421 protein-coding genes, 8 tRNA genes and 2 pseudogenes (2 of these 431 running past the window's edge) are annotated in these 456,298 nt (G+C 65.3%); 176 read left to right on the top strand and 255 right to left on the bottom strand.

The window, feature by feature from the left end; translation table 11 throughout:
- On the top strand, positions 1-375 hold the final stretch of the coding sequence (locus BW970_RS01050; protein WP_076529114.1) for a DUF6456 domain-containing protein. Its footprint begins 735 nt before the window's first position; the window shows 375 of its 1,110 coding nt (coding positions 736-1,110); the start codon falls outside the window, past its left edge; it ends in the stop codon at positions 373-375.
- Positions 376-430: 55 nt separating this feature from the next.
- Positions 431-1,054, top strand: a complete 624-nt coding sequence (locus BW970_RS01055) for an FMN-binding negative transcriptional regulator (protein ID WP_076527850.1) — start codon at positions 431-433, stop codon at positions 1,052-1,054.
- On the opposite strand, the gene BW970_RS01060 is transcribed toward BW970_RS01055, so the two are convergent.
- The gene (locus BW970_RS01060) at positions 1,036-1,290 is read right to left on the bottom strand and encodes a hypothetical protein (RefSeq protein ID WP_076527853.1); all 255 of its coding nucleotides are present in this window, start codon (positions 1,288-1,290) and stop codon (positions 1,036-1,038) included. The genes BW970_RS01055 and BW970_RS01060 overlap by 19 nt on opposite strands.
- A gap of 106 nt (positions 1,291-1,396) precedes the next feature.
- On the opposite strand from BW970_RS01060, the gene BW970_RS01065 reads away from it, so the two are divergent.
- Complete coding sequence (locus BW970_RS01065) at positions 1,397-1,984, top strand: TetR/AcrR family transcriptional regulator (protein ID WP_076527855.1); 588 nt, start codon at positions 1,397-1,399, stop codon at positions 1,982-1,984.
- A 71-nt stretch (positions 1,985-2,055) separates the two neighbouring features.
- Here BW970_RS01065 and BW970_RS01070 read toward each other — a convergent pair whose 3' ends face one another.
- Positions 2,056-4,269, bottom strand: coding sequence for a primosomal protein N' (locus BW970_RS01070; RefSeq protein WP_229740420.1), 2,214 nt, complete (start codon positions 4,267-4,269; stop codon positions 2,056-2,058).
- Positions 4,270-4,391: 122 nt separating this feature from the next.
- On the opposite strand from BW970_RS01070, the gene BW970_RS01075 reads away from it, so the two are divergent.
- Positions 4,392-4,853, top strand: coding sequence for a MarR family winged helix-turn-helix transcriptional regulator (locus BW970_RS01075; RefSeq protein WP_076527857.1), 462 nt, complete (start codon positions 4,392-4,394; stop codon positions 4,851-4,853).
- A 64-nt stretch (positions 4,854-4,917) separates the two neighbouring features.
- On the opposite strand, the gene BW970_RS01080 is transcribed toward BW970_RS01075, so the two are convergent.
- Positions 4,918-7,227 (bottom strand): glycosyltransferase family 2 protein, encoded by a 2,310-nt coding sequence (locus BW970_RS01080; RefSeq protein WP_076527859.1) that lies wholly within the window; start codon positions 7,225-7,227, stop codon positions 4,918-4,920.
- 167 nt (positions 7,228-7,394) lie between these two features.
- On the opposite strand from BW970_RS01080, the gene BW970_RS01085 reads away from it, so the two are divergent.
- The gene (locus tag BW970_RS01085) at positions 7,395-8,267 is read left to right on the top strand and encodes a hypothetical protein (RefSeq protein ID WP_076527861.1); all 873 of its coding nucleotides are present in this window, start codon (positions 7,395-7,397) and stop codon (positions 8,265-8,267) included.
- The gene (locus BW970_RS01090; protein ID WP_076527863.1) at positions 8,268-9,629 is read left to right on the top strand and encodes a response regulator; all 1,362 of its coding nucleotides are present in this window, start codon (positions 8,268-8,270) and stop codon (positions 9,627-9,629) included.
- A gap of 19 nt (positions 9,630-9,648) precedes the next feature.
- On the opposite strand, the gene BW970_RS01095 is transcribed toward BW970_RS01090, so the two are convergent.
- From BW970_RS01095 to BW970_RS01105, 3 genes are all read right to left on the bottom strand, one after another.
- Positions 9,649-10,731: a quaternary amine ABC transporter ATP-binding protein gene (locus BW970_RS01095; protein WP_076527864.1), complete on the bottom strand. Its 1,083-nt coding sequence runs from the start codon at positions 10,729-10,731 to the stop codon at positions 9,649-9,651.
- A complete protein-coding gene (locus BW970_RS01100; RefSeq protein WP_076527866.1) occupies positions 10,724-11,635 on the bottom strand; it encodes an ABC transporter permease in 912 nt (303 codons plus the stop codon). Before BW970_RS01100 ends, BW970_RS01095 begins: the two co-directional genes overlap by 8 nt.
- Positions 11,636-11,714: 79 nt before the next feature.
- Complete coding sequence (locus tag BW970_RS01105) at positions 11,715-12,722, bottom strand: ABC transporter substrate-binding protein (RefSeq protein ID WP_076527867.1); 1,008 nt, start codon at positions 12,720-12,722, stop codon at positions 11,715-11,717.
- A gap of 487 nt (positions 12,723-13,209) precedes the next feature.
- On the opposite strand from BW970_RS01105, the gene BW970_RS01110 reads away from it, so the two are divergent.
- A complete protein-coding gene (locus BW970_RS01110) occupies positions 13,210-13,497 on the top strand; it encodes a hypothetical protein (RefSeq protein WP_076527869.1) in 288 nt (95 codons plus the stop codon).
- Positions 13,498-13,552: 55 nt separating this feature from the next.
- Here the strand turns inward: BW970_RS01110 and rimO are convergent, their stop codons facing one another.
- From rimO to BW970_RS01125, 3 genes are read right to left on the bottom strand one after another with little or no spacing between them, the layout of a single operon-like run.
- Positions 13,553-14,935 (bottom strand): 30S ribosomal protein S12 methylthiotransferase RimO, encoded by a 1,383-nt coding sequence (gene rimO / locus BW970_RS01115; protein WP_076529118.1) that lies wholly within the window; start codon positions 14,933-14,935, stop codon positions 13,553-13,555.
- A 39-nt stretch (positions 14,936-14,974) separates the two neighbouring features.
- A complete protein-coding gene (locus tag BW970_RS01120) occupies positions 14,975-15,607 on the bottom strand; it encodes a MarC family protein (protein WP_083701085.1) in 633 nt (210 codons plus the stop codon).
- Positions 15,608-15,665: 58 nt separating this feature from the next.
- A complete protein-coding gene (locus BW970_RS01125) occupies positions 15,666-17,513 on the bottom strand; it encodes an ABC-F family ATP-binding cassette domain-containing protein (protein ID WP_076527870.1) in 1,848 nt (615 codons plus the stop codon).
- A gap of 181 nt (positions 17,514-17,694) precedes the next feature.
- On the opposite strand from BW970_RS01125, the gene ndk reads away from it, so the two are divergent.
- On the top strand, positions 17,695-18,117 hold the full coding sequence (ndk, locus tag BW970_RS01130) for a nucleoside-diphosphate kinase (protein WP_076529123.1): 423 nt from the start codon (positions 17,695-17,697) through the stop codon (positions 18,115-18,117).
- Between the two features lie 224 nt (positions 18,118-18,341).
- Here ndk and BW970_RS01135 read toward each other — a convergent pair whose 3' ends face one another.
- The gene (locus tag BW970_RS01135; RefSeq protein WP_076527872.1) at positions 18,342-18,548 is read right to left on the bottom strand and encodes a cold-shock protein; all 207 of its coding nucleotides are present in this window, start codon (positions 18,546-18,548) and stop codon (positions 18,342-18,344) included.
- 201 nt (positions 18,549-18,749) lie between these two features.
- Between BW970_RS01135 and BW970_RS01140 the strand changes: the two genes are divergently transcribed.
- Positions 18,750-20,576, top strand: a complete 1,827-nt coding sequence (locus tag BW970_RS01140; protein ID WP_076529125.1) for an ABC-F family ATP-binding cassette domain-containing protein — start codon at positions 18,750-18,752, stop codon at positions 20,574-20,576.
- 3 nt (positions 20,577-20,579) lie between these two features.
- On the opposite strand, the gene BW970_RS01145 is transcribed toward BW970_RS01140, so the two are convergent.
- Positions 20,580-21,044 (bottom strand): Lrp/AsnC family transcriptional regulator, encoded by a 465-nt coding sequence (locus tag BW970_RS01145; protein ID WP_076527874.1) that lies wholly within the window; start codon positions 21,042-21,044, stop codon positions 20,580-20,582.
- Between the two features lie 104 nt (positions 21,045-21,148).
- Between BW970_RS01145 and putA the strand changes: the two genes are divergently transcribed.
- Entirely contained in the window at positions 21,149-24,646 is a 3,498-nt protein-coding gene (gene putA / locus BW970_RS01150; RefSeq protein WP_076527876.1) for a bifunctional proline dehydrogenase/L-glutamate gamma-semialdehyde dehydrogenase PutA, read from the top strand.
- A 79-nt stretch (positions 24,647-24,725) separates the two neighbouring features.
- Positions 24,726-25,472, top strand: coding sequence for a rhomboid family intramembrane serine protease (locus BW970_RS01155; protein WP_076527878.1), 747 nt, complete (start codon positions 24,726-24,728; stop codon positions 25,470-25,472).
- A 3-nt stretch (positions 25,473-25,475) separates the two neighbouring features.
- Here the strand turns inward: BW970_RS01155 and metF are convergent, their stop codons facing one another.
- Positions 25,476-26,342, bottom strand: coding sequence for a methylenetetrahydrofolate reductase [NAD(P)H] (gene metF / locus BW970_RS01160; protein ID WP_076527879.1), 867 nt, complete (start codon positions 26,340-26,342; stop codon positions 25,476-25,478).
- Positions 26,343-26,432: 90 nt separating this feature from the next.
- Here metF and BW970_RS01165 point away from each other — a divergent pair, with 90 nt between their 5' ends.
- Positions 26,433-27,374, top strand: a complete 942-nt coding sequence (locus tag BW970_RS01165; RefSeq protein WP_076527881.1) for a LysR family transcriptional regulator — start codon at positions 26,433-26,435, stop codon at positions 27,372-27,374.
- Here the strand turns inward: BW970_RS01165 and BW970_RS01170 are convergent.
- Together BW970_RS01170 and BW970_RS01175 are read right to left on the bottom strand one after the other, a co-directional pair.
- Entirely contained in the window at positions 27,277-28,665 is a 1,389-nt protein-coding gene (locus BW970_RS01170; RefSeq protein WP_159441410.1) for a right-handed parallel beta-helix repeat-containing protein, read from the bottom strand. The two genes, BW970_RS01165 and BW970_RS01170, sit on opposite strands and share 98 nt — an antisense overlap.
- A gap of 216 nt (positions 28,666-28,881) precedes the next feature.
- The gene (locus BW970_RS01175; RefSeq protein WP_076527884.1) at positions 28,882-30,480 is read right to left on the bottom strand and encodes a bifunctional metallophosphatase/5'-nucleotidase; all 1,599 of its coding nucleotides are present in this window, start codon (positions 30,478-30,480) and stop codon (positions 28,882-28,884) included.
- A 198-nt stretch (positions 30,481-30,678) separates the two neighbouring features.
- Between BW970_RS01175 and BW970_RS01180 the strand changes: the two genes are divergently transcribed.
- A complete protein-coding gene (locus tag BW970_RS01180; protein WP_076527886.1) occupies positions 30,679-31,965 on the top strand; it encodes a homoserine dehydrogenase in 1,287 nt (428 codons plus the stop codon).
- A gap of 368 nt (positions 31,966-32,333) precedes the next feature.
- Here the strand turns inward: BW970_RS01180 and galE are convergent, their stop codons facing one another.
- From galE to BW970_RS01195, 3 genes are all read right to left on the bottom strand, one after another.
- Positions 32,334-33,320 carry a UDP-glucose 4-epimerase GalE gene (galE, locus tag BW970_RS01185; RefSeq protein ID WP_076527888.1) on the bottom strand — a complete coding sequence of 329 codons (987 nt, stop codon included), beginning with the start codon at positions 33,318-33,320 and terminating at the stop codon, positions 32,334-32,336.
- Between the two features lie 119 nt (positions 33,321-33,439).
- Positions 33,440-34,576 (bottom strand): polysaccharide biosynthesis/export family protein, encoded by a 1,137-nt coding sequence (locus BW970_RS01190; protein ID WP_456071322.1) that lies wholly within the window; start codon positions 34,574-34,576, stop codon positions 33,440-33,442.
- A gap of 89 nt (positions 34,577-34,665) precedes the next feature.
- Positions 34,666-35,967, bottom strand: coding sequence for a capsule biosynthesis protein (locus BW970_RS01195; RefSeq protein ID WP_076527892.1), 1,302 nt, complete (start codon positions 35,965-35,967; stop codon positions 34,666-34,668).
- 226 nt (positions 35,968-36,193) lie between these two features.
- On the opposite strand from BW970_RS01195, the gene BW970_RS01200 reads away from it, so the two are divergent.
- The 4 genes from BW970_RS01200 to BW970_RS01215 all read left to right on the top strand — a co-directional run bounded on the left by BW970_RS01200 (position 36,194) and on the right by BW970_RS01215 (position 39,674).
- Positions 36,194-36,805, top strand: a complete 612-nt coding sequence (locus tag BW970_RS01200) for a riboflavin synthase (protein ID WP_076527894.1) — start codon at positions 36,194-36,196, stop codon at positions 36,803-36,805.
- Positions 36,805-37,860 carry a peptide chain release factor 1 gene (gene prfA / locus BW970_RS01205; RefSeq protein WP_076527897.1) on the top strand — a complete coding sequence of 352 codons (1,056 nt, stop codon included), beginning with the start codon at positions 36,805-36,807 and terminating at the stop codon, positions 37,858-37,860. Before BW970_RS01200 ends, prfA begins: the two co-directional genes overlap by 1 nt.
- Positions 37,857-38,687, top strand: a complete 831-nt coding sequence (gene prmC / locus BW970_RS01210) for a peptide chain release factor N(5)-glutamine methyltransferase (protein WP_159441411.1) — start codon at positions 37,857-37,859, stop codon at positions 38,685-38,687. Before prfA ends, prmC begins: the two co-directional genes overlap by 4 nt.
- A 228-nt stretch (positions 38,688-38,915) precedes the next feature.
- On the top strand, positions 38,916-39,674 hold the full coding sequence (locus BW970_RS01215; RefSeq protein ID WP_076527899.1) for a DUF4167 domain-containing protein: 759 nt from the start codon (positions 38,916-38,918) through the stop codon (positions 39,672-39,674).
- A gap of 54 nt (positions 39,675-39,728) precedes the next feature.
- On the opposite strand, the gene rsmA is transcribed toward BW970_RS01215, so the two are convergent.
- The 6 genes from rsmA to lptF form a co-directional block, all read right to left on the bottom strand.
- Positions 39,729-40,565: a 16S rRNA (adenine(1518)-N(6)/adenine(1519)-N(6))-dimethyltransferase RsmA gene (gene rsmA / locus BW970_RS01220; protein ID WP_076527902.1), complete on the bottom strand. Its 837-nt coding sequence runs from the start codon at positions 40,563-40,565 to the stop codon at positions 39,729-39,731.
- A 75-nt stretch (positions 40,566-40,640) separates the two neighbouring features.
- Positions 40,641-41,621 carry a 4-hydroxythreonine-4-phosphate dehydrogenase PdxA gene (gene pdxA, locus BW970_RS01225; protein WP_144038840.1) on the bottom strand — a complete coding sequence of 327 codons (981 nt, stop codon included), beginning with the start codon at positions 41,619-41,621 and terminating at the stop codon, positions 40,641-40,643.
- 4 nt (positions 41,622-41,625) lie between these two features.
- Positions 41,626-42,819 (bottom strand): peptidylprolyl isomerase, encoded by a 1,194-nt coding sequence (locus BW970_RS01230; protein WP_076527904.1) that lies wholly within the window; start codon positions 42,817-42,819, stop codon positions 41,626-41,628.
- Between the two features lie 65 nt (positions 42,820-42,884).
- The gene (locus BW970_RS01235) at positions 42,885-45,014 is read right to left on the bottom strand and encodes an LPS-assembly protein LptD (RefSeq protein WP_076527906.1); all 2,130 of its coding nucleotides are present in this window, start codon (positions 45,012-45,014) and stop codon (positions 42,885-42,887) included.
- The gene (gene lptG, locus BW970_RS01240) at positions 45,014-46,114 is read right to left on the bottom strand and encodes an LPS export ABC transporter permease LptG (protein WP_076527908.1); all 1,101 of its coding nucleotides are present in this window, start codon (positions 46,112-46,114) and stop codon (positions 45,014-45,016) included. Before lptG ends, BW970_RS01235 begins: the two co-directional genes overlap by 1 nt.
- Positions 46,111-47,235 carry an LPS export ABC transporter permease LptF gene (lptF, locus tag BW970_RS01245; protein ID WP_076529131.1) on the bottom strand — a complete coding sequence of 375 codons (1,125 nt, stop codon included), beginning with the start codon at positions 47,233-47,235 and terminating at the stop codon, positions 46,111-46,113. The genes lptG and lptF overlap by 4 nt, the downstream gene beginning before the upstream one ends.
- Before the next feature lie 140 nt (positions 47,236-47,375).
- Here lptF and BW970_RS01250 point away from each other — a divergent pair, with 140 nt between their 5' ends.
- Positions 47,376-48,839: a leucyl aminopeptidase gene (locus BW970_RS01250; protein ID WP_076527910.1), complete on the top strand. Its 1,464-nt coding sequence runs from the start codon at positions 47,376-47,378 to the stop codon at positions 48,837-48,839.
- Positions 48,839-49,306, top strand: coding sequence for a DNA polymerase III subunit chi (locus BW970_RS01255; protein WP_076527912.1), 468 nt, complete (start codon positions 48,839-48,841; stop codon positions 49,304-49,306). The genes BW970_RS01250 and BW970_RS01255 overlap by 1 nt, the downstream gene beginning before the upstream one ends.
- A 118-nt stretch (positions 49,307-49,424) precedes the next feature.
- Here BW970_RS01255 and rpoD read toward each other — a convergent pair whose 3' ends face one another.
- From rpoD to BW970_RS01275, 4 genes are all read right to left on the bottom strand, one after another.
- On the bottom strand, positions 49,425-51,431 hold the full coding sequence (rpoD, locus tag BW970_RS01260) for an RNA polymerase sigma factor RpoD (protein WP_076527914.1): 2,007 nt from the start codon (positions 51,429-51,431) through the stop codon (positions 49,425-49,427).
- 95 nt (positions 51,432-51,526) lie between these two features.
- On the bottom strand, positions 51,527-53,458 hold the full coding sequence (dnaG, locus tag BW970_RS01265) for a DNA primase (protein WP_076527916.1): 1,932 nt from the start codon (positions 53,456-53,458) through the stop codon (positions 51,527-51,529).
- A 142-nt stretch (positions 53,459-53,600) separates the two neighbouring features.
- Complete coding sequence (locus BW970_RS01270) at positions 53,601-54,764, bottom strand: alpha-hydroxy acid oxidase (protein WP_076527918.1); 1,164 nt, start codon at positions 54,762-54,764, stop codon at positions 53,601-53,603.
- Positions 54,765-54,869: 105 nt separating this feature from the next.
- Entirely contained in the window at positions 54,870-55,355 is a 486-nt protein-coding gene (locus BW970_RS01275; protein WP_076527920.1) for a peroxiredoxin, read from the bottom strand.
- Positions 55,356-55,432: 77 nt separating this feature from the next.
- On the opposite strand from BW970_RS01275, the gene BW970_RS01280 reads away from it, so the two are divergent.
- The 4 genes from BW970_RS01280 to BW970_RS01295 all read left to right on the top strand — a co-directional run bounded on the left by BW970_RS01280 (position 55,433) and on the right by BW970_RS01295 (position 58,033).
- Complete coding sequence (locus BW970_RS01280) at positions 55,433-56,632, top strand: NAD(P)/FAD-dependent oxidoreductase (RefSeq protein WP_076527922.1); 1,200 nt, start codon at positions 55,433-55,435, stop codon at positions 56,630-56,632.
- A 4-nt stretch (positions 56,633-56,636) separates the two neighbouring features.
- On the top strand, positions 56,637-57,215 hold the full coding sequence (gene rsmD / locus BW970_RS01285; RefSeq protein WP_076527924.1) for a 16S rRNA (guanine(966)-N(2))-methyltransferase RsmD: 579 nt from the start codon (positions 56,637-56,639) through the stop codon (positions 57,213-57,215).
- 87 nt (positions 57,216-57,302) lie between these two features.
- Positions 57,303-57,671, top strand: coding sequence for a YbaN family protein (locus tag BW970_RS01290; RefSeq protein WP_076527925.1), 369 nt, complete (start codon positions 57,303-57,305; stop codon positions 57,669-57,671).
- Positions 57,672-57,715: 44 nt separating this feature from the next.
- Positions 57,716-58,033, top strand: coding sequence for an antibiotic biosynthesis monooxygenase family protein (locus BW970_RS01295; protein ID WP_076529133.1), 318 nt, complete (start codon positions 57,716-57,718; stop codon positions 58,031-58,033).
- Between the two features lie 8 nt (positions 58,034-58,041).
- Here BW970_RS01295 and BW970_RS01300 read toward each other — a convergent pair whose 3' ends face one another.
- The 4 genes from BW970_RS01300 to BW970_RS20690 all read right to left on the bottom strand — a co-directional run bounded on the left by BW970_RS01300 (position 58,042) and on the right by BW970_RS20690 (position 61,473).
- Positions 58,042-58,338 carry a hypothetical protein gene (locus tag BW970_RS01300; RefSeq protein WP_076527927.1) on the bottom strand — a complete coding sequence of 99 codons (297 nt, stop codon included), beginning with the start codon at positions 58,336-58,338 and terminating at the stop codon, positions 58,042-58,044.
- A gap of 103 nt (positions 58,339-58,441) precedes the next feature.
- A complete protein-coding gene (locus BW970_RS01305; protein ID WP_076527929.1) occupies positions 58,442-58,846 on the bottom strand; it encodes a hypothetical protein in 405 nt (134 codons plus the stop codon).
- A gap of 90 nt (positions 58,847-58,936) precedes the next feature.
- A complete protein-coding gene (gene lepA / locus BW970_RS01310; RefSeq protein WP_076527931.1) occupies positions 58,937-60,736 on the bottom strand; it encodes a translation elongation factor 4 in 1,800 nt (599 codons plus the stop codon).
- Positions 60,737-60,882: 146 nt separating this feature from the next.
- The gene (locus BW970_RS20690) at positions 60,883-61,473 is read right to left on the bottom strand and encodes a hypothetical protein (RefSeq protein WP_076527933.1); all 591 of its coding nucleotides are present in this window, start codon (positions 61,471-61,473) and stop codon (positions 60,883-60,885) included.
- Positions 61,474-61,705: 232 nt separating this feature from the next.
- Between BW970_RS20690 and infC the strand changes: the two genes are divergently transcribed.
- Entirely contained in the window at positions 61,706-62,194 is a 489-nt protein-coding gene (infC, locus tag BW970_RS01320; protein WP_229740421.1) for a translation initiation factor IF-3, read from the top strand.
- Between the two features lie 66 nt (positions 62,195-62,260).
- Here the strand turns inward: infC and BW970_RS01325 are convergent, their stop codons facing one another.
- From BW970_RS01325 to BW970_RS01365, 9 genes are all read right to left on the bottom strand, one after another.
- Entirely contained in the window at positions 62,261-62,560 is a 300-nt protein-coding gene (locus BW970_RS01325; RefSeq protein ID WP_229740441.1) for an ArsR/SmtB family transcription factor, read from the bottom strand.
- Between the two features lie 176 nt (positions 62,561-62,736).
- Positions 62,737-63,660 carry a pseudouridine-5'-phosphate glycosidase gene (locus BW970_RS01330; RefSeq protein WP_076527939.1) on the bottom strand — a complete coding sequence of 308 codons (924 nt, stop codon included), beginning with the start codon at positions 63,658-63,660 and terminating at the stop codon, positions 62,737-62,739.
- Positions 63,657-64,547, bottom strand: coding sequence for a PfkB family carbohydrate kinase (locus BW970_RS01335; protein ID WP_188475507.1), 891 nt, complete (start codon positions 64,545-64,547; stop codon positions 63,657-63,659). Before BW970_RS01335 ends, BW970_RS01330 begins: the two co-directional genes overlap by 4 nt.
- A gap of 93 nt (positions 64,548-64,640) precedes the next feature.
- On the bottom strand, positions 64,641-65,945 hold the full coding sequence (locus tag BW970_RS01340) for a branched-chain amino acid ABC transporter permease (RefSeq protein WP_144038841.1): 1,305 nt from the start codon (positions 65,943-65,945) through the stop codon (positions 64,641-64,643).
- Complete coding sequence (locus BW970_RS01345; protein ID WP_076529135.1) at positions 65,942-66,952, bottom strand: branched-chain amino acid ABC transporter permease; 1,011 nt, start codon at positions 66,950-66,952, stop codon at positions 65,942-65,944. The genes BW970_RS01340 and BW970_RS01345 overlap by 4 nt, the downstream gene beginning before the upstream one ends.
- Positions 66,952-67,323: a hypothetical protein gene (locus tag BW970_RS01350; protein WP_076527943.1), complete on the bottom strand. Its 372-nt coding sequence runs from the start codon at positions 67,321-67,323 to the stop codon at positions 66,952-66,954. Before BW970_RS01350 ends, BW970_RS01345 begins: the two co-directional genes overlap by 1 nt.
- A gap of 4 nt (positions 67,324-67,327) precedes the next feature.
- Positions 67,328-68,038, bottom strand: a complete 711-nt coding sequence (locus BW970_RS01355; protein ID WP_076527945.1) for an ABC transporter ATP-binding protein — start codon at positions 68,036-68,038, stop codon at positions 67,328-67,330.
- Complete coding sequence (locus BW970_RS01360) at positions 68,031-68,819, bottom strand: ABC transporter ATP-binding protein (protein ID WP_076527947.1); 789 nt, start codon at positions 68,817-68,819, stop codon at positions 68,031-68,033. The genes BW970_RS01355 and BW970_RS01360 overlap by 8 nt, the downstream gene beginning before the upstream one ends.
- Before the next feature lie 94 nt (positions 68,820-68,913).
- Positions 68,914-70,098 carry an ABC transporter substrate-binding protein gene (locus tag BW970_RS01365; protein WP_076527950.1) on the bottom strand — a complete coding sequence of 395 codons (1,185 nt, stop codon included), beginning with the start codon at positions 70,096-70,098 and terminating at the stop codon, positions 68,914-68,916.
- A gap of 385 nt (positions 70,099-70,483) precedes the next feature.
- On the opposite strand from BW970_RS01365, the gene BW970_RS01370 reads away from it, so the two are divergent.
- Positions 70,484-71,587 (top strand): PQQ-dependent sugar dehydrogenase, encoded by a 1,104-nt coding sequence (locus BW970_RS01370; protein WP_076527952.1) that lies wholly within the window; start codon positions 70,484-70,486, stop codon positions 71,585-71,587.
- Here the strand turns inward: BW970_RS01370 and rarD are convergent.
- Together rarD and BW970_RS01380 are read right to left on the bottom strand one after the other, a co-directional pair.
- Positions 71,584-72,489: an EamA family transporter RarD gene (gene rarD, locus BW970_RS01375; protein ID WP_076527955.1), complete on the bottom strand. Its 906-nt coding sequence runs from the start codon at positions 72,487-72,489 to the stop codon at positions 71,584-71,586. The genes BW970_RS01370 and rarD overlap by 4 nt on opposite strands.
- Before the next feature lie 91 nt (positions 72,490-72,580).
- Complete coding sequence (locus tag BW970_RS01380) at positions 72,581-72,775, bottom strand: heavy-metal-associated domain-containing protein (protein WP_076527958.1); 195 nt, start codon at positions 72,773-72,775, stop codon at positions 72,581-72,583.
- A gap of 240 nt (positions 72,776-73,015) precedes the next feature.
- On the opposite strand from BW970_RS01380, the gene BW970_RS01385 reads away from it, so the two are divergent.
- Positions 73,016-73,720, top strand: a complete 705-nt coding sequence (locus BW970_RS01385) for a PAS domain-containing protein (protein WP_076527960.1) — start codon at positions 73,016-73,018, stop codon at positions 73,718-73,720.
- A gap of 7 nt (positions 73,721-73,727) precedes the next feature.
- On the opposite strand, the gene BW970_RS01390 is transcribed toward BW970_RS01385, so the two are convergent.
- Both BW970_RS01390 and BW970_RS01395 read right to left on the bottom strand, forming a co-directional pair.
- On the bottom strand, positions 73,728-75,098 hold the full coding sequence (locus BW970_RS01390; protein WP_076527962.1) for a class II 3-deoxy-7-phosphoheptulonate synthase: 1,371 nt from the start codon (positions 75,096-75,098) through the stop codon (positions 73,728-73,730).
- Between the two features lie 170 nt (positions 75,099-75,268).
- A complete protein-coding gene (locus tag BW970_RS01395) occupies positions 75,269-76,363 on the bottom strand; it encodes an anhydro-N-acetylmuramic acid kinase (RefSeq protein WP_076527964.1) in 1,095 nt (364 codons plus the stop codon).
- Positions 76,364-76,427: 64 nt separating this feature from the next.
- Here BW970_RS01395 and tyrS point away from each other — a divergent pair, with 64 nt between their 5' ends.
- Positions 76,428-77,678, top strand: coding sequence for a tyrosine--tRNA ligase (gene tyrS, locus BW970_RS01400; protein WP_076529139.1), 1,251 nt, complete (start codon positions 76,428-76,430; stop codon positions 77,676-77,678).
- 126 nt (positions 77,679-77,804) lie between these two features.
- On the opposite strand, the gene BW970_RS01405 is transcribed toward tyrS, so the two are convergent.
- Positions 77,805-78,845, bottom strand: coding sequence for a Hint domain-containing protein (locus BW970_RS01405; protein WP_076527966.1), 1,041 nt, complete (start codon positions 78,843-78,845; stop codon positions 77,805-77,807).
- 120 nt (positions 78,846-78,965) lie between these two features.
- Between BW970_RS01405 and BW970_RS01410 the strand changes: the two genes are divergently transcribed.
- Positions 78,966-79,745: an SDR family oxidoreductase gene (locus BW970_RS01410; RefSeq protein WP_076527968.1), complete on the top strand. Its 780-nt coding sequence runs from the start codon at positions 78,966-78,968 to the stop codon at positions 79,743-79,745.
- 143 nt (positions 79,746-79,888) lie between these two features.
- On the opposite strand, the gene BW970_RS01415 is transcribed toward BW970_RS01410, so the two are convergent.
- From BW970_RS01415 to BW970_RS01450, 8 genes are read right to left on the bottom strand one after another with little or no spacing between them, the layout of a single operon-like run.
- Complete coding sequence (locus BW970_RS01415) at positions 79,889-80,599, bottom strand: TetR/AcrR family transcriptional regulator (RefSeq protein ID WP_076527970.1); 711 nt, start codon at positions 80,597-80,599, stop codon at positions 79,889-79,891.
- A 30-nt stretch (positions 80,600-80,629) separates the two neighbouring features.
- On the bottom strand, positions 80,630-81,415 hold the full coding sequence (locus BW970_RS01420) for a DUF169 domain-containing protein (protein ID WP_083701087.1): 786 nt from the start codon (positions 81,413-81,415) through the stop codon (positions 80,630-80,632).
- 10 nt (positions 81,416-81,425) lie between these two features.
- Positions 81,426-82,220, bottom strand: a complete 795-nt coding sequence (locus BW970_RS01425; protein WP_083701088.1) for an ABC transporter ATP-binding protein — start codon at positions 82,218-82,220, stop codon at positions 81,426-81,428.
- Positions 82,221-82,279: 59 nt separating this feature from the next.
- The gene (locus BW970_RS01430; protein WP_076527972.1) at positions 82,280-83,545 is read right to left on the bottom strand and encodes an ABC transporter substrate-binding protein; all 1,266 of its coding nucleotides are present in this window, start codon (positions 83,543-83,545) and stop codon (positions 82,280-82,282) included.
- A 27-nt stretch (positions 83,546-83,572) separates the two neighbouring features.
- On the bottom strand, positions 83,573-84,643 hold the full coding sequence (locus tag BW970_RS01435) for a branched-chain amino acid ABC transporter permease (RefSeq protein WP_076527973.1): 1,071 nt from the start codon (positions 84,641-84,643) through the stop codon (positions 83,573-83,575).
- Between the two features lies 1 nt (position 84,644).
- The gene (locus tag BW970_RS01440; protein ID WP_076527975.1) at positions 84,645-85,532 is read right to left on the bottom strand and encodes a branched-chain amino acid ABC transporter permease; all 888 of its coding nucleotides are present in this window, start codon (positions 85,530-85,532) and stop codon (positions 84,645-84,647) included.
- 3 nt (positions 85,533-85,535) lie between these two features.
- The gene (locus tag BW970_RS01445) at positions 85,536-87,473 is read right to left on the bottom strand and encodes an AMP-binding protein (RefSeq protein ID WP_076527977.1); all 1,938 of its coding nucleotides are present in this window, start codon (positions 87,471-87,473) and stop codon (positions 85,536-85,538) included.
- A complete protein-coding gene (locus BW970_RS01450) occupies positions 87,470-88,282 on the bottom strand; it encodes an ABC transporter ATP-binding protein (RefSeq protein ID WP_076527979.1) in 813 nt (270 codons plus the stop codon). The genes BW970_RS01445 and BW970_RS01450 overlap by 4 nt, the downstream gene beginning before the upstream one ends.
- A 281-nt stretch (positions 88,283-88,563) precedes the next feature.
- Between BW970_RS01450 and BW970_RS01455 the strand changes: the two genes are divergently transcribed.
- Positions 88,564-89,739 (top strand): phenylacetate--CoA ligase family protein, encoded by a 1,176-nt coding sequence (locus BW970_RS01455; RefSeq protein ID WP_076527982.1) that lies wholly within the window; start codon positions 88,564-88,566, stop codon positions 89,737-89,739.
- Between the two features lie 65 nt (positions 89,740-89,804).
- Positions 89,805-91,007 carry an aminotransferase-like domain-containing protein gene (locus tag BW970_RS01460; protein WP_076527984.1) on the top strand — a complete coding sequence of 401 codons (1,203 nt, stop codon included), beginning with the start codon at positions 89,805-89,807 and terminating at the stop codon, positions 91,005-91,007.
- A gap of 62 nt (positions 91,008-91,069) precedes the next feature.
- Here the strand turns inward: BW970_RS01460 and BW970_RS20695 are convergent, their stop codons facing one another.
- Together BW970_RS20695 and BW970_RS01465 are read right to left on the bottom strand one after the other, a co-directional pair.
- A complete protein-coding gene (locus tag BW970_RS20695; protein WP_159441412.1) occupies positions 91,070-91,219 on the bottom strand; it encodes a hypothetical protein in 150 nt (49 codons plus the stop codon).
- 51 nt (positions 91,220-91,270) lie between these two features.
- On the bottom strand, positions 91,271-92,230 hold the full coding sequence (locus BW970_RS01465; RefSeq protein ID WP_076527987.1) for a phosphoribosylaminoimidazolesuccinocarboxamide synthase: 960 nt from the start codon (positions 92,228-92,230) through the stop codon (positions 91,271-91,273).
- Positions 92,231-92,354: 124 nt separating this feature from the next.
- On the opposite strand from BW970_RS01465, the gene BW970_RS01470 reads away from it, so the two are divergent.
- Complete coding sequence (locus BW970_RS01470) at positions 92,355-93,578, top strand: glycosyltransferase (RefSeq protein ID WP_076527990.1); 1,224 nt, start codon at positions 92,355-92,357, stop codon at positions 93,576-93,578.
- A 109-nt stretch (positions 93,579-93,687) separates the two neighbouring features.
- Here the strand turns inward: BW970_RS01470 and BW970_RS01475 are convergent, their stop codons facing one another.
- The 3 genes from BW970_RS01475 to BW970_RS01485 are packed head-to-tail and all read right to left on the bottom strand — an operon-like array spanning position 93,688 to position 95,298.
- A complete protein-coding gene (locus BW970_RS01475) occupies positions 93,688-94,353 on the bottom strand; it encodes an SDR family oxidoreductase (RefSeq protein WP_076527993.1) in 666 nt (221 codons plus the stop codon).
- Between the two features lie 2 nt (positions 94,354-94,355).
- On the bottom strand, positions 94,356-94,772 hold the full coding sequence (locus tag BW970_RS01480) for a DUF1178 family protein (protein ID WP_076527995.1): 417 nt from the start codon (positions 94,770-94,772) through the stop codon (positions 94,356-94,358).
- On the bottom strand, positions 94,759-95,298 hold the full coding sequence (locus BW970_RS01485) for an NUDIX hydrolase (RefSeq protein WP_076527997.1): 540 nt from the start codon (positions 95,296-95,298) through the stop codon (positions 94,759-94,761). Before BW970_RS01485 ends, BW970_RS01480 begins: the two co-directional genes overlap by 14 nt.
- Positions 95,299-95,468: 170 nt before the next feature.
- Here BW970_RS01485 and BW970_RS01490 point away from each other — a divergent pair, with 170 nt between their 5' ends.
- Genes BW970_RS01490 through ygfZ form a run of 4 tightly spaced genes read left to right on the top strand, consistent with a single transcriptional unit; the run spans position 95,469 to position 99,237 of the window.
- Positions 95,469-96,716: a mechanosensitive ion channel family protein gene (locus BW970_RS01490; protein ID WP_076528000.1), complete on the top strand. Its 1,248-nt coding sequence runs from the start codon at positions 95,469-95,471 to the stop codon at positions 96,714-96,716.
- Positions 96,717-96,750: 34 nt separating this feature from the next.
- The gene (locus tag BW970_RS01495; RefSeq protein WP_076528002.1) at positions 96,751-97,857 is read left to right on the top strand and encodes an acetoin utilization protein AcuC; all 1,107 of its coding nucleotides are present in this window, start codon (positions 96,751-96,753) and stop codon (positions 97,855-97,857) included.
- Entirely contained in the window at positions 97,854-98,396 is a 543-nt protein-coding gene (thpR, locus tag BW970_RS01500) for an RNA 2',3'-cyclic phosphodiesterase (RefSeq protein ID WP_076528004.1), read from the top strand. Before BW970_RS01495 ends, thpR begins: the two co-directional genes overlap by 4 nt.
- Before the next feature lie 37 nt (positions 98,397-98,433).
- On the top strand, positions 98,434-99,237 hold the full coding sequence (gene ygfZ, locus BW970_RS01505) for a CAF17-like 4Fe-4S cluster assembly/insertion protein YgfZ (RefSeq protein ID WP_076528006.1): 804 nt from the start codon (positions 98,434-98,436) through the stop codon (positions 99,235-99,237).
- Here ygfZ and BW970_RS01510 read toward each other — a convergent pair.
- From BW970_RS01510 to mobA, 4 genes are read right to left on the bottom strand one after another with little or no spacing between them, the layout of a single operon-like run.
- Positions 99,202-100,326: an N-acetylglucosamine-6-phosphate deacetylase gene (locus BW970_RS01510; RefSeq protein WP_076528008.1), complete on the bottom strand. Its 1,125-nt coding sequence runs from the start codon at positions 100,324-100,326 to the stop codon at positions 99,202-99,204. The two genes, ygfZ and BW970_RS01510, sit on opposite strands and share 36 nt — an antisense overlap.
- Positions 100,323-101,174 carry a glucosamine kinase nucleotide-binding domain-containing protein gene (locus BW970_RS01515; protein ID WP_229740422.1) on the bottom strand — a complete coding sequence of 284 codons (852 nt, stop codon included), beginning with the start codon at positions 101,172-101,174 and terminating at the stop codon, positions 100,323-100,325. Before BW970_RS01515 ends, BW970_RS01510 begins: the two co-directional genes overlap by 4 nt.
- 19 nt (positions 101,175-101,193) lie before the next feature.
- Positions 101,194-102,084, bottom strand: a complete 891-nt coding sequence (locus BW970_RS01520; RefSeq protein ID WP_076528010.1) for a hypothetical protein — start codon at positions 102,082-102,084, stop codon at positions 101,194-101,196.
- Positions 102,081-102,683, bottom strand: coding sequence for a molybdenum cofactor guanylyltransferase MobA (gene mobA / locus BW970_RS01525; RefSeq protein WP_076528012.1), 603 nt, complete (start codon positions 102,681-102,683; stop codon positions 102,081-102,083). The genes BW970_RS01520 and mobA overlap by 4 nt, the downstream gene beginning before the upstream one ends.
- Positions 102,684-102,752: 69 nt before the next feature.
- On the opposite strand from mobA, the gene BW970_RS01530 reads away from it, so the two are divergent.
- Together BW970_RS01530 and BW970_RS01535 are read left to right on the top strand one after the other, a co-directional pair.
- On the top strand, positions 102,753-103,295 hold the full coding sequence (locus BW970_RS01530; RefSeq protein ID WP_076528014.1) for a DUF2478 domain-containing protein: 543 nt from the start codon (positions 102,753-102,755) through the stop codon (positions 103,293-103,295).
- Between the two features lie 62 nt (positions 103,296-103,357).
- Complete coding sequence (locus BW970_RS01535) at positions 103,358-105,904, top strand: ABC transporter permease (protein WP_076528016.1); 2,547 nt, start codon at positions 103,358-103,360, stop codon at positions 105,902-105,904.
- A 120-nt stretch (positions 105,905-106,024) separates the two neighbouring features.
- On the opposite strand, the gene BW970_RS01540 is transcribed toward BW970_RS01535, so the two are convergent.
- The 7 genes from BW970_RS01540 to ssb all read right to left on the bottom strand — a co-directional run bounded on the left by BW970_RS01540 (position 106,025) and on the right by ssb (position 111,679).
- Positions 106,025-106,258 carry a DUF6324 family protein gene (locus tag BW970_RS01540; protein ID WP_076528019.1) on the bottom strand — a complete coding sequence of 78 codons (234 nt, stop codon included), beginning with the start codon at positions 106,256-106,258 and terminating at the stop codon, positions 106,025-106,027.
- A 59-nt stretch (positions 106,259-106,317) separates the two neighbouring features.
- Positions 106,318-106,394: transfer RNA gene (locus BW970_RS01545), tRNA-His, on the bottom strand.
- 52 nt (positions 106,395-106,446) lie between these two features.
- Complete coding sequence (locus tag BW970_RS01550) at positions 106,447-106,644, bottom strand: DUF2783 domain-containing protein (protein WP_076528021.1); 198 nt, start codon at positions 106,642-106,644, stop codon at positions 106,447-106,449.
- Positions 106,645-106,647: 3 nt separating this feature from the next.
- Positions 106,648-108,264 carry an FAD-dependent oxidoreductase gene (locus BW970_RS01555; protein WP_076528023.1) on the bottom strand — a complete coding sequence of 539 codons (1,617 nt, stop codon included), beginning with the start codon at positions 108,262-108,264 and terminating at the stop codon, positions 106,648-106,650.
- Between the two features lie 56 nt (positions 108,265-108,320).
- On the bottom strand, positions 108,321-109,271 hold the full coding sequence (locus BW970_RS01560; RefSeq protein ID WP_076528025.1) for an MBL fold metallo-hydrolase: 951 nt from the start codon (positions 109,269-109,271) through the stop codon (positions 108,321-108,323).
- A gap of 139 nt (positions 109,272-109,410) precedes the next feature.
- Positions 109,411-110,766, bottom strand: a complete 1,356-nt coding sequence (hmgA, locus tag BW970_RS01565) for a homogentisate 1,2-dioxygenase (protein WP_076528027.1) — start codon at positions 110,764-110,766, stop codon at positions 109,411-109,413.
- 373 nt (positions 110,767-111,139) lie between these two features.
- Positions 111,140-111,679 carry a single-stranded DNA-binding protein gene (gene ssb / locus BW970_RS01570; RefSeq protein WP_076528029.1) on the bottom strand — a complete coding sequence of 180 codons (540 nt, stop codon included), beginning with the start codon at positions 111,677-111,679 and terminating at the stop codon, positions 111,140-111,142.
- Between the two features lie 168 nt (positions 111,680-111,847).
- On the opposite strand from ssb, the gene BW970_RS01575 reads away from it, so the two are divergent.
- Together BW970_RS01575 and BW970_RS01580 are read left to right on the top strand one after the other, a co-directional pair.
- Positions 111,848-112,459: a lytic transglycosylase domain-containing protein gene (locus BW970_RS01575; protein ID WP_076528032.1), complete on the top strand. Its 612-nt coding sequence runs from the start codon at positions 111,848-111,850 to the stop codon at positions 112,457-112,459.
- A 3-nt stretch (positions 112,460-112,462) separates the two neighbouring features.
- The gene (locus BW970_RS01580; protein ID WP_229740423.1) at positions 112,463-112,798 is read left to right on the top strand and encodes an ArsC/Spx/MgsR family protein; all 336 of its coding nucleotides are present in this window, start codon (positions 112,463-112,465) and stop codon (positions 112,796-112,798) included.
- Positions 112,799-112,910: 112 nt separating this feature from the next.
- Here the strand turns inward: BW970_RS01580 and aroQ are convergent, their stop codons facing one another.
- From aroQ to BW970_RS01595, 3 genes are read right to left on the bottom strand one after another with little or no spacing between them, the layout of a single operon-like run.
- Positions 112,911-113,345 (bottom strand): type II 3-dehydroquinate dehydratase, encoded by a 435-nt coding sequence (aroQ, locus tag BW970_RS01585; protein WP_076528034.1) that lies wholly within the window; start codon positions 113,343-113,345, stop codon positions 112,911-112,913.
- 15 nt (positions 113,346-113,360) lie between these two features.
- Positions 113,361-113,783: a cupin domain-containing protein gene (locus BW970_RS01590; RefSeq protein WP_076528037.1), complete on the bottom strand. Its 423-nt coding sequence runs from the start codon at positions 113,781-113,783 to the stop codon at positions 113,361-113,363.
- A complete protein-coding gene (locus BW970_RS01595) occupies positions 113,780-114,973 on the bottom strand; it encodes a phosphoglycerate kinase (RefSeq protein WP_076528039.1) in 1,194 nt (397 codons plus the stop codon). The genes BW970_RS01590 and BW970_RS01595 overlap by 4 nt, the downstream gene beginning before the upstream one ends.
- Before the next feature lie 120 nt (positions 114,974-115,093).
- On the opposite strand from BW970_RS01595, the gene BW970_RS01600 reads away from it, so the two are divergent.
- Positions 115,094-115,603, top strand: a complete 510-nt coding sequence (locus tag BW970_RS01600; RefSeq protein WP_076528041.1) for a peptidylprolyl isomerase — start codon at positions 115,094-115,096, stop codon at positions 115,601-115,603.
- On the top strand, positions 115,596-116,150 hold the full coding sequence (locus BW970_RS01605; protein WP_076528042.1) for a peptidylprolyl isomerase: 555 nt from the start codon (positions 115,596-115,598) through the stop codon (positions 116,148-116,150). Before BW970_RS01600 ends, BW970_RS01605 begins: the two co-directional genes overlap by 8 nt.
- Before the next feature lie 101 nt (positions 116,151-116,251).
- Here the strand turns inward: BW970_RS01605 and BW970_RS01610 are convergent, their stop codons facing one another.
- From BW970_RS01610 to BW970_RS01620, 3 genes are read right to left on the bottom strand one after another with little or no spacing between them, the layout of a single operon-like run.
- The gene (locus BW970_RS01610) at positions 116,252-117,469 is read right to left on the bottom strand and encodes a DegT/DnrJ/EryC1/StrS family aminotransferase (protein ID WP_076528044.1); all 1,218 of its coding nucleotides are present in this window, start codon (positions 117,467-117,469) and stop codon (positions 116,252-116,254) included.
- Positions 117,462-118,715 carry a TCR/Tet family MFS transporter gene (locus BW970_RS01615; protein ID WP_083701091.1) on the bottom strand — a complete coding sequence of 418 codons (1,254 nt, stop codon included), beginning with the start codon at positions 118,713-118,715 and terminating at the stop codon, positions 117,462-117,464. Before BW970_RS01615 ends, BW970_RS01610 begins: the two co-directional genes overlap by 8 nt.
- Before the next feature lie 3 nt (positions 118,716-118,718).
- On the bottom strand, positions 118,719-119,387 hold the full coding sequence (locus BW970_RS01620) for an HAD-IA family hydrolase (RefSeq protein ID WP_076528046.1): 669 nt from the start codon (positions 119,385-119,387) through the stop codon (positions 118,719-118,721).
- A gap of 106 nt (positions 119,388-119,493) precedes the next feature.
- On the opposite strand from BW970_RS01620, the gene glmU reads away from it, so the two are divergent.
- The 3 genes from glmU (at position 119,494) to BW970_RS01635 (ending at position 123,455) form a co-directional block, all read left to right on the top strand.
- Complete coding sequence (gene glmU, locus BW970_RS01625) at positions 119,494-120,831, top strand: bifunctional UDP-N-acetylglucosamine diphosphorylase/glucosamine-1-phosphate N-acetyltransferase GlmU (protein ID WP_076528048.1); 1,338 nt, start codon at positions 119,494-119,496, stop codon at positions 120,829-120,831.
- A gap of 92 nt (positions 120,832-120,923) precedes the next feature.
- Positions 120,924-122,744, top strand: coding sequence for a glutamine--fructose-6-phosphate transaminase (isomerizing) (gene glmS / locus BW970_RS01630; protein ID WP_076528050.1), 1,821 nt, complete (start codon positions 120,924-120,926; stop codon positions 122,742-122,744).
- A 33-nt stretch (positions 122,745-122,777) separates the two neighbouring features.
- Positions 122,778-123,455: a DNA alkylation repair protein gene (locus BW970_RS01635; RefSeq protein WP_076528052.1), complete on the top strand. Its 678-nt coding sequence runs from the start codon at positions 122,778-122,780 to the stop codon at positions 123,453-123,455.
- 1 nt (position 123,456) lies between these two features.
- Here the strand turns inward: BW970_RS01635 and BW970_RS01640 are convergent, their stop codons facing one another.
- The gene (locus BW970_RS01640; protein WP_076528054.1) at positions 123,457-123,774 is read right to left on the bottom strand and encodes a DUF3775 domain-containing protein; all 318 of its coding nucleotides are present in this window, start codon (positions 123,772-123,774) and stop codon (positions 123,457-123,459) included.
- Between the two features lie 218 nt (positions 123,775-123,992).
- Between BW970_RS01640 and BW970_RS01645 the strand changes: the two genes are divergently transcribed.
- Positions 123,993-124,964 carry a TDT family transporter gene (locus BW970_RS01645; RefSeq protein ID WP_076529150.1) on the top strand — a complete coding sequence of 324 codons (972 nt, stop codon included), beginning with the start codon at positions 123,993-123,995 and terminating at the stop codon, positions 124,962-124,964.
- On the opposite strand, the gene BW970_RS01650 is transcribed toward BW970_RS01645, so the two are convergent.
- Positions 124,961-125,656, bottom strand: a complete 696-nt coding sequence (locus BW970_RS01650) for a type 1 glutamine amidotransferase (protein ID WP_076528056.1) — start codon at positions 125,654-125,656, stop codon at positions 124,961-124,963. The two genes, BW970_RS01645 and BW970_RS01650, sit on opposite strands and share 4 nt — an antisense overlap.
- 154 nt (positions 125,657-125,810) lie before the next feature.
- Here BW970_RS01650 and guaB point away from each other — a divergent pair, with 154 nt between their 5' ends.
- Together guaB and BW970_RS01660 are read left to right on the top strand one after the other, a co-directional pair.
- Positions 125,811-127,259, top strand: coding sequence for an IMP dehydrogenase (gene guaB / locus BW970_RS01655; protein WP_076528058.1), 1,449 nt, complete (start codon positions 125,811-125,813; stop codon positions 127,257-127,259).
- Between the two features lie 274 nt (positions 127,260-127,533).
- On the top strand, positions 127,534-129,546 hold the full coding sequence (locus BW970_RS01660; protein WP_076528060.1) for a polysaccharide biosynthesis protein: 2,013 nt from the start codon (positions 127,534-127,536) through the stop codon (positions 129,544-129,546).
- Between the two features lie 83 nt (positions 129,547-129,629).
- Here the strand turns inward: BW970_RS01660 and BW970_RS01665 are convergent, their stop codons facing one another.
- From BW970_RS01665 to BW970_RS01675, 4 genes are all read right to left on the bottom strand, one after another.
- The gene (locus tag BW970_RS01665) at positions 129,630-131,258 is read right to left on the bottom strand and encodes an alpha-D-glucose phosphate-specific phosphoglucomutase (RefSeq protein WP_076528062.1); all 1,629 of its coding nucleotides are present in this window, start codon (positions 131,256-131,258) and stop codon (positions 129,630-129,632) included.
- A 64-nt stretch (positions 131,259-131,322) separates the two neighbouring features.
- Complete coding sequence (locus BW970_RS01670; protein ID WP_076528064.1) at positions 131,323-131,994, bottom strand: helix-turn-helix transcriptional regulator; 672 nt, start codon at positions 131,992-131,994, stop codon at positions 131,323-131,325.
- 40 nt (positions 131,995-132,034) lie between these two features.
- On the bottom strand, positions 132,035-132,151 hold the full coding sequence (locus BW970_RS20470; RefSeq protein WP_144038842.1) for an entericidin: 117 nt from the start codon (positions 132,149-132,151) through the stop codon (positions 132,035-132,037).
- Between the two features lie 139 nt (positions 132,152-132,290).
- Entirely contained in the window at positions 132,291-134,120 is a 1,830-nt protein-coding gene (locus tag BW970_RS01675) for an extracellular solute-binding protein (RefSeq protein ID WP_076528066.1), read from the bottom strand.
- A gap of 277 nt (positions 134,121-134,397) precedes the next feature.
- Here BW970_RS01675 and BW970_RS01680 point away from each other — a divergent pair, with 277 nt between their 5' ends.
- Positions 134,398-135,171 (top strand): 3-hydroxybutyrate dehydrogenase, encoded by a 774-nt coding sequence (locus BW970_RS01680; RefSeq protein ID WP_076528068.1) that lies wholly within the window; start codon positions 134,398-134,400, stop codon positions 135,169-135,171.
- Between the two features lie 138 nt (positions 135,172-135,309).
- Here BW970_RS01680 and BW970_RS01685 read toward each other — a convergent pair whose 3' ends face one another.
- Positions 135,310-135,675 (bottom strand): rhodanese-like domain-containing protein, encoded by a 366-nt coding sequence (locus tag BW970_RS01685; RefSeq protein ID WP_076528070.1) that lies wholly within the window; start codon positions 135,673-135,675, stop codon positions 135,310-135,312.
- Between the two features lie 212 nt (positions 135,676-135,887).
- Here BW970_RS01685 and uvrA point away from each other — a divergent pair, with 212 nt between their 5' ends.
- Positions 135,888-138,746, top strand: a complete 2,859-nt coding sequence (gene uvrA / locus BW970_RS01690) for an excinuclease ABC subunit UvrA (protein ID WP_076528072.1) — start codon at positions 135,888-135,890, stop codon at positions 138,744-138,746.
- A 76-nt stretch (positions 138,747-138,822) separates the two neighbouring features.
- On the opposite strand, the gene BW970_RS01695 is transcribed toward uvrA, so the two are convergent.
- From BW970_RS01695 to BW970_RS01705, 3 genes are all read right to left on the bottom strand, one after another.
- On the bottom strand, positions 138,823-140,232 hold the full coding sequence (locus BW970_RS01695) for a sigma-54-dependent transcriptional regulator (RefSeq protein ID WP_076528074.1): 1,410 nt from the start codon (positions 140,230-140,232) through the stop codon (positions 138,823-138,825).
- Entirely contained in the window at positions 140,229-140,642 is a 414-nt protein-coding gene (locus BW970_RS01700) for a hypothetical protein (protein ID WP_076528076.1), read from the bottom strand. Before BW970_RS01700 ends, BW970_RS01695 begins: the two co-directional genes overlap by 4 nt.
- A 162-nt stretch (positions 140,643-140,804) precedes the next feature.
- A complete protein-coding gene (locus BW970_RS01705; protein ID WP_076528078.1) occupies positions 140,805-142,697 on the bottom strand; it encodes an AMP-binding protein in 1,893 nt (630 codons plus the stop codon).
- A 103-nt stretch (positions 142,698-142,800) separates the two neighbouring features.
- On the opposite strand from BW970_RS01705, the gene BW970_RS01710 reads away from it, so the two are divergent.
- Complete coding sequence (locus tag BW970_RS01710; RefSeq protein ID WP_076528080.1) at positions 142,801-144,837, top strand: hypothetical protein; 2,037 nt, start codon at positions 142,801-142,803, stop codon at positions 144,835-144,837.
- Positions 144,838-144,868: 31 nt separating this feature from the next.
- Here the strand turns inward: BW970_RS01710 and rocF are convergent, their stop codons facing one another.
- Together rocF and eda are read right to left on the bottom strand one after the other, a co-directional pair.
- The gene (gene rocF, locus BW970_RS01715) at positions 144,869-145,798 is read right to left on the bottom strand and encodes an arginase (RefSeq protein ID WP_076528082.1); all 930 of its coding nucleotides are present in this window, start codon (positions 145,796-145,798) and stop codon (positions 144,869-144,871) included.
- Between the two features lie 66 nt (positions 145,799-145,864).
- Positions 145,865-146,515, bottom strand: a complete 651-nt coding sequence (eda, locus tag BW970_RS01720; RefSeq protein WP_076528084.1) for a bifunctional 4-hydroxy-2-oxoglutarate aldolase/2-dehydro-3-deoxy-phosphogluconate aldolase — start codon at positions 146,513-146,515, stop codon at positions 145,865-145,867.
- A gap of 175 nt (positions 146,516-146,690) precedes the next feature.
- Between eda and BW970_RS01725 the strand changes: the two genes are divergently transcribed.
- On the top strand, positions 146,691-147,836 hold the full coding sequence (locus tag BW970_RS01725; RefSeq protein WP_076528086.1) for a biopolymer transporter ExbB: 1,146 nt from the start codon (positions 146,691-146,693) through the stop codon (positions 147,834-147,836).
- 3 nt (positions 147,837-147,839) lie between these two features.
- A complete protein-coding gene (locus BW970_RS01730; protein WP_076528089.1) occupies positions 147,840-149,618 on the top strand; it encodes a peptidoglycan -binding protein in 1,779 nt (592 codons plus the stop codon).
- A gap of 80 nt (positions 149,619-149,698) precedes the next feature.
- Here BW970_RS01730 and dtd read toward each other — a convergent pair whose 3' ends face one another.
- The 22 genes from dtd to xdhA form a co-directional block, all read right to left on the bottom strand.
- Positions 149,699-150,136: a D-aminoacyl-tRNA deacylase gene (gene dtd / locus BW970_RS01735; protein WP_076528091.1), complete on the bottom strand. Its 438-nt coding sequence runs from the start codon at positions 150,134-150,136 to the stop codon at positions 149,699-149,701.
- Positions 150,136-151,524, bottom strand: coding sequence for a dihydrolipoyl dehydrogenase (lpdA, locus tag BW970_RS01740; RefSeq protein ID WP_076528094.1), 1,389 nt, complete (start codon positions 151,522-151,524; stop codon positions 150,136-150,138). The genes dtd and lpdA overlap by 1 nt, the downstream gene beginning before the upstream one ends.
- An 81-nt stretch (positions 151,525-151,605) precedes the next feature.
- A complete protein-coding gene (locus BW970_RS01745; protein ID WP_076528096.1) occupies positions 151,606-152,001 on the bottom strand; it encodes an MAPEG family protein in 396 nt (131 codons plus the stop codon).
- Complete coding sequence (locus BW970_RS01750; protein WP_083701092.1) at positions 151,998-152,918, bottom strand: glycosyltransferase family 2 protein; 921 nt, start codon at positions 152,916-152,918, stop codon at positions 151,998-152,000. The genes BW970_RS01745 and BW970_RS01750 overlap by 4 nt, the downstream gene beginning before the upstream one ends.
- A 28-nt stretch (positions 152,919-152,946) precedes the next feature.
- Positions 152,947-153,186 carry a hypothetical protein gene (locus BW970_RS01755; protein WP_076528102.1) on the bottom strand — a complete coding sequence of 80 codons (240 nt, stop codon included), beginning with the start codon at positions 153,184-153,186 and terminating at the stop codon, positions 152,947-152,949.
- Positions 153,187-153,255: 69 nt separating this feature from the next.
- Positions 153,256-153,762 (bottom strand): hypothetical protein, encoded by a 507-nt coding sequence (locus BW970_RS20475; protein ID WP_144038843.1) that lies wholly within the window; start codon positions 153,760-153,762, stop codon positions 153,256-153,258.
- A 103-nt stretch (positions 153,763-153,865) separates the two neighbouring features.
- Positions 153,866-155,098, bottom strand: a complete 1,233-nt coding sequence (odhB, locus tag BW970_RS01760) for a 2-oxoglutarate dehydrogenase complex dihydrolipoyllysine-residue succinyltransferase (RefSeq protein WP_076528104.1) — start codon at positions 155,096-155,098, stop codon at positions 153,866-153,868.
- A 1-nt stretch (position 155,099) separates the two neighbouring features.
- A complete protein-coding gene (locus BW970_RS01765; protein WP_076528106.1) occupies positions 155,100-158,066 on the bottom strand; it encodes a 2-oxoglutarate dehydrogenase E1 component in 2,967 nt (988 codons plus the stop codon).
- Between the two features lie 198 nt (positions 158,067-158,264).
- Positions 158,265-159,149, bottom strand: coding sequence for a succinate--CoA ligase subunit alpha (gene sucD / locus BW970_RS01770; RefSeq protein WP_076528108.1), 885 nt, complete (start codon positions 159,147-159,149; stop codon positions 158,265-158,267).
- 78 nt (positions 159,150-159,227) lie between these two features.
- Positions 159,228-159,704: a hypothetical protein gene (locus tag BW970_RS01775; RefSeq protein ID WP_076528110.1), complete on the bottom strand. Its 477-nt coding sequence runs from the start codon at positions 159,702-159,704 to the stop codon at positions 159,228-159,230.
- A gap of 2 nt (positions 159,705-159,706) precedes the next feature.
- On the bottom strand, positions 159,707-160,900 hold the full coding sequence (gene sucC, locus BW970_RS01780) for an ADP-forming succinate--CoA ligase subunit beta (protein ID WP_076528112.1): 1,194 nt from the start codon (positions 160,898-160,900) through the stop codon (positions 159,707-159,709).
- A 176-nt stretch (positions 160,901-161,076) separates the two neighbouring features.
- Positions 161,077-162,045, bottom strand: a complete 969-nt coding sequence (locus BW970_RS01785; RefSeq protein WP_076528114.1) for a hypothetical protein — start codon at positions 162,043-162,045, stop codon at positions 161,077-161,079.
- Between the two features lie 21 nt (positions 162,046-162,066).
- Positions 162,067-162,636 carry a hypothetical protein gene (locus tag BW970_RS01790; protein ID WP_076528116.1) on the bottom strand — a complete coding sequence of 190 codons (570 nt, stop codon included), beginning with the start codon at positions 162,634-162,636 and terminating at the stop codon, positions 162,067-162,069.
- Between the two features lie 79 nt (positions 162,637-162,715).
- On the bottom strand, positions 162,716-163,678 hold the full coding sequence (mdh, locus tag BW970_RS01795) for a malate dehydrogenase (protein ID WP_076528118.1): 963 nt from the start codon (positions 163,676-163,678) through the stop codon (positions 162,716-162,718).
- A 434-nt stretch (positions 163,679-164,112) separates the two neighbouring features.
- Positions 164,113-167,574 carry a pyruvate carboxylase gene (locus BW970_RS01800; RefSeq protein WP_076528120.1) on the bottom strand — a complete coding sequence of 1,154 codons (3,462 nt, stop codon included), beginning with the start codon at positions 167,572-167,574 and terminating at the stop codon, positions 164,113-164,115.
- Positions 167,575-167,848: 274 nt separating this feature from the next.
- Positions 167,849-168,937 (bottom strand): BMP family ABC transporter substrate-binding protein, encoded by a 1,089-nt coding sequence (locus BW970_RS01805; RefSeq protein ID WP_076529152.1) that lies wholly within the window; start codon positions 168,935-168,937, stop codon positions 167,849-167,851.
- A gap of 61 nt (positions 168,938-168,998) precedes the next feature.
- The gene (locus BW970_RS01810; protein WP_076528123.1) at positions 168,999-169,928 is read right to left on the bottom strand and encodes an ABC transporter permease; all 930 of its coding nucleotides are present in this window, start codon (positions 169,926-169,928) and stop codon (positions 168,999-169,001) included.
- Entirely contained in the window at positions 169,928-171,013 is a 1,086-nt protein-coding gene (locus tag BW970_RS01815; RefSeq protein WP_076528125.1) for an ABC transporter permease, read from the bottom strand. Before BW970_RS01815 ends, BW970_RS01810 begins: the two co-directional genes overlap by 1 nt.
- Positions 171,010-172,563, bottom strand: a complete 1,554-nt coding sequence (locus BW970_RS01820) for an ABC transporter ATP-binding protein (protein ID WP_076528128.1) — start codon at positions 172,561-172,563, stop codon at positions 171,010-171,012. Before BW970_RS01820 ends, BW970_RS01815 begins: the two co-directional genes overlap by 4 nt.
- On the bottom strand, positions 172,490-173,494 hold the full coding sequence (gene xdhC / locus BW970_RS01825) for a xanthine dehydrogenase accessory protein XdhC (RefSeq protein WP_083701121.1): 1,005 nt from the start codon (positions 173,492-173,494) through the stop codon (positions 172,490-172,492). The genes BW970_RS01820 and xdhC overlap by 74 nt, the downstream gene beginning before the upstream one ends.
- Positions 173,487-175,847 carry a xanthine dehydrogenase molybdopterin binding subunit gene (gene xdhB, locus BW970_RS01830; protein WP_076528132.1) on the bottom strand — a complete coding sequence of 787 codons (2,361 nt, stop codon included), beginning with the start codon at positions 175,845-175,847 and terminating at the stop codon, positions 173,487-173,489. Before xdhB ends, xdhC begins: the two co-directional genes overlap by 8 nt.
- Positions 175,844-177,259, bottom strand: a complete 1,416-nt coding sequence (gene xdhA, locus BW970_RS01835; protein ID WP_076528134.1) for a xanthine dehydrogenase small subunit — start codon at positions 177,257-177,259, stop codon at positions 175,844-175,846. Before xdhA ends, xdhB begins: the two co-directional genes overlap by 4 nt.
- A 244-nt stretch (positions 177,260-177,503) precedes the next feature.
- Here xdhA and dnaE point away from each other — a divergent pair, with 244 nt between their 5' ends.
- Positions 177,504-181,001 carry a DNA polymerase III subunit alpha gene (dnaE, locus tag BW970_RS01840; RefSeq protein WP_076528136.1) on the top strand — a complete coding sequence of 1,166 codons (3,498 nt, stop codon included), beginning with the start codon at positions 177,504-177,506 and terminating at the stop codon, positions 180,999-181,001.
- An 8-nt stretch (positions 181,002-181,009) separates the two neighbouring features.
- Here dnaE and BW970_RS01845 read toward each other — a convergent pair whose 3' ends face one another.
- Entirely contained in the window at positions 181,010-182,671 is a 1,662-nt protein-coding gene (locus BW970_RS01845; RefSeq protein WP_076528138.1) for an alpha/beta hydrolase, read from the bottom strand.
- Between the two features lie 158 nt (positions 182,672-182,829).
- Here BW970_RS01845 and BW970_RS01850 point away from each other — a divergent pair, with 158 nt between their 5' ends.
- From BW970_RS01850 to metG, 3 genes are all read left to right on the top strand, one after another.
- Positions 182,830-183,171, top strand: a complete 342-nt coding sequence (locus tag BW970_RS01850; protein WP_076528140.1) for a carboxymuconolactone decarboxylase family protein — start codon at positions 182,830-182,832, stop codon at positions 183,169-183,171.
- A 109-nt stretch (positions 183,172-183,280) separates the two neighbouring features.
- A complete protein-coding gene (locus BW970_RS01855; protein WP_076528143.1) occupies positions 183,281-184,102 on the top strand; it encodes a glycoside hydrolase family 25 protein in 822 nt (273 codons plus the stop codon).
- A 91-nt stretch (positions 184,103-184,193) separates the two neighbouring features.
- A complete protein-coding gene (gene metG / locus BW970_RS01860) occupies positions 184,194-185,906 on the top strand; it encodes a methionine--tRNA ligase (protein WP_076528145.1) in 1,713 nt (570 codons plus the stop codon).
- A 90-nt stretch (positions 185,907-185,996) separates the two neighbouring features.
- Here the strand turns inward: metG and BW970_RS01865 are convergent, their stop codons facing one another.
- The 4 genes from BW970_RS01865 to BW970_RS01880 all read right to left on the bottom strand — a co-directional run bounded on the left by BW970_RS01865 (position 185,997) and on the right by BW970_RS01880 (position 188,314).
- Complete coding sequence (locus BW970_RS01865) at positions 185,997-186,440, bottom strand: DoxX family protein (RefSeq protein WP_076528147.1); 444 nt, start codon at positions 186,438-186,440, stop codon at positions 185,997-185,999.
- A complete protein-coding gene (locus BW970_RS01870) occupies positions 186,437-187,153 on the bottom strand; it encodes an HvfC/BufC N-terminal domain-containing protein (protein ID WP_076528149.1) in 717 nt (238 codons plus the stop codon). Before BW970_RS01870 ends, BW970_RS01865 begins: the two co-directional genes overlap by 4 nt.
- Complete coding sequence (gene bufB, locus BW970_RS01875; RefSeq protein ID WP_076528151.1) at positions 187,140-187,979, bottom strand: MNIO family bufferin maturase; 840 nt, start codon at positions 187,977-187,979, stop codon at positions 187,140-187,142. Before bufB ends, BW970_RS01870 begins: the two co-directional genes overlap by 14 nt.
- A gap of 62 nt (positions 187,980-188,041) precedes the next feature.
- Positions 188,042-188,314 (bottom strand): BufA1 family periplasmic bufferin-type metallophore, encoded by a 273-nt coding sequence (locus BW970_RS01880; RefSeq protein WP_076528153.1) that lies wholly within the window; start codon positions 188,312-188,314, stop codon positions 188,042-188,044.
- A 168-nt stretch (positions 188,315-188,482) separates the two neighbouring features.
- Between BW970_RS01880 and BW970_RS01885 the strand changes: the two genes are divergently transcribed.
- From BW970_RS01885 to ilvN, 5 genes are all read left to right on the top strand, one after another.
- A complete protein-coding gene (locus tag BW970_RS01885) occupies positions 188,483-189,028 on the top strand; it encodes a sigma-70 family RNA polymerase sigma factor (RefSeq protein ID WP_076528155.1) in 546 nt (181 codons plus the stop codon).
- Entirely contained in the window at positions 189,025-189,660 is a 636-nt protein-coding gene (locus BW970_RS01890) for an NrsF family protein (RefSeq protein WP_076528157.1), read from the top strand. Before BW970_RS01885 ends, BW970_RS01890 begins: the two co-directional genes overlap by 4 nt.
- Before the next feature lie 222 nt (positions 189,661-189,882).
- A complete protein-coding gene (locus BW970_RS01895; RefSeq protein ID WP_076528159.1) occupies positions 189,883-191,469 on the top strand; it encodes a calcium-binding protein in 1,587 nt (528 codons plus the stop codon).
- A gap of 344 nt (positions 191,470-191,813) precedes the next feature.
- The gene (locus BW970_RS01900) at positions 191,814-193,562 is read left to right on the top strand and encodes an acetolactate synthase 3 large subunit (RefSeq protein WP_076528161.1); all 1,749 of its coding nucleotides are present in this window, start codon (positions 191,814-191,816) and stop codon (positions 193,560-193,562) included.
- A gap of 65 nt (positions 193,563-193,627) precedes the next feature.
- Positions 193,628-194,188: an acetolactate synthase small subunit gene (ilvN, locus tag BW970_RS01905; protein WP_076528164.1), complete on the top strand. Its 561-nt coding sequence runs from the start codon at positions 193,628-193,630 to the stop codon at positions 194,186-194,188.
- Positions 194,189-194,239: 51 nt separating this feature from the next.
- On the opposite strand, the gene BW970_RS01910 is transcribed toward ilvN, so the two are convergent.
- Positions 194,240-194,740, bottom strand: coding sequence for a hypothetical protein (locus BW970_RS01910; protein ID WP_076528166.1), 501 nt, complete (start codon positions 194,738-194,740; stop codon positions 194,240-194,242).
- A gap of 173 nt (positions 194,741-194,913) precedes the next feature.
- Here BW970_RS01910 and BW970_RS01915 point away from each other — a divergent pair, with 173 nt between their 5' ends.
- From BW970_RS01915 to BW970_RS01935, 5 genes are all read left to right on the top strand, one after another.
- Entirely contained in the window at positions 194,914-195,813 is a 900-nt protein-coding gene (locus tag BW970_RS01915) for a DMT family transporter (RefSeq protein ID WP_076528168.1), read from the top strand.
- Complete coding sequence (locus tag BW970_RS01920) at positions 195,791-196,675, top strand: lysophospholipid acyltransferase family protein (protein WP_076529154.1); 885 nt, start codon at positions 195,791-195,793, stop codon at positions 196,673-196,675. The genes BW970_RS01915 and BW970_RS01920 overlap by 23 nt, the downstream gene beginning before the upstream one ends.
- A gap of 69 nt (positions 196,676-196,744) precedes the next feature.
- The gene (locus BW970_RS01925; RefSeq protein WP_076528170.1) at positions 196,745-197,863 is read left to right on the top strand and encodes a pyridoxal phosphate-dependent aminotransferase; all 1,119 of its coding nucleotides are present in this window, start codon (positions 196,745-196,747) and stop codon (positions 197,861-197,863) included.
- A gap of 55 nt (positions 197,864-197,918) precedes the next feature.
- Positions 197,919-198,299, top strand: a complete 381-nt coding sequence (copM, locus tag BW970_RS01930) for a CopM family metallochaperone (protein ID WP_076528172.1) — start codon at positions 197,919-197,921, stop codon at positions 198,297-198,299.
- Between the two features lie 66 nt (positions 198,300-198,365).
- Positions 198,366-199,544 (top strand): MFS transporter, encoded by a 1,179-nt coding sequence (locus tag BW970_RS01935; RefSeq protein WP_076528174.1) that lies wholly within the window; start codon positions 198,366-198,368, stop codon positions 199,542-199,544.
- 6 nt (positions 199,545-199,550) lie between these two features.
- Here BW970_RS01935 and ntrX read toward each other — a convergent pair whose 3' ends face one another.
- The 5 genes from ntrX to dusB form a co-directional block, all read right to left on the bottom strand.
- Positions 199,551-200,933: a nitrogen assimilation response regulator NtrX gene (gene ntrX, locus BW970_RS01940; RefSeq protein WP_076528176.1), complete on the bottom strand. Its 1,383-nt coding sequence runs from the start codon at positions 200,931-200,933 to the stop codon at positions 199,551-199,553.
- A gap of 12 nt (positions 200,934-200,945) precedes the next feature.
- Complete coding sequence (locus BW970_RS01945; protein WP_076528178.1) at positions 200,946-203,216, bottom strand: sensor histidine kinase NtrY-like; 2,271 nt, start codon at positions 203,214-203,216, stop codon at positions 200,946-200,948.
- Between the two features lie 119 nt (positions 203,217-203,335).
- Positions 203,336-204,715, bottom strand: coding sequence for a response regulator (locus BW970_RS01950; protein ID WP_076528180.1), 1,380 nt, complete (start codon positions 204,713-204,715; stop codon positions 203,336-203,338).
- The gene (locus tag BW970_RS01955; protein ID WP_076528182.1) at positions 204,715-205,791 is read right to left on the bottom strand and encodes a two-component system sensor histidine kinase NtrB; all 1,077 of its coding nucleotides are present in this window, start codon (positions 205,789-205,791) and stop codon (positions 204,715-204,717) included. Before BW970_RS01955 ends, BW970_RS01950 begins: the two co-directional genes overlap by 1 nt.
- Positions 205,788-206,798: a tRNA dihydrouridine synthase DusB gene (dusB, locus tag BW970_RS01960; protein ID WP_076528184.1), complete on the bottom strand. Its 1,011-nt coding sequence runs from the start codon at positions 206,796-206,798 to the stop codon at positions 205,788-205,790. Before dusB ends, BW970_RS01955 begins: the two co-directional genes overlap by 4 nt.
- Before the next feature lie 206 nt (positions 206,799-207,004).
- On the opposite strand from dusB, the gene BW970_RS01965 reads away from it, so the two are divergent.
- Genes BW970_RS01965 through BW970_RS01980 form a run of 4 tightly spaced genes read left to right on the top strand, consistent with a single transcriptional unit; the run spans position 207,005 to position 209,626 of the window.
- On the top strand, positions 207,005-208,141 hold the full coding sequence (locus BW970_RS01965) for a bifunctional 2-C-methyl-D-erythritol 4-phosphate cytidylyltransferase/2-C-methyl-D-erythritol 2,4-cyclodiphosphate synthase (RefSeq protein WP_076528186.1): 1,137 nt from the start codon (positions 207,005-207,007) through the stop codon (positions 208,139-208,141).
- Positions 208,138-208,635, top strand: coding sequence for a phosphatidylglycerophosphatase A family protein (locus tag BW970_RS01970; RefSeq protein WP_188475510.1), 498 nt, complete (start codon positions 208,138-208,140; stop codon positions 208,633-208,635). The genes BW970_RS01965 and BW970_RS01970 overlap by 4 nt, the downstream gene beginning before the upstream one ends.
- Positions 208,632-209,102 (top strand): CinA family protein, encoded by a 471-nt coding sequence (locus BW970_RS01975; protein WP_144038845.1) that lies wholly within the window; start codon positions 208,632-208,634, stop codon positions 209,100-209,102. The genes BW970_RS01970 and BW970_RS01975 overlap by 4 nt, the downstream gene beginning before the upstream one ends.
- Positions 209,099-209,626 carry a GNAT family N-acetyltransferase gene (locus BW970_RS01980; protein WP_076528189.1) on the top strand — a complete coding sequence of 176 codons (528 nt, stop codon included), beginning with the start codon at positions 209,099-209,101 and terminating at the stop codon, positions 209,624-209,626. Before BW970_RS01975 ends, BW970_RS01980 begins: the two co-directional genes overlap by 4 nt.
- A gap of 12 nt (positions 209,627-209,638) precedes the next feature.
- On the opposite strand, the gene BW970_RS01985 is transcribed toward BW970_RS01980, so the two are convergent.
- Genes BW970_RS01985 through BW970_RS02000 form a run of 4 tightly spaced genes read right to left on the bottom strand, consistent with a single transcriptional unit; the run spans position 209,639 to position 214,069 of the window.
- Positions 209,639-211,078, bottom strand: a complete 1,440-nt coding sequence (locus tag BW970_RS01985; RefSeq protein ID WP_076528191.1) for a UdgX family uracil-DNA binding protein — start codon at positions 211,076-211,078, stop codon at positions 209,639-209,641.
- Positions 211,075-212,307 (bottom strand): putative DNA modification/repair radical SAM protein, encoded by a 1,233-nt coding sequence (locus tag BW970_RS01990; protein ID WP_076528193.1) that lies wholly within the window; start codon positions 212,305-212,307, stop codon positions 211,075-211,077. The genes BW970_RS01985 and BW970_RS01990 overlap by 4 nt, the downstream gene beginning before the upstream one ends.
- A gap of 38 nt (positions 212,308-212,345) precedes the next feature.
- Positions 212,346-213,908: a cryptochrome/photolyase family protein gene (locus tag BW970_RS01995; RefSeq protein ID WP_076528195.1), complete on the bottom strand. Its 1,563-nt coding sequence runs from the start codon at positions 213,906-213,908 to the stop codon at positions 212,346-212,348.
- Positions 213,905-214,069, bottom strand: a complete 165-nt coding sequence (locus BW970_RS02000; protein ID WP_188475512.1) for a DUF2256 domain-containing protein — start codon at positions 214,067-214,069, stop codon at positions 213,905-213,907. Before BW970_RS02000 ends, BW970_RS01995 begins: the two co-directional genes overlap by 4 nt.
- A gap of 223 nt (positions 214,070-214,292) precedes the next feature.
- Between BW970_RS02000 and BW970_RS02005 the strand changes: the two genes are divergently transcribed.
- The 6 genes and pseudogenes from BW970_RS02005 (at position 214,293) to arsJ (ending at position 219,419) form a co-directional block, all read left to right on the top strand.
- Positions 214,293-214,613, top strand: a complete 321-nt coding sequence (locus BW970_RS02005; RefSeq protein WP_076528197.1) for an ArsR/SmtB family transcription factor — start codon at positions 214,293-214,295, stop codon at positions 214,611-214,613.
- Positions 214,610-215,628: pseudogene (gene arsB, locus BW970_RS02010) on the top strand (ACR3 family arsenite efflux transporter). The gene BW970_RS02005 and the pseudogene arsB overlap by 4 nt, the downstream one beginning before the upstream one ends.
- Positions 215,629-215,708: 80 nt before the next feature.
- Positions 215,709-216,557 (top strand): arsenate reductase/protein-tyrosine-phosphatase family protein, encoded by an 849-nt coding sequence (locus tag BW970_RS02015; RefSeq protein WP_076528199.1) that lies wholly within the window; start codon positions 215,709-215,711, stop codon positions 216,555-216,557.
- A 5-nt stretch (positions 216,558-216,562) separates the two neighbouring features.
- Entirely contained in the window at positions 216,563-217,573 is a 1,011-nt protein-coding gene (locus BW970_RS02020; protein WP_076528201.1) for an ArsJ-associated glyceraldehyde-3-phosphate dehydrogenase, read from the top strand.
- Positions 217,570-218,160, top strand: a complete 591-nt coding sequence (locus tag BW970_RS02025) for a cation efflux transmembrane domain-containing protein (protein WP_076528203.1) — start codon at positions 217,570-217,572, stop codon at positions 218,158-218,160. Before BW970_RS02020 ends, BW970_RS02025 begins: the two co-directional genes overlap by 4 nt.
- Complete coding sequence (gene arsJ, locus BW970_RS02030) at positions 218,157-219,419, top strand: organoarsenical effux MFS transporter ArsJ (RefSeq protein WP_076528205.1); 1,263 nt, start codon at positions 218,157-218,159, stop codon at positions 219,417-219,419. Before BW970_RS02025 ends, arsJ begins: the two co-directional genes overlap by 4 nt.
- On the opposite strand, the gene BW970_RS02035 is transcribed toward arsJ, so the two are convergent.
- The 7 genes from BW970_RS02035 to BW970_RS02065 form a co-directional block, all read right to left on the bottom strand.
- Positions 219,406-220,566 (bottom strand): MFS transporter, encoded by a 1,161-nt coding sequence (locus BW970_RS02035; protein ID WP_083701094.1) that lies wholly within the window; start codon positions 220,564-220,566, stop codon positions 219,406-219,408. The genes arsJ and BW970_RS02035 overlap by 14 nt on opposite strands.
- Entirely contained in the window at positions 220,557-221,954 is a 1,398-nt protein-coding gene (locus BW970_RS02040; RefSeq protein ID WP_076528207.1) for an NAD(P)-binding domain-containing protein, read from the bottom strand. The genes BW970_RS02035 and BW970_RS02040 overlap by 10 nt, the downstream gene beginning before the upstream one ends.
- Positions 221,955-222,008: 54 nt before the next feature.
- Positions 222,009-222,311, bottom strand: coding sequence for an ArsR/SmtB family transcription factor (locus BW970_RS02045; protein WP_076528209.1), 303 nt, complete (start codon positions 222,309-222,311; stop codon positions 222,009-222,011).
- 85 nt (positions 222,312-222,396) lie between these two features.
- Complete coding sequence (locus BW970_RS02050; RefSeq protein WP_076528211.1) at positions 222,397-223,569, bottom strand: NAD(P)/FAD-dependent oxidoreductase; 1,173 nt, start codon at positions 223,567-223,569, stop codon at positions 222,397-222,399.
- Complete coding sequence (locus BW970_RS02055) at positions 223,566-224,960, bottom strand: FAD/NAD(P)-dependent oxidoreductase (protein WP_076528213.1); 1,395 nt, start codon at positions 224,958-224,960, stop codon at positions 223,566-223,568. Before BW970_RS02055 ends, BW970_RS02050 begins: the two co-directional genes overlap by 4 nt.
- On the bottom strand, positions 224,950-225,264 hold the full coding sequence (locus BW970_RS02060) for a (2Fe-2S)-binding protein (protein ID WP_076528216.1): 315 nt from the start codon (positions 225,262-225,264) through the stop codon (positions 224,950-224,952). The genes BW970_RS02055 and BW970_RS02060 overlap by 11 nt, the downstream gene beginning before the upstream one ends.
- A gap of 86 nt (positions 225,265-225,350) precedes the next feature.
- A complete protein-coding gene (locus BW970_RS02065) occupies positions 225,351-226,130 on the bottom strand; it encodes an IclR family transcriptional regulator (RefSeq protein ID WP_076528218.1) in 780 nt (259 codons plus the stop codon).
- Between the two features lie 229 nt (positions 226,131-226,359).
- Between BW970_RS02065 and BW970_RS02070 the strand changes: the two genes are divergently transcribed.
- The 9 genes from BW970_RS02070 (at position 226,360) to BW970_RS02110 (ending at position 239,249) form a co-directional block, all read left to right on the top strand.
- Positions 226,360-227,130 carry an enoyl-CoA hydratase/isomerase family protein gene (locus BW970_RS02070; RefSeq protein WP_144038846.1) on the top strand — a complete coding sequence of 257 codons (771 nt, stop codon included), beginning with the start codon at positions 226,360-226,362 and terminating at the stop codon, positions 227,128-227,130.
- A gap of 91 nt (positions 227,131-227,221) precedes the next feature.
- Positions 227,222-228,280 carry an ABC transporter substrate-binding protein gene (locus BW970_RS02075; protein WP_076528221.1) on the top strand — a complete coding sequence of 353 codons (1,059 nt, stop codon included), beginning with the start codon at positions 227,222-227,224 and terminating at the stop codon, positions 228,278-228,280.
- Between the two features lie 81 nt (positions 228,281-228,361).
- Complete coding sequence (locus BW970_RS02080) at positions 228,362-229,444, top strand: ABC transporter ATP-binding protein (protein WP_076528223.1); 1,083 nt, start codon at positions 228,362-228,364, stop codon at positions 229,442-229,444.
- Positions 229,441-231,186: an ABC transporter permease subunit gene (locus BW970_RS02085; RefSeq protein WP_076528224.1), complete on the top strand. Its 1,746-nt coding sequence runs from the start codon at positions 229,441-229,443 to the stop codon at positions 231,184-231,186. The genes BW970_RS02080 and BW970_RS02085 overlap by 4 nt, the downstream gene beginning before the upstream one ends.
- Positions 231,183-232,772, top strand: a complete 1,590-nt coding sequence (locus BW970_RS02090) for a class I adenylate-forming enzyme family protein (protein ID WP_229740424.1) — start codon at positions 231,183-231,185, stop codon at positions 232,770-232,772. Before BW970_RS02085 ends, BW970_RS02090 begins: the two co-directional genes overlap by 4 nt.
- Complete coding sequence (locus BW970_RS02095) at positions 232,769-233,866, top strand: hypothetical protein (RefSeq protein WP_076528226.1); 1,098 nt, start codon at positions 232,769-232,771, stop codon at positions 233,864-233,866. The genes BW970_RS02090 and BW970_RS02095 overlap by 4 nt, the downstream gene beginning before the upstream one ends.
- 132 nt (positions 233,867-233,998) lie before the next feature.
- Positions 233,999-236,269, top strand: coding sequence for a xanthine dehydrogenase family protein molybdopterin-binding subunit (locus BW970_RS02100; RefSeq protein ID WP_076528228.1), 2,271 nt, complete (start codon positions 233,999-234,001; stop codon positions 236,267-236,269).
- On the top strand, positions 236,266-237,336 hold the full coding sequence (locus BW970_RS02105) for a DUF2235 domain-containing protein (RefSeq protein ID WP_229740425.1): 1,071 nt from the start codon (positions 236,266-236,268) through the stop codon (positions 237,334-237,336). Before BW970_RS02100 ends, BW970_RS02105 begins: the two co-directional genes overlap by 4 nt.
- 170 nt (positions 237,337-237,506) lie before the next feature.
- Complete coding sequence (locus tag BW970_RS02110; protein WP_076528232.1) at positions 237,507-239,249, top strand: ABC transporter ATP-binding protein; 1,743 nt, start codon at positions 237,507-237,509, stop codon at positions 239,247-239,249.
- A gap of 84 nt (positions 239,250-239,333) precedes the next feature.
- Here BW970_RS02110 and BW970_RS02115 read toward each other — a convergent pair whose 3' ends face one another.
- Positions 239,334-239,654, bottom strand: a complete 321-nt coding sequence (locus BW970_RS02115) for a phosphoribosyl-ATP diphosphatase (protein WP_076528234.1) — start codon at positions 239,652-239,654, stop codon at positions 239,334-239,336.
- Entirely contained in the window at positions 239,651-240,412 is a 762-nt protein-coding gene (hisF, locus tag BW970_RS02120; protein ID WP_076529166.1) for an imidazole glycerol phosphate synthase subunit HisF, read from the bottom strand. The genes BW970_RS02115 and hisF overlap by 4 nt, the downstream gene beginning before the upstream one ends.
- Positions 240,413-240,458: 46 nt before the next feature.
- Between hisF and BW970_RS02125 the strand changes: the two genes are divergently transcribed.
- The 3 genes from BW970_RS02125 to rpsI all read left to right on the top strand — a co-directional run bounded on the left by BW970_RS02125 (position 240,459) and on the right by rpsI (position 242,096).
- Entirely contained in the window at positions 240,459-240,851 is a 393-nt protein-coding gene (locus tag BW970_RS02125) for a hypothetical protein (RefSeq protein ID WP_076528236.1), read from the top strand.
- A gap of 292 nt (positions 240,852-241,143) precedes the next feature.
- Positions 241,144-241,608: a 50S ribosomal protein L13 gene (gene rplM / locus BW970_RS02130; protein WP_028030564.1), complete on the top strand. Its 465-nt coding sequence runs from the start codon at positions 241,144-241,146 to the stop codon at positions 241,606-241,608.
- A 2-nt stretch (positions 241,609-241,610) separates the two neighbouring features.
- Positions 241,611-242,096 (top strand): 30S ribosomal protein S9, encoded by a 486-nt coding sequence (gene rpsI, locus BW970_RS02135; protein ID WP_076528238.1) that lies wholly within the window; start codon positions 241,611-241,613, stop codon positions 242,094-242,096.
- A 145-nt stretch (positions 242,097-242,241) separates the two neighbouring features.
- Here rpsI and BW970_RS02140 read toward each other — a convergent pair whose 3' ends face one another.
- The gene (locus BW970_RS02140; protein ID WP_076529168.1) at positions 242,242-242,463 is read right to left on the bottom strand and encodes a DUF1127 domain-containing protein; all 222 of its coding nucleotides are present in this window, start codon (positions 242,461-242,463) and stop codon (positions 242,242-242,244) included.
- 90 nt (positions 242,464-242,553) lie between these two features.
- Between BW970_RS02140 and BW970_RS02145 the strand changes: the two genes are divergently transcribed.
- From BW970_RS02145 to BW970_RS02180, 8 genes are all read left to right on the top strand, one after another.
- The gene (locus BW970_RS02145; protein WP_076528240.1) at positions 242,554-243,939 is read left to right on the top strand and encodes an aminotransferase-like domain-containing protein; all 1,386 of its coding nucleotides are present in this window, start codon (positions 242,554-242,556) and stop codon (positions 243,937-243,939) included.
- Between the two features lie 107 nt (positions 243,940-244,046).
- The gene (locus BW970_RS02150) at positions 244,047-244,304 is read left to right on the top strand and encodes a hypothetical protein (RefSeq protein ID WP_076528242.1); all 258 of its coding nucleotides are present in this window, start codon (positions 244,047-244,049) and stop codon (positions 244,302-244,304) included.
- A gap of 69 nt (positions 244,305-244,373) precedes the next feature.
- Positions 244,374-245,261 carry an ABC transporter permease gene (locus BW970_RS02155; RefSeq protein WP_076528244.1) on the top strand — a complete coding sequence of 296 codons (888 nt, stop codon included), beginning with the start codon at positions 244,374-244,376 and terminating at the stop codon, positions 245,259-245,261.
- Entirely contained in the window at positions 245,258-246,067 is an 810-nt protein-coding gene (locus tag BW970_RS02160; RefSeq protein ID WP_076528246.1) for an ABC transporter permease, read from the top strand. Before BW970_RS02155 ends, BW970_RS02160 begins: the two co-directional genes overlap by 4 nt.
- A gap of 59 nt (positions 246,068-246,126) precedes the next feature.
- Positions 246,127-247,200 (top strand): ABC transporter ATP-binding protein, encoded by a 1,074-nt coding sequence (locus tag BW970_RS02165; protein ID WP_076529170.1) that lies wholly within the window; start codon positions 246,127-246,129, stop codon positions 247,198-247,200.
- A 194-nt stretch (positions 247,201-247,394) separates the two neighbouring features.
- Positions 247,395-247,471: transfer RNA gene (locus BW970_RS02170), tRNA-Asp, on the top strand.
- Positions 247,472-247,711: 240 nt separating this feature from the next.
- Positions 247,712-247,788, top strand: a tRNA-Asp gene (locus BW970_RS02175).
- 333 nt (positions 247,789-248,121) lie between these two features.
- Positions 248,122-248,195, top strand: a tRNA-Gly gene (locus BW970_RS02180).
- 160 nt (positions 248,196-248,355) lie between these two features.
- On the opposite strand, the gene BW970_RS02185 is transcribed toward BW970_RS02180, so the two are convergent.
- From BW970_RS02185 to radA, 4 genes are all read right to left on the bottom strand, one after another.
- Positions 248,356-249,036: an SDR family NAD(P)-dependent oxidoreductase gene (locus BW970_RS02185; RefSeq protein ID WP_076528248.1), complete on the bottom strand. Its 681-nt coding sequence runs from the start codon at positions 249,034-249,036 to the stop codon at positions 248,356-248,358.
- Between the two features lie 117 nt (positions 249,037-249,153).
- Positions 249,154-250,629 (bottom strand): amidophosphoribosyltransferase, encoded by a 1,476-nt coding sequence (gene purF / locus BW970_RS02190; protein ID WP_076528250.1) that lies wholly within the window; start codon positions 250,627-250,629, stop codon positions 249,154-249,156.
- A 101-nt stretch (positions 250,630-250,730) separates the two neighbouring features.
- A complete protein-coding gene (locus BW970_RS02195) occupies positions 250,731-251,327 on the bottom strand; it encodes a CvpA family protein (protein ID WP_076528251.1) in 597 nt (198 codons plus the stop codon).
- Positions 251,328-251,366: 39 nt separating this feature from the next.
- Positions 251,367-252,731 (bottom strand): DNA repair protein RadA, encoded by a 1,365-nt coding sequence (gene radA, locus BW970_RS02200; protein ID WP_076528253.1) that lies wholly within the window; start codon positions 252,729-252,731, stop codon positions 251,367-251,369.
- Between the two features lie 160 nt (positions 252,732-252,891).
- Here radA and chrA point away from each other — a divergent pair, with 160 nt between their 5' ends.
- Positions 252,892-254,115 carry a chromate efflux transporter gene (gene chrA / locus BW970_RS02205; protein ID WP_076528254.1) on the top strand — a complete coding sequence of 408 codons (1,224 nt, stop codon included), beginning with the start codon at positions 252,892-252,894 and terminating at the stop codon, positions 254,113-254,115.
- Positions 254,116-254,226: 111 nt separating this feature from the next.
- On the opposite strand, the gene BW970_RS02210 is transcribed toward chrA, so the two are convergent.
- The gene (locus BW970_RS02210; protein WP_144038847.1) at positions 254,227-255,234 is read right to left on the bottom strand and encodes a Fe(3+) ABC transporter substrate-binding protein; all 1,008 of its coding nucleotides are present in this window, start codon (positions 255,232-255,234) and stop codon (positions 254,227-254,229) included.
- A gap of 83 nt (positions 255,235-255,317) precedes the next feature.
- Complete coding sequence (gene mazG, locus BW970_RS02215; protein WP_076528256.1) at positions 255,318-256,139, bottom strand: nucleoside triphosphate pyrophosphohydrolase; 822 nt, start codon at positions 256,137-256,139, stop codon at positions 255,318-255,320.
- Positions 256,140-256,202: 63 nt separating this feature from the next.
- Between mazG and BW970_RS02220 the strand changes: the two genes are divergently transcribed.
- Together BW970_RS02220 and BW970_RS02225 are read left to right on the top strand one after the other, a co-directional pair.
- Complete coding sequence (locus tag BW970_RS02220; RefSeq protein WP_076528258.1) at positions 256,203-257,372, top strand: M20 aminoacylase family protein; 1,170 nt, start codon at positions 256,203-256,205, stop codon at positions 257,370-257,372.
- A 203-nt stretch (positions 257,373-257,575) separates the two neighbouring features.
- The gene (locus BW970_RS02225; protein WP_076528259.1) at positions 257,576-258,052 is read left to right on the top strand and encodes a PRC-barrel domain-containing protein; all 477 of its coding nucleotides are present in this window, start codon (positions 257,576-257,578) and stop codon (positions 258,050-258,052) included.
- A 64-nt stretch (positions 258,053-258,116) separates the two neighbouring features.
- Here the strand turns inward: BW970_RS02225 and BW970_RS02230 are convergent, their stop codons facing one another.
- From BW970_RS02230 to BW970_RS02245, 4 genes are read right to left on the bottom strand one after another with little or no spacing between them, the layout of a single operon-like run.
- A complete protein-coding gene (locus tag BW970_RS02230) occupies positions 258,117-259,193 on the bottom strand; it encodes a M24 family metallopeptidase (RefSeq protein WP_076528261.1) in 1,077 nt (358 codons plus the stop codon).
- Positions 259,190-259,660, bottom strand: a complete 471-nt coding sequence (locus BW970_RS02235) for a GAF domain-containing protein (protein ID WP_076528263.1) — start codon at positions 259,658-259,660, stop codon at positions 259,190-259,192. The genes BW970_RS02230 and BW970_RS02235 overlap by 4 nt, the downstream gene beginning before the upstream one ends.
- A 58-nt stretch (positions 259,661-259,718) precedes the next feature.
- Positions 259,719-261,320: an ABC transporter substrate-binding protein gene (locus BW970_RS02240; RefSeq protein WP_076528265.1), complete on the bottom strand. Its 1,602-nt coding sequence runs from the start codon at positions 261,318-261,320 to the stop codon at positions 259,719-259,721.
- A gap of 38 nt (positions 261,321-261,358) precedes the next feature.
- Positions 261,359-261,958 carry a helix-turn-helix domain-containing protein gene (locus BW970_RS02245; RefSeq protein WP_076528267.1) on the bottom strand — a complete coding sequence of 200 codons (600 nt, stop codon included), beginning with the start codon at positions 261,956-261,958 and terminating at the stop codon, positions 261,359-261,361.
- Positions 261,959-262,055: 97 nt separating this feature from the next.
- Here BW970_RS02245 and BW970_RS02250 point away from each other — a divergent pair, with 97 nt between their 5' ends.
- From BW970_RS02250 to BW970_RS02265, 4 genes are read left to right on the top strand one after another with little or no spacing between them, the layout of a single operon-like run.
- A complete protein-coding gene (locus BW970_RS02250; protein WP_076528269.1) occupies positions 262,056-263,078 on the top strand; it encodes an ABC transporter permease in 1,023 nt (340 codons plus the stop codon).
- Entirely contained in the window at positions 263,078-263,977 is a 900-nt protein-coding gene (locus BW970_RS02255; RefSeq protein ID WP_371870124.1) for an ABC transporter permease, read from the top strand. Before BW970_RS02250 ends, BW970_RS02255 begins: the two co-directional genes overlap by 1 nt.
- On the top strand, positions 263,974-264,807 hold the full coding sequence (locus BW970_RS02260) for an ABC transporter ATP-binding protein (protein ID WP_076528273.1): 834 nt from the start codon (positions 263,974-263,976) through the stop codon (positions 264,805-264,807). Before BW970_RS02255 ends, BW970_RS02260 begins: the two co-directional genes overlap by 4 nt.
- The gene (locus BW970_RS02265; protein WP_076528275.1) at positions 264,804-265,529 is read left to right on the top strand and encodes an ABC transporter ATP-binding protein; all 726 of its coding nucleotides are present in this window, start codon (positions 264,804-264,806) and stop codon (positions 265,527-265,529) included. Before BW970_RS02260 ends, BW970_RS02265 begins: the two co-directional genes overlap by 4 nt.
- A 7-nt stretch (positions 265,530-265,536) precedes the next feature.
- Here BW970_RS02265 and BW970_RS02270 read toward each other — a convergent pair whose 3' ends face one another.
- On the bottom strand, positions 265,537-266,544 hold the full coding sequence (locus tag BW970_RS02270) for a hypothetical protein (protein WP_076528277.1): 1,008 nt from the start codon (positions 266,542-266,544) through the stop codon (positions 265,537-265,539).
- An 89-nt stretch (positions 266,545-266,633) separates the two neighbouring features.
- Here BW970_RS02270 and BW970_RS02275 point away from each other — a divergent pair, with 89 nt between their 5' ends.
- Positions 266,634-267,047 carry a hypothetical protein gene (locus tag BW970_RS02275; RefSeq protein WP_076528279.1) on the top strand — a complete coding sequence of 138 codons (414 nt, stop codon included), beginning with the start codon at positions 266,634-266,636 and terminating at the stop codon, positions 267,045-267,047.
- 18 nt (positions 267,048-267,065) lie between these two features.
- On the opposite strand, the gene BW970_RS02280 is transcribed toward BW970_RS02275, so the two are convergent.
- Positions 267,066-267,557 (bottom strand): flavin reductase family protein, encoded by a 492-nt coding sequence (locus BW970_RS02280; RefSeq protein WP_076528282.1) that lies wholly within the window; start codon positions 267,555-267,557, stop codon positions 267,066-267,068.
- 254 nt (positions 267,558-267,811) lie between these two features.
- On the opposite strand from BW970_RS02280, the gene BW970_RS02285 reads away from it, so the two are divergent.
- The gene (locus BW970_RS02285) at positions 267,812-268,396 is read left to right on the top strand and encodes a malonic semialdehyde reductase (protein WP_076528284.1); all 585 of its coding nucleotides are present in this window, start codon (positions 267,812-267,814) and stop codon (positions 268,394-268,396) included.
- A gap of 75 nt (positions 268,397-268,471) precedes the next feature.
- Here the strand turns inward: BW970_RS02285 and BW970_RS02290 are convergent, their stop codons facing one another.
- Genes BW970_RS02290 through BW970_RS02305 form a run of 4 tightly spaced genes read right to left on the bottom strand, consistent with a single transcriptional unit; the run spans position 268,472 to position 272,170 of the window.
- Positions 268,472-269,401: an AEC family transporter gene (locus tag BW970_RS02290; RefSeq protein ID WP_076528286.1), complete on the bottom strand. Its 930-nt coding sequence runs from the start codon at positions 269,399-269,401 to the stop codon at positions 268,472-268,474.
- 41 nt (positions 269,402-269,442) lie between these two features.
- On the bottom strand, positions 269,443-270,246 hold the full coding sequence (locus BW970_RS02295; RefSeq protein WP_076528288.1) for an MBL fold metallo-hydrolase: 804 nt from the start codon (positions 270,244-270,246) through the stop codon (positions 269,443-269,445).
- Positions 270,243-271,043: a TatD family hydrolase gene (locus BW970_RS02300; protein ID WP_076528290.1), complete on the bottom strand. Its 801-nt coding sequence runs from the start codon at positions 271,041-271,043 to the stop codon at positions 270,243-270,245. The genes BW970_RS02295 and BW970_RS02300 overlap by 4 nt, the downstream gene beginning before the upstream one ends.
- Positions 271,040-272,170 (bottom strand): DNA polymerase III subunit delta', encoded by a 1,131-nt coding sequence (locus BW970_RS02305; RefSeq protein ID WP_076528292.1) that lies wholly within the window; start codon positions 272,168-272,170, stop codon positions 271,040-271,042. Before BW970_RS02305 ends, BW970_RS02300 begins: the two co-directional genes overlap by 4 nt.
- Before the next feature lie 228 nt (positions 272,171-272,398).
- Between BW970_RS02305 and BW970_RS02310 the strand changes: the two genes are divergently transcribed.
- Positions 272,399-272,710 carry an ETC complex I subunit gene (locus tag BW970_RS02310; RefSeq protein ID WP_076528294.1) on the top strand — a complete coding sequence of 104 codons (312 nt, stop codon included), beginning with the start codon at positions 272,399-272,401 and terminating at the stop codon, positions 272,708-272,710.
- A 141-nt stretch (positions 272,711-272,851) separates the two neighbouring features.
- On the opposite strand, the gene hemC is transcribed toward BW970_RS02310, so the two are convergent.
- On the bottom strand, positions 272,852-273,799 hold the full coding sequence (gene hemC / locus BW970_RS02315) for a hydroxymethylbilane synthase (protein WP_076528296.1): 948 nt from the start codon (positions 273,797-273,799) through the stop codon (positions 272,852-272,854).
- Positions 273,800-273,925: 126 nt separating this feature from the next.
- Here hemC and hemE point away from each other — a divergent pair, with 126 nt between their 5' ends.
- Positions 273,926-274,954, top strand: coding sequence for a uroporphyrinogen decarboxylase (gene hemE, locus BW970_RS02320; protein WP_076528298.1), 1,029 nt, complete (start codon positions 273,926-273,928; stop codon positions 274,952-274,954).
- Between the two features lie 39 nt (positions 274,955-274,993).
- Here the strand turns inward: hemE and BW970_RS02325 are convergent, their stop codons facing one another.
- Complete coding sequence (locus BW970_RS02325) at positions 274,994-276,283, bottom strand: helix-turn-helix transcriptional regulator (RefSeq protein ID WP_076528300.1); 1,290 nt, start codon at positions 276,281-276,283, stop codon at positions 274,994-274,996.
- Positions 276,284-276,398: 115 nt separating this feature from the next.
- On the opposite strand from BW970_RS02325, the gene hisB reads away from it, so the two are divergent.
- The 6 genes from hisB to BW970_RS02355 all read left to right on the top strand — a co-directional run bounded on the left by hisB (position 276,399) and on the right by BW970_RS02355 (position 281,261).
- Positions 276,399-276,986, top strand: coding sequence for an imidazoleglycerol-phosphate dehydratase HisB (hisB, locus tag BW970_RS02330; RefSeq protein ID WP_076528302.1), 588 nt, complete (start codon positions 276,399-276,401; stop codon positions 276,984-276,986).
- An 86-nt stretch (positions 276,987-277,072) separates the two neighbouring features.
- Positions 277,073-277,711 carry an imidazole glycerol phosphate synthase subunit HisH gene (gene hisH / locus BW970_RS02335; RefSeq protein WP_076528304.1) on the top strand — a complete coding sequence of 213 codons (639 nt, stop codon included), beginning with the start codon at positions 277,073-277,075 and terminating at the stop codon, positions 277,709-277,711.
- A 73-nt stretch (positions 277,712-277,784) separates the two neighbouring features.
- Positions 277,785-277,970 (top strand): hypothetical protein, encoded by a 186-nt coding sequence (locus tag BW970_RS02340; RefSeq protein WP_144038848.1) that lies wholly within the window; start codon positions 277,785-277,787, stop codon positions 277,968-277,970.
- Positions 277,971-277,975: 5 nt separating this feature from the next.
- The gene (murA, locus tag BW970_RS02345) at positions 277,976-279,244 is read left to right on the top strand and encodes a UDP-N-acetylglucosamine 1-carboxyvinyltransferase (protein WP_076528308.1); all 1,269 of its coding nucleotides are present in this window, start codon (positions 277,976-277,978) and stop codon (positions 279,242-279,244) included.
- A complete protein-coding gene (locus BW970_RS02350; RefSeq protein ID WP_076528310.1) occupies positions 279,244-279,723 on the top strand; it encodes a DUF2948 family protein in 480 nt (159 codons plus the stop codon). Before murA ends, BW970_RS02350 begins: the two co-directional genes overlap by 1 nt.
- Positions 279,724-279,851: 128 nt before the next feature.
- Entirely contained in the window at positions 279,852-281,261 is a 1,410-nt protein-coding gene (locus tag BW970_RS02355; protein ID WP_076528312.1) for a YcjX family GTP-binding protein, read from the top strand.
- A 1-nt stretch (position 281,262) separates the two neighbouring features.
- Here the strand turns inward: BW970_RS02355 and BW970_RS02360 are convergent, their stop codons facing one another.
- Positions 281,263-282,480, bottom strand: a complete 1,218-nt coding sequence (locus tag BW970_RS02360; protein ID WP_076528314.1) for an MFS transporter — start codon at positions 282,478-282,480, stop codon at positions 281,263-281,265.
- Between the two features lie 132 nt (positions 282,481-282,612).
- Here BW970_RS02360 and speB point away from each other — a divergent pair, with 132 nt between their 5' ends.
- Genes speB through ade form a run of 3 tightly spaced genes read left to right on the top strand, consistent with a single transcriptional unit; the run spans position 282,613 to position 285,717 of the window.
- On the top strand, positions 282,613-283,578 hold the full coding sequence (gene speB, locus BW970_RS02365; RefSeq protein ID WP_076528316.1) for an agmatinase: 966 nt from the start codon (positions 282,613-282,615) through the stop codon (positions 283,576-283,578).
- A complete protein-coding gene (locus tag BW970_RS02370; RefSeq protein WP_083701099.1) occupies positions 283,575-284,018 on the top strand; it encodes a DUF1499 domain-containing protein in 444 nt (147 codons plus the stop codon). Before speB ends, BW970_RS02370 begins: the two co-directional genes overlap by 4 nt.
- A gap of 1 nt (position 284,019) precedes the next feature.
- Positions 284,020-285,717, top strand: coding sequence for an adenine deaminase (gene ade / locus BW970_RS02375; protein ID WP_076528318.1), 1,698 nt, complete (start codon positions 284,020-284,022; stop codon positions 285,715-285,717).
- A 120-nt stretch (positions 285,718-285,837) separates the two neighbouring features.
- On the opposite strand, the gene BW970_RS02380 is transcribed toward ade, so the two are convergent.
- Complete coding sequence (locus BW970_RS02380) at positions 285,838-286,308, bottom strand: YbaK/EbsC family protein (RefSeq protein WP_076528320.1); 471 nt, start codon at positions 286,306-286,308, stop codon at positions 285,838-285,840.
- A gap of 98 nt (positions 286,309-286,406) precedes the next feature.
- On the opposite strand from BW970_RS02380, the gene BW970_RS02385 reads away from it, so the two are divergent.
- Positions 286,407-289,193 carry a bifunctional [glutamine synthetase] adenylyltransferase/[glutamine synthetase]-adenylyl-L-tyrosine phosphorylase gene (locus tag BW970_RS02385; RefSeq protein ID WP_076528323.1) on the top strand — a complete coding sequence of 929 codons (2,787 nt, stop codon included), beginning with the start codon at positions 286,407-286,409 and terminating at the stop codon, positions 289,191-289,193.
- A 181-nt stretch (positions 289,194-289,374) separates the two neighbouring features.
- On the opposite strand, the gene BW970_RS02390 is transcribed toward BW970_RS02385, so the two are convergent.
- Complete coding sequence (locus tag BW970_RS02390; protein WP_076528325.1) at positions 289,375-289,992, bottom strand: glutathione S-transferase family protein; 618 nt, start codon at positions 289,990-289,992, stop codon at positions 289,375-289,377.
- 140 nt (positions 289,993-290,132) lie between these two features.
- On the opposite strand from BW970_RS02390, the gene BW970_RS02395 reads away from it, so the two are divergent.
- From BW970_RS02395 to BW970_RS02405, 3 genes are all read left to right on the top strand, one after another.
- Entirely contained in the window at positions 290,133-291,005 is an 873-nt protein-coding gene (locus BW970_RS02395; protein ID WP_188475528.1) for an AAA family ATPase, read from the top strand.
- Positions 291,006-291,271: 266 nt separating this feature from the next.
- A tRNA-Met gene (locus BW970_RS02400) sits at positions 291,272-291,348 on the top strand.
- A gap of 463 nt (positions 291,349-291,811) precedes the next feature.
- Positions 291,812-294,088: a calcium-binding protein gene (locus BW970_RS02405; protein WP_076528329.1), complete on the top strand. Its 2,277-nt coding sequence runs from the start codon at positions 291,812-291,814 to the stop codon at positions 294,086-294,088.
- A gap of 428 nt (positions 294,089-294,516) precedes the next feature.
- On the opposite strand, the gene BW970_RS02410 is transcribed toward BW970_RS02405, so the two are convergent.
- Positions 294,517-294,591 (bottom strand) — tRNA-Thr (locus BW970_RS02410).
- Positions 294,592-294,640: 49 nt separating this feature from the next.
- Positions 294,641-296,314 carry an ABC transporter permease gene (locus BW970_RS02415; protein ID WP_076528332.1) on the bottom strand — a complete coding sequence of 558 codons (1,674 nt, stop codon included), beginning with the start codon at positions 296,312-296,314 and terminating at the stop codon, positions 294,641-294,643.
- Positions 296,315-296,410: 96 nt separating this feature from the next.
- On the opposite strand from BW970_RS02415, the gene BW970_RS02420 reads away from it, so the two are divergent.
- Together BW970_RS02420 and BW970_RS02425 are read left to right on the top strand one after the other, a co-directional pair.
- Positions 296,411-297,295, top strand: a complete 885-nt coding sequence (locus tag BW970_RS02420; RefSeq protein WP_076528334.1) for a hypothetical protein — start codon at positions 296,411-296,413, stop codon at positions 297,293-297,295.
- Positions 297,296-297,394: 99 nt separating this feature from the next.
- Entirely contained in the window at positions 297,395-297,877 is a 483-nt protein-coding gene (locus BW970_RS02425; RefSeq protein WP_229740426.1) for a DUF2867 domain-containing protein, read from the top strand.
- Positions 297,878-297,966: 89 nt separating this feature from the next.
- Here BW970_RS02425 and BW970_RS02430 read toward each other — a convergent pair whose 3' ends face one another.
- Positions 297,967-299,157, bottom strand: coding sequence for an FAD-dependent monooxygenase (locus BW970_RS02430; protein ID WP_076528336.1), 1,191 nt, complete (start codon positions 299,155-299,157; stop codon positions 297,967-297,969).
- Between the two features lie 76 nt (positions 299,158-299,233).
- Positions 299,234-299,656, bottom strand: coding sequence for an RNA polymerase-binding protein DksA (gene dksA, locus BW970_RS02435; protein ID WP_076528338.1), 423 nt, complete (start codon positions 299,654-299,656; stop codon positions 299,234-299,236).
- Positions 299,657-299,910: 254 nt separating this feature from the next.
- Between dksA and BW970_RS02440 the strand changes: the two genes are divergently transcribed.
- Entirely contained in the window at positions 299,911-300,756 is an 846-nt protein-coding gene (locus tag BW970_RS02440; RefSeq protein WP_076529177.1) for an AAA family ATPase, read from the top strand.
- Positions 300,757-300,801: 45 nt separating this feature from the next.
- Here the strand turns inward: BW970_RS02440 and hflX are convergent, their stop codons facing one another.
- The 5 genes from hflX to BW970_RS02465 form a co-directional block, all read right to left on the bottom strand.
- The gene (hflX, locus tag BW970_RS02445) at positions 300,802-302,085 is read right to left on the bottom strand and encodes a GTPase HflX (protein ID WP_076528340.1); all 1,284 of its coding nucleotides are present in this window, start codon (positions 302,083-302,085) and stop codon (positions 300,802-300,804) included.
- A complete protein-coding gene (gene hfq, locus BW970_RS02450) occupies positions 302,082-302,315 on the bottom strand; it encodes an RNA chaperone Hfq (RefSeq protein ID WP_028028559.1) in 234 nt (77 codons plus the stop codon). Before hfq ends, hflX begins: the two co-directional genes overlap by 4 nt.
- A gap of 157 nt (positions 302,316-302,472) precedes the next feature.
- A complete protein-coding gene (locus BW970_RS02455) occupies positions 302,473-303,990 on the bottom strand; it encodes a TrkH family potassium uptake protein (RefSeq protein WP_076528342.1) in 1,518 nt (505 codons plus the stop codon).
- A complete protein-coding gene (gene trkA / locus BW970_RS02460) occupies positions 303,991-305,367 on the bottom strand; it encodes a Trk system potassium transporter TrkA (RefSeq protein WP_076528345.1) in 1,377 nt (458 codons plus the stop codon).
- 92 nt (positions 305,368-305,459) lie between these two features.
- The gene (locus BW970_RS02465; RefSeq protein WP_076528347.1) at positions 305,460-306,368 is read right to left on the bottom strand and encodes a calcium-binding protein; all 909 of its coding nucleotides are present in this window, start codon (positions 306,366-306,368) and stop codon (positions 305,460-305,462) included.
- A 208-nt stretch (positions 306,369-306,576) separates the two neighbouring features.
- On the opposite strand from BW970_RS02465, the gene BW970_RS02470 reads away from it, so the two are divergent.
- The 6 genes from BW970_RS02470 (at position 306,577) to BW970_RS02495 (ending at position 313,027) form a co-directional block, all read left to right on the top strand.
- The gene (locus tag BW970_RS02470; protein ID WP_076528349.1) at positions 306,577-307,563 is read left to right on the top strand and encodes an XdhC family protein; all 987 of its coding nucleotides are present in this window, start codon (positions 306,577-306,579) and stop codon (positions 307,561-307,563) included.
- Entirely contained in the window at positions 307,563-308,573 is a 1,011-nt protein-coding gene (locus BW970_RS02475; protein ID WP_076528351.1) for a molybdopterin-binding protein, read from the top strand. The genes BW970_RS02470 and BW970_RS02475 overlap by 1 nt, the downstream gene beginning before the upstream one ends.
- Positions 308,574-308,699: 126 nt before the next feature.
- On the top strand, positions 308,700-309,191 hold the full coding sequence (locus tag BW970_RS02480) for a (2Fe-2S)-binding protein (protein ID WP_076528353.1): 492 nt from the start codon (positions 308,700-308,702) through the stop codon (positions 309,189-309,191).
- 72 nt (positions 309,192-309,263) lie between these two features.
- Positions 309,264-311,639, top strand: a complete 2,376-nt coding sequence (locus BW970_RS02485; RefSeq protein WP_076529179.1) for a xanthine dehydrogenase family protein molybdopterin-binding subunit — start codon at positions 309,264-309,266, stop codon at positions 311,637-311,639.
- A 13-nt stretch (positions 311,640-311,652) separates the two neighbouring features.
- Positions 311,653-312,441, top strand: a complete 789-nt coding sequence (locus tag BW970_RS02490; protein WP_076528355.1) for an FAD binding domain-containing protein — start codon at positions 311,653-311,655, stop codon at positions 312,439-312,441.
- 100 nt (positions 312,442-312,541) lie between these two features.
- Positions 312,542-313,027, top strand: a complete 486-nt coding sequence (locus tag BW970_RS02495; protein WP_076528357.1) for a PaaI family thioesterase — start codon at positions 312,542-312,544, stop codon at positions 313,025-313,027.
- Here BW970_RS02495 and BW970_RS02500 read toward each other — a convergent pair.
- The gene (locus BW970_RS02500) at positions 313,024-313,431 is read right to left on the bottom strand and encodes a SufE family protein (protein ID WP_076528360.1); all 408 of its coding nucleotides are present in this window, start codon (positions 313,429-313,431) and stop codon (positions 313,024-313,026) included. The genes BW970_RS02495 and BW970_RS02500 overlap by 4 nt on opposite strands.
- A gap of 126 nt (positions 313,432-313,557) precedes the next feature.
- Between BW970_RS02500 and BW970_RS02505 the strand changes: the two genes are divergently transcribed.
- Positions 313,558-314,013, top strand: coding sequence for a hypothetical protein (locus BW970_RS02505; RefSeq protein WP_076528362.1), 456 nt, complete (start codon positions 313,558-313,560; stop codon positions 314,011-314,013).
- Here the strand turns inward: BW970_RS02505 and BW970_RS02510 are convergent, their stop codons facing one another.
- The 5 genes from BW970_RS02510 to BW970_RS02525 all read right to left on the bottom strand — a co-directional run bounded on the left by BW970_RS02510 (position 314,014) and on the right by BW970_RS02525 (position 319,770).
- Entirely contained in the window at positions 314,014-316,059 is a 2,046-nt protein-coding gene (locus BW970_RS02510) for a capsular polysaccharide biosynthesis protein (protein ID WP_076528364.1), read from the bottom strand.
- Between the two features lie 75 nt (positions 316,060-316,134).
- A complete protein-coding gene (locus BW970_RS02515) occupies positions 316,135-317,181 on the bottom strand; it encodes a flagellar motor switch protein FliG (protein WP_076528365.1) in 1,047 nt (348 codons plus the stop codon).
- 57 nt (positions 317,182-317,238) lie between these two features.
- A complete protein-coding gene (locus BW970_RS20480; RefSeq protein ID WP_144038850.1) occupies positions 317,239-317,397 on the bottom strand; it encodes an adenylosuccinate lyase in 159 nt (52 codons plus the stop codon).
- Positions 317,398-317,499: 102 nt separating this feature from the next.
- On the bottom strand, positions 317,500-318,804 hold the full coding sequence (gene purB, locus BW970_RS02520) for an adenylosuccinate lyase (protein WP_076528367.1): 1,305 nt from the start codon (positions 318,802-318,804) through the stop codon (positions 317,500-317,502).
- A gap of 168 nt (positions 318,805-318,972) precedes the next feature.
- Positions 318,973-319,770 (bottom strand): crotonase/enoyl-CoA hydratase family protein, encoded by a 798-nt coding sequence (locus BW970_RS02525; RefSeq protein ID WP_076528369.1) that lies wholly within the window; start codon positions 319,768-319,770, stop codon positions 318,973-318,975.
- A gap of 130 nt (positions 319,771-319,900) precedes the next feature.
- On the opposite strand from BW970_RS02525, the gene BW970_RS02530 reads away from it, so the two are divergent.
- On the top strand, positions 319,901-321,832 hold the full coding sequence (locus tag BW970_RS02530) for an AsmA family protein (RefSeq protein ID WP_076528370.1): 1,932 nt from the start codon (positions 319,901-319,903) through the stop codon (positions 321,830-321,832).
- A gap of 11 nt (positions 321,833-321,843) precedes the next feature.
- Here the strand turns inward: BW970_RS02530 and hrpB are convergent, their stop codons facing one another.
- Positions 321,844-324,291, bottom strand: coding sequence for an ATP-dependent helicase HrpB (hrpB, locus tag BW970_RS02535; protein ID WP_076529181.1), 2,448 nt, complete (start codon positions 324,289-324,291; stop codon positions 321,844-321,846).
- 538 nt (positions 324,292-324,829) lie between these two features.
- Positions 324,830-325,468, bottom strand: coding sequence for a hypothetical protein (locus tag BW970_RS02540; RefSeq protein ID WP_076528372.1), 639 nt, complete (start codon positions 325,466-325,468; stop codon positions 324,830-324,832).
- A gap of 89 nt (positions 325,469-325,557) precedes the next feature.
- Between BW970_RS02540 and BW970_RS02545 the strand changes: the two genes are divergently transcribed.
- Entirely contained in the window at positions 325,558-326,265 is a 708-nt protein-coding gene (locus tag BW970_RS02545; protein ID WP_076529183.1) for a M48 family metallopeptidase, read from the top strand.
- A 144-nt stretch (positions 326,266-326,409) separates the two neighbouring features.
- Here BW970_RS02545 and BW970_RS02550 read toward each other — a convergent pair whose 3' ends face one another.
- Positions 326,410-327,270 carry an SDR family NAD(P)-dependent oxidoreductase gene (locus tag BW970_RS02550; protein WP_229740427.1) on the bottom strand — a complete coding sequence of 287 codons (861 nt, stop codon included), beginning with the start codon at positions 327,268-327,270 and terminating at the stop codon, positions 326,410-326,412.
- Entirely contained in the window at positions 327,263-328,459 is a 1,197-nt protein-coding gene (locus tag BW970_RS02555; protein ID WP_076528376.1) for an acyl-CoA dehydrogenase family protein, read from the bottom strand. Before BW970_RS02555 ends, BW970_RS02550 begins: the two co-directional genes overlap by 8 nt.
- 240 nt (positions 328,460-328,699) lie before the next feature.
- On the opposite strand from BW970_RS02555, the gene BW970_RS02560 reads away from it, so the two are divergent.
- The 14 genes from BW970_RS02560 (at position 328,700) to BW970_RS02620 (ending at position 344,617) form a co-directional block, all read left to right on the top strand.
- On the top strand, positions 328,700-329,479 hold the full coding sequence (locus BW970_RS02560; RefSeq protein WP_076528378.1) for an enoyl-CoA hydratase-related protein: 780 nt from the start codon (positions 328,700-328,702) through the stop codon (positions 329,477-329,479).
- Positions 329,480-329,481: 2 nt separating this feature from the next.
- Positions 329,482-331,284: an acyclic terpene utilization AtuA family protein gene (locus tag BW970_RS02565; protein ID WP_076528380.1), complete on the top strand. Its 1,803-nt coding sequence runs from the start codon at positions 329,482-329,484 to the stop codon at positions 331,282-331,284.
- On the top strand, positions 331,281-332,762 hold the full coding sequence (locus BW970_RS02570) for an acetyl-CoA carboxylase biotin carboxylase subunit (RefSeq protein WP_076528381.1): 1,482 nt from the start codon (positions 331,281-331,283) through the stop codon (positions 332,760-332,762). The genes BW970_RS02565 and BW970_RS02570 overlap by 4 nt, the downstream gene beginning before the upstream one ends.
- Positions 332,762-333,223: an acyl-CoA carboxylase biotin carboxyl carrier protein subunit gene (locus BW970_RS02575; protein ID WP_076528383.1), complete on the top strand. Its 462-nt coding sequence runs from the start codon at positions 332,762-332,764 to the stop codon at positions 333,221-333,223. Before BW970_RS02570 ends, BW970_RS02575 begins: the two co-directional genes overlap by 1 nt.
- Positions 333,220-334,824 (top strand): acyl-CoA carboxylase subunit beta, encoded by a 1,605-nt coding sequence (locus BW970_RS02580; protein WP_076528384.1) that lies wholly within the window; start codon positions 333,220-333,222, stop codon positions 334,822-334,824. The genes BW970_RS02575 and BW970_RS02580 overlap by 4 nt, the downstream gene beginning before the upstream one ends.
- Positions 334,825-334,837: 13 nt before the next feature.
- Entirely contained in the window at positions 334,838-335,608 is a 771-nt protein-coding gene (locus BW970_RS02585; RefSeq protein ID WP_076528386.1) for an enoyl-CoA hydratase-related protein, read from the top strand.
- Positions 335,605-336,249 (top strand): transglutaminase domain-containing protein, encoded by a 645-nt coding sequence (locus BW970_RS02590; protein ID WP_076528388.1) that lies wholly within the window; start codon positions 335,605-335,607, stop codon positions 336,247-336,249. Before BW970_RS02585 ends, BW970_RS02590 begins: the two co-directional genes overlap by 4 nt.
- 147 nt (positions 336,250-336,396) lie before the next feature.
- Complete coding sequence (locus tag BW970_RS02595) at positions 336,397-338,730, top strand: ATP-dependent helicase (protein WP_229740428.1); 2,334 nt, start codon at positions 336,397-336,399, stop codon at positions 338,728-338,730.
- A gap of 49 nt (positions 338,731-338,779) precedes the next feature.
- Positions 338,780-339,538 (top strand): class D beta-lactamase, encoded by a 759-nt coding sequence (blaOXA, locus tag BW970_RS02600; RefSeq protein ID WP_076528393.1) that lies wholly within the window; start codon positions 338,780-338,782, stop codon positions 339,536-339,538.
- 148 nt (positions 339,539-339,686) lie between these two features.
- The gene (locus BW970_RS02605; RefSeq protein WP_076529185.1) at positions 339,687-340,535 is read left to right on the top strand and encodes an MBL fold metallo-hydrolase; all 849 of its coding nucleotides are present in this window, start codon (positions 339,687-339,689) and stop codon (positions 340,533-340,535) included.
- A 183-nt stretch (positions 340,536-340,718) separates the two neighbouring features.
- Positions 340,719-340,847 (top strand): hypothetical protein, encoded by a 129-nt coding sequence (locus tag BW970_RS21215; protein ID WP_268235064.1) that lies wholly within the window; start codon positions 340,719-340,721, stop codon positions 340,845-340,847.
- A 55-nt stretch (positions 340,848-340,902) separates the two neighbouring features.
- A complete protein-coding gene (locus BW970_RS02610) occupies positions 340,903-341,259 on the top strand; it encodes a TfoX/Sxy family DNA transformation protein (RefSeq protein ID WP_076529187.1) in 357 nt (118 codons plus the stop codon).
- Positions 341,260-341,373: 114 nt separating this feature from the next.
- Positions 341,374-343,164: a SulP family inorganic anion transporter gene (locus BW970_RS02615; RefSeq protein ID WP_076528395.1), complete on the top strand. Its 1,791-nt coding sequence runs from the start codon at positions 341,374-341,376 to the stop codon at positions 343,162-343,164.
- A 34-nt stretch (positions 343,165-343,198) separates the two neighbouring features.
- Positions 343,199-344,617: an amidase gene (locus tag BW970_RS02620; RefSeq protein WP_076528397.1), complete on the top strand. Its 1,419-nt coding sequence runs from the start codon at positions 343,199-343,201 to the stop codon at positions 344,615-344,617.
- An 84-nt stretch (positions 344,618-344,701) separates the two neighbouring features.
- On the opposite strand, the gene BW970_RS02625 is transcribed toward BW970_RS02620, so the two are convergent.
- From BW970_RS02625 to purM, 3 genes are all read right to left on the bottom strand, one after another.
- On the bottom strand, positions 344,702-345,508 hold the full coding sequence (locus BW970_RS02625; RefSeq protein ID WP_076528399.1) for a serine hydrolase: 807 nt from the start codon (positions 345,506-345,508) through the stop codon (positions 344,702-344,704).
- 63 nt (positions 345,509-345,571) lie between these two features.
- Entirely contained in the window at positions 345,572-346,159 is a 588-nt protein-coding gene (gene purN / locus BW970_RS02630; protein ID WP_076528401.1) for a phosphoribosylglycinamide formyltransferase, read from the bottom strand.
- On the bottom strand, positions 346,156-347,214 hold the full coding sequence (purM, locus tag BW970_RS02635; protein ID WP_076529189.1) for a phosphoribosylformylglycinamidine cyclo-ligase: 1,059 nt from the start codon (positions 347,212-347,214) through the stop codon (positions 346,156-346,158). The genes purN and purM overlap by 4 nt, the downstream gene beginning before the upstream one ends.
- Positions 347,215-347,369: 155 nt before the next feature.
- Between purM and BW970_RS02640 the strand changes: the two genes are divergently transcribed.
- From BW970_RS02640 to rnd, 3 genes are all read left to right on the top strand, one after another.
- Positions 347,370-348,515 carry a Ppx/GppA phosphatase family protein gene (locus tag BW970_RS02640; RefSeq protein WP_076528403.1) on the top strand — a complete coding sequence of 382 codons (1,146 nt, stop codon included), beginning with the start codon at positions 347,370-347,372 and terminating at the stop codon, positions 348,513-348,515.
- Entirely contained in the window at positions 348,512-349,255 is a 744-nt protein-coding gene (locus BW970_RS02645; protein ID WP_076528405.1) for an RlmE family RNA methyltransferase, read from the top strand. Before BW970_RS02640 ends, BW970_RS02645 begins: the two co-directional genes overlap by 4 nt.
- A 144-nt stretch (positions 349,256-349,399) precedes the next feature.
- Positions 349,400-350,557, top strand: coding sequence for a ribonuclease D (gene rnd, locus BW970_RS02650; RefSeq protein WP_076528407.1), 1,158 nt, complete (start codon positions 349,400-349,402; stop codon positions 350,555-350,557).
- A gap of 82 nt (positions 350,558-350,639) precedes the next feature.
- On the opposite strand, the gene BW970_RS02655 is transcribed toward rnd, so the two are convergent.
- A complete protein-coding gene (locus tag BW970_RS02655) occupies positions 350,640-351,095 on the bottom strand; it encodes a type II toxin-antitoxin system RatA family toxin (RefSeq protein ID WP_076528409.1) in 456 nt (151 codons plus the stop codon).
- Between the two features lie 74 nt (positions 351,096-351,169).
- Between BW970_RS02655 and hpt the strand changes: the two genes are divergently transcribed.
- The 3 genes from hpt (at position 351,170) to BW970_RS02670 (ending at position 352,909) form a co-directional block, all read left to right on the top strand.
- Positions 351,170-351,712: a hypoxanthine phosphoribosyltransferase gene (gene hpt / locus BW970_RS02660; protein ID WP_076528411.1), complete on the top strand. Its 543-nt coding sequence runs from the start codon at positions 351,170-351,172 to the stop codon at positions 351,710-351,712.
- Between the two features lie 6 nt (positions 351,713-351,718).
- Positions 351,719-351,910, top strand: coding sequence for a hypothetical protein (locus BW970_RS02665; protein WP_076528413.1), 192 nt, complete (start codon positions 351,719-351,721; stop codon positions 351,908-351,910).
- Between the two features lie 102 nt (positions 351,911-352,012).
- Entirely contained in the window at positions 352,013-352,909 is an 897-nt protein-coding gene (locus BW970_RS02670) for a c-type cytochrome (protein WP_076529190.1), read from the top strand.
- Between the two features lie 9 nt (positions 352,910-352,918).
- On the opposite strand, the gene BW970_RS02675 is transcribed toward BW970_RS02670, so the two are convergent.
- Together BW970_RS02675 and BW970_RS02680 are read right to left on the bottom strand one after the other, a co-directional pair.
- Positions 352,919-354,061 (bottom strand): thioesterase family protein, encoded by a 1,143-nt coding sequence (locus BW970_RS02675; RefSeq protein ID WP_076528415.1) that lies wholly within the window; start codon positions 354,059-354,061, stop codon positions 352,919-352,921.
- Between the two features lie 61 nt (positions 354,062-354,122).
- Entirely contained in the window at positions 354,123-354,911 is a 789-nt protein-coding gene (locus BW970_RS02680; protein WP_076528417.1) for an SseB family protein, read from the bottom strand.
- A gap of 213 nt (positions 354,912-355,124) precedes the next feature.
- Between BW970_RS02680 and BW970_RS02685 the strand changes: the two genes are divergently transcribed.
- Together BW970_RS02685 and BW970_RS02690 are read left to right on the top strand one after the other, a co-directional pair.
- Complete coding sequence (locus BW970_RS02685) at positions 355,125-355,778, top strand: ABC transporter ATP-binding protein (protein ID WP_076528419.1); 654 nt, start codon at positions 355,125-355,127, stop codon at positions 355,776-355,778.
- Entirely contained in the window at positions 355,762-357,441 is a 1,680-nt protein-coding gene (locus tag BW970_RS02690; protein WP_076528421.1) for a KpsE/RkpR family capsule polysaccharide export protein, read from the top strand. The genes BW970_RS02685 and BW970_RS02690 overlap by 17 nt, the downstream gene beginning before the upstream one ends.
- 195 nt (positions 357,442-357,636) lie before the next feature.
- On the opposite strand, the gene BW970_RS02695 is transcribed toward BW970_RS02690, so the two are convergent.
- Positions 357,637-357,891, bottom strand: a complete 255-nt coding sequence (locus BW970_RS02695) for a DUF2312 domain-containing protein (protein WP_076528423.1) — start codon at positions 357,889-357,891, stop codon at positions 357,637-357,639.
- 153 nt (positions 357,892-358,044) lie between these two features.
- On the opposite strand from BW970_RS02695, the gene BW970_RS02700 reads away from it, so the two are divergent.
- Entirely contained in the window at positions 358,045-358,275 is a 231-nt protein-coding gene (locus BW970_RS02700; protein ID WP_308469311.1) for a hypothetical protein, read from the top strand.
- Positions 358,276-358,359: 84 nt separating this feature from the next.
- On the opposite strand, the gene BW970_RS02705 is transcribed toward BW970_RS02700, so the two are convergent.
- The 3 genes from BW970_RS02705 to BW970_RS02710 all read right to left on the bottom strand — a co-directional run bounded on the left by BW970_RS02705 (position 358,360) and on the right by BW970_RS02710 (position 361,074).
- On the bottom strand, positions 358,360-360,447 hold the full coding sequence (locus BW970_RS02705) for a 3-hydroxyacyl-CoA dehydrogenase NAD-binding domain-containing protein (protein WP_144038853.1): 2,088 nt from the start codon (positions 360,445-360,447) through the stop codon (positions 358,360-358,362).
- 92 nt (positions 360,448-360,539) lie between these two features.
- Positions 360,540-360,731 carry a hypothetical protein gene (locus BW970_RS20485; RefSeq protein ID WP_144038854.1) on the bottom strand — a complete coding sequence of 64 codons (192 nt, stop codon included), beginning with the start codon at positions 360,729-360,731 and terminating at the stop codon, positions 360,540-360,542.
- 25 nt (positions 360,732-360,756) lie between these two features.
- Complete coding sequence (locus BW970_RS02710) at positions 360,757-361,074, bottom strand: TraR/DksA family transcriptional regulator (protein ID WP_076528429.1); 318 nt, start codon at positions 361,072-361,074, stop codon at positions 360,757-360,759.
- Between the two features lie 150 nt (positions 361,075-361,224).
- On the opposite strand from BW970_RS02710, the gene BW970_RS02715 reads away from it, so the two are divergent.
- From BW970_RS02715 to BW970_RS02730, 4 genes are all read left to right on the top strand, one after another.
- Positions 361,225-362,088, top strand: a complete 864-nt coding sequence (locus tag BW970_RS02715) for an MBL fold metallo-hydrolase (protein WP_076529192.1) — start codon at positions 361,225-361,227, stop codon at positions 362,086-362,088.
- A 92-nt stretch (positions 362,089-362,180) separates the two neighbouring features.
- Positions 362,181-362,615 carry a YeeE/YedE family protein gene (locus tag BW970_RS02720; RefSeq protein ID WP_076528431.1) on the top strand — a complete coding sequence of 145 codons (435 nt, stop codon included), beginning with the start codon at positions 362,181-362,183 and terminating at the stop codon, positions 362,613-362,615.
- Position 362,616: 1 nt separating this feature from the next.
- Positions 362,617-363,051: a DUF6691 family protein gene (locus BW970_RS02725; protein ID WP_076528433.1), complete on the top strand. Its 435-nt coding sequence runs from the start codon at positions 362,617-362,619 to the stop codon at positions 363,049-363,051.
- Positions 363,052-363,062: 11 nt separating this feature from the next.
- The gene (locus BW970_RS02730) at positions 363,063-363,494 is read left to right on the top strand and encodes a protein tyrosine phosphatase family protein (RefSeq protein WP_076528435.1); all 432 of its coding nucleotides are present in this window, start codon (positions 363,063-363,065) and stop codon (positions 363,492-363,494) included.
- A gap of 14 nt (positions 363,495-363,508) precedes the next feature.
- Here BW970_RS02730 and BW970_RS02735 read toward each other — a convergent pair whose 3' ends face one another.
- The 3 genes from BW970_RS02735 to BW970_RS02745 all read right to left on the bottom strand — a co-directional run bounded on the left by BW970_RS02735 (position 363,509) and on the right by BW970_RS02745 (position 365,399).
- Positions 363,509-363,712 (bottom strand): hypothetical protein, encoded by a 204-nt coding sequence (locus BW970_RS02735; protein WP_159441413.1) that lies wholly within the window; start codon positions 363,710-363,712, stop codon positions 363,509-363,511.
- A gap of 83 nt (positions 363,713-363,795) precedes the next feature.
- Positions 363,796-364,266 carry a serine O-acetyltransferase gene (locus tag BW970_RS02740; RefSeq protein ID WP_076528438.1) on the bottom strand — a complete coding sequence of 157 codons (471 nt, stop codon included), beginning with the start codon at positions 364,264-364,266 and terminating at the stop codon, positions 363,796-363,798.
- A gap of 95 nt (positions 364,267-364,361) precedes the next feature.
- Positions 364,362-365,399 carry a cytochrome-c peroxidase gene (locus tag BW970_RS02745; protein WP_076529194.1) on the bottom strand — a complete coding sequence of 346 codons (1,038 nt, stop codon included), beginning with the start codon at positions 365,397-365,399 and terminating at the stop codon, positions 364,362-364,364.
- 328 nt (positions 365,400-365,727) lie between these two features.
- Between BW970_RS02745 and BW970_RS02750 the strand changes: the two genes are divergently transcribed.
- Together BW970_RS02750 and BW970_RS02755 are read left to right on the top strand one after the other, a co-directional pair.
- A tRNA-Pro gene (locus BW970_RS02750) sits at positions 365,728-365,804 on the top strand.
- A gap of 638 nt (positions 365,805-366,442) precedes the next feature.
- Positions 366,443-367,759 carry a tyrosine-type recombinase/integrase gene (locus tag BW970_RS02755; RefSeq protein WP_076528440.1) on the top strand — a complete coding sequence of 439 codons (1,317 nt, stop codon included), beginning with the start codon at positions 366,443-366,445 and terminating at the stop codon, positions 367,757-367,759.
- A 96-nt stretch (positions 367,760-367,855) separates the two neighbouring features.
- Here BW970_RS02755 and BW970_RS02760 read toward each other — a convergent pair whose 3' ends face one another.
- The 9 genes from BW970_RS02760 to BW970_RS02800 all read right to left on the bottom strand — a co-directional run bounded on the left by BW970_RS02760 (position 367,856) and on the right by BW970_RS02800 (position 385,439).
- Entirely contained in the window at positions 367,856-369,673 is a 1,818-nt protein-coding gene (locus tag BW970_RS02760; protein WP_076528442.1) for a UvrD-helicase domain-containing protein, read from the bottom strand.
- Entirely contained in the window at positions 369,664-371,517 is a 1,854-nt protein-coding gene (locus BW970_RS02765; RefSeq protein WP_076528444.1) for an ATP-dependent nuclease, read from the bottom strand. Before BW970_RS02765 ends, BW970_RS02760 begins: the two co-directional genes overlap by 10 nt.
- 138 nt (positions 371,518-371,655) lie before the next feature.
- A complete protein-coding gene (brxL, locus tag BW970_RS02770; RefSeq protein WP_076529196.1) occupies positions 371,656-373,737 on the bottom strand; it encodes a BREX system Lon protease-like protein BrxL in 2,082 nt (693 codons plus the stop codon).
- 7 nt (positions 373,738-373,744) lie between these two features.
- On the bottom strand, positions 373,745-376,252 hold the full coding sequence (pglZ, locus tag BW970_RS02775) for a BREX-1 system phosphatase PglZ type A (protein ID WP_076528446.1): 2,508 nt from the start codon (positions 376,250-376,252) through the stop codon (positions 373,745-373,747).
- Entirely contained in the window at positions 376,245-379,790 is a 3,546-nt protein-coding gene (gene pglX, locus BW970_RS02780) for a BREX-1 system adenine-specific DNA-methyltransferase PglX (RefSeq protein WP_076528448.1), read from the bottom strand. Before pglX ends, pglZ begins: the two co-directional genes overlap by 8 nt.
- Entirely contained in the window at positions 379,790-383,329 is a 3,540-nt protein-coding gene (gene brxC, locus BW970_RS02785; RefSeq protein ID WP_076528450.1) for a BREX system P-loop protein BrxC, read from the bottom strand. Before brxC ends, pglX begins: the two co-directional genes overlap by 1 nt.
- 3 nt (positions 383,330-383,332) lie before the next feature.
- Entirely contained in the window at positions 383,333-383,935 is a 603-nt protein-coding gene (locus tag BW970_RS02790; protein WP_076528452.1) for a DUF1788 domain-containing protein, read from the bottom strand.
- A 2-nt stretch (positions 383,936-383,937) separates the two neighbouring features.
- A complete protein-coding gene (locus tag BW970_RS02795; protein WP_076528454.1) occupies positions 383,938-384,540 on the bottom strand; it encodes a DUF1819 family protein in 603 nt (200 codons plus the stop codon).
- Positions 384,537-385,439: a BrxR family helix-turn-helix transcriptional regulator gene (locus BW970_RS02800; RefSeq protein ID WP_076528456.1), complete on the bottom strand. Its 903-nt coding sequence runs from the start codon at positions 385,437-385,439 to the stop codon at positions 384,537-384,539. Before BW970_RS02800 ends, BW970_RS02795 begins: the two co-directional genes overlap by 4 nt.
- Before the next feature lie 110 nt (positions 385,440-385,549).
- Between BW970_RS02800 and BW970_RS02805 the strand changes: the two genes are divergently transcribed.
- Both BW970_RS02805 and BW970_RS02810 read left to right on the top strand, forming a co-directional pair.
- Complete coding sequence (locus tag BW970_RS02805; protein WP_083701102.1) at positions 385,550-386,770, top strand: exonuclease SbcCD subunit D; 1,221 nt, start codon at positions 385,550-385,552, stop codon at positions 386,768-386,770.
- A gap of 17 nt (positions 386,771-386,787) precedes the next feature.
- Complete coding sequence (locus BW970_RS02810) at positions 386,788-390,498, top strand: AAA family ATPase (RefSeq protein WP_076528458.1); 3,711 nt, start codon at positions 386,788-386,790, stop codon at positions 390,496-390,498.
- Positions 390,499-390,536: 38 nt separating this feature from the next.
- Here the strand turns inward: BW970_RS02810 and BW970_RS02815 are convergent, their stop codons facing one another.
- Positions 390,537-391,514, bottom strand: coding sequence for a LysR family transcriptional regulator (locus BW970_RS02815; RefSeq protein ID WP_076528460.1), 978 nt, complete (start codon positions 391,512-391,514; stop codon positions 390,537-390,539).
- A 207-nt stretch (positions 391,515-391,721) separates the two neighbouring features.
- On the opposite strand from BW970_RS02815, the gene BW970_RS02820 reads away from it, so the two are divergent.
- Positions 391,722-392,351, top strand: coding sequence for a TetR/AcrR family transcriptional regulator (locus BW970_RS02820; RefSeq protein ID WP_076528462.1), 630 nt, complete (start codon positions 391,722-391,724; stop codon positions 392,349-392,351).
- Here BW970_RS02820 and BW970_RS02825 read toward each other — a convergent pair.
- From BW970_RS02825 to BW970_RS02950, 26 genes and pseudogenes are all read right to left on the bottom strand, one after another.
- Complete coding sequence (locus BW970_RS02825) at positions 392,346-392,567, bottom strand: DUF2274 domain-containing protein (protein ID WP_020818575.1); 222 nt, start codon at positions 392,565-392,567, stop codon at positions 392,346-392,348. The genes BW970_RS02820 and BW970_RS02825 overlap by 6 nt on opposite strands.
- Before the next feature lie 2 nt (positions 392,568-392,569).
- A complete protein-coding gene (locus BW970_RS02830; protein WP_076528463.1) occupies positions 392,570-393,703 on the bottom strand; it encodes a TraB/TrbI/VirB10 family type IV secretion system protein in 1,134 nt (377 codons plus the stop codon).
- Entirely contained in the window at positions 393,700-394,713 is a 1,014-nt protein-coding gene (gene trbG / locus BW970_RS02835; RefSeq protein ID WP_076528465.1) for a P-type conjugative transfer protein TrbG, read from the bottom strand. The genes BW970_RS02830 and trbG overlap by 4 nt, the downstream gene beginning before the upstream one ends.
- Positions 394,710-395,399, bottom strand: coding sequence for a conjugal transfer protein TrbF (gene trbF / locus BW970_RS02840; RefSeq protein WP_076528467.1), 690 nt, complete (start codon positions 395,397-395,399; stop codon positions 394,710-394,712). The genes trbG and trbF overlap by 4 nt, the downstream gene beginning before the upstream one ends.
- Positions 395,396-396,760 carry a P-type conjugative transfer protein TrbL gene (gene trbL, locus BW970_RS02845; RefSeq protein WP_076528469.1) on the bottom strand — a complete coding sequence of 455 codons (1,365 nt, stop codon included), beginning with the start codon at positions 396,758-396,760 and terminating at the stop codon, positions 395,396-395,398. Before trbL ends, trbF begins: the two co-directional genes overlap by 4 nt.
- Before the next feature lie 3 nt (positions 396,761-396,763).
- A complete protein-coding gene (gene trbK-alt, locus BW970_RS02850; protein WP_035746321.1) occupies positions 396,764-397,051 on the bottom strand; it encodes a putative entry exclusion protein TrbK-alt in 288 nt (95 codons plus the stop codon).
- 20 nt (positions 397,052-397,071) lie between these two features.
- A complete protein-coding gene (trbJ, locus tag BW970_RS02855) occupies positions 397,072-397,854 on the bottom strand; it encodes a P-type conjugative transfer protein TrbJ (protein ID WP_009450535.1) in 783 nt (260 codons plus the stop codon).
- On the bottom strand, positions 397,851-400,358 hold the full coding sequence (gene trbE / locus BW970_RS02860) for a conjugal transfer protein TrbE (RefSeq protein WP_076528471.1): 2,508 nt from the start codon (positions 400,356-400,358) through the stop codon (positions 397,851-397,853). Before trbE ends, trbJ begins: the two co-directional genes overlap by 4 nt.
- Before the next feature lie 10 nt (positions 400,359-400,368).
- Entirely contained in the window at positions 400,369-400,650 is a 282-nt protein-coding gene (locus BW970_RS02865) for a VirB3 family type IV secretion system protein (protein WP_035746326.1), read from the bottom strand.
- A complete protein-coding gene (locus BW970_RS02870; protein ID WP_076528472.1) occupies positions 400,650-400,982 on the bottom strand; it encodes a TrbC/VirB2 family type IV secretion system protein in 333 nt (110 codons plus the stop codon). Before BW970_RS02870 ends, BW970_RS02865 begins: the two co-directional genes overlap by 1 nt.
- Positions 400,979-401,923 carry a P-type conjugative transfer ATPase TrbB gene (gene trbB / locus BW970_RS02875; protein WP_443093463.1) on the bottom strand — a complete coding sequence of 315 codons (945 nt, stop codon included), beginning with the start codon at positions 401,921-401,923 and terminating at the stop codon, positions 400,979-400,981. Before trbB ends, BW970_RS02870 begins: the two co-directional genes overlap by 4 nt.
- Before the next feature lie 194 nt (positions 401,924-402,117).
- Positions 402,118-402,579 carry a ribbon-helix-helix domain-containing protein gene (locus BW970_RS02880; protein ID WP_076528476.1) on the bottom strand — a complete coding sequence of 154 codons (462 nt, stop codon included), beginning with the start codon at positions 402,577-402,579 and terminating at the stop codon, positions 402,118-402,120.
- Between the two features lie 14 nt (positions 402,580-402,593).
- Positions 402,594-404,582 carry a conjugal transfer protein TraG gene (locus BW970_RS02885; RefSeq protein WP_076528478.1) on the bottom strand — a complete coding sequence of 663 codons (1,989 nt, stop codon included), beginning with the start codon at positions 404,580-404,582 and terminating at the stop codon, positions 402,594-402,596.
- A 175-nt stretch (positions 404,583-404,757) separates the two neighbouring features.
- Complete coding sequence (locus BW970_RS21280; RefSeq protein ID WP_076528480.1) at positions 404,758-406,830, bottom strand: relaxase/mobilization nuclease domain-containing protein; 2,073 nt, start codon at positions 406,828-406,830, stop codon at positions 404,758-404,760.
- A 313-nt stretch (positions 406,831-407,143) separates the two neighbouring features.
- Positions 407,144-407,854, bottom strand: a complete 711-nt coding sequence (locus BW970_RS02895) for a lytic transglycosylase domain-containing protein (protein WP_076528482.1) — start codon at positions 407,852-407,854, stop codon at positions 407,144-407,146.
- Positions 407,855-407,858: 4 nt separating this feature from the next.
- Positions 407,859-408,194 (bottom strand): DUF736 domain-containing protein, encoded by a 336-nt coding sequence (locus BW970_RS02900; RefSeq protein WP_009450545.1) that lies wholly within the window; start codon positions 408,192-408,194, stop codon positions 407,859-407,861.
- A 35-nt stretch (positions 408,195-408,229) separates the two neighbouring features.
- Positions 408,230-408,775 carry a S26 family signal peptidase gene (locus BW970_RS02905; RefSeq protein ID WP_076528484.1) on the bottom strand — a complete coding sequence of 182 codons (546 nt, stop codon included), beginning with the start codon at positions 408,773-408,775 and terminating at the stop codon, positions 408,230-408,232.
- A complete protein-coding gene (locus tag BW970_RS02910; protein ID WP_009450547.1) occupies positions 408,772-409,290 on the bottom strand; it encodes a DUF2840 domain-containing protein in 519 nt (172 codons plus the stop codon). The genes BW970_RS02905 and BW970_RS02910 overlap by 4 nt, the downstream gene beginning before the upstream one ends.
- Positions 409,287-409,541, bottom strand: coding sequence for a hypothetical protein (locus tag BW970_RS02915; RefSeq protein ID WP_009450548.1), 255 nt, complete (start codon positions 409,539-409,541; stop codon positions 409,287-409,289). Before BW970_RS02915 ends, BW970_RS02910 begins: the two co-directional genes overlap by 4 nt.
- Positions 409,538-410,191 (bottom strand): ParA family partition ATPase, encoded by a 654-nt coding sequence (gene parA, locus BW970_RS02920; protein WP_076528486.1) that lies wholly within the window; start codon positions 410,189-410,191, stop codon positions 409,538-409,540. The genes BW970_RS02915 and parA overlap by 4 nt, the downstream gene beginning before the upstream one ends.
- Entirely contained in the window at positions 410,188-411,237 is a 1,050-nt protein-coding gene (locus BW970_RS02925) for a replication initiator protein A (RefSeq protein ID WP_035746362.1), read from the bottom strand. Before BW970_RS02925 ends, parA begins: the two co-directional genes overlap by 4 nt.
- Positions 411,238-411,352: 115 nt before the next feature.
- Positions 411,353-411,634 (bottom strand): helix-turn-helix transcriptional regulator, encoded by a 282-nt coding sequence (locus tag BW970_RS02930; protein ID WP_035746363.1) that lies wholly within the window; start codon positions 411,632-411,634, stop codon positions 411,353-411,355.
- Between the two features lie 136 nt (positions 411,635-411,770).
- Entirely contained in the window at positions 411,771-412,373 is a 603-nt protein-coding gene (locus BW970_RS02935; RefSeq protein WP_229740429.1) for a DUF2285 domain-containing protein, read from the bottom strand.
- A gap of 25 nt (positions 412,374-412,398) precedes the next feature.
- Positions 412,399-412,536, bottom strand: a pseudogene (locus BW970_RS21320) (transcriptional regulator domain-containing protein); the annotation flags it as partial.
- Between the two features lie 128 nt (positions 412,537-412,664).
- Positions 412,665-412,940, bottom strand: a complete 276-nt coding sequence (locus BW970_RS02945) for a DNA -binding domain-containing protein (RefSeq protein ID WP_076529200.1) — start codon at positions 412,938-412,940, stop codon at positions 412,665-412,667.
- A 60-nt stretch (positions 412,941-413,000) separates the two neighbouring features.
- Positions 413,001-413,267: a helix-turn-helix domain-containing protein gene (locus BW970_RS02950; protein WP_035746341.1), complete on the bottom strand. Its 267-nt coding sequence runs from the start codon at positions 413,265-413,267 to the stop codon at positions 413,001-413,003.
- 318 nt (positions 413,268-413,585) lie between these two features.
- On the opposite strand from BW970_RS02950, the gene BW970_RS02955 reads away from it, so the two are divergent.
- A complete protein-coding gene (locus tag BW970_RS02955; RefSeq protein WP_076528492.1) occupies positions 413,586-413,906 on the top strand; it encodes a helix-turn-helix domain-containing protein in 321 nt (106 codons plus the stop codon).
- Positions 413,884-415,125 carry a type II toxin-antitoxin system HipA family toxin gene (locus BW970_RS02960; protein ID WP_076528494.1) on the top strand — a complete coding sequence of 414 codons (1,242 nt, stop codon included), beginning with the start codon at positions 413,884-413,886 and terminating at the stop codon, positions 415,123-415,125. Before BW970_RS02955 ends, BW970_RS02960 begins: the two co-directional genes overlap by 23 nt.
- Before the next feature lie 94 nt (positions 415,126-415,219).
- Here the strand turns inward: BW970_RS02960 and BW970_RS02965 are convergent, their stop codons facing one another.
- The 28 genes from BW970_RS02965 to iscR all read right to left on the bottom strand — a co-directional run bounded on the left by BW970_RS02965 (position 415,220) and on the right by iscR (position 445,638).
- Positions 415,220-415,546, bottom strand: coding sequence for a DUF736 domain-containing protein (locus BW970_RS02965; protein ID WP_010336143.1), 327 nt, complete (start codon positions 415,544-415,546; stop codon positions 415,220-415,222).
- A gap of 658 nt (positions 415,547-416,204) precedes the next feature.
- Positions 416,205-418,820, bottom strand: a complete 2,616-nt coding sequence (locus tag BW970_RS02970; protein WP_076528497.1) for a hypothetical protein — start codon at positions 418,818-418,820, stop codon at positions 416,205-416,207.
- A gap of 8 nt (positions 418,821-418,828) precedes the next feature.
- Positions 418,829-421,099, bottom strand: coding sequence for an McrB family protein (locus BW970_RS20885; RefSeq protein WP_200799266.1), 2,271 nt, complete (start codon positions 421,097-421,099; stop codon positions 418,829-418,831).
- A gap of 172 nt (positions 421,100-421,271) precedes the next feature.
- Positions 421,272-421,712 (bottom strand): hypothetical protein, encoded by a 441-nt coding sequence (locus BW970_RS02990; protein ID WP_076528505.1) that lies wholly within the window; start codon positions 421,710-421,712, stop codon positions 421,272-421,274.
- A gap of 150 nt (positions 421,713-421,862) precedes the next feature.
- Complete coding sequence (locus BW970_RS02995) at positions 421,863-422,789, bottom strand: DUF2493 domain-containing protein (protein ID WP_076528507.1); 927 nt, start codon at positions 422,787-422,789, stop codon at positions 421,863-421,865.
- A gap of 308 nt (positions 422,790-423,097) precedes the next feature.
- On the bottom strand, positions 423,098-424,135 hold the full coding sequence (locus tag BW970_RS03000) for a DUF7146 domain-containing protein (protein WP_076528509.1): 1,038 nt from the start codon (positions 424,133-424,135) through the stop codon (positions 423,098-423,100).
- Positions 424,135-428,457 carry a strawberry notch-like NTP hydrolase domain-containing protein gene (locus tag BW970_RS03005; protein ID WP_076528512.1) on the bottom strand — a complete coding sequence of 1,441 codons (4,323 nt, stop codon included), beginning with the start codon at positions 428,455-428,457 and terminating at the stop codon, positions 424,135-424,137. Before BW970_RS03005 ends, BW970_RS03000 begins: the two co-directional genes overlap by 1 nt.
- A gap of 159 nt (positions 428,458-428,616) precedes the next feature.
- The gene (locus BW970_RS03010) at positions 428,617-429,261 is read right to left on the bottom strand and encodes an antitoxin of toxin-antitoxin stability system (RefSeq protein ID WP_076528514.1); all 645 of its coding nucleotides are present in this window, start codon (positions 429,259-429,261) and stop codon (positions 428,617-428,619) included.
- Positions 429,254-429,670 carry a hypothetical protein gene (locus BW970_RS03015; RefSeq protein WP_066704139.1) on the bottom strand — a complete coding sequence of 139 codons (417 nt, stop codon included), beginning with the start codon at positions 429,668-429,670 and terminating at the stop codon, positions 429,254-429,256. Before BW970_RS03015 ends, BW970_RS03010 begins: the two co-directional genes overlap by 8 nt.
- Before the next feature lie 65 nt (positions 429,671-429,735).
- Positions 429,736-430,284, bottom strand: a complete 549-nt coding sequence (locus BW970_RS03020) for a hypothetical protein (RefSeq protein WP_076528516.1) — start codon at positions 430,282-430,284, stop codon at positions 429,736-429,738.
- Between the two features lie 198 nt (positions 430,285-430,482).
- Positions 430,483-430,647, bottom strand: a complete 165-nt coding sequence (locus BW970_RS20495) for a hypothetical protein (protein WP_188475515.1) — start codon at positions 430,645-430,647, stop codon at positions 430,483-430,485.
- Between the two features lie 422 nt (positions 430,648-431,069).
- The gene (locus BW970_RS03025) at positions 431,070-431,375 is read right to left on the bottom strand and encodes a hypothetical protein (RefSeq protein ID WP_076528518.1); all 306 of its coding nucleotides are present in this window, start codon (positions 431,373-431,375) and stop codon (positions 431,070-431,072) included.
- A 96-nt stretch (positions 431,376-431,471) separates the two neighbouring features.
- Positions 431,472-433,610, bottom strand: coding sequence for a ParB/RepB/Spo0J family partition protein (locus BW970_RS03030; RefSeq protein WP_076528520.1), 2,139 nt, complete (start codon positions 433,608-433,610; stop codon positions 431,472-431,474).
- A 124-nt stretch (positions 433,611-433,734) separates the two neighbouring features.
- Positions 433,735-434,130, bottom strand: coding sequence for a DUF2958 domain-containing protein (locus tag BW970_RS03035; protein ID WP_076528522.1), 396 nt, complete (start codon positions 434,128-434,130; stop codon positions 433,735-433,737).
- Complete coding sequence (locus BW970_RS03040; RefSeq protein ID WP_076528524.1) at positions 434,127-435,116, bottom strand: ArdC family protein; 990 nt, start codon at positions 435,114-435,116, stop codon at positions 434,127-434,129. The genes BW970_RS03035 and BW970_RS03040 overlap by 4 nt, the downstream gene beginning before the upstream one ends.
- A gap of 539 nt (positions 435,117-435,655) precedes the next feature.
- Positions 435,656-435,732: transfer RNA gene (locus BW970_RS03045), tRNA-Arg, on the bottom strand.
- Positions 435,733-436,033: 301 nt separating this feature from the next.
- A complete protein-coding gene (locus tag BW970_RS03050) occupies positions 436,034-437,254 on the bottom strand; it encodes a cysteine desulfurase (RefSeq protein ID WP_076528526.1) in 1,221 nt (406 codons plus the stop codon).
- An 8-nt stretch (positions 437,255-437,262) separates the two neighbouring features.
- Entirely contained in the window at positions 437,263-437,826 is a 564-nt protein-coding gene (locus BW970_RS03055; RefSeq protein ID WP_076528528.1) for a YIP1 family protein, read from the bottom strand.
- Entirely contained in the window at positions 437,823-438,323 is a 501-nt protein-coding gene (locus BW970_RS03060; protein ID WP_076529202.1) for a YIP1 family protein, read from the bottom strand. Before BW970_RS03060 ends, BW970_RS03055 begins: the two co-directional genes overlap by 4 nt.
- Positions 438,324-438,487: 164 nt before the next feature.
- Positions 438,488-439,780, bottom strand: coding sequence for a Fe-S cluster assembly protein SufD (gene sufD, locus BW970_RS03065; protein WP_076528530.1), 1,293 nt, complete (start codon positions 439,778-439,780; stop codon positions 438,488-438,490).
- Positions 439,780-440,535 carry a Fe-S cluster assembly ATPase SufC gene (gene sufC / locus BW970_RS03070; RefSeq protein ID WP_076528533.1) on the bottom strand — a complete coding sequence of 252 codons (756 nt, stop codon included), beginning with the start codon at positions 440,533-440,535 and terminating at the stop codon, positions 439,780-439,782. Before sufC ends, sufD begins: the two co-directional genes overlap by 1 nt.
- Before the next feature lie 131 nt (positions 440,536-440,666).
- On the bottom strand, positions 440,667-441,164 hold the full coding sequence (locus BW970_RS03075) for a hypothetical protein (protein WP_076528535.1): 498 nt from the start codon (positions 441,162-441,164) through the stop codon (positions 440,667-440,669).
- 108 nt (positions 441,165-441,272) lie between these two features.
- Positions 441,273-441,935: a hypothetical protein gene (locus tag BW970_RS03080; protein ID WP_308469312.1), complete on the bottom strand. Its 663-nt coding sequence runs from the start codon at positions 441,933-441,935 to the stop codon at positions 441,273-441,275.
- Complete coding sequence (locus BW970_RS03085; protein WP_076528536.1) at positions 441,928-442,239, bottom strand: heavy metal-binding domain-containing protein; 312 nt, start codon at positions 442,237-442,239, stop codon at positions 441,928-441,930. The genes BW970_RS03080 and BW970_RS03085 overlap by 8 nt, the downstream gene beginning before the upstream one ends.
- A 10-nt stretch (positions 442,240-442,249) precedes the next feature.
- Complete coding sequence (locus tag BW970_RS03090) at positions 442,250-442,465, bottom strand: hypothetical protein (RefSeq protein ID WP_076528538.1); 216 nt, start codon at positions 442,463-442,465, stop codon at positions 442,250-442,252.
- A complete protein-coding gene (gene sufB / locus BW970_RS03095; protein WP_144038875.1) occupies positions 442,465-443,985 on the bottom strand; it encodes a Fe-S cluster assembly protein SufB in 1,521 nt (506 codons plus the stop codon). Before sufB ends, BW970_RS03090 begins: the two co-directional genes overlap by 1 nt.
- 38 nt (positions 443,986-444,023) lie before the next feature.
- Positions 444,024-445,073 (bottom strand): cysteine desulfurase family protein, encoded by a 1,050-nt coding sequence (locus BW970_RS03100; RefSeq protein ID WP_076528540.1) that lies wholly within the window; start codon positions 445,071-445,073, stop codon positions 444,024-444,026.
- Positions 445,074-445,176: 103 nt separating this feature from the next.
- Positions 445,177-445,638 carry a Fe-S cluster assembly transcriptional regulator IscR gene (gene iscR / locus BW970_RS03105; RefSeq protein ID WP_076528542.1) on the bottom strand — a complete coding sequence of 154 codons (462 nt, stop codon included), beginning with the start codon at positions 445,636-445,638 and terminating at the stop codon, positions 445,177-445,179.
- Positions 445,639-445,818: 180 nt separating this feature from the next.
- Between iscR and BW970_RS03110 the strand changes: the two genes are divergently transcribed.
- From BW970_RS03110 to BW970_RS03130, 5 genes are read left to right on the top strand one after another with little or no spacing between them, the layout of a single operon-like run.
- The gene (locus tag BW970_RS03110) at positions 445,819-446,478 is read left to right on the top strand and encodes an alpha/beta hydrolase (protein ID WP_076528544.1); all 660 of its coding nucleotides are present in this window, start codon (positions 445,819-445,821) and stop codon (positions 446,476-446,478) included.
- Between the two features lie 12 nt (positions 446,479-446,490).
- Complete coding sequence (locus BW970_RS03115) at positions 446,491-446,724, top strand: hypothetical protein (RefSeq protein WP_076528546.1); 234 nt, start codon at positions 446,491-446,493, stop codon at positions 446,722-446,724.
- A 19-nt stretch (positions 446,725-446,743) separates the two neighbouring features.
- Complete coding sequence (locus tag BW970_RS03120; protein ID WP_076528548.1) at positions 446,744-447,340, top strand: HD domain-containing protein; 597 nt, start codon at positions 446,744-446,746, stop codon at positions 447,338-447,340.
- Positions 447,341-447,396: 56 nt separating this feature from the next.
- The gene (ppk2, locus tag BW970_RS03125; protein ID WP_076528549.1) at positions 447,397-448,266 is read left to right on the top strand and encodes a polyphosphate kinase 2; all 870 of its coding nucleotides are present in this window, start codon (positions 447,397-447,399) and stop codon (positions 448,264-448,266) included.
- Entirely contained in the window at positions 448,259-448,876 is a 618-nt protein-coding gene (locus BW970_RS03130; protein ID WP_076528551.1) for a TetR/AcrR family transcriptional regulator, read from the top strand. Before ppk2 ends, BW970_RS03130 begins: the two co-directional genes overlap by 8 nt.
- A gap of 86 nt (positions 448,877-448,962) precedes the next feature.
- Here the strand turns inward: BW970_RS03130 and hisA are convergent, their stop codons facing one another.
- Entirely contained in the window at positions 448,963-449,682 is a 720-nt protein-coding gene (gene hisA, locus BW970_RS03135) for a 1-(5-phosphoribosyl)-5-[(5-phosphoribosylamino)methylideneamino]imidazole-4-carboxamide isomerase (RefSeq protein WP_076528553.1), read from the bottom strand.
- Between the two features lie 163 nt (positions 449,683-449,845).
- Here hisA and BW970_RS03140 point away from each other — a divergent pair, with 163 nt between their 5' ends.
- Positions 449,846-450,232, top strand: a complete 387-nt coding sequence (locus BW970_RS03140) for a DUF2147 domain-containing protein (protein WP_076528555.1) — start codon at positions 449,846-449,848, stop codon at positions 450,230-450,232.
- 76 nt (positions 450,233-450,308) lie between these two features.
- Positions 450,309-451,181, top strand: coding sequence for a DMT family transporter (locus BW970_RS03145; RefSeq protein ID WP_076528557.1), 873 nt, complete (start codon positions 450,309-450,311; stop codon positions 451,179-451,181).
- A 132-nt stretch (positions 451,182-451,313) separates the two neighbouring features.
- Here BW970_RS03145 and coaD read toward each other — a convergent pair whose 3' ends face one another.
- From coaD to BW970_RS03160, 3 genes are all read right to left on the bottom strand, one after another.
- Positions 451,314-451,820 carry a pantetheine-phosphate adenylyltransferase gene (gene coaD, locus BW970_RS03150; RefSeq protein ID WP_076528558.1) on the bottom strand — a complete coding sequence of 169 codons (507 nt, stop codon included), beginning with the start codon at positions 451,818-451,820 and terminating at the stop codon, positions 451,314-451,316.
- Between the two features lie 107 nt (positions 451,821-451,927).
- The gene (locus BW970_RS03155) at positions 451,928-452,362 is read right to left on the bottom strand and encodes a CBS domain-containing protein (RefSeq protein WP_076528560.1); all 435 of its coding nucleotides are present in this window, start codon (positions 452,360-452,362) and stop codon (positions 451,928-451,930) included.
- 49 nt (positions 452,363-452,411) lie between these two features.
- Entirely contained in the window at positions 452,412-453,302 is an 891-nt protein-coding gene (locus BW970_RS03160) for a LysR family transcriptional regulator (RefSeq protein ID WP_076528562.1), read from the bottom strand.
- 99 nt (positions 453,303-453,401) lie between these two features.
- Here BW970_RS03160 and BW970_RS03165 point away from each other — a divergent pair, with 99 nt between their 5' ends.
- From BW970_RS03165 to BW970_RS03175, 3 genes are all read left to right on the top strand, one after another.
- Positions 453,402-454,898, top strand: a complete 1,497-nt coding sequence (locus BW970_RS03165; RefSeq protein WP_076528563.1) for a CoA-acylating methylmalonate-semialdehyde dehydrogenase — start codon at positions 453,402-453,404, stop codon at positions 454,896-454,898.
- Between the two features lie 150 nt (positions 454,899-455,048).
- On the top strand, positions 455,049-456,194 hold the full coding sequence (locus BW970_RS03170; protein WP_076528565.1) for an acyl-CoA dehydrogenase family protein: 1,146 nt from the start codon (positions 455,049-455,051) through the stop codon (positions 456,192-456,194).
- Between the two features lies 1 nt (position 456,195).
- Positions 456,196-456,298, top strand: the beginning of a protein-coding gene (locus BW970_RS03175) for an enoyl-CoA hydratase/isomerase family protein (RefSeq protein WP_076528567.1). 944 nt of this gene lie beyond the right edge of the window; the window shows 103 of its 1,047 coding nt (coding positions 1-103); it begins with the start codon at positions 456,196-456,198; the stop codon falls past the right edge of the window.

Here is a 456,298-nt window from a genome sequence, read left to right on the forward strand (position 1 = left end):
CTGTCGGCAGAGCAGGTCGCGGCGGCCGAACGTCTGCGCGAGGATTTCGAACTGGCCCAGATGGGGCCGCGCGTGGCCCAGAACTGGGACCGTTTCCTGACCGCAGGCACGCGCGGCGATTTCGGCCCCGGACGGGGCCCCGCCGAAGGGCCGCGCGGGGCGCGCGAACGGGTCGCCGCCGCACTGCGCGATCTTGGCCCCGGTCTGGGGGACATGGTGTTGCGCTGTTGCTGCTATCTCGAAGGGTTGGAAACGGCGGAAAAGCGGCTGGGCTGGTCGGCGCGTTCGGGCAAGGTGGTGTTGCGGATCGCGCTTGACCGGCTGCGGCGGCACTACCAAGAGACCTATGGCGGTTCTACCCCGCTGATCGGCTAGGGGTTGCGGCGGCGGGCGCCTTGCGGCAGCCTCGCGCCAGCCGCAGGAGCCCGCCATGCACCCCAACCCCGCCTTTCGCCAGACCCCGCAGTCCGAGATGCTGGACTTTGCCCGTGCCAGGGGCTTTGGCATTCTTGTGCTTGGGGCCGCTGACGGGCCGCTGCTGGCGCATGTGCCCTTTGTGCTGTCCGAGGATGGCGCGTTTGCCGAATTCCATCTGGCGCGGTCCAACCCCATCGCCCGCGCCCCGGTGGGGGTTGCGGTTCTGGCCATCAGCGGCCCCGATGCCTATGTCTCGCCGGATTGGTACGGGCTGGAGGATCAGGTGCCGACATGGAATTACGTTGCAGTGCATCTGCGCGGCCGGATCGCCCCGGCAGAGCCGCAGTCCCTTGCCCCGCATCTCGACAGGCTGTCCGCCCGGTTCGAAAGCCGCCTGGCCCCCAAGACCCCCTGGACCTCTGGCAAGATGACCGCAGGCGTCATGGAGCGGATGATGCGCGGCATCCTGCCGTTCCGGCTGCATGTCGAGGATGTCCAGGGCACCTGGAAACTGGGGCAGAACAAACCGCCCGAGGCCCAGGCCGGTGCAGCGGCGGGCATTTCCGCCCATCCGCTTGGCAGCGAGGCGCGCGAGATCGGCGCACTGATGGCCGCCCGTCAGTCGGCGGGCATCTGACGCAGCCCCGCCGCCCGCGCCCGCAGCCGGGCTGCCCGCGCCTCCAACTCGGCTTCGGCTGTCGTGGCACGGCCAGGGGCATCCGCCGCCGCCAGCAGGTCGGGCATCGGCGCCAGGGTTGGGTAGGCTGCGGCCTTGGCCACCGCACTTTCCCGCATCGCCACATCGGGCAGGCTGGCACAGGCTGCCAGCATCAACAGGGCACCAAGGCACAGGGGCAGGGCAGGTCGGGTCATCGCGGGCATCCGGTTGGCTGTGGCGCACCCTAGACCGCGACGGGGATCCGGGGCAAGCCGCCCTGTCCGGGGTTGAACTGAACAACCGTTCAGATACCATGGCGCCATGGCACGCAAGACAGGCTCGCATTCCGAAATCACCGGCCCTCGGGTCCGCGCCGCCGCGCTGCGGCTGTTCGCACAGCACGGGTTTGCCGCCGTCTCGATGCGTCAGATCGCGGCCGAGGTGGGGGTGCAGGCCGGAGCGCTGTATCTTTACACCCCCGACAAGCAAAGCCTGCTGGCCGAACTGATGGCCGATCATATGGATGAACTGCTGTCCAGCCTTGCGGCGGAACCGATGCCGGAAGAGCCGGTGGCACGGCTGGCCGCCTTTGCCCGCTTTCACATCGGCTTTCATCTGGAGCGGCCCGAGGCGGTGTTCATCGCCTATATGGAACTGCGCAACCTGACCCCCGAGAATTTCGCCCGGATCGAGGCGATGCGCCGCCGCTATGAGGATGCGCTCGAAGCCATTCTGTGCGCCGGTTGTGCCAGCGGTGCCTTTCGTGCGCCCGATACCAAGCTTGCCACCCTTGCCCTGATTGCCATGCTGACAGGTGTCACCACATGGTTCCGCGACGGGGGCCGGTTGTCGCGCGCCGATGTGGCTGCGATCTATGCTGATATGGCCTGCAAATCGGTCCGGGCCTGAGATCCTGCGCGGTGGGATTGGCCGGGGCCGCCAAGGGGGGCCGCAGGCGCCCCCTTTGCCTGGCGTGAGTGTCAGAGAAAGCTTTGCGGGTCGATATCGACTGCCAGCCGCACGGCGGCCGGAACGCTGACTTGCGCCAGCCAGGCGGTCAGCGCGGGTTGCAATGCGCAGGACTTTGGTGCCTTGACCAGAAGGCGCACCCGGTGCCGCCCCCGCACGCGGGCGATGGGCGCCGGGGCGGGGCCCCAGACCTCGGCGCCCACGGCGCGCAGCGGGCCATCGCGGCGCACCAGCTCTGCCCCCAGATCAAAGGGGGGCTGCGGATCGGTGGCGGACAGGATGATCCCGGCCAGTCGCCCATAGGGCGGCATCCCGGCCATCTGGCGCGCCTCGGCCTCTGCCTGCCAGAATCCTTCCTCGTCCCCAGACAGGATCGCGCGGATCACCGGATGATCGGGCTGATGCGTCTGCAACAGCGCCAGCCCAGGGCGTTCGGCCCGGCCTGCGCGCCCGGCGACCTGCCGCATCAACTGGAATGTGCGTTCGGCGGCGCGCAGATCCGACCCTTGCAGGCCCAGATCGGCATCCACCACCCCGACCAGCGTCAGCCGGGGAAAGTTGTGCCCCTTGGCAACGATCTGGGTGCCGACGATGATGTCGGCGCCCCCTTCGGCAATCGCGGCGATATCCTCTTTCAGCGCCCGCGCGCTGGAATAGAGGTCAGAGGACAGCACCTTGACCCGCGCGTCGGGCCACAGCGCGCTGGCCTCTTCCGCCATCCGCTCGACACCGGGGCCAAGCGCGGCCAGCCGCCCTTCGACCCCGCAGGACGGGCAGGCGGTCGGGATCGGTTTGCTGGCGCCACATTGGTGGCAGATCAGCCGCTGCTGAAAGCGGTGCTCGACCATCCGGGCATCGCATTGATCGCAGCCGATCTGCTGCCCGCAGGCCCGGCAGATCGTCACCGGCGCAAACCCGCGCCGGTTGAGAAACACCAGCGATTGTTCCCCCAGCGCCAGCCGTGCCGTGATGGCCTGTTGCAAGGCCGGGGCGATCCAGCGGTTCGAGGGCAATCCGGCCGCGCGCAGGTCTACGGCCTGCATGTCGGGCAGTTCGGCAGTGCCGAACCGCGCCCCCAGATCCACCCGGCCATAGCGCCCCGATCGTGCATTGGCCCAGCTTTCCAGGCTGGGCGTGGCCGAGGCCAGCACCACGCGGGCCCCGGCAATGGACCCGCGCAGAACCGCCATGTCGCGGGCATTGTACAGAACGCCCTCTTCCTGTTTGTACGAGGTGTCGTGTTCCTCATCCACCACGATCAGCGCCAGATCGCGGAACGGCAGGAACAGCGCCGAGCGTGCCCCGACGACAAGGCCGACGCCACCTTCGGCCGACATGCGCCACAGGCGGCGGCGTTCGGCAGGGCTGACGCCGGAATGCCATTCGCCCGGCAAGGCGCCAAAGCGCGCCTCGACACGGGCCAGGAAATCCGCCGTCAGCGCGATTTCGGGCAGCAGCACCAGCGCCTGCCGTCCTTGCGCCAGCACATCGGCAACGGCATCCAGATACACCTCGGTCTTGCCCGATCCGGTCACGCCCTTGAGCAGCGTGGTGCCATAGCCGCCCTGCCGCAGCCCTGCGCGCAAGGCGGCGGCGGCGGCAGCCTGTTCGGACGACAGCTCCGGCCCTCGGGTCGCGGGATCCAGCCGGGGATAGGGCAGATCGCGCGGCACCTCGCCTTCGGTCAGCACGCCTTGGGCGATCAGCGTCTTGATCACGGCGGCGCCGACCCCGGCGGCGCGGCACAGATCGGCCTGGGGCACCCCGGCGCCGCCCAGTTCGGCCAGCACCTCCAGCACACGGGCGCGGGCTTCGGTGCTGCGGGCAGGCAGGGTGCCGGTGGCCCGGATCAGGCGGCGCATCTGCGGCGGATCGGCCAGACCCGGCACGCGGCTGGCCAGCCGCAGCATGGCGGGCAGGGGGGTCAGGGTATAATCGGCGGCCCGGCTCAGGAACTGCCGCAGTTCCTCTTGCATCGGGGGGGCGTCAAGGACGGTGTCGATCCGGCGCAGGCGGGCCGGGTCGAACCCGCCCGCGCCCGGCCCCCAGACCACGCCGATCACCTGGCGCCGCCCCAGCGGCACGACAACCCATGCGCCGGTGGCCACGCCGCCTTCGGGCGCCAGATAATCCAGCGCCCGCAGCGGCATGTCCGGCGTCAGCACCGAAACAAGGGCGCCGGGGGGAAAATCGTGGACGGGCATCGGCAGGGGGTCCGGGGGCATGGCTCCACCCTTGCACTGCGCGGCGGCGGGGCACAAGGCCCCCGCCCCCGCGCGGACCAGCGCAGGCGATTGCGGTTGACGCCCGCGCATGTCAGTCTGGGCGCAGACGGGAAGGCAGGGGCATGGCTGGGGACGAGGCGTTCGATCTGGGGGGCTTTCTGCCCTATCTGCTCAATCAGGCGGCCGAGGCAACCTCGCGCGATTTTCAGGCGACCTATCGGGCGGCCTATGGGTTCACCCGCACGCAATGGCGCGTTCTGGCGAATCTTGGCAAGTTCGGCTCCATGACCGCGCGCGACATCTGCCGCATCACCCATATGGACAAGACCAAGGTCAGCCGCGCCGTGGCCGGGCTGGAGACCGAAGGCTATCTGACCCGTGCGCCCAGCCCGCAGGACCGGCGGGCCGAGATCCTGTCGCTGACGGTGGCCGGTCGCGCGGCCTTCGATGATCTGGGCCTGCGGGCCATCAGCTATGACGCGGCATTGCGGGCCGAACTGGGGCCGGATCTGGCCGGGCAACTGGATGCCTTGCTGCGCCGCCTGATCGGGCGCGGCGGGTTGGAGTTGCCCGCCGAGGACTGAGGCCGCCACCATCGCGCCGGGCGCCCTTGCCCCCCCCCGCTGGCGTGCCGGGGCAGGCGGGCGGTTAGTGTTCCGCCTCGCCCGCGTGATGGACGGTGAAGAAGAAATCCGCAGGCAGATCAGCCGCCAGCGCGACATCGTCGGGGATCACCTGCGGCCCGGCGTTGAACACCGCCGATCCGAAATGCGGCGTGCGGCGCGACAGGGTTTCCATGCGCGGGCCGGTCAGTTCGGCATAGAACGCCTCGTAATTCGGGGTGGCGCGCAATTCCGCGATCTTGGCGCGATGGGCCGCCACACAGCCCTGATGGGCGGCGCGGATCTCGGGGTCGGCCAGCAGCCGGTCATATTCGGCGCGCAACAAGGGAAGCCGCGACTGGATCGACGGATCGTGCACCACGTTGTGGTTCATGCGGAACCAGTAGTGCAGGCCCTGATCGCGGTCCACATGGTTGACCCGGCCCCGGTCGCGCTTGACCAGAAAGCTTTCGGCCGATCGCACCGCATAATGGTTCAGTTGCACCCAGTCATAGCCAAAGGTCTCGACCGTCGAACGCCAGCCGTTGCGGAACATGGTCCGGGGCATCCGCTTGCCCGATCCGGTCAGCCAGCGCACCTGATCCCACAGGTCGGGCTTGAGCCCCTTGGGCCGGTGAACCCCCAGTTTCTTGTAGATGTCGATGTTGCGAAACAGCGTCTTGAACCCCCAGGCCTGATGCGGCTTGCGCATCATTTCGGGGGCGGCCAGCGGAAACTGGTCCAGCAGGAACAGGTCGTCATACCCTTGCACATCGGCATTCCCGAACAACCGCCAGGTCAGGCTGATCATGTTCGCACCGGGCAGCGCCTGTTCCATCGCGGCATAGAGCGTCGGCAGCCGCCCGTCGCCCAGCTTGATGTTGATGAATTCGTCCACATCCATGCAGATCGCCCAATCGGCGGCCTGCATCAGCGGCTCTGCCTCGGCGGCCTGAAGTGCGGCGTGTTGCGGCTTGAGCGTGTCGCCGGGGCGGTAGGGGTTGGCGCGGTGCTGGACCAGACCCTTGGCCTGCAACAGATCCAGAAAACTGTCGGTGCCATCGGTGCAATCGTTGGTATAGATCAGGAAATCCTCGACCCCGATCGCGCGGTGATAGGCCAGCCATTCCAGGATGAACGGCCCCTCGTTCTTCATCGTGGTGACAATGGCGGTGCGGTTGCGGCCCGGCACCGGGATCCGGCGCTCTGACGCGGGCGCGCGCACGGGTTTCCAGCCAAAGGTCCGGGTCGCAAGCGTGACCAGCGCCGGATCCTCGATCAACGAGGTCTTGGGCGCCAGTTCCGACGAGGCGCGGCCCGGCACCCGCAGCGCCATGGCGCGCAGGAACGGCACCACCACGCCCGGATCCGGCTTGGCATAGGACACGCGGATCGTGCGCCAGGTGTTGTCGATCCCCGCCTTGCGTGGGGCCACGCCCCAACGGGCAATCCCGCGCCGGGCGTCGAACTGGCGGCAGATGTGATCGCCAAAGCGGGCAGGTTGTCCCGCCCGCACCCGCCAGGGATAGATCCGGTGCCCTGCCATCAGGATCACCCCGTTGCGGGCCTGATCGCAGAGGTCAAAGGCGGTGGGCGCATCCGCAGCGCGGGGGGCCAGGATGTCGCAGCAATCCAGCAGCAGCACGGCCCGCGCATCGCCCAGCCAGCGCCATTTCAACAGCTCCAGCACCAGCCCTTCGCCAAGCTGCGCGCGCCATGGGTCGGGCTCGGGCGGGGTCATGCGGTCCTTGCCGGGGGCATCGGGCGCCAGGAAGGGATGGGTTTCCGGGCCGCGGTCCGGCTTGCCCAGCGGCATGTCGGGTTCCACCAGCACCACAACCGGCGCGATCCCTTCGGCCTCCAGCGCCGCCTGCAACCCATTGGCAAAGGCGGCATGATCGGTCTCGGGCGGGGCGCGGTTGACGATCAGCGCGGCATCGGCGCCATGGTGGCGCATGTGATAGGCCAGCCATTCCGCCACCGCCTGCGGGGGTTCCTCCAGCCGGAAGGCCAGCAGCACATTGCGCCCGGCCAGCGCGGCGCGTTCCTGCGGTTGGGCGGCGATGTCGGCGGTACCTTCGGCCAGCGCCAGCCGCACAGGGCCGTCGGCGCGGGCGTCATAGAGGATGCCGCCCGACACCTCACGAATCTCCAGTGCCTCGGCATGGCCGGGACCGGGCAGCGGGGCAAAGGCCGCGCGGTCGGTCCCGCTGGCGAAAAACGCCCGCAGGCGGCCCGGATCGTCAGGTTCCGCCACAGCCCCCAGCAAGGCCAGATCCCCGCCGACCAGTCGCGCCACCAGCGGGCGCCGCAGCACCTGTGCCGACTTGCCTGTCGTTGCCGTGTCCGAACCCATGCACCTGCCCTCGCCTTGCCGTCTTGCGCGGCCCCGGACGGGCTATAGCATGGCTGGGCCGATAGACAAAACGCTTGTGTGTCAAGCCTATGCCCCAATTCAGTCAGATTGTTTCCGTAGCGCAGTCAGGATAGGCTTCACGGGCGCGTGGCGCGAGGGGATGTGCGATGGTCAAAGAGTATCGGGTCGGGGCGCTGTGGATCGGCGGCAGCCTGAGCTATCTGGAACAATTGTGCCTGAAATCCTTTGTCGATGCCGGCCAGCATATCGTGCTGTACACCTACCAGGGTGTGACCAATGCGCCCGAGGGGGTGGAACTGGCCGATGCGAACACGATCCTGCCGCAGACCGGCTTTCTGCGCCATACCCGCACCGGCAGCCCGGCGCTGCATTCCGATCTGTTCCGCTATCACATGCTGGCCCAGCATGACGATCTGATCTGGGCCGATACCGATGCCTATTGCGTCCGGCCCTTTGCCACCACGACCGGCCATTTCTACGCGTGGGAATCGAAGCATGGGTTGAATGGCGGCGTTCTGGGCCTGCCACGCGACAGTGCCACGCTGGCGGCATTGTTGGAATTGACCAGCGACGAATTTGCCATTCCCGAATGGTTTGATGATGCGGAAAAGGCCCGGATGCAGGCGTTGAAGGACGCGGGCACCCCGGTTCATGCGGCGGAAATGCCCTGGGGGGTCTGGGGGCCTGCGGCGCTGACGCATTACCTCAAGAAAACCGGCGAGGTGAAATTCGCCTTGCCGCAGGTGGCGCTGTATCCGTTCCACTACAAGGATCGCCGCCTGATGCTGCGCCCCGGCATAGAGATGTCGGAATATGTGACGGACGAAACCTATTCGATCCATTTCTACGGCCGCCGGATGCGCGCCCGGATCCTTCAGGTCGAGGCGAACGGCATTCCGCGCCCGCGTTCCGTGATCGGCAAGTTGCTAAGGAAACATGGCATCGACCCCACGCTGGCACCGCTGAAACGCCCGGCCCTTCCCGATCCCGAGATGGCCGACGATGACGGAGCCGCCTGAATGAGCCCCGAGGCGCTGCTTGACCGGCTGGATCTGCGCGAGGTTGCGACATTCGCCGATCTGGGGGGCGGATCGCGCGATCTGGCGCTGGCGGCCTATCGGCGCTGGGATTGCGATATCGTGCTGGTCGATCTGGACCGCAAGGGGCAATTCCCCGAGGGGGAAAGCGGCTGGCTGGCCGCGCGCCGCGCCGATCTGATCGGGCAAGGGGTGGATCCTGCGCGTCTGCATGTCGTGCGGTCGGTCAAGGGGCTGAGGCCCTGGGATCTCATCGCCAATCAGGGCGCCTATGGCGACCGATGGAAGATCAAGCATCTGGCCCCGGTGCTGGCGCATTGCCTGCACGCGGACAGCCGGATGGTACTGGACATCCGCAAGGGATCTGGCGGCTTTCCGTTCCTCAAGGCGTTTGGCGCCACCGAGATTCTGGCCGAGGACGAGGGCGGCGACCTGCGCCGCGTGCTGTTCACGCCCAATCCGCCCGCACAGGGGCAGGAACACGACCCGGAATGGACAAAGATTGCCACGCAACTTGCCGGGACCGAAGGGTTTTTCCGCGAAAAGAACGGGCATTCCTTTCTGTTCGTTCCCCGGTCGCCCGATGTGCTGGTCGTCACCTTTGACAACCTCGACATCGCCATGAACAAGCGCGCCGAGCGCCGCCCCTGGGGGTTCGAGTTCATCGAGAAACAGGGCTGGTCCATGCTGGGCGCCATGGCGGGCGGCTGGACCTGGTACCGCGAGCCATCGGTCTGGGCGGAATTCGACCGGCTGCGCGACGAAGGGTTCTTTGCCCGGTTCGGTCGGGTGGTGTTCTATGGGGCCTCGATGGGCGGCTATGCGGCGGCGGCGTTTTCTGCCGCCTGTCCGGGGGCGGATGTGGTGGCGATTTCGCCGCAATCCACCCTGGACCGGGGGCTGGTGCCGTGGGAAACCCGCTACAAGACCGCCTGGGACCGCGATTTTTCCGGCCCCTATGGCGATGCGGCGCAGGTGTCGGGTGCCGCGCGTCGGGTGACGATCCTGTATGATCCCTATGAGCCGCTGGACGCGGGCCATGTGGCGCGGTTCACGCAGCCCAATGTGCTGAAACTGCGCGCGCCCCTGATGGGGCATCGGCTGGGGTCGTCGCTGCATCAGATGGGCATTCTGACCCCGACCATTCTGGGTGCGCTGGATGGCACGCTGACGGGGGAAGAGTTCTACCGCCGCCTGCGCGCGCGGCGCGACTTTCCCCGCTATCAGCGGGAATTGTTCGAGCGGACAGCGCGCAAGCACCCCGAACTTGCCCGCCGTCTGGGCCGCTGGGTGCTGGCGCGTGGCGAAAACCGTGCGATCCGGCAGGGGCTGGCGGCGCTGTAGCCACCAGCCCCTCCAAAGGTCAGGCCGCCTTGGGGCTGGCCAGCATGGAGCGCATGATATCCTCCAACCCGACCACGCCGCGCGGCTGACCCTGACGGGACAGCACCGTGACCAGATCGCCGGGGGCGTCCATCAGCCGCTTGGCAGCGTCTTCCAGCGTGGTGTTGCCGGGCAGGTGAAGCTGTGGCCAGTCCAGGCCATCGGCCTTGCGCCGCAGGATGGAGCGCAGGCGCACGACGCGGCCCCGGTTCACCTCCTTGACGAAGGCGCGGACGTAATCGTTCTGCGGGTTCAGCACGATTTCCTCGCCCGTTCCTTGCTGCGAGATTTCGCCCGCCCGCAGGATGACGATCTTGTCGCCCAGCCGCAGCGCCTCGTCGAGGTCATGGGTGATGAACACGATGGTCTTGCCCAGTTCCTTTTGCAGATCCAGCAACACGGATTGCATATCCATGCGGATCAGCGGATCCAGTGCCGAAAATGCCTCGTCCATCAGCAAGATAGGGGCATCGTTGGTCAGCGCGCGGGCCAGTCCGACCCGCTGTTGCATACCGCCCGACAACTGGCTGGGATAGCGGTTCTCATAGCCTTTCAGGCCCACCCGTTCGATCCAGTGCTGTGCACGCTTGGCGCTGTCGTCGCGCCCGATGCCCTGGATGTCCAGGCCATAGACCGCATTTTCCATCACCGTGCGGTGCGGCAACAGGGCGAATTTCTGGAACACCATCGCCGTCTTGTGGCGCCGGAAGGTGCGCAGTTGGTCCGGGGACATGGCCGCCACGTCCTGTCCGTCGATCAGAACTTCGCCCGCCGTGGGCATGATCAACCCGTTCACATGGCGCAGCAGGGTGGATTTGCCCGACCCCGACAGCCCCATGATGACCGAGATCTTGCCAGCCGGCAGATCGGTGGAAATATCCTTCAGCCCAAGGGTGTGGCCATATTTCCGGTTCATCTCTGTCTTGGTCATGCCCGCGCGGGCAGCTTCGACATGTTTCGCAGCATCAGGGCCGAAGATCTTGTAAAGATTACGGATCTGAATGCCGGGAACGGTATCGTCATCGTCCGCCGGGGGCAGATCGGTCTGGGTCCGGTCACTCATCTGTCGCCTCCGCATGACGTTGCAGCCGCTTGCCATAGGCCTGCGAGGCGCGGTCGAAGGCGATGGCAATCGCCACCAGCGCGAATCCGTTCAGGAAGCCCATGGTAAAGAACTGGTTGTTGATGGCCTGGAGCACGTTCTTGCCCAGCCCTCCTACGCCGACCATCGAGGCCACGACGACCATCGACAGCGACATCATGATGGTCTGGTTCACCCCCGTCATCAGGGTGGGCAGCGACAGCGGCAACTGCACGTTCCACAGTTTCTGCCGTTCGGACGAGCCAAAGGCATCGGCGGCCTCGATCACCTCGCGGTCGACCAGCCGGATGCCAAGGTTGGTCAGCCGGATCATCGGTGGCGTGGCATAGATGACCACAGCGATCATGCCGGGCACCTTGCCGATGCCGAAGATCACCACAACCGGGATAAGGTAGACAAAGCTGGGCAGTGTCTGCATCACGTCCAGAACGGGGGTGATCAGGCGTTGGGCCCGGTCCGACCGGGCCGACAGAATGCCGATGGGCAAGCCGATGATCACCGCGACGAGGGTACAGACCGTCACCATCGCCAGGGTGATCATCGAATCGGCCCACAGGCCGAACCAGCCGATGCCCAGCAGCGCGACGGCGGTGCCGGCGGCAATGCGCCACGACCGGCTTGCGCCATAGGCGGCGGCCACCAGAGCCGCAAAGACCACGATCCACGGGCTGTTGACGAACAGGCTTTCCAGTCCGTTCAGGAATTTTTGCAGCGGCGCCGTTGCCGCGTCGATCCAGGGTGACATGTCCCGCACCAGATCCCGAAAGCCGGTATCAATGCTGCGCCGCATCTGGCGAAGGCTGCTGCCGCTGAGTTCCGGGGCACTGCACAGGAAATCGGGCAGCCCCCAACAGGAAGACGCCATGGCCTCTCCTTTCGATGGTTGGGTCAAAAAAGGAAACCGCCCGGCAAGGCCGGGCAGTCGCCGAATGCTCTGCTATGCCTTACAGGGCGCCCTTGACCTTTTCGGCCGTGGCCTCGTCAAGCCACGCCTGCCAGATCTCCGGGTAGGTTTCAAAGAAGTGCCAGGCGGCATCTTCGTTCGTGCCCTGGTTTTCATCCATCCAGGCCAGAATGGCGTTGACCGTGTCGTTCGACCACGACCGCTTGCCAAGATAGCCCATGACGATGGCGTTGTTCTCGGCCACATTCTTGGTCACGACTGTGAACACTTCGGCCACTGGATATTCGGTCAGCTTGGGATCCTCGCAATCCGGCACGGCGGTGCAGCGGTTGAATTCCTCCATGTCCAGCTCGGTGCCGAACGGCAGCTTCACCATGTCGTATTTGCCAAGGATCGCGGTCGGGGCCCAGTAGTAGCCAAGCCAGCCCTGTTCCCGCTCGTAGGCATTGCCGATCGAGCCATCGAGACCGGCCGCCGATCCGCTGTCCACCAGGTCAAAGCCCTTGTCGCCCGCGCCGACGGCACGATACAGGTTTTCGGTGGTGATCTGGCAGTTCCAGCCGGCCGGGCAATTCATGACGGCGCCGCGCTCGGGGCGTTCGGGGGCGGGGAACAGATCGGGGCGTTCCAGCGCATCGGCCACGGTCTTGATCTCGGGGTGGGCATCCGCGATGTATTTCGGGATCCACCAGCCTTCGACGCCACCATCCGTCAGGATCTGCGCGGCCTCGATCAGGCGGCCTTCGTTGAAGGCAACGGTCAGCGGGTCTTTCACCGCATTGACCCAGAGCTCGGGGGCGATGTCGGGCTCACCCTTTTCGTTCATCGAGGTGAAGGTCGGCATGGTGTCGCCCGTCACCAGATCGACAGTGCATCCATAGCCTTCTTCCAGAATGATCTTGTCGACCCAGGCCGCGACACCGGCAGAGGCCCAGTTCATCTCGGCGATCGAGACGCGGCCACAGCTTCCGGCGTCTTGCGCCATGGCTGTGCCTGCCATCAGGCCCGAGCAAAGCGCAATGGCCGACACATGAAACAGTTTCGTCATACGGACTGTCCTTCGTTTTCGTGCAGCGCAAATAAAAGACCCGCCGTGGCGCTGCCCCACGACGACCCGCTGGATTTTTGTGCTTCCATCGAATGCCGCCAACAGGCAGCAAGAAGCTGGTGCGCAATGCGAGACCGCATCGCAGATGTGCTCCACCATTCCTGCCGGATCGGCATCGGGCGGCACAAAACGCGCAACAGATGGCGCGAACAAATCTACATATAGTCTATTGATCGCGGATTATCAAACCCTTGTGTGCATCTATGTGCAAAAATGTGAGGGTGCGGCCCGGCATGCCCGAGCGCAGCCTGTGTTTTCAGGCGGTTGCCGGCCTGTCGGGATTGCGCGGGATCCGGTCGGACGGCCCGGTCGGGCCGGGCGATAACCCGCCGACAGGCGCCGGATCGGCAGGCGGTCGGGCGCCTATGCCTGCGCCGCTGTGTCGTAGGCGCTTGGCGCGGGGACGGCCCTGCGTCATCAAGGCCATATGACACATGCACCTTTGCCACCGCCCGGCGTTGGATCGCCCTTCCTGACGATTGACGATGCGCTGATCCTGCGCAGGGGGGTGCGTGGCGTTGTCGCGGTCGATGTGCGGCTGATCGGCGCGCATCCGACGGCCGGGGCCGAAGTCGTGGCGTTTCTGGAGGCCGAGGGGCTGGAAACCTCGATGCAGCGTATCGAACATATGCAGCCACCGCCCTTGCGGCGTCTGGTGTTCCGCTATGCCGGAAACCGCGCAGAACTGACGGTGGCGCCCAACGCGGCCGATTGACCGACGGGGCGCGCTGCGCGTCTTTGACGCGGCATCGGGGGTCGGCGCCCCGGAGCTATGCCCCTTGCAGGACGCGGCGCCCCCACAGGTCGTAGTCGCCCGCCTCGTCCACATCGACCGTGACGATATCGCCGGGGGCCAGACCGTCGAAATCCTCGTCGATGAACAGGTTGCCGTCGATTTCCGGCGCATCGCCCTTGGTGCGGCAGGTGGCGCCGTTCTCATCCACCTCGTCCACGATCACCTGGATCGTCTGGCCGACCTTGGCCGCCAGCTTGGCCTCGGAGATGGCCTGGGCCTTTTCCATGAAGCGGGCGAACCGCTCGGCCTTGACCGCCTCTGGCACATGGTCGGGCAGATCGTTCGACCGGGCGCCCGCGACGTTTTCGTATTGAAAGCAGCCGACCCGATCCAGTTGCGCCTCGTCCAGCCAGTCCAGCAGCGTCTGGAATTCGTCCTCGGTCTCGCCCGGATAGCCGACAATGAAGGTGGACCGCAGGGTGATGTCCGGGCAATCGCGGCGCCAGGCGGCGATTTCGTCCAGCGTTCGCGCCGCAGCCGCTGGCCGGGCCATGCGCTTGAGCACGTCGGGGTGGGCGTGCTGGAACGGGATGTCCAGATAGGGCAACACCAGACCTTCGGCCATCAGCGGGATCAGGTTGCGCACATGCGGATAGGGATAGACATAATGCAACCGCACCCAGGCGCCCAGCGACCCCAGATCGCGGGCAAGATCGGTGATATGGGCGCGGTGGCCGCGCGCCTCTTCATGTTTCAGATCAACCCCATAGGCAGAGGTGTCCTGGCTGATCACCAGCAATTCGCGCACACCTGCCGCGACGAGGCGCTCTGCCTCTTTCACCACGGCATAGGCGGGGCGGGACACCAGTCGGCCGCGCATGTCCGGGATGATGCAGAACTTGCACTTATGGTTGCAACCCTCTGAAATCTTTAGGTAACTATAGTGTCGCGGCGTCAGGCTTACCCCGGTTGCGGGCAACAGGTCGACGAATGGGTCCGGTGCGGGCGGCACCGCCTTGTGCACCGCATCCAGCACCTGTTCGTATTGATGCGGGCCGGTCACGGCCAGAACCTTGGGATGCGTGCCGGTGATATAGTCCGGCTCTGCCCCCAGACAGCCCGTCACGATCACCCGGCCGTTTTCGCGGATCGCCTCGCCAATCGCCTCCAGGCTTTCGGCCTTGGCGGAATCCAGGAATCCGCAGGTGTTCACGATCACCGCTTCGGCGCCCTTGTAGTCGGGCGAGATGGCATAGCCCTCGGCCCGCAGACGGGTGAGGATGCGCTCACTGTCCACCAGCGCCTTGGGGCAGCCAAGGCTGACCATACCGATGGTGGGTTGGCCGGGCCGGGCCGGTTCAGAGAACCGGGGGGCAGGCGCGAGATCCGGGCGAAGGCTGGGAGGGTTCTGGCTCATGCGCGGCATATATCCCTGAAAGATGGCGCCGGAAAGGGGTCAGCCGATCAGTCCGGTGCCGCGAATGCCGTCGATGATGAACTGGATCGCCAATGCCGCCAGCAGCATCCCCAACAGCCGCGTCACCAGCAAGGTTCCGGTGCGTCCCAGCGCGCGGGCCATCGGGTCCGCAATCAGAAAGCTGGCCCAGGTGATGGCGATCACCACCAGCATCACCGCCTCGACCACCAGAAACCCGGTCAGCCCGCCGCCGGCCTGACCCACCAGCAGGATCATCGAGGCGATGGCCCCCGGCCCGGCCAAGAGCGGAATGGCCAGCGGCACGACCGACGGATCCTCGACCTGATCGGCCTCGGCATCCTGCGCCTTGTCCTCGCGGCGCCGCGTGCGACGTTCGAACAGCATGTCCAGCGCGGTCAGGAACAACAGCATCCCGCCCGCAATGCGAAAGGCGGGCAGGGTGATGCCGATCAGCGTCAGAAGTTGTTCCCCCACAGCCCCGAACAGGGTCAAGACCCCCGCGGCGACCAGACAGGCCCGCAGGCCGATGCGGCGGCGCTGTGCCGGGGTCATTCCATGGGTCAGGGACACGAACAGCGGCACCAGCGCCAGCGGGTCGATGATGACAAGCAGCGTGGTAAAGGCCGCAAGAAGGAAGGTGATGTCGATCATGGCGGCGCCCCTGCTGAATGCTGCCAGCAGATCAGGCGCGGCCCCGGTCCGTCAAGCCTCAGCCTTCGGCGGCCTCCAGCCGCTCCTGCGCCTCCAGCCACAAGGCCTCGGCCCGGCCGGTCGCCTCTTCGATTTCGGCGAATTTGCGGTTCCAGCCTTCCAGCTCGTGGATGCGGGCGTCGTCGTAAAGCCCCGGATCGGCAAGCTTTTCCGAAACCTTGGCGCGCATCTGTTCCAGCTTGGCCATCCGGTCCTCGCATTTGCGGACCTCGGCGCGCAAGGCCAGGATGCTATCGCGCGAGGGCCGCGGACGGGAGTCGCGCTTTTCGCCCTTGGGGCCGGGAACCTCGCGGTCCAGCAATTCGGCGCGGTAGGCCTCCAGATCCTTGCCATAGGGGGCGACCTGTCCGCCCTTGACCAGCCACAGCCGGTCGGCCACCAGCCCCAGCAGGTGCATGTCGTGGCTGACCAGCACTACGGCGCCGGAATAGGCTGTCAGCGCCTCGACCAGCGCCTCGCGGGATTCGATGTCGAGGTGGTTGGTCGGCTCGTCCAGGATCAGCAGATGCGGCGCGTCGAGCGTGGCAAGAACCAGCGACAACCGCGCCTTTTGCCCGCCCGACAATTTGGCGACGACGGTATCGGCCTGATCGGCCAGCAGGCCGAACCCGGCAAGCCGGGCGCGCAGCTTTGACTGATGTTCGTCCGGGCGCTGGCGCTGAATATGGTTCAGCGGCGTCTCGTCCAGATGCAGTTCGTCCACCTGATGCTGGGCGAAATAGCCGATGCGCAGCTTGGACGACCGGGTGATCTGGCCTGCCATGGTCGGCAGCTTGCCCGCCAGCAACTTGGACAGGGTGGATTTCCCTTCGCCGTTGCGGCCCAGCAGGGCGATGCGGTCGTCCTGATCTATGCGCAGCGACAGCCCTTTCAGCACCGCGCGGCCATCATAGCCGACGGCCACCCCTTCCATGCTGATGATGGGGGGCGACAGTTCCTCGGGCTCGGGAAAGGTGAACACCTGCTTGCGCGCCTCTTCGGGCGGGGTGATCGGTGTCATCTTTTCCAGCATCTTCAGGCGGCTTTGCGCCTGCACGGCCTTGCTGGCCTTGGCGCGAAAGCGGTCGACGAAGCTTTGCAGATGCGCGCGCCGGGCATCCTGCTTGCGCGCCTCGGCGGTCTGGACGGCAATGCGTTCGGCGCGCTGGCGGGCGAACTGGTCATATCCGCCTTGCCAATAGGTCAGCTTGCGGGCGTCCAGATGCAGGATGCCCTGCACCGCGCGGTTCAGCAGGCCGCGGTCATGGCTGATGATGATCACTGTATGCGGATAGCGCGCCAGATAGCTTTCCAGCCACAGCGCGCCTTCCAGATCCAGATAGTTGGTCGGTTCGTCCAGCAACAGCAGATCGGGCTGCGCAAACAGCACCCCGGCCAGCGCCACGCGCATCCGCCAGCCGCCCGAGAAATCCGAACAGGGGCGCAACTGGGCCTCGGCATCAAAGCCCAGACCGCGCAGGATCGCGCTGGCCCGGCCTTCGGCCGACCAGGCGTCGATATCGGCCAGTCGGGTCTGGATATCGGCGATGCGGGCGGGGTCGGTCGCGGTCTCTGCCTCGGCCATCAGGCTGGCGCGTTCGGTATCGGCCTGCAACACCGTTTCCAGCAGCGAGGTCGAGGACGACGGCACCTCTTGCGCCACGCCGCCGATCCGCGCGCGTAGCGGCATGGCGATTTCGCCACCCTCCAGCGCAAGCTCTCCCCGGATCAGCCGGAACAGCGTGGTCTTGCCCGCGCCGTTGCGCCCGACAAGGCCCACCTTGTGGCCTGCGGGAATGGTGGCACTGGCGCCCTCGAACAGGGGGCGGCCTTCGACGGAATAGGTGATGTCATCTATGCGTAGCATGGCAGGGGGTTGCCCTGTGTCGGCGCGGTTGTCAATCGTGGCTGCGGCTGCGCGACCTTGCCTGCGGGGCGCAGTCCGCCGCGCGATGCGGGGTTTTCAAGGTTGCGGCCCCGTGCTAGGGCAGGCGCCGCAACGGGCCGGGCATGGGGCGCGGCCCGAACCCGAATTTCCAGAGGGCATCATGGCCATCGAACGCACCCTGTCGATCATCAAACCCGACGCCACCCGCCGCAACCTGACCGGCAAGATCAATGCCAAGTTCGAGGAAGCCGGCCTGCGCATCGTCGCACAAAAGCGCATCCATCTGTCGCTGGCTCAGGCGCAGAAATTCTACGAAGTGCACGCCGAGCGTCCGTTCTTTGGCGAACTGACCGAATTCATGGCATCCGAGCCGGTGGTCGTGCAGGTGCTGGAAGGCGAAGGCGCCATCCTGAAGAACCGTGACGTGATGGGCGCCACCAACCCGGCCAATGCGGCCGATGGCACCATCCGCAAGGAATTCGCCCTGTCGGTCGGCGAGAACTCTGTCCATGGTTCGGACGCGCCCGAGACCGCTGCGGTCGAAATCGCCTATTTCTTCTCGGGCCTCGAACTGGTCGGCTGATCGGCCCGTCCGGCACAGTGGGGGCCGCCCGGCTGGGCGGCCTTTTTCATGTCCGACGACCTGATCGCGGCTGCCCCAAATCCGCTGTGCCGCATCCGGGCCTGTGCAGACGGTCGGCGGCAAACACTTGGCTGCAAGGTCAAAAACACAACGGCCCCCGCGTGTGGCAGGGGCCGCGCAGATGCCACAGGCATACGCCAGTCATAGGCCGTCAGGCAGTGGCCTCAGGCCAGTGCGAGGTTGGTCGCCGATTCGCGGCCATCACGGCTTTTCTCGATGTCGAAGGTGACCGGCTGGCCATCTTTCAGCGCGCGGATGCCCGCACGTTCCAGCGCGGTGATGTGGACGAACACGTCCTTTGCGCCGCCTTCGGGGGCAATGAAGCCAAAGCCCTTGGTGGTGTTGAACCATTTCACGGTGCCCTTGGCCATCGTGAAAACTCCTGTCGTTTTGCCGTCCGCGGAATTGCGACGGCCCGGCGCAGTCAAGTCAGGTCGATAACTGGCGGCCTTGGGCAGACAGGAGGTCGAATAGAAAGACGTCGCGGCAGAAATAATCACAGGAATCTGCGACAGTGCAAGGAAAATCAGTGGCGCTTGACCTTGGCGCCGCAGGGCCCTAACGGCATGGCCATGGCACGCGCACCCCTTCTGCAACTCTCTGGCATCTCGCTGACCTTTGGCGGCAATCCTGTGTTCGACGGGCTGGATCTGGTGGTCCAGCAAGGGGACAGGGTGGCCCTTGTGGGCCGCAACGGGTCTGGCAAGTCCACCCTGATGAAAATCATGGCCGGCAGTGTCGAGGCCGACGCGGGCAACCGCGTGGTGCCGCCCGGCGTGACGGTCGGGTATATGGAGCAGGATCCCGATCTGTCCGGCTACGACACGCTGGGCGACTATGCGGTCGCGGGCCTGCCCGAGGGCGAAGGCTGGAAGGTCGAGGCGGTCGCCGAAGGCTTGCGGTTCGATCTCTCCACCCCGGTCGCCACCGCATCGGGCGGCGAGCGGCGGCGTGCGGCGCTGGCGCGGCTGATGGCCGAGGCGCCCGAACTGATGCTGCTGGACGAGCCGACCAACCATCTGGACATTTCGGCCATCGAATGGCTGGAGACCGAGTTGCAGGCAACCCGCGCCGCCTATGTGCTGATCAGCCATGACCGGGCCTTTCTGCGCCGCCTGACCAAGGCCACGCTCTGGCTGGACCGGGGCGAGGCGCGGCGGCGCGACTCCGGCTTTGACGGCTTTGAGGAATGGCGCGAACAGACTTGGGCCGAAGAGGACGCCGCCCGCCACAAGCTGGATCGCAAGATCAAGGCCGAGGCGAAATGGGCCGTCGAAGGCATTTCCGCCCGCCGCAAGCGCAATCAGGGCCGCGTGCGCGCGCTGGAGGCGTTGCGGGCCGACCGTGCGGCGCAGATTCGCCGCCAGGGCACTGCGGCGCTGGAGCTGGACGCAGGCCCGCAATCGGGCAAGCGGGTGATCGAGGCGGTGGGGATCGGCAAGGATTTCGGCCATGGCCCGGTGATCCGCGACTTCTCGCTGCGCGTGATGCGGGGCGACCGTGTGGCCTTTGTCGGCCCGAATGGCGCGGGCAAGACAACGCTGCTGAACCTGCTGACCGGAAAGATGCCGCCCGATACCGGCACGATCGCCCTTGGCACCGGGCTGGAGATGGCGGTGTTCGATCAGGCCCGCGCGCAGCTGGACCCCGAGGCAAGCCTGTGGGACAGCCTGACCAACGATCCGCAGATGAGCGTTTCGGGCAGCTCCGATCAGGTCCTGGTGCGCGGGACGCCCAAGCATGTCGTCGGGTATCTCAAGGATTTCCTGTTCGATGAACGGCAGGCGCGCGCGCCGGTGCGGTCGTTGTCGGGCGGGGAAAAGGCGCGGCTGCTGCTGGCCCGGCTGATGGCACGCGAATCGAACCTGCTGATCCTTGACGAGCCGACCAACGATCTGGATGTGGAAACGCTGGATCTGTTGCAGGATATTCTGGGCGAATATCCGGGCACCGTGCTGCTGGTCAGCCACGACCGGGATTTCATCGACCGGGTGGCGACCCAGACGGTGCTGCTGGAAGGGCAGGGCCGTGCCACCGTCTATGCGGGCGGATGGAGCGACATGCAGGCGCAACGTGCCCTGGCGGCGCCTGCGCCGGTTGCCGCTGCGGCGCCTGTCGCCGCGCCTGCCAAGGCCACCGCCGCGCCAAAACCCGCGCCTGCGACGGTCCGGGCCGGGCTGAGCTTTACCGAACGCAAGCGCCTGGACGATCTGCCTGCGGTCATGGCCCGGCTGGAGGCGGAAATCGCCAAGCTGACCGAACTGCTGGCCACGCCCGACCTGTTCATCGCCGAGCCGGTCAAGGCCCGCAAGGCATCCGACATGCTGGCAGACCGCCAGGCCGCGCTTGCCGCCGCCGAGGAAGAGTGGCTGGAACTGGAGGACAGGGCGGGCGGCTGACGTCTAGAAGGCGCCTTCCTTCACCGCCTCCATCGCCACATGGGTCGAGGTCGAGGCCACATGCGGCAGCGCCGAAATCCGTTCGCCCAGCACGCGGCGATAGTCCTGGATGTCGCTGGTGCGCACCTTCAGCAGGTAGTCGAACCGGCTGGCGATCATGTGGCATTCCTCGACCTCGGGCACGGCCAGTATGGCCTTGTTGAACGCCTGCAAGGCGGCTTCGCGCGTGTCTGACAGCTTGACCTCGACAAATGCGACATGGGCCTGGCCCAGACGGATCGGGTCCAGCATGGCCCGGTAGCCGGTGATGATGCCGCCGTCCTCCAGACGTTTCAGACGCGCCTGCGTGGGGCTTTTCGACAGGCCGATGCGCCGGGCCAGTTCGGTAACGGCGATGCGCCCATCGGTTGCAAGAATGCGCAGAATCGCATGGTCGAGTCGGTCCAGTTCTGCCAGGGCGGATTGCATCGTGATTTTCCATATTTTCGGGCCATTCGCCCGTTGCAGGGCCAACTACGGGACAAATGGCCGCCCGATCTGCGCTATCCTGCCACAAACCGGAGCGCCCCGCCATGACCCAGACCTTCGCCGATCTGCCCCCCGCCATCACCCACGAGTCGTTGCGGGACGAAACCGCATTGCTGCACGATCTGATCGCTCAGGCCGCGCTGTCGCCCGCAGACCGCTCGCGCATCGTCGCCGCCGGTGCCGATCTGGTGCGGCGCATCCGCTCCAGCGCCAAGCCGGGGCTGATGGAGGTGTTCCTGGCCGAATATGGCCTGTCCACCGACGAAGGCATCGCCCTGATGTGTCTGGCCGAGGCCCTGTTGCGGGTGCCGGACGCCGAGACGATGGACGCGCTGATCGAAGACAAGATCGCGCCGTCGGACTGGGGCAGGCATCTGGGCAAATCGGCCTCCAGTCTGGTCAATGCCTCGACCTGGGCGCTGATGCTGACCGGCAAGGTGCTGGACGACCGCGAGCCGGGCATTGCCGGGCATCTGCGCGGGGCCATCAAGCGGCTGGGCGAACCTGTGATCCGCCGTGCCGTGGGCCAGGCGATGAAAGAGATGGGCCGCCAGTTCGTGCTGGGGGAAACCATCGAGGCCGCGATGAAGCGCGCGGCAGAGCTGGAGGCCAAGGGCTTTACCTACAGCTACGACATGCTGGGCGAAGCCGCGCGGACCGAGGCGGATGCCCGCCGCTATCACCTGTCCTATTCCAAGGCGATCACCGCGATTGCCACTGCGGCAAAGTCGCGCGACATCCGCACCAATCCCGGCATTTCGGTCAAGCTTTCGGCCCTGCACCCCCGCTATGAGGTGGCCAAGCGCGACCGGGTGATGGAGGAACTCGTGCCCCGCGTCCGCGCGCTGGCAGGTCTGGCCAAGGCCGCGAACCTCGGGTTCAACATCGACGCCGAAGAAGCGGACCGGCTGGCCCTGTCGCTGGAGGTGATCGAGGCGGTCCTGTCCGACCCGGCCCTGCGCGGCTGGGACGGGTTCGGCGTTGTGGTGCAGGCCTATGGCCGGCGCTGTGGCGCGGTGCTGGATTGGCTGCATTCCCTGGCCACCCGGCTGGACCGGCGGATCATGGTGCGGCTGGTCAAGGGCGCCTATTGGGACGCCGAGGTCAAGCGCGCCCAGGTGCTGGGGCTGGAGAGCTTTCCCGTCTTCACCCGCAAGCAGGCGACCGATGCCAGCTATCTGGCCAATGCCCGCAAGCTCTTGCGGATGACCGACCGGATCTATCCGCAATTCGCGGGTCACAATGCCCATACCGTGGCGGCCGTGCTGGACATGGCGCAGACCGAAGGGGTGGACAGGGCGCAGTACGAATTCCAGCGACTGCACGGCATGGGCGAACGGTTGCATGACATCGTCCATGCCGATCAGGGCACCGGCTGCCGGATTTACGCCCCCGTCGGCGCCCATCGCGATCTGCTGGCCTATCTGGTGCGGCGGCTGCTGGAAAACGGTGCCAATTCCAGCTTTGTCAATCAGATCGTCGATGACGAGATCGCGCCCGAACAGGTCGCCGCCTGCCCGTTGAGCGCGTTGGAGGCGATGGGCACCGGCCCCAATCCGGTGCTGCCGGCGGGTCCGGCGATCTTTGGCGCCCGCCGCAATTCGCGCGGGTTCGATCTGACCGATGCGGCCGATCTGGCGCTGATCGAGACGGCGCGGGCGCCGTTCATGGATCATTGCTTCGAAGCGGCGCCGCTGCTGGCAGGCACGGCGCAGCCTGCGGAAACCGTGGTGGTGCCCGATCCGGCCCATGCGCCGGGGGTGGCTGCGCAGGGCGCTGGCGGGGATGCCTGGAACCGGGCGATGGGGGCGGGCCGTGCAAGCTGGGCCAGCCGGGGCGATGTGGCCATCGCCTTTGACGCGGCGCGGATCTGGCAGGCGGGGCCGGGCGAGCGGGCGGCGGTGCTGCGCCGCGCGGCGGATATGTACGAGGCGGAGTTCGGACCCATCTTTGCGCTGCTGGCGCGCGAGGCGGGCAAGACGCTGGCCGATGCGGTTGCCGAACTGCGCGAGGCGGTGGATTTCCTGCGCTATTATGCCGACGGGGCCGAAGGGCTGGCGCGACCGGCGCGCGGGGTATTCGTCTGTATCTCGCCCTGGAACTTTCCGCTGGCGATCTTCACCGGGCAGGTGGCCGCCGCCCTGGCGGCGGGCAATGCGGTGCTGGCCAAACCGGCCGAACAGACGCCCCTGATCGCGGCGCTTGCGGTTGATCTGCTGCACCGTGCCGGGGTGCCGCGCACCGCCTTGCAACTGCTGCCGGGCGATGGAGGCATCGGGGCCGCGCTGACCGCAGATGCGCGGGTGGCGGGCGTGGCCTTTACCGGATCGACCGCCACGGCGCAGATCATCCGCCGCGCGCTGGCCAATGCGGCCCCCGAGGCGGTGCTGATCGCTGAAACGGGCGGGTTGAATGCGATGGTGGTGGACAGCACCGCCCTGCCTGAACAGGCGGTGCGCGATATCGTCGGATCGGCCTTCCAGTCGGCCGGGCAGCGGTGTTCGGCGCTGCGGTGTCTGTATGTGCAGGAGGATATTGCCGACACGGTGCAGGACATGCTGCTGGGGGCCATGGAGGATCTGGCGATTGGCGATCCCTGGCATTTCGCCACCGATGTCGGGCCGGTGATTGACGCCGAGGCCGCAGGGGATATTCGCGCCCATATCGCCGCCGCGCGGGCCGAGGGGCGTGTGGTCAAGGCGATGACCGTGCCGGAGGCAGGCCATTTCATCGGGCCCACGGTGATCCGGGTGGCCGGTATCGCGGATCTGGACCGCGAGATCTTTGGGCCCGTGCTGCATCTGGCAACCTTCCGGGCGCAGGATCTGGATGCGGTGATAGATGCCGTGAATGCCTCTGGCTTTGGATTGACCTTCGGGCTGCACAGCCGGATCGACGACCGGGTCCAGCGCATTGTCGAGCGGATCCGGGTGGGCAATACCTATGTCAACCGCAACCAGATCGGGGCGGTTGTGGGCAGCCAGCCCTTTGGCGGCGAGGGGCTGTCGGGCACGGGGCCAAAGGCGGGCGGGCCTGACTATCTGCATCGCTTCACCAAGGGCGATCTGCCGCAGGCGGGGCAGTGGGACCGCGCGGCCGATCCGGCGCAGGTGCAGCTTGCGCTGGGTCGGGTGCAGGTGCCGCAAGCGGCGCTGACCAGTTGCGATCTGCCTGGGCCAACGGGCGAATCCAACCGGCTGACCACCCATGCGCGCGGCCCGATCCTGTGCCTTGGCCCTGGGGCAGAGGCGGTGGCGGCCCAGGCGGCGGCCGTGCGGGGCGCAGGCGGCGTTGCGATCGAGGTGCAGGGCAGGCTGGAGCCTCGGGCGCTGACGGCGCTGCATGGCTTTGCGGCGGCGGTCTGGTGGGGCGATGGGGCCACGGCACAGGCGTTGCAACAGGCGCTGGCCGCGCGAACCGGGCCGATCCTGCCGCTGATCCGCGAACAGCCAGATGCAAGCTGGGTGCGGCTGGAACGGCATGTCTGCATCGACACCACGGCATCGGGCGGTAATGCCCAGTTGCTGGCGGCATCGGGCTGACCCGGCAAGGGGGGCGGCCAGCGTGCCGCCCGCCGTCTTGACGCTTGACGCCCAGAGCGGCACGGGGCAGCGTGGCCCCATGTTTCCGATCCGCGATCACAACCCGTCTGGCCGCACGCCCTGGATCACCTGGGCGCTTATGGCGATCAACATTGCCGTGTTTCTGGCAACCTGGCCGCTGTTGCCCAGCGAAGAGGCTGCTTTCGTGCTGTTCGACGCCTGGGGAATGGTGCCGGGCCGGATCAGCATGGGCCAGGACTGGCAGACCATCCTGACCTCGATGTTCCTTCATGCCGGGTGGATGCACATTGCGGGCAACATGCTGTTCCTGTGGATCTTTGGCGACAACATGGAAGATGCCTTTGGCCATTTCGGCTTTCTGGCATTCTATCTGGCCGCCGGGCTGGCGGCGGCGCTGATCCAGTTGGGCGCCGATCCCTGGTCGCCCATTCCGATGGTGGGCGCCTCGGGGGCGATTGCCGGGGTGCTGGGGGGCTATCTGTTGATGTTCCCGCGCGCCAGGGTGGATATCCTGGTGATCATCATCATCTTTTTCCGCATCTTTCCGGTGCCGGCCTGGATCATGCTGGGGCTGTGGTTCGCCTTTCAGCTTGTCGGCGGGTTTTCCGCCCCCTCGGACGAGGGGGGCGTGGCCTATTGGGCCCATGCGGGGGGCTTTGTCGCCGGGGTGGTGATGACGGTTCCGCTCTGGCTGCGCCGCGGCGGACCGGCGTTCTGGAGCCGGACCCATGGCCTGCCACCCCACCCGGAGGCGGAATACGAGATCGGACCGTCGCGGATTCCGGTGGTGCGTCGGCGGCGCTGACGCTCAGGCCACCTTGACCAGATCGGGCTGCGCAGGAACGCCAAGCGCAAGGCACACATCGCGCGACAGATAGGGGCGGTTGAGGGTGTAGAAATGCAGATCCTCGACCCCTTCGGCCATCAGCTTGCGGCACAGTTCCACACACAGCTCGACCGACAGCGCATCGGCGCGGCCCTGGGCCTCGGCGGCGGCGAAACGCTCGTCCAGACCGGCAGGCACGGCGGTGCCACAGCGGGCGGCAAAGCGTTTGGTGCCCTCCCAGTTCTCGATCGGCAGGATGCCGGGAATGATGGGGCCGGTGATCCCCTCGGCCACGCAGGCATCGCGGAAGCGCAGGAAGGTGTCCGCCTCGAAAAAGAACTGGGTGATGGCGCTGGACGCCCCGGCCTGGAACTTGCGCTTGAGCCAGCGCACATCGGCGGTGCTGTCGGCGGCATCGGGGTGCGGCTCGGGATAGGCGCCCACGCGCAGGGTGAACTTGCCGGTGGCGGCCAGCGCCTCGATCAGCTCGACGGCATCGGCAAACCCTTCGGGATGCGGGGTGAACCGATCCGCCCCCTTGGGCGCATCGCCGCGCAGCGCCACGATTTCGCGCACCCCCGCCTCGGCATATTGCTGGGCGATTTCCAGGGTTTCGGTGCGGGTCGCATCCACACAGGTCAGGTGCGCGGCAACATTGAGGCCAAAGTTCTTGCCAATGGCCGTCACTGCCTCGTGCGTCAGTTTGCGGGTGGTGCCGCCCGCGCCATAGGTGACAGAGACAAAGCCGGGTTGCAGCGGTGCCAGCATCTGGACCGTTTCCCACAGCTTGAACGAGGCTTCCAGCGAGCGGGGCGGGAAGAATTCGAACGAAATGCGCGGGGCGGTCATGGCGGCTCTCCTGTTGGTGGTCCCTTGTGCCAGAGTTCGGAACCTGCGACAAATTCATAATGTGCAAGATCAACATGAGGCGAGCTCAAGGTGCATATCGAGCTGCGTCACCTGCGCACTGTCCGGGAAATCCACCGGCAAGGTGGATTGGCCAGGGCGGCCGAGGTGCTGAATATAACCCAATCCGCGCTGAGCCACCAGATCAAGGGAATCGAGGATCAGGCCGGGGTCGAATTGTTCGTGCGCCGGGCCAAGCCGATGCGCCTGTCGGCGGCGGGGCTGCGGATGCTGCGGCTGGCCGAGCGCGTGCTGCCCGAAATGGAGGCGCTGGAGGAAGAGTTCCGCGCCCTGCGCGAGGGCAAGTCGGGGCGGCTGCATATTGCCATCGAATGCCATGCCTGTTTCGACTGGCTGTTGCCCACGCTGTCGGCCTTTCGGCGCGCCTGGCCCGAGGTGGATGTGGACATCCGCCCTGGCCTGGCCTTCAACGCCCTGCCGGCACTGGCCCGCGAAGAAGTGGATGCGGTGATCTCGTCCGATCCCGAGGCGCTGGCAGGGGTCACGTTTCATCCGCTGTTCGACTATGAGCCCCGGCTGGTGGTGGCCGCTGCCAACCCGCTGGCCCAAAAGGCCGAAATCGTGCCCGAGGATCTGCGGGACCAGATCCTGATCACCTATCCGGTGGACCGCGCGCGGCTGGATGTGTTCACGCAACTGCTTGCCCCCGCCAAGGTCGAACCGCGCGGGGTGCGGCAGGTGGAACTGACGGCGGTGATCCTGATGCTCGTCGCCTCGGATCGCGGGGTGTCGGTGTTGCCCGACTGGGTGCTGCGTCAGGTCGAGGGCAACCCGGATTATGCCATCCTGCCGCTGGCCGGGCGACCGTCACGGCGCCTGTATGCCGCCGTGCGTGATACCGAGGCGGGATCGCCCTTCATGGCGCATTTCCTGCGCCTGGGCCGAACCGAGCCGGTACGGCTTGGGCTTGTGGCGGCGGCGGCACCGGGCACAGGAAGGGCTGGCCCGAGGTGATCCTGGCCTCGCCGCTCAGGCGGCAATCGCCGCGTTTGTTGGAATGGACGCGGTTGCCCACCAGTCCGACGCGCATCGGCAGGATCTGGCCCTGTTCCTCGGTGTTGGGCGCCCGCTTGGACCCTTGCCAGTCATAGGCGCGCAGGCCGTGCTTGCCGTTGGCGGTGACGGTGTTGCCATCCAGAAACACCTGTTCCGAGGCCCGCAGGCGAATGCCGTCGGCGGCATTGTTGTGAAAGCGGTTGCCGATCACCGCCACGCGCGCGACTTCGTGCAATGTCAGCCCTTCGGTGCCGTTCAGAAAGCTGTCGTTGCCGATGATCAGCACGTCGTGGCACGCCTTGTCGAGAAAGATGCCCGCCTTCTTGTTGCCCGCGCTGACATTGTAACTGACCACGGTGTTGTGGATCCGCCGCGACAGGATGATGCCGTGGCTGTGCCGGGCGCCCAGCACGTAATTGCCATGGATCAGCATGTTGCGCGTATCGTCATGCGGGTCGATGCCATAGACATGGCTTTCGGCGATATGGTTGTCGAGAATGTTGACCCCATCGGCATCGAAGCTGAAAAAGCCGAAATACACATCCAGCAGGCGGTTGCCGATCATATCGACCGAAGGGTGTTCGGTCACGATGCCGCTGCGCCCTTCGGTGCCGAAGGACAGGCCATAGGACATGGCGCCCTGATGGCCCAGATGATGCAGATCGGACCGCCGGATCAGCGTGTGGCTGGCGGCAAAGGCGGCGAGATGGGGCCGAAAGGCTGCCCCCTTGTCATCGGTGGCGGCGGGTGTGTCGCTGGACAGATGCCAGGCCCGCAGCGTCGCATCCGAGATGATCAGTTGCCCCCAGGACAACAGCGCCGCGCCTTCGTCCTGGCCAAGCCGCAGGTCAATGCCGTCGATCACCAGCGTTGTGCCGCGACCGACCACCAGCGGCGCCGACAGGATGCAGCGCGATCCGTCGCAGTCGAGCCAGCCGGGATCGGGCAGGGCAGCGGCCACCGAGGCGAGATCAAAGCTGCCGCCCTCCAGCACGATGGCCTGTCCGCGCCAGCGGGCGGGCGGTTGGGGCAGGCGGCGGTACATGCCCCCCAGGGTGGGCATCCCGGCCACGGGGCGCAACGCGACCTTTCCGGGTGCCGGCGCGGGCGGGGCCGTGTCGTGCAGACGGGCGCGCAACTGGTCGAGTTCGACCGGGCCGGGCATGGTCGGAATCGTTCCGGGGCTGGTCTGGGCAGGGCCAGCCAGCACACTGAGGGTGGTCAGGGCAAGAGCAGCCCGGCGGAGCATGTGCGTGTCCATCGTCGCATGGGTGTCGGCGCCGAGTCTGGGCAGGCAATATGGCTGGGTGATGGCACGGGCGGGGCGGGAAAAGGAGGCGACCGGCCCCCGTTGCGCCTGCACTCAATTCGCCCCCTAGGATAGTTCGATCAAATCGCAAAAGGGGGGCGTCGTGGACCTCCGGGGGCACGGCAGGATGGCCCCGGAGGATTGGCGCGATGCGGACTACTTGCGGGTGATCCGGCCATCCAGCGCCGGGGTATAGGGGCCGGTCTTTGCCATGTACTCTGCCACCACATCGGCCAGATCGGGGCCGAAGTCATAGGCGTTCATCGCTTCGGCGGCAAACATCCGGTACCCGTCGCCGCCACGGCGCATGTAGTCGTTGGTGGCGACGCTGTAGGTGGCTTCGGGGTCGATCGGCACCCAGGCGTCACCCTCCCGCACCATGACGTCCGACACGCGGCTGCCAGCGGGCAGGGCGGGATCGAACGTATAGGTCATGCCCGCGACCTGGGCAAAGCGGCCTGCGCCGTCCTCGACCTGGCCTGCACCGTTTTCCAGGGCCTTGATCAGGGTCGAGCCCTTGGCTTGGAAAGTGGCGAGGGTGTTCTGGAACGGTAGCACCGCCAGCACGCTGCCCATGCTGACCTGGCCCGCCTGGATCGAGGCGCGCAGGCCGCCGCCGTTCTGGATGGCGATGGTCACGCCCTGATCCTTGACCCGGTCGAGCATCGCCTCGGCGACCAGATTGCCCATGGTGCATTCCTGCTGCCGGCAGGTTTCGCGTCCGCCGTCGATGTCGGCGGTGGCCTCGGCGACGATCCGGGTCTTCAGTTCTTCGATGGGGCCAGCCAGTTCCTTGACGCGGGCCTCGATGTCGGCGTTCGGCGCGACCGAGGCGTCCAGCAGGATGGCGTCGCCTTCGGCGAATTTCAGCGCGCCGTCATCGCCAAAGGTCAGCACCAGATGGCCGACATACTTGCCATAGGCATAGGCCGTCACCACCGGGACAGAGCTGTTGCCCTGTTCCACCCAGGTGGGATAGGCGCCCTGGCGTTTGGGATCGCTGGCCGACAGGAAGGTGTGCGAATGCCCGCCGATCACCGCGTCCAGGCCGGGAACGCTGGCGGCGATTTCCTGATCCCGTGTAAAGCCGACATGGGTCAGGGCGATGATCTTGCTCACGCCCTGGCCTTCGAGTTCGGCGACCTGGGCCCGGAGGCTTTCAATCTCGTCCTGAAAGATCACATCAGGGCCCGGCGAGGAGGTATCGACCGTATCGGTCGCCAGGGCCGAGACAAAGCCCACCTTCTGGCCGCCGACATCCAGCACCGCTGTCCGGCCAACCTTGTCTTTCAGCATCGCGGATTGCGACAGGTCGAGGTTGCCCGAGATCACCGGAAACTTGACGCCGTTGACAAGCTTGGCCAGCCCTTCGTTGCCATCGTCGAATTCGTGGTTGCCCACCGCCATCAGGTCAAACCCGATGCGGTTCATCATCTCGATTTCCGCATCGCCCTTGTAGGTGGTGTAGAACAGGCTGCCCTGATACTGGTCGCCGGAATCCACGACGATCACGTTTTCGCCTGCGGCTTTCAGGCTGTCACGCAGTTCGTTGATCTTGGTGAACAGCCGGGCTGCGCCGCCGAAGCATTTGTTTTCTTCGACATCCTTTCCGGCACAGGTGGAATCGAAGCGGTTGATCGCCTCGATCCGGCTATGGAAATCGTTGATGTGCAGCACATGCAGCGTGTAATCCGCCGAGGCCGCGCCTGCCGAGAGGGCGAGGGCCGCAGCCGAGATCAGGAATCGGGCTGTCATGGGAAATCTCCTGTTGTGATCTGCATTCACTTTGCGACCAGCAAGGCCGCCTGTCAAAGGCCCTTGGCGTCAGACAGGTATGGCAGACTGCCGGGCCGCGATGACAGGGCGATGACGCCCGCATTCCTGGCAGAGTGCATTGCACGGGGCTGGCCAAGCGGCTAAAGCCGCTGGGAGCATTGAATGACGGAGCTTCTCATGTCTGCCCCCCTGCGCCTTGGCATTGCCGGACTTGGAACCGTTGGAACAGGTGTCATCCGCCTGATCCAGACCGAGGCGGAGATGATTGCCATCCGGGCGGGCCGGGCCGTTCAGGTCGTGGCAGTGTCCGCCCGCGACCGCAGCAAGCCCCGCGATGTCGATCTGTCGGGATATGCCTGGGAGGACGATCCCGTCCGGCTGGCACAGCGGGCCGATGTGGATGTGTTCGTCGAACTGATGGGGGGCGATTCCGGCCCGGCCAAGGCGGCGACCGAGGCGGCGATCGCGGCTGGCAAGGATGTGGTGACGGCGAACAAGGCGTTGTTGGCCCATCACGGACAGGCGCTGGCCGAGGCCGCCGAGGCCGCAGGGCGGGTGATCCGGTTCGAGGCGGCGGTGGCTGGCGGCATTCCGGTGATCAAGGCATTGACCGAAGGGTTGGCGGCCAACCGGATCACGCGGGTCATGGGTGTGATGAACGGCACCTGCAACTATATCCTGACCCGGATGGAATCCGCAGGCTTGCCCTATGAAACGGTGTTCGAGGAAGCGCGCGCGCTGGGGTATCTGGAGGCGGACCCCAGCCTTGACGTTGACGGGATCGACGCGGGGCACAAGCTGTCGCTGCTGTCGGCGATCGCGTTTGGCACCAGGGTGTTCTTTGATGCGGTGGAGTTGGAAGGTATCGGGCGCATCGACATTGCCGATATTCGCCATGCTGCCGAACTGGGCTACCGGATCAAGCTGCTTGGCGTGGCGCAGATGACCGGGCGCGGGCTGGAACAGCGCATGTCGCCCTGTCTGGTGCCGGTGAACAGTCCGCTGGGCCAGTTGCAGGGCGGCACCAACATGGTGGTGATCGAAGGCGCTGCGGTGGGGCAGATCGTCCTGCGCGGCGCCGGGGCGGGCGAGGGGCCGACGGCCAGCGCGGTGATGGGCGATGTGATCGATCTGGCGCGCGGGATCCGCATTCCGGTCTTTGGCCAGCCCGCCGTTTCGCTGGCCGATCCGGTGGCGGCGGCTGTGGCGGCGCCCGCGCCGTTCTATCTGCGCATGACATTGCAGGACAAACCCGGCGCCCTTGCCAAGGTGGCGACCATTCTGGGCGAGGCGGGCGTGTCCATCGACCGGATGCGCCAGCGCGGCCATGATGAGGAAACCGCCCCCGTGCTGATCGTGACGCATCGCTGCACCCGTGATGCGCTGGATCACGCGCTGGCGCGGCTGCCGGCCACCGGCGTGGTGGTGGGAGAGCCGGTGGCGATGCGGATCGAGGCAGTCTGACACAGGCCCGAGGGGGCAGCCGCCGCGCGTTGCCATTCCCCGCGCTATCGTGGGCGCCAGGGAACGCGCGGTTCGATGACCCTTGTCCAATCCGGGCCGCGAATGGCGCGACACCATGGGGGCCTGGCTGGGCTTGTTGATCCGGGGGCGTGGTCCGATGGCGGTTCATGCGCCGCATGATCAGTCGGTCTGGTGGCCTCTGTCGTCGTGGCGCCTGTCGGGCTCGACCCTCCCGCCCGATGTCCGGCGCGCGTTCGCACTGGCGCCATGGGCCGGGGTCTGGCGGTGGTCTTGTCACCATCCTGATCGCGACGGCGCTGCCGCTGATCCTGCCTGGCCTGATGGGGAGCCAAGGCCGTCTGGCTGGGCTATTCCGCGTAATGGCCAACCTGATGCCAGCGCCAGGCATCGCCGATCATCTGGTCCAGGCGCGACCGCGTCGGTTGCCAGCCCAGATCGCGCAGCGCCCGTTCCGAGCCGGAGACCAGCCGCACCGCATCGCCGGGACGGCGCGGCCCTTCGGTCATCGGCACGGCGCGGTTGGTGACGGCGCGGCTGGCCTCGACCACCTCGCGCACCGAAAACCCCCTGCCGGTGCCAAGGCAGAACACCCGGCTGCCCTTGCCGTCCAGCAGCCATTTCAGCCCCAGCACATGGGCATCGACCAGATCCATCACATGCACATAGTCGCGGATGCAGGTGCCGTCCGGCGTGGGGTAGTCGGTGCCATGCAGCGTCAGGGCGGCGCGTTTGCCGGCAATGGCGTCCAGCATCAGCGGGATCAGATGGGTTTCCGGCTGATGAAACTCGCCCACCTCTGCCTCTGGGTCGGCCCCGGCGACGTTGAAATAGCGAAAGATCACCGACTCCAGCCCCTTGGGGGCGAAATCGCGCAGCATATCCTCGATCGCGCGCTTGGAGCCGCCATAGGCGTTGATCGGGGCTTGCTGGGTCTCCTCGTCCAGCACCACGCCATCCTGATCGCCATAGGTGGCGCAGGTCGAGGAAAAGACAATGCGGCGGATCCCATGGGCCAGCGCGGATTCGATCAGGTTCAAGGCGCCCAGAACGTTTTCACGCCAGTACAGGCCGGGGTCGCGCATGGAATCGCCAACCTGGCTGAGTGCCGCGAAATGCATCACCGCCACCGGGCGCCAGCGGGTCAGCGCCGCGTCGATCCGCGCGCGGTCGGTCAGGTCGCCCTGTTCCAGCGGGCCGAACTTGACCGCCTGGCGCCAGCCGGTGGACAGGTTGTCGAAGACAATCGGCAAAAAGCCCGCCGCCTTCAGAACCTTGCAGGCGTGAGAGCCGATATAGCCCGCGCCCCCCGTAACCAGAACCGGAACATCGCCCACCCTGAACCCCCGTCTTGCTGCAGGTGCAGCTTAGGCGCGCGACGCCGCAGCGGCAAGGCGATCAGCGATGAAAAAGGGCCGGGTTGATCCCGGCCCTGCATGTCGGTGATCGCAGCCGATCAGTTGCCGCTAAGTGAACTGAATGTGTCGGCGGCCGTCGCGGTGCCGGTGATGGCGCCGATGGTCTTTTGCCACTGCACATAGGGCGCCTCGGTCACATAGACCGTATCGCCATCCCGGACGACAAAGTCGCGCGCGTGGAACATGCCCATCGGCTGGGTCAGATCCAGCACATAGACCATGCGCTGATCGCCGGTCAGGTCGTTGCGGCCCAGCACCTTGTTGGCGATGACATCAGGCTCGTTGCGGAACACGAACACGCCGGTCGGATCGGCCAGGTTGGTGTTCAGCCCGCCGACCTGGGCAATCGCCTCCAGCGCCGAAAGCGTCTGGGTGTCGAACGGCACGCGGGTCTGGGTTCCGGTGGCGCCCAGTGCGACATAGGCGCGGCGGTCTTCCTCGACCACGATCTTGTCACCGGGACGCAAGGCAATGTCGGTGCCCGGATTTTCATACAGATCCTGCAACCAGATCTTGCGGGTCGTGCCGCCCCGCGTCACGCGGACCTGCGCAACCGAGGGCTGGATGGCCACACCGCCCGCCGTGGCCAGCATTCCCGACAGGGTCCGGCTGGGCCGTTCAATCGGATAGACCCCTTGCGCGGCCACACCGCCTGAGACCGAAACGGTCGATCCGTCGCCTGCGACACGGGCCACCATGACCTGTGGGTCGGGGGTCTGGGTGTCGAGTTCCTTGGTGATCGTGGCGCGGAGCTGATCGGGCGTGCGGCCCGCGGCCCGCACCCGGCCAGCGTAGGGCACGAAGATGAAGCCCTTGTCGTCCACCTGCACATCGGTCAGCACCGAGACCCGTTCACCGGCCACCGACAGCAGGGGTTCGTCCCGGACGTTTTCGTAGATTTGCAGGTTCAGCACATCGCCGGGGCTGATGATGTCGGCGGTCACGCGCCCGGCCGATGCGAAGGATTGCGGAAAGCTCAGATCCGGCACCACCGATGTGGCGCGTGTCACGCGGTCGTTCACCGTTACGACAAAGGCATCGCCCTGTTGCAGGACACTGCTGGCGAAAATCTCGCGCTTGTTCGGGCCGGATCTTGGCAAGCCACAGGCCGATACGGCTGCGACACAGGACACGAGAACCAGATACCTGGCCCCGCGGGAGGTCATGACGTTCACTGCTCGGGCTCCTTTTCGGAACTGCCTTTTGGTATTTTTACGTCACGCTACAGGAATTTTCCCAGCCGATAAAGCCCTTGGCGAATCGTTCACGTCACCACGCGCAACTGTTGCCGTGGTGCCGCGCATCCGTGCCGCAGTGCGTCATAGGGATCTTCGGGGGCCAGCATCGTATCGACCACCTGCCGCAGCAACGCCCGCCGCCCGCGTGCGGAATAGAACCCCCCGACGATCTGGCTGGTTTCCAGCAGAAAGCGCCGATAGTCGCGGTAGGCCCGCGCATCCGGGCGGCGCGGGTTGGCAAAGAACTCTGGCAGAGGTTGCGATGAAATGAACTCCGGCAGATTGTAGACCGCCTGGCCGAACGCCTTGATCGGCAGCCCGCGCCACAGCGCCTGTTGTGCGGCGGTGGAATTGACGGTGACGGCGGTTCGCGCGTGGTTCAGCAGCCCGGCCAGCTTGCCACCGCTGACATAATGCACGCGCGCCTGCACCCCCTGCTTGCGGGCCTCGTCTGCGATGGTGCGTTCAATGGCGGCGCGTCCATCCTCCAGCGGGTGGGCCTTGAAGACCAGATGGTGGTGCGACGGGGCGCCACGGGCAAATCCGTCGATCACCAGCGCGATGAACTCGGTCATCGAGGCAAAGGACGAATGCATCCGAAAGCTGGAATCATGTTCCAGTTGCAGCAGCACGAGATGATAGGGGAATCCCCCCCGGTGAATGCGGCGCGTGGCCAGCCATCTGGCCATGCGGTTGACCGGCATCAGGATCAGGCGCCTGAAATACAACCGGAATTCCGATACCACGGACAGCGATCTGTGCGGGCGAAAGTTGCGATAGCCGCGGTTCGCCACCATCACGAAGAAATGGTAGAGCGCGCCGTAGAACACATGCTGGCGCAGGTCGCCCCAGACGGCGGGCGCATCGGGCACATCCTCGTCGGCGTGTTCCAGCGCGGCCCGCATGTCGGGCAGGCTCATCTGCATCAGCCGCGAATGCCCGTTGGATCCGCCGCGTTCATACGTGACCCAGTAGGGGCGCAGATACCCTTCCTCGAACACATGCACCGTGATGCCGCGTGCCTTGGCCAGCGCGACGGCATGGGCATGGATGGGCCGGGTATCGCCATACAGCACCAGGTCGGTGATCGCGTGCCGGTCCAGCAGGCTGGCGCATCCGGCGGGCCATTCCTCGGGCGGCGCGGTCCAGGGGATATAGCTGGCCGCATCGGGCCAGAACACCCTGTCGCCCATGTTGAACCCCACCCGCAGCACCTGGGCGCCCGAGGCGCGCAGCATGGCGGCCAGACTGGCAAAGAACGGCCCATGCGGCCCTTGCAGCATCAGGAAACGACGTCCGGCGCCTGGGGTGGTGGTTGACTGGTGCATTGTGTTTGTCCCTTGCCCGTCTGTGCCCGGCGACAAGCCTCTTCGACAAGGGGAAATAATCGGTTGATGTGGCGAAAAGGCAGACGTGGCATGGCAGAACTGCGGCACCGGGCCCGGCAGGCCCCCTCGCCCCATGCGCCCGCGATACGGCGCGTCGGGCTGGCCGATACTTCCATCGCTGGACGAGGTGCGCTAGGGGAGAGCAGGCAACAGCAGGGGGCGGGGCATGTTCACCGGCATCATCACCGATATTGGCGAGGTTCTGGAGGTCGAGCGGCGCGGCGACATCCGGGCGCGGATCGGCACAGGCTATGACGTGGCGGGGATCGACCTTGGCGCCTCGATCGCGTGCAACGGCATCTGCCTGACCGTGATCGCCAAAGGCAGTGACCCGCGCAACTGGTTCGACGTCGAGATTTCGGCTGAGACGGTCAGCAAGACCAATATCGGCGCCAATGGCTGGCCCACCGGCCAACGGCTGAACCTGGAACGGGCGCTGAAGGTCGGCGACGAACTGGGCGGGCATATCGTGTCGGGTCATGTCGATGGCGTGGCCGAGGTGATTGGCCTGCGCCCCGAAGGCGACAGCCTGCGCCTGACCTTTCGCGCCCCGCGCGATCTGGCCGGGTTCATCGCGCCCAAGGGGTCGGTCGCGCTCAATGGCACGTCCTTGACGGTGAACGAGGTGGAGGGGGCCGAATTCGGCGTCAACCTGATCCCGCATACCCGGACCGTGACCACTTGGGGCGAGGTGGCGATGGGGGACCGGATCAATCTCGAAATCGACACGCTGGCCCGCTATGTCGCCCGTCTGCGCGACTGGGCGGCGCACGCCTGATGCTGCCGACCGACAAGCTTGACCAGATCGTCCAGCGTTTCGAATATCTCGAAGCGAAACTGTCGTCGGGCGCCCCTCCCACCGAGATTGCCGCGCTGAGCCGGGAATACTCCGAACTGAAGCCGGTCGTTGCCACCATCGCCGACTGGAAACAGGCCCGCGCCGATATCGCCGAGGCCGAGACGATGCTGGCCGACCCGGACATGCGCGCCCTGGCCGAAGACGAACTGCCGGTCCTGCGCGAACGCCTGCCGCTGATGGAACAGGCCCTGCGCATCGCCCTGTTGCCCAAGGATGCCGCCGATGCCCGCCCCGCCATTCTGGAGATCCGTCCTGGGACGGGGGGCGAGGAGGCGGCATTGTTCGCAGGCGACCTGCTGCGCATGTACCAGCGCCATGCCGAACGGATGGGCTGGGATTTTCAACTGCTGGACTTCACCGCCACCGACCTGGGCGGGGTCAAGGAAGCCACCGCGCGCATCGTCGGCGAAGGCGTCTTTGCCCGGCTGAAATACGAATCCGGCGTCCATCGGGTGCAAAGGGTGCCGGAAACGGAATCGGGCGGGCGCATCCACACCTCGGCTGCGACGGTTGCCGTGCTGCCCGAGGCCGAGGATGTCGACATCGACATTCCCGCCAGTGACATCCGCATCGACACCATGCGCGCCAGCGGGGCAGGGGGACAGCATGTCAACACCACCGATTCGGCGGTGCGGATCACCCACATTCCCACGGGCATCATCGTGACCAGCTCCGAGAAATCGCAGCACCAGAACCGCGCCAATGCCATGGCCGTGCTGCGTGCCCGGCTTTATGACATGGAACGCGAGGCCAAGGACGCCGCCCGTGCCGCCGACCGCAAGGCGCAGGTGGGCAGCGGCGACCGCAGCGAGCGGATCCGCACCTACAACTTTCCCCAGGGCCGCATGACCGACCACCGTATCAACCTGACGCTGTATGCGCTGGCGCAGATCATGGACGGCGATCTGGGCACGGTGATCGACGCGCTGGTGTCCTTTGATCAGGCGGCCAAGCTGGCGGAGCTGGAGGGGTGAGCTGGCGGCCGCATCTGCGCGCCGCGGCAGGCCGGATGGCCGATGCCAGCGTGCCCGACGCCATGCGCGATGCCCGCCTGCTGCTGGCCCATGTGCTGGGGATCGCACCCGACCGGCTGACGCTGCATCTGGACGATCCCGTACGCCCCGATCTGCTTGGCGGTTTCGAACGGCTGGTTGCGGCCCGTACCGCCCGCAGGCCCCTGTCGCATCTGACCGGGCAACGCCTGTTCTGGGGGCGCGCCTTCCATGTGACCCCCGATGTTCTGGATCCGCGACCCGAAACCGAAACGCTGGTGGCGCTGGCACTGGCCGAACCCTTTGCCCGCGTGCTGGATCTGGGGACCGGCAGCGGGGCGATCCTGCTCAGCCTGCTGGCGGACCGGCCGGGGGCAACCGGGGTCGGGGCCGATGTCTCGCCTGCCGCCCTGGCTGTGGCACAGCACAATGCGCAGTCTCTGGGGCTGCTGGATCGCGCCCGGATGGTGTTGTCGGACTGGTGCGCGGATATCACGGGCCAGTTTGACCTGATCGTGTCCAACCCGCCCTATATCGCGCTGTCCGAAATGCCGTCACTGTCGCCCGAAGTGCGCGAGCACGAACCCCATCTGGCGCTGACCGATGGCGGGGATGGGCTGCGCGCCTACCGCGACATCGCGTCGCAGGCCTGCGCGAATCTGCGGCCCGAGGGCCGGTTGCTGGTGGAAATCGGCGCGACACAGGGCGCGGATGTGGTGAAAATTCTTGTGGCTGCGGGCTTTGTCGGCGTCGCAATCCATCCCGATCTGGACGGGCGCGACCGTGTTGTCGCGGCGCGTGCGCCCTGAACCGGCGGTTCTTTGCGGAAAATGCGCGCCGCTGCGGGTTTCGGGACAGAATCTGCTTGCCCTGCCGCGCCGGACATGGTTTGACGTCCTAAGCGAAGGCCGGGGCATTGGTGCCCTGCATCGTCTTACAGCCGCAAAGCCTCTACCAGATCCGCCTGATTCGCAGGGCATATCGCTCCGCATGGCGCAGGTCGGGACAGGCAAGATCAAGGCCGGAATACAGGACACATGAGATCCTCCAAGTCCCGCTCGCGTTCGAAGCAGAACCGCCCGCGCTCCATTGGCAATATCGTGAACCGGGTTTTCGACAGCTCGGGGCCCGAAGGTAAGGTGCGCGGGACTCCGCAGCAGATTATCGAGAAATACCAGGCGCTTGCCCGCGACGCCCAGTTGTCGAACGACAGGGTGGCCGCCGAAAACTTCCTTCAGCACGCCGAACATTACACCCGGATGCTGGGCGAGGCGATGCGCGAACTCGCCGCCGAGCAGGAGGCGCGCCGCCAGCAGCATGGCGGGCAGGGTGCCAACGGCAACGGCAATGGCCACGGCCAGCCACAAGGCGGGCAGGACCGTCCGCAGTACCAGCCCCGACGCGACGAACGCGAGGATGAACAGCCAGAGGTCGGCGCAGGTGCCTTCGCCGTGGTCGTGGCCGACGAAGCCGAAAGCGGTCTGGTCGAAACCCCCGAAGCCCGCGCCGAACGCCGCCCCGCGCAAGAGCCGCGCCGCGACGAACCGCGTCGGGACGAGCCGCAGCGCAACGAACGCAAGCCCGCCGAAAAGAAACCCGAAGGCAACCGCAAGGTCGCGCCCCCCGCCCCGGTGGCAGACCCCGCCGCCGCCCCGGCCCCCGAGGCAAGCCCCACCCCGGAACCGGCTGCCGAAGCCGCAAAGCCGCGTCGCAGCCGCAGCCCGCGCAAACCCCGCAGCACCGAGGGCAGCGATACCGCGCCCGCACAGGGGCCCAGTGACGCGGCAGCCGAATAGGCCGTCTCTCTCATCGGAACCGGCAAGACGGGCGGCCATGGGCCGCCCGTCTTGCTATGTCAGTTCCCGTGCCAGGGCGCAGAACCCTTCCAGGGGAATCTCTTCGGCCCGCCGGGTCGGCTCGATCCCGGCCGCCCGCAACTTTGCCTCTATGTCCGGCGCGACCCCTTTCAAGGCCGAGCGCAGCATCTTGCGCCGCTGGTTGAAGGCAGCGGCCACCACGCGCTCCAGCACCTTGCCATCGGCCGGATAGCGCGGCTGCGGCAGGGCCACCAGATGCACGACCGCTGAATGCACCTTCGGCGCGGGCACAAAGGCGTCGGGCGGCAGCGTCAGCACGATCTTCGCCTCGCAGCGCCATTGCGCCAGCAGGGCGAGTCGCCCATAGGCCGGACTTCCCGGCCTGGCGACGATGCGCTCGGCCACTTCCTTCTGGAACATCAGCGTCAGGCTTTGCCAGAACGGCGGCCAGACCGGAGGCGTCAGCCAGCGTATCAGCAGTTCGGTCCCGACATTGTAGGGAAGATTGGCGACCACCCTGACAGGGGCCTGCAACCGCGCGGCGGCATCCACGTCCAACGCATCGCCGTTCACCACCTCCAGCCGCCCCGGATAGGCTGCGGAAATCTCCTCCAGCGCGGGCAGGCAGCGGGCATCCTTTTCCACCGCAAGCACCCGTCGCGCCCCTTCGGCCAACAAGCCGCGGGTCAGTCCGCCCGGCCCCGGCCCGACCTCCAGCACATCGGATCCGGTCAGATCGCCTGCCGCCCGCGCGATCCGCGCCGTCAGGTTCAGATCCAGCAGAAAATTCTGCCCCAACTGCTTTTTCGCCACCAACCCATGCGCCGCGATCACGTCGCGCAGGGGGGGCAAACCGTCGATCGCCGCCATGCCGATCCGCTCCTGTTCTTCATCTTGCCTGAAATACCCCACGGGGGTCCGGGGGTGTGAAACCCCCGGTCACCGTTACCGTCGGCGCGCCGCTGCCATTCGGGCGGCCATCCGCAAGGCTGCAATCACCGAGGCCGCCCGCGCCACACCCTTGCCTGCAATGTCGAAGGCCGTGCCATGATCCGGCGAGGTGCGGATGAAGGGCAGGCCCAGCGTCACGTTCACCCCGTCGTCAAAGGCGAGCGTCTTGATCGGGATCAGCGCCTGATCGTGATAGGCACAGACCGCAACATCATAGGCGTCGCGCGCACGGGCATGGAACATGGTATCCGCAGGCAGCGGGCCAAAGACCGCCAGGCCTTCGGCGGCCAGCCGGCCGATCAGCGGGGCGATCCAGTCCAGTTCCTCACGCCCCATGTTGCCGCCTTCGCCGGCATGGGGGTTCAGACCGGCAACCGCGATGCGCGGCGCCGCAATGCCGAAATCCCGCACCATGCCCGCATGTGTCACCCGGATGACCCGGTCCAGCACCGCAGGGGTCAGCGCCGCAGGCACCTGCGACAGGGGAATATGGATCGTGGCAGGGACCACCCGCAGCAGGTCCGAGGCCAGGCACATCACCACATCGGCGCCACCGGCCAGATGGGCCAGAAATTCGGTATGGCCGGGAAAGCCGAATCCCGCACCATCCTGCAAGGCCTTCTTGTGGATCGGCAGCGTGCAGACGGCGGCCGCCTGGCCACGCTGGACCAGCCGCACCGCCTGTTCGATGGCCGCGACCACACCGGGCGCATTCGCCGGATCGGGGCAGCCCGGCACAGCCTTTCCCGCAAATGACAGTGGTAGCACCGGCAGCCTGTTGCTGGGCACCGTCAGCGCGTCTTCGGGCCGGGCAATCTCGGCCATTCGGCTGCCTGGTGGCAGATGGGCGGGATCTCCGATCCAGAAGAACGGCACAGCCGCCCCGAGTGCCGCCCGCGCCTTGACTGCCAGTTCGGCACCGATCCCGGCGGGTTCACCGCAGCTGACGGCGATGGGCAACCGATCGGGCAGCACGGCGTCAGGGCCGCCGGATATGCGCGTTGGAGCGCAATTGTTGCAGATACAGCTCTGCCTCGCCCACGACGCGCTGTTCGGCCAGACGGGCCCGTACCGTATCGCGGTCGGGGTCGCTGTCGCTGGCGACGCGGCGGGAACACAGCATCAGCACAATCTGGCTGCCGCCAGCGGCATAAATCTGGATTTCGTTCTCGTCCATCGTGGCGAGCCGCGCGGCAACATCGCCGGGCAGGGCGGATTGCGCAACGGTCTGGCGCGTGACATCGCCCCAAGCATAAAGATCGTTGCAGGCCGCGACGCGGGCCCGCAGATTGGCCAAGGCCGCCTCGGTGGCCGGGGTGCCTGCACCGGCCAGCGCCAGGCGGGCATAATCGACGGCCGTCGCCTGCGCGGTCAATGCCTCGCGCTGTTCGATCTGGCGCAGCAGGTAGACGGCATAGCGCCCGTCCGGCAGTCGTGCCGGCGCCGAGACTTGCCCGGCCTGAAGGCCATGCAGCGACTCGACCACGGCTTGCGGCAGCACGGCCAGATTGCGCCAGTCCGCCCGGCCGCCCTCGGCGGCGGTCGTTCCGATGGAATGCTCACGCGCCGCCGCGGCAAAGGCCGCCTCGCCGCGCAGGGTCGTCGAAAGTTCGTTCGCAAGATTGCGGCGCGAGGCCGGAATGATGATTTCGGACAGCAGGACTCGCGTCGTTCCGCGCTGCGTCAAGGCCGACATGGCGCGGTCAACCTCGGGCTCATAGATCGAGGCCAGCGCGCCGGGGCCGAATTTGGCCTGCACGACATTGCGCCAGGCCAGCCCGGCATGGACAAAATCGCGGAACGTGGCAGCGGCGACGCCGTTCTGTTCCAGAATGGTGATGAATTCCTCGGGCTCCATCTCGAAGCGCCCGGCGAATTCGGCCATGCCTTCTGCGATCTGCCGGGGCGCGATGCGGATTTTCAGCCGCTCGGCCGCGATCATGCGCAGCCGGTCTTCGATCAGGGATTTCTCGGCCTCGACCCGCAGATCGCCGGGGGCGTTCAGCAAGGTCATGAAGCGCAGGCGCTGGTCGTATTCGTAAAAGGTGATGACCTTGCCATCCACCATCACCTTGGGGGCAAAGGCCGAGCTTTGGGCACCGGCTGGGCCCGGCTGCGCCACGGCAAGCATGGCGGCCAGAAGGGCAGTGGCGGCAACGAGGGTCTGGCGCATAGGTCGTCTTCCGTTCCGTCTTGTCGTTCCAACACTTGCGCCAAATGCGCGAAAAAGGCCAGCCCCTAGTAGCGGCAGCTGTTGCTGGCGGCGCGGCTGCCACGCGCGTTTCCGAACCCGAGCAGATCCACCGAGACACCGAAGCTGGTCGAGGGGCGCACCGTGGAGGAGGAGGTGAAGCTGCGCTGGACCGTCATATCCACGCGCATACATTCATTGAGAAACTCCAGCCCGAAGGCGGCAGAGGTGGTGCGCTGCGCGCGGAAATCATGGCGGGTGGCCGCGCGGGCGTTCCAGCCGTCGGTCAGCTTCAGCCGCCCGTCCAGAACCCATTCCGATGTATCGGTCAGGCGGTTTTCCGCGGCATCCGCTTCGGCCCACAACCAGCCTGCCGACAGATCGTAGCGGTCCCGCAGCATGGCCAACCGCATTTCACCCCGCGTCAGGTCGAACCGCGGATCAAACACCGCCCGGCCCTGGAACAATGTGCCGTTCGGGGCCGTCAGGTGCAGGGCCGTCACCCAGTCGGACCGTTTGCCGCCAAGGCCCGAGGCCGCGGTGAACTGGCCCGTTCCGTTCAGGCGAAAGACCCGCCCGGCACTCGCCACCATGGCCCAGCCGCTGGCCGAGGCCCGTGTCCATTGCAGGCCCGCATTGACGCGGGTTCCGCCTTCGCGGCGGTCTGCGCCAGCAAAGCGCGAAAAGCCGAACAGGTTGCCCTCGTCGAACTCGACCAGGGTACTGTCCTCGTTCGGGACATGGTTCGCGGTGGTCCGCCGTGACCAGACCAGTTGCACCACGGGTTCGATCACGTCGGAATTGCCCGCGCCATCCACGCGCGCCCAGGGCCAGCGCAATTCGGCCAATGCGGCCGGGGTCACGGTCGTGACATGGCCGGGCCAGGTGGAATCCTGTGCGATGCGGTGCAGGTCAAAGGTTGCCCCGGTTTCGACCGATGCCAGAATCCCCGCCGGGCCCACCCAGGAGCGCCGCCAGAAGGCCGACAAGGTTGCGCGGGCAACGTCACGGCCGACCATATCCATGTCCGAGGCGCGGCGGTGTGCATGGCTGTCAAAGGCCAGGGTCGCCGTGCCGCCGATGCCGGGCAGGGCGATGCGGCGGGTCCAGCCGATATCGGCCGACAGTTGCGGCAGGGTTGCATTCACCTCGCCCGAGCGGATGGAATGCACATGGACCAGCCGCCCGCCGATATGTTCCCCCGCACGGGTCCGGCTGATCACCAGCGAACTGTCCAGCCGGTCCTTGTCGGACAGCCCGTAGTCCCGGAAATAGGCCGGATCGCTGATGGTCTCTCCGGCAAAGCGCAGTTCGAACCCCTGCGGCAGATCGAACCGCCCTTCGGCGCCCAGCCAGCCGCGACGGCCCGTGACCACGCGGTCGTGGCTCAGCGCGCCGGTCAGGGCGATTTCGCCTGTGCGGAACGCCTGACGATAGCGGAAGCCCAGCGACTGCACATCTTTTGACGCTACAAAGGGCGTCAGCGTCAGATCGCGGCTTTGCCCCAGCTTGATGAAATACGGCAGTTGCACCCCAAGCCCAAGGCGCGAGGTGCTGACAAGGCGGGGCATCAGGAACCCGCTGGCACGGTCCAGCGTCGGGTCGGGCATCCGCAGATGCGGCACCCAGAACACCGGCACCCCCGCAATGCGCAGCTGCGCGCTGTCGAAATAGATCTGGCGTTCCTGCTGGTCGTGGACAATCCGGCGTGCCCGGATTTCCCACAGCGGCGTCGGATGTTTCGCGCAGACCTCGCAGGACGAGGCGACGGCCTTGGACAGCACGGTATGCCGCCCGCCCAGCCGCTGCATTTCCGTTGCGGCGATCTGCATCTGCCGGTCCATCACCAGCCGGGCCGAGGACAGGATCCCGTCGCGCAGGTCATCGGACAATTCCGCCGCATCGGCCAGAACCACCGTGCCCTGATCGTCGGTCAGCACGATGGGGCCGCCGATGCTCAGCGCGCCGGTGGTCCTGTCATAGACGACACGCGAGGCGCGCAGCCGGGTGGTGCGGTACAGAACCTCGACATTGCCCTGGGCTTCGAGCGTGCGGTTCGCGGCGATCTGCACCTTGTCGGCCACCAGCGTGGCCGCATCGGACGGCTGCGCCAGGGCCGCAGGCGCAAAGGCCAGCCCCAGGGCCAGAATCAGCGCGGCAAGCGGGCGGGCGGGCATCAGCCGTCCTCCAGATGCAGCAACAGGCCAAGCGAGGCCAGCAATGCCACGGCCGGGGGCGTCCAGGCTGCAAGCACAACCGGGATTTGGCCGTTTTCACCAAGAACTTGCGCGAAGTTGCGCAGGAAGAACATTGCAAACCCTGCCAGTACCGCCATCAGAACCATCGTCCCCGACCGCCCGAACCGGGCGTGTCGCATGGTGAACCCTGCCGCAAGCAGCACCATGGCCGCAAGGGTCAACGGCAGAGCAAGTTCCCGTTGCAGCCAGACCCGGTGCTTTTGTGCCGAAAAGCCCGCGCGTTCCAGCCCGGCGATGAACGCGGGCAGATCCCAGATGGCGACCGCGTCGGGAGAAGAGAAGCTTTCGCGGATCTTGTCGGCGGTCAGATCGGTGGGCAGCGTTTCGGTCTCGGTCCGGGTGGCCGAGGTTTCGGGGTTGGCAGTGTCCAGCCGCCATTCCTTGACCGTGTTCAGCCTCCAGGCGTTGCGGCTCAGTATGGCCTCTGCCGCCTCGATCCGTGAAATGGGCTGGCCGCTTGCGTCGAAGTTCAGAAAGGTGACGCCGAACAACTGGGTGCCGTCCAGATTGGCGCGCGCCGCCCGGATCACGGTCTGGCCGTCGGGGTTGCCCTGCCGCAGCCACAATCCTTCCTGGCTGACGGACAGCACCGCCTGGCTGCCGCCGCGCGCCAGCGACGCGGCAAGACCATCCACCGCCCGCGATGTCGCCGCCACCATCGGGTTGAGCAGCGCCACGGCCGCCAGCCCCAGCACAAAGGCGGCAACGGCGGGGGCCACCAGCGCGCGGATGGCCGAGCGCCCGGCGGCCCGGATCACCACCAGCTCGGACGAGCGCGCAAGGCCAAGGAACATCGCCACCGATCCCAGCATGACGATCAGCGGCAGGATGCGGTACAGCCCGCCGGGCAGGTTCATCGCCGAGATCTGCAACGCCAGACCCAGACCGACATCGGGATTGGCGGAAAACCGGCGGATCTGCTCAACCATGTCGATCAGCAGCAGGATGCCCGCAAACACCGCCGCCACGATGCCGACCGACAGCAGGAACCGCCGCGCCAGATACAGCCCCAGTTTCATGCTGCGCGCCCCCGGCGACGGAACAGCCCGTGCGGGCGTTGCGACAGCCACAACAGGAACAGCGTCAGCAGCGCGCCAACCACCGGACCCGCCCAGACAAGCGGCCACAGCCGTTCGTCCCGCACGCCCAGGGTTTCCGCGCTGTTGGCCACCATCTGCACCATGACCAGACCCAACGACCCGCCCAGCAGTTGTTTCCACAGCCCGAAGCGGCTGAACGCCCCGACCATCAGCGCGGCAAAGCCGATCAAGGCGGCCACGGTCGCCAGGAACGGTTGGGCCAGCCGGTTGTGCCCCTCGTACAGCAGGATCGCCCGCGACCGGCCTGTCAGTGCCTGTTCCTCGGGGCCCGCACGCAACAGGGCCGCGGTCGACAGCGACGCCTCGTTCTGTATTCCCAGCGCAGAGGGCGACAGGACCGCGCCCAGATCATAGGTGAAATTCTCGAACCGCGTCACGGCAAGGCGCAGATCGTCCAGCGCCACCGTCTGCGCCATGCCGTCGAACAGCACCAGCTTGGGTCCGCTGGGGGCCCGCGCCAGCAAGGCCCGCTTGGCGGTGTAGCTGGTCCGGCTTTCCCCGGACCGGCCGTCTGACAGGAAGATGTCGCGCAGCTCGCCTGTTTCGGTAATCTCGCGGATATAGAATGTGACGCCATCGGCGGGAAACTGGAACTCTCCGGCCCGCAGGAACCTCGCGGTCACGTTCTCGGCAATCGCTGCCTGCCGTGCGTCCAGCGCCACGCGGCTGGCCGGGACCAGCACATGGACCAGCACCGCCATCATCGCTGCCGCAACCAGCCCGAAGACCAGAACCGGCCGCGCCAGCCGATAGGCGGAAAACCCGGTCGCCTGCATCACCACCAGTTCGGATTCCGTGCTCAGACGGTTGGTCACATAGGCCGACGCGGCAAAGGCCGCCACGGGCAGGACCATGCGGATCACATTGGGCAGCGTAAGGGCCGTCAGTTCCAGAAACACCAGCGCGGTCTGGCCATCCCCGATCAGCCGGTCAAACAGCGAGACCGCCCGGTTGACCCAGTAGACCGCCACCAGCACAAGCGAGAAGAAGCCGAACAGCATCAGCAGCTGTGACAGCAGGTATCTGTCGAATCGCGACAGCAAGACCTTCCCCCGATGGTAGCGAACGCCCTGTCCTAGACCGGAACGCCCGGCGCGAAAACCCGGATTCGTCGGTGGCGCCCCTCTGGCCAAGGTGACGCCGCAGGTCTAGGCTGCCGCCAAGTTTCAGGGAGACCACCATGACCAGCCCCGTTGCCATCCAGTTCGTGCCTGCCGATACCGGGCCGCTTGCCACCCATACCGGCCGCATCGCCCTGCTGAGCGGACCCGAGGTGAAAGGCGCCATCCCCCGCGCCTTGTCGCGGCTGACCAAGGGCGCCGTGGACCGCGCCCTTGCCTCGCCGGCCTTTGCCAAGCTCAAGCCGGGCGAGGGGATGGAACTGGCCTGGCCGACCGGCCTGGCCGCCGAGGCGCTGCATCTGGTCAAACTCGCGCCAAAGGCCGAGAGCGCCGCCGCGCGCAAGGCTGGCGCGACCATCGGCGCGAAGCTGGGTGACGGCGATATGCTGGTGCTGGCGCCCGGCATTTCGGGCGCGCATGAGGTGGCCTTTGGCCTTGCCTTGCGCGCCTATCGCTTTGCAGAACGCAAGTCAGAGGCCGCCAAGCCCTATGGGGCCGTTCAGATGATGGTGGCCGAACCCGAGGCGGTCGCCGCCAAGGCAGGTCCGATGGCGGCGGTGGCCGAAGGCGTGTTCTTTACCCGCGATCTGGTGTCCGAGCCCTCCAACATCCTGACCACCCACGATTTTGCCGCCCGTCTGGCCGCGATGCAGGAACTGGGCCTGGATGTCGAGATTCTGGAGGAAGACGACCTTGAAAAGCTGGGGATGCGTACCCTGCTGGCTGTTGGCATGGGGTCGGACTGCCCGTCGAAAGTGGTTGTGATGCGCTGGAACGGCGGGGGCGACGAGGCGCCGCTGGCGCTGGTCGGCAAAGGCGTCTGCTTTGATTCCGGTGGCATTTCGCTGAAACCGGCCGCCGGGATGGAAGACATGACGATGGACATGGGCGGTGCCGCCGTCGTGGCCGGGGTTATGCGCACGCTGGCCTTGCGCAAGTCGAAGTCCAATGTGGTGGGGCTGGTCGGTCTGGTCGAGAACATGCCCTCTGGCCGTGCCCAGCGGCCGGGCGATGTGGTGACGTCGATGAAGGGCGATACGATCCAGGTGACAAACACCGATGCCGAAGGCCGGCTCGTGCTGGCCGATGTGCTGTGGTATGCGCAAGAGCGGTTCAAACCCTCTGGCATCATCGACCTGGCCACGCTGACGGGCGCGGTCATCATTGCGCTGGGGCATGAGAATACCGGCGTCTTTTCGAACCACGATGCCTTTTGCAACGAATTCCTCAAGGCAGCCCGTCACGAAGGCGAAGGCGCCTGGCGTCTGCCATTGGGCGAGGCTTACGATGCCAAGCTGAAATCCGACATCGCCGACATCCGCAATTCAACCGGCGCGCGGGATGCGGGGTCGATCGTGGCGGCCTGTTTCCTGCAACGCTTCGTCAAGCCGGACATGCCGTGGATCCATCTCGATATCGCCGGAACCGCGCTGACCAAGAGCGAAACCGCCTTTGCCCCCAAGGGCGCAACCGGCTGGGGCGTTCGGGCGATCAACCGGCTGATCGCCGCCCGCGAGAGCTGATGGGCCACGCGCTGTTCTTTCACCTGACCCGGTCCTCGGCAGAGGATCTGGTCAGGCTGAACGTGACCCGTGCGCTGGGACTGGGCTGGCGCGTGGTCATCCGGGGCACCAACCGCGCGGGGCTGGAGCGGCTGGACGAACGGCTTTGGCTGCATCCCGAGGACAGCTTTCTGCCCCATGCCATGGCGGGGGGCGCGCAGGATGCCGACCAGCCTGTCCTGCTGACCGACAGCGCGGCAATCCCCAATGCGGCCCAGGCGCTTCTGACGCTTGACGGGGCCGAGGTGACGGCCGAGGAGGTCGCCATGCTGGAGCGCACCTGGATCGTGTTTGACGGTGGAGATCCTGCCGCGATGGAAACCGCCCGCGCCCAATGGCGGGCGCTGACAGCCGCCGGGGCCGAGGCGGAATACTGGTCCGAGGCGTCCGGGCGCTGGCAGATGCAGACGGCAAAACGAAACAGCTAAGGGCCGCACCGGGGCAGGGCGGGGGCATGTCAGCCCCGGTGTCCAGGGCCATGGCGGACATGAAAACGGCGCCCCCAGGGCGCCGTTTCCGTTCTGGCCCAAAGGAGGCCGCCGATGCCTATTGATCGAGAAAGCTGCGCAGCTTGCGCGAGCGGCTGGGGTGCTTCAGCTTGCGCAGCGCCTTGGCCTCGATCTGCCGGATCCGTTCGCGGGTGACGCTGAACTGCTGGCCGACCTCTTCCAGCGTGTGGTCGGTGTTCATGCCGATGCCAAAGCGCATCCGCAAGACCCGTTCCTCACGCGGGGTCAGGCTGGCCAGAACCCTGGTCGTGGTTTCCTTGAGGTTTTCCTGAATCGCGCTGTCCAGCGGCAGCACGGCATTCTTGTCCTCGATGAAATCGCCAAGCTGGCTGTCTTCCTCGTCCCCGATGGGGGTTTCAAGGCTGATCGGCTCCTTGGCGATCTTCATCACCTTGCGCACCTTTTCCAGCGGCATCTGGAGCTTTTCGGCCAGTTCTTCCGGGGTCGGTTCGCGGCCGATCTCGTGCAGCATCTGGCGGCTGGTGCGGACCAGCTTGTTGATCGTCTCGATCATGTGCACCGGAATACGGATGGTGCGCGCCTGATCGGCGATGGAGCGGGTGATCGCCTGACGGATCCACCAGGTCGCATAGGTGCTGAACTTGTAGCCACGGCGGTATTCGAACTTGTCCACCGCCTTCATCAGGCCGATGTTGCCTTCCTGGATCAGGTCAAGGAATTGCAGCCCGCGGTTGGTGTATTTCTTGGCGATGGAGATCACGAGGCGCAGGTTGGCCTCGACCATTTCCTTCTTGGCCTGACGGGCCTCTTTCTCGCCCTTCTGCACCTGGTTCACGATGCGACGGTATTCAGAGATGTCGACGCCGATATACTGGCCGACCTGCGCCATGTCGTTGCGCAGCTCCTGCACCTGCGCGGCAGAGCGTTCGATCAGCGCCTGCCAGCCACGGCCCGGTTTGCGCGCCATCCGCTCCAGCCAGGTCGGGTCAAGCTCGTAGCCCTGGTATTCCTGAATGAACTCCTGCCGGTTGATGCGGGCCTGGTCGGCCAGCTTCACCATGCCCGAGTTGATCGACATGATCCGGCGGTTGATGCCGTAAAGCTGGTCGATCAGCGCCTCGATCCGGTTGTTGTGCAGATGCAGCGCATTGACCAGTGTCACGATTTCCGAGCGCAGCTTCTGATAGGCGGCTTCGTCCGAGGCCGAGAACTTGCTGGTCTCCGACAGGGTCGCGGTCATGCGCTGGCGCTGCATTTCGGCCAGTTTGACGTAATCGCGCGCGATCACGTCCAGCGTGTCGAGCACCTTGGGCTTCAGCGCGGCTTCCATCGCGGCCAGCGACATGTTCGACGCATCGTCATCGTCGTCGTCATCATCGGACCGCATCAGCGGATTACCGTCGGCGTCCAGCTCGGGCTCATTGCCTGCCGGGCGGCGCGGTGTGGTCGTTTCCGTGGCCGAAACCTCGATCCCGTCCAGTTCGGGGCCATCCATCTCGCCTTCGCCATCGACCGAACGACCAAAGGTCGCTTCCAGGTCGATCACATCGCGCAGCAGGATTTCCTCGTTCAGAAGTTCGTCGCGCCAGATCGTGATGGCCTGAAAGGTCAGCGGGCTTTCGCACAGGCCCGCGATCATCGTGTTGCGCCCGGCCTCGATCCGCTTGGCGATGGCGATCTCGCCTTCGCGGCTCAGCAGCTCCACCGATCCCATTTCACGCAGATACATGCGCACAGGGTCGTCGGTGCGGTCCAGCGTTTCGGTCTGAACCCCGGCAATGGCCACCTCGCGCGAGCCGGATCCGGTTTCGACCAGATCGCCGCCCGGCACCGCTTCGCCGTCCTCGACCTCTTCTTCCTCGATGACGTTGATGCCCATTTCCGATAGCATCGACATCACGTCCTCGATCTGCTCGGACGAGACCTGATCGGGGGGCAGAACCGTGTTCAGTTGTTCATAGGTGATGAACCCCCGCTCGCGCGCATCGGCGATCATCTTGCGGACAGCGGCCTGGCTCATGTCCAGGGTATGTTCGGCGTCCTGCTCGGCCGGTTTGACGTCGTCGGTGTCCTTCATCGCCATGGATGCTCCCTGGATAGCCATCGGGGCGAATCGAATCGACGAATCGCCCTCTCCAATCTGTCACTCAATACCGCGAATCACAGCGAGGGAAAGCCTTAGTGGCGTTTCTTGACCCAGACTTGCCCGTCGATGAGGCTTTGAAGATACCCCGACATGGCCGCCCGGTCCTCACCAAGATCGCTCGAGTCCTCATTTTGCGCCCGTCCGGCGCGGTTCACGGCCTCTGCCGCCTGTCCCAGACGCCATGTCAGCCCTTCGTCGCTTGGAGTGCTGCCTTCGCCAACTTCCTCGACACCTTCGGCTATTTCCCGACGGGCGGTGCGGCGGGCCTCCAGCTTGGCGAATTCCTCGGCCAGACACAGCCTGGCCATGACGGCATCCTCGGGGTTGCGAACGGCAGGGACGATCTGCACATGGGGTAGCGCACGCAGGGTTTCAAGTTCTGGCCCCGCCATGGCCGACAAGGTGCCGCGCGGATCTGCCGCCTGTGCCGCGCGCAGCAGCGCGGTGCGCAACTGGCCATGGGCCGGATCGGTGCACTCCATGCGTTCCAGTGCGGTGTCGAACGTCTCGACCAGGTCGGGATGCAATGCGAGCACCGACAAGACCACCGCCTCGCGCAACCGTTCCTCCACCGCTTCGCCCGACCCGGCCAGCATCGAGGCGCGGGTCGAGGGCATGGGCGCCGCCTTGACCTTTTGCTGCCAGTGCCGGGGAACAAAGCCACGCGGTGCCCGCACGCCGGTGCCGAACAGGTCCTCGCGCAGCCGTTTCATCTCGGTGCCGTAATGCGCCCGGATCGACGGATCGGCGATGCGCGCCAGGGCCGCGCGCAACCGCTTGTCCAGCGCGGCGCGGCGTTCGGGGCTGTCGAACACCTGACCTTCGGTCTCGCGCTGCCACAGCAGCCGCACCATGGGCTGCGCGCCCTCCAATACCCGCTGGAACGCGCCCGCACCCTCGGCCTTGATCAGATCGTCGGGATCCATGCCGCCCGGCATCACGGCAAAGCGCAGGCCCTTGCCCGCCTCCAGCATGGGCAACGCCAGGTCGATCACCCGCAAGGCCGCGCGCAGCCCCGCCGCATCGCCGTCCAGCGCGATGACCGGCTCGTCATGGATGCGCCACATCAGACGCAACTGGTCTTCGGTCACGGCGGTGCCCAAGGGCGCCACCGCACCCCGGAACCCTGCCTCGGACAGGGCGATCACATCCATGTAGCCTTCGGCCACCACCAGCGGCAGACCCTTGCCCGCCGCCTCGCGCGCCGGGCCGATGTTGAACAGGTTGCGGCCCTTGTCGAACAGCGCGGTTTCAGGGCCGTTGAGGTATTTCGCCCGCGCATTCGGGTCCAGCGACCGGCCGCCAAGGCTGATCGCGCGCCCGCGCCCGTCGCGGATGGGAAAGATCACCCGTCCGCGAAAACGGTCATAGGGCGCGCCGCCGTCATCAGGCTTGATGGCCAGCCCGGCCTCGACCACCAGCTCCGGCGCAATGCCCTTGGCCCCCAACGCCTGCAACAGCCCGGTGCGGCTGTCCGGCGCCCAGCCGATATGCCAGCGGTCCTGCGCGGCCTCCGGCAGGCGCCGCCGCACCAGATAATCCCGCGCAACCGCGCCCGACCCCGACCGCAACATCAGGCGATAATGCTGGACTGCGGCCTCCATCACCTCGGCCAGCTTGCTGCGCCTGTCGGCCACCTCGGCAGCCCTGGGGTCGCGCGCCGGCATGGGCATCCCGGCCTCGCGCGCCAGAATCTCCACCGCCTCCATGAAACCGACGTTCTCGGTCTCCTTCACAAAGGAAATCGCGTCCCCCTTGGCGTGGCAGCCAAAGCAATAGTAAAATCCCTTGCGGTCATCCACATGAAAAGACGCGCTTTTCTCCTGATGGAACGGGCAGGGCGCCCACATGTCACCCTTGGCCTGATTGGACTTGCGCATATCCCATGTGACCTTGCGCCCGACCACCTGGGTCAGGGAAAGCCGGTTGCGCAGTTCGTCAAGGAATCCGGGAGGCAGGCTCATGGGTCTGATATAGCCCCCATGCCGGGGAATTGCACCGTTTCATCTTGCCTCAAATACCCATGAACGGCGCCGCTTGCGACATCATCGGGCTGGCGCGTCCCCCCATGGGGCCCCCATCCTGCGGCCTGCCCCCTGGGGGCGGTCAGGAATAGCGGGTAAAGAACCCCTCGGGGATCAACAGGTTGTGCCGCCCGAGGTTGTGCGCATCGCGTTCGCCACACAGGGCCATGGACACATCCAACTCCTTGCGGATCACCTCCAGCGCCGCCGTGACCCCGGCCTCGCCCATCGCACCAAGGCCATGGAGGAACGCCCGCCCGATGTAGGTAGAGCGCGCCCCCAGCGCCAGCGCCTTCAGCACGTCCTGGCCCGAGCGGATCCCGCTGTCGAGGTGGATCTCCACCCGGTCGCCCACCGCATCGACGATCTGCGGCAACATGCGGATCGAGGACAGCGCCCCGTCCAGTTGCCGCCCGCCATGGTTCGACACCACTATGGCATCGGCCCCGACCTCGGCCGCCTTGCGGGCATCGTCAGCATCCAGGATGCCTTTCAGGATCAGCTTGCCGCCCCACATCTCCTTCAGCTTGGCGATCTTGCCCCAGTCCAGTTGCGGGTCGAACTGCTCTGCCGTCCAGCTCGACAGCGAACTGGCATCGGCCACCCCCTTGGCATGACCGACGATATTGCCGAAGAACCGCCGTTTCGTCCCCAGCATTCCCAGGCCCCAGCGCCAGCGCGTCGCCAGATCGGCAATCGTCGCGGGCGTCAGCTTTGGCGGCGCCGACAGCCCGTTCTTCAGATCCTTGTGCCGTTGGCCAAGGATTTGCAGATCCAGCGTCAGCACCAGTGCCGAACAGTTCGCGGCCTTGGCGCGCTCGATCAGCCGACGCACGAAATCCTCGTCGCGCATGACGTAGAGCTGGAACCAGAACGGCGCGGGGCTGTGGGCCGCCACATCCTCGATGGAACAGATCGACATGGTGGACAGGGTAAAGGGCACGCCGAACCGTGCCGCTGCGCGGGCGGCCAGGATCTCGCCATCGGCGTGCTGCATCCCGGTCAGGCCCACGGGGGCCAGCGCCACCGGCATGGCAATGTCTTGCCCGATCATCGTGGTGCGGGTCGAGCGGTTCGTCATGTCTACCGCCACCTTCTGGCGCAGACGGATCTGGGCGAAATCGGTGGTATTCTCGCGGAAGGTCTGTTCGGTCCAGCTGCCCGATTCCGCATAATCGTAGAACATCTTCGGTGTGCGCGCCTTGTGCAGGCGCTTGAGGTCGTCGATGCAGGTGATGACGGGCATGGCTGGCTCCTGAACTGGTAATTTTCGCTTACCAATCTGACCATGTTCCCGCAATGAAAAAGGCGCGAGGAGTCCCCTCGCGCCGTCTCGCCGGTCGGGACCGGATCAGATTTCCGCCAGCAGCGCCTCGCCGCCCGAGATTTCGCACTGGCCGGGCGACGCTTCGAGATGCAGCTTCTCGATCTTGCCATCGACAACATACATCGCATAGCGCTTGGACCGCCCTATCAACCCCGCCGGTGGGGCGTCGAAGTTCATTCCCAAGGCTTTGGTCCAGTCGCCGGAATCGGCCAGCATGGTGATGCCCGCACCCGCGGCGCCCGTAGCCTCGCCCCAGGCTTTCATCACGAAGGGGTCATTGACCGAAACGCAGACGATCTCGTCCACGCCCTTTGCCTGGAAACCCTCCTTGGTGCGCATGAAGCTGGGAACATGGGCGGAATGGCAGGTCGGGGTGAAGGCGCCGGGCACGGCAAAGATCACCACCTTGCGGCCCTTGGTCAGCCCAGAGACCGAAGCGCCCTCGGGCCCGTTCGGCCCCAGCTTGATCAGGGTTCCGTCGGGCAGCATGTCACCTGCAGAAATGGTCATGTCGTCTCCTCGCGCGTTGTGTTCGGCTTCACAGCCGATATAGGCTCTTGGCGCGAACGCGACCAGAGGGGGCAGACATGCATATCGCCATCATCGGGGCCGGACAGGCCGGGGCGGCCCTTGCCGCGCGGCTTCGGGCGCTGGGGCACACAGGCCCGGTGACGTTGATCGGCGCCGAGACCACGGCCCCCTATCAACGCCCGCCGCTGTCCAAGGGCTATCTGCTGGGCGAAATGCCGCTGGACCGCCTGTTGCTGCGCGCGCCCGATTTCTGGGCGGCGCAGGATATCCGGCTGCTGACGGGGGCGGAGGTGACGGCGCTGGACACCACGGCACAGACCCTGACCCATGGCGACAAGGTGGTGCACTGGGATCAAGTTGCGCTGACCACCGGCGCGCGGGTGCGCCGCTTGCCTGCCGCGATGGGGGGCGACCTGCCGGGCGTGCACTATGTGCGGAGCCTGAGCGATGTGGATGGCATGGCGCCCGAATTCGTCGCCGGTCGCCGGGTGCTGATCGTGGGGGGCGGCTACATCGGGCTGGAGGCGGCGGCGGTGGCCGCGAAAAAGGGGCTGAAGGTGACGTTGATCGAGGCGGCGCCGCGCATCCTGCAACGGGTGGCCGCCCCGGAAACCGCCGACTGGTTCCGCGCCCTTCACATGAACCATGGCGTCGAACTCCTTGAAGGTACGTCGCTTTCGCGTTTGACAGGCCAAGGGCGGGTGACGGGGGCCGATCTGACGGACGGCGGGCATATCGCCTGTGACTTTGCCATCATCGGGGTTGGCATCCTGCCGGACACCGCGCTGGCCGAAGCCTCGGGGCTGGCGCTGGACAATGGCATTGCCTGTGACGATCAGGGCCGCACCTCTGCCCCCGGCGTCTGGGCGGCGGGCGATTGCGCCAGCTTTCCCCATGGCGGCGGGCGGCTGCGGCTGGAAAGCGTGCCCAATGCCATCGACATGGCCGAACGGGTTGCGGAAAACATGCTGGGCGCAGGCACATCCTATGTGCCAAAGCCGTGGTTCTGGTCGGACCAGTACGACGTGAAGTTGCAGATTGCCGGGCTGAACACCGGCTATGACCGGGTGGTGGTGCGCGATGGCGGTGCCGCACGGTCGCATTGGTATTATGCGGGCGACCGGCTGCTGGCCGTGGATGCCATGAACGATGCGCGTGCCTTCATGATCGGGCGGCGATTGATCGAGGCGGGGCGCAGTGCCGACCCGGCGCTGGTGGCCGACCCCTCGGCCGATCTCAAAAGCCTGATGGGATAGACCGATGCGCATCATCTCTGGCAAGTCGCGCGGGCTGCAACTGGCCGATGTCGGCGCAGGCGATCCGGCGGCACATCTGCGCCCCACCACCGACCGCGTGCGCGAGGCGATCTTCAACCTGATCCTGAATGGCGGCTATGGAAATCCGGTCCAGGATGCCCGTGTGCTGGACCTGTTCGCCGGAACCGGCGCCCTGGGGCTGGAGGCGCTGAGCCGTGGCGCGGCCCGCGTTGCCTTTGTCGACGATGGCACCGCTGCGCGTGCGCTGCTGCGCCGGAACATCGAAAAGATGCGCGCCATGGGCGTGACCGATGTCTGGCGCCGCGATGCCACCCGGCTGGGGCCAAACCGGGGGCCGGGCTATGGGCTGGTCTTTCTGGACCCGCCCTATGGCATGGGCTTGGGCGAGGCGGCCATGGACTCGGCCATCGCGGGCGGTTGGCTGGCCCCCGGCGCGCTGATCGTCTGGGAGGAAAGCCAGCCGCCGGCCCTGCCGTCCGGGATCGAATTGCTGGATCAACGCCGCTATGGCGATACGCTGGTCACACTGGCCAGGGCGTCGGAGGATGGGGGTGGGCGCTGACACGGACGGCGCGCGATCCTGTGACGCGGCCTGCCGGGCTGGTCATGCGTCGCGGTTCGTCCTAAATCCCCGTCAGGGGGGTGGGTGATGCGCATGTTCTGGTTCCTGTCGGGCGGGCTGTCGCTGACACTCGGGGGCGCGGGTATCGTGCTGCCGCTGCTGCCCACGACACCCTTCGTGCTGCTGGCGGCCTATTGCTTTGCCCGCTCTTCGCCGCAGTTGCACGACTGGTTGCTGGCCCATCGCACCTTTGGCCCGATGATCCACAACTGGGCCGAACACGGCGCCATTCCCCCGCGTGCCAAATGGTCGGGGGTGATCGCCATGGCCGCCGCCTTTGGCCTGAGCCTGGCCATGGGGCTGCGGTGGGAGATTCTGGCAGTGCAGGGCGTTGTGTTGCTGGCGGTGTGCACCTTCCTTCTGACCCGCCCTGACGGACCTGCCGGGAAAGGATGATTTTCCCGCGCGTTTCTGGCACCATCGGGCCGGGAGGATGCACCATGCCGCAGATCGACACAGAGTTTAAGGGACAGACCGTCATCACCACCTTCGAGACCAGCCCGGCCCATGCCTTTGACCTGCTGGAGGCATTGGAAGCCGCCTATGCCGAGGTGATCTCGAACCAGCCGGGGTTCGTGGGGGCGGCGCTGCATATCAACGACGCGCGCACCCGCATCTGCAACTATTCCCGCTGGGACCGCCGAGAGGATTACCAGGCCATGCTGCGCACCCCCGAAATGCGCAAGCGCAACGCCCATATCACCACGCTGTGCAAGACCTTCGAGCCGGTGATGTACGAGGTGGCGGGGGCGTATTGAGGGGGGCATCAGCTACAGTTCAGCGAGCCACGCATTTCGCCACTGTCGCCTTGAATTGTGTTGGGTTTTATCCGGCATTTTGTAATGCTCTCGACCACCTCCAACATTGTCTCCCGGATGCGGTCATGGTCGCCACGTGCAACGTAGCCGAGCCTTATAACCTCGAAACGGTTCGCCTTCTTGAAGATGGTGTAGTCGCGGCCATCGCGTGAGGTTTCATATCGCTCTGCCCCAAAGAACTCAGGTGCAGGCTGTGCACCGCAGGCTGCAAGTACAAGGACTATGAGGAAAGAGTATTTGACCATAGAACAGGCTCCTGTTGCCACGACCAGATTGATCAACGTTAGTAAATAAATGATTAAGGCGCACGGTTGTGCGCCTTAATTTTGTCGGATGCTTGGTCGTCACCTAGCTGCAAGTGTTTGGAACACCTTTAGAAACAGTCTCCTGCCAGCTTGCTCCAAGAACTTCGCGCGCTGACAGAGCATTTGATGCCTCGCGCGATCCTTCTGGGATGATCCTTACGACCATACCTTGGTTGAAATTCTGATTGAAACCAGAGAAGAAATCGCCCTGCAAACCGCTGCCGGTGCTATCATTTACGATGACAAATTTGTCACCACCCTTGCGGATGACTTCAATCGCCGCCGCTTTGAATGCCAAGTTTCTAGCGCCAGTGGGGCCGCAAGCGGGAGCAGCGTGGGTTTGAACCTTGAAGGTATCTTTTGACATGGGCTGAACACTTGTCTCAGCACAGCTTGCCAACACGAATAGTGATGCAATTCCTATAAATTTAGAGAGGGTAGTTTTCATAGATATAGTTCCTCCGAATCCCACTTCGAAGGATATCACACGATTTCGTGAGCAAGTGCAACGTATCAGACAACAATATTCTGCGCTGCCTCAGGAATCCATCTTCAGCGCGTTAATAAACGCTTCCTGCGGGATTTCCACCTTGCCGAACTGGCGCATCTTCTTTTTGCCGGCCTTTTGCTTGTCCAGCAGCTTGCGTTTGCGCGTCGCATCGCCGCCATAACATTTGGCCGTCACGTCCTTGCGCATGGCGGACAGGGTTTCGCGGGCGATCACGCGGCCACCGATGGCGGCCTGAATCGGGATCTTGAACATGTGGCGGGGGATCAGCTCCTTGAGCTTTTCCACCATGGCCCGGCCGCGCATTTCGGCGCGGTCGCGGTGCACCATCATCGACAGCGCGTCCACCGGCTCGTCATTGACCAGGATCGACATTTTCACAAGGTAATCCTCGCGGTAGCCGGTGATCTGATAGTCAAAGCTGGCATAGCCCTTGGTGACGGATTTCAGCCGGTCGTAGAAATCGAACACCACCTCGTTCAGCGGCAGATCATATTCCACCATCGCGCGGCTGCCCGCATAGGTCAGGTTCTGCTGGATGCCCCGGCGATCCTGGCACAGTTTCAGGATATCGCCCAGGTATTCGTCCGGCACCATGATGGTGGCCTTGATGCGCGGCTCTTCCAGGTGATCCACATAGGTCAGGTCGGGCATGTCGGCGGGGTTGTGCAATTCCACCATCGACCCGTCACGCATGTAGACATGGTAGACCACCGACGGGGCGGTCGTGATCAAGTCCAGATCATATTCGCGTTCCAGCCGGTCGCGGATCACCTCAAGGTGCAGCAGGCCCAGGAAGCCACAGCGAAAGCCAAAGCCGAGCGCGGCCGAGGTTTCCATCTCATAGCTGAAGCTGGCATCGTTTAGTGCCAGCTTTTCGATGGCGTCGCGCAACGCCTCGAAATCGTTGGCATCGACCGGGAACAACCCGCAGAACACCACTGGCTGCGCAGGTTTGAAACCGGGCAGGGGCTGGTCGCAGGGTTTGCGTTCATGGGTGATCGTGTCGCCGACGCGGGTATCGCGCACCTGCTTGATGCTGGCGGTAAAGACGCCGATCTCGCCGGGCCCCAGTTCGGGCCAGTCCGACATCTTGGGCCGCAGCACGGCCAGACGGTCGATGCCATAGACGGCGCCGGTCTGCATCATCTTGATGCGGTCGCCCTTCTTGATCACGCCGTCCATGACGCGGATCATCACGACAACGCCCAGATAGGGGTCGTACCAGCTATCCACCAGCATCGCCTTCAAGGGCGCGTTTCGGTCGCCCTTGGGCGCGGGCAGTCGGGTGACGATGGCTTCCAGCACATCGGGAATGCCAAGGCCGGTCTTGGCCGAGATCATCACCGAATCCGAGGCATCCAGGCCGATCACATCCTCGATGTTTTCCTTCACCCGGTCGGGGTCGGCGGCCGGCAGGTCGATCTTGTTCAGCACCGGCACGATTTCATGGCCGGCATCCAGCGCCTGATAGACGTTGGCCAGTGTCTGCGCCTCGACCCCCTGGCTGGCATCCACCACCAGAAGCGAACCTTCGACCGCGCGCATCGAGCGGCTGACCTCATAGGCAAAATCGACGTGGCCGGGCGTGTCGATCAGGTTCAGCACATAGGTCTGCCCATCCTTCGCCTTGTAGTCGATGCGGACGGAGTTGGCCTTGATCGTGATGCCGCGTTCCCGTTCGATATCCATCGAATCGAGCAACTGCTCCTTCATGTCACGGTCTGCCACCGTGCCTGTCGACTGGATCAGCCGGTCGGCAAGCGTGGATTTGCCGTGGTCGATATGCGCCACGATGGAGAAGTTGCGGATGAGGTTCAGGTCGGTCATGGCGGCTCGTATAGCCTGCCGTTTCGCAGCCGGGAAGGGGGGATGCGCGGCCTCGGCAGATTGGTTTTCCATGGGGGGGCGGTGCCCATCGAAAGGGGCGCCGCGCATCTCTGCGCGACGCCCCCGGTGGGCCAATGGCGGGCCGTTTATTGCGCCAGCGCATCCTTGATGCGGGCGATGGCGGTTTCGGCAAGTGCGGGGCTTGCCTTGGCGGCCTCGACCAAGGTCTTCAGCGTGGTCTTGGTCGCGTCGTCGATCTCTGCGGCCTCAAGCGTCGCAAGAACCCGGTCGGCGTCGAAATTTGCCGGATCGAGCGATTCGACGAAGCTGCGCAGTCCCTCCCGCGCCGAGTCTGCGGCAGCGGTTGCGGCTTCGGTTGCGGTTTGCGCTGCCGCGCGTGCGGCGGCGGCGGCTTCGGTGGCGGCCTGTTCAGCGGCGGCTTCGGTTGCAGCGGCCTTGGCGGCCTCTTCGGCCGCAGCGGCTTCGGCTTCGGCTTTCTCTGCGGCGGCCTTGGCGGCCTCTTCTGCTTCGGCAGCCGCTTTGGCCGCCTCTTGCGCTGCGGCTTCTTCGGCGGCCTTGGCCGCGTCTTCAGCAGCCTTCTTCTCGGCTGCGGCCCTGGCTACAGCCTCCTGAGCGGCTTGTTCGGCGGCTTGCTGTGCCGGAACGTAGCTGAACTGGTAGTAAGCTCCCGCAGCGGCCAGAACGAGGACGGCGCCAATGATGACGGACTTGTTCATATGGGTCTCCTACCCTGTGACAGTCGATGATTGGGCCAGTGACAGAGCACAGCGGCAAAATAAAGGGGAATTGCCGCGCCGCAGCGTCACATGTGCGGCCACATCCGCAGGAAATCGGGTTGAACAGATGCGTTTGCAAGACTATTTTGCGCGATATTATCCATGACCAAGGAGCAAGGCCATAGCCCGCAGACCACACAATGCCCCGCCGCAACGCGACACGGGGCCGCGCGTGAACGATCGCATCCGCGCACCGGAGATTCGCCTGATCGGGGCGAACGGCGAAAACGTCGGCGTCGTCACTCCCGCACGCGCCATGATGATGGCAGAGGAAGCGGGGCTTGACCTCGTGGAGATCTCGCCCAACGCCGAACCGCCGGTCTGCAAGATCATGGACTTCGGCAAGTTCAAGTACGAACAACAAAAGCGCGAGGCCGAAGCGCGCAAGAAGCAGAAGATCATCGAGATCAAGGAAATCAAGTTCCGTCCCGGCACGGACGATCACGATTACCAGGTCAAGATGCGGTCTGTGCTCAAGTTCCTTGAAGAAGGCGACAAGGTGAAGATTACCCTGCGCTTTCGCGGCAGGGAAATGGCACACCAGCAGCTTGGCATGGATCTGCTGAATCGTGTGGCGGCGGACGTGAACGCCTTGGGCAAGATCGAATCGATGCCCAAGCTCGAAGGCCGCCAGATGGTCATGATGATCGGCCCGCGGTAATCCGCAGCCCGACGCAGAACCGCACGTTCAGGCCCCTTCCGCAAGGATGGGGCCTTTTCGCTGTGCTCAGGCCGGTTCGCAGAACATGTCATAGACCAGCGCGATGGTGCGCTGCACCTTGGGGTCATGCAGCGAATAATAGATCGCCTTGCCCTCGCGCCGACAGGATACCAGCCCCTCCATGCGCAGACGCGCAAGCTGCTGGCTGACTGCGGCCTGACGGCTGTCCAGCAGATTCTCCAGCTCTGTCACCGACTTTTCGCCAGCCGACAGATGGCACAGAATCATCAGCCGGCCCTCATGCGCCAGCGCCTTCAAAAAGGTGGCGGCGGCCTTGGCGTTCGCCTCCATCTCGTTGGCGGGCATCCCCGTGCATCCGGCTTCGTCAGCCTCGACAGTTTGCTCTTGCGGCTTTGTGGACCCCAGGTCCATCGCCCGATCCCTCCGGTAACATCCATGCGTATACGCTTTCACCGCATATAACATGCGGTCGGCTTATTTTACAGGGCCAGGCCAAAAAACCGGGGGCCTGTGGCATCGGTTCACAGGGCGTCCGCCTGATCGGCCAGCGCAATCGCAATCGCGGCTCCAAGACGCGCGTTGTTCAAGACCAGTTCGGTGTTGGAGTGCAACGAGCGGCCCGCGGTCAGTTCCACGATACGGCCAAGCAGGAACGGCGTCACATCCTTGGCGGCAATGCCCTGGGCCTGCGCTTCGGCCAGTGCGGTTTCGATGGCGGGGCCGATGATCGCCATCGGTACCTCGGCCTCGGCCGGGATCGGATTGGCCACAAGCTGCCCTCCCGGAAGCCCCAGCCGCGCCCGCATCCGATGCGCGGCGGCAATGGTTGCGGGATCATCCGCCCGCATCGGCGCCTTGATCCCCGAGGACCGCGACCAGAAGGCGGGGAAATCGTCCTGCCCATAGGCGATGACGGGCACCCCGAAGGTTTCCAGCACCTCAAGGGTCTTGGGCAGGTCCAGAATGGCCTTGGCCCCGGCGGCCACAACGGTGACAGGGGTTGCCCCCAGCTCTGCCAGATCGGCAGAGATGTCAAAGCTGGTTTCGGCGCCCCGATGCACCCCGCCGATACCGCCGGTCGCAAACACGCCGATTCCGGCAAGGTGGGCACAGATCATGGTGGCGGCCACCGTGGTGGCGCCGGTTTCTCCGGTCACAAGGCAATGGGCCAGATCGGCACGGCTCAGCTTGCGGACATGCTGCGCCTGTCCCAGCGTCTCCAGCGTGGCGTCATCCAGCCCCACGCGGATCGCGCCTTGCAGGATGGCGATGGTCGCGGGCACGGCGCCGCCCTTGCGCACCTCGGCCTCGACGGCCCGCGCGGTTTCGACATTGGCGGGATAGGGCATTCCATGCGTGATGATGGTCGATTCCAGCGCAACCACCGCGCGGCCCCCGGCCAGCGCCGCAGCGACCTCGGGCGAAAGGATCAAGGGCAGGGTCATGGTCCGATGTCTCCAGAAACGTAAATCGCGGCGCGTTGCAGCGCCTCGGCCAGTGCCTCGTGGCGGCTGGCGCCACGGGCCTCGGCGGCCATATGGGCCGCCATGAAGGTGTCGCCCGCCCCGGTGACGCGCGTGACCATGACCGGCGGCGGCGCCCCTGTCAGGGTCTGCGCCCCGCGCGTTGCCTCGGCTGCGGTGCGGCCGCCATCCGTGACCACGGCCCGCGCCGCCCCGCGGGCCACCACGCCCTCGGCGGCAGAGGCGGCATCGGGAAAGTCCACCTGGCACAACAGCCCGGCCTCTTCAAGGTTGACATAAAGCGTCACACCGGGATGCCCGATCAGTGGCCGCAGCCGGTCCGCCTTGCCGGGGCTTGCCGGTGCCACACGCAGATCGGCCCCGGCAAACACTGGCGAGTCGGCAATCTCGGACAGCAGCGCCAGCGTCAGATTGCCATCCAGCGCCACCAGCCCCCGGTAGGGACTGGCCAGCCGCCCGTCTTCGAACGGGCGCAGGATACGTGCGCCCGCTGCCTCCAGCGAATGGGCATCGGCGATCGCGGCGATCAGGCCATTGGCCCCCTCTATCGCCATATAGCGGTCCGTCGGCAGATCGTCCGACCGATAGACCAGCCTCGTGTCCAGCCCCAGCGTGCCACAGGCCGCGACCAGTTCGTCGCCCTGCCGGTCCCGACCGATACAGGACAACAGCGCAGGCCGCATCCCGAACCGCGCCAGCATCATTCCGATGTTCAAGGCCACGCCGCCGGGCAATCGGGTGATCCGCCCCGGCACATCCGACCCCACCCGCATCACCGCCGCAGAGCGGCCGATCACGTCCCACAACACGGAACCGATGCACAGCACATCAAGACCCACAGGCTGCAACGCATCGCTCCTTCGCTTTGATCCAGGTATCCCCACGGGGGCAGAGGCGGCCGCGGGGCCGCCTCGGGGGGGGCAGGCGCCCCCCTTAGGCGATCACCGCTCCGGGATCAATCCTCGCGGGCTGAAGCGCAGCACCAACAGCATGATGACGCCCATGGTCAGCAACCGCATATGGGCGGCGGCATCGCGCAGATGGCCTTTCAGCCACGACCCGTCAGGCAGCCATGCCGTCAGCACCGCGAACAGGTTCTGCCCGATCGGTTCCACCATGATCCACAGCCACCAGATCAGCATTCCGCCCAGCACCGACCCCCAGTTGTTGCCAGAGCCGCCGACGATCACCATCACCCAGACCAGAAAGGTGAAGCGCAGCGGCTGATAGCTCGACGGGGTCAACTGGCCGTCCAGCGTGGTCATCATCGCCCCTGCGACACCACAGACCGCCGATCCCAGCACGAAGATTTGCAGATGGCGCCGCGTGACGTCCTTGCCCATCGCCTCGGCCGACACTTCGTTGTCGCGGATCGCGCGCATCATCCGCCCCCAGGGGCTGCGCCAGGCGGTCTCTACCAGCCAGATCAGCACCAGCAGCACGACGATGAACAAGCCCGCATAGCACAGCTTGACGACGATGGACGAAGCCGTGGCCAGATCGAACCCCCACTCCTGCGCCCAGGCGACAAAGCCGGGGGTCTGTTGAAGGTTGATCTCATACGGCACCGGACGGGGCAGGCCGGTCACGTTCTTGACCCCGCGCGACAGCCAGTCCTCGTTCTTCAACACGGCGATGACAATCTCGGAAATGCCCAGCGTGGCAATCGCCAGATAGTCCGAGCGCAGCCCCAGCGCCGTCTTGCCGATCAGCCAGGCCGCACCGGCCGCCAGGACGCCGCCTGCGGGCCAGGCCAGCAGGATGGGCAGGCCAAGCCCGCCCAGATAGCCGGTGGCCGAGGGGTTCGTGCGCTCGACCGCCATGACCGCCGGATCAAAGACCGTCGAATACAGCACGAACCCGACGATCAGCACCGCGACCAGCACCACGCCGCGCAGCCGCCCCGGCGCCATGCGCGACCAGACCAGCACCGCCGCCACCAGCGAGGCCGCGCCAACCGCCAGCCCCAGCAGGATCCGCACCCCGCCTGCGGCCCATGCCTCGGTCACGGGCGGCATCGAGATCAGCACGGCAGCCAGCCCGCCAAGCGCGACGAAACCCATGATCCCGATGTTGAACAGGCCCGCATAGCCCCATTGCATGTTGACCCCCAGCGCCATGATGGCGCTGACCAGTCCCATGTTCAGGATCGCCAGTGTCAGGTTCCAGCCATAGATCCAGGCGGTGGCCCCGTACAGGACGGCAAGCGCACCAAACAGCCCGATATTGCGCCAGTTCACGCTCATATCGCTTTCCCCTTGAAGATGCCGGTGGGCTTGAACAGCAGCACGATGACCAGAATGGCAAAGCTGACGGCGAATTTGTAATCGGTCCCCATCAGTTGCAGCAATCCGTCCGGAGCCAGACTGTCCGGCAGGACATAGGTGGCGACCTTTTTCCAGGCATAGGTCACGGTGACTTCGGAAAAGGCGATGACGAACCCGCCTGCAATGGCGCCCAGCGGGTTGCCCAGGCCGCCCACGACGGCGCTGGCAAAGATCGGCAGCAGCAACTGGAAATAGGTGAACGCCTTGAAGCTCTTGTCCAGCCCGTACAGCACCCCTGCGGTGGTCGCCAGCGCGGCCACGAGGATCCAGGTCACGGCCACCACACGCTCGGGGTTGATCCCGGACAACAGCGCCAGATCCTCGTTGTCGGAAAACGCCCGCATGGATTTGCCCGTGCGGGTACGGTTGAGGAACCAGAACAGCAGCGCCACGGCAATCACCGCGACGACCAGGGTGATCACCTGCGTGGTGCGGATCGCCAGCCCTTCCTGAAGGCCGGTCATGTCGCGGAACTCGCGCGCGGTAATCAGGAACCGCCCGCCATCGGCAAAGTTGATCTCATCCACCCCGATGACAAAGCGCGTGACACCGTTCATCACGAACATCACGCCCATCGACACCATCACCAGCACCACCGGCGCGGCCTTGACCCGGCGGTAGAAGCGATAGATCAGCCGGTCGGTGCCCAGCACCAGTAGTGCCGTGAGTCCGATCCCGAAGGGCAGCGCCAGCAGCGCCGTGGGCAAGGGCCCAAAGGTGATGCCAGCGCCCATCAGCAGCCAGGTCACCAGAATGGTCGCCGCCGTGCCAAAGGCCATGGTATCGCCATGGGCAAAGTTGGAAAACCGCAGGATGCCGTAAACCAGCGTCACCCCCAGCGCCCCCAGCGCCAGTTGCGCGCCATAGGCCGCGCCTGGAATGACCACAAAGTTCAGCAGCGCCACGATGGCATTCAGAACGTCCATCATCCGGCCTCCTTGCAGGTAAATTCGGCCAGTTCCGGGCCATCCTCGGCCAACTGCGCCGACTGCATCCGCCCGGTTGCCGGGACAAGCCGCAACAAGGTCAGAGCCGAATCCGGCGTGTTGCGATAGGACAGCGACAGGCTGGCGGCGTCGCGCCGGTCGATGCTCAGCGGTGCCTCGGCGCCGTTGGCGGCGATCCGGCCCTCGCCCGTTTCGGGGATCGTCAGCATGATCGCCGCAGGGCCGGACAGCTCGACACAGGACATCCGCGCCGTTGCGCCCTTGCACAGCAGCGTCACGCCACAGGCATAGTCGGCGGCCTGCACGGGCAGGGCGGCCAGCAGGATCGGGGTCAGGATCAAGGAACGCATCCCCTTATCCTCCCAGAAAGGTGCGGCGCACCTCGGGATCGGCCATCAGCGCCTTGCCGGTATCGGTAAAGCGGTTGGCGCCCTGCACCAGCACATAGCCCTTGTCGGCAATCTCCAGCGCCTGGCGGGCGTTCTGTTCCACCATCAGGATGGAAATGCCGGTTCGCGCCACCTCGATGATGCGGTCGAACAATTCGTCCATCACGATGGGGCTGACCCCGGCGGTCGGTTCGTCCAGCATCAGAACCGAGGGCCGCGTCATCAGCGCGCGGCCCACGGCCACCTGCTGGCGCTGCCCGCCCGAGAGTTCCCCTGCGGGCTGGTTGCGTTTTTCCTTGAGGATCGGAAACAGGTCATAGACCTGCGCCATCGTATCGCGGAAATCGTCGTGCCGGATGAAGGCGCCCATTTCCAGGTTCTCGGCCACCGTCATCGAGGTAAAGATGTTGTGGGTCTGCGGCACGAACCCCATGCCCTTGTGCACGCGGGCCTGCGGGCTCAGATGCGTGATGTCCTCGCCGTTCAGGCGGACATGGCCCTGACGCAGCTTCAACATCCCGAAGACCGCCTTCATCGCGGTGGACTTGCCCGCCCCGTTCGGGCCGACGATCACCGCGATCTCGCCCCGTTCGACCGCCAGCGTGCAATCGTGCAGGATATCGGCGCCACCATAGCCGCCGGTCATGCCCGACCCGATCAGAAACGGATCAGCCATGGGCCTCCTCCTTGATCTTGTTCTTCAGCCCGGTGCCCAGATACGCCTCGATCACGCGCTCGTCGCTCTTGACCTGATCGACCGTGCCTTGTGCAAGCACCTTGCCCTCGGCCATCACGATCACCGGGTCGCACAGGCGTCCGATGAAATCCATGTCATGCTCGATCACGCAGAACGTATAGCCGCGTTCCTTGTTCAACCGCACGATGGCATCGCCGATGGTGTTGAGCAGCGTGCGGTTCACGCCTGCGCCCACCTCGTCCAGAAAGACGATCTTGGCATCGACCATCATGGTGCGGCCCAGTTCCAGCAGCTTTTTCTGCCCGCCGGAAATCTGGCTCGCCTTCTGGTCGGCCAGATGAGAAATGGTCAGGAATTCAAGAACTTCGTCTGCCTTGTCCCGCAGGCGCCGCTCTTCCTCGGCAATCCGCTTGCGGCCAAACCAGGTGTTCCACAGCGTCTCGCCCGACTGGTGCGCGGGCACCATCATCAGGTTCTCGCGCACGGTCATGCTGCCGAACTCATGCGCAATCTGGAAGGTGCGCAGCAGCCCCTTGTGGAACAGCTCGTGCGGTGGCAGCCCGGTGATGTCCTCGCCATCCATCAGAACCCGGCCGCTTGTGGGCGGCAGGCGTCCGGCGATGACGTTGAACAGGGTGGTCTTTCCGGCGCCGTTCGGCCCGATCAGCCCGGTGATGGATCCGGTGGCGATTTCCAGCGATGCGCCATCGACAGCGCGAAATCCGCCAAAATGCCGGTGGAGGTTCTCCACGACAATCATGCGTTGCTCCCCGTGTGGCGGTGCCGTGCCTTGCGTGCCGGACCGCTCGTCATTGTGGGAGGCGCGGAAAACCGCGCCCCCCGATATCAACCGATCAGCGGTATTTCACCACTTCCAGCTTGCCGTCCTTGAACTCGATCTCGCGGTACGAGCCGGCGCTTTCGCGGCCGTTGACAAAGGTCACCGCCGTCGCGCCTTCGTAGTTCACCGAGCCGCCCGCGTTGATGATTTCCAGCGCCTTGGCCAGTTGGCCCGGCAGGATCACCTCGCCATCGCCATTGGCGATGTTCAGGACTTCGGCCTTGTAGACCGCCGGATCCGAGGATTTGGCCTTGGCCATCGCCAGCAGGATCAGCGCAGCGGCATCATAGCTTTCCGCCGAAAAGGCCGAGGTGCCGTCAAAGCCCGCAGCCGTCGCCATTTCGACATAGCGATCGCGGCCTTCGCCGGCCGATGCGGGGTTCTGCCCGAACGAGCCGTTGATTTCGGCGCCAAAGCGGTCTTCCAGCGCCTGGCTGACCATGCCGTCGGGGAATTCGAACGTGTCGAAGGCGCCGGTGTCCAAAGCAGCGCGGATGATCCCCGAGCCGCCCTGATCGACATAGCCCGCAACAACCAGCAACTCGCCGCCCGCTGCGGCCAGGGCTGCGACTTCGGCCGAATAGTCGGCCTTGCCGTCTTCATGCGGGGCGTTGATCGTCACCTTGCCGCCCGCCGCCTCGAATGCGGCCTGGAAGCTGTCGGCCAGACCCTTGCCATAGTCGTTGTTGGTGTAGGTCACGGCAACCGACTTGATCCCGCGTTCCTGCATGATCTCGGTCATCACCACGCCCTGACGGGCATCCGACGGCGAGGTGCGGAAGAACAGGCCGTTCGCTTCCAGCGAGGTCAGCGCAGGCGAGGTGGCCGAAGGCGAAATCATCACGACGCCATTCGGAATGGCCACGTTGTTCAGCGAGGCGATGGTTTCGCCCGAGCACATGCCGCCGACGATGCCGCGCACCTTGTCCGAAGTCACGATCCGCTCGACCGCGGCGGTCGCGGCGGCGGCGTCGATGCAGGTGGAATCGGCGCGCACGCTCGACACCGTGCTGCCGCCCAGCAGCAGGCCCGAGTCGGTCACTTCCTTGAAGGCGAGTTCCGCACCCGCCGCCATCTGCGGTGCCAGCGATTCCAGCGGCCCGGTGAAGCCGACCGAGATGCCGATCTTGATATCTTCGGCGTGGGCAGCACCTGCCAGCGCAAAGGCGGCCGTCGAGGCCAGAAGCAGCTTCTTCATGCGTATCTCCCTGGTATGGACCATTCGGTCCCTAGTGGTCTTTGCCGGATCCGAGCCTTGCCGATCCCGTGGCGCGGAACAAGGGGGGAATTGGCGTCAACCCCTTGCTACGCCACTCGGGCAGGCCGGTTGCCCGGCAGGCGCATGGCGCCCTGTCACTTTGCTAGCCCATCCCAAACGCTCTGACCAGCCCCCAGCGCGGCGCGGCGTCGTGCCGGGGGGTTGCCCCGCGCGGGGGGCGTATGGCGCGCTGCGATCTGCCTCAGGGTCTGCGCGCCATGTCATGCCCGGCTTGGTGGCCAACGGTCGGTCCTTGTGTTCAACTGGTTGTCAGCCATGGCGTTCCGCTCTGGATCGCGGCGGTTGCGCACCCCATCTGAAAGCGATGAACAATCGCACCACGGCCCTGCTGCCCCCGCTGTTCGCCACCCTGCTGACAGGGTTTTCCGCCCAGGCCGCCTTGGTCGAGACCTCTGCCGGGCCTTTGCGCATTTCGGAAATGGCCGGCGGATTCGACGAGCCCTGGGGCTTTGCGTTCCTGCCTGATGGCGCGGTGCTGGTGACGGAACGCGGCGGGCGGTTGTCGATGATCCGCGACGGCACGGCCCGGCCCATCTCGGGGGGGCCCAAGGTGCGGGTCAGTGGGCAGGGTGGGCTGCTTGACGTGATGGTCCCGCGCGATTTCGCCACCAGCCGCGAGGTCTGGCTCAGCTATTCCGTCGCTGTCCGGGGCGGTGTGGCCACCGCGATGGGGCGTGGCACCCTGTCGGCGGATGGTACATCGCTGGAGGGATTCGAGACGGTATGGACGGGCGATCCGGCGCGCGGCGGACGGCATTTCGGTGCCCGGCTGGCCGAGGCGCCGGATGGAACGATCCGGCTGGCGACCGGCGATCGCGGCACCGGCCCCGGCGGGACAGAAGCGCAGGATCCGGCCAGCAGCATCGGCAAGGTCATCGGCATCACCCGCGACGGGGCGGCACTGCCCGCGCCCGATGGCTGGGCGCCGGGCGTCGTCAGCCTTGGCCACCGTAACATCCAGGGCGCGGCCTTTGGTCCGGACGGACGGTTCTGGGTGGCCGAGCACGGCGCGCGGGGCGGGGACGAGATCAACCTTGTGGAACAGGGCCGCAACTATGGCTGGCCGGTGATTTCCTATGGCGTGAATTACAATGGCGACACGATCGGAACCGGAACAGAGGCGGCTGGCATGGAACAGCCGGCCCACTACTGGGATCCGTCGATAGCCCCATCGGGATTGGCCGTCTGGGACGGCGGGCTGATGCCCGGCTGGACCGGAAGCCTGATGGTGGGCAGCCTGAAGTTCGATCATATCGCGCGCCTTGATCCGGCCAAGGGCTTTGCCGAGGAACGGATCAAGGCGCCAGAGACCGGCCGGGTCCGGGACGTGCGTCAGGGGCCGGACGGGGCGCTGTGGTTCCTGTCAGTCACGCATGGCGCGCTTTTCCGCATGGCGCCCGCCGATTAACGGCGGGACTGCCGGATCAGCGCATAGGTGTACATGGCCAGCGCGGCCCAGATCATCGGAAAGGCGATGGCGCGGGCCTGGCCGAACGGCTCGCCAAAGGCAAAGACCGCCGTCAGGAAGATCAGCGTCGGCGTGATGTATTGCATGATGCCGATGGTCGCCAGTCGCAACAGCTTGGCCCCGTTGGCATAGACCATCAGTGGCACCGCCGTGACAATACCCGCCCCGACCAGCAGCGCCGTGGTCGTGGTATCCCCGTTCAGAAAGATCGCCTGCCCGGAGGCCATTAACCAGACCATCCACGCAAGGGCAAAGGGGGTCAGCAGGATCACCTCCAGCGTGAAGCCCTGATTGGGGCCAAGCGGCAGGGATTTCTTGAAATAGGCATAGAAACCCCAGCTCAGCATCATGCCGATGGCCAGATAGGGCACGCGCCCGGTTTCGACCGTCAGCAGAACGACTGCCGCAGCGGCCAGCAGCACCGACAGCCATTGCAGCCGGTCCAGCCGCTCGCCCAGCAGCACCCGGCCCAGCAGGACGCTGAACAGCGGGTTGATGTAATACCCCAGCGCCGCCTCCATCGCCTGGCCGGATTGCACGGCATAGACATACAACCCCCAGTTCACAGAGATCAGCGCCGCCGTCAGCGCCGCCATCGCCAGCATCTTGGGGCTGCGCAGCGCGGCGCGCAGGTCAGAGGTGCGGCCCAGCCAGACCAGCACGGCCAGCGCCACCGGCACCGACCACAGCACGCGGTGGGCCAGCACCTCCAGCGTGGGCACATTGGCGAGCGCCTTCATGTAGACGGGCAGAAACCCCCACATGAGATAGGCCGCGAGCGCAAAGGCGAACCCCCGCGGGCTGTCGCCACCCTGGGCGGGCATGGAAACGGTAGCGGTCATGCGGATCTCCTTCCGGCATAGGGGTTACGCCGTGGCGCCGGAAAGGTCCAATGCCGAATTGATCCCCCGCAGGATCAACGGATGTGATGGATCAGCCTGCGGTTGCCTCGAATCCGATGGCGGCCAGGGCTGCGATGACCGTCTCTGGCGGGGCCGTGGTTTCGACACGGGCGGTGCGGGCGGTCAGGTCCACCTCGACCTTTGCGCCGGGGTCAAGCGTCGTCAGCGCCTGGGTGACAGACGCGCGGCAGTGGCCGCAGGTCATGTCCGGGATCGACAGGTTCATGGCAAGCTCCTTGCAAGGGGTATCGGGGATCTGGGCCTTCCAGCAAGGGGAAGGTCAAGGGGCTGGATGGGGTGAGATCCGCTTTCGCCATCCCCTTACGGCAGGGCGGGTCTTTCAAGCTTTAACCAGTTCCTCAGAAACCCCATCCGATTCGCGTCGGCCGCGGGTATTAAGGGTTTGGTAACGAGCATTGCGGTAGCCTTAACCATGACACCGCAAGCACCGGACAGGGAGTGCGCGATGCGGCTGGTTTGGGATGGACGGGGAAAAGGTGCAGGACAGATGGGTGTGACGGTGCCGCCGCAGTTCGCGCAGATGGAAGGCTATTGGCAGGCGTTGCGCCCAGACGGTCGCAGCCTGCCGCACCGGGCGGATTTCGATCCGCGCGGCATTGCCGACCTGCTGGATTGCACATTGCTGCTGGAACGCATCGCGCCCGGACAGGTGCGGATCCGGCTGGCAGGCATGGCCGTCTGCGACATGCTGGGCATGGATGTCCGCGGAATGCCCTTGACGGCGCTGATGGTTCCGGCCGCCCGCGCCGCCCTGTCGGCGCATATGGAACGGGTGTTCGCCGGCCCCGCCATCGCGCGGCTGCGGCTGGAGGGAGAGCGCGGCTTCATGCAGGCGCCCTGTGGCGGGCAGTTGCTGGTGTTGCCGATGCTGGGCCGCACGGGCCAGCCCGACCGCGCGCTGGCCTGCCTTGTCACCGACACGCCGCCCGGCCGGACGCCGCGCCGCTTTGCCCTGTCCGAAGGCGCCTGTCGCCCGATCAGCGGTGTGACCGCCGCGCCTGCCATGCCGCAGACAGAGACCCGGCGCAGCGATGCCTCGCCGCAGATACAGGCAGGCGCGCGCCCGATGGTTCCGGGGCTGGCCGAAAGCCCGGCCATCTTTGTTCCTGCGGTCAAGCGCCAGCCCCATCTGCGGCTGATCAAGGGCTGAGGCCGGGCTACAGCGCCTGGCTGCGGCTCGCCCGGCGCTGCGCCGAAAGCTCTTCGGCCACCAGAAAGGCCAGTTCCAGCGACTGGCTTGCGTTCAGGCGCGGATCACAGGCGGTGTGATAGCGGCTGGACAGATCCTCGTCGGAAACCGCGTGCAGGCCGCCGGTGCATTCGGTGACGTCCTTGCCGGTCATTTCGAAATGCACACCGCCGGGAACCGTGCCTTCGGCCTTGTGAACGGCAAAGAACTCGCGCACCTCGCGCAGCACGCTGTCGAAGGGGCGGGTCTTGTAGCCACTGGCCGCCTTGATCGTGTTGCCATGCATCGGATCGCAGGACCAGACCACGCTCGCCCCCTCTTCCTGCACCGCGCGGATCAGGCGGGGCAGGTGGTCCCCGGCCTTTCCGGCGCCGAAACGGGCGATCAGGGTCAGGCGCCCGGCCTCATTCTCGGGGTTCAGGGTCGCCATCAGGCGTTTCAGGTCATCGGTGGTCATCGAGGGCCCGCATTTCAGCCCGATCGGGTTCTGCACGCCGCGGCAGAAGTCCACATGCGCGCCATCGGGTTGGCGCGTGCGGTCGCCGATCCAGATCATGTGGCCGGACCCTGCCACCGGCAGGCCGGTGGTCGAATCGATCCGGCACAGGGCCTCTTCATATTCCAGCAGCAGGGCCTCGTGGCTGGTGTAGAATTCCACGGTGGACAGTTGCGTGACGCTCGATCCATCGACCCCGGCGGCCGACATGAAATCCAGCGCATCCGAGATTCGGTTGGAAATCTCGCGGTAGCGTTCGGCCTTGTCATGTTCGGCAAAGCCCAGCGTCCAGGAATGCACGCGGTGGATATCGGCATAGCCGCCGGTCGAAAAGGCGCGCAACAGGTTCAGGCTGGCGGCGGCCTGGGTATAGGCCTGCAACATGCGTGCCGGGTCGGGCAACCGGGCATCCGGGGTGAAGTCGAAGCCGTTGATGATGTCGCCGCGATAGCTGGGCAGTTCGGTGCCCGCGATCACCTCGGTCGGCGCGCTGCGCGGCTTGGCGAATTGTCCGGCCATGCGGCCCACCTTGACCACCGGCACCTTGGCGCCAAAGGTCAGCACCACGGCCATCTGCAAGAGCACCTTGAACGTGTCGCGGATGTTGTCGGCGCTGAATTCGGCAAAACTTTCGGCGCAGTCGCCGCCTTGCAGCAGGAACGCCTTGCCCGAGGAGACGTCGGCAAGCTGTTTCTTGAGCCGCCGCGCCTCGCCCGCGAAGACAAGGGGGGGATATTTCGCCAGTTGCGCCTCGACCGCGCGGAGCGCAGCCTGATCGGGATAGTCCGGCATCTGGATGCGCGGCTTGGCGCGCCAGTCCGATTTGCTCCATCCCTTGGCCATGATATCCTCCGGTTCCTGCCCAGTCGGAACCGATATAGGGGCAGGCCCGGTGTGACGCCACCGCAAAATGCCCGTGCCGGCTGCGCGGTGGCAACCGCCGGGGCGCTGCCCCGGACCCCGGGGTATTTGCAGCAAGATGAAAATGCGCCGGACAAGAGCTGTGGCCGGGCTCAGGCGGGGGTGGTGATCTGCCCGCCGCCGACCGCCGCCGCGACGCCGGTGGTGCCGGGGCAGGAGGTGGGCAGCCCGCGGGCGACGCGGACGGCGAGATGGGCGAATGCCTGGGCCTCGAGCATGTCGCCGTCGAACCCCGCCTCTTCGACGGGTGCGACCCGGCAGGGCAGGCGGGTGGACAGGGCCTGCATCAGGCTGCGGTTGTGGCGGCCGCCGCCTGTGGCCAGCACAAGGGACGGGACGGCCGGCAGATGCGGCAGGCCCGCGGTGACGGCGGCGGCGGCGGCGGCGGTCAGGGTCGCGGCGGCATCCGAGTCGGACAGCGGTTCGACCGCCTGGGCCAAGGCGGAAAAGGCGTCGCGGTCCAGCGATTTGGGCGCCATGCGGAAGAAATAGGGATGGCGCAGAAAATCTGCGACCACGGCCTCGTCCGGGGTGCCCAGGGCCGCAAGCGCGCCGTTCTGGTCATGTGGCAGGCCAAGGCGGCGCTGCATCAGATCGTTGATCGGGGCATTGGCGGGGCCGGTGTCAAAGGCAAAGAGCGCCCCGGCCAGTTGTGGCTCGGCCAGGGCCGGGTTGGCCCAGGTCAGATTTCCGACGCCGCCAAGGTTGAGGAAGACCACCGGATCGGCGCCAAGACGGCGGGCCAGGGCAAAATGATAGAACGGCGCCAGCGGCGCCCCTTGCCCGCCCAGCCGCACATCGTCGGAGCGGAAGTCCCAGACCACCGGCAGGCCAAGCACTTCGGCCAGGATGGCGCCGTTGCCGGCCTGATGCGTGCCCCGCCCGCCCGGATCATGCGCAAGGGTCTGGCCGTGAAATCCCACCAGATCGACATTGTCGAAGCGGGACAGCAGTTCGGCATGGGCGTTCTCGACCACTTCGGCCGCGGCATCGGCGCGCGGGTCATCCGGCCATGTGCCAAGCGCCGCACGCAGCGTGGCCTGTTCGGCCGGGCTGTAAGGTCGGAAGGCCGACGGTCCGAACTCATGTATCCGTGTCCCGTCGGTCAACAGCATGGCGGCATCCACCCCGTCGAGCGAGGTGCCCGACATCGCGCCAAGTGCCCAGACCGGCCCTGCCTTCAACATGCGCTTCCCCTTGGCTCTGCGCGCAGCTATACCGGCGCGCACCCGAACTATGGATGATGATGCCATGACCTACCATGCCAAATCCGATTTCCTTCGCGTGATGCTCGAGCGGGGCTATGTGGCCGATTGCACCGATTATCAGGCGCTGGACGAAGCCTTGGTCAAGGGGGTTGTGCCAGCCTATATCGGCTATGATGCCACGGCGGCGTCATTGCATGTCGGGCATCTGCTGAACATCATGATGCTGCGCTGGTTGCAAAAGACCGGGCACAAGCCGATCACCCTGATGGGCGGCGGCACCACCAAGGTGGGCGATCCGTCGTTCCGGGCCGACGAACGCCCGCTTCTGACTCCCGAAAAGATCGACGAGAACATCGCGGGGATGCAAAAGGTCTTTGCGCGCTACCTGTCCTACGGGCCGGGGGGCGGCGATGCCATCATGCTCAACAATGCCGAATGGCTGGACGGGTTGAACTATCTGGAGTTTCTGCGCGACATCGGGCGGCACTTCAGCGTGAACCGGATGCTGTCTTTCGAGTCCGTCAAATCGCGGCTAGACCGGGAACAATCGCTGTCGTTCCTGGAGTTCAACTACATGATCCTCCAGGCCTATGACTTCCTGGAGCTGAACCGCCGCTATGGCTGTCTGCTCCAGATGGGCGGGTCGGATCAATGGGGCAATATCGTCAACGGCATCGACCTGACGCGCCGGGTGATCGACGCGCAGATCTTTGGCCTGACCTCTCCGCTCCTGACCACTTCCGACGGGCGCAAGATGGGCAAGTCGGCAGGCGGTGCCGTCTGGCTGAACGGCGAGATGCTGAGCCCCTACGAGTTCTGGCAGTTCTGGCGCAATACCACCGATGCCGATGTGGGCCGGTTCCTCAAGCTTTATACCGAGCTTCCGGTCGAGGACTGCGACCGGCTGGGCGCGCTTGGCGGCGCAGAGATCAACGGTGCCAAGGTGATCCTCGCCAACGAGGTGACAACGCTGTTGCATGGCGCCGAGGCGGCGGCGGCGGCCGAAGCCACTGCGCGCGAGGTGTTCGAGAAAGGGGGCATCGGGGGCGAGCTGCCAACCGTTGCCCTGAGCGCCCAGGAAGCCGCCGATGGCATCAGCCTGTCACAGCTCTTCGTGCGCGCAGGGCTGGCGAAATCCGGCAAGGAGGCCAAACGTCTGATCGCCGAAGGCGGCGCGCGGGTGAATGACGCCGATGCGACCGACGCGGGCCGCATCATCCGCGCCGAGGATCTTGCCGAACCGCTGAAACTGACCGCAGGGCGCAAACGCCATGCTCTGGTGACGCTGGGCTGAAACCAAAGCGGGGCGCCCCAGATCCGGCGCCCCTTTCATCTTGCTCCAAATACCCCGGGGGGAGGGCTGCGTCATGCAGCCCAGGGGGGCAGCGCCCCCCGCCCGCAGCCGCCACAGGCCCGAGGTCTAATGAGGGCGCGCCCGTCCCCGCCGGATCGCGCGCGGGCGCAGCGCCCCCAGATGTTCGGCATCCGGTTCGACGCCGAAATGCTGGTGCTGACTGAGGCCCGGCAACTGGCTGCGCACCGCTTCGGCCAGTTCGGGGGGCAGGGCGGCGACCGTCGCCTCATTCACCATCAGGCTTTCGACGGGGATGCCTTCGGCATAGATGATCTCATGCCGGTCGAAGACCAGGCTGAAATATTCGGCAAATCCGCTTTCGCGCCTGAAGATGGTGTCGTCATCGACCAGATGCTGCGCCTGGACCAGCAGTTCCGCGGTGGGCAGCCCCGGCAGCCGGTCGCGCTGATACAGGAACAGGCGATGATGCGGGCCGACGATCAGGTCTCCGTCGTTGCCCATCGTGCCGCTGGTGATGACCACCGGCGCAAAGGAACCGCGCGCGCGCAGCGTCGTGCGACCGATCCAGCGGATGGGTTGGGGGCCATGGTCGCGGGTCAGCACCCGGCTGCCCGCGGTCAGTTGTTCGATCGGTAGCTGGGCCCCCGAGGCCAGCGTGATCCGTGTGCCGCGATGGAACGACAGGCAGATCAGGTCCGACAGCCGCAGCTCGTCCGGCGGATCTTCGGCGGCCAGCAGGGTATAGTCGGTGCGCGGCGCGATCGGGGTCAGCGGCAGGGCATAAAGGGTGGTCTGGCTGGCCCGGCCTGCCGCCCGGTGCCGCAGCAGCAGCAGTTCGACCTTTTGCCCGTCTGGCGCCATCAGGGTCAGCCGGGCCGACAGCGCGACGGGATCCCCTGGGTCGCCGACCTCGGAGCCTGGCGCCACCACCTGCTGGCGGGCCGGCGGGCCGCCATCGCGCGGGCGGGCCAGCGCCAGCCGCAAGGGCTGCGCCATGGCGTCGAGTTCGTAGACATCGCCGGCACACAGATCCTCGATTTCGGCCAGCCCGTCCCCAAGATTGGCGCCAGAGGTCACGAACAGGTCGGCGGCGGCAAAGACATGCGCCACATGGGCGGCACTGCGGGTTTCGGGCGAGCTGGTCATGTGGCCTCCGTCAGCAGGCAAGGCGGTTGGCCTTGGCGTCGGGCAAGTGTAGGACTGGGCGGGGCCCTTTCCATGTCACGATCATGGCAGGACCGGGGCGCAGGACAGAAAGGGCAGGAAATGGATCTGGGGATCAAGGGGAAAACCGCGATTGTTTGCGCAAGCTCCAAGGGGCTGGGGCGCGGATGTGCCGAGGCGTTGGCCGGGGCCGGGGTGGATCTGGTGCTGAACGCACGCGGAGCAGAGGCGCTGGAGGCCACGGCACAGGCGATCCGGGCCGCGCATGGGGTCAAGGTTACGGCCATCGCCGCCGATATCACCACCGAAGACGGCCGCGCCCGCGTGCTGGAGGCGGCGGGGCAGGTTGATATTCTTGTCACCAATGCCGGTGGCCCGCCGCCCGGACTGTGGTCGGACTGGAGCCGCGAGGATTTCATCAAGGCGCTGGATGCCAACATGCTGACACCCATCGCGTTGATGCAGGCGGTGTTGCCGGGCATGATGGAGCGTGGCTGGGGCCGGGTCGTCAACATCACCAGCCAGTCGGTGAAATCGCCCATCGGCGTGCTGGGCCTGTCGAATTCGGCGCGCGCGGGGCTGACCGGCTTTGTCGCGGGGACCGCGCGTCAGGTGGCCCCCAAAGGCGTGGTGATCAACAACCTGTTGCCGGGCCTTCATGCGACCGATCGCGCGGCGTCGCTGGACGGCGGCGCGGCCAAGGCGCAGGGCATCAGCGTCGAAGAGGCCAAGGCGCGACGCATCGCGGCGATTCCCGCAGGCCGGTATGGCACGGCCGACGAATTCGGGGCGACCTGCGCGTTCCTGTGTTCGCAGCACGCCGGGTTCATTGTCGGGCAGAACATCCTGCTGGACGGCGGGGCGTTCAACAGCACGCTCTGATCCCGTGGCACGCGGGGCGGGGGGCCTGCCCCCCGTCTGGCCGGCGGGGGCCTGCCGCTGTCCCTGACGGTTCGATCTGGCGACATGGCCCCGGTGGCCATGCGGGGCAGGGCATATGCGGTCTGGACCGGCCGGGGGCGGGATCAGGCGATGGGGGGGGCAAGGCGTTCGGCGGCGCGTTCCAGCCGCCCGGCCACCTTGTCCAGCCGCGCGAGCACGGTATCGCGCGCCAGTTCTGTATGCGGCAGAAGGCCGGCATAGATCATGTCGGCAAGCGCCTGGGCAGAGCCTTCGGGATCGAAATCGCCTTCGCTGCGCAGGAAGGACCAGGTCCGGTGTTCGACCGCACCGAACACCATGTCGCGCACCAGCGAGGGTGAGGCATCGGCCCGGAACACGCCGTTGGCCATGCCCTCGCGCACCACGTCGGCGATGCGGCGGGTATAGTCGCGGTTCAGGGTGAACAGCCGGGTTTCGCGGTAGAGCGGATCGGGACGCAGTTCCAGAAACACCAGCCGCGACAGGCCGGGGTCGCGTTTGATCGACAGCAGGTGGTGATAGATGAGATAGTGCAGCCGGTTCCATTCGCCCTTGACCGCCTCGAACCCGGCCGCATCCTTGGAGATCATCTCGACATACCATTCTTCGGCCACGCGCAGCAGCAGGTCGCGCTTGTTGGTGAAGAAACGGTAGATCGTGCCCTCGACCACCCCCGCCCGTTCGGCGATGTCCGAGATCAGCGACTCGGAATAGCCCTTTTCGGTAAAGACCTCGCGGGCGGCGGCCATGATGTCGGAGATGCGCCGTTCGGGGGGAAGGCGGTTGACGGTGCGTTTCGTCTTGCGCTGAGTCATGGTGGCCCCTGGAATGCGACGCCTGCCGTTCTAGCGATCCCCGTAGCTGAATCCCAGCCCCGCGCGTGCATCCTGCTGGATGCCATATTGCGGGAAGGGATAGCGAAAGCCGTTGCGGGCCAGCGCCTCCATGCCCTCGATGGCCTTGGCCATGTCGGCCAGCGGCGCGGCCATCAGCATTTCGTCGTCCAGAACCCCGCCATAGCGGCGTTCGGCAAAGCACGGGATTGACAGCGAGGGTTCGCGCCGGACCAGCGCGCGGCCCCAACTGTCTGCGCAGGCGCTTTCGCCGACGACCGACCAGTCGAACCGCTTGTAGCCCTGCCATTGCAGGCCGTTGATGAAATAGATCATCGCGCCGGGCGTGGCGTAGAACAGCGCGATGTCGGGCGGGTCGAGCCGCCCCGAGGCCAGCGGCGACACCACCAGCGCATCATACTGGCCCTCGGGCACGCAATGCATGGCGGCCTGATGCGCGGCGGCGCCGGGCTGGTCCTGGAACCAGACGCCGGTCATATGTTCGCCCGATTGCCATTTCGCGGTCTGCGCCCGGCCAAGGCCGACGACGGCGCGGCACTGGTCGCCCACCAGATCCTCGGCCGTGACCCCGACGGTCCAGCCCAGCCGCGCCGCCTGGGCGACGATCTGGTCCAGCGTATGGACATCCTTCGGGCGGCGGATGCGGGGGATGGCCTGCATCTCGGCCCGGTCGGTGAACATCTTCATGCCAAAGGGCAGGCTGCGCAGTTTCAGCAACCGCTCCAGCGCGGCGGCGATCATGCGGCTGTCGATCTGTGGTGTGGGTGCGGTATCCATGACGGTGTTCCTAGGCCAGCCAGCGTTTGCGGCGGCGATAATGTTTGACGCCGTGGTAATCCACATGGGTGGTGCCGCCGCCCAGATATGCCTCCTTGATGTCGGGGTTCTCGCGCAGCACTTCGGCGGGGCCGTGCATCACGATACGGCCCTGTTCGATCAGATAGGCATGGCTGACGACGTCCAGCGCCGCAACCGCATTCTGTTCGACCAGCAGCACCGCCACGCCTTCTTCGCGGTTGATGCGGGTGATGATGTCGAAGATCTCGTCCACCAGCAACGGGGCAAGGCCCAGGCTGGGCTCATCCATCATCAGCAGTTTGGGCCGGGTCATCAGCGCGCGGGCGATGGCAAGCATCTGTTGTTCGCCCCCCGACAGATAGCCCGCCTTGGCCCGCGCGCGATCCTTGAGCCGGGGAAACAGCTCGAACATATGCGCGACCATGTCGGTGATCATCGCGCGGTCGCTGTGCATGGTGGTGGCGGCGATCAGGTTTTCCTCGGGCGTCAGATGTTCAAAGACCTTGCGCCCCTCAAGCACATGCACGATGCCGCGCCGCACGCGGGCCGGCGGGTCCAGTGCCAGGATGTCCTGCCCCTGGAAGGTGATCGACCCGCGCGTCACCGCGCCCCGTTCAGGGGCCAGAAGGCCGCTGATGGATTTCAGGATCGTGCTCTTGCCGGCGCCATTCGCGCCCAGCAGCGCGACAAGCCCGGCCTCTGGCACCTCAAGCGAGGCGCCTTTCACCGCAAGCGACACCTGGTCATAGACCACTTCGACACTGTTGACCGAAAGCAGGGCCATGGTTCATCCCGTCGTCAAGGGCCCCGCCCGCCAGACTGGCGGACGGGCGGGGCAGGGTATCAGTTGCCGGTCTTCTTGAACTCTTCCGAGTATTTGCGGACCTCTTCCCAGACCACATCCTGGTTGGCGCTGAACCAGTCTGTCACCGGCTCGAACCGCTCGCCCGTCCAGCGGGCGATGCGGGCCATGCCGCCGCCCTGGTGATCCTCGGGGGTGATCGTGGTCGAGGGGATCAGCCCTTCGGCGGTGTAGTCGGTGATCGAGTTCAGCCCGGCATTCAGCCATTCGCCGCTGACAGGGCCGTCAGGGGCAATCTCGACCGCGCGGCGCACACCTTCCAGCATCAGGGCGGTGATCATCACGCCATAGTTGTAATAGGCGGTGCCCACCTTGTCCTCGGGTCCGGCGCCCTTGCCGGTGCCGACGACCTCGGACAGGATGTCCTGGATGATCTTGGGATCACGCCCCGATGCGCAGGGTTCGACCTTGAGCACGCCGACGGTCTGGTCGCGGCCCACGACATCCATGTCAGATTCCGACACCCAGACGCTGCCCGACACCCGGCTCATGTCCAGCCCGTTGCGCGCCGCTTCGGTCAGGGCCACGGTCTGGCCTACCCCGGCGCCCCAGAACATCACCCAGTCGGGCCGGGCCCGGCGCACCTGCGGCCAGATCGCCGACTGGTCGTTGCCGGGCGGGGTATAGGGGAAGGCGACAAGCTTGTAGCCCTCTTTCTCGGCCAGCTTTTCCAGGATCGGCAGCGGTTCCTTGCCAAAGGGTGTATCGATATGGACAAAGGCGATGGTCTTGCCTTGCAGCGATCCGCCGTCCTGCTGCTTGAAAAAGTCGATCAGCAGGCCCGATTGGGTCCAGTAGTTGGGCGACAGCGGAAAGACATAGGGAAAGGCCGTGCCATCGGCCGCATCGGACCGGCCCGAGAACGCCGTGACCATGTTGATCTTGTCGGCCAGCACACGGGGCACCAGCGCGCGGGCCACCGGGGTGGACAGCGGGTCGATCAGCACCGCCCCTTGCGACTTGCCACGCTCGTAGGCTTCGATCGCGCGGGGCTGGTCGTTCGCGTGGTCGCTGACATCGGGCACGATGGTATAGCCGCCGATGCCGCCCCGGCCGTTGATCAGGCTGATATAGTCGCGCTGGCCCTGGCTGTATTCCGAGGTGACGAAGGTATAGACCCGCGTGAAGTCCATCGGCAGGGAAAAGCGGATTGTCTTGTCCTGCGCAAAGGCCACGCGGACGGGCAGTTGACTGGCCAGGGCCGCGACGGCGGCACCTGTCAGGATATTGCGACGTGTCAGGCTCATGTCAGTTCCTCCCATTGTCGTTCATCACTACCGGGCGTGGCGGAAGGGCCAGACCAGGAAGTAATTCCGTATGTTGTTGTAGATTTTCGCCAGCCCCAGCGGTTCGACCAGCAAGAAGCCCATGATCAGCGCGCCATACAGCATCAATGGCAGATGGGCGCGCAGATCCATGGGGATCGCCAGGCCGAACTGGTCGGCGCCCCAACTGATCAACTGGTTCAGGATGATCGGCGCGAACAGGATCAGCCCGACGCCAAGGAACACGCCCAGCACGCTGCCCAGGCCGCCCACGATGACCATGGCGACGAGCTGGATCGACAGGTCCAGATGGAACTGGTCGGGCGAGATGGTGCGATAATAGCAGACCGCCAGCACGGCGCCCATCATGCCGCCGATGAAGGACGACACCCAGAAGGCCAACAGCTTGTAGCGGAACGGATCCACCCCGATGATCGAGGCGGCATAGTCCTTTTCCCGCACTGCGGCCAGGGCACGCCCGAACGAGGTGCGCCGAACGTTCAGCATGAACACCGTCAGCACGGTACAGATCGCCAGCGCGACGTAATAGGGCGCGCGGTCCCCCTGCACGGGGATGCCGAAGAAGGTGACATTCGGCACGGACAACGCTGCCTGGCTGCCGCCTGAAATGGCGGGAAACTGCACGATGACGAAATCGACGATATATTGCATCGCCAGCGTTGCCATGGCCAGATACAGCCCCTTCACCCGCAATGCTGCCGCGCCGAAGATGATGCCGACCGCCGCTGCCGCCACGCCGCCAATGATCAAGGCCAGCTCGAACGGCACGCCCGCCCGCATGGAATGGACCGAGGCATAGGCGCCAATTCCGATCACCGCCCCATAGCCAAGGTGAATTTGCCCGGCGCCCCCCATCAGCAGGTTCAGCCCCATCGCGGCCATCGACCAGATGATCAGCGGCAGAAGGTAGCTGATCACATACAGCCGGTCGATCAGGAACGGCGCTGCCAGCAGCAGCAGAAAGATCACGGCAATGGTCCAGCGATCGGCAGGCAGGCGCCAAAGCTGGCGTTCGTCCTGATAGCGGGTGAAGCTGATCCCGGCCTTGCGGAAAAACATGTCACACCCTCTCGATATGTTCGCGGCCGAACAGGCCATGTGGACGAAACAGCAGCGTCAGCAGGATGATGGCCGAGGCGACGACATCGCGCGTTCCGCCGCCGACGATTGGGTCCAGAATGCCCGTGGCCAGGCTTTCGGCCAGCCCCACGATGATTCCGGCAACCAGCACGCCGACGATGCTGTCCAGCCCGCCCAGAATGGCAATGGCCAGCGCCTTGATCAGCAGCAACGACAGCGACCAGTCCACACCCTGCGTTGCCCCCCACAGCACGCCCGAGGTGGTGGCCATGGTCGCCGACAGTCCCCAGGCCACGGCAATCGCGCGTTCGACCTTGATCCCCACCGACCAGCTTGCGGTCTGGTTGTCGCTGACCGCCCGCATGATGATGCCGAAGCGCGAATTGAAGAACAGGATCGACAGCAGGATCAGCGCCAGCGACACCCCGCCGCCGATCAGGATCGCGCGGTTCAGGAACAATTCGCCCAGAAAGATCGGCGTGTTGGGGATCCCGAGGTTCAGCCGCTTGACCGCTGCGCCGAAAAAGCCGGGCAGCACCCCGCGCAACAGGATCTCCAGCCCGATGGTCAGCATGATGACCATGATCACCGGCTGTCCGATCATCCGGCGCAGCGCCACCCGTTCGATGGCGGCGCCAAAGGCGAACATCAGCGCGATGGCCAGCGGAATGGCCACCCAGATCGGCATTCCCAGCCCCGAGGCCAGGATGACGACCACATAGGCCCCCGTCATGGCCAGCGCGCCCTGCGCCATGTTGGCAATGCCCGATGTCTTGTAGATCAGCACGATCCCGGCAGCGATCAGGGCATACATCAGCCCGACGAACACGCCGTTCACCGCCAGTTCCGCAAGCAGGATCATGTCCATGTCTCAGACCTCCCGGATGCTCAGGTTGCGGCTCAGCGTGCCCTGCCGGCCATCTTCATAAGTGATCTTGGCGTCGAACGTGACCTCGCGCGCGCCGCCGTACAGCGCGTCGATCAGCCGGGCATAGGTCTGTTCGATCACCTTGCGCCGCAGTTTGCGGGTGCGGGTGATTTCGCCATCATCGGCGTCGAAGTCCTTGTGCAGGTTGACAAAACGGCGAATGCGCAAGGCATCGGGCTGCAACTCGTTGACGCGGGCGATTTCGGTGGTGATCAGCTCGATCACCTCTGGCTTTTGCGACAGTTCCGCATAGCTGGAATAGGACAGCGACCGCTGTTCGGCCCAGTGCCCGGTTGCCTCGTAGTCGATGCAGACAATCGCGGTCAGGTCGTCGCGCCCGGCGCCCAGCACCGCGATATTGCGGATATAGGGCGAGAATTTCAGCCGGTTCTCGATGAAGGTGGGAATGAAGCGTTCGCCCTGTGCGGTCTCGACCAGTTCGCTTACACGCCCCAACACCACCAGATCGCCACCCGGCTGCACCCGCCCGGCATCGCCGGTGCGCAGATAGCCATCGGGGGTCAGCGCCTCGGCCGTGGCTTCGGGGTTGTCGGCATAGCCATAAAAGACCGAGGCAGAGCGGATCAGGATTTCGCCATTGTCGTCGATCCGCACATCCACACCAGGCATGGCGCGGCCCACGGTGTCGATGCGCACGCTGCCTTCGACCTGCGCGGCGGTGAGGGCGCAGGTTTCGGTCTGGCCGTAGAACTGCTTGAGCTGGATCCCCAGGGCGCGGAAGAACAAGAAGGTCTCTTCGCCCATCGCCTCGCCGCCGGTAAAGGCGCGTTCGGCGCGCGACAGGCCCAGCCAGTCCTTGAGCGGGGCATAGACCAGCAGGTTGCCCAGCCATTCGCGGACCACTTCGGTGGCGGTGGGCTTGTGGCCCTTGAGGCGCTTGCGCTCCAGTTCGATCGCGCGGGGGATGAACCAGTCGAACAGGCGGCGTTTCAGCGGTGTGCTGTCGGCCATGCCCACCTGGATGCGGGTCAACATCGCGTCCCAAGCCCTTGGTGCCGCAAGGTAAAACGTAGGTGCAACCTCGCGCAGGTCATGCAGCGCGGTTTCGGCGCGTTCGGGGATGTTGATCACCGCCTGCAACAAGACGCCCGCCGCCAGGCTGAACACGAAGTCCCCGACCCAAGCCGTTGGAAGATATGCAAAAAGCCGTTCTCCCTTGCGGAAATATCCGCCGGCCTCAGCATTGGCGATCCCGCCGGTGATATTGGAATGGCGCAGCGGAATGCCCTTGGCCAGACCTGTGGTGCCAGAGGAATACAGCAGCACCGCAGTGTCATCCGCCCCCGCACGGGAGACCAGATCGGCAGCCAGCCCCGGCGCCTCTGCCAGCCGCCTGCGGCCGCGTTCGGCCACCTCGGACAGGGCGATCAGCCCCGGTTCGGCGTAATGGGCCAGCCCGCGCGGATCGTCATAGACGATGGTGGTGGGGCGCCCGATCTGCGCGCGCAGATCCAGCAGCTTGTCCACCTGTTCCTGATCTTCGGCCAGGGCGATGTCAGGGTCGCCAAAGCGGACGAAGTTCTTGAACTCCTCGACCGGCACATCGGGATAGACCGGCGAGGGAAAGGCCCGCAGCGCATTGGCCGCCAGCATGGCGAAATAGATCGTCGCGCGGTTGTCGCCCACCACGGTCAGCGCATGGCCGGGTTTCAGGCCCAGCGTCTCGAACCCGGCGGCCAGCGCCAGCACCTCGTCCAGCACCTGGACCCAGGTCCATTCGCGCCAGATGCCATATTCGCGTTCGCGGAAACCCGGCTGCCTGCCCGCCTGCGCCGCATTGGCCGCCAGCGCCGCCACCAGCGTGGCCGGGCGGCCCGCATCATTCACCGGCCAGCCGGTGATCCTGCCCTGCACGCTCATGCCGCACCCCCCGCATGACGGGCCGCCGCCCGCGCACCCAGATAGGCGGTGATCACGGCCGGATCGGCGATGGTGGCCCGCGGCTCGCCTTGCGCGATCACCTCGCCATAGGACAGCACCGTCACCCGGTCGCAAAGCGCGGTGACGACATCCATGTGATGTTCGATCAGCAGGATGGTCACATCCCGCTCGTCGCGCGCATCCAGGATGAAGCGGGCGATATATTCCTTTTCTTCCTGGTTCATGCCGGCCATCGGCTCGTCCAGGATCAGGAATCGCGGCTCGGCCACCAGCGCGCGCGCCAGTTCCACCCGCTTTTGCAGCCCCATCGGGATGACATCCACGGGTTCGTCGCGGATGTCCTGCAACTGCATGAAATCAATGATTTCCTCGACGACGCGGCGATGCGCCAGTTCCTCGCGCTGTGCCCAGATCCAGTAGAACAGGGTGGCCAGCGACGACGGGCGCATGTGGGTGTGGCGCCCGACCAGGATGTTGTCCAGCACGCTCATCCCCTTGAACAGGGCAAGGTTCTGAAAGGTGCGCGCCACGCCCCTTTTGGCAACCTTGTGCGGCGCCAGTCCGGTGATGCGTTCGCCGTACAGTTCCACCTGGCCCGCATTCGGCGGGTAAAAGCCGGTCATCACGTTGACCATCGTGGTCTTGCCCGATCCGTTGGGGCCGACAAGGCCAAAGATCTCGCCCTTGTGCACCTCGACATCGACGCCTTTCAGCGCCCGAAGCCCGCCGAAAGAGCGTTCGATCCCCGTGCAGCGCAGGATCGGCTGGTCCGTCTTGCGCTCAGTCATGCTGGGCAGTGGCGCGCAGGGCGCCGTTCTGTGGCTGTGTGGTCTGGACCACGCTCTCCTCCCTGAAATCGTGGTGTCGCAGGCGGTCTCTCGCCGTCTTGGCGCTATTTGAACCCGTTTCATTTATTTCTGTCAAGCATCTTGTTTCTGGGTAATGCAGGCGCAGAAACCAAGATTTTCACTTGCAGAATTGAAGTATTTCGTTCGATGTGGAAAAGAATATTGATGAATATGCTTCAGGAAGGCGGGGCTTCCGCCAGTTCGACAGGGAGGAACGCCGGATGACGACCGATGAGCGCACGCAGCGTGGCATGGTGGCCGTGGCAGAGACGATTCGGGCGGCACGGGCAGAGGTGCCATGGTGGGCCGCGCGCCTGCCCGATCCGGGGGCAGGTCCGATGACCGCCGAATCGCTGGCGGCCCTGCCGGTGCTGCGCAAGGCCGACCTGCCGGGCTTGCAAGCGGCCGATCTGCCGTTCGGCGGGCTGGCCGCGCGGCCAGCGTCGGGGTTTGCGCGGCTGTTCCTGTCGCCCGGTCCGATCTGCGAGCCGGGCGACGGCGCCGATGCAGGGGCCGCGCGGGCGCTGCGCGCAGCGGGTTTCGGGGCGGGGGACGTTCTGCTCAATACCTTCGGGTATCACCTCACGCCCGCCGGGCTGATGTTCGATGATGCGGCACGCGCTGCCGGGGCTGCGGTGATCCCTGCGGGCGGCGGCAATACCGAACAGATCGTTGCGGCGATGCGCGCCTATCGTCCGACCGCCTATGCCGGGACGGCGGATTATCTTCATATCCTGATCAAGGGGGCCGATGCCGCAGGGGTTCCGCTTGCGATCACCCGTGCCTTCCTGTCGGGCGCGGCGGTCACGCCGACGCTGCGCGCTGCCTTCACCGGGCGCGGGGTCGAGGTGTTCGAGCTGTACGGGACGGCCGAACTCGGGATCCTCGCCTATGAAACCCCCAGCCATGACGGGATGGTCCTGAACGACGGGATCTGGCCCGAGATCGTCGCCCCCGGCACCGGCGCGCCGCTGGCGCCGGGCGAGGTGGGTGAACTGGTTGTCACCCTTTTCCGCACCTCGTATCCGCTGATCCGGTTCGCCACCGGGGATCTGACCGCGATTGTCGCCTCTGCCGATGGGGCAGGGCCGCCGCGCCTGCGGGGCTGGATGGGCCGCGCGGATGATGCTGTCAAGGTCAAGGGCATGTTCCTGCGCCCCGGAATGCTGGCCGAGGTTCTGGCGGCTGTCGGGGCCCCGGCAAGGCCCGCGCGCTTTGTGGTGGACCGGATCGACGAACGGGACCGGCTGACGCTGGAGATCGAAGGGCCCGACGATCCGGCCTTGGCCGAGGCGCTGCACAAGTCGGTGCGCAGCGTGACCCGGCTGGGCTGCGAGCTGCGCTGGTGCGCATCGGGGGCGCTGCCGCAGGGGGCCACGCTCGCCGATCTGCGCTAGACCTCTGGCCCCCGGCGGCTGCCGCGCCTAGGCTGTGCCAAAGCCGCAACCGTGCCGGGGAAACCATGACTGTACCTGCCTTTGCCGACTGGATGTCGCAGACCAACGATGTGACAGAGGTCTTTCTTGCCGCAGGTCAGATCCCCGATCTGATCAACATGGCAGGGGGGCTGCCCGAGCCGACGCTCTGGCCGGTTGCAGAGATCGCGGATCTGGCGGCCCGTGTGGTGCACGACGATCCGGCGCAGGCGCTTGGCTACAGTCCCATCGCAGGGCTGCCTGCGCTGCGCGATGCCATCGCGGCCCGGTTTTCGACGCCCGATCTGCCGCTGGGCCGCGATAACGTGCTGATCACCACAGGCGGGATGCAGGCGCTGGATCTGCTGGGCAAGGTGCTGCTGGAACCGTGCGGGCAGATCGCCGCCCAGAGCCCCACCTATCTGGGTGCGCTCGATGCCTGGCGGCCGCGCGCCCCAGCCTATCGGCCCATGGTTCTGGGCGCCAACGGGTTCGATCCGGTGGCGGCACTGCGCGGCGCGGCCTTTGCCTATACGGTGCCCAATTTTTCCAACCCCACCGGGCGGCTGGTCGGCACCGCCGAACGCGCGGCCCTGCTGGAGGCGGCGCGCCAGACCGGCACCTGGCTGGTGGAGGACGATCCCTATGGCACGCTTTGCTACGACGACGCGCCCTTGCCGCGCATTCTGTCGCTGGCGGGAACTGGCGGCGCCTATGACGGTCCGGTGATCTATCTGGGAACCCTGTCCAAGGAACTCGCGCCCGGTCTGCGCATCGGCTGGGTGATCGCGGCGCCGCGGATGATTGCGGCGCTGACCACGGCCAAACAGGGATCCGACATGTGCACCAGCGGGCTATGCCAGATGATCGCGCTGCGGGCGTTCGAGCATGGCCTTGTTGACCGCATCCAGCCCCAGGTGCGGGATCTGTACCGCAGCCGCCGCGATGCGCTTTGTGCCGCCATGGACAGGCATCTGTCCGGCGTGCTCGACTGGCAGGTGCCACGGGGTGGCATGTTCGTCTGGGCCACGGCCCGCGATCCGCGGCTGGATACCGACGGCCTGTTGCGCGTTGCGCTGGAGCACGGGGTCTGCATCGCGCCTGGCAGCGTGTTCGACCCGCTGGGCGTGGACCGGCGGTCGCTGCGCATCAACTTCACCCTCAACCCGCCCGACCGTCTGGTCGAGGGGACCAGACGCCTGGCCGGCGCGATTTCCGCCTGCCTTGCGGCCTGTGGCCCGTCGCTCTGACCGCGCAATCCCAAGGGCGAATGGCCGGGACGGATGACAGGGGCAGACGGCCCTGTTTCCCGTCACCTGCGGCGCAGCAGCAGGGCGGCGAGCACAGCGGCGACAGAGGCCAGTGCCATTCCCCAGGGCGGCAGCAGGGACAGCAGCAGAACACTGCCCCCCGCAGCCGCAAGGACGATCAGGATCAGGATCAGAAACCGGCTTGCAGGCATGTGCAGTCCCCCTGCGTCCGAAATGGGGGCCATGGCGCGGCCTGCCAAGGGTCAGCGGGTGAACCACGGCTCCAGATTGCCCCGGACGCGGTCCAGCACGCTGGCGCCGCTTTCATCGGGGCCAAAGGGCAGGCCGGTGATCGCCTCGAACGCATCCATGTAGGTGGCCGAGGTCTGGGCGATCATGTCCGCTGGAATCTCGGGGATCGCATCGGCATAGGGGTCGCAGCGTGCCGCGACCCAGGCGCGGATGACATCCTTGTCAAAGCTCGCCGGGCGCGCGCCGGTCTCGAAGGCTTGTGCATAGCTGTCGGCCTTCCAGTAGCGGCTGGAATCCGGGGTGTGGATTTCATCGGCGATCCGCAGCGTGCCTTCGGCATCCAGCCCGAATTCGTATTTCGTGTCCACAAGGATCAACCCGCGTTCGGCGGCCTCGGCCTGGCCGCGTGCGAACAGGGCCAGCGCAACCTCGCTGACCCGGTTCCACAGGGCCGGGCTCAACAGCCCCTGATCGACGATCTCTGCTGCGGTCAGCGGCGCATCATGGCCGCCGTCAAACGCCTTGGAGGTGGGCGTGATGATCGGCGCGGGCAGGGCCGCGTTGTCGCGCAGCCCGTCGGGCAGGGTATGGCCATACATCTGGCGCACGCCTTGCTTGTACATGGTCAGCACCGAGGTGCCGGTCGTCCCGGCCAGATAGCCGCGCACCACCACCTCGACGGGCAGGATGTCCAGCTTGCGGCCGATCACCACATTGGGATCGGGATAGGCCAGCACATGATTGGGGCAGATATCGCCGGTGCGGTCGAACCAGTGCCGGGCGATCTGGGTCAGTACCTGACCTTTCCAGGGAATACAGGCCAGGATGCGGTCAAAGGCCGACAGCCGGTCCGAGGCAATCAGGATCCGCCGCTCGCCTTCGCCGGTGTCGGGCAGATCATAGCAATCGCGCACCTTGCCGCGATAATAGTTCGGCAGTTCGGGGATGACGGCTTCGGGCAGGGTGCGCATGGGGCCTCCGGGGGGCTGCGGGCGTGGCGGGGCTATCGCGCCAAGGCGCGGGCCTGTCAAGGCGGCTTGCCCTGCATGGCCCCGCCATGGCACCACCGGGCCACGAAAATGCGGCGGTGATGCGATGAAACCTGTGATCCTGTTTGCCTCGGCGGTCTGTCCGGGACAGTTCAGCCTGTTGTGCCAGCATCTCAATGACACCGGCCAGGCCGAAGCCTGGTATCTGACCATGCCGGGCAACAAGGCGCGCAACGATGCACGCTACACCAACCTTCTGGCCTTTGACCCGGACGGCGACATCAATACGCCCGGCTATTACTATGCCGCGCGGACCGAACGCTCGGCCCGGCTGTCGCGCGGGTTGCTCAAGGCCGTGCAGGCGTTCATCGCGCAGAAGGGCCGGCCGGATCTGATCGTGTGCCATTCCAACTGGGCGCCGCCGCAGTTCCTGTTCGATGAAATCGACGTGCCGGTGGTCAGCTATATCGAGTTTCCCAGCTATCATGCCCATGGCTGGGATCCGGCCTATCCGCCCGATCCGGGCCAGCGCCTGACCGACAGGAATGCCGAGATGGTGGCCTTTCATCAGGTGCTGCGTTCGGCGCTGACCATCGTGCCAAGCGCCTATGCGCGCAGCCTGTTCCCGCCAGAATTGCAACCGCGCATCGCCGTGCAGTTCGAAGGGTTCGACGTGCGCCCCGACCCCGCCGCGGCCGCTGCTGCGGAGGGGCCGTTCACCCTTGGCTTTGCCGCCCGCGATCTGTCCAGCGCCAAGGGGCTGGAGGTGTTTGTCCGGCTGGTGGATCAGTTGCGACAGGCCGGTGACGACATGCACTTTGTCGCCATCGGCGATCCGGCGGCGCCGACCTATGGCTATGAACAGCAGTTCGTGCATCGGCACTACAAGGACACGACCAAGACCTTCCGCGATTACCTGCTGGACCGCCATCCGGCGGCGCAGGCGATCGAGTTTCCCGGCAAGCTGCCCTATGATCAGTATGCGGCGCTGGTGAACCGGATTGATCTGTTCCTGTATCCGCTGCGCCATGGCGTGGCCAACTGGGGGCTGATGGAGATCATGGCGCGCGGCCGGCCGGTGATCGCCTCGGCGCGCAACTTCATTCCCGAGCTGGTGCGGCATGGCGAGAACGGGCTGGTGTTGCCCGATGACGACGGATTGTGGCTGCGCGAGATCCGGCGCTTGCGGGATGACCCTGCCGAGCGGGCGCGTCTGGGCGCCGCGGCGGCGCAGACCGGAACGGAGTATCACATCGGGCGGGTTGCGCCAAAGTTCATGGCGCTGTTTCGCCGGGCGATGGCGACGGGCAATCCTGCGCGGGGCGGCTGAGGGGAGGCGGTGGCGGTTCACACCGCCATTGCCCCCCGAGGGTATTTGGGGAAGGTGAAGGGACACGCGGTCCTTGCCGAGTGATCGGCGCGGGAGGGGGCGGTCCGGATCAGAACGGAACGGGCTGGCCGTCGTAGCTGCGGGAACAGCCGCTGTCGGCGAGATCGAGCGCGTCGAAGCGGCGGATCAACCCGGTGACGGCGGTGGCCACGTCGATGTCGGCCTCTGGGCCGCCCATGGCGGTCTGTACCCAGCCGGGGTGATAGATGCCCAGCGAGATGCCTTGTGCGCGCAGGTCGGTCGCCAGGTTGCGGCCGAGGTTCAGCACCGCTGCCTTGGACGCGCGATAGATATAGCTGCCGCCCGGTGCGCGGGCGTCGGAGCCCATGGCGGAGCCAAGCAGGGCGATGCGTGGCCGTGTGCCGGACCGCAGGGCCGGCAGCAGCGCCTGTACCGTCAGGAAGGTGCCGGTGACATTGGTTGCAAAGGCTGCCGCCCACATCGCGGGCGGGTATCCTGTCGCCAGGGGCTGGTCCTTGTCGGGCAGGATCCCGGCATTGCACACCAGCAGATCGAGCGGGGCCGCGCCGCGCGCGGCGGCCATCGCCTGGATCGAGGCCGGGTCCGTGACATCGAGGGGGTGCCAGGTCACGCCAGGGAGATGGTCCGGCAGGGCGCTGCGGCGCGTTGCCTCGACCTGATCGCCGCGGGCGGCAAGCCGGGCCGCGAGGCCATGGCCTATGCCGCGATTGGCGCCGGTGATCAGGACGCGCATCGTCAGTTCGTCTTGCGTGTCGGCAGGAAGGGCAGCGGCAGGACCGGCACGCCATCCTCGATCAGCTTGCGGGCCTCGTCGGGTTTGGCCTCGCCGTGGATCGCGCGTTCGGGGATCTGGCCTTCGTGCATGGCGCGGGCTTCGGCGGCGAAGGAGAGGCCGACGTAATCCGAGGTCTCCTCGACCTTGCGCCGCAGTTCGGCCAGTGCCGCCTCTTTCGGGTCGCGGGGGGTGGCAAGAGCGCGGTCGTTGCTGCGCTGGGTGACGGCTGGGGTCATCAGCGCCTTGGTCACGCTGGCCGAGCCGCAATCCGGGCAGGCGACATGGCCGGCGGCTGCCAGCCTGTCATAGGCGGCGGCGCTGGCGAACCAGCTGTCAAAGGCATGGCCCTTGTCGCATTTCAGATCATAGCGGATCATGCGCCGACTCCGTCCCAGGCGAGATCCGAAAGTGCCCTTCGGGCGGCGCGGTTTCAAGGGGCGTCGCGCGTTCGAGCGGTGATGCAAAGGGGTCGAAACGGTCGAGCAGGGCGGCCAGACCCTCATTGGCCACCTTGCGGGCGGCCTTGCGGGGGGTGAACCACTTGCGCCGCCGCTGGTGCTGTTCGGGAAAGGTCTTGGCCAGGCGGCTGACGGCGAGGGGATAGACCTGCACCTGGCACAGCCGCAGCGATTCCGGCGCCCGCCCCTTGGCATAGGAATAGACCCCGATGCAGTCCGAGCCAGCAGTGCCGCAGACCCCGGCCTCTTCCCAAGCCTCGATCCGGGCGGTCTCTGGCGGGCTGTGGCCTGCCATGGGCCAGCCGCGCGGGATCAGCCAGCGGCCGGTCTCGCGGCTGGTGATCAGCAGCACCTCGACCCGGCCCGCCTTCAGCCGCCAGCACAGCGCCGCATATTGCAGATGCGCGCCGGGGCGGGGGCGGATGGCGGGATCGGGCTGTGGCACGGCGACTCCTTTGCCGGCAACCTAGCGGGTGTTGCGCCGCCATGCCACATCCCGTGGGGGTGGGCACCCTGAAATCCACCGCATCTGGGGAAGGTTGTCCCGCATGGTGGCCATTTGCGGCAAATGATGCGAAAAACGACCCTTTGCACACAACAGATGGAGCAGACCGCGTGGCAGAGCTTGGCGAGATCGTCGCACGTTATCCCTGGATCGAGACAGTGTTCTGGCTGTCGGTATTGCTGGTCGCGGCGGGGGTGGTCAACCTGGTGGTCCGGCTGGCGCTGGTGCGCGGGTTGAACCGGCTGATCGCGGGCATCGCCTTGTTGAACGGGCCCGATGTGGTCCGCGCGGGAATTCTGTCGCGGCTTGCCAACGCAGCCCCCGCCCTGGTGATTGCGGGCTGGATCATGGCCGTGCCGGGCCTGCCGCCAGTTCTGGGGCAGGTGGTGCGCAATGTGGCGCATGCCTTCATCATCCTTGTCGTCGCAATGGCCATCGTGGCGGCGGTGAACCTGGGGGAACGGATCTGGCACCGGCGCAACGGTGCGAGCGGGCGCACGATCCGCGGCTATGTGCAGGTCGCCAATATCCTGATTTATGGGCTTGCCACCATTCTGATGATCGCGGCGATCATCGACCGCTCGCCCTTGATCCTGTTGTCGGGGTTGGGGGCGCTGACCGCCGTTCTGATGCTGGTGTTCCAGGATACCATCTTGTCACTGGTGGCATCGGTGCAGATCTCCTCGACCGGCATCGTGCGGGTTGGCGACTGGATCGAGATGCCATCGATGAACGCCGATGGCGATGTCGTCGATCTGTCGCTGTATTCTGTGACGGTGAAGAACTGGGATTCCACCTACACCACCTTTCCGGTGCGCAAGCTGGTGTCGGAGCCGTTCAAGAACTGGCGCGGCATGACCGAATCCGGTGGGCGGCGGATCAAGCGGGCCTTGCCCATCGACCAGAACTCGGTGCGGTTCCTGCACGATGACGAGCGTGACAGATTGGCCCGGCTGCGCCCGCTGGCAGAATATATGCCGCGCAAGGCGCAGGAAATGGCGCAGTGGAATGCCGCACTGGGTGATGCGGCCCAGACCCCTGCGAACACCCGGCGCATGACCAATATCGGCAGCTTCCGCGCCTATGTGGATGCCTATCTGCGTGCCCGTCCGGACATTCGTCAGGACATGACCTTGCTGGTGCGGCAGTTGCCGCCTGGCGCCGATGGTCTGCCGCTGGAGGTCTATTGCTTCACCGCAACCACGGCCTGGGGCGCGTATGAAGGGATTCAGGCCGATATGTTCGATCATCTGATCGCCATTCTGCCGGAGTTCGGTCTACGTCTGTTCCAGTCGCCGACGGGTCACGATTTCGGTCGGCTGGCGGTGGCCCCCCTTGCGGACCGCGCGGCTGCATGATCGGGTGGCGCGACAGGGCAGGGGTGAGGGTGCCATGGGGCCGGTGCTGATCGGGCACGAGATTTACCGCATGTCGAGCTATGGCCAGCGGCATCCCTTGCGCGTGCCGCGCGTGTCCACGGTGATGGATCTGTCGCGCGCCTTGGGCTGGTTGCCCGACCACGCCTTTCGCCGCAGCCCCCGCGCCCGGCCCGAGGCGCTGACCCATTGGCACCACCCGGCCTATATCGCCGCCTTGCAGGAGGCAGAGGCGACCGGGCCGGCTGATCACTTGCGCGCCTTTGGCCTTGGCACCCATGCCAATCCGGTGTTTCCCGAGGTCTGGCGGCGGCCTGCCACATCGGCGGGCGGGGTCATGCTGGCGGCAGAGATGCTGCGCGAGGGCGGCGTGGTCTATGTGCCTGCCGGTGGCACGCATCATGGCCTGCCGGACCGTGCCAACGGCTTTTGCTATCTGAACGATCCGGTGCTGGCCATGCTGGCGATGCGCCGTCTGGGGCTGCGCCGGATTGCCTATGTCGATATCGACGCCCACCATTGCGACGGCGTGGATGTCGCCTTTCGGGACGATCCCGACACGCTGCTGATCTCGGTGCATGAGGAACGCCGCTGGCCCTTTACCGGGCTGTTGGAGGACGAAGGTGCCGGCAATGTGTTCAACCTGCCGGTTCCTGCGGGGTTCAACGATTCCGAGATGCGGGCGGCTTTGCACGAGTTGATCCTGCCGCGGCTGGAGGGGTTTCGCCCCGATGCCGTGGTCCTGCAATGCGGGGCGGATGCGGTGGAGGAGGATCCGCTGTCGCGGCTGTCGCTGTCGAACAATGCCCATTGGTCGGTGGTGGCGGCACTGCGCCCCGTTGCGCCGCGCTATCTTGTGCTGGGGGGCGGGGGCTACAATCCCTGGTCGGTCGGGCGGTGCTGGACAGGCGTCTGGGCCACCCTCGCAGGGGCAGAGATCCCCGACCGCCTGCCACACGAGGCCGAATCCGTGCTGCGCGCGCTGGTCTGGCACGACGCGCCCAAGCGCAAGCCGGTGCAGCCCCACTGGTTCACCACCCTGCGCGACACGCCGCGCGAAGGGGCGGTGCGCCCCGAGATCCGCGCGCGGCTTGCCGTGCTGGCAGGGCGGCCCGGCCCATGATCCGCGCCTTTGTCGCCTTGCCGCTGCCCGACGAGATCCGCAGCCGTCTGAGCGTGGCGCAATTCCTGCTGCCGTTGCCGCGCAAGGTGCCGCCGGAGAATTTCCATATCACACTGGCCTTTCTGGGAGAGGTCGCCGTTCCGGCCCTGCAAGAGGTGGATCTGGCGCTTGGGGCCTTGCGGTTGCCGCGATTGGCGTTGTCCTTGCAGGGTCTGGGGCTGTTCGGTGGTGCGCGGCCGCGCAGCTTTCACGCAAGCGTCGTGCCAGACCCGGATCTGGCGCGGATGCAGGCGCGCATCGCGCGGGCCTGCGCAATGGCGGGCGCCCCGGCAGAGGCCCGCCGCTTTGTGCCGCATGTCACGCTGGGCCGGTTCCGCGCCGATCTGGCCGATGCGATGCGGCTGGAGCGGTCCGCCGCCGAAGGCGCCGGCTTTGCCGCAGGCCCGTGGACGGCGGATCGCTTTGTGCTTTACCGTTCCGAACGCGGCGGGGATGGCCCGCGCTATGATGAACTTGCAAGCTACCCCCTGACAGCGTGATGCGGCCCGCCTATATCTGCCGCGCAGGAGGCCCGACATGACCCTTGGTGAAACCGACCCCGGCCGCAGCGTGCTGGCCATCTCTGGCGAGGACCGCGAGGTCTTTTTGCAAGGGCTGATCACGAACGACATCAGGGCCATAGCGCAAGGCCCGGTCTATGCGGCGATCCTGTCGCCCCAAGGCAAATATCTGGCCGATTTCCTGCTGGTTCCCGGCCCGCCGGGCACCATCTGGCTGGATGTGGCGACCCCTTTGGCCGACGATCTGCTCCGGCGGCTGACGATGTACCGGCTGCGCGCCAAGGTCACGATCGAGCGTGCGGGGCTGATCGTGCGCCGTGGTCTGGGCGACGCGCCTGCGGGGGCTGTGGCCGACCCGCGCCATGACGCCCTGGGCTGGCGCGCCTATGGCGAGGCCGAGGGCGACAGCCCCGCCATCAATTGGGATGCGATCCGCGTGGCGCATTGCATTCCCGAAACCTGTATCGAGCTTGTCCCGAACGAAACCTATATCCTTGAAGCCGGGTTCGAACGGCTGCATGGCGTCGATTTCCGCAAGGGCTGCTATGTCGGGCAGGAAGTCACCGCCCGCATGAAGCATAAAACCGAGCTGCGCAAAGGGTTTGCAACCGTTTCCCTCTCCGGGGAGGCCGTGCCCGGCACCCAGATCCTTGCGCATGGGCGCGATGTCGGAACCCTGTTCACCCGGTCGGGCGACCGCGCCATCGCATATCTGCGCTTTGACCGGGCCGACGGCGAGATGCTGGCGGGCGAGGCGCGTGTCACCCTGCTGCCTGCGGGCGGATCAGACGATCCGCCTGCCAGCCTGCCAGACCGCTGACAGGCGCAGATCAGCCGTCAGGTGCAGCACATCCGCTCGGTCGCCGGGGCGCAGATGTCCGGCCTCGGACCCGATCAGCGCGGCAGGCGTGGCCGTCGCCATGGCCAGCGCCCGGTCCAGCGGCAAGCCCACCTGACGCACCAGCACCGCGACGGCCTGCGGCAGCGCAAGGTCGGCCCCGGCCAGCGTGCCGCCGTCCAGCACCAGCCGCCCGTCGCGCCGCATGACCTGACGCCCGTTCAGCGTGAACCCCGGCCTGTCAGTGCCTGCCACGGCCATGGCATCCGATACCACGAACAACCCCGCAGGCCGCGCCGCCAGCGCGATGCGCAGCACTTCAAGGGCCACATGATGGCCGTCGGCGATGATCCCCGCCGCCGTGTCGCCGGCCAGCACCGCGCCGACCAGGCCGGGTTCGCGGTGGCCAAGCCCGCTCATGGCGTTGAACAGATGCGTGACGCAGCGTGCACCCGCGGCAAAGGCGGCCTGTGCCTCGGCGCAGGTGGTTTCGGCGTGACCCAGACTGACGATGGCCCCGGCTGCCGCCAGCCGGGCGATCTGGTCGGGGCTGGCGGCACAAGGCGCCAGCGTGACCAACAGCGCGGGCAGGTGCGCGGCGGCGCTGCACAGGGCCTCGCAATCGGCCTCTGTCATCGGGCGGATCAGCGCCGGATCATGGGCGCCTGCGCGGCGCGGATCCAGATGCGGGCCTTCCAGATGCAGGCCCAGAAAGCCCGGCAGCCCGGCAGCGGCGATCCCGGCGGCGATCACCTGCGCTGTCACTGCGGGCCGGTCGGTGATCAGGGTCGGCAGGAGGCCGGTCGCGCCCAGCCGTGCGTGGGCCGCGCAGATCCGCGCCAGTTGCGCGGCATCGGTGGCGGGGCCCACCATCTCGCCCCCGCCGCCGTTGACCTGTAGATCCACCATGCCGGGCGCCAGAATGCCGCCGTCCATCGACAGTTCGGCACAGCCGCGCGGAACATCGGCGCGAAGGCCCTCGATGTGGTCCGCATCCAGCACCAGCACCGCCTCGGGGTGGATCTGTGCCCCGTCAAAGATCGCGGCGCCGGTCAGCGCAAGGCGGCTCATGCCTGCGCCATGGCAAGATGCAGGGCGCCATCCAGCGCCGATCCGTCGGACTGGCGCCGGGGCCAGGCCGCGCCGATCCGCGCCGCCCAGAGCGGCCCCAGCCCCCCCGTCCAGACCACCGGCAGCGGGTCATCCGATTGCAGCCGAGCGATGCTGGCGGAAATTTCGGCGCCCGCCCGGTCCAGCACTTCGGTTGCGGCGGGATCGGCGCTGGTGAACAGCGCCGGGGCGTGGGCGGCAAAGTCGGCGGGCCGCGCGGCGATGGCCCAGGCGACCGTGCCATGCGGGCCGCCATGGCGGGCCAGCACGTCGGCCAGCGCGGGGGTCATCGGGATCAGCCCGTCCTGCGCGCGCAAGGCCAGTTCGACCAGCCGCCGCCCCAGCACCGCGCCGCTACCCTCGTCGCCCAGCAGAAACCCCCAGCCGCCGATCTGATCGTACTGCCCGCCCCGCATCCGGGCAAAGACCGATCCGGTGCCCATGGCCGCCACGATGCCATCCTGCCCGCCGAGCGCGCCCAATGTGCTGGTATAGGCATCCGACACGATCCGGCTGCGGGCAAAGGGCAGGCGGCTGGCCAGCCACTCTTCGGCCCCGGCCGCGACGGTGCCTGCCAGGCCCAGGGCCGCCCAGGTGCCGGCCATCAGGCGGGCCGGGTCATCGGCCGGAAAGGCCGCCGCCATGGCCTGCGCCGCAGCGGACAGGATGTTGCGGCAGGCCCCTTCGGGATCAAGCGCGATATTCGCCGGGCCGCCCACGCCATCGGCCAGAGGCTGGCCATCGGCCCCCGCCAGCCGCACGCGGCAGCCGCTGCCCCCGCCATCCACTCCCAGATACAGCCGCATCATGCCCCCGGTCCTTGCGCGCCTAACCTAGCGGATCGGGCGGGGGCGGCAAGGCGCCATGGCTTGCGGCCTGCAACGCAAGGTGATCCCCGGCGCCAAGGATCCAGCCTTCGTCCATCACCTGCTGCTGCGGCGCGCGCGGGGTCATCAGCGCGGGCAACGCGCCCTGGCCCGACAGCCGCATCATGGCCTGCGCCAGCAAATCCACCTGCGCGGCATCCAGACAGGGATACTGCGGCAGCACCTCGGCAAGCCGCTGGTCCAGAAGCGAGAAATACACTTCGGCCAGAACGGTGCGGGCGGTGTCCACCGGCTCGAACGGCCAGACGGCAACATCGCCGGGCAGGGCGGCGCGCAAACGGTGCAGGATGGGAATGCAGGTCAGCGCCTGCGCCCCGACGGCGCCGATCCCTGCCAACTGGAACATGGATTTCGGGGCGACGCGGCCAAAGCGGGCGGCCCGTTCTATGCCGCGATGCCAGGCCATGCCGGGCGGCAGCTCGGGCCGGGTGCGCGACAGGCCCGGCGTGCCGTTGCGTGTGCCGTCGCCCCAGAACGGGCCGCCCCCGGCAAAGGCGCGGTTCGCCTCGGCCGCGACCTGACGGTGATTGGACCCGTCCGGGCCTTCGCTGACGCGCTGCGCCAGCCAGTCCCAGACCGCCATGGCGGCAGGGCGCCCCGTCAGCCCCGTGGCAAAGCCCGCAGGCCAGGCAAAGCCGATGTCCACGCCGATCAGCAGCCGCCCCGGTTGCTGCGCCAGGTCCCGCAGCGCGGCTTCGGCCATGGCGCGGGTGGGCAGGTTGACCGGCGGCCGTGCCCCCGCGCCTGCCAGGCCCAGCCAGATCGAATCCTTGCCGCGTTTCGGTCCCCTGGCCGAGGACCAGTCCAGCATGGCGATCCGGTCGAACCTCATGTCCGCGCGGCCATGGTTTCGGCCAGCGCCAGATCCGCAGGGGTATTGACGTTGAAGAAGGGATCGAACGGCACGGTGGCAAAGGCCACCGTCACCGCCCCGTGATCCAGCGCCCAACGGGCCACGCGCCGGGAGCCCCCGGCCAGCGCCCGGCGCAACGCCTCGCGCAGATCGACGGGCCACAGGCCGAATGTAGGGTGCAGGCGCTGGACGCCGGTCTGGTCGGGGCTGGCGGCCAGGGCGAACCGCCCGGCCCCTGCCAGCCGTGCCGCCAGATCATGCGGCAGGAACGGGCTGTCGGCGGCGGCGGTCAGCAGTTGGTCCGCGCCATGACCGGCTGCCCAGTCCAGCCCGGCCAGAACACCGGCCAGCGGGCCGGGAAATCCCGGAACCGTATCGGGCAGCACCGGCAGGCCAAGGGGCAGGAACCGGGCCGGATCGCCATTGGCGCTGATGGCCAGCGGCCCGGTCTGCGGCGCCAGCCGCGCGATCACATGGCCGATCATCGGCCGCCCTGCCAGCGGCAGCAGCGCCTTGTCGCCGCCGCCCATGCGGCTGGACAAGCCGCCCGCCAGAATGATGCCGCGCGTTTCCGCCATCCTTTGACCCTTGCCCGGATGCCTGTCGCGGTTATACCCAAAGCTTGCAGCCAGACGAAAGGGGCGCCGATGCTTGGGGTCATCACGGCAGACGGCAGGGGGCAGGGCGACCGGCTTTTCGCCATGCTTGCCCGGACGCTTGCGGGCCAGGGTCTGCGGCTGGCGGGGGCCGTGCAGGAAAATACCGATCATGCCGATGGGCGGGCCTGCGACATGGACCTGCACCTGCTGGGAAGCCCGGATCGGGTGCGGATCAGCCAGAACCTTGGCCCGCTGTCGCAAGGATGCCGCCTGGATCCCGACGGGGTGGAACGGGCGGCCGCCCGCGTGGCCATCAGGCTTGCCGCCGGGGCCGATCTGGTGATCGTCAACAAATTCGGCAAGCAAGAGGCCGACGGCGGCGGGTTTCGCCAGGTCATCGGGCAGGCGCTGGCGGCGGGCATCCCGGTGCTTACGCAGGTCAAGCCGGTGAACCGGGCCGCGTTCGATGCCTTTGCCGGTGGTCTGGCCGATCAATTGCCGCCCGATCCTCGGGCGGTGCTGCGCTGGGTGGCGGCGCAGTGCCCCGGTTTCGCTCACGTTCCCGCTATCGGTGCTGCCCTGCGGCAATAGCGGGTGGAGCCGGGGCGGGGGCTGCGCTAGGCTCGGCAGAATTTTGCAGACAGGGGCAGGACATGGCAGCAGGACAGGGCTTGGGGCTGGCGATCCGTCTGGCGCGGCGCGAGCTTCGGGGCGGCTTGAAGGGCTTTCGCGTATTTCTTGCCTGTCTGGTGCTGGGGGTGGCGGCGATTGCCGCCGTTGGCATCGTGCGGTCGGCCATCCAGCACGGGCTGGCCGATCAGGGCGCGGTGCTGCTGGGCGGCGATGCGCAGATGAAATTCACCTACCGCTTTGCGACCGAGGAGGAACGCGCCTTCATGGATCGTGTCGCGGTCCGGGTTGCCGAGGTTGTGGACTTCCGCTCGATGGTCGTGGTCGGCGATGGCGCTGCGGCGGAACGCGGGCTGACCCAGGTCAAGGCGGTGGATGCAGGCTGGCCGCTGCTGGGCCGGGCCGAGATGGATCCGCCCATGACCGTGGCGCAGGCGCTGGCGGGGGCGGATGGTCTGCCGGGGGCTGTCATGGACGGTGTGTTGATGGACCGTCTGGGGCTGGCGGTGGGCGATACCTTCCGTCTGGGGCTGACCCGGTTCCACCTCAGTGCACGGCTGCTGCGCGAGCCCGACAGCGCAAGCGGCGGCTTTGGCCTTGGCCCCCGCACGCTAGTGCGCTCTGCTGATCTTGCGGAGTCGGGGCTGATCGGGCCGGGCACCCTGTATGAAACCGAATACCGCATGACCTTGCCCGAAACCGCGGATCTGGCAGCGATCAAGGCCGAGGCGCTGGCGCAGTTCCGCGATACCGGAATGCGCTGGCAAGACCGCACCCGTGCCGCGCCGGGGGTGGAACGGTTTGTCACCCAGATGGGGGCGTTTCTGGTGCTGGTCGGGCTGGCGGGGCTGGCGGTGGGCGGAGTCGGCATTTCGGCGGCGGTCCGGGCCTATCTGGATGGCAAGACGGCGACCATCGCCACCTTGCGCACGCTGGGTGCAAGCCAGGGCCTGCTGTTCCGCACCTATCTGGTGCAGATCGGCCTGTTGACCCTGCTGGGCGTCGTGCTTGGGCTGTTGCTGGGCGTCGGGGTGCCACTGATGGCGGCGCCGGTGATCAATGCGGTGTTGCCGGTTCCGGCTGTTTTTGCCCCCTATCCGCTGCCCATGCTCGAAGCGGCATTCTATGGCGTGACCGTATCGCTGCTGTTCACTGTCTGGCCACTGGCGCGGGCCTCCTCGACCCGCGCGGCGGCGCTGTACCGCGCAGCGGGCGGGCGTGTCGCAGGGTGGCCTGCGCCGGTGTGGTGGGGGGTGACGGGCGGGCTTGCGGCCCTGCTGGTCGGCGGGGCGATGGTGTTTTCGGGCGCGGCGCTGATGGCGCTTTGGGCGGCGGTCGGTGTGGCAGGGGCGCTGCTGGTGTTGATGCTGGCGGCGCAGGGCCTGAAGCACTCGGCGCGTTGGTTGGCGCGCAGCCGCCTGATGCGCGGGCGCCCCGCGTTGCGGCTTGCCGTTTCGGCGGTGGGCGGGCCGGGGCACGAGACGGCCTCGGTCGTCCTGTCGCTTGGGCTGGGGCTGACGGTTCTGGCCGCCGTGGGTCAGATCGACGGCAACCTGCGTTCCGCCATCGCGCGGGATCTGCCCGAACGCGCGCCGGCCTATTTCTTTGTCGATATCCAGAACGATCAGATTGCCGGGTTTCTGGACCGGCTGACGGCAGATCCGGCGGTGGACCGGGTGGAAACCGCGCCCATGCTGCGCGGCGTGCTGACCCGCATCAACGGGCGTCCGGCCAGTGAGGTGGCTGGCGATCATTGGGTTGTGCGGGGCGACCGCGGCGTGACCTATGCCGATCAGCCGCCCGAAGGCACCAAGGTGGTGGCCGGGGAATGGTGGCCCCCCGGCTATGACGGGCCGCCGCAAGTTTCGTTTGGTCTGGATGAGGCGCAGGAGATCGGGCTGAAGCTGGGCGACCGGATCACGGTCAACATCCTTGGCCGCGATATCGAGGTGACGATCACCAGCTTCCGTGAGGTGGACTTTTCCACCGGAGGGATCGGCTTTGTCATGTCCTTGTCCCCCAATGCGGTGCAGGGCGCCCCCCATACCCATATTGCAACCGTCTATACAGCGCAGGAACACGAAGCGCGCATCCTGCGCGATCTGGCGCAAGCCTACCCGAACGTGACAGCCATCCGCATCCGCGATGCGGTGGCGCAAGTGACCGATGCGCTGGACGCCATTGCCACCGCGACGGCCTGGGCCGCAGGGGCCACGCTGCTGACCGGCTTCATGGTGCTGATCGGGGCTGCTGCGGCGGGCGAGCGGTCGCGGGTGTTCGAATCCGCCGTTCTCAAGACGCTGGGGGCCACGCGGGGGCGCATTCTGGCATCGTTCGCGCTGCGCTCGGCCCTGATGGGGGCGGCCGCGGGCGCTGTCGCGGTTCTGGCAGGCGGGCTGGCCGGATGGGCCGTGATGCGGCTGGTGATGGAGGTGCCCTATCGGTTCGAGCCGGTGTCGGCGCTGGCCATCGTGGTAGGCGGGATCTTTGCCGTCATGGTGGCGGGGCTGCTCTTTGCGCTGCGACCGCTGGCCGCGCGACCTGCCCGGATTCTGCGCGCGCAGGATTGATCCGGCGGGCACAAGGCGCGGGCCCCGTGGCGGGGGCCAGCGTCTTGGTGGGGAATTGCGGTGCCTGTGCACCCGACCCGCCGGGACCGGCCCCTTGAGCGGGGCCGGCGGACCGAACCGTCAGCCGCGCGGCTTGCCGGGTTTACCCTTGGCCTTGCCAGCCGCGCTGTCGGCGATCCGGCGCGCGGCCTCTGCGGCAGAGCGCAGTTCCTCGGCGATTTCCTCGGCCTCGTCCGGGTCGAAATCCAGCGGCAGATCAACGCCTTCGCCCTCGACATAGATGCGGACCATTCCGTCCGTGGTCGGCCCGATCTGGAGATTGGCCGCGATGTCGCTTTGCTTGTTGATGCCCATGGCGGTGCTCCGGTGCTGGCCGCGTGGCCGCGGGTGAACGTCTCGGCACTGCGGGGGGATGGTACCGCCTCCCCGGCTTGAACGGGGGACCTCTGGATCCACAATCCAGCGCTCTAACCAACTGAGCTAAGGCGGCACTGGCGGCGGTTTACCCCCGTCGCCCGAGGATTGCAAGCGGGGTTTCGCGGCTATTTCACCCCTGTTTCGCGCGCGATGCGCAAGGCCTGGGCAATGACCTGCGCATCGCCGATCTGGTTCATCAGCACCAGAATCAGCCGGGCGTTGAACGCATGGCTCTCCGTCTCGGTCAGCCCGTCATGGGCCGCGATCAGCGCGGCATAGCTGCCATCAGGATCGGAAAGGTTGGGCGTGGTGATCAACGGCATGGTTCACTCCCTTGCCAGACACCGGGCCAGCGCCCCGGCCACGGCATCGGCGTCAAATGCGGTCCAGCGGGCGGCGACATGCTGATCGGGGCGGATCAGATAGATGGCGCCCGACGCCTCGCCCAGATAGCGGCTGCGCAGCGCCGCATTGTCCCTGGCGCTCAGGCAAAGTCCGGGAATCGTCATGCCATGGGCTTCGAAGCGATCAGGCGTTTCCGCGTCGATGCCGAGCAGGACGAATCCCGACAGCCGGCGCAACAGCCAGCCGCCCGGAACCGGCGCATCGGGGCAGGGACTGCCGGGGCGGGTACGGGCGGGCAGCCCTATGGCGTCCGGCCCGTTCAGCGCCGATCCGTCATAGATGCAAGGCACGGACAGGCGGCCGGAATTGACGATGGTGCGGGCAAAGGGCTGGGTTTCGGCCAGCGCCAGAACCGCATTGCGGAACAGCCGCGACACCGGCGATTTCGGCGTGATGAAATCGGTCGCGCGGGTCGAGTTCAGGATATTCTCGTCCGCGCCCTGCACCCGTTCGGCATTGTAGCTGTCCAGCAGCCGGTCGGGCGCGGTGCCGTCCAGCACGGCCGCCAGCTTCCAGCCCAGGTTGTCCACATCCTGAATGCCCGAATTGGCCCCCCGTGCGCCAAAGGGCGAAACCTGATGCGCCGAATCCCCGGCAAAGATCACCCGGCCATGGCGAAACCGCTCCATCCGGCGGCACTGAAAGGTGTAGATCGAGGTCCAGACCAGTTCATAGGGCACATCCGGCCCCAGCATCGCATCCACCCTGGCGCGGATCCGCGATGGCTCCAGTTCAGCCTTGCGGTCGATGTTCCAGCCCAGTTGAAAGTCGATGCGCCAGACCCCGTCCGGCTGCTTGTGCAACAGCGCCGAATCGCCCGACTTGAAATGCGGCTCGAACCAGAACCAGCGTTCGGTGGGAAAATCGGCCTGCATCCGCACATCGGCGATCAGGAAATTGTCCTCGAACACCCGGCCATCAAAGGTCAGCCCCAGCATCGACCGCAACGGGCTGCGCGCGCCATCACAGGCGATCAGCCAGTCGGCCTGCACCTCATAGCTGCCATCCGGCGTTGCCACGCGCAGCGCGACATGATCGTCCCACGCCTCGACCGCATCCACCCGGTTGCGGCCCCGGATCTCGATCGGCGCACCCGCAGCCTGGGCCGCCAGAATGGCATCGTGCAGATATTTCTCGAACCAGGGCTGCTGCAGGTTGATAAAGGCCGGAAAGGCATGGCCATCCTCGGGCAACAGGTCAAAGGCATACAGCAGCCGGTCATCGTGAAACACCTTGCCGGTGTTCCAGACCACGCCCTTGTCCATCATCGGGCCCACGGCCCCAAGCCGGTCACAGATCTCCAGCGTCCGCTTGGCAAAACAGATCGCGCGGCTGCCCGCCCCCACGCCCTCATGGTCGTCCAGCACCAGCACAGGCACCCCGCGCTGCCCCAAATCCAGCGCCATGGCCAATCCGATGGGTCCGCCGCCGACCACCACCACCGGATGGCGGCGCGGCGCGGCCTCCTGATCGGGCGATTTCGCATAAGGATACAACCGGAACGCCAGATCATAGCGCTGTTCCACGTTATCCTTCATTGGCCTGCCTCCCCGCCTGCCGTGATGGGCCGGGCGCGCCGCACCCGGCCGGATGCTCAGCCTTGCAGCGCCGCCCACATCTCCAGATCGCGCGCGGCGGTCCAGATGCGCGGATGCGCGATGCCACGGGCCTCGTCATAGGCGCGGGCGACGTTGAACGGCAGACAATGCTCGTAGATGGCATAGTCCTTGAACTTCGGGTCGCATTCGGCGCGCACGGCCTCCCAGGCCTGTTTCAGGCTGCCACCACGCGCCGCGATCCGCTCTACCGGGCGGAAGGTCGAGGTGACGAAATCGCGCGTGTTCTCGATGGCCGCATCCACCATGTCGCGTCCGACCAGCGCATCGCCACGGCCCGGCGCAATCGCATCGACGCCGTAGGCCTTGATCCGGTCCAGCGTGCCGCCCCAGTCGCGGAAATGGCCATCGCCGCAGTAACAGGCCGAATGATATTCCACGATATCGCCGGTGAACATCACATTGGCATCCGGCACATGAATCACGATGTCGCCCGCCGTATGCGCCCGGCCCAATTGCAGCAGATCGACCCGCCGCTGGCCCAGCCAGACCGACATCCGCCCGTTGAACACCGTGGTGGGCCAGGTCAGGCCGGGAATGCTCTCATGCCCCTGAAACAGCCGGGGAAATCGCTGGAACTCGCTGTCCCAATCTTCCTGCCCGCGCTCGACCACCATGTTGCGCGCCGCTTCCGACATCAGGATCTGGCCTGCCCCAAAGGCGCTGGCCCCCAGCACGCGCACGGCATGATAATGGGTCAGCACCACATGGCTGATCGGCTTGTCGGTCACCGTGCGGATACAGTCGATCACCTTCTGCGCCAGGCGCGGGGTGGCCTGCGCCTCGACCACCATCACGCTGTCATCCCCGATGATGACGCCGCTGTTGGGATCGCCCTCGGCGGTAAAGGCATACAGCCCCTCGCCCACCTCGGTGAAGCTGATCGTCTTGTCGCTCATGTCGCCTTGCGAGGCAAACGCCTTGGTCATCGGATGTTCCTGTCCTGTTCAGCCGATGCGCTGGCCCGACCCATGGCCTGGCTCTACGGCGCATCCTTTCATCTTGCCACAAATACCCTGGGGGGAGCCTGCCGGACCCGGCAGGCCGGGGGGCAAGGCCCCCCGTCCCTCACTTGATGCCGGGGGTGCCGTCGAACTTCTTGTCCAGACTGTCCCAGCAGTCGATGTAATCGTCCTGCATCGGCGCCGTGCGTGCCGCCCATTCGGTCAGATGCTGGGGAAAGCGGGTCTCGAACATGAAGCTCATGGTCTCGTCCAGCTTTTCGGCCTTCAACTCGGCATTCGACGCCCCTTCAAAGGCATTGCGGTCCGGCCCATGGGGCAACATGCAGTTGTGCAGCGACATGCCGCCGGGGACAAATCCCTTGGGCTTGGCGTCATAGATGCCATAGATATTGCCCATCAGCTCGGACATCACGTTCTTGTGGTACCATGGCGGGCGGAAGCTGTGTTCGGCCACCATCCAGCGTTCGCGGAACAGCACGAAGTCGATGTTCGCCGTCCCCTCCAGCCCCGAGGGCGCGGTCAGCACGGTAAAGATGCTGGGGTCGGGGTGGTCGAACAGGATGGCGCCCACCGGGGAATAGCTGCGCAGGTCGTATTTCCACGGCGCGTAATTGCCATGCCAGGCCACCACATCCAGCGGGCTATGGCCGATGCGGGTGCGGTGGAACTGGCCACACCATTTCAGCACCACCGAGGATGGCACCTCGCGGTCCTCGAAGGCGGCCACGGGTGTCTTGAAATCGCGCGGATTGGCCAGGCAGTTGGCGCCGATCGGTCCGCGATGCGGCAGCATGAACGGCACGCCATAATTCTCGCACACAAACCCGCGCGCCGGGCCTTCCAGCACCTCGACCCGGTAGACCAGCCCGCGCGGCAGGATGGCAATTTCCTTGGGTTCCAGGTCGATCACGCCCAGTTCGGTGCAAAACCGCAGGCGGCCTTCTTGCGGCACCACCAGCACTTCGCCATCGGCCGAATAGAAATATTCGTCCTGCATGGATTCGGTGACAAGATAGATATGCGCGGCCATGCCCGTCTGGGTGTTCACGTCGCCGGCCGTGGTGGCCGTGCGCATCCCGGTGATCCAGGTCAGCTTTTCCTCGGAATGTGGCACCGGATCCCAGCGGTATTGCCCCAGGCTGATCACGTCGGGCAGCACATGCGGCGCCGATTTCCACAGCGGCACGTCGATTTTCTCGAACCGCGTGGTGTGTTTGACCGAAGGGCGGATACGATAGCACCAGGTGCGTTCGGGATGCGGCTTGGTAAAGGCAGAGCCGGACAGTTGTTCGGCATACAGCCCGTAGTTGCATTTCTGGGGCGAGTTCTGTCCCTGCGGCAAGGCGCCGGGCAGTGCCTCGGTTTCGAAATCATTGCCAAAGCCCGGCATGTAACCTTCATGCGTGCCGAGGGTCGTTGCCGCCCGGATCATTCCGGCGGGAAGTGCGTGACGTGTCATGGACTCCTCCATCGCAGGTAGCACTGCTTGCGCCGCATAATGGTTTCACTTGCAACAATGTCAAGCAAAGATGACTTTGCGGCAGGCGATTGCGGCGGCCCGGTCGGTTGGCAATGCGGGCGAGCGGGCACCTGATCGCCAGCCAGCGCCAGACGCAGGGCAGGGCGGATGGGCCGGTGTTGGGGGATCTGTGTGGCCTTGCGGTGTGGCCGCAGCCGATGCCGCGCATGGCCGAGGGGGGCCATGACATGCCTTGGCGACAGGGGGGGGCGGCGCAGGTCGTCTTGCGACTGCGGGGCGGGGGCCGCTGTTCATGCAAACGGCCCTGCGGGATGTCCCGCAGGGCCGTGTCGTGGTGTTGGAACGGCTTGGATCAGAACGGGATTTCGTCGTCGAAATCGGCGCCGCGCCCGCCACCGCCACCGCCACCGCCAAAGCCACCTGGATCGCGGGCCTGGCCGCCTGCACCGCCGCCATAACCGCCCTGTTCGCGGCCACCGCCACCGCCGCCGGAATAGCCGCCCTCGTAGCTGCCGCCACCACCGCCACCGCCGCCTTCGCCACGGCCGTCAAGCAGGGTCAGTTCCCCGCGATAGGGCCGCAGGACGATTTCGGTGCTGTAGCGGTCCTGGCCGGACTGGTCCTGCCATTTGCGGGTTTCCAGCGCGCCTTCGATATAAACCTTGGAGCCTTTGCGCAGGTATTGCTCGGCGATCTTGGCCAGCGGTTCGGAAAAGATGGCGACGGAATGCCATTCGGTGCGTTCCTTGCGTTCGCCCGAGGTGCGGTCGCGCCAGCTTTCCGACGTGGCGATCCGCAGGTTCACCACCTTGCCGCCGTTCTGAAAACTGCGCACTTCGGGATCGCGGCCCAGATTGCCGATGATGATGACCTTGTTGACCGAGCCCGCCATATGCGCTTCCCCTTCCGCTGTGGCCGGGTCAGCCCGGCGTGTTGGCGACGGTATATCCCGGTCGCCCTGTGTCCGCAATCGGCGGTGTCCCGCCTGCGGGTGTCAGGGGTGGCGAAGCGCGTGAAATCGGCTATAGTCCGCGCCGGGACGATTGCGGGTGACGGAACAATGCGGGTTATCTTGCTGGTTGCGGCCATTGCTGGCGTGGGCTTTGGGTCGGGTGCCGCGATGGCACAGGGGTTGAAGCCCGGAACGGCGGCCAAAGGGCGCGAGGCACAGTTTGCCCAGCAGAAAAAGCTGCTCGATACGCGGTTGTCCAAGCAATATGCGAATTCCGTCTCGTTGACGCCGAACGCCAAGAAGAAATCCGTCACCACCTCGACCAGCGGGATGATCCCGCGCTATGCGGGCCGCTACAAGGGCGAGTTCCTGACGACGGCACGCGCGGCCGCACAGCGCCATGGCATCCCCGAGGATCTTTTCCTGCGGCTTGTGCAGCAGGAATCGGGGTTCAACCCGACGGCGGTATCGCCCAAGGGGGCAACGGGGCTGGCACAATTGATGCCGGATACGGCCCGCGGGCTGGGGGTGGATATCAACGATCCGCACCAGAACCTTGATGGTGGTGCGCGCTATCTGAAACAGATGTACGCCCGGTTCGGCAACTGGCGCCATGCGCTGGCGGCCTATAATGCCGGGCCCGAGGCGGTGGCCAAGCACAGCGGCATTCCGCCCTATGCCGAAACACAGGCCTATGTCGTGGCGATCTTGGGGAACTGACGGATGGCGGATCTGACACTCTATGGCATTCCGACCTGCGACACCTGCAAAAAGGCGCAAAAGGCGCTGGCGGCGGCGGGTCACGCGGTGACGTTCCGGGATGTGCGCATGGCGCCGCTGTCCCCGGCAGAGATCGACGAACTGGTGACGGAATTCGGCACCGCGATCATCAACCGGCAATCCACCACTTGGCGGTCGCTGTCGGATTTCCTGCGCGAATCCGAGGCCGATGCCCAGTTGGCGGCGCAGCCGACATTGATGAAGCGCCCGGTGATCCGCGGCCCCGACGGGCTTACGCTTGGCTGGACCCCCGAGATAGCGGCAGGCTACGGCGCCTGAGCGGCGGATCTGGCGGCGTGGCGTCCCGCATCAGGGGCCATCTCCGCGCGCCGCCGCCGCAGGATGGTGCTCAGGCACAGCTCAGGGCATGTGCGCAGCCTAGGGCCGGGTGTCACCCGATCAGTCGGGCCAGCCGTTGCACCGCCAGTTCGTATCCCTGTACGCCGCATCCTGCGATCACCCCTTCGGCCCGCAGGCTGACATAGGAGTGATGGCGGAACGATTCGCGCTTGTGGATATTCGAGACATGCACCTCGATCACCGGCGCCTCGAACGCATTCAGCGCATCCAGCAGCGCGACAGACGTATGGGTGAAGGCGCCGGGATTGATCACGATGCCCGACATCTGCCCGCGCGCCTGATGCACCCGGTCGATCAGTTCGTATTCCCGGTTCGACTGATGCGCGACCAGCGACAGGCCAGCCTCTGCCGCGACCCGTGTACAGGCGGCGACCACATCGGCCAGCGTCTCGTGCCCGTAAATCTCTGGCTGGCGCTGGCCCAGCAGGTTCAGGTTGGGACCGTTCAGCAGCAGGATCTGGCGCATGGCGACCTCCGTGGATCAGGCGCGGGGAATGTCGAAACCGGGCGGCGCGAGGGTAAAGCCGTCAAAGCTGAACCCCGGCGAAACCGTACACGAAACAAGCGTGTAGTCCCCGGTGCTGCGCGCCGCCTGCCAGTGATGCGGCGGCACGATCATCTGCGGCATCTGGTCGGCCAGCACATCCGGCCCCAGTATCCGGTCCTGCGCGGGGCCGGATCCGGTTTGCGCCACCGACAGGATCAGCGGGGCGCCGGCATGATACAGCCAGATCTCGGTGGCATCCACCCGATGCCAGTGGCTGACCTCTCCGGCCTGCAACAGGAACAGGATGGCGGTGCCGATGGGGCGGCCATCGTTCCCGGCCGCCCAGGTCTGGCGATACCATCCGCCTTCGGGATGGGGCGCCAGCCCCAGATGGCGGATGATCGCTTGCGCGGTCACTGGTTCAGCGCCTCAACACCGGGCAGCGGCTTGCCTTCCATCCATTCCAGAAAGGCGCCCCCGGCGGTGGAGATATAGGTGAACCGCTCGGCCACACCGGCCTTGTTCAGCGCGGCCACCGTATCGCCGCCCCCGGCCACAGAGACCAGCCTGCCTGCTGCGGTCAGGTCGGCGGCCTTGGTCGCCGCGGTTCTGGTCGCGCTGTCGAACGGCTCCAGTTCAAAGGCGCCCAGCGGGCCGTTCCAGATCAGCGTGCGGCAGCTTTCGAACACCTGCGCGATATCGGCCACCGCCTGCGGTCCGGCATCCAGGATCATCGCATCGGCGGGACAGGCGGTTGCGGCCACCGTCTCGTGCGGGGCATGGGCGGCAAAGTCGCGTGCCACCACCACATCCCCCGGCAGGTGAATGGTGCAGCCTGCGGCCTTTGCCTTGGCCAGAATCTCGCGCGCCGTATCGGCCATGTCGCGTTCGGCCAGGCTTTTGCCCACTTCGATGCCCTGCGCCACCAGAAAGGTATTGGCCATGCCGCCACCGATCACCAGATGGTTGACCTTGCCGACAAGGTTGCCCAGCAGATCGAGCTTGGTCGATACCTTTGCGCCGCCGACCACCGCGACAACGGGGCGCAGCGGTGTTCCCAGCGCCGCATCCAGCGCCTTGAGTTCGGCCTGCATCTGCCGCCCGGCACAGGCATGGATCAATCGGGCGATCCCGTCGGTCGAGGCATGGGCGCGATGCGCGGCGGAAAACGCGTCATTGACGAACACATCCCCAAGCGCCGCCAGGGCAGCCGCCATCATGGGATCGTTCTTTTCCTCGCCCGGATGGAATCTGGTGTTTTCCAGCAAGACGACATCGCCCGCCTGCATGGCCGAAATCGCCTGTTTTGCCGGGCCGCCGATACAATCCTCGGCAAAGCTCACGCGGTGGCCGGGCAGGGCGGCCTGCAATGCCGGCAGAACCTGGCGCAGGCTCATTCCGGGAACGACCTTGCCCTTGGGGCGGTCGAAATGGGCCAGCAGCACCGGGCGGCCCCCCTTGGCGATCACGTCCTTGATGGTCGGGACGATCTTTTCGATCCGGGTCGCATCGGTCACGCGGCCGTTTTCCACCGGCACGTTGATGTCCACCCGGACAAGCACCGTCTTGTCCTTGAGGTCCATGTCGTCGAGAGTTTTCCAGGCCATCGCATCCTCCGGGTCCGGTCGGCCCCTAATCCCAAGGGATCGCGGCAACGTCAACCGCTTTGGCCTTTTCCTTGGGCGGACTTCCCCCTAGTGTCGCGCGCGAGCATACAGGAGGCACGAATGGCCGAGATCAAGGATCCCGAAAACACCATCATCGTCACGCTGAAGGACGGCGACGTGGTGATCGAACTGCTGACGGCGGTGGCGCCCAAGCATTCCGAACGCATGAAGGAACTGGCGCGCGCCGGTGCCTATGACGGTGTGGTGTTCCACCGCGTGATCGACGGCTTCATGGCCCAGACCGGCGATGTGGAAAACGGCAACGCCGATCAGCCCTCGTTCAACATCCGCCGTGCGGGCACGGGTGGCAGCGACCTGCCCGATCTGCCGGCCGAATTTTCCAAGCTGCCGCATGACCGGGGCACGCTGGGGGCCGCGCGTTCGTCGAACCCGAACAGCGCGAACAGCCAGTTCTTCATCAATTTCAAGGACAACCATTTCCTGAACGGACAATACACCGTCTATGGCCGGGTGCTGTCGGGCATGGAATTCGTGGACAAGATCGTGCGTGGCGAGCCGCCGGCCAGCCCCGACAAGATGATCAAGGTCCGGGTGGCTGCGGATGCGTAAGGTTCTGGGCGCGTTTATCGCGCTGGGGCTGATGTCGGGTGCGGCGCTGGCCGGGCCGAAGCTGGCGATCGAGGTCCAGGGCGATGCCAATGGCACCGTGGTCATCGAATTGCGCGACGATCTGGCCCCCGGCCATGTCGCGCGCATCGTGAGCCTGGCGAAAGACGGCGCCTATGACGGTGTGGCCTTTCACCGCGTGATCGAAGGCTTCATGGCCCAGACCGGCGATGTCGAATTCGGCAAGGGCGCCGATCTGTCGCGCGCGGGTATGGGCGGCTCGAAGCTGCCGGATCTGAAGGCCGAGTTCAGCACCGCGCCGTTCGAGCGCGGCGTGGTCGGCATGGCCCGGTCGTCGAGCCCCAACAGTGCGAACAGCCAGTTCTTCATCATGTTCGCGCCTGCGCCGCATCTGAACGGGCAGTATACCGTTGTCGGGCAGGTGGTGTCGGGCATGGAGGTCGTGGACAGCATCAAGCGCGGCGGCGGCCAGTCCGGTGCGGTGCGTGGCACACCGGATGTCATGGCGAAAGTCACTGTACAGGAGTGACGGAGAGGCGGGGGCCGCCGCCCCCGCACCCCCGCTTCAAGGGGAGCGTTCACGCCCCCCTTGAAAATCCCCCCGAGGGTATTTCGGGCAAGATGAAAGCCTTAGTCCCCCTGTCGCGCCGGTATGGCCGGAGCGGGGGCGTTGCTGACGGCTTCGGCTGCGATGATCCGCGCGATCTGGTCGCAATCGTCAAGGCTGAAGGTCAGCGGCAGGCGCATGTCGATCAATCCGGCCAGCACGGCATCGGTTTTCGGCAGCGCCTGTTCGGGGGCGTAGCGCCAGCTGTGATGGCTGGAGGTGAAGCCGGCCGGAGTGCGGCGGCCGAACCATTTGAGCTCTACCCCACGGGCGAAGCAGCGGGCCAGGAACCCGTCGATCCAGGGTCCATCCCGACCGGGCAGCAGGAACTGGAAGGACGAGCCGACGAACAGCTCCTGCGGCGGGCGCGGGATGGTGTGCAGGCCGGGGATCCCTTGCAGCCCGGCCTCCAGCCTGTCGTGGCGCAGACGCCAGCGGGCGGTGCGGTCGGCCAGAAGCGGGATTTGCGGGCGCAAGATGGCAGCGCGCAGATTGTCCATCCGGGACGAGACATTGGGGATGTCTTCGCGGAGCGTGGCATAGGCGTCGGGCCCAGGGGCCGCGCGGTGGCGGTCATAGAGCATGTAGCTGCCCGACAGGAGCACCATGCGCGCCATCAGATCGGCATCATCCGTGACGATCAGCCCGCCTTCGCCCGAATTCATGTGCTTGTAGGTCTGGGTGGAATAGCAGCCCGCAAGGCCGTGGCGCCCCGAGGGCGTGCCGTTCCAGGCCGCCCCCATGGTATGGGCGCAATCCTCGATTACGCGGAGGCCGGCGCCCTCGGCGATCGGCATCAGGGCCTCCATGTCCACGAGATGGCCGCGCATATGGCTGAGCAGCAGAACCATGCCGGGCCGCGCCTTGGCTGCCAGATCCGCGAGGTCGATGGTCAGCGCAGGCGTGGTCTCGACGAACACCGGCACCGCCCCCAACGCGGCAATCGCGCCGGGGACCGGGGCCAGCGTGAAGGCATTGGTCAGAACCGAACTGCCCGGTCCCACGCCTGCCGCCCGCATCGCCAGCCGCATCGCTGCCCCGCCCGAGGCAACGGCGAGGCAGTAGCGGGCGCCGGTGAAGGTTGCGAATTCCTCCTCCAGCGCGGCGGTTTCGGCGATCTCACCGGCTGCGGTGTTGTAGCGATGCAGGCGGCCATGGCGCATCACCGCCACGGCGGCGGCGATGGCCTCGTCCGGGATCGGTTCCTGCTGGGTGAAGCTGCCGGTGAATATCTCAGCCATGGCGCAGATCCCGGATGGTCCACAGATAGAGCAGCAGCGTCAGCGCGAGGATGCCACCTGCCAGGAAATAGGCGGCATCCGGCGTTTGCCATACCGCATTCGGCGCCATGAAATAGGCAAAGACCTGGGTGAAGGCCACGGTTCCGGCCAGCATCGCCACGTTCATCACCGCCGAAATGCCGCCCTGCAGTTCGCCTTGGGCATTTTCCGGCACCACCTTGGACATCAGCGCCATGAGCATCGGGTGTACGAACCCTTCGGGCCCATGCACCAGCATCAGCAGGACCACCGCGCCCAGCGTGCCGACAAAGCCGTATCCGGTGGCGGCGATCACCGCGCAGACCAAGCCGGCCACGGCCACCCGCACCTCGCCCCAGCGCGCCACGGCAGGGCCGGTGAGCAGCCCCTGGAACCCGGCCATGATCAACCCGAAGACCGCCAGGGTCAGGCCCACGATCGCCTCGGACCAGCCGAATTTCGCCATACCCCAGAACGCCCAGATCGCCGGATAGACCGCCGAGGCGAAGAAGAACAGGAACAGCACGCCGCACATCGGGATCACGCCCGGATAGCTGCGAAACACTGCAAACACCCCGAAGGGATTGGCGCGGTACCATTCGAACCGGCGCCGGTTGGCCGGTGCCAGCGTTTCGGGCAGCACGAACCAGCCATAGACGAAGTTCAGGAATGAAATCCCCGCCGCAGCCCAGAACGGCACACGTGGGCCAAGCTCGCCCAGCAGGCCGCCGATGGCCGGGCCGATCACGAATCCCACGCCAAAGGCCGCGCCCATCAGGCCAAAGGCCTTGGCCCTGCCTTCGGGCGGGGTGACATCGGCGATATAGGCATTGGCAATGACCCAGGACGATCCGCAGACCCCCGCCAGCACCCGACCCACGAACAGCCACATCAGCGAGGGCGCCCAGGCCGACAGCACATAGTCCAGCCCCAGACCGAAGATGGCCAGCAGCAGCAGCGGGCGCCGCCCGAAACTGTCGGACAGGTTGCCGACCAGCGGCGCGCACAGGAACTGGGCCATGGAAAAGGCAAAGAACATCCAGCCTGCGATGGTCGCCGCCTCGGCCAGCCCGACATGCCCCACCTCTTCGATCAACGAGGGCAGGACGGGAATGATGATGCCAAAGCCGACCATGTCCAGCAGCACGGTGATCAGCACAAAGATAAAGGCATGGCGCGTGACCGGCGGTGCGACCGGCGGCAGATCGGGCGGCGAGAGCGTGTGCATGGTTCAGACCCGGTCGACAAAGGGCGCAACGACGCTGCGCAGCGTGGCATAGTCGTGTAACAGCCCCTCGGGCTCCAGCCGCGTAACGCCCGCGCCTTCGGGGCCGAAGGTGACCAGCACAACGGGGACATTCGCGGCACGGCCGGTCCGGCGGTCGGTCTCGGTATCGCCGATCAGCACGGCACGGGACGGGTCGCCCCCGACCCCGGAAATCGCATGGAACAGTGGCGCCGGGTCGGGCTTGCGCACCGCCAGCGTGTTGGCCCCGACCATCACCCCGAACAGGTCGCGCACCCCCAGCCGTTGCAGCAGCTTTTCGGCCAGATGGTCCGGTTTGTTGGTGCAGATGCCGACAGCGATTCCGTCGGAGCGCAGCGCCTGCACGGCATCCAGCGCGCCGGGGTACAGCCGCGTATGCGTGTCGATCGCGCCGTCATAGGCCTCCAGCAAGACCGGATACCGGCGCGAGATCTCCTCCTCGTCCCAGCCCAGCCCCAGCCGCGTCGCCCCCAGCCGCAGCATCGCGCGCCCGCCCAGAAAGGCGGTCAGCGCATCGTCCGCCGCCAGCGGCGCCCCGTGACCGGCCAGATCGAAAGCGGCATTTGCCGCTGCCAGCAGGTCGGCCGAGGTATCGGCCAATGTGCCGTCCAGATCGAAGATCACAGTGCGCATAGGCGACCCCTTTGTCACATTGGGAAAGACGGCGTGAGGCCCCGCCCCCTTGCGGTGCCGCCTCCGACGGGTAGAACGGGGACGAGCAAATGAAAAGGCCCCCCGAATGGCGCTGTCCCTGATTATCCTTGCCGCCGGCCAAGGCACCCGCATGAACTCCGACCTGCCCAAGGTGCTGCACCCTCTGGCCGGCGCCCCGCTGGTGGTCCACGCCATGGCCGCAGGTCGCGCACTCGATCCCGAACGGATCGTCGTCGTCGCGGGTCATGGCGCGGCGCAGGTGACACAGGCCGTGCAGGAATTCGACCCGGAGGCCCAGGTGGTGCTGCAAGACGAACAGCTTGGCACGGCCCATGCCGTGGCCCAGGCGCGCGGCCATCTGGGGCAGGGCGATGCGGTGGTCCTCTATGGCGATACCCCCTTCATCACCCCCGAAACGCTGGAACGCCTTGTCGCGGCGCGCCGGCAGCATGATGTGGTGGTCCTGGGGTTCCGCGCGCTGGATCCGGGCCGGTATGGCCGTCTTGTCACCAGCGGCGAAGATCTGCTGGCCATCGTCGAATGGAAGGACGCAAGCCCCGAGGAACGCGAGATCGAACTGTGCAACTCCGGCGTGCTCGCCGCCGATGCCGGGCTGCTGTTCGATCTGATCGACCAGGTGGGCAATGCCAATGCCGCCGGCGAATACTATCTGACCGATATCGTGGGCCTGGCGCGCGCCCGCGGCCTGTCGGCCGGCGTGGTGCTCTGCGACGAGGCGGAAACGCTGGGCATCAACACCCGGACCGAACTGGCCGCCGCCGAAGCCGCCTTCCAGATCCGCAAGCGCGCGGAACTGCTGGAGACCGGCGTGACGATGCAGGCCGCCGATACCGTGTTCCTGGCCTATGACACGATCATCGGACGGGATGCCGTCATCGGGCCCAATGTTGTGTTCGGCCCGCGTGTCACCGTCGAATCGGGCGCCGAGATCCGCGCCTTCTGCCATCTCGAAGGCTGCCACATCAGCCGCGGCGCCACGGTCGGTCCCTTTGCCCGCCTGCGTCCCGGTGCCGAACTGGCAGAAGATGTCCATGTCGGCAATTTCGTCGAGATCAAGAACGCCATCCTGGACGAGGGGGTAAAGGTCGGCCACCTGACCTACCTTGGCGATGCCACGGTGGGGGAACACACCAACATTGGCGCGGGAACTGTGACGTGCAATTACGACGGGGTGATGAAACACCGCACCACCATCGGCAGACAGGCGTTCATCGGCTCGGATACCATGCTGGTCGCCCCCGTCACCATCGGCGATGGCGCACTGACCGCCAGCGGCTCCGTCATCACGATGGATGTCCCGTCCGGGGCGCTTGCGGTCGGCCGCACCCGCCAGGTGAACAAACCCGGCCTTGCCACACGCCTGTTCGAAAAACTGCGCGCCCTCAAGGCGGCACGGGGATGATCCCCTTTCATCTTGCTTCAAATACCCCGCGGGGGTCCGGGGGCGCGCAGCCCCCGGTCCGCCACCTGCCACAACAGACCGGAGGTCAGTGAATGTGCGGCATCGTCGGAGTGCTTGGCGACCACGAGGTTGCGCCCCTGCTGGTGGAATCGCTCAAGCGGCTGGAATATCGCGGATATGATTCCGCCGGGATCGCCACGGTGGATCAGGGCCGTCTGGACCGCCGCCGCGCGGTGGGCAAGCTGGTGAACCTTTCGGACCTTCTGGTCCACGCGCCGCTGACCGGCAAGGCCGGCATCGGCCATACCCGCTGGGCCACTCATGGTGCGGCCACCGTGGTCAATGCCCATCCGCATCGCGCAGGCCGCGTTGCCATCGTCCACAACGGAATCATCGAGAATTTCAAGGAGTTGCGGGACGAGCTTGCCCTTGATGGCTATCAGCCCGAATCCCAGACCGATACCGAAACCGTCGCGCTTCTGACGCGGCGCTACATGGAACAGGGGGCTTCCCCGCGCGAGGCGGCGGCCAGGACGCTTGCCCGTCTGCACGGCGCCTTTGCCCTGTGCTTCCTGTTCGAAGGCGAGGACGATCTTCTGATCGCCGCGCGCAAGGGCTCGCCGCTGGCCATCGGTCATGGCGATGGCGAAATGTTCGTGGGATCCGACGCGATCGCGCTTGCGCCCCTGACCGACCGCATCACCTATCTCGAAGAGGGCGATCGCGCCGAGGTCACGCGCGCCGGCGCCGTGATCTATGATGCGCAGGGGCGGCTTGCCAACCGCGCGCAGACCCGCATCCAGATCGACTCGGTCCGGGTGGAAAAGGGCGGGTATCGCCATTTCATGATGAAGGAAATCGCCGAACAGCCGGTGGTTCTGGCTGATGCGCTGCGCCATTATCTCTCTGCCGACCGCAGCGGGCTGCGCCTGCCGGACGAGGTGGATTTCACCGGCGTGTCCCGTTTGGTCCTTGTGGCCTGCGGGACGGCGAACATCGCCTGTCAGGTGGCAAAATACTGGTTCGAACAGCTCGCAGGGCTGCCCTGCGATGTCGATATCGCCTCGGAATTCCGCTACCGCGATCCTGTGCTGGATTCGGCATCCTGGGCGGTGTTTGTCAGCCAGTCGGGGGAAACCGCCGACACCCTGGCCGCGTTGCGCCACGCACAGGACAAGGTGGCGCGCACGCTGGCGGTGGTGAATGTGCCCACCTCCTCCATGGCGCGCGAGGCCGGGCTGGCGCTGCCGATCCTGGCCGGAATAGAGGTCGGCGTGGCCTCTACCAAGGCATTCACCAACCAGCTTCTGGTTCTGGCGCTGCTGGCGCTCAAGGCCGGGATGGATCGCGGGCGGCTGGACGCGGCGGCAGTGGCCGAGCATCTGGCCAGCCTGAACAGCCTGCCGGGCCTGATGAACCATGCCGTCGGGCTGGATGACGAGATTCGCGTCCTGGCCAATGATCTGGCCAAGGCGCAGGACGTGCTGTTCATGGGGCGCGGCCCGATGTATCCACTTGCCCTTGAAGGTGCGCTGAAACTCAAGGAAATCAGCTACATCCATGCCGAAGGATATGCCTCGGGCGAACTCAAGCATGGCCCCATCGCCTTGATCGACGCCAATGTTCCGGTCGTCGTTCTGGCCCCCCGCGATGCCTTGTTCGAAAAGACCGTGTCGAACATGCAAGAGGTGATGGCACGCCATGGCAAGGTGGTGTTGCTGTCGGATCGCGCGGGGCTGGCGCAAGCGGGGGATGGCGTCTGGAGCGGCCTGGCAATGCCCGAAGTGCCTGCGCTGCTGGCGCCCATCCTCTATGCTGTGCCCGCGCAACTGCTGGCCTATCATACCGCCGTGGCCAAGGGCACCGATGTGGATCAGCCAAGAAATCTGGCGAAATCCGTGACAGTGGAATAGCTTGTGTCGCTTTCTTCAGAAAATGGTTCACCCGTGACCCCGGCCGAGGCCCGCGCATTGCTCGAGTCGATGGCCGATCCGGTCAAGGCCAGCGAGATGGCCGCCTATCACAAGATCGGGCGGCCCTATCTTGGCATTCCGGTTCCGCAGATCGACATGCTGGCGCGGGGCTGGCGCCAGAGCCTGTCGCTCGACGCCCGTCTTGGGCTGGCGGCGGCGCTGTGGGACATGGGGGTCCATGAAACCATGGTGATGGCGGCCAAGCTGCTGGAACAGGCCCGTATCCGCCCCGACGACTCGGGGGCATGGGCGCTTGTCGCGGGCTGGGCCGAGACGTTCGAGGGCTGGGCAACCGCCGATCACGCCAGCATCGCGGGGCAAAAGCGGCTGGTTGCCGATCCGTCGCGTCTGGGCACCGTGGCGGGCTGGACGACCCATCCCAACATGTGGACCCGTCGCGCCGCGCTTGTGATGACGTTGCCCTGGGCCAAGATGAACAACCCCAAACCGCAGGATCTGGAGATCCGCGAGACGGTGCTGGGCTGGGCCGCCGGATATGCGCCGGACCGCGACTGGTTCATCCAGAAATCCATTGCCTGGTGGGTGCGCGACCTGTCGCGCCACGATCCCGACCGCAGCCGCGCCTTTCTGGCGGCGCATGGCGACGGTCTCAAGCCCTTTGCCCGCAAGGAGGCCGGGCGCCACCTCTAGCCTACAGGAAATCCGCCTCGGCATCCGAGACGTCGATCCCCAGCAAATCCAGACCGGATTCCAGATTCTCTGACAGATGCGGCATCCCGGCCAGATAATGCGCTGTCGGTGTCGTCGCTTCGGCAAAGGCGGTTTCCACCGCTGCGGCATAGTCCTCGGGCTCGAACGCGCCACGGCCGACCCAGGCGATGGCCGTCAGATGCGCCTGTTCATCGGCGTTCAGCGCGTCGATGAAGGCTTTCATCTCGCCCGCCCCGGCCTGCCCCTCGCGGGCCAGGAACAGGACATGTATCACCTTGTCGATGCCGATCTCGATCATGGGGCCCTCCGCGACTGTCCCAGAGTGTCCGCCTGTTCCCCGCCGGATGCAAGAGCATCCGGCCGCCCGCCTGCACCATGCGCACGTTTCGCGCGGCCCCCGATATCCTCGGGGGCAGTGCGCCCCCGCTGCGATCTGTCCTGCGCGGCGGCTTGCCGCAGGGGATTGGCCGCACAGGGCCACGCTGCTATCGGGGGACATCCTCGGTGGAGTTCCAGATGGCCAGTTCCCAACCTCCCGCCTTTCGCAACCAGGCCCGGACCGGGATGTTTCGCCGGACCCCTCCGGCGATCTTTCCGCCGGTCATGGGCCTGTTCGGCCTGGGGCTGGCCTGGCGGCGGGGGGCAGAGGTTGCAGGTCTTCCGGGGGGCATCGCCGAGGCGGTGCTGGGGGCGGTGACGCTGCTCTATCTCTTCATGCTGCTCGCCTATCTGGCCAAGGTGGCCCGGCGCCCCGGTGTCGTTGCCGAGGATTTGCGCATCCTGCCGGGCCGGGCGGGGCTGGCGGCGGCCAACCTGTCGGCGATGCTGCTGGCGGCGGCGCTGGTTCCCTATGCGCCGGGGCTTGCGCGGGCGGTCCTTGCCGTGGCGGCCCTGTCCCATGTCGTCCTGGGGCTGGCCATCCTGCGGCTGTTCCTGACCGGCCCCGACGAGGCGCGGGTCATCACGCCGGTGTGGCATCTGACCTATGTCGGCTATATCTTGGCGCCGCTGGCGTTGGTCCCGCTGGGCCATGACGGGCTGGCACGGGCCATCCTGTATCTGGCCATTCCGGTGGCTCTGGCGATCTGGGCGGTCAGCCTGCGCCAGCTTGTCACCCGCATTCCGCCTGCACCGCTGCGCCCGTTGCTGGCCATTCATCTGGCCCCGGCCAGCCTGTTTGCCACCGTGGCCGCCATGCTGGAGATGCCGATGCTGGCGACCGGGTCTCTGGGTCTTGCCGTGGTGATCCTGTCGGGGCTGCTGCTTTTTGGCCGCTGGGTGACGCAGGCGGGGTTCTCGGCGCTTTGGGGGGCCTTTACCTTTCCGCTGGCCGCCTGCACCTCGGCGCTGCTGGCGAATGGCTGGGCGGTGCCGGGGCTGATCCTGCTGGCGGCGTCCACGGGGATCATCCTGCCGATCGCCTTCAAGGTGGTGCAAGCCTGGGCCAAGGGTGGCCTTGCGATCAAGACCAACGCCGCCCAAGCCTAGATCAGCGCCACCCAGTTGCGTGCAAGCTGCAATCCTGCCGCATCGGCTGCGGCCCCGTGGAGCGTTTCGGTTTCGGGATAGCGGCGGTCCCAATCCGGGTCTGTCGCACGGAACACATGGCTGAAGCCGCGGTTCCAGTCGGCCACCACGGCACGCGAGGCCTCGAAATGGAACTGGGTGCCATAACAGGCGCGACCCATGCGAAAGGCCTGGGCCGGTGCGGCTGCACTGGTCGCCAGATGGATGGCGCCGGGCGGCAGATCGAAGGTATCGGAATGCAGTTGCATGATGCGAAAGCTGCCGTCCAGCCCGGCAAACAGCGGATCGGCCCGGCCTTCCGGGCGCAGGTCAACCCGGCACCAGCCAGCCTCGGGCGCGGCGCCCAGCCGGTTCACCCCGCCAAAGGCCCGTGCCATCAGTTGCGCGCCAAGGCAGATGCCCAGCACCGCCTTGTCCTGCGCCGCGAACTGGCGGATTCGCGCGGCAAGATCGGGCAGGTAGGGATGGCTGTGGTCATCGGTCGCCGCCTGTTCGCCGCCAAAGACGACCAGCGCGTCATAGCTGCCGGGGTCGGGCAGGGCGCCATCAGACCAAGGCGTATACAGCCCGATCCGCGCGGCGGCCTCGTGCAGGGCGACGCCGACCTGGCCATGGTGGGTAAAGGTGGTGTTCTCGACGATGGCGATGCGCATGGGGGTTCCGCTGTGACTGGTGCAGATGAACCATGGCCCGCGCGGACGGGCAAGGGGGTTTGCCGCATGGCGGATCCGGCGTCATTGCCCCTTGCGCTTTCTTGCCGGGCGTGAAAGGGGGAACCGCCAAACGAACAACTCCGAGGAGGCCCCCATGGAGATTCGCGAGGCACTTACCTTTGACGACGTGCTTCTGGTTCCGGCTGCATCCAGCGTGCTGCCCTCTGACGCCGATACGTCGACGCATGTCACCCGCGCGATCCGCCTGAACATTCCGCTGCTGTCCAGCGCGATGGATACCGTGACCGAAGGGCGCATGGCGATTGCCATGGCCCAGGTCGGCGGCATGGGCGTTGTGCACCGCAACCTTGGCATCGAGGAACAGGCGCGCGAGGTCAGCCGGGTCAAGCGGTTCGAATCCGGTGTGGTCTATGCCCCGATCACCCTGCGGGCCGATCAGACGTTGGCGGATGCCAAGGTGCTGATGGATCGCTACAACATCACCGGCTTTCCGGTCGTGGATGACAGGGGCCGCGTCGTGGGCATCGTGACCAACCGCGACATGCGCTTTGCCAGCGACGACAAGACGCCGGTTTCGGTGATGATGACGGCTGACAATCTGGCCATCCTGCGCGAGCCGGTGGACCGGGACGAGGCGATCAGCCTGATGAAGGCGCGGCGCATCGAAAAGCTGCTGGTGACGGACGGGCAGGGCAAGCTGACCGGCCTGCTGACGCTGAAGGATACCGAGAAATCGGTGCTCAATCCGCAGGCCTGCAAGGACGACCTGGGCCGGCTGCGCGTGGCCGCAGCCTCGACCGTGGGGAACGAAGGATTCGAGCGGTCCAAGGCGCTGATCGAGGCCGGGGTGGACATGGTGGTGATCGACACCGCGCATGGCCATTCCGAAGGCGTCGCCATGGCGGTCGAGCGGATCAAGAACTTTTCCAATTCGGTTCAGGTGGTTGCCGGGAACGTGGCCACGGCCGAGGCGACGCGGGCGCTGATCCGCGCTGGTGCGGATGCGGTCAAGGTCGGCATCGGTCCCGGTTCGATCTGCACCACGCGGATTGTGGCGGGTGTGGGCGTGCCGCAGTTGACCGCGATCATGGATGCGGCGGGCGCGGCAGGGGATATTCCGGTGATCGCCGATGGCGGCATCAAATATTCCGGCGATTTTGCCAAGGCGATTGCTGCGGGGGCGTCCTGCGCCATGGTCGGATCGGCCGTGGCGGGCACGGACGAGTCGCCCGGCGAGGTGATCCTGTGGAACGGCCGCAGCTACAAGAGCTATCGCGGCATGGGCAGTCTGGGGGCAATGGCGCGCGGATCGGCTGATCGCTACTTCCAGAAGGATGCCGCCAGCGACAAGCTGGTTCCCGAAGGGATCGAGGGTCAGGTGCCCTACAAGGGGCCGGTGGCAACCGTGGTGCATCAGATGGTCGGCGGTCTGCGTGCGGCCATGGGCTATACCGGCAACCGGACGGTGCCCGAGATGCGGGCCAACTGCTCGTTCGTGCGCATCACCAACGCGGGCCTGAAGGAAAGCCATGTCCATGACGTGCAGATCACCCGCGAAAGCCCGAACTACCGCGCGGGTTGATCCCTCGGTGGCGCCCGCGCCCCGCACCCGGCTGGCGAAGCGCCATTCGCCAGCCTTGGCGCCCCGGTCCGGCCGTCGGAACGGCCGGACACAGGACCGGCCGCCATGCGCAAAAATCTGCCGAACCCTTGGGCTGAGTGCCCGGATTCCATGCACTCTTTTCAAGAACATATGTGACAGCGCGGCGAAAATCATGCTATCAGTGCAGCATCTTATTGGTGTTGATCTATTGGTAGACTCGTCTGCACCCGGATCTGGCAAGGCAGGATGGTAAATGTCACCTAACCCGCTTCGTGCGCTTTTCGACTTGCGGCGCACGCACAAGCGCATTTTACAGGTTCTGGCCGACACGCTGCTATTGTCCGCCAGTTTTGTGCTGGCCATGCTGCTGCGCACCGAAAGCTTTGAATTCATCAGCGACCCGAAGGTCTGGGCCGCGCTGGTCGCGGCGCTGCCGGTCACGCTGATCCTGTTCGTCAAGCTTGGATTCTACCGCGCCGTGATCCGCTACATGGGGTTGCGCGCGCTGATCACCATCCTGAACGGTGTCGCGGCCAGCGCCTTGGCCGTCTCCGCGATGATCGTCTGGCTGGACCTGCCGATTCCCTCGACCGTGCCGGTGATCTATGCGGTGCTGGCCATGTGTACCGTGGGGGGCATCCGGTTTGCGCTGCGGGCGATCTATCAGCGCACCCATTCGCGCGACAAGACCCGTGTGATCATCTATGGCGCCGGACAATCGGGGCGCCAGACCGCGCATTCGATGTGGCAGGGGATGGAACATACCACCGTCGCCTTTGTCGATGACAATCCCGATCTCTGGGGCAGCCAGATCGCCGGATTGCGTGTCTTTGCCCCGTCCGAACTTGAACGTCTGGTGCGCGATTACGGGGCCAAGGTGCTGTTGCTGGCCATGCCATCGGCCAGCCGTGCCGCGCGCGCGGCCATTCTGAAGCGGCTGGAACATCTGCCCATTCGCGTTCAGACCATTCCGGGCATGGCAGAGCTTGTCACCGGCAAGCACAAGGTGAACGAGATCACCGAAGTCTCGGTCGAGGATTTGCTGGGCCGCGATCCGGTTCCGCCGGATCCGGCGCTGATGGCGGCCAACATTCGCGACAAGGCCGTCATGGTGACGGGGGCAGGCGGATCCATCGGGGCGGAGTTGTGCCGCCAGATCCTGCGCCAGCGTCCCAAGGTTCTGGTGCTGTTCGAACAGTCGGAATTCGCCCTGTTCGAGATCGGGCAGGAACTGTCGGCCATCCGCAAGGGCGGCGGGCTGAACACCCGTCTTGTGCAGGTGCTTGGAACAGTGCGCGATCGCGCGCGCATGGAAAATCTGATGCGGCGTCACGGGGTAGAAACCATCTATCACGCGGCAGCCTACAAGCATGTCCCCATGGTGGAGGACAATGCGGTTCAGGGGCTGGCCAACAACCTGTTCGGCACCCTGGCCTGCGCGCAGGCTGCGGTGGCCGCCGGGGTCGAAAGCTTTACCCTGATCTCGACCGACAAGGCCGTGCGGCCGACCAATGTGATGGGCGCGTCGAAACGCCTTGCCGAACTGGTCTGCCAGGCGCTGGCCCATGATGGCGGGCGCACCCGGTTCTCGATGGTGCGGTTCGGCAATGTGCTGGGCTCGTCCGGCTCTGTCATTCCGTTGTTCCGCCGCCAGATCGCCGCAGGCGGGCCGGTCACGGTGACGCACCGCGAGATCATGCGCTATTTCATGACCATCGGAGAGGCGGCGCAACTGGTGATCCAGGCCAGCGCCCTGGCCGAAGGCGGCAAGGGCGGCGATGTGTTCCTGCTGGACATGGGCGAGCCGGTCAAGATCGCAGAGCTTGCCGCCCGCATGATCCGGCTGTCCGGCTTTGCCCCGGTGATTGAAGGCGACAGTGCCGCGCGCAAGGCGGCGGCGGTTGCCGATGTCATCCCCATCGTCTTCACGGCGCCGCGTCGGGGCGAAAAGCTGTTCGAGGAACTGTTCATCGGCACCGTCAGCGAGCCGACCCGGCATTCGCGCATCCTGATGGCAACCGAAACCTCGCTGGATTGGGTTCGGTTATCGGCACTGCTGAACGACCTGCAAGCGGCCTGCGATGCCGATGACGAACAGGAATTGCGCCGCCTGCTGTCAGATGCGCCGATCGGCTTTGCCCCGCGCCGTGCAGGTGCAGCCCCCGTCAGATCCGATGCTGCCGCGACCACCGCCACCCCGGCTGCCGCTGCGGCGCAGCCCGCGCCGGTCAACGCGCTTTTGCAAAGCGGGGCTGCCGGGGGCTGACCCCGGCCCCGCGCTGGGACTGCGCGCCCGCCTGGGCTGGCAGGTGAGGACCAATCCCTGCCAGCCCATGACATGCGCTGATGTCAGGTGATCACATCAGGTTCCGTGCGCCCGGTGTGGCGGGCGATCCCGGCCAGCGCCTCTGCGGCGGCGATCACCGGGGCAAGCATGGTGCGAGTCTCGGTCTCGAACTGGTCAGGATCGTTGCAGGGCCATTCCAGATACAGCCGCAGCGTCGCGCCTTCGGTTCCGGTGCCCGACAGCCGCAGCACGAACCGCGCGCCGCCCTCGAACAGAACCCGCAGCCCCTGACCTGTGGTGACAGAGCCATCGACCGGATCGGCGTAGGCAAAGTCGTCCGCCGCCACGATGCGCAGCCCACCGGCCGATCTGCCGGGCAGGCTGTCCAACTGGCCGCGCAACTCTGCCATCACCGCTTCGGCCTGGGCTACGGGCAACGCCTCGTAATCGTGGCGCGAATAGAAGACGCGCCCGAACCGTCGCCAATGCGCGGCCAACAGCGCGTCCACGCCCTGGCCAGTTGCCGCCAGGATGTTCAGCCACAGCAACACGGCCCAGAGCCCGTCCTTTTCGCGGACATGATCTGACCCGGTGCCAAAGCTCTCTTCGCCGCAGATCGTCGCCCTGCCGGCATCCAGCAGCGTGCCAAAGAACTTCCATCCGGTCGGCGTTTCATGCGCCTCGATCCCCAGCGCCTCGGCCACGCGGTCGGCGGCCGTAGAGGTGGGCATCGACCGGGCAATCCCCTTGATCCCGCCAGAGTAGCCGGGGGCCAGATGGGCATGGGCCGCCAGGACCGCCAGCGAATCCGAGGGGGTCACATAGATGCCACGCCCCAGCACCATGTTGCGATCGCCGTCGCCGTCCGAGGCGGCGCCGAAATCCGGCCCCTCGGGCGACATCATCCGCTCGTAGAGATCCGAGGCCCATGTCGGGTTCGGGTCCGGGTGCATCCCGCCGAAATCGGGTAGGGGAACGGCATTCACCACCGACCCCGGTGCCGCGCCCAGTCGGCGTTCCAGAATTTCCACCGCATAGGGGCCGGTGACGGCGCACATCGCGTCAAATCGCAGGGTAAACCCGCCCGCGATCATCCGCGCGATGGCGGGAAAGTCGAACAGCCGCTCCATCAGTTCGGCATAGTCGAGAACCGGATCGACCACCTGCACGACCATGCCGTCCAGCAGGGTTTCGCCCAGCCGGTCGAGGTCCGGGGCCGGGGCGTCGGAGATACGGTATCCGGTCAGGGTTTCGCTGGCCGCATGAATTGCCGCCGTCACCGCCTCGGGGGCGGGGCCTCCATTGGCGATGTTGTATTTGACACCGAAATCCCCGGTCTCGCCGCCGGGATTGTGGCTGGCCGACAGGATGATCCCGCCATCCGCCCCGTTCAGCCGGATAAGGTGCGAGGCCGCCGGGGTGGACAGCAGCCCGCCCTGGCCAAGGATGACCCGTGCCACACCATTCGCTGCCGCCATCCGCAGGATGACAGCCGCTGCCTCGCGCCCGAAGAACCGGCCATCGCCCCCCAGCACCAGCACCTTGCCCGGCGCGTCGATGGCCTCAAAGATCGCCTGGACAAAGCACTCCAGATAATGCGGCGCGCGGAATTGCGCGGTTTTCTTGCGCAGGCCCGAAGTGCCGGGCTTCTGCCCCGCAAAGGGGCCAGCGGTGACAGTCATGCTGGTCATCGGAAATCTCCCGTCGTGAACCGGCGCGACCATGGCGGGAAGCGGCGCATTGCGCAAGCAGCGCTCAGGCGCCGGGCGCCATCGCCGCGCGATAGTCTGCCAACTCGCATCCTTTTTCCCGCGCAAAGGTCTCGCCCGTGCCGGACAGGGCAACGATCCGGTCGATGCGGAAACTGCGGAACCCGCCGCGCAGGTCGCACCAGGCCGCCAGCGTCCAGACCCGGCCCTCCATCTCCAGCGCCAGGGGGCGGATGTCGCGGTGGCTTTCGCGGCCCTCGGGGTCGATATAGCTGATGGTCAGCCGCTCGCGGCTGGCGATGGCACTGCGGATCGCAGGCATCAGCGCGGCGGCCCTGCCGGTCTCGCGCCCGGTGAAATCGAACAGATCGTCGCCTTCGGGCGGCGCAGGCGTCACCGAGGCAATCTTGGCGGCCAGGCTGCGGGCCGCGCGGGCCAGCGCCGGGTCGCTGCCTTCGGCCACCAGACGCACCCCGGCCCGCAGCGCCTCGATCTCGTCTCCGGTCAGGATCATCGGGGGCAAGGTGATCGGGGCGCGCAGGATATAGCCGACGCCGCGTTCCCCCTCGACCGGCATTCCGCTGGCCATGAGCGTTGCCATGTCGCGCCAGATGGTGCGCACCGAGACGCCCAGCCGCTCTGCCATTTCCGAGGCACGGTGCAGCCGCCCGTCGCGCAGGATCTGGATCAGGTCGAACAGGCGGTCGGTGCGGCGCATGTCAAATCCTTGCGCGCGGCGCCGCCAAGGTCAACCGGCCTCAGAACCAGGCGCCGACCCGCTGGGCCGCGCCGGAAACATCGCGCCCGACGCCATCCACCGTATTGCACCCGGCCAGGGCGAGCGCGACCAGCGCGCCAAGCATCATCCGTGTCATCTCTCTGCCTCATCTGCTTCCGGTACGCCGGAATGCGGTTTCGCTCTGATATGAATATCCCGGTCAAAGTCGGGCTGCCAAGCCGGGCAGGGGGCGGACCCCCCATTTCCGTCTCACAGATGCGCGAGCGGTGGCACTGTCAGTCCTGCCACCACCAGATATCGGGCAAAAAGCCCGCCGCATCGCCATACACCGGCAGCCGGTCCGTGGCATGGTGCAGCCGCCTGTCATGCGCCAGCCGCGAGCGGTCGGCAAACCACATCGGAATGACATGGCGACCGGCCATCAGCGCGCGGTCCAGCGCCCGGACCGCGGCGCGGAACTCTTGCGGCGTGCGCGCTTCCAGCATTGCGGCGATCATCGCCTCGACCGCAGGGCTGTCGACCCCGGCAATGTTGCGCGTGCCCGGCTGGGTCACACCGGCGCGACCCCAGTACAGCAGTTGCTCGATGCCTGGGCTGAGCGAATTGGCGCGCACGATGGGCGTGATGTCGAAATCATAGTCCCGCAAACGGGCGTTCATCTGCGCATCGTCCACTGCGACCAGACGGGCGCTGATGCCCAGCCGGTCCAGCGCGCGGATCCAGATGGTCACCACGGCGCGCATCTCGGCCCCACCGATCGGCACAAGGACGTCAAAGGCCAGCGGCTCGCCGGTGGCAGATGTCCGTTGGCCGTTCCGAACCGTCCAGCCTGCCGCTTGCAACAGTCGGTCGGCCCGACGCACGCCCGCGCGGTTGGCTTCAGAGCCATCCGATACCGGCAGCGCCAGATCCTCCAGCGCATCCGGGGGCAGGCTGTCGGCAAAGGGGGCGAGCAACGCGCGCACCTCCTCCGAGGCGGCGCCGGTGCCCATCGACAGATCCGAGTTCCAGAACCACGATTGTGCACGCGGCTCGCTGCCGCCGTTGATCGTGGCATTGAGGAACTCGAAGTTGAAACTGTCGATCAATGCCTGTCGCACCCGCCAGTCGGCCAGCGCCGGCCGGCGGCTGTTCATTGCAAGCCCGGTCATCATCGCCGGGCGGCCATGGGGGATTTCCGACTTGACCACCGATCCGTCGCGGATGCGGGCAAAGTCGTAGCCGGTCATCCAGCGGCTGGCCTGTCCTTCGCGGAAGACCATGATCTCGCCCGCCTTGAACGCTTCGAACATCACCGATCCATCGGCGAAATATTCGATCTTCACCTCGTCGAAATTGTGCTGGCCGCGCATCAGGGGCAGATCCCTTGCCCACCAGTCCTCGCGTTTGCGAAAAGTGATCGACCGGCCCGGATCCACCGCCGCAACCGCATAGGGCCCCGATCCCAGCGGCGCCCGCATGTCCGAGGCCGTCAGGTCGCGCCCTTGCCAGTCCTTGCGGCTGAGCACGGGGCGCAGGCCAAGGATCAGCGGCAGTTCCCGGTCCGGTTCGGCAAAGTCGAACCTCACGCTGCGCGGACCCGTCGCATAGGCCCGGCTGACCTTGGCATGGGCGGCGGCATAGCGCGGGTGCGCGGTGGCCAGTGCATCGAAGGACCAGAGCACATCGTCGACCGTCACGGGGCTGCCATCTGCGAATCGCCCCCCGTCGCGCAGGGTGAATTCGACAAAGGTTCGTGAGTCGTTCGTGGTGATGCTTTCCGCCAGCCAGCCATAGACGCTAAAGGGCTCGTCCCAGGCGCGGCCCATCAGGGTCTCGACCGTCAGGGGTGAAACCCAGCTTGGTGCCCGGCCCAGCGTCGTGAAAGGATTGAGCGAATCGAACCCGCCAACCTCGCCCATCACGATGCGGCCACCCTTGGGCGCATCGGGATTGACCTGGGGCAGGGCCACAAAATCCGGGGTCAGGGCCGGGGAACCGTGCATTGCGATACCATGGCTTGTAGTGACCGGATCCGAAGAATCGGCCCTGGCCGGTGCAACCGCCGCGAGCGCCGAAACGACGGTCAGACCCATGATCGCCTTGCGGAAAAAATCACCTGTCATTCTGTCAACAATGTCCTTCGCCCTTCTTTCGTTGGCCCCCGTGATACGCGGTCGTGATCGGCCGTGCAAACTTTTGGGTTGGAATCCGGCATGTTGCAGCGTATATGTAAGGCACTGCTCGATAGGTTTCTTGCCTGTATGAAACCTGCCTCAATACTCAACGCCCGCCTTGCGCGGGCGTTTTTTTTGGTGCCGCGCCACCCGGTCTGGTCACCCGCCCTCTGGCATTGCCCGATCCATTGCCTATGCTGCCTACGCACAAATCACGGAGGGTGCCATGGCCTTGAAGGGTAAACGCGCAATCGTGACCGGATCGAATTCCGGGATCGGTCTGGGCGTCGCGGTAGAGTTGGCGAAGGCCGGGGCAGAGGTGGTGATCAATTCCTTCACCGACACGCCCGAGGATCACGCGCTGGCCGCGAAACTGGCGGCGGACCATGGTGTGCCGGTACGCTACATCCGCGCAGACATGTCCAAGGGGGACGACTGCCGCGCCCTGATCGAACAGGCAGGCGGCTGCGATATTCTGGTGAACAACGCGGGGATTCAGTTCGTCGCCCCGATCGACGAATTCCCGGTGGAACGCTGGGATGCGATCATTGCCATCAACCTGTCCTCGGCGTTCCATACCACGGCGGCGGCGCTGCCGGGGATGCGGGCCAAGGGCTGGGGACGGGTGATCAACGTGGCCTCGGCCCATGGCCTGACCGCGTCGCCGTTCAAGTCGGCCTATGTTGCGGCCAAGCATGGGGTCGTGGGGCTTAGCAAGACGACGGCGCTGGAATGTGCCGGGCAGGGGATCACCTGCAATGCGATCTGCCCCGGCTATGTGCTGACGCCCATCGTTGAAAAACAGATCCCCGACCAGATGAAGGTCCACAACATGAGCCGCGAGGACGTGATCAAGAACGTCATGCTGTCGCGCCAGCCTTCGGGGGATTTCGCCACCGTCGAACAGATCGGCGGAACGGCGGTGTTCCTGTGTTCCGACGCCGCCGCCCAGATCACCGGCACCACGATCAGCGTGGATGGCGGCTGGACGGCGATGTAACCGGCAGGTCCGATCCAGTCTTGCCGCAGAACGGGGGCGGGCCGATGGCCCGCCCCCGTTGGTGCAGGGCGCTCGGGGGGTGTTGACGGATACCGCTGGAGGTGGCGTCAGCCGCGGCGCCCCGCGCGCGGGGGCGGCTCAGCGCGCCACCTTGCCGCCACCGGCGCACCAGTCGCCAAAGCCGCCGATGTTGTAGACTTCGGCATATCCCAGCTTGGCCAGTATCTCGCACCCCATTTGCGACCGCCCGCCAGCGGCACAGAACAGCGCCACGGGACGCGCCGGATCCAACTGCGGCAGGTGGTCCGGGTGCCGCGGATCCGCCACCATCGCCAGCCGCATCAGCGGCACATGAATCCCGCCCGAGGCGGTTCCCGAAGCCCGCACTTCCGAAATGTCGCGCACGTCGATGACGGTCAGTTCGCCCTTGCCATGCCGCGCGACGGCCTCCTTGGGCGAGATGCGGCCCACGGCGGGGCGAGAGGAGCGGGAAAAGCCGAACATGGAGGTGCCTTTCGTTGACGGATTGCCGTCCTATCTGTCGCAAGCCAGAGAGGATGCAAGGGGGGGAGCGGGAGAAATATATTCGAAATTCAGAATGTGTTGTGGCCCCGCATCGTCATATTCCGCCTGTTCACTTATCGTTCACGTTTTCCGGTTGGCGCGGAGCCGATTTCGCACTATGTCATGGCAGCAAGGGTGCCCAGGGGTGTCAGATGGCGGAACAGAAGTTCATCGAGGTGCGCGGCGCGCGCGAACATAACCTCAAGGGCATCGACGTGGACATTCCGCGCGATCAGCTTGTGGTGATCACCGGGCTGTCAGGGTCGGGCAAATCCAGCCTGGCATTTGACACGATCTATGCCGAAGGGCAGCGGCGCTATGTGGAATCGCTGTCGGCCTATGCGCGCCAGTTCCTGGACATGATGCAAAAGCCGGATGTGGACCATATCAGCGGTCTCTCCCCGGCAATTTCCATCGAACAAAAGACCACCAGCAAGAACCCGCGATCCACTGTTGGCACGGTGACAGAGATCTACGATTACCTGCGCCTGCTGTTCGCCCGCGTCGGCATTCCCTATTCCCCTGCCACCGGCCTGCCGATCGAGGCGATGCAGGTGCAGGACATGGTGGACAGGGTGATGACCCTGCCCGAAGGCACGCGCGGCTATCTGCTGGCGCCCATCATCCGTGACCGCAAGGGCGAATACCGCAAGGAAATGCTGGAGCTGCGCAAGCAGGGGTTCCAGCGCGTCAAGGTGGATGGCACGTTCTACGAACTGGACGAACCGCCCGAGCTGGACAAGAAGTTCCGCCATGACATCGACGTGGTCGTCGATCGTATCGTGGTGCGCGAAGGGCTGGAAGTGCGGCTGGCCGACAGCTTTCGCACCGCGTTGAACCTTGCTGACGGAATTGCCTTTCTGGAAACCGCTCCGGCAGAGGGCGAGCCCGAGCGCATGGTGTTTTCCGAGAAATTCGCCTGTCCGGTCAGTGGGTTCACCATCCCGGAAATCGAGCCGCGGCTGTTTTCCTTCAACGCGCCCTTTGGCGCCTGTCCGGTCTGCGACGGGCTGGGGGTAGAGCTGTTCTTTGACGAACGCCTTGTGGTGCCGGATCAGGGCCTGACCCTGCTGCAAGGCGCCATCGCCCCATGGGCCAAATCGAAAACCCCCTATTTCGTCCAGACCATCGAGGCACTGGCCAATCACTACAAGTTCGACCGCAAGAAAAAGTGGAAGGATCTGCCCGAGAACGTCCGGCAGATGTTCCTCTATGGCTCCAAGGGCGAGGAGATTCCCTTTCGCTATGACGAGGGCGGGCGGGTGTATCAGGTGACGCGCACCTTCGAAGGTGTGATCCCGAACATGGAACGCCGCTACAAGGAAACCGACAGCGCCTGGTCGCGCGAAGAGATGGAGCGGTATCAGAACAACCGCGCCTGCCACGCCTGCGGCGGCTACCGGCTGAAGCCCGAGGCGCTGGCGGTCAGGATCGCCGGGCATCATGTGGGCCAGGTGGTGCAGAAATCCATCCGCGAGGCGCTGGCCTGGATCGAAGGGGTCATGGAAACCCTGACGCCGCAGCGCCAGGAAATCGCCCGCGCCATCGTCAAGGAAATCCGCGAGCGGCTGGGGTTTCTCAACAATGTCGGGCTGGAATACCTGACCCTGTCGCGCAATGCGGGCACCCTGTCGGGCGGCGAAAGCCAGCGTATCCGGCTGGCCAGCCAGATCGGATCGGGGCTGACCGGGGTGCTTTATGTGCTGGACGAACCCAGCATCGGCCTGCATCAGCGCGACAATGACCGGCTTCTGGCTACGCTCAAGGGGCTGCGCGATCAGGGCAATACTGTTCTGGTGGTCGAACATGACGAGGATGCGATCCGCGAGGCGGATTACGTCTTCGACATCGGCCCCGGCGCTGGCGTGCACGGCGGCCGGGTGATTGCCCATGGCACCCCCGACCAGATCGCCGCCGATCCTGCCAGCCTGACCGGGCAGTATCTGTCGGGCAGCCGGGAAATCGCCGTGCCCGCCACCCGGCGCAAAGGCAATGGCAAGAAACTGACCGTGGTCGGCGCGACCGGCAACAACCTCAAGAACCTGACAGTCGATTTTCCCTTGGGCAAGTTCATCTGCGTGACCGGGGTATCGGGTGGCGGCAAGTCGACCCTGACCATCGAAACGCTGTACAAATCCGCCGCGATCCGGCTGAACGGCGCGCGCGAAACCCCGGCCCCCTGCGAGACGATCAAGGGCTTCGAACAGCTCGACAAGGTGATCGACATCGACCAGCGCCCGATCGGGCGCACCCCGCGCTCGAACCCCGCGACCTATACCGGGGCCTTCGATCCGATCCGCGACTGGTTCTCTGGCCTGCCCGAGGCGAAGGCGCGCGGCTACAAGCCCGGTCGCTTCAGCTTCAACGTCAAGGGCGGGCGGTGCGAGGCCTGTCAGGGCGATGGCGTCATCAAGATCGAGATGCACTTCCTGCCCGATGTTTATGTCGAATGCGAAACCTGCAAGGGGCGGCGCTACAACCGCGAAACGCTGGAGATCAGGTTCAAGGGCAAATCCATCGCCGATGTGCTGGACATGACCTGCGAGGATGCGCGCGATTTCTTTGCCGCCGTCCCCGCCATCCGCGACAAGATGGAGGCGCTGAACCGTGTTGGCCTTGGCTATATCAAGGTCGGCCAACAGGCCACGACCCTGTCGGGCGGCGAGGCACAGCGCGTCAAGCTGTCCAAGGAACTGGCACGCCGGGCCACCGGGCGCACGTTGTATATTCTGGATGAACCCACCACGGGGCTGCATTTCGAGGATGTGCGCAAGCTGATGGACGTGCTGCACGAACTGGTGGAACAGGGCAATACGGTGGTGGTCATCGAACACAATCTGGATGTGGTCAAAACCGCTGACTGGGTCATCGACATCGGCCCCGAAGGCGGCGATGGCGGCGGCGAAGTGGTGGCGACCGGCACACCCGAGGATGTCGCGGCGAACCCGCGCAGCCACACCGGCCGCTATCTGGGTCCGCTGTTGAAACGCAGCCGCGTCGCCGCTGAATGACGACAGGCCGGCCGGTCTGGCTTGGCCCGCGAAACACGCCGGGGGCAAAGGCCGCGCCCCGGCGCAACCCTGGCCGCTAGCTGTCTGAGGCCCAGCCCTCGCGCTTGCGGTACAGGGTCGAGGCGGCAACGCCCAGTTCCCGCGCAGCGCGGGGCAGCGATCCGCTGTGGCGGCTGATGGCGGCTTCGACCGCCAGTCGTTCGATCTGCGCCAGGGTCCGCCCTGCCAGCAGTTCCGCCAACTCGTCGGAGTGTGCCGCCTCGGAAACCGGCGCAGCCGCGGCCATGGGCGGCGGCGGGGCTTGTTGCGGCACCATAAGATCATCCGGCAGCATTTCGGCGGTCACAAGCTCGCCATCATGCAGCACGACGACATTCCGCATCACGTTCAGCACCTGCCGCACATTGCCGGGCCAGGGCAGGCCGAGGAACAGCTTGCGCACCTCGTCGGTCAGGCCGGTGAAGCGGCGCCCCTCCTCGACGGCATAGCTTGCCAGGGCCGCCTCGGCGATGCCGATCACATCGTCGCCTCTGTCGCGCAGGGCCGGCATACGGATGGGAACGACATGCAGGCGATAGTACAGATCCTCGCGCAGGATCCCGCGCCGGACGGCATCGGTCGGGTCGCGGTTGGTGGCGCAGATGATGCGGACATCCACCCGCCGCGGCCGGGCGGCGCCCACCGGCGTGACCGACGAGGTTTGCAGGAACCGCAGGATTTTGGGCTGCAAGGCCAGATCCATCTCGCAGATTTCGTCCAGAAACAGCGTGCCGCCATCGGCGACGACCGCCGCGCCCGCCTTGTCGTTCACTGCACCGGGAAAGGCGCCGCGAATGTGGCCAAAGACCTCGGATTCCATCAGATCGGCGGGGATAGCCCCGCAGTTCAGCACGATGAACGGCCCCCGCGCGCGCGGTGACAGGTCGTGGATTGCCTGCGCGCACAGTTCCTTGCCGGTGCCGCTTTCGCCAGTGATGAACACGCTGGCCATCGAGCGCGCGACAGAGCGCACGCGATCCTCGACCTGGCGGATGGCGGGTGATGAGCCCAAAAGCCCGCGAAACCCGGCCGGGGCCGGTTTCGAGAGTGTGGCAGGTGCCGGCGCCGACGCGGGCTGGTCTGATCGCAGCGCATTGCGCACCGCAGCCAGGAACCGGGCCTCGTCAAAGGGTTTGACCAGAAAATCCTGCGCACCGCCGCGCATCGCCTCGACCGCCTTGTTGATCGAACCGTTTGAGGTGATCACGATGATGCGCGCGTCGGGCTGTTCTTCCAGCATTTCCTGCATCACGGTCAGACCGTCGCGGTCCGGCAACATGATGTCCAGCAGCACCGCCGCAGGACGCAGGCGCCGGAATGCGGTCAAGCCCGACGTGCCGTCCGGTGCGACCTCCACCCGGTAGCCCGCTGCCTCCAGCACGGATCGGTAGACGACCTGAAGCGAGGCGGTATCCTCGACCAGAAGCAGTGTCGGGGCGTCGGTCATGCAGGCAATCCAGCGTGTCGTGCGGCAACCATGCGGTGAAGCGTCTGCACCTGCGTCAGCATGGGTGGCATCAACCGTTCCAGCAGTGCCGCGCCGCTTGTGTCGTTCAGACGGTTCGCCGCCTGGGCCAGATATTGCAGGCGCCGCGCGCCGACCGACCCCGCCATCGCGGCCAGAATGTGGGTCTGCGCGTGCAGGACCGCCCAATCCGGGCCGGCCTGCGATGCCACGAGGTGCTGATGCACGCTGCTCAGGTCGGCCATCAGTCGGGACAGGAGTTCCGCGGAATACTTCGGCCCGGCCAGGCTCATCAGATGTTCGAATTCGTCGTGGTCGAGCTCGGGCGCGAGAAACACATGATCGAGAGTCTCGGCGGAATCCGCGGGCACGGGCATAGGGTCGCGGTCCATCACGCCTCCTGATGACGCCGCGTGCCAAGGTCTGATCGGGGCGCGCTTGTCCGTGAACATGTTCAAACTCTAGGCGAGCGCGGCGCTCTCGGAAAGCCCTAGAGTTGAAAGGTTGGTCAAAAATGCGCTCACGGCCCATGCGCCGGGCCGTGAGCAGGCAGCCTAGCCGCCCGCGTAGCCGATGCCGCGCAGTGCCGCGCGGATTTCATCCAGAATTGCCGGGTCGTCGATGGTGGCAGGCACCTTGAAGGTTTCGCCATCGGCGATCTTGACCATGGTTGCCCGCAGGATTTTGCCCGACCGCGTCTTGGGCAGCCGCTCAACCACCACGGCTTTCTTGAAATCGGCCACCGGGCCGATCTTTTCGCGCACCAGCTTGACCGTCTCGGCGACGATTTCGGGATAGGGGCGGTTGCAGCCCTTGTTCAGGCACAGAAAGCCCACGGGCGACTGACCCTTGAGCGTATCGGCCACGCCGATCACCGCACATTCGGCAACGTCGGGATGGCCGGCCAGCACCTCTTCCATGGCGCCGGTTGACAGGCGGTGGCCTGCGACGTTGATCACGTCATCCGTCCGCGCCATGATGTAGAGATAGCCGTCCTCGTCCATATAGCCCGCGTCGCCGGTTTCGTAATACCCCGGAAAATGCGACAGATAGGCCGCGCGGAACCTGCCTTCCGCGTTCCACAAGGTGGGCAGGGTGCCCGGCGGCAAGGGCAGCTTGACCGCGATTGCGCCCAGCGTGCCGCGCGGGACGGGGTGCCCGCCTTCGTCCAGCACCTGCACATCATACCCCGGCATGGCGACCGATGGGCTGCCCAACTTGACCGGCAACAATTCCAGACCAGCCGGGTTCGCGGCGATGGGCCAGCCGGTTTCGGTCTGCCACCAATGGTCGATCACCGGCACTTTCAGCTTGTCCTGCGCCCAAAGGATCGTATCGGGATCCGCGCGTTCCCCGGCCAGATACAAGGCGCGCAGGGAACTCAGGTCATAGTCGCCTACCAGCTTGCCTTCGGGATCATCGCGCTTGATCGCGCGGAAGGCGGTCGGGGCGGTGAAGAAGCTGGCCACCCGATGATCCTGGATCACGCGCCAGAAGGTGCCTGCATCGGGGGTGCCGACCGGCTTGCCTTCGAACACGATGGTGGTGTTGCCATGGATCAGCGGCGCGTAGCAGATATAGCTGTGACCGACGACCCAGCCGACATCGGACGCGGCCCAGAACACCTCTCCGGGATCCACGCCGAAGATGTTCTTCATCGACCAGTGCAGCGCGACCAGATGGCCGCCGGTATGGCGCACCACGCCCTTGGGCTGGCCCGTCGTGCCGGAGGTATAGAGAATATAGGCCGGGTGGTTGCCCTCGACCGGGACGCAATCGGCGGGGGGAACGCCATACTGGAACCCGTGCCAATCCAGATCGCGGCCATCGACAAGGCGGGCAACCTCTTGTTCACGCTGAAAGATCACGCAAAAGTCAGGCTTGTGGGCGGCAAGGTCGATAGCGCCGTCCAGAAGCGGCTTGTAATGCACCACGCGGTTCGGCTCGATCCCGCAACTGGCGGCGATGATCGCCTTTGGCCTGGCATCCTCGATCCGGGTGGCCAATTCGGCCGCCGCAAATCCGCCGAACACCACGGAATGGATTGCACCGATCCGCGCGCAGGCCAGCATCGCCTCCAATGCCTCGGGGATCATCGGCATATAGATGATGACCCTGTCGCCCTTGGTGATCCCCCTTGCCGCAAGGGCGCCGGCCAGCCGGGCGACGCGGTCCTGCAACTCTGCATAGGTGATCCTGTGGATCGTTCCGGTGACCGGGCTGTCATGGATGATCGCCACCTGCGCGCCACGTCCGGCAGCCACGTGCCGGTCCACCGCGTTCCAGCATGTGTTGACCAAACCGTCCGAGAACCATTCGTAGATCGGTGCCTTGTCCGCGAACAGCGCCCTGGACGGCGGCGTGACCCAGTCGATGGCGCGGGATTGTTCCATCCACCACCCTTCGGGATCTGCGGCCCATGCAGAATAGACGGATGTATAGCTCATGCGGTTCCCCCTTTGGCTGCGCGGCGCGTGACTCGCGGCCCCCGTGACAGGGAAATGTTTCGCAACTATTACAACGATTGCCAATGCGCAGGGGTGCGCCAGCATGGCGCAGGCCGACATATTGTTGCGCTTTGGCGAAAATCCGGCAACCCTGCCGCTACGTAGCGACATTACCCGAGGGAATTTTCCGATGTGTCTTGCCTGTTTCCAGTGGTCCTGTACCGGCGCGACCGGCTGCGACAATGACCCTGCCGGGGGTTTGACCCCACCAACGCAAGAGGCCGGCCCGGTGCTGTCCTTTGCCGAGGTGCGCGACTTTGCCGCGCTGCTTGCCTATACCGCCAGCCCTTCGGCCCGCTACAATGCGCGGGCAGATCTGGGGACGCCGGTCTTTGTCAGCTACAGCTTTCTGGCCACGGCGGAATTGCCGTCGGCGGCGGAATATCGGCCCTATGACAATGACGGATACTGGAGCTTTGATGCCACGCAGCGCGCCAGCACCCGGCTGGCGATGGAGGTGCTGTCCGCCGTCACGGGGGTGATCTTCGTCGAAACCTCGGGCACCGATGCCATGGTGCAGGTCTTTGGAACATCCGGTTCGCCCTGGGGGGGATGGGCCAGCTATCCGGCGGTTTCGGTCAGCGGGTTCTTTGGAACGGGGCGGATGGTGATCGACCAGACGGGGGGCTTTGCGCCGGGCACATCGGCCTTTCATGTCCTGTTGCACGAACTGGGGCACGCGGTCGGCCTGAAACATCCGTTCGATGGCGACCCGCGGCTGGCGGCGGATCTGGACACCACGGCGATGACCGTGATGTCCTACAACTGGTCGGGCGGTACGCGGTCGGATCTGGGGCCGCTGGACATCGCCGCCTTGCAGCACCTTTACGGCACGGCTGCCGCCCGTGACAATCTGGTCTGGCAGATGCGCGATGGCGTGCTGGCGGTGCAGGGCGGCGACGGGGCAGATACCATTCTGGGCATCCGCAGCGCGAACGACCTGAGCGGCGGCAGCGGGCGCGACCTGCTGATCGGCGGCAATTCTTCCGACACGCTGTCAGGCGGGCGCGGCAATGACACGCTGATCGGCGGGATCGGCGGGCAGAACCGCCTGCAAGGCGGTGGCGGGAACGATTCCATCTCGGGTGGAAATGACGACGACCGCATTCAGGGCGGCGATGGAAACGACCGGCTGATCGGCGCGCGGGGGCACGACCGGCTGTGGGGCGGCGCGGGGCAGGACCGGATCTGGGGCGATCTCAAGGACGAAAGCGGCTGGGGAAATGACACGGTATACGGAGGTGCAGGGGGCGACACGCTGTATGGCGGCACTGGCGAGGATCTGCTGCGTGGCGAGAATGGCAACGATCGCGTCTATGGCGGTACGGGCCGCGACCGGCTGTTTGGTGGTGCGGGCAATGATGTGATCTTCGGCGGCCTTGGCAGCGACACGCTGGATGGCGGCGGCGGCGACGACCGGATCTTTGGCGGCGATCAGGGGCATATGCTGATCCGGGGCGGTGCGGGCAACGACACCTTGTTCGGGGCGGACCGCGACGCGGTTTTCTCGGGCTGGGATACCCTCCATGGCGGGCAGGGGGATGATGTCCTTCACGGGCTTGCAGGTTCGGACAGCCTGTTCGGCGGGGCGGGCAACGATACGCTGAATGGTGGCGCGGGGTTCGATACGCTCGATGGCGGGGACGGTGACGATCTGCTGATCGGCGAGGCCAATCCCGACCTGCTGTATGGCGGCCAAGGCGCAGACACGCTGAACGGCGGGGCCGATAATGACCGGCTTTACGGCGGTTCCGGCAATGACGTGCTGCGCGGTGGCGACGGCAATGACCAGCTTTACGCCGGACATGGGCATGATCGCCTGTATGGCGGCGCAGGCGCCGATACATTCCATTTCCTTGCCAGCGAGACGCGGGGCGAGACCCGGATTCACGATTACGTCGCGTCCGAGGACCGCATCATCGTCTGGGGCTTTGACGTCGCCGACCGAGAGGTCGAGGCGCGCTCTTACGCCAAGGGCAAGAGCACGCTGTTGCTGATCGGTCCGGAAGAGGACTTGCGCATCATTCTGCTGGGCGTGCGGTTCGATACGTTCGACCCGCGCGAGGTCTCGTTGTTGTGACAGGCGGGCGTCCCGGTGTGGAACCGGGGCGCTAGCCGAAGCTGCGGGTTGGCCGGTCAAAGACCTTGCGACCCATCAGGCTGCCCACCAGATCGACCATCAGCTTTGCGGTGCGCCCCCGTTCGTCCAGAAAGGGGTTCAGTTCCACCATGTCCAGACTGGTGACCAACCCGCTTTCGTGCAGCAGTTCCATCACCAGATGCGCTTCGCGAAAGGTGGTGCCGCCCGGAACGGTGGTCCCGACTGCCGGTGCGATCGAGGGATCAAGGAAATCGACATCCAGCGACACATGCAGCATCCCGTTCTGGGCTGCGACCTGATCCAGAAAGGCGCGCAGCGGCGCCACGATGCCGTTTTCGTCCAGCACCCGCATGTCGTTCACCGGAATGCCATGTGCCTTGAGCGCGCGATGTTCGGCCGGATCGACGGAGCGGATGCCATAGAGACAGACCCGCTCGGGCGGGACGGGGGCCGGAAAGTCGGGAAACGCCTCAAATCCCGGCAGGCCCGACAGATAGGCGACCGGCGTGCCGTGCAGATTGCCCGATGTGGTGGTCAGCGGCGTGTGAAAATCGGAATGCGCATCCAGCCACAGCACGAACAGCGGCCGCCCCGCCGCCGCCGCATAGGCGGCCACACCGGCAACCGACCCCATGGACAGGGCATGGTCGCCGCCCATGAATATCGGAAACCGCCCCCGATCCATCGCCGCCCGCCCGGCGTCGGCCAGCGTACGGGTCCAGCCGACGCATTCCGCCAGATGATGCACCGCAGGGTTGGGCGCCGCGACCTCGGGCAGGGGGCCGTGGCCGATATCGCCGATATCCTCGACATCATGGCCCAGTTCGCGGATTGCCGCCGCGATGCCCGCGACGCGATAGGCGGCAGGTCCCATCAGGCAACCCGCCCGGCTTTGACCTTCGTCCACGGGGGCGCCGATCAATGTGATCTCATGGGCCATGGCTGTCTCCTTTGTTCCGGCGTGAAACTGGCAGGCGCACTGGCCGGTGTCACGCGGCACTCTGCACTACTTTCCGGCGGGTTGCAGGTCTTTGGCCGCCTGCGCCAGCGATTGGATCGCGCGCCAGTCCTTGCGGTGCACCAAACCCTTGGGCGCTATCCAGCTACCGCCCACGCAGATCACATTGGGCAGCGCCAGATACTCCGCCGCCGTATCGGCCCCGATTCCCCCTGTCGGGCAAAAGGCCATCTGCGGCAGCGGCCCGCCAAGCGCCCGCAGCGCCGGGGCGCCGCCGATCGCATCGGCAGGAAAGAACTTGGCCATGTCATACCCCCGGTCCAGCAAGGTCATCACCTCCGATGCGGTGGCCGCGCCGGGCAAGATCGGCATATCCTCGGCCTCGCAGGCCGCCAGCAAGGCAGGCGTGGCACCCGGAGAGACGGCGAACCGCGCGCCTGCCGCCCTGGCCGCGGCCACATCTCGGGCGCCCAGCACGGTGCCAGCCCCCACCACGGCGCCCGGCACCAAGGCCATCTCGCGGATCGCCTGCAACGCAACTGGCGTCCGCAACGTCACCTCCAGCACGGGCAACCCGCCGGCCACCAACGCCGCGGCAAGCGGGCGCGCATGGGAGATGTCGTCAATCACCAGCACCGGCACGACCGGCGCCAGCGAACACAGTTCGCGCATCCGGCGCGAGGCATCCTGCGGGGTCATGGCGCGGCCTTTCCTTGTATGACTCCCCGACGATAGCCGCGGCGCCACGGTCTGGCCAGTGCGCGGCAACAACATCCCGTGCCGCCGATGCGAATGCCTGTTGGCAGTTGCAGCACCGCAGCCTAGGATGCGGCGCATAATCGGGCAGGGCACAGGGCAGACCAAACCGTTGACTATGCTTTCCGAAAAGTCCGCGCGCGATGTCGCGCTGTTCACCCAGCCAGTTCGCCAGATCGTGGCGATGCTGGTGGTCATCGCGCTTGTCGCCAGCGGGGCGTGGGTCATCCATTCCGCGGTCGAGGGAATATTCCTGACCAATCCCTGGCTGAACGGCTTCATCGCCTTTGTCTTCCTGATCGGGGTGCTGGCCTGTTTCTGGCAAGTCTATCAGCTGATGATCTCTGTCAGTTGGCTGGAGGATTTTGCCGCCCATCGGCCAGGGCTGGATTTCACCGCCCCGCCCCGGTTGCTGGCGCCGCTGGCGGCCCTGCTACGCTCGCGCGGGGCGCGCACGCAGATTTCGGCAACCAGCACACGCTCCATTCTGGATTCGGTCGCCACCCGGATCGACGAGGCCCGCGATATCGCGCGCTACCTGGCCAACCTGCTGATCTTCCTGGGGCTGCTTGGCACGTTTTACGGTCTGGCCACCACAGTGCCCGGCGTGGTCGAGACCATCCGCTCGCTGGCCCCGCAAGAAGGCGAGACGGCGGTCCAGGTTTTTGAAAAGCTGATGACCGGGCTCGAGGCGCAACTGGGCGGCATGGGAACGGCGTTTTCCTCGTCGTTGCTGGGCCTGTCAGGGTCGCTGGTGGTGGGCCTGCTGGAACTGTTCGCCGGGCATGGCCAGAACAGATTTTACCGCGAGCTGGAGGAATGGCTGTCCTCGATCACCCGTATCGGCCTTGCCTCCGGCGACGGAGAGGGCGGCGATACCAGTGGCCTGGCGCAGGTGCTCGACCAGATCGTCACCCGGCTGGAGGCGCAGGAACTGCGCGCCACAGAAGATCGGGCAACCCTGGGCGCCGGGCTGGAGGCGCTGTCCGAAGGGTTCCGCAGGCTGGCCGAACGCGATGCGGATACCGCCCTGCTGGCCCGCATCGCCGAGGCACAGGACCGGCTGGTCGCGGTGGTTGAACAGGATGGCGGCCTTGGCTCTGACGCCGAGGCCCGGATGCGCCTGCGCTCGATCGACGTGCAACTGCTGCGCGTTCTCGAAGAACTCAGCGCCGGACGGCAGGAAAGCATCGCCGATCTGCGTGCCGATCTGTCCTCCCTGACCCAATCCATCCGCCAGTTGTCGCGCATGGGGGGGCGCTAGCCCATGGCGCTCGGGCGGCGTGCCTCGCACAACATGTCGCACAACATCTGGCCCGGCTTTGTCGATGCCATGGGCTCGCTTCTGCTGGTGCTGATCTTTGTGCTGTCGGTCTTCATGATCGTGCAATCGGTGCTGCGCGACACCATCACCACCCAGGATGGCCAACTCGAATCGCTGTCCTCGCAGGTGGCCCAACTGGCCGATGCGCTGGGGCTGGAAACCACCCGCGCGGCGCGCCTGGAACAGGAACTTTCCGCCGCCCAGGCCGAAGGGCAGGCGCAGGCCACGCTCATCGCGTCGCTGACCGGGCAATTGGCGACCCGTCAGGCCGAACTCGAGGCGGCGACCACCCGTATCACCGGCTTTGAACAGCAGGTTCTGGCCCTGATCGCCGAACGCGACAGCGCGCGTGGCGAAGGCGCGCGCCTGCAAGCCTCGCTGGCCGAGGCCGAGGCCGCGCGCACAGCCCTCCTGTCCGAGCAAGAGGCGCTGAACCTGGCGCTTGCCAGCGCAAGATCCGAAATGGATGCCGCCGCCGAAGCCGCCCGCCTGGCCGCTGCCCGCCGCGAGGCGCTCGAGGCGATGGTGGCAGATCTGCGTCGCCAGCAGGCCGAAGGCCAGACCGCCCTGTCCGAGGCCGAGCGCCGCCTGGCCGAACAGGCGCAAACCCTGTCCGAGGCCGAGGCCGCCCGCCTCGCCGAAGCCGCTGCCGCCGAGGCCTTGCGCAACCGCCTGGAAACCGCGGATGCCGAACTGACCGCCATGACGCTTGCCCTCGAAGATCAGCGCCGCCGTGCCGAAGACACCCTGACCCAACTTGCCGCCGCCGATGCAGCCCGCAAGGACATCGACGCCCGCCTCGCGGCCGCCTTGCTGGCACAGCAGACGACACAGGCCGATCTGGAGGCGCTGAAAGCCCAGGGCGCAGACATGGAGGCCGTGCGCCGTGACCTTGCGGCGGCCATCGCGGCACGGCTTGCGGCGGAAACCGCCACCACAGGCGCCCTGTCCGAGGCCGAGCGCCGCGCCGCCCTGCTGGCCACGGCGCAGCGCCAACTCACCCAGGAACAGGCCCGTACCGCCGAACAGGCGCGGCAGGTCGCCGTGCTGAACGAACAGCTCGCCGCCTTGCGGGCACAGTTGGGCAGCCTGCAATCCTTGCTCGAAGCGGCGGAAACCGCCGATTCCGACAAACGCCTGCAACTTGAATCGCTGGGCAGCCAGTTGAACACCGCCCTCGCCCAGGTCGCCGCCGAGCAAAGACGCCGCGCGGAACTGGAAGAGGCCGAGCGCCGGAGGCTCGAAGCCGAGAAACAGAATCTGGAACGGTTCCGCTCGGAATTCTTTGGCGAATTGCGCCAGGTGCTGGCCGGCCGCGATGGCGTCCGCATTGTCGGCGACCGCTTCGTGTTCTCGTCCGAAGTTCTGTTCAACCCCGGGTCCGCCGATCTCGCGCCGGAAGGCCAGGCACAGATTGCACGGGTTGCGGCCACGTTGCTGGACGCGGCGCGCGACATCCCGCAAGGCATCGACTGGATCCTGCGCGTCGACGGACATACCGACGATGTCCCCCTTTCGGGGCAGGGAGAGTTCCGGGACAACTGGGAACTCAGCCAGGCCCGCGCCCTTTCGGTGGTCCGCTTCATGCAAGGCAACCTGGGCTTCCCGCCCGACCGCATGGCCGCGACCGGCTTTGGCGAATACCGCCCCGTCGCCGCAGGGGACAGCGCAGAGGCCCGCGCCCAGAACCGCCGGATCGAATTGAAGCTGACCGAACGCTGACACCGCTGCGTTCTGGCCCCCGGTTTCATCTTGCCCGAAATACCCCGGGGGTCCGGGGGCTGGCCCCCGGTCCCTCCGGCTCAGCTTTCCAGCCAGATGGTCACCGGACCGTCATTCACCAGCCGGACCTTCATGTCCGCACCAAAGATGCCGCATTCGACGGCTAATCCCTCGCGGGCCAGGGCCAGCATGAAATGTGCATAGAGCCGCTTGCCCAGATCCGGCGGGGCTGCGGCGGAAAAGCCGGGGCGGTTGCCGCGCGATGTGTCCGCCGCCAGGGTGAACTGACTGACCACCAGCACCGCGCCGCCGATGTCGCGGACCGAGAGGTTCATCTTGCCCGCCGCATCGGTGAAGATGCGCAGCTTTGCCAGGCGGGTGGCCAGCCTCTCGGCTTCGGCCTCGGTATCGCCCTGCATGGCACAGACCAGCACCATCACGCCGGGGCCGATGGCCCCGGTGATCTGCCCGTCCACAGTGACCGAGGCTTCGGTCACCCGCTGGATCAGCGCCCGCATCAGGCGTGGATGGCGCCGTCGCCGCAGGCCAGCGCCGCCTCGCGTACCGCTTCCGAAAAGGTCGGGTGGGCATGGCAGGTGCGGGCGATGTCTTCGGCAGCAGCGCCGAATTCCATGGCGACACAGATCTCGTGAATCAGATCCCCGGCGCCGGGGCCGATGATATGCACGCCCAGAATGCGGTCGGTCTCCTTGTCGGCCAGCATCTTGACGAAGCCGTCGCCCTGGAACACCGCCTTGGCGCGGGCATTGCCCATGAAGCTGAACTTGCCGACCTTGTAGGCGCGGCCCTGTTCCTTGAGCTGGTCTTCGGTCGCCCCGACGCTGGCGACTTCGGGGGCGGTATAGACCACACCGGGAATGACGCCATAGTTCACATGGCCGTGCTTGCCGGCCACGATCTCGGCCACGGCCATGCCCTCGTCTTCGGCCTTGTGGGCCAGCATCGGGCCGACGATGGCATCGCCGATGGCAAGGATACCGGGAACGCTGGTGCGGAACTGCCCGTCGGTCTTGATCTGGCCGCGCGGCAGAACCTCGACTCCCAGGGCCTCCAGGCCCAGCCCGTCGGTATAGGGTTTGCGGCCGGTGGCGACCAGAACGACATCGGCCGCAATCTCCTGCGCGCTGTCGTCCTTGCGCAGCTTGTAGCTCACCTTTGCACCGCTGTCGGTGACTTCGGCGCCCTGGACGGCGGCGCCCAGCACGAATTTCAGCCCCTGCTTGGTCAGCAGTTTCTGGAAGGCCTTGGCAACCTCGGAATCCATGCCGGGGGTGATGGCGTCAAGATATTCGACGACCGTCACTTCGGCGCCAAGGCGGGCATAGACCGAGCCCATTTCCAGCCCGATCACGCCGGCACCGATCACCACCATGGACTTTGGCACCGATTCCAGTGCCAGCGCGCCGGTCGAGGTGACGATGACCTTTTCATCCACCGGCACGCCCGGCAGGCTGGCCGGTTCCGATCCGGTGGCGATGACGATGGATTTCGCCTCGTGCACCTCGTCGCCGACCTTGACCTGACCGGCGGCGGGAATCGAGGCCCAGCCCTTGAGCCAGGTGACCTTGTTTTTCTTGAAGAGAAACTCGATGCCCTTGGTATTGCCGGCCACGACATCGGACTTGTAGCCCTGCATCTTGGCCCAGTCGACCTTGGGGGTATCGACGCTGAGGCCCATCCTGGCGAAGTTCACCTCGGCCTCGTGCAGGGAATGGGTGGCGTGCAACAGGGCCTTGGATGGGATGCAGCCGACATTCAGGCAGGTGCCGCCCAGCGTGTCGCGCCCTTCGACGCAGGCGACTTTCAGCCCGAGCTGTGCCGCGCGGATCGCGCAGACATAGCCGCCGGGGCCGGCGCCGATGACGATGAGGTCGAATTGGGCCATGGTATTCTCCTGTGGCAATCCCGGAGCCGGGGGTTTTCCACCCCCGGACCCCCGGAGGGTATTTCAAGCAAGATGAAAGGCTCAGAACAGGCTGGCAAGCAGCATGATGGTGGTGGCGGCAAAGCCGACAGCCCAGATGGCCGACCGCCAGGGCGTCCATCCAAAGGCATAGGCCGGGATATAGGCGATGCGGGCGGCGAGATAGATCCAGCCGCAGGCCGCGGTGGTGGCACTGGATTGTCCCGAAAGGGTGACGACCAGTGCCGCGATGGCAAAGAGGATCAGCCCTTCGAAGTGGTTGTTCATCGCGCGTTGCATCCGGGCGGTGCGCGGCGAGAGCGGGCGTTTCGGGGCCGTATCGCGTGGCCCGGAGGTATAGCCGGTGCCAAGTTCGATATTGGCGGGCACGGCGAACAGGCCGAATTGCACGATCTGAAGCAGTGCCGCCAGCGTCAGGGCGGTCAGTTCCGGGGTCATCGCAGGGCCTCCAGTCGGGCGGTGAAATCGGCGAGGGTCGCGGCCTCTGCATCGGCCACGCCGGGGAGGGCGCGCAGGCGGGCCAGTTCGGCCTGTGTGGCGGGCCAATGGCGCAGGATGCTGCGGTCTTCGGCCTCGTTGCGGTTGGCGATGCGGTGCCAGCGCCCGCCGACACGGTATTTTTCGGTGGCATCCTTGCCCTGGCCATCGCCACGCTGCGCGCGCAAGCGGTAGGTGTCGGTCGAGCGGATGGCGTAGTGGTTGATCACCGCGCGGCCAGGCGCAAGGCTGATGTCCAGCGGGCGATAGCGCGAATGGTGGCGATGGGAAAGAAGGGGCGCTGGATCGAGGTCGGCCCCGTTGGCGGCCACGACGCGGGGGGCCGGGAGGCGCGGGCCGAGCGGCATATGGTCGTGGGCATGGGCAAAGGCGGCGGGGCGGAACAGCGATTTGAACTTTGTCGTCTCGGGAGTCGGTCCGGCTTCGCAGCGGGTGAACTGCGGCAGGGTCGCGCCGGGCCAGCGGGTATGCCCGCTGTCGCCGAAGGCACGCCAGGGCAGGGCGATCACATGGGCCTGTGCGCCAAGCGCCAGCAGGTCGGGCAGGGTATAATCCGAATGAATGTTCAGGAACTCGTCGGCGTCGATATGCAACAGCCAGTCCGGCGCGCCGTTCCGCAGATACGCCAGTGCCGCGCGCATCCCGCTGTCCTGTGGGGGGGTGCCACGGGGCGGGACATGGGGCAGGTGGGTCAGCGCGCCCCCCGCCATCAGCGCCTCCAGCAGCACGTCCGAGCCGTCGGTGCAGGTGTTGGTGGCCACCAGAACGCGGTCAAAGCCGATCACCCGGTGATAGGCCACCCATTCCATCAGGAACGGTCCTTCGTTGCGCATACAGGCGAAGACAGCGGCGGACATCGGGTCACTCGGACGGCGGCAGGGCCGCTCAGGCGGTTTGCAGGAATTGCGCGTTCATCCCTGCACCAAAGGCGGCCTGGGTGGCCAGCCAGTCTTTGGCGCGGGCATGGTTGTGGACCTCGAACAGCACCAGAACCGCAGCACCTTCGCCTTGCCAGATTTGCAAGGTCGAGAGGCCCGCGTTGGAAATGCCCTCTGCCTCGGCATCGAAGGCGGATTTCCAGGCGGCGTAGTCGGCTGCGGCGGTTTGGATCAGGAGTTGCTGCATTGGAGCCTCTGGAACAACCTGGTGCATGTAGTCTGGTGAGGATTTGATCGCGTGATGATGGAGACACGTTCAAGTTTGGTCTTCGGAAAAGGCATTGTCGAGAGCCGCAAGCCGTCTAGCCAAACCTTGTAAGGTGGCTTCATTCGGTTTCGCAACCCACAGTGCGATTGCATTCCCAATGTCACTAACAAAGCCAACTCTTCCACGAGTGAACGTATTGTAAAGTTCGGCTGCAAAAGGCAACTCCTCTGGATGTCTAAAGTGGGTCAGAAATGCCAAGGATGTCACTGTTTCGAATTGAGCTTTGACAAGTTGAGAAAGGTAGTTTGACGCAATCATAAGAAAAATTTCCGGCGCAGCAGAATGCAGTGGTTCACCTAACTGAATTTCCAATGTGCGCAGCAAATGACTCGCCCCCTTGGCAGCCAAATGCGTCTTATTGCGAACCTCAGTAGTTTCGAAACCAATACTATCGAGTGCCCGTGACAGTCTAAGAAAATCGTTTGCATCCGGGGCTGGGGCAGGGGGTGTGCTATCAAACTTCTGTTGGCTAGACTTCTTGCCGAACTGCCACATAGTCGCATGCTCCTCTGTGAAGAAGACTCGCGCTATTCCGCGCGGGGAGAAGCCACCACAGTGCCACAGACACATGTCTGTGGCACTGTGGTTGTTCATCTCATTACAGATCCATCAGCAGGCGGCGCGGATCCTCCAGCGCCTCTTTCACGCGCACGAGGAAGGTGACGGCGCCCTTGCCGTCCACGATCCGGTGATCGTAGGACAGGGCAAGATACATCATCGGGCGGATGACGATCTGGCCCTTGACCACCACGGGGCGGTCCTGGATCTTGTGCATTCCCAGGATCCCCGATTGCGGCGGGTTCAGGATCGGCGAGGACATCAGCGAGCCATAGACCCCGCCGTTCGAGATGGTGAAGCTGCCGCCCTGCATTTCGGCCATGGTCAGCTTGCCGTCACGGGCGCGGGCGCCCAGTTCGGCGATCTTCTTCTCGATCCCGGCAAAGCTCATCTGATCAGCATCGCGCACCACCGGCACCACCAGGCCCGACGGCGTGCCCACAGCCACGCCCATATGGACGAAGTTCTTGTAGACCACATCGGTGCCGTCGATTTCGGCGTTGACCTCGGGGACTTCCTTCAGCGCATGGCAGCAGGCCTTCACGAAGAAGGACATAAAGCCCAGCTTGACCTCATGCTTCTTTTCGAACGAGTCCTTGAACTCGTTGCGCAGCTCCATGATGCCCGACATGTCCGCTTCGTTATACGTGGTCAGCATGGCGGCGGTGTTCTGCGCCTCTTTCAGGCGGCGCGCGATGGTCTGGCGCAGCTTGGTCATCTTGACGCGCTCTTCGCGGCTGGCGTCATCGGCGGCCACAGGCGCACGCGGCGCTGCGGGCGCGGAGCTGGGGGCGGGCGCCGATTTCATGGCCGCGACTGCGGTGGCCACATCGTCCTTCATCACGCGGCCATCGCGGCCGGTGCCCGTGACCTGATCACGGGTGAGGCCGGCTTCGGCCATGGCGACCTTGGCCGAGGGCGCATCCTCGACATCCGACCGCGGGACGACCTGTTCGGGGCCTGCGCCGGGCGAGCCGACGGCCTCTGCCTTGTCCGCCTTGTCGTCCTTTTTCGGCGTGGGGGCGGCTGCGGCGCCGCCTTCGCTGATCATGGCCAGCAGGGCGTTGGCGGCCACGGTGGTGCCGTCGGGTGCCAGAATCTCTGCCAGCACACCGGCGGCGGGCGCCGGAACGTCCAGCGACACCTTGTCGGTTTCCAGCTCGCACAGGATTTCGTCCTGCGCCACCGCATCGCCCGGCTTCTTGAACCAGGTGGCGACGGTGGCCTCGGTGACGCTTTCGCCCAGGGAGGGGACGCGAACTTCGATGCTCATCTTACTTTCCTTCGATGGTCAGCGCCTCGTTCACGAGGGCTTCCTGTTCAGCTTTGTGCTTGGAGGCCAGGCCCGTGGCAGGCGAGGCAGAGGCGGTGCGGCCGACATAGGTGGCGCGCGCGTGTTTCGCGCCGATACGGGTCAGCACCCATTCGAGGTTGGGTTCGACAAAGGTCCAGCCGCCCTGGTTCTTGGGCTCTTCCTGGCACCAGACGATCTCTGCGGTCTTGAACCGCTCCAGCTCTTTCATCATCGACATGGCCGGGAAGGGGTAGAACTGTTCCAGACGCAGCAGATACACATCGTCGGCGCCGCGCTTGTCGCGTTCGGCCAGCAGGTCATAGTAAACCTTGCCCGAACAGATCACGACGCGCTTGATTTCGGCGTCGGGCTTCAGTGCCAGATCGCTGTTGCCGTATTGCGCATCGTCCCACAGCACGCGGTGAAAGCTGGAGCCGGTGGTGAACTCTTCGGCCTTTGACACCGCCATCGGGTGGCGCAGCAGCGACTTGGGGGTCATCAGCACCAGCGGCTTGCGGAAGCTGCGGTGAATCTGCCGACGTAGGATGTGGTAATAGTTCGCAGGCGTCGAGCAGTTGGCGACGATCCAGTTGTCCTGGGCCGACAGTTGCAGGAAGCGTTCCAGGCGGGCGCTGGAATGTTCCGGCCCCTGACCTTCGAAGCCATGCGGCAGCAGCATCACCAGCCCCGACATCCGCAGCCATTTCGATTCAGCCGAGTTGATGAACTGGTCGAACATGATCTGCGCGCCGTTGGCAAAGTCGCCGAACTGCGCCTCCCACATCACCAGCGCGTTGGGTTCGGACAGCGAATAGCCATATTCAAAGCCCAGCACCGCATATTCCGAGAGCATCGAGTCGATGACCTCGTAACGCGCCTGCCCCTCGCGGATGTTGTTCAGCGGGTAATAGCGTTCTTCGGTCTTCTGGTCGATGAAGGCCGAATGACGCTGGCTGAATGTGCCGCGGGTACAATCCTGGCCCGAAAGGCGCACCGGATACCCCTCGACCGCCAGCGAGCCGAAGGCCAACGCCTCGGCCGTGGCCCAGTCAAAGCCCTTGCCGGTCTCGAACATGGCTTTCTTGGCTTCCAACTGGCGGGCAACCGTCTTGTGGATGTCGAAAGCCTCTGGCACGCGGGTCAGGGCAGCGCCGACCTCGGCAAAGGTCTCTGGCGAAATCGCGGTGGAACCGGCTTCGTAATCGTCCTTTTCGCGGCCCAGGTGTTTCCAGCGGCCGTCCAGCCAGTCGGCCTTGTTCGGCTTGTAGTCCTTGGCGGCCTCGAAATCCTCGTTCAGGCGGGCCTGGAACGCGGCCTTCATATCCTCGATCTCGCCTTCCGGGATCAGGCCATCGGCGACCAGACGCTCGGTATAGAGTTGCAGCGTGGTCTTGTGCTTTTTGATCCGGGTGTACATCGCCGGGTTGGTGAACATCGGCTCGTCGCCTTCGTTGTGACCGAAGCGGCGGTAGCAGAAGATGTCCAGCACCACGTCCTTGTGGAACTTCTGGCGGAATTCGGTGGCGACGCGGGCCGCATGGACCACGGCCTCCGGGTCGTCCCCGTTGACGTGGAAAATCGGCGCCTCGACCATCAGGGCGATGTCGGTCGGATAGGGCGACGAGCGGCTGAAATGCGGTGCTGTGGTAAACCCGATCTGGTTGTTCACCACGATATGCATCGTTCCGCCGGTGCGATGGCCTTTCAGCCCGGACAGCCCGAAACACTCTGCAACCACGCCCTGGCCAGCAAAGGCCGCATCGCCATGCAGCAGGATCGGCAGCACCGCAATGCGATGTTCGGTGTCGTTCATCTGATCCTGCTTGGCGCGCACCTTGCCCAGGACGACCGGGTTCACGGCCTCCAGGTGGCTGGGGTTGGCGGTCAGCGACAGGTGCACGACATTGCCGTCGAACTCGCGGTCGGAACTGGCGCCGAGGTGGTATTTCACATCGCCAGACCCATCGACATCCTCGGGCTTGAAGCTGCCGCCCTGGAATTCGTTGAAGATGGCCTTGTAGGGTTTGCCCATCACATTGGCCAAGACCGACAACCGGCCACGGTGCGGCATTCCGATCACGATGTCCTTGACCCCCAGCGCGCCACCGCGCTTGATGATCTGTTCCATCGCCGGGATCAGCGCCTCGCCGCCGTCCAGACCAAAGCGTTTCGTGCCCATGAACTTGACATGGCAGAACTTTTCAAAGCCCTCGGCCTCGACCAGCTTGTTCAGGATCGCCTTGCGGCCCTGGCGGGTGAAGGTGATTTCCTTGCCATAGCCCTCGATCCGCTCTTTCAGCCAGGCGGCCTGTTCGGGGTCGGAAATATGCATGTATTGCAGCGCAAAGGTGCCGCAATAGGTGCGCTTCACGATATCCACGATCTGGCGCATCGAGGCATGGGTGAGGCCCAGCACATTGTCGATGAAGATCGGGCGGTCCATGTCGGCTTCGGTGAAGCCATAGGATTTCGGGTCCAGTTCCGGGTGGTTGGTTTCGTCGCGCATCCCCAGCGGATCGAGATCGGCGGCCAGATGGCCCCGGATCCGATAGGCCCGGATCAGCATGATCGCGCGGATCGAATCCAGCACGGCGCGCTGGATCTGCGCCTCGCTGACGGCAGCCCCGGATTCGGCGGCCTTGTCGGCGATCTTCTTGCCAGCGCCACGGGCCTCTTTGGGCACCAGCGGCCATTCGCCGGTCAGCGCGGCGGTCAGGTCATCGGCGGGCGCAGGCGGCCAGTCGGTGCGCGCCCAGCTCGGGCCGGCGGCGGCGCGTTCGGCATCCACCGGGCTTTCGCCGATGGCGCGGAAGAATTCCGCCCACGAGGCGTCGACCGACGCGGGATCACGGGCAAAGTTCGCCGCCATCTGGTCGATGTAATCGGCGTTGGCGCCGTCCATGAAGGACGAGGCATGGAACTGGCTGTTCGAAGAATGTTCGGTCATGGCATACCTCAGACGGGCGGGGCCGTATCGGCAGGGACAGGGGCCAAGGCGCTGGTCGCGGACCTTGACGGGAGACGCGCCCCAAGGGGCGCGACGATGATATCACGGGGCGATGCACAGGTCCGGCAGCGGGCAGGGCGCGGGGCCGGAAAGATCCCGCGATGCTGTCCTGCCGCTGCAAGCCTGTGGTGCATGGTCTTAGCCCTTGATCGCTTTCAGCACGGCTTCGCCAAGGCCCGCCGGGCTGTCGGCCACCACGATTCCGGCCGATTTCATGGCCTCGATCTTCGATTCTGCGTCGCCCTTGCCGCCCGAGACGATGGCACCGGCATGGCCCATGCGGCGGCCTGCGGGGGCGGTCCGGCCTGCGATAAAGCCTGCGGTGGGTTTCCAGCGGCCTTTTTTCTTTTCGTCGGCCAGGAACTGCGCGGCTTCTTCTTCGGCGGAACCGCCGATTTCGCCAATCATGATGATCGAGGTGGTTTCCGGATCGGCCAGGAACATCTCCAGCACGTCGATATGTTCGGTGCCCTTGATCGGGTCGCCGCCGATGCCCACGGCGCTGGACTGGCCAAGGCCGACATCGGTCGTCTGTTTCACGGCCTCATAGGTCAGGGTGCCGGAGCGCGACACGACGCCGACCGACCCGCGCGAGAAGATGTTGCCGGGCATGATGCCGATCTTGCATTCGCCGGGTGTCATCACGCCGGGGCAGTTCGGCCCGATCAGCCGCGACTTGCTGTTCAGCAGCGCGCGCTTGACCTTCATCATGTCCAGAACCGGGATACCTTCGGTGATGCAGACGATCAGCTCGATCTCGGCGTCGATCGCTTCCATGATCGAGTCGGCCGCAAAGGGCGGCGGCACATAGATCACCGAGGCATTCGCGCCGGTTTTCTCGACCGCTTCATGGGCCGAATTGAAGACCGGCAGGCCGAGGTGGCTGGAGCCGCCCTTGCCCGGCGTCACGCCGCCGACCATCTGGGTGCCATAGGCGATGGCCTGTTCGGTGTGAAAGGTGCCCTGGCTGCCGGTGATGCCCTGGCAGATGACTTTGGTGTTCTTGTCGACGAGGACTGCCATCGTGACGTTCCTTATGTTCTGGCGGGGACATGGCCCCGTGATCATGCATATGCGGCAGGGCCGCGCGTTCTGGTGTGCTCAGCCCGGCGACAGGCTGATGGCGACGTTGTTCTCGACATAGCGGGCGGTGCGGATCGTGCTACGCTCCATCCGGATGCGACGGGGGCCGTCGGTCCAGACATTGCGCGTATCGGTCTTGCCAAAGCCCTGGCCCCGCAGTTCGTTTTCCATCGCGCGGGCCACCAGTTTGGCATAGGTCCGCTCGACGTGAATCGTGCAGGGGCTTTGGGGCAGTATGCCAAGCCGCAGTTCCGTATCGGCAGGCGACAGGACGGGCGACAATGGCACGCGCGCCACATAGCCACGGACCTGCAACCCTTGGACGACGGGCGCGGGCGCAAGCCCTTGGTCCAGGCACAGGCGCGCGACGGCAACGGCTTCGGTGGCCAGCGCCGACGAGGTGCCGGTTGCGGAATCCGGCACCGCCGACCCCGCGCAACCCGCAAGGCCCATCGCCCCGCACATACCCACAAGCATCGCGCCGCGCGCCATCATGCTCAGCCCTTGACCGCCGCGACGATCTTTTTCGCCGCATCCGACAGATCGTCCGCCGCGATGACGTTCAGACCCGAGTCGGCGATGATCTTCTTGCCCAGATCGACGTTCGTACCTTCCAGACGCACGACCAGCGGCACTTGCAGGCCAACCTCTTTCACCGCAGCGATGATGCCCTCGGCGATGATGTCGCAGCGCATGATGCCGCCAAAGATGTTGACCAGAATGCCTTTGACGTTCGGATCCGAGGTGATGATCTTGAACGCCTCGGTGACTTTTTCCTTGGTGGCGCCGCCGCCGACATCCAGGAAGTTGGCCGGTTCGGCCCCGAACAGCTTGATGATGTCCATCGTGGCCATGGCCAGACCGGCGCCGTTCACCATGCAGCCGATTTCCCCATCCAGCGCGATGTAGTTCAGATCGAACTTCGAGGCGGCGAGTTCCTTGGGGTCTTCCTCGGTCTCGTCACGCAGCGCCAGGATGTCGGGCTGGCGGTACAGGGCGTTGTTGTCAAAGCCCACTTTCGCATCCAGCGCCTTGAGATCGCCATCGGTGGTCACGATCAGCGGGTTGATCTCGATCATCTCGGCGTCCTTCTCGACGAACGCCTTGTAGATCTTGCCGATCAGGTCAACGCATTGCTTGACCTGCTTGCCTTCCAGACCCAGGGCAAAGGCAACCTTGCGGCCATGATAGGGCTGAATGCCGGTGGCCGGATCGACCGAGAAACTGACGATCTTCTCGGGGGTATGCGCGGCGACTTCCTCGATGTCCATGCCGCCTTCGGTCGAGACGACAAAGGACACGCGGCTGGTCTGGCGATCGACCAGCAGCGCCAGATACAACTCGCGGCTGATGTCGCTGCCATCTTCGATGTAGATGCGGTTGACCTGCTTGCCCGCCGGGCCGGTCTGATGCGTGACCAGCGTGCGGCCCAGCATCTGCTGTGCCATCTCGGCAGCTTCGGTCACGGATTTCGCCAGACGGACGCCACCCTTTTCACCGGCTTCGGCTTCCTTGAACTTGCCCTTGCCGCGGCCGCCGGCATGGATCTGCGCCTTGACGACCCAGAGCGGCCCGGCCATCTCGCTTGCGGCGGCCTTGGCTTCCTCGGCGCGCAGCACTGCGCGGCCATCCGAAACCGGAACCCCGTAGCTGCGCAGCAGCGCCTTGGCCTGATATTCGTGGATGTTCATGACGTCGTCCCGTCCTGGTTGGATTTGGGGGCGTCATCGCACATCCGGGCGCGGCAACAAACCGGAATCGGGTGAATTTGCAGGAGATCCGGCAGAAATCCGCCTGTTGTGATCACACGATTTTTCCTTGTGATCACAACAGGCGGATCGCCGTCACGATGCCGCGCCGCAGCATCTCAGGCGGGCGATGAGGTGGCGCCAAGCTCACTCGCCAGTTCCCGGCGCAGGGCGCGCAGGCGGTGGTTGTCCACCCGTTGCGCGACGCTTTGGGCCGCCGCCAGCGCCAGCCGACCGTGACCGCGCGCCCTGGCCGCAGTCAGCACCGACAGCACATAGGGGATGGCATCGCGCCGCCGCCGCAACATGCGATGCACCACCGGCAGCTCCAGATCCCCGCGCAGACCAAGCAGGGTGAGTTCCTTCAGGATGCCCATCCGCAACAGCATCGGCGGCAGCTTGTGGTCGAAATGGCGCAGCGGAATATGCATCACCTGTGGGCCAGTCAGGCGCGCGGCATGGAGCCTGTCTTCGATAAGGCAGGGGTCATACAGCACATAGGCCCGGTGCGCGCTGCGTATGCTGCGGGCCGCATCGGTGAACTCGCCACTCCAGTCCCCAAGACTGCGGCCATAGCGATACCGGCCTTCGAACGGCACCAGCCTGGGCCGCAAGGTGGATTGGGGGGCAAAGGCCAACACCACTGCCCCCGGTGCCAGACCGGCGAACACCGCCGCACCGAATGCCCCCATCGAGGCGCCATAAAAGCTGACCGCAGGATAGCGCGTATAAAGCCCCGCCCCGGCCACCGCGACCATGGCCTCCTTGAGCATCGGGCACTGGAACCAGTCCTTGCGCTTGGCGATGACACCCAGATTGCCCCAGCCCTGCGCGACGATCAGATCATGGCCAAAGGGCTTGCGGAACGAGGTTTCGCGGTCGGATGACAGGTTGTCAAAGCTGACCACCAGCCGCCCGGTTCCAGGCCGATGGCACAGCACGTGGTGATCGGTCTCCAGCCAGAACCCGCCCTCCGCCTCACAGATCGCGCGGATGCGGTCCAGACCGGGCGGCATCGGGCTGGCCTGCGGACCGGGTCGAAAACGCGCGGAAAGCGGGGAAAGCGGATCGGTCAAGATAAGGGCCATGCTGGTGCGTGTTCTGGAAGGCTAGACGGGCCGGCGCGTGATTGCCAGCCCTGCCTCTACGCCCGGATCGCGCTGATGGATCACGATCAGCTCCGATGGCCGACCCGGCCGGATCACGCGGCGCAGCAGCACAATGCCCTGACCCGCACCCAACGACCACCCCTCGTCCACCGTTGGCCCGGTGCCCGCTGGCGACAGGGCGCGCGCGGCCGGATACTTCTGGGCAACCAACCCGCGAATCCGCTCTGTCTGTCCGGTGCGCGCCTGTGCCGCAACGGCGCAAGCTGTCCCGTCGGCCGCCAGCATCACGGCCGGGCGACTGTCGTCGACCAGAAAGCTGCGGATCGCCCGCGGCACACGACTGGGCACTTCGACATAATCGGCGCTGCGCAACAGCCGCGCGGCGGCCTCTGGCGGGGCCGGGCCGTCCAGGCAGACCCGCTCGAACATGCCGGCCAGACGGGCAGCCGAACTGGCAGGCACGATGTTCCAGGGCCGCATGTTTGCCAGTTCCAGCCGGTCGGATCCGCCGGTCGGGGCCATGCAGGCGGTGATCATCGGTATCAGGGCCAGGGTGAACAGGGAGCGCATTATGCACGGATGCTGGCATGTCATGCAAAAGGGCGCAACCAAAGGTTGCGCCCCATACCGCTGTCACCGATGGCTGGTGTCAGGCCAGCGACGGGTCGATGCCCTTGCAGGCATCCACGAGCCCCTTCACCGCATCGACGGATTTCTGGAACATCACCTGCTCGTCCTTGTTGAGCTTGATGTCCACGATCCGCTCGATGCCATTGGCGCCGATCACGGTCGGAACGCCGACATACATGCCGTCCAGCCCATAGGCGCCCTTGACGAAGGCCGCGCAGGGCAGCAGGCGCTTCTGGTCCTTCAGATAGCTTTCCGCCATCTCGATCGCGCTGGTCGCCGGAGCGTAGAAGGCCGAGCCGGTTTTCAGCAGGCCAACGATTTCCGCGCCGCCGTCACGGGTACGCTGAACGATGGCATCCATCTTTTCCTGCGTGGTCCAGCCCATGGCAACCAGATCGGGCAGCGGAATGCCCGCAACGGTCGAATAACGGACCAGCGGCACCATCGTGTCGCCATGGCCCCCCAGCACAAAGGCGGTGACATCCTTCATCGACACGCCGAATTCCAGCGACAGGAAATGGCGGAACCGCGCCGAATCCAGCACACCGGCCATGCCGACGACCTTGTTGTGCGGCAGGCCGCTGAATTCGCGCAGCGCCCAGACCATCGCATCCAGCGGGTTGGTGATGCAGATGACAAAAGCGTTCGGGGCATATTGCTTGATGCCTTCGCCGACCGACTTCATCACCTTGAGGTTGATCCCCAGCAGATCGTCGCGGCTCATGCCCGGCTTGCGCGGCACACCGGCCGTGACGATGCAGACATCGGCATCCGCGATGTCTTCATAGCTGTTGGCGCCCTTGAGGCCCGCGTCGAACCCTTCGGAAGGACCGGATTGCGCAATGTCGAGCGCCTTGCCTTGGGGGGTGCCTTCGGCGATGTCGAACAGCACGATGTCGCCGAGTTCCTTCAGTGCAGCAAGATGGGCAAGCGTGCCGCCGATCTGGCCCGCGCCGATCAGCGCGATCTTGGGTCTGGCCATGGTGGTCCTCTCCGGTTGAGGGTGACTTACGGGCAAGGGCTTAAGCCCCTCGCGCGCGCGGCGCAAGCCCGGCCGTGACCGGCGCTGCCGCAGGATGTGATCGTTTGCGCGAAAACCGGCCCGCGCGGCACTTTGCACGAAGTCGCGGCACGTCCATGCCCCGCTCCGCCTCCCACAAGGGCAACGCGCCGCCCCATCGCCCCGACACGACAGGCCGCCGCCGCTCCGATTCTGACCCTGGCGGCAGGATGCGCGGCATCTGCACCGGGCTGCCATCGCCAACCGCACGGCGCCCCTCGTCCCCAGGATGACCCTGACACAGGCGATGCGGCGGCGGGATTTCATCTTGCCCGAAATACCCTCGGGTGGTTCTCAGGAGGGCAGACAGCCCTCCTGAGGCGGGGGTGCGGGGGCTGCGGCCCCCGCCGTCCCCCTCACTCCAGCTCGATCAGCAGATCCTTGGCCTCGACCCCGGCACCGGGGGTGACATGCACCGCCTTGACCGTCCCGGCCCGGTCGGCATGAAGGCCGGTTTCCATCTTCATCGCCTCGATGGTCAGCAACAGATCGCCCGCCGCCACCTTCTGTCCGACAGCGACCGCGACAGAGGCGATGGATCCCGGCATCGGTGCGCCGATATGGGCAGCATTGCCATCCGCCGCCTTGGGGCGCCGGGCGGTGGCGGATTTGACCGAACGGTTCGGCACCCGGATCACCCTGGGTTGGCCGTTGAGCTCAAAGAACACCTTGACCTCGCCGTCATCCGTGGTCTCGCCTACGGTTTGCAGCCGCACCTCCAGCGTCTTGCCAGGGTCGATTTCCGCCGTGATCTCCTCGCCCGGTTCCATCCCGTAAAAGAAGGTCCGCGTCGGCAGAACCCGCACCGGCCCATAGATCGCGTGCCGCGCGCGATAGTCCATGAACACCTTGGGATACATCAGATATCCGTTCAGATCCTCGCCGTCGATGGTCTCGGTCTCGGCCTCCTCGCCTGCGGCGGCGCGCACCTTGTCCAGCAGTTCGGCCCGCGTTGCCTCCAGATCCACCGGGGCAGCATGGCGGCCGGGGCGATCGGTAAAGGGGGTCTCGCCCTTGAGCACCTTCTTCTGGATCGCGGCCGGCCAGCCGCCGGGGGGCTGGCCCAGATTGCCCTTCATCATGTCGATGACCGAATCGGGAAAGGCGACCTCGACACCCGGATCCTCGACCTGTGCCCGGCTAAGGCCCTGCGCCACCATCATCAGCGCCATGTCCCCCACCACCTTGGACGAGGGCGTGACCTTGACGATATCGCCGAACATCCGGTTCACATCGGCATAGGTCTTGGCCACCTCGTGCCAGCGGCTTTCCAGCCCCAGGCTGCGCGCCTGCGCCTTGAGGTTGGTGAACTGGCCCCCCGGCATCTCGTGCAGATAGACCTCGGACGACGGCGCCTGCATCCCGGATTCAAACGCCGCATACTGGCCGCGCACCGCCTCCCAGTAATCCGAGATCTCGCGGATCACCTCCATGTCCAGCCCGGTATCGCGCTCGGCGCCCTTCAGCGCCTCGACCACGGTTCCCAGGGTGGCCTGGCTGGTGTTGCCCGACAAGGCATCCATGGCGCAATCCACCGCATCGACCCCGGCATCGGCAGCGGCCAGGATGGTGCCGCTGGCGATGCCTGCCGTGTCATGCGTGTGAAAATGGACGGGCAGGCCCACCTCTTCCTTCAGCGCCCGGATCAGGATCCGCGCGGCGGCGGGCTTCAGCAGGCCGGCCATGTCCTTCAGTCCCAGCACATGGGCGCCCGCGTCGCGCAGTTCCTTGCCCATGCCGACGTAATACTTCAGGTCGTACTTTGCCCGGTCCGGGTCCAGCATGTCGCCGGTATAGCAGACCGTGCCTTCCAGAACCTTGCCGGTTTCCAGCACCGCATCCATGGCGACGCGCATGTTTTCCACCCAGTTCAGGCTGTCGAACACGCGGAACACGTCGATCCCGGTGTCCGCCGCCTGATGGACAAAGCTCTGCACCACATTGTCGGGGTAATTCGTGTAGCCCACGCCATTCGCACCGCGGAGCAGCATCTGCAACATCAGGTTGGGCATCGCCGCACGCAGGTCGCGCAGGCGCTGCCAGGGGCATTCCTGCAAGAACCGATAGGCCACGTCAAAGGTGGCCCCCCCCCAGCACTCCATGCTGAATAGCTGCGGCAGATGGGCCGCATAGGCTGGGGCCACCCGGATCATGTCCAGGCTGCGCATCCGCGTTGCCAACAGCGACTGGTGGCCATCGCGCATGGTGGTGTCGGTGATCAGCACCCGCTTTTGTGTCAGCATCCAGTCGGCCACCGCCTTGGGGCCATGATCGCGCAACAGATCGGCGGTGCCCGGCGCCGGTTCGGCCCGCAAGGCGGGCGGTCTGGGCGTGCGCGCCTCGGCCGGTTTGGCCCGTCCGGCGGTTTCGGGATGCCCGTTCACCGTGATGTCGGCAATATAGGTCAGGATCTTGGTTGCCCGGTCGCGTCGGCGCTTGAAGTTGAACAGATCCTGCGTCGTGTCGATGAACTTGGTCGTATACTGGTTCGACAGGAACACCGGGTGCTTGAGCAGGTTGATGACGAAGTCGATGTTGGTGGCCACGCCCCGGATGCGGAATTCGCGCAAGGCGCGGTCCATCCGGGCAATCGCCATTTCGGGCGTGGGGGCCCAGGCGGTGACCTTTTCCAGCAGGCTGTCATAATAGCGCGTGATCACCGCCCCGGAATAGGCGGTGCCGCCATCCAGCCGGATCCCCATGCCCGTTGCCCCGCGATAGGCGGTGATGCGGCCATAGTCGGGGATGAAGTTGTTCTGCGGATCCTCGGTTGTCACCCGGCATTGGATGGCATGGCCGTTCAGCCGCACCTCGCCTTGTTCGGGGGTGCCTGTCGCCTCGGCCAGGGTCTTGCCCTCTGCCACCAGGATCTGGGCGCGCACGATGTCGATGCCCGTGACCTGTTCGGTGACGGTATGTTCCACCTGCACCCGCGGGTTCACCTCGATGAAATAGAACCGGCCACTGTCCATATCCATCAGGAACTCGACCGTGCCTGCGTTCTGATAGCCGACTGCGCGGCCGATCTTCAGCCCCAGTTCGCAGATCTCGGCCCGCTGCGCCTGTGTCAGATAGGGGGCAGGGGCGCGTTCCACCACCTTCTGGTTGCGCCGCTGGACGGAACAGTCCCGCTCGTACAGGTGATACAGCCCGCCGTGGGTATCGCCCAGCAGTTGCACCTCGACATGCCGGGCGCGCTGGATCATCTTTTCCAGATAGCCCTCGCCATTGCCAAAGGCGGCTTCGGCCTCGCGCCGCCCTTCGCGGACCTTGGCCTCCAACTCGTCCTCGGCCAGGATCGGGCGCATCCCGCGCCCGCCACCGCCCCAGCTTGCCTTCAGCATCAAGGGATAGCCGATCGCCCCGGCCTCGGCCCGGATCGCGGCGAAATCCTCGCCCAGCACTTCGGTCGCCGGAATCACCGGCACGCCCGCCTCGATCGCGACCCGCCGCGCGCTTGCCTTGTCGCCAAGCGCGCGCATCGTTTCGGCCCGCGGCCCGATAAAGGTGATCCCGGCCGCCGCACAGGCCTCGACGAAATCCGGGTTCTCGGACAACAGGCCGTAACCGGGGTGAATGGCATCCGCCCCCGACATCCTGGCCACCCGGATGATCTCGGGGATCGACAGATAGGCACCCACCGGCGACAGCCCTTCGCCGATCCGATAGGCCTCGTCGGCCTTGAAACGGTGCAGGCTCAGCTTGTCTTCTTCGGCAAAGACCGCCACGGTCTTTTTGCCCAGCTCGTTCGCCGCGCGCATCACGCGAATGGCGATCTCCCCCCGGTTGGCGACAAGGATCTTGCGGAACTCGGCCATGGTGCTCCCTCTACCGGTGCTCGGTTCGGGGCGAAGACTAGCGACGCCGCAGTGCAGCGCAAGACGAAACTGTTACAATTGGCAAGATTTTCTGACCGGATCCCGGACATTCACAGACCTTCGCGCCAACAGCTGTGCGCGCCGATCCAGAGACCTCGGGCGGAACCCGCCATCGGGCCACGAGGGGGGGCAGTCCCCCCATTGCGCCGTTTGCGCATGAAAACGGCCCCGCATCCAAGGATACGGGGCCACCTGACCGGACGCGCCGGGTCGCTTATTTGGGAATGTCGCCCTTGATGCCTTCGACATAGAACATCATGCCGGCCAGCGTGCCGTCGTCGGCCACTTCACCCTCCTTCAGCCAGTCCGAACCGTCCTGCTTCTTGATCGGGCCGGTGAACGGGTGATAGCTGCCATCGGTGATCGCGGCGATCATCGCCTCGGCCTCGGCCTTGACATCGGCGGGGACGGCCTCGGTGATCTCGCCGATCACGACTTCGCCTTCGGGCATACCGGCCCAGCTTGCGGTTTGCTCATAGGTGCCATCCAGCAGCGCGCCGATGCGCTTGATGTAATAGGGCCCCCAGTTGTCGATGATCGACGCCACGCGCGGGCTGGGCTTGTAAGCGGCCATGTCGGACGCCTGGCCAAAGCCGACCACATTGCCCGCCTTCTGCGCTTCGGCCAGCGGTGCGGTGGAATCGGTATGCGCCGCGATCACATCGACGCCCTGTTCGATCAGCGCCTTGGCGGCATCGGCCTCCTTGGCCGGATCGAACCAAGTGTAGGCCCAGACCACCGACAGTTCGACATCCGGGTTCACCTTGCGGGCATGCAGGAAATAGCTGTTGATGCCCTGGATCACCTCTGGGATCGGGAAGGATCCGATATAGCCGATCTTGTTCGACTTGGTCATCTTGCCCGCGATATGGCCGATCACCGCACGCCCTTCGTAGAAGCGCGCATCATAGGTCGAGACGTTGGCATGATCGCGCTTGTAGCCGGTGGCGTGTTCGAACTTCACGTTCGGGAATTTCGCCGCCACCGTGTTGGTCGGGTCCATGTAGCCAAACGAGGTGGTGAAGACGATATTGCAGCCCGAAAGGGCCATCTGGGTCAGCACGCGTTCGGCATCGGCGCCTTCGGGAACCGATTCCTGATACATGGTTTCCAGCTTGTCGCCGAATTCCGCCATCGCATCGAGGCGGCCCTGATCATGCTGGAAGGTCCAGCCGCCATCACCGATGGGGCCGACATAGACGAAACAGGCCTTGACCTTGTCCATGCCGGCAGCGGCAGCGGCGCCCCCGAAGGCAAGGCCAAGCCCAAGTGCCGCCGAGGCGAGAAGGGTTCTGCGGAACATCATGTAGTCTCCCTGTTGGTGGGGGTTTTCTCCCCCTGTGTTGACGGAAGGCAACGCCAAGTCAATGGGTTGCGTGGAAGCTGCGCCCAAGTGCCGCCGGGGCGCCCAGGGCGCGGCCGCCCTTGGCCGACATGATGACCAGCACAAGGATGGTGATCACATAGGGCGACATTTGCAGATACTCGACCGGCACCCGCGCACCTGCCACCTGGAGATTGAGCTGCAAGGCCGTGATACCGCCAAAAAGCCAGGCCCCCAGCAACAGCCGCCCCGGACGCCAGGCGGCAAACACCACCAGCGCCAGCGCGATCCAGCCCGCGCCCGAGGTCATGCCCACGGTCCACATCGGCACCCGGATCAGGCTGAGATAGGCCCCGCCCAGGCCCGCCATGGCGCCCCCGAACAGGATGGCCAGCAACCGGATCCGCACCACCTTGTAGCCAAGCGCATGGGCGGCGTCGTGGTTTTCTCCTACCGCGCGCAGGATCAGGCCCAGCCGGGTGCGGTTCAGCACATACCAGATGGCCACCACCGCGATCAGCGCGACATAGACCATCAGGTCATGGCGCAGCAGGATGGTCCCCAGACCCGGAATGTCCGACAGCGGACCAAACGACAGCCGTTCGGTCATCGGCGGCTTGATCCCGACATAGCCCTGTCCGATCAGGGCCGAAAACCCCAACCCGAACAGGGTCAGCGCCAGGCCTGTGGCCACCTGGTTGGCCAGCAGGTATTGCGTCAGAAGCCCGAAGATCAGGCTCAGCGCCGCGCCGCCAACGGCGCCGCCGATGAAACCAAGGGCCGGGCTGCCGGTGCCGACGGCCACGGCAAAGCCGCAGATCGCGCCGACGATCATCATGCCCTCGACGCCCAGGTTCAGCACACCGGCCTTTTCCACCACCAGTTCGCCCAGGCCCGCCAGCAGGATCGGCGTGGCCGCCACGATCAGCGAGGCGAACAGGACGGCAGGGTTGATTGCGGACAGATCCATCACGCCCCCTCGCGTTTTACCAGCCGCGGCCGGTAGTTGGACAACAGGTCAAGCGCCAGCAGGAAGAACAGCAGCATCCCCTGGAACGCCTGGATCGACGCCTTGGGCAGCCCCAGCATGAACTGGGCCAGCTCGCCGCCGATATAGGTCAGCGCCATCAACAGACCCGCCAGCAGGATGCCAATGGGGTTCAGCCGCCCCAGAAAGGCAACGATGATCGCGGTAAAGCCATATCCGCTGGCAAAGTCGATCGAGATCTTGCCAGAGGGGCCGGCCACCTCGAACATGCCTGCAAGCCCGGCCAGCGCGCCCGATGTGCCCATGCAGATCAGCACCAGCGCTACCGGCGAAACACCGGAAAACCGCGCCGCTCTGGGGGCTTGGCCGGTCAGCTTGATGTTGAATCCCAGGATGTGGCGTTGCAGCATGACATAGGCCGCAATCACCGCAATAAACGCAGCTACCACGCCCCAGTGAATCCCGGTTCCGGCAAACAGCTCGGGGTTCGAGGCCGCAGGATATTGCGCCAGATTGCGAGAGCCTGGAAATCCGCCCCCCTCGGGGTTGCGCAACCGCCCCAGCGCCATGGCCGCCAGCAGCGCCTGTGCCACATAGACCAGCAGCAAGGACACAAGGATTTCCGAGGTGTTGAAGAAGGTCCGCAGCATGGCGGGGATCATCGCCCAGAGAAACCCGCCAAGCGCCCCGGCAATCACCATCAGCGGAAAGATGTACCATCCCGCCGCAGGATAGAAGGCAAGCCCGACAGCCGCCCCGCAGATCGCCCCGATGATGTATTGCCCCTCGGCCCCGATGTTCCAGATCCCCGCGCGAAAGCCCAGCGACAGGCCGATGGCGATCAGGATCAGCGGGGCCGCCTTGACCAGAAGCTGCGGCCGCGAATAGGCCGACATGTTGGGGTCGAACAGCGGATCCCAAAAGATGATGCGGATGGCATCGAAGGGGTTCTTGCCAAGGATTGCAAACATGATGCCGCCGGCGATCATGGTCAGCACCACCGCGATCAGCGGCGTGGCGGCCACCCAGAACCGCGAGGGTGTCGGACGTTTTTCCAGACGGATCATGTCCGCGCTCCCTGTGCGTCGTGGTGGCTGTGGGCCACATCCATGCCATGGGCGCCCCCCATCATCAGGCCGATTTCATCGACCGTCAGCCCCTGGGCGGAGCGGGGGGCCGTCAGTCGCCCTTCGTTCAGTGCGGCAAAGCTGTCGGAGATTTCCAGCAACTCATCCAGATCCTGGCTGATCGCCACCACCGCCGCCCCCTTGGCCGCCAGATCCAGCAGCGCCTGCCGGATGGCCGCCGCCGCCGCCGCATCGACGCCCCAGGTCGGCTGGTTGACGATGATCACGGAGGGATCTTGCAGGATCTCGCGCCCGATGACGAACTTTTGCAGGTTGCCGCCCGACAGCGCGCGGGCCGCGACATGGGTGCCGGGCGTGCGCACGTCAAAGGCCGTGACGATGGCCTGGGCAAAACTGTCCACCGCAGCCCAGCCGATGAAGCCGTTCTTCAGGAACCCCTTGCGGACGTAGCCCGACAGCAGGGCATTCTCTGTCAGGCTCATGTCCGGGGCGGCGGCATGGCCCAGCCGTTCCTCGGGCGCGGCCACCAGCCCCAGCGCACGCCGCGCATTCGGCCCCATCCGGCCGACCGGCTTGCCCGCCAGCCTGACGCAGCTTTCGGGCGACAGGATCTCCCCCGACAGGGCCAGCAGCAACTCATCCTGACCATTGCCCGCCACGCCTGCAATTCCCAGAACCTCGCCTTGCCGCAGCGTGAAGGCGATGTTCTTCAAGGCCGTGCCGAACGGGTTGGGCGACGACACCGACAACCCCGTCACCTCCAGCGCAACAGGCCCCGGCGGCTTGCGCGCGCGCGCGGGCGGGGTCAGAACCTGGCCGACCATCAGTTCCGCCATTTCGCGCGCCGTGCGTTCGCGCGGGGTGCAGGTCGCCACCACCTTGCCGCGCCGCAGGATCGTCGCTTCGTCGCACAGGGTCCGGATCTCCTCCAGCTTGTGCGAGATATACAGGATCGCCGTTCCCTCGGCCGACAACTGGCGCAGGGTCTGAAACAGGATATCCACCTCTTGCGGGGTCAGCACCGATGTCGGCTCGTCCATGATCAGCAGCTTGGGATCCTGAAGCAGACAGCGGATGATCTCCACCCGCTGGCGCTCGCCCGCCGACAGATCGCCGACCAGCTTGGCAGGATCCAGCGGCAGCCCGTATTCCTGGCTGACCGCACGGATCCGTTCTGCCAGTTCGCGCATGGATGGCGGGTTCTCCATCCCCAGGGCGACGTTTTCCGCCACGTTCAGCGCTTCGAACAGGCTGAAGTGCTGAAACACCATCGCCACGCCCTTCTGCCGCGCCTCTGACGGTTTCGCAGGCTGATAGGGGGCGCCGCGCAGCAGCATCCGGCCCGAGTCCGGCCGGACCAGACCATAGATCATCTTGACCAGGGTGGATTTGCCCGCCCCGTTTTCCCCCAGCAGGGCATGAACCTCGCCCGGAGATATGGCAAAGGTTACATCGCTATTCGCCACCACGCCGGGATAGGCCTTTGTCAGGCCCTCGATGCGCAGCAGATCCCCGTTCCCTGTTGTCATCCGTGATCTCCGTCTCGGATTTTTCTTTGTAGTTCAATAGTTGTACGGCCACCCCTATGGCAATGGCCTGCGGGTGCTTTCCCAGCCCGGTATCGCCGATCGGGCAGGTGATGCGGGAAATCTGTGCAGCCGTATGCCCCAGTGCCGCCAGGCGCGACCGGAACCGCGCCCATTTGGTGGCCGACCCGATCAGACCCAGAAAGCCGAAGCCCCGGCCCAGCAACCGGTGGCACAGCTCCAGATCCAGCGCATGGGAATAGGTGACGATCAGATGCTCCGCCTCCTTTGGAACATGCGGCACCAGGCCCTGCGGCGCCTCGGCCCAGATCGGCGTTACCCCTGCGGGAATGTCATCGGGAAAACGCTCGCGGGCGGTATCGACCCAGGTCAACGCAAGGCCGGGCAGGGGGGCCAGCACCGCCACCAGCGCCCGGCCCACATGACCCGCCCCCCAGATCCACAGATGGCGTTGCGGGTGGGCGACCGGCTCGACCATCCAGCCCTGGACGAATTGCGCAACCGGCATCCGGCCCGCATTGCGCGCCTGCGCCAGCAGACGCGTGACAGCCAATGGCATGGCCGCCGGCACAACAGGGCGCGCAACGATCTGCGTGCCCTCCAGTGCCGCGACGGATCGCGCATCATGCACCTCGGTCAACAGCGTCACCGCGCCACCACAGCATTGCCCCAGGGCAGGCCCCAGTGGCTCGCGGTCCAGCCGGGCCCCGCCTGCCGCCAGCATGGCCCGCGCCCGCGCCATCGCCTGCCACTCCAGCGCCCCGCCGCCGATGGTGCCCTGCGCGCCCCCGGCCCAGACCAGCATGGCCGCCCCGACCTCGCGCGGCGACGATCCGTCATGCGCGGCAATCACCACGCGGGCCACGCGGCCATGACACGCCACCGCCACCTGCAAGGCGACAAGATCAAACATCGTCGCGGCCTTGCTGGCGCCGGATCGCGGCCAGCATCCGCTCGGCCGTGGCCGGACCATTCAGATCGGGATAGATCCTGCCATCGCCACAGGCCGCAACCGCATCCGACAGCGCCATCAGGGCCGAAATCCCCAGCATGAACGGCGGCTCCCCCACCGCCTTGGACCGATAGATCGTCGGCTCCGGGTTCTCGCGCCCGTAGAGCGCCACGTTGAACAGGCGCGGACGGTCGCCGCAGGCCGGAATCTTGTAAGTACTGGGCGCATGGGTGCGCAGGCGGCCCTTGTCATCCCAGACCAGCTCCTCCGTGGTCAGCCAACCGGCACCCTGCACATAGCCGCCCTCGATCTGCCCGATGTCCAGCGCGGGGTTCAGCGAGGCGCCGGTATCATGCAGGATATCCGCGCGCAGAATGCGGTTCTCACCCGTCAGCGTGTCGACGACCACCTCCGTGACCGCCGCCCCATAGGCGAAATAGAAAAACGGCCGCCCCCGGCCCTTCACCCGGTCCCAGGTGATCTCGGGCGTCTTGTAGAACCCGGTCGCCGACAAAGAGATCCGCGCCGCATAGGCCATGCCCGCCACTTCGGCAAAACTGTACTCGGCACCGGCGACCTGAACCCGCCCCTCGCGGAACACCACCGTCTCGGGCGGCACCTGATGCCGCGCGCCCAGATGCACGGCCATCCGGCCCCGGACCTCGGCACAGGCCGCCTGCACCGCCATCCCGTTCAGATCCGACCCGCTGGAGGCCGCCGTGGCCGATGTGTTCGGCACCTTGGCCGTATCGGTCGCGGTGATGCGCACCGCCGCCATCTCCACCCCGAATTCGCGCGCCGCCACCTGGGCCACCTTCTGGAACAGGCCCTGTCCCATCTCGGTGCCGCCATGGTTCAGATGGATCGACCCGTCCTGATACACATGCACCAGGGCGCCGGCCTGGTTGAGATGGGTCAGCGTGAACGAGATCCCGAATTTCACCGGCGTCAGCGCAATTCCCTTCTTCAGAACGGGATTTGCGGCGTTCCACGCGCGCACCGCCGCCCGCCGCGCGGCATAATCCGATGTGGCTTCAAGCCGCGCCACCAGATCATGCAGCACGAAATCCCGCACCTCCTGGCCATAATGCGTGGTCTGCGCGGGTGCCGCTTTCATCTTGCCCGAAATACCCTCGGGGGGTCCGGGGGGCAGACGGCCCCCCGGCGCCGCCACAGGCGCGGCGTAGAAGTTCCGCCGCCGCACCTCCAGCGGATCGCGGCCCACCGCATGGGCGACATGATCCAGCACCCGTTCGATCCCCACCATGCCCTGCGGGCCGCCGAAGCCGCGATAGGCGGTGGCGCTTTGGGTATTGGTGCGCAGCCTGTGGCTCTCGATCCGGATGGCGGGCAACCAATAGGCATTGTCGGCATGCAACATCGCCCTGTCGGCCACCGGATGCGTCAGATCCAGGGCCCAGCCCGCACGGGTGGCATGGGTGAACTCGACCCCCAGGATGCGGCCATCGTCGTCATGGCCGACGCGATAGTCGATGCGGAAATCGTGCCGCTTGCCGGTGATGACCATGTCGTCATCGCGGTCATAGCGCATCTTGCACGGGCGGCCCGTCGCGCGGGCCACCACGGCGCAGGCCACCGCCAGCGCATTGCCCTGGCTTTCCTTGCCGCCAAAGCCGCCGCCCATCCGCCGGCACTCGACCCGCACGGAATGCATGGGCAGGCCGATCGCCTCGGCGACCTTGTGCTGGATCTCGGTCGGATGCTGGGTCGAGGAGATGACATGCATGTCGCCGTATTCGCCCGGCAGGGCAAAGGCGGCCTGACCTTCGAGATAGAAATGCTCTTGCCCGCCCACCTCCAGACGGCCCTCCAGCACATGGGGGGCCGCGGCGATGGCGGCTGCGGTATCGCCACGCGACCAGATCACCGGGGGGCCAAAGCGGCTGTCGGCGGCCAGCGCCTGATCATGGGTCAGGATCGCAGGCAGCGCCTCATATGCGATCCGGCCCAGCCGTGCCGCCTTGCGCGCCGCCTGATGGCTGGTGGCGGCCACCAGAAACACCGGCTGACCCACGTAGTGCACGACGCCATCCGCCAGCAGCGGTTCATCATGTGCCGAAGGGCTGCAATCATTGGCAAAGGGCAGATCCCCGGCCCGCAGGACGGCCACCACGCCCGGCGCGGACCGCACCGCTGCCAGATCGACCGACAGGATACGGCCATGTGCCTCGGTCGCCAGACCGAAGGCCAGATGCAGCGCATTGGCGGGCAGGGGAATGTCATCGACATAGCGCGCCTGGCCCGTCACATGCAGCGGGCCAGAATCGTGCGGCAGGGGTTTGGCAACGCTCATGGCTGCACCTCCAGGATACGCGGCGCAAGGCCCTGGTCTTCCAGCCAGTAGCGGCGCAGCATTGCGACCGCCGCCTCCATCCGGTAGCCCGCCGAGGCGCGCATGTCCGACAGCGGCGTGAAATCGCGGCGCAGCGCCGCGCATGCGGCCTCGACCGTTGCTTGCGACCAGTCGGATCCCAGCAGCGCCGCTTCGGCGCCGGAGGCGCGCTTTGGTGTTCCCGCCATGCCACCAAAGGCGATGCGCGCAGCGCTTACGCGCCCCTTGTCGAGGGTGATGTTCAGCGCCCCCAGCACGGCCGAGATATCCTGGTCGAACCGTTTCGACAGCTTGTAGCATTTCAGCCGGTCGGGCTGGCGCGGAACGCTGACCGCCTCGACAAATTCGCCGGGCTGGCGGTCCTGTTTGCCATAGTCGAGAAAGAACTGCTCCAGCGGCAGCGCGCGCCGCGCCTGACCCCGGCGCAGATGCAGCGTTGCGCCAAGCGCGATGAGGGCCGGCGGGCCGTCACCGATGGGAGAGCCGTTGGCGATATTGCCGCCCACGGTTGCGGCATTGCGCACCTGGGTCGAGCCGAAGCGGCGCAGCATCTCGGCGAAATCGGGGTGCAGCGGTGCGATTCCGCGGCGCAGATCCTCGATGGTGGTGGCCGCGCCGATATGGATGGCGCTGTCGGTCACACGGATGCCCGACAGATCGGGAATGCCTGCGACAAAGGCCACCGGGCCAAGGTCGCGCATCTGTTTCGTGACCCAGAGCCCGACATCGGTGGCCCCGGCGATCAGGCGCCCCTGGGGATTGGCCAGATACCAGTCGGCCAGGTCGTCGGCGGTGCGCAGATGGGGGGCGTCGAGGGGGGCCTCGGCCCCCCGCGCCTGCGGCGCTCCCCCCGAGGGTATTTGGGGCAAGATGAATGTGGCAGGGTCGTCCCGGATCCAGTCCGGCGCCGGTTCGGCGCTGGCGGCGCTGGCGGCGCGGATGATCGGGGCATAGCCGGTGCAGCGGCACAGATTGCCGGCAAGCACGGTATCATGATCGGTGTCGCCGTGCAGATGCGCCGTCACCATCGAGGTGATGAAGCCGGGGGTGCAGAAGCCACATTGGCTGCCGTGGCAATCGACCATCGCGCGTTGCACCGGATGCAGCGTGCCATCAGGGGCCGCCATGCCTTCGACCGTGCGCACGGCCTTGCCCTGGAGCTGGGGCAGGAACAGGATGCAGGCGTTCAGCGCCCGCGCGCCTTGGGCATCGGTGACCATCACCGTGCAGGCGCCGCAATCGCCTTCGTTGCAGCCCTCCTTGGTGCCGGTCAGCCCGCGATCCTCGCGCAGCCAGTCGAGAAGGGTCCGGGTCGGCGCGATGTCGCGCAGACGGACTGGCGTTCCGTTCAGGAGAAACGCAATCTCGGTCATGTCTCGTTCCGCCGCGGTACGTCCCTGATGGTGGAGTTTCGCGCCCGGCCCGATGCGGCGTAAGGCGGGGCGCACTCCGTTGGGGGTCAGGAAAGCGCGGGGGGGCAGGGTTTGTCCAGCGGCTTGTTCATGGAATGGGCGGAAACACCTTCCGGAATGCCCGAAGAATGGCGTTGTGCCGCTTTTCCGGGCGGGACCGTTTCGGGGCTGGAACTGGGTGGGCGCGCGGGACTAATCTGCGGGCATGAGCAAAGCCCGATTCATCCACCTGCGCACCCATACCGAATATTCGCTGCTGGAAGGGGCCTTTCCCCTGAAAGGGCTGGTCAAGGCGGCGGCTGCCGCCGGGATGCCCGCGATTGCGGTTACAGATACCAACAACCTGTTCGCCGCGCTGGAATTTTCCGTCACGGCGCTGGGGGCGGGGGTTCAGCCGATCATCGGCTGCCAGATCTCGCTGCGCTATGACCTGGCCCAGCCCGGCGAAAAGCCCAAGGCGCCTGCGGCCATCGTGCTGCTGGCGCAGTCCGAAGCGGGCTACATGAACCTGATGAAGCTGAATTCCTGCCTGTATCTGCCGCAGAGCATGGAGGCGGTGCAGGTCACGCTGGAGGAGTTGGCGGCGCATTCCGAGGGGCTGATCTGCCTGACCGGGGCCAGCGACGGGCCGGTGGGGCGGCTGTTGCGGGCCGGACAGGGCGCGCGGGCCGAGGCGTTGGTGCGGCGTCTGGCGGAGATCTATCCCGACCGGCTGTACATGGAGGTGCAGCGCCATCCGGGCGAGGAGGGCAAGCCCACCGAAGCCGAACGCGCGACCGAGCGCGGTTTCATCGAGATGGCCTATGCCATGGGGCTGCCGTTGGTGGCAACGAATGACGTGCATTTCCCCAAGCCCGACATGTACGAGGCCCATGACGCGCTGTTGTGCATTGCCGATGGCGCCTATGTGGACCAGACCGCGCCGCGCCGCCGGCTGACACCGCATCATTGTTTCAAGACTGCCGAGGAGATGGTGGCCCTGTTCGCCGACCTGCCCGAAGCCATCGAGAACACGGTCGAGATTGCCCGCCGCTGTGCCTATGCCGCCAAGAAGCGGGCGCCGATCCTGCCGCGCTTTGCCGAGGATGAGGTCGAGGAATTGCGCCGTCAGGCCTGGGAGGGGCTGGATGCGCGGCTTGCGGTGATCCCGCTGGCGGCCCCGCGCGCCGAGTACGAGGAGCGTCTGCGGTTCGAGTTGGGGATCATCGAGAAGATGGGCTTTCCCGGCTATTTCCTGATCGTGGCGGATTTCATCAAATGGGGCAAGGCGCAGGGCATTCCGGTGGGGCCGGGGCGCGGCTCGGGGGCCGGATCGCTGGTTGCCTATGTGCTGACGATCACCGACCTTGACCCCTTGCGCTATGCGCTGCTGTTCGAGCGGTTCCTGAACCCCGAGCGGGTGTCGATGCCGGACTTCGACATCGACTTCTGCATGGATCGCCGCGAGGAGGTGATCCAGTATGTGCAGCAGAAATATGGCCGCGAGAAGGTGGCGCAGATCATCACCTTTGGTGCGCTGTTGTCCAAGGCGGCGGTGCGCGACGTGGGCCGCGTGTTGCAGATGTCGTATGGGCAGGTCGACAAGCTGTCCAAGATGATCCCGGTCGAAGGGGTGAAACCTGTCAGCATTACCAAGGCCCTGGCCGACGAACCCCGGTTGCGCGAAGCCGCGAAGGAAGAGGTGGTCGGTCGCCTGCTGGGCCATGCCGAAAAGATCGAAGGGCTGTTGCGCAATGCCTCGACCCATGCTGCGGGGGTGGTGATCGGGGACCGGCCGCTGGACGAGCTGGTGCCGCTGTACCGCGATCCACGCTCTGACATGCCTGCGACGCAGTTCAACATGAAATGGGTCGAGGCGGCAGGGCTGGTCAAGTTCGACTTTCTGGGCCTCAAGACGCTGACGGTGATCCAGAACGCGCTGGATCTGATCCGGGGCCAAGGCCGCAATCTGCACGAAGCGGCGGACGGGCGGCAGCTTTATGCCCCACCCGAGGGGGCTGTCAACGAAATCAACGCGATACCGCTGGATGATGAAGCATCCTATCAACTGTACGCGGCGGCGCGGACGGTGGCGGTGTTCCAGGTGGAATCCAGCGGCATGATGGATGCGCTGCGGCGCATGAAGCCCACCTGCATCGAGGATATCGTGGCGCTGGTGGCACTGTACCGCCCCGGCCCGATGGAGAACATCCCGGTCTATTGCGAGGTCAAGCATGGCCTCAAGCCCTTGGAATCGTTGCATCCTACGATTGATCCGATCCTCAGGGAAACCCAAGGCATCATCGTCTATCAGGAACAGGTGATGCAGATCGCGCAGGTCATGGCCGGCTATTCGCTGGGCGGCGCCGACCTGCTGCGCCGGGCGATGGGCAAGAAGATCGCCGAGGAGATGGCCAAGGAGCGGCCCAAATTCGTCGAAGGCGCCAAGGCAACGCATGGAATCGACGCGAAGAAGGCCGGTGAAGTCTTTGACCTTTTGGAGAAATTCGCGAACTACGGCTTCAACAAGTCGCACGCGGCGGCCTATGCGGTGGTCAGCTATCAGACCGCCTGGCTGAAGGCGAACCATCCGGTCGAGTTCATGGCTGCGGTGATGAACTGCGATATCCACCTGACCGACAAGCTGAACGTCTACAAACGCGAGGTGGACCGGATGGGGATCGAGGTGGTACCGCCGTGCGTCAACCGCTCGGATGCCACCTTCACCGTGGACAAGGGCCGCGTTGTCTATGCGCTGGGGGCGTTGAAGAACGTGGGCGTCGAGGCGATGCGGATGATCGTCGCGGCGCGGGGGACGCAGCCCTTTCGCGATCTGGCCGATTTCGCCAGCCGGGTGGATCTGAAAAAGGTCGGCAAGCGGCCGCTGGAAATGCTGGCGCGCGCCGGGGCCTTTGACCTGCTGGACGGCAACCGCGCCAAGGTGTTCGAGGCGCTGGACGGGCTGGTCGCCTATTCGGCGGCGGTGCACGAGGCGCGCGGCTCGGCCCAGGTGTCGCTGTTCGGCGAGGCGGGGGCGGATCTGCCGCCGCCGCGGATCATCGGTCGCAACGATTGGTTGCCGGTGGAACGGCTGCAACAGGAACATATGGCCATCGGTTTCTATCTGTCGGGCCACCCGCTGGATGACTGGATGGGCGCCCTGAAGCGCAAGAACGTGATGACACTGGCCGAGGTGACGCGCCGGGCCGAAGGCGGGCCGGTGGTGGCCAAGCTGGCCGGATCGGTCGGCGCACGGCAGGAACGCAAATCGTCGCGCGGGAACCGCTTTGCCTTTGTCGCCTGTTCGGATCCGACGGGGCTTTATGAGGTGACGGTATTCTCGGATGTGCTGGATCAGGCGCGGCAGTTCCTGGAGCCGGGCATGAACGTGGTGCTGACGGTCGAGGCGACGCTGGAAGGGGACAGCCTGAAGCTGCTGGCGCGCGGGGTGCAGCCCGTCGAGACGCTGGCCGCGGATGCCGGGGCCCAGGCGTTGCGTGTGCATCTGGCCGAGGCCCATGCGGCGGCGGCGGTTGCGGCCTTGCTGGAGCGGGCGCGGGCCGATGCGGGGCGGATGGCCAAGGGGCAGGTCATGGTCTGCGTGGCCGATGGTGGCAGCGGGCAAGAGATCGACATCGCCCTGCCGGGGCAGTGGCCGCTGGGGCCGCAGGTCAAGGGCGCGCTGAAGGCGGTGCAGGGCGTGCTGGCGGTGGAAGAACTCTAGCGCCCGCCCTAGCCCCCCCGGTTCGGATCGCTGAGGCCCAACCCGTCGAGCCGGGCGCGAATGCGGTCCAGCGCGGCGTGCCCCGGCACCGGCCCCAGTACGGCCGCCCAGGTCGTCAGGTAATGCTCGGGAGCGTAGACATGCCCATGCCCTGCGGGCGTACGATTTGCCAACAGCATATCGACCCCCGTTTGCAGCAGCGTGACCACCGGATACCAGCGCACATGTGGCGAGACATCCGGACCGCGTGGGGCCAGCCATTCGGGCGGGCGATACAGGTCGCGCGGATCGAAAAAGGTGATCGCATCGCTGGCATATTGCAGGAAGGCCAGCCGCATCGGCCCCCAGGGCGCAGAGCCGTTTTCGGCAAAGCCTGTCTGGTTGGCAAAGCGCAGGGTCTTGCCCGAGCTGAGCCTTGGCAGCCAGACGGGGCTGTCTGCAAGGCGGCTGCGGGTGGCCTCTTGCCAGATGGTGCTGGCAAAGGGCGGGCCGCTCCAGACCGCGCCATGGATCGGATCGTCGAGCATCTCGATCAGCGCGGCAGAGCGGGCCGAGTTCAACGCGCCAAGGCTGAGCCCGTGCAGATACAACCGTGGGCGGTTGTCGCGGGGCAGCGCGCTCCAATGGCCATGCACCGCGCGAAACAGCGCCTGGGCGGTTTCTGCGCCATAGTCGGGTTCGACCAGCAACGAGAGCGGGCTGGACAGGTAGGAATACTGCACCGCCACGCTGGCGATGTCGCCACCCGCCAGATATTCGGCGGGGGCGATGCCGGCGGGATCCACCCAGCCGGTGCCGGTCGGGGTGACGATCACCAGAACCGAACGCTCAAAGCCGCCGGCGCGGATCAGATCGCGCAGGGCGAGGGCCGCGCGGTCCTCGGGGGTTTCCGCCGCGGGCAGGCCGACATAGATGCGGATCGGGGACAGGGCGGGCTGCTCCAGCGTCGCCGCGATCTCGTCGCGGGTCGGGCCAGAGGCGACGAAGGCCCGCCCTTCGCGCCCCAGATCATCCCAGGCGACCAGCGAGGCGGGGCTTCCGGCTCGGGTCGGGTCGGCGGGCGGTGGCTGGTCGGGCTGGATCAGCGCGTCGATCTGGCGGTACGAGGCATCGAGCGCGCGCAGCACGGTGCGAAACATCAGCGTGTTGGCCAGGGTCCAGACGACGAACAGCGCCAGCACCGCACCCAGCACCGCTGCGGTTCGCGGCGGCAGCACGCGCCCGGCCAGCCGGACCCCGATCCTGATCGCGGCAACGATGGCACGGCCGATCCCGTATCCGACCGCAGCGACGGGCAGGGCGATGGCACAGATCAGCCAGGGCCGCGCGGTCTCGACCGGGGGTAATCCCATGACGGCGTGGATCGAGTTCTGCCAGGGCGTCACCTGCGCGAGGTTCCACACCGACAGCACCGCCGCAGGCACCACAAGCGCAAGGCCGATGCGGCGCGCGGCGCGGTCCGGGGGGGCGGGCAACTGTGCCGCCAGCCATAGCCAGCGCGCCAACTGCCACAGTCCCAGGCCAATCGCGAGGCACGCCCCGGCCAACCCGCCCTGCACCACCGCATCGCGCGGAATCAGGCTGGGCGTCAGCGACGCGGCAAAGGCCGCCAGTCCAAGCGCAAGGCCCGGCAGGATCGAAGCTGGTGGAACGATGTCGCGTGCGGTCATTCTGTGGCCTTGTTGCCCGCACTCTAGCCGCCGTGTCGGCCGAAACTCAATGGCACAGAGCACCCGGATGAAACATATGAAATCAGGAATGTATTGACGTGGATCAAGGACGCCGGCGGCGGGCCGGGCGATCAGCGGGGCAGAACAAGGAGACCATCATGGACTGGACCGCCAAGATCGCCAAGCAACGCGATGACCTGCGCCTGTTGCACAAGGCCATTCCCGAAACTTCCAAGGGCTTTGCACTGCTGTCAAAGGGGGTCAAGGAACATGGCGTGCTGGAGTTCAAGCACAAGGAATACATCGCGCTTGGCATTGCGATTGCCCAATGCTGCGAACCCTGTATCGGCTTTCACGTCGAGGCGCTGATGAAGGCGGGCGCCAGCCGGGAGGAGATGGCCGATGTCGTGGCCATGGCGGTGCAGATGGGCGGCGGTCCGGCGCTGATGTATGGCGCACGGGCGATCGCCTGCTGGGACGAGCTGTCCGCCGAAGGCTGATGCGCAGGGCCGGGGCGGCCTGACGGTTTCGTGAACGCCCTCGCCACCGACAGGGGCGTGACAGGTCGCGGCAGGCAGGGCAGAACGGGCCTGCCTGATCGGAGCCGCCATGCCGTCTGCCCCTGCCGTTCGCCGCGCCCCCCATGGTCCCGCCGTGCTTCTGCTGCTGTTGCTGCTGTTGCTGGCGCTGCTGGCGGCGTGCGGGCGACCGGCCCCGCAGAACCGGCCCATGGCCCCGGTGACGCTGAGCGCGCCGCGATTCGACGACGCCAAGCCGGTGGATTGGCCGGGCCGCACCCCGCGCGCCTATGCGGTGCATGGGATCGACATCTCGCGCTGGAACACCGGCATAGACTGGCCGGTGGCCCAGGCCTCGGGTGTGTCCTTTGCCTATATCAAGGCCACAGAGGGCGGCGATCATACGGATCCGGAATTCCGCCGCCACTGGGCGGATGCCCGGCGCGCAGGCGTGCCGCGCGGGGCCTATCACTTCTGGTATCACTGCCGGGGCGGGGCCGAACAGGCCGCCTGGTTCATCCGCAATGTCCCGCGCGAGGCCGGGGCGCTGCCGCCGGTGCTGGATCTGGAATGGCCACGCTCGCGCAACTGCCCGCACCGGCCCGATGGCGCCCATGTGCGGCGCGAAGCCCGCATTTTCCTTGACAGGCTGGAGGCGCATTACGGCCAGCGCCCGATCATCTACACGACCCCGGATTTCTACCGCGATACCGGCATCGGCGCTGTGCGCGCGGAATTCTGGCTGCGCGCCGTGGCCGACCATCCGTCCTCGGTCTATCCGGGGCAGGGCTGGACGTTCTGGCAATACACCGGGACCGGCCGTATCAACGGCATTCCGGGCAATGTGGATATCAACGCCTTTCGCGGCAGTCCGGGCGCCTGGGCGCAATGGCTTTCGTCGCGGCGTCAGTGACATGCCGCAAGGCGGCGCGCAGAATCCCGTTTCCCCCTGCGGCGCGATGGGCTACACCCGCGCGGCGAACCGCAAGGGATGAAAGACGCGCATGGCACGCCACCTGATCACCTCCGCCATTCCCTATATCAACGGGATCAAGCATCTGGGCAATCTGGTGGGCAGCCAGTTGCCAGCCGATCTGTATGCCCGCTATCTGCGTGGCCGGGGCCACGAGGTGCTGTTCCTGTGCGCCACGGATGAACATGGTACCCCTGCCGAACTGGCCGCAGCCAAGGCGGGCAAGCCGGTCGATGTCTATTGCGCCGAGATGCACGAGGTTCAGGCCCGGATCGCCGAAGGATTCCGCCTGTCGTTCGACCATTTCGGCCGGTCCTCCAGCCCGCAGAACCGCGCCCTGACCCAGGGCTTTGCCCGGCGTCTGGCCGAACAGGGGCTGATCCGCGAAGTGACGGAACAGCAGATGTATTCGGTGGCCGATGGCCGGTTCCTGCCGGACCGCTATATCGAGGGCACCTGTCCGAACTGCGGCTTTGAAAGCGCGCGCGGCGATCAATGCGACAACTGCACCAAGCAGCTTGACCCGACCGATCTGATCAACCCGCGCTCGGTGATCTCGGGCTCGACCGAGCTGGAACTGCGCGAGACCAAGCACCTTTATCTGCGCCAATCCGCCATGAAGGGCCAGTTGGAAGCCTGGATCGACAGCAAGACCGACTGGCCGATCCTGTCCACGTCGATTGCCAGGAAATGGCTCAACGATGGCGACGGCCTGCAAGATCGCGGCATCACCCGCGACCTGCACTGGGGGGTGCCCGCGCAATTCGACGGCGCCCCGTGGCAGGGGATGGACGGCAAGGTCTTTTATGTCTGGTTCGATGCCCCGATCGAATACATCGCCTGTGCGCAGGAATGGGTCGATGCGGGCAAGGGCGACGACTGGGAACGCTGGTGGCGCACCGACAAGGGCGCCGGGGATGTGACCTATACCCAGTTCATGGGCAAGGACAACGTGCCGTTCCATACCCTGTCCTTTCCGGTGACGATCCTGGGGTCGGGCGAGCCGTGGAAGCTGGTCGATTACATCAAATCGTTCAACTATCTGAATTATGATGGTGGCCAGTTCAGCACCTCGCGCGGGCGCGGGGTGTTCATGGACCAGGCGCTCAGCCTGTTGCCGGCGGATTACTGGCGCTGGTGGCTGCTCAGCCATGCGCCGGAAAGCGCCGACAGCGAGTTCACCTGGGAGAATTTCCAGGTCTCGGTCAACAAGGATCTGGCCGATGTGCTGGGCAACCTGATCAGCCGCGTGACCAAGTTCTGCCGCGCGAAATTCGGCGAGACGGTGCCGGCCGGCGGGCAGATGGGCGAGCGTGAGGCAGCACTTGTCGCAGAGCTTGAAACCCGTGTCCGGGCCTACGAGGCCGCGATGGATGCGATGGAGGTTCGCAAGTCGGCCATCGAGTTGCGGGCGATCTGGGTGGCGGGCAACGAATATCTGCAATCCGCCGCCCCCTGGACGGTGGTCAAGACCGACCCCGAACAGGCGGCGGCGCAGATCCGCCTGGCGCTGAACCTGATCCGGCTTTATGCCGTGCTGTCGCGCCCCTTCATCCCCGATGCCGCCGCCAGCACCATGGCGGCCATGGGCTGTGACGATTGGACCTGGCCCGAGGGGGTCGCCGCCGCGCTGGACAGCCTGCCGGTCGGCCATGCGTTCCAGACCCCGGATGTGCTGTTCCGCAAGATCACCGACGAAGAGCGGGCGGAGTGGCAGGCCCGGTTTGCCGGTCGGCGCGACTGATCCCTGCCGGGGCCGGGGGACGCCCCCCGGACCCCCGACGGCAAGGCTGTGCCTGGACTACCGTCCCCCGCCGATGGTCTGCCGTCGCGGTCAGCCCCGCTGCGGCCGGTCCCAGCCAAGGACCGCATCCAGCGATACCCGGCCCGGCCCCTGTGCGATCAGCACCAGAAAGCAGGCGGCCCAAAGCCCATGGGTCGGCCAGGCGCCGGGATAGACGAAGATCTGGATCACCGCAGTCATTCCCAGCAGCGCCAGCGCAGACAGCCGCGTTGCAAGCCCCAGCAACAGCAGGACGGGAAACAGATGTTCCGCCACGGTTGCCAGCCATGCTGCCAGATGCGGCGGGATCAGGGGCAGGGCATATTCATGTTCGAACAGGAATATCGTCGATGATTTCATCGTCAGCCCGTCCAGTTTGGTCCGGCCGCTGGCCCAGAATACTGCGGCGGGAAAGACCCGTGCAGCCAGCGCGACCAGATCATGCGGCACATGGCGGCCAAGCCTGTTCACGCGCGAGAGGACAGAGCGGATCATTCCGGGATTCCTTTGCAGACAAGGGTATTGCGCAGCAACAGCGCAAGCACCGGCACCGGATCGCACCCGGCTGCGGCTTTGGTCAGGGGGAGGCCGCGCAAGAGCGCCTCGATCAGGGCGGCGTCCTGCGGTGTCAGGGCAAGGACCGGCACCTGGAAATCGGCGCTGCGCCAGATCAGGGCGATCTCGGGGCCCGTCGCACGACAGAGGCCCGTGCCGCCCGGCTGGTTCGCCTGCCATATGCTGATCGCGGGATGTGACAGGCGCAGCAGACGCAGCGAGGGATGCAGCGCAAGCGGGCGGTCGGCGGTCAGGTGTTCGGGCGCAAGCGACGTCGCATCCGCGGCATGATAGGCCAGCCCGCGCGCCCATTCGATCCGGGCCACATCCGGCAGATAGGGCAGCCCCGCGACGGGCGCGAAACCGGCCAGAAACCCCGGAAAGGCGCCGCCCCATTCTTGCAGCACCGGGCTGCGCGGCGGATGGGCGGCGCAAAAGGGGGCTGCCATCGCGGCGAAGAACTCGGCCCCCACAAGCCGCTGCACGACCGGATAGCGGCGGGCCAGGGCCTGCGCCAGGCTGTGCGCCACGTTGTTGCGATAGACCGCGACACGCTGCGCAACCTCGTCCGGCGGGGATGCCAGCAGGCCGGGCGGCACATCCGCACCGGAAATCACACCGCGGAACCGCGCGACAGGGTCATGCGGCTGCATGGCGGGCCTCGTGCGAAAGCACCCGTTCGGCACGCTGCGCCTCGGCCATAAGGACGGGCCAGTCGGGCACATCGGTGTCCCATTCCACCAGACTGGGCAGCGGGCCGGTTCTGTGCAGCACATGCGCGAACAGCGCCCAGACCGGATCCGCCACCTCTGCCCCGTGCGAGTCGATCAGCAGTGGCCCCGAGGGCAGGTCTTCGGCCTCGTGGCCCCCCAGATGGATCTCGGCCACCAGATGCAGGGGAAAGGCGTCCAGATAGGCCAGCGGGTCGGTGCGGTGGTTGGTGCAGGACACAAAGACATTGTTCACATCCAGCAACAGCCCACAGCCGCTGCGCGCGGCGATCTGCGCCAGGAACTCGGTCTCGGGGATATCGCTGTCGGCAAAGACCACATAGGTCGCCGGGTTTTCCAGCAGCAGGCGCCGGCCCAGGGCGGTCTGCACCTGATCGACATGCGCCACGACCCGGTCCAGCGTGGCTGCGGTATAGGGCAGCGGCAGCAGATCGTTCAGGAATTCGTTGCCATGGCTGGACCAGGCCAGATGTTCGGAAAAGCTCTCGGGCTGGTGGCGGTCGCACAATGCCTTGATCCGGGCAAGATGGGCAGCGTCGATCCGGTCGCCGCCGATCGACAGGCCGACCCCGTGGACCGACAAGGCATGGTCGCGGTGCAGCGTCTCCAGCATGACATGCGGCGCACCGCCCGCGCCCAGGTAATTCTCGGCATGGACTTCGAAGAACCCCACCGTCGGGGGGCTGGCGACAATCTGGGCGAAATGCTGGGGCTTGAAGCCCAGCCCGGCGCGGGCAGGCAGTGTCATGGGGCATTCCTTGTGCTGCAAGGCAACCGGGCGGATCGGGATCCGCCCGGCAGACGGGCAAGTTACATCGTGATCGGCTCCAGCGACCCCTTGTGACCGGCCGGGGTTTCGATGGTGGTGCAGGTGCCAGCCGGGACCAGCTTCCACGCGTTGCCCTGATAGTCCTTGGTCGAGCTGCCCGCGCAGGTGGTGCCGGGGCCTGCGGCACAGTCATTCTGCCCGGCCAGCGCAACGCCATAGCATTTTTCCATGCTGCCGGTTGCGGTCTGGGCCTGGGCTGAAACGGCCGACAGGCTGATGGCGGCGGCGATGGCGGCGGCAAGATTGGCGTTCATGTGTCGATCTCCGTTGCAAGGGGACGCCCGTTGCGTCCTGCGGTGCCATTCGAGCCAACGGGCGGCGGCGTTACCGGCACACGAACACGTGATATCTGGCATGACGCGGCGTGCCGTGTAACGTTGGGCCGCTGCACAGCGTATCGGGCATAGGACAGCAGGGACGGCATGGGGCGAAGCGACGAAGACTGGTCCGCGTGGATGCGCGCGGGGATCGCCGGCGATCAGCGGGCCTATGCGCTGCTGCTGACGCAGATGGCGCCGGTGCTGCGTGGCATCGTGCGGGCAAGGGCGAGCGGGATGGATCCGGCCTGGTGCGAAGATGTGGTGCAGGACACGTTGCTGGCCGTGCATCTCAAGCGGGGAACCTGGGACAGCGCGCAACCGCTGCGACCCTGGGTCTACGCCATCGCCCGGCACAAGATCGTCGATGCGTTCCGGCGCCGGGGGCGCGCGGTGCATCTGCCGGTCGAGGATTTCGCCGAGGCGCTGGCCGCCGAGGACGGCCCCGATCCGTTCGAGGCGGCGGATGCAGGGCGCCTGATCGACCGCTTGCCCGGCCGGGATGCGGCCCTGCTGCGCTGTCTGGCGCTGGAGGCCAGGGGGTATGAGGACTGCGGGGCGCGGCTGGGCATGACACCGGGTGGTCTGCGGGTTGCATTGCACCGGGCGTTGCAGCGCCTTGCCCGGTTGCGGCTGGAGGACAGGGTATGAGAACCGACGAGTTGATCGGACTTCTGGCGCAGGACGACAGTCGGCCGCGGCGCGTTCCGTGGCGTGTGACCTTGGCCATGGCAACAGGACTGGCGGGGGCCGGGCTGGCGGGTCTGCTGCTGCTGGGGATCCGGCCGGATCTGGCCCAGGCGGTGACGGTCCCGACGACGCTGATGAAATGGGTTCTGCCGCTGCTCGTCGGGGGGCTGGGGGTCTCTGGCGCGCTGGCGCTGGCGCGACCGGATCAGGACGGGCGCGGCGCGCAAACTGCGCTGTGGATCGTGCTTGGTGCCGTTCTGCTGTGGTTCGGGCTGGCGGTGCTGTCCACGCCTGCGGGGCAGGTCACGCGGGCCGTGATGGGCAGCACGGCGCGGGCCTGCCTGCTGGCGGTCACGGCCATCGGCTTGCCCCCGCTGGTGGCGGCCTTGTTCATGTTGCGGGATGGCGCGTCGGTGGCGCCGCACCGCAACGGCGCGTTTGCCGGGCTGGCTGCGGGCGGATTCGCGGCCATGATCTATGCGCTGCATTGCAACGAGGATGCGCCGCAGTTCTTTCTGCTCTGGTATTCGCTGGGGATTGCCATTCTTGCTGCGTGCGGGGCCTGGCTGGGGGGGCGCATCCTGCGTTGGTAGGCCCCCGGTGTGCCACGGGTGCGGAATCCGGCGATCTGGAACCGGGCCTGTGTGGCCTCTGGGACAATGGCCATTTGTTGCCATGATTGATTAACCAGGACCAGCAAAACACCCGCACAACGCCTGATTGCGACCACATTCTGCCGCCAGAACGCTTGCCATGGAACGAGTGATAACCCTCTCGCTGCGCCGGGAGGAACCCATGGCAGGAAAGGACTTCATATGACGACGCATAACTTTGGTGGCTTCCGCGTCACGAACGATGGTTCGGGTGTGCCGCTGTCGGTGCATGGCGCGACGATGGGCTGGATGACCTCGGAATTCTTCCGCTTCAAATACGCGATTGATACGCCGGCCGCTGGCCAGTTCTCGCCCATCACGGTCGATCTGGCGCCGCCCTCCAAATTGCTGACGGTGAACCTGACCTCGCAAGGGTCCACCTCGCGGATGTTCCTGGACGATGTGGGCGCGATTGCCCGCTACACCTGGGTGCAGGACGGTGAAACCAAGGTGACGACCGTTCTGTCGGTGCAGACCGACGTGAACCAGTTTGCCTATTTTGCCCTGGCCGGGGATGCCCTGCCGACCATCACCTCGACCTCGCACTACAATGCCTTTGTGGCCAGCGTGACCTCGATCACCTCCGAGATCGGCAAGGGGCAGGCAACCTTTGGTCCCGGCTCGCTGCACAACATGGAGAAGGCGCTGGCCTACACCAGCACCAGCGATGACGACTATATCGCCGGTGTCGATGGCGTGGACGACTGGTCGGAGCGGCCGCTGGAAGCCGGAGTTGGTGCCGATACGGTGATCGGCACGTCGGGCACCGACTGGGTGCGTGGCGGCAACGGCAATGACTCGCTGGTCGGCGCGGATGGCGATGATCGCCTGTATGGCGAGAATGGCCATGACATGCTCTATGGCGGTGCTGGCTCTGACAGCCTGTTCGGCGGCAACGGCAACGATCTCATCGACGGTGGCGACAACGCTGACAGCCTGGTTGGCGGCAGCGGCGATGACACGATCTATGGCGGCAACGGCGCCGATCGCGTGCGCGGCGACACCGGAAACGATCTGCTGTTCGGCGAAAACGGCAACGACAACATGAACGGCGGCGGCGGCAGCGATACCATGTACGGTGGTTCGGGTGACGACACTGTGCGCGGCGATGGCGGCACCGACCTGCTGTTCGGCGAGGATGGTAACGATGTCATGGGCGGCGGCGCTGGCGCCGATACGATCTATGGCGGCGCAGGCGATGATACGATGGATGGCGGCACCCATGCCGACCTGATGTACGGCGGCGACGGCAACGATGTGATGAACGGAGGCTCGGGCGCCGATGTTCTGTTCGGTGAAGCCGACGATGACGTCCTGCGCGGTTCGTCGGGCAACGATGTGCTGTACGGCGGCATCGGAAACGATACGCTGGACGGTGGCACCGGCCATGACCTGCTGTATGCCGACGCAGGCAACAATGCCATGAACGGCGGCGCCGGGAATGACACGCTGGTCTCGGGTCTGGGTGACGATACCATGACCGGCGGCAAGGGCGAAGATGTCTTCGTGATCTCCTCGGTTCTGGGTGACTCGCATATCACCGACTTCCTGGGCCGCGATGGCGACCGCCTGTATATCTCCAGCGATCTGGCGGCGGATGTCGAAACCGCGATGGGCCTTGCCACCGAAGAGGGTCGCGTCGTGACCTTCGACTTCGGCGCGGCGGGGACGCTGACGCTTGAAAAGACCTCGATCGCGCTGATCGAGAACTTTGTCGAGATCTGGACGGTGCCCGAGGACTTCCTCTGACATCGGAACGACCGACCTATGGTCATGCGGGCGGGGCCATCGGCCCCGCCCGTTCTGTTTTGCAGCGAAATTTTAGAAAGATTTCCATGTTGCGCCGTTCTGGGAAATAAAAGATCGAAATTTGAACCCCTGGCGACACTTTTTTCATGGCGTTTGGTGTTGACGCTGCTTTCGCCCGGCCCTAATGTCCCGACAGCCGCAATGAAAGGGGCAGGGGATGACACATCTTGTCGTAATTCGGGGATCTTGGCGCATGGGCCGGTAACGGACGCCAGACCTGAAGCCCATGCGCCCCCGAACCTTCGGGGGCTTTTTGTTGCGCGGTTCGGACAAGCGAGGATGATATGTCGCGGATGATGACGGGTGCGAGAATGGTGGTGCAGGCCCTCAAGGATCAGGGGGTCGAAGTCGTATTCGGCTATCCTGGCGGGGCGGTCCTACCGATTTACGACGAAATCTTCCAGCAGAACGACATCCGGCACGTACTTGTCCGCCATGAACAGGGCGCGGTGCACATGGCCGAAGGCTATGCCCGGTCCACCGGCAAGCCGGGTGTGGTGCTGGTGACGTCGGGGCCGGGTGCGACCAATGCGGTGACCGGCATCGTGGATGCGCTGATGGACAGCATCCCGCTGGTGGTGCTGTCGGGGCAGGTGCCGACCTTCATGATCGGCACCGACGGGTTCCAGGAGGCGGATACTGTCGGCATCACGCGTCCGGTCACCAAGATGAACTGGCTGGTCAAGGACACATCAAAGCTGGCAGAGACCATCCATCAGGCGTTTCACGTCGCGATCTCGGGCCGCCCCGGTCCGGTCCTGGTGGATATCCCCAAGGATGTGCAATTCGCCGAAGCCGCCTATTCGGAACCGCAAAAGGCCCGGACCGCGCATTACCAGCCCAGGGTGAAAGGCGATATCGACGCCATCACCCGCATGGTGGAACTGCTGGAAACCGCAGAACGCCCGGTGTTCTATACCGGCGGCGGTGTGGTCAACTCTGGCCCCGGCGCCAGCCAGTTGCTGCGCGAATGGGCCGATGCGGCAGGGGTTCCCGTTACCTCGACGCTGATGGGGTTGGGCGCCTATCCGGCCAGCGGCAAGAACTGGCTGGGAATGCTGGGGATGCATGGTCTTTACGAGGCCAATCTGGCAATGCATGGCTGTGATCTGATGATCAACGTCGGCGCGCGGTTCGATGACCGCATCACCGGGCGCGTGGCCGATTTCAGCCCCGGCTCGACCAAGGTGCATATCGACATCGACGCCTCCAGCATCAACAAGGTGATCCGCGTGGATGTGCCCATCGTGGGCGATGTGGGTCATGTGCTGGAAGATGCGCTGCGCATCTGGAAATCGCGTGGCCGCAAGGTGAACCGCGAGGCGCTGGCCCGGTGGTGGGCGCAGATCACCGAGTGGAAAAAGGTCGATTGCCTGTCCTTTGCCCCCTCTGGCAAGACGATCAAGCCGCAATATGCCCTGCAACGCCTGCAAGAGCTGACCAAGGACCACCCGAAACGCTACATCACCACCGAAGTGGGCCAGCATCAGATGTGGGCCGCGCAGTTCCTGCATTTCGACCAGCCGAACCGCTGGATGACCAGCGGCGGCCTGGGCACCATGGGCTATGGCCTGCCGGCCAGCATCGGGGTGCAGGTCGCGCATCCCGAGGCGTTGGTGATCAACGTGGCTGGCGAGGCCAGCTGGCTGATGAACATGCAGGAAATGGGCACCGCGATGCAGTTCCGCGCCCCGGTCAAGCAGTTCATCCTGAACAACGAACGTCTGGGCATGGTGCGCCAGTGGCAGGAACTGCTGCATGGCGAGCGGTATTCGTCGTCGTGGTCGGAATCCTTGCCCGATTTCGTCAAGCTGGCCGAGGCATTTGGCTGCAAGGGCATCAAATGCAGCGATCCCGCCGATCTGGACGACGCGATCCGCGAGATGCTGGCCTATGACGGCCCGGTGATCTTTGATTGCCTGGTGGAAAAGCACGAGAACTGCTTCCCCATGATCCCGTCGGGCAAGCCGCATAACGAGATGTTGCTGTCGGCCGATGCCAGCGCCTTCAAGTCGGGCGCCGTGCTGGTGTGACCCGTGGGCCGGGGGGCGTCCCCCGGCACCCGCAGCGTATTTTTGCAAGATGAAAGGGAGAGGCCATGTCGCCGCTCAACATCAAACAGGGTTCGACCAGCCATTCCGCCTATGACCTGCGCGATCCCAATGCCGAAGTGATCGAAAGCCATACGCTGGCCGTGATCGTCGACAACGAATCCGGTGTGCTGGCACGGGTGATCGGGCTGTTTTCCGGCCGGGGCTACAACATCGACAGCCTGACCGTGGCCGAGGTGGATCATACCGGGCATCGCAGCCGCATCACGATCGTCACCCGTGGAACGCCCCAGGTGATCGAGCAGATCAAGGCCCAGCTGGAGCGGATGGTCCCGGTGCATGGCGTGCATGACCTGACGGTGGACGGCCCTTCGGTGGAACGCGAACTGGCGCTGCTGAAGGTTGCGGGCAAGGGCGATCACCGGATCGAGGCGCTGCGCCTGGCCGAGATTTTCCGCGCCAATGTGGTGGACAGCACGCTGGAGAGCTTTGTCTTTGAAATGACCGGCGCCCCGGAAAAGATCGACGCCTTTGCAGAGCTGATGCGCCCCCTTGGCCTGCGCGAGATTGCGCGCACCGGCGTTGCGGCGCTGGCCCGCGGGATGTAATCGACCACGGCGGCGGTTCGGTCCCGCCGCCGTGCCCCTGCATTCGATGTGTCACCAGTCCGGAATGGTGCCGCCGCGGGATTCGATCGTCAGCTTTTGCCGCATCAGCTCGGGTGTCGCTGTCACCCGCGTCAGGGTGCAGCCCGCCTTGTCGGGAAAGCGGATCTTTCCATCCCGGAGCACCACGATGGGAAGATAGTCGGGGTTTGGCAGCAACTGCTGTCGGCCAAGCCTGATCCTGGTATTCTGGACAATGTCATGGACATAGCGGTCCATCGTGGTGGAATCGAGCAGGACGAAGCCGCAAATGCCGATGCGGCCCTGGTGGCTGACAGGCTTGACGACAATACCAATCTTGCCGCTGCCGTGCAGCGTAATCAGCATGGCGGACCAACCGTCGTCCTTTTTGATCGGGATGGAGAAATCCTGGGCCTTTGCGGAAATAGGCCAGGCCAGACAAGTGGCGAGCAAGGCCGCCGCGATACGGGATAACAGCATGAAAGTCCTGTTTTCATCAAGGGGCGACACCGCCCCAACACCAAGCAGAATCATTTATATTCATAGCCTTGCATGTCGCTGCCGATCCGGCAAGCAAGGATATAGCCGTCTGTGGCTTTCGGCGGCTGGGGGATGAAGCTAGGAAGGTGGCACAGTCGCGGCCGATCTGAGGGAATCGTCATGCCACCCATCGTCGTTTTCGGACCCCCGTCGCGCGGCCACTATCTATGAGCGCCGCATCGGGACAAACCGGGCGTGCCATCCTGTTGATGCTGGGGGCCGTGCTGATCTTTACGATCATGGACGCCGTCGCCAAATGGATGACACAGCATTATTCGCCGCTTCAGGTGGTCTGGTCGCGCTATACCGGGCAGACGGTGATCGTGGTGCTGCTGCTGGCGCCGCGTCTGGTGCCGTTGATGCGCACCCGCAATCTTGGGACGCATATGGTGCGCTCGATGTTCCAGTTCGGCGCGACGGCCTGTTTCTTTGCCGCGCTGGGGCATATCGGTTTGGCCGAGGCGACGGCGATTGCCGATATCAACCCGGTGCTGATCACGCTTGGGGCCGCCGTGTTTCTGGGGGAACGGCTGGGGCCGCGCCGGTTGGCCGGGGTGCTGATCTCGCTGGTCGGGGCGCTGATCATCATCCGCCCCGGCATGGGGGTGTTCAGTTGGGCGGCCCTGCTGCCACTGGGCACGGCAATCTTTTATACGGGCTATGCGCTGGTCACACGCAAGCTGGGGGCAAGCGAGCCGGTCTGGACCTCGCTGATCTATACCGCCCTGGTCGGCACGGCGATCACCAGCGCCATCGTGCCCTTTCACTGGCAGCCGGTCGCCCTGGCCCATTGGGCGCCGTTTGCCGCCGTGGGCCTTCTGGGGGCTGCGGCGCAGCTTTGCCTGATCCGCGCGTTTTCGCTGGCCGAAGCCTCGGCCATTGCGCCGTTCAGCTATATGGGGCTGTTGTTCGCCACGGTCTGGGGGTTTCTGTTCTTTGGCGAGATACCCGATGCGATGACGGGGCTGGGTGCGCTTGTGATCGTGGGGGCGGGACTTTATGTCTGGCACCGCGAAACCCGCGCGGCGCGGGCGGCGGAGGGCCATGCAGGTCAGTCTGAAGCATAGGGTCGAAAATGCGGTGCTGCGCGGCCTGATCGGGTTGGCGCTGGCCTTGCCCTACCGGGTGAGGGTGCCGCTGTTCGGCTGGGTCGTGGGGCGCATCGTTGCACCGCTTGCGGGCTGGCGGCGGCGCATCCGCGCCAATCTGGCGCTGGTCTGGCCCGATCTGCCCGAAGCCGAGGCAGCTAAGATCTGCCGCGAGGTGCCCGACAATGTCGGGCGCACGGTGATCGAGATCTATTCGGGATCGGAATTCATCGCGCGGGCGGCGGCAACGCCGCCGGTCGGGCCGGGGATCGCGGCGCTGGACGCGGCCCATGCGGCGGGGCGCGCGGTCATTCTGGTGACCGGCCACTTTGGCAATTACGATGCCAGCCGCGCAGCCCTGGCGGCGCGGGGCTTTCCCATCGGCTCGCTCTACATGCCGATGAAGAACCGTGCCTTCAATGCCCATTACGAAGCGGCGATTTCTGCCATTGCCGCGCCGATCTTTCCGCGTGGCAAGCCGGGGCTGGCGGCCATGGTGCGCCATTTGCGCGGCGGTGGGATGCTGGGGATGCTGGTGGACCATAACATGAGCCACGGCGCGCCGCTGGGCTTTTTCGGGGTCGAGGCGCTGACGGCGCTGTCCGCGGCCGAACTTGCGCTGAAATACGACGCGCTGCTGGTGCCGACCTACGGGATCCGCCAGCCCGACGGGTTGAGCTTCGAGATTGTCGTCGAGGCGCCGATTCCGCCGGGCACGCCCGAGCAGATGACCCAGGCGCTGAACGATTCCCTGGAGGCATTGGTGCGGCGCCATCCGGGGCAATGGTTCTGGGTGCACCGGCGCTGGAAGGGTGGCGGGGGGCGAAAGGTTGTCCGCTGACCCGGCGGCCCCGGTTCAGGCCGGGCAGGATTGGATCAGAGCGAAGATCATCAAACAGGGAGAGGGCCGATGACAGGGCCGCGCTATACGGAACTGGTGGCAGGATTGCCGGCCTCGGTGCCCTTTGTGGGGCCAGAGGCGCAGGAGCGCGCGCGCGGGGCGGGCTTTGCCGCCCGGCTTGGGGCGAATGAAAGCCGGTTCGGCCCCTCGCCCGCCGCGATCGCCGCAATGGCTGCGGCGGCGGCGGATGCCTGGATGTATGGCGACCCGGAGGCTTTTGACCTGCGCGAGGCGATTGCCGCCTATCACGGGGTGACGCGCGCCAATGTGCTTGTCGGCGAGGGGATCGACGGGATCCTCGGCAATCTCGTGCGGTTGCTGGTGGCGCCGGGGGATGCGGTGGTGACATCGGACGGCGCCTATCCGACCTTCAATTTTCATGTCGCGGGGTTCGGCGGGGTACTGCACAAGGTGCCCTATGACGGCAACCACGAGGATCCGGTCGCGCTGGTGCGCAAGGCGGGCGAGGTGGGGGCCAAGCTGGTCTATCTGGCCAACCCGGACAATCCGATGGGAAGCTGGCACGGCGCCGATGTGGTTGGCCGCATGATCGCGGCCTTGCCAGACGGATGCCTGCTGGCGCTGGACGAAGCCTATGTCGAACTGGCACCCGAAGGAACGGCGGCAGAGATCGCAGCCGATGATCCCAGGGTGATCCGGCTGCGCACCTTTTCCAAGGGGCACGGGCTGGCCGGGCTGCGTGTGGGCTATGCGCTGGCGGCGCCGGGGTTGATTGCGGCCTTTGACAAGGTGCGCAACCATTTCGGGATGGGCCGGGTGGCGCAGGCCGGGGCGCTGGCGGCTTTGCAGGACCGGGACTGGCTGGTCGCGGTGCGGGGCAGGGTCGAGGCTGCGCGCGCCGGGCTGGCCGCGATTGCGCGGGCCAATGGCCTGGAACCGTTGCCGTCGGCGACAAATTTCGTGACCATGGATTGCGGAGGGGACGGCGCCCTGGCGCGCGCCGTGGTTCAGGCGCTGGGGCAGCGTTCGGTCTTTGTGCGGATGCCCTTTGTGCCACCCCATGACCGCTGCATCCGGGTCAGCTGCGGCACCGAGGCCGATCTTGCGCTGGTCGCGGCGGCGCTGCCCGAGGCGCTGGCCGAGGCGCGAAAGCTCACCGCGGTGTGATTTGCCCTCCGGTAGCGGGAAGGTTGCAGGCTCGCCCCAAAGAGGAGAGCTTGCGATGACATCCAGAACCAACCGCCTTGTCCTTGGTCTGGCGGCCTGCCTGCTGGCAACGCCGCTGGCCGCGCAGCAGATGGACCATTCGGGCCATGCGGGCCACGGGGCTGCGGCGGGAGCCGCCGATACCCCCGCCGTTCAGGCGTTCCGCGCGGCGAATGCACGGATGCATGACGGAATGGAGATCGCGTTCAGCGGCAATGCCGATGTGGATTTCATCCGGGGCATGATCCCGCATCACCAGGGCGCAGTCGATATGGCGCGGATCGTGCTGGAGCATGGCAGCGATCCCGAGGTGCGCAAGCTGGCCGAAGCGGTGATTGCCGCGCAAGAGGCCGAGATTGCCTGGATGACCGACTGGCTGGCCAGGAACGCCCGCTAAGACATGCCCTTGCATCTCCCTGATCCTGCGGCCAATCTCTGCCGCGGGGACAGGGGGGGGACTTCGATGAGACTGGGCATTGCCGCGCTGGTGTTGGGCTATGTGCTCAGTCAGTTCTACCGGGCGTTTCTGGCCGTATTGGCGCCGGTGTTGCAGACCGATCTGGGCGCGACCCCGGCGCAGCTTGCCGATGCGTCGGGGCTTTGGTTTCTGGTGTTTGCCGCCATGCAGATCCCCGTGGGGATCGCGCTGGACCGGATCGGGCCGCGCCGTACCGTTGCGGTCACGCTGGGCGTTGCCGGGGCAGGTGGCGTTGCGCTGTTTGCCGCAGCACAGGGTCCTGGGGCGATCATTCTGGCCATGGCGCTGATCGGGGTCGGGTGTTCGCCGGTGCTGATGTCGTCGTTCTACATCTTTGCCCGGACCTATTCGCCTGCGGTCTTTGGCACCTTGGCCGGGCTGTTGATCGGGGTGGGCAACCTTGGCAACCTTGGCGCGGCGCTGCCATTGTCGCTGGCGGTCGAAGTCTTTGGCTGGCGCGGAACGGTGGGGGCGCTGGCCGTCGTCACGCTGATCGTCGCCGGGGCGATGTGGCGGTTCATCCAGGATCCGCCGCAAGCGCCTGTTGCCGCAGGGCAGGGCGGCATAGCACAGGTTCTGCGCATCCCGTCGGTCTGGGCGATCTTTCTGCTGCTGGCGGTCGGATATGCGCCATCGGCCGCCATCCGGGGGCTATGGGTCGGGCCGTATTTCAGTGACGTGATGGCCGCAAGCGCCGCGCAGATCGGGACGGTAACGCTGATCATGGGGCTTGCCATGGTTGCGGGCAATTTCGCCTATGGCCCGATGGACCGGCTGTTCGGGTCGCGCAAATGGCCCAACCTTGTCGGCAACCTGGCGGGGGCGGCGGTGCTGCTGGCGCTGTGGTGGACCCCGGCGCCCGGTTGGTGGGCGGCGGTGGGTCTGATTGCGGCTGTCGGGTTCTTTGGCATGTCCTTTCCGCTGCTGATGGCCCATGGGCGGGCGTTCTTTCCGCCGCATCTGGTCGGGCGCGGGGTGACGGTGCTCAATCTGTTCGGCATCGGCGGGGTCGGGGTGATGCAGGTGCTGTCGGGCCGGGTCTTTACCACCGCTGCCGGGCAGGCGGCACCGACGGCCGCCTATGGCACGCTTTTTGGGTTCTTTGCCCTGATCATGCTGGCAGGCTGTGTGGCCTATGCCTTTTCGCGCGACCGGACGGATTGAGGCCGGTCACTCGTCCTCGTCGCCCTTGCCCTTGCCAGTGACCACGCCCAGCGATTTCAGCTTGCGATGCAGTGCGCTGCGCTCCATCCCGACGAAATTCGCCGTGCGGCTGATGTTGCCGCCAAACCGCTGAATCTGGGTCAGCAGGTATTCGCGTTCGAACAACTCGCGCGCCTCGCGCAGCGGCAGGGTGGCCAGTTGGCCGCCCAGCACCAGCCGCCCGTCGTCGCCGCCCGGCTCGGCCTCGCCCTGCAAATCGCGCACATTGATCGGGTCGGCGGTGTCGCCCAGGATAAGCACCCGTTCGATCAGGTTGCGCAACTGGCGCACGTTGCCGGGCCAGCCCATGGTTTGCAGCATCGCTTCGGCCTCGGTGCTGATGTCCCGCAGCGGCAGGCCCTGGGTCTTGTGGAAACCGTCGATGAAATGGCGGGCGAGCAGGGGAATGTCCTCGCGCCGTTCGGACAGGCCCGGCACCGCGATCGGCACCACGTTCAGCCGGTCGTAAAGCTCCTGGCGGAAACGTCCGGCGCTGATCTCCTGGCGCAGGTCGCGGGTGGTCGAGGAGATGACGCGCAGATCCACGCGCACCTTGTCGGTTCCGCCCACGCGCAGGAAGGTCTGATCGACCAGCACGCGCAGGATTTTCGATTGCGTGCCGGGGGGCATGTCGGCCACCTCGTCCAGATAGACGATCCCGCCATGTGCCTGTTCCAGCAAGCCCTTTTCCACCCCGCGACCGGGTGTTTCGCGGCCGAACAGCACATCCTCCATGCGGTCGGGTTCGATCGTTGCGGCCGAAACCGATACAAAGGGGCCAGCCGCACGGTTGGAATTGGCGTGGATATAGCGCGCCGCCACCTCTTTGCCCGCGCCGGACGGTCCGGTCAGCATGACGCGACCGTTCGATTTCGTGACCTTGTCCAACTGCGCCTTGAGGCCGCGAAAGCCTGCGGAATTGCCGATCAGATCCGAGGTCGTCAGGTCACGCCGACGCAATTCGACGTTTTCACGCCGCAGACGGCTGGTTTCCATCGCGCGCCCGACCACGACCATCAACTGGTCGATGTTGAACGGCTTTTCGATGAAGTCATAGGCGCCTTGCTTGATCGCAGCGACCGCCAGTTCGATATTGCCGTGGCCCGAGATGATCACCACCGGAATACCGGGGTTATCGCGCTTGATGGTTTTCAGGATGTCGATCCCGTCCATCCGGCTGTCCTTGAGCCAGATATCAAGGATCATCAATGCCGGAGGCTCGGTGTTCACCGCCTCCATGCATTCGTCTGAATTGGCGGCCAGCCGGGTCTTGTAGCCTTCGTCTTTCAGAATGTCCGAGACAAGTTCGCGGATGTCGCGTTCATCGTCCACGATCAGAATATCGGCCATGGTTAACCCCCTTTACTGTCCCTTGCGCGCCCGTCGTCCCGGCTGCGGTGCCGCCAGCGGCAGGCGGATCTCCGCCATGGCGCCGGGGCGGTCGGTGCCGCCAAAGACAGGTGCATCCAGCAGCGCCAGCGTGCCGCCGTGTTCCTCGATGATCTTTCTGACGATGGGCAGGCCAAGCCCCGTGCCCTTTTCCCGCGTCGTCACATAGGGTTCGAACAGACGGGTGCGATCTTCTGGCAGGCCACTGCCATTGTCCGAAATGCGCAGGATGGCCGAGGTGCCATCTGACATCAGCTCGACCCGAATTTCCGGGGAATGTGTCGATGGGGCGCCCTTTTCGCAAAAGGATTCAATGGCTTCCCCGGCGTTCTTCAACAGATTTGTAAGCGCCTGTCCAATCATGGTGGAATCGAGCGGCAGCACCATCGGCCCGTCTGGCAGGTTGCTGACAAAGCGGACGCCGGGCTGCCCTGATTCCTGCAACAGCACCGCATCGCGGATCAGCCGCGCGAAATCCTCGTCGCGGGTTTCGGGCTGCGGCATCCGCGCGAATTTCGAGAATTCGTCAACGATCCGGCGCAGGTCGCCGGTCTGGCGCACGATCACATCGACCAGATTCTCCAGCGCCTCTGCATCTTCCTCGATCAGACGGGGGCCAAAGCGGCGGCGGATGCGTTCGGCGGACAACTGGATCGGGGTCAGCGGATTCTTGATCTCATGCGCGATGCGGCGGGCCACATCGCCCCAGGCCGCCATGCGCTGTGCGCTGACCAGTTCGGTCACGTCGTCAAAGGCAACGACAAAGCCTTCGCGTGCGCCGTCTTCGGCGGCGCGGGGGGCGATGCGCACCAGCAGGCTTTCCATGCGGCCCTTGCGGGTCAGGCGGATCTCTTCCTGCACGGCCTGGCCCGTGTCGCGCGCGCGGTCGAACAGGGCGGAAAACTCTGGCACCACAAGCGCCAGCGGCTGGCCGGTTTCGCCGTCGGCCGTCAGATCCAGCAAGCGCCGGGCAGAGCGGTTCAGAAAGACGATATGCCCTTCGGCCTCCAGCCCGATCACCCCTGCCGTGACCGAGGACAGAACGGAATCGAACAGCCGGCGCTGAACCTCGGTCTCGCGGTGGCCTGCCACAAGGGCGTTGTGCTGGCCTTTCAACTGTCGGGTCATGCGGTTGAAGGATTGACCCAGCGTCGCAATCTCGTCGCCGGTATCGGCGGGGGTCACGCGCACGTCGAAATCCCCGTTGCCCACCCGCGCCACCGCCCCTGCCAGTTCGCCCACCGGCCGGGCCAGCCGTTCGGCGATCCACAGCCCCATCCAGACGGCCGCCAGGATCAGGATCAGCGCAAACCCCAGGTACAACAGCCCGAACTGAAACAGTTGCGTGCCGCGATCAGCCTCCAGTTGGGTATAAAGCCGGACGCTTTCCTGCGTTTCGTCCAGAAGTTGCAGCAGCGCGCCATCCACATTGCGGCTGACATAGAGCATCCGGTCGATATAGCCGGGCAAGGACAGCAGGGCGCGAAACTCGTTGTTCGCCCAATCGCGGATCACGACCGTTTCGCCGGCGGCAGCGCGCGCCAGATCTTCGGCGTCCGGCTGTTCGAAATCGAACAGGTAGGACAGCTCTCCGCGCGCGCGGATCTCGCCGGTGCCGTCGATCACAAAGGCTTCGCGCAGGCCACGTTGTATCTGCGCCTGTTCGTTGGTCAACAACTGGCGCAGGCCGCCGTCATCGCCGACCAGACCGGCCTGATAGGCCAGCCCGATCCGGGCAGCCAGCGTCTGGGCATCGGTGATCAGATCGCGGCGCTGTTCGAATTCATAGGCTTCGGCGGCCGCGCGCGACGCGCCGACCACATTGCGCACCCGGTCGGAGAACCAGCCCTCCAGCCCGACATTGATGGTCAGCACGGCAAAGATCGCCACCAGAATCGTCGGTCCCAGCGCCACGGCAGCGAACAGGGCCGACAGCCGCAGGTGCAACCGAGAGCCCGAGCTTTGCGCGCGCCGCGCGGCGACCACCCGCAGGACCGTGGCCAGCACCAGCGTTGCCACCAAAAGCACATAGACCAGATCGGCCAGCAGAACGAGGCGCAGCGCATTGGGTGACGTTCCGGTGCGGAACGGCCCCAGATACAGAAACGTCACAAAGGCCAGGACCGGGCCAAGCACCACAAGCCCCAGCCGCGCGCCCGTCTGCATGGTCCGCGAGCGTCGCAGGCCGTAAAGCCGATCCCAGAACCCCAGAAGTGCGGTCCCCTGCACCGCAGACCCTTTCATTCGGGCCACAGGTGCGGCCCTTGCCAAGTGACAGGTCTGGGGCCGAACAGCGCACAAACCTCAACATCTATGGTCATGGCCGGGGTGTTGGCAGACCGGCCACGCCATGTGTTGCGGTTTTACATCAACTTGCGGCGCCGTGTCACGCGGATATCGAGATCGGTGATCTTCTTGCGCAAGGTATTGCGGTTGATGCCCAGCAGGTCGGCACATTTGGCCTGATTTCCCCCGGTTGCATCCAGCGCGATCTCGATCAGCGGCGCTTCGACCTCGCGCAGGATGCGCTGGTAGACGCCGGGCGGGGGCAGGGCGCCGCCGTGCAGGTCGAAATAGCGTTGCAGATGACGCGCGACAGAGGCCGACAGCTTTTCGCCATCACCGCCACCGCGCAGCGGTTCGGCCGCGGGCTGGTTGCCCAGCACCAGTTCCACATCGGCCCGCCCGATGTCTTCGCCGGTCGCGGTGATTGCAAGGCGGCGGATCGCATTGTCCAACTGACGCACATTGCCGGGCCAGGAATAGACCCGCATCAATTCGCGCGCCTCGCCGGACAGACGACGCGGGGGCGAGCCGTCGCGGCTGGTGCGCAGCAGGAAATGTTCGGCCAGAAGCAGGATGTCCTCGACCCTTTCGCGCAGTGCCGGGACCGGGATCGTGACCCCGCCAAGGCGATAGTACAAATCCTGGCGGAAGCGGCCGTCCTCGATCCGCCGGGTCAGATCCACCTGGCTGGTGGCCATCAGCCGCGGTGCGCCATCGCCAAGCCCGTCGATCAGCCGGACAAGCCGCGCTTGGGTCTCTTCGTCGTAGTCGGCCACCTCGTCAAAGACCAGCGTGCCGCCACGGGCGCGAGATTTCAGCGCGGCGGTCCCTTCGGGCGTGGCCAGATCCGCGGCTTGCACCACGACAAAGGGCTGTGTGCGGCGGTCGGAAAAGTCATGGATCGCGCGGGCGATCAGCGATTTTCCGGTGCCGGATTCCCCGGTGATCAGCACCGGAAGGTCGGTGTTCATCACCCGCGCCACCAGCCGGTACAGCGCCTGCATCGCCGCCGTGCGGCCGACCAGCGGCAGGTCGTCGGCCATTTCGCGCGGGGCGTTCATCGCAGTGGCCGCTGGACGGGCGGGCACCTTTTTCTTGGCGTCCAGCGCGCGGGCGGCGCGTTTCATCAGATCGGGCAGATCGAAGGGCTTGGGCAGGTAATCCCAGGCGTCGGCCTCGGTCGCCTGAATGGCCGTCATGATGGTGTTCTGCGCCGAAATGACGATCACCGGCAGGCCGGGCCGCATCTGCGAGATCCGGGGCAAGGCGTCGATGCCGTTGCCGTCCGGCATGATCACATCGGTGATCACCAGATCGCCCTTGCCTTCCTCGACCCAGCGCAGAAGCGTGACCAGCGAGGATGTCGCATGCACCTTGCAGCCCGCGCGTGTCAGCGCCTGGGTCAGCACCGTGCGGATCGTGCGGTCGTCGTCGGCGACCAGAACCGTGCCATCCATCAGCCTATTCTCCGTTCTTTCGGAACCATCGGCAGCGAGATGCGGAACACGGTGCGTCCAGGCACCGAGTCGAGCGCGATCCAGCCGTCATGGTCGGATATGATCTTGGACACCAGCGCAAGGCCAAGGCCCGTTCCGTTCGTCCGGCCCGACACAAAGGGCTCGAACACCTCTCCGGCGATATGGGGGGGGATGCCCGGCCCATCGTCGATGATCTCCACGTTCAGTGGCAGGGCCGCGCCGCTGCCATCGGCCCGCCGCAGGCGCAGACCGTGGTCGTAAAAGCTGCGCAGCCGGATGGTGCCGCCCTGGGGCGCCGCCTCGGATGCGTTCTTGAGCAGGTTCAGGAAAACCTGCTGCAACTGATCGGGATCGGCCCAGGCCGGGGGCAGCGAGGGGTCGTAATCCTCGACAAAGCTCATGTGGCTGCCAAAACCGACCAGCGCCAGACGCCGCGCCCTGTCCAGCACATCGTGCAGGTTGACGGGCTGGCGTTCCGGCGGGCGAGTGTTGCCGAACTGCTCGACCTGTTCCAGCAGCTTTACCACCCGGCGGGTTTCCTCGACGATAAGGTCGGTCAGCTCGCGGTCCTCGGCCGAAAGGTTCATCGACAGCAACTGCGCGGCGCCCGAAATGCCAGCCAGCGGGTTCTTGATCTCATGCGCCAGCATCTCGGCCATGCCGATGGCGGATCTTGCCGCGGCCTTGACGCCGGTCCCGCGCCCCAGCCGGTCTGCCAGTTCGCGCGGGCTGATCAGCAGCAACAGCGTATCGGGGGCGTCCTGGATCGGCGCGACCTGGATGGTGCATTGGACGGGCGGCTTTTCGCCGCTGGTCACATCCACCTCGTTGATGAACAAGGCGGCCTGATTGGCTCGCACGCGGGCAAACCCTTCGTCCAGCGGGGCATCCACCGCCAGCACGTCCAGCACCGGCAGCCCCCGCAGCGACCGCGCCGACGTGTTGAGAAACAGTTCCGCCGCCGGATTGATCTCGTCGATGCGGTTGTCGGGCGTCACCAGCAAGGCGGGCACAGGAAGCGAGGCCCAGATGATGCCGGGGGAAGGCAGGTTCATGCCGCGCGCCTTTCATGGGTCGGTCCCGGTGCCTCGGTCAGCGCCACGCGCAGCGCGGCCATCACCGCCGGCGGGTCGGTCAGGGTCAGGATGCGTGCGCGGGCGGCAGGGTCTGCCTGCGCCTCGTCCAGGTACCAGCCCAGGTGTTTGCGCGCCACGCGCAGGCCAAGGTCGGGGCCGTAAAATCCCAGCATGGCCTGGTAATGGTCCTGCACCAGATCGGCCAGTGCCGCGCCCTGTGGCACCTGCGGGGCCAGAGTGCCGAACAGGTCTGCGGCAATCCGGGCCAGTGCCCAGGGCCGCCCCTGGGCGCCACGCCCCACCATCACCCCAGCCGCACCGCTATGTGCCAGCGCCGCGCGGGCGCTGGCCGTATCCACGATGTCACCATTGGCGATGACCGGGATGCGCACGGCCTCTGCCACCTTGCGGATCGCGGCCCAATCCGCCTGCCCCTTGTAGAACTGGCACCGTGTGCGCCCATGGATCACCACCATGCGCACCCCGGCCGATTCTGCCCGTGCGGCGATGTCGGGGGCATTGTGGCTGTCGTCATCCCACCCCAGCCGCATCTTCAGCGTCACAGGCACCTGCACTGCGGCCGTCACCGCCTCGATCAGGCGCAGGGCCAGATCGGGCTCGCGCATCAGGGCCGAACCGCAGGCGCCGTTGCCGCTGGCCGAGGTTACCTTTTTGGCCGGACAGCCCATGTTGATGTCGATGATCCGGGCCCCTTGGGCCGCGCAGTATTTCGCGGCCTCTGCCAACCAATAGGGGTCGCGTCCGGCCAGTTGCACCGAGGTGGCCGCCTCGCCGAACCCCAGTTCGGCCTTGGCGCGGGCCAGTGGGCGGCCCTGGACGACTTCCTGGCTGGCGATCATCTCCGACACCACAAGACCCGCGCCGAATCCCGCGACCACACGCCGGAACGGCAGGTCGGTGATGCCCGCCAGCGGTGCAAGGAATACCGGAGGATCCAGAACGACGTCTGCCAAAGCGATGCTCACGTGCCTTTTCCTTGTGCGATTGGTTCCTAGCTAAGCATGGGCGTCAGGGGCGTCCATCCAGCGGCATGATATGGCGATAGCCTGACAGGATGTGCTGATCAAGTGGGCGTTTCTAATGGCCATACGCCTAAATAGCAGGCATTTCCGGAGGTGGACAGCCGGGGTGATTTGCGCGTAGCACGGGGGCGCAACAAGGATATGGCACCATGACGGTCGCAGCGATCATCGTCGCCGCCGGGCGCGGCACCCGTATGGGCGGGGACAGGCCCAAGCAATGGCGCGACCTGGCGGGGCGCCCCGTTCTGGCCCATGCGGTAGGGGCCTTGCAGGGGGCGGGCGTCGGGCGGATCGTCCTGGTCCTGCACCCCGACGACCTGGACCGCGCGGGGATCCCGCAGGGGGTGCAGGTCGTGCCGCTGACCGGGGGCGACACGCGGCAGGCATCGGTGCGCTGCGGTCTGGCGGCTCTGGCGCAGGATGCGCCAGAGCATGTGCTGATCCACGATGGCGCGCGGCCGTTTCCGGGCGCGGCCATGATCGGCCGTCTGCTTGCCGCGCTGACCGACCATCCCGGCGCCGCGCCCGCGCTGGCCGTCACCGATGCCTTGTGGCGCGGGCAGGCCGGGCTGGTTGCCGGTGTGCAGGACCGAACGGCGCTGTTCCGCGCGCAAACCCCGCAGGCCTTTCGCTATGCTGCGATCTGCGCGGCCCATGGCGCCCATCCGGGCGGCGCTGCGGATGATGTCGAGGTGGCGCGGGCGGCGGGGCTTGACGTGGCGATCGTCGAAGGCGACGAGGACAATCTGAAACTGACATATCCGGCCGATTTCGACCGGGCTGAACGCATGGCGAAAGGGCGGGACATGGACATCCGCATGGGCAACGGTTTTGACGTACATGCCTTCACGGCTGGCGATCACGTCTGGCTGTGCGGGGTAAAGCTGCCGCACACCCGCGCATTGCTTGGCCATTCCGATGCCGATGTGGCGATGCACGCCCTGACGGATGCGCTGTATGGCGCGCTGGCCGAGGGGGATATCGGCGTGCATTTCCCGCCTTCGGATCCGCAATGGAAGGGGGCGCAAAGCCATATCTTCCTGCGCCATGCGATGGAGCGGGTCCGCGCGCGTGGCTATGCGCTGGCGAATTGCGATGTGACACTCTTGTGCGAACGCCCCAAGATCGGCCCGCATCAGGGCGCCATGCGGCAAGCCCTGGCAGATATCATGGGGGTCGAGGTGGCACGGATTTCCGTCAAGGCGACCACGACCGAGAAACTGGGGTTCACCGGGCGAGAGGAGGGGATCGCGGCGCAAGCCACCGCCCTTCTGGTGCGCGCATGATGAAGCTGATCGCCACCTTCGGGTTTGTCGGCCATCTGCGGCCTGCGCCGGGCACCTGGGGGTCGCTGGCCGCGGTCGTGCTGGCCGTTGCGGCCTATGAGTTGGGGCTGTGGTGGCTGGTGCCGGTGGGCTGTGTGCTGGCAACGGCGGCAGGGTTCATCGCGGTTCCTCAGGTGCTGAAGACCAGTGCCGACAAGGATCCGTCCGAGATTGTCATTGACGAGGTGGCGGGGCAATGGCTGGCGATGTGCTTTACCGTGATCCCGCTGGCGCGGCATGGCGTGTCGATCCTGGATGCCTGGCCGGCCTATGTGGTGCCGTTCGTGCTGTTCCGGCTGTTCGACATCTGGAAACCCTGGTTGGTGGGTCGGGCCGACCGGCGCGGCGATGCGGCGGGGGTCATGCTGGATGATCTGTGGGCGGGGCTGTTTGCCGGCATCGGCTCGGTGATCCTGGCCGGGCTGTATCATGCCGTTCTGGAGCCGATGCTATGAGCGTGAATATACAGGACTTACTGAATGTTGCGCGGAAATCCTCAACCATTTTCGCAACGGCCGAAAGCTGTACCGGCGGCATGGTGGCGGCGGCGCTGACCGATATTCCGGGGTCGTCGGATGTCGTGGATCGCGGCTTTGTCACCTATTCCAACGCCGCCAAGCAGGAGATGCTGGGCGTACGGGCCGAAACGCTGGATCGGTTCGGCGCGGTTTCCGAAGAGGTCGCGGCGGAAATGGCGGCAGGTGCCTTGGCGCGGTCACAGGCGACGCTGGCCGTGGCGATCACCGGCATTGCCGGGCCAGGCGGATCCGGGGTCAAGCCCGAGGGGCGGGTCTGCTTTGGCCTGGCCTCGCCCGAGGGGCTGCGCACCGAGACGGTGGAATTCGGCGCCCTTGGGCGCGCGCAGGTGCGATTGGCTGCGCGCGACCATGCGCTTGCCCTGTTGTGGCAGGGCCTGCAATGACCGCCCCGCGCCTGGACACCAAACGCCTGATCTTGCGGGCACATCGGGCCGAGGATTACCCCGGCATGGTGGCGATGTGGGGGGATGCCCAGGTGACGCGCTTTATCCTTGGCGCCCCGGCAAGCCCGGAAACCACCTGGTCGCGCCTGCTGCGCTATGCCGGGCACTGGCAGATGCTGGGCTTTGGCTACTGGGCGCTGGAATGCCGCGAGACAGGGGCCTTTCTGGGCGAAGCGGGGCTGGCGGAGTATCGGCGCAGCTTTGACCCGCCCGAAAGGATCGGCCCCGAGGCGGGGTGGGTTCTGTCCACCGCAGCCCATGGCCGGGGTCTGGCGACAGAGGCGATGGGCGCGGTTCTGGGCTGGGCCGACAGCAATCTGCCCGCCCCGGACACGGTGGCGATCTTTGATCCCGATCATGTCGTCTCGCACCGCGTCGCCCGCAAACTGGGCTTCGGGGGCGACCGGATGGCGCGCTACAATGGCCAGCCCACGCTGATGATGCAGCGCCCGCGCCACGGCTAGGGCCATTTTGCGTCAGGTGATGCTTGCCGCCTGATGGGCCGCCCGCAGATCGGCGATCAACTGGTGCAGCGCCGCGTCCCGCGGTTCCCCCTCGGGCAGGCGCAACAGGTAGGACGGATGCCAGGTGATGCGCACCGGCCCATCATGCAGCCCGGTTTCCACAGTGCCCACCCGTGCCGCATGGGGCCCCTCGCGCCCTGTCAGGGCAAAGGCGGCCGTCGCCCCCAGCGCCAGCGTCAGGCGCGGTTGCACCAGCGCGAGTTCCAGCCCCATCCACCAGTGGCAGGCCAGAATCTCGGCGCGGTCGGGGGTCTGGTGCAGCCGCTGCCTGCCTCGGGGCGTGAATTTGAAATGCTTGACCGCATTGGTCAGCCACACCGCACCCGGATCTATTCCGGCACTGGCCATCGCCTGTCGCAGCACCTGACCTGCCGGGCCGACAAAGGGGCGCCCTGCAAGATCTTCGTGGTCGCCGGGCTGTTCGCCGACAATCATAAGATCGGTCTGCGCCGGACCTTCGCCCCAGACCGTCCGGGTTGCCGTCGCGCACAAGGCGCACCGCGTGCAGACCTGCGCCGCCGCCTGCGCGGCCCCCAGTGACGAGGGCAGATCGACGGGCACCTCGGGCCGCGGCATCGCCGCACGGTAGCGGGCCGAGACGCTGGCCGCACCGGGGCGCGGGGGTTGGGCCGCCGCCGCATGCATCCGCGCCACCCGTGCCGGGGCCTCTGCCAGCATGTCGGGGATCAGCCGGGTTTCGGGCAAGTTTTTCCAGTATTTCAGCGGCATTTCCGACCGCATCGCGGTGGTCTTGATCCGCGCGGGATTGAAAATATTGCGAAAATACGTTGCCCACAGCGCCCCCGACGCATCCTCGGGCAGATCGGGACGCGGACCGCCGGGGCCAAAGCGCAGCGCGCCGTCGCGGAACACCGCAGTTTGCCGGGGCGTGGCAATCATCCAGTCCATGTCGCTGAACCGTTTGACGAAAAACACGCTCCCCGGCTCCAGCGTGTCATGGGTGGGCTCGAACCAGGCGCCAAAGCTGCGGCGGGTGCCGTCGGCGGGCAGTTCCTGAAACCGCACGAAGGCGTGCATCTTGTGAATGTCGCGCGCCACCGCCTTGGCCATCAGATGCAGCCGCCGCCCCAGCGGATCCGCCTGCGACAGCGGATCGCCCGCAGCCGCGTCCAGCCGCCAGAGCGCCTGATACAGCAGGGCGAACCGTTCGGGCGCCGTGTGCCAGCCCACCGATTCCGCCAGTGCCAGAAAGGCGGCAGGCACGCGCGGGCGATGCGGGCCGGGCCGGTCGGGCAGCGGATCCCCGGCCAGCAGGCCGCCGCCCTGCCAGTCGATCCGGTCCGGCGCAATCCGGTGGCTGATGGCCCGCCGCGCGGCGTCCCGCCAGGCGGCAAAGGCACCGCGGTCTGGCAGCGTGACGGCATGGATCATAGCAGGCGCAACTGTTCCGGTGGCGGCGCAAAGCGCGCGCGCAGATCGGCGCTGTCGGTCAAGGCGCGCGGCGTCCAGCCGGGCAGGGTGATGAAGGGTCGCGCCTTGGTCATCAACGCACCCAGCCGGGCCAGATCCTCCCACCGCAAGGTGCCGTTGCGGCGGGCGGCCAGAATGCGGTCAACCGTGCGGGTGCCAAAGCCGGGCACGCGCAGCAGCATTTCGCGGCTGGCGCGGTTCACATCCAGCGGAAATTGCGCGCGGTTGTTCAGCGCCCAGGCCAGCTTGGGGTCCAGATCCAGATCCAGATGGTTGCCGGTCGTCCCCGAGGCGATGTCCTCGACGCTGAAACCGTAAAAGCGCAGCAGCCAGTCGGCCTGATACAGCCGGTGTTCCCGCACCAGCGGCGGCTGGATCAGCGGAAGCGCCGCCGATGCCTCGGGAATGGGCGAAAAGGCGGAATAATACACCCGTTTCAGCCGATAGGATGAATACAGCCGCGTGGCGCTGGACAGGATGGCCACATCATCGGCCCCATCGGCACCGATGATCATCTGCGTGCTTTGGCCGGCGGGGGCAAAGCGGCGGGGTTTGCGGCCGGTATGGCTGCGGTCTTGAGCGGCTTCGGATTCCAGCCGCACATGGGCCATGGCGGCGCGAATGGTCTCGGGCCGCTTTTCGGGGGCCAGTTGGCGCAGGCTGGTATCCTGGGGCAGTTCCACGTTGATCGACAACCGATCCGCCCATAGCCCCGCCTCGCGGATCAGGTCGGGGGCGGCATCGGGAATGGATTTCAGATGGATATAGCCCTTGAAGCCATGATCCTGCCGCAGGGTGCGGGCGATGCGGACCATATCGGCCATTGTCTGATCCGGCGAGCGGATGATGCCCGACGACAGGAACAGCCCTTCGATATAGTTGCGCCGGTAGAATTCCAGCGTCAGGCGCACCACCTCCTCGACCGAAAATCGCGCGCGCGGCACGTTCGAGGACACGCGGTTGATGCAATAGGCGCAATCAAAGATGCAGAAATTCGTCATCAGGATTTTCAGCAGGCTGATGCAGCGCCCATCGGGGGTATAGGCGTGGCAGATCCCGCTGCCGCCCGATGACCCGAGCCCACCCTTTGTGGAATCGCGCCGTTCGCCGCCGCTGGATGCGCAAGAGGCATCATATTTGGCCGCGTCCGACAGGATGGCCAGCTTGTCCTGAAGTGTTGGTGTTTTCATGGTTTGTTCTTATCCTGCCCTCGCGCTGCCGTCAAACCTCAGCCAAACAAATCCGGGTGTTCGGGGGCGGGTGCGGTGGTACCGGGCGCGTCCAGAAAGGCACGGGCCTGATCGCGGATCCGGGTCTGTTCCTGTGGCGAGATGCGGTCCAGGTTGCGCCAGGACAGCGCCAGCCGCGGGTTGCCGGCAAGCTGTGGGCGGTTACGCATCAGGAAATCCCAGTACAGAAAGTTGAACGGGCAAGCCCGTGGCCCGGTGCGTATGCGCGGGTCATAGGCGCAGCGGCGGCAATAATCCGACATCCGGTCGATATAGGCGCCCGAGGCGGCATAGGGTTTGGACGCCAGCATCCCGCCATCCGCCCACAATACCATGCCATGTGTATTCGGCAGCTCGACCCAATCGAAGGCATCGGCATAGACAGCCAGATACCACTCTTCGACCTCTGCCGGGCGGATGCCTGCCAGAAGCGCGAAGTTGCCTGTCACCATCAGGCGCTGGATATGGTGGGCATAGGCATTGCGCCGGGTGTCTGTGATGGTCTGCGCCATGCAGCGCATCGCGGTGTCGCCGGTCCAGTAAAACCACGGCAGCGGGCGGTCGGCGTGCAGGGCATTGGTCCGGGCATAGTCCGGCATCTTCATCCAGTAGATGCCGCGCACATATTCGCGCCAGCCGATGATCTGCCGGATAAAGCCTTCGACGGCGTTCAAGGGGGCGTCGCCCATGTGATAGGCGCGTTCCGCCGCGCGGCAGACTTCGTGGGCGGTCAGCAATCCGATGTTGAGATAGGGGGACAGAAGGGCGTGAAACAGAAAGGGCTCGCCCTCGGCCATGGCGTCCTGATACTCCCCGAACAGTGGCAGGGACAGCGCCACAAAACGGTCCAGCGCCTCCAGCGCGCCATGCCGGGTGACGGCCCAGCGAAAGGGCAGCAGATCGCCGAAGGTGTCGGGAAATCGCCGGGCCACCAGATCGAGGACCGCCTGCGTGATGGCATCGGGTGGCTTGGGCCGCCGGGGCGGCGGGCGCAGGCCGGTCGGCAGCGCCTTGCGGTTCTGGCTGTCGAAATTCCACTGGCCGCCGACCGGATCGTCCCCCTGCATCAGAAAGCCGGTGCGTCGCCGCATGTCACGGTAGAAATATTCCATGCGCAGCGTCTTGCGCGGCGCGGCCCATTGCCGGAATTCGGCCAGCGAGCACAGGAACCTGTCATCCTCGCGGATCTCGACTGGCAGGCCGAACTGCGCCTCCCACCCCTCGATCATCTGCAGCACCCGCCATTCGCCAGGTTCGGTGACGATGATCCGCTCGGGCCGGTGGCGGGGTATGGCCCGCGCGACCTCTTTGGTAAAACTGCCGGTGTTGGCGGGGTCGTCCAGCGCGATGTAATCGACGCGGATCCCCTCGGCCCGCAACCCGGCAGCGAAATGCCGCATGGCCGACAGGATCAGCGCGATCTTCTGCTTGTGATGACGGACATAGGTGGTCTCTTCGGCCAGCTCTGCCATCAGCACGATGTCATGGGCAGGATCAAGGTCGCGCAGCGATGACAGGCCGCGGGATAGCTGATCGCCCAGAACCAGCACAATCCGGGTCATGGCCGTGGCTTTCGCGCAGCGCGTGCCATGCTCCGACAGCGGTCGGAACAATAGCGGACCTCATCCCAGACCCGCGCCCATTTGCGGCGCCAGGTGAAAGGCCGCGCACATTGCGCGCAGTGCCGGTGCGGCAGATCGCCCTTGCGGCGCATTCCGGCCATGGATCACCACCCCGTGGCGCAGGCGGGCGCGCGATGGCCGGTCCGGCGGCAAAGAAGGCGGGCTGTCATGGTTCGCTCCTGACTGGTCGCAGGGATACGTTGCCGATCGCGGATCGGATCAGCGCGGGCGCGCGCCCGTGCAAGGGGGATTGCAGGGCAGGGCGATACGCTATATCGCTTATCGTCGATCAACGAACAAGGTGCGGCCTATGTCCGACTCCCCATGTCCGAAGACAGAGTGATTGCCGAACTGGCCAAAGCATTGGCCCATCCTGCGCGGCTACATATCCTGCGGGTTCTGATGGCCACACCCGGATGTATCGGTGGCGATATCGTCGGCGCTGTCGGCCTGGCGCAATCGACGGTGTCCGAGCATCTGCGGATCCTGAAGGCGGCCGGGCTGATCACCGGCGAGATTTCTGGCCCGCGCATCTGCTATGCCATCAATCCGGCGGCAGTGCAGCCTTTGACCGCCTTTGTCACGCTGCTGGCCGTGCCCGTCGGGGATGCCTGCTGTCCGCCTGCAACCGGAGTTTGCGCATGAGTCTGTTCGAACGTTGGCTGACCCTGTGGGTCGCGCTGTGCATCCTGGCCGGTCTGGTGCTGGGCACACAGTTGCCGGGGCTGTTCGGCGCGCTGGCCGGGCTGGAAATCGCCTCGGTCAACCTTGTCGTGGCGGTGCTGATCTGGGCGATGGTCTATCCGATGATGATCGCCATCGACTTCGGCTCGCTCAAGGCTGTGGGGCAGCGGCCCAAGGGGCTGGTCATCACGCTGGTGGTCAACTGGCTGATCAAGCCGTTTACCATGGCCGCGCTGGCGGTGCTGTTCTTTGATCATGTCTTTGCAGGACTCGTGGATCCCGCGCGCGCGCCGGAATATATCGCGGGCCTGATCCTGCTGGGGGCGGCCCCCTGTACGGCCATGGTGTTTGTCTGGTCGCAACTGACCAAGGGCGATCCGAACTACACTCTGGTGCAGGTATCGGTGAATGACCTGATCATGGTGGTGGCCTTTGCGCCGATCGTCGCGTTCTTGCTGGGGGTGACGGACATATCGGTGCCGTGGGAGACGCTGATCCTGTCGGTGGTGCTGTATATCGTCATCCCGCTGATCGCCGGCACGCTGACGCGCGCAGCACTTCTTGGCAAGGGCGGCGATGCGGCGGTGGCCGCGTTCACTGCGCGGATCAAGCCGGCTCGGTGCTGGGCCTGTTGCTGACCGTCGTGTTGCTGTTCGGCTTTCAGGGGCCGGTGATCCTGGCGCAGCCGCTGCTGATCGCATTGATCGCGGTGCCGATCCTCCTGCAATCCTACGGCATCTTTGCACTTGGCTATGCCTGGGCCTGGGCGTGGCGGGTGCCGCACAAGGTGGCGGCGCCTTGCGCATTGATCGGCACGTCAAATTTCTTCGAACTGGCGGTGGCGGTTGCCATCGGCCTGTTCGGGCTGAATTCCGGCGCGGCACTGGCAACTGTGGTGGGGGTACTGGTCGAGGTGCCGGTGATGCTGACGCTGGTCGCCTTTGCCAACCGGACCAGAGAACGGTTCCCTGCCTGACCCTTGGCCATCCGGCAGGTGGGGCGGGGTGTCATGGAAATGTCACTGGACATGCTCAATGATTCCATTATTCAGGAAATATGGAATCGAATAGCGCCGCCCTTGCCTTCTCCACGCTTGGCCACCCTGGCCGTCTTGCCGTCTTTCGGCTGTTGATGCGGTTTGCGCCCCAAGGGGTGCGACCGACCGAGATTGCCGCCGCCCTGGGGCTGCGGCCCAACACCCTGTCGCATCATCTGGCCGATCTGGTGGCGGCAGGGCTTGTGCAGGTGAACCGGCAGGGCCGGTCGCTGTTCTATACGACCGACCTTCACACAACTGACGCGTTGATCGGGTATCTGGCCTTGGATGTGGGGCGGGCCCGGCCGGATCTGATGACCGCGATTCGCGTTTCCACAAAGGAGAGGCCCGTGACAGGCGACGCTGCATACAACGTTCTGTTCATCTGTTCGGGCAATTCGGCCCGTTCCATCTTTGCCGAGGCGCTGTTGCGCGATCTGGGCGGCGGCCGGTTCGTGGCCCATTCCGGCGGCACGCGGCCCGGCGCGCAGGTAAACCCCCATGCGCTGGAGGTGCTGGCGCGCAACGGGCATTCCGCCGCCGGATTGCGGTCCAAGCACATATCCGAGTTTCAGGGCAAGGGCGCCCCGGTGATGGATTTCGTCTTCACCGTCTGTGATACCGCCGCCGCCGAGGAGTGCCCGCCCTGGCCGGGCCAGCCGATCACGGGGCATTGGGGGCTGCCCGATCCGGTCAAGGTGGTGGGGACGGAGGCGGAAAAGGCGCTGGCCTTTGCCCAGACCTATGGCGCAATGCGGCGGCGGATCGCGGTTTTTGCCGAACTGCCCTTTGGAACGCTGGACCGTCTGGCGCTGCAATCCCGCATCGACGGGATCGGGGCCGATGCGCTGGCCCTTGGGAAAGGTTGATCGTGATGACCCGTATTGCCCTCAATGGCCTTGGCCGCATCGGAAAGCTGGTGCTGCGCGACCTGATCGACACCGGGGCGGGTGGCGATATCGTTCTGCTGAACGATCCGGTCGGCGATGCCGGGCAGCACGCGCTGCTGATGGAATTCGACAGTGTGCATGGCCGCTGGTCCACGCCTGTCGGTCATGCAGACGGGGCGCTGGTGCTGAACGGCCGATCCGTTCGCCTGACCCATGAAAAGACCATTTCCGCGCTGCCCCTGGCCGAGATGGGGGTCGATCTGGTGATCGACTGTACCGGGGTGTTCAAGACCGCTGCCAAGATTGCCCCCTATTTCGAGGCCGGGGTCAAAAAGGTTGCGGTCAGTTCGCCGGTCAAGGATGGCGGCGCGCTGAACCTGGTCTATGGCGTCAATCATCATCTGTATGATGGTGGGCAGACCATCGTGACAGCCGCATCCTGCACCACGAACTGCCTTGCGCCGGTGGTCAAGGTGATCCATGAAACGCTGGGCATCCGGCATGGGTCGATCACCACGATCCACGACGTCACCAATACCCAGACCATCGTGGACCGCCCGGACAAGGACATGCGCCGCGCGCGGTCGGCGCTGATGAACCTGATCCCGACCACCACGGGCAGTGCCACGGCGATCACGCTGATCTATCCCGAACTCAAGGGGCGCCTGAACGGCCATGCGGTGCGGGTGCCGCTGCTGAACGCATCGCTGACCGATTGTGTGTTCGAGGTGGAGCGGGCGACCTCGGCCGAAGAGGTGAACGCCCTGTTCAAGGCTGCCGCCGAGGGGCCGTTGCAGGGCATTCTGGGCTTCGAGCCGCGCCCGCTGGTGTCATGCGATTTCACCAATGACCGGCGGTCGTCCATCATTGATGGCCCGTCCACCATGGTGATCAACGGAACCCAGGTCAAAATCTATGCCTGGTATGACAACGAATGGGGCTATGCCTGCCGCCTGGCCGACATCGTCCGCATGATGGCGGAGAGCCTGAGGTGACACGTTTCCAGAAAGGCGCGCTTGTCCTTGCGCTGCTGCTCAACCTGAGCGTCGCGCTGCTCGAGATCCTTGCAGGGCTGTGGGCGCGGTCGGTCGCGCTGCTGGCCGATGCGGCGCATTTCGTCGAGGACAGCGCGATCTATCTGCTGGCACTGCTGATCACCGGATCGACCGCCGCCGCCGAGCGGCGCTTTGCGCTGGCAATTGCGGTGTTGATGATGGCGCCGGGCGTGATGGCGGCGGCGCAGGTTGTCCGGCGCCTGGCCGACCCGGCCCCGCCACATGCGGCGGCTGTGGTCGCCGTGTCGGGCCTGGCGCTGATGGCGAACCTGCTGGGCGCGGCGATCATCCTGGCAGCGCGGCGCGGGCCTGCGCCGGAACCGCTTGGCCTGCGCGCCGCCTGGTATGCCTCGCGCCACGATGCCATGGGGAATATCGCCATGATCGGCGCCGGTCTGGCGGTGGCCGCAACCGGGCAGGGGTGGCCGGAACTTGTGGTCGGGGTCGGGGTTGCGTTGCTGCATCTGTCGGGGGCGGTGGCCATCCTGTCCTGTGTCTGCCTTCGCTCGACGCGGGCCGTGCGATGAGCGGCGCCTCCGCGGCGCAGGGAACCTCCTTGCGTGCCTATGCCGCCGTGACGGCCGCCTACTGGGCCTTCATGCTGTCGGACGGCGCGTTGCGGATGCTGGTGCTGCTGCATTTCAACACGCTGGGCTTTTCGCCGGTCCAACTGGCCTGGCTGTTCCTGCTGTACGAACTGGCCGGGATCGTGACCAATCTGGCCGCCGGGTGGCTGGCGGCGCGCTTTGGGCTGGCGGCCACGCTCTATGGCGGGCTGGCGTTGCAGATCGGCGCGCTGGTGGCCCTGGCGCAGCTTGATCCGGGCTGGAGCATCGCGGCCTCGGTCGCCTTTGTCATGGCGGTGCAGGGCGTGTCGGGGGTGGCCAAGGATCTGGCCAAGATGTCATCGAAATCGGCGGTCAAGCTGCTGGCACCCAAAGAGAGCGGCGGCCTGTTCCGTTGGGTGGCGCTGTTGACCGGATCGAAGAATGCGGTCAAGGGCCTGGGCTTTTTTCTGGGCGCCGTGCTGCTGGGTCTGGCCGGGTTCGGCCCGGCGGTCTGGGGCATGGCGGCGGTGCTGGCGGCAATTCTGGTTGCGGTGGTGCTGTTCTTGCCCGCGGGCCTGCCGGGCCGCATGAAATCCGAGGATGGCTGGGGCGGCTGGCGGTCGCGCGATGCACGGGTCAACCGGCTGTCCCTGGCGCGGATGTTCCTGTTCGGTGCGCGGGACGTGTGGTTTGTCGTGGGGATTCCGGTCTATTTCCAGTCGGTGCTGTCGGATGGCACCGCCGAGGGGCGGCGCGAGGCGTTCTTTCTGGTCGGCGGTTTCATGGCATTGTGGATCATCGCCTATGGCGTGGTGCAGGCCATGGCGCCGCGCATTCTGGGGGGCAAGGACCAGCCGGATTCGGTGACGACGGCAAAGGCCATCTTCTGGGCCGGGCTTCTGGTGCCGATTCCCTTTGCGCTGGCGGTGGCGGCTTGGGTCGCGGATGGCCCCGCGCTGTGGCTTACCGTGACTCTGGTGGTGGGGTTGCTGGTGTTCGGCTTTGTCTTTGCGGTGAATTCCTCGGTGCATTCCTATCTGATCCTGGCCTTTGGATCGGCGGATCGGATCACGCGGGATGTCGGCTTTTACTACATGGCGAATGCGGCGGGCCGGTTGACGGGAACCCTGTTGTCGGGGGTCAGCTACCAGATCGGCGGGTTGCCGCTGTGTCTGGCCACCGCCGGGGGGATGGCGGCGGCCAGTTGGCTGGCCGCGCGCCGTCTCAGTTCCGTCTGAGCCACAGCAGCGCGGCGGTGGCGGCCAGCCCGATCCCCGCCGTCAGCCAGATGGCCGATAGCCCCCAGCCCGTCAGCGCCGCGCCAAAGACCAAGGGGGCAGCCGCCTGCATCACCCGCGCGGGCGCCCCCAGCCAGCCCAGCCGTTGCCCGTATCCGGCAGCCCCGAACAGCGCCAGCGGCAGCGTGCCCTTGGCAATGGTCAGAATCCCGTTTCCCGCCCCGTGCAGCAGGGCAAAGGCATAGGCCGCAGGCCCGCCGAACGCCACCAGCCCCACTGCGGCGACAGGATGGGCCGCCGCGGCCAGCCGGGCAGAGACGAGCGGATGAAACCGGCGCAGCAGTCCGAATTCCAGCACCCGCGCCGCCACCTGCGCCGGGCCGATCAGGGCGCCGGCGGCGATGGCCATGGCCGTGCTTGCCCCGGCGGCCTGCAACAGGCCCGGCAGATGCGCCGCCATCGCGGTGGAGTTGAACCAGGTCGCCGCAAAGACGAAGGCCAGCAGCAGCATGGCCCCGCGCGGCGGCGGTGGGGCTTCGGGCTCGGGCGCGGCAGGTCTGGGCGCAGGCGCCGCACCTGCGGGCAACAGCGCATTCAGCGGCAGCGCGATGGCCAGATGGATCAGCGCCCAGCCCAGGCAGGCCTCGCGCCAGCCCCAGGTGGCCAGCATCACCCCCGACAACGGCCAGCCGATCGTGCTGGCAAATCCGGCGATCAGCGTGATGCCGGTGATCGGCCCGCGCGCCTCGCGCCCGTATATCCCGGCCAGCGTGGCAAAGGCGGCCTCGTACAGCCCCATCCCCATGCCCAGCCCGATCAGCGCCCAGCCAGCGAACATCATCACGGGATCCGGCGCAACGGCCAGCCCCCCCAGCCCGGCGGCAAAGACAAGGTTCGACAGCATCAGCACGCCGCGCCCACCGTACCTGTCGATCCGTGCCCCGGCCCAGGGGCCGACCATGGCCGATACCACCAGCGCCATCGAAAAGGCGCCGAACACCCAGACCGGCGACAGGCCGAAGCTGTCGGCCATGGGCACCGCCAGCACGGCCGGAATATAGTAGCTGGAGGCCCAGCCGATGGTTTGCGCCGTGCCAAGCGCCGTCACCATCGGCCCGCGTCGTGCCGGGGACAGGCTCAGCAACATGCCCCGGCCTTTTGCCCTGCACCCTTGGGCGTGGCAGGGCCGCAACCTGCGCTGGCGCCACGCCCTGAACCCGATCCCGAACTCGAACCGCCGTTCGCCTCGGCGCCACAACCGCCCTTGGCCCCGGCCGGGGCCGGATCGCCGCAGCAGCCCGCCGCCGCCACTGCCGCCACAGCCGAGAGCGACGGGCCGCTGCACACGCCGGTTTCCGGCAATACCAGCTCCACCCGTGCCGCCGCGGCATGATCCCCGGCAAGGGCAGCAGCGATAGAGCGCACTTGTTCATGCCCCGTCGCCAACAGAAAGGTGGGCGCGCGGCCATAGGATTTCATCCCTGCGATGAAGAATCCCGGTTCGGGATGCGCCAGCTCTGCGGCGCCATGCGGGCGCACCGTCCCGCAGGAATGCAGGTTGGGGTCGATCAGCGGCGCCAGCGCAGGCGGGCATTCCAGCGCCGGATCCAGTGCCACGCGCACCTCGCGCAGCATCGCCAGATCGGGGCGAAACCCGGTCGATATGATCAGCGCGTCCAGCGCGATCCGCCGCCCGTCGCTGGCCACCGCCAGCATCGGGTCCGTTCCCTCGATGCCGGACAGCCGGAAGCCGGTTTCCAGCACCACCCGCTGCCCGGATACAAGCCTCGCCATCTCCAGCCCCAGCGCGCCGCGCGCGGCCAGTTGATCCGCTGCGCCACCGCCAAGCGCGCGGGTGACGCTGTCGGCCCGGCACAGCCACACCGGAACGGTTCCGGGCAGGGCTGCCAGCGCCATCAGGTTGCCGATCGCCGAATGGCCGCCGCCCAGGACCCCGACCCGCCGCCCCTGGTACCGGGCCCGCGCCTGTCCCTGGATATCGGGCATTCCATGGTCCACCTGCGGATGCCCGGCCTCGCCCGGCACCATCAGCCCGGCACCGCCCGGATTGGGCTGAAACCAGGTTCCTGTGGTGTCGATCACCGCCTCGGCACGGTGCAGGGTGCGCCCCTCCGGCCCTTCTGTCGCCACGACAAAGGGCGTGGTCGCACGTCCGGCATTCTTGACCTTGTCCAGCCCGTCGCGTGCCACGGCCACGACGCGCTGGTTCAGGCGCAGCCAGGGGGACAGGCTGCGCCCCAGCGGCTCCAGATAAGAAGATATCAGATCGGCGCCGGTCGGATGGGCCTCGGGGTCGGGTGCCAGCCAGCCGTTGCGCTGCAATAGCCGGGCCGCCGCCGTGTCGATATTGTACCGCCAGTTCGAAAACATCGGCACATGGCGCCAGGCCCGCACCGCGTGAGCGACCGTATCGCCCTGTTCCAGGATCAGCGGCGTCATGCCCCGTTCCAGCACATGGGCGGCAGCGGCAAGACCCACCGGGCCCGCGCCAAGGATTGCGACTGTCTTTGCCATCGGCATATTCCTTTATTTCTGGAAATATGGAAATATGGGGCGTCAAATTTCGCGTCAGGGCGACGTCGACGGCGCATCGGCGCAGCATTCATCGGCCAGATCGTTGATCAGACCCTGCATCACGGCATAGTTGGTGCGACAGATCAGCGATGTTCCGGCCCGCTCCTGCTGGATCAGATCCACCTGCACCAACGCGCGGCAATGGTGCGACAGGGTAGAACCGGGGATCCCCAGCCGGTCCTGGATCTGCCCCATCGACAGCCCGGCATCCCCGGCCCGCACAAGCAGGCGGTACAACCGCAGGCGCGTGGCATTTCCCAATGCGGCAAGCCGGGAGGCAGCGAGATCGACATCCATTGCGTGTTCCTTTTTCTGTATTTCTAGAATCATCGAAATAAAATGTCAAGCAAAGCGTCATGCCCCCGATTCCCCGCCGCAGGTGTCATCCCGCCGACTTGCCCTGATCGAATTCAGCCGCCAACTTGTCGCTGACCCTGACCGGGCCGGAAAAGCGGTCGATGGCATAGGGTGCCAGATCGACCGGGCCTGGGGTGCCACAGACCAGATGGGCAAGGCATTCCCCGACCGCCGGTGCGATCTGAAACCCGCCGCCGCTGCCGCCAAAGGCATGGAACAGGCCAGGGGTCGTCCGGCTGGCCCCGATCACCGGCAGCATGTCGGGCAGATATCCTTCGACCCCGGACCAGACGCGGATCACCTCGGCATTGCGCAGCGCGGGGACGTGCTGCGCGATGGCCCGCATTCCAGCCAGCGTCTTGGCAGGGGGGACAAAGGTATGCTGGCCATCCGCATTCGCCATGGTGCGCGGATAGCCCGCAAAGATCACATTGCCGCGCGGGATCTGACGCAGGATCAGATCGCCCTCGATGGCATAGACCGACGGGCGCAGCGCATAGGGCAACGGCTCGGTGACAAACTGCGGCGGCCCTGCGGAAAACAGCGGCACGGCCTCGTCAAACTGCGCGCTGATGGCTCCGGCCCATCCCCCGGCGGCATTGACCAGCCGCCCGGCCGCAAGCGCGCCCAGCGCGGGCCCGCTGACGCAGAACCCGCTTTCGCTGCGCTTGATCGCGGTCGCGGCGCAATGCTCGAACAGCACGCCCCCGGCCCGGACCAGCGCCCGGACCACTGCCGGCGTGGCCAGGCGCGGATTGGCCACCGCGCAGCGCGGCGAATACGAGGCGATCATCCCGTCCTGCGCTGCCAGCCATGGCATGGCGCGGCGCAGGTCCGCCCCTTGCCACAGTGCGATGTCCAGCCCGCAGGCGCGCGAATTGTCCGCATAGGCCAGCAACTTCTTGCGCCCGGCCTCGGTGCGGGCAAAGTAGATCATCCCGTTGCGGTCATAGTCGCAATCTTCCCCGATCACCGTCTCGAAGGTTTCCCAGACCTGCTGCGCCAACAGTGACAGCGGATATTGCTCGACCGAGCGGCCCTGTAGCCGCAGGCCACCGAAATTCGCGCCGCTGGACTGCGCCCCGACGGCCCCGCGTTCCACCAGCGCCACGCGTTGGCCCATGCGCGCCAGATGCAGCGCGGTAAAGGCACCGAACAGCCCGGCGCCGATCACGATCACATCAAAGTGCCGGGTCATGGGGACATGCCCTCCTCTTCGGCGCTGCCGATGGGAATCGGGCGCACCGGCGCCTGTGCGCGCAGGCGTCCGACCGCTGCGGCGGGGCGGCCGCTTGTCACCGCGGTCAGATCCTGCAAGGTCAGGCCACAATACCGGCCCTGACAGCGGCCCATGCCGCAGCGGGTGATCGCCTTGACGCGGTTCACATCTGCCGGGCCTGCAACCTGGGTGATGGCCTGCCGGATCTGCCCGGCGGTGACACGTTCGCAGCGGCAGACGATGGTCTCGTCCGGCAACCGGGCGGTCTGATCCTGCGGCCAGCGAAAGGCTGTGGCGAGATGATGCTGGAACCGGCGCAACCGCCGGACCGAGCGGCGCAGTGCGAGTAGATTATCTGCCAGCGGTCGCGTCCCCTCTGGCTGCGCGGCCAGCATGGACAGGGCGGCCAGCCGCCCGCTGCGCGCGGCGGCACTCCGCCCGCCGGTCATTGCCCCATCGCCTGCCAGCCACAGATGCGGTCCGGCACGCCCGTCGGGATCGGTGATCGGAAACCAGCCCCGCAGTGCAGGATCGAAGTGGAATTCTGCCCCGGCCAGTTCGGCCAGTTGGGTTTCGGGCCGCAGCCCCTGGCCAAAGGCCAGCGCGTCGCACTCCAACCGTTCGGACCGGCCATCGGCATGGTGGATCTCGATACCATCCAGGCGGTCCATCCCCGTGGCGCGCGCCACCTGCGCGCCGAACACCAGCCGCACGCCCGCTGCCCGCAACTCGCGCATCAGGCCCAGCCCCTCCAGCAGCGTTCCCGGCGCCGTCAGCGCCATGCCGGGGGCGGCCCGCAGCTTGGCGGCCATGGGTGTGCTGTCGATCACGGTCAGATCGCGCAGGCCCATGCGCAGGTATTGCACGGCTGCCAGATACAATAGCGGTGAGGCCCCCGCAAAGACCACGCGCTGCCCGATCAGGGCCGCGTGCTGCTTCAGCGCCACCTGCGCGCCACCCAGGGCAAAGACGCCGGGCAATGTCCAGCCGGGAAAGGCCAGACAGCGGTCGGTCGCGCCGGTGGCGATCAGCAAGCGGTCAAAGGGCAAGGTTTCGTGCCGCCCCTGGTGCACAACATGCAGCGCCGTGCCGAACACGCCCCAGACCAGCGTGCCGGGCCGCCAGTCGCAGGCCGCCAGAACGCGATCCTCCTGCGCCTCGCGCCATGCCGTGTCGCGGGCGCCGGTCGGCCCCAACAACCGATGGGCCGCAGGGGCAAGGCCGGGGGCAAGCCGGCGCGTGCCCTGACCGCCAGGCCGCGCCGCCTCGTCCAGCACGATGGGGCGCATCCCGGCTTCGACCAGCGCCGCCGCCGCGCCCAGGCCCGCCGGTCCGGCGCCGACAATCACCGGGGGCAGGTCAGCGGCCATGGTCCACCCCGACAGCAGGCGGCTGGCGCCGCAGGACCATCCCGTCGCGCACCTCGGTCATGCAGGCGCGCAGGCGCTGGCCCGTCGCGGTCCAGATGGTGCAATCCTGGCAGGCACCCATCAGGCAGAACCCCGAGCGCGGCGCCTGATCGAACTCTGACCGCCCCGTCATCTCGCCGACTGCAAGCAATGCGGTGATCAGGCTTTCCCCGCGGCAGGCGGGGATTTCCCTGTCGTCGATCCAAAGTGTCACATCCGCGCGGCGCGGGCCGACGGGATACAGCAGAGGGTGGGCGTCTGGCATGTTTTATATTGCTATGCAATAATTGATATTGCATCAAGGGAAGCGCAATCCGCCCAATCTGTCAATCGCTATTCCGCACGGGCGTGTCAGAACGAGATGCCCCGCGCCGCGGCCGTCACCAGATGGGGAAAGGTTTCCAGAAACTGCGCCCGTTCCATGCGCGCCAGCGGCACCGCCATGCTGACCGCCCCCACAACCTCGCCGCTGGCGCCAATGATCGGCGCGGCCACCGAAGCATCACCATGATAGATTTCATCAAAGGCGGCCGCATAGCCATTGCGGCGGGCTTCGGCGATGCGCGCGAGTATCTCGTCAATGTCGGTCGGGGTGGCGGGGGTGTGGGCCAGCAGGTCGGACTGGGCCAGGATCTCGCGCACCGCCGCATCGGGCAGCCGCGACAGGATCGCCCGGCCCGGTGCCGTACAATAGGCGGGCAGGCGCGAGCCGGAGATGACATCGGTGTTCAGCATCCGGCGGCTGAGATAGCGCGAGACGAACACGATTTCCGTCCCGTCCAGAACGGTCAGGCTGACGGCCTCTTCGGTTTCCTTGCTCAGATGCAGCAGCACCGGCATGGCACGGTCCACCAGGCGGGATCCGCGAATGTAGTGATAGGCCAGATCCAGCGTCTTGATCGACAGTTCGAACTGACGCGTCACCGGATCCTTGCGCAGATAGCCCAGCTGCGTGAGCGTGTGGGTGAACCGTTGCGCGGTGCTGACATCCATGTCGGTCAACTGCGCGATCTGCGACAGCGTCAGCGAGCCATGGCCCTTGTCGAATACGGTCAGAACCCGGAACGCCTTGGCGACGGATTGCACCATCAGCGGGTCATTGCGTTTTGCCTTGGGCGTTTCGTTGAGCATGACTCTTCCACCATAACAACAGGATAGGGGCAGATTTCGCCCCGCCCCGCCTTGCCGCGACCGCCCCGGCAGATGCCGTGGGGCCGCAGCGACACGCGGGGCGCAGAACCGGCCCTCTGGCGTCTGCATAGCCCCATCGCATGTGCGCTGCAATTTTTTCGCTTGACCAAAGATGTATCGGATCACAAAATACAATAAGACTTATTGAAATGCAATAATGGAGCTTGATGTGACAGAGTTCGTGCTGGTCGAGACCCTGGGCCGCATCCGGCGGTTGACCCTGAACCGCCCCGAGAAGATGAATGCCTGGAACACGCCGATGCGTGACCAGCTGATCGCCGCGCTGGAGGCGGCCGAGGCGGATCCGCAGATTGGCGCGATCATTCTGACCGGGGCAGGCGACCGCGCCTTTGGGGCCGGGCAGGATCTGGCCGAAAGCAAGGAATTCGATGCCGACCGGGCCGAGGCCTGGATGGGCGAATGGAAACGGCTTTACAACTTGTTCCGCATGGGATCGAAGCCCATCGTGGCCGCGCTGAACGGCGTTGCGGCGGGTTCGGCCTTTCAGGTCGCGCTGCTGTGTGACCTGCGCGTCGGGCATCCCGGTGTCAAGATGGGCCAGCCCGAGATCAATTCGGGCATCGCCACGGTGACGGGCAGCTGGATCATGCGCGAAATCCTTGGCCTTGCGCGCACGATCGACCTGACCTTGACTGGCCGGATGCTGGATGCCGAAGAGGCGCTGTCGTTCGGTCTGATGTCGCGCCTTGTGCCGCAAGACAAGGTGCAGGATGCCGCGCTGGAACTGGCCGAACTGCTGGCCGGCAAGCCGCCGGTTGCGATGCGCCTGAACCGGATGCGCTTTGCCGAACTGACGCAGGAAGGCTTTGACGAGACGATGTCCTCGGGCGTGCGCATCCAGCGCCAGTCCTATGCCTCGGGAGAGCCGCAAAAGATGATGCAGGCGTTTCTGGCCGCCAAGGCCGCGAAACGCGCGTGATCCTGTTTTCCCCGGCCCGCTGTGCGCGGGCCGGGGCCAAGACCGAGCATCGACCCACGATGCCGCATTTCAGCCAACAGAGGAGAGACCGATGACCAAGACCACATCCTTCCGCTTTTCACGTCGTGGCGCGCTGATCGCCGGGGCCGCCGCGCTGGCCACGCCGATGCTGTCGCGCAAGGCATGGGCCAGCCAGTCGCTGGTGGTGGCCGATCCTGGCGGGCCGTTTTCCGAAGGCTATCGCAAGGCGTTCTACGACACATTCACCGCAGAGACCGGTATTGCCATCAATGGCGTTGCGCGTGATGCCGAACCGACCGCGCAGTTCAAGTCCATCGTCGAGACGAAATCCTACATCTGGGATGTCTGCACGCTGACCCTGTCGGCGCGGCTGATCCTGGAAGAGGCCGATCTGCTGGAACCGCTGAACCTTGATCCGGCCAAAGTCACCGACATCATGCCTGCGGCGGTGCATCCCAACATGCTGGGGATCGACGTCTATTCCACGGTGATGGCCTATAACACCGACACCCTGAAACAGGCACCCGAAGGCTGGGCGGCGTTCTGGGACACCGCGCGCTATCCGGGCCGCCGCGCCCTGCGTCGCAACCCCATCGACACGCTGGAAATCGCCCTGATGGCCGATGGCGTGGCGCCTGCGGATCTGTATCCGCTGGATGTGGACCGCGCCTTCCGCAAGCTGGACGAAATCAAGGACCAGATTGATGTCTGGTGGACCGGCGGCGCGCAATCGACCCAGTTGCTGGAAAGCGGCGAGGTGGACATGATCGCGGGGTGGAACGCACGGTTCCAGGCCGCGATCGACAATGGGGCACCGGCCCGGATCGTGTGGAACGGCGGGCTTTATTCGATCGAGGGCTGGGGCGTTCCCAAGGGCAACCCCAAGGCCGATCTGGCCCGCGAATTCGTCGCCTTCTGCACTGACGGGGCAATGCAGGCGAAGTTCACCGACGACCTGGCCTATGGCCCCACCAACCTGCGCGCCTACGACCATATCGCGCCGGAACGCGCCGCGATCCTGCCGACGGCGCCGCAGAACCTTGAGGTGATGTCGCTGGCCTCTGAACCGTTCTGGAAGGCGAACCGCGCCGAACTGACCGAACGGTTCAACGCCTGGCTGCTGGTCTAGGCTATATAGTGCGGGGGGGAACGTTTCCCCCCCGCATCCGACCCCTTCTTCTGTCCACCATCGAGATACTCAGGAGCCCCGATGACTTCGGAATCCCGACAGAACAAACTTTTGCTCGAGGGTCTCTCGAAGCGGTACGGCAGCTTCACCGCCCTCGAACCGACCAGCCTTGCGGTCGAGGATGGCGAATTCCTGACCCTGCTTGGCCCGTCGGGATCCGGCAAGACGACACTGCTTCAGATGGTGTCGGGGCTGGCCGAGCCGACATCGGGCCGGTTGTGGGTGGATGGCGAGGATTGGACGCATCGCCCGGTCAATCAGCGCGGCATGGGGCTGGTGTTCCAGCACTACGCCCTGTTTCCGCATATGACCGTGGCCGAGAATGTCGCCTTTCCCTTGCAGATGCGCAAACTGTCGGGTGCTGATCTGCGCGCGCGGGTCGACGAGACCTTGAAGAAGGTGCAGCTCGACAGTTTTGCCCACCGCTATCCCAAGGAACTCTCGGGTGGCCAGCAACAGCGTGTCGCGCTGGCGCGCTGCTTTGTGTTCCGCCCCCGGTTGATCCTGATGGACGAGCCGTTGGGCGCGCTGGACAAGTCGCTGCGCGAACACATGCAACTGGAGATCCGGCGCCTGCACAAGGAATTCGGCACCACCGTGATCTATGTGACCCACGATCAGGAAGAGGCCCTTGTCATGTCTGACCGGATCTGCGTGATGAACCACGCGCGGGTCGAACAACTGGGCACGCCGCGGCAGATCTATTCGGATCCCGAAACCCTGTTCGCGGCAACCTTCATTGGTCATTCCAACGTGTTGCGCGGCAAGCGTATTTCGGCGGATGAGTCCCAGGGCGTGATCCGCACGGCGATGGGTGAGTTTCACGGCGGCTACACCGCGCGCGACCGCAGCGCCGAGGATGTGGCGCTGATCGTGCGCCCCGAACACATGCGCATCGGGCCCGCCCCCTCTGCCGAATTCGAGGGGCTGTCCGGGCGGGTGCATGATCTGGTCTATGTCGGGGCGGAAACCCGGTTGCTGCTGATGCTGTCGGATGGCAGCGAAATCATGCTGCGCCACGATCCCGGCATCGGCGCGCAACCCGCCATCGGGGATATGCTGCCGGTGCACTGGGCCAGATCCGTGGCGAGGATCGTGGCATGACGGCGGCAGCGATCCCCGTGGCCATGCGCCGGATGCTGCGCCCGCGCCCCTTGTGGCTGGTGCTGCCTGCGGTGGCGCTGTTGGCGGTGTTCTTTCTGTTTCCCATGGCGCGGCTGTTCATGCTGGGGGTGCAGGATCCGGCCACCGGCGCCTTTACCGCCGAACATTATGTGCGTCTGGCCGAAACCCCGGTCTATTGGCGCATCCTGGGCATCACCTTTCGCATTGCGATCCTGACGGCGCTGTTTTCGGTGCTGCTGGGCTATCCGCTGGCCTTGTGGCTGTCGCGCATGGACAGCCGGCGGCAGGCGGTCATGGCCTTGCTGGTGCTGCTGCCGTTCTGGACCTCGTATCTGGTCAAGACCTTTGCCTGGATGATCCTGCTGGGTCATCGCGGCGTGCTGAACACGCTGTTCGTCGAGGCCGGGGTGATCGAAAGCCCCATGCGCCTGATGTACAACGAACTAGGCGTCGTGATCGGCATGGTCCATGCCATGATGCCGCTGGCGGTGCTGACCATGCTGCCGGTGATGAACGGCATCGACCGGCGCCTGACCCTTGCGGCGGGCACGCTGGGGGCAGGGCGGGCGCAGCGGTTCTGGCTGGTCTATTTCCCGCTGTCGATGCCGGGGGCCGCGGCGGCGGGGCTGCTGACCTTCATCACCTCGCTGGGCTTTTTCATCGTTCCGGCGTTCCTGGGCGGGCGCGGGCAGACCATGCTGGCGCAGACCATCATTTCGCAGGTGCAGGAACTGGTGAACTGGTCCTTTGCTGCGGTGCTGGCCAGCTTCATGGTTGCTGCGGCGCTGATTTCGATCTGGATCTACAACCGCTTTTTCGGTCTGTCGGCCATTTCCGGCGGCGCCTCCAGCGGCGATGGTCCGGCCGGTGGCAAGCTGCTGCGCGGGGTGGGGCAGCGCATCCTGCGGTTCATGGCCTGGGTCTCCGGTCCGTTCGACCGGCTGGGCGCGCGGGACGGGGCCGATGGCCGTGGCTTTGCCGTCTATCCCTGGCTGGCCATCGCCTTTCTGATCGCGCCGACGCTGGTGGTGTTCCCGCTGGCCTTCACCTCGGCGGGATCGCTGCAATTCCCGCCGCCGGGCTATTCGCTGCGCTGGTTCGAGCAATATCTGAACTCGCCGGTCTGGATCTCGGCCACGCTGCGTTCGTTCGGGGTGGCACTGGCAACGGCCTTTTGCGCCACGGTGCTGGGCGGGTTGGCGGCGCTGGCGCTGGCGCGGTCCAGCTCGCGCTGGAATGGCCCGATCTTTGCGCTGATGCTGGCGCCGATGGTGGTGCCGCGCATCGTGGTGGCGGTCGGGCTGTTCTATCTGATGGCGCAGATCGGACTGGTGGCGACCAACACCGGGTTGATCATCGGCCACACGCTGCTGGCGATCCCCTATTGCTTCATCACCATCGGCGCGGTGCTCAAAAGCTATGACTGGCGGTTGAACCAGGCAGCCGAAACGCTGGGCGCCGGACGGCTGACCATCCTGCGGCGCATCACCTTGCCGTTGCTGCGGGGCGGGGTGATTTCGGCGGGGCTGTTCGCCTTTGTCACCTCGTTCGACGAACTGACCATTGCGATCTTCATCTCGGGTGGATTGCGCACCACATTGCCCAAGCAGATGTGGGACGACATGTTCCTGCAACTGAACCCCACCCTTGCGGCGGTGTCGGTCGTGGTGCTGCTGATCGTCACGCTGATCCTGCTGGTCGCCCAGAAACTCCAGAAATGAAACAGACCGGCGCCGCTGGCGCCGGGACGAACAATCAGGGTTCACTTCAGATGTACATCCAGGGATTGGCGAACCGGCTGCAGGACATTGCAGACAGGGTGCCAGAGCGTGTCTTTGCGCAGACGGCAGAGGGCGCGCTGACCTTCGGCCAGATCGGCGCGGCGGCCAATGAGGTGGCGGCACGGTTGCTTGACCGCGAGCTGGTCAAGGGGGACCGCGTGGTCGTGATGATGGCCAACAGCCTGGGGGCGCTGGCCGTCATCCATGGGCTGATGCGGGCCGGGCTGGTCTGGGTGCCGGTCAATCCGTCGCTGGTGGGCGAGCCGCTGGCCCATGTGATCCGCACCACCCAGCCCGGACTGGTGATCTGCGACGCCGGGGTTGAACCGGCACTGGCCGACTGCGATGCCGCGCAGGGCATTCCGGTGGAAATCCTGCGCGATCGTGGCCTGCCAGCCGGGGGCGGCGTGCCTGCCACGTCCTGCCCCGACCCTGCCGATCTGGCGGCGATCATGTTCACCTCTGGTACGACGGGGCCCGCCAAGGGCGTGATGGTCAGCCACATGATGCTGGAACTGGCGGCCGAAGGGGTTGCGCTGTGTGCCGATCTGGTGCCGGGCGACAACCTGTTCATGTGGGAGCCGTTCTATCACATCGGCGGGGCGCAGGTGATCGTGCTGCCGTTGATCCGCGATGTTCACCTGACCATTGCCGACCGCTTCAGCGCCTCGCGGTTCTGGCAGGATGTGGCTCAGGGCGGATGCACGCATATCCATCATCTGGGCGGGATCATCCAGATCCTGCTCAAACAGCCGCCGGGGCCGCAGGACCGCGCCCACAAGGTGCGCATCGCCTGGGGCGGCGGTTGCGCCACCGAAGCCTGGCGCCCGTTCGAGGACAGGTTCGGGGTGCAGATCCGCGAATGCTATGGCATGACCGAATGTTCCAGCCTGACCACCTGGAACGACGAAGGCGTCGTCGGGGCCGTCGGTCGCCCGATGCCATGGTTCGACATCGACCTGCGGGCCGAGGACGGGCGCATCCTGGGGCCGGGCGAGGGGCGGGGCGAAATCGTCGTGCGCAGCAGCCTGTCCGGCGCCATCACCCAAGGGTATTTCCGCAATCCCGAGGCCACCGCCAGGGCGCTGCGCCCCGAGGGGTTCCGCACCGGCGATCTGGGATCATGGGATGCCGAAGGGCGGCTGTTCTTTCATGGCCGCATGACGGATTCCGTGCGCTGCAAGGGCGAGAATGTCTCGGCCTTCGAGGTGGAAAGCGTGGCCGCGCGCCATCCGCAGGTGGTGGATGCCGCCATGGTGGGCGTGAAGGCGGATATCGGCGAAAACGACATCCTGCTGTTCATCCAGCCGCAGCCGGGCCACAGCCCGGATCCGGCCGAGATCTGGCAATGGATGGCCCGCCAGCTCGCCCCGCATCAGCGCCCGCGCTACATCGCCCTTGTGCCCGACTTTCCCCGCACACCCAGCCAGCGCATTCAGAAGCATCTGCTGCCCGACGATCCCGCCCTGCGGTGGGACAGGCTGTCGGCGGCGGCGCTTGTCACCCCACAGGAGGCCCGCCCATGACCTGCGACATACTGATCACCGGAACCGGCATGTTCGCCGGTCGCATTGCCCTGGATCTGGCTGCCACGGCGCGGGATCCGGTTCGCGTGGTGATCGCCGGGCGCAACCGCACGCGGCTGGACTGGTTGCGCACCGCCGGAAATGCGCGGGCGGCGATGTTCGGTACACCTGCCCGCTTTGCCACCCAGCCCATCGACCTGCTGGAGCCGGAGGCCAGCGAAGCGTTGATCCGCGCACATCGGCCCCGCCTGGTGGTTCAGGCCGCCTCGATCCAGACCTCAACCGTGATTTCGGATGGCGGATCGCGCTGGACCGATCTGGTGGCCGAGGGCGGGCTAAGCGCCACCGCCGTATTCCAGGCGCTGATTTCGGGCCGCATGGCGGCGGCGATCAGCGCGCTTTCACCCCGGACACGGCTGATCAACTGTTCCTTCCCCGATGTGGTCAACGGCATGATCACCGAAATGGGGCATCAGGTGCTGTGCGGCACCGGCAATGTCGCGATCCTGTCGAATGTGTTCGAAGGGGCGCGGGACGGCCTGCCCGACGGGCGGTTGCGCGTTCTGGCGCAGTACCAGTGCCTTGCGCCCTGGCGTCTGGCGCCCGAGGCGCGGACAGGTGCCTTTGCCCCCCGTGTCTTTGTCGGTGACCGGGAACTGGACGATCCGTTCGCCACCTTTCGCCAATGCCGGTTGACCCCCGAACCCGCCATCGAGATTTCCGGCGCCTCGGGCGTGACGCTGATGCTGGCGCTGATCGCCGGGCGGCCATGGCAGGGGCATGTGCCGGGACCGAATGGCCTTGCCGGCGGATATCCGGTGCGGTTGCAGGGGGATCGCCTGGCCCTTGATCTGCCTGCCGGTGTGGCCGAGGCCGAGGCCATCGCCTGGAACGATGCCTTTGAACGCCGCAACGGCCTGACCGTCTCGCAGGGCCGCGCCTGCTATCACGGGCGGCTGCGCGCATTGCTGGAAGAGGCGGGATGGCCCCATGCCGGGGGATTTGACCTGGCCGCGCTGGAACCCGTCTGCCAGGATATGGCAATGCTCCGCGACCGGCTGATGGCCCAGCCATCGGCCCGTCCGGCGGCCTGACGCCCCAATCCGCAGCCCGGCCTGATACACAAGGCGGAAATCCATGGTCACGACCCTGAATTTTTCCGATGCGACGGTTTCCAATCCCCTGGCACTGTCCTACCTTCTGCGCGCAGACAGGGGAGGTCGGTCATGGACACATTCGGCAAGGCACAGGGTGGACGGCGCGAGGATATCCGGTTCCTGACCGGACAGGGCCGCTATGTGGACGATATCGTCCCGGCGGGTGCGCTCTATGCTGCCTTTCTGCGCGCGCCTGTTGCCCATGCCGAGATCCGCGCGCTTGATACGGCGCCAGCGATGGATGTGCCCGGCGTGCGGCTGGTGCTGACCGCCGCCGATCTGGAAGCGGCGGGGATCAAGCTGGGGATGCGCGGCCATGTCGTGACCGGCCCCGACGGGCAACCGGGTGCCGCGCCCGAACGCCCGGTGCTGGCACGGGGCAGGGTGCGCTTTGTCGGTGAACCCGTCGCCTGCATCATCGCCGACAGCCCCGCCGCCGCCCGCGATGGGCTGGAGGCGGTCGCGCTTGATTTCCACGATCTGGATGCCAAGACCGATCTTGCGCCCGGTGGCGCTGCGATCCACCCCGAGGCGCCGGACAATGTGGGCTACCGCTATGAACTGGGCGATGCGGCGGCGGCCGATGCGGCCTTTGCCGCTGCCGCCCACCGGGTCGGGGCGCGCATCGAGGACAACCGCATCATCGCCGCCAGCATGGAGCCGCGCGGCGCCTTTGCCGAATGGCAGGACGGGCGGCTGCACCTGTGCTTCAACGGGCAGGGTGTCTGGGGCCAGAAGGCGCAACTCTGCGCGCATTTCGGCCTTGCCCCCGAGGATGTGCGCGTCACCAACCCCGATGTCGGCGGCGGCTTCGGCATGAAGGCGATGGCCTATCCCGAATATGTCGTCCTGTGCCAGGCCGCGCGGGTGCTGGGCCAGCCGGTGCACTGGATGTCGGACCGCTCCGAGGCGATGCTCAGCGACAATGCGGGGCGCGATCTGGTGTCCGATGTGGAACTGGCCTTCGACGCCGATCTGCGCATCACCGCCTATCGCGTCAACACATTTTCAAACCTGGGGGCCTATAACGCCCAGTTCGGGCAGGGCATCCAGTCGGAGATGTTTTCCAAGGTGTTGACGGGGGTCTATCATATTCCGGTGGCACATCTGGCGGTGAAGGGCATCTACACCAACACCACCCAGGTCGATGCCTATCGCGGCGCGGGCCGCCCCGAGGCGATCTATGCGCTGGAATCGCTGATGGATCATGCCGCCCGTGTGCTGGGGGTGGACAGGTTCGACCTGCGGCAGCGCAACTTCGTGCGCGAATTTCCCTATCGCACCGTCGCGGGGGAAAACTATGACGTGGGCGATTTCTCGGGCCTGCTGGTGCGCCTGATGGCCGAGGGCGATGTCGCAGGCTTTGCCGCCCGCCGTCAAGCCAGCGCCGCGGCGGGCAAGCTGCGCGGCCTTGGGCTTGCCAGCTATATCGAGGCGATCCTTGGCGCCCCGCTGGAACATGCACAGGTCGATTTCGATGCCGATGGCGGCGTCACGATGCGGGTGGGCACCCAGTCGAATGGCCAGGGGCATGAAACGGTCTATGCCCGTTTCCTTGCCGCCGAAACCGGCATTCCCGAAGACCGCATCCGCATCCTGCAAGGCGACAGCGACCAGATCGCCACCGGCGGCGGCACGGGCGGATCGCGCTCTGTCACATTGCAGACGGCGGCGACGCGGGCGACGGTGACGCAGATGCTTGCGGCTTTTGCCGACTTCCTGGCGCCGGAACTGGGGGACACGCCCGCGTTCGACGATGGCGCCTTTCGGGCGGCCGGGGCCAACCGCACCGTCAACCTGCTGGAAGCGGCAGAGCTTGCCCGCGCTGCCGGGCGCAACGACCTGTTGCGCCACCGGGCCGAGGCGCGGATCACCCAGCGGTCCTTTCCCAACGGCGCCCATCTGGCCGAGGTGGAGGTCGATCCCGATACCGGCCATGTCACGGTGGACCGCTATACGATCATGGACGATTTCGGGACGCTGCTTGCCCCCGAACTGGTGCTGGGCCAGGTCCATGGCGGCGTGGTGCAGGGGGTGGGGCAGGTGTTGATGGAACACGTGGTCTATGACGATCAGGGGCAGCCGCTGACCGGCAGCTTCATGGATTATGCCATGCCGCGCAGCACCGATGTGCCCTTCTTCTCGGTCGGCTTCGCGCCGGTTCCCGCCACCGGCAACCCGCTGGGCATGAAGGGCTGCGGCGAGGCGGGCACGGTCGGTGCCATGGCAGCCACCGCCAATGCGGTGCGCGATGCGCTGGCGGGGCAAGGCATCGCCTGGGCCGACATGCCCTTTACCCCCGCCCGCGTCTGGCAGGCGTTGCAGGCCGCGCCCGCGTGATCCGCACCGGGGATATCCTCGACTGGCTGGAACGCCCGCCGGTCCGTGCCACCAGCCCCGAACCGGGGCGCGGACCCGCCACCCATGTGGTGATCCTCGACGGCACGATGTCCTCGCTCGACCCCGGTTCCGAAACCAATGCTGGCATCACCTGGCGCCTGCTGGACGAGGCGCGGGCCACGGCGCGCCTCTCGCTTTACTATGAACCCGGCCTGCAATGGCAAGGCTGGAGCCACGCGCTGGACGTGGCGGCGGGGCGCGGGCTCAACCACCAGATCCGCCGCGCCTATGGCTTTCTTGCCAGCCGCTACACCCCCGGCGACCGCATCTTTCTGTTCGGCTATTCCCGCGGGGCCTATGCGGTGCGGTCGCTGGCCGGGTTGATCGACCGCATGGGCCTGTTGCGGCGCGACGAGGCGACGGAACGCGCCATCCTGCTGCTGTATCGCCACTACCAGACCGACCCCGACAGCCCCGCCGCGCGTCGCCTCGCCCGCCGGCTTTGCCATTCCGACACCGGGATCGAGATGGTCGGGGTCTGGGATACGGTCAAGGCACTTGGGCTGCAACTGCCCGTCATCTGGCGCTTTACCGAAATCCGGCACCGCTTTCACAACCATCACCTTGGCCCGGCAATCCGGCGCGGCTATCACGCGCTGGCCCTGGATGAGACCCGCACCGTATTTGAACCCGTGCTGTGGGACACCCTGCCGGACTGGCAGGGCCGGGTCGAACAGGTCTGGTTCCGCGGCGCCCATGGCGACATCGGCGGGCAGATCGGCGATTTTCTCGACGCCCGGCCGCTTTCGAACATTCCGCTGACCTGGATGCTGGACAAGGCCGAAACCTGTGGCCTGCCGCTGCCGGACGGCTGGCGCGCGCGCTTTCCCTGCGATCCCGCCGCCCCGATGGTGGGGACATGGCGCGCCTGGGGCCGCATCTTTCTGGGGCGCCGCCGCCGGATCGTGGGGCGCGATCTGTCTGAACAGCTTCATCCTACGGCGATGCAGCCGCCCGGCGCCCATACCCCGCCGGAACGCCAGTCACGTTCCATGTCCGCGCCCTGAACAGCGCGCGGATACATGCGGGCGACCGGCCTTGCACGCGGATCCGCATGACCTTGCCGGGGCAAAGCAGGCGCTGGCCATACCAGATGGGGGGCAGACCGGCCCCGCTTGCCCTTTGGGCCTGCGCGCGCTAGGCAGGCAGCCCCGACACCGCGCCCGGAGCCCGCCACATGGCCGACGCCCCCCCCAGACCGCGCCTGTTCGCCCGCCTGTGGTCGGACTATCTGCGCCCCTGGCGCTGGCAGATGGCGCTGGCCTTTGTCGTCCTGCTGATCGAGGGCAGCACATTGGCCCTGCTGGCATGGATGCTTGAGCCGCTGTTCGACCGGGTGTTCGTGGCAGGCGAGGCGGCCGCGATCTGGTGGGTGGGCGGCGCCATCTTCGGCCTGTTCACGCTGCGCGCGATCACCTCGGTGGTGTCCAAGACCTTGCTCACCTCGGTGTCCTTGCGCTCTGCGACCCGGATGCAAGTCGATCTGCTGGCCCGGATCCTGTCGCTGGACGCCCGGTTCTTTCAGGACAACCCGCCCGGCGCGCTGATCGAACGTGTCCAGGGCGATACGCTTGCGGTGCAGGGCATCTGGCAGGTCATGCTGATGGGGATCGGCCGGGATGTGATCGCGCTGGTCTGGCTGCTGGGTGTCGCCTTGATGATCGACCCGCTCTGGACGGCGGCGGCGCTGATCGGGGCGCCGCTGCTGCTGTTGCCGACCCTTGCGATACAGCGCTACATCCGGCGCAAGACGGCGGCGGTCCGGGTGCAATCGGGCGAACGGGCGACCCGGCTGGACGAGGTGTTCCACGGTATCAACACCGTCAAGCTGAACCGGATGGAAGGGTATCAGACCGCCCGCTTTCAAAGGATCGTCAACGGCATCGTCAACGGTCAGGTCAAGATGGCCTTCGGGCAAAGCTTCATTCCGGCGCTGATCGACCTGGTGACGGGCCTGGGCTTTTTTCTGGTCCTCGTCCTGGGAGGACGCGAGATCATCGCGGGCGAGCGCACGGTGGGCGAGTTCATGTCCTTTTTCACCGCGATGAGCCTGACGTTCCAGCCCCTGCGCCGGCTGGGCGCGCTGGCCGGAACCTGGCAGACCGCCGCCGCCAGCCTGGAGCGGATCTACGAGTTTCTTGACCTGCGCCCCATGGTGACGGCGCCCCGGCAGCCGGCTGCGCTTCCTGCCGGGACCACGGTGGAATTCGCGGATGTCCGTCTGTCCTATGGCAGCGCCGAGGTGTTGCGCGGCCTGTCGCTGATCGCACAAGGTGGCGCGCGCACGGCGATTGTCGGACCCTCGGGTGCGGGAAAATCCACGCTCTTTCACCTTTTGACCCGGCTGGTCGATCCGCAAGGTGGTCAGATCACGCTGGGCGGCGTGCCGATCCGTGATCTTGATCCGGCGGCCTTGCGGGGCCTGATCGCGGTGGTCAGCCAGGATGCCTGGCTGTTCGACGAAACCCTGCGCGAAAACCTGACCATGGGGCAGGGAGACATTCCCGACGCGCGGTTGCGCGCTGCGCTGGAGGCCGCGAATGCCGCCGAATTCGTCGACCGCCTGCCGCTGGGCCTGGATACGCCGGTCGGCCCGCGCGGATCGGCCCTGTCGGGAGGGCAGCGCCAGCGGGTGGCGATTGCCCGCGCCATCCTGCGCGATGCGCCTGTGCTGTTGCTTGACGAAGCCACCAGCGCGCTGGATTCCGCCTCGGAACGGCTGGTGACCGACGCGCTGGACCGGCTGTCCCAGGGGCGCACGACGCTGGTGATCGCGCATCGTCTGGCGACGGTGCAGGGGGCGGACCGGATCGTGGTGATGGACGGCGGCCGCGTTGTCGATCAGGGCAGCCATGCCGAACTGCTGGCGCGAGGCGGGCTTTATGCCGAGCTGTGCCGGTTGCAGTTCGCCGAAGGGTGACGGCGGACGGGGGGCCAGCCCCCCGGTGCCGCGTGCCGCGGCACGCCCCCCGGGGTATTTCAGGCAAGATGAAAGGGGGGCGGATCAGCCCTTTGGCCGGGCCGCCTTTTCGGCGAGGCCCGAGGTTCCGTGACGTGCATCCAGCACCGCCATCACCTCGTCCAGCGAGACATCGCGCGCCGCCAGCATGACGAGCAGGTGATAGAGCACATCCGCCGCCTCGGAGGCCAGCCTGTCGCGGTCGCCCCGGACGGCCTCGATGATGGCCTCGATGGCTTCCTCGCCGAATTTCTCGGCGCATTTCTCGGGGCCCTTGGCCAGAAGGCTGGCCGTCCAGGAACTGTCGGGGTCGGCAGATTTGCGCGCCTCGATGGTTGCGGACAGGCGGGTCAGGGTCGCGGTCATGACAGCCGCACCGGGATGCCGGCCGCGGCCATATGCGCCTTGGCCTGACCGATCGTATAGGTGCCGAAGTGGAAGATGCTGGCGGCCAGCACCGCGCTGGCATGGCCCATCGTCACGCCCTCGACCAGATGGTCCAGCGTGCCGACCCCGCCCGAGGCGATCACCGGCACCGTCACGGCATCGGCGATCGCACGGGTCAGCGGCAGGTTGTAGCCGCCCTTGGTGCCGTCGCGGTCCATCGAGGTCAGCAGGATTTCGCCCGCCCCCCTGTCTGCGACGGTGCGGGCGAATTCGACCGCGTCAATTCCGGTGGGTTTGCGCCCGCCATGGGTAAAAATCTCCCACCGGCCCGGCGCGACCGTCTTGGCGTCGATGGCAACCACGATGCATTGCGACCCGAAGCGGTCGGCGGCCTCGGCCACCACATCGGGATTGGCGACGGCGGCCGAGTTGAACGAGACCTTGTCGGCCCCCGCCAGCAGCAGCGCCCGCACATCGTGGTGGGTGCGCACGCCGCCCCCCACCGTCAGCGGCATGAAGCATTGTTCGGCCGTCCGCGTCACCAGATCGAACATGGTGCCGCGATTCTCATGCGTGGCATGGATGTCGAGAAAGCACAACTCGTCCGCGCCGGCGGCGTCATAGGCGCGCGCAGCCTCGACGGGATCTCCGGCGTCGATCAGATTGACGAAATTGACGCCCTTGACCACGCGGCCATCGGCGACATCCAGGCAGGGTATGATGCGGGTCTTGAGCATGATGCGATATAGGGCCATGCAGGAGCAAAGGGCAAGGGAGGCCGCGATGCGGATCATTGTGCTGATACTGGGGCTTGCAGGCTGTGCGACGGCGGTGTCCGCACCTGTCCCGCACCCGCAGGGGCGCACCGCACGGATCGCCGCCGAATGCCGGTTGCTGGAGGTGGCCCATGCCGAAACCCTTGCGCGCGGGCTGGACGCGCCTTCGGATATCCTGGTCGGCTGTCCGGGGCACGAGACGGCGCGCGATACCATGCCGCTCAAGGCGCAATCTGCGGCGCTGCGCCGTGCCAATGCGGCGGTGCTTCCGCCCGATGTCGTGGCCAACGGACCGCAGGCCGCGCGCCTCTACCGCCGCATGATCAGCCGGGGGGTGCCCGAGGCGGTGGCGGCGACGGTTTCGACGGGGGCGTTGCTGCGCGACGCCGCCCGAGGCTGATGACGGGACGCGCGGCCCGATCTATGCCGGGGGGGGGTAAGGCACAGGGCGCCGGTGGGGCATTTCGCTCGGGTTCGGGTCTCTACGCCATGGCCTTCGCCCTTTGTCGGGTGGAGGCCGGTGGCGGAATTTGGCGGATTTGTGTGGTATATTGATACCAATGCGGTTAAGTCATTGATTTAATTGTAGAGAATTAATGCTCGCGGGCTTGACTGTGCATGGGGGATGCGTCATACGGCAGCATCCTTTCACGCCGGGGGCAGGGTCCTCCGCTGCAAGCACAGGCCACACCATGAAAACCTTCACCGCAACACCTGCGGATATCGAGAAGAAGTGGATCCTGATCGACGCCGAAGGCGTTGTTCTGGGCCGCCTCGCCACGATCGTCGCCAAGATCCTGCGCGGCAAGCACAAGCCGACCTTCACGCCGCACATGGACATGGGCGACAACGTGATCGTGATCAATGCCGACAAGATCCAGATGACCGGCGCCAAGCGCGACGACAAGGTCTATTACTGGCACACCGGCCATCCGGGCGGCATCAAGAGCCGTACCGCGCGCCAGATCCTCGAAGGCAACCACCCCGAGCGCGTGGTGACCAAGGCGGTCGAGCGCATGATCAGCCGCAACCGTCTGGGCCGCCAGCAGATGACCAATCTGCGCGTCTATGCCGGGGCCGACCATCCGCACGAGGCGCAGCAGCCCGAAGTGCTGGACGTCAAAGCCCTGAACCCGAAAAACACGCGGAGCGCCTGATCATGTCGGACATCAAATCGCTCGACGACCTGAAGGCCGCTGTTGCGGGCACCTCGGCCGCCGCCCCTGAAGAAGCCCCGCGCGAACCCGTGCGCGACTCGCTGGGCCGGTCCTATGCGACGGGCAAGCGCAAGGATGCGGTCGCTCGCGTCTGGGTCAAGCCGGGCACCGGCAAGGTCATCGTGAACGGCAAGGAAATGGCCGTCTACTTTGCGCGCCCCGTGTTGCAGATGATCCTGAAGCAGCCGTTCCAGATTGCCAATGTCGAAGGCCAGTTTGACGTGATGGCCACCGTTTCCGGTGGCGGTCTGTCGGGTCAGGCCGGTGCGGTCAAGCACGGCATCTCCAAGGCGTTGCAGCTTTATGAACCCGGCCTGCGCGGTGCGCTCAAGGCTGCCGGGTTCCTGACCCGCGACAGCCGCGTCGTGGAACGCAAGAAGTACGGCAAGGCCAAGGCTCGCCGCAGCTTCCAGTTCTCCAAGCGCTGATCCGGTTTTCCGGTTTGTCGAAAGGCCCGCCACTCTGGCGGGCCTTTTGCGTTCTGGATCGGCCGGTCAGATACCTGCCAGAGGTGCAGGCAAAAAAAGAGGGCCGGATTGCTCCGGCCCAGGAAGGGGACTGTGATGGCGGGCGTCAGCCCTGCCAGAAGGGTTTTTGCGCCTCTGTCCGCGCCTCTGTCGGGTCAAGCCCGATGTCGCGCAGCAGGTGGGAATCGAGGCGCCGGATTGCAAGGCGGGTGCGGCGGCGGGTTTCCCAGGCAACCACGGTCAGTGCGATCGCCATGGCGATCCGCGAAAGCGGGGGCAGGGGGCGCATCGCGCTGTCGAAGGCGATGCCCGCAGAAGACGACGGCATCATGATCCACCTTTTGTATTGATACAATCCGAGAAATCTCGTAATGCTATGATACATTGTATTAATGGCAGCCTCCAGAGAAACATTGTGATGAATACAATCTGGACTCCTGATCTGTCCGCCTTTGACGGGCCGAAATATCAGGCACTTGCGCGGGCGCTGCGGGATGCCGTGCGCCGTGGGGAGATGGAGCCCGGCACCCGGTTGCCGACCGTGCGCGATCTGGCCTGGCGTCTGGGAATCACGCCGGGAACCGTGGCGCGGGCCTATCAACTGGCGACGCAGGAAGGACTGGCCGAGGCGGTGATCGGGCGCGGCACCTTCATCGCACAGCCTGCGCGGCCGGGTCCGAAGGTTCCGCTGCATATCGAAACCGACAGCCGGGTCATCGACATGCGCACGCCGCAGTTGCCCGAGGTCGGGCAAAGTGCGGCCATGGCGCAGGCGATGCGGGCGGCTGCCGGGCGGCTGGACGGGGCCTGGTTGGGGTATCCGGCGCAGCGCGACGAGATGCCCCTGCGGCAGGCGGTGTGTGACTGGCTGTCGGACATCGTGCTGGGCCCGGTGCTGCCCGAGGATCTGGCGCTGACGAATGGTGGCCAGCACGGGATCAACGTGGTCATGCAATGCGTCCTGCGGGACGAGCGGCCTGTGGTGCTGACCGAAGATCTGGCCTATCCCGGCTTGCGTCACGCCGCGCGGCTGGTGCGCGCCGAACCCATCGGGGTCGAGACGGACGAGGAGGGGATGCGACCCGACGCATTCGAGGCCGCCTGCCGCCGCCACATGCCCCAACTGGTCTGCCTGACGACCGAGGCACAGAACCCTACAACCGTGCGCATGGGGGTCCAGCGGCGATCCGATCTGGCCGCGATTGCGCGCGCGCATGACGTCTTTGTGCTGGAGGACGATTGCTATTCGGTTTCGGGGGATCATCTTCCTGCCTTTCGCGCGCTTGCCCCGGAACGGACCTTCTATGTCGGCAGCCTGTCGAAATCCGTGTCGCCTGCGTTGCGGCTGGGCTGGGTGCTGTGCCCGACCGGAATGGGAGAGGCGGGTCGCCTGACGGTGCAACATGGCCAGTTTGCCCTGTCGCGCCCCCTGACCGCGATCTGCGAGGAATTGCTGGTCTCTGGCGCGGCGCGGCGATTGCGCGAGGCGGTGCGGGCCGAACTTGCGGTGCGGATCGAGGCAATGGTCAACACGCTGGGCGCCTTCGATCTGGCCTGGCAGGCCGGGTTGCCCTTTGCCTGGCTGCATCTGCCGATTGGCTGGCGGGCCTCTACCTTTGCACGGGCGGCCGAGGCCGAAGGCGTACTGCTGCGGACGGCGGATGAATATGCGCTGGTGCATGGCCGTGCGCCGAATGCCGTGCGCCTTGCCATCTGCGGGACGGTGGCGCGGGGCCGGTTCCAGAACGGCCTTGGCGCGCTGACCCGATTGCTTGCGGCGCCTCCGACGGATCTGCCTGTCTGACCTGTGGCAGGAAAGACTCTAGTCTCGGCGGAATTTCGCGCAGCGATTGACGCATGGGCAGATCACCGCGCACTCTGTGCTGATCGAAGCAGCAACGAGACCAGAACATGGCCAGTTTCGCCTTTCATAGCGCCCGCGGCGCGTCGGATTTCCTCGGCCTGCGCCTTGGTCGGCGTGGACAGACTGAAATCGTCTATGATGATGGCGCGGCCTGCCGCCTTGTCTGGCGCGTGGTCGGCGAGATGCCCGACACGGCTCCGCTGCGCGAGGCGCTACAGACGGCTGTCGGAGAAACACGCGTGTTGCCCGCGCTTTACGCCGAACTGAAACGCCGCGCCATTGCCATCGAGGTTGTCGCGCACTGAATCGCTTTTCATCGTGATCGCCCTGTGCAAGATGGTCGGAACGACAAGAAACGTCCGACAGGGGGCGCCATGAATTCCGAAGGGGTGCTGCACAGGATTCGCCGGTCCGAGGCAGCGAACGGGCTTGCACTTATAAGTCCGCCGGCGATCTATGCCGTGCTATTGCTGGCGGCCCCGTTGGGGTTGCTGTTCGTCTATTCCTTTCTGACCGATGGTTATCTGACCATCCTGTGGGAATTCACGCCGCAGAACTACATCGACGCCTGGACCGATCCGCTGGTGCGCACAGTCATGCTGCGCTCTTTGTGGGTGGCCATGCTGGTGACAATGGTCACGGTGGCCCTGGCCTTTCCGGTGGCCTATTTCGTCAGCTTTCACGTCAAGCCCTCCCGCAAGAGCATGTGGCTGTTCCTGATCACCATTCCGTTCTGGACCAGCTATCTGATCCGGGTGTTCCTGTGGAAAGTGATCCTGGGTTTCAACGGCGTGGTGAACTCTGGCCTGATTGGGCTGGGGATCATCGACGAGCCGCTGACCTTTATCCTTTACAACGTCAATTCGGTGGTGATCACGCTGGCCCATGCCTATGCGCCCTTTGCGATCCTGCCGATCTTTGTGGCGCTGGAAAAGATCGACCGCTCCTTGCTGGAGGCCGGGCAGGACCTGGGCGAATCCCGCATGATGACCTTCTGGCGCGTTACCCTGCCGTTGGCCATGCCGGGGGTGATCGCGTCGGTCCTGATCGTCTTCATCCCGACCATTGGCGATTATGTCACGCCGCAACTGCTTGGCGGGCCAGAAGGACGGATGGTGGCCAACCTGATCCAGTTGCAATATCTGCGGCTTGACAATTATCCGGCAGGCTCTGCCATCGCCATTTCGGCGATGCTGATGGTCACGGCGATCAGTCTGGTCTTCCTGTTCCTGAACCGACGCTTCCTGAGGGGGCCGAAATGACCGGCGGGCGCCTGTTCAAGATCTATGCCATTGCCTATCTGGTGTTCCTTTATGCGCCAATCATGCTGTTGCCGATCTTTGCCTTCAACGACGGCACGATCATTTCCTTTCCGTTGCAAGGCTTCACGACCAAATGGTTCGAGGCCATGTTCGGCAATGCAACCCTGCACAAGGCCGTCAAGAACTCGTTGATCATCGCCAGTTCTTCGGCCGTGCTGGCCACCTGCCTGGGCATCTTCACCGCCCGCGCCGTCACCCGCTACAATTTTCCGGCCAAGGGGGGCATCGTCGGGCTGGTGATGCTGCCGCTGGTGCTGCCGGAAATCATCGTGGCGGTGTCGCTGTTCGGGGTGCTGCTGGGGCTGGGCATCCCGCTGTCGATCTGGACGGTGATCCTGGGCCATGTGCTGATCTGCACGCCCTATACGGTGGCGATCCTCAATTCGGCGTTCCAGTCGCTGGACCGCTCGCTGGAAGAGGCCGCCTATGACCTGGGCGAAAGCCGTTGGTCCACCTTCCGGCTGATCATCCTGCCGCTGGTGGCGCCGGGGATCGTCTCGTCGCTGCTGATCTCCTTCACCATTTCGCTGGATGAATTCATCATCGCCTTCTTCCTGGCGGGAACCGAACCCACGCTGCCTGTCTACATCTTCTCGCAGTTCCGCTTTCCGCAGGCGGTGCCGGTCATCATGGCACTGGGAACCCTGCTGGTGCTGCTGTCCATCGTTCTTCTGGCCGTCGCCGAATATTTCCGCCGCCGTGGGATTGCCAAATCCGGCGGCAAGGATACCGGAGGTTTCCTGTGACCACATCCGCCCCCCCGCTTTCCAAGGTTTCCGAGGCAGAGCGCGCTGCACGCAAGCCGCTGATCGAGCTGGAGAATATCCAGAAGTACTATGGCGATTACCACGCGCTGCGCGGCATCACGGCAACGATCCGGCAAGGCGAGTTCTTTTCGCTGCTGGGCCCCTCGGGCTGCGGCAAGACCACGCTTCTGCGCACCATCGCGGGGTTCGAGGATGTGTCCTCGGGCGTTCTCCGGATCGACGGGCGCAGCATGGACGGGGTGCCCGCAAACCGTCGCCCGACGAACATGGTGTTCCAGTCCTACGCCATCTTCCCGCATCTGACGGTGGAACAGAACGTCGGCTTCGGCCTGCGCCGCGATCCGCGATCCAGGGCCGACAAGGACCGCGCCGTGCAAGAGGCGCTGGAGATGGTGGGCCTCAAGGGCTATGGCAAGCGCGCCGCACATGCCATGTCTGGCGGCCAACGCCAGCGGGTGGCGCTGGCCCGCGCGCTGATCCTGAAGCCCAAGGTGCTGCTGCTGGACGAGCCGCTCTCGGCACTCGACAAGAAGATGCGCGAGCAGATGCAGGTGGAGCTGATCAAGCTGCAACGCCAGGTCGGCATCACCTTCATTCTGGTGACGCATGATCAGGAAGAGGCGCTGGTCATGTCCGACCGCATCGCGGTGATGTTCGAAGGCCAGATCGCCCAGCTGGATGATCCCGAAACGCTGTATCGTCTGCCCAGGTCGCGGCAGGTGGCGGATTTCATCGGCACGATGAACTTCCTCCCCGCCACCATCGCCACCACGACGGTGGATGGCTTTGACGTCGAGGTGGCCGGGCTTGGCAACTGCCACATCGCCGCGCGCCAGTCGCCCGGCGCGGCGACGGGCGAGGTGTCGGTGGGCTTCCGCCCAGAAACGCTGACGCTGCTCTACGAAGGCCAGACGGCGACCGACCGCGAAAGCCCCGGCGTGATCGAGGAGGTCGTCTACTACGGCGACATGACCTATTACGACGTCAGGCTGGATGGCGTGGCCGCCCCGGTGCGCCTGTCGATGCGCAACGTCTTTGGCCGCCCGGTGCTGGATCGCGGCACCCGGACCCGCGTGGCCTGGTCGCCTGGCGCGCTGGTGCTGTTTCGCTGATCGGGCAGGGCGGCTGCCGCCCGGCGCTGTGCTGCTGACAGGGGGGGCGGCCTGCGCGCCGCCCCGTTCGCGTCGGCCCGGAGTGCTGCCGGAACGGGGTTCGAGATCACTGTGCAGGCCGGTGAAAAATCCTGCAAATTCCGCCTTCAACCGCTTGACGCCCCCCCGCGCATCCTATACCTCCCAGCTCATGCGCGGTTGTAGCTCAGTTGGTTAGAGTACCGGCCTGTCACGCCGGGGGTCGCGGGTTCGAGCCCCGTCAACCGCGCCACTTTTCTTCCTGAACTCAATGCCTTGAACCGGATCATACATCCGGTCAGGGCCTTGTGTTTTTGGAATGCCGCGCGCCGGTTCGCCCGGTCACAGCGCGCCTGACGCCCCCTCTGTTCCGCGCTTTTCCGCGTGCCGCGGGCATGATCGTGCCGCGACAGATCCTCACCGAAAATACGTCAGAAATCTGTGATCTTCCGCTTGACGCCCCCCGGACCATCCTATACTCCACCCCTCACGCGCGGTTGTAGCTCAGTCGGTTAGAGTACCGGCCTGTCACGCCGGGGGTCGCGGGTTCGAGCCCCGTCAACCGCGCCACTTTCTCCTTTGTCAAGATGACAGGTGCCCAAGATATTCGGCGCGAAGTACCATTGCGCGCAGCGCTGTTTCATCTTGCTGAAAATACCCCCGCCGGAGGCATCTCGCGCAGCGCGCGAGCCCCTGCGTCGTGCTGGGCGCCAGTGCCGGTTTACCTCCCTTGCCTAGCCTCCTTCCGACCGCAGACGGGTGGTGCGCGGGCTGTGTGTCTGCCGGTTTCAGGGCCGATCCGCCGCATACGGGCCCGAGGCCTCGGCCAGGCGCGCCCTGCGCGTCACAGGCGCAGTTTTGGGCTTGCAGCCGACAGGCCGTGGCGGTATTCAGGCCACCGTCGCGGGTGTAGCTCAATGGCAGAGCGAGAGCTTCCCAAGCTCCAGACGAGGGTTCGATTCCCTTCACCCGCTCCATCCCTACCAATGATGCGATGTAAGGCTGTCTGCGCCATGCGACCGTGTGATCGGCCGCAGGTAGATACTGCGGGGCGCTGTGCACCTTGATACGCCAAGACCTACCTGCGGGGCGGGGGCATCGCCGTCTGTCTGGTCTCGCCGCCCCCGGAGGGCGCCGTCAGAGAATGGCGATCAGGCGCTGCGCTTCGTCGCGCGGCTGCGCCAGTGGCTCGCGGTCTTCGCCAGGGAAAAAGCGGGCGCGGGTCGCCGTGGCCATCGGGGCAGGCGTTTCGATCAGGACACGTGGTCCGGTGCGCATGGTTTCGTTCTGCCAACTGCGGGCAAGCAGGATCTGGGCCGCCTTCGTGGTGCCATAGGCGCCAAAGAACTTTTGCCCGCCGCGCGGGTCATCCAGAAACAGCGCGGTGCCGCCAGCAGGGGCCGCCCGCAGCAGCGGCTCGACCATCGGGATCAGGATGCCGGTGGCGCGAAGGTTCACGGCCACCGATTTCTCCCAGTCCTTCGCATCCAGATGTCCGGCAGGGGCAAGCGGGGCTGCGTGGATCGCGCTATGCACCCACAGGTCCACATGGCCCCAACGATCGTGAAGCGACCGGCACAGATGGCGCATCGCGTCGTCGTTGGTGATGTCCATCGGCGCAAGAGTCAGCGCGCCTGCACCTGGCAGGCCAAGGGCCTTGACGCGATCATCGACATCTTCCAGGCCGCCGACGGTGCGGGCGACGGCCACCACATGCCAGCCGCGGGTGGCAAGTGCCTCGGCCATGGCCGCGCCAAGGCCACGCGAGGCGCCGGTGACAAGGGCTATGTTGCGGGCGGTGCTGGGGTGGTCTGGCATGGTGGCCTCGGGATGGTGGCTGGCGGCGAAGCCGGGGGTTTCACACCCCCGGACCCCCGTGGGGTATTTACGGCAAGATGAAGCTGGCCGGGCGGTGTGCTGTGCCGATGGCCGCAGTCATTCGGCGGCGGTCTTCATCTCGAATCCCTGATCCAGCTTGTCGGCTGGCGCGATGGGATATTCGCCCGAGAAACAGGCATCGCAATAGCGCGGCGCCGCCGGGTCGCGGCCCTGCGCCTCGCCTGCGGCACGATAGAGGCCGTCGAGCGAGATGAATTTCAGGCTGTCCACCCCGATCCAGTCGCGCATCTGGTCTTCGGTCATCGTGGCGGCCAGGAGTTTCGAGCGTTCGGGCGTGTCCACGCCGTAAAAGCACGGCCAGGCGGTGGGGGGGGAGGCGATGCGGAAATGCACCTCGGCCGCGCCGGCATCCAGGATCATGTCCTTGATCTTGCGGCTGGTGGTGCCGCGCACGACGGAATCGTCCACCAGGATCACGCGCTTGCCGCGGATGAGCGACTTGTTGACGTTCAGTTTCAGGCGGACGCCCATGTTGCGGATCTGTTCGGTGGGTTCGATGAAGGTGCGGCCCATGTATTGGTTGCGCGTGATGCCAAGGCCGAACTGGATGCCGGATTCGGCCGCATAGCCGATGGCGGCAGGCGTTCCGCTGTCGGGCACGGGGCAGACCAGATCGGCCTCGATCGGTGCTTCGCGTGCCAGTTCCACGCCGATCTGGCGGCGGGTTTCATAGACCGAGCGGCCGCCGATGATGCTGTCGGGGCGGCTGAAATACACCTGTTCAAAGATGCAGAACCGCGACTTGGCGGGTGCGAAGGGGCGGCTGGATTGCAGGACGCCATCCTCGATCACCACCATTTCGCCGGGCTCGATCTCGCGGATGAATTCGGCGCCGATGATGTCGAGCGCGCAGGTCTCCGAGGCGAGAAACCAGCCATCGCCCAGACGGCCCAGCACCAGTGGGCGTACCCCGAGCGGGTCGCGCACACCCATCAGTTTGGTGCGGGTCATGGCGATGACGGAGAACGCGCCCTCGACAAGGCGCAGCGCGTCTTTCAGACGCTCTGCCTGGGTTTTCTGCATCGACCGCGCCATCAGATGGATGATGCATTCGCTGTCGGAGGAGGATTGGAAGATTGCCCCGCGCTCGATCAGATCCTTGCGCAGACGGGCAGCATTGGTGAGGTTGCCGTTATGGGCAATCGCGCAGCCGCCAATGGCGAATTCGCCAAAGAAGGGCTGCACGTCACGAATGGCGGTGGCGCCTTTGGACCCGGCGGTGGAATAGCGCACATGGCCGATGGCCAGCGAGCCGGGCAGGGTGGCCATCACGTCGGCGCGGGTGAAATTGTCGCGCACATAGCCGAATCGGCGGGCGGAATTGAACCCTTCCACCGGGTCGTGGCTGACGATGCCCCCGGCCTCTTGCCCGCGATGTTGCAGGGCGTGCAGGCCAAGGGCGACGAAGTTTGCGGCATCTGTCAGGCCGATGGCGCCGAAGATTCCGCATTCCTCCTTCAGCTTGTCGCCATCGGCAAAACAGTCAAAGGGGGTGCCGGGCAGCAGGGTCATGGGAGGGGCTCCGAATCCGCGCGTCGCTGGGGCACTCCTTAACGCCTTGTCACCCGAGTGTCACGTCACGACTGCATGTCCTGCGCTGCGATGCAGCGCAATCAGTTGCCAGCCGGCGGCGTGGTTGCGGCAGGCGCAGTGCGCGGGGCCGAGCAATCGCCGACAAGGTTCTCGTATTGTTGCACGATCCAGCCCGGCGCGTCCGAGGGGATGCGGCTTTCCAGCGATTGCTGGAACGAGGCGAACACCTTGGCCGAGCGGGAATTGTCCACCATGGCGACCGAATTCGAGGCGATGGCGCGATCATAGACGACAAAGGCCACCGCAATCAGAATCACCCCGCGCAGCACGCCGAACAGGAAGCCAAGGCCCTGATCCACGCCGCCCAGCACTGAGCGTTGCACCAGGGAGGAGAACAGCGGCGTGAACAGCGCCATCAGGATCAGCCCGACGGCGAACACGGCCGCAAAGGCCGCCAGCCGCGACAATTCGCAACTGTCGCGCAGGAACTCGCCGACGACGGGCAGCTCCTTGATCAACGGTTCGGCCTGGGCGGCAAAGACAAAGGCCAGGATGGCAGCGCCGACCCAACCGGCAATGGCCAGGATCTCGCGCACCAGTCCCCGCGAATAGGCGAGGATCGCCGAGAGCACGATGACGACCGCGACGACCGCGTCAATCAGGGTGAAGCCTTCCATTCCATACTCCTCAGGGTGGACTGCGCCCCCTGTGGCCGGTTACCCGGCGCCGAACATTTCGCCAACGACCGCTGTCAGGTCGGTCATTTCGCGCACCCGTATCGCATCGGCCCCGCCAAGGCGCGACCGTGCAGGCACAACCGCCTGTGAGAAACCAAGTTTCTGCGCCTCTTTCAACCTGTTTTCCGTCTGGCCGACGGGGCGCAAGGCGCCGGACAGGGAAATCTCGCCGAAAAGCACCATATCGGTGGGCAATGCCACATCCTCGCGCGCCGACAAGAGCGCGGCCGCGACCGCCAGATCGGCCGCAGGTTCCGACACGCGCAGGCCGCCCGCCACGTTCAGGAACACGTCCAGCCCGGTAAAGGGAATGCCGCAGCGTGCCTCCAGCACGGCGAGGATGGTCGAGAGCCGCCCGGAATCGAGGCCCACGACGGTGCGGCGGGGCGAGCCGGGCGGCGCAGGAGAGACCAGGGCCTGAATCTCGGTCAGCACCGGACGGGTGCCTTCGATCCCGGCGAACACGGCCGATCCGGGCGCCGGTGCATCGCGGGCCGACAGGAACAGCGCCGAAGGGTTCGCCACCTCGGACAGGCCCGCGCCCGTCATCTCGAACACGCCGATCTCGTCGGCGGGGCCAAAGCGGTTCTTGACGCTGCGCAGGATGCGGAACTGATGGCCGCGCTCGCCTTCGAAATACAGCACCGTATCGACCATATGTTCCACCACGCGAGGCCCCGCGATCTGGCCCTCCTTGGTGACATGGCCCACCAGAATCACCGCGACGCCGCGCCGTTTGGCGAATGTCACCAGTTCATGCGCGGCGGCCCGCACCTGGCTGACCGATCCTGGCGCACTTTCGACGGTATCGAGCCACATGGTCTGGATGGAATCGATCACGGCGAGGGCGGGGCGTTCGGTGTCCAGCGTGGTCAGGATGTCCCGCAAGGCAGTTTCCGCGCCCAGTTGCACCGGCGCATCGGTCAGGCCCAGCCGCTGCGCGCGCATCCGCACCTGCGCGCTGGCCTCTTCGCCCGAGATATACAGCACCTTGGCGCCTGCGCGGGCAAAGCTGGCCGCCGCCTGCAACAGCAGGGTCGATTTTCCGATGCCGGGGTCGCCCCCCACCAGAATCGCCGAAGCCGGGACAAGGCCGCCGCCCAGAACCCGGTCGAATTCGCCCATGCCGCTGGCCAGCCGGGGCAGCGGCGCGTCCTCGCTCGACAGGTCGGACAGCGGGACCGCCTTGCCACGGGTGGTCAGCGCCTTGGCACCCGGCCCCTTGGACAGCGGCGCCTCTTCGACGATGGTGTTCCAGGCCCCGCAGGCGTCGCAACGCCCGGCCCATTTGCGGTAGCTGGCACCGCATCCGGTGCAGGTGAAACTGGCGCTGGTTTTGCTCATGCGCCCGTTGTGCCTTGGGCGCGCGGCAGGGGCAAGCGCGTGTTCCGCCAGGGCTGGCCAAACGGTCCCCGGTGCTGCGGGAACCTGTCAGGCTGGGCCTGTCATGTTGGTATTGTCCCGCCATGGCACTACAGTCGCGCAACAGCCGGAAGGACACGCCATGACCCTACCCGATCCGCCACCACCCCCGCCGGACCGCAGGGCGCATCTGGCCGAAGTGGCGGGCGTCTTCCTGAGGCTTGGCCTGACCTCCTTTGGCGGGCCGATCGCGCATCTGGGCTACTTCCGGCAGGAATTCGTCGTGCGGCGCGGCTGGCTGGATGATCGCGCCTATGCCGATCTGGTCGCGCTGTGCCAGTTCCTGCCCGGCCCGGCCTCCAGCCAGGTGGGCTTTGCACTGGGGTTGATGCGCGCGGGCTGGCAGGGGGCGCTTGCGGCCTTTGTTGCCTTTACGCTGCCATCGGCGCTGCTGATGGCAGCGCTGGCGCTGGGGGCCGGATGGGCCGGCGGCGCTGTCGGGGCCGGGGCGATCCATGGGCTCAAGATCGTTGCGGTGGCGGTGGTGGCACAGGCGGTGCGCGGCATGGCACGCCAGCTTTGCCCCGATGGCGCGCGCGCAACCATCGCACTGACTGCGCTGGTCTGGCTGGCGCTGCTGCCCGGCACGCCCGGCATGATCGGTGCGATCGTCACCGGGGCGGTGGCGGGCCTTGCGCTAGGCCGGGGCAAGCCCGGCGAGACGGGCACGCTGCCCGCCTTCCCCGTGACCCGTGGCCAGGGCGTGGCGGCGCTGATCCTGTTGGGGCTGCTGCTGGCCGGATTGCCGCTGGTTGCGCCCTATGCCGGATGGCTGGCGCTGAGCGACAGTTTCGCCCGCGCGGGCGCGCTGGTGTTCGGCGGCGGCCATGTGGTGTTGCCGCTGCTGGAGGCGGGCGTGGTCCAGACCGGACAGGTGGCGCCCGATGCCTTTCTGGCAGGCTATGCCGCCGCACAGGCGATGCCGGGGCCGCTGTTCACCTTCGCCGCCTATCTTGGCGCCCTTGCCGATGGCGGGCCCCAGGGGATTGCAGGTGCGGCCCTGGCGACAGTGGCGATTTTCGTGCCGGGATTTCTGCTGCTGATCGCCGCCCTGCCGTTCTGGCTGAGGTTCCGGTCGATTCCAGCCGCGCAATCGCTGATGCAAGGCGCGAATGCCGCCGTCGTGGGGGTGCTGGCTGCGGCGCTTTACGATCCCATCTTCACCGGAACGGTCCGCGGGCTTGCCGATCTGGCGGCCGTCGGTGCCTGCCTGCTGGCACTTGATACGGCCCGGTTGCCGCCCTGGAGCGTGGTTCTGGCCGCCGCGGCACTCGGCGCGATGCTGAGGCTGCTGGTTTCGTTCTGAGCCGGATATTCCTGGGGCTGCCCCCGGCGCGGGCCACGGGCGCAGCCGCTGGAACAGGAACGTCCCGCCAGAACGGATCTGGCGGGGCGTGTGCCTGTCGGTCGCGGCAGATCAGTTGTCGTAGCCGACCTCTTCCATGATCCGCAGCGCAGTGGGGCGCAGCTTGGCCAGTTCGGTCAGGTCCACCGAATCCGGGGTGAACTCGCCCCAGCTTTCGACCAGTTCCGACCGTTTCGCCCCGGCGAGAACCGGATATTCGGTGTTCTTCTCGGCATAGATCGCCTGCGCCTCGGGCGAGACAAGGAACTCCATCAGCTTGAGCGCCGCATCCTTGTTCGGCGCCGATTTCGTCATGGCGATGCCCGAGACGTTCAGATGCGTGCCGCCATTCTCGAAGGTCGGGAAGATGATGCGCACCGACTCTGCCCAGGCTTTCTGTTCAGGATCGGCCAGCATGGCGCCCATGTAATAGGTGTTGGTCAGCGAGATGTCGCACTCACCGGCCCAGACCGCCTTGACCTGACCACGGTCGTTGCCTTCGGGCTTGCGCGCCAGGTTGGCCTTGACGCCTGCGGCCCAATCCTTGGCCGCCGCTTCGCCGTGATGCGCGATCACCGCCGCCAGCAGCGCCAGGTTGTAGTCATGCACGCCCGGACGGGTGCAGATGCGGCCCTTCCACTTGTCCGAGGCCAGATCCTCGTAGGTGGTCACTTCGCCATCCGCGACGCGCTCCTTGTGGGCATAGACCACGCGGGCACGGCTGGTCAGGGCATACCACAGGCCATCGGGGCTGCGCAGATTGGCGGGAACCGCCTCTTTCATCACCGCGCTGTCAACGGGTTGCAGGACATCGGCCTCGACGATCTGGTTCAGGTTGGCAATGTCCACCGTCATCACCAGATCGGCGGGCGACCGGCTGCCTTCGGATTTCAGACGCTCGACCAGGCCCTTGTCGACATAGGCAAGGTTCACGGCGATTCCGGTCTCCTTGGTGAAGGCCTCCATCACCGGCTCGATCAGGAAGGCCTGACGGGTGGTGTAGACATTGACTTCATCAGCAAGGGCGGGCGTTGCGGCCAGAATGGCAGCGGTGGCTAGCAGGTTGATACGGATCGACACGGGCAGTTCCTCCAGTCAGGTCACTGCCGCGCATTAACCCGACTCAATCAGTCAGGTCAACTAATTTGAGAAAAACACTCGCCTTAATCGCGCGCCCGGTCCGCGGCGCGGATTTCGTTCCACAAGGCGTCCATCTCGGCCAGATCGCTGTCCTGGGGCCGCCGCCCCTGTTCGGCCAGACGCGCCTCGATATAGGCAAACCGCCGGGTAAACTTGGCTGTCGCGGCGCGCAGGGCCGCCTCGGGGTCGATGTCCAGATGACGCGCCAGATTGGCCATCACGAACAGCAGGTCGCCGTATTCTTCGGTCATCGCCTCGGGGGTCAGGGTATCGCGGGCCTCGATCAGTTCGCGGGCCTCTTCGGCGATCTTGTCCACCACCTGCGCGACTTCTGGCCAGTCGAACCCCACACGGGCCGCGCGCGCCTGCACCTTGACGGCCCGCGTCAGCGCAGGCAGCCCAAGTGCCACGCCATCCAGCACACCGGCCGCGCCGCGCTCTTGCGCCTTTTGCGCCTCCCAGTCCTGGGTCTGCTGGGCGGCGGATTTGTCGCGGGACTGTGCGCCAAACACATGGGGATGACGCGCGACCATCTTGTCGCAGATGGCGCGCACCACATCATCCCAGCCAAAGCGCCCGTCCTCTTGCGCCATGCGCGCATGATAGACCACCTGCAACAGCAGATCGCCAAGTTCGCCGGGCAGTTCACCCCAGGCGTCTCGGGCGATGGCATCGGCAACCTCATATGCCTCTTCGATCGTATAGGGCGCGATACTGGCAAAGGTCTGTTCGATGTCCCAGGGACAGCCCGTCACCGGATCGCGCAATGCCGCCATGATCGCCAGGAGCCGGTCGATTCCCGCAGAGGCGTCAAAGATGATCGGGTCATGGTCGGAAGGGGGCATTGCGGCTTTCCCTGTTTTGGGCTTCTGTCGGGGAATATCCGGGAACAGTTACAGGAGTCCATGATGCCCGTTCTCAACCGCATCGCAGGCTATGCCGAGGAGATGAAGGGCTGGCGGCGCCATCTGCACGCGCACCCGGAGCTGAGCTTCGATTGCCACCAGACGGCCGCGTATATCATCGAACGCCTGCACGAGATCGGCGTTGACGAGATCCATGCAGGCATCGCCACCACGGGAATCGTGGCGATCATCAACGGGCAGGGGCCGGGGGCCACCATCGGGCTGCGCGCCGACATGGACGCCCTGCCGATCGAGGAAACCACCGGCGTTGTCCATCAAAGCACCATCAAGGGCCGCGCACATTCCTGCGGGCATGACGGCCATGTCACCATGCTGCTTGGGGCCGCGAAATATCTGGCGGAAACGCGCCGTTTCGCAGGCCGGGTCGCGCTGATCTTTCAGCCTGCCGAGGAAGACGGCGGCGGCGGCGAGGTGATGGTCAAGGAAGGCGTGATGGACCGTTTCGGCATCACGCAGGTCTATGGCATCCACAATGCGCCCAATGTGCCCTTTGGCAAGTTCGTGACCACGCCGGGGCCTTTGATGGCAGCGGTCGATACCGCCTGGGTCCGCTTGCGCGGGCGTGGCGGACATGGGGCCACCCCGCACGAGACGGTCGATCCGATCATCGCCGCCGTTGGAATGATCGGCGCGCTGCAATCCATCGTGTCCCGCAACACCTCGGCCATCGAAAGCCTTGTGGTGTCGGTCACGCAGATCCATTCGGGCACCGCATCGAACATCATCCCCGAAGAGGCATGGTTCTGCGCCACGATCCGCAGCTTTGCCCCCCATGTGCGCGATCTGGCCGAACGACGCTTCCGCGAGATCGTGAGCGGTCATGCCGCCGCCTATGGGGTCGAGGCCGAAGTGGTCTATGATCGCGGCTATCCCCCGACGGTGAACCATCCCGACGAGACGGAGTTCGCCGCCGCAGTGGCGCGCGAGGTGTCGGGCGACGATCTGGTCGATGCCCGCGCCGACCGCGAGATGGGGGCAGAGGATTTCAGCTACATGCTGGAATCGCGTCCGGGCGCATATCTGTTCCTGGGCACGGGTCCGGGCGCAGGGCTGCACCACGCAGCCTTCGACTTCAACGATGATGTGGCGCCGGTGGGTGCGACGTTCTTTGCCCGTTTGGTGGAACGCGCGCAGCCGCTTGCCGCAGGCTAGGAACGGGCCGGCTGCATGTGTTTCAGCCAGGTCGGCAAAGTTCTGCGCAGCGGGCCGGGCGGTTTTGGCGACTTGTTGCCGGAACCGCCCGGCCCCCGGATCCGGGCGCATAGGGGAGGGATCCGGCGGGCAGGCGGGGCGTTGTCCTGTCATGCATGAGCACAATCGCGTTCGTGTGCCGCAAGACCCAAAGGAGACTACCCATGAAACGTCAAGCTTCCGTTCTGATCGCTTCGGCCCTGCTGCTGTCGGCGCCTGCCTTTGCGCAAACCACCGAGACCCTGCCCACGACTCCGCCCGCCGTTGACGCACCCGCGACCCCGACCCCTGTGGTGCCCGATGCCACGCTGGGCGCCGGAACGGTGATCGCCCCCGAGGGCTATACCGCCGTGCCGGATTTCTCGACCGTGACGGCAGAGCAGGTGCAGGGCATTGCCCTGAACGGCCCTGCGGGTGAAAGCATTGGCCAGGTGGCCGATGTGGAACTGGGCGCCGATGGCGCGGCCAGCGGCCTGATTGCCGATGTCGGCGGTTTTCTGGGCTTTGGCGAACACCGGGTGAAGCTGGGCTTCGATCAGGTGCGTGTGTTCTCGAATGCCGATGGCGACATGGTCGCCGTCTCGGATCTGACCAAGGACCAGCTCAAGGCGATGCCGGAATACGTTTCGCCCGAAACCTGATTCCAGACCTTGATTGGCATGGGCCCGGCCGCACGGCCGGGCCCTGTGTCGTTCTGGCCGCGTGTCAGGCGATGTGTAGGTCGCGCGACAGGCCCGACAGGATGCGGACGCCGGTGGCGGTGACGACCGCCACCTCCTCCAGCCGGATTCCGAAACGGCCCGGCAGGTAGATGCCGGGTTCCACGGTAAAGACCATACCTTCCTCCAGCAGCAGATCGTTCGTGCCGGTCATGTAGGGCGGTTCGTGCACCTCGGATCCAAGGCCATGGCCGGTGCGGTGGGTAAAGTAATCGCCATAGCCCGCCGCCACGATCACCCCGCGCGCGGCCTCATCCACCACGCGCGCGGGAACACCCGGACGGATGGCGGCCAGGGCTGCCGCGACGGCGGCATCCACCACGGCGTGCACCTCGGCATAGCCCTCGGGCGGTTCGCCCAGACAGGCCATGCGCGTGATGTCCGAATTGTAGCCCGCCTTGGCGCCGCCGATGTCGCAGACAATGGGCTGGCCGGGGCGTACCACGGTGCTGCCGGTGTGATGGTGCGGAAACGACGAGTTCACACCCGCGCCCACGATGGCAAAGGTCGGTGTCGCGCCTGCCTCGGTAAAGGCGGCGCGGGCAACGGCCGCCAGATCCGCCTCGGTGAGGCCATCGCGCAAAGCCGCGCGCAGCGCAGCCTGTGCTGCATCGGCGATGCGGGCGTTTTCCTCCAGCGCGGCCAGTTCTGCGGCATCCTTGATCATCCGCAACGCGCCCACCGTCTCGGCGGCAAAGCTGCGCGCACAGTTCGGCAGGTTGTCCAGCAGCAGCAGCGCATGGTCGGCCCGCATGGATTCGTCGAGCGAGAGTTTCGCAGGCGCCGGGGCAACGGCATCCAGCGCGGCCTGCACCGCCGCCATGGGTCCGGTGGCATCGGCCCAGTCCCAGAACGGCAGGTCGGTGTGCTGCCGCGCATCCCCGGCATTCAGCACCGGCATGACGAATCCTGCCTTTTCCGGCCCGACCAGCAGCAGGCAGGCCCGTTCGTCGGGGTGCGGCGCAAAGCCGAGCAGCCAGTGCATGTGCGCGCCCGGCGCCAGGGCGACCAGCGTCGTTCCGGTGGCGGCCATCCGCGCGCGCAGGCGATCCAGCCGGGTCATGCGGCAGTCCCCATGGGGACATTCGCCATGGCCGCCAGCAGGGCAGGGCGATGGGCCTCGACCAAGGCAACGAAATCGGCGGCCACCTGCGGCGTGAAGTGGTTTTCCTTGTCGAGGATGTTCACCGTCCCCACGACCTGGCCGTCCTGCATCACCGGGATGTTCATGGCCGAGGCACAGCCGATCGCGGTGATCGTCTCGTGGTCGGCAAAATAGCGGGCGAATTCCGGCGTGGTATTGGCGATGAAGGGCTGGCCGCGACCGATCACCTGATCGGACCATTCGCTGCCATTGCCGCCCATCTGCTTGGTGGCCGTCGTGGGATATTCCACCGGGTGCGAGGTATAGCCGCGCCGCACAAGGCCGGCCGCGCGGTCCATCACCGTCACGGTGAACAATTTGGCGCCATGGGCAGCATCGGCTGCCTTGTGCAGGGCCGCGAAAACGGCATCGGGGGTATCGGTCATTTTGGGAACGTCCGTGAAAGAGAAAGGCCGGGCGCAAGCGATGCGCCCGGCCCAGGGGTCATTTCTTTTCGACAAGGCGATAGAACACGAACGCCGCCGACGGCCCGTTGACAAAGCCCTGCACCTTGTCCGCCATCGCCACCTGCTTGACCGCCTGGAACATGATCACATAGGGCGATTCTGCCTGCATTTCGCGTTGCAGATCCACATACATCGCGTTGCGCGTGTCGGCGTCCTGTTCGGCCAGCGCGGCAAGGGTCTTTTTGTTGACCGCCTCGGGCGGCATCCAGGCGTTGCGCCAGGTGGTGGTCGAGACGTATTTGTCATCCGCATTGTCGGCGTTGTAGGCGAATGCCTTGGCGTTCGAATGCGGGTCCATGAAGTCAGGGCCCCAATACAGCAGCATCCCCTGATGGGTCCGGGCGCGGTATTTGGTGATCACCTGCGCGCCGGTGCCGGGCAGGATGTTGAAGTTGATGCCCGCCGGGGCAAAGGTTTGTTGCAGGCTGGCGGCAATATCGGTGAACGGCGCCGAATTGATCACATCCAGCTCGATGTTCAGCGGGGTCTGCACACCGCCATCGGCCAGGATCTTCTTTGCCTTTTCCAGATCATAGGTAAAGGGCGTGTCATCCAGCGCGCCGGGGAAACCTGCCGGCCAGAACGCCTGATGCACCTGCATCTGCCCCTTGAGGAAGCTGTCGGCCATACCACTGTAATCAACCAGATAGCGCGCGGCCTCCCACAGGGCGGGGTTGGTCAGCGGTTCGTGTTTCTGGTTGAAGCTGAACCAGTGCACGGCGGTCTGCGGATAGGTTTCCACCTTGATCCCGGCCTTGCCTTCCAGACCGGCGACCTGATCGGGGGACATGTTCTTGGCCATGTCCACATCGCCCGATTCCAGCAGCAGACGCTGGGTCGCCGCTTCGGCCACATGGCGGATCATCACACGCTCGATGGCGGGGGCGCCATTGAAATAGGCCTTGTTCGCCTCCAGCACCATCGCCTCGCCGGGGCGGTAGGTGGCCAGCTTGAACGGGCCGGTTCCGGCGCTGTTCTGGTTCAGCCAGGCATGGCCCAGATCGCCGTCCTTTTCGTTCGCCATCGCGGTTTCGATATCGACAATGGCGCCAACGCCCGCGGCCAGCACGTTCAACACGAACGAGGGCGCAAACTCGCCTGTCCATTTCACGGTGACGGTATCGCCTTCGGTCGAGACCATGTCGTCAAGGTTGTCGACCGTCCAGCCCAGATTGGCGAGGATGAAGGACGGCGCCTTGTTCAGCACCAGCACACGGCGAAAGCTGCCGACCACATCGGCGCCACGCAGCGGGTTGCCGGAATGGAAGGTCACGCCAGAACGCAGCGTGAAGGTGATCGTCTTGGCCGCAACATCGACGTCCCAGCTTTCGGCCAGTTGACCGACCAGCGTATCGGGATCGGCCGCATCATAGGCCACCAGCTTGTCATAGGCGTTGGTGACATATTCGCCCGAGCTGAACTCATAGGCGGTGGCCGGGTCGATGGTGACGATATCGTCGATGTTCTGCGCAATCACCAATGCGGTGTCGGGCGTTGCTGCCAGCGCGGGCGCGGTGGACAGCGCAATCAGGCTGACCGCCAGCGCGGCTTTCAGGGATTTGGGGGCGAAAAGGGTCATGACCTCTCCTGTCTGTTGGGTGCCGCAGCTTGTCCCCGCTACGGGCGTTCGGGGGATCGTCCGATCAGGCGGGGTGTGGTGCCGGTCCAGATCATCCGGGCCGGACCCTCCCCGATATTGGCAAAGGAATGGGGCGTATCCCCCATGAAGTGCAGGCTGTCGCCAGGGTTCAGGACCAGTTCGGCATCCCCCAGCGTCTGGCGGATGGTCCCGTCCAGCACCACGATCAGCTCTTCACCGACATGCGACACGATTTCCGACCTGTAACCTTGCGGGATGTGAACGATCAACGAGGTCAGCGTACCCCCCGGCAGGTTGGTGGACACCCGTTCATAGGCCAGCGAGCTGTCGGAAATCGCAAACCGCACCCGTTCCGCCGCGCGGGTCACGCTGTCGGCCAGCCGGGGCGCGGCGACGAACACGTCGATCTCCACCTCAAGCGCGGTTGCAAGGCTGGCAAGCGTGCCCAGGCTGGGGGTTGCCTTGTCGCGTTCAACCTGACTGAGAAAGCCCACCGAGATCCCGGCCAGATCCGCCAGGGTCTGCAACGTCATCCCCGCCTTGCGCCGCAATTCGCGGATGCGGCCGCCAAAGGCGGGCGTCTGGGAAATGTCCGGCTGGCGCAGGGGGTCCGTCATTGGGGTCTCCATCGGCTCGAGTCGAAAGGTAGTAAAAAAATTTTGCTCTGTCAAAAAATCTTTGCTACGTTTTCACGAAACCGGAGGTGCCGCGCCGATGACCCTGACCCACCGATTGCTGCCGCCCTTGCAGTTCCTGCTGATGCTGGCGGTCACATTTCTTGGCCTTCTGGCCATAACATTCGTGATAGGCCGTGTCGTGCCCATCGACCCGGTGATCGCCGTGGTCGGCGACCGCGCCACCAAGGAAACCTACGAGGCGACGCGCCTGGCCATGGGGCTGGACGATCCGCTGATCGTGCAGTTCGTCCGCTATGTCGGCGCGGTGCTGCAAGGCAACCTTGGCAATTCGATCGGCACCGGCCGTGCTGTTGTGGACGATCTGGCCCGCGTCTTTCCGGCCACGCTTGAAATGGCGACGATCGGCATTCTGATCGGGGTGGCCATGGGTGTGCCGATGGGCGTCTGGGCTGCGGCCCGGCAAGGAACCTGGGTGGATCAGGTGATTCGCGTGGTCGGGCTGGCCGGCTATGCGATCCCGGCGTTCTGGCTGGGGCTGGTGGGGCTGGTGCTGTTCTACGCCAAGCTGCGCTGGGTCGGCGGGCCGGGGCGGATCGACCTGTTCCTCGATGGCATGGTGCCGGTGCGCACGGGGTTGCTGCTGGTCGATGCGGCCCTCGCCGGGGATTGGAACAGCTTTCGCTCGGCCTTTTCGCATATCGTGCTGCCTGCCTCGATCCTTGGGTTCTTTTCGCTGGCCTATATCGCGCGGATGACCCGCAGCTTCATGCTGGAACAACTGGGACAGGAATATATCACCACCGCCCGCGTCAAGGGCGCGCCCGAGCGGGTGATCCTGTGGCGCCACGCCTTTCGCCCGATCCGGGTGCAACTGATCACGGTGATCGGGCTGTCCTACGCGGGCCTGCTGGAAGGGTCGGTGATGATCGAGACGGTGTTCAGTTGGCCGGGTATCGGCAATTACCTGACCACCGCGCTTCTGAACGCCGACATGAACGCCGTGCTGGGCGCAACCCTGGTGGTGGGCGCGGTCTTTGTCGGGATCAACAAGGGCTCTGACGCCCTCTATCGCTTGCTGGATCCGAGGGCACGGACATGATGACACGCGACTGGCTTTTGTCCGACGACCCCGAAACGCGGCTTCAGGCGCGGTTGGGGCAGGGGTATCGTCTGGCCCGTGCGCTGGCGCGCAATCCACTGGCCATGGTGGGATTGGCGGTGATCGTGCTGCTGCTGGTGATGGCGGCGTTGGCGCCCTGGATCGCCCCTTATTCGCCGCTGGAAGGTATGCTGTCGAACCGCTTGCAGCCGCCATCCTCCGCCCATTGGATGGGAACGGATGAACTGGGGCGCGACATCTTTTCCCGTGTCGTCCACGGCTCGCGCATCACGTTGATGATCGTCATCCTCGTGGCCGTCATCGCCGCGCCGTTGGGGCTGATCATCGGGACGGTGGCTGGATATTATGGCGGTTGGGTCGACAAGGTGCTGATGGGGCTGACCGACATCTTTCTGTCGCTGCCCCGCTTGATCCTGGCCCTGGCCTTTGTCGCGGCCCTCGGCCCCGGCATCGAGAATGCGGTCATCGCCATCGCCATCACCGCTTGGCCGGTCTATGCCCGCATCGCGCGGGCGGAAACGCTGACCTTCCGCAATTCGGAATTCATCGCCGCCGTACGGATGCAGGGCGCCAGCGGGGTGCGGGTGATCGGGCTGCATGTGATTCCGCTGTGCATGTCGTCCACCATCGTGCGGGTCACGCTGGATATGGCCGGCATCATCCTGACCGCGGCGGGCCTTGGCTTTCTGGGTCTGGGGGCGCAGCCGCCCCTGCCGGAATGGGGCGCGATGATTTCCAAGGGCCGCGCGTTCATTCTGGATCAATGGTGGGTCGCCACCATGCCCGGTTTTGCCATTGTCGTGGTCTCGCTTGGGTTCTGCCTGTTCGGCGATGGCCTGCGCGACGTGCTGGACCCCAAGCAAAGGACCAAGGGATGACCCTGCTTTCCGTCGAGAATCTGCGCGTCACCTTTCCCTCGGATCAGGGGCCGGTCGAGGTGGTCAAGGGGCTTTCGTTCAGCCTTGGCCGCGAACGTCTTGGAATCGTGGGGGAATCCGGCTCTGGAAAATCCATGACGGGCCGTGCGGTCATGGGGCTGATCGGCAAGCCCGCCCGCGTCACTGCCGACAGGATGGAGTTCGAGGGCCAGGATCTGCGCAACCTGCCCGAATCGCGCCTGCGCGCCCTGCGGGGTGCCCGCATGTCGATGGTGTTGCAGGACCCCAAGTTCAGCCTGAACCCGGTGATCCGCATCGGCGACCAGATCGCCGAGGCGCTGGAGTTCCACACCGCGCTGAATGCCCGCGCCCGCCGTGCCAAGGTGCTGGAGGCGCTGGAGGCGGTGCGCATCGACGATCCGGAGCGCGTGGCCCGGCAGTATCCGCACGAGGTGTCGGGCGGCATGGGCCAGCGGGTGATGATCGCCATGATGGTCGTCATGGAACCCGCCCTGATGATCGCCGATGAACCCACATCGGCGCTGGATGTCAGCGTTCGGGGGCAAGTGCTTGACATCATGGACGATCTGGTGCGCCGCCGGGGCATGGGGCTGATGTTGATCTCGCATGACCTGAACATGGTGGCGCGCTGGTGCGACCGAATTCTGGTTATGTATCAGGGCCGCATCGTCGAAGAACTGGGCGCGGGGCAACTGTCGGCCGCCAGCCACCCCTATACCCGTGGCCTGCTGGCCTCGGTGCCACGCATTGACGAGGACCGTCCGCGCCTTCCGGTGCTGGACCGCGCCGCGCTGGAGGCTGCACGATGATCGGGATCGAGAACCTTGTGGTCCGCTTTGGCCCGACCACGGTGCTGCATGGTGTATCCTTTGACGTGACAGAGGGCGAGAGTTTTGCGCTGGTGGGCGAAAGTGGTTCTGGAAAATCCACCATTCTCAAGGCATTGGCGGGGCAGGTTCAGGATTGGTCCGGCCGCATGACGCTGGGCGGAACGGGGATGAAACAAGGCGATGCCCCCCATGCGCGTCAGGTCCAGATGGTGTTTCAGGACCCCTATGGCAGCCTGCACCCGCGCCGTTCCGTTGATGATACCTTGTCAGAGCCGCTGGCGATTCACCGGATAGGCAACCGCGATGCCCGTGTTCTGGCGATGCTGGATGCGGTCGGCCTGCCGCGCCGCTTCCGCTTTCGGTTGCCGCATCAGTTGTCGGGCGGGCAACGCCAACGGGTGGCGATTGCCCGCGCCCTGATGCTGGAACCGCCGGTCCTGCTGCTGGACGAGCCGACAAGCGCGCTGGATGTTTCGGTTCAGGCAGAGATTCTGAACCTTCTCAAGGGATTGAGAGAGGAAAAGAACCTGACCTATCTGCTGGTCACGCATGACCTGCCGGTGGTCAGCTTTTTGTGCGACCGTCTGGCCATCCTGCGCCAAGGCCGGATCGAAGAACGCGCCAATGTTGATGCGCTGCGTGAGGGTCGCCTGACAACACCCTATGGGCGGGAGCTTTTTCTGCGATCCACCCAAGGGTAGCCGCGCGCTAGCGCAGCCACCACCCTTCACGCTTGATGGTGTTGCGGATGACCTGTTCCTGACGGGGCAGGTCGTCGCGGTCGAACAGGGGGCGGATCTTCTGCCGCCCCTTGCCCTGATAGACCAGTTTTCTTGCCGGTTCCCAGTCGCGCAGCAACCGCTTGAGCGCCTTGTCGGCGGTGACGGTTTCCAGCACATCGACGGCGTGGTCACTGTCACGGGCGTACAGCAATGGCAACGCCCGGTAATGGCAGGAGATATCCCCGTCCAGTCCCGCCAGCGCCGTGCCGGGGCGCCCGCCGCCAAATGCCGCGATCACCAGTGGCAAAGCAACCTGATCGAGCCAGGGATCCAGCGATTGCGCCGCCAGCATCGGCCCCGGATCGGACCGTATGGCCGTCGCATAGTCGGTGAACCGCCTGCCGAAGGCGACCGGACAGGCGCCAAAGAACCAGCCCGCATTGAAATACATGTAGCGCCGCCAATGTTCGTCCGGCTGCGACAGATCCAGCGTCGGGGTGATGTCCAGCCCGAAGCGGTCATAAAGCGAGCGCCAGATGCTGTCATATCCCGCGACATAGGGCTGCGGGTCGGGCCATGTGGCGGACACCCGCATCGAGGCAGAGGGGCGGGCAAAGTCGAAGGCCACCCTGTCCAGCGCGCCGGTGATCAGCGTATCGGTGTCGAAAAAGACAAAGGGTTCGCCTTCGGGCAGGGCCGCCAATGCCTCGATCTTGTTGCCATAGGGATAGGACGCGCCGAAATGGCGGCATTCGAATTCGACGATCTGCGCCCCCAGCCCCTGCAATGCCGCGCGGATCGCGGGATCCGCGATCCGTGGATCCTGTGGCCACAACGGGCCGGGCAGCGGCTCTGCCACGAACAACCGGCCCGACAGCGCGGGGGCATGGGCCGCCAGCGAGGCGGCAAAGATCAGGGCCTCGTATTGCAGGCGGCCCGCCTGCGCCACGATGACGATATTGAACGCTTGCGTCCGCTTTGTCCTGCCTGCCATGCTGCCCTCGTTGCCACCGGCCCCTGACGGACCTTTCGCGCCTGACTATAGGGTGGCGCCACGGACCATGAAAGTCATTGGAGATAGGGATGTATCGCCACTTGAGCCTTGTTGCCGCGGGCCTGCTTGCCGCGACGCCAGCCATGGCCCAACAGTTCACCACAGCCGCAGAAATCCGGCCGATCCTGGAGGCGACGCGCGCAAGCTGGCTTGCGCTGCGCCCGTGGGACGGCAAGGAGCTGCTGTATTTCACCCATCTTGAAAGTTGGCGTTGCGGCATGGCCGAGGTGCGGTTTTCCGTCAATTCCTCGGCCGCGACGCGGGTCTGGGACATGCCGCCCTGCCAAACCGGCACAGCGCAGCCGAATGCCATTCCGGCCGACCGGCTGCCCTTTGCCGAACTTCCGCCAGAAGCGTTGCAGACCGTCACCGTGGTCGTTGTACTGGCCGACGGAACCGAACTGCGCCAGGACTATACGCGGGCGAACATCCTGATGCCGTGATCCCGCCCGCCCGCCGGCTCAGGCCGCTGAAAAGCCGCCATAGCGCCCCTGGCTGAAGACCAGCGGGGCGCCGTCCGTGGCTGCGGCGCGCAGCACGCGGCCCACGATGATCAGATGGTCGCCGCCATCATGCGCGGCGTGCCGCTCGCAATCAAATCGCGCCAGCGCCGAAGGAATGACCGGCACGCCTTCGGGCGTGATCTCGTGCGGAAAATCGGCAAAGCCCGCGCCGTCCCTGGCGAACCGGGGCAACCAGTCGCTGTGATCGTCGCGCAGGATGTGGATGGAGTAATGTTGCGCCGTTTCGAAATGGGCAAAGCGGCTGGAGGATTTCGCAGGCGACCACAGAACGAGCGGCGGATCCATCGAAACGCTGGCAAAGCTGTTGACCAGGAACCCCACAGGCCCCTGGGGGGCGGCGACCGTCACCAGCGCCACGCCTGTGGCAAATCGTCCCAGCGCATTGCGGAAGGCGCGTGGATCGGTATCGGGGGCAAAGAGCTGTGTCATGCGTCTGTGTCCTGTTGCCTTGGGTGGTCCGCTGTAAACATCCGGCTTTGCCGGGGTCAAGGGGCCGCGCCTGTGTTGCGGTGCATATATGATCCGCGCTGACACACATTGACCTTGGGGTCCGGCGCGATATGTCAGACGCCAATGGCCGCCGTATGACCTGCCCGTATCCCGCCGGGCATGTCAGCAGGCGGCCCCGGCACGTCCTGGTCGCCATGGTGGCGCCCCCTGCCGCGAAACCAGAGGAATGACCCTTGCCCCGGATCGACAATACCGCACTTGACCAGATCTTTCGCCTGTCGCGCAGCCACCCCGCCTTCGAGGATCGTCCCGTTGCCCCCGAGGTGCTGGAGGAGCTGACCGCCCTGGCGCTGCTTGGCCCTTCGGCGTTCAATCAGCAACCGCTGCGCCTGGTGTTTGTGCAGACCGCCGAAGGCAAGGCGCGGCTGGAACCGGCGCTGTCGTCGGGCAACCGGGCCAAGACCATGGCCGCGCCGGTCAGCGTGCTGGTGTGCTGCGACACCGAATTCACCGTGCATCTGCCGCAGGTGTTTCCGCTGTCCGATGTGCGGGGGTATTACACCGACCCGGCCGTGCGCGAGGCATCGGCGCGCACCAATGCGCTGTTGCAGGCGGGAATGCTGATTGCCGCCGCCCGGTCGCTGGGGCTGGGGGTCGGGCCGATGGCGGGCTTTGACAAGGCAAAGGCAAAAGAGGCGCTGCTTGGCGGAACATCCTGGGAGCCGCTGTTCCTGATGAACCTGGGCTGGTTCAAGGCCAATCCCGACACTGCCCGCCTGCCGCGTCTGGGTTTTGATACCGCGGCCCGTATCGTCTGACATCAACGCCCTTGTGTCGTCCGTCCGGGCGGCGCAAGGGCGCTGGCGCGCGAAGGGGGGGGCGGCCGGGGCCGTTCAGGGCAGGATGCTGAGCCAGAACCAGGCCGTCAGCATCGTAAGCCCCGTGGCCATCAGCACCGACGAGGCGACGACCCGGCGCGCGGTGCCGTACATGTTGGCAAAGAGATAGGCATTGACGCCCGGCGCCATGGCGGCGGTGATCACCGCCGAGCGCATCGCCGGGGTGTCCAGATGCAGCGCCGCCCCAAGCGTGAAGGTGATGGTCGGATGCAGCAACAGCGAAATGCCCATCACCATGGCGATCGTGCGCAGATCACCTTCGGGGCGATAGCGGTACAGCGTGCCGCCCAGACCGAACAGCGCGGCGGGCAGGGCCGCGCGGGCGATCATGTCGGCAGCATCTCCGATGATCGCGGGCACGGCCAGCCCCGACAGATTGACGGCAAATCCCGCAAGGATCGCCAGCACAAGGGCATTGCGGAACATCGACTTCAGGATACGCGGCACCGCCTCGCGCAGCGAACGGCCTGCGTTCAGCGCAAGCTCCATCGCGGTGATGCCGACGAAATAGCAAAATGGCGAATGCAGGGCCACGATGGCGATATTGCCGGCCAGCGCCTCGGGGCCCCAGGCCCGCTCGGTGATCGGCATCCCGAGAAGCACCGAGTTGGAGAACAGGCTGACAAAGCCGATGGCCACCGCATCCGGCCAGGGGCGTGCAAACAGGTAGCGCGCGCCCAGCAGACCCGCGAAAAAGCAGACCAGCGCCCCGGCATAAAAGCTCAGCAGCATTGCGGGTTGCAGGTCGGCCGACAGATCCAGCCGCGAAATGGCACGGAACAGCAGGCAGGGAATGGCAAAGTTCTGGGCAAAGCGCATCAGCCCGTCGATCCAGCTGTCCTCAAACCAGCCGCGCCATGTTGCAAGATAGCCGAACCCCAGCACAAGGAACACGGGCAGGATGACGTCGATCAGGGCTTGCATGGCGAAGGCGTCCGCAGGGCTGGGCAGAGCAGCCCGGCAGTTCAGGCGACGGGCAGTTCCAGCACCATGCCGTCATAGGCGGCACTGACATGGGCGGGGGTCTCGGCCTCGACTGTCGCATGGTCAAGGTCGATGTGCATGTTGGTCAGAACGGCGCGGTCAGGTTTCGCCTTGGCGATCCATTCCAGCGTCAGCGCCAGATGGGCATGGGTCGGATGCGGCGTGCGGCGCAGGGCATCGACAACCCAGACATCCAGCCCTTCCAGCACCGGCCAGCTATCCTCGGGGATGGCGACCACATCGGGCAGATAGGCCAGCCCGCCGATGCGGAACCCCAGCGCATCCATCGACCCATGGTCGGCCCGGAACGGCAGGAACGGCACAGGACCGCCTGCGCCCGAAATTTCGAACGGGCCGCGAATGGTGTGCAGGTTCAGGATCGGCGGATAGGGGCTGCCCTCTGGCTGGACAAAGGCATAGCCGAACCGCGACAACAGCGCATCCTGCGTCGGGCCATCGGCCCAGACCGGCAGACGGTTGCGCATGTTGAAGACGATCATGCGCAGATCGTCGATGCCATGGACATGATCGGCATGGGAATGGGTGTAGACCACCGCATCCAGCGTACCGACCCCGGCGCCCAGCAACTGGTCGCGCATATCGGGCGTGGTGTCGATCAGAACCCGTGTGATCCGGTCGCCCGACAGACGCTCGACCAGCATGGAACAGCGGCGGCGGCGGTTCTTCGGATTGTCGGGGTCACACTCGCCCCAATGCCCGCCCAGACGCGGCACTCCGCCGGACGAGCCGCAGCCCAGAATGGTGTAGCGCAACCTGTCGCTCATGCCGCGGCGGCCTTGGCTGCGGCGCGGGTGAACAGCCGGTCGAAATTGGCCGATGTGGCGGCGGCGAAATCTGCATAGCTCAGCCCGAACAGCTCGGCGCCAACCTTCGCGGTATGGGTCACATAGGCCGGTTCGTTCCGCTTGCCGCGGAAGGGCGGCGGCGCAAGATAGGGGCTGTCGGTTTCCACAAGGATCCGGTCCAGCGGCGCGGCGGCAAAGATCGCGCGCAGATCGTGGCTTTTCGGAAAGGCCGCAATTCCCGACATCGACAGGTAGAACCCCAGATCCAGCGCCGCCTGCGCAAGTTCGGCACTGGAGGAAAAGCAATGCATGACGCAGGCATAGGGCTGTGCCGCATGGCCTTCGGACAGGATGCGGGCCATATCCTCGTCGGCATCGCGCGCATGGATGATCAGCGGCAGGCCGGTGATCTGCGCCGCCTCGATATGCACGCGCAGGCTGGCCTGCTGGGCGTCCTTCGACTCGGGTGTATAGTGGTAATCAAGGCCGGTTTCCCCGATGCCCACCATCTTGGGGTGCCGGGCAGCGGCAACAAGCTGATCCACCGTCAACGGCGATTCCTTGCCCACGCTCATGGGATGCAGGCCAAAGCTGTAGAACACACCGTCATGCGCCTCGGCCAGGGCGCGCGCCTTGGGTTCCTGTGCCAGCCGCGTGCAGATATGCACCATCCGCGTCACGCCTGCGGCGCGGGCGCGTTCGATCAGCGCCTCGACCTCGCCATCGAAATCGGGAAAGTCGAGGTGGCAGTGGCTGTCCACGATGGTTGGTGTCATGTCTCTGCCCTTGCCGCCGCCGCGTCGATCTTCAGGAGCATATCCAACACCAGCGCGGCAGGGTCAAGGTTGACCGCCCGGCCCTTGCGGGCGCGCAGGCCAAGGGTCTGGGCAAGATCGGCCCAGTGCCGGGCCGCGCGGGCATCCGGCGCAAGCCGCGCCATCAGCGCCGCTTCGCCCGGTGCGGCCTCGGGCGGGAACTGCCCGGTGGCGCCTGCGCGGGCGGTGCGGGCGAGAAACAGGTCGATCAGCTCCAGCAGCAGATCGAACCGCCCTTCGGCCCCGCGTCCCGCGACGATATCCGCCAGTGCCGCGGCGGCGGGACGGTCCATCCGGGGCAGGGTGGCACACAGCGCCACCAGCCGGGCATAAAGCTCGATCCCGTCAAGTCCGGCGATGCGCATGGCGGCCCCGACCGATCCCCCGGACAGTTGCGCCATGGCCTGTGGCGTATCGACCTCTGCGCCAGCGGTTGCCAGCGCCTGCGCCATGGCCTCGGGCGACAGGGCCTGCAAGGACAGCACCCGACAGCGCGACCGGATGGTCGGCAACAGCCGGGCCGGCTGATGCGAGATCAGCAGCATCGTCACACCGGGCGGCGGTTCTTCCAGCAGCTTCAGCAAGGCATTGGCGGCGGCGGCGTTCAGATCGTCCGCCGCATCCACGATGGCCACGCGCCGCCCGCCGTCGGCGGCGGACAGGGTGAAGAACGACTTCATCTTGCGCACTTCACCAACGGTGATGTCACGGGTCAGCGCATCGCCCTTGTCGTTCGGCCCCCGGCGCAACAGGAACAGGCGCGGCTCGGACAAGGCGCGCAGGCGGCGGGCGACCGGATCGTCCTCGGGGATATCCAGGCTTTGCGGGGGGGGCGGTGCAAGGAACCCGCCCACCTCTTCGGAGGTGGCGAGCAGGAAGCGGGCGATCCGCCAGGCCAGCGTTGCCTTTCCCACGCCCCTTGGGCCGGTCAGCAGCCAGCCATGATGCAGGCGGCCCGAGCCATAGGCCTCCAGAAACGCGGCCTCGGCCCGGTCCTGGCCCAGCAGCAGGCGGGTTTCACGCGGGTGCGGGGCACCTTCGGCGCGGTCGGGTTCGGGCAGGTCGCGGGAGTCGGGGGATTTCGCCATTCGCGTCACTATGCCGGTTTGTGCGGGAAGGGCAACCGGGGGCCGTGGCAGGCACATCCCGGCGCGCCCCCGGCAGCCGGTTCAACCGGAGGAACCCGGCAGACGCCTCCGGCGGGGGTATTTGGGGCAAGATGAAACGGCAGCCCGATGGCGGCTTGCGCGTCGGGCACCTCTTGCGTCGCGGGGGCTGTTCTGCCAGAACCGGGACACAATCCGACGGAGAGTTTCATGCGCGCCCGCATCTATCAGCCTGCCCGCAACGCCATGCAATCCGGCATGGGCAAGACCCGCGACTGGGTGCTGGAATTTGTCCAGGCCGAAGCGCGCGAGATCGACCCGCTGATGGGCTGGACCTCCTCGGGCGATACCCAGCGTCAGGTGCGGTTGCGCTTTGCCACGCGCGAGGCAGCCGAGGACTATGCCCGGTCCAAGGGGCTGGAGGTCGATGTGATCGGCGCCAACACCCGCGCGCCGAATATCCGGCCCGCCGGATATGGCGAGAATTTCGCCACCAACCGCCGGGGTGCCTGGACGCACTGAGGCGGCCTGTCGCAGTGTCGGGCGGCGGCCGGGCTCCGCCGACGCCGCCGATTCCGGCTGATCCGCAGTCTCACCTGTACGCGCGGCCGCCGCCGCCCGGCAGCGGGCCGTGACCTGGTGCGGCGCGGCCCCTTCTGCGGTTCAGCTGCGCCAGTCGAAGAACCCCGCCGGGGCCGCCGCCAGCAAGCGGCGTGCCAGATCCTCGCCCAGCGCGGCGGCCTCGGACATGGGGGCGCGTCCGTCCAGCGTGATCGCTTCGGATCCGTCAGGCCGCAGGATTTCGCCCCGCAGCCAGATCCGGTCGCCTTCGATCCGCGCAAGGCCCGCGATCGGCGTCTGGCACGAGCCGTCCAGCACCCGCAGCATCGCGCGTTCGGCGCCAAGACGATGACCGGTTTCGGCGTGGTGGATCGGGTCAAGCAGGGCAGCGGTGCGCGCATCGCCCAGCCGCCGTTCGATCCCGATGGCGCCCTGGCCGACAGCGGGCAGCATGTCGTCCGGGTCGATCGCCGAACGGGCCAACGGCGCCAGCCCCAGCCGGTTCAGCCCTGCCATGGCCAGGAAGGTGGCCACGGCCACACCGTCGCGCAGCTTTTGCAGCCGGGTCTGCACGTTGCCGCGGAATTCCACAACAATCAGATCCGGTCGGCGGTGGGTCAGCTGCGCTCGCCGGCGCAACGAGGAGGACCCGACGACAGCGCCCTGCGGCAGATCCGCCAGCCCCGTCGCCACATCGGACAGGAAGGCATCGCGCACATCCTCGCGTGGCAAGAAGCAGTCCAGCGTCAGCCCTTCGGGTTGCAGGGTCGGCATGTCCTTGGTGGAATGGACCGCGATGTCGATCCCGCCGTCCAGCAGCGCCTCTTCGATCTCGCGGGTGAACAGGCCCTTGCCGCCCGCCTCGCGCAGCGAGCGGTCCTGGATGCGGTCGCCGGTGACCTTGATCACCACGATCTCAAAGGCGGCCTCGGGCAGATCATGGGCGGCCATCAACCGGGCGCGGGTCTCGTAGGCCTGCGCAAGAGCCAGCGGCGAACCACGGGTGCCGATGCGAAGGGGCTGGGCGGGGGTGGGCAAGGGATGCGTCATGCCTTTCTGTTTACGGGCCGCCCAAGAGCCTGTCCAGCGGGGCCAAGCGCCGCATCCCCCACCCGCGGCCTTGACAAGCGCGCCGCCGCAGTGGACCAACCCGCGACACCCGCATAGGAGGCCACCATGACCGACAAGACCATCCTGCGCGCCCTTGCGGGCGAACGTCTGGACGTACCGCCGGTCTGGCTGATGCGGCAGGCAGGGCGGTATCTGCCGGAATACCGGGCGACACGGGCCAAGGCCGGGGATTTCCTCACCCTGTGCTATACGCCGGATCTGGCGGCAGAGGTCACGTTGCAGCCGATCCGCCGCTATGGTTTTGACGCGGCGATCCTGTTTGCCGACATCCTCCTGATCGGACAGGCGCTGGGATCGAAGCTGTGGTTCGCCGAAGGCGAAGGGCCGCGGATGTCCACCATCACCGATGCCGCCGGTGTGGCCGCCCTGCGCCCGGTCGAGGCGATTCACGAAACGCTCTCGCCGGTCTACGAGACCGTGCGGATTCTTGCGCGTGAATTGCCCCGCGACACCACGCTGATCGGCTTTGCCGGGGCGCCATGGACGGTGGCCACCTACATGATCGCCGGGCGTGGCAAGGATGAACAGGCGGGCGCCCATGCGTTCAAGGCGGCGGACCGCACCGCCTTTTCCGCGCTGATCGACCGGATCGCCGAGGCGACGGTGGAATATCTGTCCGCCCAGATCACGGCGGGTGCCGAAGTGGTCAAACTGTTCGACAGCTGGGCCGGCAGCCTGTCGGGGCAGGATTTCACCGATTTCGCCCTGGCCCCGACCGCCCGCATCATCGCGGCGCTCAAGGCCCGTCACCCCGGCATTCCGGTCATCGCCTTCCCGCGCGAGGCAGGGCAGGGCTATGTCGGATTTGCCCGTGCCACCGGGGCGGATTGCCTGGCGGTCGACAATTCGGTCAGCGCGGACTGGGCGGCGCAGCACCTGCAACCCGATGGCTGCGTGCAAGGCAATCTCGACCCGCGCCACATGGTGACAGGCGGACCGGCCCTGACCGCCGAGGCCCGGCGCATCATGCGCGCCTTTGCAGGGGGGCCGCATATCTTCAACCTTGGCCATGGCATCACCCCGGATGCCGATCCCGACAACGTTCATCGCCTGCTGGAGGCGATCCGCGGCTGATCCGGCGCCTGGGAACCGGGGGCATCGGGGCACGCCGGATCACAGCGTGCCTTCTCCGGTGATCGCGGGTTCCCGCCGCGCGGTGCAATCATCGCGCGGGCAGATGCGGCACGAGGTTCCGACAGGCCGACGCGGCGCCCCATCCCCTGACGCGGGCTGCAACAGCATGTAGGCCCGCATGACGCCGGGCGCCGCAAAACCGCGTGGATGCTCGAAGCTGCCCCAGGCCCAGGCATCGAACCCGGCAGCCAGACGCCCGGCCACTTCGATCCGCGCCTGTACCGGCTGTCCGGGGCGGCACAGCGCATCATACAGCGGCCAGAGCGGGCAGGCCGCCCCAAAGCGCGGCACTGGAAAACCGGGCAGGGGCTTGCGGAATACCAGGGTGCCCGACCCATCGCAGATCACCACCCCCAGGGGCCCGGTGTCGGGCGGCAGGGTGGCCAGGCGCCGGAACACCATCGCAGGCGTTGCGCCAAAGCGCGCGGCCAGCCGCCCCGGATCCATGCCGTCGCGCCGGATCGCGGCCAGAAATCCCGGCAAGGGCAGGGCGCGGGCATCCTGTGCATAGGTCTCCAGCCAGTCGCGCGCCATCTGCCGCGCCGCGCGGCTGGCCAGTTCCGACGCCCCCTCCAGCACGCTTGCCGGATCCCCGCCTGCCTCCAACGACGGCAGGTGCCAGCCCTGAGCCGCCAGCCAGCTTTCCAGCTCTTCCTGCGGCGAGGCGATGCCCGTCTCCTGCGCGGCCACGCCGTCCAGATAGCCGACAAGCGCCTCGGCACCATTCGCCAGCCGCGCGGTATCTTCCGCCAGATTGCGCTCGAAGCGCGCGCGCCACTCGGGTTCGATATCCGGGGTATCGGCCAGAATGGCCGCGGTGGAACGCACGGATGTCGCGGCCGACAACAATTCGTGCAGACCGGCGGACAGATGCGGATCCTGGCTCATCCGGTCGCTCAGCGCCTCGACCGCCTGCTCCAGTTGCGCGATGCGCCGGTTCTGCGTGGCCACGAGCGCAGCCCAGCCCGGATAGCGGCCTGCGAATTCCTCTGCCCGATCCAGTTCGGCCGCGACACCCGCCGCCGCCGCCGCCTCGCGCAGCGCAGCGCCGGTATCGGCATCATCGACCCCTTGCAGGGCGTCGGCCGACACCCCCAGCGCCAGGGCGATCCGCTCCAGCAGGTCGCCCGCAACCCGGCGGCGGTTGTGTTCGATCAGGTTGAGATAACTCGCCGACACACCGACGGCCTGGGCAAGCTCTGACTGACGCAGCCCGGTGCGGGTGCGGTGTTCGCGGATGCGGGTGCCAGTCAGGGCGTTCAGCGGCATGGGGTCCTCCGGCCATGTGCGGCACCATAAGGCCAATCGGCGCCAGCGTCACGCAGGCCCTTGGCGCGCGCGCCCCCCGCGCCTATAAGGTCGCCATCAGCCGAAGGAGCCCCCGATGCGCGAGGCCACGATCACCCGCACCACTGCCGAAACCGAGATTTCCGTCGCGGTGACTCTCGATGGCACGGGCCGCTATGACATGGCGACCGGGGTGGGGTTCTTTGACCACATGCTGGACCAGCTTGCGCGGCATTCGCTGATCGACATCACCTTGCGCTGCAAGGGCGATCTGCATATCGACGACCACCACACGGTCGAGGATTGCGGCATCGCGCTGGGTCAGGCGCTGGCGCGCGCGCTGGGCGACAAACGCGGAATCCGCCGCTATGGCGAATGCACCCTGCCGATGGATGACGCGCGGGTGCAGGCCGCGCTCGATCTGTCGGGCCGCCCCTTCCTTGTCTGGGATGTCACCTTCCCGACCCAGAAGATCGGCAGCTTCGATACCGAACTGGTGCGCGAATTCTTTCAGGCCCTGGCCACCCATGGCGGCATCACGCTGCATGTGACGCAAGCCGCCGGGATCAACAGCCACCATATCGCCGAGGCCGCGTTCAAGGCGGTGGCCCGCGCCCTGCGCGACGCGGTTGAAACCGATCTGCGCAAGGCCGACGCGATTCCCTCCACCAAGGGCATGCTCTGACCGCCGGTCTTTCATCTTGCCCCAAATACCCCCCCCGCCGGAGGCGTCCGCACGCAGGTCCGGGTCCAAGGCCGAAAGGATAAGCGATGCTGACCGTCCTCGTCGATTACGACAGCGGCAACCTGCATTCTGCTGAAAAAGCATTCCAGCGCATGGCGGCAGAGGTCGGTGCCGGCGAGGTTCTGGTCTCGTCACAGCCCGAAGATGTCGCCCGTGCAAACCGTATCGTGCTGCCCGGCGATGGCGCCTTTCCGGCCTGCCGGCAGGCGCTGTCCGATCATACCGGCCTGTTCGAGGCAATCGACGACGGCGTGCGCCGTCGTGGCGTGCCGTTTCTGGGCATCTGCGTCGGAATGCAGATGCTGGCCACCCGCGGGCTGGAATATCACGAGACGCGCGGTTTTGGCTGGATCGGCGGCGATGTAACGCGCATCACCCCTGCCGATCCGGGCATGAAGGTGCCGCATATGGGCTGGAACGATCTGGTGATCGACCGGCCCCATCCTGTGCTCGACGGGATTGCGACCGGCGATCATGCCTATTTCGTGCATTCCTACGCCATGCAGGTGACCGATCCGGCAGAGTTGCTGGCACATGTCGAGTATGCCGGTCCGGTCACGGCCATTGTCGGCCGCGACAATGTGGTGGGCACGCAATTCCACCCGGAAAAATCCCAGGCAACCGGATTGCGGCTGATTGCCAATTTCCTGCGCTGGCGGCCCTGATCCCTTGCAGGTCCGGGTCCGGCTGGCAGCCTGCCGCGCAAGGGCGGGCTGCGATCTGGACGGCTTGGCCGGCTTGGGCTACATCCCCGACATGACAGCCTCTGACCCTCCCAGGAAAAAGACGCCTGCGCCCGACAGCCGCGATGCGCGGCTCAAGGCGGCGCTGCGGGCCAATCTGGGCCGCCGCAAGGCGCAGGCCCGTGAACGTGCGGCGGGGGACGAGGACGAAGACAGCGATACAGGGCAGGACGAAGGATAACGGGCATGGATGCGATTCTGGTGCGCGGTGGCGCGGAACTGAACGGGGAAATCCCCATTGCGGGCGCCAAGAACGCCTGCCTGACGCTGATGCCGGCGACGCTGCTGTCGGACGAACCGCTGACGCTGACCAATGCGCCGCGGCTGTCCGACATCCGCACCATGACCAGCCTGCTGCAATCGCTGGGCGCCGAAGTGCAGGCGCTGCAAGGCGGGCGCGTCCTGGCGCTGTCCTCGCATGACGTGACCAGCCAACATGCCGATTACGACATCGTGCGCAAGATGCGCGCCTCGATTCTGGTGCTGGGGCCGCTGCTGGCGCGGTTTGGCCGGGCCGAGGTCTCGTTGCCCGGTGGCTGTGCCATTGGCGCGCGGCCCGTCGACCTGCACCTCAGGGCGATGGAGGCCCTGGGGGCCGAAATGGACCTGCGCGACGGCTATGTCCATGCCAGGGCCCCTGCGGGAGGCTTGCGCGGGGCGGTGATCGACTTTCCCTTCGTCTCGGTCGGGGCGACGGAAAACGCGCTGATGGCCGCCGTTCTGGCGCGGGGAACCACCGAAATCCGCAATGCGGCGCGCGAGCCGGAAATCGTCGATCTGGTGCACTGCCTGCGGCGGATGGGCGCGCAGATCGAGGGCGAGGGCACCTCGACCCTGACTGTCCAGGGTGTCACCAGCCTGTCGGGCGCCACGCATCCCGTGGTGACGGACCGGATCGAGTTGGGCACCTACATGCTGGCCCCGGCGATCTGCGGCGGGACGGTCGAATGCCTGGGCGGACGGATGGACCTGGTCGCGGCCTTTGCCGAAAAGCTGGACCAGGCGGGTGTCTCGGTCGAAGAGACGGCGCGGGGCCTAAAGGTCAGCCGCAAGAATGGCCGGGTGTCGGCGGTGAACGTGGTAACAGAACCCTTCCCCGGCTTTCCGACCGATCTTCAGGCCCAGATGATGGCACTGCTGTGCACGGCCCAGGGGGTCTCGGTGCTGGAAGAGAAAATCTTTGAGAACCGCTTCATGCATGCGCCCGAACTGATGCGGATGGGGGCAAGGATCGACGTGCATGGCGGCACTGCCACCGTGACCGGGGTGGACCGGCTGCGCGGTGCCCCGGTGATGGCCACCGACCTGCGCGCCAGCGTGTCCCTGATCCTGGCCGGTCTGGCCGCCGAAGGGGAAACGCTGGTCAAGCGGGTCTATCATCTGGATCGTGGCTATGAGAGGGTCGAGGAGAAACTCGGCGCCTGCGGCGCCTCGATCGAGCGGGTGGCAGACTGATGGCGGATGCGCGGTTCGAAGACGGTGGCGAACAGCCCCTGAGGCTGAAGGCAGAGGCGGCCGAGGACCTGCCGGTCCTGTCGGCCCTGTTGCAGGATGCGGTCTTTACCGGAACCGACATGGGCTGGTCGCGCAAGGGCCGCCGGTTTGACGTGCTGCTCAACCGTTTCCGCTGGGAAGATCGCGCGGCGGCCGCGCGCGATGGCCGGCCCTTCGAGCGGGTGCGCAGCGTGCTGAGCGTGCTGGACGTGCGGCAGGTGACGTCCCAGGGCCTGGACATGCGCGACCGGGACAGCATCCTGTCGGCGCTCGCGCTGGAGTTCGAACCGGGCGAGGACGGGACGGGTGTGCTGACGCTGGTGCTGGCTGGCGACGGGGCGCTGCGGCTGTCGGTGGAATGCGTGAACGTGATGCTGACCGATGTCACCCGCCCCTATCGTGCGCCGTCCGGCAAGGTGCCGCAGCATCCCGAAGGCTGAGCACTGGTTATTCGCCCGCATCATGCTTAGGTGGGGGGTGCGGAGGCTGCGGGCCGGGGGGCTGGCCCCCCGGACCCCCCAGGGTATTTGAGGCAAGATGAAATGGCTGCCCCCGGAGGGGCTTTCCGATGGGTGTGACCGAGTTTGCGCAGGACCTTGCACATGGGGTGGAAACGCGGGTCTCGGCCCTGTCGGGCGCCTTCCTTGATCCCGTGATCCGGCTGGGCGTGACCGGACTTGCGCGGGCAGGCAAGACGGTGTTCATCACCTCGCTGGTGTCGAACCTGCTGGATCGCGGGCGGATGCCGCAGTTGCGGGCCGCGGCCGATGGCCGGATCGAGGCGGCCTGGTTGCAGCCGCAGCCGGATGATACGATCCCCCGCTTTGACTATGAAGGTCATCGCGCTGCCCTGACCGGAGCATCGCCGCATTGGCCGGAGTCGACCCGCGCCGTATCGGAATTACGGTTGTCGCTGCGGTTGCGGCCAGCGGGGCTGTTCGGGCTGACCGGGCCGCGCAAGGTGCATATCGATATCATCGACTATCCGGGCGAATGGTTGCTGGATCTGTCGCTGATGGATCTGTCCTTTCAGCAATGGTCCGAGGGTGTCCTGGCGCGGGTGGCCTTGCGCGACGAGGCTGCGGGCTATCGGGCTTCCTTGCAGGGGCTGGTCGAGTCCGGCTGGGACGAGCCGGTGGCGCGGCGGCTGGCCGATGGCTGGCGCGCGGTGCTGGTGGCCTTGCGCAAGGCGGGTCTGTCGGATGTCACGCCGGGGCGGTTCCTGATGCCGGGAGAGCTGGAAGGGTCGCCTGCCTTGACCTTTGCGCCGCTTCCGCGTCCCGAGGCTCCGGCGCGCGGCGGGTTGTGGCGCGAGATGGAGCGCCGGTTCGAGGCCTACAAGGCCCGCGTCGTGCGTCCGTTCTTTCGCGATCATTTCGCACGCATCGACCGGCAGGTGGTGCTGGTCGATGCGCTGGAGGCGATCCATGCCGGGCCTGCCGCGCTGGAGGATATGCGCCGGGCCATGGCGGGTGTGTTGCAGGCGTTCCGGCCAGGGCGCGGGGGGCTGTTGGCCGAGTTGATTGGCGGCAAGCGGGTGGACCGGATCCTGTTTGCGGCGACGCGGGCCGACCATTTGCATCACAGCCAGCACGCCCGGTTGTCCGCCATTCTGGCCGCCATGTTGCGCGAGGCGCGGGACCGGGCGGATTTCGCCGGGGCGCAGACGGCGGCGATGGCCATCGCCTCGTTGCGGGCCACGACCGAGGTCGATCTGTCACGCGGGGGCGAGACCATTCCCGCGGTGCAGGGTGTCTTGCAGGCCACGGGGCGGACAGCGGCGATGTATGCCGGGGATTTGCCGACCGATCCGACCCGTCTGCTGAGCCCGGCGCGCGAGGGGGCCGCAGGCTGGCTGGATGGGGATTATGCGGTGATGCGGCTGGCGCCGGCGCCGCTGGATCTGGCGCCGGGTCAGGGGTTGCCGCATATCCGGCTGGATCGGGCGGCGGAATTCCTGCTGGGCGACCGGCTGTAGGCTATTCCAGCCGCAGCCGCAGCAGGGCGTAGACCAGCAGCAACGCGCAGCCCGCCGAGGCCATCAGGAAGGGCGCTCGCAGTGCCATCTCGCGTCCGAGGCCCGGTTCGGCAAGGGCGACGATGGCGCCCCCGGCCAAGGCGCCCAAGGGCATTGAGCCCCAGCCGAAGAACCGATAGATGCTGTTCACCCGTCCCAGCAGCATCGGCGGAATCCGGCGCTGGCGCCAGGAGACGGTGATCACATTCCAGACCATGGCCGCAGCCATCACGGCAAAGAGCGCAAGGGCCATGGTTGTGCCGGTGCCGGACAAGCCGACAAGGGCATATCCGGCCGACCAGGTGGCAATCGACAGGTAGAGACAGCCCATGCCACCCAACCGCCGGGCCAGATGCGGGGCCAGAAGGCTGCCGGTGATGGCCCCGGCAGCGGCCACCGACAGCACGACGCCATAGGCAGCCGCGGTCAGCGCCAGCACCTCTTGCGCCAGCAGCACCTGGATGGTGATCGTGGCAACGGCCATAAAGTTGGACAGGCCCAGCACCACCGCCAGCCGCAACAGCGGGCGGTCGGCGCGCATGAAGGCGATGCCCTCGACCAGCGCGGGCCAGAACCGGGCCGTGCTGCGGATGTGGCCGGGCAGGGTGATCAGCCAGACCAGCCCCGCTGCCAGCACAAGGGCCGCAACATCGAGACCAAAGGGCACGGCGATACCTGCCCCGATCAGCACCCCGGCGAGCGGCGGGCCGATGAACTGGCCGGTCAGTTGCTCGGCGCTCCACAGCTGGCCGTTCGCGGTCTCCAGATCGGCGCGAGCGACCAGGTCGGGCAGAATGGTCTGGGCCGCATTGTCCCGCAGCACCTCGGCCGAGCCGAGGAGAAAGGCAAGCGCGGCCAGCAGCCAGACCGCCTGCGGGGCCGGATCGCCAAGGGCCAGCATCAGGATGCCGCACACGATGGCCGCCCGCAGCAGATCGGCCCGCGCGATCAGGCGGCGACGGTCGGCGCGGTCGATGATGACCCCGGCGGGAAGCGCAAAGATCAGCCATGGCAGGCGAGACGCAGCGGCCACGGCAGCAATGGCCAGCGGATCGCGGGTCATCAGCGTGGCAAGCCAAGGCAGCGCCAGCGCCACCACACCATCGCCCAGATTGGTCAGCGCCCCTGCGGCGAACAGCAGCCGGTAGTTGCGGTTGCGGATCAGGAGCGGTGCTGCCATCGTCGTTCCTTGCCTTGGGTCAGGCCAGACGGTGCGGCGCGGGGGCGCCATCTGTCAAGCGGGCGGCGTGCCCCATGGACAGCGGCGTCCGCGCGGTGTCTGATCCCTGGCGACGCAATCAATGGGGGCGCCATGGCACTGGAAGATGCAAAATCGCAGGTCGATCTGGCGTTCACCCGCGCCGATCCGCGCGGATTGGCCTATGAAAACGCCTTTGGCGGCGCCACCAGCTTTTTGCGGCGACGCTATACCAAGGACTTGTCCGGGGTTGATCTGGCGGTGACGGGGGTGCCGTTCGACCAGGCGGTGACGCATCGGACCGGCGCGCGGTTCGGGCCGCGTGCCATCCGCGAGGTGAGCACGCTGCAACCTTTTGATCCGCCGCACGGCTGGGGGTTTTCGCCGCTGGAGGAGCTGTCGGTGGTGGACTACGGCGATCTGGCCTTTGACTATGCCAGGATTGCCGCATTTCCCGAGGCACTGCGCGCCCATATCGCAGGCATCCTTGCGGCAGGGGCGGGGACGCTGGTGCTGGGTGGGGATCATTTCATCAGCCTGCCGATCCTGCGCGCCCATGCCGCGCGGCATGGGCCACTGGCGCTGATCCAGTTCGATGCCCATTCCGACCTGTGGCCAGACGACGATATGGAACGGATCGACCATGGCACTTGGACCTACAAGGCGGTGCAGCAGGGCCTGATCGACCCGGCGCGGTCGGTCCAGGTTGGCATACGCACCCAGTGCGACGACTATTGCGGGCTGGAGATGATCGACGCCCGTGCGTGCCACGAGTTGAGGGCCGCCGCAGTGGCCGAACGCATCCGGGCGCGGGTGGGCGATGCGCCGTGCTATATCAGCTTTGACATCGACGCGCTGGACCCGGCCTTTGCGCCCGGCACCGGCACGCCGGTCTGGGGCGGGCTGGCCAGTTGGCAAGCCGCGGCCATCCTGCGCGATCTGGCCGGGATCCGGTTGATTGGGGGCGATGTGGTCGAGGTGTCGCCGCCCTATGACCATGGCATGATCACCGCCGTCGCAGGCGCCCATGTGGCGATGGAGTTGATCTGCCTTTATGCCTGGACCCGGAGGGCGGGGTGAAACTGGTGCTGTATCTCGTGGCGGCGGCCGGTATCGCGGTTGCGGGGCTGCTGGTCTGGGTCCGGGTGGCGCCGTCGGATCCGGCGCGCTGGCATGTCGATCCTGTGGTGGCGCCCGATCCGGCAACGCCGAACTGGGCGCGCATCCAGCCCGGCGAGATTGTGGCCCCCGAGGGAACCCTGGCCGCACGGCTGGAGGTGGCGCTGGCGCGCGAGCCCAACATGCGCCATCTGGCCGGATCGCTGCGCGAGGGCTGGGCGAGCTATGTGCAGCGGTCGCGGTGGATCGGCTATCCGGACTATATATCGCTGCGGATCCTGCCGCACGCGGCAGGCGGGGAAACGCTGGCGGTTCTGTCGCGGTCACGCTTTGGCCGGTCGGATCTTGGGGTGAATACGGCACGCTTGGCGCGTCTGCGCACGGCATTGCAAGGAGACTGACATGACCCAACTGCACCATCGCATCCGTCAGGGTCGCGGGGCCGAACCCGCCGATCTGGTTCTGAAGGGCGGGCGGGTGTTCTGCGTCGTCACCGGCGACGCCATCGAGGGGGATGTGGCGATCTGCGGCGATACCATCGTCGGCATCGGCCACAGCTACAGCGGCAGGCGCGAAATCGACGTGGCTGGCAAATGGCTGGTGCCCGGCTTCATCGACACGCATCTGCATGTCGAAAGCTCGCTGGTCACACCGTTCGAATTCGACCGCTGCGTTGCCCCGCGCGGGGTGACAACGGCCATCTGCGATCCGCACGAGATTGCCAATGTCGCCGGGGTGCCGGGGATCCGGTATTTCCTGGAGGCCGCGCGGCATCTGGTGATGAGCCTGCGGGTCAATCTGTCGTCCTGCGTGCCGTCGAGCCCGATGGAAACCGCAGGCGCCCGGATCGAGGCGGCGGATCTGGTCCCGCTGATGGCGGATCCGGCGGTGATCGGCCTGGCCGAGTTCATGAATTATCCTGGCGTGATCCACGAGGATCCCGGCTGTATGGCCAAGCTGGAGGCATTTCAGGGCCGCCATATCGACGGCCATGCCCCGCTGTTGTCAGGGCGCGACCTGAACGCCTATATCGCGGCCGGCATTCGTACCGAACACGAGGCGACGACGGCGGCCGAGGCGCGGGAGAAGCTGCAAAAGGGCCTGCGCGTGCTGATCCGCGAAGGCTCCGTCTCCAAGGACATGGTGGCGCTGGCCCCGGTGCTGTCGCTGGCGACCAGCCCCTACATGTGCCTGTGCACCGATGACCGCAATCCGCTGGACATCGCCGAACATGGCCATCTGGACCATATGATCCGCTATCTGATCGGCCAGGGCATTCCGCCGCTGGCCGTGTACCGCGCCGCCAGCCTGTCGGCGGCCGAAGCCTTTGGATTGAAGGATCGCGGACAGATCGTGGCCGGGCGGCGCGCGGATATTGTCGCCATGGACCGGCTGGAAGACTGCCGCGCCGATCTGGTGATCTGCGGCGGTGTTGTGGTTGGCGAGGCGGCCTTTGCCGCGCGGGGCCATGTGGCGCCGGTGGCGCGGCATTCGGTCAAGGCGGCGAAGGTTGCGGCACCGGATTTCCGCTATCGCGGCAATGGCGAGGAGGTGCCGGTGATCGGCATCTGGCCCGGCAAGATCCTGACCGAACATCTCCGCGAGACGGTGGCGCCAGTGGACGGCGACCGCCGCCCTGACCCTGCGCGCGATCTGATGCGGATCGCGGTGATCGAGCGTCACGGCATCAACGGCAATATCGCCAATGGCTTCGTGCGCGGCTTCGGGATGCAGGCGGGGGCCATCGCCTCGACCGTCTGTCACGATCATCACAACATCGCGGTGGTCGGGGCGGATTATGCCGATATGGCACTGGCGGCGAACCGGCTGGGCGAGATCGAGGGCGGGTTCGTCGTGGTCCGGGACGGGCAGGTGCTGGCGGAACTGGCGCTGCCGGTGGCCGGGCTGATGAGCCTGGAGCCGTTCGAGGTGGTCCATGCCGCGTTGGAGCGGTTGCGCGCGGCGGCCGTGTCGCTGGGCGTGGTGCTGGAAGAGCCCTTCCTGCAACTCGCCTTCCTGGCGCTGCCGGTGATCCCGCATCTGAAGATCACCGACCGCGGCATGGTGGATGTGGACCGCTTTTGCCTGATCGAAGGATAGGGGGGCTGTCTGCCCCCCTCTGGCCCGTTCCGGGCCATTCACCCCCCGAGGGTATTTCTGGCAAGATGAAACGCAGGCGGATCCTGCCGCCTGTCCTGCCAAGATGGCGCCGCCGGGGGATCAGGTCGTGAAATCGGCGCGCATGGCGCCGGTGATGCGGACCAGCGTTTCCGCGTCGATGGAAAAGATATGCCGTGGCGTGCCTGCGGCGGCCCAGAGCAGGGGAAAGTCGAACAGGCGGGGGTCGATCCAGACGGGAAGCGCCGTCAGATGTCCGACGGGCGCGACACCGCCGATGGCAAAGCCGGTTTCGGCGCGGATCAGGGCCGCATCGGCCTTGCCCAGCGGCTCGCCGGCCAGGGCGCTGGCTTTGGCCGCATCGACCTGATTGCCGCCCGCAGTCAAGAACAGCTTGGCATGTCCGCTGTCCAGGCCCTTGAAGATGATGGATTTGGCGATCTGGTCGATCTGACAATCCGCGGCGGCGGCGGCCTCGGCCGCGGTGCGGGTGCTGGCGGGCATCTCGCGCAGGTCGGCCGTCACGCCTGCGGCGGCAAGGGCGGCTTTCACCCGGTCCAGACTGCTGCTCATCGGTGGCTCCTGTGATTGCGGACACAGGCTTAGCGGGCCGGTGGCGGGCCTGCAAGGCGGGCGTTGACGGCGGCGGGGCGGCTGCGCATGGTGCTCGCATGTCGTTTTCATCCCGCCTGACCCGCCAGCCGATCGCCTATGACCCCGATGCCGGTGCCGATGCCGCGCTGGCCTTTGGCGATCTCGCGCCGGAGGTGCGCGGGGTGATTGCGGGCGCCGCCGGGTGCAGCCCCTATCTGAAGGGGTTGATGGGGCGCGAGGCGGATTGGCTGCGGGCCGCGCTGGCCGCAGAGCCCGACGGGGTTCTGAACGGGGAACTGGACCCGCTGGGCGATGTTGCGCTGGCCGATCTGCCGGGGGCGCTGCGTCGGGCCAAGCGGCGCATCGCGCTCTATGCCGCGCTGGCCGATCTGGGGGGGGTCTGGCCGCTGGAGCGGGTGACCGGCGCGCTGACCGCACTGGCCGACCGCGCCGTGGATCTGAGCCTGAAGCGGCTGGTGGCCGAGGAGATCCGGCGTGGCAAATTGCCGGGACAGCAGCCGGAGGATGCCGCGACGGCGGGCGGCATGGTCGCCTTGGCGATGGGCAAGATGGGCGCGGGGGAGTTGAACTATTCGTCGGATATCGACCTGATCTGCCTGTTCGACGAAACCCGCTATTCCGGTAGCGATGCCCAGGAGGCGCGTGCGGCGTTTATCCGCGTCACGCGCAAGATGAGCGCGATCCTGTCCGATATCACGGGCGATGGCTATGTCTTTCGGTCCGACCTGCGGCTGCGCCCCGATGCCAGTGTGACGCCGGTGTGCATTTCGATGGCGGCGGCCGAGCAATATTACGAATCCGTCGGACGCACCTGGGAGCGCGCCGCCTATATCAAGGCGCGGCCCTGCGGCGGGGACCTGGAGGCGGGGGGGCGGTTCCTGCGCACGCTGACGCCCTTTGTCTGGCGCCGCCATCTGGATTTCGCGGCCATTCAGGATGCGCATGACATGCGGCTGCGCATCCGCGACCACAAGGGGCTGGCCGGGCCGGTGGTGATCGCGGATCACGACATGAAACTGGGGATCGGCGGGATCCGCGAGATCGAGTTCTTCACGCAGACCCGGCAACTGATCGCAGGCGGGCGCGACCCGGATCTGCGCGACCGGACCACGGTGGGCGGGCTGGTCGCGTTGGCGGCCAAGGGCTGGATCCCGGCGGACGTGGCAGATGAATTGTCCGGGTTGTATCGCCAGCACCGCGAGGTGGAGCATCGCTTGCAGATGGTTAACGATGCCCAGACCCACCGGATGCCCGCGACCGCCGAGGGGATCGACCGGATCGCGCGGTTCTGCGGGAGTGGCGACACGGCGGCGTTTCGCGCGGTGCTGAAGGGCAGGCTGATGCGGGTGGCCGAGCTGACCGAGAGCTTTTTCGCACCTGGCGAGGCGGCGGACGGGCCGGAGCTGACGCCGCAGATGGCCGGGATCGTCGATGGCTGGCGCAGTTATCCGGCCTTGCGTTCGGACCGGGCGCGGCAGATCTTCAAGCGGGTGCGCCCGCAGATTCTGGCGCGGCTGATGCGGGCTGCAAGCCCGGACGAGGCGTTGACCGCCTTTGACGGGTTCCTGTCGGGCCTGCCTGCCGGGGTGCAACTGTTTTCGCTGTTCGATGCCAACCCCTCGCTGATCGAGCTGATCGTCGATATTGCCGGGACGGCCCCGGAACTCGCGCGGCACCTCAGCCGCAATTCCGCGGTGCTGGATGCGGTGATCGGTGGCAGCTTCTTTGCGCCCTGGCCGGGGGTGGCCGGATTGGTGCAGGGCCTGACCGCGCAGGTGGCGACGGTCGAGGATTACGAAAAGAAGCTCGACCTGACCCGCGCCTGGATGAAGGAATGGCATTTCCGAATTGGCGTTCATCATCTGCGCGGCCTGACCGATGCCTTCGAGGCCGGGAAAAGCTATGCCGAACTGGCCGAGGCGGTTGTCGTGGCGCTTTGGCCTGTGGTGGTGGCCGAATTCGCCCGCAAGCATGGGCCGCAGCCGGGCAGGGGGGCGGCGGTGCTGGGCATGGGCAGCCTGGGGGCCGGGCGGCTGAATGCCGGGTCGGATCTGGATCTGATCGTGATCTATGATGCCGACGGGATCGAGAGTTCGGAGGGGCCGCGCCCGCTGGCGACGCGGGCCTATTTCGCCCGTCTGACCCAGGCGCTGGTCACGGCGCTGACCGCGCCGATGCCGAACGGGCGCCTCTACGAGGTGGATATGCGGCTGCGCCCGTCGGGGCGGCAAGGGCCGGTGGCAACCTCCTGGGCCGCGTTCCGCAGCTATCAGGAAACCGAGGCCTGGACGTGGGAGCATCTGGCGCTGACGCGCGCGCGGATGCTGACGGGCAACCACGATCTGGGCGCCGAGATCAAGGCGTTTCGCCGGGCGCTGTTGGCAGACAAGGGCAAGGGGGCGACGGTGCGCGGTGATGTGGCCGACATGCGCGCAAGGTTGCTCGCGCATCGGCCTGGTGGCGGGTGGGAGGCCAAGGCAGGCCCCGGTCGGATCATGGACATCGAACTCGCCGCCCAGACCTGCGCGCTGATTGCCGGAGATCCCGCGCGGCGGGTCGAGGCGCAACTGCGGGCTGGCGCGCGCGCCGGTGTGATCCGCCGGGCCGAGGAGGAGACATTGCTGGGCGCCTATCGTCTGCTGTGGCGGGTGCAGGCCGCCGGGCGGCTGCTGTCGGTGCCTGTCCCGGACCCGGACGGGATGGGCGAAGGTGCGCGCAGTTTTGTCCTGCGCGAATGCGGGGCCGAGACGGCAGAGGCCCTTGGGGCGCGGATCCTGGCACTGACCGTCGCCGCCGATGGGGTGATAGATGCGGTGATGTCGGATCAGGCGGGCCGGGGATAGACCGGCTGTCCCATGCCGGACGCCGCTGCCGTCTGCGTCAGGCGCGGTCCTGGCCAACCCTCTGCGTCACCGGGGCCGTGACGATGCCATTGGCGGGCAAGGCCACGGCGCGATCTGGCGGGCGGTAGGCCATCTGCCGGAGCGCCAAGCCCGCCGGCACAGGGCCGCAAGTGCCGGGCGATCAGCCGTCAGGGAAGAAGTCACCGGGGCTTTGCATCGCGGGCAGGGCGCGCATCCGGTCCAGCCAGCCCGAAAGGGCTACATTCGGCGTGACCCCTGCCTTTGGCAGCCACTGGGCATAGCCCCAGACAGCGCAATCCCCGATGCCCGGCGCATCACCATGCAAAAAGGGCGCATCGCCCAGCAGCGCGGCAAAGCGCGCCTTGTCGGTGTCATAGCGCATCCGCAGCCAGTCCACCGCCCCAGGCGGAAAGCCGGCACCGCCGACGCGCCTGGCCTCTATCAACTGCGGCAGGCACATCCCGATGCGGTTCGCCTCCCACATCAGGATTTCACGGCCACGGCGCAGGCCCTGGGCGCTTTCTGCGCCAAGCACGCCGAAGCGGGTGGCAAGTTCCAGCAGGATGGCCCCCGACTGCACATAGGCCCCGCCATCGAGGATCAGCAGCGGCACTTCTGCAAACGGGCTGGCCGCAAGGAAGGCGGCAGGCCGCGTGCCCGGATCCGCCCAGATGTCGACCCCGACAGTGCGGTGCGGCACACCGGCCAGCGCCAATGCCAGCGCCACCTTGCACGCATGGCCGGAGTCGGCATGACCATAAAGTAGAATCTCTGCCATCGCGTGATCCTTTGGTATTACGACCCAATCCCGCGCAGGGGCCTTGCCCCTTGTCAAGTGGGCGCGCTGGCCGCAGGTTGGGGCCAGCCAGGGAGGATCACGTGCACCAACCCATCGCTTCGATCGAGGCCGTACAGCAGATGCTTGCGGCGCAATCCTATGTCTGCGGCAGGCCCTTGGCGACGGTGCTGTTTCTGGCGCTGCGGCTGGGGCGCCCCTTGTTTCTGGAAGGCGAGGCCGGCACCGGCAAGACCGAGATCGCCAAGGCCATCGCCGCGGCGCTTGGCCGCCGCCTGATCCGGCTGCAATGCTACGAGGGGCTGGATGCTGCGTCGGCGGTCTATGAATGGAACTTCGCGGCGCAGATGGTGGCGATCCGGGCGGCCGAAGCGGCACAGGATGCGCAGCACCTGCGCACCGGGCTGTTCGGGCCGGAATTCCTGATTGAACGTCCCTTGCTGCAAGCGATGCGCCCGCAGGATGGTGGCGCCCCCGTGCTGCTGATTGACGAGATCGACCGGACGGATGAACCGTTCGAGGCCTTTCTGCTGGAGGCGCTGTCGGATTTTCAGGTCACGATCCCCGAGCTTGGCACGATCAAGGCGCCCGAAGCACCCATCGTGATCCTGACATCGAACCGAACGCGCGAGGTGCATGATGCCCTGAAGCGGCGCTGCCTGTACCACTGGGTCGATTATCCGGGGTTCGAGCGCGAGATCGAGATCCTTCACGCACGCGCCCCCGATGCCTCCGAGGCGCTCAGCCGCGAGGTGGTCGCCTTTGTCCAGCGTCTGCGCAGCGAGGATCTGTTCAAGAAGCCCGGCGTCGCGGAAACCATTGATTGGGCCAAGTGCCTGTTGGCGCTGGATGTCCTGACCCTGTCGCCCGAAGTGATCGCCGATACGCTGGGGGCTATTCTGAAGTATCAGGACGACATCGCGCGCCTGCAAGGCACCGAGGCCAAGCGCCTGCTGGACGAGGCCCGGCGCAGCCTGGTGCCCGCCGGGACTTGAGCGCGCCCGGCCCGGCGATTCGGCCCACCCGGCCCTGGCACCGCAATGCTGGCACCGTCGTTGCAGGTTCCCGGCCGGGATCAGGCGCCGCCGGTATCGACCTGATCCATCCCCAGGCCAGCGCCGTTTGTGGCTCCGGCCTGTATTGCCTGGTGCTGTGTCACCACCGCAGCAGAGTGGCTGCATGGGCAGGCGGTTCGATGATGGCGGGAGTTGACGTTTTCCCCTTGACGCTGTCCGCGCCTCACCTTAGGACGCCCCCCAGTGGCTAGGTAGCTCAGCTGGTTAGAGCGTGCGACTCATAATCGCAAGGTCGAGGGTTCGAGTCCCTCCCTCGCCACCACTGCTCCCCGACGTGTCGTGGCGCGTGATAGATATGCCCCCCAAAAGCAGCGCAGCAGGCCCGAGAGCGGGCGCATCGCACCCCGGTTCGGCGTGATCGCGCAGGCGTGGGACGATCATGGCCTGCACATTCGGGCCGCGCCTGCGAAGGCGCAGAAAATGCGTCGGATCCCCCCAGGCTTCTTCGTCGATACCCCGCAGGCTGCCCCCTTGAACCGGGTCGGGGTGACAACAAGATGGGCGCGAGGTCGTCACGACATCCTGCGCACCCAAGTGCCGCGCGCAACACCGCGCGCGGACCAGCCCAACATGCGGCGGATTGATCGCCAGGCCGGATCGTTGCAAGGGAAAACGCTTGATCGGTCCGCAAGATCAGTCAATCCTGACACAACGCGGCAGGCCGAATGGGGAATGTCGATTGATCCCTCGGGCCCAAGGCAGACAAGAGTGCAAGGGATTTAACGATGGCATTTGTTTTCGATTATTCAGGTTCCAGGCTTGGGCTGCCCGGCTACGCCGCCGAGAATGATTTGTTGTTCGGGCAGTTCTACGGTGCGCTGGCAATGCCGGCAGATTACTGGTCGGCAGAAGGCGGCCTGATTGGTGCCGTCAGCTGGTTTGAATATGACTACTCTGTGTCTCCGCCTCGCAGGTTCGTGCAGACGGGTCAAAGCCTCCTCGATTCCTATGGATCAGACCAGACAATCGGGCCTGGCGAGTCCTTCTTTCCGGTGGAAAGTGCGCGAACCCACAGGCAAGAGGCGCCCGCGAGTTACTTCGATGCGTCCGGGCAGTTCGTTCTGAGCAGCATCTACAATGGCTACAGCTATGGCTCGTTCCTCGCCTTTTCCGGCATCAGCGCACCCAGCCGGGCTCTCGGCGCCCACCCCGTCCGGCCTTACGACAGTTTCGGATCGGCCGCCTGGGGCGTGCGTGATCGGGCGACGGCGGCGAACGAACAGTTCCAGAAAGACCTGATCGCGATCGGAGAGACGCGACTTTCGGACGCCGGAACCCTCACCGTTCGGGCTTGGGCGAGCAACCCCCGGCGAGGCGACGATTTCGTACTCGTGATGACACCCGACGCGCATTCGCAAAAGACCATCGCCGATCTCATTGATTTTGATGTGGCGGGGGTATCGCCAGGCTACGGACAGTCGATCATCGGCACCGACATTGTTCGCGGCGAGGATATAGAGATCATTGGCACTGCCAAAGCAGATCATATGAGTTTCGCGGCCTTCCCGGCGCGCAGCCTGGCCGTGTCACTGGGGGCGGGCAACGACACATTCTATCTTTATGGCGAAGGGGACGGCGCGGACCGGATTGCAAGCCTGCCGGACAGGGTGACGGTTTCGGGCGGCGGTGGCAACGACTGGATTGATGTCGTCGCAGCCGGCGCGGTAACCATCGAAGGCGGCGGCGGCGACGACTATATCTATCTGACCTCGGCGACCGAAACCATCTCCAGGGTGTCTGTGCTGCGCGGTGGCAGGGGGCAGGATACGATCACCGCAGATCAGAGCCCGACCCGACAGTTCGGCGGTGCAGGCGATGACTTGCTGACCGGCGGGACGGGCAACGATACGCTACGCGGCGGATCGGGGGATGACTTCCTGTCCGATATGGTCATCAGCCGCGGCGGGCTTACGCGCTGGTTCGGATCGCCGAATGTTCTGCATGGTGAAGGCGGCAATGATCACATCTGGGGCGCTATTGGTGACGACTCGCTCTACGGCGGGCGGGGTGACGACACGCTCTGGGGCGCGCTTGGCGACGATGTGATGGCTGGGGGCGAGGGCAGAGACGCCTATGAATGGGGCACCGTGTATCGTGGTTTCAACGTCCCCCTTGGTGACAGCACGGTGATTGACAATGGCGGGCTGATCGTGATGTCCGATTTCTCCCCCTTCGGCTCGATCGGGCAGGACGACATGCTCCGCATCGGCAACGATCTGATCTTGGGGGATCCCGGAGATACGAGCCTTCGGATTGTGGATTTCTACAGCAATTCAGGGCGCTGGAGCGGCGCTTTCGATCAGGGCCTCGGTCCTGTACGTGACGCTGGCGTCATCGACATGGCGGCCGCACGAGCTCTGGCCCAAACGGCGACACTGGGCACCAACGCGGCCGATACGATCCAACTGTCTGCGCCCGGCGTTGCGTCTGGCCGGGGCGGTAACGATCATATGGTCGCAGCGAATGGTGCCAGCATGTTGTTCGGAGACGACGGCAACGATATGTTGAGGGGAGGCAGGGCTGCGGATACGCTCCTTGGTGGCGCGGGCGCGGATACGTTGCGGGGCAACAACGGCAATGACATCCTTGCCGGAAACGGGGCGGACGACGTGCTGTTCGGCGGCAAGGGCGGCGACCGCCTTTTCGGCGGCGGGGGCAATGACCGGCTGGATGGTGGCGGCGGGGCGGATACCCTATATGGCGGTTCCGGCAACGATACGCTGACCGGCGGCGGTGGCGCGGACCGATTCGTGTTTGCCATGGGATTTGGTGAGACCCATATCACCGACCTGAGCCTTCGGCAGGATGATGTCATCGCGATCTCTGGTTTCATGCTGGCTGGCCTGCCCAATCCTGGCATCGTCACACCAGCCTCGCTGGTGCAACTTTACGGCACGGTCGAAGACGGGCAGGTGGTGCTCGATTTCGGCTATGGCGACCGGATTGTCATCGAGAACGTCGCGAGGCTTGCCAACGTTGCTGCCGCCATAGAGATATTCTAGTCAAAGGCGTGCGAATGCCGTCGTTCCCCCGAGCGCCTCGGCCTTGCGCAGTGCGGCTGGCAGATCGAGGGTGCCCTGCGATCATAACGGCAACCGGCGGTGTCACGTGGTCCCCGGTTGGGTGGACGGCGTGCTGACCAGCACCGTCGCAGGGCCGGTCTGGGACGATGGCCCCTGGCTCGCGGGCATCCGATGCACGCGCCCAGCGGTCGCGGGGCCAATGTCAGGCGGCAGGAGTGCTAGGGGGCCTTCATGTGCAGCTAAACCGCACTGCCGTGCGGACATTGCATGGCTGTACCGCCCCCCTCGCCCTGTAGCGGACTGAAATCCATTCAGGTGCTGGAGGTCCGACCTTCTCGGAACAGCGGACCACCTTGCACTTCGCATGGGTCCTGGCGCATTGATATTCAGCGACCTATTCAGAAAACTGGTGCCGGCAGAGGGAATTGAACCCCCGACCCCCTGCTTACAAGGCAGACGCTCTACCGCTGAGCTATGCCGGCGCCACGTCTGTGATAGCCGCGCTGCGGGGCCAAGGCAAGTCGGCTTCTGTCAGCCGCGGGTGCCGCCAGCCTCGCGGGCGCTGCGGGCCAGCAGGCCAACGGCGATCAGGCTGACCGCGATGACCAGCAGCGCGGCGGGCGACGCTTCGGCCAGCGCCTCGACGCTGGCGCGCTCATGCACGCGGGTGGCCAGCGTGTCGTAGTTGAAGGGGCGCAACAGCAACGTGGCGGGCAGTTCCTTGACGCAATCGACAAAGACGACCAGCAGCGCCACACCGACCGAACCGCGCATCAGCGGCAGATGGACGGCGCGCAGCACCCCGCCACTGGTCCGCCCGAGCGACCGCGCGGCCAGCGGCAGCGAGGGCGCGATGCGGTCCATCGCGCTGTCGGTCGCCCCTTGGGCGATGGCGAAGAACCGCACGACATAGGCCAGCACGATCAGGCTGGCCGAGCCGGTCAGCAAAAGGCCGGGATCACGCCCTGTCAGCCATTGGACGGCATCGGCCATGCGGTGATCCAGCGCCGCCATCGGAATCAGCAGCCCGACGGCCAGCACGGCCCCCGGCGCCGCATAGCCGATTCCGGTCAGCGGCAGCATCAGTTGCGGCAGGCGCCGCCGGGACAGCCGGGCGCCATAGACGACAACCAGTGCGGCCCCCACGCATAGAACCGAGGCCAGCCCGCCAGTGACCATGGTATGGCCCAGTGCGCGGCCCAAGCCAGGGGTCAGCCAATGTTCGGGCTTGGACAGGGCGTGATGCGCGATCACCGCAACAGGCAGCACGAACCCGGCCGCAAATGGCAGGGCGCACAGCGCGGTTGCCAGCCATCCACGCCATCCGAGCAGCCGACGCGGCATGATGGGGCGCGATTGCCGCGCCGCGCGGTGAAAGCGCAGATTGCGCCGCCCCGCGCGTTCCACCCCCATCAGGGCCAGAATCACGCCCAGGCTGACCAGCGACAACTGCGCCGCGCCCCCTGCATTTCCGGCCGTCAGCCAGACCGAGAAAATTCCCGTCGTCAGCGTCTGGACACCGAAATAGCTGACTGCGCCGAAATCGTTCACCGTTTCCATGCAGGCCAGTGCCACACCTGCGGCAATCGCGGGTCGTGCCAGCGGCAGGCCGATGCGCAGGAACATGCCCCATGGGCCGGTCCCCAGCGCGCGGGCCACCTCGTAGGCATTGCCGGATTGCTCGCGGAATGCCGCGCGGGCCAGCAGATAGACATAGGGGTAATAGGCCGAGGACAGCACCAGAATGGCCGAGCCACGCGAACGCACTGCCGGAAACCAGTAGTCACGCGGCGTGACCCAGCCCATCCATCCACGCAAGGCCGTCTGGACCGGCCCCGCGAATTCGAACAGATCGACCAGTGCGTAGGCACCGATATAGGCCGGGACCGCCAGCGGCAGCAAAAGCGCGATCTCCAGAATCCGTGCGCCCGGAAAGCGGTACATCGCCACCAGCCAGGCCGCGCCGGCACCCACCGCAGCGGTCAGCACACCGACCCCCGCCATCAGGATGCCGGTATTGCTCAGATACCGGGGCAGGGTGGTGGCCATCATGTGGGGCCAGATATTCTCGACCGGATTGAACGCCAGCCAGACCACGGCGGCAACCGGCATCAGCACCATAGCGGCAATCAGGACAGAGGCCACCGACCAGGGGTCGGGCCGGACCAGGCGGCGGGGCGGGGGGGCTGTCGTGGGCTCGGCCATGCGATGGTCTATAAAGCGGTTTCTCTGCCGGGAAAACCGCCTATACTGCCCATGGACAAGGGGCCGCAGAGCCTTGTTGCGAAAGGTGCAGGCAGGATGCAGATCGTCTATCACCTCGGGGTGCATTGCACGGACGATGGCGGGCTGTTGCGCGTGTTGCTGCGCAACCGTGCGCTGTTGCGGCAAGAGCGCATCGCCGTGCCGGAACCTGACCGCTACCCCGATCTGCTGCGTGCTGCCGCATCTGTCTTTGCAGGGCGCGCGGCGGATGCGGCAGGGGCGGAACAATTGCTCGACGGTCTGTTGCCCGGTGCCGACGAGGATGAAACCGCGCGGCTGATCCTGTCGTTCGAAGGCTTCCTGGCCTTTCCCCGCGATGCCGTGACGCAAAGCCAGCTTTATCCCGCCGCAGCCGCACGCAGCCGCGGTCTGGCAGCGCTGTTCCCCGAGGACGGGGTAGAGTTCCATCTGGCGATCCGCAATCCCGCCACCTTCCTTCCGGCGCTGTCCGCCCGCCGCAAGGCCAAGGGGCAGGAGCCGTTGCCCGACGGCTTCGATGCCCAGGCGCTGCGCTGGTCCGAATTGCTGGAGCGCATCCACGCGGCCTGTCCCGAGGCGGGCCTGACCGTCTGGTGCGACGAGGACACGCCGTTGATCTGGCATTCTGTTCTGCGCGCGGTTTCCGGCCATGACGAGGGGATAGAGCTGGCCCATGCGCTGGATCTGCCGGCCAGCCTGATGTCGGAAGTGGGCCAGCGCCGCATGGCCGCATGGCTGGCCGAAACCAAACCCCTGACCGATGCCGAGCGCCGCCGTGGGATCGCCGATTATCTGGAGCGTTTTGCCCTGCCCGAAAGGCTGGAGGTCGAGGTCGATCTGCCCGGCTGGACCGACGAGACCGTCGCCCGGCTGACCGAAGCCTACGAGGCCGATTGCGCCCGGATTGCCGGATTGCCCTGGGTTCGGTTCCTGACACCCTGACCCGCGCGTCCGCGCCCGCCCGCCTTGCGCGCATGTGACACATGGCCGGATGCCATGGGCCCCGGCAATCTTGGGCAATTCCCGCGCGAAGGTTCCGCCATGACGATGGTTCTGCCCAATACCAACAGCCACATTCTGGGCGCGACAGAGCACCTGGATTTTCTGGATCGCCAGACCGTGCGCCTGCCGCGACCCTTGGGCGCGCTGGAGGCCTGGAACCTCCTCATGGCGCGTCCGTTGCCGTTCATGGCACTCGCCTTTCGCATCCGCGACGCGGTGTCGTCGCGCTTTGGCGTGCGCCGGATCGGCGGGTTCAGCGGGGCGCGGCGCGACAGCGTGGCGGTTGGCGACCGGCTGGAGTTCTTTCTGGTGGAGCACAGCGCCCCGGATGTTCTGGTTCTGACAGAGCGCGACCGCCATCTCGACGTGATGACCTGCATTTCGACCATGGGTGAAGAGCTGGCCATAACATCTTCGGTTAAAACGCATAATTTCTTTGGCCGGCTCTATATGCTGCCTGTCGCCCCGGCGCATCGCCTGATCGTGCGGACGATGTTGCGCCGCATGGCACAGATGGCATAGCACCGCATCGCGGACCGCCGCCGGGCATCCGGCGCGCGCGTCTGATCACGGCGCCGGGCGCCCCGGATCGGGGCCAACGCCAGAGGCGTCTAGCCTGCGGCCACATTCATGCCGTGGATCCAGTCATAGCGCCGAAGCAACTGGCCGGGCGCCAGTCTGGAGATGGTGCGCAGCCCCAGATGTGCCACCTCGCGCATCGGGCTGCGCAGGTGATAGTTGCGGGCATTGGCCGTGGCAGCGGCCACGATCCGCGCCGTGCGCCCCGCCCGCGCCGATTGATACCCCGCCAATGCGGCCGCCAACGACGTGTGATTGGCAAGAGACGAAGCCAGAACCCAGGCATCCTCCAACGCCATATTCGCACCTTGTGCCAGAAAGGGCAGGGTCGGATGCGCCGCATCGCCCAGCAAGGCCACGCCGCGGGTGGTGGCCTCGGGTGCGACCCATCCCCAGCGTTTGGCCACCGGATGCCGGAACAGCCCCCACAACCAGCATTCGTCCACCTGCTCCAGCCAGCCCTGCACACGCGGTGCGAAACTTTCGAAGGCAAGACGCAGTTCCATCGCATCGTCCTTCAGCGCCCAGCCTTCCTCGACCCAGGTGCTGCGCTCCTCGACGGCGACAATGTTGCGCAGCCGACCGTCGCGCAAGGGATAGCTGACCAGATGGCGGCCGGGGCCCATATGGACCTCTGCCACGGGGGCGCAATCCGCCTCGGCGGGAATCACCGCGCGCCAGGCGACCTGCCGGGTGAACAGCGGATCGGCGGCGCCGTTCAAGGCGCTGCGCACGACGGAATGCAGGCCATCGGCCCCGATCAGCAAGCCGGGGCGCAGTTCGGCCCCCTGCGCGGTGACAAGCACGGGGCCTGCCTCGGTCAGGGCGACCCGCTCCGCCCGTTGCAACAGTCGCAACTCCACCCCGGCATCCCGCGCCGCCTGCAACAAGACCGCGATCAGATCGGCGCGATGGAGAAAATGCCAGACCTGCCCCGGTCGCAACTGCGCCAGATCCAGCCGCGCGATCAGGTCGCCATAGAGGCCGTCCCGCAACTCGACCGCTTCCGACGCGAGCCCGGCGGCAGCCAGGGCCCCGCCAAGTCCCAGCGCCGCCAGCACGGCCGCACCGTTCGGGGTGATCTGCAATCCTGCGCCGACCTCGCGCACGGCCTCGGCCTGTTCAAGGACAGTGACCTTTGCGCCGCGCAACGCCAGGGCCCGCGCCACCGCCAGCCCGGCGATGCCCGCCCCAAGAACCGTGATCTCCTGCCCGATCAGCATTGCTGCCCCCTGAAACGGACACGCCGGGGAATGGCCCCGGCGCGCTCAATCGCTGTGAATGGCCGGCCCGCCGGGGTCAGTCGTCGCGGTGAACACGCTCGCGCCGCTCGTGACGCTCTTGCGCCTCCAGCGTCATCGTGGCGATGGGGCGCGCATCCAGCCGCTTGAGGCTGATCGGTTCGCCCGTCATCTCGCAATAGCCGTATTCGCCATTCTCGATCCGCCGCACTGCCGCGTCGATCTTGGCGATCAGCTTGCGCTGACGGTCACGAGTCCGAAGCTCCAGCGCGCGATCGGTCTCTTCACTGGCGCGATCCGCCAGATCAGGAACATTGCGGGCGCTTTCGCCAAGCGTGTCCAGCGTCTCGGCGCTTTGACCAAGCAATTCTGCTTTCCAGATCAACAGCTTGCGGCGGAAATATTCCAACTGCCGCGCGTTCATGAAAGGTTCGTCCTCGGCCGGACGGTAATCCTCTGGAAGGAAGGTTTCCGCTTTCATCCTGGCTACCTCTTCAAAACCGGATCGCGGCATGGTCCGTCACCGCCGATCCCCGGTACCTGTGCGCGCTGCACTTAGCCCATGGTCCCGGCAATGTCACTACACATTGCGCCCGCGCGACCGCTTTTGCCCGGCTTGCACGAATTGTGGGCGCGTGCACCCGGCGCGGGCGGCCCACGGGACAGCGGTGCTTGCAAATGCGGTTGCGGCTGGGTAACCCGGCAGCAGCACAAGGGAGGAATGTCCGGATGACCATGCGCTTTCAGGGGACCGAAGCCTATGTCGCAACCGAGGATCTGACGGTTGCCGTCAACGCGGCTGTCACCCTGCAACGCCCGCTTCTGGTCAAGGGCGAACCCGGAACCGGCAAGACGGAACTCGCCCGCCAGGTCGCCCAGGCGCTGGGTCTGCCGATGCTGGAATGGCATGTCAAATCGACCACCCGCGCGCAACAGGGGCTGTACGAATATGATGCCGTATCGCGCCTACGCGACAGCCAGTTGGGCGACGAACGGGTCAAGGACGTCAGAAACTACATTCGCAAGGGCAAGCTCTGGCAGGCGTTCGAGGCCGAGGGCCGCGTGGTGTTGCTCATCGACGAAATCGACAAGGCCGACATCGAATTCCCGAACGATCTGCTTCAGGAACTCGACCGGATGGAGTTTTTCGTCTACGAAACCGGCGAGACGATCCGGGCCAGACAGCGGCCCATCGTCATCATCACCTCCAACAACGAAAAGGAACTGCCCGACGCCTTTCTGCGCCGCTGTTTCTTTCACTACATCCGCTTCCCGGACATGGAGACGATGCGCCGCATCGTGGCGGTGCACTTCCCCCAGATCAAGGATGCGGTGCTGACAACGGCGCTGACCCAGTTCTATGAATTGCGCGAACAGCCGGGGCTGAAAAAGAAACCCTCGACCTCCGAGGTGCTGGACTGGCTGAAGCTGCTGCTTGCCGAGGATCTCTCGCCGGAGGATCTGAAGCGCGAAGGGACCAGCCTGTTGCCAAAGCTTCACGGCGCATTGCTGAAGAACGAACAGGATGTTCACCTGTTCGAACGCCTTGCCTTCATGGCGCGGCGTCAGCAGGGCCGCTAGGCGCATCAGGATCAGAGCGGGGGCCCCGGTCGGTTCTGCGCCGGCTCAGAGCGCGCGGAACTGATGGGCCTGTCGGTCCGTCCACAGCACGGTCATGGACCAGCTGTCCTCGGTTTCGCGTTCTTCGCTGATCAGCCCGCGCTCGTGCAACCAGGCCCGCTTGCGTCCGTCCGAGAACGGCAAGGACAGCGCGCGTTCATGCCGTTCCTCGCCCAGGTGGTCATTGACGACATCCAGCAGGCGGTCAATTCCCTCGCCGGTCAGCGCAGAGACGGGCAGCACATCGGCGCGCAGCCCGGCATTGGCCATCATGGCGTCGCGTGCCGTGTCCGCCACCTGATCCAGCTTGTTCCAGACCTCCAGGACCGGCACATCCGGCCTTACGCCCAGCGAGCCCAGAATCTCGGCCACATCCGCCGCCTGTTCGGATGTCTCGGGATGCGAGATGTCGCGGACATGCAGGATCAGATCCGCCTCAAGCACCTCTTCAAGGGTGGCGCGGAATGCGGCGACCAGTTGGGTTGGCAGATCGGAAATGAATCCGACGGTGTCGGACAGGATGATCCGCCGCCCCGAGGGCAACACGACACCGCGCATGGTAGGATCGAGAGTGGCAAACAGCATGTCCTTGGCCATAACCTCGGCGCCGGTCATGCGGTTGAACAGCGTGGATTTTCCGGCGTTGGTATAGCCAGCAAGCGCCACGATGGGAAAGGGAACCTTGCGCCGGGCGGCCCGGTGCAGTTCACGGGTTTTCGCCACCTTGTCGAGCTGGCGTTTCAGCCGGATGATCTGCTCGTCGATGGCGCGGCGGTCGGCCTCGATCTGGGTTTCACCGGGGCCGCCGACAAAGCCAAAGCCACCGCGCTGGCGTTCCAGGTGGGTCCAGGCCCGCACCAGCCGCGTGCGTTGATAGCTGATTGCGGCCAGTTCCACCTGCAACACGCCCTCTCGGGTGCGCGCGCGATCGGCAAAGATCTCCAAGATCAGGCCGGTGCGATCCAGCAGTTTGACGCCCCATTCCTTTTCCAGATTGCGCTGCTGGACTGGCGTCACCGGGCCATCGACCAGCACGAGGTCTACCTCGGCCTCCTTGAGGCGGGATTTGAGATCCTCGACCTTGCCCGAGCCGAACAGCATTCCCGGCTGGGCCCGCGGCAAACGCACGATTTCAGCGCCGCAGACCTGCATTTCGGGCAGGGCGGCTGCCAGGGATACCGCTTCGGCCAGTCTATGCTCTGGCAGGCGGCGTCCCGGATCGGACTTCAGGTCGGGGTGAATGACCCAGGCGCGCGTATCGCGCCCGGCGGTGTTGAAAACCTCGGTCAATCGTCGCCTTCATACAGGCTGATCGGCTGGCCCGGCATGATGGTCGAGATCGCGTGCTTGTAGACAAGCTGCGACTGTCCATCCCGGCGCAGAAGCACGCAGAAATTGTCGAACCAGGTGATCACGCCCTGCAGCTTCACCCCGTTGATCAGGAAGATGGTCACCGGAATCTTGGCCTTGCGGACGTGGTTCAGGAATGCGTCCTGCAGGTTCTGTTTGTCACCAGCCATGTTTTATTGCCTTTGTCGCGCGTTCTTATTGGCGTTTATGTCGCGGTTCCTCCCCGCGCAGTGAATATGGGCCGGGTTGGCGGGAGATTCCAGCCCAAAAAACAGTCCGTTACGGACCTAAGTCCGAATTTCCCCGGAAACCGGGGGAAACACCTTGCTAGCGGCGCCAGGCGGCAGGCAGAAAAAACGCCAGCAAGGCCAGTGTTTCAAGGCGTCCGACGACCATGGCGAGGGCAAGAACCGCCTTGGCGGCGGGAACAAGATTGCTCCACCCGGTTTCCGAAAGTTGACTGGCGGCCGCCATCGGCCCCGTGGTGGTCAACGCAGAGACCGACAGGACCAGACCGCGCTCGAAGGGAATTCCCAGCAAGGCCAGGATCAGGTTCACAACGCCAAGCGACAGCGCAAACAGCATGAAAAAGACAAATGCGATGAACGCCCCTTCGCCTCGCATCTGCCGCGCTGCCGGCCCGCCGCCGCCCACCGATGACGGCTCCGACAGCCGGTCGAGCTCGCGGCGGCCGAGTTTGTACAGCGCATAGACCCGCAACAGCTTGACCCCGCCTGCGGTGGTTGCCACCCCACCCCCGATCATCGACAGGCCAAGCAGGATCAGCCAGGGCGCATCCATCCCCGACCAGGCGCGGGCATCCGCCCAACCTGCGGATTCGAATCCCGTCGTGGTCAGGAAGGACAGCACCGTGAACGCCGCGCCCCACAGGGCCTGAACAGCCTGCCAGGCATCGTTGGTCAGTTGCCCCTCGAATGCGCCGATCCAGTGGCGCAGAAACAGGGCCACCGGGACCAGAATCAGGAACGCCATGCCAACCCGCAGTTCGGGATCGCGGATCAGCGGCACTTCGGTTTCGATCCGCGCGGCGCCGGGCATGAAGCGGCGGGTCAGCGCAAACAGCAGGGCCAGCGCGATGATCATCTCGCCCATGGTGCCCGACGGAGCATCGGACAGGCGCAGCAGCGGAGAGACGCCAGAGGTTGAAACGGTCGCCATGGCATGCATCAGCGCGACCAGGCCCGGATCCCCCGCGATGCGCAGCGCAATCCAGACCAGGGCGGTCAACGCCGCATACACCGGCAATAGGGTCGCGGCATGACGCAACAGGCGTTGCGACGGTTCTGTCACCGGCCCGGTTTGTCCGGGCTCCAGGCGCACCCGTCCAATGGCGCGCGGCGCATAGAGTTCGAAGCCGCCAAGATGTTGCGAGGCCAGGATTCCCGTTGCCGAGACCAGGATGAAGAACCCGCCGAACCAGCCGACCAGCCCGCGCCACAGATGCACCGGGTCCGGCAGGCGCCCCGGCGTGTCATACAGCGTGGCCCCCGTGGTGGTAAAGGCGGACACCATTTCGAACCAGGCGTTGAAATAGCTGGTGTCCCGCACCGCCTCGGAGAACGGCAGCGCCAGGACCGGCGGCAGAAAGGCATAGACCAGCACGAAGCTTCGCAGGTGGCTGCGCGCGGGATTGTGGGGCTTCCACCCCGCAGTGGCGATGGCCACAAGCACCGTCAGCACCAGAATCAGCGTCGCCGGGTAAAAGAAGGCGCGCGCAATACGGTGTTGGTCCAGCGACAGGGCGTGAATCGCCGGCACATACATGGCCAGCGCGGCAAGTCCCGTCAGCACCACCGGCAAGGGCAGGGCGGTCAGGCGCAACATCTAGAAATAGTCGATGGAGACCTGCAACAGGCGCTCCACCTCTGGGACATCGGCGGCCATGGCGAACAGGGCGATGATATCGCCCTCCTCGATCCGCAAGGAAGGGTGGGCCCGCACCACTTCGCTGCCCTTCATCACCATGCCGACCAGCACACCTTCGGGAAACGCGATGTCGCGCACCAGCTTGCCGGCGATCGACGAGGTGGACAGTACCTGCGCCTCGATCACCTCGGCCTCGGAATCGCCAAGCGAATAGATGGCGCGCACCCGGCCATGGCGGATATGCTTGAGAATGGAGGAAACCGTCGTGGCCCGCGGGTTGATATAGGCATCCACGTCCAGCACATCGGTCAACGGCACCAGCGTTGGATCATTGACCAGCGCAATGGCCAGTTGGCACCCCATCTGTTTGGCGCGCACCGATACCAGCAGGTTGGTCCGGTCGTCTTCGGTCACGGCAAGAATGGCATCGGCGCGGTCGATATCGGCCTCTTCGAGGATTTCCATGTCAAGGCCGTCGCCGTTCAGCACGATGGAGCGTTCCAGCGCGTCGGCGGCCAGTTCGGCCCGCTGACGGTTGCGCTCGATCACGCGCACGCGCACCCGCTCTGCCCGCTGTTCCAGCGCCTGCGCAACGGCAAGGCCCACGTTGCCCGCGCCCACCACGACCACGCGCTCTTGCTTTTTTGTCGCTTTTCCAAATATTTCCAGGGTTCTCTTCACGTCATCGACATGGCTGAAGACATAAATCCGGTCTTCTGCAAGCAACTGGTCGCCGGGGTCCGGGGCAAACAGTCGGCCATCGCGGCGAATGCCGACGACCACGGCCCGCAGGGTCGAGAACAGATCGGTCAACTGGCGCAGGGGTGTGTTCAGCACCGGGCAATCGGCATCCAGCGCGAGCCCCAGAAGCTGCGCCCGACCGTCCAGAAACGCCTCTGTGTCAAAGGCCGCAGGCGCCGCGATGCGTTGCAAGGCGGCTTCGGCGACTTCGCGTTCCGGGCTGATCACCACGTCAATCGGCAGATGGTCCTGCCGGTACAGGTCGGCGTGCATCGCCTCCAGATAGGCGCGGGCGCGCAGGCGGGCGATCTTGCGCGGCACGCCGAACATGGAATGCGCGACCTGGCAGGTGACCATGTTCACCTCGTCGGAATAGGTGGCGGCGATGAGCATGTCTGCATCGCGCGCCCCAGCCTTTTCCAGCACCGAAGGCCAGGAGGCGAATCCCGCGATGCCCTGCACGTCCAGCGTATCGGCCGCGCGCCGCACCAGATCGGCGTTGGAATCAACGATGGTGACATCGTTGTTTTCGCCCGCCAGTTGACGGGCGATCTGCCAGCCGACCTGGCCGGCACCGCAGATGATGACCTTCATGTTCTGCCGTTCCGTCCTGTGCCGTGCCTGCAACTTGCATCGCAGAAAGGCGATCAGCGGTCAACACGGGCGCTATGGGCGGCCGCTCGCCGCTACCAGATGATGAACATCGAGGAGGTGAAATCCTCCTTGATCATGTTTTCAACGATCACCGTGCCGGTGTCGAAGGTGAATACCGTGTCGCCATCGACTGTCGCGGCATTGTCCATCAACTCGGCATAGTTGGTGGCCACGCGATAGAAATACAGCCTGTCGCCTTCCGCCGCATCAAAGTCGGTCACAAGATTAGTGTCGAAGATCGACCAGAAGGTAAAGATGTCCGCGCCCTTGCCGCCGGTCAGCGTATCGCTGCCGGGCCCGCCCCGCAGGTCATCGTTGCCTGCGCCGCCATACAGCCGGTCGTCCCCGTCGCTGCCATCCAGCGTGTCCTTGCCCTTGCCGCCAAACAGCCGGTCATCCCCCTGATCGCCGCGCAATGAATCGTTGCCGCCGCCGCCATACTGCCGGTCGTTTCCCAACCCGCCGATCAGCACGTCATTGCCCGCCTCGCCATACAGGCGGTCATCACCGCTCCAGCCGCCGAGCATGTCGTTGCCCTTGCCGCCGCGTATGGTTTCCTCGGCGCTGCTGCCGGTGATCGTGTCGTCAAAGCGCGAGCCAAGGATGATCTCGATCCCGCTGAACGTATGGCCTGCGGCCCAGCCGAACCCATAGCCGCCCGGCAGGTTCATCTGGACCGTGACACCCTGCGAGGCGTTGGCGTAGCTTACGGTATCCACCCCGTCGCCGCCGATGTGATGGTCGCGCCCGGTCGAGGCCATGAACAGATCGTTGCCCTTTTGGCCGGACAGCACATCATTGCCGTCGCCGCCATCCAGTCGGTCCCGCCCCTTGCCACCGGCCAGCGTATCATTGCCGCCCAGGCCGATCAGATCGTCAGATCCGGGCGTTCCTGTCAGCTTGTTGTTCCCGGCGTCGCCGCGAATGCGATTGTCATACATGACTTGCCCCTGTCGGAGTTGCGTATCATTCGGTGGAGTATGCATCGTGTCGAATAGTCCAAGCGTAGCGGACGGCCCGCAGTTCGCAAAGCCCTTGTTTTTCTGGTCATGGCAGGTTGTGCGCAGCGCCGTCGCCCCAGATCGGGTGCCCCCTTTCCCCCGTCCCGGCGTCGGCGCATAGTCGGGTATCGGCAAGGAGGAGGCCGCGATGGACAACCGGCACGACCGTATCGCAGAAATCGCGCTCGACTGGCACCGCCAGGGCAGGGGCGCCGCGCTGGCCACGGTGGTGGAGACCTGGGGCTCTGCCCCACGCCAGGCCGGCAGCCAACTGGCGGTGTCGGGCACCGGCGAGATCATGGGGTCGGTCTCGGGCGGATGCGTCGAAAGCGCCGTCGTGACCGAGGCGATCGAGGCGATGGCCGATGGCCGGAACCGGCTGCTGACCTTTGGCGTCGCGGACGAGACGGCGTTTTCGGTCGGGCTGGCCTGTGGTGGCACCATCCGCGTTCTGGTCGAGCCCGTGGGCGGGGCGCAGGGCCTGCCCGATACGATGCTGGCCGATCTGGTGGCGGCCCGTGCCAGCCGCCAGCCCCGCGCCTATGGGGTGAACCTGTCGGACTGGTCGCGCCGCCTGATGTCGCCCGCAGAGGCGCCCGAGCCGGTGCTGCGCCGCTTGCGTCTGGATCGCTCTGGCCTGGAGGAGGACGGCACGTTCATCGCCGTTCACAATCCGCCGCTGCGCCTGATCGTCGTGGGGGCCGTGCACATTGCCCAGGCGCTTTTGCCGATGGCCCGGATCGCGGGGTTCGATCCTATCCTGATCGACCCGCGCGATGCCTTTGGGTCTGGCGCGCGCTTTCCCGGCGAAACCATCCTGCACGACTGGCCGGACGAGGCACTGGCGGCCCTTGCACCGGATGCGCGGACAGCCGTGGTCACGCTGACCCATGATTCGAAACTGGACGATCCTGCTATTCTGGCGGCACTGGCCAGCGAGTGTTTCTATCTTGGCTGTCTGGGCTCGACCCGCACCCACGCCAAACGGCTGGAGCGGTTGCAGGCGGCGGGCGTCGGCGCGGATCTTGTCGCCCGGATTCGTGCCCCTGTGGGGCTGGACATCGGCGCGGCCACCCCTGCCGAAATTGCGGTTTCGGTGCTGGCACAGATCGTCGAGACGCTGAGGAGGGGCTGATGCGGTTCGGCCCGGTCTCTGTCGATCAGGCGTTGGGCGCGGTGCTTGCGCATTCGGTGCACCTGCCCACGGGCCGATTGCGCAAGGGGCAGGTGCTGGAGGCCGCGCATCTGGACATGCTTGCAGCGGCCGGTCTGGCGGAAATCACCGTGGCGCGGCTTGACCCCGCAGATGTGGCCGAGGATGCCGCCGCCTTGCGGCTGGCGCGGGCTTTGGTGGCAGGTAGTGGCCTGCGCATACAGCCGGTGGGGACCGGGCGCGTCAACATACATGCCGAAGGTCCGGGGCTGCTGCGGGTCGCAGCACAGGCAGTGCACGCGCTGAACGCCGTGGATCCGATGATCACGGTGGCGACAGTGCCGGAATGGCAGCGGCTGGAATCGGGGACGATGGCCGCAACGGTCAAGATCATCGCCTATGCGGTTGCGGGCGCGGCGCTGGAGCGCGCCTGTCAGGCCGGGCAGGGCGCGCTGAGCCTGTGCCCCCCGGTTCTGCACCGCGCGGTGCTGATCGAAACGCTCATCGGGGACGGGCCTGCACCGCCAAAGGGCGCCCGCGTGACCGCCGCGCGGCTGGAACGGCTGGGGATGCGGCTGGAGGCGCATCACACCGTACCGCACCGGGCCGATGCGCTGGCGGACAGGCTGCGTCAGGTTGCGGGGACGGACCTGATCCTCATCCTCACCGGCTCTGCCACCTCTGATCCGATGGATGTCGCGCCTCAGGCGGTGCGGCAGGCCGGCGGGCAGGTGGACCATGTGGGAATGCCGGTCGATCCGGGCAATCTGCTGTTTGTGGGCCGTCTGGGGCCGCGCCCGGTGATCGGCCTGCCAGGATGCGCGCGATCCCCCGCGCTGAATGGTGCCGACTGGGTGCTGGAGCGGGTGGCCTGTGGCCTGACCGTCGGGGCCGATCAGATCACGCGGATGGGCGTCGGCGGGCTGCTGACCGAAATCCCCACTCGCCCGCGCCCGCGCACCCGCGCCGAACCGCGCCCGGATCCGGCCTGAACCGGGACGGCCGCGCGCGGCGAATTCTCTGCAAAGTGAGTCACATGGCGCAAGGCGGCTGTAGACGCATGGGATCCGCCGTGCTTAACTCCCCCTGCCAGCCAGCTACATCAGGGAGGAGCACGCGTGGCGAAAGTGACCATGACGGTGAATGGCCGCACCATGTCGGCCGAGGCAGAGGGGCGGACGCTGCTGTCCGATTTCCTGCGCCAGGGCCTGGGACTGACGGGCACCCATGTCGGCTGCGATACCAGCCAATGCGGCGCCTGCACGGTGCATGTGGACGGGCTTGCCGTGAAAAGCTGTTCGGTTCTTGCGCAGGATGTCGCAGGCGCAGCCGTGACCACCATCGAAGGAATGGCGAACCCCGACGGCTCGCTCTCGACGCTGCAACAGGCGTTCCAGGACCATCACGGGCTGCAATGCGGATTCTGCACACCCGGCATGGTGATGTCGGCCGCCGCGCTTCTGGCCGAGAATGCCGCCCCGACCGAGGCCGAGGTGCGCCACCATCTGGAAGGCAACATCTGCCGCTGCACGGGCTACCACAACATCGTCAAGGCGGTGCTGGCGGCCTCTGGTCAGGATGTGGGCAAGATCGGCATCGCCGCCGAATAGCCCGTCGCAGTTTGCACGGATCTGCACGGTGGGCCCATGTCCCGCCATGCCAATCATTTCAGGGAGGATTCCATGCCAAAAGATGGTGGCATCGGCGCCAGCACCAAGCGGCGCGAGGACGTGCGGTTCCTGACCGGGAACGGGCGCTATACCGACGACATCAACCTGCGTGGCCAGCTTCATGCGCATTTCCTGCGCAGCGAAGTGGCCCATGGCCGGATCCGCGGGCTGGAGACCTCTGCCGCGGCCGACATGCCCGGCGTGGTCCGCATCTTCAGCGCCGCGGATTTCGCAGCCGTGGGCGGGTTGCCCTGTGGCTGGCAGGTGACGGATCGCCATGGCAACCCGATGCAGGAACCCAAGCATCCGGTTCTGGCCGATGGCAAGGTGCGCCATGTGGGCGACCCCATCGCGGTTGTGGTGGCCGAGACGCTTGAACAGGCCCGCGATGCCGCAGAGGCCATCACTGTAGATATCGAAGACCTGCCAGCCGTCATCGACATGAAGGCCGCCTTGGCGCCCGATGCTGTCAAAGTGCATGAGGATTTGACGTCAAACCTATGCTATGACTGGGGTTTTGTCGAAGAGAACCGCGAGGCGGTCAACGAGGCGTTCAGCAAGGCGGCGCATAAGGTCAGCCTTGATCTGGTCAACAACCGCCTGATCGCCAATCCGATGGAGCCGCGCGTTGCCGTCGGGGATTATGATCCGTGGAACGACATGTCCACGCTGTATACCACCAGCCAGAACCCGCATGTGATCCGCTTGCTCATGGGGGCCTTCGTGCTGGGCATTCCCGAACATCGCCTGCGGGTGGTGGCACCCGATGTGGGAGGCGGATTCGGGTCCAAGATTTACCACTATGCCGAAGAAGCCTTCTGCACTTTCGCTGCCAGAGCTTTGAAAAGGCCCGTGAAATGGACATCCAGCCGGTCCGAGGCATTCATCTCGGACGCACATGGCCGCGATCATGTGACCCGGATTGAACTGGCGCTGGATGCCGATCTGAACTTTACCGCGCTGCGGACGGAAACCCTGGCCAACATGGGGGCCTATCTTTCGACCTTTGCCCCGTCGATCCCGACCTGGCTGCATGGCACGCTGATGGCGGGCAATTACCGCACGCCGCTGATCTATGTGAACGTCAAGGCGGTGTTTACCAATACGGTTCCGGTCGATGCCTATCGCGGCGCTGGCCGCCCCGAGGCGACGTTCCAACTGGAACGTCTGATCGACAAGGCCGCGCGCGAATTGGGCGTCGATCCGATCGAGCTGCGCCGCAAGAACTTCATCCAGCCGGACCAGTTTCCGTATCAGACGCCTGTTGCGGTGGTCTATGATACCGGAAACTATCAGGCGACGATGAACAAGTTGCTGGAAATCTCTGATCATGCAGGATTTTCCGAACGTGCGGCAGAATCGAAAGCCCGTGGCAAGCTGCGCGGTTTCGGCATCGCCCATTACATCGAGGCCTGTGGGATCGCCCCGTCGAACCTGGTCGGGCAACTGGGTGCCCGCGCGGGCCTGTATGAAAGCGCCACGGTCCGGGTGAATGCCACGGGGTCGATTTCGGTGTTCACCGGCAGCCACAGCCACGGACAGGGGCACGAAACCACCTTTGCCCAGGTGGTTGCCGAGATGATCGGGATTGATGCCGGACAGGTGGAAATCGTTCATGGCGATACCTCCAACACCCCCATGGGCATGGGCACCTATGGCAGCCGCAGCCTTGCGGTGGGCGGATCGGCGCTGGTCAAGGCCACCAACAAGATCATCAACAAAGCCAAGAAGATAGCCGCGCATCTTCTTGAAGCATCCGAAGACGACATCGAGCTGAAGGACGGCAAATTTTCGGTCGCGGGGACCGACAAGTCGGTGGATTGGGCGGGGGTGACGCTGGCCGCCTATGTGCCGCACAACTACCCGCTCGAAAGCATGGAGCCGGGGCTGGAGGAAACCGCCTTCTACGATCCTTCCAACTTTACCTATCCGTCCGGTGCCTATGGCTGCGAGGTGGAGGTGGACCCCGACACCGGCAAGGTCGAGATCGTGGCCTTTACCGCTGCGGACGATTTCGGCAATGTCGTCAACCCGATGATCGTCGAAGGTCAGGTGCATGGCGGTCTGGCCCAGGGGATCGGGCAGGCGCTGCTGGAAAACTGTGTCTATGACGAAACCGGCCAGCTTTTGACCGGATCCTACATGGATTACGCGATGCCGCGCGCCGATGACCTGCCGTTCTACAAGGTCGATCATTCCTGCGTCACGCCGTGCACCCACAACCCGCTGGGCGTCAAGGGCTGTGGCGAGGCAGGGGCCATCGGCTCGCCCCCGGCTGTGGTCAATGCGGTGATCGACGCGCTGCACCGGGGCGGACACACCCATATCAGCCATATCGACATGCCCGTATCACCGGCCCGCGTCTGGGCCGCGATGAACGCGAAATAAGCGAGGCAAAGCCATGTATGATTTCGAATTTGTCAAACCTGCCTCGTTGGCCGATGCCATCGCGGCCATGGGGCGCGAGGGGGCCCAGGCGCTGGCAGGTGGCATGACGCTGCTGCCCACGATGAAGCAACGCCTGAACCAGCCCGACAGCCTTGTCAGCCTGAATGGACTGGCAGAGTTGAAGGGAGTGTCGGCGGCGGATGGGGTGCTGACGGTGGGCGCGGGCACCACGCATGCGGTCGTGGCCGCCACAGCCGCAGCGCATTACCCGGCGCTGGCCGCACTTGCCGGGCAGATCGGCGATCCGATGGTGCGCAATCGTGGCACCCTTGGCGGCTCTCTGGCCAACAACGATCCGGCGGCCTGCTATCCCTCGGCGGTGCTGGCCTCGGGCGCAACCATTGTCACCAACAGCCGCGAGATTGCGGCGGATGATTACTTCCAGGGCATGTTCGCCACTGCGCTGGACGATGGCGAGATCATCACGGCGGTGAAATTCCCGATCCCGGACAAGGCCGCCTATGTAAAGTTTGCCCAGCCCGCCTCGCGCTTTGCCCTGACCGGCGTGTTCGTGGCCAAGGGGGCAAGTGGCGTGCGGGTGGCCGTCACCGGCGCATCCGAAGAGGGTGTCTTTCGCTGGACCGAGGCGGAACAGGCCCTGAGCGGCCGGTTTGATGCCTCGGCGCTGGAGGGGCTGAGTGTCGGCGCGGATGGCATGATCGGGGATATGCACGGCACGCCGGAGTATCGCGCGCATCTGGTCAAGGTGATGACGAAACGCGCGGTCGCCGCCGCAGGGTGAACCGCAAGTGACGTAACGGCGCCCCCCATTGGCAGGGGCGCCGTCTGGACAGTGCCGCGCCGCTTTGCCATCACCACCCTGCGCACAGCAGGAGACCGCGATGACCAGAGCCATCTATGCCAGCCGCCCGGAAGACCTGCCATCGCGGGATATACTCCTGTCCATGTCGGGGCTGGAGTTCATGCAAGCCATGCTGGAAGGGCGCTTTCCCGGCCCGGCCATTGCAGAAACGCTGAACTTTACCCTCGCCGCCATCGACAAGGGCCATGCCGTGTTTCACGGCACCCCGAGCTTTGCCTTCACCAACCCCATGGGGGGCGTGCATGGCGGCTGGTATGGGGCGGTGCTCGATTCGGCGCTTGGCTGTGCTGCGATGACCATGGTGCCCAAGGGCAGTTGGTACACCACCCTTGAATACAAGGTGAACATCGCCCGCGCCCTGCCTGTCGGGATGGAGGTCGAATGCATCGCCAACGTGCAGCACGCGGGCCGCTCCACGGTCGTGGCCGAGGCGGTTCTGCGCGGGGCGATGGATGGCAAGGTCTATGCCACCGGGTCCACCACCTGCATCATCATCGCGGGCTAAGCCGCTGCTGCCAGACGACGAATCCGTTCCACCATGGCGCGGACACCGTTAGAGCGTTGCGAGGACAGATGGTCATGCAGCCCCAGCCGGCCAAGTTCGGCATGGGCATCAATCCGGCTGACCTCTGCCACCGGGACGCCGGAATACAGCGCGTGAAGAACAGCGATCAATCCGCGAACGATCAGGGCGTCGCTGTCACCCTGAAACCCGAACCGGCCGCCCTCGATCGCAGGGTGCAGCCAGACCTGTGAGGCACAGCCGTCCACCTTGGTCGCAGGCACCTTCAGCGCCTCGGGCATTGGCGGCATCGCCTTGCCCAGTTCGATCACATGGCGATAGCGCTCCTCCCAGTCGTCGAGGAATTCGAACGTTTCGGCAATGTCTTCGAAGGCGGTCGTGGCCATGGCGGTCTCCGGCTGATGCCCTTGACCTAAGATGCGCAGGGCGAAACGTCCAGTCTCGGACGGCAGGCTTTTCAAACCGCCCGCCTTCGGCTAGGCAGGGGGCAGAGATGCGGAACGGAGGGGCGGATGCGCAAGAGCCTATTGGCAGCCTTGGCGGCGGTGATGGTCGTAAGCGGCTGCGCAACGGTACGCGAGTCGCGCCTGAACCCGTTCAACTGGTTCGGCCGGTCAGAGCGGGCCGCAGCGGTGCCCGCACAGCCCGCCCGCGATGGCGGCCGCATTCCGGTGGCGCAGGTCACGGAACTGTTCGTCGAACCGGCAAGCGGCGGCGCGATCATCCGCGCCAAGGGTGTGCCGCCGACGCAGGGATGGTATTCCGCCGAACTGGTGCGTGAGGACGGCGCGAGGGAAGATGAGATGATCTTTCGGTTCGTGCTGAAGGAACCGCAAGACGCGGTTCAGGGCACGCCTCTGTCGCGCGAGGTGACGGTGGCCACCTTTGTCACCACGCAGCGCCTTGAAGCGATCCGCACGATCACCGTCACTGGCTCTGACAACGCACGGTCGATCCGCCGGCGCTGATCAGCGCCGCCAGATCCAGGCGTGACCGGCCAGCGCCCCTTGGGCCAGCGCCAGCACGCGCATCACTGCGGAACGGGGCAGGGTCTGGCCGTCGGCGATACGCTCTACAATCAGCTCTACCGGGCAGGGCCTGCCGGTGATCGGATCGCGGTAGCGCGGATAGCCGATGAGCGCGGCATAGGCCAATGCCGCTGGCGTCGGTCGCGCCTGACGGCGGGCAGGAACCGGGCCCAGATCCCGCGTCAGCCCCCAGCCGGCATAGAACGGCGCCCCAAGGCAGGTGACAGGAAGGCCGCGCAGCACCGCCTCGAACCCAAGGCCCGAGGTCATTGTCCACACCTCATCCGCCAGCCCGAGGGCCGCTGCGGCATCGACCCCTGAGAGCGTGGCATCCACCAGCCCGTGCAGACGTTCCGCCGGAACCTTGCCGGGGCGCAGGCCCGCCTCGACATCGGGATGCGGTTTCCACAGCAGGATCGCACCGGGGTTTTCGGCGCGCGCCCGTTCCAGCAGCGCCAGATTCGTGCGCACATCGCCGCCGCCCAGACGGAGGCTGGCGTCATCCTCGACCTGACCGGGCACAAGGATCCGGTGCCCCTCTGGCACCTGGGGCGCGGCGCCGCCAAGATTGTACTTCGTCACCCCCGATGCGATCAGCCGTGCGACCAGCCGTTCGGCGCGCAACTCCTGACCAGGGCGCAGTGGCCGTGCGATCAGGTGTTCGAGCCGGCTGGGGCGTGTGGGGTCGTAGTAGATGCCCAGATCGTCCAGGACCAGCGACAGCGGCGGCACCAGATCGGCACCAAGACCGCGCGAGCGGATCAACCCGTCCTCGACCCGCCATACCGCACCGGGACCGGACTCGGCGCTGCCCTTGTCCGCCCAGATCAGCCGTCCGCGCCCCTGCGCCTGCGCGATTCGGGCGGCCTTGTGCGGGGCGGCAAAGCGCAGAGGCTTTTCGCGCCCGAAAACCCCCTGCAACGGGCCGCGTTTCCACATCCGCATTCCGGTTGCGACATGGCCTGCGCGATCGTCGCGGAAGGCGCGGACCTCGGCCTGCAACTGGTCGAGTGCTGTTTCGAAACCGCACAGCCGATCCCGGCAGGGATCGTACCAGGTCGGCGCGAGGATCATCGCCGCTGCGAACATCTGGGCCCGCGTCAGGTTCCGGTGGCGGCGCGGCAGCGGGCCGCCATGATCCTCGGTCAGCCCCCAGCCCGCATAGAAGGGCCGCCCGAACACCTGCGGCTTGTGGCCCGCCAGAACAGCCTCGAATCCAAGGTGCGAACTGACCGTATAGACCGCAATCGCCCCCTCCAGCAGCACCTGCGGTGCGACCGGGTCGGTCAGCAGGACAATGCCGTCGCGCATATCCTCGGGGCCGAAATGTCCGGGGCGCCGGTTGGCGATGGTGTCGGGGTGCGGGCGGATCACGACCGGACGGCCAGGATGATCATCCATCGCGCGGAACAGCATTTCGCGGAAGGTGCCATAGCCTGCGCCACTGGCCCGGATCGAGGCGGCATCGCGCGGCTGGTCCACGATCAGCACATAGCCAGGCGGCGGGCCGGGCAGGGCGGGGTCATGCGGATTGACCTGCGACAGGCTGTGTTCGGCCAGGCGGGCCATGCCCTCGCGCGCGCGGTCCAGCAGCGCAGACTCATCCAGCGGGTGCCGGGCGAGCAGCGTTTCCAGATCCGACGGGGCGGACGGGTCGAAATGCATCCCCCCGCTGCGGTCGATCAGCAGGCCGAACGGGCCGTCACCGCGGCGTTGGGCAAGCGCCGGGGCGACAGACCGCAAAAAGGCATCTTCCACCCGCACGACGTGCAGGCCCCGTGCCTTGGCCCAGGTTTCGGCCCTTGGCGCAGGTTCGGCCCGGCCCCAGACCCCGGCCTGGTCCCCGGCATGCGGCGCGCGGCCGGGGAGAACGGGGGCCGGCGGCAGCCCTGACAGCGTCAGGATGCGCTGCACCGCGCCCGGCCGCCAAAGGCGGGGATCCGTGCACCACAGGCGCTGCGCCGCCTTGGGGGTAGGGCTGTCCATGATCTGTCCTGCGTGGGATCCCGACGATCCGGCCGACCCTAGCGCAAGGCGCGGGCCATGGCCACCGGGGGCGCCCTAGTCATCCTCGATCACAAGCTGGAGCTCGCCTTGCGATTCCAGCGTCCGCACCGCCTCTACCACCATGGAATGTGCCGCTTCGGCATCCTTGTCGCGGACCTTGTCCCTGGCGGCCATTTCCTCGCGCAGGCTCTGGGCCATGCGTTGGCTCATGTTGCTCAGGATGAAGTCGGCAACGGGCGCCAACGGGCCGGTTGCGCCGACCAATGCGGTGATCAGCGTCGCCTGGTCGACCATGCGCACAACCTTGGGGACGTCGCGGGGGGTAACGCGCGCCGGGATATGGCCAAAGGTGAAAATGGCCTTGCGCACCTTGCCCGCAAAAACCGCATCTTCGGCCCCCAGCCCGTCAAGCAGCGCATCGCGCACCGCCGCCGTGCTGACGTTCAGGATCGCCCCGACCCGTTCTTCCGGCCCGGTCTCGAAGGCTTTGGGAGGCTGGGCATCCAGTTGACCGGCAAGCGACAGACCGATCCGCCGCACCGTATCGGGGTCGATGTTGCCGGTCAGCGACACGGCATGGGCGACGCGGCGCGCCTTGTCCCCCGGCAGTTTTCCCAACAGATCCGCAGCCTTGGCGACGGGAAGTTTCGACAGCAACACCGCGCCAATCTCAACCGCCTCGTCTTCAAGGACGGGCAGCAGGCGGTCTGCGGGCAGCGGAATGATGCGTTCCCACGGATCGACCTTGCCCGAGGCACCTGCAAGGCGCCGCAACCGCGTCGCCGCCGATGGGCTGATATGTCCGTCCAGCATGGACAGCGCCCCTTCCAGCCCGCCGGGAAAGGACAGGCCGACAGATTCAAGCTGGGACAGGAATTCCTGCACCACCGCCTGCATCGTATCGCGGTCCACCAGCCGCATGGCAGCCATCTGTTCGGTCAATGCGGCCTGCATGTGATCCGGCAACGCCGACAGCGGCAGCGGCGCCCCTTCGGCCAGCAGCAATCGCACGATGATTGCCGCCTTTTCGCGGTTGGTCAGCGGGACAGGATCGGGCGCGGCAATGCGCTGTGGCGTGATCCGGGCCAGGGCCTGCGGCATTGGAACCTCCGACAAGGGTTTTCCGCAGCTTGACAGGCCCTGGTTAAGACGAGGTTATCAGCTATGAACCGGCTTGGTGCACTGGCCAGAGGCCGGATCGCGCATCTCACCTGCGGCGCAATCAACCACCTTTTCGTGCCGGTCAGAACACATCGCCATCACGGCGCCCGGCGCGAAGGCCAGGACGAGGGCGGTCAGCAGAAATTTTGTCTTCATGCGTCGTCTCCCTGTTGCCGGGGCACCAGGCGCCCCGACATCAGACTAGCACGGACTCCCGCAGATGGCGTGTCCGCCGTGCATCACGGATGCGTGATGCGCTCAGCTGCCAAAAACGCGGGCAAAGATCGTATCGACATGCTTGGTGTGATAGCCAAGGTCGAATTTCTCCTCGATCTCGGCCGGGCTCAGCGCCGCGGTCACTTCGGGGTCGGCCAGCAGTTCGGTCTTGAAATCGGCCCCCGTCTCCCAGACCTTCATGGCATTGCGCTGCACCAACCTGTAGCTGTCCTCGCGCGAGACACCGGCCTGGGTCAGCGCCAGAAGCACACGCTGCGACATGACCAGGCCCTTGAACTTGTTCATGTTCTTCAGCATCGTTTCTGGGTAGATCACCAGCTTTTCCACCACACCGGCCAGACGGTTCAGCGCGAAGTCCAGCGTGATCGTAGTGTCCGGGCCGATCGCACGCTCTACCGAGGAATGCGAGATATCGCGTTCGTGCCACAGCGCCACATTCTCCAGCGCCGGAATGACCGACATGCGCACCAGCCGCGCAAGGCCGGTCAGGTTTTCGGTCAGCACCGGGTTGCGCTTGTGCGGCATTGCCGAGGAGCCCTTTTGGCCGGGGCTGAAATATTCCTCGGCTTCCAGCACTTCGGTGCGCTGCATGTGGCGGATCTCGATGGCGATATTCTCGATGCTGCTGGCGATCACCCCCAGCGTGGCAAAGAACATGGCATGTCGGTCGCGCGGGATCACCTGGGTGGAAATCGTCTCGGGTTCCAGCCCCAGCTTGTCGCAGACATAGGCCTCGACCTGAGGGTCGATGTTGGCAAAGGTTCCCACGGCACCGGAAATCGCGCCGGTGCGGATTTCCTCGCGCGCGGCTTCGAGCCGTTTGCGCCCTCGCGCCATCTCGGCGTAAAAGCGGGCAAAGGTCAGGCCCATGGTCGTCGGTTCGGCGTGAATGCCGTGCGACCGCCCGATCCGCACGGTGTCCTTGTGCTCCAACGCGCGCGCCTTCAGCGCGGCCAGCACCCGGTCCATTCCGGCCAGCAGAATATCCGAGGCGCGCACAAGCTGGATGTTCAGCGTGGTGTCCAGCACATCCGAACTTGTCATGCCCTGATGCACGAACCGCGCCTCGTCGGCGCCGACATGTTCGGCCAGATGGGTCAGAAAGGCGATGACGTCATGCTTGGTCACGGCCTCGATCTCGTCGATGCGGGCGACGTCGAACTCCACATCCTTCGCGCGCCAGACCGCTTCGGCATTGGCCTTCGGGATCACGCCAAGTGCGGCCTGCGCGTCGCAGGCATGGGCTTCGATCTCGAACCAGATGCGGAACTTCGTCTCGGGCGACCAGATGGCAACCATCTCGGGGCGGGAATAGCGGGGGATCATGGCGGGCCTCTCCGGCAACAGCGGCAATCGCCGCCCCCTTAGCCGCCCATGGCCAGCAGGGCAAGCGGCGTGGGGGAAAAAGCGGCCCTGCCGTTGCTGTGATCCGGCTATCCCTGGGCAGGAATGGCCCAGCATGGGCCAGAGGGGGCATCTGCCCCCGGCTTATCCCTAGCCGGTGAATTTCGGCGCGCGGTTCTGCATGCCGGCCGTCACGGCCTCGATCTGGTTCGGACTTGCGATCAGATCGGCCTGCAAGGCCGCCTCGATCGACAGCCCTTCGCCGGGTGCAAGCGTCCAGGTCTCTTCCACCAGCCGCTTGCCCGCCCGCAACACATCGGGGGAGAGTTGGGCAAACCGTGCCGCCATCGCGCGCGCCTCGGCCAGCGGATCCTCGGCCAATCGGGTAATCAGCCCCAGCGCCAGCGCCTCGGGGGCATCGAGGACACGGGCCGACAGGATCAGTTCCTTGGCCAGATCGGCCCGCATCAGGCGCGGCAGGCTTTGGGTCAGGCCCATGTCCGGGATCAGCCCCCAGCGCGCCTCCATGATCGACAGTTTCGCATCCGGGGCGGCGATGCGGAAATCGGCCCCCAACGCCAGTTGCAGCCCGGCGCCAAAGGCCACCCCGTGCACGGCCGCGATCACCGGCACCCCCAGTTCGGCCCAGACCGTCACCGGGCGCTGAAAGCGGTTCGGCTGCCCGCGCGCCGGGGCCAGCATCTCGGCTTTGACAGTGGCCAGGGACTGCGCCATGCGCAGGAATTCGGCGGTGTCGATGCCCGCACAGAACGCGGCCCCCGCGCCATGCAGGATCACCGCGCGCAGGCCGGTCGCGCCTTTCAGGCTGTCCCCGGCCGCTGCCAGCGCGTCGAACAGGCCCATGTCCAGCGCGTTGCGCTTGTCCGGGCGGTTCAACATGATCTCGGCCAACGGGCCGTTGCGGGTGATCGTCAGTCGCGGGTCCATGGCACACTCCCTTGTCCGGCCAAAGGTGGGCCATAGGCGGGGCGCCGCGCAAGCAGAACGTCGCGGCAGCGCCCCGCGTTGAGCCAGAGCGCCGCGCAGGGTAAACTCGGCCCATTGCCGGAGGATTGCAATGCGTTGGATCGTACGAATTTTGTCGGGTATTGTCATGCTGCTGCTGATCGTGGCGGCAACACTCTTTCTGATCCCGACCGAAGAGGTCGCACGGATCGCCGCGCGCCAGGTGCAGGCCACCACCAACCGCGCCTTGACCATCGAAGGGCCGGTCAAGGCCAGTTTCTGGCCCGGTATCGCGGTTGAGACCAGCCCTGTGCGGCTGGCCAACGCCGAATGGGCAGGCGAGGCCCCGATGATCGAGGCGGAATCGCTGCGCATTTCGCTGGATGCGGCGTCGCTGCTGCGTGGCGATATCCGCATCACCGGGCTGGAGCTGCAGGCACCGCGCCTGAGGCTGGAGCGCCACAAGGATGGCCGCGCGAACTGGGATCTGGTGCCTGCCACATCTGACGCGGCGGGCGATGCACCGGCGGCGCGGCGCGGCATCTTGCTGTCCGAGGCGCGTATCACGGATGGTGAGTTGAGCTTTGCCGACGGGGTCAGCGGCGCGCGCTACGATCTTGTGCATGTCGGGGCGGTGCTGCGGCTGCCCGACCTTGCGGGACCGGCGCATCTTGCACTGACGGGCCAGGTCCGGGGGCAACGGGTTGCGGTCGATCTGTCGGCCAGTCCGGCGGCGGCTTTGCTGTCTGGGGACATGGTCACGGCAAAGATCAACCTGGCGGCGGGCCGCAACGCGCTGGGGTTCGAGGGCAGTTTCGGCCATACGCCGCTGAAGGCGGACGGCGCCCTGCATCTGGACGCCGCAGACCATGCGGCGTTGGCGGCCGTGCTGGGCCTGCCGGTGCCCGAGGTGCCGCCGGGTTTCGGCGCGCGCCAGGCCACGCTGGATGGCCGTGCGGTGCTGTCGCCGGATTTGCGGCTGGTGTTGCGCGATGGTCTGCTGATCCTGGACGACAACCGGCTGCGGGTGAATGCCGATGTGCAGACCGCTGGCCTTCGTCCCAGCGTGGCGGCCACGCTGACCGCCGAAACGGCGCTGGTCGTGCCTTTGGCCGCAGGGCATGGCGGGGCAGGTGACGGGCAGGGCAGCGCGGGCGGTGGCTGGTCGAAGGCCCCCATCGACCTTTCGCCCCTGAAGGCCCTGAATGCCGACATCACCTTTGCCGCCCCCGCCGTGACAGCCGGACCATTCCGCCTTGGCACATTGCGCGGCAGGCTTGCGCTGACGGACGGGCGGGCCGTCGTCACGCTGTCGGAGCTTGCGGCCTATGACGGGCGGGTCAGCGGAACGGTGATCGCCAATTCTGCCGGTCGTGGATCGGCACGGGCGGATCTGGTGGTCGAAGACCTTGCCTTGCAGCCGCTGCTGCGTGATGCGGCGGGCAGCGACCGGCTGCTGGCCTCGGTCAACGGCACCGTTTCGGTGATATCCTCCACCGCATCGGTCCATGACATGATGCACCGCCTGCAAGGCGAGGGGCGCTTTTCCATGGGCAAGGGAGAGCTGCGCGGGCTGGATCTGCTTGGCATGTTGCGCACGCTTGATGCAGGATATGTCGGCGAGGGCCAGAAGACGATATTCGACAGCGTATCCACCGGATTTTCCATTGCCGACGGGGTGTTGCGCGCCGACGACCTGACGCTGAGCGCGCCCTATCTGCGCGTTGCGGGAACCGGGACCGTCGGGATCGGCAGCCAGATCCTGGATTACCGGCTGGTGCCCGTCGCCTTGCAGAATACTGACGGGACGGGCGGGCTGAGCGTGCCGCTGAAAATCACCGGGCCATGGGCTGCGCCCCGGTTCCAGCTTGATACGGGCGCATTGGCCAAACCGAAACTCGATGCCGAGCGGGCCCGTGCAGAGCGCCGACTGGCCGAGCGGCTGGGCGCGGATGCCGAAAACGGCGAGACACTGGAAGACGCGGCCAAGCGCAAGCTGGAGACCGAACTGCGCCGGGGCCTGGGCAAGTTGTTCGGCAACTAGCCTGGCGCGGGTCAGGTGCCGCGCGGTTTGGCGCGCAGCGTGGGATCGGCCTGCAACGGGTCTTCGGGCCAGGGATGACGAGGATAGCGGCCGCGCATGTCCTTGCGCACATCGGTATAGCTGCCCTGCCAGAACCCCGGCAGATCCGACGTCACCGCAATGGGCTTGCCGCCTGGTGACAGCAGCGACAGCTTCAGCGGCGTGCGGCCCGGTCCGACAACAGGATGCGTGGCCTGCCCGAACAGCTCTTGCAGGCGCAGTTCCACCTGTGGCGTATCCCCGTCGTAGTCGATCGGAATGCGACGCCCCAGCGGGGTGGTGAAATGCGAGGGGTAAAGCGCGTCGAGCCGTGCGCAGACTTCCCAGCCCAGATACAGCCTGAACGGCTCCAGCAGATCAAGCGCCCGCAGGTCGGCACGGGTGCGCACCGATGGCAGGGCGGGCATCAGCCAGTCGGCCGCCGCCTCAAGCAGGCTGGCATCATCAGCGGGGGGGACGTCCTCGCCGGCCTCGGCGGCGGAAAGCGCACGTTTGCGCAGCCGGGCCGCGGCCCCGTTGAACGGCAGGCCATTGCCCTGTCGCACCTCGTCCCGCAGGCCTTCCAGTGCCGCGGCGGCCATCGCTTCGGGCGGCGGGTCGGGCCAGATGCGGTCCTCAAGGACAAGCGCGCCCAGACGTTCCTGCCGCCGCGCAACAATGCGTCCCTCGCGCCGCGACCAGTCGCAGATCTCGAGCCATGCGATGCGGTCGGCACATAGCGCACGCAGATCGCCTTCGGTCAGTGCCACGGCCTGGCGGATGCCGGCCTCGCGCGCGTCGCCATCCAGATCGGTTGCGACCAGCAACCGGGCCCCGGCCAGCGGCGTGCCCGGTGCCATGGTCGCGCCTTTTCCGCCCGACAGAACCCATCGCGGTGCCTCGCCCTTGCGGCGCAATCCGATGCGGTCGGGATAGGCCATGGCAGCCATCGCGCCGGGGCTGAGGGCAGGGCGGTCGGGTGCCATGCGGGCCAGGCGCCTGCCCTCGGCCCGGATGCGTTCCAAGGCATCGCGATTCACCGCCCAAGGATGCCGATCCGCGTAGGAGGATATATTTTCAAGGGCTTGCAGTCGCAAGCTCAGGTCCGGCGGCGCCCCGATCAGCGGATCGCGGTCCGCCATCAGCGCCGCAAGCGGCGCCGCGGCGCGGCCCGCGCCCAGCAACATATGGGCAAGTCGGGGATGCAGCGGCAGCGCCGCCATGGCCCGACCGTGGTCCGTGATCCGGCCCTGGTGCAGCGCGCCCAGATTGGTCAGCAAGGCCCGTGCCTCGGCCAGGGCGCCCGCAGGGGGCGGTGTCAGAAAGGCCAACCCCTCGTCCGAGCCCCAAAGCGCAAGATCCAACGCAAGACCGGCCAGATCTGCGGTGGCAATTTCGGGCGGTGGAAAGGCGGGCAGGGCGCCCTCTTCGGCCTTGGCCCACAGACGATAGCAGATGCCGGGGGCCACGCGACCGGCCCGTCCACGGCGCTGCTCCGCCTCGGCCCGGCTGACCCGTTCCGTGACCAGCCGCGACATGCCGGACCCCGGATCGAACCGTGCACGGCGAGCACGCCCCGCATCGACCACCACCCGGATATCGGGAATGGTCAGGGAGGTTTCGGCAATCGACGTGGCCAGAACCACCTTGCGCAGGCCCCGAGATGGCGCAAGCGCCGCACGCTGGGCGCGAAAATCCATTGCACCGTAAAGAGGTTGCACGTCACAGCTCACAAGCGGGCCAAGCTGCGCCGCGACACGCCGGATCTCGCCCTCGCCAGGCAAGAAGACCAGAACACCGCCGTCGGTTTCCGCAATCGCCTGCTGCACCAGTGCCGCGACCTCGCGTTCAAGCCGCGCAGCTGCGGGCAATGGACGCGGCAACCAGCGGGTTTCCACGGGAAAGGCCCGGCCATCCGAGGTGATCAACGGGGCATCCCCCATCAGCGCAGCGACCGGCCCGGCATCCAGCGTTGCCGACATCACCAGCACCCACAGATCCGGCCGAAGCGCGGCACGCGCCTCCAGCACCAAGGCAAGGCCCAGATCGGCATTCAGGCTGCGTTCGTGAAATTCATCGAAGATGACGGCACTTACGCCGGAAAGCTCCGGGTCGGACTGAATCATCCGGGTCAGGATGCCTTCGGTCACAACCTCGATCCGTGTCTGGGAGGAGACCCTGGACTCGCCGCGGATCCGGTAGCCGACGCGCTGGCCGACAGCTTCGCCCAGCGTCTGTGCCATGCGTTCGGCAGCCGCGCGGGCCGCCAGTCGGCGCGGCTCCAGCATCAGGATGCGTCCCTGGACATCCGGCAGCAGCGCCAGCGGCACCCGAGTTGTCTTGCCGGCACCCGGTGGCGCCTGCAACACCGCGCGGCCCTGACGGCGCAGGGCCTGGCCAAGGTCGTGAAGGCAATCGTCAATCGGCAGACTGTCGTTCAGCATGATGCGGTTATGGCGTGGTCGATCGAAAACCGCCATAGCCCAGAACAGACCGCGCCACGGTCGGATTTCGGCTTCCACAGGTCATTTATTAACATAATACCGATTATGCGAATCCAATTTACCCATTTCTGCACACCCACAGGATTCCGCCCCAGCTTTGGCATTTTGCGGCCTTGCGGTGTTTTTGTGCCCTGCGGGCCTGGAAACATGCTACAGCCCCTTTGGCAGCACTTCGCTGCCACAGGAGCGCCCATGCAGATGTTTTCTCGAAAGCCTCCGTTTGACTTGGCCGAGTTTCTTGCCAAGCCAGCCACACCCGCAGAGATCAAACGCGCCGCAGATGCCCGCCGCAGGCATGTCCAGTACATGCAGCGGCTTGAAGATGCCCGCGAAAGGAGCAGCGCAAAGTCGCAAAGATAGCAAGCGCCCGGCGCGGCTTGTGGCGGAACCGGTCAGCGATCTGTTCCGCCGCGCACGCCTGCAAGACTGGCCTGAGCCGCCGTGGCACAATATGCCTGCCAGCCGGAATCTTGTGTCATTCGCCGGACATTCGGGCGAACAGGCGCAGCGCATGGGCCGGGTCGCGTGACGCCGCGGGCATGACCGGATCATAGGCCGCCCTGATCACGGCGCCGATCTGCGGGCCAAGCACGGCATCGCTCTGCTCGGTCCGGACCAGAACGCCCTGTGCAAGGGCATCATCGCCCCACAGGCAGATCAACCGCACCGCCTGATCCAGTGCCAGCACCTCGGCGGACACCTCTGCAAGGGCTGCATCGACGCGGATGAACACAAAGACAGCGCGGATCGCCCCATGTTCGTCAAAGCGGAACATGCGGTACTGGTTCGCCTCTTGCGCCTCCAGCCGGGTCACAAGCGATGCCAGCCCGTCGACCAGCCGATCAAGGTTCGGCACCTGCACAAGTTCGGACCAGTCGCGGCAGAAGAACATCATCAGATTCGCGCCAAGCTCTGGGTCGTGATCCGCGATCTGATGACCGGCCAAGGCCACGACCGCCTCGATGGCGCCCTTGAAGACGGCCAGCGTGGCCTCTTCGACCCCGAAAATTACCGGCACTATGGGGCGGCCCCACCGTGCAAACACATACCCTTCGGGCCGGGTGAACAACGCCTCGACCGTTGCGGGGCTGGCTGGGGCGGATGGTTGGCACATGACGGTCTCCTTTGGGATGTTTCAACCGCGAGTGCCGCGCCGATGCAAGCGGGTTTGACTTGGCGCCGCCCTGCCCCCATCTTCCCCGCATGATCAAACTCGCCCCCCTTCTGCTTGCTGTCGGCTATGCGGTCGCGCTGTATCTGTTTTCGGCCTGGCGCACCAAGCGGGTGCTGGACCAGCAATCGACCCCCCTGCGCGACCCGGAGCTGGAACGTTTGACCGGCCAAATGGCGCAGGCGCTGGATCTGCCACAGGTACCCGTGTCGATTTTCGAGATCGAGCCGATCAACGGGCTTGCGGCGCCCGATGGCCGCATCTTCCTGACGCGGGGATTCTATCAGAAATACCGTCGCGGCGAGGTCACGGCCGAAGAGCTGGCCAGTGTCATTGCGCATGAGCTTGGCCACGTGGCGCTTGGCCATACCAGGCGGCGCATGATCGACTTTTCCGGGCAGAATGCCGTGTTCGTGTCGCTTGTCGCCTTGTTCCTGCGGGCGATTCCGGTCGTCGGTCCGCTGCTGGCGGTCTGGCTGGCGAACTTCATCACCTCGATTCTGGCGGCCCGGCTGTCGCGGCGCGACGAATACGAAGCCGATGCCTGGGCCTCTGCCCTGCTGATGAAGGCCGGAATCGGCACGGCACCGCAAAAGTCGCTGTTCCGCAAACTGGATGCCCTGACAGGGTCACGGCTGGCCGGGGCCCCCGCCTGGCTGCTGAGCCACCCCAAAACCGCCGAACGCATCGCGGCGATCGAGGCGAACGAGGCCCGCTGGACCTCTGCCGGTACGGAATAGTTCGGGGGCGAAAGCCGCATTGTGCGTCGGCGCCCCGGCGGGCGAATGCGCCGGGGCGGGCGCACCTTCGGTGTGACAGGGATCATGCCGTCAGCGAAGCGGAGGTCGCCCCCTGACACCCATGCCCGGCAGGTTCCGGCCCGGTCAGCCGGGTTGGAACCAGTCCGGCCGCCCGGTTGTCCAGGTTTCCCCCCACAACTGGCTGCCGCCTGCGACGTTTATGGTCTCGCCCGTCACATAGCCGCCCGACGTTCCGCCGACCCAGATCACCGATTCCGCGATGTCCCAGGTCGTGCCCGCCCGCATCATCGGGTTGGATCTGGCATAGGTCGCCCGTGCCTCGGGTGCATAGACCCGCCAGCCAGGGGTTTCGATGGCACCCGGTGCGATGCAGTTGACCCGGATCCCCAGGGGCGCCCATTCGACCGCCACCGCCCGGCTGACCCCGATCACGCCCGAGCGCGCGGCAATGGTATGCGCCACGCCATACAGGCCATGTTCGACCACCACCACGATATTGACAATGCTGCCGGGGCGCGACGTATCCCGCCAGTGCCGGGCGGCGGCCTGCATCATGTGCCAGGTGCCGTTCAAGTTGTTGTCGATGACGGCATTCCAGCCCTTGGCCGAAAAGTCGATGGCCGCCTGTGGAAATTGCCCGCCTGCGGAGTTGACCAGCAGGTCGATTCCCCCCGCCTCTGTCACCGGCCCGGCGAACAGGTCTGCCACCGTTTCGGGCTTGCGGATGTCAACGACATGGCCCTGCACCTGTAGCCCGGCGGCGGTCATGGCCTGAACCGCGCTGTCCAGCTTGCCCGCATCGCGCCCGGTCAGGATCAGCTCTGCCCCGCAGCGTCCGGCCAGCCAGGCCACCGCCCGGCCGATGCCGCCTGCCCCGCCCGACACCAGCACCCGCTTGCCCGCCAGCGCATCGGCGGCAAAGACCGTAGGATGCACGGCCAGCGCCGCATCATCCAGCCCCAGCTTCATCGGGTCGTCAGTCACGCGCCATTCCCCGCAGCAGCTCTCCGGCGATGATCATCTTGCGCACCTCGGTCGTGCCTGCCCCGATCTCCAGCAGCTTGATGGAGCGGTACAGGCGGTTGATCTCCGCCTCCCAGATATAGCCCGATCCGCCATGCACCTGCACCGCCAGATCCAGCACCTTGTGCAGTTCGTTGGCCACGAACATCACGGCCGAGGCGGTCAGCATGTGGATGTATCCGCGTCCGCCGCCGCCCTGTTCCAGCGGGCCGGCCTCGGCCAGCACGCGATAGGTATAGGCGCGCATCGCCTCGACCGAGGTGTACATGTCCGCCAGATGTGACTGCACCATCTGAAAGCTGCCGATCGGCTTGCCGAACTGCTTGCGCGTCTTGGCAAAGTCCACCGACAGATCCAGCGCGCGTTCCGCGATGCCCAGACAGATCGGCGTGATCATGGCGCGTTCCAGATCCAGCCCGCTCATCACCACGGCGACACCGCGGTTTTCACCACCTACCAGGTTCTCGGCCGGAACACGGCAGTTGTCGAACACCAGCTCTCCCGTGGTGCTGCCGCGAAAGCCCATCTTGACCAGCTTCTGCGCCACGGAAAATCCCGGCATCCCCTTTTCCACGATAAAGGCGGAAATGCCGTGGGCGCCCGCCTCCTTGTCGGTCTTGGCATAGACCAGCAGCACATCGGCCACCGGGCCGTTGGTGATATACAGCTTCTGCCCGTTCAGAATGTAGTCGTCCCCGTCCCGCCGCGCCGTGGTGCGCATGGATCCCAGCGCGTCGGATCCGGCCCCCGGCTCGGTCAGGCCAAGCGCGCCGACCGTCTTGCCCGCGCACAGATCCGGCAGGTACTTGCGCCGCTGCGCCTCTGTGCCGTTGCGATAGATGTTGTTGGCGCACAGGTTGTCATGCGCCACCCAGGACAGTGCCAGCGCGTGGTTCCAGCGCGCCATCGCCTGCAAGGTCAGGCCCGAAGACAGCAGATCCATCCCCGTGCCGCCGAATTCCTCCGGGATGGTGCCGCCGAACATGCCCATCTCGCCGATACGGGCAAAGATGTGGTCGGGCCACCATTCCTCGGCATCCATGCGTTCGGCCAGCGGATACAGCTCTGCCTTTGAAAAGCGGTCGACCTGATCCAGCAGCGCCTGCTGGTCGGGGGTCAGGGCGAAAAGGTTGGTCTCGGTCCCGGTCATCGTCGCATGTCCTCCCTTCACCGCACGGGCGGTGTTATTGAACTTGGCTCATCTGTACCATCCGGGGCTTACCCAGGTCAATCGCTGCACTTGCAACGAAACCCCACGTCATTTGCTGGTTTCATTGTGCTTTCGCAGCATTTCTGGTAGAGGGTCGGCAGTCGGTTGACAGGTTATTGAATGTTGCTCATTTATAGTCGGAACGATGCGCGGCACCGACTCGCCCGCAGGGAGGATCGCATGACCACAGTCGAAACCGTCCGCGAGGGCGCGGTGCTGACCATCCGCATCAACCGCCCCGAACTGCGCAATGCGCTGAACGAAGCCGTGGCGCTGGGTATCGAAGCCGCGCTGGATGCAGGCGAATCCGATCCCGGCATCCGTGCCGTGGTGTTGACCGGCGCGGGGGACAAGGCATTCTGCGCCGGGGGCGACCTGCGGCCCGCCGCCGACGGCACCCCCTTTGCCATCGACGCGGCCGACCCCCGGCATTACGTCGCGCGCCTGCTGCGGCGGATGGATGCCTGCCGCCTGCCGCTGATCGCCAGGGTCAACGGCCATGCGCTGGCGGGCGGCATGGGGTTGGTCTGCGCCTGTGACATGGCCGTGATGGTGGACAGCGCCCTGATCGGTGTGACCGAGGTGCGGGTGGGCCTGTTCCCGGCGATGATCCTGCCGTTCCTGCTGCGCGTCGTGCCCCCCCGCCGCATGATGGAACTGTGCCTGACCGGAGAGCCGGTGACAGGCGCCGAGGCTGCGGCCGAGGGCTGGGTCAACTATGCCGTGCCCGCCGATCAGCTTGATGCGAAACTGGACTGGCTGCTGGGCCGGATCACCGACAAGTCGCCCACCGGCATCCGGCTGGGCAAGCAGGGCCTGCGCAAGGTGCGCGAAATGGCCACCGATCCGGCGCTGGAATATGCCCAGTTCCTGCTGGCCAACATGGCCCGGACCGAGGATGCGCGCGAAGGCTTTGCCGCCTTTGCCGAAAAGCGCAAACCCGACTGGACGGGGCGCTGAGCATGGGCCGCATCGTTCGCATCGGCTGCGGGGCAGGCTTCTGGGGCGATACCCCCGAAGGCCCGGCGCAACTCGTTCGCTCCGGCGGGATCGACTATCTGGTGATGGACTATCTGGCCGAGATCACCATGTCGATCCTGGCCCGGATGAAGGCCCGCGACCCGGCCGCAGGCTATGCGACCGATTTCGTCTCGCTGGTCATGCGCCCGCTGGCGGCCGAGATCGCGGCGGGAAAGATCCGCGTTGTGACCAATGCGGGCGGGGTTAACCCCGGCGCCTGCCGCGATGCGCTGGTCACGCTGTTTGCCGAGTTGGGCCTGCCGTTGAAGGTGGCGCTGGTCGAAGGCGATGATCTGTCCCCCCGGATCGAGGAGATGCGCCCCGGCGTGACCGAAATGTTCACCGGCGCCGCCCTGCCCGGCAAACTGGCCAGCGTCAACGCCTATCTGGGGGCCTTTCCCGTTGCGCAGGCACTGGCGCGCGGGGCGGATGTGGTGATCACCGGGCGCTGCGTGGATTCCGCGCTGGTGCTTGGGCCGCTGATCCATGAATTCGGCTGGGGCCCGCAGGATTTCGACCAACTTTCGGGCGGGTCGCTGGCCGGACATGTCATCGAATGCGGCACGCAATGCACCGGCGGCATTGTCACCGACTGGCGCGCGGTGCCGGGCTGGGACAACATGGGCTTTCCCATTGCGCTCTGCGCCGCCGATGGCAGTTTCGAGATTGTCAAACCTGACGGGACCGGCGGCCTGATCAGCCCTGCGACCATCGCCGAACAGGTGGTCTACGAGGTGGGCGACCCCGGCGCCTATGTCCTGCCTGATGTCACCTGCGACTGGCGCGATGTGTCGATCGTTGCGACAGGCGACAACCGCGTGCGGGTCAGCGGCGCCCGTGGCCGCGCGCCGACCGGCACACTCAAGGTATCGGCCACCTATGGCGATGGCTGGCGCAGTTCCATCACCATGATGATCGCGGGGCGCGAGGCCGTGGCACGGGCCGAGGCGGTGGCCGCCGCCATTCTGAGCCGCACCTCACGGCTGATCGCCGAGGCGGGGCTGCCCGGCTTCAGCGAAACCTCGGTCGAGGTTCTGGGGGCGGAGTCCGTTTATGGCGCACAGTCGCAGGCCCGGTCCACCCGCGAGGTGGTGTTGAAGATCGCCGTGCGCAGCCCCTCCAAAGACGCGCTGGAGATCTTCGGGCGCGAGATCTTTCCCGCCGCCACCGCCATGGCGCAAAGCCTGACGGGATTTGCCGGCGGGCGCCCGAAACCGCAGCCCGTGGTGCGGCTGTTCAGCTTTCTGGCCGACAAGGCGCAGGTGGTCCCGGTGGTGCAGGACGCCGGCGGGCAATGCGCCGTGCCCTTTGCTGTCTTGCCCGCACCTGCGCCCTGCCCCGCCGCCCCCATCGACGCGCCGCCGCTGTCGGGCCCCACCGTGCCGCTGATCGCGCTGGCGCATGGCCGCTCGGGCGACAAGGGCGACATGGCGAATATCGGCATCATCGCCCGCGATCCCGCCTTTGTGCCTGCGATCCTGTCGGGGGTCACGCCGGAACGGGTGGGCGCATGGTTCGCCCATTATGCCCCGACGCGGGTGGAACGGTTCGGCTGGCCGGGGCTGCCGGGGCTGAACCTGTTGTTGCATGGGGTGCTGGGCGGCGGCGGCGTTGCCTCGTTGCGGCATGATCCGCAAGGCAAGGCACTGGCACAGGTACTGCTGGATCTGCCGGTGGCCGTGCCCGCCGACTGGCTGGCCCCCGGCGGCCCCCTGGAGACCTGGGCAAAGGAGGCCCGCACATGACCCGCAAGATCACCAAGGTGCTGATCGCCAACCGGGGCGAGATCGCGGCCCGCATCATCCGCACGCTGGACCGGCTGGGCATTGCCTCTGTCGCGGTTCATCACGCCGCAGAGGCGCGCGCCGCCCATGTCCGCATGGCTGGGCAGGCGGTGGAACTTGTCGGCGCCACCCCCGTGGCCGCCCATCTGGACGCCGGGCAGATCATCGCCGCCGCACAGGCGGCGGGCGCGGATGCCATTCACCCCGGCTATGGCTTTCTGTCGGAAAACGCCCGCTTTGCCCGCGCGGTCGAAGATGCGGGGCTTGTGTTCATCGGTCCGTCGGCGGATGTGATCGACCTGATGGGCGACAAGATTTCCGCCCGGACCTTCGCGGAACGGCAGGGGGTTCCGGTTGCCCCCTCTGTCATGCCGACCGAGGATCTGGATACCTTTGCCCGTGAGGCCGAACAGATCGGCTTTCCGCTGCTGATCAAGGCGGCGGCTGGGGGCGGCGGCAAGGGCATGTCCATCGTGCGGTCGGCCGCAGAAATGCGCGAAGCGGCCCGCATCGCCTCGGGCGAGGCGCTGCGCTATTTCGGCGATGGCCGGGTCTATGCCGAACTGTTCGTCGAAAACCCCCGCCACATCGAGGTGCAGGTGCTGGGCGACGGCGCGGGGAATGCCATCCATCTGTGGGAACGCGAATGTTCCGTCCAGCGCCGGTTCCAGAAGATCATCGAGGAGGCGCCGGCCGCCAACCTGCCCGCCGCCCTGCGGGATGCCATCTGCGACTCGGCCGTTCGGCTGGCATCGGCGGCGAACTATCGCAATGCGGGCACGGTGGAATATATCCTGGGGGCCGACGGGCGGTTCTTCTTTCTGGAAATGAACACCCGGCTACAGGTGGAACATCCTGTCACCGAGGAAATCACCGGGCTGGATCTGGTGGAAACGCAACTGGCCATCGCCGAAGGGCGCGGATTGCCGATGGCGCAGGCCGATGTGCCGCTGTCGGGCCATGCCATCGAATGCCGGATCTGCGCCGAAGATCCCGAGAACGGCTTTCTGCCCGAAACCGGGCGCATCCTGCGGCTGGACGTGCCGCAGGCCGAGTGGCTGCGGTTCGAAAACGCGCTGGACACCGGGCAAAGGGTGACATCGGACTTTGACCCGATGCTGGCCAAGCTGGTGGTGCGGGGCGACGACCGCGCACAGGCGATCGGGCGGTCCATTGCGGCGCTGCGGGATCTGGCCTTGCTGGGGGTGGGCACGAACATCGACTATCTGGCCCGCGTGCTGGATCATCCGGCCTTTCGCACCGGCGATCTGTCCACCGGATTCGTGGCCACCCACGCCGCCGATCTGGCCGAACCCGCGCCGGACCCGGCGACACTGGACCAGGTGCTGATCGCTGCGGCGCTGGCCGATCACCACTTTGCCGCGCTGATCGACAGCGTGCCCGAACTGCACGCCCGCATGGGACAGTGGAGGAACTGATGGCCGTCAAATTCACTCTTGGCCCCGCAACGCACGAAATCGCTGTGCTGGCCCGCCACCCGCTGACCCTGTCGGTGGACGGACGCATCCATCTTGTGGAACGTGCCGCCCCCGGCCCGGTTCTGGCCGGGGATGACAGCGAAACCATGGTCCGCCTGCATGGCCGCACCTATCGCCTGCGCCGGATCGACCCGCGCGCCGAGGCGGCGGGCACCGGGGCGGCAGAGGATGAACTGCGCGCGCCCATGCCCGGCGCCGTGGTCTCGGTCCATGCCACCCCCGGAGAGGCGGTGACCGCAGGCCAGACTCTCGTGACCATCGAAAGCATGAAGTTGCAGACCGCGCTTCAGGCACCGCGTGACGGGGTGCTGGCCGAAATCGCCTATGCCGAAGGCGCCACATTCGAGAAAGACGCCGTGATCGCCCGGCTGGAAACACTGCCCAAAGGGGAACCGGCATGAGAAAGATCGTCTCGCGCCTCAACAGCTCGTCGCCCGAATACCACCGCTATGCCGCGCACAACCGCGCGCTGGTGGCCGAGTTCCGCGCCCGCCAGCAGGCCGCGCGCCACGACCGCCCGGCCCGCGATCTGGACCGGCTGGCCCGGCAGGGCAAGATGCACCCGCGCGCGCGCATCGAAAAGCTGCTCGATCCCGGAACGCCGTTTCTGGAGCTGTCCTCGCTGGCGGCCAATATGGCGTATGATGGCGAAAGCCCCTCGGCCAGTTGCATCGTCGGTATCGGCGTGGTTTCGGGGCGCGAGGTGATCATCCGCGCCGATGATCCGACCGTGAAGGGCGGCGCCTGGTATCCGCTGACGATCAAAAAGATCGTGCGCGCGCTGGATATCGCTGTCGAGAACCGTATGCCGATGATCCATCTGTGCGACAGCGCGGGCGGCAACCTGACACTGCAATCCGACCTGTTCCCCGACAAGCACATGGCAGGGCGCATCTTCCGCAACCAGTCGCTTCTGTCGAAGATGGGGGTCAAGCAGTTGTCGCTGGTCTTTGGCCATTGCACGGCAGGCGGGGCCTATATTCCGGCACTGTCGGATTATTCGGTGATCGTACAGGGCACAGGCGCGGTGTTTCTGGGCGGCCCGCCCCTGGTCAAGGCCGCAACCGGAGAGATCGTCAGCACCGAGGATCTGGGGGGCGCGCGGATGCATACCTCGGTGTCGGGCACCTGCGACTATCCGGCGGCGACCGAGGACGAGGCCATCCTGATCGGCCGCGAGATCGTGGCGCAATGGGAACATCCGCAGAAATGGGCCATCCAGCGCGAGACACCCGAGCCACCCGCCTACGACCCGGACGAGCTGTACGGAATCATCCCCGACAATATCAAGACCGCCTTTGACATGCGCGAGGTGATCGCCCGGATCGTCGATGGCAGCCGCTTTCACGAATACCAGCCGAACTATGGCACCACGCTGGTCTGTGGTTTTGCCAATATCTGGGGCTACAAGGTGGGCATCCTGGGCAACAACGGGGTATTGTTCAACGATTCCAGCCTCAAGGGCGCGCATTTCATCGAACTGTGCAACCAGAACAATACCCCGCTGATTTTCCTGCAAAACATCACCGGCTACATGATCGGGCAAGAATATGAACGGCGCGGCATCACCAAGGATGGTGCCAAGATGATCATGGCGCAAAGCTGTTCGCATGTGCCGAAATTCACCGTCATGGTGAACGGCAGCTTTGGTGCCGGGAATTATGGCATGTGCGGCCGTGCCTTTGATGCGCGGTTCCTGTTCGCCTGGCCCAACCACCAGATCGGCGTGATGGGGGGCGATCAGGCCGCCAACACGCTGATGGAGGTCAAGGCCAATCAGATGAAACGTGCCGGCCATGTCGATCAGGCCGAACTCGACACGCTGTGGCACACCACGCGCGACGCCTATCAGGATCAGCTCTCGGCCTATTATTCCACCTCGCAGATCTGGGACGATGGGCTGATCGACCCGGTGGATACCCGCAATGCCCTTGGCATTTCCATCTCGGCAGCCTTGAATGCACCTCCGGGGCCGCAGGGCTATGGCGTGTTCCGCTTCTGAGGGAGGATCACAGATGACATGGGACGATGTACGGCTGGAAATCGCGGACGGGATCGCCCGCATCACCGTGACCCGCGCCGACAAGCTGAACGCCATGCGCGACCAGACGGCGGACGAACTGCTGGCCGCGATCCGGGGCGCCGAACAGGGTGGCGCACGGGCCATCCTGCTGACCGGCGAGGGACGGGCCTTTGGCGCAGGCTATGACCTGTCCACGCTCGACCCCGGCGCGGTGCCCGATCTGGCCCGCGTGCTGGAAGATCATTTCAACCCGGTCGTGCGGGCGATGCGCAGCTCCCCCCTGCCGATCGTGGCGGCGGTGAACGGCGCCTGTGCCGGGGCCTCGGTCGGTCTGGCGCTGGCGGCGGATATCGTCATCGCCGCCCGGTCGGCCTTTTTCTATGAACCCTTCGTGGGTATCGCCCTGGTGCCCGATGCGGGCAACACCCTGTTCCTGCCCCGCATGGCGGGCCGCATCCGCGCCTCGGCCGCGATGCTGCTGGGCGACCGGATCACGGCAGAGCAGGCGGAACGCTGGGGCCTGGTCTGGCAGGTGGTCGAGCCAGAGGCCCTGCTGCCCGAGGCGATGGCGATCTGTGCCCGGCTGGCCGAACGCGCGCCCTCGGCGCTGGCCATGACCAAGCAACTGATCGCCCGCGCCTCGGACCCCGATCTGGAGCCGATGCTGAATATGGAGCGCGACCTGCAAGGGGCCGCGGGGCGCAGCCCGGACATGCGGGCGGCGGTGGACAAGTTCTTTGCCGCGCGCAAGGCCAGGGAATGACCGCCCCCACCCTGCGCCCCACGCGCTTTATCGACAGCGACCATCCCGCGATCCGCGCCTTTGCCGCGACCCATGCCGGTAGGGGCACCGCCCGCGACAAGGCGGTGGCGCTTGCGGCGGCGGTGCGCGATGCGGTGCCCTACGATCTCTATGCCTTTCAGGTCGCACCAGAGCCGCTGGTCGCATCTGCCGTTCTGGCGGCCCCATCGGCCTATTGTGTGCCCAAGGCCGTGCTGCTGGCGGCGGTGGCCCGTGCCGCTGGTATTCCGTCGCGCATCGGCTTTGCCGATGTCCGCAATCACCTTACCTCGCCCCGGTTCCAGGCGATGATGGACGAGCCGGATTTCCGTTGGCACGCCTATACCGCGTTGCAGATCGACGGGCGGTGGCTCAAGGCGACACCGGCCTTTGACCGGGCGATGTGCGACAAGCGGGGGGTGGCGGTGCTGACCTTTGATGGCACGCAGGATTCGATTTTCCAGCCCTTTGATGCGCAGGGCCGCAAATCCATGGAATATATCGCCTTTCACGGCGAATTCGACGACCTGCCCTATGACCGCTTCGCGTCCGAGATGCGCCGCATCTACCCGCGCCTGCTGGCCAATGTGGCGAATGTCCGGGCCGAACGCGCTGGGCCCTAGCCCGGCCTTGACCCGGCCGGGCGCTGATCGGTCCCCTGGGCGGCGGGGCAGGCGCTTTCCCGTCCGCAGAACGCGAACATAGCACGAACAGTGCTTTCCCCTGCCGACAAAGGCGCTATATTGGCGGCCATGACCCCGGACCAAGACATGCCCGCCGCCCAGATCCCCCTTAGTCAGCGCGCCATGGCGGCGCGCCCTGCCCCCTATATGGACGGGCTGAACCCCGCGCAGCGACAGGCGGTCGAGGCGCTGGACGGCCCTGTCCTGATGCTGGCCGGGGCCGGCACCGGCAAGACCAAGGCGCTGACCACGCGCATCGCGCATCTGCTGTCGATCGGAAAGGCCCGCCCCAACGAAATTCTCGCCGTCACCTTTACCAACAAGGCCGCACGCGAGATGAAGGACCGTGTCGCCCGCCTGCTGGGTCAGACGGTCGAAGGTATGCCCTGGATGGGCACGTTCCACTCCATCGGGGTCAAGCTGCTGCGCCGCCATGCCGAACTGGTGGGGCTGAAATCCAACTTTACCATCCTGGATACCGACGACCAGATCCGCCTGATGAAACAGGTGATCTCGGCCGCGAACATCGACGAGAAACGCTGGCCCGCCCGGCAGCTTGCCGGGTTGATCGACCATTGGAAGAACCGTGCTTGGACGCCCCAGCAGGTGCCCAGTTCCGAAGCCTCGCATTTCAACAATCGCGGGACCGAGCTGTACGCCGCCTATCAGGACCGCCTGCGCACGCTGAACGCGGTGGATTTCGGCGACCTGCTGCTGCACTGCGTGACGATCTTTCAGCGCCACCCGGATGTGCTGGCCCAATATCAGCGGTGGTTCCGCTATATCCTGGTGGACGAATATCAGGACACCAACGTCGCGCAATATCTGTGGCTGCGCCTCTTGGCCCAGACCCATCGCAACATCTGCTGCGTGGGCGACGACGACCAGTCGATCTATGGCTGGCGCGGGGCCGAGGTGGGCAACATCCTGCGGTTCGAAAAGGATTTTCCCGGCGCGGTCGTGGTCCGGCTGGAACAGAACTACCGCTCCACCCCGCATATCCTTGCCGCCGCCTCCGGCGTCATCGCCGGAAACGAGGGGCGGCTGGGCAAGACGCTGTGGACCGATCTGGAAAGCGGCGAGAAAGTGCGCCTAATCGGCCATTGGGACGGCGAAGAAGAAGCCCGCTGGATCGGCGAGGAAATCGAGGCGCTGGCGCGTGGTGGCCGTGGGCTGGACCCGGTTTCCCCGAACGGCATGGCGATCCTGGTGCGCGCCGCGCATCAGATGCGCGCCTTCGAGGATCGCTTTCTGACCATCGGCCTGCCGTATCGCGTGATCGGTGGTCCGCGATTCTATGAACGGCAGGAAATCCGCGATGCCATGGCCTATTTCCGGCTGGTGGTCAGCCTGGAGGATGACCTTGCCTTTGAACGCATCGTCAACCTGCCCAAGCGCGGGCTGGGTGACAAGGCGCAAGGCGACATCCAGCGCAGCGCCCGCGCCATCGGGGCCAGCCTGCTGGATGGGGCTGCGGCGCTGCTGGCGCAGGGCGGCATCGGCGGGCGCGGGGCGGGGGCCTTGCGCGGGTTTCTAGACGGTATAGCCCGCTGGCATGTGGTGGCCTCGCAGCCCGGCTATGACCATATCCGCCTGGCGGAAACCATCCTGGACGAGTCGGGCTATACCGCCATGTGGCAGGCCGACAAGACGCCCGAGGCGCCGGGGCGGCTGGAAAACCTAAAGGAACTGCTCAAGGCGCTGGAACAGTTCGATACCTTGCAGGGCTTTCTGGAACATGTCGCCCTGATCATGGACAACGAAACCGAAGAGGCCGCCGAAAAAGTCACCATCATGACCCTTCACGCCGCCAAGGGCCTGGAATACCCGGTCGTGTTCCTGCCCGGCTGGGAAGACGGGCTGTTCCCCAGCCAGCGCAGCATGGACGAATCCGGTGTGAAGGGATTGGAGGAAGAACGCCGCCTCGCCTATGTCGGCATCACCCGCGCCGAGGAGCTGTGCACGATTTCCTTTGCCGCCAATCGCCGCGTGTATGGCCAGTGGCAATCGCAACTGCCCAGCCGTTTCATCGACGAACTGCCCGCCGAACATGTCGAGGTTCTGACGCCGCCGGGCCTGTATGGCGGGGCGTTCGGCGCGGCGGCGGCGGGGGTTTCCGGTGTGGAATCGCGGGCGGTGCGGGCCGATGTCTACAACTCCCCCGGCTGGCAGCGGATGCAGGCCCGCCAGCCCCAGCGCAGCATGTCCACGCCATCCGAAGCGCGCAATCTGGTGATCGACGCACAGGCCGTTCCGGCGCATGAGATCGGCGCGCGGGTGTTCCATCAGAAATTCGGCTATGGCACCGTGACCGGCGCCGAAGGCGGCAAGCTGACGGTGGCGTTCGACAAGGCCGGGTTGAAACATGTGATGGCCTCTTATGTCGTCGCAGCGGGACAGGCCGATGATGTTCCGTTCTAGGCCGCTGTGGCGCGGGTTGGTTTGTCTGGCCTTGTCACTGTGGCCGGCGATGGCGCGGGCCGATGCGCCCGCCATCTGCACGCTGATCACCGATATCGACACTGGCACCACGCTGCTGGAGCAAGGCGACTGCGACAGCCGCGCGACCCCTGCCTCGACCTTCAAGGTTCCGCTGGCCTTGATCGGCTATGCCGAAGGGCTGTTGACCGACGCCGATACGCCGGTGATGCGCTGGCGCGAGGGCGACCCCGACTGGGGCGGTGCTGCCTGGCGGCGCGACACCGGCCCGGCCGAGTGGATGCGCCATTCGGTTGTCTGGTATTCGCAGCGGCTTGCCCATGACCTGGGCGCCCGGCGGCTGACGGAGCACGCGCGCGCGCTTGGCTATGGCAACGCCGATTTCTCGGGCGATCCGGGGCAGAACAACGGGCTGGACCGGGCGTGGATTTCATCGTCGCTGCGCATATCGCCCCGCGAACAGGCCCGCTTCATGACACGGCTGGTCACGGGCGCCCTGCCCCATGGCCCCGATGCCATCGGCAAGACGCTGGCGTTGCTGGACCCGATCATGGCAGGCGGCTGGACGGTGCGCGGCAAGACCGGCAGCGCCTATCCCCGCCGTGCGGATGGCCGGTTCGACTATGCCCGCGGCTGGGGCTGGTTCGTCGGCTGGGCCGAACGGGACGGGCAGCGCCTTGCGCTTGTTCGGCTGACCCAGGCAACCCAGCGCAGCAAGACGCCACGCGGCATCGCCACACGGGACGGGCTGCTGGCCGAGATTCCCGCGCTGATCGACGCGGCGCGCTGACCCCGGCGCCTGCCCGTTCTTGCGGCACAGGCGCAGGCGGCGCTCTCACCTTGCCGTGAGGGGGCGGCGCGGGGACTGACAGGGGGGAATTCTGCGGTATCCTTCCCCCCTGACGACCCGTGACGCCGAGGCCGCCATGTTCCACCGTCTGATTCCCCATGCCGTCGTCGCCCTTGTGCTGGGGGCCTTGCCCCTTGCCGCACAAGAGCGGATCCCCAGCCACTGCATCGGATTGGCCGAAGCGCCGGGGCTGGAGGTGGTCTACAAGGCAGGCTTTGGCGATCCCTTGGGGCCGAACCGGGTACGGATCTCGTTCCTCTATCACGCGATGTTCCTGATCGAGACGCCCGGCGGCCTGTCCGCTGTCACCGATTACACTGGGCATATCGGTGGCGGAGACCATGTGCCGACCGTGGTCACGATGAACAATTCCCACAGCACGCACTGGACGCCGAACCCCGACCCCCGCATTCCCCATGTGCTTGAGGGCTGGGGCACCGCCGATTTCCCGACCGAGCATGACGTGGAACTGGGCGAGATGCGCGTGCGCAACGTGCATACCGATGCGCGCGGCGGCTGGGAGGGCGGGATCCGGCGCAACGGCAACTCGATCTTCGTGTTCGAAGCCGCCGGGCTGTGCATCGGCCATCTGGGCCATCTGCACCACGAACCCGATGCCGCGCAATATGCGGCCATCGGGCGGCTGGATGTCGTGATGGTGCCGGTTGACGGCGGCTATACGATGAACGTCGCCACGATGATGAAGGTGATCTCGCGCCTGCGATCCTCGGTCGTGCTGCCGATGCACTGGTTTTCCGGCCGCTCGCTGGACATCTTCCTAGAGGGGATGAAGGACGAATTCGACATAGTTGAACTGGATCAGAACAGCATCGAACTGGGCCTGCACGATCTGCCGCGCCGCCCGACGATCATCGTGCTGGCCCCGGAACTGCTGCGGGGCACGACCGCCCCGCCCCGCCGCCCCACGCAGCCGTGAGACAATGCCGCATCTGTGTGACAGATTTGTGCCATTCCGGAAACGGATAGTCCGGTTTTCGTGACCTCACTCGCAGGTGACTTGCGTAAATTTTGCGCTAAACTTAGACGACGGCCACCATCGTAATCCGGGCGACCGGGGCGCGATGATCACGCGCAACACAGGCATCGCAGGACCCATCAGATGACCCCCCAGACGCCCCAGCAGGGCAGCCAGACCCCGGCACCGCAGCAACAGCAAGGCACCCCCGCCCGGCCCACGCAGCAGCAGGGTGGCCAGACGACGCGCTTCACCGACTGGGCGTCGATCTGACAGCCGAAACCGGCCCTTGTCGTCAGTGGCGATGCGCGGCATTCTGCGCCTCGCCATGACCGGAACGCCCCTGACCAGCATCAACAGCATCGGCCCTGCCACCGCCACCGCGATGCAGCGCGCCGGTATCCCCGACGCCGAAACCCTGCGCGCGCTGGGGGCGGACGTCGCCTATTGCAAGCTGCTGGACAGCGGCGAAAAGCCTCATTTCATCTGGTATTACGTGCTGGTGATGGCCTTGCAAGGCCGCCCCTGGAACGATTGCAAGGGCGCCGAGAAAATCGCCCTGCGTGCAAGATTCGACCAGATCGTCGCCGAGGCAAAGGCCGCCCGGCTGACCCGCACCGACCTGCTGCATCCCGACCTGGAATCGGCGCTCGACCTGCTGGGCGTGGTCCCGCGATCGGCCTGAGAACGGGCCGCCGCCCAACAGGACACCGGCGGGGCCGGTAAAATACACATTCAATACTTGCAATATATCGGCTGGCGCGCATATACAGTCGGCTCGACAGGACGGAGTTCCCGGATGCGCCGCTATTTCCCGATCCTCGACTGGGGCCGCAGCTATACGCGGGACACCCTGATCAGTGACCTGATCGCCGCGCTGATCGTGACGATCATGCTGATCCCGCAATCGCTGGCCTATGCGCTGCTGGCCGGGCTGCCGCCGGAAATCGGTCTTTACGCCTCGATTGCGCCGCTGGTGATCTATGCGGTTTTCGGCACCTCGCGCGCGCTGGCCGTCGGCCCGGTTGCCGTGGTCTCGCTGATGACCGCGGCCTCGGTCGGGCAACTGGCGCAGCACGGCACGCCGGAGTATCTGGGGGCCGCCATCGCCATGGCCTTTCTGTCCGGCCTGATGCTGCTGGCCATGGGGGTGCTGCGGCTGGGGTTCATCGCCAATTTCCTGTCGCATCCGGTGATTTCCGGCTTCATCACCGCCTCGGGTCTGCTGATCGCGGCCGGACAGGTGCCGCATCTGCTGGGTATCCGCGCCGAAGGGCATACGTTGATCGAGACGCTGGGCGCGATCGTTGGCGCGCTGGGAACGCTGAATCCTGTCACCATGGCGCTGGCGCTGCCCACTCTGGCCTTTCTGTTCTGGTCGCGCAGCCGGTTGAAGCCGTTTCTCAAGGCCCGCGGGCTGGCGGATCTGCCTGCCAATATCATTGCCCGCGCTGCCCCTGTGGTGGCAGTGGCGGCCACCACCCTGGCCACCTGGGGGTTGGATCTCGCCGGGCAAGGCGTGTCCATCGTGGGGGATGTGCCCAAGGGTCTGCCGATGCCCACCCTGCCCCCGTTCGATCTGACGCTCTGGGCCCAGATCGCGGTGCCTGCGCTGCTGATCTCCATCGTCGGCTATGTCGAAACCGTCTCGGTCGCCTCGACGCTGGCGGCCAAGCGACGCCAGCGCATCGACCCGGATCAGGAACTGATCGCGCTTGGCGCCTCGAACATCGGGGCGGCGGTTTCGGGCGGCTTTCCTGTCACCGGCGGATTTGCCCGTTCGGTCGTCAACTTCGACGCCGGGGCGGAAACCCCTGCGGCGGGCGCCTATACCGCCATCGGCATGGCGCTGGCCACCGTGTTCCTGACGCCGCTGTTGTTCTTTCTGCCCAAGGCGACCCTGGCCGCCACCATCATCGTTGCCGTGCTGTCGCTGGTCGATCTGGGCGCATTGAAGCGCACCTGGACCTATGACCGCGCCGATTTTGCGGCCATGGCCGTTACCATCCTCGTGACCCTGGGAATCGGGGTCGAGGCCGGGATCACCGCAGGCGTCCTGCTGTCGCTGGCGCTGCACCTGTATCGGACGTCGCGTCCGCATGTCGCCATCGTCGGCCAGGTGCCGGGGACCGAGCATTTCCGCAACGTTGACCGGCACGAGGTGGTCACGGCCCCCGATGTGGTGTCGATCCGGGTGGATGAGAGCCTGTATTTCCCCAATGCCCGCTTTCTCGAAGACACGGTGAACGGCTGCGTGGCCAAAACCCCGGCCCTGCGCCATGTGGTGCTGATGTTTCCGGCGGTGAATGCCGTCGATGCCTCGGCGCTGGAAACGCTCGAAGCGATCACAACACGGTTGGCCGAAGCGGGCATCACGCTGCATCTGTCCGAGGTCAAGGGCCCGGTGATGGACCGGCTGGCGCGGTCGCATTTCCTGGATCATCTGACGGGACAGGTGTTTCTGACCCATTGCGATGCCATGCGCGCGCTGGCCCCCGACCTGACCGCCAGCACCCTGGGCGCCACGCGCCGCGACACCCACCGCAACGGCAAACCGGACCGGGGGCTGGACGCCGCCGCCGGGCTGTGAAACGCTGCCCCCGAACCAGGATCTAGGGGGCAACATGAGCGGGCTGATCGAACTGGGCGCAACCGAACTTGCGACCGCCATGGCCACGGGCCGCACCTCTGCGGTCGAGGTGATGGGCGCCTTTCTCGACCGGATCGCGGCTGTGAACGGCCCGGTGAACGCCATCGTGGCCCTGCGGGACCGCGACAGCCTGCTGGCCGACGCCGCCCAGGCCGATGCCGTGCCCTTGGACCGGCGCGGTCCCCTGCACGGGCTGCCGATGGCGGTCAAGGATCTGACGGCGGTCAAGGGCATTCGGTCCACCTGGGGCTCGCCGATCCTGGCCGACAACATCCCCGACAAGGACGACATGTTGCCCCGCCGCCTGCGTGCCGCCGGTGCGATCCTGATCGGCAAGACCAATACGCCGGAATTCGGCCTTGGATCGCAATCCTACAACCCGATCTATGGCGCCACCGCCACCCCCTATGACCTGACCCGCACCTCCGGCGGCTCGTCCGGTGGCGCTGCGGCGGCGCTGGCGGCGCGGATGCTGCCGCTCGCCGATGGTTCGGACATGATGGGCTCGCTGCGCAACCCTGCGGCCTTTTGCAACGTCTATGGGTTCCGCCCCACCTGGGGCCGGGTGCCGGTTGATCCGGTGGGGGATACCTTCCTTGACCAGTTGGCGACAGGCGGCCCCATGGCGCGCTCGATTGTCGATCTGGCGCGGCTGCTCAATGTGCTGGCGGTCCCCGACCCGCGTCTGCCCCATGGCCGTCCGGTAGAGGCGTTCGACCAGGGGCTCGACATCGACCCCAAGGGCCTGCGCATCGGCTGGTTGGGCGACTGGGGCGGTGCCTATGCCATGGAGCCAGGCATCCTCGATCTGTGCCAAAGCGCGCTGGATGGCTTTACCGCCATGGGCTGCATCGTCGAATCCGTCGCGCCCCCCTTTCCGGCCGAGCGGTTGTGGGATGCCTGGACCACCCTGCGCAGTTGGTCGGCCGCCACCAAACTTGCACCCTGGCATGCCAATCCCAAGACGCGCGACCTGCTGAAACCCGAAGCGATCTGGGAGGTCGAACGCGGCCTTGCCCTTTCGGCCATGGAGGTGCACCGCGCCTCGGTGCTGCGCTCGGGGTGGAATGTGGCGGCCGCCGATCTGTTCACGCGGTTCGACGTCCTTGCCTTGCCGACGGCGCAGGTCTGGCCCTTTGCCAAGACGCAGCCCTGGCCCACCGCGATCGCAGGCCGCCCGATGGACAGCTATCACCGCTGGATGGAGGTGGTGATCCCGGCCAGCCTGCTGGGCCTGCCCGCGCTGGCCGTGCCCGCAGGCTTTGGCGCCGACGGCCTGCCCATGGGGATGCAGCTCATCGGCCCCCGTGGCCAGGATCACCGCGTGCTGCAACTGGGGCAGGCCTGGCACCGCGCCACCGACTGGCCCGGCTGCCGCCCTCCGGCCCTGTGACATCCCGGTCAGGCCCGTCCTGACCTGGAAACACTGGCCCGGCACCGGCCAGAGGGCGGCAGCAAGCCCCCCTTGCCCAGAAAACTAGCGTGATCCGCCGTCCAGCAGCCCGGCCAGGCGGAACGCGGCCTGCGCCATATCGCCCAGCACCTCTTCGGCATCTACCATCCGGGCAAAGTCTTGGGTGAACATCGACAGACAGGCGGTGCCATCGGCAGTGCGCAGGAACCCGGCATCATTGACCACCCCGTCCAGCGTCCCGGTCTTGGATCCCCAATCGGCACCTGCGGGCAGATGCCGCGCCAGGCGGCGTTCGTTCTGCTGGGCGCGCAGCAGATCCAGCATCGCGGCACAGGCCCCTTGCGAGGCAGCCCGCCCGTCAAGGATCGCCTGCATCAGCCGGTCATAGTCCATCGGGACGGCGATATTCTCGATCTCGTCCGCCGTCGCAGGGCGGCCCAGCATCGGACGGCCCAGGTTCGACCCCGCCATGCCCAGATCCGCCATCGTCGCATTGACCGCCGCCATGCCTGCACGCTCGATCAGCAGGTTGGTCGCGGTATTGTCGCTGATCGCCATCATCAGATACAGCAGATCCTGCACCTGCACGGTATAGCCCGGCACCAGCCGGTTCATGACCCCGCTGCCCTTGGCCATCATCGGGGCCGTGACTGTTACCGGGGCCTCCAGCCGCAGGCGTCCGGCATCGGCGGCGCGATAGATCTCGACCATGATGGCAATCTTGACCACGCTGGCCGACAGGAACCGCTCTTGGGCGCGGTGGCCAAACAGGACCGTGCCATCCCGCGACAGCACAAGGCCGATGCGCGCGCCACCGGCCTCGGCCTTGCGGATGATGTCGCCAAGGGGTGTTTCCGGGTTCTGTGTCATGCTGGCTCCTCCCTGTCCGGGGCAGAGCCTAGGCCGCGCGGAAAGCGGCTGCAAGGCCGGGGCCTACAGCGTCAAGAGGCTCCGGTCGCCAGCGGCATAGCGGCGCAGAACCGCAGGGTACAGCCGATGCTCCTGCACCAGAACCCGCGCGGCCAGCGTATCTGCCGTATCACCGGCCAGGACAGGCACCCGCGCCTGACCCAGGATCGGGCCATCGTCCAGCACGGGCGTCACCTCGTGCACGGTGCAACCGGCCTCGGCATCGCCAGCCTCCAGCGCGCGCTGATGGGTGTGCAGGCCCGGATATTTCGGCAGCAGCGAGGGATGGATGTTCAGCATCCGCCCTTCAAATCGTTGCACGAAGGCCGGGGTCAGCACCCGCATGAACCCAGCAAGACACAGAATATCGGGGGCCGTCGCATTAATATGCTGCAACAGCGCCGCCTCGAATCCCGCGCGGTCGCCCTTGAACGCGCGGTGGCTGACAGCGGCGACCGGCACGCTCATGGCGCGCGCCTTGTCCAGCCCGCTGGCCGCCGGATCGTTCGAGGCAACCAGAACGGCGCGCGCCGGATGATCGCCGGTCATGCTCTCGACCAGGCGGACCATGTTGGACCCGCCGCCCGAGATCAGGATCGCAACCCGTTTCACAGCAGCGTGCCGGAATAGATCACCCCGTCGCCCGGCACGATGGTGCCCATGCGCGTCACGCTTTCGCCCATCCCGGTCAGCAGCGCAGAAACCGCCTCTGCCTGATCGGGGGCCACCACCAGCATCATGCCGATGCCGCAGTTGAAGGTCTTGAGCAGTTCGGGCTCGGACATGTTGGCCGTGCTCGCCAACCAGCGGAACACCGGCGGCAGATCCCAGGACGACAGGTCGATGGCGCAGGCCAGCCCCTCGGGCAGCACACGGGGCGGGTTTTCGGTAATGCCGCCGCCGGTGATATGGGCCAGCCCATGCACGCCACCCGCCCGCACCGCCGCCAAAGCCTGTTTGACATACAGCCGCGTCGGCGCCAGCAACGCCGCGCCCAGCGTGCCATCGCCAAAGGGCGAAGGCGCATCCCAGCCCAGCCCCGACAGCTCCACCACCTTGCGCACGAAGCTGTAGCCGTTGGAATGCACCCCGTTCGAGGCCAGGCCCAGCAGAACATCGCCCTCGGCCACACCCGCCGGCAGGTCGCTGCCGCGCTCCATCGCCCCGACGGCAAACCCTGCGAGGTCGAAATCGCCGCCATGGTACATGCCGGGCATTTCCGCCGTCTCGCCGCCGATCAGCGCACAGCCGCTGGCCTCGCAGCCTGCGGCAATCCCGGTGATGATGCGGGTCGCCTGATCCAGCTCCAGCTTGCCGGTGGCGAAATAATCCAGGAAGAACAGCGGCTCTGCCCCCTGGCAGACCAGATCGTTGACGCACATCGCCACCAGATCGACCCCGATCGTATCGACATTGCCGGTGTCGATGGCGATGCGCAGCTTGGTGCCCACACCATCGGTGGCCGCCACCAGAATCGGGTCGGAATATCCCGCGCCCTTGAGGTCGAACAGCGCCCCGAACCCGCCCAGGCCCCCCATGACGCCCGAACGTGCGGTCCGCTTGGCGGCCGGCTTGATGCGGTCCACCAGCGCATTGCCGGCGTCGATATCGACCCCCGCGTCGGCATAGGTCAGGCCGTTGTGTCCGGTGCTGCTTTTGCTGGTCATGGCGCTCTCCATCACGGGTTGGGGCGCCATAGCCCATCGGGCAGGCTGGTGCAACGCAGCCTGTGCATTGCAGCAGCCCGCAGGGTGCAGAGCGGCCCTTGCGCCAGCGGGTTGCGGGGGTTACGTTGGTTCCAACCAGATATCGGAGGGCGGAAATGGCGCCCCAGCGTCCCCAGGGTGCGGACGCGTTCCCGAATGAACGGGCAGTGCCAGGGGGCATTGTCCGGCCGGTCGAATCGTCCGGCACCCGCAAATCGGCCGAACCGGCGCCGCTTTACGCGGCGCTGGACCTTGGCACCAACAGTTGCAGGATGCTGATCGCCCAGCCAAGGGCAGGTCAGTTTCATGTCGTGGACAGCTTTTCCAAGACTGTCCAGCTTGGCATCGGGCTGGAAAGCTCGGGGCGGCTGTCGCGCGCGTCGATGGGCAGGACGGTTCAGGCCCTGCGCATCTGTCAGAAAAAGTTGGAAACCCATGGCGTCAACCGGATGCGCCTTGTGGCGACCGAGGCCTGCCGCCGCGCCAGCAACTCGCGCGATTTCATGCGCGCGATCCGGCGCGAAACTGGCCTGACGCTGGAGATCATCCCCCCCGAAGAGGAGGCGCGGCTTGCCGTCGTCTCTTGTGCGCCGCTGGTCCAGCGGCGCACCGAACAACTTCTGGTGGTGGATATCGGCGGCGGATCGACCGAACTGGTGTGGCTCGACCTCACCGGGGTGCCCCAGCATGACCGCCCCAATGCGCTGATGCGGTTCCACGCCGGGTTCAAGACCCATGGCGACGGGCCGCAAGCGCGGGTGGTGGACTGGATTTCGGTCCCGCTGGGGGTTGCCACCTTGCGCGAACAATTCGGCGATGTGGAAAGCGACGCGGCACGGTTTGCCTTGATGAGCTGGTATTTCGAAGAGCAGCTTTCCAGCTTTTCCCCCTATAATTCCGACAACCCGCGCGAAGGCTTTCAGATCATCGGCACCAGCGGCACCATCACCACAGTCGCCGCCAGCTTTCTGGGCCTGCGCCGCTATGACCGGACCAAGGTGGACGGCCTGACCATGACCTCGGGGCAAATCGACACGGTGATCCAGGATTACCTGTCGCTTGGTCCCGAAGGGCGGCGCACCGATCCGCGCATCGGGCGCGACCGGCACGCGTTGATCATGTCGGGCGCGGCGATCTTGCAGGCGCTGATGCGCTGCTGGCCGACCGACCGGCTGTCGGTCGCGGATCGCGGCCTGCGCGAAGGGCTGCTATATGCACAGATGAGCGCGGATGGCGTTCTAGGAGACGGGCCGTACAGATGACCGAAAAGAACACCTCCGGCCGTGGCCAGCGCGATCTGCGCGTGCGGGTGAAAACCGCCAAGGGGCGCAAGCTGTCCTCCACGCTCTGGCTGGAACGGCAGTTGAACGACCCCTATGTGCAGCGCGCCAGAAAAGACGGCTTTCGCGGCCGCGCGGCATACAAGATCATGGAGCTTGATGACCGCTACGGGTTCCTGAAACCCGGTGGCCGGATCGTCGATCTGGGCTGCGCACCGGGCGGCTGGTCACAGGTGGCCGTGCCCCGCGTCAATGCGCTTGGCGAGCGCAAGGGCAAACCCGTGGGCCGCATCATCGGGGTGGATCTGCAAGAGATGGAACCGATTCCCGGCGTGGAACTGCATCAGCTCGATTTCATGGCCGACGAGGCGGATGCGCTGGTCAAGGGCTGGCTGGGCGGCAAGGCCGATGTCGTGATGTCCGACATGGCCGCCGCAGCCTCGGGCAACCGCCAGGTGGACCACCTGCGCATCATCTCGCTGTGCGAGGCGGCGGCCGAATTCGCCTTTGACGTGCTGGAACACGGCGGCACCTTTGTGGCCAAGGTGCTGGCGGGCGGCGCGGAAAACGAACTGCAAGCCACGCTGAAGCGCAACTTCACCAAGGTGGCGAACGTCAAGCCCCCGGCCTCGCGCTCGGATTCGTCAGAGAAATTCGTGGTCGCCCAAGGCTTCCGCGGCCGCTGGCAGGACCGCGAGTCCTCTGCTCAGGATCAGGACTAGACTCTACCCGCCGCGCACGCATGGACAGGGGCCGATCACAGGCTTTTCATTTCACGCGCACCCGTCTAAGTCTGGTGCATCGCCCACGGGCGACCACAAGGCCCGCGCGGCCAAACGCGGGATACCCCCGCACCCAGAGGACCGATGCACACCATCACCACCACCGACGCGCTGGCGGAATTCTGCGAACTGGCCAAGGCGCAGCCCTATGTCACCATCGACACCGAATTCCTGCGCGAGCGGACCTATTGGGCCAAGCTGTGCCTGATCCAGCTTGCCCTGCCCGGCGCCGATGGCCTGGCCGTACTGGTCGATCCGATCGCAGGCCCCGAGATGTCTCTGGAACCGCTCTATGACCTGATGCGCCACGAGGCGACGGTCAAGGTGTTCCATGCCGCGCGTCAGGACCTGGAAATCTTCTTCGTCGAAGGCGGCGTCTTTCCCAAACCGCTGTTCGACACCCAGGTCGCCGCCATGGTCTGCGGCTTTGGTGAACAGGTGGGCTATGAAACGCTGGTCAAGAAGATCGCCAAGGCCGATCTCGACAAGACCAGCCGCTTTACCGACTGGTCGCGCCGCCCGCTGACGCGGGCACAAAGCGAATATGCCCTGGCCGATGTAACCCATCTGCGCGTGATCTACGAAAACCTCTCGGCCCAGTTGCGGAAATCCGGCCGCATCCATTGGGTCGAAGAGGAACTCGCGGCGCTGACCGAACCTGCGACCTATATCGTCACGCCCGAAGACGCCTGGATGCGCGTCAAGACCCGGACCACCTCGGGCCGCTTCCTCGCCGTTGTCAAGGAACTGGCGCGCTTCCGCGAGGAACATGCCCAGAGCCGCAACATTCCCCGGTCGCGGATCTACAAGGACGATGCGCTGCTGGAACTCGCCTCGACCCGCCCGACCACGCTCGAGGAACTTGGCCGCGCGCGCCTGCTGCTGCGCGATGGCCGCAAGGGCGACATTGCCGATGGCATCCTGGCCGCCGTCAAGGCCGGCACGGAAATGCGCCCCGACGACATGCCCAAACCCGACACCAGCCGCGACCAGTTGCAGGTCAATCCCGCGCTTGCCGATCTGCTGCGCGTCTTGCTCAAGGCCAAGTCCGAAGAATCGGGCGTCGCGGCCAAGCTGATTGCCCCGACCGCCGATCTGGACGCCATCGCCGCCGGCGAACGCGACCTGCCCGCGCTCCGGGGCTGGCGCGCCGAGGTTTTCGGTCAGGACGCCCTGCGCCTGTGCCGGGGCGAAATTGCACTGTCCGCCGTCGGCCAGTCGGTCCGGGTGGTCCGGCTCTAACCCTGGCAGACCGGGCCGGTGCCCTGTCGCCCTGATCGGACTTCCGGGGGCTTGCCCCCCGGTCCCGGCCTGGGGCCTGCGCTCAGCCGGCGGAATACAGCGCCTTCGCCCGCGTTTCAAACGCGCGCACGATCCGCTGCATCGCCTCGTTGAAGACCACGCCGATCACCTTTTGCAGGATCGCGTTGCGGAATTCGAAATCCACAAAGAACGTCACCTCGCAGCCACCCTCGGGGTGGTCGCGGAATGACCAGGTCGATTTCATGTATTTGAACGGCCCGTCGAGATATTCGGTATCCACCGTCATCGCCGCTGGATCCAGCACCACGCGGCTGCCGAACCGTTCGCGGAACACCTTGAAGCTGATCACCAGATCCGCCTCCATCACCTCGCGCCCGCCCTCCAGCGGCGTTCGGCTGCGAATGCGCGCCGCCGCATTCCACGGCAGGAATTCGGGATAGCGCGGAACATCGGCCACCAGATCATACATCTGGCAGGCCGAATACGGCAGGCGGCGGGTCTCGTGATGGGTTGGCATCGGCCTCGGGTCGGTTGCGGAAGGCTTCGCCCTGCCCTATGGGGTAAAGCGGGTGCGGAAATCAAGGGGCGGTCATGTCGCACAAGCCTTATGTCATCGACCAGATGATCTCGGCCAAATCCATCGCGGCGCGGGTCGAGGCGCTTGCGCGCGAGATAACGGCGCATTTCCAGGACGCCGAAAAGCTGGTTGTCGTCGGTCTGCTGCGCGGGTCATTCGTGTTCATCGCCGATCTGGTGCGCGAGATCGACCTTCCGGTCGAAGTCGACTTCCTGGAGGCGTCGTCTTACGGAGATGCGATGCATTCCAGCCGCGAGGTCAGGATCCTCAAGGATCTGCGGGGCGAGATCGCGGGCCGCGACGTGCTGGTGGTCGAGGATATTGTCGATACCGGCTTTACCCTGCACCATGTCAAGAACCTGCTGCTATCGCGCGAGCCGCGCCGGCTGGAGGTCTGCGCGCTGCTGGACAAGCCTACCCGCCGCGAAGTGGAAATCAAGGCGACCTGGACCGGGTTCGAGATCCCCGATGAATTCGTGGTCGGCTACGGCATTGATTTCGCGCAGCGCAACCGCAATCTTCCCTATATCGGCAAGGTGCGCTTCGTCGAGGAATAGACCGCCATGAACATGATCTGGTTCCTGCGCATGGCCAAATGGGCGCGACGCCCGCCATCGCTGCGTCAGGTTCTGCTGGTTCTGGGCGTTGTGGCGATCTGTCTGGCGCTGGCGGCATTCGAATGGGTGTTCGGCTGGCCCGAGGCGCTGACGGTCAATTCCGGCGGATCGCCACGGGTCAGGATTTCCCCTCCCTGAGTGTTGCATGGCACCGTCAGACTGGACAGACGGGGGCTTCCGGGGCACAGTTCCGGCGCCGCACGGCCAGAGCCAACCAAGCCCATGATCGGGAGCGTCGCCATGAGCCGCCTGAGATATATCGTGATCGGAGCGATTCTTGTCGGCGGTGCCGCTTTCTGGGCGCTGACCAGACCGCAACAGATCGACCCGGACATGTTCGCGGGCCTGATCTCGGATCCAGTGCGCGGCGAACAGGTGTTTCTCGCGGCGGGGTGCGGATCATGCCACATGGCACAGGGGGCCCAGGGCGACGAGCGGCTGGTCCTGTCGGGCGGTCAGGCGTTTCCCACGCCATTTGGCACGTTCGTCGCGCCCAACATCTCGCCCGATCCGGTGCATGGCATCGGCGGATGGTCAGTCAGTGCGCTGGCCGATGCCGTGATCGAAGGCGTGTCGCCCGAGGGGCGGCATTATTATCCCGCATTTCCCTGGGACAGTTATCGCGGGATGGCCCCGCAGGATCTGGTCGATCTGCATGGCTATCTGGCCAATCTGCCGCCGTCGCCCGTTGCCAGCCAGCCCCATGACCTGCCGCTGCCATTGCAGGTCCGGCGTGGCATTGGCCTGTGGAAACTCGCATTCGGGCGCAGCGGCTGGATCGTGCCGGACGATGGCCTGACAGACGCGGAAAAGCGGGGGCGGTATCTGGCAGAGGTTCTGGGCCATTGCGGTGAATGCCATACCCCGCGCAACACGCTGACCGGGGCACCGGATGCCGATCGCTGGCTGGGCGGCGGCCCGGATCCCAGCGGGCGTGGCCGGGTGCCCAACATCACGCCCGGCGGGCTGGACTGGTCCGAAGGCGAGATCGTGGCCTATCTGACCAGCGGTTTCACCCCCGATTTCGACAGCGCGGGCGGGCATATGGCGCTGGTCGTGGCGAATTTCGCCCAACTTCCGGACAGCGACCGCGAGGCTGTCGCCGCCTATCTCAAAAAGGTGCAGGCCGTCCGCTAGCGGGCACCATCAGCGCCCGTCGCCCACACGCCGGCCTGCCCCCGCGGGCCGTGGCAGGGCCTTGTGCGCCTCGGAGATGGGCATCAGCCGGGCCAACACATCGGGATGCGCGGGACAGGCGCGATTGGCCCGCATATCGACATGCAGCAACATCTGCTCCAGCGTCGCCACCACCTGATCGCCGCGGCGCAGGGTCACAAACAGATGCAGCCGCTTGGCATCGGCCATCAGCACCTGAACCGATCCGGTCAGCCTGTCGCCCAGCCTGGTTTCGCCCAGATGCCGGATATGCGTTTCTGCGCTGTAATAGCTGAATCCCGTCGCCACATAGTCCAGCCCCGCCCCGATGCGCCGCAAAAAGGCATCGGTGGTCTCGGAACAGGCATACAGATAGCGGCTTTCGGTCATGTGACCGTTGTAGTCGATCCAGGATGGCAGAACCTGCAACCGGACCAGCGCCCCGTCGTCCGCTGTGGCCGCCCGGTGCCGCTGTGCATCGGCGGCGTTCAACGCACGGCCCGCACCAAGATCGCGCTCCTTCAGGCTGCGCAACATCCCGACGAGCGCCCCGTCACGTTCCGCCCCCGTCAGCCCGCCGCAGGCGGCCAGCAGTCCCGGACCAAGTGCCGCAATCTCTGCCCCCGTCATCGGCGCGCCATCGGCAAAGGCCGCGTGGGCCGTGCCGTCTGGCTGCCGCCAGACAGGCGCCATGCCCAGTCTCTGGTATATTTTCTTCACTTTATCAATGCATTGATCAGAAATATTCGCGCGATACATCAACAGTGCCAGAGGCAGCAGCCAGGCCGGATCGGCAAAAGACACCTCGATCCCGGCGCCCTGATCCACATCGCCCGACCAGCACAGCACCGCACCGGATGCAAGACGCGGCAGATCCGCAAGATTGCGGGCGCCGAATACATGAACATAATCAGCGCCCTGCGCCGCTTCCTGCATGTCCTTCGCATGGATCTGCCTGCCCTCTGGGGGCAATGCCCCGTCGCTCAGCATGGGCAGCCATTGCCGCGCCCGCGCCAGCGTTGCCGCCAGATCGACCTGCGGATCCGCGATGGCAACATCCCAGCCATTCAGGACGAACCGCGCGGCCAGACCTGCGCCTGTTGCATCCGGTCCTATGAGTGCGGCCTTTGGCATCGGTTCCTCCTGCCTTTGCCGCCAGTCTAGCCGAGCAGGAAAAAAGGCCAAGCCCGCCCGGTCATTTCAAGCGCGGCGGCCGGTCCGGGTTCATGCCCGGCGCAGACGGGGGCTGTGGCTCGGGTGGCGCCGCAGGCGGTGGGGGCAAGGGGATGCTGCGCCCCAGCGCAAGGATCTGACGCGCGACAGGGTCGGTGTCGGGCAGGAACACCATATCGACGGCAGCCTGATCCAGCCCGGAAAACGCCAGCGCCTCGGCCAACGCGCGCGCAAGGGCGGGTTCGGCACTGCTGCGCGCCCCCAGCCACGCCAACAGCAGGCCCTGCCCGCCATCCTGCCAGGCCGCGCGCACCAGCACCGCCGCAGCCGCCAGCCCCCCGGCCCCCGAAACCGCAACCTCCAGCGCCTCGGCCAGTTCCGGCTCCAGCGCCCCCGGCGTGTGGATGGCGATCGGACGGCCCCGTGTTTCCGCCGGGGTCTGGCCCAGCACGGCGGCCAGCCAGTCCACCGCATGGGATCCCATAAGCCAGACACTGTCCGGCGTGCCAAGATTCAGCCCGATTCCCATGCCCTGACCCGCCAACTGCGCCACGATCACCCGGCCCGGCAAGGCGGCATAGGGCACGGCAACCCCGGTGAAATCGACCATCCGTTCCTCGGTGTCGAAGGCCAGCACCACCGGACCATCCTCCAGCGGAAAGACGCGGGGGGAAACGGTCGTCCCCTCGGCCTCGTCGCTCAGCAGAAGGAACAGTTCGGCATCCGCAAGGCTGCGGTAATAGCGCAGCCGCGCCGCGTCATCCTCGGGGTCGGCCAGCATCGCGGCATGGGCAGTATCAAGCGGCGTCATCGGGCGGTTCTCCTCTTGCCGGTCAGCCATAGGGCGCGGCGGGCCCCGAACGCAAGGCCCCCTGACCTGCGGCCAATCGCCGGGGATTCCCCGTTGCTGCCCCCCGGCGGCTCAGACATAATGATGCCTCATTGAACGATTAACCCTGCGCCAAGGAAAACCTGTAAAAAGTACCGCAGGACACGGGCAGACCTGACCGCCCGGAGCAGCAAGATGATCGAATTCGAAGGCGTTTCCAAAAGTTTCTGGACCGGGAAATCCCGCAAGGTGATCCTGGACAGGGCCTCGTTCCGGGTCGAGCCGGGCAATTCCCTGGGCATTCTGGCCCCCAATGGCACGGGCAAGACCACCATCATCAACATGATGGCCGGGCTGGAAAAACCTGACGAAGGCAAGATCAGCCGCACCAGCCGCATCAGCTTTCCGCTGGGGTTCATGGGCGGCGTGGTCAACCGGCACACCGCGACGGAAAATTCGCGCTATATCGCCCGCCTCTATGGCCTGGACCCCGACTATGTCGAGGCTTTCTGCCGCTGGCTGTGCGACATTGCCGAATATTTCGACATGCCGGTGGGCACCTACAGTCAGGGGATGCGGGCGCGGTTCTCCTTTGCCCTGATGCTGGCAATGGAATTCGACATCTACCTGATCGACGAGGGGATGCCCTCGACCACCGATGTCAACTTCAACCGCAAGGCCGGCAGCATCCTGCGCGACCGGCTGCGCAATGCCACTGTCGTGATCGTCTCGCATCAGGCGCAGACGCTTGAAAAGTTCTGCCGTTCGGCCGCGGTGCTGAAGAACGGGCAACTGTATATGTTCGATACTCTGGAAGAGGCAAAGCGGCTGTATGACTACAATGCCTAAAGCCACCCGGTTCCGCATCCGCCTGCCGGTGCCTGCCGCACCTGCCGCGCGCCCCTCGGCCGCGCTGCGCCGCCCACCGGATGCCGTGGATCTGCTGGAACCGCAGGACGACGGTTTCGGCCCCGACATGTTCCCGACCGCGACCAAAGCCGCGCGCAGGGCCGAGCCCGCCACGGGCGAGGTCACGCCCGCGCAGGACATGGCCATTGACGCAGAGATCGACGCGATCCGGCGCGAGGGGCTGACAGGCCGCCAGTTGCGCCTTGCGCGGCGGATGGCCGAAAAGCACCAGATTGCCGCCACATCGGATTTCGACGCGGTGCGCCAGTTGCGCAAGGCCGGCATGGATCCCTTCGGGCGCAGCAGCGTGCTGGATATCGTCAGCGCGGGCAGTGCGCCGGGGGACGATGCACAGGGCCATTCGCGCGCGCTGGCGACCACGCCGCAGGATCCGCAGCTTCCGCAACTTGCCAGTCCGACGCGCCTGCCCTCGCCAGAGTTGCGGGCCGAACACAGCCACGCCTCGGACATCGAGCGCATCCAGCGCGATATCGGCCGCCGACGTCGGCGCCGGATGCTGCTCTTGTGGGTCCGGCTGAGCGTTTTCGTCGGTCTGCCCACGTTGATTGCGGCCTTCTACTACGCCGTGCTGGCAACACCGCTGTATGCGACACGTTCGGAATTCGTGATCCAGCAGGCCGAAAGCCCGGCCGCCAGCGGTTTGGGCGGGCTGTTTTCGGGCACGCAATTCGCCACGTCGCAGGATTCCATCGCCGTTCAGGGCTATCTGCAATCCCGCGATGCCATGCTGCGGCTGGATCAGGCCGTCGGGTTCCGCCGGTATTTCGCGGATCCCTCCGTAGATCCGCTGCAACGCCTGGAAGATGCCACCTCGATCGAGGCGGCCTACAAGATCTATCGCAAGAACGTGCAGATCTCGTACGACCAGACCGAAGGGATCATCAAGCTGGAGGTCTCGGCCCCCAGTCCCGACCTGTCGGCAGCCTGGAGCCGGGAGTTGATCCGATACGCGGAAGAACAGGTCAACCACCTGTCGGAACGGCTGCGCGGCGACCAGATGAAAGGCGCGCGCGAAAGCTATGACGACGCAGAGGCCAAGCTGATGGCCTCGCAGCAGCGGGTTGTCGAATTGCAGGAACGCAACAAGGTGCTGTCCAGCGAGGTGGAAATCACCCTGCTGTCCAGCCAGATCACCGCGCTGGAAACCCAGTTGACCCAGGAACGCCTGGCCCTGGCGCAGATGCTGTCGAATGCCAGCCCGAACCGTGCAAGGGTCGAACCCGTGCAGCGCCGGATCGGCACCCTGGAGCAGGAAATCGCCAATCTGCGCGCACGCCTGACCGAGGATGGCGAAAGCGGCCGGTCGCTGGCCAAGGTGCAATCGGAGCTGCTGGTTGCCCAGGGCGATGTGCAGACCCGGCAACTGCTGTTGACGCAAGCGGCCCAGCAACTGGAAATCGCCCGGATCGAGGCAAACCGCCAGCAACGCTATCTGTCGCTGGCGGTGGCGCCCGTCGCGCCGGATGTCGCCAGCTATCCGCGCGCCTTCGAAAATACCACGGTGGCCTTGCTGATCTTTGCCGGCATCTACCTGATGGTCGCCCTGACTGCGTCGATCCTGCGCGAACAGGTCTCGAACTAGGCCGGAATGATGCGGGTTGCACGGCCAACCGGGAAAAGGGGGCAGGCTGCCCCTCCTCCCTGGGCGCGGCGCCCCCCGGAGTTTTCCGATCAGGGCGAAAGGGGCGATCGGCGGCGCCACCCGCCCTGTCCGTGGCCTTGCAAAAGGCGGTTGCGATGCAACCGCCTGATCCGGGCCACGGGGCGCGGCCAGACATCAGCCCATGCCGAGTGCGGCCTTGTACATGTCGAGAACGGCTTCTTCTTCGGCAATATCGTCGGGCTTGCGCTTGCGCAGGGCGATGACCTTCTTCATCACCTTGGTATCGTAGCCGCGCCCCTTGGCTTCGGCGAACAGCTCTTTTTCCTGTTCGGCAATGTCTTTCTTTTCGGCGGCCAGTTGTTCGGCGCGTTCGATGAACTGGCGCAGCTCGTCGGCGGTCACCGCATAGGCATCGGTCGGATTGCTCATATCTGCCTCGTCGTATGGATCACCCTTCCCTACCGTCCGGGCGGCGGCGGTTCAAGGCGCCTTGCCACCGGGCGGCGGACAAGGGTAGACCGCGCCCAAGGGGTGCTGCCCCGTTACCCGTTCCGGGTGACCCCCTGCGTTCAGGGGGCCAAGGTGAAAGGACAGTACATGGCGGCGTTGATCTGGATCGGGGCAGCGATGACCCTTGTCGGGCTGGCCGGAATCGTCTGGTGCATCATTGCGGTCGGCCGCGCGCGCAAGGCCGGGCTGGACGAGGACGGGATGAAGGGCGTGCTGCGCCGCGTCGTGGCGGTCAATCTGGGGGCCTTTGCCCTGTCGGCGCTGGGGTTGGGCGCCGTGGTCGCCGGGCTGCTGCTGGGCTGAGCCGCGACTGGCCGCGCCTTGCCGCGCGCCCAGTCGCCGGGGCCAAAGCCCCGAGCCGCCCGAAAGGGCGGCACGGGGGCTGGCCTATCCCTCGTTCAGGTCGGCAAAGCGGGTGCCGTTCAGGATCATCGCATCCAGGTTCGGCGCGGGCTGCCAGAAATCCGGCGCCTGTTCGGCATAGTCCTGCACCGCATTCTTCAGTTGCAGAATGCCGAAACCATCCGCCCAATGCATCGGCCCGCCTTCCCAGCGCGGGAACCCATAGCCGAACAATTTGACCACATCTATGTCGGACGGACGCAGGGCAATGCCCTCGGCCAGGATCCTGGCGCCTTCGTTCGCCATGGCGACCATCAGACGGGTCGAGATCTCGGCGTCCGCAAAGCTGCGCGGGGTGATGCCCTTGGCGGCGCGCTCGGCCTCGATGATAGCCAGAACCTCCGGATCCTCGACGGCCTTGCGTCCGTCATAACGGTACCATCCCTTGCCGGTCGACTGGCCAAAGCGCCCGGCCTCGCACAGCCGGTCCGCCACCGCGACATAGCGTTTCGCCGGATCGCGGGTGGCGGCCAGCCGTTTGCGCCGCGCCCAGGCAATCTGCAGACCTGCCATATCCGATACTTCGAACGGCCCCAGCGGCATACCGAAGGCGCGCATGGCGCGGTCAACCTGTGCCGGAGTCGCGCCATCCTCGACCAGGAATTCGGCGACCTGACGATAGGCCGTCAGGATGCGGTTGCCGATGAACCCGTCGCAGACCCCCGACCGCACCGCGACCTTGCCCAGCTTCTTGGCCAGCGCAAGCCCGGTGGCAACGGCATCGGGCGCCGTCGCCTTGCCGACCACGATTTCCAGCAGGCGCATCACATGCGCGGGTGAAAAGAAATGCAGCCCCACCACATCGGCCGGGCGCGCGGTGACGGCGGCCAGCGCATCGACATCCAGATAAGAGGTGTTGGTGGCCAGCACCGCCCCCGGCTTGAGCACGGCGTCCAGCCCGCGCAGCACATCGGCCTTGACGTCGAAATCCTCGAACACCGCCTCGATCGCCAGATCGGCCCCGGCAAGTTGCGCCATATCCATCACACCGGACAGGCGGGCCCAGTCCGCCTCGCGTTGTGCCGCAGACATGCGGCCTTTTGCGACGGCACTTTCCTGCAACTTGGCGATGCGTTCCAGACCGCGCGCCAGCCCTTCGCGGTCGCGCTCCATCAGCGAAACGTTGTAGCCGGCGCTGAGGCAGGCATAGGCGATGCCCGCCCCCATCAGCCCACCGCCGACCACCGCGACATGGGCAACGGGACGCGCGGGCGACGCCGCCTCGGGCATCTTGGCGGCGCGGCGCTCCGAGAAAAAGGCGTGGCGCAGACCGGCAGCCTCGGGCGAGGCAACAAGCTCCTGAAACGCCGTGCGTTCAAAATGCAGGCCCTGATCGAATGGCAAAAGCAGCGCGGCCTCGACACAATCGACGATGCGCCGGGGTCCGGGCAGACGGTTGGCGCCCTGTGCCTTGCGGGCCGCCGCGACAGCCTGTTCATAGGCCACGGCATCGCGCATCCCGTCGCGCCGGTCACGGGTGGGGCGCGGCGCCGCACCTTCGGCGATCAGGCGCCGGGCAAGCCGCAGGGCAGCGCCGGGCAGATCGTCGTCGACCACCTCGTCCAGCAGGCCCATCGCCAGCGCCTTGGCCGCCGGGACCGGCTTGCCGGAAATCATCATGTCCAGCGCCTGTTCGGCACCGATCAGCCGCGGGGTACGCTGCGTGCCGCCCGCGCCAGGCAGGATGCCCAGCGTCACTTCGGGCAGGCCGACCTTGGCCGAGGCCAGCGCAATGCGCCAATGCGCCGACAATGCCACCTCGAACCCGCCGCCCAGAGCGGTGCCGTGCACGGCGGCAACAACGGGTTTCGGGCTGGCCTCGATCCGGTTGCACACCTCGGGCAGCCAGGGATCCTGTGGTGGTTTGCCGAATTCGGAAATATCGGCTCCGGCGGGAAAGGTCCGCCCTTCGGCCCGGATCACGATGGCCTTGACGCCATCATCCGCCAGCGCCGCAGCAAGCCCATCGGCAAGCCCCGCCCGCACCGCCAGCCCCAGCGCGTTGACCGGCGGGCTGTCAATGACCAACACCGCAACCTCGTCCTCGCGTTCCAGACGCACCGCTTCCGCCATCCCCCGGCCTCCTGTCATCAGTTCCGGGGCATTAACAGGCGCGGGGGGGGCTTTGGCAAGACCATGCGCGGCTCAGTTGCGCCGATGTGGGGTCAGACGGGCATGTTGTCGAACAGATCGTCCAACGTCTCGTCGCCGATATCGGGCTCGATCGAGGCGGGCAGGATGCGCGACAGCTCCTCCAGCTCGGCCAGCAGAGCCGTCAGGGCGGGATCATTGTGCGACAGATCTGCGGCCTTGTGGGCAAGATGGGCCATTCGGGTGCTCAGCTCCTTTGGGGTCATGTCGGGATCCTTCCCTGGCGCGCGCTCAGGGCGCGCAGTTCCGGCAGAACGGCGTATGTGGCAGCACATCCAGCCGCTCGGCCGCGATATCGGCGCCGCATTTCGTGCAGATGCCGTAGTCGCCCGCCGCAATCCGCTGCAACGCGGACTCGATCTGGCGGATTTCCTGCAAGCCGCTGACGCCGATGCCTTCCAGCACCTCGTCGGCCTCGCGCTCGGTGGCCAGATCTTCCCAGTCCCTGGACTGATGCGACCCCAGCTCATCGTCGATCTGCACCAGCCGTGCCTTCAGAATGGCAAGACGGGCCTCCAGACTGGCCTTGCGCTCGGACATCGTTGTCATCGGCACCTCCCTGTTCGCACCAGACTTGGCCCAGACGGCGGGGCCGCGCCTTGATGCAGGTCAATCCGATGCCGCTTTTCATATTCAATTCTTGAAATATGTATGGAAGATGTCCATATTGGCGCCAAAGCAACTCACGAGGCCATGACCATGACCCCGAAAATCCATTCGTTCTTTGACGAAGCCACCAACACCATCACCTATGTCGTGCAGGAACCCGAGGGGCGTGCCTGCGCCATCGTCGATTCCGTGCTGGATTTCGACTATGCCTCGGGCCGGACCGATACGCGATCCGCCGATGCGGTGGTCGAATTCATCCGTGATGCTGGGCTGGAGGTCGCCTGGATTCTTGAAACCCATGTCCATGCCGACCACCTGTCCGCCGCGCCCTATTTGCAGGAACGCCTGGGCGGAAAGATCGGAATCGGCGAAAAGATCACCGTCGTGCAGAACACTTTCGGCAAAATCTTCAACGAAGGCACACGGTTCCAGCGGGATGGCTCGCAATTCGACCAGTTGTTCACCGAAGGTGACAGTTTCCACATTGGCCAGTTGCGCGGCGATGTGCTGCACACGCCCGGCCATACGCCTGCCTGCCTGACCTATGTGATCGGCGATGCCGCCTTTGTCGGCGACACGCTGTTCATGCCGGATTTCGGCACGGCCCGCTGCGATTTTCCCGGCGGATCGGCCGAGACGATGTGGGATTCGATCCAGAAGATCCTCGCCTTGCCGGACGAGACGCGCATTTTCGTCTGTCACGACTACAAGGCCGAAGGCCGCGACCAATACGCCTGGGAAACCACCGTCGGTGATCAGAAGCGGCTGAACAAGCATATCGGCGCCGGAAAATCGAAAGAGGATTTCATCCGTATGCGCACGGAACGCGATGCGGAACTGGCCATGCCCAAGCTGATCATTCCCTCGTTGCAGGTCAATATGCGGGCCGGCCAGATGCCGGAACCCGAAGACAACGGCGTCAGCTACCTCAAGGTGCCGGTCAACGGCCTCTGACGGCCGCGCAGCATGTCGGGATAGGGCCGGGCGCGCGACCGGCCTGCCATGCGGGGCGCTTGCCCCCGAAGCCAACCAACAGGACACGATACATGATACTGAATCCAATCGACTGGGCCTGGGGCCTGGCCGGCGGCCTGATCATCGGGCTGGCTGGCGCTGTTTTCCTATTGATGAACGGGCGCGTGATGGGGGCGTCAGGCATTCTGGGCGGTCTGATGGACCGCAGCGGATGGGCGACCTGGGGCGAACGGCTGTCGTTCATCGCCGGGCTGGTGGTGGTGCCGGGCGTGGCGGCGGTGATGATCGGCGGCGCCGAGACGCATGTGACATCGAACCTGTGGGTGGTGATTGCGGCAGGGCTGCTTGTCGGCCTTGGCACCCGGCTGGCGAACGGCTGCACCTCGGGTCATGGAGTGTGCGGCATCTCGCGGTTGTCGCTGCGCGGGATTGCGGCGACCTTTGCTTATCTGATCGCCGGGGGCGCGATCATGGTGGCGGCACGGCACTGGCTGGGGATCATCTGACATGAAGCGCAATCTGTTTTCCGCCCTGGCAGGCGGGCTGTTCGGCCTGGGCCTGCTGATCTCTGGCATGGTCGATACGACCAAGGTGCAGGGCTGGCTGGACATTTTCGGCGTCTGGGATCCCACGCTGGCCTTTGTGATGGGCGGGGCGATCCTGCCGATGGCGGTGGCCTGGCGCATTGCGGCGCGGCGGCGGGTGGCGGTGCTGGGCAATGCGCTGCCCGAGCCCCCCTCGCACCGCCTGAGCGGTCGGTTGATCGTCGGATCGCTGCTGTTCGGCGCAGGGTGGGGGCTGGCGGGCCTGTGCCCCGGCCCGGCGATGGCATCGCTGAGTTTTGGTGGCACGGGCGGACTTGTATTCATGCTGGCGATGATGGCAGGTATGCTGGCAGCCCCCGTGTTCAACACCAGTACTTCGGTACCCAAGACCGCCTGAGGATCATTGCCATGGACATTCGCCAGATCACGCCCGGTTACGCCGTCAGCCCCCAGATCGACCCCCAGGATCTTCCCGCACTCAAGGCTGCGGGCTATACCCGGATCATCAACAATCGGCCGGATGCTGAAATTCCGCCCAGCCATCATACCGAGGTCATGCAGGCTGCGGCAGAGGCGCTGGGGCTGGAATTCGTGGTGAATCCGGTGGTCGGTGGCGCGATCACCATGGAAAATGTCAAGACCCAGGGCGCGGCGATCGACGGTGCGGCCGGGCAAATCCTGGCCTATTGCGCCAGCGGCAACCGATCGTCCATCGTCTGGGCGCTGAGCCAGGCGGGCAAGATGCCGACCGACGACATCATCGCCCTGCCCTCGCGCTATGGCTACCAGATGGAGCAATGGCGCGATCAGATCGAGACACTTGCGCTGCAACACGGCTAAGCGCGACGACAGGGTCATGCCCCACCGCCCGACGGCCGGGCGGTGGGGCGTTCCATCTGGCAGGCTATGCGCCGGATCGGCCAGCCAGGCCGTGGCGGCGCCGCACCTGTCAGACAGGCCAGCCGCTTGCGTAGCAGCGTCGTCTGTTCGGCCAGTCGATCTAGTTCAGCACGCATGTCGGCAAGATCGGGCACCGGAGAGGCCGCAGGATGATGCAAGGGATCCTCCATTCATTCGGAACGAGCTCCAGCCTGCACCAATCCGGTTAAGAAACGGCAAAGACCCCGCCATCGGCCCGCCCCTACAGGAGGCGCGCAGGTATTCCCACGGCGACGCGCCCTGCGGGCACATCGCGCAGCACCACGGCATTCGCCCCGATCCGCGCCCCGTCGCCAATGGTGACGGCGCCAAGCACCCGCGCACCGGCCCCGATATCGACCCCGGCGCCGATCTGCGGCGCCTCGGGGGTCGAGGCGACAAGCCCGATCGTCACTTGCTGAAATATCAGACAGTTGGGGCCGATCCTGGCATCCGGGTGAATCACAATCCCGTTGGGATGCGGCATCAGCAGCCCGCCACCGATCTGGCAGGTCACCGGAATATCCGCCCCGGTCACGACCGACCAGAGCCGATGCTGCAAGACCCACCACCGCCGCGCCAGCCCCCCCCGCGCCGATTGCCACTTCCGGATCGACCGTAAGAGGCGCCGGGACGGATCCCAGAACCGGGTGGGTGTCTCGCGGCTCCAGTCTGGGTCTGTGAGGATGCTCATGCGGGCAGACTAGCCGGGCCGCTCGCAAATGCAAGCGGCCCTGTCTGCTTGCGCGACAGGGCCGCTCGGTCCGGGCACCCTGCCCGGCGTCAGGTTCAGCGTACCTCGGAGGTCGGACGTGGGGTCGTCGCCGTTTCGGCAGGCAGGATTGGCAGGACAACGTCCGGCAGCGTCCCCGTCAGGCTGTCAAGGAAGGCGACCATCTGATCGGCTTCCTGATCCGACAGCGCCTCGCCCAACTGGCTTTCGGCCATGATCTGCACTGCCACCTTCAGATCCCAGACCTTGCCGGAATGGAAGTACGGCGCCGTCAGCGCGATGTTGCGCAGGGGCGAGGCACGGAAGACATATTCGTCATCCACCGTTTCCGTGACCGCAAAACGGCCCTTGTCATCGGGCGGCAGGATCTCGGCTCCGGGCTTCTCGATCAAGCCAAAGGGATAGTACCCATGCCCCCCGACGTTCACCCCGGAATGGCAGGACGAACATCCCTTGTCGATGAACAGTTGAAGGCCGGCCTTCTGCTCTGCGGTCAAGGCTTCGTCATCGCCGTTCAACCAGGCGTCGAACGGCGCGGGCGTGATCAGCGTTGCTTCGAACGCTTCGATGGCCATGGCCATGTTGTCGAAGTTCACCGGCGCGTCCGACTCGGGGAATGCGGCCTTGAACCACTCCTGATAGGCTGGCATCGAGCGCAGCGTGGCCTCGACCGTCTCGGGCGTGTTGGCCATTTCGACACCGGCCTGCACCGGGCCCTTGGCCTGTGCCTTGAGGTCTTCGGCCCGGCCATCCCAGAACTGCGCCTCGTTCAGCACGGCATTCAGCACGGTCGGAGAGTTGCGCGGCCCCTTTTGCCAGCCATGGCCAACCGAGGTTTCCATGTTGTCATCGCCGCCCGTCGTCAGGTTGTGGCAGCTGTAGCAACTGAACACGCCAGAGGCCGAGATCCGGGGATCAAAGAACAGCGCCTTGCCCAGAGCGATCTTTTCCGGGGTGACACGATTGTCTTTCAGCGCCGGGATCGTCGAGGGGAGTGGAGCGAAATACTCCTTGGCAGTGTCGCGCAGTGCATCGGCCTGAGCGGCACCGGCAAAGACGGCGGTGGCGCAGAAGAGGCTGGCCAGCAGTCGCATGAGAATCTCCGTTTCCTTGGGCTCGCGTTCCCACATGCACTCTGGCACGCTCCTTCAGCGGAAACCTTGACTTGGATCAATTCTAAACAAGAGGGCGGGCAACCCGGCAAAGACCAGGCCCGGCACCGGCGGTGGCCGCTGGTCTGACGGATCGTCCGGGTACATCCGGGCGCCATGTCGCGCCGGTCAAAGGGCCACCCCTGCTCTGCGCCCACGGCCCCGGCGCGCCCAGGATTCGCCCCGGCATTCGCACCCGCAAGATATTTCTGGCCAACCCACTCCCCCCTCTTGCCTTTCCCCACCGGACAGGTTACGCCGCGCCCAAGGTCGGAGCGTAGCGCAGCCTGGTAGCGCACCTGCTTCGGGAGCAGGGGGTCGGAGGTTCGAATCCTCTCGCTCCGACCAATTTCCCGTATTCTGTCAATCTGGTGATCGGCCACTTGCTGGCCTTCCCCATAGCTTGGCAACGAAGTTGCAGCGGGCGGGCGCGTGCCGGTTGCCAAGGGGGCCTTGGTTCGGGAACCAGCCGCACGCCCGGTCAAAACGCCATTTGCTCTGAAGGGTGCGCATACCTGCGCCTTGGCGCATTGTTCATGGCTCTGGATGTTTGGCAACTCCAGCGCGCCAGAGTGGCGCAACGCCATGGGCGACCGAACGGTGCGACACCCGTCAAGGACAGTTGGGGTCGGGGCGCCCGCCCCGGCAAACAGCCATGAGGTCTCACGAACGGCAAAACGACACCATTCGGCAAATCCCACGCAGAATGCGCGGCGCGCGAAGAGCCTGCGGGCCTGTATTATTGGTGCATACCGGGGATTTGGCGCACCCGAGAGGATTCGAACCTCTGACCTTCGCCTTCGGAGCAATTATTAGCAGTCTATCCGAAATGTGCGATGGACTACGCTATAGTGCGATAAGACACTGAAATAACTTTACTTTCCAGCGCAACACGACGGAAAAACATAACCGAAACTACGCTGTGGCTTTCCTCCAAGTGCTTACGTGGTGCTTACGCGAGAGCCCGACTGGAAAGGATAAATTCCATGCCCAAGATATCGAAACGGCTTGTTGAGAGCGCCATAACCAAGCCTAGGGACTACGTCATCTGGGACGATGACCTACCCGGTTTCGGGTTGAGAGTCTTCGCGTCGGGCAAGCGCAGCTATGTGATCCAATATCGAAGCAACGGATCTTCCCGGCGTTTCACCATTGGACTTCACGGTATCTGGACACCCGAGACTGCACGACGCGAGGCGAAGGCACAACTCGGGCGCGTGGCTCAAGGCGATGATCCGGCGGAAGAAAAGCTGGAGGACCGAAATGCTATGACGATCAAGGAACTTTGCGAACGTTATATTGGCGATCTCCATGCAGGCCTCATCCAGGGCAAACGCGGCCGGCCCAAAAAACCGGCGACAATCACCACCGATATTGGCAGAATCAATGGCCACATCATCCCAGTCCTCGGCAAGAAGCGAGTGCGCGATCTGAGTAAGGCTGATGTGACGAAGATGATGAACGACATCTTGATCGGGAAAACGCGCGCAGTCAGGAAGACCAAGAACCTTCGCGGCAAATCCATTCTTCGCGGCGGACCAGGGGCAGCAAGTCGTACCGTCGGGTTACTCGGCGGGATTCTTACCTATGCGAATGACGCCGGAATCGTGGACCGAAATGTTGCCCATGGCATCAAGAAACCAAAGGATCAGGTTCGCAACCGGCGCCTGAGCACCGCTGAATATCGGGAGATGGGCGAGGCGCTGAAGCGAGCGGCAACCGATCCCGATCTTGCTATGATGACAGATATCGTGCGGCAGATCGCTCTGACTGGCTGTCGACGTAGCGAGATCATCGGGTTGCGGTGGAGCGATGTGGACCTCTCGAACAGTTGCCTACGGCTCTCGGAATCAAAGGAAGGCGCGTCGATCCGTCCGATTGGCCTTCCGGTGGTCGAGTTCCTAGAGATGCAGCGCGAAGCTGCTACGGGAGATTACGTGTTTCCTGGATCGCGGGGCGGCAAGGCGTATGGCGCCTTTCCCAACAAGTGGAAGACGATCTTCGCCGGAACCGCACTTGAGACGATCACGGCCCATGTCCTTCGGCACAGTTTTGCGAGCATTGCCAATGACCTTGGTCTTAGCGAGATCACGATTGCGGCGCTCCTTGGTCATGCCAACAGTTCGGTGACCAGTAGATATGTCCATACGCTGGACAACACGCTGGTCATGGCAGCCGACACCGTCTCTGGGTATATTCAGGGCCTGTTGGACGGCAAGGAATTCAAACAAACTGCCTATGCCTTTGATCGATGTGCAAGAAAGGCATCACTCGAGCAGTTTCTTCAGGACGCCACGGAGTAGTTGTTCCGGGCCTCCTTAGTTTGGGGCCACTATGTAAGGCTGAGCATAACTTGCGCTTCTATCACAGCCAGATTCAGGTATGTGATAGAGTGCGAACTATCTATTATCACCCAGAAGAAGAACGCAGGGATCGCTTTTTGGGGTCAAAATGGTCGTCTGCCGCTTACCTCTGGTCACGCTGACACGGAAATTCTGCCGCGCCTGATCGTCGATCTGCTCCCTAGAGTTGAAGCGCACGATCCTGTCGCCATTGTAGGGCGGCTGCCCCTTTCGTTTGATGGGCCAGTGTTCAAAGATGACGACCTCATCGAACTGCTTTCCCTTCGCCTTGTGCATGTTCATCACGATGACTCCAGACTCGGGCTTCGCGTTCGTCGAAAAATGCTCCTGAATGAAAGCCTGCCTCGTGATAGCCAAGGCATTGCGATAGCCGCCGTTGTCGCGCCAATTCTGGGACAGCTCCTGACGAAGCAGGGTGCCGCGCTCCAGGATACGGAGATTACGCACCTCTTGTCCAATCTCCTTCAGGCGCGCGCAGCCCCCATCCTCCAGAACCCGCCGCAAAGCGCGCCAATCCTTGTCGGGGTCACCCGTCAGCACAACGGCACGGGCCTGCTCGTAGACAGCAATCATGTTGACGAGGATGCTGTTTTTGCGGATCGCCTTTCCTGCTGCCTGAGAGGCCAGCCACTCGTCATAGGCCTTGCGGATGTTTGCGGCTTCCTTAAGCGCACCCTGTGTCGGCCCATCGCCGCCTTTCCCCTGAAAGTAGTTGCACATCAGTTCGATGAACTGGCCGAAATGGCGGTCGTCGGCTGGCTGCATGAGAAGAGCAATGATTTCCGCGCCTAGAATGGCGGCCTCCAACTCAATGACCGCCGAGTGGGGCACCTCGACCATGCCGGCAGGCGGCTGGCGCAAGGCATCGGATACCAAGCGAGTCATCCTCTTTGTCGGCACCAGAATGGCCAGTGACCAATTGACGACGCCCGCATCCACGAGACGCTTCCGCGCCTTGTAAACCGTCGTCACGAGCTTGGTCATCGCCGGATCGGGAAACGGATCGAAGACATCAAAATCGATGCCCTTGTAGGCATCCTGCCGGAATTTCCCGGTGAGCACGTCGTTACCGAACAGCGCGATCTCGGTTCCGGCGCTACGGTGATTGTCTGTGCTCAGGTCCACTTCTGTCGGCTTGAAGGCTTTCCGGAAATGGTCGAGCCGGGCAGGATCGGCGCCGATCCAGTCGTAAATACGTTGCTCCGGGTCCGCCAAGGCGACCAGGCGGCAGACTTCGCCCAGCGCCTGGACAACACGCCACTGCGCCTCGTTGGTGTCCTGGAACTCATCGAGGATGATGACAGGGTACATGATGGCGATAAGGCGTCGGATACGCGCGCTGCCATGAAGAAGATCGCCCACATAGGGGGCATAAAGATCAAAGCACACGCGGCCGTCTTCCGTTGCAAGGCGCGCGCGTTCTGTCTCTTCCGCGACCTTTTTCGCTGCTTTCTGCGCGTCCGTTAGATTCCGGGCGGGAAAACCTGATCGGGCGGCCGAGAGCGCAATGGCCTCGCCGGGCGGCGTAAGAATGCAGAGCCGCCGTGGCAGGCCGATGAGATAGCCGTGGGCCTTCAGGATGCGCCAGAAAAAGGAATGGTAGGTTTCGACGTCGATGAGACGCTTTTGGGCAGGCGGGATCTGCTGCTCGTATTCGATCGCCTCGACTACGCGGGAAACGGTGGCGCGGGCAAAGCTGAGGAACAGGACCTTCTGACCGGGGCGAAGGTCCCACTCGGCAATCTGCGCCGCCTTGAGGATGGAGATGGTGGTCTTGCCGGAGCCCGGCCCACCTGTGACCAGGAGATGACCGCCTTCCTCCATGATATCCAGTTGGCCCTTAGTCAGTTCCATCGACGACCGCTTCCAGGTGCTCCTCCGCAGCGACGGGTGCGGCAGGTTGGTCCATCGCCCGCAGGCGCAGGAAGACAGGCATCCTTCAACTTGACCGCCGCATTCCGGAGCCATTGGGGAATCTCAGCCTCGCTGCATTGCGCAAGAAAATCGGCAATGCCCCAGCTCCCTTTCGACTTCGTGAAATAGTCCGTCAGGGCGGCAGCAGCCTGCGCCTCCGGATCGGGATATTTCTGAGCCAGGTCTTGGGGCCAGTCAATCAGCTTGGTGAACCGCTTCAAGGCGGCCTCCGTGGTGCCTTTCAGCACCATGGCCTCAAAGCCTTTTTCCTCGTGCATCAAGAGCAGCTCGACCTGCGCCTCAATGAGGTCCTTGTTGGCCTCGCTCTGCTTGTCGCAGATCGAGAAAGTCCGTTTTCCGAGGTCTCGGTAGAGCTTTGCCATGCCGGGGATGTCGGTTTCACCGCCGGCATCGACGATGCAGACGCCTAGCGCCTCAAGGGATGCGTAGGTATCAGGTTTGAGCACGGCCAAGCGACGACATGCGACGGGAAAGGCCGAGGTTTCCGTGGCGCCTTCCGCCACAAGAACACGACGGGCAAGCAATCCTTCGCAGAAGCGTGTGCGAAACTGCTGCCGATAGCGTTTCAGCTTCACATTGTCCGGGAGAGTGATGGCCTTTTGCTCCAGGACCCCTTCTCCATCGCGCCCGAGCACCACGGTCTCCTCGACCGCAAACTCCTCCAAAACATAGGGGGAGTGGGACGTGAAGAGCGCCTGTGACGCGAGCTTCCGCACCTCGTGAACGATACGTTTCTGCGCGTAGGGCGGGATTGCAGTCTCTGGCTCCTCCATGGCGAAGATGACATTTTGTTTGTCTTGAGCAATCTGGGAAAGCATTGCTAGGACGAGCATGTTGATGGTGCCCGTGCCCTGCCGATAGAATGGCGCCGCATGATCCCCGTCACCCGTAGCGATGAAGGCCGTGATCACCTTGCGCAAATGCTCGCGGGTCAGATTGGAGACCTTGAGATGGGGCTCCACGCCCCACTCTTTCGGCACGTACTTCTTCAACGCCGCGTTGATGCTCTCCAGCACGGGGGAAATGCCGAGCTTCGGATCACTCGCGACCGAGATGCCGGCCAAGGTGCCGAGGGTGGCCTCCCACATCTGTGGTCTGACTTCTTTGAGGCGCAGGATGATGTCGAGCAGACTGCCCCGCTCCAGGCTCAGGGCGCGCGAACCTGTGCGAAGAGAACGCAGGTAGAGGAAGCCGCACACTTGCTTGTGTTTTCTAGAGAACGGCTCGGGCCGATCGCTCTCGGTAAGGCTGCGGGTGAAATAGGTCTTCCCCTCGAAATCGTCCTCTTCGGCATCGTACCAGCCGAGGAACGTGACACGCAGCGCTTCGGTGATGGTGGCAGCATCCACGCCGGCCGGATTCGGCTCGTCGTAGAAGGTGTCGGTCGCCCCGTCCCAAAACTCGGTGTAGTCCCCGAATTTCCCCTTTTGCTCGTCGGTGAGGTCGGCAACCGTCACCTCGATCTCGATCCTCGGTGGTTCGGCGTCGGTTTCCGGCGCTGGAAGCTCTCCATCGCCGCCGTCGCCAGCCGCCTCGGCCGCTGGCGCAGCAGGCGCGAGAAGATACGCCCCCCGGAAGAAATCATGTTCGTCGATAGGCGGCTGACGATTGAGCCGGTCAGGCCCAAGGACCAGATCAAGCGCTTCGAGTATAGTCGTCTTGCCAGTGTTATTGTCGCCGATAAGCACACCGTGCTGCGGCAGGAGCAAAGTTGCGGACTTAATGCCCCTGAAGTTATTTATCGTTATCCGACAAGCCCTCACATCTGCCCCCTTTGCATGGGCTCACCTCGAGACCCGATGCTAAACCTCACTTCTATCCCGAGCTGCGACTGTTCACGCAAATTTACCGATCATAGTTGGGCAAAGACGCGACGTCAGCGATGCTTGTAAACTACAGTTTCATTCGTTCTCGACATAGGTCACGTAGAAACCCTTGACCATTCGATGCTCTTGCATTCGCTCCCCCAGTGAAAAACCGTTCATCTTTCGGGGGGTCGGCTGAAAAATATCCAGCCCACGATCCAGAACCATCTTCCATCCAGTGTCTGTGGTGATGTCGCGGGCATGGAGCGTTCCGCTCCCATCAAACGCCCAGGTGAAATCAACGCCTGTGCCTGTGCAGGCCTCTGCGATCCCGTCCAGGCATTCCCGTTGCTCCTGAATGTTCCCATCGTCAGGGGCGGTGACGAGATGCACTGCGACCTGATCCTCGGGCTGTTTGCGCCGGATCAGCATCTCGATCAGTTCCATCACGTTGCGCGCCTGATGATACTTCCGGATATAGGGGTCGGTGATAATGATTCTGGTCGCACCATCCGTCCACGGACCAAAGATCTTGTCGAAACTGATGCCCTTGCGGTTTTCCGTGAAAACGAGATGTCCAGGCTTCGGAACAGACGCAGGGACAACGGCAACAGCAGGCGCTTCAGAAGTGGCCGGTGCTGAGGACTGCTGAGCGGGAACCGGCGTGATCGCAGATTGCCCCCCGCTGTCATCCCCATCGCCAGTCGATCGGCGATGGTAGAACTGGGGAAACTCCTCTTCCTCCAGCGTGGTGACAGCGCGCTTTGCACCATCCGAAGCGATGTAATGGAAATCCGCTTCCTCGAAAGTGCTGTCGATCCGCAGGAGCTGGTCCTTCACCCGCTTGCGGCATTCAATCGCAAACCGCAGCAGCTCTTCCACTTCGGCTTCTGTCTCGCCACCATTCGGGAAGATCAGCTTCAGCAGGCCTGACATGGTTTTGTTGATCGCGGCGCGATCCCGGATGTGGGTCTGAACGGGCACGGTGAAGAACCGATCTGGCCGGTGCGAGAAGTCCTCGGCACGCAGATGGCGCAGGATTTCGGCCAGATAGTCGACGATGAACCCATAGCCAGATGTGAACATCTCGCCCCGGATGATATCGACCTCCCATCCGGGCAAATAGGCGTGCAACCGATCGATAAAGGCGCTGTCGTGGAACTGCGGCGGCAGAGCCTCGAACAGGTCAGTATTTTTCAACATCCATGGGACATTATGATCCGTGTTGCCGACGAAGGCGAAGCTGGCCTCGGCACCCATCGGATTTACACCGCGCGAAAACTGCTTGTTCGCCATGTAGTTCTTCATGATGTCGACGAGCGCCTTGTTGGCCGTCTTCTCGCGGCCGGCAAACTCATCAAAGGCCACGACGTCCCAATAGCCGACCAGCCCAATCCGCCCATTGGAATTGTTCACGAAGAGCTTGGGAACCGTAACTTCGCCGCCAGAGATCAGCTGACCATGGGGTGAGAACTCAGAATAGATATGTGATTTACCGGTGCCCTTGGGGCCAAGCTCGATGAGGTTATAGTTCCGCTCGACGAAGGGGACCAGGCGCAGCAACTGCAAAAGTTTTGACCTGCGCCCGAACAGAGAAGGATCGAAACCGATGCTCTGCATCAGCAGATCGATCCATTCCTCGGTGGTAAATTTGTCCCGCGTTTTGCGATAGCCGTCATAGTCGACGCGGGCGATCTGGATCGGCTTAAGCGTGTCGATGATCCAGGGGGAAATCCGGCTGTCTTCCGAGAACTCGTACTGCACATCAGCGATGCACCAGATACCCGTTACTAGCACTTTCGGATGCGCCTTGACCGTGGCGCTGTCGATCGCGACCCGCTTGATCCCGAGGTTTTCGAACACCGCTTCATAGGCATCAGTCTTTTCGTTCAGCGCCACGCTGACCTGATCGATGACCTTGTAACGGCCGCGCTCCTTGATCGTCGACTGGACCAGCCCCGCCTCTGAACGATGGACGTAGTGCTTGCGCAGGATGTCCTTGACCGTCTCGATGCCCGTCGCGATCGAGGCCTCGTCGTCGGTCGCACAATATTGGCCGAGGAGGTATTCAAGCACATAGGTGGGAACAATGGCGTTCCCCTTCACCGCCTTCACCAGGTCTTTGCGGACCACGAAACCGGCAAAATGCTCGTTGATCTTGTCATCAAGGGTCGACATCGGCACCTCAGAAATCGAAATCTGTGCTAATCCCGCGTTTCAGCAGCAGCGGCTGCGAAGCGTGATCTTCGAAATGGCTGGTCTTGCCGATGCGCGTACGCAGCTTCAGGAAGACTGTCTGATTGTTATAGGCGTCTGCCGCCTTGGACAGCAGGAAGCTCCGCGATAGCTCACGCTCGCGCGGGTTCTCGGACGCGAAATCGAATTCCAGCTCGGCTTCGTCAGAGATGAGCGTTCCATCGTCGGCAAAGAGGGCTGCATGCACCTGCCGGGGCTGCTGCTTCTCGGTCACTGGCTCTGCCTGATAGAAGGTAACTAGGATCTGGCCCGTAGTGATCTGGGCACGAGCTGGCGGAATGATCTGCACCGACACCTGCCCGACATCCTCCTTGCGCTGCTTGCCCACTCGCAGAACCGGCAGGACGATCTCCTGCAGGCTCGCCCCGCCGTGGACAAAGCGGCTGCCTGATCCCTTTACGCGCAGGCGGTTGATCGAGTTCGGGATCAGGATGTCCTGATCACCCGCCAGGCCAAGCTGGGCGGCCGTGAACTTCTTCATGCCACCGCTGCTGCTGAGGCCCCGTCCGATCACATAGCGCCGGTTGCGCGTAACGATGTCGCCTTCCGGCTCGCTCAGCGCAAAACCGCTCTCTTCCAAAGCCTTGTGCTGCCACAGGAAGCCGTGGTCGGCGGTGATCAGGATGTTCGAGAAATTGGCCGAGGTCAGCTTGCGCACCAGCTTCACCAGATCCTCGAGGGCGGTCTCTGCCGCTGCGGGAACATTCTCCTCGGTGGCGAGCTTGTCGCCGATCGCGTCGATCTGATTGTGGTAGAGATAAAGAATATCATGATCCCGGAAGAGGTCTTTGCCCTCTGACGATCCATGATTCATGAAATCCTTCGCCGCCAGAACCTTTACCCGGTCTCCAGCCCTGCCAGCAGCCAGCGCCTTTTCACGGGCGGCGGCGCCCATGGTGCTCTCGCCGTCCAGCAGCACCAGATCATTGTCATCGCGGATCGCCAGTTGCCGGTGCGGCAAGAGCGCCGCCATGCCTAGCTGGGTATAGCTGGGCAAGGCCCCGATCATCGGCTTCAGATCGGCATCAAACCGGTTGAGCTTGCGGATTTCGCGCAGCGCCTCTTCGGCCACCTCATAGCGCAGCGCGTCCGAGATGATGACCACGACCTTCTGGTCTTTACGCCTGAACTCTGCCGCCTGTTCGCGGTAGAAATCCACCTGCCGCGGAAAGCCCGGAACCGTCCAATCCGTCAGGCGGGCAACCTGATCCTGCCAGGCATCGTTCAGCTTCAGCACGAAATTCGTGGTGTAGCGGTTCTCGACCGCCTCATAGAGCGCGGATAGCAGCCCTGACTGCCCGCTTTTCTGCATGTGATAGATGAACTTGCGATAGAGCTGGTCCAGCCGGAACCAGCTTGCGGAATAGCGCTTTACGCCATCAGACAGGCTGGCCATCGTCAGGTCGGCTTCGGCCAGAGCCTGCTGGAACTCGGTCGCATAGCCGATGGCCTGATAGACATCGGCGTAACGGCCATACCAATGGCTCTGACGGCGGTCGCGCACCCATTTCAGCACATCTGTCGCCGGCAGGCTTTGCTGGGCCAGCCCCTCAACGATGGCGACGACGATCCTCCGGTCCACCTCCTCGAAATGGTCATGCGGGATCAGGACGCGGAAATCGCGCGAGGCGAGATTGTCCCTGATCTTCAGCACATCCTGATAGTCGCCCGACAGCTTCTCGAACGCCTCACCCCACCGGCGCGAGGCGCTCCAGCGACGGAACATCAGCGCGGCATCGGTATTCAGGGGCGCAGTCTCCCCCATGGCCCGCGCCCAGGCGCTAGAAAACAGCGTGATGGCGAAATCCTGGAAATCAGGATCGGCCGCCGCATAGCCATAGCGCGCCGAAACCTCTTTCCAAAAAAACTCCGACAGCCCGACCCGGTCGATGAGCCGCAGCGCATCGTCCTGGCCGTCTGCCAACTCGGCCAACAACACCTCGATCACTGTATCGAGGTCGCCATCCGCGCCAGCGCAGACCGCCAGCATCTTGCGGCGAACATCGTTGGCGCTTTGTGACGGGCGCTCGCGCTCGATGGCGCGCAGGGCTTCCAGCCGCTTGCCGGAACGGTAGAATTCGGCGTGATCGCGCACGGCGGCTTCGTATTTCGCCGGAATGCCCAGATCCGCCACCCAGATCGCTGCCTGATCGGCGCGAAAGACGGCGCTGGCCAGTTGCACATCCAGCAGCCAGTTCTCGGGCATCGGCGGCTCGGGGCCGTCCTTGTAGAGCAGAAACCGCCCCTTTGGTTCCTTCCGCAGCATGCGGTATTTCAGGCCGAATTCGTTGTTGGCGATCTCCACCTTGGTCACGTCGGGCAGGTCCACCGCATCGAACGCCGCGCGCAGATCGCGGGCGGCGTCATACCAGAAGACGATGCGATGGCCCTGATCCTCATAGAGCCGCATCAGGCCGGCGGTGATGCGGTCAGTCATCCGCAGCCTCCAGGCCCTTGATCGGCTTCAGAGCACCGGCGAACAGCGGATAGTTGCGCTTCACCCCGTCATCCAGATCGATGGCGATCTTTTGCTGCGCCATCGGATAGACGACTTCGCGTTCCCATTCGGTCAGCTCGGCTATCTGCTTGATGACCGTAGCCGTTTCCTTCTGCGCTTTTGTTTGCTGGGCGGGCGTGGCTGCAGGATCGACGGCCAGCTTTTCCAGCCGGGCGCGCTCCACCTCCAGCTTGTGGATGAATTCGCGCACATATTGGTTCAGTACGACCGAGACCGTGTCGGGCCGGTAGCGGTGCATATAGATCAGCGCGTTGAAGCTGCCCTTGGGGCTGGAGAACATCCAGTAGATCGGGCGCTTCTTATAGCGACGCACATGATAGTCGAAGAAATCCTTCGTGAACCAGCGGCGCAGATCCTTGCCGAGTGCCTTCTCGATGAAGGCAAGGTTTTCGCGGAACTTCGCCTCGCCAAAGGTGACACGCAGGAAATCGCGGGCGCGGGTGACGATATCATCGGCGAACCAGTCGGCGTCCAGCACCGGGATGACATTGTCGCGGTCTGGCGCGAAGCTGGGTTCCGGAACGCCTTGTTTTTGCAGGGTGGCCAGATACTCCTCGATCCCTTCGCCCTGATTGGCGAGGATCAGGCCGGGGGCGTCGAGGCTATAGCGCCCGAACATGCAGCCCACGGCATAGTGAAGATATTCCGCCACCGTATCCTGCAATAGCCGCGCCTCACGCTCCTCTTCCGCGCCCTTCATGCCATAGCGATAGGCTGGGTTACAGGTGAGGGTAATTTCCTCAATCGGCACTTCGGGGGTGAGTTCGTCAGGAAGGCCATAGGCGTCGATGAAGATACGGTTATTCTCTTCCTCCAGCCGCTGCATCTCATCCATCATGCCCTGCCAATGAGCGCGGAGATTGGCATAGCTGTCCGCCAGCGTTTCGCCTCGGTGATCGGGCGAGAGCAGCGGGAACGTGGTGAAATCCCAAGAGGTTTCAAAGGCGTCCCAGTCGGATTTGGCGAGTTCGATCAACGACGCAATCAGAGCTTGATTTGTTTTATTTTCTAAGCCCTCGGCAACTGGAAATCGTGCTAAGTCCCCAGGCTGAAATGCCATGGTAGGATTTAGAATTGGCACAATTTCGGCGCTTACCTTAGAGCAAAGAAGACCCAACAAATCTTGCAGCACTTTTGTATCTGCAAACATAGCGCTACCGTTGGTGTCGAAAATGGTTCCAGATGGGTTGAAGCGAAAGCTTAGGCCGCCGGAAGTGATGCGAGACCACTCTACCGAAGGTTTAAAGAAGTCTGCCTCATTGGAGATCTTCCAGCCTAAGTTATCCCAGCTTAATTGTGGGTACTTTTCAAGGGTATGCTTCTTTATCTCAAGCCCGTCGTTCTCCCAATTAACGACATAATAGTTGTTTCCAAACCATTTCCTAAACTCGCCGCCTTTTTTGTAGGGAAACCACTTTGCGGCACTTTGGATCGCATACTCTTTGGACTCTGCTTTCATCTCTGATTTTTGTCGCGATACCTCAAACCAGTCTCTGATGAAACGGTCGTTGTCTCCGGTTCTCATACCAAGTTTCGGCTTAGAAACTTCCCCTAATGCACGGCTTTCTCGAAAAGTGCGCAGCATCTCATCTGACAGCCAGTAGGCTATCGGTGTTCCTGGGATGTCAAAAAAGTTGGTTTGGTTGGCGACGAAGCTGCCGTATTCAGAATCTCTGAAGAGACGCTCGATGGTTTCGGGCTTCCTAACATCTACATGTCGTTCAAATAGTCTTCGATATCTACCTGTCAGGTTTCCAGAAGTGGACGACCTACAAACGAACGCAACGCTTCCAAAATCTGATCCAAAGATACCGCGCCCAAGGTGAAGGAGCGAGCCAAAACAGCAACGCTGAAGCATGCTGTTGCGGAACTTTTCGAAAGTACTGAGGAACATCCAAGACGGAAGGTTAATCATCCCCCAGTAACCGCTTTTTTGGTTTAGTTCTGTACACCGCTCCATAAAACAGGTCATCAGATCGTTCTTGGAAGTTTTGAACCGCTCTCCCAAAAATGCAGAAAGTTCTTGGTTCATACCACCCGCGCCCATGTACGGCGGGTTGGCGACCACGACGTGATACTTCGGCGTCAGCGCCTCGGCCATGCGCAGTACGGCTACGACACGCTCCTGCACCTCCTTCAGCAGCAGGTCGGAACCAAACTCCCGCGCCTCGACCACCCTCAGCGTCTCGGCCGGATCGCGCAGCTTCGGCACGATCAGCGAGCCGAAGTTCTTTGCCTGCTCGAACTGCCCCAGCGTTTCGCGCAGTTCATCCGTGAACAGATCTTTGCCAACCACGGCGGCCACGTCTTGCATCTCGGCAGGGGTGAAGCGCACGTCCTGCAGCACGACGATGCCGGGCTTTGCCTCCATCCGCAGGAACCGCCGCCGCCCCAGCTTTGCCGCCGCCTTCATCGACAGCGCAAAGGCCGCCAAAGCGCCGGCACGGTCGTCAATCTCAATGCCTGTCAGGTTATGCTGCAGGATCAGGCCGGGGATCTCGGCCGCGTCATGGCCTTCCTCGGCATAGATTTCATAGAGCAGGTCAAAGGCATAGGTCAGCATATGGCCCGAGCCGCAGGCCGGATCGCAGATGCGGATATCCTCGGGCCGGGTGATGCGCAAAAAATCCGTCTCCGGCTCTTCCGGCGCGATGTAATAGTCCATCTTCGCCGCCAGCTTCGATTGCGGGCGGTTCAGCAGCCACAGCCGCCCCAGCGAATTTTCCACCAGATAGCGGACGATCCAGTGCGGGGTGAACAGCTGCGTCGCGGCGGGGATATTCTCGGCCGTGATCTTCTGGTTTTTCTTCAGGCCCGCAAAAACCTGATCCTTCTTTTCGCTGATATAGAACTGGTAAAGCCAACCGATGATTTCGACATCCTGGCAGGCATCTTCAGTCATCACCTCGCGCAGGCGGGCAAGGATGCTGTCCGGCGACAGAAGATCGTCGGGCATCAGCAGTTCGGTATAATCCTCGGCCCGGTCGAGCATGTCGGCACGCTCGAACATATAGGGCATCGCGCCGTGCCATTCGTTGCAGGCATGGATCAGCAGCAGCCGATAGGCCTCCGCCTGCCCGTCATGGGCGGGACGCGTGCCGTTCAGATATTCGGCGATCTCCGGTCGGGCGCGATCCGGTAGATTGCCCGCCATCGCCTCCGCCAGAATCTCGGGCCGGGTAGCGCCATCGGCGGGCGATACGACGCGCGGGTTGGTCAGGCCTGTCGCATCCATGAAGCGCAGCGCGGTGAAGCGGTTGAACCATGTATAAGCGGACTGTTCGATCACCTGGGCGCGGTTGCTGTTGGCGGCCGCTTCCAGCCTGGCAATCGCCTTGGGATGCTCGCGGCGAGCTGCCGCGCCCTCGGCCAGCACCATGTCCAGCCGGGCAGTGACCTGATCGATCAGCAGGTTGCGCGCGCTTTGCGCGAATTTCTTCAGGGCGTTGGTATCCATCAGACAATCACTTTCTTGCCCGCGCCGATCTCGGCCAGCAGGGTCTTTTTCATCTCATCGAGGTAGCGGGTCACATCGTCCTCATCTTCGAGATAGGTTTTCGCGAAGGGGACGCTGATCGACTGAGCCTTGATATATTGGGGCTTTGCCGGTGCCGGCGGCACATATGGCTTGGCCGGGGCTTCGGCCACGCCGCCGGCAGGTTCGGGCTGCGGCGCGGGCGTCGGCGCCGGTGCAGGCGTCAGTTCGGCGATCCGCGTCAGCGTGTCGGCCAGAAGGTTGGAACGCACCTCTGTCGCCCGATTGCGCAAGGCCGGGATCAGGGTTTGCGAGGCTACGCTGGCTTTCTGCGCGGCAAGCTCATCGCGAATACGCGTCTGCTGATCTGGCGGTAGCGCACGGAATTCCGAGGTCTGGGTGGTTTTCTCGGCCACCTCGTCAATCGCCGCGATGACGGCGTTGCGCTCGGCCAGAACCGTTTGTTCGATGCGCTCCTTCAGGGCGTAAAAATCCGCTTTCAGTTCCTGAATCGCGGTGCCCTTGAAGCACTGCGGATCGGCCAGCGCCTGGCGCAACGTATCGGCGGCAGGAGCGTCGGCAAAGGCAACGTTCTGATCCTGTGCCGTCAGGAAAGCCCGCACCTCGTCATAGATGCCCTTCTGCGGTCCGGACATAAAGCTGCGGACCTTGTCGAGGATATCCTCCTTGGCATCCAGCAGTTGATCTTCCTGTCCAACCGGGCCGGTAATGAACCATGTCGCCGACTGGTCGCGCATGCTGTCGAGCAGAGTTCGCAGAGGATCGAGGGCCGCAATAAAGGGATAGCCAGCCGACTGCCGGCCAAGGCTCTCAAGTTCGCTGGTCAGCTTGCGCAACTGCACCTGCCACTCTGCCCCCAGACTGCGGGCGTCATTGCCCGAGGCGGGCAGATCGAACAGTGCCCGAAACAGCTCGCGCGATTTGCGGATCTGGGCGCCGGTGAACTCGATCTGCGGAGAGAGCAGAATATTGCCAAGGGCATGGCTGTTGCGCAGCCCCTGCACCAGAGCATCCCCTTCCAGCAGAGCACTGTCGGCCCGTGCCTCAAGCTTGCCGCGCGCAACAAGGCTCGCGGTCAGGCACAGCACCGCTATGGACGGCCAGCCATAAGGTTTGGCGCCAAACTTCTCGACCAATGCCTTGACCGAGACTCGCGTCCCGAGGCGCATCTGAGCCTGAGCGTGATTCAGCACATCCTGCTCGGCTTCAGTCAGACCGCTGCCTTCGCCGCCGAAAAGCCCGCCATCGATACGGCCCGCGCGTCCAAGATCGGCTTCGGTGTAGGTAGCGCCGCGCAAGACAGGCAGGCTGGTGTAGACCTTGTCGACCAGGACCTGGAAACCTTTGACCAGCCGTTCCTGCGGGTCTTCACCTCCGATTTCCAGTTCGGCTCCACGCACGAAAAGGCGAGCATCCGCGATCAGAGTGCGGAGACGCTGCACCAGTTCCTTTTCGCGTCGTGTATTCTGGTCACGCTTTTCCGCAATGATGCGATCTCGGCCGGGCTGAGCGTCACCGCTGGTGACCTGACGGGCAAATTTCACGGTCTGGAGCCAGAGGACGAGATCGCGCGTGAAGCGCACATCACGCCCCAGCAGGACAACCATCTCATCGCTTGCCATGCTGTTCGAGCGAACTACATCCGGCGCGTCGGAATCGTCGCTGAAGGGCGAGACGATATTCACCGAAAGCTCATGCTCCCGGTTCAGGCTGTGCCCGTCGAGCTTGCGGGTAAAAGCATAGTCCACACCCGTGCCGGCATGCTTGATCTTGCCGTGACGAAGGATCGCTCCAAACGCCAGTTCATCGAGCTGTCGTTCGATCTCGGCGGGATCGACGGCAATTGCCTTAATCTCGGCCTCGACGTCCTTTTCCTCATTGGTGAGGAATTCATAGACCTCGCCATTACGCTGGATCAGCGTCTGGCGTTCCAGAAGCGACAAAGCCTCTTCGATATTACGGCGCTGCTCGGTCTGGTCCGCCTCGAACCGGGACAACAGGAGGATCGATATGTTGCGGGCAGTCGGCTTGAATTCCTTGACGTATTTCACAAGGAACAGGACTTTCAGAACCCGAACGGCGAAATCATCGCCAAGGTTCTTCTCGGCCAGCTGGATCGACTGCTGAACCGAGGATTTGAGGGCAGTGCGAATCCCCTCGAACATCAGGTCGAAGGTCGCCAGCCCCCCGACTGGCGTATCCGCCAGCTTCTTGGCTACCTCCTGAAACACCCCCAGCATGGAGCGTTCGCCGACCGAGCTATGCTTGCCCTCAAACGCGTTGTGCTGCGAGAGGCCCATGATCGCGCGCTGGAACAGATCATACTGGTAGTTCGGGAACGGGTAGCTCGCGACGAACTGCTCCTTTCCGGAAAAGTTCCTGAACTTGAAGGAATTATCGCCGAAATCGAACAGAGTACGCAGGTTGTTCTCCTCAGCATCATAAAGATTGCCAAGGGTGATCTGACCGGCCTCGGTCTTGGCCAGAAGGCGGCGCTGGATGACTTCGGCTACATCCTGGGAGTTCAGCGGCATCCGGTTGGCGAAGCGCGCCTGGATTTTCGAGAAGTCATTCTCCTGCTGCGCCGTCAGATCACCGATGACCGAACCCATGTCCTGCTGGGCGGTGACAACAATCCAGGCCTGTCCCTTGCACTTCGTGTTCAGGCTTTCGGCGATGGTCTGCAGGTTCGTCATCAGTTTGACGTTGTCGGCGATATACTGCCCAACTTCGTCAACGAAGAAGTTCAGCCGGAACTTCGGCCCCTGCGCATCGATCCACGATTTCACCATGTTGGCGAAATCTTCGATCGAGACCTTGGTATCCTTGCGGTACTGGCCAAGAATATCCTTGACCTCATCGCCCGTGACCTCGGCGAAGGCGGCGCCAATGTGCTTGCCTTCCATCAGAGCCTGTTCGCGCCCGCGCTCCCAGGGCTTACCGGAAGACTGCTCGAAAGCCGCCTTGAAGGCATCAAGCTTCCCGCGGCTGTCCAGATCTCGTTCGAACTGCGCGATATGCGGGAGTTTGCCGTAATAGCCGCACATCTCGTCAAAGACCTTCTGGAAGACGGCCAGAAGCGCATCGACATCCGTCTTCGAGATCACATCCGCCTTCTGGTCGATATTGAACAAGACCGACCGGGACGGAATCGACACTGCCTTGCGCAAGGCCCCCGCCAGCATCGGGTTGCCTGCGAGCTTTCGCTCAAAGATTTCGACGGCGCGCTGCCCCTCGACCTCGTCGTTCTCCAGAAGGAGGGCGAGCATCTTCAGCAGGTGAGATTTACCTGATCCGAAGAAGCCCGAGATCCACACGCCGTTCGCGGTATCGTAATTGTTGTAGGCGTCGAGGAATTGCTCCAGTCGGGCGCCGATCTCGTTGGTGATGACATATTCATCGAGCTCGGTCAGGAGGCTGGCCTTGTCGTCAGCCTTGATCACCCCATCGATCGAACGGTCGACCGGCTTGGCAAAGATGTCACGTAGAAGAGTAGCCATCGGTCAGACCTCGTAATTCATGATATTGAACGCGCGGTAATATTTGTCGTCATGCAGCAAGCCGAACAGTTCCAGCGATGCTCCTGTCGCCAACGCGTGCGTGTATTTCCCCGGAAAGAACATGACCGTCGGGCGGTCTTTCGCGGTGCTTTGCAGGTTGTTGAGTACGTTGTGCGACCGCAGGTAGGGGTAAACCTCGCCTACGCCTGACAGGAAGATCACATCGTGCGGGACGTCGTCGATGCGCTGCGCAATCTCTGGAATGAGGTGCGCCTGCGGGTCCAGAACGCCCTGCAACAGCTCCTTGAGCTCCGCCTTTTCCGTTTCGGCTTCAACCTCAAGGATCTGCTCGAAGATTCCCCGGTCTTCGAGGATACTGAGTGAAAGGTCATAGAGATCGATATCGAGTACGCGCACGCCAGCGTGGCCCAGCCGGGCGATCAGATCCTCGCGATCCTCGCCCAGGCTCAGTCCGTCTTCGGCATCAAAGGCGCAGATGAAAAAGGGAACCTCGTTTCCCAGCCCTTGCTTTTGCAAGAACCGATCACTGGAAATTACCCTGAATAGGTGCTCGGCGCGGGCGCGCCGATCAGTTTTCGTGCCCACAATTACCCCCCATTTCCGGGAAAGACCCGCAAGTCCGCCGGATTACTCTCCTCAATCAGCCGCTTCATGCGCCCCGACAACCAGATCGGCTGAATTCTGCCCTCGACACTTCTCAAGCCAGCTTCACGCAATATCCGAAACAGGACCTGACGCAATTTCGCACAGGTTGAAGCTGAAAGCTCAGCGAGGCCAGGATCACTCTCGGCTTTCTCCGCGAGAAAGCGGTCAAAAACCTCATGACCCAGGTCAAGCCGCCATGATTGGTAGCGTTCGCTGATCACGTCGACTGCGAATTCGTATACAAAGCGATAGGTCCGGCAGATCGCCAGCCACACCATCGCCTGCTGCTCAGCGCGGTCAGCCTCTGCCGACAGGTAATCGCGTTCGGCATTGGATAGATGACCTATCCGGTCGTACACTTCACGAAGCGTGCGGGTTTGAGAGGCCAGTTTGGGCAAGGACGACGCGCCTTGGGCCAGCAAGCGCTCACGAGCAGACGCCCAGCTTTCGCCGGGTTGATAGCCTTGAGCAATCGCGAGGCTCTCATTGAGCATGAGCCCGCCCACACCAAAGGACATCCGGTATTTCGGTACGGCAGACATCATCGGGGCGCGACCCCGCTTGCCATGTCAGCGTCATCGAACTCATGCTGAGCACGCTCAAGGGCGGCGGTAACCTCCTGTTCGTCTGCTGCAACGATATGCTGGGTCCGGGGGTCTCGCAGCCTTGCCCCTTCAAGGAGCCCCAGCCGCTTGAGCACATAGAACAGCATGGCATAGCGAACTGTGAGTACAGCGCGCCCATCCACCATGTTGTAGTCCTTCGCGACCACCGCCTGCTGACCGGCCGACAGTTCGGGATGCGGCACAATGATGATGCCGAATGATTCTTGCCACAGCCTGTCCTGAGCCGCACCGGCACCGGGCTCACCGAACTCGCCGTATCCAAGGACGCGCGAAAGCAGGAAATCCTTAAACCGAGCCGTTTCATGGCACCAGGCTCGAACATGCCAGCGCAGACCATCAAAGCCAAAGGCATGAGGGGTGATCCGCCGCCATGCGGGATCGGGTCGATCGCGGTTCATGGATTGGTAGTGAAGCTCGAGCGACCTTCCATCCCGCACTGCCGCCAGAATTGAACGCAGAACTTCGGTATCGATCTTACGGCGCAAAGTAAGTGCGATATCCATGTCAGGCGGGGTGGAAAGCCAGTTCGAGCCTGGCTCGGCGAAACCTTCCGCCATTGAGCGCAGCCGCATGAGATAGGCATCCGGATCCGGATCAAGGAACACCGGCCGAAATTCTGGCCCGGCAACGTAGCGGCGCGCGCTTTTGTCATAGACCGCGTTCAGCGGCGCCCGCTCCTGATAAAGGGTCAAATCCTTTGATGCCTGCGGAACCGAAACGCCAAACGTATCGATCAGGTCAGAGCGATTGACGCCCCCCTCCCAGAACAGGCGGAATTCGATGAACTCCAGCCGCCTCTCGACACCCCATTTCAACATTGTTCGTCCCGTCGCTCTCACGAGGATATAAAATATATGGACAACCTTGCGCTGCCCGTATACTTTCTATTCTGACATGCATCCAACTGTCAAGTCTGGGGAGAGGCCTGATGCGAATTCTGCACACTGCTGACTGGCACATCGGTCAAACGCTGAATGGCTGGTCGCGCGAGTATGAGCATCAGGTCTTTTGTGACGCTCTGCGCGATGTGATTGTTACAGAGGGCGTCGACGCGCTCCTGATTGCCGGCGACGTGTTCGATGGCATCAATCCGTCAGGTGAAGCGCAGCGTTTGCTTTATGCCGCGATCGCCGGGTTTTTGCGTGCAAATCCCCGGCTGCAAATCGTGATAACGGCAGGCAACCATGATCCGGCGCAGCGGCTTGAGGCACCCGAGGCCGTTCTGAACGAGCTTGGCGTACATGTGCTCGGCACGTTGCGGCGCGATTCTGCGGATGTCGATTTGCAGCGCCATCTTATTCCCTTGCGTGACAGAACTGGAACACTACGGGCGCACGTTCTGGCTGTGCCCTTCCTGCGACAGGCTGACCTGCCGGGGCTGCAATTCGGGGCGACCGGTGGAGCCGAGTCCGCGGTTACCGCCGCGGTTCGCGCATTACATCTTGCCATGTCAGGTGCCGCGGAGACACAAGCTGGCGGACTGCCAATCATTGCCATGGGGCACCTTACCTGTTCGGGTGGTCTCGAATCCGAAGGAGCAGAACGACGCATTCTCATCGGCGGCGAGCACGCGGTACCGCCTGACATCTTCCCGCCAGCCCTGTCGTATGTTGCCCTTGGCCACTTGCACCGGCCGCAATCGCTTGACGGCGGTAGGGTACGTTATTCCGGTTCACCCTTCCCAATGTCCGCCGCAGAAATCGGCTATGATCATGGTGTCACGCTGCTCGATCTCGACGATGGGTTCGCGCCCCGACACATCCCTCTGCCTCGGCCCGTCCAAATGCACCGCCTGCCAGCCACGGGCGTCGCGCCGCTGGCGGAAGTTGCCTCAGCCCTGAATGCTTTAGACCTGCACTCCGAGACGCCGCGCAACGCGCAACCGTTTATCTATCTGTCCCTCATTGCAGACAGGCCGATAACTCAGATGGCAGCCGAGGCCGAAGCGCTGATCGAGGCACTTCCCGTTCGGCTTGCTGGCCTGACCATTGCGCGGTCTGAGGCTGAAAGCACGCGCGAAACACCGCCGCCGAACCTGGCAGACACCTCGCCGGAGGATTTATTCCTGATGGCATTCAACCAATCCCACGGCGTCAACCCGGACGCAGCGCATCTTGCCGCCTTCCGCGATGCCCTGTCCGAAATCTGAAGCTGAGTTCTGATCCCATGCGCATCCTCTCCATTTCGGGCCAGAATATCGCAAGCCTTGCCCAGCCGTTCGCTATCGACTTCACCGCAGCACCATTGGCGGGCGCTGGTCTGTTCGTCATCACCGGCGAGACAGGGGCTGGCAAATCCTCGATCCTGGACGCCATGTGCCTGGCGCTTTATGGCGATGCCCCGCGCCTGGCAGGATCCGCGGGCGACGAAGTCCCCGATCCGTCCGGCAAGGCCATCAAGGCGCGCGATTCCCGCGCCATCTTGCGTCGGGGTGCCGCCCAGGGTTGGGCCGAGGTTCGTTTCACCGCTCGCGACGGACACGATTATGTCGCCCGTTGGCAGGCGCGCCGCGCCCGCGATAAGGTCGACGGGCAGTTGCAGAACGTCTCACGCTCGCTGGCTCGGATCTCTGACGGGCAGGTACTGGCCAGCCAGATCACAATCGTCAGCGACCAAATCACCGAGCTAACCGGCTTTTCCTACGACGAGTTCCGCCGCACTGTCTTGCTCGCTCAAGGCGACTTCGATGCCTTTCTTCGCGCCGACACCAATGATCGCGCGGGCCTGTTGGAGAAAGTGACGGGCACTGGGCTCTACCGAGCGGTATCATCGCGGATCTATGAACGCACCGAGGCCGCCCGTCAGGCGCATGGGGTGCTGATCCAGCGACGCGAGGGCCATCAAATATTGACGGATGAGGACCGTGCAACACTGGAGGCCGAACGGCTTGTCATAACCGAAGCCAATCAGGCAGCAGGTGCAGAGGCCAAGACCCTCAAGGATGCCTTGGCATGCCATACCCGTTATGCTGAAACATCCCGGCAAGTCGGGCTCGCGGAGTCCACGCTCGAACAGGCTGTGACCAGTCAGGCCGAGGCCAGTGTTGATCGCGCACAACTCGCCCGCATTGACCAGGCAACCCCGCTGCGCGCTCAATGGCAAACCCTGCGAGATGCCAGGGACCGGGTAAAAAATGCCACCAGCTCAGTAGCGGCAACCACCGAATATTCCAACGACACTGCCGCGAAAGCCAATGCGCTACAGGAAGTGACCCGGCAGGCGGAGGACGAACACACAGCGCGCGAGAATGAGTTCAAGATATTTGGCCCGCTCTGGGATCAGGCCGCCGCGCTCGACAGTCGTATCACTTCCGCCACGACTGAGGTGAAAACCGCCCGTTCGCAAGCTGAGGCATTGGAACAAGAAGCCGAGCAGGCCCGAATTGCGCTTCAGGACTTGCAACAAGAAGATTCCAAAGCCCGCGAAACTCTGCAGGCGACCGAAGCGGAACTCGCCGAACGTTCCTCTGATTGTGCATTGGCCGATAACTGGTTGCAAATCCGCCAGCATATTGTGGCGCATGACGAAGCGCAGTCCGCGCTGACACGGGCAAGGAGCAACAGTGACACCCATCAGGCTGAGATCGAGCGATTGACCGTCGCACTGGCCGAACTCGCCACCCGGACCGAGAACGACACGGCAGATGAAGTCAGGCTGACCAACGAAGCCGCCAACCTGGCAGGCCGCCTCAGCACACTCGAGACTACTCATCCGCCGGAAAGAGGAAGTGAACTTCAGACGCTTGCCACTGCCCTTGCAGATATGCGCCGCGCCGAGCAGGAGCACGGTTCTGCCCGATCGGATTTTGCGGCGGCAGAAAAAACCGCCGAAACTGCAAAAGAGGCCCTGGCCACTGCCCAAGCCAAAGCAGGCGCTGCTGCCGAGGCCATGACAACCGCGAGCGCGCAGGTCGCGGCCCTAATCGCTCCTACCGAACGCGCTGACATAGCGGCGTCGGATGCCGCGCGAGAACTGCGCTTGCGGCTGGAGCCGGGAGAACCATGCCCGGTTTGCGGATCCCCTGAACATCTAACGCATGCCGATAGCGCACTGGCCGAGCTGGCCGCAGGGCTACGCGCCGACCTGGCTGCGGCACGCGCAGCCGTCGAGAATGCTCGCAATGAACAGGCCGCGGCACTGCGCGCTCAGGATCGTGCACAGGGAGAGTTGGAACACGCCGGAAGGAATGCGCAGACAGCCGAAGCGATGATAGCCACCACATGGGCTCATTGGCAGGATGCATACAACCGGGCGTTGGCCGTACCAAATTGCCCCGCTCTGCCCAAGGAACCCGGCGAAGATCGCGCATATCTCGCCACTTTGCTGGATACGACAGAAACCGCTCGGCAAGCCGAAGCTGCAGCTCAAGTGGAACTTTCCAGACTGCGGAACTCACTGGCCAGCACGACCAGCCAGCGCGAAGGTTTGCGCAAGATCATTGCCGGTCATACCTCCGCGCGCGAAACTTGGAACGGCGAGCTTGCCAATGCGACCAGCCTTCAAATGCTGGACCTGCGTGCAGCCGAAACCGCTGAAGCGGAGAGTCTTCGTCATGCTACCGCGATTTCTCCGATTCTGGAGCAGGTAGGAGAAAACCTGGCCATTCCCGGTCTGTCGGGTCGGTTGGAAAGCCGGGTCGCGGAAGTCACCCAGCTACGCAAGGTTCGTGATAGCAACTCGGCCACACTTGTCGCGTTGGCGCCCCAGCTTGCAAAGGCGGAAAGCCGGTCTGAAAACGCCGCAAAACAGTTTGGCGAAGCGAATGAAGCTGTCACGGCTCGATTGAATACGCTGCAGACCCTCCAGGACGAACGTGCACCTCTTTTAGGCGGCGAAGTTACTGCCACGCATCGTACCCGTCACAACGAAGCACGCAAAGGCGCTGCTGCCGCACTGGATGCGGCCCGAAATGCTCTGGCGGAAGCTACGGCTGCCTGGGCCGCTGCTCGCGCCAAGGCCGAGGCCGCTGCTACTGAAATGACGGGCGCAAATCAGGCGCAGGAAATCGCACAGTCGGCGCTTGCCGAGGCATTGGCCAGCACGGATCTGGCCCCGGCTGATCTGGACACTCTTTTTGGTCTCCCGGCAACGGACGTCGCCAACTTGCGTCAACGGCTTCGTGCACTCGACGATTCCGTCACTTCGGCTCGCGCCACTTTGGACTCTCGGCGCAAAGATCACGCCGACGCTGAAGCTGCTGGCCTGCCCGAAGATCCACCCGAGGCTCTGGCAGAGGCACTTTCGGTGCTGGATGCCGCCAACCAGACGCGCGCTGAAAGGATCGGGGCAATCGACGGGGAACTCCAACGCGATATTGCAGCGCGGACCGCGCTTGCCGGGCTGGAGGTGGAAATTGCCCAAGCTCGCTCCGAACTGGATATCTGGGAGGCTGTAAACCACGCAGCGGGTTCTCGCAGTGGGGACAAATTTGCCAGGGTCGCGCAATCCATCACGCTGGACGTGTTGGTCGATCACGCCAACCACCATCTGTCGGACCTCAATCCGCGTTACCGTCTGCGCCGCGCGGCTGATCTCGCACTGCAGGTCGAAGATTGCGACATGGGCGGCGAGGCCCGTGCCACGCGTAGCCTTTCAGGCGGCGAGCGCTTCCTGGTGTCGCTCGCCCTTGCGCTCGCCCTTTCGCGAATGGGCGGCAAAGGTGGTCTCGCGGCGACATTATTCATCGACGAGGGGTTCGGATCACTCGACGCAGGCAGCCTGGACCTGGCTATTGATGCACTGGAAAGCCTGCAATCCCAGGGCCGTCAGGTCGGTGTCATTAGCCATGTCGAGGCCATGAAGGAGCGCATCCCCACCCGAATCGCCGTGCACAAACAGGGGGGCGGGAAAAGCGCCATCGAGGTCTGCCAGGGTTGAGGTGAGCAGCGGCCCGGCGCCTCCGACCGAACAGGCCCTTAAACCCTATTTCCTCCCGGAAAACCTGTCATCGAGCGAGCCAAGCTCATCAACCGTCGACATGCCGGATTATCGTTTTGGGCAGACCAGACCATGCTGAACGGCAGGATCTCACCCGCAAGTTCCCGATAGGTGACCCCCGGAAACTGCGCGACGGTCGTCGCTTCGCTCGTCAGAGTGAGGCCTCGACCGAGAGCGACAAGCGATAGAATATTGTCGCGGCCGACCTGCTGCGATTGAATGTCGAGACCGCGTCCGAGGCCGGCAAGATGGGCCACCAAATAGTCATGGATCTCCTGTCCCGGCGCAACATCGCTCACGATGAACCGCTCGGATGCCAAATCGGCCCATCCAAGGTCGGGTTTGTTCGCCAACGGGTGATCATCGGGCAGCACCACGAAAACCTTTTCGCACCACATATGCTCGGCCTCACAGTCATCCCAGGCCGCCGTTCCGGTGATGAATGCGACATCCAGGCAAAGTTTGCGCACTGCAGCGACGTGTTCAGGTGGATTGCCATCAATGATGTCTACATGCACCTTCGGGTGACGCTCCCCAAAATCACGCAGCAGATCGAACAGAAATCCTGACGCGAGAGATGAAAATATCCCTACCTTGATAAGGCCTTGTTCCGCCCGGCCAACCGCTGCCACCTTGGTCACCCCGATGTCGATCTGACGAAGCGCATGGCGGGCGTTGCGCAGGAATTCCCGCCCGGCAACGGTCAACCGCACCCCACCAGCATGACGCATGAAAAGCGACGCCCCGAGTTCATCTTCGAGATCACGGATTCGTCGGCTGATGGAGGATTCCTGCACAGAAAGCGCGGCAGCAGCCTTGCGAAAACTCCCATAATCAACGGCGGCAACAAAATATCGCAACTGGTTCAGCCGGACCGCAGATGTGCCGGGTTTCCCCTCAACGACCTTTGTGAGGCTATCATCAGGCGAGGTCTGATTGTTTCCGATCACAGCCATGGTGCATCATCCGAAACAGCGTTCGGTTTCTGACGGGCACCCCGCCATCATCAGCGCGAAAATCGATCTGTGTGCGTTCATCGGCTCTCCGCACATCCTCAAACTAAACGACGTTCAGTTACAGAATGCTGCTTCTTGACATCCAAGCCGTCAACGAAAAAAGTAAATGTCGTTTAGTTTTTACGACAAGTTGCAACAGGCATCGGAATGGCCCGTCCCCGGAAAGAGCAAGACCTTGATATTGCTCGTCGTGCGATCGACGAAACGATCCGGCTGCTGTCAGAGCGTGGCGACCTCGACGTACCGCTGACTGCGGTCGCGCATGCCATCGGTTGCACAGCACCAGCGCTTTACGGCCATTTCCGCAACAAGAGCGCCTTGCTGCGCGCCGTTCGGGAAGAAGGGTTCAACCGGCTCTACAGAGAAAAGCTGGCCGTCTTCGAACAGATGCGCGGCAATCCATTCGGCTATTTGCGTGATGGCAGCTATGCCTATGTCCGCTTTGCACTGGAAAGCCCCACGCTGTACCGGCTGATGTTCACACCGCCGCCACGACTCGGAGGCAGCGATGATCCATGGTCGGGCGCAGCTGGAAGACAGATACTAAATCTATTGCTGACGGGACTTCGCTGCTCTCAGGACCAAGGTTTTTTGCCCGGCATGGATCTGAGCCGCTACAGCTTCATGTTCTGGTCAACGGTACATGGCGCGGTGAGCCTCACCCTTCAGAACCGGGAAATGGACCAGTCCGTTAAATGGAACGCGGCGCGCGAGGCCGTCGACACGCTCATGGAAATCATCGCCGCGACGCGCCATGAATCGCGCAGCACCTCATGAGCGCGATCTTCGGGCACTGGCAAAACCCCGATCCGTGGCGATGAACCGTTCCAACATCGGCACAATCAGCCTGACAGGATCGGCAGCGGGCTGGCCGGTTTCGCGAGCCAGCACTTCGGCATAGGCGACAAGATCGCGATGCAGCGGCCCCGGCAGTTCCACGGTCACCTTCACGGGCTTGTCTTCGATGAGGGGGCCGAGTTTCAGCTTCGTCATGGTCAGTTCCTGTAAGGTTCGAGTACGAGATCGCGGGTAACGATGACCCTGACCGGGTAGCCCGGCCGGATCGTCAGGGTCGGCGCGACCTGCAACTGGCGCTGGACGATCTGTTGCCCGGCCTGATTGATGGTATCCTGCGCTCCGTCGCGGATAGCGCGAATCAGACGATCCTCGTCGTCGGTCGCCAGTTCCGTGCCGATGCCGAGCAGCGTGGACAGCCCCGCCGCCTTCATCAGATCCCACCAGTGGTAATCAACGCCATCTTCCAGCCCGGCATAGCCGGAAGCGTCCGCACCGGGCTGGCGCTCCAGCACGATGGAGCGGCCATTGGGCAGGATCAGGCGGTTCCAGACCAGCAGCACGCGGCGCTGACCGAATTGCACCGCGGCGTCATACTGACCGATGATGCGCGTTCCCTGCGGGATCAGGAGCAGGCTGCCGGTCGGGCTGTCATAGACATTTTCCGTGACCTGCGCGGTGATCTGGCCGGGAAGGTCCGAGCGGATGCCGGTAATCATCGCCGCCGGGATTACGGCCCCTGCCTGAAGGATGTAGGGCGAGGCTGGCGCCATGATCCGATCCATGGCAACGGTCTGCCGTTCCACCGGCCCATTCAGAAATGCCGTGTGGCGGTCCTGTGTTGCGGGCTGGCCACCAAGGTCAAGGCCAGCAAGGCCCAGCATATTGGAGCCAGGCGTCGTCGCTGATCTCTGCCCCGACTGGAAGAACACGGTGCTAAGACGTGCGGCTTCTTCCTCGGCAAGACGTCGCTCCTCGGCAGGATCACGGGTTGGTGTTGCTATAGTGGGCGGCGTAACGGGTTGCCCCCTGTTCTGGGCGTCGAGGATCGGGCCACCGAGATCGCCCGGCAATGCCGGCCCCAAGACCGGCCCGGTATAATCCTTCGGCAGCCCCGCCAGTCCATCTGCCGTGCCGCGGTTCTCGGTCGAATAGAGTTCTTCACCGTTTCCGCTCATGTCGCGCGTCTGGAGCGCATAGATCAGCGCCCCGCCGATGCCGAGGAGCGCAACAGCCCCGGCACCGGCCAGCATCTTGCGCGACAGGCGCGTGACGCGCGGCGGCTCGGCACGCAGACGCATCGGCGTTGGGTTGGTAGTAGCCTCTTCACTCATGACGGTTGCTCCCCGGTTTTAGCGGGCTGGGCAGCTTGCCTTTGCTCGATGCGAACGATCCTGACCGTCTGCTGCTGTTTGCCGCTACCAAGACGCAGCTCAGCCGCTCCGAACAGCCGATCGACGATCAAGACGTTCTGGTGAACACGGGAATTGACGATCTGGGTCTCGCCCTCGGAGCCGATGATGAAAATCGGTGGCATCTCTCCCTGCACGATGCCGCGCGGGAAAACGACATAGACACGGCGGCCATCGTCGAAGACGGAAATCGGCCGCCATGGCGGCGTATCTCCGGTCAGGCCGTAACGATAGTTGCGTGCCGCCTCGACCGGGATGATGGGTGCTGCGGGAACGGTTTGGCGCTGACCGGCAGGCAGCGCCGGATAAGACCAGGATACGGACGGCATGTAGAGCGCCTCACGGGCGCGCAGCTCGATCATGTAGGTGCGCCGATCGGTCGTCACCACGAGATTGGTTGAGATGTCGGATCGGGATGGTTTGACGAGAATATGGACTCGGCGCGACGTACCGCTCCCGCTCTCGGTATCGCCAATGATCCAGCGGGCGGTGTCTCCCGCCGCGATCGGTCCCGCGCCGGTCAGGCTTTCGCCCGGCTCCAGCGCAATATTGGTGATCTGGCCCGGTGCGGCATAAACCTGATAGAGCGCGCCTTCCGACCAGGGATAGATCTGGATGGCGTTATAGTAACCCTCGCGGCGCGGCTCGACGCGGGCGGCGGCATTTGCGTTCTCTACCCGGCCTGCCGGTGTTCCGGCAGCGGTTCCGCCGCGTGCGACCGTCCAGGCCGGCGGCGTGTGAAGCGGCCGAGGCCGGTCATCGGTGACAGCGGTCGGCACGACGGGCAACGCCGGCACATCGGCATCATAGCTGAACTGCGGCGTCTTGTTGGTGGCGCAGCCTGCCAGCATGGTGACCGAAAGCAACAAAGCTGCAAAGGCGGGTTTACGGAAAACCGGCAAGGCGGAATTGCGGGAAGACGCGATGGTCATTGGCTCATCTCCCGTGACCATGAGATTGCATTGATATAGATGCCGAGTGGATTGGCACGCAGACGCTCGGCATCACGCGGCGTCTGGATCACGATGGTCAGAATCGCTGTCCAGCGCTCTGTCGTGGACAGCTGCCCATTCTCGTAGTGCCGCTCGGTCCAGGCGACGCGGAAGCTGTCGTTCGAGGCGCGGATGACGCTGGAAACCTCGACTGCGATCTGCTGACGCCCGACACGGGTGAACGGATCATTGGCGCGGGCATAGTCGTTGAGCGCGGCCGCTCCCCTGTCCGTGGTGAACTCATAGGCGCGCAGCCAGTTCTGGCGCACGATGATGGCATCCGCTGGGATCGAGCGCGTCTGCTCGATGAAGCGGCCCAGATGAAAGGCGATCTGCGGATCGGTCGGGCGGTAATCGGCCGTGGCTGCGGCGACGGTCTGGGCCTGGCCGAGATTATCGACCTGCACCACCCAGGGCACGACGGTCCCTCGCGCCGATTGCAGCACAAGCGCGGCAGCGAAGCCCGCCGAGAGGATCAGCGAGCCGAAGGCCATATAGCGCCAGTTCTTGGCCTGCACGCGAGCCGAGCCGATGCGCTCGTCCCAGACTTGCGCGGCTTTCTGGTAAGGCGTCTCGGGTTCGGGCGATTTGCCGTAATGGGTCGCTGGACGTCTGAAGATGTTCATGAGCGGTCACTTTCGGAAATGTTGACGGAAGAGCCGCCGCCGTGGCCGTCACCGGAGCGGACGGCATGGGCGGCCATGGTCGTGCCGTGATTGAGCGCCTGGCGGCGGTGCATCTGCTGCGCCCATGCAGGTGGGCCGCCCGCCGGTACGGAGGCGGGTGCGGCAGCGCCGGCCACGCTCGTACCGCCAATGGTTCCCTGCGAGGACGATCCACCGGTGACGCCGAGCCCGGCGCGCGCGCCATCGGAGAAGCTGGATTTGACGTTTTCCGCTGCTTTCGAGGCCGTCCGTTTCAGGGGTGATGCGGCGGCGGAGGCTGCCGCGCGGGCAACACCGCCGAGGCCGGAGGCAACACCGGCAGCGCCGGACTGGCCAAGCGAACCGACACTGTAGGCGGCGCTCGCCGCACCTGCGGCGGCAGCACCGCCACGGACAGCCGCAGTTCCACCCGACAGCGCCGCTGCCCCTCCCTTCGTGGCCATGCCTGCGGCAGCGCCGCCGGCAAGCATCATGCCGCCAGCGGCGAGACCGGTTCCAACTGCTGCACCTGCGCCAAGCTGCGGGCCGCCAGAAACAAGACCGGAAGCGATGCCGGGACCGAAGATGCCGAGGCCGAGAAGGGAAAGTGCGGCCAGCACGATCGCCATGGCGTCGTCGATGGTCGGCGTCACGCCGCCAAAACCGGCCGTAAACTGCGAGAACAATGTCGAGCCGATGCCGATGATGACGGCCAGCACCAGCACCTTGATGCCGGAGGAGACGACATTGCCAAGAACGCGCTCGGCCATGAAGGCGGTCTTGCCGAAGAGGCCGAAGGGGATGAGGACAAAGCCCGCCAGCGTGGTCAGCTTGAACTCGATCAGCGTGACGAAGAGCTGCACGGCGAGAATGAAGAAGGCCAGCAGTACCAGCGCCCAGGCGAACATCAGGCAGGCGATCTGGATGAAGTTCTCGAAAAACGACCAATAACCCATCATGTCCGAGATGGATTCGAGCAGCGGGCGACCGGCATCGAGGCCAGTCTGCGCCACCTTGCCGGGCCGCAGCAGATCGGCGGCGGAAAAGCTGGTGCCCGAACCTTTCAGGCCAAGACCGGCGAAGCTGTCGAAGATGATCTGGGCGAGATTGTTCCAGTTGCCGATCAGGTATGCGAAGACCCCGACGAAGAGCGTCTTCTTGACCAGCCGGGCGATGATGTCGTCATCCGCACCCCAGGACCAGAACAGTGCCGCGAGCGTCACGTCGATGACGATCAGGGTGGTGGCGATGAAGGCGACCTCGCCGCCAAGCAGGCCGAAGCCGCTGTCGATGTAACTGGTGAAAACACCCAGAAAGTTGTCGATAACGCCGGTGCCGCCCATGGTTCACTGTCCCCCGTTCTGATGCGGGGCGGCGGGCACCGGCGTCCGGCCGAGGAACCGGTCGCGGTTCTCGGCCCAGGTGGCGAGGCAGCCGGGATCGTTCACGGCGGCCTCGCCTAACTGCTGGCAGTGGCGCAGGCTCTGGCGCAGCGGATCGGCAGGCGCCTGAAGCGCCGGCGCCGCGCGGGGCTGTGCTGGTTCGTCCTCGCGTGTCATTTCGATCACCGTCGCGGTGATGGCGATGGCCACGAATATGATCGCGCCCAGCCGGGCCAGCATCTTGCCGTCCATGTCGCGCCCCTCTTGTCCGGTCAGTTGTTGCCGTTGCCGAACATCCGGGCATTGCCGGGCTGATAGCCCGATCCCGGCGTCAGAAAGCGCTCGCGCTGGATGCGGCCTTGTTCGGCGGCGGTGGCACGCTCGGCTTCGATCAGGGCTTCGGAGCGACCATTGGCGGACATCAGCGCGATCAGGTCGGAAAGCTGCTGCGACTGGAGCGCGAGAAGCTGATTGCCCGCCTGTGTCGCCTGTAACGCGCCGGTGGCGTTCTGGCTCTGCCCGACAAGGGCGGACATTTCAGCGCGGTTGGTGTCGATATTTCCGACGACACCAGCCTGCACGCGCATGGCGTCCTGCAAACCGCCGACCGTATTCTGCCAGCGGGACCGCGCATCGGCGACGAGCTGGGCGTCGGTCGCGGACAGCGAAACCTTGCCGTATTTCTGTTGGAACATTTGATCGACGTTCTGCACGTCGAAGGCAATGTTCTGCGCCTGGGCCAGAAGCTGCTGCGTGCGCTGGACATTCTGCTGCAAAGTCTGGAGCGAGGAATATGGCAGACTGGCGAGATTCTTCGCCTGATTGATGAGCATCTGCGCTTCATTCTGAAGCGAGGTGATCTGGTGGTTGATCTGCTCCAGCGTACGTGCGGCAGTCAGAAGGTTCTGCGCATAGTTGGTCGGATCATAGACGATGCGGCCGAAGCCAAAAGCGTGAGCGGGGCTTGCCAGCATGGGCGACAGTGCAACAGGCATGGCGAGCGTCAGCGCCAGCACGGATGCACTGACATATCGGGAAACGGGGATACGGATCATGGCAGGGTCTCCTTTTCTTGGCTGTCATCTGGATGGATTTGGTCTGGCGCGACCGGCCGAGCGGGCTCTGTCCGTTCGACAAGATTTGTGAGGTTCGGGATCAGATCGACGGCCCATTCGACGCCGCGATGGCGCAGCCAGGCCGCGAGAAAACCGTCCTGCCCATGCTCGGCGACGAGTTCGGCGATACGGGTCTGATCGGATTTGGATGATGCGGCGCAGAGCGCGAGGCCGACTTCGCTGAGGCCAAGCTCGAACAGGCGATTGCCGCGCCGCGATTGGCAGTAATAGTCCCGCTTTGGCGTGGCCCGCGCGAGGATCTCGATTTGCCGGTCATTGAGGCCGAAGCGGCGGTAGATTGCCGTGATCTGCGGCTCGATGGCGCGTTCATTCGGGAGAAGCAGCCGCGTCGGGCAGCTTTCGATGATGGCGGGCGCGATATTGCTGCCGTCAATGTCCGAGAGCGATTGCGTGGCGAAGATGACGGAAGCGTTCTTCTTCCTGAGTGTCTTCAGCCATTCGCGCAGCTGGTTGGCGAACCCCTCGTCATCGAGCGCCAGCCAGCCTTCGTCGATGATGAGCAGGGTTGGCCGACCGTCGAGCCGGTCGCCGATCCGATGAAACAGATAGGACAGGACGGCAGGCGCAGCCCCAGTGCCGACCAGCCCCTCGATCTCGAAGGCCTGTACATCGGCTGATCCGAGATGTTCGGCCTCGGCGTCGAGCAACCGGCCATAGGCGCCGCCAATGCAGTAAGGGCGCAACGCCTGTTTCAGATCGTTGGATTGCAGCAGCACGGCAAGGCCGGTGATGGTCCGTTCCCCCGCCGGGGCGGATGCCAGCGATGTCAGCGCCGTCCAGATGTGCTCCTTCACCTCCGGCGTGATGATCATGCCTTCACGCATCAGGATCGCGGCGATCCAGTCAGCGGCCCATGACCGTTCATAGGCATCATCGATCCGCGCCAGCGGTTGCAGGGAAACGGAAACCTCCGATCCCTCGGTCAATCCACCGCCGAGATCATGCCAGTCGCCACCCATGGCGAGCGCGGATGCCCGGATCGATCCCCCGAAATCGAAAGCGAAAATCTGGCTGCGATCATAGCGGCGAAATTGCAGCGCCATCAGCGCCAGCAGCACGGACTTGCCCGCGCCGGTCGGGCCGACGACGAGGGTATGGCCCACGTCGCCGACATGAAGGGAAAGCCGGAACGGAGTCGAACCTTCGGTCTTGCCGTACAGCAAGGGGGGCGCTCCGAGATGTTCGTTCCGTTCCGGCCCCGCCCACACGGCCGATAGAGGGATCATGTGGGCGAGGTTGAGCGTCGAGATCGGCGGCTGCCGGACATTGGCGTAGGCATGTCCGGGGATCGAGCCTAGCCAGGCATCGACGGCATTGACAGTTTCCGGCATGGCCGTGAAGTCACGGCCCTGAATGATCTTCTCGACCAGACGCAGCTTCTCGTCGGCGATACGGGGGTCGGCGTCCCAGACGGTGACGGTTGCTGTGACATAGGCCATGCCGGCGACGTCAGCGCCCAGTTCCTGCAAGGCCATGTCGGCATCGAGCGCCTTGTTGGACGCATCGGTGTCCACCAGCGCCGATTGCTCGTTGGTCATCACCTCCTTGAGGATCGCGGCGATGGATTTTCTCTTGGCGAACCATTGACGGCGGATTTTGGTGAGGAGTTTCGTCGCGTCCGTCTTGTCCATCAGGATGGCGCGGGTGGACCAGCGATACGGGAACGCGAGCCGGTTCATCTCGTCGAGCAGGCCGGGCGTGGTCGCTGTCGGAAAGCCGATAATGGTCAGGACGCGCAGATGCTTGTCACCAAGGCGCGGTTCCAACCCGCCAGTCAGCGGCTGATCGGCCAGCAGCGCATCGAAGTGCATGGGCACTTCGGGCACGCGAACACGATGGCGGTTCGTGGAAATAGTGGAATGGAGATAGGTCAGCGTGCCCGCGTCATCGATCCAGTGGCATTCGGGCATGAAGCCGTCGAGCAGCGCCAGCACGCGGTCGGTGCGGTCGATGAAGCCGCGCATCAGCTCCCATGGATTGACGCCGGATTGCTCACGGCCCTCGTAGAGCCAGGTCTCGGCGCGAGCCGCATCTTCGGCGGGTGGCAGCCAGAGGAAGGTCAGGAAGTAGCCTGACACGAAATGCGTGCCCGCTTCCTCGAAGGCAGCTTTGCGCTCGGCATCGAGAAGAGCGGAGGCCGGATCAGGAAATTGGCTGCCGGGATAGGTCGCGGCTTCGCTTCGTTGTGCCTCAACAAAGATCGACCAGCCGGAGCCGAGGCGGCGCACGGCGTTGTTGATACGCCCGGCGACCGCGACCAGTTCGGCGGCAACAGCGGAATCCAGATCCGGCCCGCGAAACTTCGCAGTCCTCTGGAAACTGCCGTCCTTGTTCAGCACGACGCCCGAGCCAACCAGCGCGGCCCAGGGCAGGAAATCCGCGAGGCGGGTAGCGGTACGGCGATATTCGGTGAGGTTCATCATGGCTGCGCCCTCACACCGACAGATGACCGGGTATGCGCAGATGCTTACGGCCCACCTCGACAAAAAGCGGATCGCGTTTGGCAGCCCATACCGCGAGGAAATGACCGACCGCCCAGATGGCGATGCCAACCAGCCAGAGACGAAGGCCGAGGCCGACGGCGCCGGCCAGCGTGCCGTTGACGATGGCAATCGAACGCGGTGCGCCGCCGAGCAGGATATGCTCGGTCAGCGCCCGGTGAACCGGGATGGAGAAGCCCGGCACCGCATCGAGCTGTTCAAACCCGCCCGCCATCAGATGAGCGCCCCGCCGCCGAACGAGAAGAACGACAGGAAGAAGCTCGACGCGGCGAAGGCGATGGACAGGCCGAAGACGATCTGGATCAGGCGGCGGAAGCCGCCGGAGGTATCACCGAAGGCCAGCGCCAGGCCGGTGGCGATGATGACGATGACGGCGATGATCTTGGCGACAGGACCCTCGATCGACTGGAGGATCGACTGAAGCGGGGCCTCCCAGGGCATGGAGGAGCCGGAGGCGTGTGCGGCAGGCGCCAGCATCAGACTGATGGAAACAGTGGCAGCGGCGGTTGCCATGATGCGGCAGCCGCGTGAAATCGAGCGGATCATGAAGGGTTTCCTTTCGGGGTGGTTGCCAAAGTACTGGGATGCGTGATGGCGTAGTCACCGTCCGGACCCAGCCCATCGACGCGGGCGAGTTCGACCAGGCGGCGGGACGATCCACGTCCGGCAAGAACAGCGACAAGGTCGATGGTTTCGGCGATCAGGGCGCGCGGGACGGTGATGACGGCTTCCTGGATGAGCTGTTCGAGGCGTCGCAGCGCGCCAATGCCGGAACCGGCATGGATGGTGCCGATTCCGCCCGGATGGCCGGTGCCCCATGCTTTGAGCAGATCGAGGGCTTCGGACCCGCGCACCTCCCCGACCGGGATGCGATCAGGACGCAGGCGCAGCGAGGAGCGCACCAGATCGGAGAGCGTCGCCACGCCATCCTTGGTGCGCATGGCGACGAGATTAGGCGCGGCGCATTGCAGTTCGCGCGTGTCTTCAATGATCACGACGCGATCCGAAGTCTTGGCGACTTCTGCCAGCAGCGCGTTGGTCAGCGTGGTCTTGCCAGTGGAGGTGCCGCCCGCGACGAGGATATTGGCCCGCGTGGCGACGTTCAGGCGCAACACCTCGGCCTGAGGGCTGGTCATGATCCCGGCGTTTACATAGTCGTCGAGCGTGAACACCGCGACGGCGGGCTTGCGGATGGCAAAGGTCGGCGCCGTGACAACAGGCGGCAGCAACCCTTCGAAGCGCTCTCCGGTCTCAGGCAGTTCGGCCGATACACGCGGACTTCGGGTATGAACTTCGACGCCAACATGATGGGCGACCAACCGGACGATCCGCTCGCCATCAGCCGCAGACAGCCTCTCCCCCGTATTGGCCAGACCTTCGGAGAGCCGATCCACCCAGATGCGGCCATCGGGGTTCAGCATCACCTCGACGACAGCCGGATCTTCCAGAAACCGGGCAATCGATGCCCCGAGTGCGGTGCGCAGCATCCGCGCACCACGCGCAATCGTCTCGGGTTTCTGATGTGATGCGGTCATGGCGGCCCCGTTCATGGCGGGACGCGCAAAAGACGGACCCCGGATTGGGGTCGATTAAAAGAACCTGATTTAGGGCCGTTTCAACAGATGTTTGTGCGCATGCGGGCATCGGCGGCTGACGGCGGCAAATCGGATGGATCGAACGTTCAGGGCTGGTTTCCATCGGCTTCAGCCTGGCGTTGCGCCGAATGATCGTGGGGCGTATCCACATCCCGTGATAGTTCTTTCAGGAACCTGTCGCCAGTTGCAAGACGCTTGCCCAGCGTCTGCATGAAGCCTTCGAAGCGCTCGTTGCCCTTGATGCGTGCCGACTGTTTCGCGCTGTCTGACAGCGGCGGCGTCATGGTGAGCCAGAATTGTACGAACAGCGAAAGCGTCTCGCCGAGGATGGCGACATCTTCGTCCAGCATGTCGAACTGGCGGCCAAGCTTGTCCAGGCGTCGCGACATTGCGGCTTCCAGCCGTTCGGTCGTGTCACCGGACAGGAAGGATGCGACCGCCGCCTCGATCACTGCGGATTTGGAAACATTGCGGCGCAGCGCCAGGCCTTCGACCTGCTTCAGCAGATCCGGGGAGAAGTAGACGTTCATGCGGGTGCGGCTCGTCATGCCTGTCTTCCTTCTCAAAGGTCGATGCCGTCATTGGGGTCGAGAGATGCCTGCCGCGCGACCATGCGCATCCGCTGACGCATGGCGCGGGCCTTGGCGGCATCGACGTCGGGCTCATCATCGAGAAAGTCGAACTCCTGCGATGGCGGCGGTGGTGCCGGGATGATTTCCTCATGCTCGGGAAGCTCCGGCTCACGACGGATACCGGCATTGGCAGGATCGCCGTCGGACGTGTTCGACGCGGGTCCGTGGCCAACCGTGGGCGTAACAACACGGCTCGTCCAGTCGTCTGGTGCCGATGTTTCCATCTTCACCGACTGCTTGCGTAGATCGGGCGGCGGCAGCACCCGTTCCTGAAGCCGCGCATCGGCATAGTAGCGCGCCTTGGCGGCGCGGATGGGCGGCACACCCGCTACCATGACGATCTCGTCGGTTGGCGGAAGCTGCATGATTTCGCCCGGTGTCAGGAGTGGCCGCGCCGTTTCCTGCCGCGACACCATAAGGTGCCCCAGCCATGGCGCGAGGCGATGGCCCGCATAGTTGGTGGAATCGCGCATTTCCGTGGCCGTGCCGAGCGCGTCACTGATCCGTTTGGCGGTGCGTTCATCGTTGGCAGCAAAGGCGACACGCACATGGCAGTTGTCGAGAATGGCATTGTTCTGCCCATAGGCGCGCTCGATCTGGTTGAGCGACTGCGCGATCAGGAACGCTTTGAGGCCGTAGCCGGCCATGAAGGCGAGCGCCGATTCAAAGAAATCAAGCCGCCCGAGCGCGGGGAACTCGTCCAGCATCAACAGGAGACGATGGCGTTTTCCGGTGGTTTCCAGTTCCTCGGTCAGCCGCCGCCCGACCTGATTGAGGATCAGACGGATCAGCGGCTTGGTCCGGTTGATGTCCGAGGGCGGTACGACGAGGTAGAGGCTGACCGGTTCTTTTGCTCCGACCAGATCAGCAATGCGCCAGTCGCAGCGGGCCGTCACGCGGGCCACGACCGGATCTCGGTAGAGACCGAGAAAGGACATCGCCGTGGACAGCACGCCGGAGCGTTCGTTCTCGGACTTGTTAAGCAGTTCGCGTGCCGATGAGGCGATGACGGGATGCACACCGGCTTCGCCCAGATGCGGCGTGTCCATCATGGCGCGCAAGGTCGCCTCGACCGGACGGCGCGGATCGGACAGAAAGCTCGCGACCCCCGCCAGCGTCTTGTCCTTCTCGGCATAGAGAACATGCAGGATGGCGCCGACCAGTAGCGAATGGCTGGTCTTTTCCCAATGGTTGCGCTTGTCGAGACTGCCCTCGGGATCGACCAGAATATCCGCGATGTTCTGGACATCGCGGACTTCCCACTCCCCCTGACGGACTTCCAGCAGCGGGTTGTAAGCTGCGGAATGCACATTGGTCGGATCGAACAGCAGGACGCGGCCGTGATGGGACCGGAAGCCGGCCGTCAGATTCCAGTTCTCCCCCTTGATGTCGTGCACGATGCAACTTCCCGGCCAGGTCAGCAGCGTCGGCACAACGAGACCGACGCCTTTGCCTGATCGGGTGGGCGCGAAACAAAGGACATGCTCGGGGCCGTCGTGCCGGAGATAGTCCTTGCTGTGCCTGCCAAGGACCACGCCATCGGGACCGAGCAGTCCGGCAGCATGGATTTCCTTGTCCTCGGCCCATCGCGCAGAACCGTAGGTGGCGACGTTGCGCGCCTCGCGCGCCCGGATGATCGACATGAAAAAAGCGGCGGCGATAGCGAACAACGCCCCGGACGTGGCGATGAACGCGCCCTCGGTGAAAATACCGGGCGCATAGGCGTCATAGGAAAACCACCACCAGAAGAAGGCCGGAGGATAATAGACCGGCCATCCCGCAACATCGAACCATGGATTGCCGAGCTGGGGCTGAAAGCCAAGGCGGAAGGCCACCCATTGTGTCGAAGTCCAGACCATCACCAGGACAATGGTGAATACGACAATGATCTGGCCCCAGAGTATTCGGCCACCACGCATACAGGCTCCAATCGGCAAGAGAGTCGGAGCCGATCAAAGAATAGACGTTTTCGAAAGCGGCAACAGGAAAAGCAGGGATGCCGTGTTGCCGGATACTATCGGCGGCACATCGGACAGGCCCTTTCAGATGCCGATGTCGACAGAACAATTTGCGAGGTGCCAGATCGGCAAAGGCTCAAATCCCGAGCCCTCGTGTTCGCCCCATTTGCCACGATACCGATCCACCCTGCACGATGCCCGCAACCTCGCGGCCGAGCTGGCGGTCGATCACTGGCCGCCATGGGACAAGAGTGAACTCGTGGCTCTTTTCGACAATGGCGAACTTGCCGCTCGATAGATGTGCGATCCCGGTGAACTTGCCGCTGATATTTTCGCCATCGGCAGCCGCCCGGAACGGCAAGCCTTTGCTGCTGGCCATTTCCGCACCGACGCGGGCCACTTCCCTTTCTCGCAGATTGGCGAGCAGGTTGCGCCGATAGAGGATGCGTCCATTCTGCTGCCGCGTGGCATCGCCCTGTGCGATATGGTGTTCACGCCGCTGGTCCATAGCCTCGCGCACCTGCTGGCCGAACCCTGCCGGGGTAAGGTCCGAGGCGTCCGGTGTGACCAATCGCCGGTCCAGCCAGGTCGCGCCATCGGCGCCGATCTGTTTTTCCAGATCGAAGGTCGAGACGACACGGATGCTGGCCTGCCGGTTGCGACCGGCATCATAGGCGGTGGCGCGGCTCTCGAAGTCTTCGGGGATGCGCCACTGGTCGGCGTCGATCCGCTCGGCAATCCCGGCCCGGCGTAGCGACTCCAATCGCCGGACATGGGCATCGACATAGCCCTCATAATCGCCACCCGGCACACGTCCCTCGAACTTCGCCTGTTCGAGGTGGCGGCTCGGTCGGTAGATACCATTTTCCGAGATCGCAGCGATGGTGCGATCAGAGGGACGTTGTGCTGTATCGGCGGGACCGACTTCCACGATGCTGCCGATCCGGGCATCTTCGACGCGGGCCGGATCAATGCCGGGAAGATGGTGTGTTCGCCCGTCGATGCCGTCCACCACGAGCGTCAGGTTCTCGCCCATTTCGTCGGCGAGATATTTGTCCACGACGCGGCCGGTGATGGGCGCCGCGGGTGCGGCATCGTGAAGCTGGAAGGTCATCGGCTCACGTTCCTGCCCATCGACCTTCAGCGCCTCTTGCATGTTACGGATGATGTCGCCGCGCTCGCCGAGTTCACGCAGCGCCGGTTCCATCTTCGCGCCAAGCTCCCAGACGCCGGGTGCATGTTCCGTAGCCAGCCCCATCTTTTCCAGCTTGGCGAGACGGCGCAGGCGAAGTGTGCGGTTGAACTGGCGGCGTGCATCTGCCGGTTCGTGGCGCAGATCGAGGAACCTTTCGTCGGCTTCCTCGGTCATGGCGCGGTCGATGCGCGTGAAGCGGTCCTGATCGATTTCGGCAGACAGCTTGCGGCTCTGCTCGATCTCGATCACGGGGCCGAGTTCCAGCGTGGTCAGTTCGCTCGCCCGCTCACGAATACCATTGGCGAGATAGTCGCCATTGATAACCAGGTTCTCGCCCAGATCGTCCTTCCCCCGAACAATGACATGGACATGGGGATGGCCGGTATTGTGGTGATTGACCGCCACCCAATCGAGTTTCGTGCCAAGGTCGGCCTCGATGCGGCTCATCAGATCGCGGGTGTGTTCGGTGAGGTCGGAAAGATCGGCGGCATCTTCTGGCGAAACGATAAAGCGGAACTGGTGGCGATCGTCCTTGCCGCGATCAAGGAAGGCATCTCCATCGGCGCGGTCCTCCGTGGCGGAATAGAGCTGGCCACGTTCGCCATCGCGCGAGGTGCCGTCGCGCTGGATGTAGCGCAGATGGGCGGTCCCTTTGCCGCTCTTCCCCGCGCTCTGGACGTACCGGGTTTTGACGACGACGCGGCGCACTCCGGCTGCGCTGTGACGCCACCCGCCCGACAGGGTTCGGGCGCGGACATAGGCCGCGCCACGGCCACGCTTGACGCCCGGACCTTTGCTCGCCCGCGATGCCTTCCCGCTCTTTCCGGCCGAACCAGATGAAGACGACGAGGAAGTCCGTGATGCGAATGATGATGATCGACCGGGACCGTTGCTATGCTGACGCGCCAGCTTTTTTGCCTGCGTCAGAAAGCTCTTGGCTTTGCCCGCTTTCGGCACGTCGAATTTGATCCAGCCCGGCCTGGGGCGAAAGCGGTTCTCGTCGTCGGCGCTCATGAGCGCATCCCATGCCGTTCAGGCACGCAAACGGCTAATCTTCGGCTATAGTGCCGGTCAAAACCCAGTAAAGCCAAGGCTTTGCGCCATATCGCGGCACGCGAGGCCCAAAAGCAGGGTGCCGTGCGCCGCGCCCCAAAGCAGTGTGCAGACAAGGGCTTGCCCAGAAACAAGCCCGACAGGGTGCCTGTTTCCTTTATCTTGCCCTCCGCCTTTCTTCCCCTTTTTGCCCTTCCTGCCGGGAATGCAGCCAGGCGACCCCTTGCCTGACTGCACACCGGAAGCGGACCGAAAGTGCGTGGAGACACCATGCTCATGGCTCGTCTCCATTGCCCGCACGGGCCACGAATATGCCGCCGTCCTGCGGCTCCTGATCGACGGAAACGCGCATAGGAACGGTTGCGCGGACGTCGTTCGACGGTTGATTGGCCGTCGCCGAATGGCCGCTGGATTGCACAACGAAGAGCGGAGCTTCGCGCCAATCCGGCGGTGGCGGCGGCACGATCGTCGGCACATCAGGCGCAGCCGCCCTGCCAAGAACAGGTGCGAGCGTGGCGACATAGGCGCGCGTTTCAGCGGGCAAAGTGCGGCCCGTCGCCAGATGCTCGTCATAGCGACCGGGACCAGCATTGTAGGCGGCAAGCATGGCCGCAACATTGCCATAGCGGTCCCACATCTCGCGCAGATACGCCGTGCCTGCGAAGATGTTATCGCGCGGATCGTAAGGGTCGCGCCCGAGACCATGGCGGCGGCGCAGGCCCGCCCAGGTATCGGGCATGACCTGCATCAGTCCCATCGCGCCCGCCGATGAAATTGCGCGCACATCGCCCGCGCTTTCCACGCGCAGCACGGCTCGAATCCAGTGCTCTGGAATGCCGAAACGCTGTGACGCCTCGGCAATGAACGCAGCATGGGGATGCGCGGTGACAGGCGCAGGTTGCAGCGTGACCTGCGCCATGGCCGGCATCGAGCCGCTGCCAGCCGACAGCAGGGCCGTGAAGAGAAGAAAGGTGCGGGATCGCATGATCTCAGTCGCGATCTTCGCGGGGCCGCGGGCGGCTCCAGTGCAGCGACCATGACGAGCCTGCATCGTCGTCGCGGAACAGGTTGGCGCGGATCGGGTGCGGTAAGGCCGGATCGTCGAGCAGCACCGAGAGATATTCGCCAGCCTTTTCGCCGGTGCGTTTCCATGCAGCACCGACCTCGGGACCGTCATGCTCAATGTAATGGACGCGATAGTCCGGCGCATTCTCCGCATCGGAATGTTCAGCGGGCACGATGACGAGATCGCGCTTCATGGTGAGCGTGACGAGCTGACCGGCGAAGCCGGATGCGTCACGCGCAAATTGACCGATCTGTGGCATGGTATGTCTCCTGTGTTGGTGGGTTTGGCGTGGGTTCAATGCGTGACCGCCCGCCATTCGTAGCGGCCATCGCCTTCCTCATCGGTCCAGAGCGGAAGCGCCCGGCCGATGACGGAACTGGCGGGAACAGGTCCGAAGTAACGGCCGTCGAGGCTGTCCCGGATTTCCCAATTCATGAGGAAGAGTTCGCCGCCGCGGATGATGCGGCAGCCCTGCCAGACCGGCAGATCGCGTCCCATCCGGTCGCGCTCCAGTGCATCGCCCATCTCGACGTTATCGACGGTGATCGTCGCACCGCTGCGGCAGACGCGCTGTCCCGGCAAGCCGAGGACGCGTTTCAGCAGCGGCACGTCCCGCCCGATATAGCCGCGCTCGACCATGAACCGCTCCAGCGGTTCGGGCGGCGCGATGACGACGAGTTCAGGAACTTCGACCACATCGGCAGGAACAACTGTGTAGAAGCCGATGGGCGCGCTGGCGGTCGCATTCCAGATCAGCCTGGCTGGCGGATCGGCAACGGCCGTGGCGACAAGCGTACCGACGGCCAACATGGACACGGCGAGGATATGACGGCGGCTCATGGTGCGATCCTCCGGCGGCTGACCCATGCGGCATGGCGTTCCGGCGTGTAGGGGTTGGGGTCCTGACCGGCGATCATGCGGTTGTGGACGTGCCGCCAATGGTCCGGCGCAGCATCCGCAGGATCGACGCCAAGCGCGTCCACGGCGTCGATGGCGGCCAGCGCTTGCTGCACCTTTGGCCAGCCATCAATACGCAGCAGGATCTCGCCGCCGGGGCGAACGAAGGGCACGGTCTGGAACGGCTCGCCACGCCCGACAGCGCGCAGGATGTCGAGCCGCGAAACGATGGTGCCGTAGTCGTTGGAGGCCCAGCGGACGAAGGCGAAGATGCTTTCGGGTGCGAAGCCGACGAGACTGCGGCGGCGGTCGATGATCTGCTCAAAGCTCTTGTGGCCGAAGCGTATCCAGTGCTCAACCTTCCGCTTCTGGAAGGCCAGTTCGACAAGTGTGGTGAAGGGCGCTGGACCGTCCGCCAGCGGATGTTCATGCGCACCACGCCCGGTTTTGCCGGTCATGGCCGGTCTCCTTCGGTGGGTGGAAACTCGCGGCCCAGCAGCTCGCGCAGCATCACGGCGACGGTGACGCCGCGCCGGAAAGCGGCCACCTTGATGCGCCCGCGCAGTTCGGGTGTGATGTCGATGGTCAGGCGGGCGGTAAACGCCTCGGCAGCCATCTTTCCGGTTGCCGGCGCATCGGCGGCCCTGACCCAGCTATCGGGATTACCCGGACGCGATGCGAAGCCGGATTTGGCGGGTGGACGTGTCATCGCACAATCCTCCCGATCCCGAGGCTATCGATCTCGGCCACCAGCGCTGTGACCTCCTGTGCAGCCCGTTCGCCGCCATCGGTCTCTGAGACCAGTCGCCCAGTTTGTGCGGCTTCAGCAAAGGCGACGCGCTGGCCGATGGTCGTGGCCAGCAACGGCGGATCTTGGTCCGCCAGTGTCTCAGCCGTTTCGCGGGCGATGACGGTGCGCGCAGCGCATCGGTTCAGCAGAAAACGGGCGGCCAGTTCAGGACGATAGATGCGTGCTTCGTTCAGAAGCGCCAGCATCTCGGCGGAGGCCCAGCCGTCGAAAGGAGATGGCTGCACCGGGACCAGCACCAGATCGGGTGCAAGCAGCGCTGAGCGCATCAGACCAGCGACACGGGGCGGACCATCGATGACGACATGGTCGGCGTCACGCGCCAGCTCCGGCGCTTCCCGGTGCAGCGTATCGCGGGCCAGGCCGATGACACTGAACAGCCTTGGCAGCCCTTCATGGCCACGCCGCTGCGACCAGTCGAGTGCGGAGCCTTGCGGATCGGCGTCGATCAGGATGACGCGTTTGCCTTCCGCAGCCCACGCACCGGCGAGATGCAGCGCCAACGTGGTTTTTCCGACACCGCCTTTCTGATTGAGGAGAGCGACGATCATCGCTGTCCTCCCGGCTTGCCAAGAGGAAGTTCAGGCGTGCTTGTTGACGCGGGCGATCCTTGCTTTGGGGGTGTCAGCTTGCCTTTATGGGCACCCGATCTGAGGGCCGCACCAGCCTTCGCGATGAGCTTTTCCACATCGCGCCGCCGCTCTTCAAAGTTAGATTCTGTGTTAGACTCTAAGTTAAGGGCGCGATTTTCGCTTTTGTTACCGAAGGATAGGAGGTGTTTGGGTTCCCGATAGCACGAGCCTCCGGTTCCTGATGGCACGATAGTCCGGGTTCCCGATAGCACGAGACTATCCACAGGTTTTCCACAGGCCGGGACAGGCTCGAAAGCGAGCAGCATCCGGCCGCCGGTTTCGACCTCGGCGAACAGGGTGTAGCCGGGCAGTGGCTGGCGGCGGATAATGTCGCGCAGCTCGAAGGCGAAGCGCTTGAACGGCGACAGACTGCCCGATTTCTGGTGCAGGTGACGGAAGTCGAACCGCCAACCGTTTTTCTGTCGCCCACCATGCTTGCGCACCAGGCGATAGAGCCAGCGATCCAACCCGCCGGTCAGATTGAAATAGGCCCGGTCGATGGTGAGGATCAGGGCGTCATCCAGAACCGCACTGTAGAACCAGTCGGGCACGATCATCTCGATGCCGTCCGGACGGCCATTGGCATCGGTCCGCTCGTGCCATTCGTTGATCCACGAAAAGCGATGTCGCCGTCCATTCGCGCGCTGGCGGATCGAGGTTGCAACCGTGGTCGATTGCAGCCGGTCCAGCGCCGCCTTCAGGCGCTGATAGTCCCTCAGGGAGGTTCCGCGCCCTGTGAATGTCAGGATTTCATAGGGCGTTGCCGCCATCAGGCGCGACGTGCGCAGACCGGCGTCCCGCGCTTCCACGATCTGGCTGGCCGCCCAGATCAGTATATCGGCGTCCCAGATCGTCGCCATACCGTGATCGGGAACAGCTTCGACACGGATCGAGACGTTGCCCAAGGCAAAGTCAATCGGGCGGATACGGTGCGATTTGGAAAGGGAAAAGAAAGGATAGGCCATGAGATCCTGCGCGTCTCGTGGTGCGAATTCCCCGGGAAGCGCCCGAAACAGATCGAGTTGCCCGCGTTCCGAGGCGGATGGGTGCTGCGCTGCCATCAGGGGCTGACCGCCGTGTTCAGCGCGTGATGCGCTTGGGCGAGGTGAATGCGGTCGGCGGCATAGGTTTCGCCGGGAGAACTTGTCCGCGTGGGTCTGACGTGGAGGTAACCGATCCGCGCGCAACCCAGGCTGCGAGATCCTCGACCGAATAGACAACGCGGCCGCCGAGCTTGTGATAGGCAGGTCCCGTTCCGTAGGTTCTGTGCTTTTCCAGCGTGCGCGCGGACAGACTGAGGAAATCGGCGGCTTCCTTGGTGCGCAGATAGCGTGGCGGCAAGGCGGCGAGATCAGGTCGCATGGGGTGGCCTCCGTGGTTGTGCAGGATGCCGCTGACGATCAACGGCATGACATGCGCACGGTGGCGAAGGCGCGGCGGCATGGGGGATGAGGAAGATCGAAGGGGTAGAATCCTCACCCTCGATCAGACGTCAGTGTCAGGGTTTGCGACGATGGCGCAAAAGGTCCTGATAACCGCCGTCGATCAGCGCGGCGGCAGATCGGACAAGGGCGATGACAGAGGCGCGCAAAGCCGATGTCTTCCACGGCTCAGCGCGAACGCGCGCCTCTCCGTAGATGGCGATGGCAATCTCACGATAGGTCACGTGGTTGGCGTTTCCGTCGGCAGCTTGCATCATCAGGCGAAACCGCCGGCGCTGATACGGCGTCATCCTGGGGTCGCGGCGCGCGGGTTTCCCGGCCAGCATGTGCCAGAGCCTGAGAATGGCTTCGAGCCGATCCGGCAGATTTTCGTCAAGTGGCAGAATGATCGCCGGCTGCGAATTGGCATCGGTGTCGGCGAGGATCAGATATTGAACGCCGTCTCTGGCGTCGCAGACACCATATGTCCCCTCTGGTCCGCAGATGGCATCAGCAAGATCTACCGATAAGGCGGACGGAGAAGGCGGAAGAAAATCGGGCGCTGCCCCGAGCATCAGCATGTCCGGATTGGCAACAGGCGACCAGATGACCGGTTGGTCGAGCGCGGAAAAGCCGGGGTCTGCCGGGAAATCGCAACCCCCAGCGATGTTGGACATCATCCGCAAAGGGAAGATGCCCGGCGCCTTGCGCTACAAGATCATCGAAACTGGCCTGGTAGGAGGCGTTACGCCGCAGGCATTCCCAGGCGACACCCTCAACGGGCAGCGCATCGTAGAATTCATACTGGTTCTGGTCTCGCCAGCGGGATGTATCCGGCTTCATTGCTCCGCTCCTGGTTGAAACTGCACAGGTGGAGCGTGAAAGAATTGCGGCGCCTCTACCGAGATGGAAGCCGGGACAAAGACATGGGGTGATGCTCTGAAGGCATCACTGGTGCGACGGCGGCGAGGTCAGGTCCGATCTGTCGGATTACGCAGCAGCTGACGATAGCCGCTCTGTGTCATCCAGCGCGCCCGTGCCAGATGGCTGTCATGGACCTGCCGGGCGCGTTCAGGTTCCCGAACAGGGTCAATTCCGAACAGCACATTGACGGCTTCGGTCCATTCCGCCCCATCACCGGCGGCATCGAGCAGCCGCATATAGAGCTTGATATGCGCGCGATCATATTTGGTCAGCTCGTCGCTAACAGGTGCAATATCGTCGAAGGGAGGAACCGGAGATGTCATGTCGCGGGTCGCCACAGAGCATAGGCCGCCGCAGCGGATTGATGATGTCGCCGGCGCCGGTCAGGCGTCACGGATCTGTCGGTATCTCTTCTCGTCTTGGTCATGAACCAGCAATACTCCTTGCCCGCGATCCGTGGACAGGAGAACAATCCCTGCTGCTTCAAGCGCCCGGCGCACCTGATCCCGCGTTGTCTCATACACCTCGAGCCGGTTCTCGGACTCAAGGCGTTTCAGGGCAGTCAGCGATATTCGGGCCTTGTCAGCGAGCGTCTCCTGCGTCCAACCCAGCAACGCGCGTGCGGCCCGCGACTGTCGAGCGGTGATCATGCATGATCACCTCCCATCGCGACCGGCGCGCATTCCAGAACTACGGCTATTTTAGTCGCCTTCGCCTGATACGCCATACGAAATCGTCGAATCTGGCCAGGGCGTTATCTGCACGGCTGAGCATGCAGCCGACTGATTCGCCTGTATGTCACAATTGCAGCGCTTGTGCTGGCCGTAGCGTCGACCAGCGCAAGATGATCCCCAAACGCTCCATGGGAAATGGTAGTGATATGTTTGGAGATCATTTTTGTTGCATTCTACACCGGGTATGATACCCATCCAGATCAATGCAGCAAAAATGATCCGTAAAGGCATCACATGAAGGCGGAAGAAGAAACACTGGGGCTGATCGGCGACCATTTTCGCCGCGCGCGTCTTACAGCGGGGTTGACCCAGGAGCAGGTGGCCGATCTCGCCGGGATTTCGCGCCCGCGCTACCGCGACATCGAGACGGGGGCGGCGGCTGCGCGCACCACGACATTGATCAACATTGCCAGGGCGCTTGGGCTGGAAATGATGCTGGTCCCGCAGGCAATGGTGCCCGCCATCGAGGCGCTTTTGCGCCCTGAGGCCGAGGACGATCGTCCGGCCTTCAGCCCGCAACCGGAGAGCGACGATGACAGCCGTCCGTACCGCTGAGACCATCACCGCGCTGGACGTGTTCCTGAACAGTGCGAAGGTTGGCACGATCGTCAGGACGCCGGGTGATTTCAACGCCTTTAGCCTTGATCCGGCCTATCGCGCGACCGGCGGCATTCCGGTTCTGAGCCTGTCGCTGCGCGCGGCATCAGGGGGCCTACGCAAGGATCCGCGACCTGTCGCAGGCAGCCTGCCGCCCTTCTTTGCCAACCTGCTGCCCGAAGACCGGCTGCGCGAGGCGATGGAAAAGCACCATGCGGGCAATGTACGACCGGGGAATGATTTCGATCTCCTGACAGCTCTGGGCGCGGATCTGCCGGGTGCCGTTCGGGTGCTGCCCAGTGACGGTCAACCGGGCATCGCAACAGCGCCCGCCCAAGGGCGGCCAAAAGCCCGCTTCTCGCTGGCGGGTGTGCAGATGAAGCTCTCAGTGATGAAGAACACCGGCAAGGGCGGGGGGCTGACCTTGCCGCTCGGGGATGACGAGGGCCAGTATATTGCAAAATTCCCCTCGACCGCCTTTCCGGGCGTGTCGGAAAACGAGTTTGCGAACCTCGCGCTTGCCGAAGCAATCGGCATGGACGTGCCCGAGCGGGAACTGGTCAGCCGAGACCAGTTCGAGGGGATACCCGAAGAGTTCGAAACACTTGCCGAGGGGCTGATCCTGCTCGTGCGGCGTTTTGATCGCGGGACAGACGGGCAGCGCATCCATATCGAGGATTTTGCGCAGGTTTTCGGCCTGTACCCGGCGCGCAAATATGATGGCGCCGCCTCCCACGACATCGCCTCTGTGCTGAATGTGGCAATCTCGCCGTTCGCCGCGCTGGAGTTTGTCCGGCGGCTGACCTACTCGGTGGTCATGGGCAATGGCGACATGCATCTCAAGAACTGGTCGCTGATCTATCCGGGCGACGGCGACACGCCCACTCTTGCACCGATCTACGACATGCTTTCGACCGTTCCCTACATTCCGGCAGATGGGCTGGCGTTGTCACTGGGTGGCGAGCGGGCCTTCAAGGGCCTGGCCCCGGCCCGCTGGAAGACGTTTGCCAATCGGGCAAGGCTTCCCGAGCCAGCCGTGCTCAAGGCCGTTGTCGAGACGGTGAAACGCATCGATGCGAAATGGTGGACACTACCGGAACGCGAGGTGGTCCCCCCGCCCGTGCTGGAACGGATCGACGCCCATGTGAAAACCATGATCCCGATCCTGACCGGCTGAGCAGTTCCAGCCCGGACAGGTCACCGGGCCTGGCGGCTTTCCCGCGGGCACGGGAAAGGCCCCGACCTTGCGGTCGGAGCCTTTGTTCCGCGCCTCAGTCGCCGCGGCGACCGTTGGGGCGGGACCAGATGAGCGAGAAGGTTTCGCCGTCTTCTTCGTCGAAGAGGTTGGCGTAGATCGGAGCGTTGAAGCTCGGATCGTCCAGCTTGAGGCCCAGATAGTCGCGGCCCTCGTTGGAGCGCTTGGACCAGGCGGCGCCGATTTCAGCGCGGCCGACCAGAACGCGGTGGCTGGGGGCGTTCTCGCCGGTGGCGCGCAGGTCGGGGATGATGCGCACGCCCTTGGCCTGGACGCTGAGGGTGACGATGTCGCCGGTGAATTCGTTCGAGCCGGTCTTCTTGAAGGTGCCGATGGTTGCCATTTTAAGTCTCCGTTTTCCGTTTCCGAGCCCGCACCATTGCGGCCTCTATGGCGATCGACCGGCTGGAGACGAACGCTGGCGCACCCCGAGCGGGGCTGGACAGCACAGGAGAAACTTTCTTGTTCCGCGCGGAATGGCGGCTCTGCCGTCAGGGGAAGAAAGTTGTGACGACGCTGTTGCGCTAAAGCGGTCGAAGCGCAACGCGCTGGTCTTCGGCCAGATCAGGCCATTGAAGAGGCCGTTTGGAGTGGTCGAGACACGGGATCTGCACGGAGATGTGACAACCTTGAGGCTCCATCCGGATGACCAGACCGGACCCCACCCGGCCTATCTGTCACTCTGCGTTACAGACCGTGCGCATCCTTCCTCCCTGCCTGTCCCACCGACATCGCCCCAACCAAATTCCCGGTTCAGTCCGTAAACGCTGGTGCGCTGACCGTCATACGCTCCTTCGGGCCACGCTCGGGCTGCACCGCCGATCCGAATGTGTACACCGCAAGCCTGTCGGCCTCCTGATGAAGCCGGCAGATGACCCGCATGCACATTGGTCCATCATCAACAGACGACTGTCGCTCGACCGCCCAAAAAGGGCCAGTCCGCAGGCCGATCGCCTCCCGAATATGCAACACGCAGAGTAGCCGTCTCCTCCAATGAATGATCAGAAGTTCGCGCCACAGTCCGGACAGACAACATTAGCCACATGGTCGGCAATTGTGAGGTGGTACGTCAATTGCAATCCGTTCTTATGTAATTCAGTGCCACATCCAAAGCAGGGTGTCCGCATTGACGTGGTTCCGCAGTCCGAACATCGGTAGAACCATTTGGCATTGCCTCGTTCGGTCCTTCCTTGCGTGACATCAGTAATGTCGTGAGCCTTGCCGCAGGCGATGCATAAGCTTGCATTGTACCGGCAGACGTCGGGTTTTTCGCCCCACTGATTTCCTTGCCCGGCTCCCTCCGCATTGATCCGCACGAATTCAGGCTCGGGAAACACCCCCTGAAGCTCGAGTGCAATAAGACGGCGCAAGTTAATAGTCGATGCGCCGGCGGAAACGGGATCCGCACCAAGTTGGATGCTGCCGTGAGCGTGACCCGTCGGGTGGTCCTGTCCGTAGTCACAGTCTCGGCTCCAGACCAACGGCGAAGTCCTATGGTCAACCGCTCCCTTTACGGGATGGAGGATGAAGACGCGGTCGCCATCCTGACCATAGTCCTTGGCGTCGACTAGAAGCGTCAGCATGTCGGCAAGTTCCCCATGCTTCCAACGCGTGCGGAACTTCGCATCCATTACGAGGCCGGAGTGCTGCCCGACAAAATTCCCGAAGATTGATGGGCGATAGTCCCATGCCAAATCATCCTTGGCTTTAAGGTTTCCTGCAGAGGTGGAGACCTTGAAGCGCAGCCGAAAATCCGGACGCCGTCCGTTCGCCAACACGGGCTCAACATCCAGTTGCGCCGCCATACTGGGATGCTGACGTGTAAATTCAATCGTGAAACCTGTGGCTCTTGGCTGACACGCTTGAGTTGAGAACGTCACGACATGTTCAACCCAATCTGGCTGCGGGACAAAGCTGAAGTCCTGCATCAGAACCGCGGCGATTTTGATCAGGCACCAGCGTTCGTAGAGCGCGCTGGCATGCAGGACGTTGATGCGTCCGAGCTTTTCGAGCGTATCTTCGCCAATGCCGGTGCTCTGCTCCAGGACCATGACTTTATGGAAGGCCGCCAGAGCGCCCGCATAGATCGGATTCTGGACAAAACGCATGCCCATCGGAAACGATGAACTAACCGAAACTCCGAGACGGTCCCATGAAGCATCCTGGTGACCTAGGGCGCTCTCTATGGCATCGAGTGCGGCAGATGCGATTGCGCCCTCCTGAGCGCGAACATCAAACTGGCTTGCCCGGATAAGCGCGGTGTTTGCCTCCGAGCTATATTCCTGGCGCTCCTTGCTGCTGATGGCCCTGTGCCAACCTTCTCGTTCGTATCGCAAGCGGGTGGCTACGCGTCGTTCAAGGACCGGCGATCGAGGTTGGACAGCCGAGACATTAGTAAAAGTCGCTCTGCGTCCCGCCTTGCCGTTCGCCGTGGTAAAGGGCCTGACACTCGCCTTGCCCACCAATGCCAAGGTGAGGTCTTTGTCGATCCCCTGAGCCTCCCTTACGAGCTCATGAAGACCTTCGGGAAACTGGACCACACTGACCTGGAAGTGCTCGCCTGCGCCATTCGGGCTGTCGCCATCCAGATTTCGATAGAAAAGGCCTCCACCTTTCCCCTCATACTTCTTGCCTACCGAGAAGCGATACTCGCGTTCCGTTGATCGAGATAAGACCGAGCCGTCTGCCCAGTTGGCGATCGCGTCCATGTGTCGCCGGATATCGGCAAGCTGGTTGTCGAATATCTCCTGATCCACCTCGATCCGCGCGGTGGCGAGTAGATCTGCCGCCCGTGCCTTCTCTCTTGCAGAACGGGCGGCAAGATGCCCATGGTGACGCGACGACGAGCGTGCAATGGATTGCGCCACGCGTCGACAATGCTGAACCAGTCCGCGCAGGTATCGATTCTCAGGAACGTCAGCGCTCTCCTGTGCCGAGCGCCCGGGGTAGAGATGTGCGCCAGGACGGCGCAGGACGGCACGAAACGTCTCGGCATTCGGACGTAGGCGCGATTGATGAACCAGCGCCGTGACTTCCCGGATTTCCAGAGCAGGATGCTCGAGTATGCGGCCCGCAGCGTAGGCAAACTCTCTGAGTGCATCGACAAGATCACGGCTGTAGTCGGACCCCGCCTCACCTAGAGCCCCGGTCGGCTTCCCAATCGCGAGCCAGACCAGCTCGTCCTGAAAGTCGTCGAGATACTCCTGCGCATGGGCGCGATCGAGCTCGTTCGCGACGGCGTCGATGACCAGGTTCCGGGATGGTCCAAGCTCCACCGAGAAAGTCCCGAAGGAGCGGTGCATTTCAGAGAGATGTCGGCTGCTGGGCTTGCTCCAGCCGGTAGCGGGAATCCACCAGACAGCACCGTGCTCATCGAGCACCGGAAGCCATGGATGGCGTTCGCCATCGGCATCGACCGTCGCGGGTTCGACGTTCGCAAGTTGACCGGAGAGTTGAAGACCGACCCATGGTGCGAAATTTCGGAAGATCGAAACCTCGGCATGCATCGTGCCATCATTCGCGGTATCGATCTCGATTGGATAAGTCGACACCTCGATCCGCCGGGCAATTCCGGGCGAGTCCCAATCGATATCAAGATAGTGCGCGGACACCCCCATCGGACGGGTCAGCGCAGCCAGTAGTTGAGGATACCGTTGTTCCCATCCGCTAAGCGGATCATTCGTCCAAGGTCGCCGACGCAGCTTGCTTCGAGATCAAGGCTTGTGCCTTCGAAGCGCCTCGTCAGCTCGGTTCGCAACTCATCGATGAGTTCGCGGCGAGGACGGCCGCTGCCGGCGGGACGTGCTGTGTCGAAGGCGATCTTGGGGAGGATCTTGTGCTTGATAACATTGTCCAGCGCCTCGTCAGGGTCGATCCCGGCAGCCTCGGCCGCAATCATGTAACCTTGCGATTGGCGAATGGCGCGCAGTCCAAATTCCACACCGAGAGGGTCGAGATACTCACGCGATAGATGTGAGAGGAATGCCACTTTCTCATCATGACGGTCGAAGGCCGGATAGTCGCTGCGGACGCCAAAATCCTCTGGAGTCATCCGCAACTCTGCCAGATCCGAAGGCAGGCTTTGATGAGCTGCCTGAACCTCGGCTTCGATCGCGTCCCAGTCTGCCAGCATCGGATTGCGGAACCGCACCACCTGCACGCGATCGAGCACCTTGGGCGAAAGCTGGTGCGTGGTATCGTCCATATTCACGGCGCCGAATATCCAGACGTTCTCAGGCAGGATGATCGAGGTCGGCATGCGCATCTGGGCCGCGAGCGAACGACGAAGGCGTCCATGATGCAGCAGCACGGATTCATTGTCCGCGAAGCCACCAAGACGGTGCAATTCGGCATTGGCGCGATCGTCGCGCAGCACCTCTTCGAGCGTGGCACCATCGCCAAGCCCTGAGCGACGGCGCGCCTCCGCCTCGACTTCGAGGAAGATGCCTTGTTCGACGACCACGTGGCGCTCCTCGTCGGCGGTGTACAACGGGATCTGGGGAGCTTTGGAGCGATTCTCGAGCAGACTGAGAAAATCGGAGAAGTAGTGCTCCACGCGTGCCAGGTTCATTTCATCAAGGCAGATGAAGTGCGGCACCAGCGGATTGCGCGCGGCAGCCTGCAGTGCGAGTAGGAAAGGCGTCGCCTGATAGCTCCGCTGGATGGGGTTGAAATATCCGAGAAGATCCTCCGGGCCAGTCCAGTTTGGCTTCACAGGGATAATCGTACAGGCACCACCGATCACCTTAGCCGTCGCCCGCACGAGGCTTGTCTTACCAGATCCGGAATCACCGGCCAACACCACCAGGTCACGGGTGCGCAACAGCGCGAGGAAGTCACGAAGCTGGGGCTGCGAGTAGAGCAGGCCTTGTTGGGCCATCCGACACTGCAGCAGCGGGGCGAGCTGGGCGAAGCCGCCGGGGAGCGCGTCGTCGAAGCTAATCCCTTCGCGTGCGTCTTCCATGGCGCCCAGATGAGGCAACAGCACTGCCACGTCCTCGGCATCGGCCAGACCAAGTGCCACAAGCCGGTCGCCTTTCTCGGAGAGCAGCTCTTCTAGGCGGCGATAAGCGATTTCCATAGTCTGCTTCTCTTGTTCCACGGTTCGTTGGTAGGCAGCGAGGCGTTCTTGTTCGACACGAAGCTGGGATTGTACCTCGATCACACTGCGCTCGGCCTCATCGCGGCGCTGGTGGTGCAAGGAAAGCTCGGCATCGACTTGGGCTTGGACCGCTGCGGCTTCTACTTCTGCCTGCCGACGTGCGGCTACCAGATTGTCGAGCGCCCTGTCATTTTCTACAAGACGGCGTGCCAGTTCCTCGTCCTCGTCAAGGACCAGCTTACGCAGGTAGTTTTCGATTTCACCGCGTGCCAACGTCGAAATGCGGCGTGCTGACTCGGGACCGGTCACCGCCACGTGCCAATCCACCGGGATTTCGCTCAGCGGTCGCAGCGTCGCTGAGCGAACATTCATAAGCCACGGATTCCGCTGTTTCTGACGTTCCGCGACCGGCGAGAGTTCAAGCTCTGCCACCGCCCACTGTCCACCGGATGCAGCAACCTGAGGGTCAATGACCCTGCGCGAGGGGCCTGGAGGCACAAATGCCGATGCTACGACGGCGTCCTTGTTGTCCATTGAGAGCGTAGGATAGTGCAACCCAACGCCCTTCTCAGGATGCTCTATGTCGTCGAGGAACCAAAGCTCCCGCCCGTCTGCCAGCGCCTTGAGCCATACGCGGCCTATGACACGGATGGGCTTGTCTTCAGGCAAGTCCCATACAAAACGCAATTCCTTGAGAAGGTCAGAAGGGCTACGCTCAATTGCTTCCTTGAGCGCATGATTTCCTCCGGCTGCTAAACTTTCTGGATGTGGTTTTCCATTCTGATGCTTTCTCATGCTACTAGAGGATTCACCAGCGTTGCGGTCTTGATGCATCCGCCGCCGGGACATGTGGCACACTTTTGCAGCATGATATTTTGAGGATCGATTTCATTTGTCTGTTTGACCACCGCGCTACCCAGCTACACCACGTCTCGTGACGTCACTCTTCACGACTACGCCCAGCATTTCAAGCGTGAGCAAGGCTGGAGCCCGCAGGGCTGTTTGCCGCCATGCTCGCGACGCGCAGGAAAGCCGTTACGCCGACCGCGACCGCACCGATGACCGAGAAGATGAGCTGCCAGGTCTCGGACGGCATCATATGTTTCACGATGCCAAAGGTGGCATAGAACCCGGCAATGCCTGCCGGTGCCACAAACGCCAGTGCGATCAGCAGCCGTGCCCAGATCGGGCGGACCAGCATAAGCAAACCCTGACCGACTGCCAGTGTCAGGCCCGCGGCGATAAGACCGATGAGGACGCTGCCGAGCCAGCCAGCGCCCGTGCCATAGGCCCAGATGCCAGCATTCAGGCCGATAAGAAATGGCAGGACGTATACTGCGAGATTGAACAGCAACCAGCACATAGTGCCGATGGCTGCAATGGACACAAGGATTCCGAGAACGAACATGGTGGTGTCTCCGTGCAAGGGATCGAACGGTCGCGCCTTCCACCACCACCATGGCGCAAGACGGAATATAGCATGAACATGCACGCCTGTGCGAGCCGGAATGATCGATGATTTCGATTCTCCGGCTCGTTATGGTAGGAAAGGCAGCGCTCACGCGCTGCTGGTTCCGAAGCGATAGACCGGGATGCCCATCTTGCGGGCTTTATCAGCCAGGTTGTCCTGAATACCCGTGCCGGGGAAGATGATGACCCCGATCGGCATCGTGGCGAGCATCTGGTCGTTGCGCTTGAACGGTGCTGCCTTGGCGTGTTTTGCCCAGTCGGGTTTGAAAGCGACCTGTGCGACCTTGCGGTTATTGGCCCAGGTGGCCGCGATGCGTTCCGCGCCTTTGGGCGATCCGCCGTGCATGAGCACCATGTCCGGGTGCTTGGCGTGGACCTGATCGAGCTTGGCCCAGATCGTCCGATGATCGGTGGTGTCGCCGCCCGAAAAAGCGATCTTCGGTCCGGCGGGCAGCAGCACCTCGTTGTCGGCCCGGCGTTTGGCGGCGATGAAGTCGCGGCTGTCGATCATGGCCGAGGTCATCTGGCGATGGTTGACCCTTGAGCCGGAGCGTTGCGACCAGGGCGTTCCGGTGGTGCGCAGATAGATGTCGGCGGCGGTTTCGCGGAAGATTTCCATGCTGTCGCGGCGCTCGATCAGGCTTTGTCCCGCGCCGATCAGGGTTTCGAGCTGGACGGATTTGACCTCGCTGCCGTCCTGTTCGCGCTGAAGGCGCTTCTGGGCTTGCTCGTTGTCGTCGAGTTTGCGTTCGTTCCGCTCAACGGCACGGTGGAAGGTGTTGACGGTGGACCATAAGATTTCGTCGAGGTCGAAATCGAGGCTGGTGTCGGCCATAGTGGAAATCAGGGCGTCGAAGATGTCGGAGACCGCGCCCTGGATGACGTGATCTTCGGGTGTGATCCGGGGATCGGCCTCGTCTTCGGAGGGGCGGTAGCCGTAAAGTTCGAGTTCTTCGATGGCATGGCCGGTCGGGGACGTGCTGTGATCGGGTTCGAAATCGTCGTGCGCATACATGGGATGCTTCCGTCAGTTGGACCGCGACCGTCGCGGCCTTCATGGCGACGAAAGCCCACCGGCGCTCCGGTCTGGCAGCGCGAGCCACTGGCGAGGGCCCTGATGGCAAAGTCCGGCTGATTTGTTTCGCGCTGTAAAGGCGGGCTTGCCCGCCGACGGAAATCAGTCGGGCGCCGCCATTGCCTGACCGGGACGTTTGTGGGCCGATCGCCCTCTCGGAAGGCCAAGGCGCGGTCCTCTGCTGATGACAGGATGCAGCCTGCGCGCATGACCGGATCGGAACGCCCCCGATCACGGCCCCATACCGGCTATGCTATTGAAGCCATGAAGCGGCTGACGTCCTCGGGGGCGATTTGCACCCGGATATCTGCTAGAACGGCATCCAGCCCATGAGTTACGAGATCTTCGTTGAAGTCCCCCATCATGGGCGAGAGCGTGATGGTCTCGATTCCGACCTCGTGCGCCCGGTCCACCAGGCTATCGCGGGCGCTGTTCCCTGCCGGATCGTTATCACGGACAATATAGAGCCTGCGCAGTTGCGGCGGGAACAGAATAGCGGCGAGATGTCCGGCCGAGAGTGCGGAAACCATCGGCATGGTGGGCAGAGCCTGACGCAACGACAGGATGGTTTCGATACCTTCCCCTGCTGCCATGACATCCCGCGCATCACCGAAACGCACTGCATGTCCGAGCAGGTCGCCCATCGCCTTCCTCGGCGGATCGACAGGTGCCTTGCCGGAACCGTCCGGGGCCAGCCATGTGCGGTGTGCCCCGGTAATCCTGCCACCGAAGTCGGTGACGGCGGCGATCATGGCGGGCCATGTTTCGGTCGGGCCATCGTCCTCGGGCCGCCAGTAGCAGCTGGGGTGGAAGCGCAGATTTGCGGTTTGGCGTAAATCCGTAATGCCGCGTCCGCGTAAATACGCTTCTGCGGTATTGCCGATTAGCGGCTGTGTCATGCACCAGAGACGACGTGCCGCCTCGGATGATCCCGATGGTGCAGGCGTTCGGGACGGACGGGATGGTGGCTGCGGTTCAGGATGCGGCAGGCTGAGGAAGTGCCGGGCTTCTTCGGCAACATCTGCGAAGTCGATCAAACCGAGCGAGTCCCGGATCACGTCGAGCAGATCGCCATATTCACCCGTGGCCGAGTCCTGCCATTTCCCGGCAATGCCCTTCACGCTGTCGTGCAACCGGACGAACATCGAGCGGCCAGCCGTGTTTCGGACATCGCCAACCTGCCAGTAATTGCCCTGTTTGCGGCCATTGGAGAGATAGTGGCGGCACACCGCCTCGGCCTGTCGGCCGAGACGCTGCGCCAGTTCGGAAGCGTTGAGACGCGCCATTATGCGGCCTCCCGCTCACCGATGCGCAAGGCCGGGAAGCGGTCAAGCAGTTTGCCGATGATCTCCGGCCCCGTTGCATCGACGGGCACGAAGAAGCGCAGTTTCCACGAGATGATCTCACTGAAGAGGCCATAGGCTCGCAGCCGGTCACGCATCGCATCGGTAAAGCCGGTCAGTTCGATCCGGTTGGCGCCCATGACGCGGACGCGGCGCAGTTGCAGCCCTTCGGCGAGATCAAGGATCGTGCGACCTTCGATCAGCGCGGCATAGGCGGCATCCGGTGTCAGGCTGTTGGTGACGCCACTGGTCGAAGCATTGGCGGCCCAGGCCGGCGATACCCGGCGACCGATGATGCGTTCGCCCTCGTCGGTCTGGAGCCGATAGACGCGGGCGGAGTCCTGCGGCAGGCGTTTCCAGATCGGCAGAAGCAGCCCTGTCACCATATGCAGGATGCTGTCGGTGAACTCCGGCACCTGGGCCAGTTCCGCCTTCCAGGCTGTGGTGAAGGCGGCACGGTCAGCCTCGATCCAATGGGTCTCGCCCATCGCCCGCACCGGAATGTTCATCGCTTCCATCGGCCGGATCAGCCGCACGCGCCTTTCGATCTCACCATCATCCAGCATGACGCTGGTGGTCGGGACCTGAACGGCAGCGCGACCGGATCGCTCGTTGATGAGCAATCTTGCGCGGGGATCATCCAGTTCCGCCAGGGCGGCATCGAGCGTAACCGGCTGATTGCGTTTGCGCTCGGTGAGCGTCAGGAGCCGGGTTTCCGCCCCGGTGCCGGGATGGGTGTGGATGACCTGCCGGTCTGTGACGATGAAGCTTTCGGCCTTCAGCGTCTCCAGCCCCATGTCATAGGTGCCAGATGCGATTGCTCCGTCGATCCGTGCCTGCAGAAGCTGCTCGAAGGCCGAGAACAGGATGCCCTGCAATTCGATGGTCAGCGCCAGCAGGCGGTTGAGGAAGGTGGTGATCGGCGGCAGTTCGTCCTTCACACCGGTGCTGTCCATCAGCTTCAGGCCGGTGGCGGATTCAAACCGTTCGAGCGAGCATCCCTCGACCTTGCCGCGCACGATCAGCAGATAGAGCTGGCGCAACGCATCGCGGGCATAGGCGGATTCCAGATTATCCTCGGGACGGAACAGTCCCTGACCGCCGGTCTGGCGCTGGCCGCGCGTGATCGCGCCCAGAGTGTCGAGGCGGCGGGCGATGGTGGAGAGGAAGCGCTTCTCGGCTTTGACATCCGTGGCAATCGGCCGAAACAGCGGCGGCTGCGCCTGATTGGTCCGGTTGGTGCGGCCCAGCCCCTGAATGGCGGCATCGGCTTTCCAGCCCGGCTCCAGGAGGTAATGCACGCGCAGCCGCTGGTTTCGCGCCGAGAGTTCGGCGTGATAGCTGCGCCCCGTGCCACCCGCATCCGAGAAGATCAGGACGCGCTTCTGGTCATCCATGAAGGCCGAGGTCTCTGCAAGGTTGGCGGAAGGCGCACGGTTCTCGACCGCAAGGCGGGCCGATGCCCCGTCGCCCTTGCGCACGATCCGGCGTGAACGCCCTGTGACCTCTGCCACCATATCCGTGCCGAAACGCTGGACGATCTGGTCGAGCGCACCGGGGACAGGCGGAAGCGAACCCAGCTGCTCCAGCATCTCGTCGCGCCGCGCCACCGCTTCGCGGCATTCCACCGGCTGACCATCGCGGAAGACGGGGCGTGACGACAGGTTGCCCTCGCCATCGGTAAACGGCTCATAGAGCTGCACCGGGAAGGAATGCTGCAAATACGAGCCTACATATTCCCTCGGCGTGACATCGACGGAAATATCGTTCCATTCCTCGGTGGGGATCTCGGATAGCCGGCGTTCCATCAGCGCTTCGCCGGTCGAGACGATCTGGATGACGGCCGCATGGCCCGCTTCAAGATCGGCATCAATGGACCGGATCAGGGTCGGGGTTTTCATGGAGGTCAGCAGATGGCCAAAGAAGCGCTGCTTGGTGCTTTCAAAGGCCGAACGGGCGGCGGATTTGGCCTGCCGGTTCAGCGTCCCATCGCTGCCGGTGATGTTGGCGGCTTCCATCGCCGCGTCCAGGTTTCCATGAATGACAGCGAAGGCGGCAGCATATGAGTCGTAAATGTGCCGCTGTTCGTCCGTGAGCTGATGCTCGATCAGTTCATATTCGACGCCATCATAGGAGAGTGAGCGGGCGGTATAGAGGCCGAGAGATCGCAGGTCGCGGGCCAGGACCTCCATGGCCGCAACGCCACCGGATTCGATCGCCTCGACGAACTCGGCGCGGGTCTGGAACGGAAAGTCCTCACCGCCCCAGAGGCCGAGGCGCTGAGCATAGGCGAGATTATGGACGGTGGTGGCGCCAGTCGCCGAGACATAGACGACGCGGGCGTCGGGCAGCGCGTGCTGAAGCCGCAGGCCCGCACGTCCCTGCTGCGAGGCGGCGACATCACCGCGTTCACCTTTTCCGCCACCGGCATTCTGCATGGAATGGCTCTCGTCGAAGATAATGGCTCCATCGAAATCGGACCCCAACCATTCGACGATCTGCTTGACGCGGGAAACCTTCTCGCCCCGGTCGTCGGAGCGTAGCGTGGCATAGGTGGTAAAAAGGATGCCTTCCGACAGCGTGATCGGCTTGCCCTGCGGGAAGCGTGACAGAGGCGTGACCAGCAGCCGTTCCATGCCGAGCGCCGACCAGTCGCGTTGCGCGTCCTCGATCAGCTTGTCGGATTTGGAGATCCAGATCGCCTTGCGCCGACCGCGAAGCCAGTTGTCGAGAATGATGGCGGCGGACTGGCGACCCTTGCCAGCGCCGGTTCCATCACCGAGCATGAAGCCCCGGCGAAAGCGGATCGATCCGGCAGCATCCTCGGGCGCGGCACTCACATTGTCGAAATGCTCGTCCACGGTCCAGGCGCCGGCGAGATGATCGGCGTGGGCTTCACCTGCATAGATCACCGTTTCAAGCTGGGCGTCCGACAGACGCGCGCAGATGTCGGGCGGCAGCATGGGCCGGTAGGACGGCTTGGGCGGTGCGACCGAGGCCATGGCGGCGGATTGCACCAGCTTGGTCGGATGCGGCTGTGCACCAGCGATACGCAGCGATTGCAGCGCATATTCCTCATAGATCGCGTCGGACAGGCGAGCGCCTTCCGGTGGCGTCCAGTCCACGGTCTCATAGGCGAGTTCGACGCCATCAGGATCATTGGCCGAAGCAGCGACAGATCGCGTAACCGCCGAGCGTGCGAGATAGCCCCGCACGGTCTTCGGCGCGGTGGCCGAAGCGGAAACCACGATCTTCGGCAATGACACTGGCAGGCGCGGCGGAACCTGTTCCTCGATCCATCTGATCAGCGTGGCAACATCAGGCGCGATCCCCGGCGAAGCCGGCAAACTGGCGGGATCGTCGGCGGGCAGTTTGTCGATCACGGTCAGCCGCGTGTCGATCGTGGTGCCGTGCTTTGCATAGACCGCGCCATCGACGGCAGCGCTGAACACCACGCGGCCACGGGCCTGCAAGCGGATGAAGGCGTCCCGCCATGCCGGAGCTTCGGGGCCAAAGCCAGCGCCGGTGATCGTCACCAACCGCCCGCCGGGAGCAAGACGGGCCAGTGCCGCGGCAACATGGCGATAGGCCGCATCCGCGACACGCCCGCTGACATTGGCCATGACCGAGAATGGCGGGTTCATCAGCACCACGGACGGGACAGCATCCGGAGCCAGATGATCATCGATCTGGGCGGCGTCGAAGCGGGTGACGGCAAAAGCCGGAAAGATCTGGGCAAGCAGATCGGCGCGGGTCTCGGCCAGTTCGTTGAGGATCAGCGAGCCACCGATGGTCTGCGCCAGGATCGCCAGAAGGCCGGTGCCCGCCGATGGTTCCAGCACCCTGTCATCGGGCGTAATCGCGGCAGCCGTCAGAGCGGTAAGGCCGAGCGGGATCGGCGTCGAAAATTGCTGGAGGTTTTGGCTTTCCTCGGAACGCCGGGTCTGCGTGGGCAGCAGCGCCGCGATCTTTGCCAGCACGGAAATGCGTGCCGCCGGAGACGCGGCTTTACGGAAAAGCGCCTTTCCGTATTTGCGTAAGAAAAGGACGGTAGCGACTTCGCACGCCTCATAGGCCAGCTTCCAGTCCCAGACGCCAGTAGCGTCGGACGCGCCGAAGGCCGTTTCCATAGCACGGCGCAAGGTGGCGGCATCGATGCGTTCACCGCGTTCGAGAGACGGAAGCAAAAGATTAGCCGCAGCCAGAATCGCGGGCGCAGCCGCCAGTGGCGTGACCGGATCGGCCACGGGAAACACCATGTTCATGTCGGAAACCTCAGGAGAGCAGAAATGGAAGAGTCCGAACAGCGCTCTCTCTCGACCGCCCGGACTTAACCCCTTCCGGCCCGCCTCTGACTCTCAAAGCGCAGCATAAAAAAAGCGCCCCGACCGGACGGTGGGGCGCTTGTCAGTGTCTTCTCGGGATCATCCGAAGCGGCGACCAGCTGTGGTGAAGGTGTATTCATTGGCGGCAATGGTTTCATCGACAGCCTCGTCCGAGGACAGATAATCATACTCGCGCTCAAGCTGGCGGTAGAGCCAGCGGGCCAGATCGCGCAGCGCCTCGATGACCGCCTCCTCGGCATCAGCGGTCATGTCCTGCCAGGTCGGGCTGTCGCGCTCGACCGTGATCGACATGCAGTATTCGTGATAATAATGGCCGCGATGGCTGGCATCGGCGCGAAGCTGATAGAAGTTGCGGCGCTGGACCGCCTGAAGGGCATCGGCGATACGATGCAATTCGGTGTCCTGCGGTGCGTGCTCCCGGATAAGGCGCGGAGCATGTTTCCGGTAGGAATACCACGATTCAAAGCACGCACCGTCACCTTGTGAACAGAAGCCGCGGAACCAGATGCAGGGTTCCTGCCGGGTGCCGCCGCCCATCAATCGGACGGTGCGGGTCTTGAGGTTCAACCCGAGGATTTCCGCGATGCGCTGGAAATCCTCATAGACGGTATCGTACCAGTCATAGTCGAAGCCGCCCTCACGATACCAAGCACGGGCCTTGTCCTTTGCCGCATCAGACAATTCGTTGAGGCGATAGACGGTGGTTTCGATGACCTCAGGCATAGGGGGCTCTCCCTTCCAGAACCGAGGAAAGCCAGCCATCGGTATAGATCCAGTCCACTGTCTCGCCGGTGGCGAGATCAAGGACATGCGCCCCACCACCAAATCCGTCGATGCGCGGTTTCGAGCAGCTATTTGCGTACTGGAAACCCCACAATCCGCTCAGGCCAAATTCGGCAGCGCAGCGTTTGACGAATTGGATGACATGCTCAGGGTCACCCGTGACATCATCGCGCATCCAGAGTTGCGTACCGCCATGCTCTGGCTGGATGGAGAGCAGGAAGCCATCCGAGGGCGGATCCTCAGCGGCATTGTCATCTGCCAGAGCGTTGTAGAGATCGAGCGCGCGGGCGGCGTTTGCGGGGGTGCCTACGTCGAGCAGGCAGGAAAAGTGCATGTAATAGTCGGCCATGACGGTCTCCGGACATGACATGGCTCGGCGTATGGCCGAGCCGAATGGGATGAAATGGGTGAAGCTCAGGCGGCCTGTGGCAGGCGGAGTAGATCGGCCGAGGTTTCGCGCCAGAAGGGATCGACCAATCGGGCCTCCAGCGCAGCGGCGCGGTAACGCAGCCGTCTCGCATCACCGGGGTCCGAGGCCCGGAATGCCATACTGCGCAGGCGGCTGGCCTCGGTCACGATCCTGCGTGCCTCGGCATCGGATGCGACTGGCTGTTGCCAGAGGATAATGCCGGCGTGGATTTCACCGGCGAGGACCAGGCGCTGATCTCGGTCCTGAATGAGCATGATGCGCGGCTGAAAATATGGGAAGCTGTCCGGCCCCGTGCAAATATCACCGCGCGCCACGCGCAAGGCGGCGGCCTGGATGGCCTCTTCCGGTGACGGGCATTCCCCAAGCGGGATCATGCGGTCGAAGCTGTTCGCCGCGTCACTGGCGGCATAGTTGGCGACGCCCAGACAAGAGATGCGCAGCGGCAGCTTTTGCGCTCGATAAAGCGCGGGCAGAACATCGACAGCCAGAATCTGACCGATGGAACGGAAGGTTTCGGAACGGACAAAGGTCATCGGGGTCACTCCATGACGGGCGCCGGTGAGCCTCTCTCTCCGACCCTCAACCCGTCACGGCCGAACGGCCCGCACTCTTCCTCTCTGACCGGGGCAGCCCGGTTCCGCCGTCGGCGATGGGCAACCATCGCGACGCGCTGAAGGCCCGGTCGCGGGCTTGCCGCGGCCAGGCCGTCGGGGATGAGGCGCGGTCGCGCCTTACCACCAAGGATCCAGCTCCAGCTTCACCATGTCGTCGTCGCCGTCGAACTCGGCGGCGGGACAAGCGGCGTGGGTGCCGTCCCCGGCCTGGAACACGACGATCTCGACCATCAGCGTGGCGGCGAGGCTGGCGGCGAAGGCGGTGGCATCTGCATAGGACATGGGTTCCGGCTCCTGTCTTTGGAGGCGGGGGACCATCCCCCGCGCGACAGGCGCCCGAAGTGTCTGACCGGATCTGCAATCACCCTCGGGCGTTCGGACTTTTTCCGAATCCCCGAGGGCGGCACGCTCGCGTAAGCCGACCCTTTACGGGTTGATTGTCAAAGAGACGGATCGGACCAAGGTTTGCGAATGGAAGCGGGGGTGGTGCTTTGCATCTGACAGGATGCCGGATACCCGCCCGCAGATGCTCTGCCGCGCCAGCCTTGCCGCCATGCGGGCATCAGGATCGTGTTCCCATCAGGCTGGAAATGGCCGTCGCTTGCCCATGTGCAGGGATGGCCGGGTTTTGTGGTGAAGCTGGAGGTGGATCTGTGGGGTGAACAGCTATCATCCTCACGGCCCAACACCCCGCGATCGGGTCTTCAGGTCCAAAGTCCATCGGCGATCTCACGCGCGATCATAACGCGGGCCTTCATCATCAGATCGTCGCCTGATGTGTCGACATGACCGAAGAAACGGGCACGAGCGCCATGAGCCGTCCAGTCGGCGTAGCGGCAATATTCACGCGCACTAAGCCGAAAAACCCGCATGTCTTCGGCCCAATGGGGCTTTGGCTCCACGACCACGGTGATGCCGTCGCGGGTTTCCTCCCACGGCAAGCTGCGCTCCGATGGGGAATGTTCGCGATCCTCAAGAAAGATTTGATCGACGTCGATGATGGCGGGCATGGAAGCGCTCCAATGAAAAAGCCCGATCACAAGGACCGGGCGCGTTGCGGAAACGGAGGGTGCAAACGGGGCAGCCGAAGCCGCCCCGCATGAGTGCTATTCAGCAGCGACCATATGCTGTTCTTCCTCGTCGTCAGCCGGGTCGTCCTCGCCATCGCCGGAGAGGAAATCGGGCAGATCGTCGGCTTCCGCCGTAGCACTCGATGCCGGATCGGTCCCGATTCCGTCATCCACCATGCGCAGCGGCTCGGGCAGCCAGCCGGCCTCCGCCAGCAGGCGTTCGGCCTCCTTGGCCATGTCGCCCTTCTTGAGGTGTCCGATCAGTTCAGCGGCGCGGTCTCCGGCTCCTTCGCGCACGGCTTCAAGGATACGCGGCTTGGTCACGCGGCCGAGATAATTGCCAACCGTCGGCCGCCAGCCCACGGCTACCATGTCAAGGCCGGTCGAACGGGCGAGCCGGTCAGCCTGCGACAGGCGGATATCCAGTCCGTGCTGACTGACGCCCGTGCCGCTGTAAGGACTCGGCTTTTCATAGAGCGCGTTGACACCGTAGCTGACGCAATGGGCGAGCAGATCCATGCGCGAACCATCGTCCAGATCGGTCAGCCAATCCCAGAGGGCAGCATCGTCTGCCGGGACATGATCGCCCCAGCGTTCGTGCCGGTCAGCGATGGCCTTGGCCGACGCGCTATCGCGCAGATCCTCGGCCTGTGCGGGCAGATGGACCTCCCGGACCTGTGCTTCCAGGCAACCGCGACTGGAATGCGGCATGAAGCAATCCATGACCAGCCGGTGGAGCAGTGCCGTCACGGCGACATGCGGGTTCACTGCCACGGCATCCCGCAGCGCCAGGGTCCGATGCGCGGTCAGCTCGCTAATCAGACGATCGGGCAGCGGCTTGATGGTGTCGGCATCGTCTTCCTCCTCAGTTTCGACTGCCTGGCCGCCCAGCGTAATGACAGCGCGCTGATGGTTGACTGCCGGTTCTGCCCGCTGGATCACCTCGCCGGTTTCCGGGTCAACGATCTCAGTCTCCGGTTCCGCAGGCGTTTCATCCTCGACGCGAACAAACCCACGTTCGACCAGTAGGGCGCCATCGACGTCGATGCTGATGAATACACCCGCCATGCTGATCTGGTCCGGCTCGAAGGTCATCGGACGGCGCTCGAAGGTTTCCAGCGCCTGTTCGATCTCACCGAGACGGGCGTCGATCTCGTCCGGCAGTTCGTCGGCCTCGCCATATTCCGCTTCAAGCCGCTCATATTCGTCGCGCAATGCCTCGCGGGTTGTGCGCTCTTCCTCGGTCAGGTCGACGGTAGTGCCGACAAGTTGCCGCAGTCCATGATCGTGACCGTAGGGGAAGGTCATGGCGACCTCGACCCATTTCCATCCCTCGGCGGCGATGGTTTCCGCTTCTGCCTTGAGCTTTTCGCCGACCAACCGGTCGAGCAGCACCGGATCCTGGAGCCAACCGCCATCGTCCTGCTGGAAAAGATCGCGCAGCACACAGCCGCCAGCGTCCTCATAGGCATCGATGCCGACGAAGAGCACCCGCTTATCGGCGGCGCGCACCGTGGTTTCGGTCAGCAGGCGGCGGATGTGGTAGGGCTCTTTCTGCCAGCCGTCCTTGATCGCGTCCCATACCTGCTCCTGACGAGCATGGTCAGAACTGACGCTGAAGGCCATCAGCTGTTCCAACGTCATGCCATCCTCGGCATAGACATCGAGCAAGGCCGGTGAAACGGAAACGAGCCGCAGGCGCTGCTTTACTACCTTGGCATCCACGAAGAAGGCGGCGGCGATGGCTTCCTCGGACATGCCCTTTTCGCGCATGGCTTGAAAGGCGCGGAACTGGTCGAGCGGATGCAGCGGTGCACGCTCGATGTTCTCGGCGAGCGACACTTCGTCGATCAGCACATCGGCGCTGGCCTCCGACACGACACACGGGACCGGTGCGATCTTGGCGAGGCGCTTCTGCTTGACCAGCAGTTCCAGCGCCCGGAAGCGGCGACCGCCGGCGGGCACCTCGAACGTGTCGGTTTCCTTGCCTGCGGCATCCACGACCGGGCGGACATGCAGGGACTGGATCAGGCCGCGACGGGCGATGGACTCGGCCAGTTCCTCGACCGAGATCCCGGCCTTGACGCGCCGGACGTTGGACTGGCTGAGCACCAGCTTGTTGAAGGGAATGTCGCGCGAAGACGACAGGGTGATCTTCTGAACGGCAGTGGCCATGTCAGTTACTCCATGACGGACGCCGGTGAGCCTCTCTCTCCGGCTATCAGCCCGTCACGAAGCGAAGCGCCGCCCTCTTCCTCTGAAGAGAGCGACGCCAGCCGCAGAACCTGGAACCCGGAAATCAGGCACTCCGGTTTTCTTTATCGGCGGATGTACCGGAATAGCTCGCCCTGACGCGGTAGAGCAGGCGCTCAGCGGCGCGGATACTGCCGGTCTCACGGGCGGCCTCAGCCCAGACCGAGATCGGGAAATCTCCGGTGAACAGCAGATCGCGCTCGATGCCCATGCCGAAGGGCAGCCGGACTGACTGCATTTCGGTAAGGCTCCACGACCCCAGTTCGGGATAGCCGAGATCAGCCAGGCCGAACATGATGTCGCCGTCCTCGTCCAGTTCGGTGGCGAGCCAGACGCCCTCGCCAAGGGGGTTGAAGAACTTCACGACCGGGATGTGATCCTGATCGCGCTGGCGACCATTCGCCAGCAGGCGGTCTCGCTGTGTGCCGGTGAGGAGGATCATGCCGCGGCCCTCCGGTCGGTTACGCTCGCATCCGGCTCCTCGATCTCCTCGACAGGCAGATGCGACAGCAGCCAGTCCGCCGCCTTGCTGGCCTGCGAGGCTGCGCGGACAATGGCGCGGGAATCCTCGCGCATGACCTCCAGCCACGACCCGATGTAATCGGCATGGCGGACGGTCGGCACGATCCCGAGCGCGGCGCAACTGAAGGCCGCAGTCTGTTCGGCAATCATCTCCTCGAAGGCGTATTTCTTCGAGCCATACGAGCCGGTCAGATCGCGGTTGAGACGGCTGTGATGGCCACTGGCGTGACCCAGCTCGTGCAGGGCCGTCCTGTGCCAGTTGATCGGCTCGAAATAGGCTTGCGGAGGCGGCACCTGCACATAGTCGAGCGAGGGCATGTAGAAGGCACGATTGCCGCCAATACGGAAGTCGATGCCGGTGGCATGGATCAGCGCCTCGACCCGAGATTCGATCAGGCCCGGTGGGGGTGGCGGCGCGATTGCTGTGATGTCATCGGGCAGGCCATCGCATTGTGCGGCATTGAAGACCGTGAACCGCTTCAGGAACGGTATGGCATGCGCATCCTCACCCGTCTCGCGGGCACGGCGTTTCTCGTCCTCGGGAGTGAAACGGTCGGCATAGACAACGGTGGTGCCACGCTCGCCCTTTCTGACATTGCCGCCAAGCGAAAGGGCTTGGCGGAAAGTCAGCCACGCCTGACCGGGGAAGCCGTGCTGGATGACAGCGCCCCAGAGGATGAGAATATTGATGCCGGAATAGGTCCTGCCGGTTGAAGCATTTCTCGGCAAGCCCAGCGGGGCGGTATCGGGCGATGCACCCCAGGGCTGGACCCAGGGCAGCCGCCCTTGCTCCAGCTCGGCGATGATCTTGTTGGTGATGTCGTCGTAAAGGTTGCTGCGCGTGCCACCGTCTGCGGGGCTGCGATCGTCACTCTGAAGGGGGAGTTGCGGGGTCTCCCCGCTGATGGGTGTGCGTCAGCAACGCCAGTGCCGACCAGGGGCTTTCCCCATATCTGGCCTCTGTCCGAGCGCGGAGCCTCACAAAGGCGGCCTATGGCTGACGTCTTCCTCCAGCTTTCAGTCGAATATCACACGATGTGTTGGAGTCGTCGCTGACCGCTCGGGTCGTCCTACCCATCTTCTCGAAATGGATGTCTGTGTGCGTGAGCGCTAGCGACCCTTTGCGCCGCTTGGGAAACATCGGGCGACCACGCCCGATCTGGTCGGAGACAATGCGAAAGCTTACCGAAACCTCGCAGTGAGGAAAAGCGGCGGTCCAGCGAGATCCACGGGTGGTTACTGGCCTGGCTTACAGAGGCGTGCAGCCCGTAATCGCGAACGCGCTGGCTGCCGAGGGGCTTGCCTGAGATCGAGGCAAAGCAAGATCAGGTCCAAGATATTGTTATAGAAAGATAAATGAGCATCATTGCTTACGTGGATTCGCCGCGTAAGCAACATCTCTTAAAAAGAGAGAATTGATAATACTTTGATTTTTATGGGAAAAATGGCGCACCCGAGAGGATTCGAACCTCTGGCCTCCGCCTTCGGAGGGCGGCGCTCTATCCAGCTGAGCTACGGGTGCATACCGTTCGCGAGGTGCTTACGTCATGCTTACGCGAGTTTTTTGGCTACTTGAAGAGCGAACCCGACATTCACTCAAGCCATTGTTAAATCAGTTCCTTTTCCCAGCGCCTTCAACCTTCACCAGACTTGACTACCGCCTTCGGAGGGCGACACTCTATCCAGCTGAGCTACGGGTGCCTGAGCATGTCTATAGCGGTCTAAATCGGCAGCCGCAATGGTGTGCGGGAAAAAACCCTTGGCCCTGCGCGGCGAGGACGACAGCCCCGCTCGGGCAGGCCGGTGGACCCGCCGGAACTGGATCAGGCAAACAGCTCGTGGCAAAGGTCCAGCGCGGAAACCAGCGCATCGACCTCCTCAAGGGTATTGTAGAGCCCGAAAGACGCCCGGCACGTCGCGCCCACGCCCATATGGGCCATCAGCGGCATGGCGCAATGCGTGCCCGCCCGGACAGCCACACCACGCTTGTCCAGAATCGTCGAAACATCATGGGCATGGGCGCCCCCTTGCAGGGTAAAGCTGAAGATCGCCCCTTTGCCGGCAGAGTTTCCCTGCACCGTCAGCCAGTTCAATCCGGCAAGCCGGTCGCGGGCATAGTCGCGCAACTGCCGTTCATGCGCGGCGACATTCTCCATGCCAAGCGCCATCAGATAGTCCAGCGCCACCCCGAAGCCGATCTGCTGAACGATCCCCGGCGTTCCGGCCTCGAACTTCATCGGCGGATCGGCCCAGGTCACCGTATCGCGCGTGACTTCGCGGATCATGTCCCCGCCGCCCAGGAACGGACGCATCTCGGCCTGGCGCGCCCGCGAGATCCAAATCGCGCCCGACCCTGACGGCCCATAGAGCTTGTGCCCGGTCACCGCATAGAAATCACATCCCAGCGCCGACAGATCGACCGGCATGTGAACCGCAGCCTGTGAGCCATCGACCAGAACCGGCACGCCCTTCGCCCGCGCACCGGCGCAGATCGCGGCGACATCGACCACGGTGCCCAGCACATTCGACATCTGCGTGACAGCCACCAGCCGCGTCCGCGGGCCGATGGCGTCGATCACCGCCTGCGGATCCAGATCGCCATTGGCATCGACCTCGACCCATTTCAGCACAACACCCTGCCGTTCGCGCAGGAAATGCCAGGGCACGATATTGGCGTGATGCTCCATGACCGACAGCACGATCTCGTCCCCCGGCTCCAGCCGCGGCGCCGCCCATGCGTAAGACACAAGGTTGATCGCCTCGGTCGTGCCGGTGGTGAAGATGATCTCATCCTCATGCGGCGCATTCAGAAAGCGGGCAACCGTGCCGCGAACGGCCTCGTACTTTTCGGTGGCAAGGTTGGACAGATAGTGCAGCCCACGGTGCACATTGGCATATTCCATCGAATAGGCCCGTGTCATCGCATCAATCACAACCTGCGGCTTCTGCGCGCTGGCACCGTTGTCCAGATAGACCAGCGGCTTGCCGTTCACCTGCCGGGACAGGATCGGAAAATCGCGGCGTACGGCAGAAATGTCATACATGGCCGTCCTCATTGCGGAATCGAGATGAATGGCGCCAGAACCAGCGACAACACGAAGCCGACCACAAGCATGGCGATGATGATGCCCAGAAAGGTCAACGGCAGCGACTTGAACCCATGCAGCCCCGCCACCATGCCAGTGGCCACCCAGGCGATCAAAAGCACAGACACCAGGCTGAGCAGCCCCGCCAGCGGCGGCAAGACCACCATCGCCACAAGCTGAACCGCCTGCAACATCACCATCAGCGCCTGAATCCAGATGATGATGCGCAATGCCCCGGCAAAATTCCCCGCCCCCCCGAACATCCGCCCGGCCTGCGCCAGCACCGCGGCCAGAAGCAGCATCGAGCCCAACTGCATGCCCAGCACCATGACAGGCTGCGGCAGGTCCGCCGCCCCCAGTCCCGACAGCAGCATCGCCCCGAACAGTCCCAGGACCGACAGGGCCGCCACCAGCACATAGGCCAGCCAGACGGCCTGATCCGGTACCGGCCAGCCAGCGATGCGCTGCGCGCTGCGGCGTGGATCACGAAGGGCTTCCTGCGCCAGTGCAACCCAATCGGATCCGTTCATTGCCCAGTCTCCCCGCGCGACGCCTCGGCCGCGATCATCGCATTCACCCACTGGAACAGAAAGCCTGCCAGCACGATCAGTCCCATCGCCGACGCCCCCGGACCGGGACCGACAAAGCCCAGCACCAGCCCCTGCAACAGCATCAGCGGCGCAATCACCAGCAGCGACCAGAACAGGGCCAGCCGCGCACCATACCATGTGCCCTGCCCGCCCATCACCCGCGCGACCAGATGGCTGATCGCGGCCAGCCCATAGGCCAGAGGCGGCAGCAGAAACAGCGTCCCCATCAGGGCGCCGCCCAGCCGCGCATCCAGCGGAACCGACTCGTCCAGATAGGCGGCGCGGCTCAGGGCGGGCCACTGCGCCACAAAGATGATCAGACAGGCCACCATCAATATCACCAGCGCCCGGTCCTCGCGCTGCCCCGCAGCCAGCAACTCGCGCACCACCGCCTGCGGGCGGCGCCAACTTGCCAGAATGCGCTGCGTCACCGACATGAGACCTGCCCCCGTCCCGCTGCGCCCCGGATGTGCAGCTTCATCTTGCCCCAAATACCCAAGCGACACCCCTCCCACAAGCGCGTCGCCGACATATCGCCGGGCGCAGCCGCCGCGCCCGCCGTGATTGCCACCGGCGCGCCGCAGGGCCGCCGGTGCAAGGATCACGCGCGCTGATGCCGCGCCAGCCAGTTTTCCACCCGGCTGCGGATCTCCTCGGCGATCGCCTCGTCCTCGATCTCGGCGATCGCTTCGGCCAGGAACGCCAGCACCAGCAACCCTTCGGCCTCGGATTTCGGCACCCCGCGCGAGCGCAGGTAATACAGCGCCTCTTCATCCATCGCGCCCGAGGTCGATCCATGCGAACATTTCACGTCATCCGCATAGATTTCCAGCTCTGGCTTGACCAGAAAGTTGCTGTCGCCATCCAGCAGCAAGCTCTGGCTGATCTGATAGCCATCGGTCTTCTGCGCGCCCTGTTTGACCAGGATCTTGCCCTGGAACACACCGGTCGCGCCGTTCTTGAGCACCTTCTTGTAGACCTGCCGGCTTTCGCACCGCTCGGCCGCATGGGTCACAAAGACCGTATCGTCATGGTGGAACTCGCCATCGCCCACGGCGGCGCCCGCCACATGGGCCACGGCATCATCCCCCAGCAGTTCGATCACCGCCTCGTTGCGGGTCATGCGGCCATTGGCCGTCATGGTGAACGACTTGAACAGCGACTCCGTGCCCAGACGCGCAAAGATATGCGTCACGGCACGGCGCTGGTGGTCGCGGCCCATGGTGCGGATGTGGTGGAACCGCGCGCCATCGGCGACATCCACCTCCATCACCTTGTTCAGCCGTGCCGCGCCAGGACCATTCTCCAACAACGTCATCTCGGCGCCCGGTTCCAGCCGGATCACATGGTGCAACACGGCATCCGATGTTTCGGAGCTGTGCTGATAGACCAGCGACACCGGGCGCGCGGCCTTGCCCGTCACGCGGATCAGCACGCCATCTTCGGCAATCGCGGTGTTCAGCACGGCAAAGGGGCGGGCCACCGGGGTTTGTCCGCGGGTTTCCAGCACGCCATACAAATCCCGCGCCCAATGGATATCCACCTGCGCCGCTTCGGCCAGCCGGGTGATCTCGACCCCGGCGAGTTCGGGGCGGTCGGATTGATCCGGGTCGAACACGCCATCGACAAAGACCAGCCGTACCCGCTCGAACCCTTCAAAGGGCATCGGCTCGGGAACGCCCGCAAACAGCGCCGCTGCGGCGGGCACCGGCGCATTGAACCCGGTAGGGTCGGTGTAGCGCCAGTATTCGTCGCGTTTCGCAGGCAGGCCCATCGCGGTCAGCCGGGCCCGCGCATCGTCGCGCGCCTTGCGGATCCACTTGCCGCCTTCGGGCCGGGGCGCGGCGTCCAGCCGGGCCTCCAGCGCCTCTTGCTTGGCTTTCGGCAGACCCATCACTTCGCCTCCGCCAGCAGATCGGCATAGCCGTTGTTCTCGACCTCCAGCGCCAGTTCCGGCCCGCCGGTCTTGATGATGCGGCCATCGGCCATGATATGCACCACATCCGGTTTGATATGGTCCAGCAGACGCTGGTAATGGGTGATGACCAGGAAGGCCCGCCCTTCGGAGCGCAGGGCGTTCACCCCTTCGGCCACCAGTTTCATCGCATCGACGTCCAGGCCGGAATCGGTTTCATCCAGGATGCACATCTTGGGCTCCAGCATGGCCATCTGGAGGATCTCGTTGCGCTTTTTCTCGCCGCCCGAAAAGCCCACATTGACCGGACGCTTGAGCATCTCGGCGTCGATCTTCAGCGCCTTGGCTTTTTCGCGCACCAGCTTGAGGAAATCGCCGGCGCTGATCTCGTCCTCGCCGCGCGCCTTGCGCTGTGCATTCAGCGCGGTGCGCAGAAAGGTCATGTTACCCACGCCGGGAATTTCGACCGGGTACTGGAACGCCAGGAACAGGCCAGCGGCGGCGCGCTGTTCGGGGTCCATCTCCAGCAGATCCTCGCCCTCCAGCAGGGCCGCGCCGTCCGTCACCTCATAGCCATCCCGGCCCGACAGCACATAAGACAGCGTGGACTTGCCCGAGCCGTTCGGCCCCATGATGGCATGGACCTTGCCGGCCTCGATGGTCAGGTCCACCCCTTTCAGGATGGGCTTGTCCTCGTCTTCCAGCTTGACGTGCAGGTTGCGGATTTCCAGCATGATGCGGTCCTTTCAGGAAATGCGGAAAGGGGCGCCTGCCGGTTGGCAGCACCCCGAATGGTGGAAAGAGGCGCCCGCATGATGGCGGCGCCCCTGATGAAGATGACCGCCCGACAGCGGCCTGGCAGGGATCAGGGCAGCAGGGCGCCCAGGGACAGCGACATGGGCCGGGTGGTGGCCAGCACCTCCTGCACCCAGTCGGGCGAAAACAGCATGGCGAATGCCTCGGGCCACAGGTGCACGGCGTTGTGCAACCCCGCGACGGCCAGCGCCACGCCAATCAACTGCATCGCCAGGGTCAGCGGCCCACGCAGCCCGATGACCAGACGTAGCAACAGCACCATGACCCCGGAGGCCAGCAAGGCGACCCACAGTTCCTGCGATTGCAACAGAACCGGCACCGACCATTGCGCCCAGACCCAGGCCACCGCGCCGCTCGCCAGCGCCAGCGGCAACGACAGCAGCGCAAGACCGGATTTCCTCGGTCGCGCCTTGCCCAGCACCGCACGTTTCAGGGCGGCCTGCGGCAGTTGGTCGGCCATGCCGATATGCAGCGTCGCATTGGTGTTGCCCGCATGGGAGGCGATCCGCTCCAACCGGGCGGCAAAGATCTTCTGGTGGTCCAACATGATCGGCTCCTGCCAAGGGCTGCACATGTTGCGGTTGTGACCCGCGACTTGGGCAAACCCGTGGCGAAAGGCGATTGTTTTCGGGCCAGAGCACACTTTGCATGTCGATCACAGCGGCCTCTGATACAGGCCGACCAGCCATTGCAACCGTTCGGGCGGCAGCGCCATCGGCGCCACCTCAAAGCGGACCATGCGGCCGACGGTTCCGGCGCGCGGCAGCAGGGTTTCGACCGTGTGATAGGGCTTGCGCTCGGTGTAGTCGTCGAACAGCACCGTCACCGGGCGGGTCGTGCGCAACGCTACGGTCATCAGACAGGCGGCCCGAAAGCGACCGTCGATCAGCACCACATCGGGTTGCACGAAATCCGGCCGATCCCAGACCGACAGCGCATAGCCGGGCCATTTGCGAAAGGTCGTCTCATCCGCCGGGCGGCCCCAGGCCCCCGTAGGGCCAATGTCGCCATGATGCATCCGCACAGTCGATGCAGGCGGGTTGGCCGCGAACCAGCCTTCCATCATGGTCAGCCAGCCATGATCGGATTCCACACTGAACACCGTCTTGCCCGGCATTTCAGCGGCCATCACGGTGGACCCACCCGAGCCATATTCCAGGATCACCCCGGCCTGGTCATAGGTGGCACGCACCAGCGCCGCCTCGGCTTGCGGCAAGGTCAGCTCAGGGCGCTGCTGCACTGCCGCAGGCGCGGCGCCATCCTGTGCCGCAGGGATGGCGCGGGCCTCGTGCCGCCCCTGTGCCGCACCCTTAGCCAAGGCGCACCGCCGTGCCGCTGGCCGAGACCATCAGCATATTGTTGATCACCTCGTAATCCAGATCCACGCCCACCACCGCATCGGCACCCAACCGCCGCGCCTCGTCCTGCATTTCCGCCAAGGCGGTGCGCCGGGCCTTGCCCAGTTCCTGCTCATAGGCGCCTGCCCGCCCGCCCACGATGTCGCGCACGCTGGCGAACAGATCGCGGAAGATATTGGCGCCCAGAATGGCTTCGCCCGTGACGATGCCCAGATATTCGCGGGCGGGGCGGCCTTCGACGGTGGGGGTGGTAGTGGTAATCATGTTTGCCCTCTCACGCGCTCAGACGATGGCACAACAACAGGAAACCCGCAGTCAGAACAGCGACATAGGCGAAGAACCCGGCCAGCGCCCATCCGGCATCCAGCCAGCCCGGCCCCAGCGACGGCGCTACCACCAATACGACAAAGCCCAGCATGATCGCCCAGCCCTTCGCCGTGGCGGGTTCCCAGCCTGTCCCGTTGGATCTGCGCCGGAACGGAGCCGTCATCACCCCACGCTACCCTCCAGGCTGATCGCCACCAGGCTTTGCGCCTCCATGGCGAATTCCATCGGCAGGGCTTGCAGCACCTCGCGGCAGAAGCCGTTGACGACCAGCGCCACCGCCTCTTCCTCGTCCATCCCGCGCGACCGGCAGTAGAACAGCTGGTCGTCGTCCACCTTGGAGGTGGTCGCCTCATGCTCCACGCGGGACGAGTTGTTGCGCACCTCGATATAGGGCACCGTATGCGCCCCGCACTTGTCGCCGATCAGCAGGCTGTCGCACTGGGTATAGTTGCGGCTGTCCACCGCCCTGGGGTGCATCGACACCAGCCCGCGATAGGTGTTCTGCGCCCGGCCCGCACTGATCCCCTTGGAAACGATGCGCGACTTGGTGCGCTTGCCCAGATGCACCATCTTGGTGCCGGTATCGGCCTGCTGGGCGTTGTTGGCGATGGCGATGGAATAGAACTCGCCCTGGCTGTCATCGCCGCGCAGGATGCAGGACGGATATTTCCAGGTGATCGCGCTGCCGGTTTCCACCTGCGTCCACATCACCTTGGCCCGATCACCCCGGCAATCGGCGCGCTTGGTGACAAAGTTGTAGATGCCGCCCTTGCCGTTCTCGTCGCCCGGATACCAGTTCTGGACGGTCGAGTATTTCACCTCGGCATCTTCCAGGATCACGATTTCCACCACAGCGGCGTGCAACTGGTGCGTATCGCGCTTGGGCGCCGTGCAGCCTTCCAGATAGCTGACATAGCTGCCCTTTTCGGCCACGATCAGCGTGCGCTCGAACTGCCCGGTGTTTTCTGCGTTGATGCGGAAATAGGTCGACAGCTCCATCGGGCAGCGCACGCCTTCGGGGATGTAGACGAACGATCCGTCGGTAAACACCGCGCTGTTCAGCGTCGCAAAGAAATTGTCCGACTGCGGCACCACGGTGCCAAGGTATTTCTTCACCAGTTCCGGATGCTCGCGCACCGCCTCGGAGATCGAACAGAAGATCACCCCGGCCTTTTTCAGCTCGTCCTTGAAGGTGGTGCCCACCGACACGCTGTCAAAGACCGCATCGACCGCCACGCGGCGCGGATCGCCCTCGGCGCCCTCGACCCCGGCCAGCAGCATCTGTTCCTTCAGCGGAATGCCCAGCTTTTCATAGGTCGCCAACAGCTTGGGATCCACCTCGTCCAGCGATTTCGGCTTGGCCTCCATGCTTTTGGGACGGGCGTAGTAATACTGGTCCTGATAGTCGATCTCGGGATAGTTCAGCATGGCCCAGCGGGGCTCTTCCATCTGCACCCAGCGGCGATAGGCGGCCAGACGCCACTCCAGCATCCAGTCGGGCTCGCCGTTCTTTTCGCTGATCAGCCGCACGATGTCCTCGTTCAGCCCCTTGGGGGCGAACTCCATCTCGATCTCGGTTTCCCAGCCGTATTTGTACTTCCCGGCCATGGCCTGGACGGTTTCGATCGTCTCGCGGTCCACGCCGTCGCGGACTTCGGTCTGGGCTTCCACCTGATCGGCCATCGCCATCTGCATTCCCCTTCATCGCGCCCGAGGCGCCATCATTCCATCCGCGCCAAGGCCCGTGTCCGGGCGGCAGCCCAGACCTCGGCAAAGCGCAACGCATCCTGTTCCACCGTCGCAGGCCCCAGCGAGACCCGAACGGCCGAAGCCGCAGCCACCTCGTCCAGCCCCATGGCGCGCAGCACCCGGCTGGCCCGCACCTTGCCGCTGGAACAGGCCGAGCCTGCCGAAACGGCAAAGCCCGCAAGATCCATCTGCATCACCTGCGTCTCGCCTTTCCACCCCGGCGTGACAAGGCACAGGGTATTGGGCAATCGCGCAGGCGCGTCATGCCCGACTGAAATAGTCCCGCTTTTGCCGCCTGACAATGCTGACTCTAGAATATTTCTAATTCCAGCGACACGTTCCCAGACCCCATCGGCCAAATCCCGCGCGGCCGCCCCGGCCGCAGCACCGAATCCGGCGATTCCGACCAGGTTCTCGGTTCCCGCACGGCGCCCCATCTCCTGCCCGCCGCCCTTCAGCTGCGCCGGCAAGTCCAGGCCGCGCCGCAGCACCAGCGCCCCGATCCCCTTCGGGCCGCCCAGCTTGTGGGCAGACACAAACCCCATGGCGATCCCCGACCAGTCAAAGGCGAACGGAACCTTGCCAAACCCTTGCGTCAGATCCGACACCGCCAGCCCCGCAGGCAGATCCTGAACGATCCCGGTTTCGGAATTGGCCAGTTGCAACGCGGCACAGGACGGATCCGGCACCATGACCCGGCCCAGACCATCCGCAACCAGCGTCGCATCGCACCAGGCCGAGACAGCCTCGTGCTCGATCCCGGAACAGACCAGCCCGCGCCCGGCGCAGGCCAACGCCGCCGCCTCGGTCGCACCGCTGACAAAGACGATATCCGCCGCCTCGGCCCCCAGCGCAGTGGCAACCTGCGCACGCGCCCGCTCGACCAGCGCCTTGGCCGCCCGCCCCTCGGCATGGACCGACGACGGGTTGCCCGTCACATCCATCGCTGCAACCATCGCCAGCCGCGCCTCATCGCGCAGCGGCGTCGTCGCATTCCAGTCGAGATAGACGCGCGCCTTCACCCGCAACGCCCTTTCATCTTGCCAAAAATACCCTGCGACGGTTGCCAGGGGCACGCCGTCGGTTCAGACGCCCATGGACAAGCTGCCACAAGCCGCGCCCTGTTCACTCCTCGTCCACGACCCGGAACAGTTCAGGCACCGCCGGGCATGGCGTCAGCGCATTCTGCACCACATCCGACAACCGGACCTGATGCAGATAGACATAGACATTCGCGCTCAGCCCCTGCCACAGACGGTTGCACAACGACTGGGCCCGGCTACCAGATTGCCCCCCCGAGGCCCCGGCCCCGGTATGCGTGGCATCCACCGTTTCCTCGACCGCCTCCAGCACCTCGGACACACGGATCGCATCGGGCGTGCGGGCCAGCCGATAGCCCCCCCCCGGCCCGCGCACCGATTCCACCAGCCCGGCCCGGCGCAGCTTGACGAACAACTGTTCCAGATAGGGCAGCGAAATGTCTTGCCGCCGCGAGATCTCGGCCAGCGAAACCCGCCCTTCGCCCGGATGCAGCGCCAGATCGGACAGCGCCACCATCGCATAGCGCCCTTTGGTCGACAGCTTCATGCAACACTCTCCTGCACCTGGGCCAGACGGCCCGGCGCACCATTGACGACGAACGGCTTGACGCTTAACTCAATCAGGGACCGGCCGGAAGCCTTCCGGTTACCTGGAACGATTCTAAAGTATGCGCCGCGACCCGTCAACCGCAACCGCCGCGCCGCCAAAGGGAAGACTGAAGCCCCCATGCCCGAAGTGATTTTCCCCGGCCCCGAAGGCCGCCTCGAAGGCCGCTACCACCCGCAAAAGGACCGCGACGCGCCGATTGCGATCGTGCTGCACCCGCATCCGCAGTTCGGCGGCACCATGAACAACCGCGTGGTCTACAACCTGCACTATGCCTTTTACAATCTGGGCTTCACGGTTCTGCGGTTCAATTTCCGCGGCGTCGGGCGCAGCCAGGGCGAATATGATCAGGGAATCGGCGAACTGGCCGATGCGGCCTCGGCGCTGGATTACCTGCAATCCATGAACCCCAACGCGAAACATTGCTGGGTTGCGGGGTTCAGCTTCGGCGCCTGGATCGGGATGCAACTGCTGATGCGGCGCCCCGAGGTGACGGGCTTCATCTCTGTCGCCCCTCCGGCGAACATGTATGACTTCAGCTTCCTTGCCCCCTGCCCGGCCTCGGGTCTGGTGATCAACGGCGCCGCCGACCGCGTGGCCCCGCCCAAGGACACCGTCAACCTCGTGAACAAGCTGCACGAGCAGAAGGGCATCACGATCACCCATACCCAGATCGAGGGCGCCGGACATTTCTTCGAGGATGACGAGGCACATATGAAACCGATGATCGGCGAGGTCTCGGATTATGTGAAACGCCGCCTGACAGAGACCACCCGCTAGGACTGCGACGCCATGGCCCTGATCGAGGAACTGGTCGATACCCTGTCGGCCGATGTCTACGCCGCCATGCAGGAAACCGGCGACGACCGGCTGCACGAACGGGTGGCCAAGGCGATCGGCGCGCTGTCCCCCACGATGGAAGAGGCCTTCCTCACCTCGATGCGCCTGCGTCTGGCCGAACTGCGGGGGCGGCAATTCTTCATGGCCGAACTCGCCCGGCTCAACGCGCCGCAGACCAACGGCTGACCGCCAAGGAGGAGGCGTCGTGACCGATCCCGCCCGGCTTGCCGCCCAACTGGCCTTTCTGACCGAGGCCGACAAGCTGAAATCCGTGCTGCGTGCCGGAACCCTGGCCGACCGCTCGCGCCGGGAAAACTCGGGCGAGCATAGCTGGCATGTCGCGCTGTTTGCCATGGTGCTGGCCGATCAGGCGGCAGACGGCGTTGATATCGCCCGCGTGATCCGCATGTTGCTGATCCACGACCTGGTGGAAATCGACACCGGCGATACGCCGATCCACGCCAATGACGGCCAGTCGCACGGCTCTGCCGGCCTGCTGGCACAGGAACGGGCCGCAGCCGACCGCCTTTTCGGTCTGCTGCCCTCCGATCAGGCGGCAGAGTTCCGCGCGCTGTGGGAAGAATTCGAAGCCGCAGAAACCCCGGATGCCGTCTTTGCCAAATCCCTGGACCGGGTGCAGCCCGTGATGCAGAATCTGGCCTCCGACGGCGGCACCTGGGTTGAGTATGCCGTCACGCGGGATCAGTTGGAAACCCGCGTCGGCCACAGGGTCGCGCGCGGCGCCCCCGGCATCTGGGCCCATCTTGCGCCGCTGCTCGACCGCTGGTTCACCTCGCGCTGACCCGTTGCCACCGCCGCCGTTCCGGCGATACTGACCCTATTCACCGGAGGATGCCCATGGATCTGCCCTTTGACGGCGCCATCAGCCGCTATGCCGCGACCGAGGCCCCCGCCGACATCCGCGCCGCCCTGCAAGATGCCCGGAAAAAAGACATCCTGTCGCCGGTGCATCCCTACCCGCGCGTGATGGACGGGGCCGACTACGACCGCGCGATGAAGCCGCTCCAGATCGAGATGGTCAAGCTGCAATCCGATCTGCGCGCAACCGGACGCCGCCTGATCGTGATCTTCGAGGGCCGGGATGCCGCGGGCAAGGGCGGCTCGATCCGCCGCCTGACGGAAAATCTCAACCCGCGCCACGCCTATACCGTCGCCCTGCCCAAGCCCACCGAACGCGAGGCGACACAGTGGTATTTCCAGCGCTACATCGACTGGCTGCCCGCCGCCGGTGAAATGGCGATCTTTGACCGCAGTTGGTACAATCGCGGCGTCGTCGAACATGTGTTCGGTTTTTGCACCCCGGCGCAGCGTGAACATTTCTTCCACCAGTTGCCGGGGTTCGAGGAAACCCTGGTGGACGAGGGGATCCGGCTGGTCAAGATCTGGCTCAATGTCGGTCGCGCCGAACAGTTGCGCCGGATGCTCGACCGCGAATCCGACCCGCTGAAACAATGGAAACTCAGCCGGATCGACGTGGACGGTCTCTCCCGCTGGGACGACTATACCAAAGCCATCCGCGAAACGCTGGACCGCAGCCATACCTTGGCCGCACCCTGGACGGTGATCCGTTCCGACGACAAGAACCGCGCCCGCCTTGCGGTGATGCAGACCGTGCTGGGCGCGCTGGACTATGCCGGATCGGACCGTTCCGCCATCGGTCTGCCCGATCCGGCCATCTGCGGTGGCCCCGACCTCTGGCATGGCTAAGCAGGGCTACCACCACGGCAATCTGCGCCAGGCGCTCGTCGATGCATCGCTGAAGCTGATCGAGGAAAAGGGGCCGACCGGCTTTACCCTGTCCGAAGCGGCGAAAGAGGCCGGCGTCACGCCTGCCGCCGTCTATCGCCACTTTCAGGGCCGCGAAGACCTGATCGCAGAGGCCGCGCGCCAGGGCTTCGAGATCTTCGCCGATGTGATGGACCACGCCTACAACGGCGGCCACCCCTCGGCGCTTGCTGCCTTCGAGGCGACGGGCCGCGCCTATCTGGCCTTTGCGCGCAAGTTTCCCGGCCATTACGTTGCCATGTTCGAAAGCGGCGTGAACATCGCCGGCCACCCCGAACTGGCCCGCGCCGCCAATCGCGCCCGCGCCACACAAGAGGCTGCGGCCGCTAAACTGTCGGAACATCTGCCGCCCGAGCGGCGCCCGCCCGCCGCCATGTTCGCCGCCCATGTCCAGGCCATGAGCCATGGTATCGTCGAGCTGAATGCGCGGGGCCGCCCCGGCACCCGCGCGCCGTTCGCGCCCGAGGATCTGCTGGAAACCGGCATCGGCATCTATCTGCGCGGCCTTGGGCTGTTGCCCCCGGATCGCTGATCCGCCTGCCGGTCCCCTGCCCCTTCGCTTTGTGCCACATATCCTCGGGGGGCGGCGATCGCCCGCCCGGCCAGTTTTACGGTGGCTCAGGCCCTCAGCGCGGCGATGGCGTCACCAAGGTCGATCGCGCCATCATACAATGCCCGCCCCGAAATCGCCCCGGCGATCACCCCGGTGTCACGCAGCGCGATCAGATCCGCCATGCGGCTTACCCCGCCCGAGGCGATGACCGGAATCGCCACGGCCTGCGCCAGCGCGGTCGTGGCCTCGATATTCGGGCCCTTCATGGCGCCGTCCCGGTCGATATCGGTGTAGATGATCGCGGCAACGCCCGCATCTTCATAGCTTTTCGCCAGATCGGTCGCCTGCACGCCGGTTTCTTCGGCCCAGCCACGGGTTGCGACAAATCCCTTCCGGGCGTCGATTCCGACGGCCACCTTGCCCGGAAACGCCCGCGCAGCCTCGCGCACCAGATCGGGGTTTTCAACGGCGACTGTTCCCAGGATCACACGGGCCAGCCCCTTGTCCAGCCACATGGCAATGGTCGCCATGTCGCGGATGCCCCCGCCCATCTGGCAGGGTACATCCACCTGCGCCAGAATGGCTTCGACGGCGGCCGCGTTCACCGGACGGCCTGCAAAGGCGCCGTTCAGATCCACCAGATGCAGCCATTGGCATCCTGCGGCCACGAAGGCCGCCGCCTGCGCCGCCGGGTCGTCGCCAAAGACGGTTGCCGCGTCCATCTCGCCACGCAACAGGCGCACGCATTGGCCGTCTTTCAGGTCGATGGCAGGATAGAGGATCATGGCTTGGGCTCCGTTCCGGGTCTCGGCCCGCGCCTCTTGCCACGGGTTGCGCGGGATGCCAAGCGCAACAGGCGCCCGCAGGGGAAGTCACGTCAGGCTTGCCCGACTCGGGCCGCTGCGGGATCGTGTCGGCAGCGGCGCGATACGCCGCCCGGAGGACACCATGAAGCACATCCTGCGCGCCGCGGCGCTGGTCTTGCTGGCCACGCCCGCCCTTGCCGCCGATCCCGTCGAGGGGCTGTGGCAGACCGAAGCCGACGATGGCGCCTATGCCCATGTCCAGCTCGCCCCCTGCGGCCAGGCGATCTGTGGCACCATCAAACGCACATTCGATGCAAGCGGCGAATACAAATCGCCCAACATCGGCAAGCAACTGGTGATCGGCATGGTTCCGCAAGGCGGCGGCAAATACCAGGGGCAGGTCTGGCGCCCGTCCAATGACAAGATCTATGTCGGCAAGATCGAACATGCCGGAAACAGTCTGCGGCTGGCAGGGTGCATCGCGGGTGGGCTGTTGTGCTCCAGACAGACCTGGCAGCGCATCAAGTAGCAAAGCGCAGCTTCCGGGTCGCGCTGGCCCCGACAGGCAGGCATGACGGGCCAGCATCACCGACCGGAGACTTGCCATGAGCCGCGCCGACTGGACCCGCCTGATCCTGCTGTCCTGCCTGTGGGGCGGTTCCTTTCTGTTTGTCGAACGTCTGGTGCCCGAGCTGCCGCCGCTGACCATCGTTCTGGGGCGTGTCGGGCTTGGGGCGCTGGTTCTGGCCGTGGTCCTGCGCGCGGTCGGCACGGGCTGGCCAAAGCGGCCGCAAGTCTGGGCCGCCTTTGCGGTCATGGGGCTGTTGAACAACGTGATCCCCTTTACCCTGTTCGCTTTGGCGCAGGGCGAGATCTCGGCCGGTCTTGCGGCCATTCTCAATGCCACTACGCCACTGTTCACCCTGCTGTGGCTGCGCGGCGTCACCGGGGCGCCCCTGGGGGGCCTGCGTCTGGCAGGGGTCGCCGCCGGTGTGGCCGGGGTTGCCGTGATGCTGGGACGCACGGTGGAAGGCGGCACACAGGTGGCGATCGGGCTGTGCCTTGTTGCAGCCTGTTCCTACGGCCTTGCGGCGGTCTGGGGCCAGCGCTTCGGGCGCCTTGGGGTGGTGCCACTGCAAGCCGCATTCGGCCAAGTGGCCTGTTCCAGCCTGATCCTGCTGCCGTTTGCCCTTGTGGTGGAGCAGCCCTGGACGCTGCCGATGCCATCGCCCGGCGCCTGGGGCGCGCTGCTTGGGGTCGCCGTGCTCTCTACGGCGCTGGCGTATCTGCTGTATTTCCGCATCGTCGGATCGGCGGGCGCGGTGGCGATCTCGCTCGTGACCTTCCTGATCCCAGTCAGTGCCTTGGTCATGGCGGCCGTGCTGACCGGGTTCCTGCCCGAGCCGCATCATCTGGCCGGAATGGCCCTGATCGGGCTGGGGCTTGGCCTGATCGAACGCGCCCGACGCCGGGCCTGATCACCTTGCCCAAGGGGTCGGCTCCAACAGCCCGGCCCCGCCACAGTCAGGCCGGATACCGGACCATGGACACGCCGCCAGAGTACCGGCCGACCCGTGATGCGCCCGCAAGCGGGCGCAAGCCGCTGCGGATCACCGGGCCTTTACGGGGCCGAATCGGTCGCGCATCTGATCGTTCACCCGGCTGGGTACGAACTTGGACACATCGCCGCCAAGCCGGGCGATTTCCTTGACCAGTTTCGAGGCAATCGCCTGGCGGCGGGCGTCGGCCATCAGGAATACCGTCTCGATCGAGCTGTCCAGCGCGCGGTTCATGCCGACCATCTGGAACTCGTATTCGAAATCCGCGACCGCGCGCAGGCCGCGCACGATGACGCGCGCATTCACATCATGGGCGCAATCGATCAACAGATTCTCGAACGGATGCACCACAATTTCGGTTCCGGTCCGGGCGGTCAGCGTCGCCACCTCGGCCTCCAGCATGGCCACCCGCTCTTCGAGCGTGAAAAGCGGCCCCTTGTCGCGGTTGATCGCCACACCGATCACCAGACGGTCAAGGAACAGCGTGGCCCGCTCGATGATGTCCATGTGCCCCAGAGTGACCGGGTCGAAAGTTCCTGGGTAAAGACCAATCCGCATGGCCACCTCCCTGCTGTCGCGCAGCGCAAGTGCCGCCGCAATGCTGCATACGCAACATTATTGCTCAGGTCTTTGCAAGCAAAGATTGAACACTGGGCGATTTCAGATCAATGGCCCTTGATCATGCCTTCCAGCGCATCCTTTTCCATCGCCAGTTCATCCAGCCGCGCCTTGACCACATCGCCGATGGAAATCATGCCGATCATGCGCCCGTCCTCGACCACCGGCAGGTGGCGAAAGCGTCCCTGTGTCATCAGTTCGATCACCTGAAGGGCCGTGGCGCCACGGGTACAGGTGGTGATGGCGGCGGTCATCAGGCTGTCAACGGGCCGGTCAAGCACCTCTGGCCCCTGACGGCCCAGTTCGCGCACCACGTCGCGTTCTGACAGGATTCCGGCGATCCGGGCCCCGTCGGAGGACACGACCACAGCCCCGATCCGGCGCGCGGCCAGCAGTTCGACCGCCTCGCGCACGGTTGATCCCGGTGGCACGGTGACAACCGACTGATCAGGCTTGGCATTCAGAATCTGTTGCACGAGCATGGCTTGGCCCCCCTCTTTCAACCAGCGTCGGCCCAGCGGGGCGATTCTGTCAAGCCAGCGTTTCCAGACGGGCGACCTCGCGCCGAATCCCCTGCGCCAGGGCCTCGGCCAGTCGGTTCAGCCGATCAGAGCGGCGATCATCGGCATGGCGGATCAACCAGAAGCTGCGCGTCAGCGCAATATCGTCCGGCAGCACCTTCACCACCCCCGGACAGGCGGGAATCGCAAAGTCGTGCACGATGCCCAGCCCCGCCCCCGCCCGGACCATCTGCATCTGGACCGACACCGAATTCGACCCCAACCCGACGGAGTCCATCCCCGTGACAGACAGATAGTCGAGTTCCTTGTCAAAGATCATGTCGGGAATATAGCCGATCATCCGATGACCCCGAAGATCGCCACGCGACCGGATCGGCGGATGCGCCGCCAGATAGTCACGATGCGCCGCAAGATGCAGATGATAGTCCGTCAACTTCTGCACGGTCAGCCGCCCCGCCGACGGGGGCGACACACCAATGGCCATATCCGCCTCGCGCCGCGACAGGTTGAACACGCGCGGCAGCGCGACGATATGGATCTCCAGCCCCGGATTGGCATCGCAGATCGCCGCACAGACCTGCGGCAACAGATAGTTGGCACTGCCATCCGGTGCCCCGATGCGCAGTTGCCCCGTCAACTGGCCTGCAACGCCGCCCAGATCCTCGCTGGCCGCCGCCATCGCCTGTTCGGCCTGCTCCGCATGGGGCATCAGCCGCCCCCCGGCATCGGTCAGCGCATAGCCCTGCGGGGACTTGATGAACAGCTTCGCCCCCAGCCCCTCTTCCAGCCGCGCGATCCGTCGCCCCACGGTGGCGGCATCGCATTTCAGCACCCGACCCGCGCCCGACAGGCTTTCGGCCCGCGCCACGGCGAGAAAGACGCGCAGATCATCCCAGTCCATCACCACCCCTGCAAAACTGCAAAACCCTTTTGCTGTATTGCCCCTTCACCCAGCAGTTCTGCAAGACTAGAGTGCGCGCAGTTTCAAGGGAGGCTCCCCATGTATGACATCGGACACTGGATCAACGGCAAGCAGGTTGCAGGCTCGGGCCGCACTGCCGACATCTTCAACCCGCACACCGGCGAAGTTCAGGGCAAGCTTGCCCTGGCCTCCAAGGCAGAGCTGGACGCCGCCGTGGCCGATGCCGCCAAGGCACAGGTCGCCTGGGGCGCCACCAACCCGCAGCGCCGCGGCCGCGTGATGATGAAGATGGTCGACCTGCTGAACCGCGACATGGACAAGCTGGCCGAGGCGCTGAGCCGCGAGCATGGCAAGACCATTCCCGACGCCAAGGGCGATGTGCAGCGCGGTCTGGAAGTGATCGAATTCTGCATCGGTGCCGCCCATCTGCTGAAGGGCGAATTCACCGACAGCGCAGGCCCCGGCATCGACATGTATTCGATGCGCCAGCCGCTGGGCGTGGTGGCGGGCATCACGCCCTTCAACTTCCCCGCGATGATCCCGCTGTGGAAGATGGGCCCTGCCCTGGCCGCCGGGAACGCCATGATCCTCAAGCCGTCGGAGCGTGACCCGTCGGTGCCGATGATGCTGGCCGCCCTGTTCAAGGAAGCCGGACTGCCCGATGGCGTGTTGCAGGTGATCAACGGCGACAAGGAATCGGTTGATGCGATCCTTGACAACGAAACGGTCCAGGCCATCGGCTTTGTCGGCTCGACCCCGATCGCGCATTACATCTACTCGCGCGGCTGCGCCAACGGCAAGCGCGTGCAGTGCTTTGGCGGTGCCAAGAACCACATGATCATCATGCCCGATGCCGATCTGGATCAGGCGGCGGATGCGCTGGTCGGCGCCGGCTATGGCGCGGCGGGCGAACGCTGCATGGCGATCTCGGTTGCCGTTCCGGTGGGCGACAAGACCGCCGATGCGCTGATCGAAAAGCTGGTGCCGCGCATCGAGAAGTTGAAGGTCGGCCCCTATACCGCTGGAAACGATGTGGATTATGGCCCTGTCGTTACCGCCGCCGCCAAGCAGAACATCCTGAACCTGGTGGAAACCGGCGTGCAGCAAGGCGCGAAACTGGTGGTCGATGGCCGCGATTTCAGCCTGCAAGGCTATGAGGATGGCTTCTTTGTCGGCCCGCATCTGTTTGACCATGTCACGCCCGACATGGACATCTACAAGAAAGAGATCTTCGGGCCTGTCCTCTCCACCGTCCGCGCCAAGACCTATGAAGAGGCGCTGAAGCTGGCGATGGACCATGAATACGGCAACGGCACCGCGATCTTTACCCGCGATGGCGACACGGCACGCGATTTTGCGAACCGCGTCAACGTCGGCATGATCGGGATCAACGTGCCGATTCCGGTGCCGCTGGCCTATCACACCTTCGGCGGCTGGAAGAAATCGGCCTTTGGCGACCTGAACCAGCATGGCACCGATGCGTTCCGGTTCTACACCCGGACCAAGACCGTGACCTCGCGCTGGCCGAGCGGGATCAAGGAAGGTGGCGAGTTCAACTTCAAGGCCATGGACTGACGGAACGGGCGTGAGGGGGGCTTTCTGCCCCCCTCTTGGCCTGCGGCCAATTCACCCCCCGAGGGTATTTGCAGCAAGATGAAACAGCAGGGCGGCCTGGGGTTGCAGCCGCCCTGACCGGCCATTTCGGTCGTGGCGGAGGAGGGCACGATGGATTTCGGGTTGAGCGAGGAACAGCAGGCCATCTTTGACATGGCCCATGCCTTTGGACAGGAGCATATCGCGCCTCATGCGCGCGACTGGGAGCGGGCGGGGACCATTCCGCGCGCGCTGTGGCCCAGGGTGGCCGAGCTGGGCCTGGGCGGGATCTATGTCTCGGAGGACTATGGCGGATCGGGCCTGTCGCGGCTGGATGCGACGCTGGTGTTCGAGGCGCTGGCGATGGCCTGCCCCTCGGTCGGATCGTTCCTGTCGATCCACAACATGTGCGGCGGCATGATCGACAAGTTCGGCAGCGACGCGGTCAAGGCCGAATGGCTGCCGGCCCTGTGCAGCATGGAAAAGGTGTTTTCCTATTGCCTGACCGAACCGGGGTCTGGCTCGGACGCCGCCGCCCTGCGCACCCGTGCAGAGCGGACCAACGAGGGATACCGGCTGAACGGGACCAAGGCCTTCATCAGTGGTGGCGGCTATTCGGATGCCTATGTCGTGATGTGCCGCACCGGCGAGGAGGGGCCCAGGGGCATTTCCACCGTGATCGTTCCGGACGGCGCGGGCGGACTGTCATTTGGCGGGCTGGAAGACAAGATGGGCTGGCGTGCCCAGCCGACCGCCCAGGTGCAGTTTGATGATTGTGTGGTTCCCCATGCCCATCTGATCGGCGAGGAAGGGCGCGGCTTTGTCTATGCCATGGTCGGCCTTGATGGCGGACGGCTGAACATCGCGGCCAGCGCCCTGGGCGGTGCACAGGCGGCGCTGGAGGCGACCGTCACCTACATGGCCGAGCGCAAGGCCTTTGGCAAAAGCATCGATCAGTTCCAGGGGTTGCAGTTCCGGCTGGCCGATTGCGAGGTCAAGCTGCAATCGGCCCGCACCTTCCTGCGCCAGGCGGCCTGGAAGCTGGACAATGGCGCTGCGGATGCCACCAAATTCTGCGCCATGGCCAAGATGTATGTGACCGACGTTGCCTTTGATGTGGCCAACCAGTGCCTGCAACTGCATGGTGGGTACGGCTATCTGGCCGATTACGGCATCGAGAAGATCGTGCGCGACCTGCGCGTGCATCAGATCCTGGAAGGCACCAACGAGATCATGCGCGTGATTGTGGCGCGTGGCATGTTGGCGGGAAAGGTGTGACATGACCGACGACCCCACGATGATCGCGCGCATTCAGGACCGCGCGGGCTGGCTGACGTTCAACCGGCCCAAGGCGCTGAACGCGCTGGACCATGACATGGCCG

This window comes from Gemmobacter megaterium, assembly GCF_900156815.1.
Lineage (GTDB): Bacteria > Pseudomonadota > Alphaproteobacteria > Rhodobacterales > Rhodobacteraceae > Wagnerdoeblera > Wagnerdoeblera megaterium.

Coding starts and splice junctions, on each gene's coding strand:
- BW970_RS01055 (WP_076527850.1), top strand. CDS start 431: ATGCACCCCAACCCCGCCTTTCGCCAGACCCCGCAGTCCGAGATGCTG.
- BW970_RS01060 (WP_076527853.1), bottom strand. CDS start 1,290: ATGACCCGACCTGCCCTGCCCCTGTGCCTTGGTGCCCTGTTGATGCTG.
- BW970_RS01065 (WP_076527855.1), top strand. CDS start 1,397: ATGGCACGCAAGACAGGCTCGCATTCCGAAATCACCGGCCCTCGGGTC.
- BW970_RS01070 (WP_229740420.1), bottom strand. CDS start 4,269: ATGCCCCCGGACCCCCTGCCGATGCCCGTCCACGATTTTCCCCCCGGC.
- BW970_RS01075 (WP_076527857.1), top strand. CDS start 4,392: ATGGCTGGGGACGAGGCGTTCGATCTGGGGGGCTTTCTGCCCTATCTG.
- BW970_RS01080 (WP_076527859.1), bottom strand. CDS start 7,227: ATGGGTTCGGACACGGCAACGACAGGCAAGTCGGCACAGGTGCTGCGG.
- BW970_RS01085 (WP_076527861.1), top strand. CDS start 7,395: ATGGTCAAAGAGTATCGGGTCGGGGCGCTGTGGATCGGCGGCAGCCTG.
- BW970_RS01090 (WP_076527863.1), top strand. CDS start 8,268: ATGAGCCCCGAGGCGCTGCTTGACCGGCTGGATCTGCGCGAGGTTGCG.
- BW970_RS01095 (WP_076527864.1), bottom strand. CDS start 10,731: ATGAGTGACCGGACCCAGACCGATCTGCCCCCGGCGGACGATGACGAT.
- BW970_RS01100 (WP_076527866.1), bottom strand. CDS start 11,635: ATGGCGTCTTCCTGTTGGGGGCTGCCCGATTTCCTGTGCAGTGCCCCG.
- BW970_RS01105 (WP_076527867.1), bottom strand. CDS start 12,722: ATGACGAAACTGTTTCATGTGTCGGCCATTGCGCTTTGCTCGGGCCTG.
- BW970_RS01110 (WP_076527869.1), top strand. CDS start 13,210: ATGACACATGCACCTTTGCCACCGCCCGGCGTTGGATCGCCCTTCCTG.
- rimO (WP_076529118.1), bottom strand. CDS start 14,935: ATGAGCCAGAACCCTCCCAGCCTTCGCCCGGATCTCGCGCCTGCCCCC.
- BW970_RS01120 (WP_083701085.1), bottom strand. CDS start 15,607: ATGATCGACATCACCTTCCTTCTTGCGGCCTTTACCACGCTGCTTGTC.
- BW970_RS01125 (WP_076527870.1), bottom strand. CDS start 17,513: ATGCTACGCATAGATGACATCACCTATTCCGTCGAAGGCCGCCCCCTG.
- ndk (WP_076529123.1), top strand. CDS start 17,695: ATGGCCATCGAACGCACCCTGTCGATCATCAAACCCGACGCCACCCGC.
- BW970_RS01135 (WP_076527872.1), bottom strand. CDS start 18,548: ATGGCCAAGGGCACCGTGAAATGGTTCAACACCACCAAGGGCTTTGGC.
- BW970_RS01140 (WP_076529125.1), top strand. CDS start 18,750: ATGGCACGCGCACCCCTTCTGCAACTCTCTGGCATCTCGCTGACCTTT.
- BW970_RS01145 (WP_076527874.1), bottom strand. CDS start 21,044: ATGCAATCCGCCCTGGCAGAACTGGACCGACTCGACCATGCGATTCTG.
- putA (WP_076527876.1), top strand. CDS start 21,149: ATGACCCAGACCTTCGCCGATCTGCCCCCCGCCATCACCCACGAGTCG.
- BW970_RS01155 (WP_076527878.1), top strand. CDS start 24,726: ATGTTTCCGATCCGCGATCACAACCCGTCTGGCCGCACGCCCTGGATC.
- metF (WP_076527879.1), bottom strand. CDS start 26,342: ATGACCGCCCCGCGCATTTCGTTCGAATTCTTCCCGCCCCGCTCGCTG.
- BW970_RS01170 (WP_159441410.1), bottom strand. CDS start 28,665: ATGCTCCGCCGGGCTGCTCTTGCCCTGACCACCCTCAGTGTGCTGGCT.
- BW970_RS01175 (WP_076527884.1), bottom strand. CDS start 30,480: ATGACAGCCCGATTCCTGATCTCGGCTGCGGCCCTCGCCCTCTCGGCA.
- BW970_RS01180 (WP_076527886.1), top strand. CDS start 30,679: ATGTCTGCCCCCCTGCGCCTTGGCATTGCCGGACTTGGAACCGTTGGA.
- BW970_RS01195 (WP_076527892.1), bottom strand. CDS start 35,967: ATGCACCAGTCAACCACCACCCCAGGCGCCGGACGTCGTTTCCTGATG.
- BW970_RS01200 (WP_076527894.1), top strand. CDS start 36,194: ATGTTCACCGGCATCATCACCGATATTGGCGAGGTTCTGGAGGTCGAG.
- prfA (WP_076527897.1), top strand. CDS start 36,805: ATGCTGCCGACCGACAAGCTTGACCAGATCGTCCAGCGTTTCGAATAT.
- BW970_RS01215 (WP_076527899.1), top strand. CDS start 38,916: ATGAGATCCTCCAAGTCCCGCTCGCGTTCGAAGCAGAACCGCCCGCGC.
- rsmA (WP_076527902.1), bottom strand. CDS start 40,565: ATGGCGGCGATCGACGGTTTGCCCCCCCTGCGCGACGTGATCGCGGCG.
- BW970_RS01230 (WP_076527904.1), bottom strand. CDS start 42,819: ATGCGCCAGACCCTCGTTGCCGCCACTGCCCTTCTGGCCGCCATGCTT.
- BW970_RS01235 (WP_076527906.1), bottom strand. CDS start 45,014: ATGCCCGCCCGCCCGCTTGCCGCGCTGATTCTGGCCCTGGGGCTGGCC.
- lptG (WP_076527908.1), bottom strand. CDS start 46,114: ATGAAACTGGGGCTGTATCTGGCGCGGCGGTTCCTGCTGTCGGTCGGC.
- BW970_RS01250 (WP_076527910.1), top strand. CDS start 47,376: ATGACCAGCCCCGTTGCCATCCAGTTCGTGCCTGCCGATACCGGGCCG.
- BW970_RS01255 (WP_076527912.1), top strand. CDS start 48,839: ATGGGCCACGCGCTGTTCTTTCACCTGACCCGGTCCTCGGCAGAGGAT.
- rpoD (WP_076527914.1), bottom strand. CDS start 51,431: ATGGCGATGAAGGACACCGACGACGTCAAACCGGCCGAGCAGGACGCC.
- dnaG (WP_076527916.1), bottom strand. CDS start 53,458: ATGAGCCTGCCTCCCGGATTCCTTGACGAACTGCGCAACCGGCTTTCC.
- BW970_RS01270 (WP_076527918.1), bottom strand. CDS start 54,764: ATGCCCGTCATCACCTGCATCGACGACCTCAAGCGCCTGCACAAGGCG.
- BW970_RS01275 (WP_076527920.1), bottom strand. CDS start 55,355: ATGACCATTTCTGCAGGTGACATGCTGCCCGACGGAACCCTGATCAAG.
- BW970_RS01280 (WP_076527922.1), top strand. CDS start 55,433: ATGCATATCGCCATCATCGGGGCCGGACAGGCCGGGGCGGCCCTTGCC.
- rsmD (WP_076527924.1), top strand. CDS start 56,637: ATGCGCATCATCTCTGGCAAGTCGCGCGGGCTGCAACTGGCCGATGTC.
- BW970_RS01290 (WP_076527925.1), top strand. CDS start 57,303: ATGCGCATGTTCTGGTTCCTGTCGGGCGGGCTGTCGCTGACACTCGGG.
- BW970_RS01295 (WP_076529133.1), top strand. CDS start 57,716: ATGCCGCAGATCGACACAGAGTTTAAGGGACAGACCGTCATCACCACC.
- BW970_RS01300 (WP_076527927.1), bottom strand. CDS start 58,338: ATGGTCAAATACTCTTTCCTCATAGTCCTTGTACTTGCAGCCTGCGGT.
- BW970_RS01305 (WP_076527929.1), bottom strand. CDS start 58,846: ATGAAAACTACCCTCTCTAAATTTATAGGAATTGCATCACTATTCGTG.
- lepA (WP_076527931.1), bottom strand. CDS start 60,736: ATGACCGACCTGAACCTCATCCGCAACTTCTCCATCGTGGCGCATATC.
- BW970_RS20690 (WP_076527933.1), bottom strand. CDS start 61,473: ATGAACAAGTCCGTCATCATTGGCGCCGTCCTCGTTCTGGCCGCTGCG.
- BW970_RS01325 (WP_229740441.1), bottom strand. CDS start 62,560: ATGCCCGCCAACGAGATGGAGGCGAACGCCAAGGCCGCCGCCACCTTT.
- BW970_RS01330 (WP_076527939.1), bottom strand. CDS start 63,660: ATGACCCTGCCCTTGATCCTTTCGCCCGAGGTCGCTGCGGCGCTGGCC.
- BW970_RS01340 (WP_144038841.1), bottom strand. CDS start 65,945: ATGAGCGTGAACTGGCGCAATATCGGGCTGTTTGGTGCGCTTGCCGTC.
- BW970_RS01345 (WP_076529135.1), bottom strand. CDS start 66,952: ATGGACGTTCTGAATGCCATCGTGGCGCTGCTGAACTTTGTGGTCATT.
- BW970_RS01350 (WP_076527943.1), bottom strand. CDS start 67,323: ATGCGTTCCTTGATCCTGACCCCGATCCTGCTGGCCGCCCTGCCCGTG.
- BW970_RS01355 (WP_076527945.1), bottom strand. CDS start 68,038: ATGGCTGATCCGTTTCTGATCGGGTCGGGCATGACCGGCGGCTATGGT.
- BW970_RS01360 (WP_076527947.1), bottom strand. CDS start 68,819: ATGATTGTCGTGGAGAACCTCCACCGGCATTTTGGCGGATTTCGCGCT.
- BW970_RS01365 (WP_076527950.1), bottom strand. CDS start 70,098: ATGAAGAAGCTGCTTCTGGCCTCGACGGCCGCCTTTGCGCTGGCAGGT.
- BW970_RS01370 (WP_076527952.1), top strand. CDS start 70,484: ATGAACAATCGCACCACGGCCCTGCTGCCCCCGCTGTTCGCCACCCTG.
- rarD (WP_076527955.1), bottom strand. CDS start 72,489: ATGACCGCTACCGTTTCCATGCCCGCCCAGGGTGGCGACAGCCCGCGG.
- BW970_RS01380 (WP_076527958.1), bottom strand. CDS start 72,775: ATGAACCTGTCGATCCCGGACATGACCTGCGGCCACTGCCGCGCGTCT.
- BW970_RS01385 (WP_076527960.1), top strand. CDS start 73,016: ATGCGGCTGGTTTGGGATGGACGGGGAAAAGGTGCAGGACAGATGGGT.
- BW970_RS01390 (WP_076527962.1), bottom strand. CDS start 75,098: ATGGCCAAGGGATGGAGCAAATCGGACTGGCGCGCCAAGCCGCGCATC.
- BW970_RS01395 (WP_076527964.1), bottom strand. CDS start 76,363: ATGTTGAAGGCAGGGCCGGTCTGGGCACTTGGCGCGATGTCGGGCACC.
- tyrS (WP_076529139.1), top strand. CDS start 76,428: ATGACCTACCATGCCAAATCCGATTTCCTTCGCGTGATGCTCGAGCGG.
- BW970_RS01405 (WP_076527966.1), bottom strand. CDS start 78,845: ATGACCAGCTCGCCCGAAACCCGCAGTGCCGCCCATGTGGCGCATGTC.
- BW970_RS01410 (WP_076527968.1), top strand. CDS start 78,966: ATGGATCTGGGGATCAAGGGGAAAACCGCGATTGTTTGCGCAAGCTCC.
- BW970_RS01415 (WP_076527970.1), bottom strand. CDS start 80,599: ATGACTCAGCGCAAGACGAAACGCACCGTCAACCGCCTTCCCCCCGAA.
- BW970_RS01420 (WP_083701087.1), bottom strand. CDS start 81,415: ATGGATACCGCACCCACACCACAGATCGACAGCCGCATGATCGCCGCC.
- BW970_RS01425 (WP_083701088.1), bottom strand. CDS start 82,220: ATGGCCCTGCTTTCGGTCAACAGTGTCGAAGTGGTCTATGACCAGGTG.
- BW970_RS01430 (WP_076527972.1), bottom strand. CDS start 83,545: ATGAGCCTGACACGTCGCAATATCCTGACAGGTGCCGCCGTCGCGGCC.
- BW970_RS01435 (WP_076527973.1), bottom strand. CDS start 84,643: ATGTTTTTCCGCAAGGCCGGGATCAGCTTCACCCGCTATCAGGACGAA.
- BW970_RS01440 (WP_076527975.1), bottom strand. CDS start 85,532: ATGGACATGATCCTGCTTGCGGAACTGGCGGTGAACGGCGTGTTCGTC.
- BW970_RS01445 (WP_076527977.1), bottom strand. CDS start 87,473: ATGAGCGTGCAGGGCAGGATCACCGGCTGGCCGGTGAATGATGCGGGC.
- BW970_RS01450 (WP_076527979.1), bottom strand. CDS start 88,282: ATGACTGAGCGCAAGACGGACCAGCCGATCCTGCGCTGCACGGGGATC.
- BW970_RS01455 (WP_076527982.1), top strand. CDS start 88,564: ATGACGACCGATGAGCGCACGCAGCGTGGCATGGTGGCCGTGGCAGAG.
- BW970_RS01460 (WP_076527984.1), top strand. CDS start 89,805: ATGACTGTACCTGCCTTTGCCGACTGGATGTCGCAGACCAACGATGTG.
- BW970_RS20695 (WP_159441412.1), bottom strand. CDS start 91,219: ATGCCTGCAAGCCGGTTTCTGATCCTGATCCTGATCGTCCTTGCGGCT.
- BW970_RS01465 (WP_076527987.1), bottom strand. CDS start 92,230: ATGCGCACCCTGCCCGAAGCCGTCATCCCCGAACTGCCGAACTATTAT.
- BW970_RS01470 (WP_076527990.1), top strand. CDS start 92,355: ATGAAACCTGTGATCCTGTTTGCCTCGGCGGTCTGTCCGGGACAGTTC.
- BW970_RS01475 (WP_076527993.1), bottom strand. CDS start 94,353: ATGCGCGTCCTGATCACCGGCGCCAATCGCGGCATAGGCCATGGCCTC.
- BW970_RS01480 (WP_076527995.1), bottom strand. CDS start 94,772: ATGATCCGCTATGATCTGAAATGCGACAAGGGCCATGCCTTTGACAGC.
- BW970_RS01495 (WP_076528002.1), top strand. CDS start 96,751: ATGGGGCCGGTGCTGATCGGGCACGAGATTTACCGCATGTCGAGCTAT.
- thpR (WP_076528004.1), top strand. CDS start 97,854: ATGATCCGCGCCTTTGTCGCCTTGCCGCTGCCCGACGAGATCCGCAGC.
- ygfZ (WP_076528006.1), top strand. CDS start 98,434: ATGACCCTTGGTGAAACCGACCCCGGCCGCAGCGTGCTGGCCATCTCT.
- BW970_RS01510 (WP_076528008.1), bottom strand. CDS start 100,326: ATGAGCCGCCTTGCGCTGACCGGCGCCGCGATCTTTGACGGGGCACAG.
- BW970_RS01515 (WP_229740422.1), bottom strand. CDS start 101,174: ATGATGCGGCTGTATCTGGGAGTGGATGGCGGGGGCAGCGGCTGCCGC.
- BW970_RS01520 (WP_076528010.1), bottom strand. CDS start 102,084: ATGAGGTTCGACCGGATCGCCATGCTGGACTGGTCCTCGGCCAGGGGA.
- mobA (WP_076528012.1), bottom strand. CDS start 102,683: ATGGCGGAAACGCGCGGCATCATTCTGGCGGGCGGCTTGTCCAGCCGC.
- BW970_RS01530 (WP_076528014.1), top strand. CDS start 102,753: ATGCTTGGGGTCATCACGGCAGACGGCAGGGGGCAGGGCGACCGGCTT.
- BW970_RS01535 (WP_076528016.1), top strand. CDS start 103,358: ATGGCAGCAGGACAGGGCTTGGGGCTGGCGATCCGTCTGGCGCGGCGC.
- BW970_RS01540 (WP_076528019.1), bottom strand. CDS start 106,258: ATGGGCATCAACAAGCAAAGCGACATCGCGGCCAATCTCCAGATCGGG.
- BW970_RS01550 (WP_076528021.1), bottom strand. CDS start 106,644: ATGCCGTTGATCACCACGCCCAACCTTTCCGATCCTGATGGCAGCTAT.
- BW970_RS01555 (WP_076528023.1), bottom strand. CDS start 108,264: ATGAAGGATAACGTGGAACAGCGCTATGATCTGGCGTTCCGGTTGTAT.
- BW970_RS01560 (WP_076528025.1), bottom strand. CDS start 109,271: ATGACCAAGGCGTTTGCCTCGCAAGGCGACATGAGCGACAAGACGATC.
- hmgA (WP_076528027.1), bottom strand. CDS start 110,766: ATGACACGTCACGCACTTCCCGCCGGAATGATCCGGGCGGCAACGACC.
- ssb (WP_076528029.1), bottom strand. CDS start 111,679: ATGGCGGGCTCGGTCAACAAGGTCATCATCATCGGCAATCTGGGCCGC.
- BW970_RS01575 (WP_076528032.1), top strand. CDS start 111,848: ATGCGGGTTATCTTGCTGGTTGCGGCCATTGCTGGCGTGGGCTTTGGG.
- BW970_RS01580 (WP_229740423.1), top strand. CDS start 112,463: ATGGCGGATCTGACACTCTATGGCATTCCGACCTGCGACACCTGCAAA.
- aroQ (WP_076528034.1), bottom strand. CDS start 113,345: ATGCGCCAGATCCTGCTGCTGAACGGTCCCAACCTGAACCTGCTGGGC.
- BW970_RS01595 (WP_076528039.1), bottom strand. CDS start 114,973: ATGGCCTGGAAAACTCTCGACGACATGGACCTCAAGGACAAGACGGTG.
- BW970_RS01600 (WP_076528041.1), top strand. CDS start 115,094: ATGGCCGAGATCAAGGATCCCGAAAACACCATCATCGTCACGCTGAAG.
- BW970_RS01605 (WP_076528042.1), top strand. CDS start 115,596: ATGCGTAAGGTTCTGGGCGCGTTTATCGCGCTGGGGCTGATGTCGGGT.
- BW970_RS01610 (WP_076528044.1), bottom strand. CDS start 117,469: ATGGCTGAGATATTCACCGGCAGCTTCACCCAGCAGGAACCGATCCCG.
- BW970_RS01615 (WP_083701091.1), bottom strand. CDS start 118,715: ATGCACACGCTCTCGCCGCCCGATCTGCCGCCGGTCGCACCGCCGGTC.
- BW970_RS01620 (WP_076528046.1), bottom strand. CDS start 119,387: ATGCGCACTGTGATCTTCGATCTGGACGGCACATTGGCCGATACCTCG.
- glmU (WP_076528048.1), top strand. CDS start 119,494: ATGGCGCTGTCCCTGATTATCCTTGCCGCCGGCCAAGGCACCCGCATG.
- glmS (WP_076528050.1), top strand. CDS start 120,924: ATGTGCGGCATCGTCGGAGTGCTTGGCGACCACGAGGTTGCGCCCCTG.
- BW970_RS01640 (WP_076528054.1), bottom strand. CDS start 123,774: ATGATCGAGATCGGCATCGACAAGGTGATACATGTCCTGTTCCTGGCC.
- BW970_RS01645 (WP_076529150.1), top strand. CDS start 123,993: ATGGCCAGTTCCCAACCTCCCGCCTTTCGCAACCAGGCCCGGACCGGG.
- BW970_RS01650 (WP_076528056.1), bottom strand. CDS start 125,656: ATGCGCATCGCCATCGTCGAGAACACCACCTTTACCCACCATGGCCAG.
- guaB (WP_076528058.1), top strand. CDS start 125,811: ATGGAGATTCGCGAGGCACTTACCTTTGACGACGTGCTTCTGGTTCCG.
- BW970_RS01660 (WP_076528060.1), top strand. CDS start 127,534: ATGTCACCTAACCCGCTTCGTGCGCTTTTCGACTTGCGGCGCACGCAC.
- BW970_RS01665 (WP_076528062.1), bottom strand. CDS start 131,258: ATGACCAGCATGACTGTCACCGCTGGCCCCTTTGCGGGGCAGAAGCCC.
- BW970_RS01670 (WP_076528064.1), bottom strand. CDS start 131,994: ATGCGCCGCACCGACCGCCTGTTCGACCTGATCCAGATCCTGCGCGAC.
- BW970_RS20470 (WP_144038842.1), bottom strand. CDS start 132,151: ATGACACGGATGATGCTTGGCGCGCTGGTCGCGCTCGCCCTGGCCGGG.
- BW970_RS01675 (WP_076528066.1), bottom strand. CDS start 134,120: ATGACAGGTGATTTTTTCCGCAAGGCGATCATGGGTCTGACCGTCGTT.
- BW970_RS01680 (WP_076528068.1), top strand. CDS start 134,398: ATGGCCTTGAAGGGTAAACGCGCAATCGTGACCGGATCGAATTCCGGG.
- BW970_RS01685 (WP_076528070.1), bottom strand. CDS start 135,675: ATGTTCGGCTTTTCCCGCTCCTCTCGCCCCGCCGTGGGCCGCATCTCG.
- uvrA (WP_076528072.1), top strand. CDS start 135,888: ATGGCGGAACAGAAGTTCATCGAGGTGCGCGGCGCGCGCGAACATAAC.
- BW970_RS01695 (WP_076528074.1), bottom strand. CDS start 140,232: ATGACCGACGCCCCGACACTGCTTCTGGTCGAGGATACCGCCTCGCTT.
- BW970_RS01700 (WP_076528076.1), bottom strand. CDS start 140,642: ATGGACCGCGACCCTATGCCCGTGCCCGCGGATTCCGCCGAGACTCTC.
- BW970_RS01705 (WP_076528078.1), bottom strand. CDS start 142,697: ATGAGCTATACATCCGTCTATTCTGCATGGGCCGCAGATCCCGAAGGG.
- BW970_RS01710 (WP_076528080.1), top strand. CDS start 142,801: ATGGCGCAGGCCGACATATTGTTGCGCTTTGGCGAAAATCCGGCAACC.
- rocF (WP_076528082.1), bottom strand. CDS start 145,798: ATGGCCCATGAGATCACATTGATCGGCGCCCCCGTGGACGAAGGTCAA.
- eda (WP_076528084.1), bottom strand. CDS start 146,515: ATGACCCCGCAGGATGCCTCGCGCCGGATGCGCGAACTGTGTTCGCTG.
- BW970_RS01725 (WP_076528086.1), top strand. CDS start 146,691: ATGCTTTCCGAAAAGTCCGCGCGCGATGTCGCGCTGTTCACCCAGCCA.
- BW970_RS01730 (WP_076528089.1), top strand. CDS start 147,840: ATGGCGCTCGGGCGGCGTGCCTCGCACAACATGTCGCACAACATCTGG.
- dtd (WP_076528091.1), bottom strand. CDS start 150,136: ATGCGGGCGCTGATCCAGCGGGTGACCGAAGCCTCGGTCACTGTGGAC.
- lpdA (WP_076528094.1), bottom strand. CDS start 151,524: ATGGCCCAATTCGACCTCATCGTCATCGGCGCCGGCCCCGGCGGCTAT.
- BW970_RS01745 (WP_076528096.1), bottom strand. CDS start 152,001: ATGACCCCGGAACTGACCGCCCTGACGCTGGCGGCACTGCTTCAGATC.
- BW970_RS01750 (WP_083701092.1), bottom strand. CDS start 152,918: ATGTCCGCCGCTGTCTTCGCCTGTATGCGCAACGAAGGACCGTTCCTG.
- BW970_RS01755 (WP_076528102.1), bottom strand. CDS start 153,186: ATGCAGCAACTCCTGATCCAAACCGCCGCAGCCGACTACGCCGCCTGG.
- BW970_RS20475 (WP_144038843.1), bottom strand. CDS start 153,762: ATGTGGCAGTTCGGCAAGAAGTCTAGCCAACAGAAGTTTGATAGCACA.
- odhB (WP_076528104.1), bottom strand. CDS start 155,098: ATGAGCATCGAAGTTCGCGTCCCCTCCCTGGGCGAAAGCGTCACCGAG.
- BW970_RS01765 (WP_076528106.1), bottom strand. CDS start 158,066: ATGACCGAACATTCTTCGAACAGCCAGTTCCATGCCTCGTCCTTCATG.
- sucD (WP_076528108.1), bottom strand. CDS start 159,149: ATGGCAGTCCTCGTCGACAAGAACACCAAAGTCATCTGCCAGGGCATC.
- BW970_RS01775 (WP_076528110.1), bottom strand. CDS start 159,704: ATGATGGCGCGCGGCGCGATGCTTGTGGGTATGTGCGGGGCGATGGGC.
- sucC (WP_076528112.1), bottom strand. CDS start 160,900: ATGAACATCCACGAATATCAGGCCAAGGCGCTGCTGCGCAGCTACGGG.
- BW970_RS01785 (WP_076528114.1), bottom strand. CDS start 162,045: ATGGCCCTTATCTTGACCGATCCGCTTTCCCCGCTTTCCGCGCGTTTT.
- BW970_RS01790 (WP_076528116.1), bottom strand. CDS start 162,636: ATGCGCTCCCTGTTCACCCTGGCCCTGATACCGATGATCACCGCCTGC.
- mdh (WP_076528118.1), bottom strand. CDS start 163,678: ATGGCCAGACCCAAGATCGCGCTGATCGGCGCGGGCCAGATCGGCGGC.
- BW970_RS01800 (WP_076528120.1), bottom strand. CDS start 167,574: ATGGCCGAGTTCCGCAAGATCCTTGTCGCCAACCGGGGGGAGATCGCC.
- BW970_RS01805 (WP_076529152.1), bottom strand. CDS start 168,937: ATGTTCCGCAGAACCCTTCTCGCCTCGGCGGCACTTGGGCTTGGCCTT.
- BW970_RS01810 (WP_076528123.1), bottom strand. CDS start 169,928: ATGGATCTGTCCGCAATCAACCCTGCCGTCCTGTTCGCCTCGCTGATC.
- BW970_RS01815 (WP_076528125.1), bottom strand. CDS start 171,013: ATGATCCGTCTGGAAAAACGTCCGACACCCTCGCGGTTCTGGGTGGCC.
- BW970_RS01820 (WP_076528128.1), bottom strand. CDS start 172,563: ATGACAACAGGGAACGGGGATCTGCTGCGCATCGAGGGCCTGACAAAG.
- xdhC (WP_083701121.1), bottom strand. CDS start 173,494: ATGTTTGATCTTGTCGCCTTGCAGGTGGCGGTGGCGTGTCATGGCCGC.
- xdhB (WP_076528132.1), bottom strand. CDS start 175,847: ATGAGCGTTGCCAAACCCCTGCCGCACGATTCTGGCCCGCTGCATGTG.
- xdhA (WP_076528134.1), bottom strand. CDS start 177,259: ATGACCGAGATTGCGTTTCTCCTGAACGGAACGCCAGTCCGTCTGCGC.
- dnaE (WP_076528136.1), top strand. CDS start 177,504: ATGAGCAAAGCCCGATTCATCCACCTGCGCACCCATACCGAATATTCG.
- BW970_RS01845 (WP_076528138.1), bottom strand. CDS start 182,671: ATGACCGCACGCGACATCGTTCCACCAGCTTCGATCCTGCCGGGCCTT.
- BW970_RS01850 (WP_076528140.1), top strand. CDS start 182,830: ATGGACTGGACCGCCAAGATCGCCAAGCAACGCGATGACCTGCGCCTG.
- BW970_RS01855 (WP_076528143.1), top strand. CDS start 183,281: ATGCCGTCTGCCCCTGCCGTTCGCCGCGCCCCCCATGGTCCCGCCGTG.
- metG (WP_076528145.1), top strand. CDS start 184,194: ATGGCACGCCACCTGATCACCTCCGCCATTCCCTATATCAACGGGATC.
- BW970_RS01865 (WP_076528147.1), bottom strand. CDS start 186,440: ATGATCCGCTCTGTCCTCTCGCGCGTGAACAGGCTTGGCCGCCATGTG.
- BW970_RS01870 (WP_076528149.1), bottom strand. CDS start 187,153: ATGCAGCCGCATGACCCTGTCGCGCGGTTCCGCGGTGTGATTTCCGGT.
- bufB (WP_076528151.1), bottom strand. CDS start 187,979: ATGACACTGCCTGCCCGCGCCGGGCTGGGCTTCAAGCCCCAGCATTTC.
- BW970_RS01880 (WP_076528153.1), bottom strand. CDS start 188,314: ATGAACGCCAATCTTGCCGCCGCCATCGCCGCCGCCATCAGCCTGTCG.
- BW970_RS01885 (WP_076528155.1), top strand. CDS start 188,483: ATGGGGCGAAGCGACGAAGACTGGTCCGCGTGGATGCGCGCGGGGATC.
- BW970_RS01890 (WP_076528157.1), top strand. CDS start 189,025: ATGAGAACCGACGAGTTGATCGGACTTCTGGCGCAGGACGACAGTCGG.
- BW970_RS01895 (WP_076528159.1), top strand. CDS start 189,883: ATGACGACGCATAACTTTGGTGGCTTCCGCGTCACGAACGATGGTTCG.
- BW970_RS01900 (WP_076528161.1), top strand. CDS start 191,814: ATGTCGCGGATGATGACGGGTGCGAGAATGGTGGTGCAGGCCCTCAAG.
- ilvN (WP_076528164.1), top strand. CDS start 193,628: ATGTCGCCGCTCAACATCAAACAGGGTTCGACCAGCCATTCCGCCTAT.
- BW970_RS01910 (WP_076528166.1), bottom strand. CDS start 194,740: ATGATTCTGCTTGGTGTTGGGGCGGTGTCGCCCCTTGATGAAAACAGG.
- BW970_RS01915 (WP_076528168.1), top strand. CDS start 194,914: ATGAGCGCCGCATCGGGACAAACCGGGCGTGCCATCCTGTTGATGCTG.
- BW970_RS01920 (WP_076529154.1), top strand. CDS start 195,791: ATGCAGGTCAGTCTGAAGCATAGGGTCGAAAATGCGGTGCTGCGCGGC.
- BW970_RS01925 (WP_076528170.1), top strand. CDS start 196,745: ATGACAGGGCCGCGCTATACGGAACTGGTGGCAGGATTGCCGGCCTCG.
- copM (WP_076528172.1), top strand. CDS start 197,919: ATGACATCCAGAACCAACCGCCTTGTCCTTGGTCTGGCGGCCTGCCTG.
- BW970_RS01935 (WP_076528174.1), top strand. CDS start 198,366: ATGAGACTGGGCATTGCCGCGCTGGTGTTGGGCTATGTGCTCAGTCAG.
- ntrX (WP_076528176.1), bottom strand. CDS start 200,933: ATGGCCGATATTCTGATCGTGGACGATGAACGCGACATCCGCGAACTT.
- BW970_RS01945 (WP_076528178.1), bottom strand. CDS start 203,216: ATGAAAGGGTCTGCGGTGCAGGGGACCGCACTTCTGGGGTTCTGGGAT.
- BW970_RS01950 (WP_076528180.1), bottom strand. CDS start 204,715: ATGGATGGCACGGTTCTGGTCGCCGACGACGACCGCACGATCCGCACG.
- BW970_RS01955 (WP_076528182.1), bottom strand. CDS start 205,791: ATGAACCTGCCTTCCCCCGGCATCATCTGGGCCTCGCTTCCTGTGCCC.
- BW970_RS01965 (WP_076528186.1), top strand. CDS start 207,005: ATGACGGTCGCAGCGATCATCGTCGCCGCCGGGCGCGGCACCCGTATG.
- BW970_RS01970 (WP_188475510.1), top strand. CDS start 208,138: ATGATGAAGCTGATCGCCACCTTCGGGTTTGTCGGCCATCTGCGGCCT.
- BW970_RS01975 (WP_144038845.1), top strand. CDS start 208,632: ATGAGCGTGAATATACAGGACTTACTGAATGTTGCGCGGAAATCCTCA.
- BW970_RS01980 (WP_076528189.1), top strand. CDS start 209,099: ATGACCGCCCCGCGCCTGGACACCAAACGCCTGATCTTGCGGGCACAT.
- BW970_RS01985 (WP_076528191.1), bottom strand. CDS start 211,078: ATGATCCATGCCGTCACGCTGCCAGACCGCGGTGCCTTTGCCGCCTGG.
- BW970_RS01990 (WP_076528193.1), bottom strand. CDS start 212,307: ATGAAAACACCAACACTTCAGGACAAGCTGGCCATCCTGTCGGACGCG.
- BW970_RS01995 (WP_076528195.1), bottom strand. CDS start 213,908: ATGACCCGGATTGTGCTGGTTCTGGGCGATCAGCTATCCCGCGGCCTG.
- BW970_RS02000 (WP_188475512.1), bottom strand. CDS start 214,069: ATGGCCGGAATGCGCCGCAAGGGCGATCTGCCGCACCGGCACTGCGCG.
- BW970_RS02005 (WP_076528197.1), top strand. CDS start 214,293: ATGTCCGAAGACAGAGTGATTGCCGAACTGGCCAAAGCATTGGCCCAT.
- BW970_RS02015 (WP_076528199.1), top strand. CDS start 215,709: ATGGAATCGAATAGCGCCGCCCTTGCCTTCTCCACGCTTGGCCACCCT.
- BW970_RS02020 (WP_076528201.1), top strand. CDS start 216,563: ATGACCCGTATTGCCCTCAATGGCCTTGGCCGCATCGGAAAGCTGGTG.
- arsJ (WP_076528205.1), top strand. CDS start 218,157: ATGAGCGGCGCCTCCGCGGCGCAGGGAACCTCCTTGCGTGCCTATGCC.
- BW970_RS02035 (WP_083701094.1), bottom strand. CDS start 220,566: ATGTTGCTGAGCCTGTCCCCGGCACGACGCGGGCCGATGGTGACGGCG.
- BW970_RS02040 (WP_076528207.1), bottom strand. CDS start 221,954: ATGGCAAAGACAGTCGCAATCCTTGGCGCGGGCCCGGTGGGTCTTGCC.
- BW970_RS02045 (WP_076528209.1), bottom strand. CDS start 222,311: ATGGATGTCGATCTCGCTGCCTCCCGGCTTGCCGCATTGGGAAATGCC.
- BW970_RS02050 (WP_076528211.1), bottom strand. CDS start 223,569: ATGACCCGGCACTTTGATGTGATCGTGATCGGCGCCGGGCTGTTCGGT.
- BW970_RS02055 (WP_076528213.1), bottom strand. CDS start 224,960: ATGGCCGCTGACCTGCCCCCGGTGATTGTCGGCGCCGGACCGGCGGGC.
- BW970_RS02060 (WP_076528216.1), bottom strand. CDS start 225,264: ATGCCAGACGCCCACCCTCTGCTGTATCCCGTCGGCCCGCGCCGCGCG.
- BW970_RS02065 (WP_076528218.1), bottom strand. CDS start 226,130: ATGCTCAACGAAACGCCCAAGGCAAAACGCAATGACCCGCTGATGGTG.
- BW970_RS02075 (WP_076528221.1), top strand. CDS start 227,222: ATGACCAAGACCACATCCTTCCGCTTTTCACGTCGTGGCGCGCTGATC.
- BW970_RS02080 (WP_076528223.1), top strand. CDS start 228,362: ATGACTTCGGAATCCCGACAGAACAAACTTTTGCTCGAGGGTCTCTCG.
- BW970_RS02085 (WP_076528224.1), top strand. CDS start 229,441: ATGACGGCGGCAGCGATCCCCGTGGCCATGCGCCGGATGCTGCGCCCG.
- BW970_RS02090 (WP_229740424.1), top strand. CDS start 231,183: ATGAAACAGACCGGCGCCGCTGGCGCCGGGACGAACAATCAGGGTTCA.
- BW970_RS02095 (WP_076528226.1), top strand. CDS start 232,769: ATGACCTGCGACATACTGATCACCGGAACCGGCATGTTCGCCGGTCGC.
- BW970_RS02100 (WP_076528228.1), top strand. CDS start 233,999: ATGGACACATTCGGCAAGGCACAGGGTGGACGGCGCGAGGATATCCGG.
- BW970_RS02110 (WP_076528232.1), top strand. CDS start 237,507: ATGGCCGACGCCCCCCCCAGACCGCGCCTGTTCGCCCGCCTGTGGTCG.
- BW970_RS02115 (WP_076528234.1), bottom strand. CDS start 239,654: ATGACCGCGACCCTGACCCGCCTGTCCGCAACCATCGAGGCGCGCAAA.
- hisF (WP_076529166.1), bottom strand. CDS start 240,412: ATGCTCAAGACCCGCATCATACCCTGCCTGGATGTCGCCGATGGCCGC.
- BW970_RS02125 (WP_076528236.1), top strand. CDS start 240,459: ATGCGGATCATTGTGCTGATACTGGGGCTTGCAGGCTGTGCGACGGCG.
- rplM (WP_028030564.1), top strand. CDS start 241,144: ATGAAAACCTTCACCGCAACACCTGCGGATATCGAGAAGAAGTGGATC.
- rpsI (WP_076528238.1), top strand. CDS start 241,611: ATGTCGGACATCAAATCGCTCGACGACCTGAAGGCCGCTGTTGCGGGC.
- BW970_RS02140 (WP_076529168.1), bottom strand. CDS start 242,463: ATGCCGTCGTCTTCTGCGGGCATCGCCTTCGACAGCGCGATGCGCCCC.
- BW970_RS02145 (WP_076528240.1), top strand. CDS start 242,554: ATGAATACAATCTGGACTCCTGATCTGTCCGCCTTTGACGGGCCGAAA.
- BW970_RS02150 (WP_076528242.1), top strand. CDS start 244,047: ATGGCCAGTTTCGCCTTTCATAGCGCCCGCGGCGCGTCGGATTTCCTC.
- BW970_RS02155 (WP_076528244.1), top strand. CDS start 244,374: ATGAATTCCGAAGGGGTGCTGCACAGGATTCGCCGGTCCGAGGCAGCG.
- BW970_RS02160 (WP_076528246.1), top strand. CDS start 245,258: ATGACCGGCGGGCGCCTGTTCAAGATCTATGCCATTGCCTATCTGGTG.
- BW970_RS02185 (WP_076528248.1), bottom strand. CDS start 249,036: ATGCCAGACCACCCCAGCACCGCCCGCAACATAGCCCTTGTCACCGGC.
- purF (WP_076528250.1), bottom strand. CDS start 250,629: ATGACCCTGCTGCCCGGCACCCCCTTTGACTGTTTTGCCGATGGCGAC.
- BW970_RS02195 (WP_076528251.1), bottom strand. CDS start 251,327: ATGGAAGGCTTCACCCTGATTGACGCGGTCGTCGCGGTCGTCATCGTG.
- radA (WP_076528253.1), bottom strand. CDS start 252,731: ATGAGCAAAACCAGCGCCAGTTTCACCTGCACCGGATGCGGTGCCAGC.
- chrA (WP_076528254.1), top strand. CDS start 252,892: ATGACCCTACCCGATCCGCCACCACCCCCGCCGGACCGCAGGGCGCAT.
- mazG (WP_076528256.1), bottom strand. CDS start 256,139: ATGCCCCCTTCCGACCATGACCCGATCATCTTTGACGCCTCTGCGGGA.
- BW970_RS02220 (WP_076528258.1), top strand. CDS start 256,203: ATGCCCGTTCTCAACCGCATCGCAGGCTATGCCGAGGAGATGAAGGGC.
- BW970_RS02225 (WP_076528259.1), top strand. CDS start 257,576: ATGAAACGTCAAGCTTCCGTTCTGATCGCTTCGGCCCTGCTGCTGTCG.
- BW970_RS02230 (WP_076528261.1), bottom strand. CDS start 259,193: ATGACCCGGCTGGATCGCCTGCGCGCGCGGATGGCCGCCACCGGAACG.
- BW970_RS02235 (WP_076528263.1), bottom strand. CDS start 259,660: ATGACCGATACCCCCGATGCCGTTTTCGCGGCCCTGCACAAGGCAGCC.
- BW970_RS02240 (WP_076528265.1), bottom strand. CDS start 261,320: ATGACCCTTTTCGCCCCCAAATCCCTGAAAGCCGCGCTGGCGGTCAGC.
- BW970_RS02245 (WP_076528267.1), bottom strand. CDS start 261,958: ATGACGGACCCCCTGCGCCAGCCGGACATTTCCCAGACGCCCGCCTTT.
- BW970_RS02250 (WP_076528269.1), top strand. CDS start 262,056: ATGACCCTGACCCACCGATTGCTGCCGCCCTTGCAGTTCCTGCTGATG.
- BW970_RS02255 (WP_371870124.1), top strand. CDS start 263,078: ATGACACGCGACTGGCTTTTGTCCGACGACCCCGAAACGCGGCTTCAG.
- BW970_RS02260 (WP_076528273.1), top strand. CDS start 263,974: ATGACCCTGCTTTCCGTCGAGAATCTGCGCGTCACCTTTCCCTCGGAT.
- BW970_RS02265 (WP_076528275.1), top strand. CDS start 264,804: ATGATCGGGATCGAGAACCTTGTGGTCCGCTTTGGCCCGACCACGGTG.
- BW970_RS02270 (WP_076528277.1), bottom strand. CDS start 266,544: ATGGCAGGCAGGACAAAGCGGACGCAAGCGTTCAATATCGTCATCGTG.
- BW970_RS02275 (WP_076528279.1), top strand. CDS start 266,634: ATGTATCGCCACTTGAGCCTTGTTGCCGCGGGCCTGCTTGCCGCGACG.
- BW970_RS02280 (WP_076528282.1), bottom strand. CDS start 267,557: ATGACACAGCTCTTTGCCCCCGATACCGATCCACGCGCCTTCCGCAAT.
- BW970_RS02290 (WP_076528286.1), bottom strand. CDS start 269,401: ATGCAAGCCCTGATCGACGTCATCCTGCCCGTGTTCCTTGTGCTGGGG.
- BW970_RS02295 (WP_076528288.1), bottom strand. CDS start 270,246: ATGAGCGACAGGTTGCGCTACACCATTCTGGGCTGCGGCTCGTCCGGC.
- BW970_RS02300 (WP_076528290.1), bottom strand. CDS start 271,043: ATGACACCAACCATCGTGGACAGCCACTGCCACCTCGACTTTCCCGAT.
- BW970_RS02305 (WP_076528292.1), bottom strand. CDS start 272,170: ATGGCGAAATCCCCCGACTCCCGCGACCTGCCCGAACCCGACCGCGCC.
- BW970_RS02310 (WP_076528294.1), top strand. CDS start 272,399: ATGCGCGCCCGCATCTATCAGCCTGCCCGCAACGCCATGCAATCCGGC.
- hemC (WP_076528296.1), bottom strand. CDS start 273,799: ATGACGCATCCCTTGCCCACCCCCGCCCAGCCCCTTCGCATCGGCACC.
- hemE (WP_076528298.1), top strand. CDS start 273,926: ATGACCGACAAGACCATCCTGCGCGCCCTTGCGGGCGAACGTCTGGAC.
- BW970_RS02325 (WP_076528300.1), bottom strand. CDS start 276,283: ATGCCGCTGAACGCCCTGACTGGCACCCGCATCCGCGAACACCGCACC.
- hisB (WP_076528302.1), top strand. CDS start 276,399: ATGCGCGAGGCCACGATCACCCGCACCACTGCCGAAACCGAGATTTCC.
- hisH (WP_076528304.1), top strand. CDS start 277,073: ATGCTGACCGTCCTCGTCGATTACGACAGCGGCAACCTGCATTCTGCT.
- murA (WP_076528308.1), top strand. CDS start 277,976: ATGGATGCGATTCTGGTGCGCGGTGGCGCGGAACTGAACGGGGAAATC.
- BW970_RS02350 (WP_076528310.1), top strand. CDS start 279,244: ATGGCGGATGCGCGGTTCGAAGACGGTGGCGAACAGCCCCTGAGGCTG.
- BW970_RS02355 (WP_076528312.1), top strand. CDS start 279,852: ATGGGTGTGACCGAGTTTGCGCAGGACCTTGCACATGGGGTGGAAACG.
- BW970_RS02360 (WP_076528314.1), bottom strand. CDS start 282,480: ATGGCAGCACCGCTCCTGATCCGCAACCGCAACTACCGGCTGCTGTTC.
- speB (WP_076528316.1), top strand. CDS start 282,613: ATGGCACTGGAAGATGCAAAATCGCAGGTCGATCTGGCGTTCACCCGC.
- ade (WP_076528318.1), top strand. CDS start 284,020: ATGACCCAACTGCACCATCGCATCCGTCAGGGTCGCGGGGCCGAACCC.
- BW970_RS02380 (WP_076528320.1), bottom strand. CDS start 286,308: ATGAGCAGCAGTCTGGACCGGGTGAAAGCCGCCCTTGCCGCCGCAGGC.
- BW970_RS02385 (WP_076528323.1), top strand. CDS start 286,407: ATGTCGTTTTCATCCCGCCTGACCCGCCAGCCGATCGCCTATGACCCC.
- BW970_RS02390 (WP_076528325.1), bottom strand. CDS start 289,992: ATGGCAGAGATTCTACTTTATGGTCATGCCGACTCCGGCCATGCGTGC.
- BW970_RS02395 (WP_188475528.1), top strand. CDS start 290,133: ATGCTTGCGGCGCAATCCTATGTCTGCGGCAGGCCCTTGGCGACGGTG.
- BW970_RS02405 (WP_076528329.1), top strand. CDS start 291,812: ATGGCATTTGTTTTCGATTATTCAGGTTCCAGGCTTGGGCTGCCCGGC.
- BW970_RS02415 (WP_076528332.1), bottom strand. CDS start 296,314: ATGGCCGAGCCCACGACAGCCCCCCCGCCCCGCCGCCTGGTCCGGCCC.
- BW970_RS02420 (WP_076528334.1), top strand. CDS start 296,411: ATGCAGATCGTCTATCACCTCGGGGTGCATTGCACGGACGATGGCGGG.
- BW970_RS02425 (WP_229740426.1), top strand. CDS start 297,395: ATGACGATGGTTCTGCCCAATACCAACAGCCACATTCTGGGCGCGACA.
- BW970_RS02430 (WP_076528336.1), bottom strand. CDS start 299,157: ATGCTGATCGGGCAGGAGATCACGGTTCTTGGGGCGGGCATCGCCGGG.
- dksA (WP_076528338.1), bottom strand. CDS start 299,656: ATGAAAGCGGAAACCTTCCTTCCAGAGGATTACCGTCCGGCCGAGGAC.
- BW970_RS02440 (WP_076529177.1), top strand. CDS start 299,911: ATGCGCTTTCAGGGGACCGAAGCCTATGTCGCAACCGAGGATCTGACG.
- hfq (WP_028028559.1), bottom strand. CDS start 302,315: ATGGCTGGTGACAAACAGAACCTGCAGGACGCATTCCTGAACCACGTC.
- BW970_RS02455 (WP_076528342.1), bottom strand. CDS start 303,990: ATGTTGCGCCTGACCGCCCTGCCCTTGCCGGTGGTGCTGACGGGACTT.
- trkA (WP_076528345.1), bottom strand. CDS start 305,367: ATGAAGGTCATCATCTGCGGTGCCGGCCAGGTCGGCTGGCAGATCGCC.
- BW970_RS02465 (WP_076528347.1), bottom strand. CDS start 306,368: ATGTATGACAATCGCATTCGCGGCGACGCCGGGAACAACAAGCTGACA.
- BW970_RS02470 (WP_076528349.1), top strand. CDS start 306,577: ATGGACAACCGGCACGACCGTATCGCAGAAATCGCGCTCGACTGGCAC.
- BW970_RS02475 (WP_076528351.1), top strand. CDS start 307,563: ATGCGGTTCGGCCCGGTCTCTGTCGATCAGGCGTTGGGCGCGGTGCTT.
- BW970_RS02485 (WP_076529179.1), top strand. CDS start 309,264: ATGCCAAAAGATGGTGGCATCGGCGCCAGCACCAAGCGGCGCGAGGAC.
- BW970_RS02490 (WP_076528355.1), top strand. CDS start 311,653: ATGTATGATTTCGAATTTGTCAAACCTGCCTCGTTGGCCGATGCCATC.
- BW970_RS02495 (WP_076528357.1), top strand. CDS start 312,542: ATGACCAGAGCCATCTATGCCAGCCGCCCGGAAGACCTGCCATCGCGG.
- BW970_RS02500 (WP_076528360.1), bottom strand. CDS start 313,431: ATGGCCACGACCGCCTTCGAAGACATTGCCGAAACGTTCGAATTCCTC.
- BW970_RS02505 (WP_076528362.1), top strand. CDS start 313,558: ATGCGCAAGAGCCTATTGGCAGCCTTGGCGGCGGTGATGGTCGTAAGC.
- BW970_RS02510 (WP_076528364.1), bottom strand. CDS start 316,059: ATGGACAGCCCTACCCCCAAGGCGGCGCAGCGCCTGTGGTGCACGGAT.
- BW970_RS02515 (WP_076528365.1), bottom strand. CDS start 317,181: ATGCCGCAGGCCCTGGCCCGGATCACGCCACAGCGCATTGCCGCGCCC.
- BW970_RS20480 (WP_144038850.1), bottom strand. CDS start 317,397: ATGAAGACAAAATTTCTGCTGACCGCCCTCGTCCTGGCCTTCGCGCCG.
- purB (WP_076528367.1), bottom strand. CDS start 318,804: ATGATCCCCCGCTATTCCCGCCCCGAGATGGTTGCCATCTGGTCGCCC.
- BW970_RS02525 (WP_076528369.1), bottom strand. CDS start 319,770: ATGGACCCGCGACTGACGATCACCCGCAACGGCCCGTTGGCCGAGATC.
- BW970_RS02530 (WP_076528370.1), top strand. CDS start 319,901: ATGCGTTGGATCGTACGAATTTTGTCGGGTATTGTCATGCTGCTGCTG.
- BW970_RS02540 (WP_076528372.1), bottom strand. CDS start 325,468: ATGTGCCAACCATCCGCCCCAGCCAGCCCCGCAACGGTCGAGGCGTTG.
- BW970_RS02545 (WP_076529183.1), top strand. CDS start 325,558: ATGATCAAACTCGCCCCCCTTCTGCTTGCTGTCGGCTATGCGGTCGCG.
- BW970_RS02555 (WP_076528376.1), bottom strand. CDS start 328,459: ATGACCGGGACCGAGACCAACCTTTTCGCCCTGACCCCCGACCAGCAG.
- BW970_RS02560 (WP_076528378.1), top strand. CDS start 328,700: ATGACCACAGTCGAAACCGTCCGCGAGGGCGCGGTGCTGACCATCCGC.
- BW970_RS02565 (WP_076528380.1), top strand. CDS start 329,482: ATGGGCCGCATCGTTCGCATCGGCTGCGGGGCAGGCTTCTGGGGCGAT.
- BW970_RS02570 (WP_076528381.1), top strand. CDS start 331,281: ATGACCCGCAAGATCACCAAGGTGCTGATCGCCAACCGGGGCGAGATC.
- BW970_RS02575 (WP_076528383.1), top strand. CDS start 332,762: ATGGCCGTCAAATTCACTCTTGGCCCCGCAACGCACGAAATCGCTGTG.
- BW970_RS02580 (WP_076528384.1), top strand. CDS start 333,220: ATGAGAAAGATCGTCTCGCGCCTCAACAGCTCGTCGCCCGAATACCAC.
- BW970_RS02585 (WP_076528386.1), top strand. CDS start 334,838: ATGACATGGGACGATGTACGGCTGGAAATCGCGGACGGGATCGCCCGC.
- BW970_RS02590 (WP_076528388.1), top strand. CDS start 335,605: ATGACCGCCCCCACCCTGCGCCCCACGCGCTTTATCGACAGCGACCAT.
- BW970_RS02595 (WP_229740428.1), top strand. CDS start 336,397: ATGCCCGCCGCCCAGATCCCCCTTAGTCAGCGCGCCATGGCGGCGCGC.
- blaOXA (WP_076528393.1), top strand. CDS start 338,780: ATGGCGCGGGCCGATGCGCCCGCCATCTGCACGCTGATCACCGATATC.
- BW970_RS21215 (WP_268235064.1), top strand. CDS start 340,719: ATGACCCCCCAGACGCCCCAGCAGGGCAGCCAGACCCCGGCACCGCAG.
- BW970_RS02610 (WP_076529187.1), top strand. CDS start 340,903: ATGACCGGAACGCCCCTGACCAGCATCAACAGCATCGGCCCTGCCACC.
- BW970_RS02615 (WP_076528395.1), top strand. CDS start 341,374: ATGCGCCGCTATTTCCCGATCCTCGACTGGGGCCGCAGCTATACGCGG.
- BW970_RS02620 (WP_076528397.1), top strand. CDS start 343,199: ATGAGCGGGCTGATCGAACTGGGCGCAACCGAACTTGCGACCGCCATG.
- BW970_RS02625 (WP_076528399.1), bottom strand. CDS start 345,508: ATGACACAGAACCCGGAAACACCCCTTGGCGACATCATCCGCAAGGCC.
- purM (WP_076529189.1), bottom strand. CDS start 347,214: ATGACCAGCAAAAGCAGCACCGGACACAACGGCCTGACCTATGCCGAC.
- BW970_RS02640 (WP_076528403.1), top strand. CDS start 347,370: ATGGCGCCCCAGCGTCCCCAGGGTGCGGACGCGTTCCCGAATGAACGG.
- BW970_RS02645 (WP_076528405.1), top strand. CDS start 348,512: ATGACCGAAAAGAACACCTCCGGCCGTGGCCAGCGCGATCTGCGCGTG.
- rnd (WP_076528407.1), top strand. CDS start 349,400: ATGCACACCATCACCACCACCGACGCGCTGGCGGAATTCTGCGAACTG.
- BW970_RS02655 (WP_076528409.1), bottom strand. CDS start 351,095: ATGCCAACCCATCACGAGACCCGCCGCCTGCCGTATTCGGCCTGCCAG.
- hpt (WP_076528411.1), top strand. CDS start 351,170: ATGTCGCACAAGCCTTATGTCATCGACCAGATGATCTCGGCCAAATCC.
- BW970_RS02665 (WP_076528413.1), top strand. CDS start 351,719: ATGAACATGATCTGGTTCCTGCGCATGGCCAAATGGGCGCGACGCCCG.
- BW970_RS02670 (WP_076529190.1), top strand. CDS start 352,013: ATGAGCCGCCTGAGATATATCGTGATCGGAGCGATTCTTGTCGGCGGT.
- BW970_RS02675 (WP_076528415.1), bottom strand. CDS start 354,061: ATGCCAAAGGCCGCACTCATAGGACCGGATGCAACAGGCGCAGGTCTG.
- BW970_RS02680 (WP_076528417.1), bottom strand. CDS start 354,911: ATGACGCCGCTTGATACTGCCCATGCCGCGATGCTGGCCGACCCCGAG.
- BW970_RS02685 (WP_076528419.1), top strand. CDS start 355,125: ATGATCGAATTCGAAGGCGTTTCCAAAAGTTTCTGGACCGGGAAATCC.
- BW970_RS02690 (WP_076528421.1), top strand. CDS start 355,762: ATGACTACAATGCCTAAAGCCACCCGGTTCCGCATCCGCCTGCCGGTG.
- BW970_RS02695 (WP_076528423.1), bottom strand. CDS start 357,891: ATGAGCAATCCGACCGATGCCTATGCGGTGACCGCCGACGAGCTGCGC.
- BW970_RS02705 (WP_144038853.1), bottom strand. CDS start 360,447: ATGGCGGAAGCGGTGCGTCTGGAACGCGAGGACGAGGTTGCGGTGTTG.
- BW970_RS20485 (WP_144038854.1), bottom strand. CDS start 360,731: ATGACCCCAAAGGAGCTGAGCACCCGAATGGCCCATCTTGCCCACAAG.
- BW970_RS02710 (WP_076528429.1), bottom strand. CDS start 361,074: ATGACAACGATGTCCGAGCGCAAGGCCAGTCTGGAGGCCCGTCTTGCC.
- BW970_RS02715 (WP_076529192.1), top strand. CDS start 361,225: ATGACCCCGAAAATCCATTCGTTCTTTGACGAAGCCACCAACACCATC.
- BW970_RS02720 (WP_076528431.1), top strand. CDS start 362,181: ATGATACTGAATCCAATCGACTGGGCCTGGGGCCTGGCCGGCGGCCTG.
- BW970_RS02725 (WP_076528433.1), top strand. CDS start 362,617: ATGAAGCGCAATCTGTTTTCCGCCCTGGCAGGCGGGCTGTTCGGCCTG.
- BW970_RS02730 (WP_076528435.1), top strand. CDS start 363,063: ATGGACATTCGCCAGATCACGCCCGGTTACGCCGTCAGCCCCCAGATC.
- BW970_RS02740 (WP_076528438.1), bottom strand. CDS start 364,266: ATGAGCATCCTCACAGACCCAGACTGGAGCCGCGAGACACCCACCCGG.
- BW970_RS02745 (WP_076529194.1), bottom strand. CDS start 365,399: ATGCGACTGCTGGCCAGCCTCTTCTGCGCCACCGCCGTCTTTGCCGGT.
- BW970_RS02755 (WP_076528440.1), top strand. CDS start 366,443: ATGCCCAAGATATCGAAACGGCTTGTTGAGAGCGCCATAACCAAGCCT.
- BW970_RS02760 (WP_076528442.1), bottom strand. CDS start 369,673: ATGGAACTGACTAAGGGCCAACTGGATATCATGGAGGAAGGCGGTCAT.
- brxL (WP_076529196.1), bottom strand. CDS start 373,737: ATGTCGACCCTTGATGACAAGATCAACGAGCATTTTGCCGGTTTCGTG.
- pglZ (WP_076528446.1), bottom strand. CDS start 376,252: ATGACTGACCGCATCACCGCCGGCCTGATGCGGCTCTATGAGGATCAG.
- pglX (WP_076528448.1), bottom strand. CDS start 379,790: ATGGATACCAACGCCCTGAAGAAATTCGCGCAAAGCGCGCGCAACCTG.
- brxC (WP_076528450.1), bottom strand. CDS start 383,329: ATGGCTACTCTTCTACGTGACATCTTTGCCAAGCCGGTCGACCGTTCG.
- BW970_RS02795 (WP_076528454.1), bottom strand. CDS start 384,540: ATGATGTCTGCCGTACCGAAATACCGGATGTCCTTTGGTGTGGGCGGG.
- BW970_RS02800 (WP_076528456.1), bottom strand. CDS start 385,439: ATGTTGAAATGGGGTGTCGAGAGGCGGCTGGAGTTCATCGAATTCCGC.
- BW970_RS02805 (WP_083701102.1), top strand. CDS start 385,550: ATGCGAATTCTGCACACTGCTGACTGGCACATCGGTCAAACGCTGAAT.
- BW970_RS02810 (WP_076528458.1), top strand. CDS start 386,788: ATGCGCATCCTCTCCATTTCGGGCCAGAATATCGCAAGCCTTGCCCAG.
- BW970_RS02815 (WP_076528460.1), bottom strand. CDS start 391,514: ATGGCTGTGATCGGAAACAATCAGACCTCGCCTGATGATAGCCTCACA.
- BW970_RS02820 (WP_076528462.1), top strand. CDS start 391,722: ATGGCCCGTCCCCGGAAAGAGCAAGACCTTGATATTGCTCGTCGTGCG.
- BW970_RS02825 (WP_020818575.1), bottom strand. CDS start 392,567: ATGACGAAGCTGAAACTCGGCCCCCTCATCGAAGACAAGCCCGTGAAG.
- BW970_RS02830 (WP_076528463.1), bottom strand. CDS start 393,703: ATGAGTGAAGAGGCTACTACCAACCCAACGCCGATGCGTCTGCGTGCC.
- trbG (WP_076528465.1), bottom strand. CDS start 394,713: ATGACCATCGCGTCTTCCCGCAATTCCGCCTTGCCGGTTTTCCGTAAA.
- trbF (WP_076528467.1), bottom strand. CDS start 395,399: ATGAACATCTTCAGACGTCCAGCGACCCATTACGGCAAATCGCCCGAA.
- trbL (WP_076528469.1), bottom strand. CDS start 396,760: ATGGGCGGCACCGGCGTTATCGACAACTTTCTGGGTGTTTTCACCAGT.
- trbK-alt (WP_035746321.1), bottom strand. CDS start 397,051: ATGGACGGCAAGATGCTGGCCCGGCTGGGCGCGATCATATTCGTGGCC.
- trbJ (WP_009450535.1), bottom strand. CDS start 397,854: ATGATCCGTATCCCCGTTTCCCGATATGTCAGTGCATCCGTGCTGGCG.
- trbE (WP_076528471.1), bottom strand. CDS start 400,358: ATGATGAACCTCACCGAATATCGCCGTACCGCTACCCGCCTCGCGGAT.
- BW970_RS02865 (WP_035746326.1), bottom strand. CDS start 400,650: ATGGCGGGCGGGTTTGAACAGCTCGATGCGGTGCCGGGCTTCTCCATC.
- BW970_RS02870 (WP_076528472.1), bottom strand. CDS start 400,982: ATGATCCGCTCGATTTCACGCGGCTGCCGCATCATGGCAACCGCCGCT.
- trbB (WP_443093463.1), bottom strand. CDS start 401,923: ATGCTGCGCACCGCACTCGGGGCATCGATTGCCCGGTTTCTGGAAGAT.
- BW970_RS02880 (WP_076528476.1), bottom strand. CDS start 402,579: ATGACGAGCCGCACCCGCATGAACGTCTACTTCTCCCCGGATCTGCTG.
- BW970_RS02885 (WP_076528478.1), bottom strand. CDS start 404,582: ATGCGTGGTGGCCGAATACTCTGGGGCCAGATCATTGTCGTATTCACC.
- BW970_RS21280 (WP_076528480.1), bottom strand. CDS start 406,830: ATGAGCGCCGACGACGAGAACCGCTTTCGCCCCAGGCCGGGCTGGATC.
- BW970_RS02895 (WP_076528482.1), bottom strand. CDS start 407,854: ATGCGATCCCGCACCTTTCTTCTCTTCACGGCCCTGCTGTCGGCTGGC.
- BW970_RS02900 (WP_009450545.1), bottom strand. CDS start 408,194: ATGCCACAGATCGGTCAATTTGCGCGTGACGCATCCGGCTTCGCCGGT.
- BW970_RS02905 (WP_076528484.1), bottom strand. CDS start 408,775: ATGAGCCGCCGTCATATCCTCGCCGTGTCCATGTTGGCCGTCGGTACG.
- BW970_RS02910 (WP_009450547.1), bottom strand. CDS start 409,290: ATGACCGGCAAAACCGGGCGTGGTGCGCATGAACATCCGCTGGCGGAC.
- BW970_RS02915 (WP_009450548.1), bottom strand. CDS start 409,541: ATGACACGTCCACCCGCCAAATCCGGCTTCGCATCGCGTCCGGGTAAT.
- parA (WP_076528486.1), bottom strand. CDS start 410,191: ATGATCGTCGCTCTCCTCAATCAGAAAGGCGGTGTCGGAAAAACCACG.
- BW970_RS02925 (WP_035746362.1), bottom strand. CDS start 411,237: ATGGCCTATCCTTTCTTTTCCCTTTCCAAATCGCACCGTATCCGCCCG.
- BW970_RS02930 (WP_035746363.1), bottom strand. CDS start 411,634: ATGCGACCTGATCTCGCCGCCTTGCCGCCACGCTATCTGCGCACCAAG.
- BW970_RS02935 (WP_229740429.1), bottom strand. CDS start 412,373: ATGATGTCCAACATCGCTGGGGGTTGCGATTTCCCGGCAGACCCCGGC.
- BW970_RS02945 (WP_076529200.1), bottom strand. CDS start 412,940: ATGACATCTCCGGTTCCTCCCTTCGACGATATTGCACCTGTTAGCGAC.
- BW970_RS02950 (WP_035746341.1), bottom strand. CDS start 413,267: ATGATCACCGCTCGACAGTCGCGGGCCGCACGCGCGTTGCTGGGTTGG.
- BW970_RS02955 (WP_076528492.1), top strand. CDS start 413,586: ATGAAGGCGGAAGAAGAAACACTGGGGCTGATCGGCGACCATTTTCGC.
- BW970_RS02960 (WP_076528494.1), top strand. CDS start 413,884: ATGACAGCCGTCCGTACCGCTGAGACCATCACCGCGCTGGACGTGTTC.
- BW970_RS02965 (WP_010336143.1), bottom strand. CDS start 415,546: ATGGCAACCATCGGCACCTTCAAGAAGACCGGCTCGAACGAATTCACC.
- BW970_RS02970 (WP_076528497.1), bottom strand. CDS start 418,820: ATGGGGGTGTCCGCGCACTATCTTGATATCGATTGGGACTCGCCCGGA.
- BW970_RS20885 (WP_200799266.1), bottom strand. CDS start 421,099: ATGAGAAAGCATCAGAATGGAAAACCACATCCAGAAAGTTTAGCAGCC.
- BW970_RS02990 (WP_076528505.1), bottom strand. CDS start 421,712: ATGTTCGTTCTCGGAATCCTTGTGTCCATTGCAGCCATCGGCACTATG.
- BW970_RS02995 (WP_076528507.1), bottom strand. CDS start 422,789: ATGTATGCGCACGACGATTTCGAACCCGATCACAGCACGTCCCCGACC.
- BW970_RS03000 (WP_076528509.1), bottom strand. CDS start 424,135: ATGGCGCGTCTCAACGCTTCCGAACTGGCGCAGCGTCTCGGCCGACAG.
- BW970_RS03005 (WP_076528512.1), bottom strand. CDS start 428,457: ATGAACATGGTGTTTCCCGTGGCCGATCCGGTCACGCCACTGGCGGCT.
- BW970_RS03010 (WP_076528514.1), bottom strand. CDS start 429,261: ATGCCTGAGGTCATCGAAACCACCGTCTATCGCCTCAACGAATTGTCT.
- BW970_RS03015 (WP_066704139.1), bottom strand. CDS start 429,670: ATGGCCGACTATTACATGCACTTTTCCTGCCTGCTCGACGTAGGCACC.
- BW970_RS03020 (WP_076528516.1), bottom strand. CDS start 430,284: ATGACCTTTGTCCGTTCCGAAACCTTCCGTTCCATCGGTCAGATTCTG.
- BW970_RS20495 (WP_188475515.1), bottom strand. CDS start 430,647: ATGTCCTATGCAGATGCCACCGCCTTCGCCGCCAGCCTCGCCGCCACG.
- BW970_RS03025 (WP_076528518.1), bottom strand. CDS start 431,375: ATGCCCGCCATCATCGACGTCGATCAAATCTTTCTTGAGGATCGCGAA.
- BW970_RS03030 (WP_076528520.1), bottom strand. CDS start 433,610: ATGGCCACTGCCGTTCAGAAGATCACCCTGTCGTCTTCGCGCGACATT.
- BW970_RS03035 (WP_076528522.1), bottom strand. CDS start 434,130: ATGATCCTCCTCACCGGCACACAGCGAGACCGCCTGCTGGCGAATGGT.
- BW970_RS03050 (WP_076528526.1), bottom strand. CDS start 437,254: ATGTATGACATTTCTGCCGTACGCCGCGATTTTCCGATCCTGTCCCGG.
- BW970_RS03055 (WP_076528528.1), bottom strand. CDS start 437,826: ATGAACGGATCCGATTGGGTTGCACTGGCGCAGGAAGCCCTTCGTGAT.
- BW970_RS03060 (WP_076529202.1), bottom strand. CDS start 438,323: ATGTCGGTGACGCAGCGCATTCTGGCAAGTTGGCGCCGCCCGCAGGCG.
- sufD (WP_076528530.1), bottom strand. CDS start 439,780: ATGGGTCTGCCGAAAGCCAAGCAAGAGGCGCTGGAGGCCCGGCTGGAC.
- sufC (WP_076528533.1), bottom strand. CDS start 440,535: ATGCTGGAAATCCGCAACCTGCACGTCAAGCTGGAAGACGAGGACAAG.
- BW970_RS03075 (WP_076528535.1), bottom strand. CDS start 441,164: ATGTTGGACCACCAGAAGATCTTTGCCGCCCGGTTGGAGCGGATCGCC.
- BW970_RS03085 (WP_076528536.1), bottom strand. CDS start 442,239: ATGATTACCACTACCACCCCCACCGTCGAAGGCCGCCCCGCCCGCGAA.
- BW970_RS03090 (WP_076528538.1), bottom strand. CDS start 442,465: ATGACGGCTCCGTTCCGGCGCAGATCCAACGGGACAGGCTGGGAACCC.
- sufB (WP_144038875.1), bottom strand. CDS start 443,985: ATGGCCGATCAGGTGGAAGCCCAGACCGAAGTCCGCGACGGCGTGGAC.
- iscR (WP_076528542.1), bottom strand. CDS start 445,638: ATGAAGCTGTCGACCAAAGGGCGCTATGCGATGGTGGCGCTGTCCGAT.
- BW970_RS03110 (WP_076528544.1), top strand. CDS start 445,819: ATGCCCGAAGTGATTTTCCCCGGCCCCGAAGGCCGCCTCGAAGGCCGC.
- BW970_RS03115 (WP_076528546.1), top strand. CDS start 446,491: ATGGCCCTGATCGAGGAACTGGTCGATACCCTGTCGGCCGATGTCTAC.
- ppk2 (WP_076528549.1), top strand. CDS start 447,397: ATGGATCTGCCCTTTGACGGCGCCATCAGCCGCTATGCCGCGACCGAG.
- BW970_RS03130 (WP_076528551.1), top strand. CDS start 448,259: ATGGCTAAGCAGGGCTACCACCACGGCAATCTGCGCCAGGCGCTCGTC.
- hisA (WP_076528553.1), bottom strand. CDS start 449,682: ATGATCCTCTATCCTGCCATCGACCTGAAAGACGGCCAATGCGTGCGC.
- BW970_RS03140 (WP_076528555.1), top strand. CDS start 449,846: ATGAAGCACATCCTGCGCGCCGCGGCGCTGGTCTTGCTGGCCACGCCC.
- BW970_RS03145 (WP_076528557.1), top strand. CDS start 450,309: ATGAGCCGCGCCGACTGGACCCGCCTGATCCTGCTGTCCTGCCTGTGG.
- coaD (WP_076528558.1), bottom strand. CDS start 451,820: ATGCGGATTGGTCTTTACCCAGGAACTTTCGACCCGGTCACTCTGGGG.
- BW970_RS03155 (WP_076528560.1), bottom strand. CDS start 452,362: ATGCTCGTGCAACAGATTCTGAATGCCAAGCCTGATCAGTCGGTTGTC.
- BW970_RS03160 (WP_076528562.1), bottom strand. CDS start 453,302: ATGGACTGGGATGATCTGCGCGTCTTTCTCGCCGTGGCGCGGGCCGAA.
- BW970_RS03165 (WP_076528563.1), top strand. CDS start 453,402: ATGTATGACATCGGACACTGGATCAACGGCAAGCAGGTTGCAGGCTCG.
- BW970_RS03170 (WP_076528565.1), top strand. CDS start 455,049: ATGGATTTCGGGTTGAGCGAGGAACAGCAGGCCATCTTTGACATGGCC.